The sequence below is a fragment of the Pseudomonas sp. 1L-C-7-B-C1 genome (genome assembly GCF_057291635.1).
In genome coordinates this window covers 57,672-507,505 of record NZ_JBXAWH010000001.1, presented here as the reverse complement: position 1 = coordinate 507,505, position 449,834 = coordinate 57,672, and the positions used below count along the sequence as shown (strand labels likewise).

404 protein-coding genes, 1 tRNA gene, 1 other RNA gene, 3 pseudogenes and 1 riboswitch are annotated in these 449,834 nt (G+C 60.2%); of the genes and pseudogenes, 211 read left to right on the top strand and 198 right to left on the bottom strand.

Annotated features, from left to right (window positions below; translation table 11 throughout):
* Positions 1–64: 64 nt before the first annotated feature.
* From gcvT to gap, 12 genes are all read right to left on the bottom strand, one after another.
* A complete protein-coding gene (gene gcvT / locus AC0Z8Z_RS02295; protein ID WP_485617673.1) occupies positions 65–1,186 on the bottom strand; it encodes a glycine cleavage system aminomethyltransferase GcvT in 1,122 nt (373 codons plus the stop codon).
* 70 nt (positions 1,187–1,256) lie between these two features.
* On the bottom strand, positions 1,257–2,633 hold the full coding sequence (locus tag AC0Z8Z_RS02290) for an L-serine ammonia-lyase (RefSeq protein ID WP_485617671.1): 1,377 nt from the start codon (positions 2,631–2,633) through the stop codon (positions 1,257–1,259).
* A 106-nt stretch (positions 2,634–2,739) separates the two neighbouring features.
* Complete coding sequence (gene gcvP, locus AC0Z8Z_RS02285) at positions 2,740–5,598, bottom strand: aminomethyl-transferring glycine dehydrogenase (protein WP_485617669.1); 2,859 nt, start codon at positions 5,596–5,598, stop codon at positions 2,740–2,742.
* Between the two features lie 10 nt (positions 5,599–5,608).
* Positions 5,609–5,992, bottom strand: a complete 384-nt coding sequence (gene gcvH / locus AC0Z8Z_RS02280; protein WP_122535875.1) for a glycine cleavage system protein GcvH — start codon at positions 5,990–5,992, stop codon at positions 5,609–5,611.
* A 438-nt stretch (positions 5,993–6,430) separates the two neighbouring features.
* Positions 6,431–7,939: a sigma-54-dependent transcriptional regulator gene (locus AC0Z8Z_RS02275; protein WP_485617667.1), complete on the bottom strand. Its 1,509-nt coding sequence runs from the start codon at positions 7,937–7,939 to the stop codon at positions 6,431–6,433.
* 85 nt (positions 7,940–8,024) lie between these two features.
* Complete coding sequence (locus AC0Z8Z_RS02270; RefSeq protein ID WP_172609619.1) at positions 8,025–8,375, bottom strand: DUF5064 family protein; 351 nt, start codon at positions 8,373–8,375, stop codon at positions 8,025–8,027.
* A gap of 184 nt (positions 8,376–8,559) precedes the next feature.
* Positions 8,560–8,964, bottom strand: a complete 405-nt coding sequence (locus AC0Z8Z_RS02265; RefSeq protein ID WP_485617665.1) for a YbaN family protein — start codon at positions 8,962–8,964, stop codon at positions 8,560–8,562.
* 93 nt (positions 8,965–9,057) lie between these two features.
* Positions 9,058–9,657 (bottom strand): biliverdin-producing heme oxygenase, encoded by a 600-nt coding sequence (locus AC0Z8Z_RS02260; RefSeq protein ID WP_485617663.1) that lies wholly within the window; start codon positions 9,655–9,657, stop codon positions 9,058–9,060.
* Positions 9,658–9,746: 89 nt separating this feature from the next.
* Complete coding sequence (locus AC0Z8Z_RS02255) at positions 9,747–12,104, bottom strand: TonB-dependent hemoglobin/transferrin/lactoferrin family receptor (protein ID WP_485617661.1); 2,358 nt, start codon at positions 12,102–12,104, stop codon at positions 9,747–9,749.
* A gap of 181 nt (positions 12,105–12,285) precedes the next feature.
* On the bottom strand, positions 12,286–12,531 hold the full coding sequence (locus AC0Z8Z_RS02250; protein WP_485617659.1) for a FecR/PupR family sigma factor regulator: 246 nt from the start codon (positions 12,529–12,531) through the stop codon (positions 12,286–12,288).
* An 80-nt stretch (positions 12,532–12,611) separates the two neighbouring features.
* The gene (locus tag AC0Z8Z_RS02245; RefSeq protein ID WP_485617657.1) at positions 12,612–13,127 is read right to left on the bottom strand and encodes an RNA polymerase sigma factor; all 516 of its coding nucleotides are present in this window, start codon (positions 13,125–13,127) and stop codon (positions 12,612–12,614) included.
* Between the two features lie 224 nt (positions 13,128–13,351).
* Complete coding sequence (gene gap, locus AC0Z8Z_RS02240; RefSeq protein WP_172609614.1) at positions 13,352–14,353, bottom strand: type I glyceraldehyde-3-phosphate dehydrogenase; 1,002 nt, start codon at positions 14,351–14,353, stop codon at positions 13,352–13,354.
* Positions 14,354–14,585: 232 nt separating this feature from the next.
* On the opposite strand from gap, the gene edd reads away from it, so the two are divergent.
* The 10 genes from edd to AC0Z8Z_RS02190 all read left to right on the top strand — a co-directional run bounded on the left by edd (position 14,586) and on the right by AC0Z8Z_RS02190 (position 26,701).
* Positions 14,586–16,412 (top strand): phosphogluconate dehydratase, encoded by a 1,827-nt coding sequence (edd, locus tag AC0Z8Z_RS02235; protein ID WP_485617655.1) that lies wholly within the window; start codon positions 14,586–14,588, stop codon positions 16,410–16,412.
* Positions 16,409–17,383, top strand: a complete 975-nt coding sequence (locus AC0Z8Z_RS02230) for a glucokinase (protein ID WP_485617653.1) — start codon at positions 16,409–16,411, stop codon at positions 17,381–17,383. The genes edd and AC0Z8Z_RS02230 overlap by 4 nt, the downstream gene beginning before the upstream one ends.
* 126 nt (positions 17,384–17,509) lie before the next feature.
* Positions 17,510–18,247: a response regulator gene (locus AC0Z8Z_RS02225; protein ID WP_485617651.1), complete on the top strand. Its 738-nt coding sequence runs from the start codon at positions 17,510–17,512 to the stop codon at positions 18,245–18,247.
* A 6-nt stretch (positions 18,248–18,253) separates the two neighbouring features.
* Positions 18,254–19,714 (top strand): ATP-binding protein, encoded by a 1,461-nt coding sequence (locus tag AC0Z8Z_RS02220; RefSeq protein WP_485617826.1) that lies wholly within the window; start codon positions 18,254–18,256, stop codon positions 19,712–19,714.
* A gap of 138 nt (positions 19,715–19,852) precedes the next feature.
* Positions 19,853–21,139 (top strand): ABC transporter substrate-binding protein, encoded by a 1,287-nt coding sequence (locus tag AC0Z8Z_RS02215; protein ID WP_122535890.1) that lies wholly within the window; start codon positions 19,853–19,855, stop codon positions 21,137–21,139.
* Positions 21,140–21,253: 114 nt separating this feature from the next.
* Positions 21,254–22,162, top strand: a complete 909-nt coding sequence (locus AC0Z8Z_RS02210; RefSeq protein ID WP_485617650.1) for a carbohydrate ABC transporter permease — start codon at positions 21,254–21,256, stop codon at positions 22,160–22,162.
* The gene (locus AC0Z8Z_RS02205) at positions 22,155–23,000 is read left to right on the top strand and encodes a carbohydrate ABC transporter permease (RefSeq protein WP_122622506.1); all 846 of its coding nucleotides are present in this window, start codon (positions 22,155–22,157) and stop codon (positions 22,998–23,000) included. The genes AC0Z8Z_RS02210 and AC0Z8Z_RS02205 overlap by 8 nt, the downstream gene beginning before the upstream one ends.
* Before the next feature lie 2 nt (positions 23,001–23,002).
* Positions 23,003–24,163: an ABC transporter ATP-binding protein gene (locus AC0Z8Z_RS02200; protein ID WP_485617648.1), complete on the top strand. Its 1,161-nt coding sequence runs from the start codon at positions 23,003–23,005 to the stop codon at positions 24,161–24,163.
* A 138-nt stretch (positions 24,164–24,301) separates the two neighbouring features.
* Entirely contained in the window at positions 24,302–25,657 is a 1,356-nt protein-coding gene (locus tag AC0Z8Z_RS02195) for a carbohydrate porin (protein ID WP_122535893.1), read from the top strand.
* Positions 25,658–25,825: 168 nt separating this feature from the next.
* On the top strand, positions 25,826–26,701 hold the full coding sequence (locus AC0Z8Z_RS02190) for an aldose epimerase family protein (protein ID WP_485617647.1): 876 nt from the start codon (positions 25,826–25,828) through the stop codon (positions 26,699–26,701).
* A gap of 38 nt (positions 26,702–26,739) precedes the next feature.
* On the opposite strand, the gene AC0Z8Z_RS02185 is transcribed toward AC0Z8Z_RS02190, so the two are convergent.
* Positions 26,740–27,609, bottom strand: a complete 870-nt coding sequence (locus tag AC0Z8Z_RS02185; protein WP_065992054.1) for a MurR/RpiR family transcriptional regulator — start codon at positions 27,607–27,609, stop codon at positions 26,740–26,742.
* Between the two features lie 230 nt (positions 27,610–27,839).
* Between AC0Z8Z_RS02185 and zwf the strand changes: the two genes are divergently transcribed.
* Genes zwf through AC0Z8Z_RS02170 form a run of 3 tightly spaced genes read left to right on the top strand, consistent with a single transcriptional unit; the run spans position 27,840 to position 30,707 of the window.
* Positions 27,840–29,309, top strand: coding sequence for a glucose-6-phosphate dehydrogenase (gene zwf, locus AC0Z8Z_RS02180; protein WP_122535895.1), 1,470 nt, complete (start codon positions 27,840–27,842; stop codon positions 29,307–29,309).
* Positions 29,296–30,015 carry a 6-phosphogluconolactonase gene (gene pgl, locus AC0Z8Z_RS02175; RefSeq protein ID WP_485617646.1) on the top strand — a complete coding sequence of 240 codons (720 nt, stop codon included), beginning with the start codon at positions 29,296–29,298 and terminating at the stop codon, positions 30,013–30,015. The genes zwf and pgl overlap by 14 nt, the downstream gene beginning before the upstream one ends.
* Before the next feature lie 17 nt (positions 30,016–30,032).
* Entirely contained in the window at positions 30,033–30,707 is a 675-nt protein-coding gene (locus AC0Z8Z_RS02170; protein WP_065992060.1) for a bifunctional 4-hydroxy-2-oxoglutarate aldolase/2-dehydro-3-deoxy-phosphogluconate aldolase, read from the top strand.
* A gap of 345 nt (positions 30,708–31,052) precedes the next feature.
* On the opposite strand, the gene AC0Z8Z_RS02165 is transcribed toward AC0Z8Z_RS02170, so the two are convergent.
* A complete protein-coding gene (locus tag AC0Z8Z_RS02165; RefSeq protein ID WP_485617644.1) occupies positions 31,053–32,258 on the bottom strand; it encodes an aminotransferase class V-fold PLP-dependent enzyme in 1,206 nt (401 codons plus the stop codon).
* Positions 32,259–32,286: 28 nt separating this feature from the next.
* Complete coding sequence (locus tag AC0Z8Z_RS02160; protein ID WP_122535899.1) at positions 32,287–32,550, bottom strand: DUF3820 family protein; 264 nt, start codon at positions 32,548–32,550, stop codon at positions 32,287–32,289.
* Between the two features lie 232 nt (positions 32,551–32,782).
* On the opposite strand from AC0Z8Z_RS02160, the gene AC0Z8Z_RS02155 reads away from it, so the two are divergent.
* Positions 32,783–33,256 carry a PA2169 family four-helix-bundle protein gene (locus AC0Z8Z_RS02155; RefSeq protein WP_485617641.1) on the top strand — a complete coding sequence of 158 codons (474 nt, stop codon included), beginning with the start codon at positions 32,783–32,785 and terminating at the stop codon, positions 33,254–33,256.
* 43 nt (positions 33,257–33,299) lie between these two features.
* Here the strand turns inward: AC0Z8Z_RS02155 and AC0Z8Z_RS02150 are convergent, their stop codons facing one another.
* From AC0Z8Z_RS02150 to AC0Z8Z_RS02100, 11 genes are all read right to left on the bottom strand, one after another.
* Positions 33,300–34,829 carry a sensor domain-containing diguanylate cyclase gene (locus AC0Z8Z_RS02150; RefSeq protein ID WP_485617640.1) on the bottom strand — a complete coding sequence of 510 codons (1,530 nt, stop codon included), beginning with the start codon at positions 34,827–34,829 and terminating at the stop codon, positions 33,300–33,302.
* Between the two features lie 45 nt (positions 34,830–34,874).
* A complete protein-coding gene (locus tag AC0Z8Z_RS02145) occupies positions 34,875–35,147 on the bottom strand; it encodes an HPr family phosphocarrier protein (protein WP_122535902.1) in 273 nt (90 codons plus the stop codon).
* A gap of 16 nt (positions 35,148–35,163) precedes the next feature.
* Positions 35,164–36,021: an RNase adapter RapZ gene (gene rapZ, locus AC0Z8Z_RS02140; protein WP_122535903.1), complete on the bottom strand. Its 858-nt coding sequence runs from the start codon at positions 36,019–36,021 to the stop codon at positions 35,164–35,166.
* A gap of 2 nt (positions 36,022–36,023) precedes the next feature.
* Complete coding sequence (gene ptsN, locus AC0Z8Z_RS02135; protein WP_172609603.1) at positions 36,024–36,488, bottom strand: PTS IIA-like nitrogen regulatory protein PtsN; 465 nt, start codon at positions 36,486–36,488, stop codon at positions 36,024–36,026.
* A gap of 12 nt (positions 36,489–36,500) precedes the next feature.
* On the bottom strand, positions 36,501–36,809 hold the full coding sequence (gene hpf / locus AC0Z8Z_RS02130) for a ribosome hibernation-promoting factor, HPF/YfiA family (RefSeq protein WP_037014798.1): 309 nt from the start codon (positions 36,807–36,809) through the stop codon (positions 36,501–36,503).
* A gap of 76 nt (positions 36,810–36,885) precedes the next feature.
* A complete protein-coding gene (locus tag AC0Z8Z_RS02125) occupies positions 36,886–38,379 on the bottom strand; it encodes an RNA polymerase factor sigma-54 (RefSeq protein ID WP_122622499.1) in 1,494 nt (497 codons plus the stop codon).
* A 189-nt stretch (positions 38,380–38,568) separates the two neighbouring features.
* Positions 38,569–39,294 (bottom strand): LPS export ABC transporter ATP-binding protein, encoded by a 726-nt coding sequence (lptB, locus tag AC0Z8Z_RS02120; protein ID WP_074884367.1) that lies wholly within the window; start codon positions 39,292–39,294, stop codon positions 38,569–38,571.
* Positions 39,294–39,836, bottom strand: coding sequence for a lipopolysaccharide transport periplasmic protein LptA (gene lptA / locus AC0Z8Z_RS02115; protein WP_485617637.1), 543 nt, complete (start codon positions 39,834–39,836; stop codon positions 39,294–39,296). The genes lptB and lptA overlap by 1 nt, the downstream gene beginning before the upstream one ends.
* Positions 39,823–40,395 (bottom strand): LPS export ABC transporter periplasmic protein LptC, encoded by a 573-nt coding sequence (gene lptC / locus AC0Z8Z_RS02110; RefSeq protein ID WP_037014789.1) that lies wholly within the window; start codon positions 40,393–40,395, stop codon positions 39,823–39,825. Before lptC ends, lptA begins: the two co-directional genes overlap by 14 nt.
* 10 nt (positions 40,396–40,405) lie before the next feature.
* A complete protein-coding gene (gene kdsC, locus AC0Z8Z_RS02105) occupies positions 40,406–40,939 on the bottom strand; it encodes a 3-deoxy-manno-octulosonate-8-phosphatase KdsC (protein ID WP_172609601.1) in 534 nt (177 codons plus the stop codon).
* Complete coding sequence (locus AC0Z8Z_RS02100; protein ID WP_485617636.1) at positions 40,940–41,914, bottom strand: KpsF/GutQ family sugar-phosphate isomerase; 975 nt, start codon at positions 41,912–41,914, stop codon at positions 40,940–40,942.
* A gap of 308 nt (positions 41,915–42,222) precedes the next feature.
* On the opposite strand from AC0Z8Z_RS02100, the gene AC0Z8Z_RS02095 reads away from it, so the two are divergent.
* The 10 genes from AC0Z8Z_RS02095 to hisC all read left to right on the top strand — a co-directional run bounded on the left by AC0Z8Z_RS02095 (position 42,223) and on the right by hisC (position 50,252).
* Positions 42,223–43,032: an ATP-binding cassette domain-containing protein gene (locus tag AC0Z8Z_RS02095; RefSeq protein WP_122535907.1), complete on the top strand. Its 810-nt coding sequence runs from the start codon at positions 42,223–42,225 to the stop codon at positions 43,030–43,032.
* The gene (gene mlaE / locus AC0Z8Z_RS02090) at positions 43,032–43,829 is read left to right on the top strand and encodes a lipid asymmetry maintenance ABC transporter permease subunit MlaE (protein ID WP_122535908.1); all 798 of its coding nucleotides are present in this window, start codon (positions 43,032–43,034) and stop codon (positions 43,827–43,829) included. Before AC0Z8Z_RS02095 ends, mlaE begins: the two co-directional genes overlap by 1 nt.
* Positions 43,829–44,296 carry an outer membrane lipid asymmetry maintenance protein MlaD gene (gene mlaD / locus AC0Z8Z_RS02085; RefSeq protein WP_485617635.1) on the top strand — a complete coding sequence of 156 codons (468 nt, stop codon included), beginning with the start codon at positions 43,829–43,831 and terminating at the stop codon, positions 44,294–44,296. Before mlaE ends, mlaD begins: the two co-directional genes overlap by 1 nt.
* Before the next feature lie 11 nt (positions 44,297–44,307).
* Positions 44,308–44,961, top strand: a complete 654-nt coding sequence (locus AC0Z8Z_RS02080; RefSeq protein WP_037014772.1) for an MlaC/ttg2D family ABC transporter substrate-binding protein — start codon at positions 44,308–44,310, stop codon at positions 44,959–44,961.
* Positions 44,958–45,263, top strand: coding sequence for an STAS domain-containing protein (locus tag AC0Z8Z_RS02075; RefSeq protein WP_485617633.1), 306 nt, complete (start codon positions 44,958–44,960; stop codon positions 45,261–45,263). The genes AC0Z8Z_RS02080 and AC0Z8Z_RS02075 overlap by 4 nt, the downstream gene beginning before the upstream one ends.
* 114 nt (positions 45,264–45,377) lie before the next feature.
* On the top strand, positions 45,378–45,617 hold the full coding sequence (locus tag AC0Z8Z_RS02070) for a BolA family protein (protein WP_065992095.1): 240 nt from the start codon (positions 45,378–45,380) through the stop codon (positions 45,615–45,617).
* 23 nt (positions 45,618–45,640) lie between these two features.
* Positions 45,641–46,906, top strand: coding sequence for a UDP-N-acetylglucosamine 1-carboxyvinyltransferase (murA, locus tag AC0Z8Z_RS02065; RefSeq protein ID WP_122536135.1), 1,266 nt, complete (start codon positions 45,641–45,643; stop codon positions 46,904–46,906).
* Between the two features lie 164 nt (positions 46,907–47,070).
* Entirely contained in the window at positions 47,071–47,706 is a 636-nt protein-coding gene (hisG, locus tag AC0Z8Z_RS02060) for an ATP phosphoribosyltransferase (protein WP_065992096.1), read from the top strand.
* A gap of 156 nt (positions 47,707–47,862) precedes the next feature.
* Positions 47,863–49,191 carry a histidinol dehydrogenase gene (gene hisD, locus AC0Z8Z_RS02055; RefSeq protein ID WP_485617630.1) on the top strand — a complete coding sequence of 443 codons (1,329 nt, stop codon included), beginning with the start codon at positions 47,863–47,865 and terminating at the stop codon, positions 49,189–49,191.
* A 2-nt stretch (positions 49,192–49,193) separates the two neighbouring features.
* A complete protein-coding gene (hisC, locus tag AC0Z8Z_RS02050; protein WP_485617629.1) occupies positions 49,194–50,252 on the top strand; it encodes a histidinol-phosphate transaminase in 1,059 nt (352 codons plus the stop codon).
* Positions 50,253–50,278: 26 nt separating this feature from the next.
* Here the strand turns inward: hisC and algW are convergent, their stop codons facing one another.
* A complete protein-coding gene (gene algW / locus AC0Z8Z_RS02045; protein WP_122535914.1) occupies positions 50,279–51,445 on the bottom strand; it encodes a Do family serine endopeptidase AlgW in 1,167 nt (388 codons plus the stop codon).
* Positions 51,446–51,543: 98 nt separating this feature from the next.
* On the opposite strand from algW, the gene AC0Z8Z_RS02040 reads away from it, so the two are divergent.
* The 3 genes from AC0Z8Z_RS02040 to cysN all read left to right on the top strand — a co-directional run bounded on the left by AC0Z8Z_RS02040 (position 51,544) and on the right by cysN (position 55,390).
* Positions 51,544–52,302, top strand: coding sequence for a Nif3-like dinuclear metal center hexameric protein (locus tag AC0Z8Z_RS02040; protein ID WP_122535915.1), 759 nt, complete (start codon positions 51,544–51,546; stop codon positions 52,300–52,302).
* A gap of 147 nt (positions 52,303–52,449) precedes the next feature.
* Positions 52,450–53,367 carry a sulfate adenylyltransferase subunit CysD gene (cysD, locus tag AC0Z8Z_RS02035; protein ID WP_122535916.1) on the top strand — a complete coding sequence of 306 codons (918 nt, stop codon included), beginning with the start codon at positions 52,450–52,452 and terminating at the stop codon, positions 53,365–53,367.
* A gap of 124 nt (positions 53,368–53,491) precedes the next feature.
* Positions 53,492–55,390, top strand: a complete 1,899-nt coding sequence (cysN, locus tag AC0Z8Z_RS02030) for a sulfate adenylyltransferase subunit CysN (RefSeq protein ID WP_485617627.1) — start codon at positions 53,492–53,494, stop codon at positions 55,388–55,390.
* A gap of 140 nt (positions 55,391–55,530) precedes the next feature.
* Here the strand turns inward: cysN and AC0Z8Z_RS02025 are convergent, their stop codons facing one another.
* Complete coding sequence (locus AC0Z8Z_RS02025; RefSeq protein ID WP_122535918.1) at positions 55,531–55,968, bottom strand: Z-ring associated ZapG family protein; 438 nt, start codon at positions 55,966–55,968, stop codon at positions 55,531–55,533.
* Between the two features lie 145 nt (positions 55,969–56,113).
* Between AC0Z8Z_RS02025 and AC0Z8Z_RS02020 the strand changes: the two genes are divergently transcribed.
* From AC0Z8Z_RS02020 to zapE, 3 genes are all read left to right on the top strand, one after another.
* A complete protein-coding gene (locus AC0Z8Z_RS02020; RefSeq protein WP_485617625.1) occupies positions 56,114–56,743 on the top strand; it encodes an alpha/beta hydrolase in 630 nt (209 codons plus the stop codon).
* A gap of 28 nt (positions 56,744–56,771) precedes the next feature.
* Complete coding sequence (locus AC0Z8Z_RS02015; RefSeq protein ID WP_485617623.1) at positions 56,772–58,121, top strand: tryptophan--tRNA ligase; 1,350 nt, start codon at positions 56,772–56,774, stop codon at positions 58,119–58,121.
* Positions 58,122–58,182: 61 nt separating this feature from the next.
* A complete protein-coding gene (zapE, locus tag AC0Z8Z_RS02010) occupies positions 58,183–59,277 on the top strand; it encodes a cell division protein ZapE (RefSeq protein ID WP_122535921.1) in 1,095 nt (364 codons plus the stop codon).
* 77 nt (positions 59,278–59,354) lie between these two features.
* On the opposite strand, the gene AC0Z8Z_RS02005 is transcribed toward zapE, so the two are convergent.
* Positions 59,355–60,275: a GlxA family transcriptional regulator gene (locus AC0Z8Z_RS02005; RefSeq protein ID WP_172612965.1), complete on the bottom strand. Its 921-nt coding sequence runs from the start codon at positions 60,273–60,275 to the stop codon at positions 59,355–59,357.
* Positions 60,276–60,495: 220 nt separating this feature from the next.
* Between AC0Z8Z_RS02005 and AC0Z8Z_RS02000 the strand changes: the two genes are divergently transcribed.
* Positions 60,496–61,632 (top strand): acyl-CoA dehydrogenase family protein, encoded by a 1,137-nt coding sequence (locus tag AC0Z8Z_RS02000; protein ID WP_485617621.1) that lies wholly within the window; start codon positions 60,496–60,498, stop codon positions 61,630–61,632.
* 77 nt (positions 61,633–61,709) lie between these two features.
* Here the strand turns inward: AC0Z8Z_RS02000 and AC0Z8Z_RS01995 are convergent, their stop codons facing one another.
* Positions 61,710–62,747 (bottom strand): NADP(H)-dependent aldo-keto reductase, encoded by a 1,038-nt coding sequence (locus AC0Z8Z_RS01995; RefSeq protein ID WP_485617619.1) that lies wholly within the window; start codon positions 62,745–62,747, stop codon positions 61,710–61,712.
* Positions 62,748–62,987: 240 nt separating this feature from the next.
* Between AC0Z8Z_RS01995 and rplM the strand changes: the two genes are divergently transcribed.
* The 7 genes from rplM to AC0Z8Z_RS01960 all read left to right on the top strand — a co-directional run bounded on the left by rplM (position 62,988) and on the right by AC0Z8Z_RS01960 (position 67,794).
* Positions 62,988–63,416: a 50S ribosomal protein L13 gene (rplM, locus tag AC0Z8Z_RS01990; RefSeq protein ID WP_019693576.1), complete on the top strand. Its 429-nt coding sequence runs from the start codon at positions 62,988–62,990 to the stop codon at positions 63,414–63,416.
* A gap of 14 nt (positions 63,417–63,430) precedes the next feature.
* Positions 63,431–63,823, top strand: a complete 393-nt coding sequence (gene rpsI, locus AC0Z8Z_RS01985; protein WP_065992123.1) for a 30S ribosomal protein S9 — start codon at positions 63,431–63,433, stop codon at positions 63,821–63,823.
* 124 nt (positions 63,824–63,947) lie between these two features.
* Positions 63,948–64,541 carry a ubiquinol-cytochrome c reductase iron-sulfur subunit gene (gene petA, locus AC0Z8Z_RS01980; RefSeq protein ID WP_485617824.1) on the top strand — a complete coding sequence of 198 codons (594 nt, stop codon included), beginning with the start codon at positions 63,948–63,950 and terminating at the stop codon, positions 64,539–64,541.
* Positions 64,541–65,752 carry a cytochrome b gene (locus AC0Z8Z_RS01975; protein WP_485617616.1) on the top strand — a complete coding sequence of 404 codons (1,212 nt, stop codon included), beginning with the start codon at positions 64,541–64,543 and terminating at the stop codon, positions 65,750–65,752. The genes petA and AC0Z8Z_RS01975 overlap by 1 nt, the downstream gene beginning before the upstream one ends.
* On the top strand, positions 65,752–66,519 hold the full coding sequence (locus tag AC0Z8Z_RS01970; protein ID WP_485617615.1) for a cytochrome c1: 768 nt from the start codon (positions 65,752–65,754) through the stop codon (positions 66,517–66,519). The genes AC0Z8Z_RS01975 and AC0Z8Z_RS01970 overlap by 1 nt, the downstream gene beginning before the upstream one ends.
* Positions 66,520–66,744: 225 nt before the next feature.
* Positions 66,745–67,362 carry a glutathione S-transferase N-terminal domain-containing protein gene (locus AC0Z8Z_RS01965; RefSeq protein ID WP_037014722.1) on the top strand — a complete coding sequence of 206 codons (618 nt, stop codon included), beginning with the start codon at positions 66,745–66,747 and terminating at the stop codon, positions 67,360–67,362.
* An 18-nt stretch (positions 67,363–67,380) separates the two neighbouring features.
* Positions 67,381–67,794 (top strand): ClpXP protease specificity-enhancing factor, encoded by a 414-nt coding sequence (locus AC0Z8Z_RS01960; RefSeq protein ID WP_122535926.1) that lies wholly within the window; start codon positions 67,381–67,383, stop codon positions 67,792–67,794.
* Positions 67,795–67,873: 79 nt separating this feature from the next.
* On the opposite strand, the gene AC0Z8Z_RS01955 is transcribed toward AC0Z8Z_RS01960, so the two are convergent.
* The 4 genes from AC0Z8Z_RS01955 to AC0Z8Z_RS01940 all read right to left on the bottom strand — a co-directional run bounded on the left by AC0Z8Z_RS01955 (position 67,874) and on the right by AC0Z8Z_RS01940 (position 71,482).
* On the bottom strand, positions 67,874–68,452 hold the full coding sequence (locus AC0Z8Z_RS01955) for a BON domain-containing protein (protein WP_065992133.1): 579 nt from the start codon (positions 68,450–68,452) through the stop codon (positions 67,874–67,876).
* Positions 68,449–69,042 (bottom strand): phosphoheptose isomerase, encoded by a 594-nt coding sequence (locus AC0Z8Z_RS01950; protein ID WP_065992135.1) that lies wholly within the window; start codon positions 69,040–69,042, stop codon positions 68,449–68,451. Before AC0Z8Z_RS01950 ends, AC0Z8Z_RS01955 begins: the two co-directional genes overlap by 4 nt.
* 254 nt (positions 69,043–69,296) lie before the next feature.
* Entirely contained in the window at positions 69,297–69,671 is a 375-nt protein-coding gene (locus AC0Z8Z_RS01945) for a YraN family protein (RefSeq protein ID WP_485617613.1), read from the bottom strand.
* On the bottom strand, positions 69,668–71,482 hold the full coding sequence (locus tag AC0Z8Z_RS01940) for a penicillin-binding protein activator (protein WP_485617611.1): 1,815 nt from the start codon (positions 71,480–71,482) through the stop codon (positions 69,668–69,670). The genes AC0Z8Z_RS01945 and AC0Z8Z_RS01940 overlap by 4 nt, the downstream gene beginning before the upstream one ends.
* A gap of 222 nt (positions 71,483–71,704) precedes the next feature.
* Between AC0Z8Z_RS01940 and rsmI the strand changes: the two genes are divergently transcribed.
* From rsmI to lpxC, 18 genes are all read left to right on the top strand, one after another.
* Positions 71,705–72,610 (top strand): 16S rRNA (cytidine(1402)-2'-O)-methyltransferase, encoded by a 906-nt coding sequence (gene rsmI, locus AC0Z8Z_RS01935; RefSeq protein WP_485617609.1) that lies wholly within the window; start codon positions 71,705–71,707, stop codon positions 72,608–72,610.
* A gap of 86 nt (positions 72,611–72,696) precedes the next feature.
* Positions 72,697–73,054: RNase P RNA component class A (gene rnpB / locus AC0Z8Z_RS01930), an RNA gene on the top strand.
* A gap of 306 nt (positions 73,055–73,360) precedes the next feature.
* Complete coding sequence (gene mraZ, locus AC0Z8Z_RS01925; RefSeq protein ID WP_037017349.1) at positions 73,361–73,816, top strand: division/cell wall cluster transcriptional repressor MraZ; 456 nt, start codon at positions 73,361–73,363, stop codon at positions 73,814–73,816.
* Positions 73,813–74,760 carry a 16S rRNA (cytosine(1402)-N(4))-methyltransferase RsmH gene (gene rsmH / locus AC0Z8Z_RS01920; RefSeq protein ID WP_485617607.1) on the top strand — a complete coding sequence of 316 codons (948 nt, stop codon included), beginning with the start codon at positions 73,813–73,815 and terminating at the stop codon, positions 74,758–74,760. The genes mraZ and rsmH overlap by 4 nt, the downstream gene beginning before the upstream one ends.
* Positions 74,757–75,050 carry a cell division protein FtsL gene (ftsL, locus tag AC0Z8Z_RS01915; protein ID WP_037014701.1) on the top strand — a complete coding sequence of 98 codons (294 nt, stop codon included), beginning with the start codon at positions 74,757–74,759 and terminating at the stop codon, positions 75,048–75,050. The genes rsmH and ftsL overlap by 4 nt, the downstream gene beginning before the upstream one ends.
* Positions 75,050–76,795 carry a peptidoglycan D,D-transpeptidase FtsI family protein gene (locus AC0Z8Z_RS01910; protein ID WP_206084628.1) on the top strand — a complete coding sequence of 582 codons (1,746 nt, stop codon included), beginning with the start codon at positions 75,050–75,052 and terminating at the stop codon, positions 76,793–76,795. The genes ftsL and AC0Z8Z_RS01910 overlap by 1 nt, the downstream gene beginning before the upstream one ends.
* A complete protein-coding gene (locus AC0Z8Z_RS01905; RefSeq protein ID WP_485617605.1) occupies positions 76,795–78,258 on the top strand; it encodes a UDP-N-acetylmuramoyl-L-alanyl-D-glutamate--2,6-diaminopimelate ligase in 1,464 nt (487 codons plus the stop codon). Before AC0Z8Z_RS01910 ends, AC0Z8Z_RS01905 begins: the two co-directional genes overlap by 1 nt.
* A complete protein-coding gene (locus AC0Z8Z_RS01900) occupies positions 78,251–79,621 on the top strand; it encodes a UDP-N-acetylmuramoyl-tripeptide--D-alanyl-D-alanine ligase (protein WP_485617604.1) in 1,371 nt (456 codons plus the stop codon). The genes AC0Z8Z_RS01905 and AC0Z8Z_RS01900 overlap by 8 nt, the downstream gene beginning before the upstream one ends.
* Positions 79,621–80,703, top strand: a complete 1,083-nt coding sequence (mraY, locus tag AC0Z8Z_RS01895) for a phospho-N-acetylmuramoyl-pentapeptide-transferase (RefSeq protein ID WP_122535936.1) — start codon at positions 79,621–79,623, stop codon at positions 80,701–80,703. Before AC0Z8Z_RS01900 ends, mraY begins: the two co-directional genes overlap by 1 nt.
* Positions 80,704–80,708: 5 nt before the next feature.
* On the top strand, positions 80,709–82,055 hold the full coding sequence (gene murD, locus AC0Z8Z_RS01890; protein ID WP_122622480.1) for a UDP-N-acetylmuramoyl-L-alanine--D-glutamate ligase: 1,347 nt from the start codon (positions 80,709–80,711) through the stop codon (positions 82,053–82,055).
* Positions 82,052–83,269: a putative lipid II flippase FtsW gene (ftsW, locus tag AC0Z8Z_RS01885; RefSeq protein WP_037014687.1), complete on the top strand. Its 1,218-nt coding sequence runs from the start codon at positions 82,052–82,054 to the stop codon at positions 83,267–83,269. The genes murD and ftsW overlap by 4 nt, the downstream gene beginning before the upstream one ends.
* Complete coding sequence (gene murG, locus AC0Z8Z_RS01880) at positions 83,256–84,329, top strand: undecaprenyldiphospho-muramoylpentapeptide beta-N-acetylglucosaminyltransferase (protein ID WP_485617603.1); 1,074 nt, start codon at positions 83,256–83,258, stop codon at positions 84,327–84,329. The genes ftsW and murG overlap by 14 nt, the downstream gene beginning before the upstream one ends.
* Positions 84,322–85,782 carry a UDP-N-acetylmuramate--L-alanine ligase gene (gene murC / locus AC0Z8Z_RS01875; protein WP_133772215.1) on the top strand — a complete coding sequence of 487 codons (1,461 nt, stop codon included), beginning with the start codon at positions 84,322–84,324 and terminating at the stop codon, positions 85,780–85,782. The genes murG and murC overlap by 8 nt, the downstream gene beginning before the upstream one ends.
* Positions 85,779–86,738, top strand: coding sequence for a D-alanine--D-alanine ligase (locus AC0Z8Z_RS01870; protein ID WP_485617601.1), 960 nt, complete (start codon positions 85,779–85,781; stop codon positions 86,736–86,738). Before murC ends, AC0Z8Z_RS01870 begins: the two co-directional genes overlap by 4 nt.
* Before the next feature lie 3 nt (positions 86,739–86,741).
* Positions 86,742–87,614 carry a cell division protein FtsQ/DivIB gene (locus tag AC0Z8Z_RS01865; protein ID WP_065992154.1) on the top strand — a complete coding sequence of 291 codons (873 nt, stop codon included), beginning with the start codon at positions 86,742–86,744 and terminating at the stop codon, positions 87,612–87,614.
* Between the two features lie 15 nt (positions 87,615–87,629).
* The gene (gene ftsA, locus AC0Z8Z_RS01860; protein ID WP_037014678.1) at positions 87,630–88,889 is read left to right on the top strand and encodes a cell division protein FtsA; all 1,260 of its coding nucleotides are present in this window, start codon (positions 87,630–87,632) and stop codon (positions 88,887–88,889) included.
* Positions 88,890–88,952: 63 nt separating this feature from the next.
* Positions 88,953–90,143: a cell division protein FtsZ gene (gene ftsZ / locus AC0Z8Z_RS01855; protein ID WP_074884474.1), complete on the top strand. Its 1,191-nt coding sequence runs from the start codon at positions 88,953–88,955 to the stop codon at positions 90,141–90,143.
* Positions 90,144–90,255: 112 nt separating this feature from the next.
* Positions 90,256–91,167 (top strand): UDP-3-O-acyl-N-acetylglucosamine deacetylase, encoded by a 912-nt coding sequence (gene lpxC, locus AC0Z8Z_RS01850; protein ID WP_065992158.1) that lies wholly within the window; start codon positions 90,256–90,258, stop codon positions 91,165–91,167.
* A 527-nt stretch (positions 91,168–91,694) separates the two neighbouring features.
* Here lpxC and AC0Z8Z_RS01845 read toward each other — a convergent pair.
* Positions 91,695–92,162 (bottom strand): DUF721 domain-containing protein, encoded by a 468-nt coding sequence (locus tag AC0Z8Z_RS01845; RefSeq protein WP_485617600.1) that lies wholly within the window; start codon positions 92,160–92,162, stop codon positions 91,695–91,697.
* A gap of 320 nt (positions 92,163–92,482) precedes the next feature.
* Here AC0Z8Z_RS01845 and secA point away from each other — a divergent pair, with 320 nt between their 5' ends.
* The 4 genes from secA (at position 92,483) to AC0Z8Z_RS01825 (ending at position 98,198) form a co-directional block, all read left to right on the top strand.
* Positions 92,483–95,233, top strand: a complete 2,751-nt coding sequence (gene secA, locus AC0Z8Z_RS01840) for a preprotein translocase subunit SecA (protein ID WP_172609570.1) — start codon at positions 92,483–92,485, stop codon at positions 95,231–95,233.
* A gap of 135 nt (positions 95,234–95,368) precedes the next feature.
* Complete coding sequence (argJ, locus tag AC0Z8Z_RS01835) at positions 95,369–96,586, top strand: bifunctional glutamate N-acetyltransferase/amino-acid acetyltransferase ArgJ (protein WP_122535944.1); 1,218 nt, start codon at positions 95,369–95,371, stop codon at positions 96,584–96,586.
* Between the two features lie 38 nt (positions 96,587–96,624).
* Entirely contained in the window at positions 96,625–97,251 is a 627-nt protein-coding gene (locus AC0Z8Z_RS01830; protein ID WP_485617599.1) for a glutathione S-transferase family protein, read from the top strand.
* 2 nt (positions 97,252–97,253) lie between these two features.
* Positions 97,254–98,198 (top strand): Nudix family hydrolase, encoded by a 945-nt coding sequence (locus AC0Z8Z_RS01825; RefSeq protein WP_485617598.1) that lies wholly within the window; start codon positions 97,254–97,256, stop codon positions 98,196–98,198.
* Positions 98,199–98,481: 283 nt separating this feature from the next.
* Here AC0Z8Z_RS01825 and AC0Z8Z_RS01820 read toward each other — a convergent pair whose 3' ends face one another.
* The 3 genes from AC0Z8Z_RS01820 to AC0Z8Z_RS01810 all read right to left on the bottom strand — a co-directional run bounded on the left by AC0Z8Z_RS01820 (position 98,482) and on the right by AC0Z8Z_RS01810 (position 102,095).
* Positions 98,482–99,060 (bottom strand): cob(I)yrinic acid a,c-diamide adenosyltransferase, encoded by a 579-nt coding sequence (locus tag AC0Z8Z_RS01820; RefSeq protein WP_485617597.1) that lies wholly within the window; start codon positions 99,058–99,060, stop codon positions 98,482–98,484.
* 4 nt (positions 99,061–99,064) lie between these two features.
* Positions 99,065–101,113, bottom strand: coding sequence for a sensor histidine kinase (locus AC0Z8Z_RS01815; protein ID WP_122535946.1), 2,049 nt, complete (start codon positions 101,111–101,113; stop codon positions 99,065–99,067).
* 61 nt (positions 101,114–101,174) lie between these two features.
* A complete protein-coding gene (locus tag AC0Z8Z_RS01810) occupies positions 101,175–102,095 on the bottom strand; it encodes a putative 2-dehydropantoate 2-reductase (protein ID WP_485617596.1) in 921 nt (306 codons plus the stop codon).
* Positions 102,096–102,267: 172 nt separating this feature from the next.
* Between AC0Z8Z_RS01810 and AC0Z8Z_RS01805 the strand changes: the two genes are divergently transcribed.
* Together AC0Z8Z_RS01805 and AC0Z8Z_RS01800 are read left to right on the top strand one after the other, a co-directional pair.
* Positions 102,268–102,753: a YajQ family cyclic di-GMP-binding protein gene (locus AC0Z8Z_RS01805; RefSeq protein WP_065992166.1), complete on the top strand. Its 486-nt coding sequence runs from the start codon at positions 102,268–102,270 to the stop codon at positions 102,751–102,753.
* Positions 102,754–102,904: 151 nt separating this feature from the next.
* Complete coding sequence (locus AC0Z8Z_RS01800; RefSeq protein ID WP_122536140.1) at positions 102,905–103,753, top strand: mechanosensitive ion channel family protein; 849 nt, start codon at positions 102,905–102,907, stop codon at positions 103,751–103,753.
* Positions 103,754–104,018: 265 nt separating this feature from the next.
* On the opposite strand, the gene AC0Z8Z_RS01795 is transcribed toward AC0Z8Z_RS01800, so the two are convergent.
* Positions 104,019–105,584, bottom strand: coding sequence for an AmpG family muropeptide MFS transporter (locus tag AC0Z8Z_RS01795; RefSeq protein WP_485617595.1), 1,566 nt, complete (start codon positions 105,582–105,584; stop codon positions 104,019–104,021).
* 42 nt (positions 105,585–105,626) lie between these two features.
* Positions 105,627–105,995 carry an MGMT family protein gene (locus AC0Z8Z_RS01790; RefSeq protein ID WP_241072676.1) on the bottom strand — a complete coding sequence of 123 codons (369 nt, stop codon included), beginning with the start codon at positions 105,993–105,995 and terminating at the stop codon, positions 105,627–105,629.
* A 160-nt stretch (positions 105,996–106,155) separates the two neighbouring features.
* On the opposite strand from AC0Z8Z_RS01790, the gene AC0Z8Z_RS01785 reads away from it, so the two are divergent.
* The 5 genes from AC0Z8Z_RS01785 (at position 106,156) to groL (ending at position 110,927) form a co-directional block, all read left to right on the top strand.
* Positions 106,156–107,163: a DUF481 domain-containing protein gene (locus AC0Z8Z_RS01785; protein WP_122535949.1), complete on the top strand. Its 1,008-nt coding sequence runs from the start codon at positions 106,156–106,158 to the stop codon at positions 107,161–107,163.
* Positions 107,164–107,382: 219 nt separating this feature from the next.
* Entirely contained in the window at positions 107,383–108,114 is a 732-nt protein-coding gene (locus AC0Z8Z_RS01780; protein ID WP_485617594.1) for a HugZ family pyridoxamine 5'-phosphate oxidase, read from the top strand.
* A 66-nt stretch (positions 108,115–108,180) separates the two neighbouring features.
* Complete coding sequence (locus AC0Z8Z_RS01775; RefSeq protein WP_133772244.1) at positions 108,181–108,687, top strand: FxsA family protein; 507 nt, start codon at positions 108,181–108,183, stop codon at positions 108,685–108,687.
* A gap of 253 nt (positions 108,688–108,940) precedes the next feature.
* Entirely contained in the window at positions 108,941–109,234 is a 294-nt protein-coding gene (locus AC0Z8Z_RS01770; RefSeq protein WP_037014630.1) for a co-chaperone GroES, read from the top strand.
* Between the two features lie 49 nt (positions 109,235–109,283).
* Positions 109,284–110,927, top strand: a complete 1,644-nt coding sequence (groL, locus tag AC0Z8Z_RS01765; protein WP_122535952.1) for a chaperonin GroEL — start codon at positions 109,284–109,286, stop codon at positions 110,925–110,927.
* A gap of 601 nt (positions 110,928–111,528) precedes the next feature.
* Here the strand turns inward: groL and AC0Z8Z_RS01760 are convergent.
* On the bottom strand, positions 111,529–112,272 hold the full coding sequence (locus tag AC0Z8Z_RS01760; RefSeq protein WP_485617592.1) for a phosphatase PAP2 family protein: 744 nt from the start codon (positions 112,270–112,272) through the stop codon (positions 111,529–111,531).
* 235 nt (positions 112,273–112,507) lie between these two features.
* Here AC0Z8Z_RS01760 and colR point away from each other — a divergent pair, with 235 nt between their 5' ends.
* From colR to AC0Z8Z_RS01735, 5 genes are all read left to right on the top strand, one after another.
* Complete coding sequence (colR, locus tag AC0Z8Z_RS01755; RefSeq protein WP_037014624.1) at positions 112,508–113,191, top strand: two-component system response regulator ColR; 684 nt, start codon at positions 112,508–112,510, stop codon at positions 113,189–113,191.
* The gene (locus AC0Z8Z_RS01750; protein WP_485617591.1) at positions 113,181–114,503 is read left to right on the top strand and encodes a sensor histidine kinase; all 1,323 of its coding nucleotides are present in this window, start codon (positions 113,181–113,183) and stop codon (positions 114,501–114,503) included. The genes colR and AC0Z8Z_RS01750 overlap by 11 nt, the downstream gene beginning before the upstream one ends.
* 161 nt (positions 114,504–114,664) lie before the next feature.
* Positions 114,665–115,333, top strand: coding sequence for a class I SAM-dependent methyltransferase (locus AC0Z8Z_RS01745; protein WP_172609556.1), 669 nt, complete (start codon positions 114,665–114,667; stop codon positions 115,331–115,333).
* A 4-nt stretch (positions 115,334–115,337) separates the two neighbouring features.
* A complete protein-coding gene (locus tag AC0Z8Z_RS01740; protein WP_122622465.1) occupies positions 115,338–116,057 on the top strand; it encodes a lipopolysaccharide kinase InaA family protein in 720 nt (239 codons plus the stop codon).
* Positions 116,054–116,281 carry a hypothetical protein gene (locus AC0Z8Z_RS01735; protein ID WP_108120736.1) on the top strand — a complete coding sequence of 76 codons (228 nt, stop codon included), beginning with the start codon at positions 116,054–116,056 and terminating at the stop codon, positions 116,279–116,281. The genes AC0Z8Z_RS01740 and AC0Z8Z_RS01735 overlap by 4 nt, the downstream gene beginning before the upstream one ends.
* Positions 116,282–116,358: 77 nt before the next feature.
* Here AC0Z8Z_RS01735 and AC0Z8Z_RS01730 read toward each other — a convergent pair whose 3' ends face one another.
* The 11 genes and pseudogenes from AC0Z8Z_RS01730 to AC0Z8Z_RS01680 form a co-directional block, all read right to left on the bottom strand.
* The gene (locus AC0Z8Z_RS01730) at positions 116,359–119,433 is read right to left on the bottom strand and encodes a multidrug efflux RND transporter permease subunit (RefSeq protein ID WP_485617589.1); all 3,075 of its coding nucleotides are present in this window, start codon (positions 119,431–119,433) and stop codon (positions 116,359–116,361) included.
* A gap of 14 nt (positions 119,434–119,447) precedes the next feature.
* Positions 119,448–120,614: an efflux RND transporter periplasmic adaptor subunit gene (locus tag AC0Z8Z_RS01725; RefSeq protein ID WP_485617587.1), complete on the bottom strand. Its 1,167-nt coding sequence runs from the start codon at positions 120,612–120,614 to the stop codon at positions 119,448–119,450.
* Between the two features lie 333 nt (positions 120,615–120,947).
* Positions 120,948–122,045: a DUF1513 domain-containing protein gene (locus AC0Z8Z_RS01720; protein ID WP_485617586.1), complete on the bottom strand. Its 1,098-nt coding sequence runs from the start codon at positions 122,043–122,045 to the stop codon at positions 120,948–120,950.
* A gap of 1 nt (position 122,046) precedes the next feature.
* The gene (locus AC0Z8Z_RS01715) at positions 122,047–123,111 is read right to left on the bottom strand and encodes an imelysin family protein (protein ID WP_485617585.1); all 1,065 of its coding nucleotides are present in this window, start codon (positions 123,109–123,111) and stop codon (positions 122,047–122,049) included.
* Positions 123,112–123,138: 27 nt separating this feature from the next.
* Positions 123,139–124,566 carry a di-heme oxidoreductase family protein gene (locus tag AC0Z8Z_RS01710; protein WP_485617584.1) on the bottom strand — a complete coding sequence of 476 codons (1,428 nt, stop codon included), beginning with the start codon at positions 124,564–124,566 and terminating at the stop codon, positions 123,139–123,141.
* Between the two features lie 138 nt (positions 124,567–124,704).
* The gene (locus AC0Z8Z_RS01705; protein ID WP_163021986.1) at positions 124,705–125,244 is read right to left on the bottom strand and encodes an AP2/ERF family transcription factor; all 540 of its coding nucleotides are present in this window, start codon (positions 125,242–125,244) and stop codon (positions 124,705–124,707) included.
* Between the two features lie 267 nt (positions 125,245–125,511).
* The gene (locus AC0Z8Z_RS01700) at positions 125,512–126,867 is read right to left on the bottom strand and encodes an imelysin family protein (protein WP_485617582.1); all 1,356 of its coding nucleotides are present in this window, start codon (positions 126,865–126,867) and stop codon (positions 125,512–125,514) included.
* 216 nt (positions 126,868–127,083) lie between these two features.
* Complete coding sequence (locus AC0Z8Z_RS01695) at positions 127,084–129,135, bottom strand: putative bifunctional diguanylate cyclase/phosphodiesterase (RefSeq protein ID WP_172609546.1); 2,052 nt, start codon at positions 129,133–129,135, stop codon at positions 127,084–127,086.
* Between the two features lie 311 nt (positions 129,136–129,446).
* Complete coding sequence (locus tag AC0Z8Z_RS01690; protein ID WP_065992213.1) at positions 129,447–130,043, bottom strand: superoxide dismutase; 597 nt, start codon at positions 130,041–130,043, stop codon at positions 129,447–129,449.
* A gap of 203 nt (positions 130,044–130,246) precedes the next feature.
* Positions 130,247–130,849 (bottom strand): LysE/ArgO family amino acid transporter, encoded by a 603-nt coding sequence (locus AC0Z8Z_RS01685; protein WP_485617579.1) that lies wholly within the window; start codon positions 130,847–130,849, stop codon positions 130,247–130,249.
* Positions 130,850–130,885: 36 nt separating this feature from the next.
* Positions 130,886–131,282, bottom strand: a pseudogene (locus AC0Z8Z_RS01680) (ACT domain-containing protein).
* A 106-nt stretch (positions 131,283–131,388) separates the two neighbouring features.
* On the opposite strand from AC0Z8Z_RS01680, the gene AC0Z8Z_RS01675 reads away from it, so the two are divergent.
* The 4 genes from AC0Z8Z_RS01675 (at position 131,389) to AC0Z8Z_RS01660 (ending at position 135,318) form a co-directional block, all read left to right on the top strand.
* Complete coding sequence (locus tag AC0Z8Z_RS01675; protein WP_485617577.1) at positions 131,389–132,288, top strand: LysR family transcriptional regulator ArgP; 900 nt, start codon at positions 131,389–131,391, stop codon at positions 132,286–132,288.
* An 88-nt stretch (positions 132,289–132,376) separates the two neighbouring features.
* A complete protein-coding gene (locus tag AC0Z8Z_RS01670; protein ID WP_485617575.1) occupies positions 132,377–133,375 on the top strand; it encodes an NAD-dependent epimerase/dehydratase family protein in 999 nt (332 codons plus the stop codon).
* A 67-nt stretch (positions 133,376–133,442) separates the two neighbouring features.
* Complete coding sequence (locus AC0Z8Z_RS01665) at positions 133,443–134,297, top strand: ATPase (protein ID WP_485617574.1); 855 nt, start codon at positions 133,443–133,445, stop codon at positions 134,295–134,297.
* 268 nt (positions 134,298–134,565) lie between these two features.
* Positions 134,566–135,318, top strand: coding sequence for a hypothetical protein (locus AC0Z8Z_RS01660; RefSeq protein WP_485617573.1), 753 nt, complete (start codon positions 134,566–134,568; stop codon positions 135,316–135,318).
* An 86-nt stretch (positions 135,319–135,404) separates the two neighbouring features.
* On the opposite strand, the gene AC0Z8Z_RS01655 is transcribed toward AC0Z8Z_RS01660, so the two are convergent.
* From AC0Z8Z_RS01655 to AC0Z8Z_RS01645, 3 genes are read right to left on the bottom strand one after another with little or no spacing between them, the layout of a single operon-like run.
* Positions 135,405–136,454, bottom strand: a complete 1,050-nt coding sequence (locus AC0Z8Z_RS01655; RefSeq protein WP_485617572.1) for an alkene reductase — start codon at positions 136,452–136,454, stop codon at positions 135,405–135,407.
* Positions 136,455–136,512: 58 nt separating this feature from the next.
* A complete protein-coding gene (locus AC0Z8Z_RS01650) occupies positions 136,513–137,679 on the bottom strand; it encodes an MFS transporter (protein WP_272630151.1) in 1,167 nt (388 codons plus the stop codon).
* Positions 137,680–137,716: 37 nt separating this feature from the next.
* Positions 137,717–138,025 (bottom strand): ArsR/SmtB family transcription factor, encoded by a 309-nt coding sequence (locus AC0Z8Z_RS01645; protein ID WP_485617571.1) that lies wholly within the window; start codon positions 138,023–138,025, stop codon positions 137,717–137,719.
* A 279-nt stretch (positions 138,026–138,304) separates the two neighbouring features.
* On the opposite strand from AC0Z8Z_RS01645, the gene AC0Z8Z_RS01640 reads away from it, so the two are divergent.
* Complete coding sequence (locus tag AC0Z8Z_RS01640; RefSeq protein ID WP_485617570.1) at positions 138,305–138,901, top strand: acyl carrier protein phosphodiesterase; 597 nt, start codon at positions 138,305–138,307, stop codon at positions 138,899–138,901.
* On the opposite strand, the gene AC0Z8Z_RS01635 is transcribed toward AC0Z8Z_RS01640, so the two are convergent.
* Positions 138,862–139,650 (bottom strand): lysophospholipid acyltransferase family protein, encoded by a 789-nt coding sequence (locus AC0Z8Z_RS01635; RefSeq protein ID WP_172609536.1) that lies wholly within the window; start codon positions 139,648–139,650, stop codon positions 138,862–138,864. The two genes, AC0Z8Z_RS01640 and AC0Z8Z_RS01635, sit on opposite strands and share 40 nt — an antisense overlap.
* Positions 139,650–140,405, bottom strand: coding sequence for an L-ornithine N(alpha)-acyltransferase (olsB, locus tag AC0Z8Z_RS01630; protein ID WP_485617568.1), 756 nt, complete (start codon positions 140,403–140,405; stop codon positions 139,650–139,652). The genes AC0Z8Z_RS01635 and olsB overlap by 1 nt, the downstream gene beginning before the upstream one ends.
* Before the next feature lie 196 nt (positions 140,406–140,601).
* Here olsB and AC0Z8Z_RS01625 point away from each other — a divergent pair, with 196 nt between their 5' ends.
* The 3 genes from AC0Z8Z_RS01625 (at position 140,602) to AC0Z8Z_RS01615 (ending at position 143,338) form a co-directional block, all read left to right on the top strand.
* Entirely contained in the window at positions 140,602–141,696 is a 1,095-nt protein-coding gene (locus AC0Z8Z_RS01625; RefSeq protein WP_485617566.1) for a serine hydrolase domain-containing protein, read from the top strand.
* On the top strand, positions 141,693–142,031 hold the full coding sequence (locus AC0Z8Z_RS01620) for an amidase (protein ID WP_485617565.1): 339 nt from the start codon (positions 141,693–141,695) through the stop codon (positions 142,029–142,031). Before AC0Z8Z_RS01625 ends, AC0Z8Z_RS01620 begins: the two co-directional genes overlap by 4 nt.
* Before the next feature lie 149 nt (positions 142,032–142,180).
* On the top strand, positions 142,181–143,338 hold the full coding sequence (locus AC0Z8Z_RS01615; protein ID WP_485617563.1) for a phospholipase D-like domain-containing protein: 1,158 nt from the start codon (positions 142,181–142,183) through the stop codon (positions 143,336–143,338).
* 22 nt (positions 143,339–143,360) lie between these two features.
* Here the strand turns inward: AC0Z8Z_RS01615 and AC0Z8Z_RS01610 are convergent, their stop codons facing one another.
* The 3 genes from AC0Z8Z_RS01610 to AC0Z8Z_RS01600 form a co-directional block, all read right to left on the bottom strand.
* On the bottom strand, positions 143,361–146,315 hold the full coding sequence (locus tag AC0Z8Z_RS01610; RefSeq protein WP_485617562.1) for an RHS repeat domain-containing protein: 2,955 nt from the start codon (positions 146,313–146,315) through the stop codon (positions 143,361–143,363).
* A gap of 160 nt (positions 146,316–146,475) precedes the next feature.
* On the bottom strand, positions 146,476–150,885 hold the full coding sequence (locus AC0Z8Z_RS01605) for a SpvB/TcaC N-terminal domain-containing protein (protein ID WP_485617560.1): 4,410 nt from the start codon (positions 150,883–150,885) through the stop codon (positions 146,476–146,478).
* A gap of 249 nt (positions 150,886–151,134) precedes the next feature.
* Positions 151,135–152,658, bottom strand: a complete 1,524-nt coding sequence (locus AC0Z8Z_RS01600; RefSeq protein ID WP_485617559.1) for a fumarate hydratase — start codon at positions 152,656–152,658, stop codon at positions 151,135–151,137.
* Positions 152,659–153,073: 415 nt separating this feature from the next.
* Here AC0Z8Z_RS01600 and AC0Z8Z_RS01595 point away from each other — a divergent pair, with 415 nt between their 5' ends.
* Positions 153,074–154,180 carry a GGDEF domain-containing protein gene (locus AC0Z8Z_RS01595; RefSeq protein WP_172609529.1) on the top strand — a complete coding sequence of 369 codons (1,107 nt, stop codon included), beginning with the start codon at positions 153,074–153,076 and terminating at the stop codon, positions 154,178–154,180.
* Positions 154,173–155,111: an iron-sulfur-binding ferredoxin reductase gene (locus AC0Z8Z_RS01590; protein WP_485617558.1), complete on the top strand. Its 939-nt coding sequence runs from the start codon at positions 154,173–154,175 to the stop codon at positions 155,109–155,111. Before AC0Z8Z_RS01595 ends, AC0Z8Z_RS01590 begins: the two co-directional genes overlap by 8 nt.
* A 75-nt stretch (positions 155,112–155,186) precedes the next feature.
* Here AC0Z8Z_RS01590 and pyk read toward each other — a convergent pair whose 3' ends face one another.
* Complete coding sequence (pyk, locus tag AC0Z8Z_RS01585; protein ID WP_122535986.1) at positions 155,187–156,638, bottom strand: pyruvate kinase; 1,452 nt, start codon at positions 156,636–156,638, stop codon at positions 155,187–155,189.
* A 179-nt stretch (positions 156,639–156,817) separates the two neighbouring features.
* Here pyk and AC0Z8Z_RS01580 point away from each other — a divergent pair, with 179 nt between their 5' ends.
* Together AC0Z8Z_RS01580 and AC0Z8Z_RS01575 are read left to right on the top strand one after the other, a co-directional pair.
* The gene (locus AC0Z8Z_RS01580) at positions 156,818–157,192 is read left to right on the top strand and encodes a tetratricopeptide repeat protein (RefSeq protein ID WP_172609527.1); all 375 of its coding nucleotides are present in this window, start codon (positions 156,818–156,820) and stop codon (positions 157,190–157,192) included.
* Positions 157,193–157,505: 313 nt separating this feature from the next.
* Positions 157,506–157,865 carry a PilZ domain-containing protein gene (locus tag AC0Z8Z_RS01575; protein ID WP_122535987.1) on the top strand — a complete coding sequence of 120 codons (360 nt, stop codon included), beginning with the start codon at positions 157,506–157,508 and terminating at the stop codon, positions 157,863–157,865.
* Positions 157,866–157,876: 11 nt separating this feature from the next.
* Here the strand turns inward: AC0Z8Z_RS01575 and AC0Z8Z_RS01570 are convergent, their stop codons facing one another.
* Genes AC0Z8Z_RS01570 through AC0Z8Z_RS01545 form a run of 6 tightly spaced genes read right to left on the bottom strand, consistent with a single transcriptional unit; the run spans position 157,877 to position 164,866 of the window.
* Entirely contained in the window at positions 157,877–159,232 is a 1,356-nt protein-coding gene (locus AC0Z8Z_RS01570; protein WP_485617556.1) for a DUF58 domain-containing protein, read from the bottom strand.
* The gene (locus tag AC0Z8Z_RS01565) at positions 159,229–160,305 is read right to left on the bottom strand and encodes an AAA family ATPase (protein WP_485617555.1); all 1,077 of its coding nucleotides are present in this window, start codon (positions 160,303–160,305) and stop codon (positions 159,229–159,231) included. Before AC0Z8Z_RS01565 ends, AC0Z8Z_RS01570 begins: the two co-directional genes overlap by 4 nt.
* Complete coding sequence (locus AC0Z8Z_RS01560; protein ID WP_485617554.1) at positions 160,302–161,522, bottom strand: DUF4350 domain-containing protein; 1,221 nt, start codon at positions 161,520–161,522, stop codon at positions 160,302–160,304. The genes AC0Z8Z_RS01565 and AC0Z8Z_RS01560 overlap by 4 nt, the downstream gene beginning before the upstream one ends.
* Complete coding sequence (locus tag AC0Z8Z_RS01555) at positions 161,519–163,165, bottom strand: DUF4129 domain-containing protein (RefSeq protein WP_485617553.1); 1,647 nt, start codon at positions 163,163–163,165, stop codon at positions 161,519–161,521. Before AC0Z8Z_RS01555 ends, AC0Z8Z_RS01560 begins: the two co-directional genes overlap by 4 nt.
* A complete protein-coding gene (locus tag AC0Z8Z_RS01550) occupies positions 163,152–164,132 on the bottom strand; it encodes a stage II sporulation protein M (protein WP_485617552.1) in 981 nt (326 codons plus the stop codon). Before AC0Z8Z_RS01550 ends, AC0Z8Z_RS01555 begins: the two co-directional genes overlap by 14 nt.
* Positions 164,129–164,866, bottom strand: a complete 738-nt coding sequence (locus AC0Z8Z_RS01545) for an RDD family protein (RefSeq protein WP_485617551.1) — start codon at positions 164,864–164,866, stop codon at positions 164,129–164,131. Before AC0Z8Z_RS01545 ends, AC0Z8Z_RS01550 begins: the two co-directional genes overlap by 4 nt.
* A 235-nt stretch (positions 164,867–165,101) precedes the next feature.
* Between AC0Z8Z_RS01545 and sbcB the strand changes: the two genes are divergently transcribed.
* Positions 165,102–166,532, top strand: coding sequence for an exodeoxyribonuclease I (gene sbcB, locus AC0Z8Z_RS01540; RefSeq protein WP_485617550.1), 1,431 nt, complete (start codon positions 165,102–165,104; stop codon positions 166,530–166,532).
* 100 nt (positions 166,533–166,632) lie between these two features.
* Here the strand turns inward: sbcB and mvaT are convergent, their stop codons facing one another.
* The gene (gene mvaT / locus AC0Z8Z_RS01535; protein WP_122535995.1) at positions 166,633–167,010 is read right to left on the bottom strand and encodes a histone-like nucleoid-structuring protein MvaT; all 378 of its coding nucleotides are present in this window, start codon (positions 167,008–167,010) and stop codon (positions 166,633–166,635) included.
* Between the two features lie 346 nt (positions 167,011–167,356).
* Between mvaT and purU the strand changes: the two genes are divergently transcribed.
* Together purU and AC0Z8Z_RS01525 are read left to right on the top strand one after the other, a co-directional pair.
* Positions 167,357–168,208 carry a formyltetrahydrofolate deformylase gene (gene purU, locus AC0Z8Z_RS01530; protein ID WP_122622430.1) on the top strand — a complete coding sequence of 284 codons (852 nt, stop codon included), beginning with the start codon at positions 167,357–167,359 and terminating at the stop codon, positions 168,206–168,208.
* 104 nt (positions 168,209–168,312) lie between these two features.
* Positions 168,313–168,501 (top strand): hypothetical protein, encoded by a 189-nt coding sequence (locus tag AC0Z8Z_RS01525; RefSeq protein WP_485617548.1) that lies wholly within the window; start codon positions 168,313–168,315, stop codon positions 168,499–168,501.
* On the opposite strand, the gene gpgF is transcribed toward AC0Z8Z_RS01525, so the two are convergent.
* Genes gpgF through gpgS form a run of 3 tightly spaced genes read right to left on the bottom strand, consistent with a single transcriptional unit; the run spans position 168,478 to position 171,354 of the window.
* Complete coding sequence (gene gpgF / locus AC0Z8Z_RS01520) at positions 168,478–169,473, bottom strand: glucosaminyl phosphatidylglycerol flippase (RefSeq protein WP_122622428.1); 996 nt, start codon at positions 169,471–169,473, stop codon at positions 168,478–168,480. The genes AC0Z8Z_RS01525 and gpgF overlap by 24 nt on opposite strands.
* Positions 169,470–170,231 (bottom strand): N-acetylglucosaminyl phosphatidylglycerol deacetylase, encoded by a 762-nt coding sequence (gene gpgD / locus AC0Z8Z_RS01515; RefSeq protein ID WP_420793017.1) that lies wholly within the window; start codon positions 170,229–170,231, stop codon positions 169,470–169,472. Before gpgD ends, gpgF begins: the two co-directional genes overlap by 4 nt.
* 10 nt (positions 170,232–170,241) lie before the next feature.
* A complete protein-coding gene (gene gpgS, locus AC0Z8Z_RS01510; protein WP_485617547.1) occupies positions 170,242–171,354 on the bottom strand; it encodes an N-acetylglucosaminyl phosphatidylglycerol synthase in 1,113 nt (370 codons plus the stop codon).
* Between the two features lie 213 nt (positions 171,355–171,567).
* On the opposite strand from gpgS, the gene AC0Z8Z_RS01505 reads away from it, so the two are divergent.
* Positions 171,568–173,058, top strand: a complete 1,491-nt coding sequence (locus AC0Z8Z_RS01505; protein ID WP_485617545.1) for a helicase HerA-like domain-containing protein — start codon at positions 171,568–171,570, stop codon at positions 173,056–173,058.
* A 105-nt stretch (positions 173,059–173,163) separates the two neighbouring features.
* On the opposite strand, the gene AC0Z8Z_RS01500 is transcribed toward AC0Z8Z_RS01505, so the two are convergent.
* Both AC0Z8Z_RS01500 and AC0Z8Z_RS01495 read right to left on the bottom strand, forming a co-directional pair.
* A complete protein-coding gene (locus AC0Z8Z_RS01500) occupies positions 173,164–174,636 on the bottom strand; it encodes an inorganic phosphate transporter (protein ID WP_065992277.1) in 1,473 nt (490 codons plus the stop codon).
* A 243-nt stretch (positions 174,637–174,879) separates the two neighbouring features.
* Complete coding sequence (locus AC0Z8Z_RS01495; RefSeq protein ID WP_037014498.1) at positions 174,880–175,077, bottom strand: hypothetical protein; 198 nt, start codon at positions 175,075–175,077, stop codon at positions 174,880–174,882.
* 815 nt (positions 175,078–175,892) lie between these two features.
* On the opposite strand from AC0Z8Z_RS01495, the gene pcaR reads away from it, so the two are divergent.
* The 6 genes from pcaR to pcaD all read left to right on the top strand — a co-directional run bounded on the left by pcaR (position 175,893) and on the right by pcaD (position 182,073).
* A complete protein-coding gene (gene pcaR / locus AC0Z8Z_RS01490; protein WP_485617543.1) occupies positions 175,893–176,735 on the top strand; it encodes a pca regulon transcriptional regulator PcaR in 843 nt (280 codons plus the stop codon).
* Between the two features lie 167 nt (positions 176,736–176,902).
* Entirely contained in the window at positions 176,903–177,763 is an 861-nt protein-coding gene (locus AC0Z8Z_RS01485) for a CoA transferase subunit A (RefSeq protein WP_485617541.1), read from the top strand.
* Positions 177,760–178,539 (top strand): CoA-transferase subunit beta, encoded by a 780-nt coding sequence (locus tag AC0Z8Z_RS01480; RefSeq protein ID WP_485617539.1) that lies wholly within the window; start codon positions 177,760–177,762, stop codon positions 178,537–178,539. The genes AC0Z8Z_RS01485 and AC0Z8Z_RS01480 overlap by 4 nt, the downstream gene beginning before the upstream one ends.
* Complete coding sequence (gene pcaF, locus AC0Z8Z_RS01475) at positions 178,536–179,738, top strand: 3-oxoadipyl-CoA thiolase (protein WP_485617537.1); 1,203 nt, start codon at positions 178,536–178,538, stop codon at positions 179,736–179,738. The genes AC0Z8Z_RS01480 and pcaF overlap by 4 nt, the downstream gene beginning before the upstream one ends.
* A 169-nt stretch (positions 179,739–179,907) precedes the next feature.
* A complete protein-coding gene (locus AC0Z8Z_RS01470) occupies positions 179,908–181,197 on the top strand; it encodes an MFS family transporter (RefSeq protein ID WP_485617535.1) in 1,290 nt (429 codons plus the stop codon).
* An 87-nt stretch (positions 181,198–181,284) separates the two neighbouring features.
* Positions 181,285–182,073 (top strand): 3-oxoadipate enol-lactonase, encoded by a 789-nt coding sequence (gene pcaD, locus AC0Z8Z_RS01465; RefSeq protein WP_485617533.1) that lies wholly within the window; start codon positions 181,285–181,287, stop codon positions 182,071–182,073.
* A gap of 260 nt (positions 182,074–182,333) precedes the next feature.
* On the opposite strand, the gene AC0Z8Z_RS01460 is transcribed toward pcaD, so the two are convergent.
* From AC0Z8Z_RS01460 to AC0Z8Z_RS01450, 3 genes are read right to left on the bottom strand one after another with little or no spacing between them, the layout of a single operon-like run.
* Positions 182,334–183,800, bottom strand: coding sequence for an AdeC/AdeK/OprM family multidrug efflux complex outer membrane factor (locus AC0Z8Z_RS01460; protein WP_205486864.1), 1,467 nt, complete (start codon positions 183,798–183,800; stop codon positions 182,334–182,336).
* Positions 183,797–186,931 (bottom strand): efflux RND transporter permease subunit, encoded by a 3,135-nt coding sequence (locus tag AC0Z8Z_RS01455; protein WP_122536008.1) that lies wholly within the window; start codon positions 186,929–186,931, stop codon positions 183,797–183,799. The genes AC0Z8Z_RS01460 and AC0Z8Z_RS01455 overlap by 4 nt, the downstream gene beginning before the upstream one ends.
* Before the next feature lie 3 nt (positions 186,932–186,934).
* Positions 186,935–188,095, bottom strand: a complete 1,161-nt coding sequence (locus tag AC0Z8Z_RS01450; protein WP_485617532.1) for an efflux RND transporter periplasmic adaptor subunit — start codon at positions 188,093–188,095, stop codon at positions 186,935–186,937.
* A gap of 255 nt (positions 188,096–188,350) precedes the next feature.
* Here AC0Z8Z_RS01450 and AC0Z8Z_RS01445 point away from each other — a divergent pair, with 255 nt between their 5' ends.
* On the top strand, positions 188,351–188,995 hold the full coding sequence (locus AC0Z8Z_RS01445; protein WP_122536010.1) for a TetR family transcriptional regulator: 645 nt from the start codon (positions 188,351–188,353) through the stop codon (positions 188,993–188,995).
* Positions 188,996–189,185: 190 nt separating this feature from the next.
* Positions 189,186–190,046, top strand: coding sequence for a cache domain-containing protein (locus AC0Z8Z_RS01440; RefSeq protein ID WP_485617530.1), 861 nt, complete (start codon positions 189,186–189,188; stop codon positions 190,044–190,046).
* Between the two features lie 18 nt (positions 190,047–190,064).
* Here the strand turns inward: AC0Z8Z_RS01440 and AC0Z8Z_RS01435 are convergent, their stop codons facing one another.
* Together AC0Z8Z_RS01435 and AC0Z8Z_RS01430 are read right to left on the bottom strand one after the other, a co-directional pair.
* A complete protein-coding gene (locus AC0Z8Z_RS01435) occupies positions 190,065–191,570 on the bottom strand; it encodes an MDR family MFS transporter (RefSeq protein ID WP_485617528.1) in 1,506 nt (501 codons plus the stop codon).
* Positions 191,571–192,017: 447 nt separating this feature from the next.
* Positions 192,018–192,905, bottom strand: coding sequence for a LysR substrate-binding domain-containing protein (locus AC0Z8Z_RS01430; protein ID WP_485617526.1), 888 nt, complete (start codon positions 192,903–192,905; stop codon positions 192,018–192,020).
* A gap of 147 nt (positions 192,906–193,052) precedes the next feature.
* On the opposite strand from AC0Z8Z_RS01430, the gene AC0Z8Z_RS01425 reads away from it, so the two are divergent.
* Positions 193,053–194,684 carry a 5-guanidino-2-oxopentanoate decarboxylase gene (locus AC0Z8Z_RS01425; protein WP_485617525.1) on the top strand — a complete coding sequence of 544 codons (1,632 nt, stop codon included), beginning with the start codon at positions 193,053–193,055 and terminating at the stop codon, positions 194,682–194,684.
* A gap of 27 nt (positions 194,685–194,711) precedes the next feature.
* Here AC0Z8Z_RS01425 and AC0Z8Z_RS01420 read toward each other — a convergent pair whose 3' ends face one another.
* Positions 194,712–195,665 carry an AraC family transcriptional regulator gene (locus AC0Z8Z_RS01420; RefSeq protein ID WP_485617523.1) on the bottom strand — a complete coding sequence of 318 codons (954 nt, stop codon included), beginning with the start codon at positions 195,663–195,665 and terminating at the stop codon, positions 194,712–194,714.
* 370 nt (positions 195,666–196,035) lie between these two features.
* Between AC0Z8Z_RS01420 and AC0Z8Z_RS01415 the strand changes: the two genes are divergently transcribed.
* Together AC0Z8Z_RS01415 and AC0Z8Z_RS01410 are read left to right on the top strand one after the other, a co-directional pair.
* A complete protein-coding gene (locus tag AC0Z8Z_RS01415; RefSeq protein ID WP_485617521.1) occupies positions 196,036–196,389 on the top strand; it encodes an antibiotic biosynthesis monooxygenase family protein in 354 nt (117 codons plus the stop codon).
* 120 nt (positions 196,390–196,509) lie between these two features.
* On the top strand, positions 196,510–196,749 hold the full coding sequence (locus AC0Z8Z_RS01410) for a hypothetical protein (RefSeq protein WP_485617519.1): 240 nt from the start codon (positions 196,510–196,512) through the stop codon (positions 196,747–196,749).
* On the opposite strand, the gene AC0Z8Z_RS01405 is transcribed toward AC0Z8Z_RS01410, so the two are convergent.
* The 7 genes from AC0Z8Z_RS01405 to bglX form a co-directional block, all read right to left on the bottom strand.
* On the bottom strand, positions 196,750–197,373 hold the full coding sequence (locus AC0Z8Z_RS01405; RefSeq protein ID WP_122536018.1) for a flavin reductase family protein: 624 nt from the start codon (positions 197,371–197,373) through the stop codon (positions 196,750–196,752).
* 230 nt (positions 197,374–197,603) lie between these two features.
* Positions 197,604–197,927: a hypothetical protein gene (locus tag AC0Z8Z_RS01400; RefSeq protein WP_485617518.1), complete on the bottom strand. Its 324-nt coding sequence runs from the start codon at positions 197,925–197,927 to the stop codon at positions 197,604–197,606.
* 407 nt (positions 197,928–198,334) lie between these two features.
* Positions 198,335–198,721, bottom strand: a complete 387-nt coding sequence (locus tag AC0Z8Z_RS01395) for a hypothetical protein (RefSeq protein ID WP_485617517.1) — start codon at positions 198,719–198,721, stop codon at positions 198,335–198,337.
* A gap of 245 nt (positions 198,722–198,966) precedes the next feature.
* Positions 198,967–200,289 (bottom strand): MFS transporter, encoded by a 1,323-nt coding sequence (locus tag AC0Z8Z_RS01390; RefSeq protein ID WP_065992311.1) that lies wholly within the window; start codon positions 200,287–200,289, stop codon positions 198,967–198,969.
* Between the two features lie 227 nt (positions 200,290–200,516).
* A complete protein-coding gene (locus AC0Z8Z_RS01385) occupies positions 200,517–201,863 on the bottom strand; it encodes a sigma-54-dependent transcriptional regulator (RefSeq protein WP_485617516.1) in 1,347 nt (448 codons plus the stop codon).
* Positions 201,857–203,620: a sensor histidine kinase gene (locus AC0Z8Z_RS01380; RefSeq protein WP_485617515.1), complete on the bottom strand. Its 1,764-nt coding sequence runs from the start codon at positions 203,618–203,620 to the stop codon at positions 201,857–201,859. The genes AC0Z8Z_RS01385 and AC0Z8Z_RS01380 overlap by 7 nt, the downstream gene beginning before the upstream one ends.
* A gap of 43 nt (positions 203,621–203,663) precedes the next feature.
* Entirely contained in the window at positions 203,664–205,961 is a 2,298-nt protein-coding gene (gene bglX / locus AC0Z8Z_RS01375) for a beta-glucosidase BglX (RefSeq protein WP_485617514.1), read from the bottom strand.
* Between the two features lie 341 nt (positions 205,962–206,302).
* Here bglX and AC0Z8Z_RS01370 point away from each other — a divergent pair, with 341 nt between their 5' ends.
* The 4 genes from AC0Z8Z_RS01370 (at position 206,303) to AC0Z8Z_RS01355 (ending at position 209,652) form a co-directional block, all read left to right on the top strand.
* Positions 206,303–206,866 (top strand): LemA family protein, encoded by a 564-nt coding sequence (locus AC0Z8Z_RS01370; RefSeq protein ID WP_410928591.1) that lies wholly within the window; start codon positions 206,303–206,305, stop codon positions 206,864–206,866.
* The gene (locus AC0Z8Z_RS01365) at positions 206,866–207,648 is read left to right on the top strand and encodes a TPM domain-containing protein (RefSeq protein ID WP_485617513.1); all 783 of its coding nucleotides are present in this window, start codon (positions 206,866–206,868) and stop codon (positions 207,646–207,648) included. The genes AC0Z8Z_RS01370 and AC0Z8Z_RS01365 overlap by 1 nt, the downstream gene beginning before the upstream one ends.
* A gap of 27 nt (positions 207,649–207,675) precedes the next feature.
* A complete protein-coding gene (locus tag AC0Z8Z_RS01360; protein ID WP_485617512.1) occupies positions 207,676–208,293 on the top strand; it encodes a TPM domain-containing protein in 618 nt (205 codons plus the stop codon).
* Between the two features lie 141 nt (positions 208,294–208,434).
* Complete coding sequence (locus AC0Z8Z_RS01355; RefSeq protein WP_485617511.1) at positions 208,435–209,652, top strand: class I SAM-dependent methyltransferase; 1,218 nt, start codon at positions 208,435–208,437, stop codon at positions 209,650–209,652.
* Here AC0Z8Z_RS01355 and AC0Z8Z_RS01350 read toward each other — a convergent pair.
* Positions 209,649–210,548, bottom strand: a complete 900-nt coding sequence (locus AC0Z8Z_RS01350; RefSeq protein WP_485617510.1) for a DMT family transporter — start codon at positions 210,546–210,548, stop codon at positions 209,649–209,651. The two genes, AC0Z8Z_RS01355 and AC0Z8Z_RS01350, sit on opposite strands and share 4 nt — an antisense overlap.
* 248 nt (positions 210,549–210,796) lie before the next feature.
* Between AC0Z8Z_RS01350 and AC0Z8Z_RS01345 the strand changes: the two genes are divergently transcribed.
* The 3 genes from AC0Z8Z_RS01345 (at position 210,797) to AC0Z8Z_RS01335 (ending at position 211,912) form a co-directional block, all read left to right on the top strand.
* Complete coding sequence (locus AC0Z8Z_RS01345; RefSeq protein WP_485617509.1) at positions 210,797–211,111, top strand: hypothetical protein; 315 nt, start codon at positions 210,797–210,799, stop codon at positions 211,109–211,111.
* A 120-nt stretch (positions 211,112–211,231) separates the two neighbouring features.
* Positions 211,232–211,465, top strand: coding sequence for a DUF4160 domain-containing protein (locus tag AC0Z8Z_RS01340; RefSeq protein WP_192171666.1), 234 nt, complete (start codon positions 211,232–211,234; stop codon positions 211,463–211,465).
* A gap of 3 nt (positions 211,466–211,468) precedes the next feature.
* Positions 211,469–211,912, top strand: coding sequence for a DUF2442 domain-containing protein (locus tag AC0Z8Z_RS01335; protein WP_485617507.1), 444 nt, complete (start codon positions 211,469–211,471; stop codon positions 211,910–211,912).
* Positions 211,913–211,915: 3 nt separating this feature from the next.
* Here AC0Z8Z_RS01335 and AC0Z8Z_RS01330 read toward each other — a convergent pair whose 3' ends face one another.
* Entirely contained in the window at positions 211,916–212,950 is a 1,035-nt protein-coding gene (locus AC0Z8Z_RS01330; RefSeq protein WP_485617506.1) for a DUF4917 family protein, read from the bottom strand.
* 210 nt (positions 212,951–213,160) lie between these two features.
* On the opposite strand from AC0Z8Z_RS01330, the gene AC0Z8Z_RS01325 reads away from it, so the two are divergent.
* The 3 genes from AC0Z8Z_RS01325 to AC0Z8Z_RS01315 all read left to right on the top strand — a co-directional run bounded on the left by AC0Z8Z_RS01325 (position 213,161) and on the right by AC0Z8Z_RS01315 (position 215,306).
* Entirely contained in the window at positions 213,161–213,358 is a 198-nt protein-coding gene (locus AC0Z8Z_RS01325) for an SPOR domain-containing protein (protein WP_205486883.1), read from the top strand.
* A 256-nt stretch (positions 213,359–213,614) separates the two neighbouring features.
* Positions 213,615–214,091, top strand: coding sequence for a PA2171 family ribosome-binding persister protein (locus tag AC0Z8Z_RS01320; RefSeq protein WP_122536032.1), 477 nt, complete (start codon positions 213,615–213,617; stop codon positions 214,089–214,091).
* A 444-nt stretch (positions 214,092–214,535) separates the two neighbouring features.
* A complete protein-coding gene (locus AC0Z8Z_RS01315; protein ID WP_485617504.1) occupies positions 214,536–215,306 on the top strand; it encodes an alpha/beta hydrolase in 771 nt (256 codons plus the stop codon).
* Positions 215,307–215,362: 56 nt separating this feature from the next.
* Here AC0Z8Z_RS01315 and AC0Z8Z_RS01310 read toward each other — a convergent pair whose 3' ends face one another.
* The 12 genes from AC0Z8Z_RS01310 to AC0Z8Z_RS01255 all read right to left on the bottom strand — a co-directional run bounded on the left by AC0Z8Z_RS01310 (position 215,363) and on the right by AC0Z8Z_RS01255 (position 229,989).
* Complete coding sequence (locus AC0Z8Z_RS01310; RefSeq protein ID WP_485617502.1) at positions 215,363–216,172, bottom strand: EAL domain-containing protein; 810 nt, start codon at positions 216,170–216,172, stop codon at positions 215,363–215,365.
* Between the two features lie 236 nt (positions 216,173–216,408).
* Positions 216,409–216,482 (bottom strand) — tRNA-Gly (locus AC0Z8Z_RS01305).
* Between the two features lie 184 nt (positions 216,483–216,666).
* Complete coding sequence (locus AC0Z8Z_RS01300) at positions 216,667–217,551, bottom strand: alpha/beta fold hydrolase (protein ID WP_485617501.1); 885 nt, start codon at positions 217,549–217,551, stop codon at positions 216,667–216,669.
* Between the two features lie 83 nt (positions 217,552–217,634).
* Positions 217,635–218,327, bottom strand: a complete 693-nt coding sequence (locus tag AC0Z8Z_RS01295) for a pseudouridine synthase (RefSeq protein ID WP_485617500.1) — start codon at positions 218,325–218,327, stop codon at positions 217,635–217,637.
* Positions 218,317–218,535 carry a cysteine-rich CWC family protein gene (locus AC0Z8Z_RS01290; protein ID WP_485617498.1) on the bottom strand — a complete coding sequence of 73 codons (219 nt, stop codon included), beginning with the start codon at positions 218,533–218,535 and terminating at the stop codon, positions 218,317–218,319. The genes AC0Z8Z_RS01295 and AC0Z8Z_RS01290 overlap by 11 nt, the downstream gene beginning before the upstream one ends.
* 81 nt (positions 218,536–218,616) lie before the next feature.
* On the bottom strand, positions 218,617–222,009 hold the full coding sequence (locus AC0Z8Z_RS01285) for a dermonecrotic toxin domain-containing protein (protein WP_485617497.1): 3,393 nt from the start codon (positions 222,007–222,009) through the stop codon (positions 218,617–218,619).
* Between the two features lie 150 nt (positions 222,010–222,159).
* Complete coding sequence (gene uca, locus AC0Z8Z_RS01280) at positions 222,160–225,813, bottom strand: urea carboxylase (RefSeq protein WP_485617495.1); 3,654 nt, start codon at positions 225,811–225,813, stop codon at positions 222,160–222,162.
* 128 nt (positions 225,814–225,941) lie between these two features.
* Positions 225,942–226,577, bottom strand: a complete 636-nt coding sequence (locus AC0Z8Z_RS01275; RefSeq protein WP_485617494.1) for an urea amidolyase associated protein UAAP2 — start codon at positions 226,575–226,577, stop codon at positions 225,942–225,944.
* 11 nt (positions 226,578–226,588) lie between these two features.
* Positions 226,589–227,314: an urea amidolyase associated protein UAAP1 gene (locus AC0Z8Z_RS01270; protein ID WP_485617492.1), complete on the bottom strand. Its 726-nt coding sequence runs from the start codon at positions 227,312–227,314 to the stop codon at positions 226,589–226,591.
* A 12-nt stretch (positions 227,315–227,326) separates the two neighbouring features.
* Entirely contained in the window at positions 227,327–228,091 is a 765-nt protein-coding gene (locus tag AC0Z8Z_RS01265; RefSeq protein WP_485617491.1) for an ABC transporter ATP-binding protein, read from the bottom strand.
* On the bottom strand, positions 228,088–228,903 hold the full coding sequence (locus AC0Z8Z_RS01260; protein ID WP_172609483.1) for an ABC transporter permease: 816 nt from the start codon (positions 228,901–228,903) through the stop codon (positions 228,088–228,090). Before AC0Z8Z_RS01260 ends, AC0Z8Z_RS01265 begins: the two co-directional genes overlap by 4 nt.
* Before the next feature lie 18 nt (positions 228,904–228,921).
* Positions 228,922–229,989 (bottom strand): putative urea ABC transporter substrate-binding protein, encoded by a 1,068-nt coding sequence (locus AC0Z8Z_RS01255; RefSeq protein WP_485617490.1) that lies wholly within the window; start codon positions 229,987–229,989, stop codon positions 228,922–228,924.
* 61 nt (positions 229,990–230,050) lie between these two features.
* Positions 230,051–230,152: riboswitch (guanidine-I (ykkC/yxkD leader) on the bottom strand.
* A 277-nt stretch (positions 230,153–230,429) separates the two neighbouring features.
* Between AC0Z8Z_RS01255 and AC0Z8Z_RS01250 the strand changes: the two genes are divergently transcribed.
* Positions 230,430–231,035 (top strand): hypothetical protein, encoded by a 606-nt coding sequence (locus AC0Z8Z_RS01250; protein WP_485617489.1) that lies wholly within the window; start codon positions 230,430–230,432, stop codon positions 231,033–231,035.
* Between the two features lie 369 nt (positions 231,036–231,404).
* Here the strand turns inward: AC0Z8Z_RS01250 and AC0Z8Z_RS01245 are convergent, their stop codons facing one another.
* Positions 231,405–232,517 carry an enoyl-CoA hydratase/isomerase family protein gene (locus AC0Z8Z_RS01245; RefSeq protein ID WP_485617487.1) on the bottom strand — a complete coding sequence of 371 codons (1,113 nt, stop codon included), beginning with the start codon at positions 232,515–232,517 and terminating at the stop codon, positions 231,405–231,407.
* A gap of 171 nt (positions 232,518–232,688) precedes the next feature.
* On the opposite strand from AC0Z8Z_RS01245, the gene ung reads away from it, so the two are divergent.
* Positions 232,689–233,384 (top strand): uracil-DNA glycosylase, encoded by a 696-nt coding sequence (ung, locus tag AC0Z8Z_RS01240; RefSeq protein WP_485617485.1) that lies wholly within the window; start codon positions 232,689–232,691, stop codon positions 233,382–233,384.
* Between the two features lie 180 nt (positions 233,385–233,564).
* On the opposite strand, the gene AC0Z8Z_RS01235 is transcribed toward ung, so the two are convergent.
* The 4 genes from AC0Z8Z_RS01235 to AC0Z8Z_RS01220 form a co-directional block, all read right to left on the bottom strand.
* Positions 233,565–234,596, bottom strand: coding sequence for an AbrB family transcriptional regulator (locus tag AC0Z8Z_RS01235; protein ID WP_485617484.1), 1,032 nt, complete (start codon positions 234,594–234,596; stop codon positions 233,565–233,567).
* Positions 234,589–236,103, bottom strand: a complete 1,515-nt coding sequence (locus AC0Z8Z_RS01230; protein ID WP_065992418.1) for a tripartite tricarboxylate transporter permease — start codon at positions 236,101–236,103, stop codon at positions 234,589–234,591. Before AC0Z8Z_RS01230 ends, AC0Z8Z_RS01235 begins: the two co-directional genes overlap by 8 nt.
* Before the next feature lies 1 nt (position 236,104).
* Complete coding sequence (locus tag AC0Z8Z_RS01225; protein ID WP_172609477.1) at positions 236,105–236,563, bottom strand: tripartite tricarboxylate transporter TctB family protein; 459 nt, start codon at positions 236,561–236,563, stop codon at positions 236,105–236,107.
* Positions 236,564–236,638: 75 nt separating this feature from the next.
* Positions 236,639–237,619, bottom strand: a complete 981-nt coding sequence (locus AC0Z8Z_RS01220; RefSeq protein ID WP_122536049.1) for a Bug family tripartite tricarboxylate transporter substrate binding protein — start codon at positions 237,617–237,619, stop codon at positions 236,639–236,641.
* A 469-nt stretch (positions 237,620–238,088) separates the two neighbouring features.
* On the opposite strand from AC0Z8Z_RS01220, the gene AC0Z8Z_RS01215 reads away from it, so the two are divergent.
* A complete protein-coding gene (locus tag AC0Z8Z_RS01215; protein WP_122536050.1) occupies positions 238,089–238,760 on the top strand; it encodes a response regulator in 672 nt (223 codons plus the stop codon).
* On the top strand, positions 238,753–240,177 hold the full coding sequence (locus AC0Z8Z_RS01210) for a sensor histidine kinase (RefSeq protein WP_122536051.1): 1,425 nt from the start codon (positions 238,753–238,755) through the stop codon (positions 240,175–240,177). Before AC0Z8Z_RS01215 ends, AC0Z8Z_RS01210 begins: the two co-directional genes overlap by 8 nt.
* Before the next feature lie 18 nt (positions 240,178–240,195).
* Here AC0Z8Z_RS01210 and AC0Z8Z_RS01205 read toward each other — a convergent pair whose 3' ends face one another.
* Positions 240,196–241,017 (bottom strand): HDOD domain-containing protein, encoded by an 822-nt coding sequence (locus AC0Z8Z_RS01205; RefSeq protein WP_485617482.1) that lies wholly within the window; start codon positions 241,015–241,017, stop codon positions 240,196–240,198.
* Between the two features lie 97 nt (positions 241,018–241,114).
* Positions 241,115–242,056: a CAF17-like 4Fe-4S cluster assembly/insertion protein YgfZ gene (ygfZ, locus tag AC0Z8Z_RS01200; protein WP_485617481.1), complete on the bottom strand. Its 942-nt coding sequence runs from the start codon at positions 242,054–242,056 to the stop codon at positions 241,115–241,117.
* A gap of 142 nt (positions 242,057–242,198) precedes the next feature.
* Here ygfZ and AC0Z8Z_RS01195 point away from each other — a divergent pair, with 142 nt between their 5' ends.
* Together AC0Z8Z_RS01195 and AC0Z8Z_RS01190 are read left to right on the top strand one after the other, a co-directional pair.
* Positions 242,199–242,453: an FAD assembly factor SdhE gene (locus AC0Z8Z_RS01195; protein WP_427684776.1), complete on the top strand. Its 255-nt coding sequence runs from the start codon at positions 242,199–242,201 to the stop codon at positions 242,451–242,453.
* Complete coding sequence (locus tag AC0Z8Z_RS01190; protein WP_485617480.1) at positions 242,437–242,904, top strand: protein YgfX; 468 nt, start codon at positions 242,437–242,439, stop codon at positions 242,902–242,904. The genes AC0Z8Z_RS01195 and AC0Z8Z_RS01190 overlap by 17 nt, the downstream gene beginning before the upstream one ends.
* Here the strand turns inward: AC0Z8Z_RS01190 and nadB are convergent.
* Complete coding sequence (gene nadB / locus AC0Z8Z_RS01185) at positions 242,873–244,489, bottom strand: L-aspartate oxidase (protein WP_485617479.1); 1,617 nt, start codon at positions 244,487–244,489, stop codon at positions 242,873–242,875. The genes AC0Z8Z_RS01190 and nadB overlap by 32 nt on opposite strands.
* Positions 244,490–244,982: 493 nt before the next feature.
* Here nadB and rpoE point away from each other — a divergent pair, with 493 nt between their 5' ends.
* From rpoE to pdxJ, 11 genes are all read left to right on the top strand, one after another.
* Positions 244,983–245,564: an RNA polymerase sigma factor RpoE/AlgU gene (gene rpoE / locus AC0Z8Z_RS01180; protein ID WP_037014368.1), complete on the top strand. Its 582-nt coding sequence runs from the start codon at positions 244,983–244,985 to the stop codon at positions 245,562–245,564.
* 33 nt (positions 245,565–245,597) lie between these two features.
* The gene (locus AC0Z8Z_RS01175; protein WP_205486901.1) at positions 245,598–246,185 is read left to right on the top strand and encodes a sigma-E factor negative regulatory protein; all 588 of its coding nucleotides are present in this window, start codon (positions 245,598–245,600) and stop codon (positions 246,183–246,185) included.
* Between the two features lie 8 nt (positions 246,186–246,193).
* The gene (locus AC0Z8Z_RS01170; RefSeq protein ID WP_485617477.1) at positions 246,194–247,156 is read left to right on the top strand and encodes a MucB/RseB C-terminal domain-containing protein; all 963 of its coding nucleotides are present in this window, start codon (positions 246,194–246,196) and stop codon (positions 247,154–247,156) included.
* A gap of 291 nt (positions 247,157–247,447) precedes the next feature.
* Positions 247,448–248,884 (top strand): DegQ family serine endoprotease, encoded by a 1,437-nt coding sequence (locus tag AC0Z8Z_RS01165; RefSeq protein ID WP_438826295.1) that lies wholly within the window; start codon positions 247,448–247,450, stop codon positions 248,882–248,884.
* Positions 248,885–249,055: 171 nt separating this feature from the next.
* Positions 249,056–250,852 carry a translation elongation factor 4 gene (gene lepA, locus AC0Z8Z_RS01160; protein ID WP_122536059.1) on the top strand — a complete coding sequence of 599 codons (1,797 nt, stop codon included), beginning with the start codon at positions 249,056–249,058 and terminating at the stop codon, positions 250,850–250,852.
* Between the two features lie 9 nt (positions 250,853–250,861).
* Positions 250,862–251,716: a signal peptidase I gene (gene lepB / locus AC0Z8Z_RS01155; RefSeq protein WP_122536060.1), complete on the top strand. Its 855-nt coding sequence runs from the start codon at positions 250,862–250,864 to the stop codon at positions 251,714–251,716.
* Positions 251,717–251,816: 100 nt separating this feature from the next.
* Entirely contained in the window at positions 251,817–252,194 is a 378-nt protein-coding gene (locus AC0Z8Z_RS01150) for a DUF4845 domain-containing protein (protein ID WP_205486904.1), read from the top strand.
* Positions 252,191–252,880: a ribonuclease III gene (gene rnc / locus AC0Z8Z_RS01145; RefSeq protein WP_122536062.1), complete on the top strand. Its 690-nt coding sequence runs from the start codon at positions 252,191–252,193 to the stop codon at positions 252,878–252,880. The genes AC0Z8Z_RS01150 and rnc overlap by 4 nt, the downstream gene beginning before the upstream one ends.
* Complete coding sequence (gene era / locus AC0Z8Z_RS01140; protein ID WP_172609468.1) at positions 252,873–253,775, top strand: GTPase Era; 903 nt, start codon at positions 252,873–252,875, stop codon at positions 253,773–253,775. Before rnc ends, era begins: the two co-directional genes overlap by 8 nt.
* Before the next feature lie 203 nt (positions 253,776–253,978).
* On the top strand, positions 253,979–254,668 hold the full coding sequence (recO, locus tag AC0Z8Z_RS01135; RefSeq protein ID WP_485617474.1) for a DNA repair protein RecO: 690 nt from the start codon (positions 253,979–253,981) through the stop codon (positions 254,666–254,668).
* 89 nt (positions 254,669–254,757) lie between these two features.
* Complete coding sequence (gene pdxJ / locus AC0Z8Z_RS01130; protein WP_485617473.1) at positions 254,758–255,513, top strand: pyridoxine 5'-phosphate synthase; 756 nt, start codon at positions 254,758–254,760, stop codon at positions 255,511–255,513.
* A 221-nt stretch (positions 255,514–255,734) separates the two neighbouring features.
* On the opposite strand, the gene cmoB is transcribed toward pdxJ, so the two are convergent.
* The 3 genes from cmoB to AC0Z8Z_RS01115 form a co-directional block, all read right to left on the bottom strand.
* Complete coding sequence (gene cmoB, locus AC0Z8Z_RS01125; RefSeq protein ID WP_485617472.1) at positions 255,735–256,694, bottom strand: tRNA 5-methoxyuridine(34)/uridine 5-oxyacetic acid(34) synthase CmoB; 960 nt, start codon at positions 256,692–256,694, stop codon at positions 255,735–255,737.
* Positions 256,691–257,434, bottom strand: coding sequence for a carboxy-S-adenosyl-L-methionine synthase CmoA (gene cmoA, locus AC0Z8Z_RS01120; RefSeq protein WP_485617470.1), 744 nt, complete (start codon positions 257,432–257,434; stop codon positions 256,691–256,693). Before cmoA ends, cmoB begins: the two co-directional genes overlap by 4 nt.
* 154 nt (positions 257,435–257,588) lie before the next feature.
* On the bottom strand, positions 257,589–259,709 hold the full coding sequence (locus AC0Z8Z_RS01115; RefSeq protein WP_485617469.1) for a TonB-dependent siderophore receptor: 2,121 nt from the start codon (positions 259,707–259,709) through the stop codon (positions 257,589–257,591).
* A gap of 216 nt (positions 259,710–259,925) precedes the next feature.
* Here AC0Z8Z_RS01115 and AC0Z8Z_RS01110 point away from each other — a divergent pair, with 216 nt between their 5' ends.
* Positions 259,926–261,722 carry a methyl-accepting chemotaxis protein gene (locus tag AC0Z8Z_RS01110; protein WP_485617467.1) on the top strand — a complete coding sequence of 599 codons (1,797 nt, stop codon included), beginning with the start codon at positions 259,926–259,928 and terminating at the stop codon, positions 261,720–261,722.
* 87 nt (positions 261,723–261,809) lie between these two features.
* On the opposite strand, the gene AC0Z8Z_RS01105 is transcribed toward AC0Z8Z_RS01110, so the two are convergent.
* The 3 genes from AC0Z8Z_RS01105 to lon form a co-directional block, all read right to left on the bottom strand.
* The gene (locus AC0Z8Z_RS01105; RefSeq protein WP_122536069.1) at positions 261,810–262,202 is read right to left on the bottom strand and encodes a protease inhibitor I42 family protein; all 393 of its coding nucleotides are present in this window, start codon (positions 262,200–262,202) and stop codon (positions 261,810–261,812) included.
* A 142-nt stretch (positions 262,203–262,344) separates the two neighbouring features.
* Positions 262,345–262,713: a PH domain-containing protein gene (locus tag AC0Z8Z_RS01100; RefSeq protein ID WP_122536070.1), complete on the bottom strand. Its 369-nt coding sequence runs from the start codon at positions 262,711–262,713 to the stop codon at positions 262,345–262,347.
* A gap of 74 nt (positions 262,714–262,787) precedes the next feature.
* The gene (lon, locus tag AC0Z8Z_RS01095) at positions 262,788–265,205 is read right to left on the bottom strand and encodes an endopeptidase La (protein WP_485617465.1); all 2,418 of its coding nucleotides are present in this window, start codon (positions 265,203–265,205) and stop codon (positions 262,788–262,790) included.
* A gap of 256 nt (positions 265,206–265,461) precedes the next feature.
* On the opposite strand from lon, the gene AC0Z8Z_RS01090 reads away from it, so the two are divergent.
* From AC0Z8Z_RS01090 to AC0Z8Z_RS01075, 4 genes are read left to right on the top strand one after another with little or no spacing between them, the layout of a single operon-like run.
* Positions 265,462–266,133 (top strand): methylamine utilization protein, encoded by a 672-nt coding sequence (locus AC0Z8Z_RS01090; protein ID WP_485617463.1) that lies wholly within the window; start codon positions 265,462–265,464, stop codon positions 266,131–266,133.
* A complete protein-coding gene (locus AC0Z8Z_RS01085; protein ID WP_485617462.1) occupies positions 266,130–268,481 on the top strand; it encodes a bifunctional diguanylate cyclase/phosphodiesterase in 2,352 nt (783 codons plus the stop codon). The genes AC0Z8Z_RS01090 and AC0Z8Z_RS01085 overlap by 4 nt, the downstream gene beginning before the upstream one ends.
* A gap of 14 nt (positions 268,482–268,495) precedes the next feature.
* The gene (locus tag AC0Z8Z_RS01080; protein WP_485617461.1) at positions 268,496–269,386 is read left to right on the top strand and encodes a DUF3034 family protein; all 891 of its coding nucleotides are present in this window, start codon (positions 268,496–268,498) and stop codon (positions 269,384–269,386) included.
* Entirely contained in the window at positions 269,386–269,817 is a 432-nt protein-coding gene (locus tag AC0Z8Z_RS01075) for a group I truncated hemoglobin (RefSeq protein WP_485617460.1), read from the top strand. The genes AC0Z8Z_RS01080 and AC0Z8Z_RS01075 overlap by 1 nt, the downstream gene beginning before the upstream one ends.
* A gap of 180 nt (positions 269,818–269,997) precedes the next feature.
* Here AC0Z8Z_RS01075 and AC0Z8Z_RS01070 read toward each other — a convergent pair whose 3' ends face one another.
* From AC0Z8Z_RS01070 to AC0Z8Z_RS01060, 3 genes are all read right to left on the bottom strand, one after another.
* Positions 269,998–272,436, bottom strand: coding sequence for a glucose/quinate/shikimate family membrane-bound PQQ-dependent dehydrogenase (locus AC0Z8Z_RS01070; RefSeq protein WP_485617459.1), 2,439 nt, complete (start codon positions 272,434–272,436; stop codon positions 269,998–270,000).
* 113 nt (positions 272,437–272,549) lie between these two features.
* Complete coding sequence (locus AC0Z8Z_RS01065) at positions 272,550–273,932, bottom strand: carbohydrate porin (RefSeq protein WP_485617458.1); 1,383 nt, start codon at positions 273,930–273,932, stop codon at positions 272,550–272,552.
* Positions 273,933–274,438: 506 nt separating this feature from the next.
* Positions 274,439–276,469 carry a TonB-dependent receptor gene (locus tag AC0Z8Z_RS01060; RefSeq protein WP_485617457.1) on the bottom strand — a complete coding sequence of 677 codons (2,031 nt, stop codon included), beginning with the start codon at positions 276,467–276,469 and terminating at the stop codon, positions 274,439–274,441.
* 200 nt (positions 276,470–276,669) lie between these two features.
* Here AC0Z8Z_RS01060 and AC0Z8Z_RS01055 point away from each other — a divergent pair, with 200 nt between their 5' ends.
* Positions 276,670–276,897, top strand: coding sequence for a VF530 family protein (locus tag AC0Z8Z_RS01055; RefSeq protein WP_485617455.1), 228 nt, complete (start codon positions 276,670–276,672; stop codon positions 276,895–276,897).
* A gap of 37 nt (positions 276,898–276,934) precedes the next feature.
* On the top strand, positions 276,935–277,597 hold the full coding sequence (locus AC0Z8Z_RS01050; protein ID WP_485617453.1) for a Pr6Pr family membrane protein: 663 nt from the start codon (positions 276,935–276,937) through the stop codon (positions 277,595–277,597).
* Between the two features lie 156 nt (positions 277,598–277,753).
* On the opposite strand, the gene AC0Z8Z_RS01045 is transcribed toward AC0Z8Z_RS01050, so the two are convergent.
* The 3 genes from AC0Z8Z_RS01045 to AC0Z8Z_RS01035 form a co-directional block, all read right to left on the bottom strand.
* On the bottom strand, positions 277,754–278,524 hold the full coding sequence (locus AC0Z8Z_RS01045) for a siderophore-interacting protein (RefSeq protein WP_485617451.1): 771 nt from the start codon (positions 278,522–278,524) through the stop codon (positions 277,754–277,756).
* Positions 278,521–279,114 (bottom strand): PadR family transcriptional regulator, encoded by a 594-nt coding sequence (locus AC0Z8Z_RS01040; RefSeq protein WP_172609451.1) that lies wholly within the window; start codon positions 279,112–279,114, stop codon positions 278,521–278,523. Before AC0Z8Z_RS01040 ends, AC0Z8Z_RS01045 begins: the two co-directional genes overlap by 4 nt.
* Before the next feature lie 129 nt (positions 279,115–279,243).
* Positions 279,244–282,366 (bottom strand): transglycosylase domain-containing protein, encoded by a 3,123-nt coding sequence (locus AC0Z8Z_RS01035; RefSeq protein ID WP_485617449.1) that lies wholly within the window; start codon positions 282,364–282,366, stop codon positions 279,244–279,246.
* A gap of 337 nt (positions 282,367–282,703) precedes the next feature.
* Between AC0Z8Z_RS01035 and AC0Z8Z_RS01030 the strand changes: the two genes are divergently transcribed.
* A complete protein-coding gene (locus AC0Z8Z_RS01030) occupies positions 282,704–283,639 on the top strand; it encodes a hypothetical protein (protein WP_485617447.1) in 936 nt (311 codons plus the stop codon).
* Positions 283,640–283,685: 46 nt separating this feature from the next.
* Here the strand turns inward: AC0Z8Z_RS01030 and AC0Z8Z_RS01025 are convergent, their stop codons facing one another.
* The 5 genes from AC0Z8Z_RS01025 to AC0Z8Z_RS01005 all read right to left on the bottom strand — a co-directional run bounded on the left by AC0Z8Z_RS01025 (position 283,686) and on the right by AC0Z8Z_RS01005 (position 287,411).
* Positions 283,686–284,306: a hypothetical protein gene (locus AC0Z8Z_RS01025; RefSeq protein ID WP_485617445.1), complete on the bottom strand. Its 621-nt coding sequence runs from the start codon at positions 284,304–284,306 to the stop codon at positions 283,686–283,688.
* A 112-nt stretch (positions 284,307–284,418) separates the two neighbouring features.
* Positions 284,419–285,561 (bottom strand): OpgC domain-containing protein, encoded by a 1,143-nt coding sequence (locus AC0Z8Z_RS01020; protein WP_485617443.1) that lies wholly within the window; start codon positions 285,559–285,561, stop codon positions 284,419–284,421.
* Positions 285,562–285,731: 170 nt separating this feature from the next.
* Positions 285,732–286,307, bottom strand: coding sequence for a PIN domain-containing protein (locus AC0Z8Z_RS01015; RefSeq protein WP_485617441.1), 576 nt, complete (start codon positions 286,305–286,307; stop codon positions 285,732–285,734).
* Entirely contained in the window at positions 286,307–286,765 is a 459-nt protein-coding gene (locus AC0Z8Z_RS01010; RefSeq protein WP_485617439.1) for a helix-turn-helix domain-containing protein, read from the bottom strand. Before AC0Z8Z_RS01010 ends, AC0Z8Z_RS01015 begins: the two co-directional genes overlap by 1 nt.
* A gap of 274 nt (positions 286,766–287,039) precedes the next feature.
* Entirely contained in the window at positions 287,040–287,411 is a 372-nt protein-coding gene (locus AC0Z8Z_RS01005) for a hypothetical protein (RefSeq protein WP_172609447.1), read from the bottom strand.
* 198 nt (positions 287,412–287,609) lie between these two features.
* On the opposite strand from AC0Z8Z_RS01005, the gene AC0Z8Z_RS01000 reads away from it, so the two are divergent.
* From AC0Z8Z_RS01000 to AC0Z8Z_RS00990, 3 genes are all read left to right on the top strand, one after another.
* Positions 287,610–287,879 carry a type B 50S ribosomal protein L31 gene (locus AC0Z8Z_RS01000; protein ID WP_122536087.1) on the top strand — a complete coding sequence of 90 codons (270 nt, stop codon included), beginning with the start codon at positions 287,610–287,612 and terminating at the stop codon, positions 287,877–287,879.
* A gap of 162 nt (positions 287,880–288,041) precedes the next feature.
* The gene (gene ddlA / locus AC0Z8Z_RS00995) at positions 288,042–289,133 is read left to right on the top strand and encodes a D-alanine--D-alanine ligase (protein WP_205486921.1); all 1,092 of its coding nucleotides are present in this window, start codon (positions 288,042–288,044) and stop codon (positions 289,131–289,133) included.
* A 2-nt stretch (positions 289,134–289,135) separates the two neighbouring features.
* Positions 289,136–289,540 (top strand): NUDIX hydrolase, encoded by a 405-nt coding sequence (locus AC0Z8Z_RS00990; RefSeq protein ID WP_485617437.1) that lies wholly within the window; start codon positions 289,136–289,138, stop codon positions 289,538–289,540.
* A gap of 39 nt (positions 289,541–289,579) precedes the next feature.
* Here AC0Z8Z_RS00990 and metR read toward each other — a convergent pair whose 3' ends face one another.
* The gene (metR, locus tag AC0Z8Z_RS00985) at positions 289,580–290,497 is read right to left on the bottom strand and encodes a transcriptional regulator MetR (RefSeq protein WP_065992512.1); all 918 of its coding nucleotides are present in this window, start codon (positions 290,495–290,497) and stop codon (positions 289,580–289,582) included.
* A gap of 207 nt (positions 290,498–290,704) precedes the next feature.
* Between metR and AC0Z8Z_RS00980 the strand changes: the two are divergent.
* From AC0Z8Z_RS00980 to AC0Z8Z_RS00950, 7 genes and pseudogenes are all read left to right on the top strand, one after another.
* Positions 290,705–291,313: pseudogene (locus AC0Z8Z_RS00980) on the top strand (uroporphyrinogen decarboxylase/cobalamine-independent methonine synthase family protein); the annotation flags it as partial.
* A 156-nt stretch (positions 291,314–291,469) separates the two neighbouring features.
* On the top strand, positions 291,470–292,462 hold the full coding sequence (locus AC0Z8Z_RS00975; protein ID WP_172609444.1) for an alpha/beta fold hydrolase: 993 nt from the start codon (positions 291,470–291,472) through the stop codon (positions 292,460–292,462).
* A gap of 110 nt (positions 292,463–292,572) precedes the next feature.
* Positions 292,573–293,241 carry a DsbA family oxidoreductase gene (locus tag AC0Z8Z_RS00970; RefSeq protein ID WP_485617435.1) on the top strand — a complete coding sequence of 223 codons (669 nt, stop codon included), beginning with the start codon at positions 292,573–292,575 and terminating at the stop codon, positions 293,239–293,241.
* A 171-nt stretch (positions 293,242–293,412) separates the two neighbouring features.
* Positions 293,413–294,126: a GntR family transcriptional regulator gene (locus AC0Z8Z_RS00965; RefSeq protein WP_163023094.1), complete on the top strand. Its 714-nt coding sequence runs from the start codon at positions 293,413–293,415 to the stop codon at positions 294,124–294,126.
* Positions 294,123–295,139: an ADP-ribosylglycohydrolase family protein gene (locus AC0Z8Z_RS00960; RefSeq protein WP_485617433.1), complete on the top strand. Its 1,017-nt coding sequence runs from the start codon at positions 294,123–294,125 to the stop codon at positions 295,137–295,139. The genes AC0Z8Z_RS00965 and AC0Z8Z_RS00960 overlap by 4 nt, the downstream gene beginning before the upstream one ends.
* Before the next feature lie 157 nt (positions 295,140–295,296).
* Positions 295,297–296,766, top strand: a complete 1,470-nt coding sequence (locus tag AC0Z8Z_RS00955; RefSeq protein ID WP_485617431.1) for a purine-cytosine permease family protein — start codon at positions 295,297–295,299, stop codon at positions 296,764–296,766.
* Positions 296,756–297,679: a PfkB family carbohydrate kinase gene (locus AC0Z8Z_RS00950; protein ID WP_485617429.1), complete on the top strand. Its 924-nt coding sequence runs from the start codon at positions 296,756–296,758 to the stop codon at positions 297,677–297,679. The genes AC0Z8Z_RS00955 and AC0Z8Z_RS00950 overlap by 11 nt, the downstream gene beginning before the upstream one ends.
* A gap of 304 nt (positions 297,680–297,983) precedes the next feature.
* On the opposite strand, the gene aauR is transcribed toward AC0Z8Z_RS00950, so the two are convergent.
* The 9 genes from aauR to glpK form a co-directional block, all read right to left on the bottom strand.
* On the bottom strand, positions 297,984–299,309 hold the full coding sequence (gene aauR / locus AC0Z8Z_RS00945; protein WP_485617428.1) for a two-component response regulator AauR: 1,326 nt from the start codon (positions 299,307–299,309) through the stop codon (positions 297,984–297,986).
* A gap of 178 nt (positions 299,310–299,487) precedes the next feature.
* Positions 299,488–301,386, bottom strand: a complete 1,899-nt coding sequence (gene aauS, locus AC0Z8Z_RS00940) for a two-component sensor histidine kinase AauS (RefSeq protein WP_485617427.1) — start codon at positions 301,384–301,386, stop codon at positions 299,488–299,490.
* 88 nt (positions 301,387–301,474) lie between these two features.
* A complete protein-coding gene (locus AC0Z8Z_RS00935) occupies positions 301,475–302,209 on the bottom strand; it encodes an amino acid ABC transporter ATP-binding protein (protein ID WP_037012313.1) in 735 nt (244 codons plus the stop codon).
* Positions 302,206–302,874, bottom strand: coding sequence for an amino acid ABC transporter permease (locus AC0Z8Z_RS00930; protein ID WP_172612954.1), 669 nt, complete (start codon positions 302,872–302,874; stop codon positions 302,206–302,208). Before AC0Z8Z_RS00930 ends, AC0Z8Z_RS00935 begins: the two co-directional genes overlap by 4 nt.
* Positions 302,871–303,617: an amino acid ABC transporter permease gene (locus tag AC0Z8Z_RS00925; RefSeq protein WP_065992535.1), complete on the bottom strand. Its 747-nt coding sequence runs from the start codon at positions 303,615–303,617 to the stop codon at positions 302,871–302,873. The genes AC0Z8Z_RS00930 and AC0Z8Z_RS00925 overlap by 4 nt, the downstream gene beginning before the upstream one ends.
* A 117-nt stretch (positions 303,618–303,734) precedes the next feature.
* Positions 303,735–304,649: a glutamate/aspartate ABC transporter substrate-binding protein gene (locus AC0Z8Z_RS00920; RefSeq protein WP_172609437.1), complete on the bottom strand. Its 915-nt coding sequence runs from the start codon at positions 304,647–304,649 to the stop codon at positions 303,735–303,737.
* 398 nt (positions 304,650–305,047) lie between these two features.
* Positions 305,048–306,619 (bottom strand): glycerol-3-phosphate dehydrogenase, encoded by a 1,572-nt coding sequence (glpD, locus tag AC0Z8Z_RS00915; protein ID WP_485617424.1) that lies wholly within the window; start codon positions 306,617–306,619, stop codon positions 305,048–305,050.
* A 214-nt stretch (positions 306,620–306,833) separates the two neighbouring features.
* Positions 306,834–307,589 carry a DeoR/GlpR family transcriptional regulator gene (locus AC0Z8Z_RS00910; RefSeq protein ID WP_074888955.1) on the bottom strand — a complete coding sequence of 252 codons (756 nt, stop codon included), beginning with the start codon at positions 307,587–307,589 and terminating at the stop codon, positions 306,834–306,836.
* 95 nt (positions 307,590–307,684) lie between these two features.
* Positions 307,685–309,190, bottom strand: coding sequence for a glycerol kinase GlpK (gene glpK, locus AC0Z8Z_RS00905; RefSeq protein WP_122536100.1), 1,506 nt, complete (start codon positions 309,188–309,190; stop codon positions 307,685–307,687).
* A 298-nt stretch (positions 309,191–309,488) separates the two neighbouring features.
* Between glpK and ybaK the strand changes: the two genes are divergently transcribed.
* Together ybaK and AC0Z8Z_RS00895 are read left to right on the top strand one after the other, a co-directional pair.
* Entirely contained in the window at positions 309,489–309,959 is a 471-nt protein-coding gene (gene ybaK / locus AC0Z8Z_RS00900) for a Cys-tRNA(Pro) deacylase (RefSeq protein WP_172609435.1), read from the top strand.
* Positions 309,960–310,067: 108 nt separating this feature from the next.
* Positions 310,068–310,856 carry a PhzF family phenazine biosynthesis protein gene (locus AC0Z8Z_RS00895; protein WP_485617423.1) on the top strand — a complete coding sequence of 263 codons (789 nt, stop codon included), beginning with the start codon at positions 310,068–310,070 and terminating at the stop codon, positions 310,854–310,856.
* A gap of 42 nt (positions 310,857–310,898) precedes the next feature.
* On the opposite strand, the gene AC0Z8Z_RS00890 is transcribed toward AC0Z8Z_RS00895, so the two are convergent.
* Together AC0Z8Z_RS00890 and argF are read right to left on the bottom strand one after the other, a co-directional pair.
* Positions 310,899–311,996: an ABC transporter ATP-binding protein gene (locus AC0Z8Z_RS00890; RefSeq protein ID WP_485617421.1), complete on the bottom strand. Its 1,098-nt coding sequence runs from the start codon at positions 311,994–311,996 to the stop codon at positions 310,899–310,901.
* On the bottom strand, positions 311,993–312,913 hold the full coding sequence (gene argF, locus AC0Z8Z_RS00885; protein ID WP_485617419.1) for an ornithine carbamoyltransferase: 921 nt from the start codon (positions 312,911–312,913) through the stop codon (positions 311,993–311,995). Before argF ends, AC0Z8Z_RS00890 begins: the two co-directional genes overlap by 4 nt.
* 448 nt (positions 312,914–313,361) lie before the next feature.
* On the opposite strand from argF, the gene AC0Z8Z_RS00880 reads away from it, so the two are divergent.
* The 3 genes from AC0Z8Z_RS00880 (at position 313,362) to grxD (ending at position 316,357) form a co-directional block, all read left to right on the top strand.
* Positions 313,362–313,664 (top strand): hypothetical protein, encoded by a 303-nt coding sequence (locus AC0Z8Z_RS00880; protein WP_065992547.1) that lies wholly within the window; start codon positions 313,362–313,364, stop codon positions 313,662–313,664.
* A 147-nt stretch (positions 313,665–313,811) separates the two neighbouring features.
* Complete coding sequence (locus AC0Z8Z_RS00875) at positions 313,812–315,920, top strand: molybdopterin oxidoreductase family protein (RefSeq protein ID WP_485617418.1); 2,109 nt, start codon at positions 313,812–313,814, stop codon at positions 315,918–315,920.
* A gap of 107 nt (positions 315,921–316,027) precedes the next feature.
* Positions 316,028–316,357 (top strand): Grx4 family monothiol glutaredoxin, encoded by a 330-nt coding sequence (gene grxD / locus AC0Z8Z_RS00870; protein ID WP_122536106.1) that lies wholly within the window; start codon positions 316,028–316,030, stop codon positions 316,355–316,357.
* Between the two features lie 77 nt (positions 316,358–316,434).
* Here the strand turns inward: grxD and bfr are convergent, their stop codons facing one another.
* The 4 genes from bfr to pyrC all read right to left on the bottom strand — a co-directional run bounded on the left by bfr (position 316,435) and on the right by pyrC (position 319,821).
* Positions 316,435–316,911, bottom strand: coding sequence for a bacterioferritin (gene bfr, locus AC0Z8Z_RS00865; protein ID WP_037012292.1), 477 nt, complete (start codon positions 316,909–316,911; stop codon positions 316,435–316,437).
* 200 nt (positions 316,912–317,111) lie between these two features.
* Positions 317,112–317,330 carry a bacterioferritin-associated ferredoxin gene (locus AC0Z8Z_RS00860; protein WP_065992556.1) on the bottom strand — a complete coding sequence of 73 codons (219 nt, stop codon included), beginning with the start codon at positions 317,328–317,330 and terminating at the stop codon, positions 317,112–317,114.
* A gap of 770 nt (positions 317,331–318,100) precedes the next feature.
* Positions 318,101–318,778 carry a ribonuclease T gene (rnt, locus tag AC0Z8Z_RS00855; RefSeq protein ID WP_122536107.1) on the bottom strand — a complete coding sequence of 226 codons (678 nt, stop codon included), beginning with the start codon at positions 318,776–318,778 and terminating at the stop codon, positions 318,101–318,103.
* Positions 318,775–319,821 (bottom strand): dihydroorotase, encoded by a 1,047-nt coding sequence (pyrC, locus tag AC0Z8Z_RS00850; RefSeq protein WP_485617416.1) that lies wholly within the window; start codon positions 319,819–319,821, stop codon positions 318,775–318,777. Before pyrC ends, rnt begins: the two co-directional genes overlap by 4 nt.
* 144 nt (positions 319,822–319,965) lie before the next feature.
* On the opposite strand from pyrC, the gene AC0Z8Z_RS00845 reads away from it, so the two are divergent.
* Both AC0Z8Z_RS00845 and AC0Z8Z_RS00840 read left to right on the top strand, forming a co-directional pair.
* Positions 319,966–320,952 carry a flagellar protein MotY gene (locus AC0Z8Z_RS00845; RefSeq protein ID WP_205486933.1) on the top strand — a complete coding sequence of 329 codons (987 nt, stop codon included), beginning with the start codon at positions 319,966–319,968 and terminating at the stop codon, positions 320,950–320,952.
* Positions 320,953–321,082: 130 nt separating this feature from the next.
* Positions 321,083–322,300 carry an argininosuccinate synthase gene (locus tag AC0Z8Z_RS00840; RefSeq protein WP_065992560.1) on the top strand — a complete coding sequence of 406 codons (1,218 nt, stop codon included), beginning with the start codon at positions 321,083–321,085 and terminating at the stop codon, positions 322,298–322,300.
* A gap of 169 nt (positions 322,301–322,469) precedes the next feature.
* Here the strand turns inward: AC0Z8Z_RS00840 and AC0Z8Z_RS00835 are convergent, their stop codons facing one another.
* A complete protein-coding gene (locus AC0Z8Z_RS00835) occupies positions 322,470–323,024 on the bottom strand; it encodes a hypothetical protein (RefSeq protein ID WP_485617413.1) in 555 nt (184 codons plus the stop codon).
* 1,147 nt (positions 323,025–324,171) lie between these two features.
* Between AC0Z8Z_RS00835 and AC0Z8Z_RS00830 the strand changes: the two genes are divergently transcribed.
* Complete coding sequence (locus tag AC0Z8Z_RS00830) at positions 324,172–324,798, top strand: response regulator transcription factor (RefSeq protein ID WP_037012286.1); 627 nt, start codon at positions 324,172–324,174, stop codon at positions 324,796–324,798.
* Positions 324,799–324,899: 101 nt separating this feature from the next.
* On the opposite strand, the gene AC0Z8Z_RS00825 is transcribed toward AC0Z8Z_RS00830, so the two are convergent.
* From AC0Z8Z_RS00825 to metG, 4 genes are all read right to left on the bottom strand, one after another.
* Positions 324,900–325,082 (bottom strand): PA3496 family putative envelope integrity protein, encoded by a 183-nt coding sequence (locus tag AC0Z8Z_RS00825; RefSeq protein WP_172609428.1) that lies wholly within the window; start codon positions 325,080–325,082, stop codon positions 324,900–324,902.
* Between the two features lie 105 nt (positions 325,083–325,187).
* Positions 325,188–325,826 (bottom strand): endonuclease III, encoded by a 639-nt coding sequence (gene nth, locus AC0Z8Z_RS00820; protein WP_485617411.1) that lies wholly within the window; start codon positions 325,824–325,826, stop codon positions 325,188–325,190.
* Positions 325,823–326,677 (bottom strand): electron transport complex subunit RsxB, encoded by an 855-nt coding sequence (rsxB, locus tag AC0Z8Z_RS00815; RefSeq protein WP_485617410.1) that lies wholly within the window; start codon positions 326,675–326,677, stop codon positions 325,823–325,825. Before rsxB ends, nth begins: the two co-directional genes overlap by 4 nt.
* A gap of 67 nt (positions 326,678–326,744) precedes the next feature.
* Positions 326,745–328,793 carry a methionine--tRNA ligase gene (gene metG / locus AC0Z8Z_RS00810; protein WP_172609425.1) on the bottom strand — a complete coding sequence of 683 codons (2,049 nt, stop codon included), beginning with the start codon at positions 328,791–328,793 and terminating at the stop codon, positions 326,745–326,747.
* A 183-nt stretch (positions 328,794–328,976) separates the two neighbouring features.
* Here metG and apbC point away from each other — a divergent pair, with 183 nt between their 5' ends.
* Positions 328,977–330,071 (top strand): iron-sulfur cluster carrier protein ApbC, encoded by a 1,095-nt coding sequence (apbC, locus tag AC0Z8Z_RS00805; RefSeq protein WP_485617409.1) that lies wholly within the window; start codon positions 328,977–328,979, stop codon positions 330,069–330,071.
* 165 nt (positions 330,072–330,236) lie between these two features.
* Here apbC and AC0Z8Z_RS00800 read toward each other — a convergent pair whose 3' ends face one another.
* Positions 330,237–330,446, bottom strand: coding sequence for a cold-shock protein (locus AC0Z8Z_RS00800; protein ID WP_002554837.1), 210 nt, complete (start codon positions 330,444–330,446; stop codon positions 330,237–330,239).
* 310 nt (positions 330,447–330,756) lie between these two features.
* On the opposite strand from AC0Z8Z_RS00800, the gene dcd reads away from it, so the two are divergent.
* The gene (dcd, locus tag AC0Z8Z_RS00795; RefSeq protein ID WP_074889011.1) at positions 330,757–331,323 is read left to right on the top strand and encodes a dCTP deaminase; all 567 of its coding nucleotides are present in this window, start codon (positions 330,757–330,759) and stop codon (positions 331,321–331,323) included.
* 109 nt (positions 331,324–331,432) lie between these two features.
* A complete protein-coding gene (locus AC0Z8Z_RS00790; RefSeq protein WP_205486936.1) occupies positions 331,433–331,654 on the top strand; it encodes a hypothetical protein in 222 nt (73 codons plus the stop codon).
* 49 nt (positions 331,655–331,703) lie between these two features.
* Here AC0Z8Z_RS00790 and pdeM read toward each other — a convergent pair whose 3' ends face one another.
* The 13 genes from pdeM to AC0Z8Z_RS00725 form a co-directional block, all read right to left on the bottom strand.
* On the bottom strand, positions 331,704–332,360 hold the full coding sequence (gene pdeM / locus AC0Z8Z_RS00785; RefSeq protein ID WP_485617408.1) for a ligase-associated DNA damage response endonuclease PdeM: 657 nt from the start codon (positions 332,358–332,360) through the stop codon (positions 331,704–331,706).
* The gene (locus tag AC0Z8Z_RS00780) at positions 332,357–334,849 is read right to left on the bottom strand and encodes a ligase-associated DNA damage response DEXH box helicase (protein ID WP_485617407.1); all 2,493 of its coding nucleotides are present in this window, start codon (positions 334,847–334,849) and stop codon (positions 332,357–332,359) included. Before AC0Z8Z_RS00780 ends, pdeM begins: the two co-directional genes overlap by 4 nt.
* 246 nt (positions 334,850–335,095) lie before the next feature.
* Entirely contained in the window at positions 335,096–335,860 is a 765-nt protein-coding gene (locus tag AC0Z8Z_RS00775; RefSeq protein WP_065992575.1) for an ABC transporter ATP-binding protein, read from the bottom strand.
* A 12-nt stretch (positions 335,861–335,872) separates the two neighbouring features.
* Positions 335,873–336,991 (bottom strand): succinylglutamate desuccinylase/aspartoacylase family protein, encoded by a 1,119-nt coding sequence (locus tag AC0Z8Z_RS00770; protein WP_485617404.1) that lies wholly within the window; start codon positions 336,989–336,991, stop codon positions 335,873–335,875.
* A gap of 9 nt (positions 336,992–337,000) precedes the next feature.
* Positions 337,001–337,711 carry an ABC transporter permease gene (locus AC0Z8Z_RS00765; RefSeq protein WP_172609419.1) on the bottom strand — a complete coding sequence of 237 codons (711 nt, stop codon included), beginning with the start codon at positions 337,709–337,711 and terminating at the stop codon, positions 337,001–337,003.
* Complete coding sequence (locus tag AC0Z8Z_RS00760) at positions 337,708–338,436, bottom strand: ABC transporter permease (protein ID WP_122622325.1); 729 nt, start codon at positions 338,434–338,436, stop codon at positions 337,708–337,710. Before AC0Z8Z_RS00760 ends, AC0Z8Z_RS00765 begins: the two co-directional genes overlap by 4 nt.
* A 79-nt stretch (positions 338,437–338,515) precedes the next feature.
* Positions 338,516–339,298, bottom strand: a complete 783-nt coding sequence (locus AC0Z8Z_RS00755; RefSeq protein ID WP_122536122.1) for a transporter substrate-binding domain-containing protein — start codon at positions 339,296–339,298, stop codon at positions 338,516–338,518.
* A gap of 380 nt (positions 339,299–339,678) precedes the next feature.
* Positions 339,679–341,394, bottom strand: a complete 1,716-nt coding sequence (locus tag AC0Z8Z_RS00750) for an ATP-dependent DNA ligase (protein ID WP_485617401.1) — start codon at positions 341,392–341,394, stop codon at positions 339,679–339,681.
* Entirely contained in the window at positions 341,391–342,443 is a 1,053-nt protein-coding gene (locus tag AC0Z8Z_RS00745) for a ligase-associated DNA damage response exonuclease (RefSeq protein ID WP_485617399.1), read from the bottom strand. Before AC0Z8Z_RS00745 ends, AC0Z8Z_RS00750 begins: the two co-directional genes overlap by 4 nt.
* A gap of 644 nt (positions 342,444–343,087) precedes the next feature.
* Complete coding sequence (locus tag AC0Z8Z_RS00740; protein ID WP_485617398.1) at positions 343,088–345,571, bottom strand: penicillin acylase family protein; 2,484 nt, start codon at positions 345,569–345,571, stop codon at positions 343,088–343,090.
* A 142-nt stretch (positions 345,572–345,713) separates the two neighbouring features.
* Positions 345,714–346,358 carry a glutathione binding-like protein gene (locus tag AC0Z8Z_RS00735; RefSeq protein WP_485617396.1) on the bottom strand — a complete coding sequence of 215 codons (645 nt, stop codon included), beginning with the start codon at positions 346,356–346,358 and terminating at the stop codon, positions 345,714–345,716.
* A gap of 122 nt (positions 346,359–346,480) precedes the next feature.
* On the bottom strand, positions 346,481–346,687 hold the full coding sequence (locus AC0Z8Z_RS00730; RefSeq protein ID WP_065992586.1) for an SEC-C metal-binding domain-containing protein: 207 nt from the start codon (positions 346,685–346,687) through the stop codon (positions 346,481–346,483).
* 4 nt (positions 346,688–346,691) lie between these two features.
* Entirely contained in the window at positions 346,692–347,177 is a 486-nt protein-coding gene (locus AC0Z8Z_RS00725) for an LEA/WHy family protein (RefSeq protein WP_065992587.1), read from the bottom strand.
* A 114-nt stretch (positions 347,178–347,291) separates the two neighbouring features.
* Here AC0Z8Z_RS00725 and AC0Z8Z_RS00720 point away from each other — a divergent pair, with 114 nt between their 5' ends.
* The gene (locus tag AC0Z8Z_RS00720; protein ID WP_485617394.1) at positions 347,292–347,897 is read left to right on the top strand and encodes a hypothetical protein; all 606 of its coding nucleotides are present in this window, start codon (positions 347,292–347,294) and stop codon (positions 347,895–347,897) included.
* 45 nt (positions 347,898–347,942) lie between these two features.
* Here the strand turns inward: AC0Z8Z_RS00720 and AC0Z8Z_RS00715 are convergent, their stop codons facing one another.
* Complete coding sequence (locus AC0Z8Z_RS00715) at positions 347,943–348,416, bottom strand: YchJ family protein (RefSeq protein WP_122622320.1); 474 nt, start codon at positions 348,414–348,416, stop codon at positions 347,943–347,945.
* Positions 348,417–348,426: 10 nt separating this feature from the next.
* Complete coding sequence (locus AC0Z8Z_RS00710) at positions 348,427–348,924, bottom strand: DUF6231 family protein (RefSeq protein ID WP_485617392.1); 498 nt, start codon at positions 348,922–348,924, stop codon at positions 348,427–348,429.
* Between the two features lie 246 nt (positions 348,925–349,170).
* On the opposite strand from AC0Z8Z_RS00710, the gene AC0Z8Z_RS00705 reads away from it, so the two are divergent.
* From AC0Z8Z_RS00705 to AC0Z8Z_RS00695, 3 genes are all read left to right on the top strand, one after another.
* Complete coding sequence (locus AC0Z8Z_RS00705; protein WP_122536131.1) at positions 349,171–349,872, top strand: PA1041 family peptidoglycan-binding anchor lipoprotein; 702 nt, start codon at positions 349,171–349,173, stop codon at positions 349,870–349,872.
* 612 nt (positions 349,873–350,484) lie between these two features.
* On the top strand, positions 350,485–350,760 hold the full coding sequence (locus AC0Z8Z_RS00700; protein WP_122536627.1) for a DUF1145 domain-containing protein: 276 nt from the start codon (positions 350,485–350,487) through the stop codon (positions 350,758–350,760).
* The gene (locus AC0Z8Z_RS00695) at positions 350,753–351,526 is read left to right on the top strand and encodes a collagen-like protein (protein ID WP_485617390.1); all 774 of its coding nucleotides are present in this window, start codon (positions 350,753–350,755) and stop codon (positions 351,524–351,526) included. The genes AC0Z8Z_RS00700 and AC0Z8Z_RS00695 overlap by 8 nt, the downstream gene beginning before the upstream one ends.
* A 157-nt stretch (positions 351,527–351,683) precedes the next feature.
* Here the strand turns inward: AC0Z8Z_RS00695 and AC0Z8Z_RS00690 are convergent, their stop codons facing one another.
* Complete coding sequence (locus tag AC0Z8Z_RS00690; RefSeq protein WP_485617389.1) at positions 351,684–352,148, bottom strand: CopD family protein; 465 nt, start codon at positions 352,146–352,148, stop codon at positions 351,684–351,686.
* Between the two features lie 127 nt (positions 352,149–352,275).
* On the opposite strand from AC0Z8Z_RS00690, the gene dinG reads away from it, so the two are divergent.
* The 6 genes from dinG to AC0Z8Z_RS00660 all read left to right on the top strand — a co-directional run bounded on the left by dinG (position 352,276) and on the right by AC0Z8Z_RS00660 (position 360,740).
* Positions 352,276–354,420 carry an ATP-dependent DNA helicase DinG gene (gene dinG / locus AC0Z8Z_RS00685; protein ID WP_065992603.1) on the top strand — a complete coding sequence of 715 codons (2,145 nt, stop codon included), beginning with the start codon at positions 352,276–352,278 and terminating at the stop codon, positions 354,418–354,420.
* A 111-nt stretch (positions 354,421–354,531) separates the two neighbouring features.
* Positions 354,532–356,886, top strand: coding sequence for a beta-galactosidase (locus tag AC0Z8Z_RS00680; RefSeq protein ID WP_485617387.1), 2,355 nt, complete (start codon positions 354,532–354,534; stop codon positions 356,884–356,886).
* A gap of 74 nt (positions 356,887–356,960) precedes the next feature.
* Positions 356,961–358,109, top strand: a complete 1,149-nt coding sequence (locus AC0Z8Z_RS00675; protein ID WP_485617386.1) for a serine hydrolase domain-containing protein — start codon at positions 356,961–356,963, stop codon at positions 358,107–358,109.
* A gap of 150 nt (positions 358,110–358,259) precedes the next feature.
* The gene (locus AC0Z8Z_RS00670) at positions 358,260–359,372 is read left to right on the top strand and encodes an OmpA family protein (protein ID WP_485617385.1); all 1,113 of its coding nucleotides are present in this window, start codon (positions 358,260–358,262) and stop codon (positions 359,370–359,372) included.
* 48 nt (positions 359,373–359,420) lie between these two features.
* Positions 359,421–360,068, top strand: a complete 648-nt coding sequence (gene pdxH / locus AC0Z8Z_RS00665) for a pyridoxamine 5'-phosphate oxidase (RefSeq protein WP_205486950.1) — start codon at positions 359,421–359,423, stop codon at positions 360,066–360,068.
* A 207-nt stretch (positions 360,069–360,275) separates the two neighbouring features.
* Positions 360,276–360,740, top strand: coding sequence for an outer membrane lipoprotein (locus AC0Z8Z_RS00660; protein ID WP_037012225.1), 465 nt, complete (start codon positions 360,276–360,278; stop codon positions 360,738–360,740).
* 119 nt (positions 360,741–360,859) lie between these two features.
* Here AC0Z8Z_RS00660 and AC0Z8Z_RS00655 read toward each other — a convergent pair whose 3' ends face one another.
* The 3 genes from AC0Z8Z_RS00655 to AC0Z8Z_RS00645 all read right to left on the bottom strand — a co-directional run bounded on the left by AC0Z8Z_RS00655 (position 360,860) and on the right by AC0Z8Z_RS00645 (position 363,929).
* Complete coding sequence (locus AC0Z8Z_RS00655; protein ID WP_485617384.1) at positions 360,860–362,473, bottom strand: NAD(P)/FAD-dependent oxidoreductase; 1,614 nt, start codon at positions 362,471–362,473, stop codon at positions 360,860–360,862.
* A 113-nt stretch (positions 362,474–362,586) separates the two neighbouring features.
* Positions 362,587–363,267 carry a hypothetical protein gene (locus AC0Z8Z_RS00650; RefSeq protein WP_369307166.1) on the bottom strand — a complete coding sequence of 227 codons (681 nt, stop codon included), beginning with the start codon at positions 363,265–363,267 and terminating at the stop codon, positions 362,587–362,589.
* A 62-nt stretch (positions 363,268–363,329) separates the two neighbouring features.
* Positions 363,330–363,929, bottom strand: coding sequence for a short chain dehydrogenase (locus tag AC0Z8Z_RS00645; RefSeq protein WP_485617383.1), 600 nt, complete (start codon positions 363,927–363,929; stop codon positions 363,330–363,332).
* A gap of 105 nt (positions 363,930–364,034) precedes the next feature.
* Between AC0Z8Z_RS00645 and AC0Z8Z_RS00640 the strand changes: the two genes are divergently transcribed.
* Positions 364,035–364,943 (top strand): LysR family transcriptional regulator, encoded by a 909-nt coding sequence (locus tag AC0Z8Z_RS00640; protein ID WP_485617381.1) that lies wholly within the window; start codon positions 364,035–364,037, stop codon positions 364,941–364,943.
* 537 nt (positions 364,944–365,480) lie between these two features.
* On the opposite strand, the gene AC0Z8Z_RS00635 is transcribed toward AC0Z8Z_RS00640, so the two are convergent.
* The 5 genes from AC0Z8Z_RS00635 to AC0Z8Z_RS00615 form a co-directional block, all read right to left on the bottom strand.
* Complete coding sequence (locus tag AC0Z8Z_RS00635; protein ID WP_065992624.1) at positions 365,481–366,182, bottom strand: ABC transporter ATP-binding protein; 702 nt, start codon at positions 366,180–366,182, stop codon at positions 365,481–365,483.
* Positions 366,183–366,950: a high-affinity branched-chain amino acid ABC transporter ATP-binding protein LivG gene (gene livG, locus AC0Z8Z_RS00630; protein ID WP_122536637.1), complete on the bottom strand. Its 768-nt coding sequence runs from the start codon at positions 366,948–366,950 to the stop codon at positions 366,183–366,185.
* The gene (locus AC0Z8Z_RS00625; protein WP_485617379.1) at positions 366,950–368,212 is read right to left on the bottom strand and encodes a high-affinity branched-chain amino acid ABC transporter permease LivM; all 1,263 of its coding nucleotides are present in this window, start codon (positions 368,210–368,212) and stop codon (positions 366,950–366,952) included. The genes livG and AC0Z8Z_RS00625 overlap by 1 nt, the downstream gene beginning before the upstream one ends.
* Complete coding sequence (gene livH, locus AC0Z8Z_RS00620; protein ID WP_122536639.1) at positions 368,209–369,135, bottom strand: high-affinity branched-chain amino acid ABC transporter permease LivH; 927 nt, start codon at positions 369,133–369,135, stop codon at positions 368,209–368,211. Before livH ends, AC0Z8Z_RS00625 begins: the two co-directional genes overlap by 4 nt.
* A gap of 214 nt (positions 369,136–369,349) precedes the next feature.
* Positions 369,350–370,477, bottom strand: coding sequence for a branched-chain amino acid ABC transporter substrate-binding protein (locus AC0Z8Z_RS00615; protein ID WP_172609395.1), 1,128 nt, complete (start codon positions 370,475–370,477; stop codon positions 369,350–369,352).
* Positions 370,478–370,803: 326 nt separating this feature from the next.
* On the opposite strand from AC0Z8Z_RS00615, the gene AC0Z8Z_RS00610 reads away from it, so the two are divergent.
* The 4 genes from AC0Z8Z_RS00610 to AC0Z8Z_RS00595 all read left to right on the top strand — a co-directional run bounded on the left by AC0Z8Z_RS00610 (position 370,804) and on the right by AC0Z8Z_RS00595 (position 375,211).
* Positions 370,804–371,103: a DUF2288 domain-containing protein gene (locus AC0Z8Z_RS00610; protein WP_485617378.1), complete on the top strand. Its 300-nt coding sequence runs from the start codon at positions 370,804–370,806 to the stop codon at positions 371,101–371,103.
* Positions 371,104–371,362: 259 nt separating this feature from the next.
* A complete protein-coding gene (locus AC0Z8Z_RS00605) occupies positions 371,363–372,709 on the top strand; it encodes a spinster family MFS transporter (protein WP_485617377.1) in 1,347 nt (448 codons plus the stop codon).
* A 637-nt stretch (positions 372,710–373,346) separates the two neighbouring features.
* A complete protein-coding gene (locus AC0Z8Z_RS00600) occupies positions 373,347–374,630 on the top strand; it encodes an AAA family ATPase (RefSeq protein WP_485617376.1) in 1,284 nt (427 codons plus the stop codon).
* Complete coding sequence (locus AC0Z8Z_RS00595; RefSeq protein ID WP_485617375.1) at positions 374,627–375,211, top strand: hypothetical protein; 585 nt, start codon at positions 374,627–374,629, stop codon at positions 375,209–375,211. Before AC0Z8Z_RS00600 ends, AC0Z8Z_RS00595 begins: the two co-directional genes overlap by 4 nt.
* Positions 375,212–375,525: 314 nt before the next feature.
* Here the strand turns inward: AC0Z8Z_RS00595 and AC0Z8Z_RS00590 are convergent, their stop codons facing one another.
* Positions 375,526–376,668, bottom strand: a complete 1,143-nt coding sequence (locus tag AC0Z8Z_RS00590) for a hypothetical protein (RefSeq protein ID WP_485617374.1) — start codon at positions 376,666–376,668, stop codon at positions 375,526–375,528.
* 94 nt (positions 376,669–376,762) lie between these two features.
* Between AC0Z8Z_RS00590 and AC0Z8Z_RS00585 the strand changes: the two are divergent.
* Positions 376,763–377,096, top strand: a pseudogene (locus AC0Z8Z_RS00585) (IS66 family transposase); the annotation flags it as partial.
* A gap of 216 nt (positions 377,097–377,312) precedes the next feature.
* Here AC0Z8Z_RS00585 and AC0Z8Z_RS00580 read toward each other — a convergent pair.
* Both AC0Z8Z_RS00580 and rapA read right to left on the bottom strand, forming a co-directional pair.
* Positions 377,313–380,051, bottom strand: coding sequence for an N-6 DNA methylase (locus AC0Z8Z_RS00580; RefSeq protein ID WP_485617372.1), 2,739 nt, complete (start codon positions 380,049–380,051; stop codon positions 377,313–377,315).
* Between the two features lie 880 nt (positions 380,052–380,931).
* Positions 380,932–383,778, bottom strand: a complete 2,847-nt coding sequence (rapA, locus tag AC0Z8Z_RS00575; protein WP_485617370.1) for an RNA polymerase-associated protein RapA — start codon at positions 383,776–383,778, stop codon at positions 380,932–380,934.
* A gap of 206 nt (positions 383,779–383,984) precedes the next feature.
* Between rapA and AC0Z8Z_RS00570 the strand changes: the two genes are divergently transcribed.
* The 3 genes from AC0Z8Z_RS00570 (at position 383,985) to ccoM (ending at position 384,808) form a co-directional block, all read left to right on the top strand.
* Positions 383,985–384,332 carry an aspartate-semialdehyde dehydrogenase gene (locus tag AC0Z8Z_RS00570; RefSeq protein ID WP_485617368.1) on the top strand — a complete coding sequence of 116 codons (348 nt, stop codon included), beginning with the start codon at positions 383,985–383,987 and terminating at the stop codon, positions 384,330–384,332.
* A 66-nt stretch (positions 384,333–384,398) separates the two neighbouring features.
* Complete coding sequence (locus AC0Z8Z_RS00565; RefSeq protein WP_166650630.1) at positions 384,399–384,560, top strand: hypothetical protein; 162 nt, start codon at positions 384,399–384,401, stop codon at positions 384,558–384,560.
* Between the two features lie 131 nt (positions 384,561–384,691).
* Positions 384,692–384,808 (top strand): cytochrome c oxidase subunit CcoM, encoded by a 117-nt coding sequence (ccoM, locus tag AC0Z8Z_RS00560; RefSeq protein ID WP_485617366.1) that lies wholly within the window; start codon positions 384,692–384,694, stop codon positions 384,806–384,808.
* A 106-nt stretch (positions 384,809–384,914) separates the two neighbouring features.
* Here ccoM and AC0Z8Z_RS00555 read toward each other — a convergent pair whose 3' ends face one another.
* The gene (locus AC0Z8Z_RS00555) at positions 384,915–385,385 is read right to left on the bottom strand and encodes a MaoC family dehydratase (protein WP_037012202.1); all 471 of its coding nucleotides are present in this window, start codon (positions 385,383–385,385) and stop codon (positions 384,915–384,917) included.
* A gap of 40 nt (positions 385,386–385,425) precedes the next feature.
* Positions 385,426–386,370, bottom strand: coding sequence for a lysophospholipase (locus AC0Z8Z_RS00550; protein ID WP_485617364.1), 945 nt, complete (start codon positions 386,368–386,370; stop codon positions 385,426–385,428).
* A 226-nt stretch (positions 386,371–386,596) separates the two neighbouring features.
* On the opposite strand from AC0Z8Z_RS00550, the gene fadD2 reads away from it, so the two are divergent.
* The 4 genes from fadD2 (at position 386,597) to AC0Z8Z_RS00530 (ending at position 396,021) form a co-directional block, all read left to right on the top strand.
* Positions 386,597–388,285, top strand: coding sequence for a long-chain-fatty-acid--CoA ligase FadD2 (fadD2, locus tag AC0Z8Z_RS00545; protein ID WP_485617363.1), 1,689 nt, complete (start codon positions 386,597–386,599; stop codon positions 388,283–388,285).
* 356 nt (positions 388,286–388,641) lie between these two features.
* Complete coding sequence (gene fadD1 / locus AC0Z8Z_RS00540) at positions 388,642–390,339, top strand: long-chain-fatty-acid--CoA ligase FadD1 (protein WP_485617362.1); 1,698 nt, start codon at positions 388,642–388,644, stop codon at positions 390,337–390,339.
* A 420-nt stretch (positions 390,340–390,759) separates the two neighbouring features.
* Entirely contained in the window at positions 390,760–394,671 is a 3,912-nt protein-coding gene (gene hrpA, locus AC0Z8Z_RS00535; protein WP_485617361.1) for an ATP-dependent RNA helicase HrpA, read from the top strand.
* A gap of 228 nt (positions 394,672–394,899) precedes the next feature.
* Positions 394,900–396,021, top strand: coding sequence for a beta-ketoacyl-ACP synthase III (locus AC0Z8Z_RS00530; RefSeq protein WP_485617360.1), 1,122 nt, complete (start codon positions 394,900–394,902; stop codon positions 396,019–396,021).
* 294 nt (positions 396,022–396,315) lie between these two features.
* Here AC0Z8Z_RS00530 and AC0Z8Z_RS00525 read toward each other — a convergent pair whose 3' ends face one another.
* A complete protein-coding gene (locus tag AC0Z8Z_RS00525) occupies positions 396,316–397,635 on the bottom strand; it encodes a putative porin (protein ID WP_122536651.1) in 1,320 nt (439 codons plus the stop codon).
* A 24-nt stretch (positions 397,636–397,659) separates the two neighbouring features.
* On the opposite strand from AC0Z8Z_RS00525, the gene AC0Z8Z_RS00520 reads away from it, so the two are divergent.
* Entirely contained in the window at positions 397,660–397,785 is a 126-nt protein-coding gene (locus AC0Z8Z_RS00520; protein WP_485617359.1) for a hypothetical protein, read from the top strand.
* Between the two features lie 139 nt (positions 397,786–397,924).
* Complete coding sequence (locus AC0Z8Z_RS00515) at positions 397,925–399,049, top strand: GNAT family N-acetyltransferase (protein ID WP_485617358.1); 1,125 nt, start codon at positions 397,925–397,927, stop codon at positions 399,047–399,049.
* Between the two features lie 159 nt (positions 399,050–399,208).
* Here AC0Z8Z_RS00515 and AC0Z8Z_RS00510 read toward each other — a convergent pair whose 3' ends face one another.
* The 3 genes from AC0Z8Z_RS00510 to AC0Z8Z_RS00500 form a co-directional block, all read right to left on the bottom strand.
* On the bottom strand, positions 399,209–401,041 hold the full coding sequence (locus tag AC0Z8Z_RS00510; RefSeq protein ID WP_122536653.1) for an ABC transporter ATP-binding protein: 1,833 nt from the start codon (positions 401,039–401,041) through the stop codon (positions 399,209–399,211).
* Between the two features lie 188 nt (positions 401,042–401,229).
* Positions 401,230–401,787 carry a peptidylprolyl isomerase gene (locus AC0Z8Z_RS00505; protein WP_485617357.1) on the bottom strand — a complete coding sequence of 186 codons (558 nt, stop codon included), beginning with the start codon at positions 401,785–401,787 and terminating at the stop codon, positions 401,230–401,232.
* 411 nt (positions 401,788–402,198) lie between these two features.
* Entirely contained in the window at positions 402,199–403,125 is a 927-nt protein-coding gene (locus AC0Z8Z_RS00500) for a LysR family transcriptional regulator (protein WP_346630691.1), read from the bottom strand.
* A 50-nt stretch (positions 403,126–403,175) separates the two neighbouring features.
* Between AC0Z8Z_RS00500 and AC0Z8Z_RS00495 the strand changes: the two genes are divergently transcribed.
* The 3 genes from AC0Z8Z_RS00495 (at position 403,176) to AC0Z8Z_RS00485 (ending at position 405,135) form a co-directional block, all read left to right on the top strand.
* Positions 403,176–403,490, top strand: a complete 315-nt coding sequence (locus AC0Z8Z_RS00495) for a 3-phosphoglycerate kinase (protein WP_485617356.1) — start codon at positions 403,176–403,178, stop codon at positions 403,488–403,490.
* Positions 403,491–403,879: 389 nt separating this feature from the next.
* Positions 403,880–404,746 carry a carboxylate/amino acid/amine transporter gene (locus tag AC0Z8Z_RS00490; RefSeq protein ID WP_485617354.1) on the top strand — a complete coding sequence of 289 codons (867 nt, stop codon included), beginning with the start codon at positions 403,880–403,882 and terminating at the stop codon, positions 404,744–404,746.
* A 152-nt stretch (positions 404,747–404,898) separates the two neighbouring features.
* A complete protein-coding gene (locus AC0Z8Z_RS00485; RefSeq protein WP_485617352.1) occupies positions 404,899–405,135 on the top strand; it encodes a hypothetical protein in 237 nt (78 codons plus the stop codon).
* A 129-nt stretch (positions 405,136–405,264) separates the two neighbouring features.
* Here AC0Z8Z_RS00485 and AC0Z8Z_RS00480 read toward each other — a convergent pair whose 3' ends face one another.
* Together AC0Z8Z_RS00480 and AC0Z8Z_RS00475 are read right to left on the bottom strand one after the other, a co-directional pair.
* Positions 405,265–406,176 carry an alpha/beta fold hydrolase gene (locus tag AC0Z8Z_RS00480; RefSeq protein WP_485617351.1) on the bottom strand — a complete coding sequence of 304 codons (912 nt, stop codon included), beginning with the start codon at positions 406,174–406,176 and terminating at the stop codon, positions 405,265–405,267.
* A 22-nt stretch (positions 406,177–406,198) separates the two neighbouring features.
* The gene (locus AC0Z8Z_RS00475) at positions 406,199–407,119 is read right to left on the bottom strand and encodes an alpha/beta fold hydrolase (protein WP_485617350.1); all 921 of its coding nucleotides are present in this window, start codon (positions 407,117–407,119) and stop codon (positions 406,199–406,201) included.
* A 115-nt stretch (positions 407,120–407,234) separates the two neighbouring features.
* On the opposite strand from AC0Z8Z_RS00475, the gene AC0Z8Z_RS00470 reads away from it, so the two are divergent.
* Positions 407,235–408,191, top strand: a complete 957-nt coding sequence (locus tag AC0Z8Z_RS00470; RefSeq protein WP_485617348.1) for a cupin domain-containing protein — start codon at positions 407,235–407,237, stop codon at positions 408,189–408,191.
* A gap of 41 nt (positions 408,192–408,232) precedes the next feature.
* Here AC0Z8Z_RS00470 and AC0Z8Z_RS00465 read toward each other — a convergent pair whose 3' ends face one another.
* Positions 408,233–408,964 carry a hypothetical protein gene (locus AC0Z8Z_RS00465; protein ID WP_485617347.1) on the bottom strand — a complete coding sequence of 244 codons (732 nt, stop codon included), beginning with the start codon at positions 408,962–408,964 and terminating at the stop codon, positions 408,233–408,235.
* Positions 408,965–409,095: 131 nt separating this feature from the next.
* Entirely contained in the window at positions 409,096–410,349 is a 1,254-nt protein-coding gene (locus AC0Z8Z_RS00460; protein WP_485617346.1) for a mechanosensitive ion channel family protein, read from the bottom strand.
* A 180-nt stretch (positions 410,350–410,529) separates the two neighbouring features.
* Here AC0Z8Z_RS00460 and AC0Z8Z_RS00455 point away from each other — a divergent pair, with 180 nt between their 5' ends.
* Complete coding sequence (locus AC0Z8Z_RS00455) at positions 410,530–411,882, top strand: DEAD/DEAH box helicase (protein ID WP_074891698.1); 1,353 nt, start codon at positions 410,530–410,532, stop codon at positions 411,880–411,882.
* Positions 411,883–412,007: 125 nt separating this feature from the next.
* On the top strand, positions 412,008–412,331 hold the full coding sequence (locus AC0Z8Z_RS00450; RefSeq protein WP_172609377.1) for a hypothetical protein: 324 nt from the start codon (positions 412,008–412,010) through the stop codon (positions 412,329–412,331).
* A 17-nt stretch (positions 412,332–412,348) separates the two neighbouring features.
* Here the strand turns inward: AC0Z8Z_RS00450 and AC0Z8Z_RS00445 are convergent, their stop codons facing one another.
* The 4 genes from AC0Z8Z_RS00445 to AC0Z8Z_RS00430 all read right to left on the bottom strand — a co-directional run bounded on the left by AC0Z8Z_RS00445 (position 412,349) and on the right by AC0Z8Z_RS00430 (position 415,041).
* Positions 412,349–413,221: a DUF6279 family lipoprotein gene (locus tag AC0Z8Z_RS00445; protein ID WP_485617345.1), complete on the bottom strand. Its 873-nt coding sequence runs from the start codon at positions 413,219–413,221 to the stop codon at positions 412,349–412,351.
* Positions 413,222–413,284: 63 nt separating this feature from the next.
* Positions 413,285–414,028, bottom strand: coding sequence for a TorF family putative porin (locus AC0Z8Z_RS00440; RefSeq protein WP_485617344.1), 744 nt, complete (start codon positions 414,026–414,028; stop codon positions 413,285–413,287).
* Between the two features lie 161 nt (positions 414,029–414,189).
* Positions 414,190–414,675 (bottom strand): hypothetical protein, encoded by a 486-nt coding sequence (locus tag AC0Z8Z_RS00435; RefSeq protein WP_485617342.1) that lies wholly within the window; start codon positions 414,673–414,675, stop codon positions 414,190–414,192.
* Positions 414,676–414,861: 186 nt separating this feature from the next.
* A complete protein-coding gene (locus AC0Z8Z_RS00430; RefSeq protein WP_037012170.1) occupies positions 414,862–415,041 on the bottom strand; it encodes a hypothetical protein in 180 nt (59 codons plus the stop codon).
* A gap of 370 nt (positions 415,042–415,411) precedes the next feature.
* Between AC0Z8Z_RS00430 and AC0Z8Z_RS00425 the strand changes: the two genes are divergently transcribed.
* The gene (locus AC0Z8Z_RS00425) at positions 415,412–416,248 is read left to right on the top strand and encodes a CvfB family protein (protein ID WP_122622291.1); all 837 of its coding nucleotides are present in this window, start codon (positions 415,412–415,414) and stop codon (positions 416,246–416,248) included.
* Between the two features lie 62 nt (positions 416,249–416,310).
* Here the strand turns inward: AC0Z8Z_RS00425 and AC0Z8Z_RS00420 are convergent, their stop codons facing one another.
* Positions 416,311–416,691 carry a hypothetical protein gene (locus tag AC0Z8Z_RS00420; protein WP_485617340.1) on the bottom strand — a complete coding sequence of 127 codons (381 nt, stop codon included), beginning with the start codon at positions 416,689–416,691 and terminating at the stop codon, positions 416,311–416,313.
* A 372-nt stretch (positions 416,692–417,063) separates the two neighbouring features.
* On the opposite strand from AC0Z8Z_RS00420, the gene AC0Z8Z_RS00415 reads away from it, so the two are divergent.
* From AC0Z8Z_RS00415 to def, 3 genes are all read left to right on the top strand, one after another.
* A complete protein-coding gene (locus AC0Z8Z_RS00415; RefSeq protein WP_272630440.1) occupies positions 417,064–417,255 on the top strand; it encodes a CsbD family protein in 192 nt (63 codons plus the stop codon).
* A 267-nt stretch (positions 417,256–417,522) separates the two neighbouring features.
* Positions 417,523–418,521 (top strand): YihY/virulence factor BrkB family protein, encoded by a 999-nt coding sequence (locus tag AC0Z8Z_RS00410; RefSeq protein ID WP_122536612.1) that lies wholly within the window; start codon positions 417,523–417,525, stop codon positions 418,519–418,521.
* A 60-nt stretch (positions 418,522–418,581) separates the two neighbouring features.
* The gene (gene def / locus AC0Z8Z_RS00405; RefSeq protein ID WP_485617338.1) at positions 418,582–419,121 is read left to right on the top strand and encodes a peptide deformylase; all 540 of its coding nucleotides are present in this window, start codon (positions 418,582–418,584) and stop codon (positions 419,119–419,121) included.
* Between the two features lie 227 nt (positions 419,122–419,348).
* On the opposite strand, the gene AC0Z8Z_RS00400 is transcribed toward def, so the two are convergent.
* Both AC0Z8Z_RS00400 and AC0Z8Z_RS00395 read right to left on the bottom strand, forming a co-directional pair.
* Positions 419,349–420,176 carry a class I SAM-dependent methyltransferase gene (locus tag AC0Z8Z_RS00400; RefSeq protein ID WP_485617336.1) on the bottom strand — a complete coding sequence of 276 codons (828 nt, stop codon included), beginning with the start codon at positions 420,174–420,176 and terminating at the stop codon, positions 419,349–419,351.
* A 112-nt stretch (positions 420,177–420,288) separates the two neighbouring features.
* On the bottom strand, positions 420,289–420,702 hold the full coding sequence (locus tag AC0Z8Z_RS00395; RefSeq protein ID WP_485617335.1) for a GNAT family N-acetyltransferase: 414 nt from the start codon (positions 420,700–420,702) through the stop codon (positions 420,289–420,291).
* 122 nt (positions 420,703–420,824) lie between these two features.
* Here AC0Z8Z_RS00395 and AC0Z8Z_RS00390 point away from each other — a divergent pair, with 122 nt between their 5' ends.
* The 7 genes from AC0Z8Z_RS00390 (at position 420,825) to AC0Z8Z_RS00360 (ending at position 426,359) form a co-directional block, all read left to right on the top strand.
* The gene (locus AC0Z8Z_RS00390; RefSeq protein WP_122535457.1) at positions 420,825–421,766 is read left to right on the top strand and encodes a fatty acid desaturase; all 942 of its coding nucleotides are present in this window, start codon (positions 420,825–420,827) and stop codon (positions 421,764–421,766) included.
* Positions 421,767–421,795: 29 nt separating this feature from the next.
* Positions 421,796–422,575: a phosphate/phosphite/phosphonate ABC transporter substrate-binding protein gene (locus tag AC0Z8Z_RS00385; RefSeq protein WP_485617334.1), complete on the top strand. Its 780-nt coding sequence runs from the start codon at positions 421,796–421,798 to the stop codon at positions 422,573–422,575.
* 117 nt (positions 422,576–422,692) lie between these two features.
* Positions 422,693–423,202: a sigma-70 family RNA polymerase sigma factor gene (locus AC0Z8Z_RS00380; protein WP_172609367.1), complete on the top strand. Its 510-nt coding sequence runs from the start codon at positions 422,693–422,695 to the stop codon at positions 423,200–423,202.
* Positions 423,203–423,275: 73 nt separating this feature from the next.
* Positions 423,276–424,289 (top strand): ABC transporter substrate-binding protein, encoded by a 1,014-nt coding sequence (locus AC0Z8Z_RS00375; protein WP_485617333.1) that lies wholly within the window; start codon positions 423,276–423,278, stop codon positions 424,287–424,289.
* 277 nt (positions 424,290–424,566) lie between these two features.
* A complete protein-coding gene (locus AC0Z8Z_RS00370) occupies positions 424,567–425,103 on the top strand; it encodes a GNAT family N-acetyltransferase (protein WP_485617332.1) in 537 nt (178 codons plus the stop codon).
* Between the two features lie 239 nt (positions 425,104–425,342).
* Positions 425,343–425,861, top strand: coding sequence for a hypothetical protein (locus AC0Z8Z_RS00365; protein ID WP_485617330.1), 519 nt, complete (start codon positions 425,343–425,345; stop codon positions 425,859–425,861).
* Positions 425,862–425,921: 60 nt separating this feature from the next.
* The gene (locus tag AC0Z8Z_RS00360) at positions 425,922–426,359 is read left to right on the top strand and encodes a nucleoside deaminase (protein WP_172609363.1); all 438 of its coding nucleotides are present in this window, start codon (positions 425,922–425,924) and stop codon (positions 426,357–426,359) included.
* Between the two features lie 501 nt (positions 426,360–426,860).
* Here AC0Z8Z_RS00360 and AC0Z8Z_RS00355 read toward each other — a convergent pair.
* Both AC0Z8Z_RS00355 and AC0Z8Z_RS00350 read right to left on the bottom strand, forming a co-directional pair.
* Positions 426,861–427,463: a LysE family translocator gene (locus tag AC0Z8Z_RS00355; RefSeq protein WP_122622283.1), complete on the bottom strand. Its 603-nt coding sequence runs from the start codon at positions 427,461–427,463 to the stop codon at positions 426,861–426,863.
* A 54-nt stretch (positions 427,464–427,517) separates the two neighbouring features.
* Positions 427,518–428,354: an AraC family ligand binding domain-containing protein gene (locus tag AC0Z8Z_RS00350; RefSeq protein WP_485617327.1), complete on the bottom strand. Its 837-nt coding sequence runs from the start codon at positions 428,352–428,354 to the stop codon at positions 427,518–427,520.
* A gap of 260 nt (positions 428,355–428,614) precedes the next feature.
* On the opposite strand from AC0Z8Z_RS00350, the gene AC0Z8Z_RS00345 reads away from it, so the two are divergent.
* The 9 genes from AC0Z8Z_RS00345 (at position 428,615) to AC0Z8Z_RS00305 (ending at position 438,247) form a co-directional block, all read left to right on the top strand.
* The gene (locus AC0Z8Z_RS00345) at positions 428,615–428,956 is read left to right on the top strand and encodes a hypothetical protein (RefSeq protein ID WP_205487288.1); all 342 of its coding nucleotides are present in this window, start codon (positions 428,615–428,617) and stop codon (positions 428,954–428,956) included.
* Positions 428,957–428,996: 40 nt separating this feature from the next.
* Entirely contained in the window at positions 428,997–430,178 is a 1,182-nt protein-coding gene (locus AC0Z8Z_RS00340) for a PQQ-dependent sugar dehydrogenase (RefSeq protein ID WP_485617325.1), read from the top strand.
* Between the two features lie 168 nt (positions 430,179–430,346).
* A complete protein-coding gene (locus AC0Z8Z_RS00335) occupies positions 430,347–430,682 on the top strand; it encodes a helix-turn-helix transcriptional regulator (protein WP_485617324.1) in 336 nt (111 codons plus the stop codon).
* Positions 430,682–431,947 carry a type II toxin-antitoxin system HipA family toxin gene (locus AC0Z8Z_RS00330; RefSeq protein WP_485617322.1) on the top strand — a complete coding sequence of 422 codons (1,266 nt, stop codon included), beginning with the start codon at positions 430,682–430,684 and terminating at the stop codon, positions 431,945–431,947. Before AC0Z8Z_RS00335 ends, AC0Z8Z_RS00330 begins: the two co-directional genes overlap by 1 nt.
* Positions 431,948–432,092: 145 nt before the next feature.
* Complete coding sequence (locus AC0Z8Z_RS00325; protein ID WP_485617321.1) at positions 432,093–434,264, top strand: TonB-dependent siderophore receptor; 2,172 nt, start codon at positions 432,093–432,095, stop codon at positions 434,262–434,264.
* Between the two features lie 115 nt (positions 434,265–434,379).
* A complete protein-coding gene (locus tag AC0Z8Z_RS00320; RefSeq protein WP_485617319.1) occupies positions 434,380–435,699 on the top strand; it encodes an MFS transporter in 1,320 nt (439 codons plus the stop codon).
* Positions 435,700–436,091: 392 nt separating this feature from the next.
* Positions 436,092–436,364 (top strand): LuxR C-terminal-related transcriptional regulator, encoded by a 273-nt coding sequence (locus tag AC0Z8Z_RS00315; RefSeq protein ID WP_122535470.1) that lies wholly within the window; start codon positions 436,092–436,094, stop codon positions 436,362–436,364.
* Positions 436,365–436,552: 188 nt separating this feature from the next.
* On the top strand, positions 436,553–437,263 hold the full coding sequence (locus tag AC0Z8Z_RS00310; RefSeq protein ID WP_485617318.1) for a hypothetical protein: 711 nt from the start codon (positions 436,553–436,555) through the stop codon (positions 437,261–437,263).
* Between the two features lie 96 nt (positions 437,264–437,359).
* Complete coding sequence (locus AC0Z8Z_RS00305) at positions 437,360–438,247, top strand: hypothetical protein (protein ID WP_485617317.1); 888 nt, start codon at positions 437,360–437,362, stop codon at positions 438,245–438,247.
* Between the two features lie 2 nt (positions 438,248–438,249).
* Here AC0Z8Z_RS00305 and AC0Z8Z_RS00300 read toward each other — a convergent pair whose 3' ends face one another.
* Positions 438,250–439,329 carry a diguanylate cyclase gene (locus tag AC0Z8Z_RS00300; RefSeq protein ID WP_485617315.1) on the bottom strand — a complete coding sequence of 360 codons (1,080 nt, stop codon included), beginning with the start codon at positions 439,327–439,329 and terminating at the stop codon, positions 438,250–438,252.
* A 302-nt stretch (positions 439,330–439,631) separates the two neighbouring features.
* Between AC0Z8Z_RS00300 and AC0Z8Z_RS00295 the strand changes: the two genes are divergently transcribed.
* Both AC0Z8Z_RS00295 and AC0Z8Z_RS00290 read left to right on the top strand, forming a co-directional pair.
* A complete protein-coding gene (locus tag AC0Z8Z_RS00295; RefSeq protein ID WP_485617314.1) occupies positions 439,632–440,267 on the top strand; it encodes a LysE family translocator in 636 nt (211 codons plus the stop codon).
* 160 nt (positions 440,268–440,427) lie between these two features.
* Positions 440,428–441,018 (top strand): nucleotidyltransferase domain-containing protein, encoded by a 591-nt coding sequence (locus AC0Z8Z_RS00290; RefSeq protein ID WP_172609351.1) that lies wholly within the window; start codon positions 440,428–440,430, stop codon positions 441,016–441,018.
* A gap of 27 nt (positions 441,019–441,045) precedes the next feature.
* Here the strand turns inward: AC0Z8Z_RS00290 and AC0Z8Z_RS00285 are convergent, their stop codons facing one another.
* Positions 441,046–441,630, bottom strand: coding sequence for a DcrB/PsbP domain-containing protein (locus AC0Z8Z_RS00285; protein WP_485617312.1), 585 nt, complete (start codon positions 441,628–441,630; stop codon positions 441,046–441,048).
* A 607-nt stretch (positions 441,631–442,237) separates the two neighbouring features.
* Between AC0Z8Z_RS00285 and AC0Z8Z_RS00280 the strand changes: the two genes are divergently transcribed.
* Positions 442,238–443,914 carry an NAD-dependent malic enzyme gene (locus AC0Z8Z_RS00280; RefSeq protein ID WP_485617311.1) on the top strand — a complete coding sequence of 559 codons (1,677 nt, stop codon included), beginning with the start codon at positions 442,238–442,240 and terminating at the stop codon, positions 443,912–443,914.
* Between the two features lie 62 nt (positions 443,915–443,976).
* On the opposite strand, the gene AC0Z8Z_RS00275 is transcribed toward AC0Z8Z_RS00280, so the two are convergent.
* The 3 genes from AC0Z8Z_RS00275 to AC0Z8Z_RS00265 all read right to left on the bottom strand — a co-directional run bounded on the left by AC0Z8Z_RS00275 (position 443,977) and on the right by AC0Z8Z_RS00265 (position 447,417).
* Positions 443,977–444,741 (bottom strand): 2-keto-4-pentenoate hydratase, encoded by a 765-nt coding sequence (locus AC0Z8Z_RS00275; RefSeq protein WP_485617309.1) that lies wholly within the window; start codon positions 444,739–444,741, stop codon positions 443,977–443,979.
* Positions 444,742–444,805: 64 nt separating this feature from the next.
* The gene (locus tag AC0Z8Z_RS00270; protein ID WP_205486997.1) at positions 444,806–446,104 is read right to left on the bottom strand and encodes an MFS transporter; all 1,299 of its coding nucleotides are present in this window, start codon (positions 446,102–446,104) and stop codon (positions 444,806–444,808) included.
* 101 nt (positions 446,105–446,205) lie between these two features.
* Positions 446,206–447,417, bottom strand: coding sequence for an aminotransferase class V-fold PLP-dependent enzyme (locus AC0Z8Z_RS00265; RefSeq protein ID WP_122622270.1), 1,212 nt, complete (start codon positions 447,415–447,417; stop codon positions 446,206–446,208).
* A 161-nt stretch (positions 447,418–447,578) separates the two neighbouring features.
* Between AC0Z8Z_RS00265 and AC0Z8Z_RS00260 the strand changes: the two genes are divergently transcribed.
* Both AC0Z8Z_RS00260 and AC0Z8Z_RS00255 read left to right on the top strand, forming a co-directional pair.
* On the top strand, positions 447,579–448,304 hold the full coding sequence (locus AC0Z8Z_RS00260) for a GntR family transcriptional regulator (RefSeq protein ID WP_485617307.1): 726 nt from the start codon (positions 447,579–447,581) through the stop codon (positions 448,302–448,304).
* A 25-nt stretch (positions 448,305–448,329) separates the two neighbouring features.
* Positions 448,330–449,583 carry a glycine hydroxymethyltransferase gene (locus AC0Z8Z_RS00255; protein ID WP_485617306.1) on the top strand — a complete coding sequence of 418 codons (1,254 nt, stop codon included), beginning with the start codon at positions 448,330–448,332 and terminating at the stop codon, positions 449,581–449,583.
* The last annotated feature ends 251 nt before the right edge of the window (positions 449,584–449,834 follow it).

Sequence of the window (449,834 nt, the reverse complement as noted above, 5' to 3'; positions counted from 1 at the left end):
CCAGACTGCAGCATCCGCACAGTTTAATGCACTGTTGCGGTGCCGCATTTTTTGACGGTGTTACTTACCCGCGGAAGTAACGTGCCGGAACGAATGGCATTTTCGTCACCTGCATAGGGACTCTCTTGCCGCGGACGATTGCCCAGACGGCTGTTTCCAGCGCAGTGAAACCCGCATCGACATAACCCATGGCCAACGGCGCACTCAGGGTCGGGCCAAAGCCGCCGCTGCAGACAGTCCCTATGGTCTTTCCATCGGCATCGACGATTTCAGCGCCTTCACGCACCGGCGTACGTTCCTGTGGCAACAAGCCGACACGTTTGCGTGCCGCACCGCTTTGGTGCTGGGCGAAGATCTTGTCGGCACCGGGGAATCCGCCGGCACGCTCACCGTCTGCACGACGCACCTTGGAAATCGCCCACAGCAGGCTGGCTTCGATCGGCGTGGTGTCGGTGTTCATATCGTGGCCGTAGAGGCACAGCCCGGCTTCCAGTCGCAGCGAGTCGCGTGCGCCCAGGCCAATCGGCGCCACTTCGGGCTCCGCGAGCAGTCGACGTGCCAAGGCTTCTGCCTCATCTGCCGGCACCGAAATCTCGTAGCCGTCTTCTCCGGTGTAGCCCGAGCGGCTGACGTAGCAGTCAATGCCGTCGATCTTCGTGGAGGTGTACTGCATGAAGGTCATTTTCGCGACTTCCGGGGCCAGCCGCGCCAGTGCGGTGACGGCCTGCGGACCTTGCAGTGCGAGCAATGCGCGTTCGTCGAACAGCGGCGTGATCTCGCACTGATGGCCGATGTGCTGCTGCAAGTGCGCCAAATCTTCGTTCTTGCAGGCGGCGTTGACCACCAGCATGAGCTGATCGTTGCCCAGATTGGCGACCATCAGGTCGTCGAGAATGCCGCCGGTTTCATTGGTGAACATCGCGTAACGCTGCATACCGACCGGCAGATCGATGATGTCTACGGGCACCAGGGTTTCCAGCGCTTTCGCTGCGCCCGCACCGCTCAAGAGGATCTGACCCATGTGCGAAACGTCGAACAGGCCGGCCTGATCGCGGGTGTGCAGGTGTTCTTTCATGACGCCAGCAGGGTACTGAACGGGCATGTCGTAGCCGGCGAACTCGACCATTTTCGCGCCGAGTTCACGGTGCAGGGCGTTGAGCGGGGTCTTCAGCAATTCGGTGGTCATGGGGTCACTCCTTGAAAGCGGTTCCGGCTTCCCCGCCCAGGGCAGGGAAGTCTGTGAATAGGGGCTGATGTCAGCACTCGATGATGTTCACGGCCAGCCCGCCACGGGCTGTTTCCTTGTATTTGCTTTTCATGTCGGCGCCGGTCTGGCGCATGGTGCGGATCACTTTATCCAGCGAGACAAAATGCTGGCCGTCGCCGCGCAAGGCCATGCGGACCGCGTTGATGGCCTTCACCGAACCCATGGCGTTGCGTTCAATACATGGCACTTGGACCAGGCCGCCAATCGGGTCGCAGGTCAGACCAAGGTTGTGTTCCATGCCGATTTCAGCGGCGTTTTCCACTTGTTGAACGTTGCCGCCCAGGACTTCGCACAACGCGCCGGCGGCCATGGAACAGGCCACGCCGACTTCGCCCTGACAGCCGACTTCGGCGCCTGAGATCGACGCGTTCTCTTTATAGAGAATGCCGATGGCCGCCGCCGTGAGCAGGAAGCGCACGACGCCGTCCTCGTTCGCCCCGGTGATAAAGCGCATGTAGTAATGCAGCACGGCCGGGATGATCCCTGCTGCGCCGTTGGTGGGTGCGGTGACCACACGGCCGCCGTTGGCGTTTTCTTCGTTGACCGCCAGCGCGTACAGATTGACCCAGTCGAGCACCGACAACGCATCGCGCAGCGCGGCTTCCGGGTTTTTGCACAACTGGCGATGCAGCGCCGCCGCACGCCGTTTGACCTTCAGGCCCCCCGGCAAAATGCCTTCGTTGCGGCAACCTGCTTCGACGCAGTCCTGCATGACCTGCCAGATGTGCAACAGGCCCTGACGGGTTTCCGCTTCGGGGCGCCACGCGGCTTCGTTCGCCAGCATGATCTGGCTGATGGAGAGACCGCTGGCGCTGCAATGCACCATCAGATCCCGTGCGGTTTTGAAGGGGTACACCAGCGGGGTCTGGTCTTCCACGATGCGATCCGCACCAGCCGCATCCTCGTCCACCACGAAGCCGCCGCCGACGGAGTAGTACTCGCGGCTGCGGACCTGTATGCCAGAGGCGTCGAAGGCACGGAAAATCATGCCGTTGGGGTGGTAGGCCAAGGGCTTGCGAATCATCGCCAAGTGATGCTTTTCGATGAATTCGATGCTGTGCTGGCCGAGCAGGTTCAGGCGTTCACTGCTGCGTATCTGCTGCAGGCGAGCATCAACGGTTTCGGTATCGACGGTGTCCGGGTGCTCACCTTCAAGGCCCAACAACACGGCCTTGTCGCTGCCGTGGCCTTTGCCGGTGGCACCGAGTGAGCCGTAAAGCTCGACTTTGACGCAGATGATTGCTTCCAGCAGGCCATCGCGCTGCAAGCCTTCGGCAAAACGCGCTGCCGCTCGCATCGGGCCCACCGTGTGGGAACTGGAGGGACCAATGCCGATCTTGAACAGGTCAAATACGCTCAGCGACATGATGGGGTTCCGGGAAGTGAAGCAGTAACAAGCAGCAAGCTACAAGCCGCAAGTAAAAGCTGATCGGCTTTCACTTGTAGCTTGCGGCTTGAAGCTCGTGGCTGGGTTAAGCGTAGTCTTCGATCGACGGGCAGGCGCAGACCAGATTGCGGTCGCCAAACACGTTGTCGACGCGACCGACCGGCGGCCAGTATTTGCCTTCGATCAACGACGCCACCGGGTAAACAGCCTGCTCGCGGCTGTACGGGTGGCTCCATTCGCCCACCAGTTCCGCGGCGGTGTGCGGCGCGTTTTTCAGCGGGTTGTCGTCCTTGTCCAGCACGCCGCTTTCGACCGCGCGGATTTCTTCGCGGATCTTGATCATCGCGTCGCAGAAGCGGTCCAGCTCCTCTTTCGATTCGCTTTCGGTCGGCTCGATCATCAACGTACCCGCGACCGGGAAAGACATGGTCGGTGCGTGGAAACCGAAGTCGATCAGGCGCTTGGCAACGTCATCAACGCTGATGCCGCTGGTTTCCTTCAGTGGGCGCAGGTCGAGAATGCATTCGTGGGCGACCAGGCCGTTGCTGCCGGTGTACAGCACAGGGTAGTGCTCTTCCAGACGACGGGAAATGTAGTTGGCGTTGAGAATCGCCAGCTGCGAAGCGCGCTTGAGGCCTTCGCCACCCATCATGCGGATGTACATCCAGGTGATCGGCAAGATGCTTGCGCTGCCGAACGGCGCCGCGCAGACCGCGCCTTCCTTGCGTTCCATCTTCGCGTGACCCGGCATGAACGCCGCCAGGTGTGATTTCACGCCGATCGGGCCAACGCCCGGGCCGCCGCCGCCGTGGGGGATGCAGAAGGTTTTGTGCAGATTCAGGTGGGACACGTCGCCGCCGAACTTGCCCGGTGCGCAAAGGCCAACCATGGCATTCATGTTGGCGCCGTCGATGTACACCTGGCCGCCGTTGTCATGCACGATGCCGCAGATTTCGCGGATGCCTTCTTCGAACACGCCGTGGGTCGACGGGTAGGTGATCATCAGCGCCGCGAGGTGTTCGCGGTGTTCGATGGCCTTGGCGCGCAGGTCTTCGATGTCAACGTTGCCGCGGGCGTCGCAAGCGGTCACGACGACACGCATGCCTGCCATGTTAGCGGTTGCCGGATTAGTGCCGTGCGCTGACGAAGGAATCAGGCAGATGTCCCGACGCTCATCGCCACGGCTCTGGTGGTAAGCACGGATGGCCAAGAGGCCCGCGTACTCGCCCTGAGAGCCCGCGTTCGGCTGCAGGGAGATCGCGTCATAACCGGTGGCGGCGCAGAGCATCGCTTCCAGTTCGTCGGTCAGTTGCTGATAACCGGCGCTTTGCTCGGCCGGGGCGAACGGGTGCAGATTGCCGAATTCGGCCCAGGTCACCGGGATCATTTCGCTGGCGGCGTTGAGTTTCATGGTGCACGAGCCCAGCGGGATCATCGTGCGGTCCAGCGCCAGGTCCTTGTCCGCCAGGCGACGCAGGTAGCGCATCAGCTCGGTTTCGGAGTGGTAACGGTTGAACACCGGGTGGCTGAGGATCGCCGACTGGCGCTTCAGCTCGGCAGGCAGGCGCGCTTCGACGCTGTCTGCCAGCGCGGCGAAATCAGGCAGGGCCTGGCCTTCTGCCGCGAAGAGGGACCACAGCACTTCGACGTCGGCTTGCTTCGTGGTTTCGTCCAGGGAAACGCCCAAACGCTCGCCGTCTACTTCACGCAGGTTGATTTCGTGTGCGCGGGCCTTGGCGTGCAGATCGGCGGTTTTGGCGCCGGTGTTCAGCGTGATGCTGTCGAAGAAGAACGACTGCTCGGCCTTCTGGCCCAGCTGGCTCAGGCCCTCGGCGAAAATCGCGGTCAGGTGATGCACGCGGTTGGCAATGCGGGTCAGGCCGCGCGGGCCGTGGTACACGGCGTACATGCTGGCGATGTTGGCGAGCAGCACCTGCGCGGTGCAGATGTTGCTGGTGGCCTTCTCGCGACGAATGTGTTGCTCGCGGGTTTGCATGGCCAGACGCAGGGCGGTCTTGCCGAAGCGGTCGATGGACACACCGACCAGTCGCCCGGGCATGTCGCGCTTGTAGGCGTCGCGGGTGGAGAAGTAGGCCGCGTGCGGACCACCGAAACCCAGCGGCACGCCGAAGCGTTGCGCACTGCCGATGGCCACGTCAGCGCCAAACTCGCCCGGTGGGGTGAGCAGGGTCAGGGCCAGCAGGTCGGCGGCCACGGCGACCAGAGCGTTGGCGGCATGGAAGCGCTCGACCAGTTCGCGGTAGTCGAACACGTCGCCATTGCTGGCAGGGTACTGCAGCAGCGCGCCGAAGAACTCGCTGACGTCGGTCAGTTGAGCTTCATCCGCTACGACCACTTCAATGCCCAGCGGCTCGGCGCGGGTTTGCAGCACGTCGAGGGTTTGCGGGTGGCAATGGGCGGAGGCGAAGAACTTGTTGCTGCTCTTGTTCTTGCTCAGGCGTTTGCAGAAGGTCATGGCTTCGGCGGCGGCGGTGGCTTCGTCGAGCAGCGAGGCGTTGGCGATCGGCAGGCCGGTCAGGTCGCTGATCAGGGTCTGGAAGTTCAGCAGCGACTCCAGACGGCCTTGGGAAATTTCAGGTTGATACGGCGTGTAAGCGGTGTACCAGGCCGGGTTTTCCAGCAGGTTGCGCAGAATCGGCGCCGGGGTGTGGGTGTTGTAGTAACCCTGGCCGATGTAGGTTTTAAACAGCTGGTTCTTGCTGGCGATGGCTTTGATGTCAGCCAGCGCGTCGGCTTCGCTTTGCCCGGCGGACAAGTCGAGAACGCTGGTGCCCTTGATGGATTCGGGGATGACGCTGGCGGTCAACGCGTCGAGGGAGTCATAGCCCAACGTGGTGAGCATGGCTTTTTCATCAGCGGCACGCGGACCGATGTGGCGGGCGATGAACTCATTGGCGGTGCTCAATTCAATACGGTCAGTCATTGCGCGCTCCTCAGGCTTCGGCGTTGGCTTTGATCAGACGATCATAGGCGTCTTGAGTCAGCAGTTGGCCGACAGCATCGGGATTGGAAGGAATAAAGCGAAAGAACCAGCCCTGGCCGAGCGGGTCTTCGTTGACCAGTTCGGGGTTGGCGTCCAGCGCGGGATTGGTTTCGACAACTTCACCGTCGAGGGGCATGTACACGCCGCTGGCGGCTTTGACCGATTCGACGGTGGCGGCTTCAGCACCTTTGTCGTAGGCCTGCAGCTCCGGCAGTTGCACGAAAACCACGTCACCCAGTGCGTCCTGCGCGAAGGCGGTGATGCCGACTGTGACGCTGCCGTCAGCTTCGGCGCGCAGCCACTCGTGGTCTTCGGTAAAACGCAACTCGCTCATGAAATCTCCCCAGATGGTAAATCGCCCGTTATGCCCGGGCGTGATGGGGGTGTGCATAGCAAGTTTGCGGCCAAGGTGGGGAAAGGGGCGTAAACGTTGGGCTCGGGCCTCGGATATGATTTTTCGAGGGGCAGGTGCTGGAACGAAATCGATACGGAGTATAGGAGCTTTGGTCGAGTTTCAACGTTCGGACGCCAAAGACATTATGTCTGGATGGCTGGAATGTTTTCGATACGGTGTTTCGATTCCGTTCCGGGCGCTGTGAGTGAGTGGGGTGTCTCGGACATGTGGGAGCGAGCTTGCTCGCGAAGGGGCAGGTACAGTCGCCGAATATGCAGCGGCAGGGATAATGTCTTCGCGAGCAAGCTCGCTCCCACCCGACCGGGGATTGATCCGAGATGGCGGCGCTTGAGCGACCGTGAATCTCCGTCGAGCTTTTTAGCTTTTTCCGGGAATACCGTATTTGCGCAGCCGGTGCGCGATTGCGGTGTGGGATGTTTGCAGCCGCGCCGCCAGTTGGCGGGTGGAGGGATACTGGCTGTAGAGCTTCTCCAGCAGCGACCTTTCGAAATCCTCGACTGCGGATTCAAGGCTTTCGACTTCGCCATCACTGCCCCGCGCCACGGACGTGCCGGCGATGTCGAGATCGCCGATGTCGACCAGCGAACTGTCGCAAATGGCCGCCGCGCGGAAGATCACGTTCTGCAACTGGCGAACGTTGCCGGGCCAGCGATTGCCAAGGAGAGCAGGGTAGGTGGTCGGGGCGAGGCGACAGACCGGTCGCTGAATCTGCGTGCAGGCCTGCTCCATGAAATAGCGCGCGAGCATCAGGATGTCCTGACCCCGTTCACGCAGCGGTGGCACGTCCAGATTGAGGACGTTCAAGCGATAAAAGAGGTCTTCGCGAAAGGTGCCTTCGGCGACCATTTTCTCCAGGTCGCGGTGGGTGGCGCTCAGGATGCGTACGTTGACCTGCACCTCCTTATCGCCGCCGACCCGCCGAAAGCTGCCGTCATTCAGGAAACGCAACAATTTGGCTTGCAGATACGGCGACATCTCGCCGATCTCGTCGAGAAACACGGTGCCTTTGTTGGCGAGTTCCATCAGCCCGGGTTTGCCGCCTCGTTGCGCACCGGTAAAGGCGCCAGGGGCATAACCGAACAGTTCGCTCTCCGCGAGGTTCTCCGGCAGCGCCGCGCAGTTCAGCGCGAGAAAAGGAGCACCATTGCGCGCGCTGACGGCATGACACGCCCGTGCCACCAGTTCCTTGCCGGTGCCGGTTTCGCCCTGAATCAGTAGCGGCGCATCCAGTGCCGCGACCCGTTGCGCCCGCGCCTTGAGGGTGCGTATAGGCGCAGAATCGCCCAGCAACGCGTCGAAGCCTTCAGCGTGATCGTGGTGCAGTGCTGACAGGCGCTCGCCGATTCGGCTCGGTTGATAAAGGGTCAGCAATGCGCCCGCGTCGGTGATCGGCGTCGCGTCGAGCAGCAAGGCCTCTCCGTTCAGCGTGACTTCCCGCAGTGGCAGGCGAAAGCCGTTTTCCAGCAGCGCCGATTGCAGGCCATCATCGGAGAACAGTTCGCCAATCGACTCTCCCGTCGGTTCCCGGCCATACAACGCAACCAGCGCCGGGTTTGCCAGCAATACATGGCCGGCGCTGTCGAGGGCGAGCACCGGGTCGGTCATCGCTGCCAGCAAGGCGTCAAGCTGCAGGTGACGGCGCTGACCGGGAAGAATGTCGACCACCGTGATCGCTTCCACGCCGCGCACGCGAAACAGCCGGTCCTTGAGTTCTTCAAGCACGTCATGGCTCAGCGTCGGCGCGTCGATATAGACGTTCGGGGGAACCATTTCCACGGCATCGAGGTTCAGGTTGCGCGCGCCGAGGATGGCCAGCACTTCCTGGGTGATGCCGACGCGATCAATGAACGTGACGTGAATGCGCATGGGGAAGGAAAGGATTCGCGGGAGTGAGGGGGGCGATTATGCCAGTAATCTCATAAGCCATCCCGAGACCCTGAAAGCGCGCTGGTTATTCCAGATGCTCCGGCGTTACCGGGTCACCGGATTTCATGTCGAGCTTGTGACGGATGTCTTCGAACATCTGGTCGTATTCACCGTGCATCGCGTGCAGGTCAGTGGTTTTTGGCAGGCCATGCTTTTCGAGTCTGCGGGACGCTTCGCTGGCGAAGTTGTAGGCCTTGTCCTTGGGCAGTTCGAACGTTTCATTGACCGGCTGGCCACTGACGTCGCCTTCCACGGTGAACTGCATGCCCGGCCCCGAGTCGGTCTGGCTGACTTCGTAGCGGATGTGAAGGTCGTAGCCGACGTCGTGTGGTTGCACAGCGGGGTGGACGATGTGCAGATGACCTGGCTCGAACATGGCGGTGGCTCCTGGGAAGGTGAATGGACCTAAAGGGACAGACCCATAGGACCGCCTCGGGTTCAGGTTCATATGCCGAGTGCCGTTGGTGGGACCGGCTTCAGCCGGGAAAGCGTCAGACGTCACACCTCAGAATAGAGGGTGTTCAAGCCGGCCTCTTCCCGGCTAAAGCCGGTCCTGGACCTCACTTTTCCCGTTGAAGGCGCGAAGGCTCGGGCCGTGACCAGATCCACAGATTGACCAGCACCATGCCGGCCACCGCGAAATAGATCCACCAATTGTGTTTCAGCAACACCAGCATCATGACCGCGCAGATCAGCATGGTGACCGTGGCGCTGATTTTGGCCCTGCGCGCAATCATCTTGCCGTTTCGCCAGTTGCTCAACATCGGTCCGAACAGCCGGTGGTTTTCCAGCCAGGCGCTTAAACGCGGCGAGCTTCGAGTGGCCGCCCATGCCGCCAGCAGAATGAACTCTGTGGTGGGCAGGCCGGGAATGAAAATCGCGATGATGCCGATCGTCAGGCTCACGTAGGCGAGAATGCCAAACAGGATGCGGGACAGTTTGCTGCCGGGTGGAGTACGGGTCATGGTCTCGGTAATGCAGAGTGAGCAGGTGCTGCGGGATTTTCACGTCCCGCAAAGGCGCTCAGCTTATCAGTGCCGGGCGCAAAAGGCCCGGCGTCAGGCGGGTTCGGCTTCAGACGCTATTGCATAGACGTGTTGCAGCAGCACGTTGAAGCGTTCGAAGGCCGCCACTGCGCCACGGTCTATCTCACGCTCCTGTTCGGCGTTGAACGGCAGATCGTCGATTATCCGGATAAAGCGTTTCCAGCCTTCGGCGCGACCGCCCGCCGGTTCGCCCAGATGGCGGGCGCCGAAGGTCTCGCTGAGGCTCAAGGCCACGGCGCGCTTGATCAAAAACGCTGCGCCCAGCTTCGAGCCTTCCGACACGAACAGCCAGCCCAGCGCCTCGGCAAGGCTGGGCCCATTGACGGCGCTGGCGACCGGAGCAGGGATGGCAGCCTGAAGATCAAGCAGATCGGCTTTGGCCTGTTCGGCGCGGCATCGATCCGGCAGGTCGGCAATCAGCTCGATCAATTGCGGGTGCGTGTACAGCGTTTTCAGCTCTTCCTGAAACAGGTATTGGGCGCTGAGGAATCGGCTGTAGCTGGTCAGTGTTTCGAACGGCGCGTTGGCTTTCACTGCCTCGTCCAGTTGTTCATGGGGAGCATGGGTGATCTGGTTCAGTCGTTGCGAGCGACGAATCGAGTTGTCGGTCATGGGGTCTTCCTTGGAAATGAGGCGCTTGTTAACAAGACGAACGAGCGTTGCAGGCGCGTAAAGAATCACGCACCTGCAACGGGGATCGGTCAGATATCCCACACCACGTTCACGGCGAAATTGCGGCCTGGCTGGGTCAGCCGGTCGAGGTTGGCGGGAGCAGTGGCGCCGGCTTCGCCGACGTTGTCGTAGCCGCGCACGTCGTCCCACAGCCAGTATTTTTTGTCCGCGAGGTTGTAAAGGCCACCGCTGACCGTGACGTCGTTGGTGACTTTGTAATAGCCCGTCAGATCGACGAGACCGAAGCCCGGTGTCTTGAACCGGGTGGCACCGTCGGGGGCGTAGTAGTTACTGGTGTCGACCCGGGTCTTGCGCTTGACCAGCGTCCAGTTCAGCAAACCGCCGTAGTTGTTCTGGTCATAACCCAGCCCGACTACGCCGGTGAGCGGATTGATACTATTGAGGGGCTGGCCGGTGTCGTTGTTGCGGCCGTACAGATAGGCCAGCGAGCCTCGGGTGTAGAGGCCTTCGGGTGCGCCGAAGCTGTCCAGGTTCAAGCGACCCTTGAGCTCAACGCCCTTGATCGTGGCGTGCTTGATGTTGTTGGACTGGAAGGTCGTGGTGGTGGCGTTGGCTGGAATTAATGCGTCCTCATTAATGAAGTCGCGATACGTGTTGTAGAACATCGCCAGATCAAACGTGCCCTCGTCGAAGTGACCGCGCAGCCCGGTTTCGTAGCTTTTGGTGGTCTCCGGCTTCAGGTCGGGATTGGGCTCCACGACGTAATTGCCCCGGGTGTTCTCGAACCGGCCGTACAACGCCTTGGCGCTCGGCGTGCGGAAGCCCTCGGCGTACTGGCCGTACCAGGTGTAGGCGTCGTTGAACGCATAGGTCAGCCCCAGCTTGGGTGACAGGCGATGCCATTTTTTCGTGCTGTCGTCGAACCCGCTCTTGCTTTTCAGGTTGACGCTTTTGAGGAATGAATCTGTGGCGTCTGGTTCGAGCGTGGTGTAGTCGTAGCGGGCGCCGGGCATGAAGGTCCAGTCGCCCCATTTGATCTGATCCTGGGCGAACAGGGCGTAGGTGGTGATGGTCGGGTTCGGGAAGTCGTTGGTGGGTGCCACGATGTCGTTCGCGCTTGCACTGACTGCGCCAAGGGTGCGGCAGGTTCCGACGACCGCCGCACAGGTGGCTGATCCTGACCGAAGCCCTGTCACCTTCTGTTGCTTGAGGGTCGTGCCGTACGTCAGCAAGTGCTGGGTGTCGCCCATGTCGAACGCTTTATCTAGCTGTGCGTCGAGAATCCATTGGCGTTCCTTGTAGTGGGTGTCGCGGGTGCGCCAGACGTCTCGCGAAACCACCCCGTTTCTGGGGTCAGAGGGCAGATACCTTTCAAAGGTATTTTGATCCGTCTTGGCAATCTGGTAGTTCACGCTCCACTTGGCGTTGTCAGCAAACACACTGTTCAGCGCAAAGCTGTTGTCCAGGCCAAACCGCTCTCGGGTGATAACGTCGTTCCCTTCGCGTGAACGGTAGTAGCCGAAGCCGCGACCGTTATTGAAAGGCCCGCCCACCACACTCTTCTGATTCGTATGCGTGTCGTCCTTGTACGTCTCGTACGTGAACGCCAGACGATCATTGTCGCCGTAGTTCCAACCCAGCTTGGCCAGCACATTGGTTGCGCGTGCGTCTTCCGGATTGGCCGCCGTGCGGGACAGCCCTGTGCCGCCATGCTCACCGTAGGACTCGGTCTCGTGGCCGTTGCGTTGACTGACGTGCAGCAAAACGTCGACATCTCCCACGCGTCCGGCAACCGTGGATGAATTCAGCCAGCTGTTGTCCGCCGAGCTGTAGCCTGTTTTCAGGCGGGCGCCGACGTCCTTGCCCGGCTTGATGATGTCCTCGGGGTCGAGGGTGTAATAGCTCACGGCGCCGCCGATGGCGCTGCTCCCATACAGCGCCGACGCAGGCCCGCGCAGGATCTCGACGCGCTTGATGATCTCCGGATCAACGTAATTGCGATGGGTGTTGGCGAAAGGACCCTGGAAGAAGTTGTCCGGCACTTCGACGCCATCTACCTGCGTCAGGATGCGGTCGCCGTCGATGCCGCGAATGTTGTAGCCGCTGGTGCCCGCACGCTGGCCGGCCCCGCCCACGGAGACGCCCGGCTCGTCGCGTACCAGGTCGCGGATGCTGTTGACGTTGCGCCGATCCAGCGTTTCGCGGTCCTGCACGGTCACTGTACCGGGCACCGATTCCACCGACTGCGCGTGACGTGTGGCACTGACCGTAATCTGCTCGATTTCCAGCGCATTGCCCTGTTCCGCGGCAGCAATGGCGGGGCTGTGCAGAGTTGCGGCGATAACGGCGATCGTCAGCAGCGAAGGCCCGAGGGGGTGGGTGGGTGTCGGCGAGGCGGGTGAGGCGGGGTTGAAGCTGGACAGCATGGATAGCGCTCCGTGTCGTGCGGGTCGTCATAGTTGTTGCGAGATGATTCAAATAGGAATCAATTGCATTGGCTATGACTAGACGTACGGGTCGCGGCTATCGCGTAAAAATAATTTCGGTGAGTGTCAGATCATCAGGTTCGAAGCAATGGCGCCGCAGGTTGGCGAGCGCAGTCCGGCGTCAGGTTTTTTTCCGCACAACCAGCACCTCTGCCGCATCGAATACCGGTTGCGAGTGCCACACGGCCTCGGCGCTGGCAAACGCTTCGCGGTGGGCGGGATCGGCGTCGAGCCATTCCAAAAAGCGCGCGTGTGTTGCGACATCGGCGATTTCCAGCTCGATCAACCAGGTCAGGGCCTGGTCCATCGTCTCGGCAGCGCGCGCTGCATTGGCTTTAGCGGGGCGGGGTGATTGAGCGTCCGTCAAGCAGCGTCCTCGGGTCCACGGTTTGGCCGGCAGTGTAGCGTCACTCTGTAGCACCAGCTGACAATTCTTGCCGGCGAAGCTCAGTGATCCAGACGCGCGGCCACACTCAGGCAAACCGTCATGATCAGCTTCAATTCTTTTTGCACGGTGCTGGTGGACACGCCCAGTTGCTCGGCGATTTCCAGATAACTCGCGCCGTGAAGTCGACTGAGGTTAAAGATTTTCTGCTGCCGCGGCGACAGGGTTTCCAGGCTCGCGCTAAGACTTTCCAGCAGACGGTTGGCGTGGGCGGCATCCTCCAGTGAGGTGTCGGGGGCGACGACATTATGGATATCGCTGAGGGGCGCATCGTCAATGATGGTGCGCGCGTGAACGCGCCGGGCGCGCAGATGATCCAGGGCCAGATTGCGCGCGGTCTGGAAGACGAAGGGTTCGAGGTGTTCGATGGCCCGCTCGGCGAGCGCACGGGTGACCCGCAGGTAGGTTTCCTGGAGCAGGTCTTCGGCGGTGGTGTGGCTGCGGACCATGCGCTGAAGCGTGCGCAACAGCATGGTTCGCCTGGCGAGAAAGACAGCATTGAAGTGCGACTGAGTCACAGGGACACCCGACCAGAATTCAGCAGATGATAATGCTTATCATCTAGAGGTCAGGTCAAGGCGGGGATTTGCACAGATTGTAAGGGCGTTGTCCGGGGACGGTAGTCATTACTGAAGGAGGGAGTTTGATCGCGAAGAGCTTGGTAAATCCGCTGACTCTTCAGCGGCGTGATTCCGTCTTCGCGAGCAAGCTCGCTCCTACATAGGGGGATCCCGTTGCTTACTTACTCGGCGTTCATCAACGCCAGGCAGTTATCCAGCATGCGGTTGGAGAAGCCCCATTCGTTGTCGTACCACGCCAGCACCTTCAGCAGACGACCGCTGACTTTGGTGTGGTTCGCGTCGAAGATGGATGACAGCGGGTTGTGATTGAAGTCGTGGGAAACCAGCGGCAGGGTGTTGTAGCCGAGGATTTTCGAATGCTGGGCCGCTTCTTTCATGATCGCGTTGACCTCTTCTGCCGTCGCATCGCGCTTGAGCTGAATGGTCAGGTCGACCAACGACACGTTGATCACCGGCACACGCACGGCCATGCCGGTCAGCTTGCCCGCCAGTTCCGGCAGCACCAGGCCGACCGCTTCAGCAGCGCCCGTCTTGCTCGGAATCATCGACTGGGTAGCCGAACGCGCGCGGTACGGGTCAGTGTGGTAGACGTCGATCAGGTTCTGGTCGTTGGTGTAGGCGTGGATGGTGGTCATCAGACCGCTCTCGATGCCCAACTCACGGTTCAACACCTGGGCAACCGGCGCCAGGCAGTTGGTGGTGCAGGAGGCGTTGGAAATGACCTGATGGGACTGGCGTAGCACGTCATGGTTGACGCCGTAGACGATCGTCGCATCGGCGCCTTTGGCCGGAGCCGAGATAATCACTTTTTTGGCGCCGGCAGTGATGTGGGCAGCAGCCTTGGTGCGGTCGGTGAACAGACCGGTGCATTCGAACACCACGTCGATGTTCAGGGATTTCCACGGCAGCTCGGCCGGGTTGCGAATGGCGCTGACCGAAATTCGGTCACCATTGACGGTCAGACTTTCCTGATCGTGCTCGACGGTGCCGTCGAATGGCCCGTGGACGGTGTCGAATTTAAGCAGGTGGGCGTTGATCTCGCTGTCGCCCAAGTCATTGATGGCGACGACTTGCAGGTCCTGACGGTAGCCTTGGGTATAAAGTGCGCGTAGGACGTTGCGGCCGATTCGGCCAAAGCCATTGATTGCGATGCGGAGAGTCATACACCCGTCCTCAGGAATTTGTTGTTGGAATTACAAGATTATTCTCATAAAAATAGAAAACAACCCCTTTTAGTGGCAGTATTTTGTTTTATCTACAAATAGAAACCCGTCTGGCCGTCACAACTGGCTGAAAATCAAGCGCTTGCCGCCGCTCTCGTCTGAGCCCGGAATGATCGCAGCCTGGTGAAAGCGCCTGAACGAGTGACCACATCGCTAGCCTGGAGTCCATGACATGCATCCCCGCGTCCTTGAGGTAACCGAACGGCTGATTGCTCGCAGCCGTGAAACCCGTCAACGCTACCTGCAATTGATCCGGGGTGCGGCGAGCGACGGGCCGATGCGCGGCAAGCTGCAATGTGCCAACTTCGCCCACGGCGTCGCGGCATGTGGTCCCGAAGACAAGAACAGCCTGCGCATGATGAACGCGGCCAACATCGCCATCGTCTCTTCCTACAACGACATGCTCTCGGCCCACCAGCCGTACGAACACTTTCCCGAACAGATCAAAAAAGCGCTGCGCGAAATCGGCTCGGTGGGGCAGTTTGCCGGTGGCGTTCCGGCCATGTGCGACGGCGTCACCCAGGGTGAGCCGGGCATGGAATTGAGTATCGCCAGCCGAGAAGTCATTGCGATGGCAACGGCGGTGGCGTTGTCCCACAACATGTTCGACGGCGCGCTGATGTTGGGCATCTGCGACAAGATCGTTCCGGGTCTGCTGATGGGCTCGCTGCGCTTCGGTCATTTGCCGACGATTTTTGTGCCGGGCGGGCCAATGGTCTCGGGCATCTCCAACAAGGAGAAAGCCGACGTGCGTCAGCGCTACGCCGAAGGCAAGGCGACGCGCGAAGAGCTGCTGGACTCGGAGATGAAGTCCTATCACGGCCCGGGTACCTGCACGTTCTACGGCACGGCGAACACCAACCAGTTGCTCATGGAAGTCATGGGTCTGCATCTTCCGGGTGCCTCTTTCGTCAATCCTTACACACCGCTACGCGATGCCCTGACACGCGAGGCGGCGTTCCAGGTCACGCGTCTGACCAAACAAAGCGGCGACTTCATCCCTCTCGGAGAGATTGTGGACGAACGTTCGCTGGTCAACTCGATTGTTGCCCTGCACGCGACGGGCGGTTCCACCAACCACACGCTGCACATGCCGGCGATTGCCCAGTGCGCGGGCATTCAGCTGACCTGGCAGGACATGGCCGATCTGTCGGAAGTCGTGCCGACCCTGTCCCACGTCTACCCGAACGGCAAAGCCGACATCAACCACTTCCAGGCCGCTGGCGGCATGTCCTTCCTGATTCGTGAACTGCTCGACGCGGGCCTGATGCATGAAGAAGTCAACACGGTGATGGGCCGTGGTCTGCGTCGCTATACCCAAGAGCCGTTCCTGGAAGAAGGCACACTGGTGTGGCGCGATGGCCCAACCGAAAGCCTCGACGAAAACGTCCTGCGCCCCATCGCGCGTCCGTTTTCGGCCGAAGGCGGCCTGCGGGTGATGGAAGGCAACCTGGGCCGTGGCGTGATGAAAGTCTCCGCCGTTGCGCTGGAGCATCAGATCGTCGAAGCCCCCGCCAAAGTGTTCGAAGACCAGCAGGACCTTGCCGACGCCTTCAAGGCCGGTGAGCTGGAATGCGATTTTGTGGCGGTCATGCGCTTTCAGGGGCCGCGCTCCAACGGCATGCCGGAGCTGCACAAGATGACGCCGTTTCTGGGCGTGCTGCAGGACCGTGGCTTCAAAGTGGCGCTCATTACAGACGGACGCATGTCCGGCGCCTCCGGGAAAATTCCGGCGGCTATTCACGTTTGCCCGGAAGCCTCCGACGGCGGACCGCTGGCGTTGCTGCGTGATGGGGATCTCATTCGTGTCGATGGCGTGAAAGGAACGTTGCAAGTTCTGGTCGAACCGGCAGAATTGGCCGCCAGAGAGCCGGCGATCGGTCGCTTGTCCCATAACGTGGGCAGCGGCCGCGAACTGTTCGGCTTCATGCGCATGGCCTTCAGCTCGGCAGAGAAGGGCGCCAGCGCCTTTACTTCGAATCTGGAGACGCTCAAGTGACATTGGCGATGGTGGGTGATATCGGCGGCACAAATGCGCGGTTTGCCATTTGGGAAGACGAGCAGTTGCATTCGATCCGCGTGTTCGCGACGGTCGATTACGCCAGTCCTGAAAAGGCCCTGACGGTCTATTTGCAGGACCTGGAATTGCAGCGCGGTGATGTCACCTCCATCTGCCTGGCCGTGGCCGGGCCGGTGACCGGCGATGATTTTCACTTCACCAACAGCCACTGGAAGATCAATAGGCAGGCATTCTGCGCCGAGCTGAAGATCGACAACCTGATCCTGGTCAACGACTTCACTGCCATGGCCCTGGGCATGACCCGCCTGAAGGACGACGAGTACCTGACCGTGCGCCATGGCAAGGGCGATCCTCGCGGCGCGCGGGTGGTGATCGGGCCAGGCACCGGCCTTGGCGTCGGCACGTTGATCCGCAGCGGCGAAGCGCGTTGGACTGCGGTGCCGGGCGAGGGCGGTCACGTTGATCTGCCGATCGGCACGCCTCGCGAAGCGCTGCTGTGGATGCGGTTGATGGCGACCCATGAGCACGTCAGTGCCGAGACCGTTCTGAGTGGCGCCGGGCTGTTGCTGCTGTATCAAGTCAGCTGCGGGCTGGACGAGATCGAGCCGGAACTCAAATCCCCTGCGGCCATCACCTCGGCGGCGCTCAAGGGCGATCCGGTCGCCAGCGCGGTGCTCGAGCAGTTCTGCGTGTTCCTCGGTCGCGTGGCGGGCAATAACGTACTGACTGTCGGCGGACGCGGCGGCGTGTATATTGCCGGGGGCGTGATCCCGCGCTTCGTTGATTTCTTCATGCAGAGCGGCTTCAACAAGGCGTTCGCCGAGAAGGGCTTGATGAAGGATTACTTCAATGACGTGCCGGTCTGGCTGGTTACTGCCGAATATCCTGGCTTGATGGGCGCGGGCGTGGCGCTGGATCAATATGCGGCGAGCGCTAGCGGCAAGCTATAAGCTATAAGCTATAAGCTGCAAGCAAAGACCGCGTACGTCTCGCTGGCCGCTTTGAGCTTTGAGCTTTGAGCTTGAAGCTTGTGGCTTGAAGCTGCCTTACCCACCATTGCTCACAAGGACGACCATGTGAACGCTGTCAGTAAATCGATTCTGGTGGTCGACGATGACGAGGAGATTTGCGAGTTGCTGCAAGCCTACCTGAGCCGATCCGGTTTTCAGGTGCGCACGGTCGGCGATGGGGCGGAGTTTCGTCAGGCGTTCAACGAAGAGGCCAGCGACCTGCTGATTCTCGACGTTATGCTCCCCGATGAAGACGGCTTCAGCCTGTGTCGCTGGGTCAGGCAGCATCCGCGTCAGCCGCATATTCCCATCATCATGCTTACCGCCAGCTCCGACGAGGCTGATCGCGTCATTGGTCTGGAGCTCGGCGCCGATGACTACATGGCCAAACCCTTCAGCCCCCGCGAGCTTCAGGCCCGGATCAAAGCCCTGTTGCGCCGTGCCCAATTCGGCCAGGAACGCAGCGGCGGTGAAGTGCTGTTGTTCGATGAATGGCGGCTGGACATGGTCAGTCATCGGCTGTTCCACAACGACGGCGAGGAGGTGATTTTGTCCGGCGCCGATTTCGCGCTGCTCAAGCTGTTCCTCGACAACCCCCAACAGATTCTTGATCGCGACACCATCGGCAACGCCACCCGTGGCCGTGAGCTGATGCCGCTGGAGCGCATTGTCGACATGGCGGTGAGCCGCCTGCGTCAGCGTTTGCGCGACACCGGCAAGGCGCCGCGATTGATCCGCACCGTGCGAGGCAGCGGTTATCTGCTGGCAGCCAATGTGCTGCCGCAAGCCGGCAACGGCTACTAGCCCTTGATGGTGGCCGACAGGAAACGTCGCTTGCCGGTGCCGCGCTCGCTGCTCGGGCGCATGTTGCTGCTGACCTTGCTCGCCGTGCTGCTGGCGCAAACCCTGTCCAGCCTGATCTGGCTCTCGCAATTGCGCGCGACGCAAATGGAAGGCCTGGTCACCAGTGCCCGCAGCCTAGGTTTTTCCATGGCGGCAAGCGTGAGTTACTTCCGCTCGCTGCCTGTCGCGTTTCGGCCGCTGGTACTCGATCAACTGCGCAGCATGGGCGGCACGCGTTTCTTCGTTTCACTCAATGACCGCCCGCTGGAAATGCAGGTGCTTGAGCCCACCGTGCGCAAGACGGCTGTCATCGATGTGGTCGGTCAGGTGTTGCGGCAGAACCTCGGCGCCGACCCGGACATCCTCGTGCGTTTTGTGCGTCCCGAAGACCTGCGCATTTTCAACAGCGGCCTCAGGCTCGATGAGCTGCCACGCTCGTGGGCTCATTACGCGCTGACCCTCGAACCGGTGAATCCGCCCGTGCTGGTGACGCAGATCGAGCTGTCGCCTGGCGAATGGCTGTACATCGCCTCGCTGCTGCCCGAGCCCTACACCATGCTCGAAGCCGAAGGTCTGCCTTCTCAGCAGGTCTGGTTCATTGCGCTGACCAGTCTCTTTCTGCTGGTCTTCATCGGCCTGCTGGTGCACTGGCAGAGCGGCCCGCTCAAGCGTCTGGCTCATGCTGCGCGGGATCTGTCGCTGGGTGCCGACGTCGAGCCGGTGGTGGAGGGCGGCGGCAGTGAAGTGGTGGAGGTGACGCGGGCGTTCAACACCATGCGCGATCGCATCAGCCGTTACTTGACCGAGCGCGGCCAGCTGTTCAGCGCGATTTCCCACGACTTGCGCACGCCGATCACTCGCTTGCGGCTACGCGTTGAACTGCTCGAAGACGAACAGATGCAGGCCAAATTCACCCGCGATCTGGATGAGTTGGAGCTGCTGGTAAAAGGCGCATTGCAGTGCGTGAAGGACACCGATATTCACGAGAATATCGAGCCGGTTGACCTCAATCACGCACTGGATTGCCTGATCGAACCCTATCTCGCCCCCGATGGCGCGGGCCGTGTCACGTTGCAGGGCATGGCGATGTCGATGTACTACGGCAAGCCTCTGGCGCTGCGTCGCTGCATGGGCAACCTGATCGATAACGCGATCAAGTACGGCGACCGCGCGCACCTGTTCGTCGAAGACGACGCCGACGCGTTCATTCTGCACGTCGAAGACGAAGGCCCGGGCGTGCCGGAACAGCGGCTGGAGCAGGTCTTCGAGCCGCACTTCCGGCTGGCCGGCAAACACCAGCAGGGCTACGGGCTGGGTCTCGGAATTGCGCGCAACATTGCCCATAGCCATGGCGGCGAAGTGACGTTGCAGAACATGCGCGAAGGCGGGTTGCGGGTCACGCTGTATCTGCCGCGCGGCGTGGAGTAATCCGGCCTCTTTTCTGAATGTCACAGCTCTGTGACATTCGCGCATCCCTTCGTTACCGTCCGCTCTAACCCCTTGGTTAGAATCCACGCAGCGCAAGCGCCACGACTTGCTCATGCATAACAACAAGAAAGGTCAGATATGAATTCGATTTCCCGTCTCGCTGCACTTATTTCCCTCGCCTCGTTGTTCCCTCTGAGCGCCATGGCGGCTGATGCCAAAGGCACCGTCGAAGTTGTGCACTGGTGGACGTCCGGTGGCGAAAAAGCCGCTGTCGATGTGCTCCGCGCGCAAGTTGAAAAAGACGGTTTTACCTGGAAAGACGGCGCTGTCGCAGGCGGCGGCGGTGCAACCGCAATGACCGTGCTCAAGAGCCGCGCCGTTGCTGGCAACCCGCCTGGCGTTGCGCAGATCAAAGGCCCGGACATCCAGGAATGGGCCTCCACCGGTCTGCTTGATACCGACGTGCTGAAAAACGTCTCCAAAGAGGAGAAGTGGGACAGCCTGCTGGACAAGAAAGTCTCCGATACCGTGAAGTACGACGGTGATTACGTGGCCGTGCCGGTGAACATCCACCGCGTCAACTGGCTGTGGATCAACCCGGAAGTCTTCAAGAAAGCCGGTATCGAAAAAGCTCCTACCACCCTCGAAGAATTCTACGCGGCGGGCGACAAGCTCAAAGCGGCAGGCTTCATCCCTCTGGCCCACGGTGGCCAACCCTGGCAGGACAGCACCGTTTTTGAAGCCGTCGTTCTCTCTGTCATGGGCGCCGATGGTTACAAGAAGGCACTGGTCGACCTCGACAACGCTGCGCTGACCGGCCCTGAAATGGTCAAGTCGCTGACCGAGCTGAAGAAAGTCGCTACCTACATGGATGCCGACGGCAAAGGCCAGGACTGGAACCTGGAAGCGGCCAAAGTCATCAACGGCAAGGCCGGCATGCAGATCATGGGTGACTGGGCCAAGAGCGAATGGACCGCCGCCAAGAAAGTCGCCGGCAAGGACTACGAGTGCGTAGCGTTCCCGGGCACCGACAAGGCGTTCACCTACAACATCGACTCCCTGGCTGTTTTCAAGCAGAAGGATGCGGGTACTGCTGCAGGTCAGCAGGACATCGCCAAGGTCGTGTTGGGTGAAAACTTCCAGAAAGTCTTCAGCATCAACAAAGGCTCGATCCCGGTTCGCAACGACATGCTGGCTGACATGGGCAAGTACGGTTTCGACTCGTGCGCCCAGACCGCTGCCAAGGATTTCCTGGCTGACGCCAAAACCGGCGGCCTGCAACCAAGCATGGCGCACAACATGGCCACCACACTGGCCGTGCAAGGCGCGTTCTTTGATGTCGTGACCAACTTCATCAACGACCCGAAAGCCGATCCGGCCGACGCGGCGAAGAAGCTGGGCGCTGCGATCAAGTCTGCCAAATAAAGGCCAGCGACTAGCGGCAAGCTGCAAGTCTCAAGCTGATCGATGACTGGCTTCTGACTTGCAGCTTGAGGCTTGCGACTTGCGGCCGCTTTCACTTCTTATTGGATTTTCACCATGAGTTCTGTTGCTGAGTTCAGCAAAGCCTCGCCGTTCGATGCACTGCAGCGCTGGCTACCCAAACTGGTGCTGGCGCCCAGCATGTTCATCGTATTGGTGGGCTTCTACGGCTATATCCTGTGGACGTTCGTTCTGTCGTTCACTAACTCGACTTTCCTGCCGACCTACAAATTTGTGGGTCTGGCGCAATACGCGCGGTTGTTCGACAACGACCGGTGGTGGGTAGCCAGCAAAAACCTCGCGGTGTTCGGTGGCATGTTCATCGGCATCAGCATGGTGGTTGGTGTGCTGCTGGCAGTCTTTCTGGATCAGCGCATCCGCCGCGAAGGCTTTATCCGCACCATCTACCTGTACCCGATGGCGCTCTCGATGATCGTCACCGGTACGGCCTGGAAATGGTTGCTCAACCCAGGGATGGGCCTGGACAAACTGCTGCGTGACTGGGGCTGGGAAGGCTTTCGCCTGGACTGGCTGATCGACCCGGACCGCGTCGTGTACTGCCTGGTGATCGCTGCGGTATGGCAGGCGTCAGGCTTCATCATGGCGATGTTCCTGGCGGGCCTTCGCGGTGTCGATCAGTCGATCATCCGTGCTGCGCAGATCGACGGCGCGAGCATGCCGAAAATCTACTGGAAGGTCGTGCTGCCAAGCCTGCGTCCGGTGTTCTTCAGTGCGGTCATGATCCTGGCGCACATCGCCATCAAGAGCTTCGACCTGGTCGCTGCCATGACGGCCGGTGGCCCGGGCTATTCGTCCGACCTGCCAGCGATGTTTATGTACTCGTTTACCTTCAGCCGTGGCCAGATGGGCATGGGTTCCGCCAGTGCGATTCTGATGCTCGGCGCAATTCTCGCCATCCTTGTGCCTTATCTGTATTCCGAGCTGAGGGCCAAGCGCAATGACTAGTCTCGTCAACAAGCCTGCCCTCAGCCTGAGCCGCGTCGCCATCTATGCGGTGCTGATCGTTGCGGTGTTCATTTATCTGGTGCCGTTGGTGGTCATGCTGCTGACCAGCTTCAAATCGCCGGAAGACATCGGCAGCGGCAACCTGCTCAGCTGGCCGACCGAAGTGACCGCCATCGGCTGGATCAAAGCCTGGGCGACGGTGAAGGGCTACTTCTGGAACTCGTTCCTGATCACCGTTCCCGCGGTGCTGATCTCTACCACCATTGGTGCGCTGAACGGCTACGTACTGTCGATGTGGCGCTTCCGCGGTTCGCAGTTGTTCTTTGGTCTGCTGCTGTTCGGTTGCTTTCTGCCGTTCCAGACCGTCCTGCTGCCGGCGTCTTTCACCCTCGGCAAAATGGGCCTGGCCAGCACCACCACAGGTCTCGTGTTCGTCCACGTCGTTTACGGTCTGGCGTTCACCACGCTGTTCTTCCGCAACTACTACGTCAGTATTCCGGACGCACTGGTGAAAGCGGCACGACTGGATGGCGCCGGCTTCTTCACCATCTTCCGTCGGATCATTCTGCCGATGTCGACGCCGATCATCATGGTCTGCCTGATCTGGCAGTTCACCCAGATCTGGAACGACTTCCTGTTCGGCGTGGTGTTCTCCAGTGGTGATTCGCAGCCGATCACGGTGGCGCTGAACAACCTGGTCAACACCAGCACAGGCGTCAAGGAATACAACGTTGATATGGCGGCGGCGATGATCGCCGGTCTGCCGACCCTGCTGGTCTACGTGGTCGCAGGCAAGTATTTCGTGCGCGGGCTCACGGCCGGCGCAGTCAAGGGGTAATCATGGCAACGCTTGAACTACGCAATGTAAACAAGACTTACGGGGCCGGTCTGCCGGACACCCTGAAGAACATCGAACTCTCCATCAAAGAAGGCGAGTTCCTGATTCTGGTCGGCCCTTCGGGCTGCGGTAAGTCGACCCTGATGAACTGCATCGCTGGCCTGGAAAACATTACCGGCGGCGCGATCATGATCGGTGATCAAGACGTCAGCGGCATGAGCCCGAAGGATCGCGACATCGCAATGGTGTTCCAGTCCTACGCGCTGTACCCGACCATGAGCGTGCGCGAGAACATCGAGTTCGGGCTGAAGATTCGCAAGATGAATCAGGCTGATATCGACGCCGAAGTGGCGCGGGTCGCCAAGCTGCTGCAGATCGAGCACCTGCTCAACCGCAAGCCGGGGCAATTGTCCGGTGGTCAGCAACAGCGTGTGGCCATGGGCCGGGCTCTGGCCCGTCGTCCGAAGATCTACCTGTTCGACGAGCCGCTTTCCAACCTCGATGCCAAGCTGCGCGTCGAGATGCGGACCGAAATGAAACTGATGCACCAGCGCTTGAAGACCACCACGGTCTACGTGACCCACGACCAGATCGAAGCGATGACCCTGGGCGACAAGGTGGCGGTCATGAAGGACGGCATCATTCAGCAATTTGGCACCCCGAAGCAGATCTACAACGATCCGGCCAACCTGTTCGTGGCGAGCTTCATTGGCTCGCCGCCCATGAATTTCATCCCGCTGCGTCTGCAACGCAAGGACGGTCGCCTCGTCGCACTGCTCGACAGCGGTCAGGCCCGTTGCGAACTGCCGATGAGCATGAACGACGCCGGCCTTGAAGACCGTGAGGTGATTCTGGGCCTGCGCCCCGAGCAGATTGTGCTAGCGTCCGGTGATGCTGCAGGTCTGCCGACCATTCGCGCCGAAGTCCAGGTGACCGAGCCGACTGGCCCGGATACGCTGGTATTCGTTACCCTCAACGAGAGCAAGGTCTGCTGCCGTCTGGCGCCGCATATTGCACCTGCTGTGGGCGAGACCTTGACGCTGCAGTTCGATCCGGCGAAGGTTCTGCTGTTCGACGCCAAAACAGGCGAACGCCTTGGCGTGTTGGCACCGAGTCAGTCGGTGGAGAACATGGGGAATGTCACGCGGCTCAACCGCAACTGATCCCGACGTGCAGGAGCACTGCACAAACGAGCACCTGTGACGGGTGGATGTCTGCCGTAACAAAACCCGTCATGCACACGATGTACGTGGTTACAACGCTGTTCAAAAGCTAATAACAATAAAACGAGGATCCAAGGGATGAAAAAGGTACGTAACAAGTCGCTTAACCAGTTTCAGCTGATCGGTGGGTTGTCTGTCCTGAGCGCGTTGACGATTTCCGGAACGGCGTCTGCAATGGAGCCTTTCAAAGCCAGCGAGCACATGACCGGTGACTGGGGTGGTCTGCGTCAAGAGCTGTATGACAAGGGTTACGACTTTCCGATCGAGTATGTAGGCGAAGCCGCCTCCAACCTCAACGGTGGTTACAACGACGACAGAACCGGCCGCTACAGCGACCAGTTTGCGTTTGGCGTACAGATGGACCTGCAAAAAATCCTCGGCTGGCACGACGCAGAGTTCAAGCTCGCGATCACCGAGCGTAGTGGCAACAACATTTCCAACGACCGTATCGGCGATCCGCGTGCCGGCACGCTCAGTTCCTCCCAGGAAGTCTGGGGCCGTGGCCAGACCTGGCGTCTGACCCAGATGTGGGTCAAGCAGAAGTACTTCGACGGCAAGCTGGACATCAAGGTCGGCCGTTTCGGCGAAGGCGAAGACTTCAACAGCTTCCCTTGCGACTTCCAGAACCTGTCGTTCTGCGGCTCGCAAGTCGGTAACTACGTAAACACCTGGTACAACTGGCCGGTCAGCCAGTGGGCTGCACGCGTGAAGTACAACATCACGCCTGAGTTGTTCGCCCAGATCGGTGTCTACGAGCAGAACCCTTCGTACCTCGAAACCGGCAACAGCTTCAAGCTCAGCGGCAGCGGCTCGAAAGGCACCGTCGTACCGGTTGAAGTGGTGTGGTCGCCAAGCGTCAACTCGCTGCCAGGCGAATACCGTCTGGGCTACTACGTGAGCAATCCGAGCGCCGACGATCTCTACGAGAACGAAAACGGCCAGCCGCAGGCGACTGCCGGCGGTGACTTCAAGTCTCACAAAGACAAGCACGGCTGGTGGGTCGTGGCTCAGCAACAGCTGACCGCGCACAACGGCGACGCATCCCGTGGTCTGAGTATTTTCGCCAACGCGACTGTGCATGACAAAGCCACCAACTTCGTCGACAACTACCAGCAGGTCGGCTTCGTCTACAAAGGCCCGTTCGATGCACGTCCGAAGGATGACATCGGTATCGGCGTCGCACGTATCCACGTGAACGATGATGCCCAGGACAACCGTCGTCTGGTCAACGCCGTCAACGGTATCGAAGACTACGACAACCCAGGCTACCTGCCGATCCAGAAGACCGAATATAACTCGGAAATCTACTACGGCGTGCACGTAACCGACTGGCTGACCGTGCGTCCCAACCTGCAGTACGTGAAGAGCCCGGGCGGTGTGGACGACGTTCAGAACGCACTGGTTGCCGGTATCAAGATTCAGTCGAAGTTCTAAGTTAAAGCGGACGCTCCTCCGCGCTCCACAAACGATCAAGGGTCGTGTGTGCTTTACGGGCAGCCTGGCTGCCCGTTTTTTTTCCGCTATTTATTCCGCAGCAATGGCTCCGTATTCGGAGCATTTTTTCTCGTGTGACGAGTGACCGCAATCTGGAGTGCTACCACGATGCCCTTCAGGGATTCCGGCTCAACCGAGCATCCTCTTCAGCGTTTTTTCACTTCGGTGCGACCGCAACCGACTTTTCAGTGGGAACGCTACCAACAGCGCGATGTGCTGGTGATCAACCATGCCCAGTGCCAGGCCGTGTTCAGTCGGCAGGGCGCTCAACTCCTGCATTTCGAACCTGCCGGGCAGAAGCCGTGGTTGTGGTGTGCTGCCCATTGGCCTCTGGTCGGTGCGATCCGCGGCGGCGTGCCGGTCAGTTGGCCCTGGGTCGGGCGTCATCCGGGGGAGAGTGGCTGGCCGGCGAATGGCTGGGGCCGGCTGCTCGACTGGAAACTGGTTGAAAGCCATGAACACGCGCTGGGAGTGACCTTGCGCTGGCAGCTCAGATTGTGGGACTGGCAGGCCGAGCTCTTCGCTGAGCTGGGGCAGGCGATGGACCTGCGCCTTGAAACGCGTCACGACGACAGCGAGCCTTGCCACTTCGGCCATGGCTTGCACGCCTATTGGCGCATCAGCGACGTGGCAGATGTTGCACTCCAAGGGCTCGACGGTGCCCACGGCTACGATGAACTCAGCCGCAGTGCCTGCGAGCAGCGGGGCGAGCTACGGGTCCAAGGCAGTTGTCAGCGGGTATTCGAGCATGCGGGACTGCTTGAGCTACAGGATGACACCTGGCAGCGGCGTCTGTGCATCGACACCGGAGACAGCGACAGCACGGTGGTCTGGCATCCCGGCAGCCGACCCTTGCTCGGTGTGGGTGGCGATGAAGCCATGGGCTTCTTGCGCGTCGAGGCGGCGTCAGGTGTTGATGATTGCCTCAGCCTGGCGCCCGGGCAGCACGCCAGTCTGAGCCTGCAGGCCACTCTGGTTCACTGAGTGTGGAGGCGGGGATCGCCTGCCAAGGAGGCGTTCCCTCAATTCAACTCATCGTCCGCGGGATACCGGCTCGCGTTCAGGCTTTCCTTGATCTTGCGCAGGTGTGGCTGGAAGTCGACGCCCCGACGCAGGGTCATGCCCGTTGCCAGCACATCCAGCACCGTCAGCTGGACGATCCTCGACGTCATGGGCATATAGATGTCGGTGTCTTCGGGCAGCGGGATGTTCAGGCTCAGCGTGCTGGCCTTTGCCAGCGGCGAGTCGGCGGCGGTGAGGCCCAGCACTGACGCGCCGTTCTCCCGGGCGATCCGCGCCACTTCCACCAGCTCGCGGGTGCGCCCGGTGTAGGAAATGATCACGAACAGCTCGCCGGTGTGCGCGACCGAGGCGAGCATGCGCTGCACCAGCACGTCGGCGTGGGCGGTGACAGCGAGATTGAAGCGGAAGAATTTATGCTGCGCATCCAGTGCCACCGGCGCCGAAGCCCCGAGGCCGAAGAAGTGGATCTGCCGCGCCTGAATCAACAAGTCGACCGCTTTGCTGATCAGGTTGGGATCAAGCACCTGACACACGCTGTCGAGGGACGCGATGGCGCTGCCGAAAATCTTGCGGGTGTAGGCTTCCGGGTTGTCATCGGCTTCCACCGCGCGGCTGACGTAGGCGGCGCCGCTGGCCAGGCTCTGGGCCAGCTGCAACTTCAGCTCCGGATAGCCGCTGACGTCGAATGAGCGGCAGAAGCGGTTGACCGTCGGTTCACTGACTTTCGCGGCCTGTGCCAGCGCAGCGATGCTGAAGCGGGTGGCCTGCTGCGGATTGCTCAGAATCGCCTCGGCGACCTTGCGCTCGGCCTTGTTCAGCTCTTCCAGACGACTCTGGATCTGCTCCAGAAGATTGCGTACGCGGTCCATTGTTTGTCCTTCTGATGAAACGGCGACGGGCCGGTGGACAGGCCTTTATTTGAAGAGTGGGAATTTGGCCTTTAGCCTGTCGCAAAGGTGGCCTATCGTACTGAGGGCCTGTGGTGATCACCACTCTAATGTGGTTCTGGTGGGAATGTTGTGGTTATTACTACATTCGGCCTTGAGTAACGCCTTTAAAAAAGGTATTTGTAGCTTAACTTGATAAAAGAACCAACATTATGCTCTCAATTACGGTTGAACCGTGCACTTTTGCGTTGTTTGGCGCCTTGGGTGACCTGGCGGTACGCAAACTGTTTCCTGCGTTGTACCAGCTTGACCGAGCTGGACTGCTGCATGCCGAGACCCGAATTATTGCGTTGGCCCGTGAGCCCGGCACTCCTGAGGAGCACCTGGCCTACATCGATAAAAGCCTGCGTCGCTTCGTCCCCGAGGCGCAGCTTGAGACCGAACACGTGGAGCGTTTTCAGGCCCGCCTGAGTTACCTGCACGTTGACTTTCTCAAGGGCGAGGATTACGTCGCGCTCGCCGAGGCCGTGGGCGACGCGCCGACCATGATTGCCTACTTCGCGACCCCGGCGTCGGTCTATGGCGCCATCTGCGAAAACCTTGCACTGGTCGGCCTGACAGATCGCACCCGCGCCGTATTGGAAAAACCCATCGGCCACGACCTCGCGTCGTCGCGCCGGGTGAACGATGCCGTTGCCAAGTTCCTGCCTGAAACCCGCATTTACCGGATCGACCACTACCTGGGCAAGGACACGGTGCAGAACCTCATTGCCCTGCGGTTTGCCAACAGCCTGTTCGAGACGCAGTGGAACCAGAACCACATCTCCCACGTGGAAATCACCGTGGCGGAAAAGGTCGGCATCGAAGGGCGTTGGGGCTATTTCGACCAGGCCGGTCAGCTGCGCGACATGATCCAGAATCACCTGCTGCAGCTGCTGTGCCTGATCGCGATGGACCCGCCCAGCGACCTGTCCGCCGACAGCATCCGTGACGAGAAGGTGAAAGTGCTCAAGGCACTGGCGCCGTTCACCCCGGAGCGTCTGGCCACGCAGGTGGTGCGTGGTCAGTACATCGCCGGCTACAGCGAGGGCAAGCCGGTGCCGGGCTATCTGGAGGAAGAAAACTCCAATACCCAGAGCGACACGGAAACCTTCGTCGCCATTCGTGCCGACATCCGTAACTGGCGCTGGTCGGGCGTGCCGTTCTACCTGCGTACCGGCAAGCGCATGCCGCAGAAGCTGTCGCAGATCGTGATCCACTTCAAAGAGCCGCCGCATTACATCTTCGCCCCAGAGCAGCGCTTGCAGATCAGCAACCGACTGATCATCCGCCTGCAGCCCGATGAAGGCATCTCGCTGCAAGTGATGACCAAGGACCAGGGGCTGGACAAGGGCATGCAGCTGCGCAGCAACCCTCTGCAACTGAGCTTCTCCGACGCCTACCGCAGCGCCCGCGTGCCGGACGCCTATGAGCGGTTGTTGCTGGAGGTCATGCGTGGCAATCAGAACCTGTTTGTCCGCAAAGACGAAATTGAATACGCCTGGCAATGGTGTGACCAGTTGATCGCTGGCTGGAAAAAGGCGGGCGATGCGCCCAAGCCTTACCCAGCCGGTTCCTGGGGGCCGATGAGCTCCATTGCTCTTATTACGCGTGACGGGAGGTCCTGGTATGGCGATATGTGAACTTGAATTTCCGGCGGGCCTGAAGGCCCACGAATTTGGTAGCCCCGAAGTGCTGGCGAACGCGCTGGCTGATCAGGTGGCCGAGCGACTGACGGCCGCGATTTCAGGCAACCCCCACGGCACGGCCACGTTGGTGGTGTCGGGCGGCAAAAGTCCGGTGGCGTTTTTCAAGGCGCTGGCGCAGAAGCCGCTCGAGTGGTCGAAAGTCTGCGTGAGCCTGGCCGACGAGCGTTGGGTACCGACCGAGCACGCCGACAGCAACGAAGGCCTGCTCAAGCGTTTCCTGCTTCAGGGCCCGGCGGCCGAGGCGAAGTTCTTTAGCCTGTACCGTGCGACCACGACAGTGGATGAAGCCGCGGCTGCAACGGACGAAGCGCTCAAGGCGCTGCCGAACATCGACGTGCTCATTCTGGGGATGGGCGACGACGGCCACACCGCGTCGCTGTTCCCCGACAGTCCGCATCTGAAGGAAGCGCTGGACCTCAATAGCGAGCGTCGCTGCCTGCCCATGCTCGCGCCGACCGTCCCGCATCAGCGCTTGACCCTGACACGTCCGGTACTGGCATCGGCAGCGACCACCATTCTGTCCGTTTCCGGCCAGGCCAAACTCGACACATTGCGCGCTGCACTGGCAGGTAATGACCTTGCCGAAATGCCGGTGCGCGCGTTCCTCAACCCGTCTCTAGAGATCTACTGGTGCCCATAAGCAAAGGATCAGCCGCCATGGAAAATACCCAAGTGAAACAGCCGTTGAATAGCATGGCGAGCAAGATTGCCCAGATCGACGCACTCTGCGCAAAAGCGAAGATTCTGCCGGTCATTACCATTGCCCGCGAACAGGATGTCCTGCCGCTGGCCGATGCCCTGGCGGCTGGCGGCCTGAATGCGCTGGAAATTACCCTGCGCTCCGAGTTCGGCCTCAAAGCCATTCGCATGCTGCGTGACGCGCGTCCAGAGCTGAGCGTTGGCGCCGGCACCATTCTCGACCGCCACATGCTCAAGGCGGCCGAGGAAGCGGGTTCACAGTTCATCGTCACCCCGGGCAGCACTCAAGACCTGCTTGAAGCCGCCGCACTAAGCGAATTGCCGCTGCTGCCAGGCATCAGTAGCGCTTCGGAAATCATGATCGGTTACGCGCTGGGCTATCGTCGCTTCAAGCTGTTTCCGGCGGAAATCAGTGGCGGTGTCGGTGCAATCAAAGCGCTGGGAGGCCCATTCCCGGAAGTGCGCTTCTGCCCAACCGGCGGCGTCAGTGCGGCCAACCTGAAAAACTACATGGCGCTGCCCAACGTGATGTGCGTCGGTGGCACATGGATGATCGATAACGCGTGGGTGAAGAACGGCGACTGGCAGCGGATTACCGACGCCACTGCCGAAGCGATCGCGTTGTTCGACTGATTCAGGATTCGCCGGTCATGCGCACGCTTAGACAGCCTCCGTTCAAGTGGGGGCTGGTTAACTGCCGAGCATGATCCGTTTATGGCGCCCCTTGGGGCGTTGCTGCAGAAGTCGTTGTTGCATGGCTTTTTTACGGTGTTCCTTGGTCGGGAACGCCGTTTTTTTTGCGCTGTTTATACGCAATACATATGTACCGCACAGGCCCAGGCAGCAGCGTTTATCTTTGCCGCTCCTTTGTAGTTCGTTTCTCGATGGATTTACGGCGCCTTCGTCATGGAGGCGCCGTCTTTTTTTCCGCGGGCTTACCGAAGGCTTTGATCCGGCGCAGCCACTCGGGAGCAGAGCCTAAGCCAGCGCCCGGAGTGCTGCCACCAACTGGTCAACGTCCTTTGCCGACGTGGTGAATCCCGGCGTGATACGAATACACGTCCCGCAGGCCGCGCCTTCCCGCGTCACCGCAAAAATACCGTACTCATCGAGCAGTCGCTTGACCATGAGTTCCTGATCCGCGTGACGGCTGAACCGGAAAGACGTGATGCCGCAATAAAGCCTGGGGTCGTCTGGGGTCAACACGTCGATGCCATCGATGGTGCGCGCTTGAGTCACCCACAGGTCTCGCAGGTAGGCCAAACGTGCGCCTTTGGCCGGTGCGCCGCCCATGGCGCGATGCTCGGCGAATACTTTGGGCAGGGTCATCAATGCCGGAATATTCGGCGTCCCGTAAGGCACGCGCCCAAGGATGTCGTCCGCACCGTAGCGCTCGTCTGCCATGTCGGGATCGATGGCGCTCAGGCGGTCCTGCTTCACATAAATGAAGCCCAGGCTCAGCGGCGCGCCAATCCATTTCTGCAGGTTGAAGCCGGCGAACGACACGCCAAGGTCAGCCAGTTCGAAATCCAGCAGGCCCAAGGCATGGGCGCCATCCAGAATGACCTCGATGCCGTGGGCGTTGGCCAGCTCGGCGATGGCCTTCACCGGCATTACCAGCCCGGTCCGGTGGGTGACGTAAGTCAGCGCCACCAGCTTGAGCCGTGGATGTGCGGCAAAGGCGTCGCGGTAAGTTTGCAGCAGCGCATCATGGCTCGCAGGGTGCTGATGAGTGACCTCAATCACTTCCACGCCACGGTTTTTCGCCAGCCAGCGCATGCCGGTCTGTACGCTGTTGTAATCCAGGTCGCTGACCAGCACCTGGTCGCCTGCCACGAGCCCGTTGTAGTTGCGAATCAGCGCTTGCACCGACTCCGAGGCGGAACGGGTGAGGGCGACTTCGCGGACGGGTACGTTCAGCAGATCGGCAAGGTCGGCGCGAATGATCTCGCTGTCGTCGGTATCGAACTTCTGCCGCACGTAGACCGAGTTGCTGCGATTGACGTAAGCGAGGTTCTGCTCGTAATCCTTGAGTGCCGCGCGGGTCATGCGGCCAAAATAGCCGTATTCGAAATTGACCGGCCCAGGCTCCACGTCGTACTGCGCCGCGACCTGCTGCCAGAACCCTTCGTCCCGAGCCTGTTCATCCGCCAAATCCGTTATTGCGTATGCAGTGCTGTTCATCACGCGGCTCGCTTTTATCAATGGACGTTTAGTTGAAGCGTATCGGGGCTTTTGAGGGACCTGGACGCAAAGGCTCGCGAGGTCGGGTGCGCAGGGGGTCCAGCAGTGCCGAGAGACCGTTGTGATCAATCTCGTGCATGAGTGCCAGCAGGCTGCCCAGTTCCCCGGCGGGAAATCCCTGGCGGGCGAACCAGTTCAGGTAGTCCCCAGGCAGATCTGCCAGCAACCGACCTTGATACTTGCCGAACGGCATGTCGCGGGTGACCAACAGCTTGAGTTTTTCTGGATTCATTCAGAAACCGCTTATCCGTTCGAGTGAACCTGAAAGATACGTGCATTCTGCAATTGCTCAAACACACAGATCATGCATAAAGCGCGGCGCAACTGTCGCTTGATATTGTTAACCCATTGAAAAATATAGTTATTTCCTGCCGTAAAAAGCTGGCATGCACAATGCAATATCCCCTCTATCGAGTGTTTCATTAACTAAACCTTTGATAAACCTGCCAGAAAGGAACCGCAAAATGTCGGATATCAACAAAGAAGCCATCTCTATTCTGAATGACTTGATCGAGACCAGCATTGACGGTGAGAAAGGTTTTCACACTGCCGCTGAAGACGCCAAGAACCCGGAAATCAAGGCTTACCTGCTTTCGCGTTCTTCCGGCTGCAAGACTTCCGTCGCCGAACTTCAGGCTGAAGTCCGTGCTCTGGGCGGTAACCCAGAAGATTCGTCCAGCATCGCTGGCGGCGCACACCGTCTTTGGGTCAACCTGAAAAGCGCTTTGAGCGGCAAGAACGACGAAGCGGTCCTGAACGAAGTCGAAAGGGGCGAAGACCAAGCCCTGAAGGCTTACAAAAAAGCCGCACAGGAAGCGACTGAGAAGAAACTGCCAGTCAATGTGACCACCCTGATCCAGCGTCAGCTGCAGGGCGTGCAAGCGAACCACGACAAGGTCAAAGCCCTGCGTGACACCGTTCGTGCTGCCAACAAGTAATTTGCAGTAGGTTCGAAAAAACGCCAGCCAGTCTGGCGTTTTTTTATGTCTGCAGTTCGGTGGAAGGCGGGTCGTACGCTCCGACTTCTACCCGATTTCTGCCATTTCTTTTGGCGCGGTACAGAGCCCGGTCAGCGGCTTGAAACAGCGCCCCTGGCAAGTCGTGGGTCACCGGCAGATGCGTGGCGACGCCGATGCTCACGGTGATGGGCGCTGTGTCATTGGCGAACGGCGGCAGCGCTTCGATTGCCAGACGCAGCTTTTCTGCGATAACGCAGGCACCTGCCTTGTCGGTCTCCGGTAGCACTACCATGAATTCCTCACCGCCGTAGCGCGCGGCCAGGTCACCCGGCCTGCGAATGCTGGCAGCCAGCGTCTGGGCAACACTGCGCAAGGCGACGTCGCCGCCATGATGCCCATGGCGGTCATTGAACGCCTTGAAGTGGTCTACGTCGATCATCAGGAGTGCCAAAGGTCGCCCTGACCGTATTCCGCGCGCCCATTCCTGGGCGAGCGCCTGATCCAGCTTGCGGCGATTGGCCAAACCCGTCAGCCCATCAGTGGACGCCAGGCCAGCCAGTTCGCGCTCGGCGTTCTGGCGCAGGCGCAGTTGGCGACCCAACAGCCACGACAGCGAAAGGATGCCGATACACAGCAAACCGGTGGCGCCCGCCACAAGCAGGGCATTGCGCTTCCACACGGCGTAGACATCATCTTGGGATTGAGCGACCACGACGATCAATGGCAGATCCCCGACCCGTGAGAACGTGTACAGCCGCTTGGCGCCGTCGAGTTCGGACACGGCGGCAAAGCTGCCGTTGACCTCGTCCAGGATGCGTTTGAAGTTGGGGCGCATACTGAAGTTCTGGCCGACAAAGGTGCGATTGTTTTCATCGGGTTGGCGGGCGAGCAGCACGCCATCTGCGCTGAGCAAGTTGACGGTGCTGGTGGGGCCGATGTCCAGCGTGCGAAACAGCTGGTTAAAATACGACAGGCGCATTGATGCACTGGCGATGCCGACGAACTGGCCGGTGTCGGAGGGGAGACGCCGACTGAAACTGATGCACAGGTCCTTGAAGCCCCAGCGCGACAGGAACGGTCCATCTACCACCAGCGCCAGCGAGCTGCTCTCCCGGTGTTTTTGAAAGCCTGGCCGATCGGAAAAGTTGTCCAGCCGAGGCGTCAGAGAAGTGGAATCGGCGACGATGCGCCCGGTCTCATCGAGCAGCACCAGATCGCCCTTGTAGGGCGCGGCCGTAGCCCGGTCGAACAGCACCAACTGCCGTAACTCCGGCGAAATCGTCATGACATCGGGTCGTCGCCATGCAGCGATCAGGCCCTGAAGAGAGGTGTCGTACAACTCGGCGTTACGCTGCACATCCGCATCGATCAACTGAACCACGTTGTTCGCCGAGCGCACGGCGGCTTCGTTGGCGGTGCCCAGCTCCCGAAACAATAACCAGGTGACGATGGCCAGGATGGCTCCCACCGCCAGGGCGCTGCCCAGCATCAGCATCTTCTCGGACCCTGATCTGATCCCTCGCGCTAATGGAGGCATGGCTGTCAGTGGCATCGATCATCTCTGACGGGGAAGGAAAGCGTCGTGCAGCGGTAAGGCTTATTCGCCTTCGTCAAACTTGTTGTTGATCAGTTCTACCAGCCCGGCCAGGGCGGCATCGGCTTCGTCACCTTCGGTGGCCAGGTGGATCAGGGTGCCCTTGCCGGCGGCGAGCATCATGACGGCCATGATGCTTTTGCCATCGACCATGGTTTCCGGCGTGCGGCCGACCCTGATCTGACACGGGTACTTGCCGGCGACACCCACGAATTTGGCGGCGGCCCGGGCGTGCAGACCCAGCTTGTTGATGATGGTGATTTCTAGAGCGGGCATCGCGAGGGAGGTCCTTTCAGCTTAGGTCGCGGTGGCGGACCTGAACATTCTTGAGCGATTGCTGCAGCACCTGACCCAGACGTTCAGTCAGGTAGACAGAGCGGTGGTGTCCGCCGGTGCAGCCAATGGCAATCGTGACGTAGGCGCGATTGCTGGCGGCGAAGCGCGGCAACCACTTGTTGAGGTACGAAAAGATGTCCTGGAACATTTCCTCGACGTCCGGTTGAGCGGCGAGGTAATCGGCCACCGGCTTGTCGAGGCCCGACTGCTCACGCAGTTCGGGCTTCCAGTACGGGTTCGGCAGGCAGCGCACGTCGAACACCAGATCGGCGTCAACGGGCATGCCACGCTTGAAGCCAAAGGATTCGATGAGGAAGGCAGTGCCCGGCTCGGGTTTGTTCAGCAGGCGCAATTTGAGGATGTCGCGCAACTGATAGAGATTCAGGTGCGTGGTGTCGACCGTCAGATCAGCCAGATCGATGATCGGACCCAGCAGGGTTTTCTCGTCACGGATCGCTTCGGCCAGCGAGCGCGTCGCCGTGCTCAGCGGATGACGGCGACGGGTCTCGGAAAAACGCTTGAGCAGGGTAGGTTCATCTGCATCGAGGAACAGCACGTCGCACTGGATGTGCCGGGCGCGCACCTCGGCGAGCATGCGCGGAAATCGCGTCAGGTGACTGGGCAGGTTGCGTGCGTCGATCGAGACCGCTAGCAGCGGCTCAGCCAGTTCGCTGTTGATCAGCGCGCGTTCGGCCAGCTCCGGTAGCAGGCCGGCAGGCAGATTGTCGACGCAGTAGAAACCGCTGTCTTCAAGGACATCAAGGGCCGTGCTCTTGCCGGAGCCGGAGCGGCCGCTGACGATGATCATGCGCATGGTCAGTGACCGTTCTGGACGTCGAGCACGACGTTGTAGAGCTCTTCGTCGGTTTTGGCGCCGCGCAGGCGCTTACGCGCATCGTCACGGTCGAGCATGCTGGCGATCTGGCGCAGGAGTTCCAGATGAGCATCAGTGGCCGCTTCCGGGACCAGCAGCACAAACAGCAGGTCAACCGGTGCGCCGTCGATGGCGTCGAAATCGATGGGCTTTTCCAGATGGAGTACGGCGCTAACAGGCGTTGAACAGCCCTTCAGCCGACAGTGGGGAATGGCGATGCCATTACCGAATCCGGTGGAACCGAGCTTTTCACGGGCAATGAGGCTTTCAAACACGACCTGCTCATCCAGATCAGGCACTTGCGTGCCGATCATTTTGGCGATGCTTTGGAGTACGGCTTTTTTGCTGCCGCCTGGCACGTTCACGAGTGAACGGCCAGGGGTCAGGATATTTTCAAGTCGGATCATGGGTGGGGAGTGTCAGCGAGCAGTCGCGCCTTGCAGCAGACTTTGCTGTTTTTCCTTATGTTTTTTGAGTTGGCGGTCAAGCTTGTCGGCAAGCAGGTCAATGGCTGCATACATGTCGTCGTGTTCGGCGTTGGCAACCACTTCAGCGCCAGGAACGTGCAAGGTGGCTTCGATTTTCTGCTTGAGCTTCTCGACCTCCATGGTGACCTGCACATTCGTGATCTTGTCAAAGTGGCGCTCCAATCGGGCGAGTTTCTCGCCGATGTAGGTACGCAGAGGTTCAGTCACTTCCAGCTGGTGTCCACTGATGTTGACTTGCATACAGCTTCTCCTTCGTTGCCAGTGCATTAAGAGGCAGGCGTGATGCCTGCCACTGGAACGCTTTGACGTGTGACCTTTACATCAGTCGCTTGCGTTCGCTGGACGGCGAGATCCCGAGGGATTCGCGGTACTTGGCGACTGTGCGACGGGCCACTTGAATGCCTTGTGCTTCCAGTAAACCAGCGATCTTGCTGTCACTCAACGGCTTTTTCTGATTTTCCGCAGCGACCAGTTTTTTGATGATCGCGCGAATCGCCGTGGACGAGCATTCGCCGCCTTCCGAGGTGCTGACGTGGCTGGAAAAGAAATATTTGAGCTCGTAGATCCCGCGCGGCGTGTGCATGAACTTCTGCGTGGTCACCCGGGAAATCGTCGATTCGTGCATGCCAACCGCTTCAGCAATGTCATGCAGAACCAGCGGCTTCATGGCCTCGTCGCCGTACTCCAGAAAGCCGCGCTGGTGTTCGACGATCTGCGTGGCCACCTTCATCAGCGTCTCGTTGCGGCTCTGCAGGCTCTTGATGAACCAGCGCGCCTCTTGCAGTTGATTGCGCATGAACGTGTTGTCGGCACTGGTATCGGCGCGACGCACAAAGCCTGCATATTGCGGATTGACCCGCAGGCGCGGCACGGATTCCTGGTTCAGCTCCACCAACCAGCGCTCGTTGTCCTTGCGCACGATGACGTCAGGTACGACGTATTCGGGTTCGCTGGATTCGATCTGCGAGCCCGGGCGCGGGTTGAGGCTCTGGACCAGCTCGATGACCTGGCGCAGGTCGTCTTCCTTGAGCTTCATGCGGCGCATCAGTTGCGCGTAGTCGCGGCTGCCCAACAGATCGATGTACTCGCTGACCAGCTTCTGCGCTTCTGCCAGCCACTTGGTTTTGGCCGGCAACTGGCGAAGTTGCAGCAGCAGGCATTCGCTCAGGTTGCGAGCGCCGATGCCCGCAGGCTCGAACTGCTGGATGCGGTGCAGAACGGCTTCGATTTCGTCCAGCTCGATATCGAGCTCGGGATCGAACGCGTCGAGCAATTCGTCGAGTGTTTCGTCGAGGTAGCCCTGGTTGTTGATGCAGTCGATCAGGGTCACGGCGATCAGGCGATCGGTGTCCGACATCGGCGCCAGGTTGAGCTGCCAGAGCAGGTGGCTTTGCAGGCTCTCGCCAACGGAGGTGCGGGTGGTGAAATCCCACTCGTCATCATCATTGCTGGGCAGGCTGCTGGCGCTGGTCTGATAGACGTCTTCCCACGCCGTGTCGACCGGCAGTTCGTTGGGGATGCGCTCGTTCCAGTCACCCTCATCCAGATTGTCGACGGTAGGCGCCGACTCCTGATAAGTGGGTTCCTGAACGTCAGCGTTGGGCTTTTGCTCTACGTTATCGGCCAAGGGGTCGGCGTTGTCGAAATCGTCGCCTTCCTCCTGCCGTTCCAGCATCGGGTTCGACTCCAGCGCCTCCTGAATTTCCTGTTGGAGATCCAGCGTCGACAACTGAAGCAAGCGGATTGCCTGTTGCAGCTGAGGTGTCATCGTCAGCTGCTGGCCCATTCTCAAGACTAGCGAAGGTTTCATGGCAGGGCTTAACACCTTATTCGCCGGCGCACTGCGCGCCATTTACTACCAGGGCGCCGAGGGCGCCAACTTAAGCAAATTATATGCCTGAAGCTGGAGGGTTTGCCTAGAGTGTGATGACAATTAAAAAACGAGGTCGGCGATGGCATCCGTTATGGGAGGGCGCACGACCTCATGTCATCACTGCGGTTACAGGCGGAACTCGTGACCCAGATACACTTCCTTGACCAACTGGTTGGCCAGGATGGACTCGGCGTCGCCTTCGGCAATCAGCTGGCCATCGTTGACGATGTAGGCGGTTTCGCAGATATCCAGCGTTTCACGCACGTTGTGGTCAGTGATCAGCACGCCGATCCCTTTGGCCTTGAGGTGGTGAATGATCTGCTTGATGTCGCCTACGGAAATAGGGTCAACACCGGCAAACGGTTCGTCGAGCAGAATGAATTTCGGCGAAGTGGCAAGGGCGCGTGCAATTTCCACACGGCGGCGTTCACCGCCCGACAGGCTCATGCCCAGGTTGTCGCGGATGTGGGTGATGTGGAATTCCTGCAGCAGGCTTTCCAGCTCTTTGCGGCGGGCCGCGCGATCAAGCTCCTTGCGGGTCTCGAGGATCGCCATGATGTTGTCCGAGACGGAGAGCTTGCGAAAGATCGACGCTTCCTGTGGCAGGTAGCCAATACCGGCACGGGCGCGGCCATGCATCGGCTGGTGGCTGACGTCCTGGTCGTCGATCAGCACGCGACCCTGATCCGCCTGAACCAGGCCGACGATCATGTAGAAGCAGGTGGTCTTGCCAGCGCCGTTGGGGCCGAGCAGGCCTACGATCTGGCCGCTCTCGATGGACAGGCTGACGTCACGTACGACCTGGCGGCTTTTATAGGCTTTGGCCAGGTGTTGGGCTTTCAGCGTTGCCATTACTGGGCCTTCTGCTGGTCGGTTTTCTTTTTCGGCTGGATGACCATGTCGATGCGAGGGCGTGGTGCGGTGACCTTGGTGCCGTTGGCGCGGCCGGCGTTCACGACCTGCTTGACGGTGTCATAGACAATTTTCTCGCCTTCGGACGTGTTGCCGTCGTTGACCACTTTGGCTTTGTCGATCAGCACGATGCGGTTCTGCGCCGCGAAGTATTGAATAGTGACACCCCAGGCCTGAACGATCGGCTTGTCCACCGATGGCTTCTGCTCGTAGTAGGCCAGGTTGCCCACGGACGTGAACACGTCCACGTCGCCTTGCGGTGTGCGGGTGATGGTCACAGTGTTGCCGGTGATCTTCATCGTGCCCTGGGTGATGATGACATTGCCTTTGTAAGTGGCGATGCCTTGCTTGTCGTCCAGCTGCGCGTCATCCGACTGGATGTGGATGGGTTGATCGCGATCCGTCGGCAGAGACCAGGCGCTCGCGCTTCCCAGTGCTGCGCTCAGGCCGAGCAAAAAAGGAAGGGTTTTAACGAGCCTCATACTGTCCTCTTACGTTGGATAGCAGGTTCATCCTGCTTTCTTTCAGATACGCTTTCATACCCGTGCCGGTCGTTACACCGCCAAGGCCGTCGATTCTAACGGGTTGGGCAGTCTCCGCATATTGCTTCTGCGGGAATACAGTCATGCGGCTGCTGGTGATGATAGTGGTGCGGTTCTTTTCGTCGGTGCGGTTGATGCGCACCGAGTCGATCAGCTCGACGTGATCACCGCCCGGCGACACCTCGGCACGAACGCTCTGTACATGCCAGGGGAAGGTCGAACCTCGATACATCTGCAGCACCGGCGTAGTCATCAGGGTGACGTCGGTGGCTTTCAGGTGCTCGACCTTGTCGGCGGTCATGTCGTACTGCATGGTCCCGTCGGGCAGGTACTGAATGCTGTGGGCGTTGGTCGCATAGTAATCGACAGCGCTTTCATCCACGGCAGCCTTGGGTTGATCGAGGAAGCTTTCCGGACTGATGTTCCAGTAGCCGACCGCTGCCAGCAGCAGAGCCAGCACCCCGAACAGCAGAAATGTTCGAAACTTTTTGCTCAGCATAAATGCACTTCTATAGGTAGGCGGCGTGAGCCGCTTCGAGGTTACCCTGAGCTTTCAGGATCAACTCGCAGAATTCGCGGGCAGCGCCTTCGCCGCCACGTGCCTGGGTGGTGCCATGGGCATGCTCGCGGACGAAGCCGGCAGCGTTGGCAACCGCCATGCCCAGACCGACCCGGCGAATGACCGGCAGATCAGGCAAATCGTCACCCAGATACGCGACCTGCTCGTAGCTTAGATTCAGTTGCTGCAAAAGCTCATCAAGGACCACGAGTTTGTCTTCGCGGCCCTGATAAAGATGTGCGATGCCGAGGTTCTTCGCCCGCCGCTCAACCACGGGGGTCTTGCGTCCGCTGATGATGGCGGTGGTAACGCCCGAGTTGATGAGCATCTTGATGCCCTGGCCATCGAGCGTGTTGAACGTCTTGAATTCGCTACCGTCTTCGAGGAAATACAGGCGCCCATCGGTGAGCACGCCATCGACATCGAAGATCGCCAGTTTGATGTTCTTGCCGCGTTGCATCAGGTCATTCATATCGGCGCTCATTTACATGACTCCTGCGCGGAGCAGGTCTTGAAGGTTGAACGCGCCAACAGGGCGATCGTTCTCGTCGACCACGATGAGTGCGCCGATCTTGTTGTCTTCCATGATTTTCAAGGCTTCGGCCGCAAGCATCTCCGGGCGCACGGTCTTGCCGTGGACGGTCATCACTTCATCGATGCTGGCCTGGCGTATGTCGATCGGGCGATCCAGGGTGCGACGCAAATCACCGTCCGTGAAGATACCGGCAAGGCGGCCATCGCTCTCGACGATGGCAGTCATGCCCAGCCCCTTGCGGGTCATTTCCATCAGCGAATCGCGAAGCGGCGTGCCCCGTGCAACCTGCGGGAGGTCGACGCCAGTGTGCATGACATGCTCGACCTTCAACAGCAGCCGGCGACCCAGCGCACCGCCCGGGTGGGAAAAGGCGAAGTCTTCGGCGGTGAAGCCTCTGGCGTCCAGCAGCGCAACGGCCAGGGCGTCGCCCATGACCAGCGCCGCCGTGGTGGAGGAGGTGGGCGCCAGATTCAGCGGGCAGGCTTCTTTTTCGACCCGCGCATTGAGGTTGACGTCTGCGGCCCTGGCCAGCGTTGACTCCGGGTTGCCGGTCAGGCTGATCATCTTGATGCCCAGGCGCTTGATCAACGGCAGCAATGTGACGATCTCGGCTGTCGTACCCGAATTGGACAGGGCCAGGATGATGTCAGCGCTGGTGATCATGCCCATGTCGCCGTGGCTGGCCTCGGCCGGGTGCACGAAAAACGAAGGGGTGCCGGTGCTGGCGAGGGTGGCGGCGATCTTCTTGCCGATATGCCCTGACTTGCCCATGCCTACCACGACCACGCGGCCCTGACTGCCCAGAATCATGTCGCACGCGTTGACGAAATCGGCATCTATATGCGCAAGCAAACCTTCCACAGCTTCTATTTCAAGGCGGATGGTGCTCTGTGCCGATTCAATCAGATTGCGCGCAGTGGACATATCGGAAGGGGTCGCATGGTGAAAGGCCGGGGATTATAGCGGCAATGTTCAAAAGCCTCACGCTTCATCGTTGCTGTTTGTTTAATGAACGGAGACGTCCTTCAGCAGCAGCGTGATAAAGGCTGGCGGTGGGTACGAAAATTCCACACCGTCCTTAATACCCTTCTTTGTTTGCGACTTGACACGTTGGAGCTTGGGCGGCGTGCGACAGCGGTGGTATAGTCCGCCGCTTGTTCGGCCCCTCCAAAAGTGTGTCGTTCGTCAAGAACGCGGCATCTGAGAGACAGGTTGCATCGCAAGGAGTTTAGATGAGTGCCGATAACGCCTACGCGGTCGAGCTGAAGGGCGTTTCCTTCAAGCGCGGTGCGCGCAGCATCTTCAATAATGTGGACATCCGCATCCCCCGGGGCAAAGTCACCGGCATCATGGGGCCGTCGGGCAGTGGTAAAACCACCCTGCTGCGATTGATGGGCGCACAACTGCGTCCAAGCGCAGGTGAAGTCTGGGTCAATGGCCAGAACTTGCCGAAGCTTTCGCGCAGCGATCTTTTCGATGCGCGCAAGCAGATGGGCGTGCTCTTTCAGAGCGGCGCGCTGTTCACCGACCTCGACGTTTTCGAAAACGTGGCGTTCCCGCTGCGGGTTCACACCAAGCTGCCTGAAGACATGATCCGCGACATCGTCCTGCTGAAACTGCAGGCGGTCGGGCTTCGTGGCGCCGTCGACCTGATGCCTGACGAATTGTCGGGTGGCATGAAACGCCGTGTAGCGCTGGCGCGCGCCATCGCGCTGGACCCCCAGATCCTCATGTATGACGAACCCTTCGTCGGCCAGGACCCGATCGCCATGGGCGTGCTGGTTCGTCTGATCCGGCTGCTGAACGATGCGCTCGGCATCACCAGTATCGTGGTGTCCCACGACCTCGCCGAGACTGCCAGCATCGCCGACTACCTCTATGTCGTGGGTGACGGTCAGGTGCTGGGGCAGGGCACGCCGCAGGAACTGATGGAGTCGGATAACCCTCGTATACGTCAGTTCATGACGGGTGATCCCGACGGGCCGGTGCCTTTCCATTACCCGGCGCCGGATTATCGCGACGATCTTTTGGGGAAGCGCTGATGCGCAGAAAGTCTTTAATGGATCGCGTACGCCTGATGGGGCGTTCGGCGATCGATATTGTTGCAGTGCTGGGTCGTTCAGGGATTTTTCTGGTTCATGCGTTGCTTGGGCGCGGCGGAATCGGCGGCGGTTTTCAGCTGCTGGTTCGTCAGCTGCACTCTGTGGGCGTCATGTCCCTGGCCATTATTGTCGTGTCCGGCGTGTTCATCGGCATGGTACTGGCGTTGCAAGGCTTCAGCATTCTTGCCAAGTATGGCTCTGAACAGGCTGTGGGGCAGATGGTTGCCCTGACGCTGCTGCGTGAACTAGGGCCGGTGGTTACTGCTCTATTGTTCGCCGGTCGTGCGGGCTCTGCTCTGACCGCTGAAATCGGCAACATGAAATCCACCGAGCAGCTGTCCAGCCTCGAGATGATCGGCGTTGACCCGCTCAAATACATCGTTGCGCCGCGTCTGTGGGCCGGCTTCATCTCGCTGCCGGTACTGGCACTGATTTTCAGTGTGGTCGGTATCTGGGGTGGTTCGTGGGTGGCGGTTGACTGGCTGGGCGTCTACGAAGGCTCCTTCTGGGCCAACATGCAGAACAGCGTTTCGTTTTCCGATGATGTACTCAACGGTGTCATCAAGAGCGTCGTGTTCGCTTTTGTCGTCACCTGGATTGCCGTGTTCCAGGGCTACGACTGCGAGCCCACGTCCGAAGGGATCAGTCGCGCCACGACCAAGACCGTGGTCTACGCCTCGTTGGCCGTACTGGGCCTGGACTTTATTATGACCGCCTTGATGTTTGGAGACTTCTGATGCAAAACCGCACCCTCGAAACCGGTGTAGGCCTGTTTCTGCTGGCCGGGATCCTGGCTTTGCTCCTGCTCGCCCTGCGCGTCAGCGGTCTGAGCGCCAGCGCCACCAACGACAGTTATAAACTTTATGCAAATTTCGACAATATCGCCGGTTTGACTGTCAGAGCGAAAGTGACCATGGCCGGTGTGACCATCGGCAAGGTCACTGCAATCGATCTGGATCACGATACCTTCACCGGTCGTGTGACGATGGAAGTGGATAAGCGGGTCAACAACCTGCCTTCGGATTCCACCGCTTCCATCCTGACCGCAGGCCTGCTGGGTGAAAAATACGTCGGCATCAGTGTCGGTGGCGATGACCAGCTGTTGAAAGACGGCGGCACCATCCATGACACCCAGTCCTCGTTGGTACTCGAAGACCTGATCGGTAAATTCCTGCTCAATTCAGTGGGCAAAGACGCCAAATGAGGAGTTTTTTCATGATCTCGATTCTGCGCCGTGGCCTTCTGGTGCTACTGGCCGCCCTGCCTTTGTTCGCCAACGCAGCAGCGTCCGATTCCGCCCACGATCTGGTTGATCGCACCACCAAACAATTGTTGGCCGATCTGTCCGCCAACAAGGAAACCTACAAGTCCAATCCCCAAGCCTTTTACGACGCACTTAACGGCATCGTTGGCCCTGTCATCGACGCTGACGGCATCTCCAAAAGCATCATGACCGTGAAGTATTCGCGCAACGCCACCCCGGCGCAGATGCAACGCTTCCAGGAAAACTTCAAGCGCAGCCTGATCCAGTTCTATGGCAACGCGCTGCTCGAGTACAACAACCAGGGCATCACGGTTTCTCCGGCCAAGCAGGAAGCGGCTGATCGCACGTCCGTTGACATGTCCGTCAAGGGCAACAACGGCGCGGTTTACCCTGTTTCCTACACCCTCGTCAAAATCGGCGGTGAATGGAAAGTGCGGAACGTGATCATCAACGGCATCAACATCGGCAAGCTGTTCCGCGATCAGTTCGCTGACGCCATGCAGCGCAACGGTAACAACCTGGACAAAACCATTGACGGTTGGGCTGGCGAAGTTGCCAAGGCCAAGGAGACCTCCGAAGCCTCCAGCGACAAGGTCGTCAAATGAGTCAAGCGTCCGTCACTGCCGCTGGCGCCGGAGAGCTGATGCTCTCCGGCGTGATCGACTATCGGACCGGCCCGGCCTTGCGTGAGCAGGGTGCGGCGCTGATCAAGTCAAATACCGCAGCGCCCCTGACACTGGATTGCTCCGGCGTCGAAAAGTCCAGCAGTGTCGGCCTGGCTTTGCTTCTTGCGTTCATGCGTGATGCGCAGGCCGCTGGCAAGTCAGTCACCGTCCGGGCGTTGCCTGAAGACATGCAGGAAATCGCCAAAGTCTCTGAGCTGACCGAGCTGTTGCAGCATCATTAATTGCTTTCATCGATCAAGCCCCTCGTCCGGCCCCTGCAAAGTAGGGTTCGCAACGAGAGGGCTTTTTTGTATGATGGCCGACCCGCGCGCGTAGGGCGCCGATAGAGGTTAAGCATGCAGGCCGTAGAAGTTAAAAGCTTCCTGGAAGCTAAGTTGCCAGATATCCAGGTCGAAGTTGAGGGCGAAGGCTGCAATTTCCAGCTGAACGTAATCAGCGATGAACTGGCCGCACTGAGCCCGGTCAAGCGCCAGCAGCAGATCTACACGCATTTGAACCCATGGATCGCCGATGGCAGCATCCACGCGGTCACCATGAAATTTTTCAGCCGCGCTGCATGGGCCGAGCGCACCTGAGCCAACACGGCGTCGAGATTCCAATGGATAAACTGATTATTACTGGCGGCATTCGTCTTGACGGCGAAATCCGCATCTCCGGGGCGAAAAACTCCGCCCTGCCGATTCTCGCAGCCACGCTGCTGGCTGATGGTCCTGTGACCGTCGCCAACCTGCCGCACCTGCACGACATCACTACCATGATCGAGCTGTTCGGTCGCATGGGCATCGAGCCGATCATCGACGAGAAGCTCAGCGTCGAAATCGACCCGCGCACCATCAAGACCCTGGTCGCTCCGTACGAGCTGGTGAAAACCATGCGTGCGTCGATCCTCGTGCTGGGCCCTATGGTTGCCCGTTTCGGTGAAGCCGAAGTGGCGCTGCCTGGCGGTTGCGCCATTGGTTCACGTCCGGTCGATCTGCACATCCGTGGTCTGGAAGCCATGGGCGCGGTCATCGACGTCGAAGGCGGCTACATCAAGGCCAAGGCGCCGGAAGGCGGCCTGCGTGGCGCGAACTTCTTCTTCGACACCGTCAGCGTGACCGGTACCGAGAACATCATGATGGCTGCTGCACTGGCCAACGGCCGCAGCGTCCTGCAAAACGCCGCCCGTGAGCCTGAAGTCGTCGACCTGGCGAACTTCATCAACGCCATGGGCGGTAAAGTCTCTGGCGCCGGCACCGACACCATCACCATCGATGGCGTCAAGCGTCTGGGTTCAGCGACCTATCGCGTCATGCCCGACCGTATCGAAACCGGCACCTATCTGGTGGCCGCGGCGGCAACCGGCGGCCGTGTGAAACTCAAGGACACCGACCCGACGATTCTCGAAGCCGTACTCGAGAAGCTGCGCGAATCCGGCGCCGAGATCACCACCGGCAAGGACTGGATCGAGCTGAACATGCACGGCAAACGTCCGAAAGCGGTCAACGTGCGCACTGCGCCGTACCCGGCTTTCCCGACCGACATGCAGGCGCAGTTCATCTCGCTGAACGCCATCGCCGAAGGCACCGGTGCGGTCATCGAGACCATCTTCGAAAACCGCTTCATGCACGTGTATGAAATGCACCGCATGGGCGCGCAGATTCAGGTCGAAGGCAACACCGCGATCGTCACCGGCTGCACCAAGCTCAAGGGCGCGCCAGTGATGGCGACCGACCTGCGTGCTTCGGCGAGCCTGGTCATTTCGGCGCTGGTTGCCGAAGGCGATACGCTGATCGACCGTATCTACCACATCGACCGTGGTTACGAGTGCATCGAAGAAAAACTGCAGATGCTGGGCGCGAAGATCCGTCGCGTTCCGGGCTAGTCAGCTGCTGCGCGTTCGCCCGGGTCAATGTCATCGACGCGGGCGACGTGTCTGGCCATCGCGCCAAGACTTTCTGATTCGTTTCACTCCGGCTCCTTGAGCCGGAGGTTGTCGGGCGCCAGTCGCGACCCGGCACGCGCTGCTGATAAGGACTGACGTTTCCCATGTTGACCATCGCACTGTCCAAGGGCCGTATCCTCGACGACACTTTGCCGCTGCTCGCTGCTGCGGGCATCGTGCCGACCGAGAATCCGGACAAGAGCCGCAAGCTGATCATCCCCACGACCCAGGCCGACGTGCGCTTGCTGATCGTGCGTGCCACCGACGTGCCGACCTATGTCGAGCATGGCGCTGCGGATCTCGGCGTCGCAGGCAAGGACGTGCTGATGGAGTACGGCGGTCAGGGGCTGTATGAGCCGCTTGACCTGCAAATCGCGCAGTGCAAGCTGATGACTGCAGGCGCAGTTGGCGCCGTCGAACCCAAGGGGCGGCTGCGCGTTGCAACCAAGTTCGTCAATGTTGCCAAGCGCTACTACGCCGAACAGGGCCGTCAGGTCGACATCATCAAACTGTACGGCTCCATGGAGCTCGCGCCGCTGGTGGGTCTGGCCGACAAGATCATCGACGTCGTCGACACCGGTAACACGCTGCGTGCCAACGGCCTCGAACCCCAGGACATGATTGCCCACATCAGCTCGCGTCTGGTGGTGAACAAGGCGTCCATGAAAATGCAGCACGCCCGCATTCAGTCGCTGATCGACACCCTGCGCACCGCCGTGGAGTCGCGACACCGCGGTTGACTGTATCGCGTGACCCTCAATGGGATCACGCCCAGCTATCCGTGTCATAGCCAAATTTCTCAGGTGCCCGCGCGGATGGCTTGCTAGCTTAGGCATCTGCCTATCCTTGCAACTGAAATCGCCACCTGAGAAATCGCCATTATTGAGGCCCACGCTATGACCACTCCCAACGCTATTCGCCGACTCAACGCTGCCGATCCGGACTTTGCCCGTCATCTGGATCATCTGCTGAGCTGGGAAAGTGTGTCTGACGACTCGGTCAATGAGCGTGTGCTGGACATCATCAAGAACGTGCGTGAGCGCGGCGATGCGGCGCTGGTGGAGTACACCCGCCGTTTCGACGGCCTGGACGTGGCGTCGATGGCGGACCTGATCCTGCCGCGCGAGCGTTTGGAGCTGGCACTGACCCGCATCACGCCCGCCCAGCGCCAAGCCCTCGAGAAAGCAGCTGACCGTGTGCGCAGTTACCACGAGCGGCAGAAGCAGGATTCCTGGAGCTACACCGAAGCTGACGGCACCGTGCTCGGCCAGAAGGTCACTCCGCTGGATCGCGCCGGGCTTTACGTCCCGGGCGGTAAAGCGTCTTACCCGTCTTCGGTGTTGATGAACGCCATTCCGGCCAAAGTCGCCGGCGTAGGCGAGGTGGTCATGGTCGTGCCAACCCCGCGCGGTGAGCTCAACGAGCTGGTACTGGCGGCGGCCTGCATCGCCGGCGTCGATCGCGTGTTCACCATCGGCGGCGCGCAGGCGGTTGCGGCGCTGGCGTATGGCACTGAAAGCGTCCCGAAGGTGGACAAGGTTGTGGGCCCGGGCAACATCTATGTGGCCACTGCCAAGCGTCACGTTTTTGGTCAGGTGGGCATCGACATGATCGCCGGCCCGTCGGAGATTCTGGTGGTGTGCGACGGCCAGACCGACCCGGACTGGATCGCCATGGACCTGTTCTCCCAGGCCGAGCACGACGAAGACGCCCAGGCGATTCTGGTTAGCCCCGACGCCGACTTCCTCGACCGCGTCGCGGCCAGCATCGCCAAATTGATGCCGACGATGGAGCGCGCGGAAATTATCCAGACCTCGATCAATGGCCGTGGCGCCTTGATCGAAGTGGCCGACATGGCCCAGGCCATCGAAGTCGCCAATCGCATCGCGCCGGAACACCTGGAGTTGTCAGTGGCTGATCCTGAGGCATGGCTGCCGCAGATTCGCCACGCCGGCGCGATCTTCATGGGCCGCCACACGTCCGAAGCGCTGGGCGACTACTGCGCCGGTCCCAACCACGTGTTGCCTACGTCGGGCACCGCGCGATTCTCCTCGCCCTTGGGCGTGTACGATTTCCAGAAACGCTCATCGATCATTTTCTGCTCGGAGCAGGGTGCGTCCGAACTGGGCAAAACCGCCTCGGTGCTGGCACGCGGCGAGTCATTGACCGCCCACGCCCGCAGCGCCGAATACCGCATCGTCGACACCGAACAAGAGGGCAACTGAACATGAGCAAATTCTGGAGTCCCTTCGTCAACGACCTGGTGCCGTATGTGCCGGGCGAGCAGCCCAAGCTGACCAAGCTGGTGAAGCTCAACACCAATGAAAACCCCTATGGCCCGTCGCCCAGGGCGATCGATGCCATGCGTGCTGCAATCAGCGATGAACTGCGTCTATACCCCGACCCCAACAGCGATCTGCTGAAGCAGGCGGTGGCGCGTTATTACGGCGTCGACGCCAGTCGCGTGTTCCTCGGCAACGGTTCGGACGAAGTACTGGCCCACGCCTATAACGCGTTTTTCCGGCAGGATAAGCCGCTGCTTTTTCCGGACATCAGCTATAGCTTCTATCCGGTGTACTGCGGCCTGTATGGCGTCGATTACCAAGCCGTGCCGCTGGACGAGCAGTTTCAGATTCGCGTCGAAGATTATGCGCGCCCTAATGGCGGCATCATTTTCCCGAACCCCAACGCACCCACGGGCTGCCTGTTGGCCCTCGATGCCGTTGAGCAAATCCTCAAGAACAGCCCGGACTCAGTGGTGATCGTCGACGAGGCGTATATCGACTTCGGCGGCGAAACCGCGATCAGTCTGGTGGATCGCTACCCGAACCTGCTGGTCACTCAAACGCTGTCCAAATCGCGCTCCCTCGCAGGGCTGCGGGTGGGCCTTGCGGTGGGGCATCCGGACCTGATCGAAGCGCTGGAACGGGTCAAGAACAGCTTCAACTCCTATCCCTTGGACCGAATGGCGATTGTCGGCGCGGCCGCAGCGTTCGATGACCGCGAGTATTTCGAGAGCACCTGCCAGCGCGTCATCGCCAGCCGTGAAGCGCTGGTCGAGCAGTTGGAGAGCAAGGGCTTTGAAGTGCTGCCCTCGGCGGCGAACTTCATTTTCGCCCGTCACCCTCAGCATGACGCTGCCAGTCTGGCGGCGAAGGTGCGCGAGCAGGGCGTGATCGTGCGCCACTTCAAGCAGGCGCGCATCGCGCAGTTCCTGCGCATCACCATCGGTACGCCTGAACAGAACCAGGCGCTGGTGGATGCGTTGGGTGACGTGTCGAACTGAGTTGACGGTTGCCTAACGGCAACCGATCAATTCTCCGCCGCAGGCGCCGTTGTCTGCGGTGGGCGCACACCCACCTCGGCGTTCAGTTTCAATTCCTTGCCGTTGCGCATGACCTCAATGGCGATCTTGTCAGTCGGCTTGGTGCGGGCCACCTGATTCATTGAACGACGGCCATCACCTGCCGGTTCGCCGTTGATGCTCAAGATCACATCACCCAGTTGCAAGCCTGCCTTCTGCGCCGGGCCGTCGCGGAAGATCCCGGCGACCACGATGCCCGGACGATCCTTAAGCCCGAACGATTCAGACAGCTCCTCGGTTAGCGGCTGTACCTCGATGCCCAACCAGCCGCGAATCACCTGACCGTGCTCGATGATCGACTTCATCACCTCCAGGGCCAACTTGGTCGGGATCGCAAAACCGATGCCTTGGGAGCCGCCGGACTTGGAAAAGATCGCCGTGTTGATCCCCGTCAGGTTGCCGTTGGCGTCCACCAGCGCGCCGCCCGAGTTACCGGGATTGATCGCCGCGTCGGTCTGAATGAAGTCTTCGTAGGTGTTGAGGCCCAGTTGGTTGCGTCCGGTGGCACTGATGATGCCCATGGTCACGGTCTGGCCAACGCCGAACGGGTTACCGATGGCCAATGCAACGTCGCCGATGCGGATGGCATCAGAACGGCCGAGGGTAATGGAGGGCAGGTTCTTCAGATCAATCTTCAGGACCGCAAGATCGGTCTCGGGGTCGCTGCCGACGACTTTGGCAATCGTCTCGCGGCCATCCTTGAGCGCCACGACAATCTGGTCCGCACCAGAGGTCACGTGGTTGTTGGTCAGCAGGTAGCCTTCCGGGCTCATGATCACGGCCGATCCCAGGCTCGACTGCATGCGCTTTTGTTTAGGCAGGTTGTCGCCGAAGAAACGACGGAACTGCGGGTCGTCGAACAGCGGATGGTTGGGTTTATTGTTGTTATTGACCATCTTGGTCGTGTACAGATTGGCCACGGCGGGGGCGGCGCTGCTGACGGCGTCCGCGTACGACACCGGGCCTTGTTGCACGAAGGTCTGCTGCGGCGCTTGTTGCAGGTTCACGTCCTGGCTTGGAAGCCCGACCCACTCTGGGTAGCGCTGGATAATCAATAAAGCGATAAGCACACCAGCGAGCAAGGGCCAGCCGAGAAAACGCAGCGCTTTAAACATTGAGCGGAGTCCTGAAGGTAGAAGCGCCTAGCTGCGCCATAATGGCCGGCATTATACGAGGACCGACACGGTCTGGATTGCATATTTAGGAGACTTTTATGGCGGTTGCCTTGAGCACCCTGGTTGAAGAAGCGGACCGTTATCTCGGGAGCGCGCGGATTCAGGATTATTGCCCCAACGGCCTGCAGGTCGAGGGTCGGCCGCAGGTCAGCCGAATCGTCTCCGGCGTCACCGCCAGTCAGGCGCTGCTGGACGCGGCGGTGGAGGCCAATGCCGATCTGGTGCTGGTTCATCACGGCTATTTCTGGAAGGGCGAGAATCCCTGCATCACCGGCATGAAGCAGCGTCGGCTGAAGACGCTGCTCAAGCACGACATCAGCCTGCTGTCCTATCACTTGCCCCTCGACCTTCATGCCGACGTGGGCAATAACGTTCAATTGGCCCAGCAGTTGGAGATCACCGTTGAAGGGCCGCTGGACCCGGACAATCCGCGCATCGTCGGGTTGGTCGGCTCACTCAGCGAGGCCATGACACCCCGGGATTTCGCCCGTCGTGTGCAGAGTGCGTTGGGGCGCGAGCCGCTGCTGATCGAGGGCGATGGCATGATTCGACGGGTCGGCTGGTGCACCGGTGGCGGGCAGGGCTACATCGATCAAGCCGTGCTGGCCGGCGTGGACCTGTATTTGAGCGGCGAGGCGTCCGAGCAGACCTTTCACAGCGCGCGGGAAAACGGTATCAGCTTCATCGCCGCCGGCCATCACGCCACCGAGCGGTATGGTGTGCAGGCCCTGGGCGATTATCTGGCGCGGCGCTTTGCCCTGGAGCATCTGTTCATCGACTGTCCGAACCCGATTTAGCGAGTTCGGAGGTCCAAAGCCTGAGCTATATGGTTAGATCGTTTCGATCTATCCTCGCCGCTGAATAGAATCAGGGCCCATGATAAAGTGCCTCGCTCGATAGAGCCCGCAGGCTCTCCATACATGTACGTTATCCCGTGAGTAACCATGGTCGACAAACTGACGCATCTGAAACAGCTGGAGGCGGAAAGCATCCACATCATCCGCGAGGTCGCTGCCGAGTTTGATAACCCGGTGATGCTGTACTCCGTCGGTAAAGACTCTGCCGTGATGCTGCATCTGGCGCGCAAGGCCTTCTTTCCGGGCAAGCTGCCGTTCCCGGTGATGCACGTCGACACCCGCTGGAAATTCCAGGAGATGTACCGCTTCCGCGACAAGATGGTCGAGGAGATGGGCCTGGACCTGATTGTGCACGTGAACCCGGAAGGTGTCGCGCAGGGTATCAACCCGCTGACCCACGGCAGCTCGAAGCACACCGATATCATGAAAACCCAGGGCCTCAAACAGGCCCTCGACAAGCACGGCTTCGATGCCGCGTTCGGCGGCGCCCGTCGTGACGAAGAGAAATCCCGCGCCAAAGAGCGCGTGTATTCCTTCCGTGACACCAAGCACCGCTGGGACCCGAAAAACCAGCGTCCCGAGCTGTGGAATGTTTATAACGGCAACGTCAACAAAGGCGAGTCGATCCGCGTGTTCCCGCTCTCCAACTGGACCGAGCTGGACATCTGGCAGTACATCTACCTGGAAGGCATTCCGATCGTCCCGCTGTATTTCGCCGCCGAACGCGAAGTCATCGAGATGAACGGCACCTGGATCATGATCGACGACGACCGCCTGCGTAATCACCTGTCCGACGAGGACAAGAAGCGCATCGTCAAGAAAAAGGTCCGCTTCCGCACACTGGGCGACTACCCGTTGACGGGCGCTGTCGAGTCCGAGGCCACCAGCCTCACCGACATCATTCAGGAAATGCTCCTGACGCGAACTTCCGAGCGCCAGGGCCGGGTCATCGACCACGATGGCGCCGGCTCGATGGAAGAGAAGAAGCGCCAAGGCTACTTCTAGCGGCAAGCAGCAAGTTGGAAGCTTCAAGCCGAAAAGCTGAAGCTCACTTGAACCGGAAGAATTTTGACTAGCTGTATGCCGACAAGCTTGCCGCTTGAAGCTTACAGCTTGGAGCTTGAACCCAATGAGCCATCAATCTGAATTGATCAGCGAGGACATCCTCGCCTATCTGGGCCAGCATGAACGCAAGGAAATGCTGCGTTTCCTGACCTGTGGCAACGTCGACGACGGCAAGAGCACGTTGATCGGGCGTCTGCTGCACGATTCCAAGATGATCTATGAAGATCATCTGGAAGCCATCACCCGTGATTCGAAAAAATCCGGCACCACGGGCGATGAAGTCGATCTGGCGCTGCTGGTCGACGGCCTGCAGGCCGAGCGCGAGCAGGGCATCACCATCGATGTCGCGTACCGTTACTTCTCCACCGCCAAGCGCAAATTCATCATCGCCGACACCCCCGGCCATGAGCAGTACACCCGCAACATGGCCACCGGTGCGTCCACCTGTGACCTGGCGATCATTCTGGTCGACGCCCGCTACGGCGTGCAGACCCAGACCAAGCGCCACAGCTACATCGCCTCGTTGCTGGGCATCAAGCACATCGTGGTCGCCATCAACAAGATGGACCTCAACGGCTTCGACGAGAAAATCTTCGAGCAGATCAAGGCTGATTACCTGGCGTTCGCCGACCGCATTGCGCTGAAGCCGACCACCATGGAATTCGTGCCGATGTCAGCCCTCAAGGGCGACAATGTGGTCAACCGCAGCGAGCGTTCGCCGTGGTACACCGGCAAGTCGCTGATGGAGATTCTCGAAACCGTCGAGATCGCCAACGACCGCAATTTCACCGACCTGCGTTTCCCGGTGCAGTACGTCAACCGTCCCAACCTGAACTTCCGCGGTTTCGCCGGCACCCTGGCGAGCGGCATCGTGCACAAGGGCGATGAAGTGGTTGTGCTGCCGTCCGGCAAGAGCAGCCGCGTGAAATCCATCGTCACCTTCGAAGGTGAGTTGGAGCATGCGGGCCCGGGCCAGGCCGTGACGCTGACCATGGAAGACGAGATCGACATCTCCCGTGGCGACCTGTTGGTGCATGCGGACAACGTCCCGCAGGTGGCCGACGCCTTCGACGCCATGCTGGTGTGGATGGCCGAAGAGCCGATGCTGCCGGGCAAGAAATACGACATCAAACGCGCCACGTCCTACGTACCGGGTTCGATTGCCAGCATCACCCATCGTGTTGATGTGAACACGCTGGAAGAAGGCCCTGCCAGTTCGCTGCAGCTGAATGAAATCGGTCGCGTGAAGATCGCACTGGACGCGCCAATCGCTCTTGACGGCTACGACAGCAACCGCACGACGGGCGCGTTCATCGTCATCGACCGTTTGACCAACGGCACCGTGGCGGCCGGCATGATCATCGCCAAACCGGTGGCGGCGGGTGGCGGGAGTCATCACGGCGCGCCGGCCCATGTGTCCGCAGAAGAGCGCGCTCAGCGCTTCGGCCAGAAGCCGGCGACCGTGCTGTTCAGCGGGCTGTCGGGTGCAGGCAAGAGCACGCTGGCGTATGCCGTGGAGCGCAAGCTTTTCGACATGGGCCGTGGGGTGTTCGTCCTTGATGGCCAGAATCTGCGTCACGACGTCAACAAGGGCTTGCCGCAAGATCGCGCCGGTCGCACCGAGAACTGGCGTCGTGCCGCCCACGTTGCGCGTCAGTTCAACGAAGCGGGCCTGCTGACCCTCGCGGCGTTCGTCGCGCCGGACGCGGGCGGTCGGCAGAATGCCAAGGCGCTGATCGGCGATGATCGATTGATCACCGTGTACGTTCAGGCGTCGCCACAGGTCTGTCGCGAGCGTGACCCGCAAGGGCTCTATGCCGCCGACAAGGACAACATCCCGGGTGAATCCTTCCCGTATGACGTCCCGCTGGACGCCGATCTGGTCATCGACACGCAGTCGCTGAATGTCGAAGAAAGCGTCAAGCAAGTGCTGGATCTGCTGCGGACCCGTGGCGTGATCTAAACACCGCTTGCCCAACAAGAAGCCCGCCAGCGATGGCGGGTTTTTTGTTTCCGGCCCATTGCGGATCACGGCCAACCACTCGCCACAAAAAAGCCCGCCCCTGATCACCTCAGGGGCGGGCTTTCTGTGAAACGTGTTGGCTATTTCTTCAAACCGTAATGCTCATCCAGCATGCCCGGGGAATCAGCGGACTTGGGCGCGTAGTCCTTCGGCGGTTCAGCGGCGGTGCGTGGTGGCGTCAGGCGGTCGCGGTGTGGATGGAGCGCGTCAGGGTGCAGCGCGGCGAGCAGTCGTTGACGGGTGATGTCGTCGGTGGCCAGACGGTTGGCGCCTTCGGCCAGATGCTCCTGAACATCGTGGTAGCTTTGCGACAGCTTCTGCACCAGATTGGCCGTGCTGTTGAAGTGGGTGATCACCTCGTTCTGATACGTATCGAAACGCTCCTGAACGTCATCCAGCTGGCGCTGAGTCCCGTTAGGCACGGCATTGGGCAGCGCGCGCGCCACGAAGAAACCGATGATCACACCAACCACCAGGGCGATGGTCGGCAGCAACCAAACTAAGAGCGAGTAATCCACGAGTCCTTCCTCTATAAACGGCTTTGCTTTACGTTAACGGCTCGAACCTGCGCTGTATAGCGGCGACGCGTCGCCAGCCTGCCAGCCACAGACAATCAGCTAGACGAGTCGACCCAATTGAAGGTCACGGAGTTCATTCTTGCTCATGCGTGAGACCCCTGTATTCATCGACGGCCCGGTGGGCCAACTCGAAGCGTTGTACCTCGATCTGGACGAGGCCAAAGGCATCGCGCTGATATGCCATCCTAACCCGGTTCAGGGCGGCACCATGCTCAATAAAGTGATTTCGACACTGCAGCGCACCGCGCGCGATGCCGGCCTGATCACCCTGCGCTTCAACTATCGGGGCGTTGGCGCCAGCGCCGGCAGCTCGGACATGGGCGAGGGCGAGGTCGACGACGCACAGGCGGCGGCGAAATGGCTGCGGGATAAACATCCCGACCTGCCCATGACCTTGTTCGGTTTTTCCTTCGGTGGCTTCGTGGCGGCTACCCTGGGCGGGCGTCTTGAGGCTGAAGGCGAAACCCTGAAGCATTTGTTCATGGTTGCGCCTGCCGTGATGCGCATCACCAGCGTCGACGCATTGCCGCAGAAGGGCGCTTTGACGATCATTCAGCCCGACACCGACGAAGTCGTTGAGCCACAACTCGTATACGACTGGTCTGACAAACTCCCGCGACCCCATGAGCTGCTGAAAGTGGCAGAATGCGGGCACTTTTTTCACGGCAAGCTGACCGATCTCAAGGATCTGATTCTGCCGCGCCTTTCGAATTGATCGCAGCACCCAAAATAAGCGACTCGCCATGACCACTCGTATCCTCACCGGTATCACCACCACCGGCACACCGCACCTTGGCAACTACGCCGGTGCCATCCGCCCGGCCATCGTTGCCAGCCGCCAAAGCGATGCCGACTCGTTCTACTTCCTGGCTGACTACCACGCGCTGATCAAATGCGATGACCCGCTGCGCATTCAGCGCTCGCGTCTGGAAATCGCCGCGACCTGGCTCGCGGCAGGGCTGGACGTCGAGCGCGTCACGTTCTATCGCCAGTCCGACATTCCGGAAATCCCCGAGCTGACCTGGCTGTTGACCTGCGTGGCCGGCAAGGGCCTCCTCAACCGCGCCCACGCCTACAAGGCCTCGGTGGACAAGAATGTAGAGGCCGGTGAAGACCCGGACGCCGGCATCACCATGGGCCTGTTCAGCTACCCGGTGCTGATGGCCGCCGACATCCTGATGTTCAACGCCCATCAAGTGCCGGTCGGCCGTGATCAGATCCAGCACGTCGAAATGGCGCGCGACATCGGTCAGCGCTTCAATCACCTGTTCGGCAACGGCAAAGAGTTCTTCGTGATGCCGGAAGCGCTGATCGAGGAGAGCGTCGCGACCCTGCCTGGCCTGGACGGCCGCAAGATGTCGAAGAGCTACGACAACACCGTGCCGCTTTTCACCAGCGCCAAAGACATGAAGGAAGCAATTTCCCGCATCGTCACTGACTCGCGCCTTCCGGGCGAAGCCAAGGATCCGGACACTTCGCATTTGTTCACGCTGTACCAGGCATTCTCCAGCAAAGAGCAAGGCGACGAGTTCCGCGCCGACCTGTTGCAGGGATTGGGTTGGGGCGATGCCAAGCAACGCCTGTTCCAGTTGCTGGACGCGGAGCTGGGCGAGGCACGGGAGAATTACCATCGTCTGATCGAGCGGCCCACTGATCTGGAAGACATCCTGCAGGCAGGCGCCGAGAAGGCCCGTCGTGTGGCCACGCCGTTTCTCGGCGAGCTGCGCGAAGCGGTAGGCCTGCGTTCATTCCGCACCGCCGCGCAAACCGTCACGACGGCCAAGAAGAAGGCCAGCAAGGGCGCGCGCTTCGTCAGCTTCCGTGAAGACGACGGCAGCTTCCGCTTCCGCCTGCTGGCGGCCGACGGCGAGCAACTGCTGCTGTCGCGCCATTTCGCAGACGGCAAAGCGGCCGGCGCGGTGACCAAAGCGTTGCAGCAGGGCGGTGAGCTGGACATTCGGCCCGAAGGCGATGCCTTCACCCTGTGGATGAATGATGCCTGTGTCGCCGACAGCCCGGCGTTCGCCGATGCCACTGCTCGTGACGCCGCGATCGAGAGCCTGAAGCTGGCGCTCGCGCCACAACAGGATTAATTGCCATTCCAATGGGCCATCGCTACAGTGACGGCCCGTTTTTGCTCCCTTGCAAGCGACTATGACCCCTCTAGAACGATACCAAGCTGACCTTAAGCGTCCGGACTTTTTCCACGACGCCGCGCAAGAGAATGCGGTGCGCCATCTGCAGCGTCTGTACGACGATCTGGTCGCCGCCCATGACCGCAAGCCGGGATTGCTGGGCAAGCTGTTCGGCAAGAAAGAAGTCCCGATTGTGAAGGGGCTGTATTTCTGGGGTGGTGTCGGCCGGGGCAAGACCTACCTGGTCGACACCTTCTTCGAAGCGCTGCCGTTTGAAGACAAGACGCGCACCCACTTCCACCGCTTCATGAAGCGTGTGCACGAGGAGATGAAAAACCTCAAGGGCGAGAAGAACCCGCTGACCCTGATCGCCAAGCAGTTTTCCGAAGAAGCGCGGGTGATCTGTTTCGACGAATTTTTCGTGTCGGACATTACCGACGCGATGATCCTCGGCACACTGATGGAAGAGCTGTTCAAGAACGGTGTGACCCTGGTCGCGACCTCGAACATCGTTCCCGACGGTCTCTACAAGGACGGTTTGCAGCGTGCGCGTTTCCTGCCGGCGATCGCGCTGATCAAGCAGAACACCGAGATCGTCAACGTCGACAGCGGTGTCGATTATCGCCTGCGCCATCTGGAGCAAGCCGAGCTGTTCCACTTCCCGCTGAACGAGGCGGCGGAGGAGAGTCTGCGCAAGAGCTTCCGTGCGCTGACCCCTGAATGCACCAAGGCCATCGAGAACGATGTGCTGATCATCGAGAATCGGCAGATCAAGGCGATCCGTACCTGCGACGACGTCGCGTGGTTCGACTTCCGCGAGCTGTGCGACGGGCCGCGTAGCCAGAACGACTACATCGAACTGGGCAAGATCTTCCATGCGGTGCTGCTCAGCGGCGTCGAGCAGATGAGCGTGACCACCGACGACATCGCGCGTCGATTCATCAACATGGTCGACGAGTTCTATGACCGCAACGTCAAGTTGATCATCTCGGCGGAAGTCGAATTGAAAGACTTGTACACCGGCGGCCGCCTGAACTTCGAATTCCAGCGCACGCTCAGCCGATTGCTGGAAATGCAGTCCCACGAATTCCTGTCGCGGGCGCATAAACCCTAGGCGGGAGCTGCAAGCTTCAAGCGGAAAGCTGCAAGAGGAGATCTCGCTCACTTGAAGCTTGCCGCATGAAGCTGCTGTCAGGCCGCCTGCTGAAACTGCTGGCGATACTGGTTGGGCGACAGGTCGGTGTGTTGACGGAACAGTCGCGCGAAGAAGCTGGCATCGTCGTAGCCGACTTCATAGCTGATGGTCTTGATGCTCTTGCGTGAGCCCGACAGCAAGCCCTTCGCGGTTTCGATGCGCAGGCGTTGCAGGTAATGCAGCGGCTTGTCGCCCGTTGCGGTCTGGAAGCGGCGCATGAAGTTGCGGATGCTCATGCCGTGCTCGCGAGCCACATCCTCGAAACGGAATTTGTCGGCGAAATGTTCTTCGAGCCAGTGTTGAATCTGCAGGATGATCACGTCCTGGTGCAGCTTCTGCCCGCCAAAACCAATCCGTCCCGGTGCGTAGCTGCGTTGCACTTCGTAGAGAATGTCGCGGGCGACGGTCTGCGCGACATGGGCGCCGCAGAAGCGCTCGATCAGGTAGATATAAAGATCACACGCTGAAATCGTGCCGCCTGCGCAATACAGGTTATCGGCGTCGGTCAGGTGCTTTTCCTGATTGAGCAGCACGTTCGGAAAACGCTCGGCAAACTCGTTGAAAAACCGCCAGTAGGTGGTCGCTTCCTTGCCGTCGAGCAGCCCCGCATCCCCAAGCCAGAACACGCCGCTGGCCTCGCCGCAGAGCACGGCGCCGCGCGCATGTTGCTCACGCAGCCACGGCAGGATTTGCGGATAGCGTTCGCGCAGGGTGTCGAAATCTTCGACGAAAGCGGGAAGGATGATGATGTCGCTGTGTTCAAGCACGCCGTCTACAGGGATGACGACGTCGCTGAAGCTGCGCACTTCCTTGCCGTCCGGGCTGACCAGTCGGGTTTCGAAGGCCGGCTTGAAGCCCTGTCCCAACTGCTTGCCATAGCGCAGGCTGGCGAGGTGAAAGAAGTCTTTGGCTTGCATGAGCGTGGAGGCAAAAATTCCATCGATCGCAAGAATGCTGACACGCCGCAACGGCGTGATGGGTTGGATAGACATAGTCTTTTGTTCTTATATGGGAAAGTGGTCAAGCAACGGCGTGATCGTCTTATTTTTTGTCGGATGTGTCCAGTGTCGCCGTCAACCGGCTGCGCCTACGCTCTGTTGACGTTTTGTCCGACAATCCTTCGCGTCAGGTGCAGCCATGCTTCCCAGAACACTCTTCAGCTCAGAGCACGAGCTTTTCCGAAACAGCGTGCGCAAGTTCTTCGAACAGCACGCGGCGCCGTTTCATGCCCAGTGGGAGAAGCAGGGCCACATCGACCGCACGCTGTGGAATCGGGCGGGGGAGCAGGGCATGTTGTGTTCGCACTTGCCGGAAGAGTACGGCGGCATGGGCGCGGATTTTCTCTACACCACCGTGGTGATCGAAGAGATCTCCCGGCTCGGCCTGACCGGTATCGGTTTTTCCCTTCATTCGGACATCGTCGCGCCCTACATCCTGCACTACGGCAGCGAGGCGCTGAAGCTCAAATATCTGCCCAAACTGGTCTCCGGGGAGCTGGTCACCGCCATTGCGATGACCGAGCCGGGCGCAGGTTCCGACCTGCAAGGGGTCAAGACCACTGCGGTGCTGGACGGGGATGAGTACGTCATTAATGGCTCGAAGACTTTCATCACCAACGGATTTCTTGCTGATCTGGTGATTGTCGTCGCCAAGACCGATCCCAAGGCGGGCGCGAAGGGCACCAGTCTGTTTGTCGTGGAAGCGGGCACGCCGGGCTTCGCGAAAGGCAAGCGACTGGAGAAGGTCGGTATGAAGGCGCAGGACACGTCGGAATTGTTCTTCCAGGACGTCAGAGTGCCCAGGGAGAATCTGCTCGGTCAGACCGGGATGGGGTTTGCGTATCTGATGCAGGAGCTGCCGCAGGAGCGCCTGACGGTGGCCATCGGCGCCATTGCTTCTGCCGAAGCCGCCTTGCAATGGACACTCGAGTACACGCGGGAACGCAAGGCGTTTGGCAAGGCGATCATCGACTTCCAGAACACCCGTTTCAAACTGGCTGAAATCGCTACCGAAGTTCAGATTGGTCGTACGTTCATTGATCGATGCCTGGAGTTGCATCTGGAAGGAAAGCTGGATGTGCCGACGGCGGCCATGGCGAAATACTGGTCGACCGACCTGCAATGCAAGGTGCTGGACGAATGCGTCCAGCTGCATGGCGGTTACGGCTTCATGTGGGAATACCCGATCGCCCGGGCGTGGGCCGATGCGCGGGTGCAGCGGATCTATGCCGGGACCAATGAAATCATGAAAGAGATCATTGCCCGGTCTCTGTAATCCTGTGCTGAACCCAGAGGGGCCTTGTAAAGACCCTCTGCGGTTCCACAGTCAATCAGCGATCACGCAATCACCGATCAGGGCGCAGGATTCGGCTGATCCTTGTGAATCGCCTCAATGCCCGCCAGCACTTCATCCGACAGCACCAGTTCCGCGCTCGCCAGGTTGCTTTCCAGCTGCTCCAGCGTGGTCGCACCGATGATGTTGCTGGTAACGAAGCTGCGGCTGGTGACGAACGCCAACGCCATTTGCGCCGGATCAAGACCGTGCTCGCGAGCCAGCGCAACGTAGCGCGCGCAGGCTGCTTCCGATTGCGGGTTGAAATAGCGCGTGAAGCGGCTGTACAGGCTCAAACGGCCCTTGGCAGGGCGAGCGCCGTCTGCGTATTTGCCGGACAGCATGCCGAACGCCATGGGCGAATAGGCCAGCAGGCCGCATTGCTCGCGAATCGCCACTTCCGCCAGACCCACTTCGAAGCTGCGGTTGAGCAGGTTGTAGGGGTTCTGAATGGACACGGGGCGCGTCAGGCCATGGGCGTCCGCTTCGGCGAGAAACTTCATGGTGCCCCACGGCGTTTCGTTCGACAGACCCACGTGGCGGATCTTGCCGGCCTTGACCTGCTCGTCCAGCGCTTCGAGCACTTCCAGCAGCGGCGTGAACTGCTCCTCACTGTGGTTGTAACCCAGCTTACCGAAGAAATTGGTGCTGCGCTCAGGCCAGTGCAGTTGATACAGATCGAGGTAATCGGTCTGCAGGCGTTTGAGGCTGGCATCAAGCGCCGCGACGATGTGATCGCGGTTGAATTTCAGCCGACCGTCACGGATGTAGTCGATGCCGTTGCCGGGACCGGCGATTTTGCTGGCGAGAATCCAGTCAGCGCGGTCGCCGCTCTGTTTGAACCAGTTGCCGATGATGGTTTCGGTGCTGGCGTAGGTTTCTTTCTTAGGCGGCACCGGATACATCTCGGCGGTGTCGATGAAATTGATGCCGGCAGCCTTGGCCCGTTCGACCTGCGCGAAGGCCTCGGACTGGCTGTTCTGCTCGCCCCAGGTCATGGTGCCGAGGCAGATTGCGCTGACATTGAGGTCGGTTCTGCCCAGTTGGCGGTAGTCCATTTGGCTCTCCTGTTTAAAAGAGCCATAAAAGCAGGTTGAAATTTTTTTCGCAATCTGCATAATTCCGCTCCTCTTTGTCGCTGGAGTGATGCCCCGCGACAAAAGAAACCGCTGCGATCGAACGCGCTGACCCGAGCCCCCTATAGCGTTCGTGCCCGGCGGCCTTTGACTTGTCAAAGACCGTACTAATGAGTATGCTCCGCCGTCTATTTTTCAGGGCGGCCTTTGAGGCTATAAAGAATGAAAACTTTTACCGCTAAACCGGAAACAGTAAAGCGCGACTGGTTCGTCGTCGACGCTGCTGGTCAGACCCTGGGTCGTCTGGCCACTGAAATCGCGAGCCGTCTGCGTGGCAAGCACAAGCCGGAATACACTCCGCACGTTGACACTGGCGACTACATCGTCGTGATCAATGCCGAGCAGATCCGTGTGACCGGTGCCAAGACCACCGACAAGATCTACTACTCTCACTCCGGTTTCCCGGGCGGGATCAAGTCGATCAACTTTGAAAAGCTGATCGCCAAAGCTCCTGAGCGCGTGATCGAGACCGCGGTCAAAGGCATGCTGCCTAAGAACCCGCTGGGTCGCGACATGTATCGTAAGCTGAAAGTCTATGCGGGCGCTGCACACCCTCATACTGCTCAGCAGCCCCAAGAACTGAAGTTTTAACGGAATAGTTCATTATGTCGGCGACTCAAAATTACGGCACTGGCCGTCGCAAGACCGCAACCGCTCGCGTTTTCCTGCGTCCGGGCACCGGTAACATCTCCATCAACAACCGTTCCCTGGACTCGTTCTTCGGTCGCGAAACTGCCCGCATGGTAGTTCGTCAGCCGCTGGAACTGACTCAGACTGTCGAGAAATTCGACATCTACGTCACTGTCATTGGCGGTGGTGTGAGTGGTCAAGCTGGCGCAATCCGCCACGGTATCACCCGCGCTCTGATGCAGTACGACGAAACCCTGCGCGGCGCTCTGCGCAAAGCAGGCTTCGTCACTCGCGATGCTCGCGAAGTTGAACGTAAGAAAGTCGGTCTGCGTAAAGCGCGTAAGCGTCCGCAGTACTCGAAGCGTTAATTCGCTTCCGTTCAAAAAGAACGCTCAGTTTCTATACGAAGCTGGGCGTTTTTTTATGGCTGTCTTTTATTGATTCCGCAGGCGTTGGCCAAGGAGATCTCGGATGCTGACGGGAGAGGGCGCCATGGGCAATGACGGCGTAAACACGGGCCGGCGTCGCTTCCTTGTGACGGCCACGTCTGTGGTGGGCGCAGCAGGGGCGGTCGGTGCCGCCGTACCGTTCGTGGGCTCATGGTTCCCGAGCGCCAAGGCCAGGGCTGCGGGAGCGCCTGTCAAAGTCAACATCAGCAAGATCGAGCCCGGCCAGCAGATGATCGCCGAGTGGCGAGGTCAGCCGGTGTTGATTGTCCGTCGTACGCCCGAGATTCTTTCCAGTCTGGGCCAGCTCACGGGTCAGCTCTCCGATCCCGAATCAAAGGATTCTACCCAGCCTGGCTACGTCGATCCGGTGGTCCGTTCCATCCGGCCCGAAATCCTGCTGTTGGTCGGCATCTGTACCCATCTCGGCTGCTCGCCCACGTTTCGCCCCGAAGTCGCCCCCGCTGACTTGGGCAAGGACTGGGTCGGTGGATATTTTTGCCCTTGTCATGGCTCCAGGTATGACCTTGCCGGACGCGTGTACAAGGCGCAGCCGGCACCGCTGAATCTGCCAGTGCCGCCGCATTCCTACGAGTCGGACTCAGTTATCGTCATTGGTCTGGATCAGGAGGAGGCGTAATGAGCAGGCTCATGGGCTGGATCAATGCGCGCTTTCCTGCGACCTCAATGTGGGAAAACCACCTGAGCAAGTACTACGTGCCCAGGAACCTCAATTTCTTTTACATTTTCGGTGTTTTGGCACTGCTGGTGCTGGTCAACCAGGTCCTCACGGGCATCTGGCTGACGATGAGTTACACGCCTACGGCCGAGGGGGCCTTCGCCTCGGTCGAGTCCATTATGCGTGACGTTGAATACGGCTCGATCCTGCGGCTGTTGCATTCGACAGGCGCGTCGGCGTTCTTCATCGTCATCTACCTGCACATGTTCCGCGGGCTGCTGTACGGCTCGTATCAGAAGCCGCGGGAGCTGGTCTGGGTTTTTGGCATGCTGATTTATCTGGCGCTGATGGCCGAGGCGTTCACGGGCTACCTGCTGCCGTGGGGGCAAATGTCGTACTGGGGCGCCCAGGTGATCATTTCGCTGTTCGGCGCCATTCCGATCATCGGCAACGACCTTGCGCAGTGGATTCGTGGCGATTACCTGGTCTCCGGGATCACCCTCAATCGCTTCTTCGCGCTGCATGTGGTGGCGCTGCCAATCGTGGTGCTCGGGCTCGTGGTGCTGCATATCCTGGCGCTGCATGAAGTGGGCTCCAACAACCCTGATGGCGTCGACATCAAGAAGTACAAGGATGAGAACGGCAATCCTCTGGATGGCATTCCCTTTCACCCGTACTACACGGTCAAGGATTTGCTTGGCGTCGTAGTGTTTCTGTTTATCTTCTGCTCAGTGGTTTTTTTCTTTCCGAAGATGGGCGGTTACTTCCTCGAGAAAGCCAACTTCGAGCAGGCCAGCGCCTTAAAGACCCCGGAGCACATTGCGCCGGTCTGGTACTTCACGCCGTTCTACGCGATCTTGCGCGCCATCCCGGACAAGCTCCTCGGCGTCATGGCCATGGGTGCAGCCATTGCCGTGCTCTTCGTGCTGCCGTGGCTTGACCGCAGCCCGGTCAAATCGATGCGCTACAAGGGCTGGCTGAGCCGGGTCTGGCTGCTGCTGTTTTGCGTGTCCTTCGTGGCACTTGGGGTGCTGGGCGTATTGCCGCCGAGCCCCGGGCGGGCATTGTTGTCGCAGGCCTGCACCTTCCTGTATTTCGCGTACTTCATCCTGATGCCGTTCTACACGCGAATGGAGCGGACGAAGCCGGTGCCGGACAGGGTGACGAGCTGATGAAGCGGCTGCTCGCTGTCTTGCTCATTGCCCTGTTGCCGGCGTTGTCATTCGCCACTGAGCACGCTGCGGACCTGGAGAGCGTCGACATCGACGTGTCTGACAAGGCCGCTCTGCAGGATGGTGCGCGCACGTTTGTCAATTACTGCATGGGTTGCCACAGCGCCAAGTTCCAACGGTACGAGCGCGTTGCGGACGATCTCGGTATCTCCCACGCGCTGATGCTGGAAAGGCTGGCGCCTGCCGGGGCGAAAATCGGCGATCACATGATCATCGGTATGCAGCCGGCGGACGCGAAAACATGGTTCGGCGCAGCACCGCCCGATCTGACCCTCGTCGCGCGGGTACGCGGGACGGACTGGCTCTATGGCTACCTGCGTTCGTTCTACGAGGGCCCGACGCGGCCCTGGGGCGTGAACAACACCGTCGTCCCTAACGTGGCCATGCCCAATGTGCTGGAAGGGCTTCAGGGGCGTCAGAGGCTCGGCTGCAGGGAGGTTCAGCGGCGCGGGATGGAAGAAGAACATGCAGGCATGCCCCTCACCGACGAAGCCTGCGATCAACTGGTCGCCGTCCCCAACACCGGCACGCTGACCGAAGCGCAGTTCAACGAGAAGATAAAGAATCTCGTCACCTTCCTCGCCTATTCGGCCAACCCGGACAAGCTGCGGCACCAGCGCATCGGCACCTACGTGCTGCTTTACCTCGCCGTGCTGCTCATCCTGGCCTACCTGCTCAAGCGCGAATTCTGGAAAGACATCCATTGAGCAGCCGTCTGATTCGCGAGCCTGCGCCGCTTGCAGCTGCACTGTTTCAGGTAATGAGGGGAGAGCAGGTATAGTGGCGAGCTGAAGATTGCAGAATCTACCTTGAGTAAATGAGCTATCTTGTCGCCCGCGTTGAACACCCGATCATCGTGGACGTCGCCGAAAGCGCCTCGCGGCGCATCCGTATTTCTGCTTTTTGAATATCTACAAGCGAGGAGGACCGCCATGGGCGTGACCAATCGGTTGGCCTGTTACTCCGACCCCGCCGACCACTATTCCCATCGCGTGCGCATTGTGCTCGCCGAGAAAGGTGTCAGCGCCGAGATCATTGAAGTTGTCGAGGGCCGTCATCCGCCCAAATTGATCGAGGTGAATCCGTACGGCAGCGTGCCGACCCTGGTTGATCGTGACCTGGCGTTGTACGAGTCGACGGTGGTAATGGAATACCTGGACGAGCGTTATCCCCATCCGCCGCTGCTCCCGGTCTATCCGGTAGCGCGCGCCAACAGCCGTTTGCTGATCCACAGGATTCAGCGCGACTGGTGCGGTCTGGTGGATCTGATTCTGGACCCGCGCAGCAAAGAAGCCGCACGTGTTCAGGCGCGCAAGGAACTGCGCGAAAGTCTGACCGGCGTGTCGCCGTTGTTCGCGGACAAGCCTTTTTTCCTGAGCGACGAGCAAAGTCTGGTCGACTGCTGTCTATTGCCCATACTCTGGCGCCTGCCGATTCTGGGTATCGAATTGCCGCGGCCCGCCAAGCCGCTGCTTGATTATATGGAGCGCCAATTTGCGCGTGAGGCATTTCAGGCAAGTCTGTCTGGTGTCGAACGCGACATGCGCTAAGGCCTTAGGAGCCGTTTGATGAACTCCAGTCGCCCTTATCTGATCCGCGCGCTGTATGAGTGGATCGTCGATAACGATTGCACACCGCACGTACTCGTCAATGCCGAGTTTCCCGCGGTGCAAGTCCCGCAAGGCTTTGCCAATGACGGGCAGATCGTTCTGAACATTTCACCGAGCGCCGTGCGCCATCTGCACATGGACAACGACGCAGTGAGTTTCGAAGGCCGCTTCGGTGGCGTTCCCCACAGCCTGTACGTGCCGATTGCCGCCATCATGGGCATTTATGCCCGCGAGAACGGCCAGGGCATGGTCTTCGATCTGGAGCCTGCTGTGGACGAAGACGAAGATCTGGACGTCGAAGACGACATGCCGCCACCGAACGACGAGCCGCCACGCCCTACGGGCCGGCCGAGTCTGAAAGTGGTCAAGTAAGTCGCTTCTGCAATAACGAAAAAGGCGATCCCGAGGGGTCGCCTTTTTTGTGCCTGTTGAGTGGCTATGTAGGAGCGCGTCAGTCGATGTACTCAAACAGCTTCACGATCTTCTGCACGCCGCCGACGCCTTGCACCAGGTTGGTGGCGCGGGTGGCTTCGGCCTGGGTCAGCAGGCCCAGCAGGTAGACGATGCCGTTTTCAGTCACGACCTTGATGCGAGAGCCCGGGATGGCGCTGTCGGTGAGCATCTCGGTTTTGATCTTGCTCGTCAGCCAGGCGTCATTGCTGCGCGCCAGCATCGAGGACGGGCCGGTGACCTGTAGCTCGTTGTTGACCTTCTTGACCTTCTGCACCTGGCTGGCGGTTTGCTCGGCCAGTTGCTTGAGGTCGGCGCGCGGTGTCTGGCCTGCCAACAGCACGATGCCGTTGAAGCTCGTTACGACGATGTGCGAGGCATTGTCCAGATCAGGATTGGCCTTGGCGATGTTGACCGAAACCTTGGTCTCGATCAGCGAGTCGTCGATCTTGCTGCCGAAGGTGCGTGTGCCGCGATCGTCATCGATTGGCGCTTCGCGGCTGGCGTTGATCACCGAGCTGCATCCGCTGATGCCCAGGCAGAGCGTCAGGGCCAGCAGGCTAAGACGTTTGGATATCATTCTTCACTCCCGAACAGTTGGCTGTCGATCAAGTCGCAAAGGCAGTGGATCGCCAGCAGGTGGACTTCCTGGATACGTGCGGTGACTTTTGCCGGGACGCGGATTTCGACGTCCTCCGGCAACAGCAGCGACGCGACGTCGCCGCCATCGCGACCGGTCAAGGCTACGACAATCATTTCACGATCATGTGCGGCCTGGATGGCCTGAATAATGTTCGCCGAATTGCCGCTGGTGGAAATCGCCAGCAGCACATCGCCCGGCTGACCCAGCGCACGAATCTGTTTGGAGAAGATTTCGTTGTAGCTGTAGTCGTTGGCGATGGAGGTGATGGTGGAGGTGTCAGTGGTCAGCGCAATGGCGGGCAGGCTCGGTCGCTCGCGTTCGAAGCGGTTGAGCAGCTCCGAGGAAAAGTGCTGGGCATCGCCAGCCGAACCGCCGTTACCGCAGGCGAGCATCTTGCCCTCATTGAGCAGGGCGTTGACCATCACTTGGCTGGCTTGCTCGATGTGGGGTGCAACAACATCCATCGCCTGTTGCTTGGTGTCGATGCTGGCCTGGAAAAGCTGGCGAATTCGGGATTGCATGTCCATCTATGAAAACCTTAATAGGGGCGGCTGGTCGGGGCGGCGTCCGATTAGTCATCGGCGTCCCGGCACAAAACTGTGCAGCCCGCAAAGCAAAGAGCAAAAGAGCCGGTGTGGTTCGTTGGGTGGTAAGGGATAAAGCGCAACACGGTTCCCGGCTAAAGCCGGTCCTACAGGGCTTGATGCGCCTCCAGTGGGACCGGCTTTAGCCGGGAAGGCGGCCGATCTTACGCTGCAAACCCCACGGAATCATCGCGTTTTCAGCAATCGAACGCATTTGTCAGCCAATTCAGCACCGGTGATGTGCCAGGGTCGCCATTGATCGCGACGACGTCGAAGCGACACGGTGAATCGGCCCAGCGCACCTCGCTTTGCAGAAAGGATTGAGCCGCCAGTGTGAGCTTTTCCCGCTTGCGAAAATCGACGCTTTCCAGCGCGCCACCCCAACCGGCGTGGCGACGATACCGAACTTCGACGAATACTACTGTATCGCCGTCGAGCATGACCAGATCAAGCTCGCCGCGTTTGCATGACCAGTTGCGGGTAATCAGCTGCAATCCATGCTGTTGCAGGTGACGCAGGGCGTAGGCTTCGGCCTCGCGCCCTGCCGTTTGACGGGTGGTGCCTGAGGTCAAGGCGCGGTGTCCGGCAGGCGCTGGACCTTGCCATCTACGAACTCTGCCCACGGCAGTTGACGCTCGATGCGCTGGCCCTGACCGATCGCCAGGCTGCCGGACAGGCCATCGATGCGGCTGTCAGGCAGGGTTTTCAGTTGCGTCAGTCGTGGCGCCAGACGGTACGCGTCGATGCCCATGGCGTAGAGACGGCCCAGGCTACCGGCAGCTTGTGGCCACTGAGCGGTCACTTGCTGGCGCAGGGGGTCGTTGGCGTTCAGCAGCCAAGGCGTTTCGCAGAAGCGCACACCGTTCAGGTCGTTGTACATCGCCGGGTCGCCGCTGTTGGTGAACAGGTGCGAAGTGGCATAAACCGGAACATCACCGGCGTACTGGAAGACCATGGTTGGCTTGATCTGTTGAGCCTGTTGAGGCGTTGCAGCGAGGAACATGAAGTCTACGTCCTGGCGACGGGAAGGCTGAGCGGCCATCTGCGTGCCAGTGGCGCTTTGCACACGCTGGGCGCGGCCTTCGCTGTTGCGCAGCTGGAACAGATCGGCAACCTGTTGAGCGAGTGCGACCGGCTGATCGATGCGTTCAGCACCCAGCAAGGTGCCGCCCTTGGCCTGCCAGCTTTGACGGAAGGCCTCCAGCACGCGATCACCCCATTCACCCTTCGGCACCATGGCAACGGCACTGCGCTTGCCATCGGCCCAGGCGCGACGCGCCACTTCACGGGCTTCGTCTTCCGCTGCCAGACCGAACTGGAACAGCTCGGCAGGGCCTTGAGTGACTGAATCGCTGTAATTCAGCGCCAGCGTAGTAATCGGCAACTGCGGACGGGCGCTCAACTGTTTAACCAGTGGTTTCTCAAGCGGACCGACCACCAGCTGCACGCCGGCCGCCTTGGCTTGCGCATAGAAGGCGTCCATCGACGTCACGCGGGAGCTGTCGAACACTTCGATCGCCGGTGGCTTCTCGCCGGCCTGCTGGGCTTGATAGTTGGCGGCCATGAAGCCGTCACGCAGAGCGCGCGATACCGCGGCGAGAGGACCGTCTTGCGGCAACAGCAACGCGATTTTGGTCAGCGGCTGGCTCTTCAGGTCACGCAATTGCGCGAGGGCCGTCGGCAACTGACGTGCCGCCGGGTGCTGCGGGTTCTGCGCCTTCCAGTTGTCGATGGCCGCCTGTTGCTGTTCCAGCGTGCCGGCACCCTTGACCGCGCGGGCCAGGCTCAGCCAGCCGCCCATGTCATCGTTGGCCGAGCTTTGCAGCTGCTCGGGTGGCAGCGCGGCAACCAGCGTCCAGATAGCGTCGTTGTTGGCGTTCAAGGCGTCGTCTTGCAGCAACGGGCCCATGAACACGCGCTCGCTCGCAGCTGCGAGGGTCTGACCATCTGCTTCAAACGCCCGGGCGCGAACAGTGTGGGCACGGGTTTGCAGGTCAACCGGCATTTCGCCCAGATGCTGCATGCTCGGGTGGTTGAGGGAAGTCAGCGCAGCTTTCGGCTGGCTACGCCCCAGCGCCAGTTCGGCAGACAAGGTGTTGGCGTAGATTTGTTTGTCGGTCTTGAGCTGGTCGATTTGCACCTGATCGAGGATGCTCGCGGCGCGGCTCGGGTTGTTCTGGCGGGCTGCCAGGTCGGCCGCCGTCAGTTTCAGCAGTGCGGCCTGATCAGGCGACTTGGCCGCTGCGGCCTGTTCGAGCAATTGTTCGATGCTGGCATCGGGGGAGCGAGGCAGTTCGCCAAGGCTGGAGGAGGGCGAACCGGCACAGGCAGCCAGGAGGGCGGCAAGGCAGAGGGCAGAGAACAGCCGCAGGCAAGCGATCATGTGTATGTTCCTGATACTCGAGCAAATTAGCGTGGAAGTGTACCCAAGCACTGGCCGGGGCGCGACGTTGAAGGTGTTAAAGCGTTGATATCGGTCGTCTCCGGGCACGTCAGTTGACCTGAGTCGCAAGGTCGCGGAGTCGCGGCCGTGATGCCGCGGTTCGAGTTGCTTTTCTGGCCTTACGGGGTGCGACGTCCTGTTTTGTCGGCCGCAGCCTGTACAATGCAGGCTTTTACACAACATGAGGTGTGCGCTTTGACTGCTCCGGGTGCTTCGAATTCCACTACAGGCGCGCTTTATGTGGTGGCCACGCCGATTGGCAACCTGGATGACATGAGCGCCCGTGCCTTGAAGGTGCTGCGCGATGTCTCGCTGATCGCGGCGGAGGATACCCGGCACTCGTTACGGCTGATGCAGCATTTCGGTATCCCCACGCCGTTGGCGGCCTGCCATGAGCACAACGAGCGCGAGGAGGGCAGCCGCTTTATCACACGCTTGCTGGCGGGCGATAACGTTGCGCTGATTTCCGATGCCGGCACGCCGCTCATTTCCGATCCTGGCTACCATCTGGTGCGGCAGGCCCGGGCAGCAGGTATTCAAGTGATCCCGGTCCCAGGCGCCTGCGCCTTGATCGCGGCGTTGTCTGCGGCAGGGTTGCCGTCGGACCGCTTTATCTTCGAAGGCTTCTTGCCCGCCAAGTCAGTGGGTCGCAAGGCGCGGCTGGAACTCGTCAAAGAAGAACCGCGCACGCTGATCTTCTATGAAGCGCCCCATCGCATTCTTGAGTGCCTTCAGGACATGGAAGAAATCTTCGGCGCGGACCGTCCCGCGGTGCTCGGCCGCGAATTGACCAAAACATTCGAAACCCTCAAGGGACTGCCGCTGTCCGAGTTACGTGCCTTCGTTGAAGGGGACAGCAATCAGCAGCGCGGTGAGTGCGTGGTGCTCGTGGCGGGCTGGAGTGAGCCGGAAGGCGGGGATGCGATTGGCGCCGAAGCGCGGCGGGTGCTGGATCTGCTGCTGGAAGAAATGCCCCTCAAACGTGCCGCCGCACTGGCTGCGGAGATCACAGGCGTACGCAAGAACCTGCTTTATCAGGTGGCGCTAGATAAACAGAAGGGCGTGTGACGGGATGTCGCGGGCGGCGCTGCAAATGGCGCGACAGCCGATTAAAGCTTGTTCTTGAGCCGTCCTCCCATTAACCTTGGCGGCGGAGAGTCGATTGGACAGTCGCTGCCTTTCATTGTTCTGCAATGAAGGGGGGAGGAAAGTCCGGGCTCCATAGGGCGGAGTGCCAGGTAACGCCTGGGGGGCGCGAGCCTACGGAAAGTGCCACAGAAAATAACCGCCTAAGCACTTCGGTGCCGGTAAGGGTGAAAAGGTGCGGTAAGAGCGCACCGCACGTCTGGCAACAGTTCGTGGCTAGGTAAACCCCACTCGGAGCAAGACCAAATAGGGTTCCAAGGCGTGGCCCGCGCTGGAACCGGGTAGGTTGCTAAAGATGTCCAGTGATGGCCATTGTAGAGGAATGACTGTCCTCGACAGAACCCGGCTTACAGATCGACTCTCCACCTCCTTTTCTTCCCCTCGTTTGTACGATTTATCCCCTCCGGTAATACCAAAAAAATCTTAAACCTCACAAATCACTTTAACTTCGTACGCCATCCTTTTGTTCGTCCTAGGAAATATCCGTAGGACCGATCCGAAATCCGCCACATCTCCTTCGTAAGTGCTCCTAAATATCCGTCCTGTAAGGGTTTTCCTCGTGAAGTCGCCTTGACGGTGTGGTGGGCGCATTCCTATAGTGTGCGCGAGTGGCGGAAAGTGGCGTGAAGTGGGTTTTTTGAGCTCAAAAAGATAATATTTGGAGATCGCGCCGTGTTCCGTGGTGCAAACGCAATCAATCTCGACGCAAAGGGCCGTCTCGCTATGCCGAGCCGGTACCGTGACGAGTTGGATTCGCGTAGCGCCGGGCAGCTGATCGTCACCATTGATACCGTCGACCCGTGCTTGTGCATCTATCCGCTTCCGGAATGGGAGCTGATTGAGGCCAAGTTGCGCGAGCTCGCCACATTCCGTGAAGAGAACCGTCGTCTGCAGCGGCTGTTGATCGGTAACGCGGTGGATCTGGAACTGGACGGCAGTGGGCGTTTCCTGGTGCCGCCACGTTTGCGTGAGTACGCCAAGCTCGATAAGCGAGTGATGCTGGTAGGCCAGCTCAACAAGTTTCAACTGTGGGATGAGGACGCCTGGAACGCACTTGCTGATGCGGACCTTGCGGCCATTCAAAAACCGGGTGCGATGCCCGATGAACTGCGTGATTTGATCCTGTGACTACGAATAGCGGCTTCACCCACATCACCGTACTGCTCGAAGAAGCCGTCGAGGCTCTCGCGGTGCGCGCCGATGGCTGCTATCTGGATGGCACCTTTGGGCGTGGCGGACATAGCCGACTTATATTGCAGAACCTGGGGCCGGAGGGTCGGCTTCTCGGATTCGATAAAGATCCCCAAGCGATTGCCACCGGGCAAACGCTGGCGGCCGAAGACGGCCGCTTTGTCATTGTGCAGCGCAGCTTTGCTGAACTGGGCGCCGAAGCTCAAGCGCGCGGGTTGGCAGGCAAGGTCAGCGGCATTCTTCTGGACCTCGGTGTGTCGTCGCCACAACTGGACGACCCCGAGCGCGGCTTCAGCTTCATGAATGATGGCCCCCTCGACATGCGCATGGACCCGTCCCGCGGTGTCAGTGCAGCCCAGTTCGTCAATACCGCGCCCGCCGAAGAAATCGCCCGCGTTTTCAAAGAATACGGCGAAGAGCGTTTTTCCCGCCGCATGGCAGGCGCCGTCGTGGCCCGCCGCGAGACTCAACCGTTCGAGCGCACCGGCGATCTGGCCGAAGTGCTGAAAGTGGCCAACCCTGCTTGGGAGAAGGGCAAGAACCCGGCGACTCGTGCATTTCAGGGCTTGCGCATTCACGTCAACAACGAGCTGGGCGATCTGGAGGCAGGCCTTGAGGCTGCGCTGGAGGCCCTTGAAGTGGGTGGCCGTCTGGTGGTCATCAGCTTTCACTCGCTGGAAGACCGCATCGTTAAATTGTTCATGCGCAAACTGGTGAAGGGCGAAGCCGACAACCTGCCCCGCAACCTGCCGATCCGTCATCAGGCGTTCGAGCCGCGTATCAAATTGATCGGCAAGGCGCAGTTTGCGTCCGATGATGAAACCCGCGCCAATCCGCGTTCGCGCAGCGCCGTCATGCGCGTCGCGGAGAAACTCCGATGAGCCGCGGTTTCTTCAAGCCCCTGCCGGGCGGCAGCTTCTTTATGCTGATGCTGTTTATCGCCGTGCTGGTGTCGGCGATCGGTGTGGCGTACAGCGCGCACTGGAACCGTCAGTTGCTCAACTCCCTTTACGGTGAACTCAGTGTGCGCGACAAGGCGCAGGCCGAGTGGGGCCGCCTGATTCTTGAACAAAGCACCTGGACCGCCCACAGCCGTATCGAAGCCCTGGCCACCGATCAGCTGAAAATGCGCATTCCGAACGCCGCCGATATCCGGATGGTGTCGCCATGATGAAACTTGAAGGGGCGCTCTACCCGTGGCGGTTCCGTGTCGTGGTCGGTCTGCTGTCGGTCATGGTTATCGCGATCTGCTATCGCATTGTCGACCTGCAAGTCATTGACCATCGCTTCCTGATCGAACAGGGCGATGCGCGCAGCCTGCGTACCGTTTCGATTCCTGCCCACCGTGGTCTGATCACCGACCGCAATGGTGAGCCCCTTGCCGTCAGTACGCCGGTCACTACCATTTGGGCGAACCCGTCCGAAATGCAGGCCGACAAGACCAAGTGGGGCCAACTCGCGCAGGCGCTGGGGCAGGACCCCAAGGCACTGACGGATCGCCTCAACGAGCAGGCAAGCAAAGAATTCATCTATCTGGTCCGTGGCCTGACCCCGGAGCAGGGTCAGTCGGTGCTCGATCTGAAAGTCCCGGGCGTTTACGGCAAGGAAGAATTCCGCCGTTTCTACCCTGCGGGCGATGTCACTGCGCACATGGTCGGCTTTACAGACCTCGATGATCACGGCCGTGAAGGTGTAGAGCTGGCGTATGAAGACTGGCTCGCCGGCGTTCCCGGCAAGCGGCAGGTCATCAAGGACCGGCGCGGCAGGATGATCAAAGACCTGCAAGTGAAGAAAAACGCCAAGGCCGGCAAGACCTTGGCTTTGTCTATTGATCTGCGCCTGCAATACCTGGCGACCCGCGAGCTGCGTAACGCGATTCAGGAAAACGACGCCAAGGCCGGCAGCCTGGTGATCATGGACGTGAAGACCGGCGAAGTGCTGGCGATGGTCAACCAGCCGACTTACAACCCGAATAACCGTCGCACCATGGTGCCGGCGGCGATGCGTAACCGCGCGATCATCGATGTGTTCGAGCCGGGTTCGACCATGAAGCCGATCTCTATGACCGCTGCATTGGAAAGCGGCCGCTGGAAGCCGAGCGACAAGGTCGAGGTATACCCGGGTACGTTGCAGATCGGTAAATACACCATCCGTGACGTCACCAAAACCGAAGGCCCGATCCTCGACCTGACCGGCATCCTGATCAACTCCAGTAACGTCGGGATGAGTAAAGTCGCGTTCGATGTGGGTGGCGAAGCGATTTTCCGCGCCATGCAGCGTGTGGGCCTGGGTCAATACACCGGCCTCGGCTTTCCGGGTGAGCGCGTCGGCAACCTGCCCAACTACCGCGAATGGCGCAAGGCTGAAACCGCAACGCTGTCGTACGGCTACGGCCTGTCGGTCACAGCGCTGCAGTTGGTGCACGCTTATGCGGCATTGGCCAACAACGGCAAGATTGTCCCGCTGACCATTCTCAAGACCGATAATCCAGCCGAATCGGTTCAGGCCATTCCGGAAGCGACGGCCAAGACCGTGCAGGGCATGTTGCAGCAAGTGATCGAAGACCCGCGCGGCGTTTACCGTGCGCGCGTTCCGTCGTATCACGTGGCGGGCAAGTCCGGTACCGCGCGGAAAACGTCCGTGGGCACCAAGGGCTACGCCGAAAACTCCTATCGTTCGCTGTTCGCCGGTTTCGGCCCGATGAGCAACCCGCGTTACGCGGTCGTTGTGGTCATCGATGAGCCGAGCAAAGGCGGCTACTTCGGTGGTCTGGTTTCCGCTCCAGTGTTCAGCAAGGTGATGTCGGGCACCCTGCGCTTGATGAACGTGCGCCCGGACAACCTCGCGCCGGTTCCACCTGAGCAACAAGCCAACGCCGTGCCCGCCGTCGCTCCAGTCAAGGGAGGACGTGGCTGATGTCTTTGAATTTGAGCAAGCTGTTTGCGCAGTGCAATCGCGATCTGCTGATTCGCGAACTGACCCTCGACAGCCGCAAAGTGCGTCCGGGCGATTTGTTTCTGGCGATTCCGGGCCTCAAGATCGACGGCCGCGAGCACATCACTGACGCCATCGCCCATGGCGCCGCCGCCATCGCTTACGAAGCCGAAGGCGCCAAGGTGCTGCCGATCACCGACATTCCGATGATTCCGGTCAAAGGCCTGGCAGCACAGCTGTCGGACATCGCCGGGCGCTTCTATGGCGACCCGAGCCGCAATCTGAACCTGATCGGCGTGACCGGCACAAACGGCAAAACCAGCGTGACTCAGTTGGTGGCGCAGGCGTTGGACACGCTTGGACAGCACTGCGGCATCATCGGTACGCTGGGCACCGGCTTCTATAGCGAGCTGAAAAGCGGCATTCACACCACGCCGGATCCGATCTCCGTGCAGTCGACCCTGTATGACCTGAAGAGGGCCGGGGCCAAAGCGGTTGCCATGGAAGTCTCGTCCCACGGGCTGGATCAGGGTCGGGTGACCGCGCTGGCTTTCGACGTGGCGGTGATGACCAATCTGTCCCGTGACCATCTCGATTACCACGGCACCATGGAGGCGTACGCGGCCGCCAAGGCCAAGATGTTCGCCTGGAGTGACCTGCGCTGCCGTGTGGTCAATCTTGACGACGCATTTGGTCGACAGCTCGCTGCGGCGCCTCACCCTTCGCGCCTGGTGACTTACAGCCTGGAAGACAGCAGTGCTTATCTGTTCTGCCGTGACGCGCATTTCGATGACGACGGCGTGCGCGCGACCCTGGTAACGCCCCAGGGCAGCCATGCGTTGCGCAGCAGCCTGCTGGGCCGTTTCAACCTGAGTAATGTGCTGGCTGCGGTCGGCGCGTTGATGGGCCTTGATTATCCGCTCGACGACATCTTGAAAGTACTGCCGACGCTGGAAGGCCCTGCTGGCCGGATGCAGCGTCTGGGCGGAGGTTCACGTCCGCTGGTGGTGGTCGATTACGCCCACACCCCTGACGCGCTGGAAAAAGTGCTCGCGGCGTTGCGTCCCCATTCAAAAGGTCAACTGACCTGCCTGTTCGGCTGCGGCGGCGATCGCGATCGCGGCAAGCGCCCGCTGATGGCGGAAGTAGTCGAGCGTCTGGCCGACAAAGTGCTGGTCACCGACGACAACCCGCGCAGCGAAGACCCGTCCCGTATTTTCGATGACATCCGTACCGGATTCGTCTCGGCTAACGCAGTGGATTTCGTTGCCGGGCGTGGTCAGGCCATCGCGCAAATCGTTGCCCAGGCGTCCGCCGCCGATGTGATCGTGCTGGCCGGCAAGGGCCACGAGGATTACCAGGAAATCAACGGAGAACGTCAGCCGTTTTCCGATCTTGAAGAAGCCACCAAAGCGCTCGACGCCTGGGAGGCCGCACATGCTTAAGCCGCTCTCGTTCAGCGAACTGCTCGTGCCGCTCGACGCGCGTCGTGTGGGCCATGACTGCAGTTTTTCCGGTGTCAGTATCGACAGCCGTGCGATCACGCCCGGCCAATTGTTCGTGGCGCTGACCGGCCCGCGTTTTGATGGGCACGACTACCTCGATCAAGTAGCCGCCAAAGGGGCAGTCGGCGCGCTGGTCGAGCGCGAGATCCCGGGCAGTTCGCTGCCGCAGTTGATCGTCACCGACACCCGCAAAGCCCTCGCGCAACTCGGCGCGCTGAACCGCAATGCCTTTATAGACAAGCCGGTCGCTGCGATCACCGGTTCCAGCGGCAAGACCACCGTGAAGGAAATGCTTGCGAGCATCCTGCGCACGCGCGGTCCTGTGCTGGCAACGCGGGGGAACCTGAACAACGAATTAGGCGTCCCGCTGACGCTGCTGGAATTGGCGCCGGAATTCGAAGCCGCGGTCATTGAGCTGGGCGCATCCCGTGTGGGCGAGATCGCGTTTACCGTCAGCCTGACCAAGCCCCACGTCTCTGTCCTGACCAATGCCGGGACCGCCCATGTGGGCGAGTTTGGCGGTCCGGAAAAGATCGTTGAAGCCAAAGGCGAGATCATCGAAGGCCTGGACGCTCGCGGTACTGCGGTGCTGAACCTTGACGACAAGGCGTTCGATATCTGGGTGGCTCGCGCCGGCTCGCGCAAGGTGTTGAGCTTCGCGCTCAACAACAGCCGTGCTGACTTCTACGCCAGCGACCTGGGCATCGATGCGCGCGGTTGCCCGGCTTTTACGCTGAACACCCCGAGCGGCTCCGCGCCCGTGCAATTGAACCTGCTCGGTACCCACAACGTTGCCAATGCATTGGCTGCGGCCGCTGCTGCCCACGCGCTGGATGTATCGCTGGCAGGCATCGTCACCGGGCTCGACAACGTACAGCCGGTCAAAGGCCGCACCGTCGCGCAACTCGCGCCGAGCGGCATGCGCGTCATTGATGACACTTACAACGCCAACCCCACTTCCGTGGCTGCCGCGACCGACATCCTCACCGGTTTCCCGGGCCGCAAGGTTCTGGTGCTGGGCGATATCGGCGAGCTGGGCGCCTGGGCGGAGCAGGGCCATCGCGACGTCGGCGAATATGCAGTCGGCAAAGTCGACGCCCTGTATGCCGTCGGTCCGTTGATGGCCCATGCGGTCAAGGCTTTCGGGCAGGATGCCCGCCATTTTGAAACTCAGGCCGAGCTGATCGAAGCCCTCGGCGCCGAGCACGATAAAAACACCACCATTTTGATTAAAGGTTCACGCAGCGCTGCGATGGAAAACGTCGTAGCGGCCTTATGCGGAACACGCCTGGAGAAACATTAATGCTGCTGCTGCTGGCCGAGTATCTGCAACAGTTCTACAAAGGCTTTGCGGTCTTTCAGTACCTGACCCTGCGCGGGATTCTTGGCGTGCTCACTGCATTGTCACTTTCCCTGTGCCTGGGCCCGTGGATGATCCGCGCCCTGCAGAGCAAGCAGATCGGTCAATCCGTGCGCAACGACGGACCTCAATCGCACCTGTCCAAGTCCGGCACGCCGACAATGGGTGGCGCGCTGATTCTGTCTGCAATTGGCATCGCCACGTTGTTGTGGGCCGACCTGAGCAACCGCTACGTGTGGGTCGTGCTAATTGTCACGTTGCTGTTTGGCGCCATCGGCTGGGTCGACGACTACCGCAAAGTGATCGAGAAGAACTCGCGAGGCCTGCCGAGCCGCTGGAAATACTTCTGGCAATCGGTGTTCGGCCTGGGCGCGGCGATCTTCCTTTATATGACTGCGCAATCGCCAGTGGAAACCACGCTGCTGGTGCCGATGCTCAAAGACTTCAGCATCCCGATGGGCATTGGTTTCATCGTGCTGACCTACTTCGTGATCGTCGGCTCCAGCAACGCCGTGAACCTGACCGATGGCCTCGACGGCCTGGCGATCATGCCAACGGTGATGGTCGGTGGCGCGCTGGGGATCTTCTGCTACCTGTCGGGTAACGTGAAGTTCGCGGAATACCTGCTGATCCCTTACGTGCCGGGCGCGGGCGAACTGATTGTGTTCTGCGGCGCGCTGATCGGTGCGGGTCTGGGCTTCCTCTGGTTCAACACCTACCCGGCTCAAGTCTTCATGGGCGACGTCGGTGCTCTGGCACTGGGCGCGGCATTAGGCACCATCGCGGTCATCGTCCGTCAGGAAATCGTCCTGTTCATCATGGGCGGCGTTTTCGTAATGGAAACCCTGTCAGTCGTCATTCAGGTCGCATCGTTTAAGTTGACCGGCCGCCGCGTTTTCCGCATGGCGCCCATCCATCACCACTTTGAACTCAAGGGCTGGCCCGAGCCGCGTGTGATCGTCCGTTTCTGGATCATCACCGTGATTCTGGTGTTGGTCGGCCTTGCCACGTTGAAACTGAGGTAGAACGAGTGTCACTGATCGCTTCTGACCACTTCCGCATCGTTGTCGGCCTCGGCAAGAGCGGCATGTCCCTGGTTCGCTTCCTGGCGAACCGGGGCGTGTCGTTTGCTGTCGCCGATACGCGGGAGCATCCGCCAGAACTCGCGACGTTGCGCCGTGATTACCCGCAGGTCGAAGTGCGCTGTGGTGCGCTGGACGTTGAATTCCTGTGCCGCGCCGATGAGCTGTATGTCAGCCCCGGCCTGGCGCTGGCAACCCCGGCCCTGCAGCAAGCGGCCATGCGCGGCGTGAAGCTGTCCGGCGACATCGAGCTGTTCGCTCGCAATGCCAAGGCGCCGATCGTGGCCATCAGCGGATCGAACGCGAAAAGCACGGTCACCACGCTGGTGGGCGAGATGGCTGCGGCAGCGGGCAAGCGTGTTGCTGTGGGCGGCAATCTCGGCACGCCGGCGCTGGATCTGCTCAGCGATGACGTGGAGCTGTATGTAATGGAGCTGTCGAGCTTCCAGCTGGAAACCACCGATCAGCTCGGCGCTGAAGTGGCGACCGTGCTGAACATCAGCGAAGACCACATGGACCGCTACACCGGCCTGCCGGCTTATCACCTGGCCAAGCACCGGATTTTCCGTGGCGCGCGGCAGGTGGTGGTCAATCGTCAGGACGCGCTGACCCGCCCTTTGATCGGTGAAGGCGTGCCGTGCTGGACCTTCGGTTTGAACAAGCCCGACAGAAACGGCTTCGGCTTGCGCGAAGAGAACGGCGAGAAATATCTGGCCTTCCAGTTCGACAACCTGCTGCCGGTCCGCGAGCTGAAAATCCGTGGCGGCCACAATCAGGCCAACGCCCTTGCTGCGCTGGCGCTGGGTCATGCGGTGGGTCTGCCGTTCGACGCCATGCTTGCCAGCCTCAAGACATTTGCAGGTCTCGTTCATCGCTGCCAGTGGCTGCGTGAGCTCAACGGCGTGAATTACTACGACGACTCCAAAGCGACCAACGTCGGTGCGGCGCTGGCAGCGATCGAAGGCCTTGGCGCCGACATCGACGGCAAGCTGGTGCTGATTGCCGGCGGCGATGGCAAGGGCGCGGATTTCACCCCGCTGAAAGCCCCGGTTGCCGCCCATTGCCGCGCCGTGGTCCTGCTGGGCCGGGATGCGGATTTGCTCGCCGCGACCTTCGGCGATTCGGTGCCTCTGGTACGCGTCACTACATTGGAAGAAGCCGTGCAACGTGCTGCTGATATCGCTCAGGAAGGGGACGCCGTATTGCTGTCGCCCGCCTGCGCAAGCCTGGACATGTTCAAGAATTTCGAAGAGCGCGGACAACTGTTCGCCCGGGCCGTGGGGGACTTGTCATGATTTTTGGCGTGATCAAGCCGTACCCGTCGCCGATCATCAGCGGCCGTGGCGTAGACGTCGATTTCCCGATGCTCGCCGGCTGCCTCGCGTTGCTGGGCCTGGGCCTGGTGATGATCACTTCCGCGTCCTCGGAAGTGGCCGCCGTGCAGTCGGGCAACGCGCTGTACATGATGACCCGTCACCTGATCTATCTGGTGCTGGGCCTGATCGCCTGCGTCGCGACCATGATGGTGCCGGTTGCTACCTGGCAGCGCCTGGGATGGCTGATGCTGATTGGCGCGTTCGGTCTGCTGATCGCGGTGATCGTGCCCGGCATCGGGCGTGAGGTGAACGGTTCGATGCGCTGGATCGGCTTCGGCATGTTCAACGTGCAGCCGTCGGAAATCGCCAAAGTCTTCGTGGTGATCTTCCTTGCCGGTTACCTGATTCGTCGCCAGCAGGAGGTGCGCGAGAGCTGGATGGGCTTCTTCAAGCCGTTCATCGTGTTGCTGCCGATGGCGGGTCTGCTGCTGATGGAGCCGGACTTCGGCGCCACGGTCGTGATGATGGGCGCGGCGGCGGCGATGCTGTTCCTCGGCGGCGTGGGCCTATTCCGTTTCAGTCTTATGGTGGCTTTGGCGGTCGGTGCGGTGTTCGTGCTGGTTCAGGCCCAGCCGTACCGGATGGCGCGTCTGATTACCTTCACTGACCCGTGGTCCGATCAGTTCGGTTCCGGCTACCAGCTGACCCAGGCGCTGATCGCCTTCGGGCGCGGTGAATGGTTCGGCGTCGGCTTGGGCAACAGTGTGCAGAAGCAGTTCTACCTGCCGGAAGCACACACTGACTTCGTGTTCTCGGTACTCGCCGAAGAGCTGGGCGTGGTGGGTTCGCTGGCCACGGTCGGGCTGTTTGTGTTCGTGAGTATCCGTGCGATGTACATCGGCATGTGGGCCGAGCGCGCCAAGCAGTTTTTCGCCGCGTACACCGCCTACGGCCTGGCCTTCCTGTGGATTGGTCAGTTCCTGATCAACATCGGCGTGAACGTTGGTTTGTTGCCGACCAAGGGCCTGACCCTGCCATTCCTCAGCTACGGCGGTAGTTCGTTGATCATCTGCTGCGCGAGTCTGGGGCTGTTGCTGCGCATCGAATGGGAATCGCGCAACAACATGGGCAGTGAAGAAGCCGAGTTCCAGGAAAGCGACTTTGCCGAGGAGCCGACCCATGGCCGTCGGTAACGTTTTGATCATGGCGGGCGGCACCGGCGGACACGTGTTCCCGGCGCTGGCGTGCGCCCGTGAGTTCCAGGCCCGCGGTTACACCGTGCATTGGCTGGGCACGCCGCGCGGTATAGAAAACGAGCTGGTGCCCGCGGCTGGTTTGAAGCTGCACTTGATCAACGTCACCGGTTTGCGTGGCAAGGGTCGGCTGTCGTTGCTCAAGGCGCCGTTCATGTTGATCAAGGCGTTGTTGCAGGCGCGCAGGATCATGGGCGAGTTGAAGCCGGTCTGCGTCGTAGGCTTCGGTGGTTATGTGACAGGCCCTGGTGGTCTGGCGGCGAAGCTCGCCGGCGTGCCGCTGATCATCCATGAGCAGAACGCCGTCGCGGGGACGGCCAATCGCAGCCTGGCGTCCTTCGCCGTGCGGGTGTGTGAAGCGTTCCCGCAGACCTTTGCTGCATCGGCCAAGCGTCGCACCACGGGTAATCCGGTGCGCGCCGAGCTGTTTTTCGAGACGCCGCGCCAGACCCTGATCGGTCGCCGGCCTCGTTTGCTGGTGCTGGGCGGAAGCCTGGGCGCCGAGCCGCTGAACAAATTGCTGCCGGAAGCCCTGGCGCAAGTGCCTGCCGACATCCGCCCTGAAGTGTTTCACCAGGCCGGCAAGCATCACGATGAAGTGACCGCCGAGCGTTACCGCGCCGCCGGTGTCGAGGCGCAGGTCGCCCCTTTCATCAAAGACATGGCCCAAGCCTATGGCTGGGCGGATCTGGTGGTCTGCCGCGCAGGTGCGCTGACCGTCAGTGAACTGGCTGCTGCCGGGCTGCCGTCGTTGCTGGTGCCTTTGCCACACGCGATCGACGATCACCAGTCGCGCAACGCCGACTATCTGGCTCGCGAGGGCGCTGCCTTCGTCATGCCGCAAGCGACAACTGGCGCCGCCGAAATGGCCGCTCGCCTGAAAGAGGTTTTGATGCAACCCGAACAATTGAACCGCATGGCCGTCACCGCTCGCCAATTGGCCAAGCCTGATGCCACCAACACCGTCGTCGACATCTGCCTGGAGGTGGCCCATGGTTGAGAATCAACGCGCCATGCCACAGCCGGAAATGCGCCGCATCCGTCGTATCCACTTCGTGGGCATTGGCGGCGTGGGCATGTGCGGTATCGCCGAAGTGTTGCTGAACCTGGGCTATGACGTGTCCGGTTCCGACCTCAAGGCTTCACCGGTGACCGAGCGTCTCGAATCGTTTGGCGCGCAGATCTTCATCGGCCATCGGGCAGAAAACGCTTCGACAGCTGACGTGCTGGTGGTCTCCAGCGCTGTGAACACCTCCAACCCGGAAGTGGCGACCGCCCTTGAGCGTCGCATTCCTGTGGTGCCGCGCGCTGAAATGCTGGCCGAGCTGATGCGCTATCGCCATGGCATTGCGGTCGCCGGTACCCACGGCAAAACCACGACCACCAGCCTGATCGCCTCGGTGTTCGCGGCCGGTGGCCTTGATCCGACCTTCGTGATCGGCGGGCGTCTGAACGCTGCCGGCACCAACGCGCAGCTCGGCACCAGCCGTTATCTGATCGCCGAAGCCGACGAAAGCGATGCGAGCTTCCTGCACCTGCAGCCGCTGGTGGCCGTGGTCACCAACATCGACGCCGACCACATGGCGACCTACGAAGGCGACTTCAACAAACTGAAGAAGACCTTCGTCGAATTCCTGCACAACCTGCCGTTCTACGGTCTGGCCGTGGTTTGCATCGACGATCCGGTGGTGCGCGACATCCTGCCTTCGGTCAAGCGTCCAATCATGACCTACGGCTTCGATGACGCCGCAGACGTGCGCGCGATCAACGTGCGTCAGGACGGCATGCACACACACTTCACCGTACTACGTCGTGACCGCGAGCCGCTGGACGTGTCGGTCAACATGCCGGGCAAGCACAACGTGCTGAACTCGCTGGCAACCATTGCCATCGCCACTGACGAAGGTGTCTCTGACGAAGCCATCGTTCAGGGGCTGTCGGGCTTCCAGGGTGTCGGTCGTCGTTTCCAGGTCTACGGCGAGCTGCCGGTGGAAGGCGGCAACGTGATGCTGGTCGACGACTACGGTCACCACCCGCGTGAAGTGGCTGCCGTCATCAATGCCGTGCGCGGTGGCTGGCCGGACCGTCGTCTGGTCATGGTCTACCAGCCGCACCGCTACAGCCGCACTCGCGATCTGTACGACGATTTCGTGCAGGTGCTTAACGAGGCCAATGTGCTGCTGCTGATGGAAGTCTATCCCGCCGGGGAAGAACCGATTCCGGGCGCGGACAGCCGTCAGCTGGCCCACAGCATTCGTCAGCGCGGTCAGCTTGATCCGATCTACATCGAGCGTGGCGTCGAACTGGCCCCGCTGGTCAAACCGCTGCTGCGCGCCGGCGACATTCTGCTGTGCCAGGGCGCCGGCGACATCGGCGGTCTCGCACCGCAATTGCTGAAAAGCCCGCTGTTCACCGGCGCCATCGTGGCCTCAACCGAAGGTAAGCTGAAATGACAGCCGCCCTGCAGTCCGCCCTGTTCTCGACGCTGGAGCCGAAACGCTTCGGGCGCGTCGCCGTGCTGTTTGGCGGCAAGAGCGCAGAGCGGGAGGTGTCCCTGAAATCCGGCAGCGCAGTGCTTGAAGCCCTGCAAAGCGCAGGCGTCGATGCGTTCGGTATCGACGTGGGCGAGGATTTCCTGCAGCGGCTGGTCAGCGAAACAATCGACCGCGCGTTCATCGTGCTGCACGGTCGCGGTGGCGAAGACGGCACCATGCAGGGTCTGCTGGAGTGCCTGGAAATCCCTTACACCGGCAGCGGCGTGCTCGCGTCGGCGCTGGCGATGGACAAGCTGCGCACCAAGCAGGTCTGGCAGAGTCTCGGCTTGCCGACACCCCGTCACGCTGTGCTGAGCAGCGAGGCGGATTGTATTTCTGCGGCAACGGAACTGGGCTTTCCTTTAATCGTCAAACCCGCCCATGAAGGTTCCAGTATCGGTATGGCCAAGGTGACCGGCGTCGACGAATTGATCGCCGCCTGGAATACCGCCAGTACCTACGATTCGCAAGTGTTGGTTGAACAATGGATTGAAGGTCCGGAGTTCACCATCGCCTCTCTGCGTGGGCAGGTGTTGCCTCCCATCGGTCTGGGTACTCCCCACAGTTTTTACGACTACGACGCCAAATACCTCGCTTCCGATACCCAGTACCGGATTCCGTGCGGCCTCAATGCAGCCAAAGAAGATGAACTCAAGGCACTCACGGCTCGGGCCTGTGAAGCGGTCGGCATTGCCGGCTGGGCGCGCACCGATGTCATGCAGGACGCCGACGGCAAATTCTGGTTGCTGGAAGTGAACACCGTGCCCGGCATGACCGATCACAGTCTTGTGCCCATGGCTGCACGTGCGGCCGGGCTCGATTTCCAACAGTTGGTGTTAGCGATTCTGGCCGACAGCGTCCAGGTGGAAGGGTAGATCATGCACGGCGCAACGGTTCGTCATCAGCAATCCGCTACCGGCCGCAACAAGCCGGTGCCGCGGGGTGCCAGCCGCATGGTTGCCAAGGAGCCCATGTCGTCGCGCATGTCGCGACCGAACTTCGGTTTCCTGCGCAGCCTGATGTGGCCAGTGCTGCTGGTGGTGTTTGGCTTCGGTACGTACGAAGCCGCCCAACGCCTGCTGCCTTACGCCGACCGGCCGATCTCGCGGATCAACGTGCAGGGCGACCTGAGCTACATCAGTCAGCAGGCCGTGCAGCAGCGGATCGCACCGTTCGTGGCGACCAGCTTCTTCAACATCGACTTGGCCGGCATGCGCACCGAGCTTGAGCAAATGCCGTGGATTGCCCACGCCGAGGTCCGCCGCGTCTGGCCGGATCAGGTAGTGATCCGTCTGGAAGAGCAATTACCGGTTGCACGCTGGGGCGATCAATCCCTGCTGAACAACCAGGGTCAGGCATTCACTCCGCGTGAACTGGCCAACTACGAACACCTTCCGCAGTTGTTCGGGCCTCAACGGGCTCAACAGCAGGTGATGCAGCAGTACCAGGTGCTGAGCCAGATGTTGCGCCCGTTGGGGTTCTCCATTGCTCGCCTGGAACTGCGCGAGCGAGGCAGTTGGTTTCTGACCACCGGCGCAGGCAATGCAGGCCCTGGCCTGGAGCTGCTGCTGGGACGAGGCAACCTGCTTGAAAAGATGCGCCGCTTTATCGCCATCTACGACAAGACACTGAAAGACCAGATCACGAACATTGCGCGAGTCGACCTTCGTTACAACAACGGCCTAGCCGTTGGTTGGCGCGAGCAGGCAGCAGCGCCAACGACGGACAAACCCGCCGTCGCGAAGAATTGATAAGAGGCAGGACCCATGGCAAACGTGCAAAGCGGCAAAATGATCGTCGGATTGGATATTGGCACCTCCAAGGTGGTGGCGCTGGTAGGCGAAGTCGCGGCTGATGGCACGCTGGAAATCGTCGGTATCGGCACTCACCCGTCCCGCGGTCTGAAGAAAGGCGTGGTGGTGAATATCGAATCCACCGTGCAATCGATCCAGCGCGCCGTAGAAGAAGCGCAGTTGATGGCCGGTTGCCGGATCCACTCGGCGTTCGTCGGCGTGGCGGGCAACCACATTCGCAGCCTGAACTCCCACGGCATCGTGGCGATTCGCGACCGCGAAGTGAGCTCTGCCGACCTTGAACGCGTGCTCGACGCTGCCCAGGCCGTGGCGATCCCGGCTGACCAGCGCGTGCTGCACACGTTGCCGCAGGACTACGTCATCGATAACCAGGAAGGCGTTCGCGAGCCACTGGGCATGTCGGGCGTGCGTCTGGAAGCCAAGGTTCACGTGGTGACCTGCGCGGTGAACGCGGCGCAGAACATCGAAAAATGCGTGCGTCGCTGCGGCCTCGAAGTCGACGACATCATCCTTGAGCAACTGGCCTCGGCTTACTCGGTGCTGACCGACGACGAGAAAGAACTGGGCGTGTGCCTGGTGGACATCGGCGGCGGCACCACCGACATCGCGATCTTCACCGAAGGCGCGATCCGCCACACCGCCGTGATCCCCATTGCTGGCGACCAGGTCACCAACGACATCGCCATGGCGCTGCGTACACCGACCCAGTACGCCGAAGAGATCAAGATCCGTTACGCCTGCGCCCTGGCCAAACTGGCCGGTGCCGGCGAGACCATCAAAGTGCCAAGCGTCGGCGACCGTCCGCCTCGTGAACTGTCCCGTCAGGCCCTCGCCGAAGTGGTCGAGCCGCGCTATGACGAGCTGTTCACCCTGATTCAGGCCGAACTGCGTCGCAGCGGCTACGAAGACCTGATCCCGGCCGGCATCGTGCTGACCGGTGGCACCTCGAAAATGGAAGGCGCGGTCGAACTGGCCGAAGAGATCTTCCACATGCCGGTCCGCCTCGGCGTGCCGCACAGCGTCAAAGGGCTCGCGGACGTTGTTCGCAACCCGATCTACTCAACCGGCGTCGGCCTGTTGCTGTACGGACTGCAAAAGCAGTCTGACGGCATCTCGCTGTCCGGCCTGTCCGGCTCCGGTAGCAGTTATAGCGATGAACCGAAGGCCCCAGTGTTAGAGCGTCTGAAGCGCTGGGTTCAGGGGAATTTCTAAGATTCAAAAAGCGGTAGGCAGGCAACAGGCGACATAAAACTAGAGAAGTGAAGGAGAGGGAACATGTTCGAGCTCGTAGACAACATCCCACAAAGCCCGGTAATTAAAGTTATCGGCGTTGGTGGTGGCGGCGGCAACGCAGTCAATCACATGGTCAAGAGCAACATCGAAGGCGTCGAGTTCATCTGCGCCAACACCGATGCTCAGGCACTGAAAAACATTGGCGCACGTACCATTCTGCAATTGGGTACCGGCGTGACCAAAGGCCTGGGCGCAGGTGCGAATCCTGAAGTCGGCCGTCAGGCTGCACTGGAAGACCGCGAGCGTATCGCTGAAGTGCTGCAAGGCACCAACATGGTCTTCATCACCACTGGCATGGGCGGCGGTACCGGTACCGGTGCTGCGCCGATCATTGCCGAAGTGGCCAAGGAAATGGGCATTCTGACCGTTGCGGTCGTGACGCGTCCGTTCCCGTTCGAAGGCCGCAAGCGCATGCAGATCGCCGATGAAGGCATCCGCGCGCTGTCCGAAAGCGTCGACTCGTTGATCACCATTCCCAACGAGAAACTGCTGACCATCCTCGGTAAAGACGCCAGCCTGCTGTCGGCTTTCGCCAAGGCTGACGATGTACTGGCCGGTGCCGTTCGCGGTATCTCCGACATCATCAAGCGTCCGGGCATGATCAACGTCGACTTCGCTGACGTACGCACCGTGATGTCCGAAATGGGCATGGCGATGATGGGCACCGGCTGCGCCAGCGGTCCGAACCGTGCGCGTGAAGCCACCGAAGCTGCTATCCGCAACCCGTTGCTGGAAGACGTGAACCTGCAAGGTGCTCGCGGCATTCTGGTCAACATCACTGCCGGTCCTGACCTGTCTCTGGGTGAGTACTCCGACGTGGGTAGCATCATCGAAGCGTTCGCCTCCGAGCACGCGATGGTCAAGGTCGGTACCGTTATCGATCCGGACATGCGCGACGAGCTGCACGTGACTGTGGTTGCCACCGGCCTGGGTGCAAAAATCGAGAAGCCTGTGAAGGTCATCGACAACACCATGCAGACCGCTCAAGCCGCCCCTGCGCAGCAACACGCCGCACGCCAGGAGCTGCCTTCGGTCAACTACCGCGATCTGGACCGTCCAACCGTGATGCGCAATCAGGCACACGCGGGCGCAACAGCCGCAGCGAAGATGAACCCGCAAGATGATCTGGATTACCTGGACATTCCAGCGTTCCTGCGTCGTCAGGCTGATTAATGGGTTCTATCAGGGGTATAAGGGTGATTGGTGTTCAGCAAAGGCGGGGTCTGCTATCATCGCCAGCCTTTGTTGATACTAATTCGCGATACGCGCTGAAGCGGCCAATGCCATGATTAAACAACGCACCCTGAAAAATATTATCCGTGCCACAGGTATCGGCCTGCACTCTGGGGAGAAGGTTTACCTGACCCTCAAACCAGCGCCTGTGAACGCTGGCATTGTGTTTTTCCGTACCGACCTTGAGCCGGTGGTCCAGATCAACGCTCACGCGTTGAATGTGGGTGACACCACGCTTTCCACGACGCTGTTCAATGGCGACGTAAAGGTCGATACGGTCGAGCACTTGCTGTCGGCCATGGCCGGCCTTGGCATCGATAACGCCTACGTTGAGCTTTCTGCCTCCGAAGTTCCAATCATGGATGGCAGCGCAGGTCCCTTCGTATTCCTGATTCAATCGGCTGGCCTGGAAGAACAGGACGCACCGAAGAAATTCATCCGCATACTTAAAGAAGTGTGCGTAGAAGAAGACGGCAAGTCCGCCAAGTTCTTACCGTTTGAAGGGTTCAAAGTGGGGTTCGAGATCGATTTCGATCACCCTTATCTGAAGAACCGCACTCAAACCGCTTGCGTGGATTTTTCCAGCACTTCGTTTGTTAAAGAAGTAAGCCGTGCGCGGACATTCGGTTTCATGAAAGACATCGAGTATCTGCGTAAGCACAACCTGGCTCTGGGCGGCAGCGTTGAAAACGCGATCGTCGTGGACAAGGACGGCGTGTTGAACGAAGACGGTCTTCGTTATGAAGACGAGTTCGTGAAGCACAAGATTCTGGATGCCATTGGTGACCTGTATCTGTTGGGCAACAGTCTGATCGGCGAGTATCAGGGCTTCAAGTCGGGACACGGTCTGAACAATCGTTTGCTGCGTGCGTTGATCGCTCAGGAAGACGCTTGGGAAGTTGTGACCTTCGAAGATGCCAGCACCGCACCGATCTCTTACATGCGCCCCGTTGCGGCGGTGTAAACAGTCTCTTCTTCCTAGTTTTTGATGTTTTCAGGCCACCTTCGGGTGGCCTTTTTTATGGATTGTCGATTGATAGCGTGCATATCCGTTTTTTGTGTGTACTGGAATTATGGTTCCGCCCTTACGGCGGGTCACTTTTGGCAAGAGCGCCCCAAAAGTAACCAAAAACGCTTTGCTCCTGGTTTGGCCCGACTTCGTCGGGTTCCTTCACTCCGGTCTCGCTCCGTGGGCCCGCGCCGAACGGGCATCCATGCCCTGACGGCGCTCTCGCCGCATCCATGCGGCTCGGCCCACTGCGCGAGACCTGCGTTCAGCCTGCACCCAAGTCGCGATTGGCGGTGATTGAACCTCTTGCGTATGAAGATCAAGATCAAAAGCAGATCAAAGGCAGAAGCACATCAAAAGCTTCCCGGCTGAAGCCGGTCCTACGGGGGGGCGTCGTCTGTCCCGCTGGTGTACGCGGTGCTTTTTAGTGGGACCGGCTTTAGCCGGGAAGGGGTCAGTGAAAACGCCGGCATTCTGCAGGTTTACGAATCCCCAGCCTCTTTAGGCACACCATGCGCGGCCAGCCGTTCTAGCGCAGCACGCAGTTTCGGGTCGGTGATGCCTTCGGCCGTTGCCGAGATGGTTTCGGCCGCTGCAACGGAAAGATCGCGCGTATGGCCCGTCTCACTTCGGTGCGTTCTCGCGGGCTGTACCTTCAGTTGCAGCCGGGTGAGGTTGGCGAATTCCTTGAACGCCACCAGTTGCCGTTGCAAACGCTTCTGTTGATAGCGCAGTCGAGTGGCCCAGTGCCCGTCGGTGACGATGAGTAGCAGGGTGCCTTCGCGCCACGACGCGACGTGGCAGTGTTCGCGCGCTGCGGGTTGCAGCTGGCTTTCCAGCAGACGCTGCAAGTGCGCGAGGCGTTGGGCGTGGCTGAAGATGGCTTTGAGCGGCCGGGCTTCGCGCAGAAGAACAGCCGGTGCGCGCGCCGGTAGGGGACGAAATGCCATGATAGGGTTGCCTTGTGTTGCCAGGGCGGGATCTTAGCAGAATCGGCTGAAGCACCCTCAGGTCAGCCGTTTCGGGCGCAAACTCGCTGCGCGATCATGAAAAAACATTAATAAAACTTCTGGCCTTCATGGGTTGAAGTCACGGGAAATGACCCTATTGTACTTCTGCCCCGTAACATTGCTGTGCCAGCATCGTGGAATAACGCCACTTTCCTCACCACCATTTCCGGGTAGAATGCTCGTTCGCATGCGGCCATCAGGGCTGCTCGGGCGACTCACGGGGCCGCCCTCCATCCCTATGTGTGGAAGATCCTTTCGATATGTTTGCACCTTTGTTAAAAAAACTTTTCGGAAGCAAAAACGAGCGCGAAGTAAAGCGCATGCTCAAGACGGTCCAGGTCGTCAACAGCTTCGAAGAGCAAATGGTCGCCCTCTCGGACGAACAGCTGCGCGCCAAGACCGATGAGTTAAAGGCCCGCATAGCCAAAGGTGAGACCCTCGACCAGCTCTTGCCCGAAGCCTTCGCGGTCTGCCGCGAGGCGGGTAAACGCATCATGGGCATGCGTCACTTCGACGTACAGCTGATTGGCGGCATGACACTGCACGAAGGCATGATCGCCGAGATGCGTACCGGTGAGGGTAAAACCCTCGTCGCGACCCTCGCGGTTTACCTCAACGCACTGTCCGGCAAGGGCGTGCACGTGGTCACGGTGAACGACTACCTGGCACGTCGTGACGCCAACTGGATGCGCCCGCTGTATGAATTCCTCGGTCTGACCGTAGGCGTGGTCACGCCTTTCCAGCCGCCGGAAGAGAAGCGCGCCGCCTACGCCTCCGACATCACCTACGGCACCAACAACGAATTCGGTTTCGACTATCTGCGCGACAACATGGCATTCAGCCTGGAGGACAAATTCCAGCGTGAACTGAATTTCGCCGTGATCGACGAAGTGGACTCGATCCTCATCGACGAAGCCCGTACGCCGCTGATCATCTCCGGCCAGGCCGAAGACAGCTCCAAACTCTACACCGAGATCAACAAGCTGATCCCCAAGCTTGAGCAGCACATCGAGGAAGTGGAAGGCCAGGTCACCCAACAGGGTCACTACTCCATCGACGAGAAGTCCCGTCAGGTGGAGCTGAACGAGTCCGGTCACCAGTTCATCGAAGAGATGCTCACCGAAGTCGGCTTGCTGGCTGAAGGCGAGAGCCTGTACTCCGCGCACAACCTCGGTCTGCTGACCCACGTCTATGCCGGTCTGCGTGCCCATAAGCTGTTCCATCGCAACGTCGAATACATCGTTCAGGACGGCCAGATCCTGCTGGTTGACGAACATACCGGCCGTACCATGCCGGGTCGTCGTCTGTCCGAAGGCCTGCACCAGGCCATCGAAGCGAAGGAAGGCCTGAACATCCAGGCCGAGAGCCAGACCCTGGCCTCGACCACCTTCCAGAATTACTTCCGCCTCTACAACAAGCTGTCCGGCATGACCGGTACGGCGGACACCGAAGCGTTCGAATTCCACCAGATCTATGCTCTGGCCGTGATGGTCATTCCGCCGAACAAGCCGTTGGCGCGGAAAGACTTCAACGACCTCGTGTACCTGACCGCCGAAGAGAAGTACGCGGCGATCATCACCGACATCAAGGCCTGTCTGGCCGAGCAACGTCCGGTGCTGGTGGGTACGGCGACGATCGAAACCTCGGAGCACATGTCCCGCCTGCTGGTGCAGGAAGGCATCGAACACAAGGTTCTGAACGCCAAGTTCCACGAAAAAGAAGCTGAAATCATTGCCCAGGCCGGTCGTCCGGGTGCGCTGACCATCGCCACCAACATGGCCGGTCGTGGTACCGACATTTTGCTGGGCGGTAACTGGGAAGTTGAAGTCGCCAGCCTGGAAGACCCGACCCCAGAGCAGATCGCGCAGATCAAGGCCGACTGGCAGAAGCGCCATCAGCAGGTGATCGAAGCGGGCGGTCTGCACGTTATTGCGTCCGAGCGTCACGAATCCCGCCGTATCGACAACCAGCTGCGTGGTCGTGCCGGTCGTCAGGGTGACACCGGTTCGAGCCGTTTCTACCTGTCGCTGGAAGACAGCCTGATGCGCATTTTCGCCTCTGACCGGGTGAAGAACTTCATGAAGGCGCTGGGAATGCAGTCCGGCGAAGCGATCGAGCACCGCATGGTGACCAACGCGATCGAAAAAGCGCAGCGCAAGGTCGAAGGCCGCAACTTCGACATCCGCAAGCAACTGCTCGAGTTCGACGACGTGTCCAACGAACAGCGGAAAGTGATCTACCACATGCGTAACAGCCTGCTGGCTGCGACCAACATTGGTGACACCATTGCCGAGTTCCGCGAGGAAGTCCTCGATGCCACCATCTCCGCGCACATTCCGCCGCAGTCGTTGCCTGAGCAGTGGAACGTGGCCGGTCTGGAAGCCGCGCTGAACAGCGATTTTGGCGTGAAGCTGCCGATCCAGCAGTGGCTCGACGAAGACGATCACCTGAACGAAGACACCCTGCGTCCGAAGTTGATGGAAGCCATTCTGGCGGCCTACAACGAGAAAGAAGACCAGGCCAGTGCCGAGGCGCTGCGCACGTTCGAGAAGCAGATTCTCCTGCGCGTACTGGACGACCTGTGGAAAGACCACCTGTCGACCATGGATCACCTGCGTCACGGCATTCACCTGCGCGGTTACGCTCAGAAGAACCCGAAGCAGGAATACAAGCGCGAGTCGTTTGCCCTGTTCCAGGAGCTGCTCGATTCGATCAAGCGCGACGCCATCCGTGTGCTGTCTCACGTTCAGGTTCGCCGCGAAGATCCAGCCGAGGAAGAGGCGCGTCTGCGTCGGGAAGCCGAGGAGCTGGCCCAGCGTATGCAGTTCCAGCACGCCGAAGCACCAGGCCTGGAGCAGCCGGACCTGCTCGCTGAAGACGGTGAAGACGTCGCAGTAGCCGCTGCTGCCGCACTGTCGCCGGTTCGTAACGACCAGAAGCTGGGTCGCAACGAATTGTGCTGGTGTGGTTCGGGCAAGAAATTCAAGCATTGTCACGGCCAGATCAGCTGAATCGCCGACCGCGACAGGCTGTAGCTGAACTGTAAAATCACGCCGCGACCGGCTCTGCCGTCGCGGCGTTTTTCAATCAATCGAGCCGTGTCGGCAAGGCCGCGCGGTGTGACTGTCTTTCAAGGAGCGCACTTCATGGCTGTTGGTCTTGGTCCTTTGCCGACGCTGCACCCGGTTCCCGGTTTTGAACTTGGCATCGCTTCCGCCGGCATCAAGCGCCCGGGGCGCAAAGATGTCGTGGTCATGCGCTGCGCCGAAGGCTCCAGCGTCGCGGGCGTGTTTACGCTGAACGCCTTTTGCGCGGCGCCAGTGATCGTCGCCAAACAGCGCGTGCAGGGCACCGTGCGTTATTTGCTGACCAACACCGGCAATGCCAACGCGGGCACGGGTGAACCTGGGCTGGCCGCCGCCGAGCGGACCTGCGCGAAGCTGGCCGAGATCACCGGGGTGGAAGCCAGCGCTGTGCTGCCGTTTTCGACTGGCGTGATCGGCGAGCCATTGCCTGTCGAGAAGATCGAAGGCGCGCTGCAGGCGGCGCTGGATGATTTGTCCGTCGACAACTGGGCTGCGGCGGCCACCGGGATCATGACCACCGACACGCTGCCGAAGGGCGCGAGCCGTCAGTTCGTGCTTGATGGCGTCACCATCACCGTGACCGGCATCAGCAAAGGCGCGGGCATGATTCGTCCGAACATGGCGACCATGCTCGGATACATCGCCACCGACGCCAAGGTGGCGCCGGGCGTGCTGCAGGACCTGATTCGCGACGGCGCCAACAAGTCGTTCAACCGCATCACCATCGATGGCGATACATCGACCAATGACTGCTGCATGCTGATCGCCACCGGCCAGGCCGACTTGCCTGCAGTGACCGAGGCCAAGGGCCCGCTGTTCGAAGCGTTGAAAAAGGCCGTATTCGAGGTGTGCATGGACGTTGCGCAAGCTATCGTCCGTGACGGCGAGGGCGCCACCAAGTTCGTGACCGTTGAAGTGAACGGCGGCGGCAATCATCAGGAATGCCTGGACGTGGGTTACACCGTCGCGCATTCGCCATTGATTAAAACCGCGCTGTTCGCCTCGGACCCGAACTGGGGCCGGATCCTGGCGGCCGTGGGTCGCGCAGGCGTGCCGAACCTCGACGTCAGCAAAATCGACGTGTTTCTGGGTGACGTCTGCATCGCTAGCAAAGGCGCTCGGGCCAGCACCTACACTGAGGAGCAAGGCTCGCTGGTGATGGCGCAGGAAGAAATCACCATCCGCATCGAGCTGGGCCGTGGCGATTGCAGCGAAACCATCTGGACCACCGATCTGTCGCACGAGTACGTGAAGATCAACGCGGAATACCGCACCTGAGTCACGAGCGAATCCACCGGTTTCAACGGAGCCAAGACATGAGCCTGCACCTGATCATCGGCGACAAACGTTATTCCTCCTGGTCGCTGCGCCCGTGGCTGGCGCTTGCGCTGACCGGTGAGGCGTTCACTGATCAGGTGATTCACCTAAATCGGGCTGACACCACGCGCCTGATTCTCGAACATTCGCCGACCGGTAAAGTCCCTGCGCTGAAGTGCGAGCACGGCACCATCGTTGATTCGCTGGCGATCTGTGAGTACTTGGCGGAGCGCTTTCCGGAGGCAGGATTGTGGCCGGCGAACGTTGCCGCCCGCGCTCAGGCTCGGTCGGCGTGCGCGCAGATGCACAGCGGCTTCGTCGGTCTGCGCTCGCGTTTGCCGATGGATTTGCGTCAGAACGAGGCGCTGGAAGTCATCGCGGTCGAAGCTCAGGCCGATATCGACCGCATGATTGCGCTGTGGCGTGAATGCCGCGCGGTGTCGGGTGTGAAGGAGGGCTTCCTGTTCGGCACGCCGGGCATCGTCGATGCGTTCTTCGCACCGGTCGCCGTGCGCTTTCGTACCTATCGCGTCGCGCTGCCAGCGGACGCGGCCGCCTACGTCGAAACGATTTATCAGTGGCCTGCGTTCAAGCGCTGGCAGCAGGCGGGTCTGGAGGAAGGTTGAACGTGAAACGCATACATGTGGCCGCGGCGGTTATTCGTGGCACCGACGGCAAGATCCTCATCGCACGCCGCGCCGACAAACAGCATCAAGGCGGTTTGTGGGAGTTTCCTGGCGGCAAGGTCGAACCTGATGAATCGGTCGAAGCCGCGCTGTCCCGCGAACTCAACGAAGAGCTCGGCATCGTCGTGACGGCAGCGCGTCCGCTGATCAAGATCAAGCACGACTACCCGGACAAGCAGGTGTTGCTGGACGTCTGGGAAGTCTCGTCGTTCACCGGCGAACCCCACGGTGTTGAAGGGCAACCGCTGGCGTGGGTATCGCAACGGGAACTGGCCGAGTATGAATTTCCGGCCGCAAATCGGCCGATTGTGGCTGCTGCGCGTTTGCCGGGTGAGTACCTGATCACTCCGGACGATCTGGAAACGCCAGAGCTGCTGCGCGGCATACGCACGGCGGTGGCTGGCGGCATCAAGCTGGTTCAGCTTCGCGCGCCAAACATGTACGACCCGAAATACCGTGACGTCGCGGTTGACGCGGTCGGGCTGTGCGCAGGCAAGGCGCAGTTGATGCTCAAGGGGCCGAGGGAATGGCTGGGGGACTTTCCGGCAGCGGGCTGGCACCTGACCAGCGAACAGTTGCGCAAATACGCCAGCAAGGGCCGTCCGTTTCCTGAAGACCGCTGGCTGGCGGCCTCGTGTCACGACGCCGAAGAGTTGAGTCTGGCCGAGCAGATGGGCGTGGATTTCGTCACGCTCTCGCCGGTCTTGCCGACGCAAAGCCACCCTGATGCGCAACCGCTGGGTTGGGAAAAGGCTCGCGACTTGATTGAGGGCTTCAGCAAGCCTGTTTATCTGCTGGGCGGGGTAGGGCCGACGGATCGTCAGCAGGCGTGCGAATCTGGCGCGCAGGGTGTGGCCGGAATCAGAGCGTTTTGGCCGCAAGGCTAATCAATACCTACATCGTTATAAGAGCCTGCAAGCTGTCTCTCATCGCACAGAGAGACGCCACAGATGCACCTGCTGACGAAGGAGTTGTGGGAGCGAGCTTGCTCGCGAAGAGTCCTGTACATCCACTGGATATCTAGTGGCTGAAATGCAGTCTTCGTGAGCAAGGTGGAGCGCCACCCCGGTCAATCCCACAGGATTTGCGCTTGCCAGCTGAGTTCCGGTGTATCAGGACGGCAGCACGTCAGGACAGTAGCCCCTCAGCACCGCAGCACTGTCTCACCAATCACTGCGGCTTCTTCGCAGGCTCCCACAAAATCTCCGCCACGCCCTCACGCCGGGCAATGATCCGCGCCGCGACAAACAGCAAATCCGACAACCGATTGATGTACGCCAGCCCGACCCCCGCCAGCGGCTCCACCGCGTTGAGGTGCTGACAACGCCGCTCTGCCGTGCGCGCCAGGCTCCGGCAAACGTGGGCCTGGGCAATCAGCGTCGAGCCACCCGGCAAGATGAAATTCTCCAGCGGCCCCAGCTCTTCATTCCAGTGATCGATCGCCGCTTCCAGGCGCTCGATCTCCGGTGCATTCAAGGCCTGATATTCCGGCATCGCCAGCTCGCCGCCCAGGTCGAACAAGCGATGCTGACACGGCGCCAACACGTCGATAATTTCGTGCAACGCCGGATGAGTCGCCACCGATGCCTTAAGCCCCGCCAGCAGCACGCCGACCTGGCTGTTCAGTGAGTCGACTTCCCCAATGGCCTCGACCCGCGGGTGATCCTTCGGCACTCGGCGACCATCGCCCAAACCCGTTTCGCCGGTGTCACCCGTGCGCGTGTAAATTTTCGACAAGCGAAATCCCATGGCTCTACTCCCGGTCGTTCTGACCAATGACCTGTGGTGCAGGCATATCTATCGAATTGTCCACCAGCGGCAGACGCAAGGTGAAACAGGTGCCTTGGCCGAGGGTGGAATGCACTTCCATCTGGCCCTTGTGATTGTTGGTGATGATGAAATACGACACCGACAGACCGAGGCCCGTGCCCTGGCCGATTTCCTTGGTGGTGAAAAACGGCTCGAAGGTGCGCTTGCGCACGCTTTCCGGCATGCCGATACCGTTGTCCTCGACCTGAATTTCCGCCCAGGGCGGGTTCAGGCGCGTGCGCAAAATAATGCGCCCCGGCTCACTGGCATTCTCACGCTGATGGATGGCCTGAGCGGCGTTCTTCAGCAGATTGAGCAGCACCTGCTCCAGCTCGTTGGCCGTCGCAGGCACCGGGCCCAGATCAGGATCGAACTGGCGAATGATGTTCTGGCCCTTGAAGTCAAAACCGATGGTCAGGTCAAAGTCGTTGCTGGCGATCTCCACCGCTTGATCAATCAGTGCCGGCAGATCACAGGGCGCCAACTGACGGTTGCTGCGGCGGCTGAAGCTGAGCATGTGGCTGACGATCTTCGCCGCCCGCGCCCCGGCTGACTGGATGCCGTCCAGCAACTGCGGCACTTCACGCGCGATCAGGTATTGATTCACCGCCGCCAGCTCGATGCCTTCCTGCTGGGCCTGCTCGAGATTTTTCGGCAAATCGGGCGACAGCCGACGGCGGATGTTCTGCACGTTGTGCATGATCGCCCCGAGGGGGTTGTTGATTTCATGGGCCATGCCGGCGGCGAGCCCACCCACCGAGAGCATTTTCTCCGACTGCACCATCATTTCCTCCAGCGACAGGCGCTGGGTGATGTCATCGATGCGGATCACCGCGCCACGGCCGGCATCGCCGGTCAGGGGATAGAAGGTGAGGGCGTAATGGCGCGACTCTTCGCCTTTGACCCAAGTCACGCGCTCGATTTTGGTGACGGTGTGGCGTTCGACGGTCTGTTTGATCTGCGGCAAAAACGCGCGCATCGGCGGGAACGCCGAGTAAATCGGCTGGTTCAGCGCTTCGTCCAGTGGCGTACCGGACAGGGCGCCGGCCTCCTGATTCCACTGGGTAACGTACAGCTGCTCGTCCAGGGCGATCAGCGCCGACGGCATGGAGTCGATGATGCTGTTGAGGTAGTTCTGAAAGCCCGTGAGCTTCTTCTCGATCTTGCTGCGCACCTGAACTTCAAGCTCCAGCTTGCGGTTGGTGTGACGGGTTTCTTCCGCCAGACCCTGGGCCTGATCGTAGGCGTCCTGGGATTCATCGCGGGCGCGTCTGAGCTGCTGCTCACGGGCTTCCATGCGCGAGAGCATGGTGTTGAACGCCTCGGCCAGCGAACCGATTTCGTCCTTGTTGCCGGGCGTGGCCCGCAGCGCGTAGTTCTCCTCGCGGGTAACCCGCCGCGACAGGTCTTCAAGCTGGTAGATCGGCTCGGTGATAAAGCGCCGAATCTGCCGGGCCACGCCGGCCCACAGCAGGATGCTGAAAATCAGGATGCCAAGGCTGGCGGTCAGCGTGCCGGTGTAGAACGCCGTCGGCAATTCGCTGCTGGCGACCAGCAACAGATGACCCTGCGCCTGTCCGGCTTTGGGAATGGGGATGACCTGAGTGTTGCGAAACTCGGTAATGCGCCAGCTCTCCAGATCCCGGTAGTGGTCGGGCATGCGCAGCTTGTTGCCCTGCTGCATCTGCGCCAGACGCGTACCGCTGCTGTCGTACACCGCCGCCGCCCGTAACGGGCCGTAGTTTTTCAGTTCACTGAGCAACGTCTGGGCGTTGGAGGTCGAAGACAGAGCGTGCTCCGACAGGCCGGGATTGCTGATCAGCCGACCGATCGTTTGCAAAGCCTGGGGCGCCATCGCTTCTTGAGAGATGTAATAGGCGGCGCTGATGAAGGTCAGGTTGGCGACTACCAGCACCGTGGTGAGCAACACCAGCAAGGCGGCTAGGAGTTTTTGACCGACCGGAAGGTTTTCGAGGCGCTGGCGCAATGGCATGGGGCAGGTCACCGGAATGAGGAGCGGGCAGGTTAGCGCTGTTCAGCCGTTGAGCAAACCGTCAGTCGCTGGGCAGGCCGCGGGCGTTGAGGTGTTCGATCAGGCGCAGGCGTAACTGGTTCAGCATCGGCGCTGGACAATCGAGGGCAGCCGCCGTGGCGCAGACATGTCCGAGCAAGTAGCGGATCTCGGTGCGACGGCCTTGGGCAACGTCCTGATACATCGAGGAATAATTACCGGCGGTGGCGGCAATCACCTGCTGCACCTGATCCAGCAACCCTTCAGCCGCGCCGGGCTGACCACAGCCGTGCAATACGTGGCCGAGCTCAACGCACAGCGCCGTCACTTCGTCCTCATAAGCCTGCAGCTCGCCGTTGCGGCATTGATGCAACACGGTCAGCGGGTTGATCGCGCAATTGAGCGCGAGTTTGCGCCAGAGGCGTTCGGCGATGTCAGCGGTCCACTGATGGGGGATGCCCGCCTGCGTGAGCTCGTCCAGCCAGGCCGGCGCCGCGCCTTGCTGCGTATCGCCCAGCCAGTTGAAACCCTGTCCGGCGAAAACCACGCTCCAGTCTTCATGGCGGTAGGCGCCTTCGGTGCTGGAGACAAAGACGCAGCGTGCCTCGGGAATCATGGCGGCCACGGCGTCCTGGCTGCCCAGGCCATTTTGCAGGAGCAACACATCAGCCTTGTCGGTCAGGCGATGGGCGACGGCTGCAACCGCGCGTTCAGCGTCGTAGGCCTTGCACGCCAGCAACAGACGCTCGATGGGCTCGCCTGCGCTGGCGGTCTGTGCCGGGATGGCAAACCGCTGACGCTCGCCGTTTTCGTAAAGTGCCAGACCCGCTTGCGCGTTATAGGCCGCCAGTCGGGCCTCGTCGCGCAAGATCAACCGCACGGGCAGACCCGCCCGGGCCAGTCGCGTGGCCCAGAGAATGCCCAGACTGCCCGCGCCCAGAACGTGCCAGCACACGGATTTCAAAATAAATGACGCCCGGCGACCAAGATCTCAGTGTGCGGGGAAAACGAAATCAACATTGCAGGCTCACATGAACGTGGGAAAAGTCTCGTTATAATGACCGGGCTTTCATACCGTCAAGTCAGGCGTGCTCCATCCACATGTTGAGCCGCGCCGTATCAATTGGAGAATCTACATGCCCTCGTTCGACGTAGTGTCCGAACTGGATAAACACGAAGTCACGAATGCCGTCGACAACGCGATCAAGGAGCTGGACCGCCGCTACGACCTCAAAGGCAAAGGCAGCTTCGAGTTCACGGAAAAAGACCTGCTGATCAAGATGACCGCCGAAGAAGGCTTTCAGCTCGAAGCCATGATCGAGATCCTCAAGCTGGCCCTGGTCAAGCGCAAGATCGATGTGCAGTGCCTGGAACTGAAAGATCCCTTCGCGTCCGGCAAGGTCATGAAGCAGGAAGCCACCCTCAAGGAAGGCATCGACAAGGAGCTGGCGAAGAAGATTGTTGCTCACATCAAGGAAGCCAAGCTCAAGGTTCAGGCTGCCATTCAGGGTGAGCAAGTGCGCGTCACCGGCAAGAAGCGTGACGACCTGCAAGAAGCGATTGCTGCGCTGCGTGGTCACGAGTTCGGCATGCCGCTGCAATTCAACAACTTCCGCGACTGATTGCCTCGCGATTTGCCCTGCGATTTCATGTTGGCTCAGGAACCCGAGGGGTTCCTGTGCGTCCGAATGCAGGTCTCGCTGAAATAACGGGCCCACTTGGCGCCGTTGCTTCAGCCTTCCATGTCGCGACCCCGAGGAGAAATAGATGGACTTGGATTTAAACGGCCAGGTAGACCATCTGGTGAAAGCGTCTCAGGCCTGGATCCCGATGGTCATGCAATACGGCAGCAAAGTGCTGCTGGCAGTGGTCGTCCTGCTGGTCGGCTGGTGGCTGATCAATAGACTGACGTCCCGCGTGGGCGCGCTGTTGGCGCTGCGCCACGTCGACCTGGCGTTGCAGGGTTTCATCAGCAGCATCACCAACATCATTCTGAAGATCCTGCTGATCGTCAGCGTCGCCTCGATGATCGGGGTTGAAACCACCTCGTTTGTTGCCGCGATTGGTGCAGCGGGTCTGGCCATTGGCCTGGCGTTGCAAGGCAGTCTGGCGAACTTCGCCGGGGGCGTGTTGATTCTGCTGTTCCGTCCGTTCCGCATTGGCGACTGGATCGAAGCCCAAGGTGTATCCGGCACCGTGGACGGGATTCAGATCTTCCACACCGTGCTGCGCACCGGCGATAACAAGACGGTGATCCTGCCCAACGGCAACCTGTCCAACGGGATTATTACCAACACCAACCGCCAGCCAACGCGCAAGATCACCTTCGACGTGGGCATCGACTATGACGCCGACCTCAAGCAGGCGCTGCAAGTGCTGATGGACATGGCGGACGATCCCCGCATCTTGCAGGACCCGGCGCCACAGGCGGTGGTCGCGGCACTGGGCGACAGCTCGATTACCGTGTCCCTGCGCGTGTGGACCAAGACCGGTGACTTCGGTGACGTGTCGAACCGCTTCAACGCGGAAATTCGCGATCGTCTGCGCGCGGCCAACATCGACATCCCGTTCCCGCAGCGGGTGATTCGTGTGGTGCAGGACGAGCAGCCCACGAAGGTGTAACGCTCGACCGCAGAAAGCGAAAAGCCCCGACTCGTGAGAGTGCGGGGCTTTTTGTTGAGTGGGCCACGGGAGCGTGCACGTCAAACATGGCGACACTGCGGATCGTGAACGCGGACGACAACTTGTGGGAGCGAGCTTGCTCGCGAAGGGGCCGGAGCATACGAAGCGTCTTTAGCGGTCGGGCTAGAGTCTTCGTGAGCAAGCTCACTCCCACATTTACGGAGTATCCTGCGCGATCGCACATGGTCCGGACGATAAGCGCTGCCTAGAGCACCGAGTCCACAGGCTTGGCGGGCTCTTCAGGCTGTTCGGCTTCTTCCCGTGCTTCCCGGCGGGCTTCCTGCGCCCAGTGCAGGGCGATCATGAACAGCGTCGGCACGCCCATCAGCGCGGTCGCCAGGAAGAAGTTGTGGTACCCGAGCTTTTCCACCATGACCCCGGAATAGCCGCCGATCAGACGTGGCAACAGCAGCATGATCGAGCTGAGCAGCGCGTATTGGGTGGCCGAAAACTTGAGGTTGGTCAGGCTCGACAGGTAGGCCACGAACGCCGATGTCGCGAGTCCCGAGCTGAAGTTGTCCAGCGAGATCGTGACGATGAGCATCTTCAGGTTCGGGCCCATGTCGGCCAGCATCAGGAACAGCAGGTTGGTGGCTGCCGACGTGATACCGCCGATGAACAGGATCGGCAGAATGCCGAAACGCACGATGGCCAGTCCGCCAAACGCCGCGCCGGCCAGGGTCATGACCAGACCGAAGATCTTGCTGACGCTGGCAATCTGATCCTTGGTGAAGCCTTGGTCGATGTAAAACACGTTTGCCATTACGCCCATGACCGTGTCGGACATGCGATACGTGGCGATCAGCCCCAGCAGCAAAAAAGCCTGCCAGCGATAACGCAGAATGAAGTCGTTGATCGGCGTCAGCACCGGCGCCAGGCCGCGTCGGCCCATGGACGACAGGCAGGCCACGGTCAGCAGCGTGTAAAGGATCGCGCGCAAAAAGGCGCGGTCTTCCATCAGCAGGTCTTTCCAGGTGGTGCCCTGAAACAGCACGCTGGCGAAATCGGTGTTGTACAGCTGCGTGAACATCGCGGGCACCGAGACCAGCAGAATGATCAGCACGAACACCGAGGCCAGCTGATGAGCGAAGCCATAACGCACGGCCGACAACTGCGTGCGGATCGGCACGGACGGTTCACGCATGATCAGGCTGGTGATCAGCGCAGGCACCATGAGCAAGCCAAACAGCACATAGGTGCCGGCCCAGGCCGAGTGTTTGTAGGCAAAGCCGGTCGAACCGAAGCCTTCGGCGAAGTACAGCGCGCCGGCAGTGGCGAGGAGGGCGGCGACGCGGTAACCCGCCATGTAGCTGGCGGCAAGGGTCGCTTGCTGGCTGTCGCTGGCAATTTCCAGGCGGTAGGCGTCGATGGCGATGTCTTGGGTCGCCGAGGAGAACGCGACCAGCACGGCAATCGCGATCAGCCACGACAGGTGCTGCTGCGGATCACAGAAGCCCATGCCGATCAGGCCCAGGGTCACCAGCGATTGCGAGAGCACCAGCCACGAGCGCCGTCGGCCGAGCCGGCCCAACAAAGGCAGGCTCCATTGATCGAGCAGCGGCGACCAGACCCACTTAAAGGCATAGGCCAGACCGATCAGACTGGCGTAGCCAATGGTTTCACGCGCGACGCCGGCTTCACGCAGCCAGACCGATAGCGTGGAGAACACCAACATGTAGGGCATGCCCGCGGCAAAGCCGAGCAACAGGAGCACAAACGTAGAGGGGCTGGCATATGCGGCGAGCGCGGCGCGCCAGGTTTTGCGGGGCATGGGCTGGAATCTGCCTCAGGTTACGTAAACAAAGCGCGCACTCTAACCGTTGTGCTCTGTCGGGCGCCAGCCATGACGCTGCATATCCACACGATTGTTACGGATGGTCACGCCCTCGGCCCGCAACCGTGCCCGTTGCTCCTCGCCCGACACGGTTCCAGGCGCCAGGCTGATGCGCCCGCCGGCGCCGAGGACGCGATGCCAGGGCAGACTGCTGCCGTCCGGCAACTGACTCAGCGCTCTGCCAACGAAGCGTGCCGCTCGTCCCAAACCGGCCAGCTCGGCCAGTTGGCCGTAACTGACCACTTTGCCTTCCGGGACTTGATGCAACGTAAGGTATAACGCCGTGCGCCGTGCCTCTGCGGGAGAGAGACCGTTCGGGTCGCCGTGCGCGGGAGATTGTTCGATCACGCATTCGTTCCTGTAAAAGGGATGAACGGGAATTTTCGATAAGGAACTTGGGAAATTTCTTACTGTCAGTGTTACCTGTGTCGGCGGTCTGCCGATTGCCACGACGTTATCCATCCGGATAATGCCCGATTTCCCGCGAACCAGAGCCTTGTCGTTGCTTATGTTGTCCAGAACCCTGTTGTGCGTTGCTTTTGCCAGTGCCTCTACTCCATTGCTCGCTGACACCGTCTGGTTGAAGAACGGTGACAAGCTGACGGGGACTATCAAGGTCTTCGACGGCGGCAAGCTGCTGCTCAATACCAAATATGCAGGCGACATCCCGCTGGACTGGAAGGAAATCAAGACGCTGGAAAGTGACCAGCACCTTCTGGTAAAGCAGGACGCCACTACAGGCGAGATCTCCAAATCGCTGCAGCCGGCCGAAGACGGCAAGGTTACCCTGGCCAACGGCGATGCGCCGAAGACGGTTGAGCTGGCAAGCATTCAGCAGATCATGAAGCCCAAGCCGGTGGTCACCGATCTGGTGTGGAAGGGCAATATCGATGCCGCGCTCGACTTCCAGCGCGCCGAGAACGACACCGACGATTACAACATCGCCTTCAAAACCTCCGCGACCCACGGCCAGTGGCGCCACAACGCCAAGGGCGAGTACAACCGCGAGTCGCAGGACAGCCTGACCACCACCAACAACTGGGACGCCGAGTACTCGGTCGACAGGTTCTTTACGGACAAATGGTTCTGGGACGGTCGCATTACCTACAAGCGTGACACCATTGAAGACCTGGCCCGTCAGCGCACGGTCGGTACCGGTCCGGGCTACCAGTTCTGGGACGACGAACTGGGCGCATTCAAAGTCGGCGCGCTGCTTAACCGCACCGATTTCGAATACTCCAACGGCGAGAAGGACAACTTCTACTCCGTTTCCGGCACCTGGGACTACAACCGTTACCTGATCGGCAAGAAGGTCGAGTTCTTCACCAACGGTGAAGTCGGCAAGCCTATCAGCGGTGTGGCTGACTATAGCCTCGAGACGGAAGTGGGCCTGCGCTACAAAGTTACCGAATGGGCGTCGCTCAATCTCAAAGCCGAGAAGGACATCATCAGCGGTTCCGACAACGGCGATCTGGACAAGACCCGCTATACCGCCGGTTTCGGTGTGGCCTGGTAACGTCTTCTCTATAACGGCTGCGCGCGCATAGACGGCATCCCGATGCGCGCGCCGGCCGGTTTCATCTTCCACGCGTATTCTTTTACGTGAACCCTCCGTAAAATCGTCACTCCCGCTCAATCTGGCACCTTCCACCGATAACGCTTATCGTGTGGCATGCGTCGCCGTCAGCTGCTTCGCGTCCCTCAATGCCTTCGTTTTACTCTTCAGGAGCCCCATATGAGCGCCAGCGCCAACCGGCAAGCCCGTACCTTGCTGCTCAAGGAATACCGTGGCGTGTTGTCGACCCATTCCAAGTCGATGCCTGGTTACCCGTTTGGCTCGGTGGTGCCTTACTGTCTGGACGATCAAGGCCGTCCGCTGATCCTCATCAGCCGCATCGCACAACACACCCACAACCTGCAACTCGACGCCAAGTGTTCTTTATTGGTGGGCGAGCGCGGCGCCGAGGATGTGCAAGCGGTGGGGCGCGTCACGCTGATGGCCGAGGCTGAAAAAATCATCGACCATGCCCAGGTTGAAGCCGCCGCTCAGCGTTGCTACCGTTATTTCCCGGAATCCGAGAGTTACCACAGCGCCCACGATTTCGATTTCTGGGTGCTGAAGCCAGTGCGCTATCGCTTCATCGGCGGGTTCGGCGCGATCCACTGGCTGGACGACGCAGCGCTGGCCAATCCCTTCGCTGGCGCTGCCGAGCTGAGCATGGTCGAGCACATGAATGCCGACCACGCCAAAGCCATCGCCCACTACGTCGAACTGGCCGGTCTACCGAAGACTGAACTCGCCACGCTGGTGGGCATCGACAGTGAGGGCATGCACTTGCGCCTGGGCCAGAGTCTGTACTGGCTGGCCTTCGCAGAGCCCTGTAATACGCCGACACAAGTCCGCCAGGCCTTGACTCAGCTGGCTCACGCTGAAAAATGGCCCACACTTGAACAGGCTGAGGCTTGAATTAACGACTTTGCGACGTCACGTAAGGTCTACTGGAAGCCTTCTTCCGTCTAGGAACTCACTTTGATGCGCGTTTTTCTTCTGCTTTTATTGCTTTTTCCGGTGCTCGAATTGTTCGTGCTGGTGAAAGTCGGGATGTCGATCGGCTTTCTGCCGACCTTCCTGCTGGTCGTTGCCGGGTCGATGCTCGGTGTTTTCGTGGTGCGGATCGCCGGTGTGGCCACCGCGTTGAGCGCCCGACAGAGTCTGGCCCGTGGCGAGCTGCCTGCTCAGCAGATGCTCGACGGGCTGATGATGACCATCGGCGGTGGCTTGCTCGTGCTGCCTGGCTTCATCAGTGACGTACTGGGCCTGCTTTTCCTGATGCCTTTTACCCGTCGCCTGATCGTCGGCAAGGTGCGCAACCGTGCCGAGGCCCAGGCCGCGCGCCAGCGTGCGTTTGCCGAAAACATGCATGCGGCAAATTCGGCCGGCTCCATGCACCCCGGTGCTGCCCGTCCTGAAGCACGTCGCCCTGAAGTCATCGAGGGTGAGGTGATCGAAGGCGAATTCGAGCCGCTGGATAAAAAGTGATTCAACGCCACCATGACACGGCACCTGCGGGTGCCGTGTTCGTTTTCGCGACCGCCATTCATGCAAAAAATTTCTAAGGTCAGCCTTGAATTCGGCTTGCTCGCCCTTATGTATGGGTCACCGCAAGGTTTCTGGCGCGTTTCGTCAGACCGTATTCTGCGGTTCGCTCGCGAACCGTAACCGGCAAGCCCGGATGTTTTAACCCGCCGGTGTCCGCACCGGGCGTTTAAAGACCATAATTAGGAGATCGACAATGAAGCTTCGTCCTCTGCATGACCGCGTCGTAATCCGTCGCAGCGAAGAAGAAACAAAAACTGCTGGCGGTATCGTGCTGCCTGGTTCGGCTGCTGAAAAACCTAACCGTGGCGAAATCCTCGCCGTCGGTAACGGTCGCATCCTGGACAACGGCGAAGTACGCGCGCTGGCCGTGAAAGTGGGTGACAAAGTGGTGTTTGGCCCTTACTCCGGCAGCAACACTGTGAAAGTAGACGGCGAAGACCTGCTGGTGATGAGCGAGAACGAAATCCTCGCGGTCGTCGAAGGCTGAGTTGATACCCCATTTCCCGTTACTACAAAGTATTTAAGGAATAACGATCATGGCTGCTAAAGAAGTTAAGTTCGGCGATGCTGGCCGTAAAAAAATGCTGGCTGGTGTCAACGTCCTGGCCGACGCAGTAAAAGCAACTCTGGGCCCAAAAGGCCGTAACGTCATCATCGAAAAAAGCTTCGGTGCTCCGCTGATTACCAAAGACGGTGTGTCCGTAGCCAAAGAAATCGAGCTGAAAGACCGTTTCGAAAACATGGGCGCGCAGCTGGTCAAAGACGTTGCTTCCCGTGCAAACGATGACGCTGGCGACGGCACCACCACGGCTACCGTTCTGGCTCAAGCCATCGTCAACGAAGGCCTGAAAGCCGTCGCTGCCGGCATGAACCCGATGGACCTGAAGCGCGGCATCGACAAGGCGACCATCGCCATTGTTGCCGAGCTGAAGAAGCTGTCCAAGCCTTGCACCGACTCCAAGGCCATTGCCCAGGTTGGTACCATCTCGGCGAACTCCGACAACTCCATCGGCGACATCATTGCCGAAGCAATGGACCGTGTAACCAAAGACGGCGTTATCACCGTTGAAGAAGGTTCGGGCCTGGAAAACGAGCTGTCTGTTGTTGAAGGCATGCAGTTTGACCGTGGCTACCTGTCCCCGTACTTCATCAACAAGCCGGACACCATGGTTGCCGAGCTGGACAGCCCGCTGTTGCTGCTGGTTGACAAGAAGATCTCCAACATCCGCGAAATGCTGCCCGTTCTGGAAGCCGTTGCGAAAGCTGGCCGTCCTCTGCTGATCGTCGCTGAAGACGTTGAAGGCGAAGCGCTGGCGACTCTGGTCGTGAACAACATGCGCGGCATCGTTAAAGTTGCAGCGGTCAAGGCCCCTGGCTTCGGCGACCGTCGCAAGGCCATGCTGCAGGACATCGCTGTTCTGACTGGCGGTACTGTTATCTCGGAAGAGATCGGCCTGAGCCTGGAAACCGCTACCCTGGAACACCTGGGTAACGCCAAGCGCGTTGTGCTGAACAAAGAAAACACCACAATCATCGACGGTGCCGGCGTTCGTGGCGACATCGACGGTCGTATCGCGCAGATCCGTCAGCAGATCGGCGACACGTCTTCGGACTACGACAAAGAGAAGCTGCAAGAGCGTCTGGCCAAGCTGTCGGGCGGCGTTGCAGTGATCAAGGTCGGTGCTGGTTCCGAAGTTGAAATGAAAGAGAAGAAAGCCCGCGTTGAAGACGCCCTGCACGCAACCCGTGCAGCCGTTGAAGAAGGCGTGGTGCCTGGCGGTGGTGTTGCGTTGGTTCGTTCGCTGCAGGCGATTTCCGAACTGCGTGGCGACAATGCTGATCAGAACGTCGGTATCGCGCTGCTGCGTCGTGCGGTTGAAGCACCTCTGCGTCAGATCGTGGCGAACTCGGGCGACGAGCCTAGCGTTGTGGTCGACAAGGTCAAGCAGGGTACCGGTAACTACGGTTACAACGCTGCGAGCGGCGAGTACGGCGATATGATCGAGATGGGTATTCTCGATCCGGCCAAGGTGACTCGCTCTGCTCTGCAGGCTGCTTCGTCGATCGCCAGTCTGATGATCACCACTGAGGCGATGATTGCTGATGTGGCTGATGAGAAGGCTGCCGGTGGCGGTATGCCTGACATGGGCGGCATGGGTGGTATGGGCGGCATGATGTAAGCCAGCCGTACCCCGATGTAGAAAAAATCCCGCTTAGGCGGGGTTTTTTTATGGGTGCTTTTCTGTTTTCAGTGGGACCGGCTTCAGCCGGGAAATGCGCGGTGATGCTGATGGGGGTCTGCCTAACGGCAGACATTTCGCCTCCGGCGAGTTACTTGGAAAAGCACCCCAAGTAACCAAGGGTGCTTGCTCCTGGTTGGGCCCGACTTCGTCGGGTTCCTTCACTCCGGTCTCGCTCCGTGGGCCCGCGCCGAACGGGCATCCATGCCCTGACGGCGCTCTCGCCGCATCCATGCGGCTCGGCCCACTCCACGAGACCTGCGTTCAGCCTGCACCCAAGTCGCGATTGGTGGTGTTAGGACTTCTTGTGCACGAAGATCAAAGGCAGATGCAGATCAAAGGCAGATGCAGATCAAGGGCTTCCCGGCTAAAGCCGGTCCCACAGGGTGTACGCGGTGCTTTCAGTGGGACCGGCTTTAGCCGGGAAGAGGCCAGCAGGAGCGCTGGCATTGTTGGACTTGATTGAAGGGGACTGAGCTGATCGTGCCCACGCTCTGCGTAGGCATGCATCCCGTGACGCTCCGCGTCACTCTGGAAGCGATTACCCTGTAACGACTTCTCCATTCAGCACCACATCCTCCTTCTTCGCCGGTCGGTACAGCACGAAGTAATACGCCCCCAAACACAACAGCCAGCAAAACACAGCTGTCCAGATATTGTGGGAGAAGAAGTGGGCCCCTTGAAGCATTCGACCGATGGAGAAGACGGTGCCCAGGCTCGCCGCGAAGATCAGGCCGGCTTTGGCCAGGCGGGGTTTGCGGTCGCGGAAGACGAAGAACAGGGCGAAGAGTGTGAAGCCGGTCGCGGCATGACCGCCGGGCCAGCAGCGGCCGGGTTTGTCGGTGGGGGGGCGGGGGCTGAGGAGTTCGCTGTAGGTTTCCTGGCCGCCGAACTCTTCCAGGCTCCACGGGCATTGCACCGATGTCACGACTTTCACCGGCGTCACGAAGCTGGTCGATAACGCCATCGACAGCACCATGCAGCCCAGTTCACGTTTCCAGGGTTTGAGCAGGCTGACGAAGAACGAGGCGATGAAGCTGGCAAAGGACAACACCCCGATGGCGATCACGGCCTGTTTGGCGCGGTCGTGCAGGACGTCTTCGAGGAAGAAACTGTGCCGCCCGATGAATTCTCCCGCCACTGGGTCGTAGGCCAGTTTGGCGATGTCCATGTCCAGCGAAGTCAATTCAAGCAGTATCAGAACGACGGCGGTCACGGCCGGGATGCCCAGGTAAACCCAAAAGTTGATCGGACGTGAAGCGGGCCGTTCAAGTGCGTGTGACATGGCGAATCCCGTGTAGTGGGCGAGGGGAGAGCGGGGGCGTATTGAGCCGGAGCGGTGCGAAGTCTGAGCAGAATGCTGTCGCGGCGCCGTGAACCGCGAGTGAAAAAAACGTTATGCACGGCGGTGCTGGCCCTCGAGCGCGCATCGCCGTAAGCTGCCGCCAACTCAGACCTTGTTGAGCGGCATCCCACGCCGTGTCCCGGGTCTCGCCACACCGCATAGGGAGACACGCGCCATGAGAATTCTGCTGGTTGAAGACAACCGCGACATCCTGGCAAACCTCGCCGATTACCTCGGTTTGAAGGGTTATACCGTTGACTGCGCGCAAGACGGTCTGTCCGGACTGCACTTGGCGGCCACCGAACATTACGACTTGATCGTGCTCGATATCATGCTGCCCGGCATCGACGGCTACACCCTGTGCAAGCGCCTGCGTGAAGACGCCCGCCGCGACACGCCGGTGATCATGCTCACCGCCCGCGATCAGCTTGACGACCGGTTACAGGGGTTTCGCTCCGGCGCCGACGACTACCTGCTCAAGCCGTTCGCGCTGTCGGAACTGGCGGCGCGTATTGAAGCGGTGCTGCGGCGTGCTCAAGGTGGCGGGCGCCGTACCTTGCAGGTCGCCGATCTGATCTACGACCTTGACACGCTGGAAGTGACCCGTGAAGGGCGCCTGCTCAAACTCAACCCGGTTGGGCTTAAGTTACTCGCAGTGTTGATGCAAAAGAGCCCTCACGTCCTGCGTCGGGAAGTACTGGAAGAAGCGCTGTGGGGCGACGATTGCCCGGACAGCGACAGCTTGCGCAGCCATGTGCACCAGCTGCGCCAAGTCATCGACAAACCATTCGCCAAGCCACTGTTGCAGACCGTCCACGGCGTCGGATACCGCCTCGCCGAGGGGCGTGATGGAGTTTAAGCAGAGCCTCGCCCAACGGATCATCATTGCCTTTGCGCTGATGAGTGCGTTGGTTGCCGGGTGCTTCGCGATGGGCATCGTCGCGACGGTGCACCTGGTCGAAGAAAAGCTGATTTCGGCAGGACTGGGCGGCGACCTGACGCGCCTGCTGCTGATGGACAGCGTCAACGACTGGAACCACCGCCCGGAGCCGGATCAGCTGTTTTACTTCAGCGGCGGTCCGGGGGATTTCGAGCTGCCAAAGGACCTGCGGCATCTGGAGCCGGGCTTTCACGAAGTGTTTCGCGGGCCTTTGTCGTACCACGCCATGGTTGAGATCGTCGACGGTCGCCACTATGTCTTGCTCCAGGATCAAAGCGATTTCGAAGAGCGTGAGCGCGTGCTGTTCGCCGTCGTGCTGGTGGGCTTTGTGCTGGCATTAGCGCTGGCGATTTTCCTCGGCTGGATACTGGCGCGTCGGGTGATGGCGCCGGTGGTACGGCTGGCGCGACAGGTGCGTCATCGCGATCAGTTGCTTGGCCTCGCGCCGCCCTTGGCCCCCGACTACGCCGCCGACGAAGTGGGTGAGCTGGCGGTGGCTTTTGACGCCACGCTGGGCCGTCTCCGTGACGCGCTGACCCGCGAGCGGATGTTCACCAGTGATGTCAGCCACGAACTGCGCACGCCGTTGATGGTGCTGGCGAGTTCCTGTGAGCTGCTGCTGGAAAACCCGGCGCTAGATCAACGCGCACGGGCCCAGGTCGAGCGCGTGGCAAGGGCCTGCGAAGAAATGCGCGATCTGGTGCAGACCTTCCTGATGCTCGCCCGCACCCAGCGCGATGACCTGGCGCTTTATCCGCAGCTGACCCTGCACGGCGCTGCCCAACAGCTGATCAGCCTGTGGCGCGAACCGATCGAACGCAAAGGCCTGACCCTGGAATACTTGCCCGGTGAGCCTTCCGAAACGGCTTACAACGCGACCTTTCTTTACGCCGTGATGGGCAACCTGCTGCGCAACGCGCTGCACTACACCGAGACCGGCTTTATTCGCCTGACGCTGCGCGAAGGCGGGTTCATGGTTGAGGATTCCGGCGTGGGCATTCCGGAAGAAAAACGTGAGGCGATGTTTCAGCCATTCGTGCGCGGCACCGAGCAACGGGGCGAAGGTCTGGGGCTGGGACTGTCGTTGGTGCAGCGAATCTGCGAAAACCAGGGGTGGTCGGTCAGCCTGGACACCATGGAGCCAAACGGCTGCCGGTTCAGCGTAGACATGGGTTTGCGCCCTGGCAAAAGCCCCATGCGGTTGCCGGCCACAAATGTACAGCCTGTGTAAAGGTGCTGAAATGGACCGGGACATGGCCGTATGCTGGCCCTAAGTTCTTGAATAATTTCGTAACATTTGTTCACTTTTCCGGACGCTTTTTTCACATTCATCTGACCTGAGCGTGACGCTTCGCTGCTTAGTTTGGCCCTCTTATCAAAGGAGAGGCAGCCATGAGCAAGCGGATCGAGCTGGATTTTTCACGTAAATACGACGACGAACACGCTAAAAGGTATCTACGCAAACATAACGACGGACTGGCAAGACGCTTGTCGGATCGCCGGGATAAACAACTGGCGCGTCGCGCGCTGGCGCTAGCGGGCGAACCGGGGCTGGTGCTGGACCTGCCCTGTGGCGCCGGACGTTTTTGGCCAGTACTGGCCGAAAAAGCCAACCGGGTGATTATCGGGGCGGACAATTCGGCGTCGATGGTCAAGATTGCCTGCGAGTCGCAACCTGCGGAAATCGTCAAACGCGTCCAGCCATTGCAGACCTCGGCCTTTGCGATCGAGATGCCGGACAACGCTGTCGACAGCATCTTCTGCATGCGCCTGATGCACCACATCGGCAAGGCTGAAGACCGCGCCGTGTTGCTGAAAGAGTTTCACCGGGTGAGCCGGGATAGCGTGATCGTGTCGCTCTGGGTGGATGGCAATTTCAAGGCCTGGAAGCGCAGACACGCTGAAAAATCAAGGCCGCAACGTGATTATCAGAACCGCTTCGTGCTGCCGGTTGCGACCGTGGAAGCCGAATTTGAACAGGCAGGGTTTCGGATTCAGGAGCGCCTGGATTTCCTGCCGATGTACGCCATGTGGCGTGTGTATCTATTACGTAAGAGGTAACAGGATGGCCGTGGATTTCGCAACAGAGTTAGCCGTTCCCGCCAAGGACCGCTTCGCCTACTTCTGGAACACGCGAGGCGAATGGGTCGAAGAACCCAACGTGCGCCGTGGCGGTGAAAGTGGCGTGCAGCGTGTCGTCTCGGAAAACGGTCGGCTGCTGTATGTGAAGCGCCAGACAGGCCATATCTACCGCAGCTGGTTGCACCCTTTCGGTCGCCCGACCGTTCTGCGTGAGCGCGATGCCCTCGAAGGCCTCCGCCAGCTCGACGTCAATGTGCCGCGCATGGTGTTCTGTGGTGCCGAGCGTGACGAGAACAACGAGTGGCGAGCGTTGCTGGTCACAGCCTCGCTGGACGGCTTCGACGAGTTCGAAAACTGGCTGCGTGCAGGCGGTCGCGAACAATACGGCGAAGTGGTGTACGAGCAGATGCTTCAGGAAATCGCCAACAACCTGGCCCGCATGCACAAGGGTCGCTGGCAGCACAGCTGCATCTACATCAAGCACGTCTTTGTTCGCGTTGTAGGCGAGGGCGCCAACGCCAAGGCTGAGGTCGCGCTGCTGGATCTCGAGAAGTGCCGTCAGCGCCTGACGTCTTATGCCGCCGCTCAGCACGACATGAAACAGCTTCGTCGCCATTCGTCGTTTCAGCCTGCGGACTGGAGCAAGCTGGTCTATTTTTACGAGACCGCGTTTGGCAGGCCCATCAAAGGTTTACAGCGATGAAGTTAGAAATGGCGCGAGGTTTGTTTTTGGTTGGGGCGTTGGGGGTGACTTCCATCGCTTTGGCTGCCTGGGATCAGCCCGGTCCGAAGATTTTGAGTGCAGTGCATGGCGAAGGCCATTGCCCGCTGCCACGAGTGGCCAAGATGTCTGACACGGCCCGACCTGATCACGATCTCCTTTTGTTGATGTTCGGCCTGGCCCAGGGGAGTGGACCGCAAGGCTGACTCCTTCCTGTTGCGTTAACCAAAAGGCCCCGAAAAAATCAGGGCCTTTTTTGTGCGCGTGTGGTTATTTTCTTATGTCAGGTACCGGCAGTCCTGTCGGGACTTGCATGGTCGTTGTGGTCTGGCTGCGCCTCATCGCGCCGCGCCAGCAGCGTATACACGCACGGTAATACAAAGAGCGTGAACAACGTCCCCACCGACATCCCGGTGGCAATCACCAGACCGATGTCGAACCGGCTGACCGCCCCCGCGCCGGTCGCGAGGATCAGCGGCACCATGCCGAACACCATCGCCGCCGTGGTCATCAGTACGGGCCGCAAGCGAATTGCCGCCGCTTCTTCGACCGCTTCCCGCGCCGTCAGGCCTTTGTCGCGGCGTAGCTGGTTGGCGAATTCGACGATCAGAATGCCGTGTTTGCTGATTAGCCCGATCAGCGTGACCAGTCCCACCTGCGTGTAGATATTCAGCGACGAGATCCCGAGGAACAGCGGAATCAGCGCGCCGCAGATCGACAGCGGCACGGTGACAAGAATCACCAGCGGATCGCGGAAGCTCTCGAACTGTGCCGCCAGCACCAGAAAAATGATCGCCAGGGCCAGTCCGAACGTGACCCACAACGCATTGCCTTCCTGCACGTACTGGCGAGATGCGCCGGCGTAGTCGTAGGCGAAACCTGGCGGTGATTCTTCGATCGCGATCTGTCTCACCAACTCGATCGCTTCGGCCTGACTCACCAGCGGGAAACCGGAGATGATCGCCGAGTTGAGCTGCTGGAACTGATTGAGCTGCCGCGGCCTGGCCCGATCGCTGACAGTAATCAGCGTCGACAACGGCAGCATCTTGCCGTCGGCGTTCTTGACGTAGTAATTCGAGAGCCAGGCCGGGTTGTCTCGGTAGGCCCGTTCAACCTGCGCGATCACCTTGTAGCTGCGGCCGTCGATGGTAAAGCGGTTGATTTCCGCCTCCCCGAGCAACGTCGCCAGGCTGCCGCCCAGGTCCTGCATCGACACGCCCATCTGCGCGGCTTTGGCGCGGTCGATGTCGACCACCACTTCCGGCTTGTCGAACGCCAGGTCAACGTCCAGAAACGCGAACTTGCCCGAGTCGGCGGCGCGTTTCTTGATGCGATCCGTCACCTCCAGCAGCGCGGCGTAGTCACCCGGTGTATTGATCACGAACTGAAACGGCAGCCCTTCGCCGGTGCCGGGCAACGACGGCAGGTTGAAGCCGAAGATCTGCAGCCCGGTAATACCGTTTAGCTTGGCTTGCACTTCGGGCAACAGCTCCATTTGCGTGCGGCTGCGCTCGTCCCATGGCTTGAGCAAGAACCCGCCGACGCCGGTCTGCACGCCATTGAAACCGTTGATCTGGAACGAGGAGTAATACTCCGGGAACGCTTTGAAAATGCTGATGAACTGGTCGGTGTATGTGTTCATGTAGTCGAGGTTGGTCGGCTGCGGCGCCGTCGCCATCATGAAAATGATGCCCTGGTCCTCGTCCGGCGCCAGTTGCGACTGGCTGAGCGTTAGAAACACCGGAATCAAACAGAGCACCAGTACGGCGAACACGATGACCACCGGCCGCGTGTTCAGCGTGCCGTGAAGGACGCGCTGGTAGCGGACCTTCAGGCTTTCGAAGGCGTGATCAAGCTTGTGCGCCAGGCCGCTGGGATTCTCTTCCCGGCGCATGAGCACGGCGCACATCATCGGCGACAGGGTCAGCGCGACGATCCCGGAAATCACCACCGCACCCGCCAGCGTCAGCGCGAACTCCTTGAACAGCGCGCCGGTCAGTCCCTCCAGAAAACCGATGGGTGCATACACCGCTGCCAGGGTGATGGTCATCGATACCACGGGCATGGCGATCTCGCGAGCGCCCTCGATGGCCGCATCGAAGGGCGTCTTGCCTTCTTCGATGTGCCGGTGAATGTTCTCCACCACCACGATGGCATCGTCGACCACCAAGCCGATGGCCAGCACCATTGCCAACAGCGTCAGCAGATTGATCGAATACCCCATCAGCTGCATGAAAAACAGCACGCCGATCATCGACAGCGGGATGGTGATCACCGGGATCAGCACCGAACGCAGGGCGCCCAGGAACAGGAACACCACGACGATGACGATGAGCACCGCTTCGATCAGGGTTTTCACCACTTCATGGATCGAGGCCTGAATGAACAGCGTGGCGTCGTAGGCGATGGACGCTTTGAGGCTCGGCGGTAATTGGGCTTCCAGCTCCGGCAGGATGCGCCGCACTTCCTTGATCACGTCCAGCGGGTTCGAGCTGGGCGTGCCCTTGATGCCGATGTACACCGACGGCGTGCCGTCGAACGAGCTGACCGTGTCGTAGTTTTCGGCGCCCATCTCTACCCGGGCCACATCACCCAGCAGTACGCGGCTGTCGCCCATGGTCTTGAGCGGAATCGCCGCGAAGGTCTCAGGGGATTTCAGGTCGGTGCTTGCGTTGACGCTGGTGACCACGTACTCGCCCTTCACCTCACCCGCAGCGGACAGGAAGTTGTACTTGCGCACGGCTTCGGTGACGTCGTTGGCGGTCAGGCCGAAACCGGCGAGTTTGACCGGATCGAGCCACAGGCGCATGGCGAACACCTGATTGCCCAGAATCTCCGCTTCGGCCATGCCTGGCAGCGTCGCCAGCTTTGGCTGAATGACCCGGGACAGGTAATCGGTGATCTGGGGGTTGCTCAGCTCGGCGCTGTAGAAGCTGATGTACATCAGCGCCGAGGCGTCGGCGGCCTCCTTGCTCAGGACCGGGTCTTCGGCGTCCTGAGGCAGCTTGTTCTTGACCTCATTAGCCTTGGCCAGCAGCTCGGTGTAGAGGCGGTCGCTGTTGGAGCCGATGCGCGCATAGATGGAAATGACCGAGAAGTTCTGCCGACTGACCGAGGTCATGTAGTCGATGCCTTCGGCGCTCGCCAGACTTTGCTGCAGCGGCTGGGTGATATAGCCCTGAATGGTTTCGGCGTTGGCGCCGGGGTAGGCCGTGGTCACGGTGATCAGCGCGTTTTCCATCTGCGGGTACTGGCGGATGGTCAGCTTGCTGAACGCCTGAAAACCCAGCAGCACGATCAACAGGCTGATCACGCTGGCAAGCACCGGGCGACGGATGAACGGGTCTGTAAAGGCCATGATCGATTCCTTGATCAGTCCGCTTTGGGCTGGCTGTTCTGCGCCGCCGGGGTGGCGTGCGACGGAGTTGCCGGGTCGACCACGATGGCGACGGCGGCGCCGTTATCCAGTTTGAGCTGGCCGCCGGTGACGACCTGTTCGCCGGCTTTCAATCCTTTGCTGATGATCACCAGGCCGCCGCGACGCTCGCCGGTTTCGACGAAGCGCCGCTCGACCATGAGCTGAGGCTCACCCTTGCTGTTGTTTTCCGGCTGGCCGTCGGCGGTCTTTTTCGGCACGACGACGTACACCGAATTGCCGTACAGCGTGTAAGTGATGGTGCTTTCCGGCAGCACCAACTGCGGTGTGTCCTGCCCGAGCAGCACTTGCAGGCTGGTGAACATACCGGGCAGCAGCTGGCTGTCGGCGTTGGGCAGGGTGGCGCGAATCAGCACATTGCGGGTGGTGTCTTCGACCTTGGGGTTAATGGCGCTAATGCGTGCAGTGAAGACGCGTTCGGGGTAGGCCGCGACGCTCACCTGCACCTCTTGGCCGAGGGCCAGTTTCGGCAGCATCTGCTCCGGCACGAAGAAGTCGGCGTACAGGCTGGTCAAGTCCTGAAGGGTGGCGATCACTGTGCCGCTGGCAAGGTAGTCGCCCACGTCAACCTGACGAATGCCGATGGTGCCGCTGAAGGGCGCGAGGATGCGCTTCTTAGCCAGGGAGGCGTTCAATTGCGCGACGGTGGCAGCGGCCTTCTTCTGGGTGGCGGCGAGCTTGTCGAAGTCTCCACGGGAGATGGCGGATTCGCCCACCAGTTTGCTGCCGCGGCCGTATTCCACCTGTGCCAGACCGAGGTCTGCTTCGGCGGTGCCGAGCAGGGCCTTTTCCACATCGCTGTCGAGTTGCAGAAGCGGCTGACCCACCTTGACCTTCTGGCCGGATTCGAACTGCACGGCCTTGACCGTGCCTGCGATTTCCAGCGACAGGTCAACGCCCTGGAAGGCCTTGAGCGTGCCGATGGCCGGCAGACGATTCTGCCACTGGCGCGCCTCGACAACCGCCACCGCGACGTTGGTCGGCGGCTTCGGCGCCGTGAATTGCTGGATCTGCTGATAGACCGAAAACGCCTTGTACCCGCCCAGGGCCAGCACCACGATCAGGACAATACCCAACATGATCAACATGCGGCGACGCAACATATTCCACTTCCTTGGAAAACCGACGAATCAGGCGAGCACGTTAGTCGTGTCGGGGTTTAGTTGCCAGTGGCATTGATTGAATTCGGGATCAGCGTCCTGCCGGATCATGGTTTATTGCTGGGCATGCCCGCCGACCTGACATCGCGCTGTCGCCCAGCAGAAACGGTACCTGTAGGAGTGAGCTTGCTCGCGAAGTCGGTATTCCAGGCGCTGAAAATCTAGCGGATGTTCCGGCCTCTTCGCGAGCAAGCTCACTCCTACAAGGTGATGTGGCTGCGCGACAGTTCGGCGTCTGGACAACCCGAAGGGCCTCGCGCCGCCGCCTATCCCCAATCAAACCAGATGCAGATGGTTGTCCCACAACCCCGCTGGCAGCTCCAGCGGCTTGGCGACCAGCGCTGTCTCGCGGCAATCATAGAATCGGCAGCGGCCCTGGCCTGAGGTGACGACGAAGCCGTCCGCCACGGCGCCCACCCCGGCGCAATCAGGCAACGGTGCGTCGAGCTTCAGCGCGCCGCTGTCCAGGTCCCAGATGAAGAAGCGGTTGCCCCTCGGCGCGGTCAGCGCCACCAGCCGCAGGTCGTTATGAATGGCAACGCTGGCGGTGTAATGCGCCATGGCCTGCAGCTGTTGCTCGGCCACCGGGAACGCCTGAAATGGCTGTCCTGGCCGCTTGATGGCGAGCAGCTCGGCGGATTCGTGGGAAGGCCCCATGAACTGCTGCCCCGCCACGATGGTGCCGTCGCTGGCGATCGCCATATGCCGAACGCTGTTCATCTGCTGCGCAAGGGTCTCTTTGCTCAGCAGCGTGCCGTCGCGCTGCATCAGCACCAAGCTCGGTTCCATGGCATCGAGGTTCATTTCGACGCGGCTCTCGGCCTCGGTGCGAATGCCGCCGTTGGCCACTGCGAGGGTCTCGCCATCCGGCATCCATGACACTTGGTGAGGGCCTACGCCGTGGGTAGAAATTTCCCCGGTGCGTTGCAGCCGCTCATCAACGAATCGATACACGCCCAACAGCCCTCGGCCCGGTTCCGTGGTGTCGTTTTCGGTGGCGTACAGCCATTCGCCGTCTTTGTGAATGACCGCGTGGCCGTAGAAGTGTCGGTGGGGTTGCGAGGTGATGGTTTGCAGCAGACGACCGTCGCGCAGGTCGATCAGGTAACTCTCGGTCCCCGGCCGGCGCGCTACGAACAGCGCGATCGGCAGGTTCGGGTGATTGATGATGTCGTGACAGCGCTGGGCAACGGCGGTGGCAAACACTTGCGTGCCGTCGACGCGATAACCCACGGCGAAGTGCTGGCCGTTGCCGTCGTCCCGCGCGGACAACAGCAGCGGGCTTTCGCCTTTTTTCGCGAACAGCGTCCAGCCGCCAAACGTGACGGCGCTGAGCAGCAGGCTGCCCAGACCCAGAGCCTGACGTCGCAACATATCAGTCACCATCATTGGCGTTGAAGCCCAGTTGGATGCCCAGCGCTTTGGCCAGTTCGCCCTCGTGCAGGCGATGAACCACGTTGAGACTGTCGTAGAAAGCGTTGAGCTGCTGGCGGCCTGCTTCGCTGGCCAGCAGATCGCCGAGCGGCGGTTTCAGCGCGGCCAACTGTCGATTGCTCTCGGCGTAGGCAGCGTCGATCTTGTCGGCCAGAGGCTTCTGCTCCTTGGGCAACAGCCCGCGCAAACCCTTGTTGTCGACGCCGGCCCAAACGGTCTGCGCACTGGCCAGACTCGCCTGCAAGCTGCTGAGCGAAGCCTTGCTGCGCCACGCTTCCGCCTGAAACGGCTGCGGCACGCCCTTGGTTCCACGGCCCAGCGGCGTGCCGAGCTTCTTCTTCAACGAATCCAGCGCGGTCACTTGCACGCGCAGCAACTCGGCGATGGCTTCATGGGAATCGGCGTAACGCTGGTTGGGGAACTTGCTCAATTGAGCGAGCATGCCGTCGTTGCTGTTCCAGCTGTTGAGGATGTCTTCAGCCAGCGCTTTCTGACGCTCGCCGATGGCCATCAGCAGCGGGCAGTAGCGAGCTTTCTGCTCGGCGTTGGCCATGTCGATGTCGGCGTCGAACAGGATGTATTCATAGGCCGACAGCCCCTGAACCACGACGCTGGATTTGGCCAGGGCGTCAGCGCTGATCTGCGGCTGTGCGGTGACCAGTTGCTCCACTTGACGGCCAACGAGGTTTTTCTTGTCCGGCCAGAACTGAATCTGCCAGGCGCGATTGCCTTCGGCCAGCGGCCCGATGAGCAGCGGTTGCAGCTCGGCCCAGGCTTTTTGCGCGTGGAGGAAGTCGGCGCGGGCGGTGTCCAGGTCAGATTTGCCCTGGCAGTAGGACAGCGCGCTGATTGACAGTTGCCGGTCGGCATCGACCCACCGGCTGTAAGTCGGGAGGATGACCTGACTGGCGATGGCGGCAGACGTCACGGCCTGCGGGTCCGACGGCGCGCACGCACCCAGTGCCAGTGCGGCGAGGCTGGTGAGCAACAACTTGGGGCGGAACATGCCCGACTCCTTATCTTCAGAAATACGTTAGAGAGAATTCAAGAACGCCAGCAGCGCCGCGCGTTGTTCCGCGTCGAAGGCCAGCACCTGACGCTGCGCGGGGAGCGCTTCGCCGCCATGCCAGAGCACGGCCTCCATCAGGTTACGGGCGCGCCCGTCGTGCAGAAACTGCGTGTGGCCGCTGACAGTCTGGGTCAGGCCGATGCCCCACAACGGCGGGGTGCGCCACTGCTGGCCGCTGGCCTGAAATTCGCTCAGATTGTCGGCCAGGCCTTCGCCCATGTCATGCAGCAACAGATCGGTGTAAGGGCGGATGACCTGATCCGCCAGCTCAGGCTCGGCGGCGTCGGCGGAAGTGGTGAATTGTGGCGTATGGCACTGCTGGCAGCCGGCCTTGAAGAACAGGCTCTTGCCCGCCAGCACCTGCGGCTCCGCCACGTTGCGACGCACCGGAACGCCGAGGTTGCGGGTGTAGAAGGTTATCAAGCGCAGGATGTTGTCGCTGACCTCCGGCTCACCGTTCGGACCATTGCCATTGGGCGCAGCCAGGCATGCGGTCTGTGACGGTGTGCAGTCGTCGACCGGCATCAGGGTGGACGTTAGTCCCATGTCCCCTGCCAGCGCGTGGGCATTCTGCTGTTTGATGCCGGGTTGCGAAGCTTTCCAGCCGAAACGGCCGAGGACAGTTTTTTGCTGCGCGTCGTCCCAGACCCAGTTGGGTTTACCGGTGATGCCGGTGCCCTTTTCATCGTTTGGGTTGGCGTTGGCCAGAATCGCCGCCTGTGGGATGGCTTCCAGAAGGCCCAGACCAATCATCGGCGGGGCAATGCGCGCAGAGGCTCGCGTCTGCGGGTGCATCGGGCCGTAACCAGGTTGGGTGATCTGCAGGGTAGGGCGGCGCAGATGCACCGGAGTGCCGTCGCGAAAATGCACGGTCATCGAATCGTAATCGACCCGAACCTTGCCCTCGGGCGTGACGCCGGGGATGGCCATGTCCTGGAGTTGCTTGCCGTATACAGGCTCGGGGATAAGGCCCAGCCGCTTGATGTCCTCGACGAACGCCGGATCGTCGGGAATCGACAGGCGCACCAGCATTGACACGGCGTTGTCGGCGCCAGGCTCGGGCGGGTGGCCGCGGCCGTCCTTGATGTGGCAGTTCTGGCAGGCGTTGGTGTTGAACAGCGGACCCAGGCCGTCGCGGGCAGTGGTAGTCGACGGCGCAATCACCCAGGGGTTGCGGAAGAAGCTGTTGCCGACGCTGAAGTCCAGCCGCCGGACAGGCGACAGGTTGGCTGAAGGCAGGGAAAATGCATTGCGGTCGCTTTTGTTGACGGTGGTGGCGCCGCCAGAGAGCGACTCGCCCGGTTCGGCGGCGGTGAAACGCGGGGCGTCATCGCACCCGCTCATGGCGAGGGCCATCAGCAGGAGAGACGAAGGACGGAACCACGCAGTCATACAGGTCCTGCAAAGGGGAGAAATCGGGGCGAGCAAGCTTACCAGCCCCGAGTTTGATGAATAAGAGGGATTAGCGTTTGCAGGCCCTCTCGTAACGTGTTGTTACCAAATCATCCTCGAGTGACGGGCCCGCAAAACTCATGCACCAGCGATCTCCAGCGCCGGGTTTTCCACAAGCAGTTGCATGAGACGCCGCTCGCCCTCGACCACCTTGAATGACCGGTAATCGCCGATGCCGTCGAGCTGCCGCTCGCGCTCGCGGATCGCCAGCTCCTTGGCCCTCTCGTAACCGTAGTGCTCGACCCTGAACGACTTGGTGACGCTGCTGCCGTTGCGCAGCGTGGTCCGCGCCACCCAATAGGCGATGCCGGTGTAGCAGCGGTAATGTACCCCCGGATAGCCGCTGGTGTTGGTGGCGATGATGCGCTGGCGGATGTCGCGGCTGAGCTTGGGCAGGTGAGCCAGCAGCAATTGGTCACGGCACGCGTCGGCGGCTTTCCGTGCCGGATCACGGCCGCCATAGCGGGAGAAGGAAAACAGTCGGTTGAAGGTTCTGCCGTCGCGGTAGATCGTCACCTTCCAGGCACGCGGGCCCTTGACGCCGACCAGCAGGTGGATACCGTAATCGTTGGCTTTGAGCTTGCTGACGCGGCGCCTTTTATTGTTTCTCTTGGGCACTTTCTGTCTCCTCCTGGATAGGGTGGGGTCAAGGAAGTGCGCATGATCGGCGGCGGGGGAGGCGTGTTCAATCCGACAAGGACCGAACAGGAAATGCCCTACAAAGCTTACAGACCGGTCCCCGGATAAGGCCCGTTTTGGTGGTGTTTGAAGCGTCGATTGACGAAAAAAATGCCGGCCCGTGGTCGGGTCGGCATTCGTTTGCAATTGGACCGACTTCAGCCGGGAAGGCGCGGCCTTGCCGATTTGAAGCGGACGTGAAGCGGATCAGAACTCGTGGTCGGCGTTGTCCGGGTTCAGGTCAGTGATGCCCAACTTGCTGGCCGCTTGCTCAATGGCGCCGGTCTGTTTGACCAGCGCGGCGATGGCGTCGCGCACGACCTGGTTGCCCGCTGTATTGCCCGCCGCGATGAGCTGATCGAAATGCTCGCCCTTGTTGGCGTGGTCGACGATGACCTGCAGCTTCGCCTGGGTCGCATCGAGGTCGGCGCGCACGGTCTGGTCAGTTGCGGCGTCGGCGGTGGCGACCAGCGAGGACAGGCTTGCGCCGCTCACTTTGCTGCCGTCGACGCGGGTGTATTCACCCAGGTAAACGTTGCGGATGCCCAGGCCGTTATAGAAATGCGAATTGTGAGTGTTGTCGCTGAAGCAATCGTGTTCGTCTTCACTGGAATTGGCCTCCAGCGCGACTTTCATGCGTTCGCCGGCCAGTTCGCCCAATGACAGGCTGCCCATGCCGAACAGCATTTTGCGCAGCCCGCTCTCGGCGGATTCTGCCTCCAGCGTGGCGCGGTAGTTGTCGGCGACACCCGGTTTCCAGTTGTTGACCATTTCTTCGAGGTCGCTGACCAACAGATCGGTGGCGGCTTTCAGGTAGGCGCGGCGGCGATCATTGTGGCCGCCGGTGCCGCCCTGGCCTTCGATGTAGTCGCTGGCCGGACGCTCGCCCGCGCCCGGATTGGTGCCATGCAGGTCCTGGCCCCAGAGCAGGAATTCGATGGCGTGATAACCGGTGGCCACGTTGGCTTCCGAACCACCGAGCTCGTTCAGGCTGGCGAGTTTTTCAGGGGTGATTTCGCTGACGTCGACTTTGTCCTCGCCCACTTGCACTGACTTGTTGGCGATGATGTTGGCGGTGGCACCCGGGTTACCCAGTGCGTGCTGGTAATCCTTGGCGACGTAATCGATCAGGCCTTCATCCAGCGGCCATGCGTTCACCTGACCTTCCCAATCGTCGATGATGGTGTTGCCGAAGCGGAATACTTCGCTCTGCATGTACGGCACGCGCGCTGCTACCCAGGCTGCACGCGCTGCTTTCAGGGTTTGGTCGTTGGGTGTGGCGAGGAAAGCGTCGACTGCCGTGCTGAGCTTTTTGGCAGTGGATTCGGCGTCGCTGAAAACGGCAAATACGATATTGGCGTAGTTGGCGACCACTGCTCTGGTGGCGGTTTCGTTGGGCTGGGCAGGTGCAGCGGCGGCGGTTGGCGCTGGAGCCGGGGCGGCAGCGGCGGCAGGTGCGGGGGCAGGCGCTGCAGCGGCGGGCTTGTCCTTGCCTTGATCACAACCGGCCAGAGCAATAGCGACAGCCAGCAGACTTGCGGTTGCCAGGGGCATACGAATCATGACGGAATCCTGCATCGAGAAGAGGTGTGAACGGTGGCGAACGCCAGAAAAATGCTGCGACATAATGCGAAAGATTTGCATTCTGTGTAAAGGCCATTAGCCCAGGCAGGCGGGGGGAGATATTTCAAGCTGTTTCAAGAAAGGGTCCGGCCGGGGCCCAGGCGTGAAGGGCGGTGATCTGCGCAACGCCTGCTTTCGTGCCGGGATGCAGATGTGCTACAGCGCCTCGCTGTGGGTCCGTTGCGCCTGTTTCAGGTAAACCAGTAGCTCCCGCGCTGGAAGAGGCTTGCTGTAAAAGTAGCCCTGACCTTCGTGACAACCCTCGGAAATGATGTAGGCCTCTTGCTCGGCGGTCTCTACGCCTTCGGCGATCACCTGCATGCCCAGGCTTTTGCCGAGCTGAATGATGGCGCGCACGATCGTCGCGTCGTCATCGTCGTCGAGCAGGTCCTGCACGAAGCTCTTGTCGATCTTGATCTTGTCCAGCGGCAGGCTTTTCAGGTAACTCAGCGATGAATAACCGGTCCCAAAGTCATCGATGGCGATCAGCGCCCCGGAGCGGCGCAGGCTCAACAGGTGCTGCGCGGCGGTGGTGATGTCTTCCATCAGACCGGTTTCCGTGACTTCCAGCTCCAGACTGCGGGGTGGCAGACGGTAGATCTGCAGCAAGTTGTTCACCACCCGCGGCAATTCGGCGTGGTGCAGTTGCACCGTGGACAGGTTCACCGCCATGCGCAGGTCGGTGAAGCCCTGATCGTGCCACTCGCGCAGCTGTTTGCAGGCCTGATCCAGTACCCATTCACCAATGGCGATAATGGTACCGTTCTGCTCGGCCAACGGAATGAACTGATCCGGCGGCACGAAGCCATGCTCCGGGTGAATCCAGCGGATCAGCGCCTCGACCCCCACTACGCTGTGGTCGCGATAGCTGATCTGCGGCTGATAGACCAAGTGAAACTGCTCGCGGGCCAAGGCTTCACGCAGGTCTTTTTCCAGCTCGCGACGACGACGCATCTCGCTGTCGACGCTGGCGATATAAAACTGGTAGCGGTTACGCGAGCGTGTCTTGGCCAGCGTCATGGTCTGTTCGGCTTTCTGCAGCAGCTTCTCGGTGCTGTCGCCATCTTCGGGGAACAGCGTGATGCCGATGGTGGCGCGCAGACGAATCTCTTGCTGATCGACGGCGAAGGGCGCTTCCAGGTCGTCGAGAATATTCTGCGCCAGTTCGGCGGCTTCGTAAGGCTGTTCGATATCGGCCTGAACCAGCGCGAACTGGTCGCCGCCCAGACGGGCAAGGGCGCCGAGGCGGCCGCTGTGGCTGCGCAATCGATCGGCGAGGGCCAGCAGCAACTGATCGCCGGCCTGATAACTGAATTGTTCGTTGATGCCTTTGAAGTCATCCAGCCCGACGCACAACACCGCAACGCGATGCTGCACTTTTCCGGAGTCGACGAGGATCTTGTCCAGTTGCTTCTGCAGTTGCAGCCGGTTCGGCAGACCGGTGAGGAAATCGTACTGGGCCATCCGCAGCAGGCTGGATTCAGCCTCGTGGCGCAAATTGGTGTTGCGCTCAATGGACGCCAACAGTTGGTTGGCGGTGTTGACCCAGACCCCCAGTTCGTTTTTTTCATGGCCTTTGAGCAACGGCAACTGGTGTTCGCTGGGGCGGTCGGGGTTGATGCTGGTCAGGTGCTCGATGATTTTCGACAGCGGTTTGGTCAGTAGCCAGTGATAAACCAGGTACAGCACCAGGCCCATCGCCAGCGCGCGCAAAACGCCGGAAATGAAAATGATCATCGAATTGGTGAGGAAGGTTTCGCCGTAGGTGGCGGTGTCGAGGGTGATGCGCAGGTCGCCGTAATATTCGCTGTAGGGGCTGCGGCCGACCAGTTGCGTGGTGAAACTGCGTTCCTGGCCCAGGATCAGATCGGTCAGCCAGCGGGTGGGGGTGGTTTCGAGGTCTCGGGATTTCTCGGCGAGCACCGTCTCGTTGGGATGACCGATGGATGCCATCCGCACGGCCTTGTCCTGAAACAGCCCTTCGATGACCTGCATGCCCATTTCCCGGTCCAGGCTATAAACGGCCTGAGTCGACGGATCGCGGAACATGTCGAGGATACGCGCCGCATCCGAGGCAACGGCCTGGCGGGTTTTGTAAGCGTCGTAGACGATCTGTGCGCAACTGAGCACGACCCCCACGATCAGCGCGGACAGCAGCACAACGCGAAGCAGCTTCACCGACAGGCTGTGTTTGAGTTCCAGCTTCAAATGGCCATTCCTTTATCCATGCTGATAGCGGGCTGACTGCGTGCAGGCACTGGCAATACAGGCATTCGGATCAGGCGCTCCCGGCTTGCGCATGACCCCATCAATCGGGGAAAACAGTTGATAGGCGGACCACTCAGGCTATCCGTACTGTGTCGGTCATGCGCGGGGAAAACTTGAGCCCAGCCGTTTGAATCAGCACGAAATTTGATATTAGTCCGCTATCGCTTCCAGACAATACATAAACGACAAACAGAAGGCGAAAAAAAACCCGGACGTGCCGGGCTTTTTTTATTCGAGCATTCAAGCGTTCATCAGGCTGTGAAGCTTTTGCCTTCGAACTGCTCGGCAACGAACTTCCAGTTGACCAGGTTCCAGAACGCCTCGACGTACTTCGGACGCAGGTTACGGTAGTCGATGTAGTAAGCGTGTTCCCAGACATCGCAGGTCAGCAGCGGGGTGTCGCCGCTGGTGATCGGGTTGCCGGCGCCGATGGTGCTGGCCAGTGCCAGGGAGCCGTCAGCTTTCTTCACCAGCCAGCCCCAGCCGGAGCCGAAGGTGCCGATGGAAGTCTTGCTGAACTCTTCCTTGAACTTGTCGAAGGAGCCGAACGCGGCGTTGATTGCGTCCGCCAGAGCGCCAGTCGGTTGGCCGCCGGCGTTTGGCGCCAGGCAGTTCCAGTAGAACGTGTGGTTCCAGACTTGAGCGGCGTTGTTGAAGATACCGCCCGAGGAGGTCTTGACGATTTCTTCCAGAGTCTTGCCTTCGAACTCGGTGCCTGGCACCAGGTTGTTCAGGTTCACGACATAGGTGTTGTGGTGCTTGTCGTGGTGGTATTCCAGAGTTTCTTTGGAGATGTGCGGTGCCAGAGCGTCATGTGCGTACGGCAGCGGAGGCAATTCAAAAGCCATGGTAATTCTCCTAATCAGGTCAGTTGCGGTTTGCGCAAGGCCGATCACGGGCGGCCAGACAGAACTTACGCCGGCGAGTTTGTACTCTTTGCAGCGCAGGGGCTGGATCATAGCACCGGCCCCTGACCTTAACCACGCAACAACTGTGTGGGATAGAGGTTCCAGAGCGTTGCGCTGAAATGCGCGCGGACGAGACGAAATGCTCACGCCGTTCTGATCAACTGCACCGCTACGCTGAACATCATTACTGCGACCATCAGGTCCAGCAGGCGCCAAGTCGTTGGGCGTGCCAGCCATGGGGCCAGCCAGGCGGCGCCGATTGCCAGCGTTGAAAACCACAACACTGAAGCGCTGGCCGCCCCCGCCACGTAGGCGCCGGGCACCGCTTGCTGGGCGCCGAGGGAGCCGATCAGCAGCACCGTGTCGAGATAAACGTGCGGGTTCAGCAAGGTCACCGCCAACGCGGTCAGTAATACAGCGCGTCGTGAGCGCTGGCCGTCGGTGTCGCCCTCGGCGAGGCTCTGCGGCGACAATGCGCGACGTAAGGCCATGGCGCCGTACCACAGCAAAAATATCACGCCGCCCCAGCGCGCCACCGCCAGAAGTGTCGGGTTATGGGACAGCACATTGGCAAGGCCGAACACACCGGCCGCCACCAGAATGGCATCGCACACGATGCACAGCAGGGCCACGGAAAGGTGGTGTTCGCGACGCAGACTTTGCGCCAGCACATAGGCGTTCTGAGTGCCGATGGCCATGATCAGCCCGAGGGAAACCAGCAGGCCGTTGAGGTAGCTTTGCCACATGATGTCGGGCCTCGATAAGTTAGGGGGTAGGCGGGGTCAGGCGCTCGTGGCCAGTGCGCGCAAGGTGTCCATGGCCTTCAGCGCGTCGTCCTTCCACGAAAAGATGGTCGTGGTAAAAGCCGGCGACCACGTTGCAACTGATGCCCGCCTGGCCCAATGCGCTGGCGAAGGCCGCGGTCAGCCCGACCGCCGCGAGTGAGGAGTGAACGGTCAGGGTGATCCAGGCCATGACGTAATCGCAGTCCAGGCCCAGTTGCTGTGCCTGGCGGCGTTCGAGGATGACGGTCAGGCCTTCGCGCTCGCGGAAGCTGCCGATGACTTCGACGCCCTCCACGCGACGGCTGTCCGCCACGGTGCAGAACACGTATTCACCGTCGTTCAGTTCAGGGTTCATGCTGCGCAATAGCGCGCTGAGGGAGGTTTCGCCAGTCATTGATATTTCGCCATTACTAAGTGACGCATCAGTCAGTGGTGGCGATTGTCGGTTGAACGCGAGTATAAGAAAAACCAATAACGCTCATTCCCCATTAGGGAAACTGATGTTCGACTACAAATTACTTTCCGCGTTGGCGGCCGTGATCGAGCAGGCCGGTTTCGAACGCGCCGCTCAGGTACTCGGCCTTTCCCAGTCAGCCGTGTCCCAGCGCATCAAGCTTCTGGAGGCGCGGGTCGGCCAGCCGGTGCTGGTTCGTGCAACCCCGCCGAGCCCAACGGAGATCGGCCGGCTGTTGCTCAACCATGTTCAACAGGTGCGCTTACTGGAACGCGACCTGCAGAGCGTGGTGCCGGCCCTGGACGAAGGCGGCATGCCTGAACGTTTGCGCATCGCGCTGAACGCCGACAGCCTGGCGACCTGGTGGGCCCTCGCGGTCGGAGACTTTTGTGCCGAGCATCGACTCCTCACCGACCTCGTCGTCGAGGATCAGGATGTCGGCCTCAAGCGCATGCGCGCCGGTGAAGTGGCCGCATGTTTATGCGGGAGTGAACGGCCGGTAGCGGGCGCACGGAGTTTATTACTCGGCGCCATGCGTTATCGGGCGTTGGCCAGCCCTGACTTTATTGATAGGCATTTCCCACAGGGTGTCACGCCTCAAGCGGTCGCTCGATCGCCCGCGCTGGTGTTCGGCCCGGATGATTTCCTGCAGCACCGCTACCTCGCTTCGCTGGGTGTCGAAGGCGGTTTCGAGCATCATTTGTGTCCTTCGTCCGAAGGTTTCACGCGCATGGTCGAAGCCGGAATGGGGTGGGGGCTGGTGCCGGAATTGCAGGTCCGTGGGCAATTGGCGAGCGGTTTGTTGGTCGAGTTGCTGCCCGATCAGTGCATTGATGTGCCCTTGTACTGGCATCATTGGCGCAACGGTGGTCGATTGTTGACGGAACTGACGGACCATCTGGCGAAAAAAGCGGGGCAGTGGCTGGTGCCGTTGGGGACTGAGTGAACGTCACTAGTCGACGCAGCAGATTGTAGGATCGGTCGCGGCATAGCCGCGGCGATCACAGGCAGAAGAAGATGAAACGGAGCAGGCAATGAAAATTCTGGTCACCGGCGCAGGCGGCTTCATCGGCGGACGCTTCGCGCGTTTCGCGCTGGAGCAAGGTCTGAGCGTCCGGGTCAACGGCCGTCGCGCTGAGGGTGTTGAGCATCTGGTGCGGCGCGGGGCCGAGTTCATCCAGGGCGATCTTTCCGATCCGGAGCTTGTTCATGCGCTGTGTGACGACGTCGAAGCCGTGGTCCATTGCGCGGGGGCGGTGGGTACATGGGGGCGACGTCAGGACTTCCATCAGGGCAACGTTCAAGTCACCGAAAACGTCGTTGAAGCCTGCCTGAAACAGAGAGTCCGGCGGTTGGTGCATCTGTCCTCGCCCTCGATCTATTTCGATGGCCGATCGCACCTCGATATCCGTGAGGAGCAAGTGCCCAAGCGCTTCGGCAATCACTATGCCGCGACCAAATACCTGGCCGAACAGAAGGTGTTTGGTGCCGAAGAGTTCGGTCTGGAAGTCATCGCCCTGCGCCCGCGTTTTGTGACGGGTGCGGGTGACACGAGCATTTTCCCGCGACTGCTGCAGATGCAGCAGAAGAAGCGCTTGTCGATCATCGGCAACGGCTTGAACAAGGTTGATTTCACCAGCATTCAGAACCTCAATGAGGCGCTGCTCAGCAGCCTGCTGGCCGCCGGCTCAGCGCTGGGCAAGGCTTACAACATCAGCAACGGCGCGCCCGTCCCGCTTTGGGACGTGGTCAATTACGTCATGCGCCAGATGGAGTTGCCACCGGTGAGACGCTATCGGTCTTACGGCCTGGCGTACACCGCGGCGGCCATGAACGAGGCGGCGTGCCTGATCTGGCCGGGACAACCTGAACCGACGCTGTCGCGCATCGGGATGCAGGTGATGAGCAGGGATTTCACGCTTGATATCAATCGCGCCAGGCATTATCTGGATTACCAGCCTGACGTCAGCGTGTGGACTGCCCTCGACGAGTTCTGCGGTTGGTGGAAAGCCCAGCACAGCGGCGCGTTATAAAAGGCGTCAACATCCGTGGTTATACTGCGAGCCATTCAGATTCAGCGGTTTTTTCAAAGGTAAACCCATGCGCAAAGATCCCTATGACGACGTCGATGACGTCCCGAGCCTCAGCGCCAAAGACGATGACGATGATTTTCTGCCGCCGCCGGGTGCCCGCGAGCGCACGACGGTGTACTCGCGCGACACGCCAGTGGTGAAGGTGAAGGCGCCCGGCACCGGCGCGTTGTGGGCGCTGATCTGCGTGCTGTTTATCGCTTTTTGCGGCCTGGGCTGGTGGAGTTTTCAGCAGGTGTCGTTGATGGAGCAGCAGCTGGTTGCAACGCAGGAAAGCTTTGCGAGGATCAGTGAGGAGGCGGCGGGGCGCTTGCAGGATATTTCCGGGAAGGTGGTCGCCACCGAGTCGATGGCGAGCAGCAGCGAGGCGTTGAAGGCGCAGATCAAGCAGTTGCAGGATCAGTTGGCGGATCAGAGCAAGCAGCAGCAGGGTGTGGCGGGTTTGCAGGGCGGGCTGGACAAGCGGCTGGAGCAGATCAGTACGCAGAGCGCGCAGCAGCAGGCAACCAACCAGCAGTTGCAGGACCAGCTCAAGGCCGTGACGACGGAGCTGGCAGCGTTGAAAGCGGCGGTGCCGGATGGCAAGTCGATTCAGACGGAGCAGGAGCGGCTGGAGACGCAACTGAAGGGTTTGACTGCAGATGTGGCGAATCTGAAGAAAGCGAACGGCAGTCAGGCGATCGAGCAGCTTGAGCAGGATATGGTGGTGGTGAAGAGCGAGTTGGAAAATCGTCCGGCGGCGGCTGCTTCGTCAGGGGCGAGTCTGCAGGAGTTCGATGCGTTTCGTGCGCAGATGACGCGGACGATCAATACGTTGCAGAGTCAGATTCAGACGTTGTCGCAACAGATCAACGCTCGACCTTGAAGCACCCCCTCCCGACGACGGCGCCTGTTGTGATGTTGTCGGGGGGACTGACAACAAAGTGAAGTCGAGGAGTGAATGTTTAACTCCAACCTGTAGGCTATTTCCGATTTTGATATTTTTTAGGATTTTGAATGGCGTTTATTTTTATTTGAATTATGGTTCTGTTCAGTAACTCGCAAGACAGTGAAGCGCTTCAATGACGAAGCTCTTTTGAAGAACGATACAACTCCAACGGGGTGTTTCGTTACAGCAATCAAGGATGACTCAAATGAATGGATTCAAGACTAAACACGGCCAAGGCCGCTCGATCGGTAAAAGCATCGTCAGCGGTGCGGGCCTTGCCCGAAGTGCTGCAAAGCCGCCCAGCATCAAACCCGGCATCAAGCCTCCGGTGACGAAGCCGCCGGTCATCAAGCCTCCCGTTACAAAGCCGCCTGTTACAAAGCCTCCGGTTGTCAAGCCACCCGTTACAAAGCCACCGGTTATCAAACCACCTGTGACAACTCCGCCCTCAATTAAACCGCCGGTCATCCGACCGCCTGTTGTAAAGCCAGTGAAACCACCACAGCCGGCGGTTAAACCCCGTCCGCCCAAGCCTGTCACTGCGGGACCGGTAAAGCCTCCCGCGTCGTTGGTGCTGCCGCCCAAGCCGCTGATCCCGCCTCGTCTGGCTGAAGTGCTGTCGGTGGTTGATACGATTACCGGTGTCATTTCGTTGTTGTATCCGTTGGGTACCTATCTGCTGCCAAGCGGAAACAGACAGTTGCCGGACGGCCGCGTAGCCGACGCCGGAGGCGAGTACGTCACGGATGCCGATGGCAACGTCCAATATCTGGACGGGACCATTATGTACGCAGACGGGACGATCAAGTTTCCGGACGGCACCTACCAATATACCGACGGCAGTTATATGTACCCTGATGGCACCGTTGGTTATCCGGACGGTACCTGGCGGTTCCCGGATGGTACTGTGACGGATTCGGAAGGCAATGTGTTGGCTACTGATTATCCGGAGCTATAAGTTAAAACGTTAGTTGCTAAAAAAGCCCCGGCTCTTTCGAGTTGGGGCTTTTTTATTATCGTTGTATTACTTTATGAGCGGTGCGCTTACAGCGTTGGGTAATCCAGATAACCCTCAGCGCCTTTCGCATAGAAAGTTTCTGGATGCGGCTCGTTCAGCGGAGCATCCTTGGCCAGACGCGCCGGCAGGTCAGGGTTGGCAATGAACGGCACGCCAAACGCCACTGCATCTGCCTTGCCGCTCGCCAGCCACTCGTTGGCGCTTTCTTTGGTGAACTTCTCGTTGGCGATGAACACGCCGCCGAAGGCTTCTTTCAGGCGCGGGCCGAGGCTGTCGTCGAGTTCGCGTTCGCGGGCGCAGATGAAGGCGATGCCGCGTTTGCCGAGTTCGCTGGCGACGTAGGTGAAGGTCTCGGCCAGGTTGGCGTCGCCCATGTCGTGGGCATCAGCGCGGGGTGCCAGGTGTACGCCGACACGGCCAGCGCCCCAGACTTCAACGGCGGCGTCGGTCACTTCCAACAGCAGACGTGCGCGATTTTCCAGCGAGCCGCCGTAGGCATCGGTGCGGGTGTTGGTGCTGGTTTGCAGGAACTGGTCGAGCAGGTAACCGTTGGCGCCGTGGATCTCCACGCCATCAAAGCCGGCGGCCTTGGCGTTCTCGGCACCGACGCGGTAGGCGTCGACGATCTCTTCGATTTCCGCCAGTTCCAGTGCGCGCGGGGTGACGTAATCAGACAGCGGACGCACCAGGCTCACGTGGCCTTTTGGCTGGATGGCGCTTGGCGCGACCGGGGTTTCGCCGTTCAGGTAAGTCGGGTGGGAAACGCGACCCACGTGCCACAGTTGCAGCGCGATCTTGCCCCCCGCCGCGTGCACGGCTTTGGTGACGTTGGCCCAGCCGCGTACTTGGTCGTTGGACCAGATGCCCGGGGTGTCAGGGTAGCCAACGCCCATTGGCATGACCGAAGTGGCTTCGCTGATGATCAGACCGGCCGAGGCGCGTTGAACGTAATACTCGGCCATCATCGCGTTGGGCACGCGGCCTTCGTCGGCGCGGCATCGGGTCAGCGGCGCCATGACGATACGGTTGGCCAGTTCCAGGTCACCCATCTTGATCGGGTCAAAAATCGTGGTCATCGTGAAATCCTTAGTGCAATCGGTAAAAGGTGGATCCGCAGGTTTCAAATTCGGGGAATCAGTTCGTCACAGGGGCCATTTCGACATCGCTGCGCTGACGGAAATTGATCAGCGTCACCAGCAGGGCCAGCACCGCCAGTACGCCGGCGGCCAGCGGCACGGTGGTCAGGCCGAAGCCATGGGCGATGACGCTGCCGCCGACCCAGGCGCCCAGCGCGTTGCCGACGTTGAAGGCGCCGATGTTCAGGGTCGACACCAGATTGGGCGCGGCCTTGCCGAAGGTCACCACGTTGATCTGCAGGGCAGGCACGGCGGCAAACGCGGCGGTGGCCCAGAGGAACAGGGTGATTTCAGCCGGGATCAACGCCGTGCTGGTCCAGCTCAGCACTGTGGAGATCACCGCCATGGCAATGAACACGCCGATGAGCGTGGCGGCGAGTCGACGGTCAGCTAGCTTGCCGCCAATGATGTTGCCCAGCGTCAGGCCGAGGCCAATGAGCATCAGCGTCCAGGTCACCCCCAGCGGCGAAACACCCGTGACTTCGCCCAGCAATGGCGCGACGTAGGTGAACAGCGCAAACACGGAGGCGGCGAACAGCGCGGTCATGCTCAACGACAGCCAGATGCCCACGCCTTTGAGCGCAGCCAATTCGGCGCGCATGTCGAGTTTTTCCTCATCGCGTTTGCTCGGCAGGAAGCGAATCAAGCCAATGAACGCGATGACGCCGATCACCGTGACCGCGAAGAAAGTCGAGCGCCAGCCGGCCTGTTGTCCCAGCGCGGTGCCCAGTGGCACGCCGAGGACGTTCGCCAGGGTGAGGCCGGTGAACATCAGCGCGACGGCCGATGCCCGGCGATTGGCCGGAACCAGTCCCGCCGCCACCACCGAACCGATGCCGAAGAATGCGCCGTGGCACAGCGCGGTGACCACGCGGGCGAACATCAGGATGTTGTAATCCGCCGCCAGCGCGCAGAGCAGGTTGCCGATGATAAAAATCCCCATCAGCGTGACCAGCGCAGCTTTGCGTGGCAGCTTCGCGGTGGCCATCGCCATGAACGGCGCGCCGATCGCGACCCCCAGGGCGTAACCGGTGACCAGCCAGCCGGCGCCGGGGATGCTGACGCCCAGGTCGCGTGCGACGTCGGGGAGCAGGCCCATGATGACGAACTCGGTCGTCCCGATGGCAAAGGCGCTCAAGGCCAGAATGAGTAATGAAAGGGGCACGTCGCGTCTCCTGAAAGGCGGGTGTGGGGCGAGGGGCTCAGAGCCGCTGCGTCAATTGCTGCAAGAACGCCTGAATGACGTCTTCGTTGCGCTTGAAAAAATGCCACTGGCCGTGTTTTTGGCTAGTGATTAACCCGGCGCGCTGAAGCGTTGCCAGATGAGCCGAAACGGTCGACTGCGACAACCCCGCGCGCTGATCGATCTGGCCGGCACAGACGCCGCCATCAATGGTGTGACGCTGATCGGGGAAGGTCGCAAGCGGGTCTTTGAGCCAGTCCAGAATCTGCCGGCGAACCGGGTGGGCGAGGGCTTTGATGATGTCGTCAATGTCGATGTCGGTAGGCATGTCGTTCTCAGTGCAGGTGCGCTGTATCGCGATGGGGCGAACCTTATATCTATAAATCGCGATATACAAATATGAATAGGTGCTTAGGACTGGCTGAATCGTTATATCGGGTTATAACGATATGAGCCTGGCCTGATCTCTGGGTGTAGCCTCCCACCGGCATTCCTGCTTTACAGGCGCAGGAAATGTGGCGACTGTACGAGCGTCATTGCGAATGAGTCCCCGCACAGTCGGCGGACTCAGGCGCAGAAAAAAGGCTCGCAGCAATAGGCAACAAGCATGAATTACCTCGCACACCTGCACCTCGGCGGGCAGGCGCCGGCGCAATTGCTGGGCAGCCTGTACGGCGACTTCGTCAAAGGGCTGCTGCCCGGCCGTTTCCCGGCAGACATTGAAAGCGCGATCCGGCTGCATCGGCGTATTGATGCATTCACCGATTCTCACCCGCTGATCAAGCAGGCACTTGGACGTTTTCCCGATGGCCGTCGGCGCTATGCCGGCATCGCACTGGATGTGTTTTTCGACCATTGCCTGGCGCGGGACTGGCACGTGTATTCCGACGAGCCGCTGGATACCTTCACCGGAAGGGTCTACCGCGTGCTGGCGGAAGAGCCCGCATTGCCAGAACGACTGGCGCTGATTGCGCCGCGCATGGCAACGCAAGACTGGCTGGGTTCGTACCGTGAGTTTGCGGTGGTGGGCGATGCGCTGGCCGGCATCTCGCGACGTTTGTCACGGCCTGAAGGGCTGGCCGGGGTTTATCAGGAGTTGCACGCGCTGTATCGACCGCTGAGTGACGACTTCAGCGCGTTTTACCCTGAGCTTCAGGCGTTTGCTCAAGCGGCTTTGGCGGCGGAACGTAAGATCGCCGGTTGAACCGCCTCGCCGAACAATGCGACCTGCACCGCCTGCTGGGCTTCGAACGCCAGCGCTGCGCGTTCTTTTCCCTGGGAAGCGATGGGCGAGAGCAGCTGGATGTGCACCTCACTCACCTCATTGGCAAACAATCGACGCAGGTGCGAGAGCAAGTCGTCGTCGCCAATGAAGGGCGCGATCTGATCCGGCTGGCCGTCACGCACATATTGAATGGCAACAGGCTGCACCCGCACGCCGGTTTCAATCGCGCTGGACAGCAGGCGGCCATGGAACGTACGCAAGCTGCGGCCGTCGGTGGTGGTGCCCTCGGGGAAGATCACCAGCGAATGCCTGCCGAGCAAATGCTGCCCCATCTGCTTCTGAATCAGCTTGCTGTCGCCCGAGCCCCTGCGGATGAACAGTGTCCCTGCTTTCAACGCCAGCCAGCCCGCCACCGGCCAGGTGCGCACTTCGGCTTTGGACAGAAAGGACAGCGGCGCCAGCATTCCCAACAGCGGGATGTCGGTCCACGACACATGATTGCTCACCCACAACATTGGCTCGTTCGGCAGCTTGCCGCTCACTTTTACGCGAAACGGCAGCGCGGCACTCAGGCGCGCCATGAACCAGGCGGTCCAGCGCTGGCGACGGGCCATGGAGTTGCCGATGCGCAGGCGTTCCATCAGGGCAAAGGTGCCGGCAATGCTCAGGCCCAGCGCAATGACCCAAAGTACCCGCACCACGCGCGCATGACTGCGCCACGTGCTCATCACACCGCTGCCTTGAAGTGGCGAGCGTAGCGTGGGCACAAGTCGTCGCGCTTGAGCAGGATGAAGACATCGGCGACCTGGAAGTCTTCGTCCCAGCACGGTTCGCCGCAGATCTTCGCGCCCAGGCGCATGTAGGCCTTGAGCAGCGGCGGCATCTCGCAGATCACGTTGTTGGGCAGGTCCAGCGTCGGCAGCGGATTCTTCGGTTCGGCGCGCAGGTGCTCGTTGCACAGATAACGCTCGCGCAGGCGTTGCATGATCGCGTGAGCCTGAATGCCGCCGTCCTGCATCGGAATGCTCGCGCAACCCATCAGGTAGCTGTAGCCGCCTTCGTTGAGGATCTCGGCCAGTTCGCTCCACAACACGGCGATGGTGCCACCGTTGCGATAGGCCGGGTCGACGCAGGTCCGACCCAGTTCCAGAATCGGGCCCTGCAGGTGGCGCAGGCCGTGCAGGCTGAATTCTTCTTCGCTGTAGAAGTTGCCCAGGGTGTTGGCGGCTTTGTGATCCAGCAAACGGGTGGTGGCGACCAGACGACCGCTGCTCAGGTCGCGCACACCGATGTGCATGCAGTGAACGTCGTAATCATCGATATCCAGGCCCAGCTCGGCGCCCTTGAGCCTGGCCTTGAACTCGCCGCTGAACACACTGAAGCGCAACGCCTGTGCTTCCTGCAGGGCCTTCTCACCGACCAGGCGTTCAGCCTGCAGGCGACGTTCGGTTCGGGTGTCTCGAATGCTGGCGATCTGAGTCATGCGGCGTCTCCGTAATCCCGCCTTCGGCCAGGCGGGTCGACTGATTGTTCGAGCATTGCTGTCCGAATTCAGGCTAGGGAGGGGCCATGTCACAACCATTAAGCTTTGGTGATGGTTGCATGACAGGGGATTTGGGTTCCCGGCGCTGTCATAGTTGACTGCTAGGATCGATCTCATCCAAGCCCGAGCCCCCTCCATGACCCGCTTGCTTTTCACCCTCGCGCTATTACTCGCCAGCTGTTCAGTCGCCGCCGAAACCTGGCCCGCGCCGGAGTGGTCCCAGCGCCTGCTCATTCGAAAAGACGCTGTATCCGCCCTTGAGTCCTACGCGTTCCCGGCCCGTGACGAAACCACCCGCCAAGGCGTGCGCACGGACGCGCTGCTGATCATTCACGATGGCGAAGTGGTGTATGAACGCTATGGCGGCGTAACCCGGGCCGACACCCCGCACCTGACCTGGTCAATCAGCAAAAGCATTCTGGCGAGCGTGCTGGGCGTCGCGTTTGGTGAACGCCGTTTCGAGCTTGAAGACCCCGTCGCGAGGTTCTACCCGCCATTCAGCGCGCATCCCGACGTCAAACTTCAGGACCTTCTGCACTGGGCTTCAGGGCTGGACTGGCAGGAGGATTACGAATACGCGCCGCTCAACTCGTCGGTCGTCGCAATGCTCTACACCCGAGGGCGCGGCGACATGGCGCGGTACACCGCCGAGCACGCCGTCGCCAGCGCGCCGGGCACTTCATACCGCTATTCCAGCGGCGACAGCACGGTCCTCGCGGCCGCGCTGAAAGGCATGGTCGGTGAACGCGCCTACAGCGATTACCCCTGGACCGCGCTGTTCGAACCGCTTGGCATCACCAGCGCCACGTGGGAGCGCGACGCTGCCGGCACTTTTGTCGGGTCGTCCTACGCGTACATGACGGCCCGCGATCTGGCGCGCATCGGCCTTTCTATGGAACGCGGTGGGCGCTGGCAGGACCGCCAGTTGCTGCCCAGGGCCTGGGTTGATTTCAACCTGACGCCGTTCAAATCCCTGACGCCGACCCCAACCGATGAAGCCCCCGGCGGTCACTGGTGGCTGAACAAGACCGCCGATGGCAAGCCCGGTCCGTGGCGCAACGCACCTCCCGACACCTTTGCCGCCCTCGGCCATTGGGGGCAGGCGTTGTACGTAATCCCCAGCGCGAAGCTGGTGATCGTTCGTTACGCCGACGATCGCGACGGCAGCTATGACCACAACCAGTTGCTCATGCTGGCGCTGAAGGCTGTAGCCGGGGAGGGTGATCAATGAGCGCTCGTAAAGCATTCATCCGACGCCGCCCGTTCAGCAGTCTCGGCATATTGCTTCTGTTAATACTTGCCGGCCTGATCTGGAACTGGCGCATTCAACTGCAGGTGTTCCCCGACATCATCAGCGCCTACACCGCCAAGGAATACTGCTCGTGCCGCTTCGTCATGAATAACCCCGCAGACTATTGCCGCAGCTACGTGAAGCAATGGCTGCCGAGTACGCTTGACGAAGACGCCCTGAACAAGCGCATCACCGCGACAGGGCTGGGCCGCGAAAGCGAAGCCCGCTGGGAAGGTTCACGCCAGGGCTGCCGGTTGTCATCGCCGGTGCCGTAGAACGTAGAAGTTTGCCTGCGGTCAGACAGCCGGATAGGGTTGCGTATCGCACCCTCTGGAGTCTGCATGTCCATTCGCATTCCATCCTCGCTGGCCCGCCCGGCAAGCGCTGCTCAAACCTGCCTGCTGACCGCCATGGCGAGCCGCCCATGAGGGGCGCGATTTTCCCGTGGCGTGAAGAAAACCAGTTCAACTTACTGATCGACGGCCCTGCGTTTTTTCCGCGCATGATCGCCGCGATCGAAGGCGCGCAGCAGCAGATTGAGCTCGAGCTGTATCTGGTCGAAGCCGGCGCCTGTGCCGAAGCGATCGTGCAGGCGCTGGTGAGTGCGGCGAGCCGCGGGGTCATCGTGCGGTGTCTGTTCGATGGCTTCGGCTCGGCGGCTTTCACCATCGGCTTGCGCAAGCGCCTGACCGATTCGGGCGTGATCCTGCGTTTCTATAACCGGGTGCATTGGCGACGCGGCTTTCGAAACCTCTACCGCGACCATCGCAAGTTACTGCTGGTCGACAAAGAACTGGCGGTAGTGGGCGGAACGGGGGTTACCGACGAGTTCTGGCGCCCGGACCTGAACAGCAGCGAGTGGCATGAGGTGATGGTCGAGATTCGCGGCCCGCTGGTAATCGACTGGCAAGCGCTGTTTGACCGCCAGTTCCACGCCAACCCTCGGCGGCGAGCATGGCGGCCCGCGGAAAACTTCGGTCTGCCGCGCTTGCCCAAGGCGCCCGTCGGTGGGCATGGACTGGGGCGCGTGGCCTACGCCGATTCCCGTCAGCATCGGGATATCGTGCAATCTCTGGTGCGCGCGCTGAACACCAGCAAGACGCGCATCTGGCTGGCGACGCCGTATTTTCTGCCGACCTGGAAAGTCCGCCGCGCGTTGCGTCGTGCGGCCTCTCGGGGCGTCGACGTGCGCTTGTTGCTGACCGGGCCGCGCACTGATCATCCGTCGGTTCGCTACGCCGGCCATCGTTACTACCCGCGCTTGCTCAGGGCTGGGGTGAAAATCTTCGAATATCAGCCGTGCTTCCTGCACCTGAAAATGGTCCTGATCGACGACTGGGTCAGTGTGGGCTCCTGCAACTTCGATCACTGGAACCTGCGCTTCAACCTGGAAGCCAACCTCGAAGCGATCGACCCCGCGCTTACCTTGGCTGTCGCCAGCAGCTTTGAACAAGACTTCACGGTCAGCAACCTGGTCAGCCTCGACGACTGGAAAGCCCGGCCGCTGTGGCGCCGCGTGCAACAGCGCGTTTGGGGCTGGGTGGATCGACTGGTCGTCAACGCGCTGGATCGGCGGGGCTAGAAAGATCCAGGCGCGCTTTCTTTTACCGATGGAATGTCAGGAAGTTTCCTATCGGTCTGGCTGATTTGACGCCGCTTCTGCCGTATTTCAGCGTGTGGACCTGCAACAGGTGTTTGCCGTCAGGGTCCAGCACCCCAAGCGTTGACGAATCGCCACCGTCGAGATTCCAGGATGAGGCGGCGGGCAGGCCTTCTTCATTTTTAGGGTTCAGTCTGTCCAGTTCAGCCATGACGGTTGCCCATTCAAGCATCGTGAAACCAGGCTCATCGGTTTTTCTAGGAAAGGTGCCTCGGCCCGGGTTAAGCGCGATAGCCAGACGAGTTCTGGCTGTGTTGTTTTCTGCGAGGCTGATCGCTGAGCGCGCATTGGGGTCGCTGGCATGACCTAAGGCGCCCACGTGGGCCGTTTCTTCGCCATAGATGTGTTTTGTTTGAAGGCTGTCTCTGCGTGAAAACTCCATGACGCCTCTCGTTGTCAGTTTGGGGGCCACATGAATGAATGAACCGTCTCCCAGCTGCAGTTTTGAATAAGCTGACCTGTAGTCTTCAGGCGGGTCGATAAAAGGCTTTTGGAGGCTGTCGATGACGTTCCCTCCAACTGAGGCGTATTCCAGGTTTGGAAGTTGGGGGGATGGCAATGGTAAAGGTCCTGACATGGGTTGCCTGGCTCCCATATTGAAATATCCACCGTTTATGTAAGCCGCCGGCATCGAACCGCTGGCGGTTTTGATTGCATCACCTGCGGCTCTACTCAGCGGTATTGCCGCATCGCCTCCTGATACTTTTCCCCTAAGACTGCTACTCAGAGACAGGTAGGTGAATTCGCGTGGCGCTGCCGCTTCGCGATCAAGCTCAATGCCGACTTTTGCGAATACAGCGTTGTCGCCTTTAATCGATACGCCGATAACTCCTTTAGTCAGTGTTTTAACGTTAATGGGCGATTCAAGAATGGGCGATTTAAGTCTCCTGTATTGACGCTGGATCACGACTGCGGCCTGATTTGCGTCCATACCCACCAGCCCATTGGTATCGAACTTACTCACGGGCGAGTTGCTGACGAAGCAGTAAAGATTCAGCCCATCGGCACTGCCTTGCGGATCTGGGTTTATCCAACGCTGTAACCACGGTGCGTAATAACGCATGCCGTAGTAATAGAGCCCTGTGGCATCGCGCTCTTTGCCGCTGTAGCGAACGGTTCGGTATTTGGCTTCAATGGCGCTACGCGCGGTCCACCAGGCGGTGCCGCCGAACGGGTAATAACCTTCCCGGGTAATGACGCCACCCTGGTCGTCCAGCTCCAGCGTGCTGGAGCCCAGATGATCACTCAACTCATAACGCACCTGATTGTCGTCGATCCCATCGGGCTTGTTGGCCTTCCAGTGCAAAATTCGTACGCTGCTGCCTCCTGCCTGAACAGTTGCCACTTCCAGAATCTCTCCACCCGGCTGGTTGCGGATTTCCAGCCCATCGAGGTAGCGGACCTCGGACACCAGCGTTCGGCCACTCGCTTGCGCCTTGGTGATCTTGCGCAAGCGCTGGCCCCCGCTGTCATAAATATAGTGTTCGTCATCGTTTGCTCCGTCCTCCCGGCGCACGGTCGTGACCAACCGTAGCTGGTTGCGCACGTCCCATTCCAGGGTCTGGCCGCGAACCAGTTCCTGCAGATTGCCATTTGTGTCGAATCCGGATGCAAAGTCCGCGTCGGTTTCATCGTGGGGCAGGCTGCGGTTGCTGTCGGGTGCCACGTCCATTTTGCGCGTGAAGGCTTGCCCACCCGCATGATGCATTTCCAGCAGATTGCCCCCTGCGTCGTAGCGGTAAGTCTGGGAGTAATTGGCCAGGTTATTAGGGTCCGGAAGCGGGATGATCGCGTCGGGCAATGCGGGGCCGTGACTGGCGCCGGTCGAGACCTCACGCCCACTGGCTTCTATCAACTGATAAAGAGTGTTGTAACGGTAGTGACTGACGGGCTCAATCTTCTGGTTGCGAGCAAAACGGTTCGGCTGGCTGGCGTCCTCAGCGCCAACGACGTTGCCCGCTGGATCGTATTGGTAGTTCAAGTCCGACAGCAGTGTGCCATTGGCTTTTTTAGCGGTCATTCGAGCTGTACGTCCACTTGCCGGCTCGTAGGTGATTTCGCGGATAACCCCGTTACCGAATGTTTGCGCCAAGACCTGGCCGCTGGCGCTGTAAGCGATTGCGCTGACCAAGCGCTGAGGCGCCGATGTGCCCGCCAGTTCTATCCGGGATTCCTGAAGCTGGCCGCTGACGCCATAGGATGATGTGCGCCGATTGCCCGCCGGGTCGGTCTGTTGGACGACCTCCGCCAGCGCATCGACAACGGCCGAGCTGAAATACCCTTCGCCTGCTTCGAGCAGCAGATCGCGTTCAATGACGCTTTCTGGCCAGTCCGGTGATTGCAGGCTGAGCAGCAGTCGCCGATTTGTCAGCAGTAAGCCGCCCGCCAACCCGAACTCACACCCCAACACTGTGCCTGCCGGATCGTCATGACGTATCAGTTGACCGCATTGATTGTGGTGCGCCGATTCCATCGAACTGTCGCCATAGGTGAAGCGTTCGACAATCGCAGGCTCGCCATCCGCCGGTTTTTCAGTGAATGACGCGGGACGAAACATCGGGTCGTAATCGACGTGACCACTGCTGCCTCTGGCGTCCCAACTGTCCAGTAACTGGCCGGCAGCTCCGCTCAGTGTCAGCTTCCAGCCCGTGTCGACGCTCTGCTGCAGAAGTGCTACGCCGGACATCGAGTGAATGGTCGTGGTATTGAACGGCGATCCCGTACCCGCGAAGCGCGGATCCTGATCGGCAACGTGCCGACCCGCTTCATCCCAGACATGTCGCGTGATGCGTGGCTCGACGACCTCCCCTTCGACTGCTCGGCAATAGGCGATATGCCGCACCAACAAGGCACGCGGGTCGACGACCTGTAATTGTGGGGTTTTACTGTGCAGGTTCATGGAGGCGACTTCCTTTCTACGGGTGAGTTGCAGGCGCTATTTGAGTCAGCATCGAGTCGCTGTACCCCCTTGAGCCTGGTTCGTGGCGCATCATCCATGTCTGCGGCCGCCGGGCCGGCTGGCGGTCAATCAGGCCTGAGCATTCGACTCAGGCCTGCTACTACAGATCTGAAAATCCGATTTTGCTGACGTTTCGGGCTGCACGGATGGCGAGCATCTCCTCTTCTGTATCGTTCTCGTCCTCGCTGATGCTGTACCAGGTCAGATAAGTCTGGCGTCGCATGAAATCAGCCGCTGTGTAGGTCACGGTCGGGCGGCCGAGCGGGTCGTAATGTTGCTTGTCGCAGTAACCGTAGTCTCGGATGGACTGGTCGTTGACGTAGCGGTGCGTGTTGGCGAAGTAGGGTCTGTAAATCCGGATCGGCAGGCCCTTGGTGTTGTATTCCACCCGTTCGCTGACCCGCCAGCGAGGTGAGGCGGGTACAACAACCGGCCCAACTTTCCCCGCTTTCTCCTTTCCGGTAACGGGATCAACTGTGGGTTTGCTTTTCGCGACTTCCAGATTTCCAGTGTCGGGATCGACTTTATAGGCGTCACCGTCCTCCACCCGTTGGCGGGTCTGCAGAACGCGACCGAAGCCGTCGTAGGACACCAGTGATATGCGAATCTGCCGTTCCGGGTCATCCGGATATCGGTCAGCTACCAGTGTGGCGGTGTGCACAGGTTGATGCTGTGAAGACCGGTCCATCCAGCTGAAAGCGTCGTAGCAGTGATAAGTGGCGCGCCGGCCCAGGGTTAGAGGCGCCGAAGCGATAGCTTCGCCAGGTGTTACCGGATAAGGCAGTGTTCCTATGGGGTCAAACCCCACATTGACGCCCAGCTCGGTGCCGTAAAAGCTGGTGGCACGCAGTTGACCAAAGGCGTCGTAGGCCGCCTCCTGAGTGTTTTGGTTCGGGTCAACGAGGCGGACGGGCTGCAAGGTCCGATACTCATAGGTGGCTGTGGTTTGACAACCTGTCGGGTCCGTCATGCTCGTAACGAGCATCCAATAGGCGTCGTACTCCACAGTGCTCCAGCCATGACTGCTCGTCGGCTTGAACTTTGTGACATGGTAAAAATCCGCCGCTGGGGCGTAAGTATTGAAGCCGCGTCTGACCGACCACAGGTTCAGCCCGTCATCGGGTAGAAAACTCGGCATCCGTTCATATTTGAGCGCGACCAGGCGCTCGATCAGTTTCTCGGGCGCCATCACGCGGTCGTAGGCGCTCAGTGCGTGATCATCCAGTTCGGCCAGTTCGACGGCATCGGGAAGCGCTAAGAACGTTGCCTCTTTTCCTGTGCAGTCTACGTAGCGCTGCAAGGAGAGTGCAGTCAGCGTGCGCGGCAGCCCGTTGAATTTGCCTGAAGGATCGATGAAGGCCTCGTAACTGATGTCCTCCACCGAGAACGCCGTGGCGGGGGCGAGCATGGCGTTGCTGCGCTGCCGGTAAGGCAGGCCCAATCGCCAGCTTTGCGCTGCCTCAAGATGAATGGGCTCAACACGCTGCTCCTGAAAATAAAAGGTCTGTTGCGCATCATCATGGGAGTCCTGCCACCAGGTCTGCTGGTATTCGTCGTCGAAGGGAGTGTCGTCGCCGAATGTCTTGCGCCGGGCGCAGTTGACCGAGGCGACGTGTATCAGTGTGCCGAACGTGTCCCACGCCAGGCTCACTGTTCGATCGCACTGCGGATCGTCCGCCTGGCGTTCGTATCGATAACTGATCGACTCAAGCGCCAGCGGCAGCATGCGCGCATACGGCTGGAACGGGCTGAGCGGTGCCAGTTGCCTGACCAGGTAGCGCGAGCTTTGCACCGAATACGGCACCGATTGCGCGATGCCGCCGTCCATGCCGAATACCTCAACGCGCAACACGCTGCCAGCCAGCGCGCGGGCCATCTCCCTGCCGGTGGCGTCATCGATCTTGTCGATGATTCTGTCGACGGATCCATCAAACTCTGTCAGCAAGTGAGCACCGAGCATCTGAGCGTCGGGATCGCTTGCGTTGTAGTCGTCAGGTTCACGTTGCGGGTAGCGGCCGGTATGAAACCAGGTCTTGGTCATGACAGGCGCGGTGAAACCCTCATTTTTGTCCGGAGCGGCGGGCGCGTCGGTGTCGGTTTGGATCAACAAGCCGAAACCGCGGAATTCTCGCTCGCTACCCTCGTAAAAGCCTTGGCGGTACTGGAATTTCTGGGTCAAAAGGTTTTGCGTGATCTCGTCGAACTGGGTCTGCCTGACCACCACATGCACTGGAAACGGCAGCTCGGGTACCGGTGCTTCGGCGCATGCGAGCAGCTCGTGTTTTTCGTCCAGCCATTCCTGCGCGGAACTGCGGTAAAACACTTCGCTGAGCGCGCCCATGTTATTGCAGCTGCGCTGCAGCAAATACGGTTTGAGATAAGGCTTCAGCGGCGCCGTGCGTTCCGAATAGTCGAAGCACCAGTGGCGCGGCTTCATGTGCGGTGTGGTCAGTACCAGGCTAGAGCAGCCCAAGCCCCGAAGATCCGTCATGCTGACCTGACAGAACCGGTCGTAGCGCACGCCGTCCGGCCAATTTTGCACGTGGGCTTCATTCAGCCCATTGCCGCCGCGGTTCATGAAAATGCTGAAATGATCGGGCTCCAGATACAAAAGGTCGGCGGCCCCGGAGCCGTCCATGTCGGCCAGTCTGATTCTTCCCGCATCAAACGCTTCATGGCTGAAGGGCAGGGCGGCGAACAGTTTGCCGCTGCCGAAACGCCCGGCGCCCAGATTGGGCCAGAACCAGACGCCGTCGTGCCGGATACGAATCAGATGCTGTTGCCCGGTGCCCAGAATGTCGCAGAAGGCCACCAGCTCATCAGGGCTGTTGCTCAGCAGCGGAAGACTGTCGTCATCGTGCGGGACATCGATTCCGGGGCCGAAACCGCCCGCCCGTTTGTTGGCGTAGAGACGCACGCTGCGTGGCCCGATCAATGCCAGATCGCTCAGGCCGCCGCCGATCAGGTCAGCCAATTGCCCTTGCGGGTGAAAAAATTCGAGAGGAAAGGCGCCGAACGTCGCGAACCTGGACCAACTGCGATCAGGGTTCAGGGTGAAAAAACCCGCCATGCCCGGCTGTGCCACCAACCAATCCAGCCGACCGTCGCCGGTGAGATCGACAAGGGATTGGCGGACAGGTTTTGTAGCGTCGGCTGCAGGGATGTCCGGCAGCCATTGCCAGGGGCCGTATTGGATGGCGTCCGGGTCTTCGGATGTTTCGTCCCGCAACGGCTCACGGTAGTACCAGGCCTTGTCCTGTTGATACAGCACGCCGGGGAGGCCGTCGCCATACAAGTCCACGAGCTGATAGTGCTGACCGTCATTCAAGCCCGGTAGGTCATCGAGCGGATGGAAGCCGCCGATGCTGACGTCGAACTCGCCCCACTCGAATACGACCGGAGGGCGCGGCTGCAGGTAATCCTTGTTCGCATCAAGAGGATCAACTGCCACCCCTTGCAAATGAGCTTCCCGCAGCATGTTGTAGCCCAAGCCCAGCGTCTGATATTTCAGCAGCAGGCGGCTGATCAGCCGTGGTTCCTCGCCCAGCCCCTCGTCGGGGAAATGGTGAAATATCAATACCTGCTGGCACAGACGCAGGTTGCCCAGCTCGAAACCGTACGCAAAGCTTGAGTGCGGATCGGAACGCACCGGCCAGGCGTGCTCGTCGGTATAGGCTGGAATCCCTGCCGCGTCTGTATTGCGCTCGCCGTAATCAAACAGCAGGTCGAAATGCCAGTTGAGGCTCTCCAGCTGCTCCGGCTTCCACAGATACAGATCCGGCGATTGCGCTTTATTGCCATAGCGCACACGCCATAGGTAGCACTGGGCAATGTAGTCCCGCGGCGAATCATCAGCCAGGCCCACTTCGTCTTCGGCCTTGTACTCGTAAAGAATGTGCTCGCCCAGCGCATTCATCGTTTCTTCCAGCAACCACTCGGCAACGTGGTTGGGATTAGCCGGGTCGGTACGGCGCGATCCGGGGTTCTTGCCATAAAAAGCCAGGCTGCCATCAGCGCCATGAATCAGCCAGAAACCAGGATCGACGGGGTCGATGCGCCAGTGTTCAATGCGATCAAACGCGCCTTCGACCCGGGCGAAATAACGGATGACCTGATACGTCTCGTCCAGCTCCAGTTCGAGATACTTGCTGACGGTCTCGAACACCAGCGAGCCATCGTCGGAACGCTCAGGCAGCCAGACTTCGCCGCTCGGGCCAAGGATTACATCGTCATCGGTGTAAGTCGGTACGCCTTTGCTGGCGCGCCGGGCCACGCAGCCAACGTTAAGTCCCCAGCCCATGCCAAACAGACCATTGCCCGCGGTGCTCTGGTAACCCAAGGCTAACGCAGGCGCATGACCCCGGCCCGCTGTAATGGGCAATGAGATACCGAATGACGCCGAACCACTGACGCCCACCGCGCCCCAGCCCTTGCCGATGCTTTGAATCGCGCCGCCGCCCTTGGGCAAGGATGGCGCTGAAATGCCGGGTTGTTGTGCCTGGGTCTCCATGACGGTGATCTCCCTGAGAACAGTAACTCAGCGTTTCACTGCGACATCGTCCTGTCACCTGTCATCAATACCAGTAAAGGCCTCATCCACTGGATTTGTCAGTCAAATCAATTGCCTCGCATCGTTCGTCGGGTTAGACCGAATTGCGATAGTCATTAACGCCATTGCTGATAAGAGGCTCGTACTGACGCTGTTGGACGAGCAAAAATAAACCCGGCCAATGCCGGGTTTATTCATGCAACGCAGCTGTTACTGCACTTCCACCGCCAGGCTTTCACTGATCTTCTTCTGCCAGATGGCGGGACCTGTGATGTGCACCGACTCGCCTTTGCTGTCGACCGCAACCGTCACCGGCATGTCCTTGACCTCGAACTCGTAGATCGCTTCCATGCCCAGTTCCGGGAACGCCAGCACTTGCGACTTCTTGATCGCCTGGGCGACAAGGTAAGCAGCGCCGCCGACGGCCATGAGGTAAACCGCTTTGTTGTCCTTGATCGCTTCGATGGCGGTCGGGCCGCGCTCGGATTTACCGATCATGCCCAACAGGCCGGTCTGCTCGAGGATCTGGCGGGTGAACTTGTCCATACGCGTCGCCGTGGTCGGACCGGCCGGGCCCACCACTTCGTCACCGACCGGATCGACCGGTCCGACGTAATAGATGAAGCGACCCTTCAGGTCCACCGGCAGGGTTTCGCCCTTGTTCAGCATCTCGACCATGCGCTTGTGCGCCGCGTCGCGACCGGTGAGCATCTTGCCGTTGAGCAGGACGGTTTCGCCCGGCTTCCAGCTCTGCACGTCTTCCGGCGTCAGCGTGTCGAGGTTGACGCGGCGCGCCGACGGACCGGCTTCCCAGACGATCTCCGGGTAAGCGTCCAATGGCGGTGCTTCCAGGGAAGCCGGGCCGGAGCCGTCGAGCACGAAGTGGGCGTGACGGGTGGCGGCGCAATTGGGGATCATGCACACCGGCAAGGACGCTGCGTGGGTCGGGTAATCCATGATCTTGACGTCGAGCACGGTGGTCAGACCGCCGAGGCCCTGGGCGCCGATGCCCAGCTGATTGACCTTCTCGAACAGCTCCAGACGCATTTCTTCCAGACGGTTCGACGGGCCGCGCGCCTTGAGCTCGTGGATGTCGATGGATTCCATCAGGACTTCCTTGGCCATGACCGCAGCCTTCTCGGCGGTACCGCCGATGCCGATACCTAGCATGCCCGGTGGGCACCAGCCAGCGCCCATGGTCGGCACGGTTTTCAGCACCCAGTCGACGATCGAGTCGGATGGGTTGAGCATCGCCATCTTCGACTTGTTTTCCGAACCGCCGCCCTTGGCCGCCACGTCCACTTCCACGGTGTTGCCCGGGACGATGGAGTAGTGGATGACCGCCGGTGTGTTGTCCTTGGTGTTCTTGCGGGCGCCGGCCGGATCGGCGAGGATCGAGGCGCGCAAGACGTTTTCCGGCAGGTTGTAGGCTCGACGCACGCCTTCGTTGATCATGTCGTCCAGGCCCATGGTGGCGCCATCCCAGCGCACGTCCATGCCGACGCGGACGAACACGGTGACGATGCCGGTGTCCTGGCAGATCGGCCGATGACCGGTGGCGCACATGCGCGAGTTGATCAGAATCTGGGCCATGGAGTCTCGTGCGGCGGGCGACTCTTCACGCAGGTAGGCCGCGTGCATGGCTTGAATGAAGTCAACGGGGTGGTAATAAGAAATGAACTGCAAGGCGTCGGCGACACTCTGGATCAGGTCATCTTGCTTGATCACGGTCATGGGGCGCGCTCCTCTGATTGGCGGGAACATTCGAATTGCGGGTGGCGACGATACCGCCTAGGCCGGACGAAAGCATCTTGATCAGGCGTCAGACAGCCAGGCAACACCTCGGCGGGTCAGGGTAAAAAAGGCGCGGCAGTATAACCCGAGGTCGATTAAGGTACATCTGCCAACGGCTAAACCATGGTCGAAAGCGCCCCACGGCATGCGCACTGAATCATCCATGAAACAGATTGCTACGGCCGTCTGGAAACACAGGAATTTGAATAGTCATTTTTTGGCGCACGCACTACAGTGGCAAGCTGCCTGCATTATCGCGCACGGCGCAGGCATGTTTTGATCTGTTGCCTGAAAAGTATCACAGGTCATCTTGCCGGTACGGGACGGACCCTTAATACCCATGATGAGTCAACGAGTGACTGCCCAAACCATCCAGCGTTTGCTGTTGAAACGTTTTGCGCTCGCTACCGGCACCTACGTGCTGGGGCTGATGCTCGTATGGATGGCGTATTTTACCGGCTACTACCACGCCACTTTCTTCGGGATCTGGTGCACGAGCGTACTCGTGCTCTTCTGCCAGGCCGCGCTGAGCCTGGTGTTTTTCGGGGGTTACAACCGACGTTTCAAAGACCCCAGCCTCACCGAATTCCAGGTGCTGCTGGGTCTGGCCTGGCAGACGTTTCTCATCAGCCACATGGAAGCCTCCCGCGGCACCTTTCTGGTCATTTACGTGCTGGTGCTGATGTTCGGGTTGTTTCACCTGCGCCCCAGTATCTTCGCCCGCTGCGCCCTGTTTGCCCTGTTGGGGTTTGCCGGCGTCAACCTGTGGGACGCCAGTCGCGGACGGCTTTCGGATCCGGGGCTCGCGGCGATTCAAACCTGCGCGCTGTTCATTGTCTTCTCCTGGCTGTGCCTGTTCGCACGCTTCGTGCAGAACTCGCGCAACCGCATGCACCAGCGGCGAATCACCTTGCAGGCGCATCAGGAAACCCTGCGCGGCATGATGCTGCAGCTTGAAGAACTGGCGTCCACCGACGAACTGACCAACCTCTGTAATCGCCGGCACTTCCTGCGCATTGCCACCCGTGAGCTCGAGCTCATGGACGGCAATTACACCGCTGGCCTGGCGCTCATTGATCTTGATCACTTCAAGCGGGTCAACGATATTCATGGCCACGCGACGGGGGACCGGGTGCTGCAGATGTTCGGCAAAACCGCCGCCGAGTGCTTACGCTCCGACGACATCCTCGCGCGCTATGGCGGTGAAGAATTCGTCTTGCTGATCCCGCGGTGTACCCGTGCACAACTGGTCGAATGTTGCGAGCGCATTCGGCTCGCCTTCACCCATGTCACGCTGCCCGAACTTCCGGAGCTGGACCTGAGTTTGTCGATCGGCATGACGGTGATCGAGCGCGGCGATCACATGGACCGTGCCCTGCAACGTGCCGACCAGTCGCTGTATCGCGCCAAGCACCAGGGCCGCAACCGTTGCCACGGCGCCTGGGATTACGCCGATGCCTGAGTTGCGAGTGGGCGACCGGCATTGGTCGGTAGCGCCTGCGGCCAATTTGCTGGATGCCCTCAACGACGCCGGATTCTCCGTTCCCTACAGCTGCCGCGCTGGCAGTTGCCACGCGTGCATGGTCCGTTGCGTCAGCGGCGATCCGCTGGACGCCGCGCCCGATGCACTGGATACCGACAAGCGCGCCAAAGGCTGGAGGCTGTCGTGCCAGTGCCGGGTAACGAGCGATCTGACTGTTGAGATATTCGACCCCTCGCGCGATGGCTTGCCGGCAACCGTCGTCGGGGCTGACTGGCTAAGCCCGTCGGTGTTGCGTCTGCGACTGAACCCCGAACGCCCGTTGCGCTACTACGCCGGCCAGCATCTGGTGCTCTGGACGGCAAGCGGCGTGGCGCGGCCTTATTCCTTGGCGAGCGTGCCGGGGAACGATCCCTTTCTGGAATTTCACATCGATTGCCAGCGTCCGGGCGCCTTTGCCGACGTCGCCCGTACACTGCAACCGGGCGATCCGATCCGCCTCGGCGAACTCCAGGGCGGTGCGCTGCGCTACGACCCCGACTGGCAGGACCGGCCGTTGTTGCTGCTGGCGGCAGGCACCGGATTGGCCCCGCTCTGGGGTGTGCTGCGCGAGGCGTTGCGGCAGGGCCATCAGGGTCAAATTCGCCTGATGCATCTGGCGCGCGAGCCTCAAGAGCATTATCTGAGTCACGCGTTGAGTGAGCGGGCGAACCAGCATTCGAATCTGCACATGGAGCTGATCGAGCAGGAAAACTTTACGGCCGAGCTGAGTGCGTTACGCGTGACGTCTCGTCAGACCGTTGCGCTGGTGTGCGGGTCGCCTGCCAGCGTCGAGGCGTTTTCGAAGCGGCTTTTTATCGCAGGACTGCCGCGCAGTCAGTTGCTCGCGGATGTGTTTGTGGAGAAGGGCTGACGGCCTGTACGTTCAAGGACATGAAAAAGCCCCGCTCTCTCACGAGGCGGGGCTTTTTTTGCGTTGCAGTGACGCTTAAACCATTGGGTCGCCGACGTGCAGGATCTTCATGCCGTTGGTGCCGCCGATGGTGTGGTAGCTGTCGCCCTTGGTCAGGATGACCCAGTCGCCTTGCTCGACCAGGCCGCGCTTGACCAGTTCGTCCACAGCGGACTGGCTGACCTGACCGGGCGGCAGTGCGGCCGGGTCGAACGGAATGGTGTAAACGCCACGGAACATCGCCGCGCGCGCCTGAGTGCCGCGGTGCGGAGAGAACGCGTAGATCGGCACCGAGGAGCGAATGCGCGACATGATCAGCGGTGTGTAGCCGCTTTCGGTCAACGCAATAATCGCTTTCACGCCAGGGAAGTGGTTGGCGGTGTACATGGCCGCCAGCGCAATGCTCTCGTCACAACGGGTGAACGAGTGACCGACGCGGTGGCTGGAGGTCTTGCCAGTCGGATGACGCTCGGCACCGACGCAGATACGCGCCATCGCTTCCACGGCTTCGACCGGGTACGAACCGGCGGCGCTTTCGGCAGACAGCATCACGGCGTCGGTGTAGTCGAGCACGGCGTTGGCCACGTCAGACACTTCAGCGCGGGTTGGCATCGGGCTGGAAATCATCGATTCCATCATCTGCGTGGCAACGATCACCGCCTTGTTGTGGCGACGTGCGTGCAGGATGATTTTCTTCTGGACGCCCACAAGCTCCGCGTCGCCGATTTCCACGCCCAGGTCGCCACGGGCAACCATGACCGCGTCACTGGCGCGGATCAGCGCATCGAGGGTTTCGTCGTCAGCAACGGCTTCGGCGCGTTCGATCTTCGCCACCAGCCAGGCCGTGCCGCCGGACTCGTCACGCAGCTTGCGCGCGTATTCCATGTCGGCAGCATCACGCGGGAACGAAACGGCCAGGTAATCCAGGTCCATTTCGGCAGCGAGCTTGATGTCCTGCTTGTCTTTTTCAGTCAGCGCCGGCGCTGTAAGGCCGCCGCCGCGACGGTTGATGCCTTTGTGATCCGACAGCGGGCCGCCGATGGTCACGGTGCAATGCAGTGCATCGGCGGTCTGTGTATCAACGCGCATGACCACGCGTCCGTCGTCCAGCAGCAGCTCGTCGCCGACGCCGCAGTCCTTGACCAGATCGGGGTAATCGATACCGACGATGTCCTGGTTGCCGTCCGTCAGAGGATGGCTGGTGGAGAAGATGAACTTGTCACCTACCTTCAGCTCGATCTTCTTGTTGACGAATTTGGCGATGCGGATTTTCGGGCCTTGAAGGTCACCCAGCAACGCAACGAACCGGCCGTTCTTGGCGGCGATGTCGCGGATCAGCTTCGCGCGAGCCTTGTGCTCGTCGGGCGTGCCGTGGGAGAAGTTCAGGCGGGCGACGTCCAGGCCAGCAAGAATCAGCTTCTCGATGACTTCTGGCGAATTACTGGCAGGGCCCAGTGTGGCTACGATTTTGGTGCGGCGAACGGTCATGCACAAACTCCTTAAATGAAGCGCAGCGCGAGGCTACTACTGTATTGCTCTGTAGTCATTGTTCCTTTGCACTACCTGACCCCCTGATCGCTGGGCAATCGGCAGGCCGGCGGCACTCAAATCGGCCTTGAAGAAATCCCGGAATACGCCGATACAAGGGCTGAGCACAGGAGACTCTCATGCGAATCGTGATGATATTAGTGGCGCTGCTTGCCTTGGGTGGCTGCACCCGCTGGGCAATGAACAGCCATTTGAACAACGCCAACCGCGCCTACGCCCAGGGCGACTGCGACGCGGTGATGTACAACTTGTCGAAAGTCGACCGAGAAAGCCGTTCGCGTCGTTACGTACAGCCCGAAGTGTCGATGTTGCGTGGCCAGTGCCTGGAACGCCAGAAGTTCTACATGGACGCGGTCCAGACCTACCAGTTCATCATCACGCAGTTCCCGGAAAGCGAATATGCATTCCGCGCCAAGGCACGGCTGGACACGCTGCATCAGCTGGGCCATGACAACCTGGCGCCGCCCGCCACCCCGCGTGCTGCTTCACGCTAGTTACACCCGAGTGGATATACGGTCACGTTTCCGGGTGGATATCGGGAAAACCTGAGCTAGGCTGCAATGAGTAGGGACCTAAGTGTTTTGACAAAAGTGACAGCGCCACTGATCCGAAAGCGGGGCGATAGGTGTGGTTAGCGCAAATCGGCCGCTCGTATCAGTGACTTTTGCCAGCGCCGGATGAGTCAGATGTCGTCATCGGTTTTTCCGCTGATGGATTCTGGCGACACGGGTCTGGCAGTTCCGTGCAACCGAATCCCAAAGCACTAGCGCGGCCATGCTCAATGGTCATCTCAGGGCGAGTGTCCGAATGCTTAATGAAAGACGAATAGAACGTCACCAACTGCCTTACTACCTGCAAGTGTTCAACCGGTACACCGATAAACCGTTGGGTTGCCTGGGTAACGTGTCTGAACAAGGCCTGATGCTGATCAGCGATCTGCCCATTCTGGTGGGGGCTGATTTTCAGCTGCGCCTGAAAGTGCCCGACGGGAAGAACGGCCTGTACAACATTGATATCGACGCCAGCTGCCTGTGGTGTCAGGAAGACGAAACCCCGCGCGTGTTCGATTCCGGCTTCCGGCTGCAAGCGGCGCCGGCGGAATACTTTGTCCTCATTCAGGCCTTGCAGCACTACTTCAGTTTCTATCCGCTGGAAGCGTCCGCCTGAAGGCAGGCGCCCTACAAAGCTCCGGCCTTTTTCCAGCTCATGTATCGGCTGACCAACTCCGGGCCCAGCTCACTGGGGCGCACATCCAGCACCGGGATGCCATGGGCGACCAAACGCTCATGCAGCCCGCTCCGGGCGTTCAGCAGGTCGACCGTACCGCAATAATCCACGGCCTGTTGCCAGGTCTGCACCGGCGTTTGACGCAGATCGTCGAGCACAACTTCGCGCAAACTGGCTATCAGCACGCGATGATGGCGACTCAGCTGTTTGACCGCTTCCAGTAACTGCTCGTCATCCTCGTCCCGCAGATTAGTCACCAAGACCACCAACGCCCGGCGTTTCTGCCGCGCAAGGATGTTTCGCATCGCTACCGCGTAATCCGCAGGTCGCTGGGTCGCGTTGACGTTGTAGAGGTGATTCAACAGCACGTTCAACTGGCCCGCGCCTTTGACGGGTGGCAAATGCCGGTCCTGTTCGCCCGCAAAGGTTGAAAGCCCGACTGCGTCGCCCTGACGCAAGGCCACATAGCTCAGCAGCAGGCATGCGTTGAGCCCGTGGTCGAAGTGCGTCAGATCGCCGTCCTGACTGCGCATGCGTCGGCCGCAGTCGAGCATGAACAGGATTTGCTGATCGCGCTCATCCTGATATTCCCGTGCAATGGGCGCGCGATGCCTGGCCGTGGCCTTCCAGTCGATCTGACGCAGGCTGTCGCCTTCACGAAATTCACGCAGCTGGTGAAATTCCCGGCCCAGCCCCCGGCGCGGCTGTTGGCGAATGCCGATCTGCCTGAGCCAGTTCTCGACGCCCAGCAGCTGTCCGTCGTGCAACCGGGCAAAATCCGGGTACACCCGGACGGCGTCATGGTTGGGTACATACCGCCGGGATGACCAAAGGCGCAACGGGCTGCGGATGAGGATCTCGGTCCGTTCGAAGGTGAAATCCCCGCGACTGGCCGGCCGCAGCCGGTAAGTCAGCTGCGTCGTGCGCTGTGGGCGCAGCGCGACGTTCTGAGGCAGATGTTCGGTTTCGTAGCGGGCATCCGGCTCGGAAGGACCATGGTCAAAGAGCGTCACGTGCAGTGCGCGGGGGGAGTCGTGTTCCAGCTCGACCTGCACCTCGCCCCAGCGCCCCATTCCCAGACTGCCGGCCAAGCGCCGCTTGACCCGAGGGGAAGGCAGACGCCACAGCCATGCCGCATCCAACGCAGCGACGGCAGTCATCACCCACAGCAAGGTCCAGAAAACCCCGTCCAGTCGGGCAACCGGACCGCGCCCCAATGCCTGCAGAATGCCGAGCAGCACCGACACGCCGAGCAGAACGGCCAGCCACCAGAGCATCCGTGTCGACGGCGTGAGCAGTTGCTTCATCGACGCGGCGCCGCCACCTGATCCAGCATTTGCTTGAGCACTTGATCCACCGACAAGCCTTCGATGTCCAGCTCCGGCGCAAGCCTCACCCGATGACGCAGCACCGCCAGCGCGCAGCCTTTGACGTCGTCAGGTACGACGAACTCGCCGCCGCGCAACAGCGCCCGCGCGCGGGCTCCACGAATCAGTGCGATGGACGCACGCGGCCCTGCGCCGAGTGTCAGGCCCGGCCACGTGCGAGTTGCGCGAGCAAGTCGCACGGCATAATCGAGGACCTGTTCATCCACCGGCAGATCGCCGGCGATGCGTTGCAGCGCGAGCACATCCTTTGCCTGCATCAGGGTGCGCAAGGGCTGGACGTCGAGCATGTCAGAGCGGGTCGAACGCGTGACCTGACGGACCATCTCCAGCTCCTGATCGGCCTGGGGATAATCCATGCGCACTTTGAGCATGAAGCGGTCGAGCTCGGCTTCGGGCAAGGGGTAAGTGCCTTCCTGTTCAATCGGGTTCTGCGTCGCCAGCACCATGAATGGTTGCGGCACCGGCAACGCGCGGCCCTCCAGCGTGACCTGACGTTCCTGCATCGCCTCAAGCAACGCGGCCTGGGTTTTGGCCGGTGCGCGGTTGATCTCGTCCGCGAGCAGCAAATGGGTAAACAACGGCCCCTTGCGCAGCTTGAACTGCTCGCTCTGCATGTCGTACACGGCATGGCCGGTGACGTCGCTGGGCATCAGGTCAGGGGTGAACTGAATCCGCGCGAACTCGCCGCCGAAACACCGGGCCAGCGCCCGCACCAGCAGCGTCTTGCCAAGCCCGGGCACACCTTCGAGCAAGACATGGCCACCGCCGATCAGTGCGGTCAGTACATCATCAATCACGGCGTCCTGACCGATGACTGCTTTTTGCAGCTCGTGCCGCACTGCCTGTGCCAGATGAATCGCGCGCTGGCGCTGCTGCGCCGGATGGCTGCCCGAGGCGGTGGCCGGTTCGGTGTGCGTGGGGTCCACAGCCGCGGTTTCAGGAGTGGGGAGGTGCTGGGACGCGTGACTTGGCTCGGTCGGTTGATCGCTCATAAGGCATTCCTGATGGTTTGCAGGTACGCAACCTGACGGGTGAATTCGCTGCTGGACAAGCGCTGCTCCGGCCGCGGGCGTAATGCCTGACCGATGCTGCTGGTGGACTGACGCGTTATGCGCGCCAGCGTTTGCCATTGTTCGGTGACGGCCAGGGTTTCGAAGCCCGGATGGCGTTGCCGGGCGCGGCGCAGGATGTCCTGCTGCAAGGCGCGCAACGCGGCATGCTGACCTTCTCGGCGGAGCATGAAGTCGGCGCTTGCGCGCAGGTGTTCGCTGAGCTGACGGCGGCCGCGCGGCAGAATGGGCAACATCGGGCCGTGGCGCATGCCTGCGTGCCACAGCGTTGCAACGAGGCACAGCGCCAAGGCGAGCAGCGCCTGGGGAAAGTATTTCCAGAGCAGCCCGAACAGGTTGTCGTGTTCAGTGCGCAGCACCATCGTGACAGTGCTGTCCTGGCTCAGGTACCAGAGCAGCCAGGCATTGTCGTATTCACCGATGGCTTGGGTTTTCCAAAGGTCGGCGTCGGTGACGACAGTGATCAATCCGGAGCCGTACACCATTTGCAGCAGGTGCGTGGCGTCAGCGCTGTTGGCCCACGACTGTGCGTGATCCTCGGGGTCATCGAGATGGAAGGCCGGGTCGAAGCTCATGTAGGCCGGATCGTTTTCGTTTTGCACGAACAGCCGGGTCAACTCGGGCCACGGCGTTTCCGGGCCCTGAATGTCCGGCGTGCTTAGTGGGATGACCGGCTTGAGCTGTTCGCGCTGTCGTTCGCGGTCCTGCTCTTGCAGATCCTGGGTGAGAAATTGGTGAATCTGCAATTGATCCAGCAACAGGTCGCCGCTGCTCCCCTTGGTTGGGTCCCACAGCTGTTCGGCAACAAATAGAAGACGGCCTCCTGATCGGGTCCAGGCCAGCAAGCGCTTGACCTCGGACGGCGTCATCCTTTCGCGGAAATCCAGCAGCATCAGCGTTTGCGGCTGGTCGCGGAAGTCAGGGAGCGTGGTGAGCGTTTCAACGGTCTTCACTTGGATGTTTCGTTGACGCAGGAACGTCTGCGCGGCGAGATAAGGGTTTGCCAGCGCTTCCGGCGAAGGTCCCTGGTCCACGGTTTCCTCATAACGCTCGAGCCGCTTCAGCACAGGCACACTGGCGATGACGATGCTTGCCAGCATCAGCGCAACGACCAGCCCGATGATCCAGCGCCGGCTCATGTGCGTGCTTCCTGCGCGAACAACTTCCGCCAGCCTGAACACAGCGCCTGTCGCGCTTGGTCCGGCGGCACCTGGTGCCCGTACGCGAGATTTTGCCAGTGGCGCGTCAGTTCATGACTGAAGTCATCTAGGGATGGCTGCTTGAGCTCGGCAATGCGTGCCAGTATCTGGCCCTCGGTGTCCGCGCTTTTCAGCGGCAACTGGTAATCCGTCAACAGTCGGCTCAGCAGTGCGCGGTAAAGCAGACTCAATGCCTCGCGCGGTGACTGCTGCCACAGCCTCTCGGCTGCACCGGCGACATCCGTTGGCAGGGTTTCAGCGCCAACTTGCAAGCCAAAGAGTTGATGCGGGATGTCTCGGGGTGCAATTGCCTTGCGGGGGCTTTTATCCACGAAGGTGGCGAACCAGGCCCGATAGCGCCAGATCACCCACGCGACCGTGAGGCCGAGCAGTGTCCATAACATTGCGCCAAACACCGTCGACAGGGTTTTGCCCAGGTTGAGCGCGCCGACGACCAGTCGCGCCAGCCAGTTCGGTGTCTCGGCTGACTTGGCATCATGGCTGGCATCGTGTTTAGGCTGGGCGATGCGCCACCCTGAGACCGGTTTGGGATTTTTGAACGGGGGTTGCTCAAGCACTGAATGGATGGTGTTTTGTGACGCCTGGCTGGTCAGCGGCTGATTGAGCAGGCGAGGTGAGTCGGGCGGTGCCACGTCCTCGTCAGTCTGCGGGTTGTCCAGCGGCGGCAGCGGGCAACTATTGCCCGACTCGCTGGGTGTTTCGTCCGCCATTGACGGGGCTGCCATCAGCTGGTTTGCCGCTGACTCTGCCATGGCGGAAGACGGCAACAGCGTCAGCGCAAGTACGCCGCCCAATAACAACGCTACTGCACTGCCCAGAACACGCTCGCGCAGCTTGCGGAAACCCAGTTCGATGTCCCAGGCCTCCAGTGCAGTTCGGCGATTGAGGTACAGCGAAAACCCGCAGGACACGTAAACCGGTCCCCACACGATCAACACCAGCGCATAAAACCCGTTGGTCAGATGCTCAAGCCAGTTCCACTCACCTTCAATGTCCAGCAAGCTGCGCCACGACCAGTCGGCTTCGATCTGCGGCGGAATCATGGCGTAGAACAACACCATCAGGCCGATCCAGAAGGTCATTTCAAGGGTGCTGCCCAGTGCGGTCAGTAGACGCGCCGCCCGGGAATCCTTTTGGCCAAGTAGGGCAATGCGCTGCGCCCGCGGCAACCCGTCAAGTCCCTCCAGTTGCTGCACCGGCTGGTAGAAGCTGCGGCTGAGGCTCAGACGCCGCCAGCTCAGGGTCGCGATCATCTGCGGTTTGAGTGCGGACGGAAAACTTTTCAGCGCCTGCTTGAGCGAAGGTGTAGAGCCGAACAGAGCCTGGGACAGAATCAGCAGCGGCAGCCGTTCGTATGCCGGTTTCAGCCACCAGAACACCAGGACTGACACCGACGGGTAATCCCACAGCAGCAGGGTCAGGAGCGCGAAGACTGGCAAGGTAACGATGGCCCAGCTGGTCATCAGCAAAGCGCGGTGCCGTTGCGCCAGAAGGACGCCCAGATCGATGGCTTCCCAGGGCGTACGTGGGCGTATCGCTACGCTGGCGTCAGTCAGGCGCATGGGGCGTGCGTCCGGCAAGCGTCAGGTAGGCGCCGACCAACAGCCATAAAGAAGCGCCCACCCCATATTTGGCCGTCGCGGGCGGCCAGCTCATCGACGACCAGTACGCTTCAATGAATGCGGCGATGAGCAGGAAAATCATCACCCCGCCAATCAGTCGTACGCTGATCTGGGCAGCCTGGCGAAGCGCCTCGCCTCGGCGCAGGCGACCGGGAGCGACCAGCGCCCATCCGAGTTTTAGCCCCGCCGCACCCGCCAGCGTGATGCCGGTCAGCTCGAAGGCGCTGTGCCCGACCACGAACGGCCAGAAGGTTGCGCCCATGCCTGCGTCGGTCAGATGGCCCGCAACCGCGCCAATCATCAGCCCGTTGAAGAACAGAAAGAACAGACTGCCGACGCCGAAGAACAGGCCACTGGCAAAGGTCTGGAAAGCGATGCCGATGTTGTGCATGACGTAGTAACCGAACATCAGCCAGTCAGTACTGGATGCGCGCTCGGCCGTTTGCCCGATACGCCGTGCGGCGGGCTCGTACATCGCGTGCATCTCGGCGACATCGGCGGGGCTGACGACGCTGTAGATCAGATCCGGATAGCCGTAGACCAACAGCCCCATGAACGTCAGGCTGCCAAAAAACAGCAGGCCGGCGAGGGCGACCCATCGCCATTCAGCACGCACCAGTCGCGGAAAGTCCGCCAGCACAAAACTCAGCAACTGCGCGGTGAATTGACTTCGGTGGCGATACAACTGCTGGTGGCCCCGCATGGCAAGCTGTTGCAGTTGCTCGACCAGATGACTGGCGTAGCCACGGTCAATCGCCAACGAAAGGTGTTGGCAGATCTGACGGTATTCGCGGCTGAAGCCGGCACCGGATTCACTTTTACGGCGACTCCCTTCCAGCACCTCAAGGCGTGCTGCAAAGCGCTGCCAGTCTTCTGCATGGCGTTTTTCGAACAGGCTCTGCTTCATGGCGAGCCGGCCAGGCTGCGCGCAATGCCATTCAGTTGCTGGACGGGATCGTGAGGATCTTGCAAGGTAGATAATTGCAACGGCTGCGTGACGATGGCAGCAAGCTCTTGAGCCCTCGCCGAAGAAAGTGTGCCTTGCCGCTCGGCAAAGGCTTGTATGGCGCGCTGTTCCTCCAATAAGAGGGGCAGCGGCGGACTCATCTCGGTGGCTTCAGCCAGCGGCGGCCGTTGAGGGGGTAAATCGCGATAGATCACCAGCGTGCCGGCCGCGAGATCTCCAAGGCGTTTGAACAGCGGGTGCTGCAGGCAGGTGAACGCGCCAACGCAGTAGCCGAAGGGCAGCATGTCTACGAAGCGCAGCAAGTTGCGCAGCACTGACGCCGACCAACCGATCGGCGTGCCGTCATCGTGAATGACCCGTAACCCCATGATCTGCTTTCCCGGCGTGCGTCCCTGATGCAGCACCTCGAAAAGCACCATATAGCCCCAGGTTCCGAGAAACAGCGCGAGCATGAACAGCCCGGTGCCGAAGTCGCCCAACGCTCCCAGCACGAAAAACAGCGCACCCAGCAGTGCGCCGCGAATCATCAGGTCGATGCCGAAAGCAATTGACCGGGACAGCAACCCGGCGGGGCGCAGGATCAGGTCTATGCCCTCAGGCGTTTCCATGCGAACACGAGTGTCCAGCAGGGCAAGCGGTGCAGCAATTCCTGGCTCTGCATGGGAAAGGGACATAAAGAAAGGTGCGCCGGTGAAAGAGGTTTGATGCTAGCCACGCCGGAGCGGCTAAGCAACAGGATGATTCTGGTCGAAGTGTGGGAATAGTCCTGTTACAACTTGCTGGCCACAGACAGCCGCCACTTTCGCACAAACTGTGTCGCAGTATCCCAAGCCGTAGGGTTTATTGACTGGCGTCAGGCGCGGAGGGGCGTCTGTTAAACTCGCCCGGTCTTTTGTTCAGGATCAGCCCGTGACTTCCAGCATTTTCTGGTACGACTACGAAACCACCGGGATCAATCCACGCAACGACCGGCCGCTGCAAGTGGCGGGCATTCGTACGGACGATCAACTCAACGAGATCGGTGAACCGATCAACCTCTATTGTCAGCCCAGCGATGACATCCTGCCCCACCCGGCGGCGTGCCTGGTGACAGGCATCACGCCTGACCGGCTCGCGGAAAAAGGCTTGTGTGAAGCAGACTTCATGACCCGGCTGCACGCGGAGATGTCTCTGCCGGGCACGTGCAGCGCGGGTTACAACACGTTGCGTTTTGACGATGAGATGACCCGCTACAGTCTTTATCGCAACTTCTTCGATCCCTATGCACGGGAATGGCAGGGCGGCAACAGCCGCTGGGATTTGATCGATGTGGTGCGCACGGCTTATGCGTTACGCCCCGAGGGTATTGTCTGGCCGGAAGAAGAGGGCCGGGTCACCCTGAAACTCGAGCGGCTGACGGCGGCCAACGGGATAGACCATGGCCATGCCCACGACGCGCTCTCCGATGTCCGTGCAACCATCGCGCTGGCGCGTCTGATCCGCGATAAACAACCCAAACTTTACGATTATCTTTTTGGCTTGCGCTTCAAGCACAAGGTCCAGGATCAGATTCGGTTGATGCAGCCGCTGGTGCATATATCGGGTCGATTTTCCGCGGCGCGAAGTTATGTGAGCGTCGTACTCCCGCTGGCCTGGCATCCGGTTAACCGAAATGCATTGATTGTCTATGACCTGTTCCATGACCACAGCCCGTTGCTGGAGGAAGACGGAGAGACCTTGCGTCAGCGTCTATATACCCGCCGCGAAGATCTGCTCGAAGGCCAGTTACCGGTTCCGCTCAAATTGTTGCATGTTAACAAATGCCCCGTCATTGCCCCGCTGAGCGTGCTTCGCGAGGAGGACCGTCAGCGTCTGCAACTGGACATGAGTGTTTATAAAACGCGCGTGGCCGCTTTGAATGAAGGGCAGGCGATCTGGCAGGACAAGTTGAAGAGCGTGTATGCCAACGACAACTTCGCTGCCAGTGAGGATCCGGAACAGCAGTTGTACGATGGCTTCATCAATGATCGGGATCGTCGTCTCTGCGAGCAGGTGCGAATTGCCGAGCCCCAGCAACTGGCTGCCGATGGCTGGCCGTTCGATGATCCCCGATTGCCTGAATTGTTATTCCGGTACCGCGCCCGCAACTTCGCCGAAACCCTCAATGTTGCCGAGCAACAGCGCTGGTTGGCGTTTTGTCAGTTGCGCCTGAGCGATCCTCAGGCCGGCGCGCCCAATACGTTCAAGGCATTCAGCCGTGCGCTGATCGAACTCTCGCTTAAGGCCACCCCCGAGCAACTCAAAGTACTCGCCCAGTGGCAGGAATACTCTCTGGTGTTGAAACAGCGCCTGGGGCTTTAAGCGAAGAGGAGTAAACGGCAGGCAATAAAAAACGCCAGCATAAGCTGGCGTCTTCTTGGGTCGAACATCTCTGCGCGACGGCTGACTCTACACCCGGTAATTAACCCAGCAGAGTTGCCCAGCCTTCAACCTCGTCGCCACCCCACTTGGCTTTCCACTCTTTCAGCGTCTTGTGGTTGCCGCCTTTGGTTTCGATGATTTCACCGTTGTGCGGGTTCTTGTATTGCTTGACCTTGCGAGCGCGTTTGGTGCCGACCGGCTTTACAGCAGCGCCACGTGGAGCCTTCATTTTCGAATCGGGATCCAGCAGTGCGATGATGTCGCGCAGGGATTTCTGATACTCGCCCATCAACGTGCGCAGTTTGCCTTCGAACTCAAGTTCTTTCTGCAGTTTGTCGTCTTGTTGCAGATTTTGCAGGCGTGCTTGCAATTCTTTGATGGCTTCTTCTGTTGCGCGGTATTCGTTGATCAGTGACATGGGGGGTACCTATGTTGTGATGGGCATGATGCGATGGCGCATAATAATCAGAGTGTTTGCGCAAGTAAACATTTAAGAAAAGTTTTGTCCGTAGCATTTTGAAATAGCCGCAGACTTATCCTCGATTCAGATACACATGTCGCGTTATACCGCGCCAATGACCTTACCGTTTTTAGTGAAGTATCTGGCGTCGAGTTTCTGCCGCCGATGGCCCTGTAGGGTACTTAAGCATTGACCTCGGCAGGGTGCGCTTTTTTGCCGCCTGAAATGAGTGTCATACAGGTACTGCACAGTCCATCGCTAATCGCTAGAATGGCCGCCTTTGCGAAGTTCTGGAGTTTTTCACATGCGCACTTTTCGTCTGGTGATTGCTTGCCCGGACCGTGTCGGTATCGTTGCCAAGGTCAGTAACTTTCTGGCATCGCACAACGGCTGGATTACTGAAGCGAGCCATCACTCTGACAACCTCAGCGGCTGGTTTTTCATGCGCCATGAAATCCGCGCCGATTCTCTGCCTTTCGACCTCGAAGGTTTTCGCCAAGCCTTCGCGCCCATCGCCGAAGAGTTTTCAATGGACTGGCGGATTACCGACTCTGCGCAGAAAAAACGCGTCGTGCTCATGGCAAGCCGGGAGTCCCATTGCCTGGCCGACCTGTTGCACCGCTGGCACAGCGATGAACTGTACTGTGAAATCGCCTGCGTGATTTCCAACCACCAGGACCTGCGCAGCATGGTCGAGTGGCACAACATTCCGTATTACCACGTGCCGGTTGATCCAAAAGACAAAGAGCCGGCGTTCGCCGAAGTCTCGCGTCTGGTCAAACAACATGAAGCCGACGTTGTTGTGCTGGCGCGTTACATGCAGATCCTGCCACCGCAACTGTGCCGGGAATACGCGCACCAGGTCATCAATATTCACCACAGCTTCCTGCCTTCGTTTGTCGGCGCCAAGCCGTATCACCAGGCGTCGCTGCGGGGCGTGAAACTGATCGGTGCTACTTGCCACTACGTCACCGAAGAACTGGACGCCGGTCCTATCATCGAGCAGGACGTGGTGCGCGTCAGCCATCGCGACAGCATCGAAAACATGGTGCGTTTCGGTCGCGACGTGGAAAAGATGGTGCTTGCTCGCGGCCTGCGCGCGCACCTGGAAGACCGCGTGCTGGTGCATGACAACAAGACAGTGGTCTTTGATTAAGAAGTGATCAGCCGGTTTTAATGTGCCGCTGAAGTTTCAGCGGCCCACTTCAACATGATTGTTTGCGAACAATCAGGCTTCTATGGCGAGACAGGCAGAACAACATGACCGACCCCCTCGACAGAGCCACTTCCAAAGCCCCGCCGACCCTTGGCGAGGGATGCCTGAGCCGTTATGACGTCGACGCAATGTCGCCGGAGGACGGAACGGACTTCGAGGAGGCCGAAGCATTATGGAAAGAGCTGACATCCGCCAGACCGCAAGACGAATCAGACGGTCTTGATCCGCAGTAACTTGTTCAACAGGGGGCGCCCGACCATCAACAGAAAAACCGGACCGCCCGCGACCAGATAGAAATAGTAGGTGACGATCCGCCAGATAAGGATCGCCGCCGCGGCCGTCGACTTGCCCACCATCGGCGCCAACAAGGCCGCCGACGTCAACTCCGCCGCCCCGGCACCGCCCGGCGACAGGCTGAACTGCCCGGCGCTCAACGACAGCATCTGCACCAGGAACGTCCACGCCCAGTCGATGTTCACGCCCAGCCCTTGCAGCGCCAGGTACAACACGCTGTAACGCAAACTCCAGTGCACGCAGGTCAACGCAAACACCTGCAGCAGGATGCGATGGGGCATCTTCCAGGTTTCAGCCAGGGCGTCGCGAAAGTGCAGCAGCTTGCGCGCCCAGCGAATACGCGTGGTGTTCTTGCGTTTCAGGCGCTTGAGCACGCGGCCGTTGAACAGAATGATGCGTCGGTGATACCGCGCGAAACCCGCGCACGCACAAAGCCCGGCACCGATCAGCAGGGCGCTGGCAATGAGCATCCATTCCAGATTTTCGCTGAGCTGGTGGAACACTGCGTAAATCAGGATGCCGATCAGCGCGAGCAGGAAAAACACCAGATCCATTAGCTGGTCAGTGGCGAAGGCCGCTGTGCTTTTCGCCGGGCCGATGCCACTGCGCGAGAGCAGTGCAACGAGTGTCAACGGGGCGCCGCTGCCCCCGGGCGTCGCGCAGTAGGCGAACTCCGTGGCCATCACCACAGCCAGGCTTTTGCGCATGCCGAGCCCGCTGGCAGCGTCGCCAAGCAGCAGGCGCAGGCGCATCGTGTTCATGCACCAGCCCACCAGCACCATGACAAACATGCCGATCAGGAGCATCACCGGGAAGTTGCGCAGGCGATGAAACATGTCTGCGCCGCCCATAAAGAACGGAATCAGCAGGGCGAGTATCAGCGCTGCTGCGAGCCAGCCAAGTCGCCTCACGCCGCAGACCTGGCGGCATTCAGCCCCTGTAACCAGGCAAATTTGCTCGTCGGCGTACGGCCGTCGCTGAGCAAGCGCTCAAGGGCTTGCAGCCAGTAACGACGGGAAAAATTGTGGCGCATGTCTACAGGGTGCAGACCCAGACGAATAGTTGCGGCGTTGTGCAATTGAGCCTCACGGTGGTTGCTGACGATCTTCGATACGCCCCGGCGCCATGCGCTGCGAGCGCTCCAGACGATGCCGGGTGCATCGATCTCGGAAAAGTCCGGCAGACGATACAAGTGTTGGGCATCACTTGTGTAGTCCAACGGCAATTTTCGAAGGGCATCACGTGTGCCTTTGCTCATCAGCCAGGCCGGGGCAACGAATCCGTGCAGCGGCCAGTCGTTGCGCCGGAATACTTCCATGCCGGCTTCCAGTCGCTGCATCGCCTGCTGCTCGTTGAGGGTGTAGAACTCGCCTTCCCAGGTGTAGATGCGCCGCATGAAAAAATCCTGCGGCGTGCGCGGCGCGGGGCTGTCGTCGCAGTGGTAATAACCGTGCAGCGCCAGTTCATCGCCACGTGCAAGACGGTCGTGCATCACCCGCTGGAAGTCCGGGTTGGCGTCGATGGAGTTCTGCTTGTGAAAGTCTGGCACCACCAGCCAGGTAATGGGCACGTTTCCCAGTGCATCGACGGCTTCTACAAACGGACGATAATCCGGCCAGGTTTGTGGCGCCACGTCATGGAGCACCAGCATCAAGCTGCGCTGGGTGATTGCAGGAATGTCACCCATGGGCATAGACCGGCTGATGGGCGCCGAGGACTGCCTGATAATGCCCGAGTAAACCGGTGACCACGGTGTCCCACGCGTAGTGCGTCTCCACATGACGCCGCGCCTGTGCGCCTCGGCGTGCCGAGTCCTCTGCAAACAGTTGGCGCACCGCTGCCGCCATGGCCAGCGGATGATTGGGTTCGCACAGCAGGCCGCAGTGCGCGGGGATGATTTCGCGGAACGCCCCGGCATCCACTGCGACCACTGGAATTCCGCTGGCCATGGCTTCAATCACCACCAGGCCGAAGGTTTCCTGATCCCCGGCATGCACCAGCGCATCAGCACTCGCCAGCAGCCGCGCGACTTCGGCGGTCGGGCGGAATTTATCCACAACCGTCACATTCGCTGGCACGCCGGTCGGCATATGAGAGCCCACTAGCACCAAGTGGTAATCCGCACCCAGCGCCTTCATGCAGTCCAGCAGAACCGTCAGGTTTTTTTCTTTCGAACCTCGTCCGGCGAAGATAAGCAGGTGTGTTTCTTCCGACAGGCCCAACTCGGCCTTGAGACCGGCGTCTCGCCGAGAGGGATGAAACGTCTGCAGATCAACCCCCAACGGCTGCACATGTACATTCCTGACACCGAGACGGATCAGCTTGTCCGCCATCGCCGCGCTCGGCGCGAGCACCCGGTCGAAGTTGCCGTAGAGTTTGCTCACGTAATTCTCGACATTGGCGCCCAGCCAGGTGCCGACGCGGTTGCGCACCAGCAGCGGCAGGTCGGAGTGGTAGAAGCCAATCACCGGCACGTCCAGCTGGCGTCGGGCGTCCAGTGCTGCCCAGGCGGTCAGGTAAGGGTCGCCGACTTCGATCAGGTCGGGTCGCAGGCTTCGCAGGGCATCTCGCCAGGGACCCACGCGCAGCGGAAAACGGTAGCCGTTGCCAAACGGCACAGGCGGCGCCGGCACACGGTATACGCCGTCCTCATGACTGCGTTGCGGTCCGGGAATCAGCAGGCTGTGTCGCACGCCCGGGTATTGCGCGAGGCGACGGTGTTTGTCGTCCAGATAGGTGCGCACGCCACCGCTGGCAGGGGCGTAGAACATGGTCATGTCAGCGATATGCACAGTAAGGCTCCGTCCGGTGGTCGGTACTTGCGGTTGACCATCCACAGATACAGATGTTCGGTTTCAGATCATCGCACCCATGCCCATGGGTGGGCGCCGCAACGCTTGCGCTAGAGTAGAGAAGGGGCCTTGGGGCTGATCAGCGGTGGCGGTCCATTCGGACCGTTGCCGCAGTGCCCTCGGGATTATCAAATGCGACGCTTGGGTGAACCGATGGCTGACTCACAACAGATTCTTATTGGCGCTGACCTGAAGGGCCAGCCGATTGGGCAGGCGATGCGTCTGGCCAATCGTCACGGACTGGTGGCCGGCGCGACGGGCACCGGGAAAACTGTCACGCTGCAGCGCCTGGCGGAAGTGTTCAGCGATGCCGGCGTGGCCGTCTTCGCGGCCGACATCAAGGGGGATCTCTGCGGGCTCGGCGCTGCAGGCGAACCTCAAGGCAAGATCGCCGAGCGCATTGCCGGTATGCCCTGGCTGCACCATACACCTCAGGGCTATCCGGTAACACTGTGGGATGTGCACGGTGAAACGGGCCATCCGTTACGCACGACGTTATCGGAAATGGGGCCGCTGCTGTTGGGAAGTCTGCTGGAATTGACGGACAGCCAGCAGTCGGCGCTCTACGCCGCGTTCAAGGTGGCGGATCGGGAAGGGCTGTTGTTGCTGGACATCAAGGACCTCAAGGCGCTGCTCAATCATCTGCGCGACAACCCCGAAGTACTCGGCGATGACAGCGCGCTGATGACGACGGGGTCGAGTCAGGCGCTGCTGCGTCGGCTGGCCGTCCTTGAGCAGCAGGGCGCCGAGGCCTTGTTCGGTGAGCCGGCGCTGCAACTGGAAGACATTCTGCAGCCTGCAAGCGACGGCCGCGGGCAGATTCATTTGCTGGATGCCAGCCGGCTGGTGCACGAGTCGCCGAAGGTCTACGCCACCTTCCTGCTGTGGCTGCTGGCCGAGCTGTTCGAGCAATTGCCCGAGCGCGGCGATGCCGATAAACCCTTGCTGGCGCTGTTCTTCGACGAAGCGCATTTGCTGTTCGCGGATACGCCAAAGGCGCTGCAGGAGCGGCTGGAGCAAGTGGTGCGGCTGATTCGCTCGAAAGGCGTCGGCGTGTATTTTGTCACCCAGTCTCCCGGGGATCTGCCGGACACGATTCTGGCCCAGCTCGGTTTGCGCATTCAGCATGGCCTGCGCGCGTTCACCAGCAAGGAGCAGCGATCGCTGAAGGCCGTCGCGGACGGTTTCCGCCCCAATCCCGAGTTCGACGCGCTCTCGGTGCTGACCGAACTGGGCATCGGTGAGGCGCTGGTGGGCACGCTGCAGGACAAGGGCACGCCTGAAATGGTCCAGCGGGTGCTGGTTGCCCCGCCGCAATCGCGCATCGGGCCGTTGACCCAGGCTGAACGCGCCGCCCTGATGGCCCGGTCGCCACTGGCCGGTCGTTACGACAAGCCCGTGGATCGCGAATCAGCCTACGAAATGCTGCTGGCGCGCAAAGGCGCTTCGACGGACCCCGCGCAAAAACTGCCCGCCGAGGAGAAGTCAGAAGGCGGCTTTGCCGACATGGCCGGTGGTTTTCTGGGTGGTTTGGCGGGGCAGGCGGTCAAGAGCGCGATGCGCCAGGCCGCGACCCAGATCGGTCGCGAGCTGGTACGGGGATTGATGGGCTCGTTGCTGGGCGGTGGTAAAAAACGCCGCTAAAACCTTCGCCCACACGCTCATCCCGATGAACACCTCGCTGATCTCGCACCCACAAAAAAGCCCATTCAATGAATGGGCTTCTTCAGATCATGCCGTGCAGTCAGGTCAGGCCAGCGCTTTGGACGCCAGCCAGAATAACCCTGCCGACAGCGCGACCGTGGCGGGCAGGGTCAACACCCACGCCAGCAGAATGTTACGTACGGTGCCGCCTTGCAGGCCGCTTTTGTTCGCCACCATGGTCCCGGCCACGCCGGACGACAGGATGTGAGTGGTCGAAACCGGCAGGCTGAACACGTTGGCCAGCGCAATGGCGCTCGCGGTGGTGATCTGAGCGGACATGCCCTGCGCGTAGGTCATGCCTTGCTTGCCGATCTTCTCGCCGATGGTCAGCACCACACGTTTCCAGCCGACCATGGTGCCAATGCCCAGCGCCAGAGCAACGGCGAAGATCACCCAGAACGGCGCGTATTCAGTGGTGGCGGTCAGGTCCTTGCGCAGCTTCTCCAGATCGGATTTTTCACGGGCATCCAGCGCCGGCAGCTTGCCGACCTTGCGTGCCGTGTCGTCCAGGCACAGCAGGTAACGACGCACTTCGATGCGACGCTCCGGTGCGAGGCTGTGGTAGTCATTGACGCCCTTGAGGTTGCTCAACAGCGCATCAATGGTCGGCTCGGTCTGCTCGGGGTTGCAGCTGAAGCGCTCAGGCAAGTCGCCCGCCGCTGATTTACCCAGTGCCAGGTACTCGCCCAGCGTCGCGTTGTTGCGCTGGTAAAACTGGCTCAGGTGCTGGGTCGCGTCGCGGGTGCGTTCGATCTGGTAAGTCGTGGTGCTCAGGTCCAGCACGAACTGCGCCGGGACGATACCGATGAGCACCAGCATGATCAGACCAATGCCTTTCTGGCCATCATTGGAACCGTGCACGAAGCTCACCGCCATCGCGGAAATCACCAAAACCAGGCGATTCCAGAATGGAGGGTGTTTTTTGTCATCGAGCTTGCGGCGTTGTTCCGGGGTCTTGTGCATCTTGGACAGGGGACGCCAGGCTTTGAGACCCAACAACACCAGACCTGCCACGATGAAACCGGCCAGTGGCGAAAACACCAGCGAAGCGCCGATGTCGATCGCTTTCTGCCAGTTCACGCCTTCGCCCAGCGGGATGTTGTTGATCAGCGCATTGGCCAGACCGACACCCAGAATCGAACCGATCAACGTGTGGGAGCTGGACGCCGGGATACCGAAGTACCAGGTGCCGAGGTTCCAGGTGATGGCCGCAGCCAGCAGCGAGAACACCATGGCCAGACCATGACCGGTGTTGACGTTGATCAATAACTCGACCGGAAGCAGATGGACGATGGCATATGCCACGCCGACGCCACCCAGGAGCACCCCGAGGAAATTGAACACGCCCGAGAAAAAGACTGCCAGATGGGGCGGCATGGCCTTGGTGTAAATGACTGTCGCCACCGCGTTGGCGGTGTCATGAAAGCCATTGATGAACTCGAAGGTGAGGACAAACGCCAGGGCGAGCAACAGGCTCACAATTACCCAAGCATCCAGTCCGCTGAATAGATCGATCATGGAAGGTTTTCTGACCCGGTCTTAAGGGGGCGGGATTATGACAGAAAAAAAACTGCGCGATAGGCGCGCGGATCATTGGTAGCAAACGGCAACCCAATTTCTGTCTCATCAGCCCGTGACTTCCTGTCCGGAATGACGGTGCGAAGCCCCCCTGAATCAGGGTCGACTCTATTAAGCCCGGTCTTTCAAGCAACAGCGGGTTCGCCGTCGGCTGCCTGGGTCAGCGACAGGCAAGCTACCTGCTCAAGGCTCTTCCTTGAGTTCTTCTTCCATCTTTTGCAGTTCTTGCTTGAAAGCCTGATCGAGCAGGCTCGCCCGCTTGCGCCACGGCTTGCGTTCTGGCTCGGGCTGAGCGGCGTATGTTGTGACTTCGCCGCCGTAAACTTCCTTGTAACGTTGTTCCTGGCGCTCTAATTCTGCGCGCAGTTCATCTTTGGTCACGTTAATACCTGATCGGTTGAGTTTAATCCCGGTGCTGACGCCGAGTCTGAAAATGTCGGGCCTGACGATCGCACTGTATCGGATCAGGAATAACCATCGGGCAGGAGCGCTGCGCAAGATGATTCACACTTCAAACAGGGGCGGCTACGTACACCGGAATGACAAAACTGTCGTAGCAACATTCTTTATTGATTGTCTGCAGGATGGCAAATGACCGTGGTATTGGCCTGCCGCCGCCGAACATTGCGATCGAATCGGGCAATGCCTACGTGAGTTTGGATCCATGCCGAATGGGCGAGGGGGATTAAACCACGCGATAGCGTTCCGGAGCTTCAATGGCGGTCACTATCGCGAAGATGCGCAGGCGAGTCAACTGTCGAGAGTGTCGCAGTCGAGCAATGGAGGATTTATACCTTTTTTATGTACGAAGGTTCCTAAGTTGCACATTCGGTTTTACGTCAGAACTTTGTGAGTCAAATGTTTAACGCGACAGGCAGTTTTCTGGCGACGTAAATTCTCGGGTATGAAGGTGCGAATAGCAGAGGTGTATTTATTTGGTTACAGATAACGCGGAGAGGGAAACAAAACGGCCTTGCGATTAGCAAGGCCGTGCCCGGGACTTCTCAGTGGGTACCTGACCAGTAATCCAAAGAAGCCTCATGGCAGGGTGAAAGGTATAAGCAACGGTGCGGCTGGTCAATTGCGATTATCGCCCACTCGTTCGATAATCGCCCAAAGCTCACTTGCCGTGGCTCTGAAAACAGGCGAGAGTGGCGGTCTACAAGGCTTCCGCGGCCACGACGAACGGTGTCAGCATGAACGACCAATTGCGTAATTCTTTCACGTCACTTGCGCCGCCGATTGTTGCGTCCCCTGCTAAAAGGATTCAGGCGCTCACCGGTGATCCGGACTTCATGACCTCGCTGGCGCGGGGGTTGGCCGTCATTCATGCGTTTCAAGAGCGCAAGCGGCACCTGACCATCGCCCAGATCAGCCACCGCACGGAAATCCCCAGGGCTGCGGTTCGTCGTTGCCTGCACACACTCATCAAACTGGGTTACGCCACTACGGACGGGCGAACGTACTCGCTTCTGCCTAAGGTGCTGACGCTCGGCCATGCGTACCTGTCGTCCACACCCCTGGCGGTTTCGTCGCAGCCGTATCTGGACCGCATGAGTGATCAGCTGCACGAGGCCTGCAACATGGCCACGCTGGAAGGCGACGACATTCTTTACATTGCGCGCTCGGCCACGACTCAGCGACTGATCTCCGTGGATCTGGCGGTGGGCGGGCGTTTGCCGGCTTACTGCACGTCCATGGGCAGGATTTTGCTGGCAGCGCTGGACGATGTGTCGTTGCAGGAATACCTCGACCACGTGGATCTGCAACCCAAAACCAGTCGCACCCTGCGCACCCCCGAGGCCTTGCTCGAATGCTTGCAGCAAGTGCGGCAGCAGGGCTGGTGCATTGTCGATCAGGAACTGGAGCAGGGTTTGCGTTCCATTGCCGTGCCGGTCTACGACGCATCGGGTCAGGTGCTCGCGGCGCTGAATGTCAGCACCAGTGCAGGCCGAGTGGCGCGCAATGACCTGGAGCAGAAGTTTTTGCCGATCATGCTGAATGCCAGCCGTGACCTGAGCACGCAGCTGTTTACCTGACGGCTAAAAAGCGGTGAGACCGTAGCTGGCTCCGGTCTCCACTAACCGTTCGGTGATCGAACACTTAGTCGGTTATCGGATTGTCCCGTCCTTTGCCCAGGCATAACCTCATTCTCAACGCCAAGCCGTCAAGGGCATGGCAACCGAGTGTGAACCTGGAGCACCCCATGGCTGCAATTCTTTCCCTCCACGAGGCTGTGAAGCAGTTCGTCAACGATGGCGACACCGTTGCACTGGAAGGCTTTACCCACCTGATTCCTACAGCAGCTGGCCATGAACTCATCCGTCAGAAAAAGAAAGATCTGACGCTGGTGCGCATGACGCCCGATCTGATCTATGACCAGTTGATCGGCGCAGGCTGTGCGAGACGTCTGATTTTCTCGTGGGGCGGTAACCCCGGGGTTGGCTCGTTGCATCGGCTTCGTGATGCCGTCGAACGGCAATGGCCGCAGCCCACGGAGATTGAAGAACACAGCCACGCCGACCTCGCCAACGCGTACGTGGCGGGCGCGTCCGGTTTGCCGTTCGCGGTGCTGCGCGCCTACGCCGGTTCCGATCTGCCGAAGGTGAACCCGCTGATCAAATCCGTCACATGCCCGTTCACCGGAGAAGTGCTGGCGGCGGTGCCCGCGGTACGCCCCGACGTCACGGTGATCCACGCGCAGAAAGCCGACCGCAAAGGCAACGTGCTGCTGTGGGGCATTCTCGGGGTACAGAAAGAGGCAGCGTTGGCGGCCAAGCGCTGCATCGTCACGGTCGAGGAAATTGTCGATGACCTCAAGGCGCCGATGAACGCCTGCGTGCTGCCAACCTGGGCGCTAAGTGCCGTGTGCGTCGTGCCGGGCGGGGCGCATCCTTCCTACGCCCACGGTTACTACGAACGCGATAACCGTTTCTATCAGGCATGGGACGCCATCGCCCGCGACCGTCAGGCGTTTACCGCCTGGATCGACGAATACATCCATGGCACCCGTGACTTCAGTGAGTTCAAGGACAAGCTGGCCCACGCGGCGGAGGCTCACCAATGACTTATTCCACCAGCGAAATGATGACCGTCGCCGCCGCGCGCCGGTTGAAAAACGGCGCCGTGTGTTTCGTTGGCATCGGTCTGCCCTCGAAAGCGGCCAATCTGGCGCGCCTCACTTCCTCACCTGACGTCGTACTGATTTACGAATCAGGGCCAATCGGCGCCAAGCCAGACGTGCTGCCGCTGTCCATCGGTGACGGCGAACTGGCGGAAACCGCTGACACCGTGGTGTCCACCAGCGAGATATTCCGTTACTGGCTGCAGGGCGGGCGTGTCGATGTCGGTTTTCTTGGCGCGGCCCAGGTCGACCGTTTCGGCAACATCAACACCACTGTCGTCGGCGATTATCACCACCCGAAAGTGCGCCTGCCGGGTGCGGGGGGCGCGCCGGAAATTGCAGGCTCGGCCAAAGAAGTGCTGATCATCCTCAAGCAGTCGCCACGGACATTCGTCAACACGCTGGACTTCCTGACCTCGGTCGGCCACGGCGAAGGGGGCGACTCCCGAAAACGCCTCGGCCTGCCGGGGGCCGGGCCGGTCGGCATCATCACCGACCTGTGCATCATGGAGCCGGAGGAGGGCACCCACGAATTCGTCGTGACCACGCTGCACCCCGGCGTGACCCGCGAGCAGGTGATCGCCGCCACCGGTTGGGACCTGCGCTTTGCCGACACGGTCGTGCAATCCGACGCGCCTACCACGTACGAACTGACCGCGTTGCGTGATCTGGAGGCGCGGACCGCTGCCGCCCATGGCCAGGCCCCGGGAGAAGCATGATGCGCGACGTATTTATCTGCGACGCGATTCGCACCCCTATCGGCCGTTTTGGCGGCGCCCTGGCGACTGTTCGTGCGGATGATCTGGCAGCGTTGCCCATAAAAGCCCTGATGGCGCGCAATCCGTTGGTCAACTGGAATGAGCTGGACGAAGTGTTCCTCGGCTGCGCCAATCAGGCGGGGGAAGACAACCGCAACGTCGCGCGCATGGCGGCGCTGTTGGCCGGCTTGCCAGCGACTGTGCCGGGCGTGACCCTCAATCGCTTGTGCGCTTCAGGCATGGACGCGGTGGGTTCTGCGTTCCGCGCCATTGCTTGCGGCGAGATGGAGCTGGCCATTGCCGGCGGCGTCGAGTCCATGTCCCGTGCGCCGTTTGTGATGGGCAAGGCCGACACGGCATTCGGCCGCGGGCAGAAGCTGGAAGACACCACCCTGGGCTGGCGTTTCGTCAATCCGCACATGAAAGACCAGTACGGCGTTGAGACCATGCCGCAGACCGGCGACAACGTCGCTGAGGATTTCGGCGTCTCCCGGGAGGATCAGGACGCGTTTGCCCTGCGCAGCCAGCAGCGCACGGCCGCGGCTCAGGCCGCGGGCTTCTTCGTCGAGGAGATCGTGCCCGTGCGCATCGCCCACAAAAAAGGCGAGACCGTCGTCGACATCGACGAGCACCCCCGTGCCGACACCAGCCTTGAGGCGCTCGCCAAGCTGAAGCCGGTCAACGGGCCTGGCAAAACGGTCACGGCCGGCAACGCCGCGGGCCTGAACGACGGCGCGGCGGCGATGATTCTGGCGTCCGCCGAAGCCGTCAAGAAGCACGGCCTGACGCCGCGCGCTCGCGTGCTGGGGATGGCCAGTGCCGGCGTGGAACCCCGCGTCATGGGCATCGGTCCGGTCCCGGCGGTGCGCAAGCTGGTGGCACGGCTAGGTCTGGCGCTCAGTGATTTCGACGTCATTGAGCTCAACGAAGCGTTCGCCAGCCAAGGCCTGGCGGTCTTGCGTGAACTTGGCATTGCTGACGATTCACCCAAGGTGAACCCGAACGGCGGGTCGATCTCCCTAGGGCATCCGCTCGGCATGAGCGGCGCGCGGCTGGTGCTGACGGCGTTGCATCAGCTGGAGAAAACCGGCGGCAGCAAAGCGCTGGCCACGATGTGCGTTGGCGTGGGACAAGGCCTGGCCCTTGCGATAGCGCGCTAAACGACCTTCCTGGGAATCAGCCACCCGAGTCATCGGTTGCCTCTGCGAAAGGGGCAACTTGCTGACTTGGGTGGTTGTCCTTGTGATGTCGAAACGTTACTGCTTAAGTCTAAATGTTGCAGGTTATGTCTTAGACTGGCTGACCTTACTAACACCTGGGGAGATAATAATGACAACGACTCACTACACCGGCGAAGAACGGCGCAAGCGGATCTTCGCCATCGTCGGGGCCTCATCGGGCAACCTCGTCGAATGGTTCGACTTCTACGTCTACGCCTTCTGCGCCATCTACTTCGCGCCTGCGTTTTTTCCTTCCGACGACCCGACCGTTCAACTGCTCAACACCGCGGGCGTATTCGCCGCAGGCTTCCTGATGCGTCCCATCGGCGGCTGGCTGTTCGGTCGCGTGGCGGACAAACATGGCCGCAAGAACTCGATGATGATTTCCGTGCTGATGATGTGCGCGGGATCGCTGGTCATCGCCTGTCTGCCCACCTATGCAACCATCGGTGCCTGGGCGCCGTTTCTGCTGCTGATGGCGCGCCTGTTCCAAGGCCTGTCGGTGGGCGGCGAATACGGCACCACGGCCACCTACATGAGCGAAGTCGCATTGCGGGGGCAGCGCGGGTTTTTCGCTTCGTTTCAGTACGTGACGCTGATTGGCGGCCAGCTGTTGGCCGTACTGACCGTGGTCATCCTGCAGCAGTTTCTCAGTGCCGATGAGCTCAAAGCCTACGGCTGGCGCATCCCGTTCGTGGTCGGTGCGGTGGCGGCGGTGATTTCGCTGGTGCTGCGCCGCTCGCTGAAAGAAACCACCACCGCCGAAGTCCGTCAGAACAAGGATGCGGGCAGCATGTCTGCCCTGTTCCGCGATCACAAAGCGGCGTTCATCACCGTGCTGGGCTACACCGCCGGTGGCTCGCTGATTTTCTACACCTTCACCACGTACATGCAGAAATACCTGGTGAACACCGTGCACATGGATGCCAAGGTCGCGAGCTATATCATGACCGGCGCGCTGTTCCTGTACATGTGCATGCAGCCGGTGTTCGGCATGCTCGCCGACAAAATCGGCCGTCGCGCTTCGATGCTGTGGTTCGGCGGGCTGGGCACGCTGTGCACGGTGCCGCTGCTACTGACCTTGAAAACCACCACCAGCCCGATCATCGCCTTCGTGCTGATCACCCTGGCCCTGGCGATCGTCAGTTTCTACACCTCCATCAGCGGCCTGGTGAAAGCCGAGATGTTCCCGGTTCAGGTTCGGGCGCTGGGCGTCGGCCTGGCCTATGCCGTGGCGAATGCGATCTTCGGCGGCTCGGCGGAATACGTGGCCTTGGGTCTTAAGAACATGGGCATGGAAAACACCTTCTACTGGTACGTGACTGCGATGATGGCGATTGCTTTCCTGTTCAGCCTGCGACTGCCGAAGAAGCCTGCTTACCTGCACGAAGATCACTGATCCCGGACCTTGGAGCCCGCGTCTTTGCACGGCGCGAGCTGTCCACGTTCATCACACTTATTCCACGTGTTTCACGGAGCGACTGCCATGGCGTTCGTACAACTTGAAGACGGTGAGCTGCATTATGAAATTGATGGGCGAGAGGATGCGCCAGTGCTGGTGCTGTCCAACTCGCTGGGCACTGACCTGCATATGTGGGACGCGCAGATTCCGGCGCTGAGCAAGTCATTCCGCGTCGTGCGTTACGACACCCGCGGCCACGGTCAGTCCCTCGTCACCCAAGGGCCTTACACCATCGAACAGCTGGGACGAGACGTGCTGGCGCTGCTTGATGGGTTGAAGGTCGACCGCGCGCACTTTTGTGGACTGTCCATGGGTGGCTTGATCGGTCAGTGGCTGGGCATTCATGCCAACGATCGGCTGCACAAGCTGGTGCTGTGCAACACCGCTGCGAAGATCGGCGACACGGAAACGTGGGCGCCGCGCATCGCCCAGGTGGAGAAGGGCGGTGAGCGGGCCATGAAGGAAATGGGCGCTGGCGCTGTAGGGCGTTGGTTCACGCCTGACTTTGCCAGTCAGCACGCCGACAAGGTCACGCCGGTCACCGACGTGCTGGCGGCAACCTCTCCGCTGGGTTACGCCGCCTGCTGCGCGGCTGTCCGGGATGCCGATCTGCGCAAGGAAGTCGGTTCGATCACCGTGCCCACGCTGATCATCTGCGGCAGCCATGACGGCGTCACCACGGTGGCGGACGGGCACTTTCTGCAGAACCACATCCACGGCAGCGAGCTTTCCGACTATTACGCGGCGCACCTGTCCAGTGTTGAACTGGGTGAAGTCTTTGCACTGCGTGTGACGGAGTTTTTGTTGGCGTGAGGTCTGCTTGCTGGGGGGGGGCGAGCCGTAAAATAGGCCCCGTCGGAGATCACTTGTTGTCCGGCAACTGCGGTCGCGCGGCAAACACCGTACTTGTGGGAGTGAGCTTGCTCACGAGAGCGGCATTCCAGCCACTGAAGATGTAGTGGATTTGCCGGCCTCTTCGCGAGCAAGCTCGCTCCCACATGTGTCCTGTGGATAGCCTGGAAAAACGGTCAAAAAAAACCCACCAATCGGTGGGTTTTTTCATACGCGTTGTATCAGAACAAGCGGGTGGACGGCACATCGCCCGCGGTTGGCTGACGCTCGCCGGTCGGGGTCTGTTCGTACCAGCCACCGCCGAGCGCGCGGTACAGATTGACTTCGCTGTTCAGCTGCGACAGACGATCGGTGATCAACGACTGCTGCGCGCTGAACAACTGACGCTGGGCGTCGAGGAAGGTCAGGTTGCTGTCGATCCCGATGCGATAGCGACGCTCGGCCAGACGGTAGTAGTCCTGGTTGGCGTTGACGAAATCGGTCTGCGCCTTGAGCTGATCGGTGTAGGTCTTGCGCGCGGCCAGACCGTCGGAGACTTCCTGAAACGCCGTCTGAATCGCCTTCTCGTAATTGGCGACGCCGATGTCTTTCTGGATCTTCGAGTAGTCCAGGCTCGCGCGCAAACTGCCCGCGTTGAAGATCGGCAGATTGATCGACGGCTCGAACAGCCACGTCCCCGAACCGCCTTTGAACAGACCGCTCAGGTCGCCGCTCGCCGTACCGGCACTGGCCGTGAGGCTGATGCTGGGGAAGAACGCGGCGCGTGCAGCGCCGATATTGGCGTTGGCGGCTTTCAGGTTGTATTCGGCCTGCAAGATATCCGGACGGCGTTGCAGCAGCTCAGATGGCAGCCCCGGCGGCATTTCGTTGAGCATGTCAGCGCTCAACGGCTTGGAAGCGGGCAGGTTGGCCGGCAGACTGGTGCCCAACAACAGCACCAGATTGTTTTCGTCCTGGGCGACCAGTCGCTGGTACTGGGCCAGCTTGACGCGGGCGCTCTCTACGGAGGTGCGCGATTGCGCCAGATCCAGTGCCGAAGCCACACCCACTTCGCTGCTGCGAGAGGTCAGACGCAGACTTTCCTCGAAGGCACCCAGGGTGTCCTGGGTCAGCTTCAACAGCTCTTTGTCCGCTTCCCACGTCAGATAGGCGTTGGCCACGTTGGCGACCAGACTGATCTGCGTGCTGCGACGGCCTTCTTCACCGGCGAAGTAAGTTTGCAGCGCCTGCTCACTCAGGCTGCGCACTCGTCCGAACAGATCCAGCTCATAGGAACTGATGCCCAGACCCACCGAATACTGACTGGTGATACCGGATTCGCCCGTTTGCGACAGGTCGCCAGGAACGCGCTGACGCGTGCCGGTGCCCGAGGCTGCGACAGCCGGAAACAGGTCCGCACGTTGAATGCGGTACTGCGCGCGGTAGGCGTCGATGTTCAGCGCGGCGACGCGCAGGTCACGGTTGTTCTGCAGCGACGTCTGAATCAACTGCTGCAGTGCCGGATCATGGAAAAACTGACGCCAGCCTTGCTCGGCCGCCGCCTGATTCGCCGCCTGGGCCGGCGAGTAGGCCGGACCTTGCGGGAACTGAGCCGGAACCGGAGCGGCGGGCTGCTTGTAATCGGGGATCAACGAGCAGCCGCCGAGAATGAACGCGGTGACCGCCAGCGAGATCAGGGACTTGCTCATTGGCCAGCCTCATCGTGTGGAGTGTGTTTCTGTTTGCCTTTGAACAGCGAGGATATCGAAACGAAGAACAACGGTACCCAGAAGATCGCCAGGATAACCGCGGTGATCATACCGCCGATTACGCCCGTACCGATCGAATGCTGGCTACCGGCACCGGCGCCCGAGGAAATCGCCAGCGGAACCACACCGAGAATGAACGCCATGGACGTCATCACGATGGGCCGCAGACGCATCCGGCAGGCTTCGATGGTTGCATCGACGATGCCCTTGCCCTGTTCATGCAGCTCCTTGGCGAACTCGACGATCAGAATGGCGTTTTTCGCCGCCAGACCCACCGTCACCAAGAGACCTACCTGGAAGAACACGTCATTGGACAGGCCACGCAGACTCGTCGCGATCAGCGCACCGATAACCCCAAGCGGGATGACCAGCAACACCGCGATCGGAATCGACCAGCTTTCATACAACGCCGCCAGACACAGGAACACGATCAGAATGGACAGTGCGTACAGCGCGGGCGCCTGGGAACCGGACAGACGCTCCTCATAGGACAGACCGGTCCAGGACAGACCCACGCCGGCCGGCAACTTCTTCGCCAACTGTTCGACCTCGGCCATCGCCTCACCGGTGCTGTAACCCGGCGCCGGGGTACCCAGCACTTCCTCGGCCGGTACACCGTTGTAACGGGACAGCTTCGGCGAACCGAACACCCACTCGCCGGTAGCGAACGAGGCAAACGGCACCATCTCGCCAGCGGTGTTGCGCACGTACCACTTCTTCAAATCTTCCGGCTTCATCCGCGCACTGGCATCGCCCTGCACGTACACCTTCTTGACCCGACCGCGGTCGATGAAGTCGTTGACATAGTTGCCACCCATCGCGATGGACAGGGTGGTGTTGATGTCCGAAAGGCTCAGGCCCAGGGCCTGCGCACGCTCGTCATCGATAACCAATTGGTATTGCGGCTCATCGTTCAGACCGTTCGGACGCACGCCCGCCAGAATCTTGCTCTGTGCCGCCATGCCCAACAGTTGATTACGCGCTTCCATCAGCTTGGCGTGACCCACGCCGCCCTGATCCTGCAAGTACACGTCGAAACCGGTGGCGTTACCCAGTTCCAGTACCGCAGGCGGTACGACCGCAAAAGTCATCGCATCGCGGAAACCGAAGAAGTGCTGCTGCGCCCGTTTGGCCAGCTCGAAAACACTGTTGGAGGCATCACGGTCGCCCCACGGTTTTAGCATGATGAACGCCAGACCGGAGCTCTGACCGCGACCGGCAAAGTTGAAGCCGTTAACGGTGAACACCGAGTTGACCGCGCCGGATTCTTCTTCCAGCAGGTACTTACGCATGTTGTCGATGACGGTCTGCGTACGTTCAGCCGAGGAGCCTGGAGGCGTCTGCACCTGCGCGAAAATCACGCCCTGGTCTTCTTCCGGCAGGAACGCGCTCGGAATGCGGGTGAACATCCAGATGGTGCCGCAGACGATCAGCGCGTAAACGATGAAGGCCGGAACCTTGTGCTTGAGCATGTTGCCGACGCCGCGCTCGTAGCTCACTACGCTGCGGTCGAAGGTACGGTTGAACCAGCCAAAGAATCCACGTTTCGGCTGCCCGTGCTTCTCGTGATCGATTGGCTTGAGCAGGGTGGAGCACAAAGCCGGGGTGAAGATCAGCGCGACCAGTACCGAAAGCGCCATCGCCGAAACGATGGTGATCGAGAACTGCCGGTAGATCACACCCGTGGAGCCGCCGAAGAACGCCATTGGCAGCAGAACTGCACACAGCACGAGTGCGATACCGACCAGTGCGCCCTGGATCTGCTCCATGGATTTGATCGTGGCATCCCGCGGCGAAAGTTTGTCCTCCGCCATCACCCGCTCGACGTTTTCCACCACAACGATGGCATCGTCCACCAGCAAGCCGATGGCAAGGATCACCCCGAACATGGTCAGCGTGTTGATGGTGAAACCGGCAGCGGCAAGGATCCCGAACGTACCCAGCAATACCACCGGCACGGTCATCGTGGTGATGATGGTGGCGCGGAAGTTCTGCAGGAACAGGTACATCACCAGGAACACCAGGATGATCGCTTCACCCAGGGTGTGAACCACGCCGGTGATGGATTCCTGAACCACGGGCGTGGTGTCGTACGGGTAAACCACTTTCATGCCAGGCGGAAAGAACGGCTCCAGCTGGGAGATCGTGGCGCGGATCGCCTTGGCGGTGTCCAGCGCATTGGCACCGGTCGCCAGCTTGATCGCCAGACCGGAGGCCGGCTTGCCGTTGAACTGCGCGTCAATGCTGTAGTTCTCGCCACCCAGACCGACTTTGGCGACGTCTTTCAGGCGAACCTGCGAACCATCCTGATTGACCTTCAGCAGAATGTTGCCGAACTGCTCGGCGGTCTGCAGACGGGTTTTACCGATGATCGTGGCGTTCAGCTGCTGACCCTTAAGCGCAGGCAGACCGCCGATCTGGCCGGAAGACACCTGAACGTTCTGGGCAGTGATGGCCGTTTTGACGTCGACCGGGGTCAGCTGGAAGTTGTTCAGCTTGGCCGGATCGAGCCAGATACGCATGGCGTACTGGGCACCGAAGACCTGGAAGTCACCCACACCGGAGGTACGGGAGATCGGGTCCTGCATGTTCGAGACGATGTAGTTGGACAAGTCTTCCTTGCCCATGCTGCCGTCTTCGGACACAAGGCCGACAACCATCAGGAAGTTCTTCACCGCCTTGGTTACACGGATACCCTGTTGCTGCACCTCTTGCGGCAGCAGCGGGGTGGCCAGGTTGAGCTTGTTCTGCACCTGAACCTGAGCGATGTCCGGGTTGGTACCCTGGTTGAACGTCGCGGTGATGGTCATGCTGCCGTCAGAGTTACTTTCCGACGACACATAACGCAGGTTATCGATGCCGTTGAGCTGCTGCTCGATCACCTGAACCACGGTGTCCTGCACGGTCTGCGCGTTGGCACCCGGGTAGGTCACGGCGATCGCGATGGCCGGCGGCGCAATGGCCGGGTATTGGTTGATCGGTAGCTTGAGGATCGACAGCGTCCCCACCAGCATGATCACGAGGGCAATTACCCACGCGAAGATCGGCCGGTCGATAAAAAATTTCGACATGAATTACTCCCCTTTGCTGCCTGCGGCTTTATCAGTTGCCGGGGCAGTTGCCGGGTTAGTTGCGTTGACGTTGGTGGCTTCGGCCACTTTCACTTCAGCGCCTGGCTTGACGTATTGCAGCCCTTCGGTAATCACGCGATCACCTGCGTTCAGGCCCTTTTCAACCAACCAGTCGCTGCCGATGGTGCGGTTGGCAACCAGCGTGCGGGACTCGACCTTGTTGTCGGCGTTCACCACCAATGCGGTTGGCGTGCCTTTCAGGTCACGAGTAATGCCTTGCTGTGGAACCAGGATGGCGTTCTCGGCCACGCCCGATTGCAGTCGTGCATGCACGAACATGCCCGGCAACAGGGTGTGATCCGGGTTCGGGAACACGGCGCGCAGCGTCACGGAACCGGTGGTCTGGTCGACCGACACTTCGGAGAACTCAAGCTTGCCTTCGATGGGGTAGAGGCTGCCGTCTTCCAGCACCAGCTTGACCTTCGCGGAGTTCTCGCCGGCTTTCTGCAGCCTGCCGCTTTCCAGTTCGCGACGCAGCTTGAGCATCTCGGCCGAAGACTGGATCACGTCGACGTAAATCGGGTCGAGCTGCTGAATGGTGGCCATCGCATCGGCCTGGCCGTTGCTGACCAGCGCACCTTCCGTCACAAGCGAGCGACCGATGCGGCCGGAGATCGGCGCATAGACCTTGGTGTAGCGCAGGTTGATCTCTGCTGTCTGCACTGCCGCCTTAGCTTCACGAGCCGAACCCACCGCCGTGTCGTATTCCTGACGGCTGACGGCCTGCTCGTTGATCAGCTGCTTATAGCGGCCAGCGAGGGAGTTGGAGGATTCGTAGGTCGCTTTGGCGCTGTCCAGGGTGGCCTGGTAAATCGCCGGGTCGATCTGATAGAGCTGCTGACCTGCTTTGACGTCCGCACCTTCAGTAAACAGGCGCTTGAGAATGATGCCGTTCACTTGCGGACGCACTTCGGCGATACGGAACGCGGTGGTCCGACCGGGAAGTTCAGAGGTGAGGGTGTAGGCCTGGGTTTTCAGAGTGACGACGCCGACCTGAGGGGGCGGTGGTGCTGCAGCCGCTTCTTCCTTCTTGCTGCATCCGGAGAGCAGCGATGCCAGGGCGACGGCAGTGACCAGTACGGTAACAGCTGGCTTGAATTGCATGAAGATCCTCGGGTCAGGAGCCTGAACTCATGGGTAGTGGAAAGAGGGCGGGAAAGTATTCCAGCTAGATAAGTAGGATGCTAATGAATATACTTACATTCACGGTTGTTTGTAAACACCCACGAGTGCGACACTCCAACGCACCGAGGGTATCGATTGTAGGTCCGGGACAAGGCATTACAAAGGCCGCCCGACGTGCTGTGCAGGCCACTCGACCAGAGCGCCTGAGGCATTTTCATTGAGGTTTTTACTGCCATGGTTCGACGCACGAAAGAAGAAGCCCAGGAAACGCGCAAGCAGATCCTCGAAGCTGCCGAGCAGGCTTTCTACGATCGAGGGGTCTCCCGCACGACGCTTGCCGACATTGCGGCCTTGGCTGGCGTGACCCGCGGCGCGATCTATTGGCATTTCAGCAACAAGGCCGATCTGGTCCAGGCCATGCTCGACAGCCTGCATGAGCCTCTGGAAGAGATGGCGAGGGCGAGCGAAAGCGAAGATGAAGTAGACCCGCTGGGATGGACGCGCAAGCTTCTCATTCATTTGTTTCAGCAAGTTGCCAGCGATCCAAAAACCCGTCGCATCAATGAAATTCTGTTCCATAAATTCGAATTTACCGACGAAATGTGTGACATGCGGCAACAACGGCAATTTGTCTGGCTAGACGCCAACGAGCGGATTGCACTGGCACTCAGTAACGCTTCCCGGCAAGGCCAGCTCCCCGCTGACCTCAATCCGCAACGCGCTGCGATCTGCCTGCATGCTTATATCCACGGCATCATCGGCCAGTGGCTGCTGGTGCCGGAAAGCTTCCCGCTGCATGACGACGCCGAGCGTCTGGTCGATGGCATTCTCGACATGCTCCGCTTCAGTCCGGCGTTACGCGATACCACGTCGGCCTAAATGGCGTTTGGCCTGTATCTATACCGCGCCTGACCTTCGCTGAAAAGGCGGTTTACCTTCGCTTTACTCAGCGAAACCGGTGATTCAGCGCTCATTCAGGTCCGGGTACTCATTGAAGTGCCGAATGCTGCCCTATCGCAATCTCCCGTCTACGCTTTGGCCCATAACCAATAAGAGTGGGGGCGAAGCGATGGCAGTCGTGTCAAAAAACGCATGCAGCAGGCTACTGATGGGTGTGCTCGCTGCCTTGTGCATCGGGCAGGGCTGGGCAGCAGGCGACGAAGCCGAGGAAGCGGCAGCGGCCAAGGGACTGCTGGAAAAAGCCGTTGCCCGGTATCGCGTCCAGGGAGACAAAGCGCTGGCCGAGTACAGCCGCCAGGGCGAGTTCGTCGATGGCGAGCGTTATGTTTTCGTCACCGATACCAAGGGGATCATGCTTGCAAGTGGCGGGCCATCGGTCGCGTTGATCGGCCGTGATGTGTCGTCTGTGCTTGATCCTGAGCTGCAGAAAACCTTCAGGCAGGTGCTGCAAACCCCAGAAAGCGCCGGCATTCAGCAGGCCGAATATCGCTGGCAGAACTGGCGCGACGGCAAGGTCGAGCGCAAGCGGGTGTATTTCCAGCGCATCGGCGATCGGGTGTTGGCCGTCGGCTATTACTTGCCCCGTGCTTCCCCGGCGCAGGCGAGGGCATTGCTCGACAAAGCTTCCAGGGCGCTGGAAGAGGATAAAGACGGCGCCCTCCGTGCGATCAATGACCTCAAGGGCGGATTTCTGCAAGACGATCTGTATGTCTTCGTGGTGAACGTGGAGACCAGGCGCTACGTGGCCCACGGCACCAATCTGCGGCTGGTGAATACCGACTTCAGCAAGGTCAAGGATCCGGAAGGCAAACCGGTTGGCATTCCAATACTCGAGCTGATCAAGAAGCAGCCCGAAGGCGAGTACGAATACCGCTGGCGCAATCCGGTCACCAGCAAGATCGAACATAAGCACGCTTACGTGCGCAAGGTCGGTGAATTCCTGGTGGCGGTGGGTTACTACAGCGGCTGATCGGTCTGGCAGGCTCGTTTATCGGTCCTTGTCGTCCCGCCCGCGCAGCAGGTTATTGGGCATCGCCAGCGCAGCTGACAGACCCAGTAGCGACACCGCCGCGCTGGCCATCAACAGATGCTGGAAGGTCATCGACAGTTGCCCGCGCAGCAATTCAAGGGCCGGGCCGGTGGCGGCATGCAGACTGTCCATCAGCACATTGCCCGAGCCTTCGCCCGGGATCGAACCGCCGCCAACCTGGGCGATGCCGGAACCGGCGAGCATCGCCAGCAGCAGTGCCGACATGGTCGCCACACCGACCGCGCCGCCCAGAGACCGAAACAGGTTGGTCGTGCTGGTCGCCACGCCCATGTCTTTGACCTCCACCGAGTTCTGTGTGCCCACCAGCGACGTCGGGAATTGCATACCGCTGGCGATGCCGGTCAGGACCATGAACAGGCTCGTCAGAATGGCCGCCTGAGGCGGCGTGAGGGCGATGCCGAGGATCGCCAGCGGCATCAACGCTGCGCCAGTGAGGATGATTGGTTTATAGCGGCCCGTCAGCGAAGTGCGGCGGCCGCCGAAGTACGCGCCTATGGGCATGCCAATGGCCAGTGGCATCAGGTGCAACGCCGCGCTGTCGGCACCTGCGCCGGTGACGGTCTGAAAACGCAGCGGCAGCAGTACGATCAGCGAGATGGCCTGAAAGCTGGTGAAGAAAATCGTGCACCAGCAGAGCACTGCGCTGCGATTCTCGAACAGGTGCATGGGCAGTAATGGTTCGCGGGTGCGCCGTTCGTACAACACAAAAATCACCAGCGCGAGCAGCGCGACCGACAGTTGCATGACCACTGAATCATCGCGCCAGCCGTGGCCCTGACCGATTTCGGTAATGCCCAGCAGCAAGGCGGTCAGGCCGATGATCATCAACACCGTACCCAGGTAGTCGATCACCGGTTTGCGTTGAGGGATCGGCAGGCCAACCAGCGTTTTGCGCGCGACCCACCATGCCGCCAGCCCCAGTGGCAGATTGATGATGAACACCCATCGCCATGACAGGTACTCGGTCATGAAGCCGCCGAGCACCGGCCCGGCCACGCTTGCCGCTGCGTACATCCCGCTGAAGTAACCCTGATAGCGACCGCGCTCCCGGGGCGGGACGATGTCGCCGATGATCGCCTGGCTCACGGAGACCATGCCGCCAGCGCCGATGCCTTGCAGCACACGCGCCAGCACCAGTTGCTCCATGCTCTGGGCCATGGCACAGAACAGCGAGGCCAGGGTAAACGTCGCCAGCCCGAACAGCATCAAGCGGCGCCGACCGTACAAGTCCCCCAGCTTGCCGTAAATCGGCACCGCCACGGTCAGCGCGACCATGTAGGCGGAAATCACCCAGGCGAGCAGGTCGAAATCCTGAAATTGGGCTGAGATGGCCGGCATCGAGACCGCAACAATGGTCTGATCCAGCGCACTGAGGAAGACGGCCATCATCAGCGCAAACAGAATGCTGCGGATGTCCGGACGGGGTTGATTGAGGCTCGTCACAGAAGGGACTCGACTGGCAGATTGACCCGCTGAACACCCGCAGGAATTTTTGCCAAGTCTAGTCCGTTAGCTTGCTAATCGATAGCAGGCTGCGGGGTTTTTAAGCGTCGGATTGACCGGCGTTTGCCATCAACGCAGGGCGCTGAACGTCGCATCCGTAGGGACGCAATGCCCCATCGTGCAGACCACCGCCATGCGGGGTGTTTGCCGCATTTGTTCGATTCGGTAAGCACCTGCGGCATACAGGCTCAATACGGCAGTAACGGCGACGACATACACACACTGTCTTTTTATTGTGGTTCTCATGACATTTGCCTCGATCCGGTAGGACATCTGGTTCAGAGCGGACACTGTCAGTGTAGGTCGCTTCCGGCGAGTTGGCCGGGCGAGGGGGGATTGAATGTTTGTATCAGGCGGGACATGGAGGAAGAGCGAGCATTGCGCCGCTCAGCCGATGCGCCTTTCTGCCGCCTGCGGCGACAGCCAGCCCAGCAGATCCTGCAGTGGGGAAGGGATGCTGGCGCCTCTGGGGTGCACGAAGTAATACGCCGCGCCGGTCCGCACTCTCAGCTCGAACGGCATGACCAGCCGCCCGGCGCTCAGGTCTTCGCCGATCAGCGACCAGTCGCCGATGGCAACGCCGGACCCTTGAGACGCGACGGTCATCGCCAGGTCCATGGTGTCGAAGTGCTGGCCCTGCTCGACGTTGCTCAGCCTCGCCCCGGCGGCCTTCAGCCACAGCGTCCAGTCCCGCTCGTCGAGGGTGGGGTGCAGGAGCATGTGCCGTTCCAGATCGGCGAGGCGGGAGAGAGGATTGCTGAATGGCAGTGATGGCGAGCACACCGGCGTCAGTTGTTCGTCGAAGAGGTGCTGCACATGGGTGAAATCACTCGGGTGTGCGCCGAACACCACGGCGGCATCGAAATCCTCCCGGCGAAAATCCACGGTGTGGGCACTGGTCGTGGTCAGTTGCACCGGCACGTCAGGCCGCTCTTTCTGCCACTGCATGAGGCGCGGCAATAACCAGCGGCTGATGCAGGTCGGCGCCTTGATCTGTAGCACCTTTGGTTTGGCATCGACCTGATCCAGCGCTTCTTCGATCAGGCTGAACACCTGTTCCATGCGCGGCAGCAGTTCGCGGCCCTGGGCGGTCAGGCTCAAGCCCCGGGCCTGGCGTTGGAACAGGCGATAGCCCAAATGGGCTTCCAGGCCGGAGATCTGCCGACTGACCGCGCCTTGGGTGATGTGCAGCGCCTCGGCAGCCCGGGTGAAGTTGCAGCACTTCGCGGTGATCAGGAACGTGTGCAGGGCGGGCAGGGGCGGAAGTCGTTTCATCAACAGGATGAGCCATGATCTGAGGACATGGCTAAGCATGACATTTTTTGCGTTGTGGTCGATATGGCCGCGCCGCTTCAATGGTCGCCTGCTGATCCTGGCAAATGAGCGGGCAGCGTCGGGCAAGACTTAACAAGGGGCAGATACATGGCGACGTGCGGGGAAGTGCTGGTCAGGTTGCTGGAAGGTTATGGGGTCGAGCGAGTGTTCGGGATTCCGGGCGTGCACACGGTCGAGCTTTACCGGGGACTGGCGAATTCGTCGATAACCCACATCACCCCGCGTCATGAGCAGGGTGCAGGCTTTATGGCGGACGGCTATGCGCGTACGCGAGGCAAGCCCGGCGTGTGCTTCATCATTACAGGCCCCGGTATGACCAACATCACCACGGCGATGGGGCAGGCCTATGCGGACTCGATCCCGATGCTGGTGATTTCCAGCGTACAGTCGCGCAGCCAGTTGGGCGGCGGTCGCGGCAAGCTGCATGAGCTGCCGTCCCAGAGCGCACTGGTCGCTGGCGTCGCGGCGTTCTCCCACACCCTTATGTCAGCGGCTGAATTGCCGTCAGTGCTGGCCCGGGCCTTTGCGGTGTTTCAAGCGGCGCGGCCGCGCCCCGTGCTTATCGAGATCCCGCTGGACGTGCTGGTGGAAAATGCCGACGCCCTGGTGCATAGCCAACCCGTATCGGTGACCCGCGCGGGGCCGGCGCCTGCAGCGATTGGGCAGATGGCGACTTTGTTGGCCACGGCACAACGGCCGTTGATTCTGGCCGGAGGCGGCGCCATTGACGCCGCCCCGGCGCTGACGCGTCTGGCGGAACGGCTGAACGCGCCGGTCGCGCTGACCATTAACGCCAAAGGCATGCTGCCGGGCGCTCACCCACTTTTGATCGGCTCGACGCAATCCCTCGACGCCACCCGCGAGGTCATTGAAAACGCCGACGTGGTGCTGGCCATTGGCACGGAGCTGGCAGAGACCGATTACGACATCACTTTCCAGGGCCACTTCAAGATTCCGGGCGCGTTGCTGCGCATCGACATCGACCCCGATCAGACCGTGCGTCATTTCGCGCCGACGCTCGCGCTGGTCTCCGACGCTCAATACGCCGCCGAGGCCTTGATGGACGCGTTGGCCAACGAAGTGCTGGCGCCATGCAGCGGAGATTGGGGGCATGCGCGAGTGGCTGCGCTGAGGAAGCGTCTTGACGCGGGCTGGGACGACGCCACCCGTGCCCAGACCCTGTTCCTGCAGACGGTGCTCGAAGCACTGCCGGAGGCCGTGATCGTGGGCGACTCCACCCAGCCCGTCTACACCGGCAACCTGACACTCGACCTCGACAAGCCCCGCCGCTGGTTCAACTCCTCCACCGGTTACGGAACACTTGGCTACGCCTTGCCCGCCGCCGTGGGTGCATGGCTGGGCAGTCAAGACGCGGGAGCATCCAACCCGGTGGTGTGTCTTATTGGCGACGGCGGCCTGCAGTTCACTCTTTCCGAACTGGCGAGTGCGGTGGAGGCGCGTACCCCCATCGTCGTGCTGTTGTGGAATAACCAGGGCTACGAAGAAATCAAAAAGTACATGGTCAACCGCGCCATTGAACCCATTGGCGTCGACATCTACACGCCTGATTTCATCGGTGTGGCCCAAGCACTGGGATGCGTCGCCGAAGCGGTCGTCAACGTTGAGCAACTGACGGCGGCCTTGAACTCAGCCGGCCAGCGTGACGGCCCGACCTTGATCGAAGTCGACCAAAAGCGCTGGATGAGCAGCCTCGGCTGATGTTCTACATTAACCGGCCGGCGCGTTTCAGACCGTGCTGCGCAGGCGTGCCAGGTCCCGCAACGGTGGCGCGCCGAACAGGCGGCTGTACTCGCGGCTGAACTGCGAAGCGCTTTCGTAGCCGACCCGGTAACCGGCGGCCGACGCTTCCAGGCCGTCCGCCAGCATCAATCGCCGGGCCTCCTGCAGTCGCAGCTGTTTCTGGTATTGCAGCGGGCTCATGGCGGTGACGGACTTGAAACGGTGGTGCAGCGTCGAGACGCTCAGGTTCACCTCCTTCGCCAGATCTTCAATCCGCAGCGGCTCCTGGAAATGGTCGTTGAGCCATTTGATCGCTTGGGTGACGCGATGGGTCTGGCAGTTGGAGATGGCGATTTCGTACAGCCGGTGCCCTTCGCTCCCACGCAGGAGTCGGTAAAGAATCTCCCGATTGATCAGCGGTGCGAGCATGGGAATGTCTTTCGGCGTGTCCAGCAGGCGGATCAGGCGGATGACGGCGTCGAGCAGGTGTGAGTCGATCCGCTCGACGTACATGCCGCGCCCGCTGTGACGCGTCGGCACGCTCATCGGACCGGCTTCGGCGATCAGCGCGTTGATTTCCACCGGGTCGATTTCCAGGCGCAGGGCCAGATGCGGTTCTTCCGGCGTCGCGTAAATCACTTTGCCGCTGATGGGCAACGCCACCGACAGCACCAGGTAATTGAGCGGGTCGTAGGTGTACAGCTCGCCGCCCAGCGTCACGTCCTTGCGGCCCTGAGCCATGATGCACAGCGCCGGTTGTACCAAGCCGGGCACCGATTGCGACGGCCGATCGTGGCGAACCATGAACAGCGACTTGATCACCGTCTGGAAACTGCCATCGGCGGGGGCATGCCGGCGGATCAGTTCTGCCAGCTCGGCGCGCTGTTGCGTCATCTGCGCACTCAGCTCGGCAACAGGTCGAGCATCCGGGGCGGACGGCGCAAGAGCGGATAGCGACATGGGGGAATTCCTCTGACAGGGCATTGATGCAGCACAGCTTATTTTTGGGCAAGCGCAAGCGTTAGGCGAATCCTGCCGGATGCTTGCCTGATTCTGTTACCGAGGTGTTGCGTTGCCATGAAAGGGCCCTGTTCGATTGAGATCATTGCTCGAAAGTCCATGGTAATCACGTGGCGCAGTATCGAGGTTGGCTCTTGCTATGCATCTGTCAGCGCAGAATCAGGCAATAACGGGGCAGTAATCGGCTACCGTTGGGCGTGCTTTCGCCCCTAACCTTCACTTTCAGCCGCAGCCTGCTTCCCGGATACACGGTCCCGGAGCACGGCTCGTCCGCTAAAGACACGCACGCAAAAAAGAAGGAGCGCCGAGCATGCCAAACACTTCAGTCGTGAGCCATTGGGTCTCCGTCCGCGCCCGCCCCGGACACAGTACGCAACTGGGCGCCCGCTTGAGCAGCCTGATCAGCCCGTCCGCTGCGGCGTCGGGTTGCCTGCACTTTGCGCTGCAGAAATCCCTGACCGACGAAGATCTATGGGTCATCACCGGCACCTGGGCCGATCCCTCCGCGATGAACGACTGGTTCGCCGCCCCCGAGCTCAACCTTTTTTCCGAACTGGTGACCGAGATGCTGGTGACGAGCCTGGATTTTCAAACGTTTGCCACCGTGACGACGGTTCAGGCACAGATGGCTCATGTCTCTGTGGATGCTCGCCTGGCGGGCTAGTGGGTTCAGTGCTGGTGCTCACTTGGCTCAGCCTATAAGGGCCTGCAAAGAAAACCTTTCGAGAGTTAGAACGCCTGCGTTTAAAATCCCGGCCTCATTTTCAAGGCAAGGCGTCGAACCATGGCACGCAAAGAATTCCAGCATCACGAAGCCGTTTCTGCAGCCGTTCCCGGTGACAACGGCTACAGCGCCGCCATTGCCGTCAAGGCCAGGGTCATGGGCGGCGCGCCGACTTTTCACCGCGTGCTGGCCGAGCAGAAATTCCCTACCGCGCTCGCCGCTGACGACGCCGCTGTGAAAGAGCTGGAGCGGCTCGCCGACGTCACGCAAGAGGGCGAACTGGTATTCGCCCGGGATTGATCAGACTTTCGGCCGGTACATCTTGAACAGCGACTCTGCGCTCAGCTGAAAATAGTCGGCCGGGCCGCCGCCGCGGAGGATGGGCTCGCCGGCTGCGGTGTCATACACACCTTCCTTCAGCAGCCGCTTGGCAATGTGCACGGCCACCACTTCCCCCAGAATCAGCCAGCTCGGCACGACTTCCTTGTCGGCGCGTTGCAGCTGGATGATCTGCGTCACTTTGCATTCGAACGAAACCGGCGTCTCTTTGACCCTCGGGACGGAAACGATGCGCGACGGTTCTGCCGTCAGGCCCGCGAGTTCGAACTCGCTCACGTCCGCCGGCACTGCCGCGCAACTCATGTTCATCTGCTCGGCCAGGCTGCGCGTGGCAAGGTTCCAGACGAATTCGCCGGTCTGTTCGATATTGTTCAGGCTGTCTTTGCGGCCGATGCTGCAGAACCCGATGATCGGCGGCACATAGTTGAAGGCGTTGAAGAAACTGTAGGGCGCCAGGTTCAGCTTGCCTTCTGCGTCCTGGGACGAGATCCAGCCTATCGGGCGTGGGCCCACGATGGCGTTGAACGGGTCGTGGGGCAGTCCGTGACCCTTGGACGGTTCGTAGAAATGAATATCGTCTGACATGGTGTGTTCCTGAATAGTGTTGTGCCGGCGTATCGGCCACGGTGTGCGCGTGCACGGTGTGCGGGCCGACATAGTGCAAGGCATTGAATGAGGATTCCAGCAGCCTCCAAACCCCGGACAAAAAAAAGCCCGACACGCGTCGGGCTACAAAGGGAGTTCAGGAGGTGGAACATGAAGCGGTTGGAACATGAATCGGTTGGACGTGAAGCAGTCAACGTGATGCGGGCAACTTAGCTGACGCGGTTGGCACCGACGTGATCAGCGCCGTCTGCGGCCAGACGATTGGCGCCGACGTGATCAGCACCATCTGCGGCCTGGCGATTGGCACCCACGTGGTCAGCGCCGTCAGCGGCGAGACGATTGGCGCCAACATGGTCAGAACCGTCGGAGGCCTGACGGTAAGAACCGGTGTGCGATGCGTTTGTATGAGAAGAACCGCCTTCTGCTACTACAGTGCCGTTAAATGCAGAGTGCTGTTCGGACACAGGCAGAGCAAATGCGCTCGATGCCAGAATTGACAGACTAAGACCAATGATAATGTTTGAAGTTTTCATGAGTGTTGCTCCAGTAAGTTCAATAATTTTTTCAACTTGGGAATGGAGCCAATGTTACGCGCGGGCAGATTAAGTTGAAGTTAACGCTATTGCTATCGACCATCGCTAAAAATGATAGTTGGCTGGAATGCCCGGTTTTAAAGCGTTGGAGAGAGATTTGCGCTGGGATGGGGCAATTTTCGCGAGCGACGGCGAATTTGCCTGTTGACGCAGGGGGCGAATATTGCTAGCGCATTAGGGTCGAGAAGAGGCCGGGGGATGACAGCGAATGGAATCGCGGCCAGTGCGCCTTCTTCGTTACTGGCAAGAATCCGCCATGCGCCCAGTCACAACAGGGGTTTCAGGTTTTGGAGCGGAGAAAAATTAAGCCCGGCATAAAGCCGGGCTGAGAGAACGACAGGGGTGAATCAGCTCAGGCGATTTGCACCAACATGATCCGAGCCGTCAGCAGCGAGGCGGTTGGCACCTACATGGTCGGCACCGTCAGCAGCGAGGCGGTTGGCACCTACGTGATCGGCACCGTCAGCAGCGAGGCGGTTGGCACCTACGTGGTCGGCACCGTCAGCAGCGAGGCGATTGGCACCTACGTGGTCGGCACCGTCAGCAGCGAGGCGATTGGCACCGACGTGGTCCGAACCGTCAGCAGCAACGCGCCCGATGTTAGTGTGGGACGAGCCGTTTTCTGCAACAACCGCAGCATTAACAGCGTGGTGCGCATCAACGGATGGAAGTGCAAAGGCGCTGCTTGCAAGAATGGAGAAAGCGAGGCCGAAAATCAGTTTGTTAGTTTTCATGATAGTTGCTCCAGATCGATTTAATTAGTGGGTAACTCGGTATGGAGTGAACTTTACTCGCCTCAGAATTATTAAGAAGTCAATCGCATTGGTAGCGATCATCGCTGAAATTGATACTGCCAAAAGCGAGTGTTATTCATGCACTTAGCGGCGCCTTGAAGCGCAAAAGGGCAGCTCACGTGAGTGAGCTGCCCTTGTTTTTCTGTCTTGAAGCGCTGGTCGAAGCGGCTCGCAGCCGGGTCAAATCAATCGGTTTCGATCCGTGAGTGCTTGCGGGTGTCCTTCATGAACACATACACCAGCAGCGACACCGCGATGCAGGCGGTGACGTACCAGTAGTAACCCGTCTCCATGCCGATGCTCTTGAACCACAGCGCGATGTATTCGGCCGTACCGCCGAAGATCGACACCGTCAGTGCGTACGGCAGGCCGACGCCCAGGGCGCGGATCTCGGTCGGGAACAGTTCGGCTTTCACCACGGCGTTGATCGAGGTGTACCCGCTGACGATGATCAGCGCGGCCATGATCAGGAAGAATGCACCCCACCAGCTTTGGATGGTGTGGAGGGTGGTGAGGATTGGCACGGTACACAAGGTGCCCAGCACGCCAAAGGCAATCAGGATCGGGCGGCGACCAATCTTGTCAGACAGCGCGCCGATCACCGGCTGCAACAGCATGAACAGGAAAAGCGTGGCGGCAGAAATCGTCGTCGAATCGGTGATGCTCATGCCCACCGTGTTCACCAGATACTTCTGCATGTAGGTCGTGTAGGTATAGAAGGCCAGCGTGCCACCCATGGTCAGGCCGACCACGGTCATCAGCTCTTTCGGATGGCGCATCAGTGTACGCATGAGGCTTTCTTTGGGTTTGTCCTTCTTGCGGTTGAACGACTCGGTCTCTTCCATGCCGCGACGCAGGAACAGCGCCACCACCGCGCACAATGCGCCGATGGCAAACGGGATGCGCCAGCCCCACGCGTGCAGCTGTTCAGTGGTCAGCGTTTGTTGCAGCACGATCAGCACCGCCAGCGCGATGAGCTGGCCGGAGATCAGCGTCACGTACTGAAAGCTTGAGAAGAAGCCCCGGCGCTCCTTGGTCGCCATCTCGCTGAGATAGGTCGCCGAGGTGCCGTATTCGCCACCGACCGACAGGCCCTGCAACAGACGGGCGAACACCAGCATGATTGGGGCGCCGACGCCGATGGTTTCGTAACCGGGGGTGAGGGCGATGATCAGCGAACCGAAACACATCAGCAGCACCGACGCCATCAGTGCGGCCTTGCGGCCTTTGCGATCTGCATAGAGGCCCATCAGCCAGCCGCCGATAGGGCGCATCAAGAAGCCCACGGCGAAGATCGCGGCGGTGTTGAGGAGCTGGGCGGTGGTGTCGCCCTTGGGGAAGAAGACTTTGGCGAAGTAGAGGGAGAAGGCGGCGTAGACGTACCAGTCGTACCACTCAACCATGTTGCCGACCGAACCGCTGAAAATGGATTTCAGGCGACTTCCGGTGGTTTTCTCGGCGGCTGGCGTGGCAGCCGTTCCGTGGGAGGCAGAATTGGGGATGGCCATGGGATTTCCTGCAAGTCATTGTTGTTAGAAGGAACGCATCGAGGCGGTCTGACAACAGTGATAGCAGGAGCTGTGCCAAAGGCTGAAAGGCCCGAAATAGAGGGGTTATCGCGGCGAGGGTAAGCGGAAATCCGCTTGTTGTCTGAAACCCGTGAGCGAAAATCCGCTCATTGCCAGAAAGCTGTTCCCGGCTGAAGCCGGTCCTACACAGATTACATCCGGTCAGCTCAACTCTGTGTATTACCTTCGACCAGAAAGTCCTCGCGCACCAAGCCGTGCCGCTGCATCTTTTCATTCAACGTGCGGCGGGGCAGTTGCAGTTCGTGCATGGCCGCTTTGATGTCGCCTCTATGCCGTCGCAACGCCGAACGAATGCAATGGGCTTCGAACGCTTCTTGCTGCTCCACGAGAGACTGACCTACCGTGCTGCCTTCCGCAGCGGGACCGTCCAGCCCCAGGACCTGGCGCTCGGCCGCATTCGCCAGCTCGCGCACGTTCCCTGGCCAGTCGTGGCTGAGCAGATGGCTCAGCTGTTCACCGCTCAAAACCGGCGCCCTGCGACCCAGGCGCTCTGCCGCATTTCGCGAGAAATGGCTGAACAGCATCGGGATGTCTTCTCGCCGCTCGCGCAGCGGCGGAAGGCGCAATTCCGCGATATTCAGCCGATACGCCAGGTCCTCGCGGAAACGCCCGGCCCTTGCTTCGTCCAACAGGTCAGGCTTGGTCGCGGCAATGATGCGCACATCAATATCGATGCTCTGGTTCGAACCCAGGCGCTCGATTCGCCGTTCCTGAATCACCCGCAGCAGCTTGACCTGCTGCGCCAGCGGCATGCTTTCGATTTCGTCAAGGAACACCGTGCCGCCGTGGGCGTACTCCAGCTTGCCGATTCGCTTGCCCTGAGCGCCGGTGAACGCGCCGCTTTCGTGTCCGAACAACTCGGCTTCGAACAGCTGCTCCGGGATCGCCGCGCAGTTGACCGCAACGAAAGGTTTGTCGGCCCGCGGACCGAAGTCGTGCAGGCAACGCGCGACCATTTCCTTGCCGCTGCCGGTCTCGCCGCGAATCAGCACATTGACCGGCAGTTGCGAGAGGTCCAGCACCTGCCGCCTTAAAGTCTGCATCGTCGGCGACATGCCCAGCAGCGTCGCATCGAGACGCGAGCGGTTATCCGCGCGCTCGTGCAACGCGCGGTTTTCCAGCACCAGCGCGCGCTTCTCCAGTGCCCGCCGCAAACTGCCGAGCAGGGTTTCGGGGCTGAACGGCTTCTCGAGAAAGTCATAGGCGCCGTCGCGCATGGCGTCCACGGCCATGGGCACGTCACCGTGGCCGGTCAGCAATATCACCGGCAAATCACGGTCTCGCAGCTGCAACGCTGCCAGCAATTGCAAACCATCCATGCCGGGCATGCGCACATCGCTGAGGATGACGCCGGGGAAGTGATCCGGCAGCTGCGCCAGGCATTCCTCAGCACGGCTGAACAGGCGCACCTCGAACCCGGACAGCGTGAGCCATTGCTGCACCGCTTCGCGAATAGGCGCCTCGTCGTCCACCACGATTACCGCGTTCAGCATGGGGCGTCGGCCTCCGGGGCCTGGGTCAGATAGAAGAAAAACCGCGCGCCGTTGTTGACGTTTTCGGCGCTGAGCCGGCCGCCCAGCTCATGCACGATGGCAAACGAAACCGCGAGCCCCAGCCCCAGGCCGTCGCCCACCGGCTTGGTGGTGAAAAACGGATCGAAGACGTTGGCCAGGTGTTCGTGGGCAATTCCGCCGCCACTGTCGATGACGGAAAGGCACCAGTGTTCGCCGGTTGCGTCGATGCGGATCTCCAGGCGCTTGAGGGGTTTATCGCCCATCGCGTCCAGGGCGTTGCGCATCAGGTTGATCAGCACCTGTTCAAGCCGAATCGCGTCGCCGCGCACCCACGCCGGACGCGTCAGGTCGAGCACGCAACTGACACGTTCTTCCCGAATACGTGCGTCCAGCAACAGCAGCGCCTGGTCGACAACGGTGGCCAGATCAAGGCGTTCGCGCAGGCCGCTGGGGCTTTTGCGGGCAAAGGTTTTCAGGTGGCCGGTGAGCGCGGCCATGCGCGTCAGTTGCTGATCCAGCAGGCCCAACGCTTTGTGCGCATCGTCGACGCGGCCATGCTCCAGCAGCAGGCGCAGGGTCGCGAGTTGCATGCGCTGCGCCGTCAGCGGCTGGTTGATTTCGTGGGCGAGGGCGGCGGACATCTGACCGAGCGCCGCCAGTTTGGTCGACTGCACCAGACCGTCCTGCGCCGTGTGCAGATCCCGCGTGCGTTCTTCAACCAAACGTTCAAGCTCTTCGCGACTGCGCTGGCGGACCCGGCCGAGGCGCCAGCGCTGATACAGAAACAACCCGAGGAACACCAGCGTCAGCCAGATGCCTGCTGCCGCCAGACCCGCATTGCGCACATCTTCACTGGCAGTCTGGGGTTTGCGCAGCAGGTGCAAGGTCCAGCCCTCGGTCGGCAACGGCATCGACTGCCACAAAAAATCGGCCTGCTCGTTGGGGGCGTCGACGCGGCTGAGATGGCTGTTCTCGCCGAACGTTCGCAGCGGCGCCTGATGCAAGGGCGTCAGCGGCTGCTTGTCGTACTGACGCGTTCTCGCCAGCTCTGCGTGGTCCTGCTCGGTCAGCGGGTGTAAAGCGCGGTACCGCCAGCCCGGCTGATTGGCGATGAAGACGATGCCCTTCGCGTCACTGACCAGCAGCAGGTCATCGTTTTGCGCCCAGGTGTGCTCCAGATCCGGAAACTCCAGCTTGACCACCATGGCCCCAATGAACTGCCCGGCCTCGTCCCGTACGGCGTTCGACAGGAAGTAACCCGGAATGCCGCTGGTCACGCCGACGGCATAAAAACGCCCGACACCGGTGGCGCGGGTTTGCGTGAAGTAGGGGCGGAAGCCGTAGTTGTGGCCCACATAACTGCTCGGCAGACGCCAGTTGCTGGCGCCGACGGCAAGGCCGTTGCGGTCGAGCAGTTCAAGGGTAGAGGATTGGGCAGCGCCGTTGATCTGCTCTAGTTTAAGATTGAGCGCCTGGGTGGTGTCGGCGCTAACCGGCCCGCTCAGCGCCCCCCGCAGTTGCGGATCAAGGGCCAGAACGGCCGGCAGTGCCCGATAGCGCTCGATCAGGGTTTGCAGCGTATTGGCATAGAGCGCCAGCCGATCCCTGGATTGTTCAGCGTCATCTTCCAGGGCATGGCGCTGAGCCTGATGCATCGCCAGCGTCGCCGCAATGACGGCACCGGCGAGGATCAGCAACACATAGAGCACAAGGCGGACGGAACGGGGCATGGGCATGACCTCCTTTCAGTGGCTGGCGCATTCGCCCCGGATTCCTGCCTTACAGCAAGTTAAACGTCGTCTCTTTCACGTTCTCCGAATCCAGGCCGATCATCAGCTTGAACTCGCCAGCCTCGGCCGCGTACTTCAGCGACGGGTTGAAGAACTTCAGGTCTTCTTCGGTCAGGGTAAAGCTCACGGACTTCTCTTCACCCGGCTTCAGCATGACTTTCTGGAAGTTCTTCAGCTCCTTCACCGGGCGGCTGATAGACGCGGCGACGTCGCGCAGGTACAGCTGAACCACGGTCTCACCGGCGACCTTGCCGGTGTTCTTGACCATGACGCTGGCGGTCAGCTTGTCCTTGCGGGTCATCTTATTGATCGACAGGGTGATGTCCGACACGCTGAACTGGGTGTAGCTCAGGCCGTAACCGAACGGGAACAGCGGGCTGGTCGGCTCTTCGAAATAGTTCGAGGTGTAGTTCGAGTCGTTCGGGCGGTACGGGCGACCGGTGTTCAGGTGGTTGTAGTACGCCGGGACCTGGCCCACGGAGCGCGGGAAGGTCATCGGCAGTTTGCCGGACGGGTTGTAGTCGCCGAACAGCACGTCAGCCAGGGCATTGCCGCCCTCGGTGCCGAGGAACCAGCTTTCCACCATGGCGTCGGCGAGTTCGTTTTCTTCACCCAGCGCCAGCGGCCGGCCATTCATCAGCACCAGCACCAGCGGTTTGCCCGTGGCCTTGAGCGCGCGGATCAGCTCACGTTGACGGCCCGGGATCACCAGGTCGACCCGGCTCGCCGCTTCGTGGGACATGTTGCGCGACTCACCGACCACCGCCACGACGACGTCAGCCTGCTGCGCGGCCTTGACCGCTTCGTCGATCATCTCCTGCTCGGGACGCGGATCGATGGCGATCTGGTCGTCCATCTTGTTCAAGTAGGTAATGGCGTGCTGGTTGTCGGTAACGTTGGAGCCCAGCGCATAAACCAGCTTGGCCTTGTCGCCGACTGCCGCCGCGATACCGTCGTAGGCGTTGACGGTCTGACGCGCCAGACCGGCCGCCGACCAACTGCCCAGCATGTCCATCGAGCTTTTGGCCAACGGACCGATCACGGCGATAGTGCCCTGCTTTTTCAGCGGCAGGGTGTCGTTCTGGTTCTTCAACAGCACGATACTCTTGCGCGCGACGTCGCGGGCTTCGGCACGGTGCAAACGGTTTTCGGCGTTACGGTCGGCCGGGTCGTCCACTGCCGCGCCGATGCGCAGGTACGGGTTGGCGAACAGGCCCATTTCCCACTTGGCGCCAAGCACTTCACGCACAGCGTTATCGACTTCTTTCTCCGACACTTCGCCGCTCTTCACCAGGCCCGGCAGTTCTTCGCCGTAGGCCTTGTCGTTCATGCTCAGGTCGACGCCGGCCTTGATCGCCAGTTTGGCGGCTTCGCGGAAGTCTTTCGCCACGCCGTGGTCGATCAGCTCCTTGATTGCGCCGTGGTCGCTGACGGTCACGCCCTTGAACCCCCAATCCCTGCGCAGCACGTCTTGCAGCAGCCAGGCGTTGGACGTGGAAGGCACGCCATTGATGGAGTTGAGCGCGATCATCACGCCGCCTGCGCCGGCATCAATCGATGCGCGATACGGTGGCAGATAGTCCTGCTGCATGCGCACCGGGCTCATGTCGACGGTGTTGTAGTCACGACCGCCCTCGACGGCGCCATACAGGGCGAAGTGTTTGACCACCGCCATGATGCTGTTGGGCGCCTGCATGCTGGTGCCCTGGAATGCGCGGGTCATGGTGGCGGAGATACGCGACACCAGATAAGTGTCTTCGCCGAAGCCTTCGGAGCTGCGGCCCCAGCGCGCGTCGCGGGTGATATCGACCATCGGCGCGAAGGTCATGTCGACGCCGTCGGCGGCTGCTTCGATCGCCGACACGCGACCGGTGCGGGTGATGGCGTTCATGTCCCAGCTGGACGCCAGGCCCAGGCTGATCGGGAATACCGTGCGCTGGCCGTGGACAACGTCGAAGGCGAAGAACATCGGGATCTTGTTGCGGCTGTGACCGGCGGCATCCTGCATGGCGCGGTTGTCCGGCAGCACGACAGAGTTGAACGTGCCGCCGATGCGGCCTGCGGTGATTTCCTTGAGGATTTCCGGCTTCGGCATCTCCGGGCCGATGCTGATCAGGCGCAGCTGACCGATCTTCTCGTCGAGGGTCATTTGCTTCATCAGATTGGCGATGAAGGCATTCTTGGCTTGCAGGGTAGAGGGCGCCCCGACGCCGGTGGTGGCGTTTTCGGCCCAGGCGGCCTGACTGACCAGGCCGATGACGAGACTCAGGAAACACAGCTTATTCATGAATGGTTTTCTCAAGGCGTTGCCGGCAACTCGCGCGTAATACCGGTCAGCCATTGTTATAGGTGTCGAACCTTTGGTTTTTATTGTCATCAGGACGGCAACGTCGCTGAACTCCTGTCTCATATGAGCATCAGTAGCGCAACGAGTTTTATCTGATTGTGGCCCGGCAATCCAGAGCCCTGACAACGTGATGGGCCGGGATTATGCCGGGGATCGTCCGGTTTGGCTAAAGTCATGACTGACAGGACTAATTATTGATGAGTACAGGGAGCACGCACGCCATGCAAACAGAGCGTTATGACCACAGCCGGGGCAGTCGTTACAAATTGTCACTGGCGTTGATGATGCTGCTGACGACCCTGTTGTCCGGCTGCGGGATCAACAACATTCCGACCTACGACGAGCAGGTGAAGGCCGCCTGGGCTCAAGTGCAGAACCAGTATCAGCGCCGCGCCGACCTGATCCCCAACCTCGTGGAAACGGTGAAGGGCTACGCCAAGCAAGAGCAGGATACGCTGACCGCCGTTGTCGAAGCGCGGGCCAAGGCCACTTCGATTCAGGTGGATGCCAGCACGCTGAACGACCCGGCCAAGCTAAAGCAGTTCCAGGATGCGCAGGGTCAGCTGACCGGTGCATTGAGCCGTTTGATGGTGGTCTCGGAGCGGTATCCGGACCTCAAATCCAACCAGAACTTCCTCGCGCTGCAATCCCAGCTTGAAGGCACGGAAAACCGTATCGCGGTGGCCCGTCGCGACTTCATCACGGCGGTAGAGCGTTACAACACCGAGATCCGCACCTTCCCGGGCCGTCTGTGGCATACCGTGATGTACAGCGATCTGCCGGTGCGTCCGAACTTCGAAGCCACTGCCGCTGACGCTGACAAAGCGCCACAAGTGAAGTTCTGATGGGACGCGCGCGCCGGGGAGTAGTGGTCGCGTTGCTGGCGATGTCGGTGGGTGTGTTTGCCCAGTGGGCGCAAGCCGACCTCACGTTTCCGCCGCTGACGGGGCGGGTCGTCGACACCGCCGGGATGATCGATGGCCCGAGCAAAGAGCATCTCGAACAGATGCTGCGCGCGCACGAAGAACTGACCACCGAGCAAGTGGTGGTGGTCACGCTGCCTGACCTGCAGGGCTCGACCATTGAGGACTACGGCTATCAGCTAGGTCGTCACTGGGGCATCGGCCAGAAGGGCAAGGACAACGGCGCTCTGTTGGTGGTCGCCCGGGACGAGCGCAAGGTGCGCATCGAAGTGGGTTACGGCCTGGAAGATCGTCTGACGGATGCGCAGTCATCGGTGATCATCAATCAGATCATCACGCCGGCGTTCCGCCAGGGCGATTTCGTCGGCGGTATCACCAAAGGCACCGAGGCGATGGTCCAGGTACTCGGCGGCGATCCCCTCGCCGAACCCGCAGTCGGTGCCACCGGCAGCGCAGCGGCGAGCGAGAACGAAGGCGTCGACTGGAAAGTGACCTTGCTGTTTCTGGTGCTGTTCGTGGTCATCAGTTACATCAGCGCACGTTCCGGGCGCGGCCGGTCCATCGGCTCCGGGGGCGGCTTTGGCGGTCTCGGTTCCGGCGGCTTGGGCGGCTCAGGCGGCTTTGGTTCCGGGGGCTCTGGCTCGGGCGGTATGCGCGGTGGCGGTGGTGGTTTTGGCGGGGGCGGTGCCTCCGGTGGCTGGTAGTCGTTCGCTCAGGAAGGGTTTAGGTGCATGACATTGCTCAATAAAGACGAACAGCAGCGGGTTGCCCACGCCATCGAAACCGTCGAGCGTCAGACCGACGCGGAACTGGTGACGGTGCTGGCAAGCAGTGCAGACGACTACACCTACGTACCGCTGATCTGGGCCGGGGTCATCGCGCTGCTCGTGCCGGGGCTGATCAACCTGCTGACCGGCTGGCTCAACGCTAATCATCTGCTGCTGGTGCAGGTCATCACGTTCATTGTGGTGGCGCTGCTGTGCCGGTTGCCTGGCGTCACTACGCGGCTGGTGCCTGTTCGCGTGCGGCACTGGCGGGCGGGTAATCTCGCCCGTCGGCAGTTTCTCGAACAGAATCTTCATGCCACCACTCATGGCACCGGCGTGCTGATTTTCGTCAGCGAGGCCGAGCGCTACGTCGAAATCATCGTCGACGATGGCATCGCCCGACGCGTCGATAACGAAGTCTGGCGCGCGATGGTCGAGACCTTTACCCGGCAGGTGAAGGATGGCCGGATTCTGGAGGGATTTGTCGGGTGCATCCGTTCGTGCGGCGATGTGCTGAGCGAGCAAGTGCCCGTGACCCAGGCGCGCAACGAGTTGCCGAATCGGTTGGTGGTATTGGAGTAGAGCCTCGCGGCTGCCGATATGATCGTTCCCGCGCTGCGCGTGGGAATGCCTCTTCTGACGCGCCGCGTCATTTAATTGCACCTACTCCTCACGACCCGCCTAAAATAGCGCCTCGCATTTCCGCTCCCGAGGCGCTTTCCGATGTCCGTTACCGCACCCGCCACTGTTCCTGCGCAGGACCACCGCGCTCAGTTCCTGAGTTTGCTGGACACCTGCCTGACGCAAAATTCGCTGATCAAACTGGTGCTGGCCAAGTACGTCGGAAGTGAAGCGGAATTGCAGCGGGTCATCATCAAGCCCGTCACGGTGAAGGATCAGCCTTGCCTGTCCTTCGTCTACCGCTACAAGACCCGCGACATCACCAAGAATCACCCCTTGGCCGAGGCGCAGACGCTGATTGCCAGCCTGCTGCCCGCGTCGTTCAAGAACGCTCATCTGCTGTCGCTCACCGATGAAGTGCAGCTGGAATTCAGCAAGAAGGGCAAAACCACGCTGTTCCGCAACAAGGCCCAGCAAGAACGCGAAGCCCCAACCGCCGAGCATGACCGCGAGAAAAAACGTTATCTGGAACTGAGCCGGCCATTCCTGACCGATTTGGGCGTGACCAACAAGCAGCACGAGCTGATCCCGGCGATGTCGCGCAAGTGGAAGCAGATCAACAAGTTCATCGAAGTGTTTTCCCACGCGCTGGCGACCTCGCCGATCAAGCTGGATAGGCCCGTGACGGTTGCGGATTTCGGCTCGGGCAAGGGCTACCTGACCTTCGCCATCCACGATTACCTGCGCAACACCTTGCAGGCCGAAGGTAACGTCACTGGCGTCGAGCTGCGCGAAGACATGGTCTCGCTGTGCAACAACGCTGCCGCGCGGCTCGAGCATCCGGGGCTGGTGTTCAAGTGCGGTGACGTGCGCTCGGTGGCGCCCAGCGAACTGGACGTGATGATCGCCTTGCACGCCTGCGACATCGCCACAGATTACGCGATTCACACCGGCATCCGCTCGGGCGCCTCGATCATCATGTGCTCGCCGTGCTGCCACAAACAGATCCGCCTGCAGATCCAGAGCCCGACGCTGCTCAAGCCGATGCTGCAATACGGTTTGCACATGGGCCAGCAGGCCGAGATGGTCACCGATGCCTTGCGCGCGCTGCTGCTGGAAGCCTGCGGCTATGAAACCAAGGTTTTCGAATTCATCTCGCTGGAGCACACCAACAAGAACAAGATGATCCTGGCGGTCAAGCGCGCCACCCCGCCGGACTCTGCCGAATTGCTGGCGAAGATTCAGGAGCTGAAAGTGTTCTACGGGATTCAGGAGCAGTGCCTGGAGCGCTTGCTCCAGGCGGATGGCCTGCTCGGTTAAATGCGAGCGGCGGCGACGGGCTTGGGTGCAATCACAGCCGTTTTGCGCCCGATGGCCAGCACGACCACGACACCGGCGGCGAAGATCCAGGTTGTCGGGTCAATGTGCTCGCCGAAAAACAGCGCCGAGAAGGCCATGGTGAAGAACAGCTGCACCAACTGAATCTGGCTGACCCGCGCGATGCCGCCCATGGCCAGCCCGGCGTACCAGGCGAAGAATCCGATAAATTGCGAGAACAGCGACACGTAGCCGAAGGCCCACCAGGTGCCGGGCGAGATCGGGCCCTGGTGCTGCCACGCCAGGTAGCTGACGGGCAGGACCAACACCGGGATTGAAATCACCAACGCCCAGCAGATCACCTGCCAGCCACCCATCTCCCTGGCCAGGCGGCCACCTTCGGCATAACCCAGCCCGCCAATCGCCACCGCGGCGACCATCAGCACATCACCGGCCTGAAGATTGCCCGCGCCGCTGATCAGCGCGTAACCCAGCACCAGAACGCTGCCCATGGCCGCGCAAGCCCAGAAGGCTTTGGACGGGCGCTCGTGGGAAAGCCATGCGGCGTAGATGGCGACCAGCAGCGGTTGCAGGCCATTGACCAGTGCGCCGTGGGAGGCAGGCAGGGTTTTCATGGCCCAGGCCGAGAGCACCGGGAACCCGACGATCACCCCAAGCGCGACCACCATCAAGGCCTTGAACTGAGCCCGGGTCGGCCATTTTTCCCTGCGCCACAGCAGCAACACCGCCGCCGGCACCGCCGCAAACAAGGCGCGGCCCAGCCCGTTGAGCAAGGGATGAATCTCCTGCACCACGATGCGGGTCATGGGCAGCGTCAGACTGAAGATCACCACGCCGATCAGTCCGAGGGCCATGCCGGTGTTTTCACGAGAGGACATAGAGGGTCTTGCCTTGTTCTTGTGGGTGCGAAACGCACGGGTATTCAGCCACAGAACCTGGGTGGCGACCCTTTACAGATGCGCGCTGAATCGTCCGTACACTTCAAAAGCTTCCCGGCTGAAGCCGGTCCTACTAACCGACCGCGACGCTTTTGTGGGACCGGCTTCAGCCGGGAATTATGAACGGGGGGGCAAGGGGGGAAACGCCGTTTTCGAGGATTTTCCGGTGGGTGAATGAATCCCCCTGAATGTTGGTGCAGAAGTTGAATGCAACGTTCCTGCAACAGTTGAAGGTCAAATTGATGCCGTCGAATTCAGCCAGGAGAACCATCGTGTCGGGTATCGGAAAATGGGCGTTGCAGGGTGTCGTGGTATTCCTTTTCGCATGGCTGGCGACGGTGGCCGCTCAATGGTCAGGCAGCGTTGTCCACACCACAAGCAGTGATCGGCTTGCCGCCCTCAGCAGCATGCGCCTGACCACCGAATCGGTCGCCACCAGCGTAAGCAAACACAGTCAGAGTGGGGCAGTGGTGGTGGGGGCGTTGTCGGAAGGTAACGAGTAAAGGGCAGCGGCTGGGAAGATTCGAAGCGGTGAGCGACTGGAGACCGGACCTCGCAGGGTCCGGTTTTTGTTTTTGTCAGCAGAGTTTGTCCTGGGGAAAAAATTTCTCTAGTATCCCGCCATGGCTACCGTACATAACAATCGCAACTGGAAGATCAAAATCTATCCGGACGACCATGCCCCGCCCCATTTCCATGTCCAGACGCCTGACGGGGAGTCACTCGTGCAGATTGACGGTTTAAGGGTCTTAGGTAGGGGCGCTGAGGGGAAGGCGCTGAAAGAAGCGCTGCAGTGGGCCAGGAATCATACCCGGGACTTGTGGCGTATCTGGTATGAGCAGAATCGGAGGACTTGAGACATGACCAGCAAATTACGCATCGTCGCTGCGCAACCTGTCGCGAACAGCCGCTCGTTGATCCTCGACTGGAACAACGGCAAGCGTCATACCGTTGATTTGTCGGCCTACATCGACCAATTTGAAGCGCTGGTGCCGCTGAAGAATGAAACGCTGTTCAGTCAGGTGACTGTGGGTGATTGGGGGTTCGACGTGTCGTGGGGGAATGATATCGAGCTGTCTGCGTCGACGCTTCACCGGCTCGCGCTGGAGCAGGCCGGTGAAGTCATGCCGACGCGGGACTTCAAACAGTGGATGGCAAAGAACAACCTTTCGCTCTCGGCAGCGGCCATCGAGCTGGGCTTTACGCGTCGAACCATTACTGCTTACAGCAGCGGTGCTGCACTTATCCCCAAGCACGTGGCATTGGCCTGTCGGGGTTGGGAATATGAGCACTCGCCGCGCTAACCCTCAGCCCTTCTTCAACTCCAACGCTTCCTTCAATCGCGCCACCGGCACGGCAAGCGCCGGATCGCCCAGCGGGTGGGTGGTGGCGTTGAAGAATGTCAGCTCGATGTTCTGCCCTTCAAACAATTCGCTGTAGCGGCGTTTCTGGTGCTGGATGAACGCGTCACTGCGTGGCAGCACCGAGATGGCGATACGCTCCGGGCGGGCCTGGAGAATGGCGTTGAGGATGTGCCGATCCTGCTTGCCCAGCGAGTGGCCGAAGACGCACAGCGCGCCCTGATGCTGCGCCAGTTGAGCGTGGCAAAACGACAGATAGTCCGAACCGCGGATGATCTTCATCTTGTCGTCACTGCGGCCTTCGCAGACAAACAGCGGCACATCCTCCAGCGAGTTGATCGCGAAACTGCCCAGCAGAGTGCTCTCCGAAGACAGCAACTTGCGCGCCGTGCCATCGAAGTTCTTCACCAGGTGCATGCCGCCATGCAGGTACAAAATGCGCGTGGCGTGGCTGTCGGTGCGGTGCAGGTTGAACACAGCGTCATCGTCGAACAGATCATCGAACGGCTGCGCGCCATGCATCGCTGCCCAGTACGCCAGCAGGTCGTAGTTGGTGGAGTACACCGTCTGATACGGGCTCAGGGCTTCGCTGATCTTGCCAATAGTCGCCGCCTCCATCAGGCGCCACGGAATGTGGGCCGAGCGGATGCCATGAATCAGGGCTTCCTTGATCGCAAAATAGCGGTTGCGTGGCGATGACGAACCGATCGTCAGCGCCGCGTTGACCCGCATCGCGACTTTCAAGCCGCTGAGTACGGGCTCGAAATTCTCCGTTTCCATGGATTTGAACAGCGCCAGCTCGGTGGCGCTCAAGGGTTTGTTGCGCGTGGTCTGCGCCAGCTCGAACAGCGAGTCGTAGGCGAAGTTCTTCCACACGGCAAGACTGGCGCCGTTGCCCAACAGCAATCCCGAGCAGGGATTGGCGGCTTGCAGCGTGTTCCAGTCGGCCAGTTCGGCATCAAAATCCGTGAATTCCATCATCTCGCTTCGCTTTCAGGTGAGCAGGTACTGACCGGACGCCAGAACGGAGGGGACCTATAGAAACCCAGGTCGGCATTGTCAACGCGGCATACCGGCTTCGAACAATTTGAGGAGGGTGCCGCTGGTCTCGGTAACGTCTATAGAGTGAATGACGGGTGTAAGGTTTAATCCGACCACCCATAACACTCTCTTGAATGAGGGGAGATCACCATGCACACCGCGATGCTCAGCAAGACGCACTTCAACGGCTACGATGTGATCAACGTGAACAACGGGCCTTGGCGGGTCTGCACCCACCACGATCGATTAGGCTCGTTCTCCACGCGCGAAGAAGCCATGGCTTATGCAGCCTCCTTGCCGGCCTATCAAGAGCGGACGGCGTTAGCACCTGCCGCCAAAGCGCATTAATGACACGACTCCTCGCCATTTGAGCTCTGGTGTTGCCGGAGCTCAGTCGGCCGGATAGCAACTCGTGAACTGCACTATCCATTTGCGAAGTTTCATGCAGCCTGCACGATTTCGCATTTTCCCTGTTCTTCTAACTGCTTGATTCACCGGGCTTTTCGATATCTGGCTATATCGGCACGGTCGATGCAACTCTCATCACGAACCTGCAGGATCGGCATTTAGATCGATCCGCTTACCGTGATCCAGAGGAAACAACATGAACGCCATCGAACTGTTGAAAGCCGACCATGAACGCGTAAAAGCCATTTTGACCCAACTGAGCGAGTCGACCGAGCGCGGCGTTAAGAAGCGCACGGACTTGCTGGCCAAGCTGGAAATGGAAATCACCATCCACACCAAGATCGAGGAAGAAATTCTCTATCCGGCGTTTAAAGAGGCGGGCGGCAAAGAGCAGGACATCATGTACTACGAAGCCAAGGAAGAGCACCGCACTGTTGACGCCCTGGTGCTGCCGGACCTCAAGCAAACCGACCCTGCCACCCCGGAGTTTTCCGGTCGTGTGAAAGTGGTCAAGGAGCTGTTGGAGCACCACATCGAGGAAGAAGAGGAAGAGATGTTCCCCCAGGCTGAAAAGTTGCTGGGCAAGAAGCAGCTGGAAGAGCTTGGCGCGCAGATGGAAGCGATGAAGGCTGAATACAAGAAGTCCATGTCGTCGCCGAGCATTGCAGCGTAAGCGTTGATGGAATGAACGAGCCCGGAGTTTTCCGGGCTTTTTTGTGGGTGACTGGTTTCTAGTACCTGATGAGAGGTGCGGGGCGTTCACGGGCCTCTTCCCGGCTGAAGCCAGTCCCACATTTGAATTGCGTGCGTTCAGTGGGACTGGCGGCGGACTCCATTGTGGGACCGCTTTAGCCGGGAAAGCGTCAGCCGCCACGCTGCAAAACCAATGGCGAACACACTTGCCTCTTGTCGGCTGAAGCCGGCCCCACAAGGAAACGCTAGCTTTGTATGCCTGTGTATCCAGACCCCTTGCCGATACGTACTGACTGAAAGCTCCCCCTCGTTGACACACCGCAGATACGTGCAGCGCATTCAATGGTTCACAGCGAAATGCGGGGCCAGGCTTCGGCCATTTCGTTCGAGCCCCGACCATAAATGCACACCGAGGAATCACCCCATGAACAGAATCAACGCGTCATTGCTGCTAAGCGTTTTTACGGCGGGCGCCTTGGCGCTGGGTGATGCCGATGCTGCTCAAGCCGCACCGGTCAAAAACATCGTGCTGGTGCACGGGGCCTTTGTGAATGGGTCAGGTTGGAAGCCGGTTTACGAGATCCTGCGCAAGGACGGGTACAACGTCTCGATCGCTGAACACCCACTGACGTCGTTCACCGATGACGTGACGGCGGTGAAGCGCATTGTTGATCAGCAGGATGGCCCGACGATCCTGGTCGGCCACAGTTACGGCGGCGCGATCATCACGGATGTCGGCAATGACGCCCACGTCGTGGGCTTGGTGTACATCGCCGCCCATGCACTGGATCAGGGGGAAACCGAAGCGCAGAACGGCAAGCTCTACCCCAACGCCACCAAGGCGGTGAAGAAAACCGCTGACGGCTTCCTGTCCCTCGACCCTGCGTTATACCCGGCGGACTTCGCGGCTGACCTGCCCAAGGCTCAGGCTGAGTTCGAAGCCATTTCCCAGGAGCCGACCGCAGCATCGGTGTTCACCACCCCCGCTGGCGTGCCCGCGTGGAAAACCAAACCGAGCTGGTACGCAGTGGCCGGCGCAGACCGGATCATCAACCCGGACCTTGAGCGCATGTACGCCAAGCGGGCCAACAGCCACACCATCGAAATCAAAGGCGCCAGTCACTCGGTGTACCAGTCCCGTCCGCAGGAGGTGGCCGCGTTGATCGAACAGGCCGCCGCTCACGCCGCGGATTGACGTATCGCTTTCACAGCTGACCTGTAACCCCTGCAACGTCAAGGTTGCCTGGGGAATCAGGCCACTTCGACAACGCCTGAGCCGGCGATCAGATCCAACGGCATCGGTTGCAATTGCCCCACCATGGGTTTGGCAAACAGATAGCCCTGCATCAGCTCGACACCCAGATCCAACAGGGCGTCGCGCTCTTCGCGGGTTTCGATGCCTTCGGCCACGACCGTGATGCCAAGCCGCTTGGACACCAACACGATCCCTTCAACAATCGCCTGACGTACAGTGTCCCGGTCGATGTCACGGGTGAGCGCCATGTCGATTTTCAGGACCTGTGGCTGAAACATCGCCAGCATGTTCAGGCCGGAATAACCTGATCCGAAGTCATCGATAGCGGTGGTAAAACCTTGCCGCGCGTACTCTTCGAAAATCGACTTGAGATGATTCGGGTCTTCGACGCGCTCGCCTTCTGTGACTTCGAACATGAGCCGATCCACCGGGAAGTCGAACGTCCGGGACGCTTCGAGGGTTGCACGAATGCAGGTTTCCGCCCGGTACACCGCCTTGGGCAGGAAGTTGATACTCAGCTTGCAGTCTGGAATCGCAGGCAGGCCCAACTGGGTAGCGAGCTCAATGGCCCTGACCCGGCACGCCTGATCGAAACGGTATCGGTTGCCGTCGTTGACCTGACCCAGAATGAACGCAGCCGACTCGCCATTGACGCCACGTACCAGCGCCTCATAAGCAAAAGGCGCGCCCGTGATGACGTTGAAAATAGGCTGGAAAGCCATGGTGAAGTCGAATCCCAAACCTTCAAGATTTCGACATTCAGCGCAGCCAATGGATTCGAAGGTTGCCAAGGGGATATGTTGCATGATCGTCACTGCCTTGAGGTTTCGTCGGTCGATGTGTGGATTTCGAGCGACAGGTTTCTCTGTATCGGCAGCTGGCGTGAAATCTGTGGTGCGGATTTGCAGCAGGGGATTAGCGGTAACGAAATCGGTGCCTGAGAGGGGGGAGGTCTGGCCCGGTCTTTGAAATCGAGGGCAAGGACCAAGGTTGATTCAGAGAGGGGGAGGGCGGCTGGAAGGCCCGTAAACACTGGGGGAGATGGAGCGGGTAGAGGGAATCGAACCCTCAACTAAAGCTTGGGAAGCTTTCGTTTTACCACTAAACTATACCCGCTTTTGAATCGACGCCTTTGGCGCGGCTGACTTTGTACCAGATGCTGCGTGTTAATTGAAGCGTTATATGCCGCACCGAGCCAATGCCATCTCGCCCACCCCTGATTCGCTGCCCAATAACGCTTATCAGGGTCTGCAGCAGACCATTCCTTCCCCGTCTTCTGCTCTTGCATCTCCCAGTCCAATCACACCGCAAATGCCTGTTGCAACTGACCCGTTTGGTAATGAACGCGGCGGGGTTCAGGCGTGGGCGTCAGAAACCCGTGCAGCGCCTCTTTCGATGCCAGGCACGCGGCCTTGTTCTCCATGTCCAGAAAGTGCCCGGCATCCTGAAGGGTGCTGAAATGGCAGTCGCGAATGTAGTGGGCGAAGTGCCGGGCGTCGGCAGCCGAGGTGTATTCGTCCCACGCGCCGTTCATGAACAGCACCGGCACATTGATGCGTTTGGCCGCTTTCATCTGCGGATGATTGCTCGCGTCCAGCACATGATCGATGTGGTGGTGCATCTGCGCGTACTCATGCGCATCCAGCGAGCTGACGTGCTTGTGGTTGTAGCGCTTGAACAGCGAGGGCAGGTGTTTGCCCAAGGTGCTATTGAGCAACTCCCCGACGCCATGGCGGTTGTAAGTGCCGAAGTGTTGCCGGCCGCGCTCGAGGTAGTCGCGCAGAGGGTCGCTGATGACGGGGGAGAACGAGCTGATGACTGCCTTTTCGATGCGCTTGGGCCGGTGGGCCAGGGCGACCAGCGCCGCCGCGCCGCCCCATGAGAACGACATCAGGAGTTCGGCGTTGAAATGGTCGATGAGCTCCAGCAGCAGTTGGCCTTCAAGCTCTTTGGTCAGGGGGCGTTCATGGGCATTGTGGGGTTTTGATTTGCCGGCGTAAGGCGGGTCGTACAGCACGACGTTGAATTGCGGATGCAAGTTGCGCACGGTCTGGGCGAAGGAGGTGGTCGTGGCGAGCGAGCCGTTGACCAGAATGATGGTCTTCTCGGCGGCGTCTGCGCGGTAGAGCTCCGTGTAAACCCGGAACTGGCCCTGGATATCCAGCACAGCGATTTCTGGCTTCATCTCCATGTCTCCTGACGAAAAAACGGGGTGCTCAGAGACACGTTGCACGGGTTTCGTGACAGGTAGGCAATGTGACGCAGGTTTCAGATCAACGCGACTTCGCTGGCACTCAGCGCCCTGTATTGTCCAGGTGCCAGCGCGGAGTCGAGCACCAGTGGTCCCATGCTTTCGCGGTGCAGCCGGGTCACCTTGTTGTTGAAGTGGCCGAACATGCGTTTGACCTGGTGGTAGCGCCCTTCGATGATGCTCAACCGGGCGCGATGACTGTCCAGGATCGTCAGCTCGGCGGGCTGTGTCGTCAGGTCTTCAAACGCGAAATAAAACCCTTCAGCAAATTTTTCGACGTAGTTCGCGCCGATGTCGTCTTCGGTCTCGACGCAATAGACCTTCGCCAGCTTGGTGGTTGGCTGCGTCAGACGGCGCGACCAGTGGCCGTCATTGGTAATAAGCATGAGCCCGGACGTGTTGAAATCCAGACGGCCGGCGATGTGAAGATCGGCCTTGTCCGGTTCATCCAGCAGGTCGAGCACGGTGGGGTGCTGCGGATCGACGGTTGCGCTGACGCAACCCGCAGGTTTGTGCAGCATGAAATACCGGGCGGGTTTACCGTGCTGAAGGACTTCTTCATCGAGCCGCACCTGGCTGAATTCGCGGACCTCATGCAGCGGGTTTTTTACCGGCAACCCGTCGACCTGCACGCGGCCTGCGATCAGCGCCAGTCGTACCTCTTTGCGGCTGAAGCGCGGCAGGTTGCTGAGGAAACGGTCAAGACGCATCGCGACGCTTCGCCTCGACGCCTGCGCATTGCGGGCAAAGACATGCCTGTCCACGGACCTCTTCGGGTAGCTCTGCCAATACCGCCGGGTCGATCTCGGCGGTAAAACACCAGCAGGCCTGGTCCACTGTGCGCGGATCAGCCAGGGTGCAGCGGTTACTGGCGCCGCAAACAGGGCAAATGCTGGTGTCGATGATGTGAGTGTCCATGTAGGGCGCAGCCTTTGAGTGTCGCCAATGCTAGCGCGCCGCCTTGTCTCACGCCATGAGCATGTGCTGTGCGCAACGCGCCTACGGGGTGATCGGCGATGGGCCCCTGGGTGCCACAAAAGAGGGAGAGCGCCCCAGCATCGATCCCACGGCAGGACAGCGGCAATGCACCAGCAGGATGTTGTCGTAATGAATACCTTGTCGATGCAGTTCACCGAACAGGTCCTGCAGGGTCGGGTTGGCCATACCGAACCGGTTGCGCACGGTCAGCACATCCATGGGCGTTGCAGGGAGTGGGCTCGGTAACGGAGGTTGGTGACTGTTGCGCACGACCTGGCTGATGTCCCGATAACTCTCGTAGTGCTCGCTCTGAAATTTCGCCAGCGTGTAGTTCTTGATGCGCCCCGGCAACGACGTGCCGGCCATCAGCGTGTCCCGGGCCAGCATGTCGGGAAAAGGCCCGACGCCCGGACCGGGCATAGGCTGCGCCGTGTTCAACGTTGCGTAAGGCCGGACCGACTGGCTGGCGATCCGGTGCAGCATCGGGTCGACCAGCTCGTGACCGTGAGGGGCGTAGGTTCGCAGTTCGGTGCCGTTGGGAATGGCCGTCGTGCGCGTCCACGGCAAGTAGTAGCCGTGGCTGCTCACGACCAGCGTGCGAGCCTGGGTCCGGTCCGATGTCCACAGCAGAAATTTGCGGCCCAGCTTCCACACCTGAACCGCTGAAGTGCCGAATTCGGCGTTGCCCGCAACGCTCCACGTCTTCATCAGGCCAGTCCCATTGAAGAATGGCTTGAGCAGCGTCTTGCGCGGGTGGGTCGCCCTGCGCAACCAGTCGCCAAAACCACGGGCCGGCAGCGCAATCTTCATTCGAGTCAGCCCTCGGCCCAGTGCTGCGGTGGGCGCGGTGAGTTTACCGAACGCCTGCAAAAGACGTGGCGTGGCCGGCGCCATGTGCAACAGCCCCAGGGACAGAATGGCGAACATCGCCTGGCGCCGTTCTGCCTGACGGTCGCCGTGAAGGTTGGCGGCCTGAATCCCCAGCGCGACACTTGCCGCGCTGGCCGTCAGTGCCGCAATCGAGGCCGCCGGCAGCACGAGCGCCATCGGAGCCAGTAACAGTTGCAAGCGATCGAGGTGTTGAATCCACGTGTCGAGGGCCTGCTCGCGGTCGGTCACGATGCTGTCCTCGGCGTCGTACTGGCTGTTAAGACGCAGGCGCTCACAGATGAATCCCATAGGCGAGCCGGACACTTCCTGCTCGCTTAGAAGATGTTGCCGGGCGGCATGGGTGTCCGGGCTGTAGAGCGGCTCGGTCCAGGGACGCAGGATCGAGACCGGTTCGGCCGGCGAGCGGACCCCGGCCCACAGTTCGAGGATATAACTGAGCCTGGCGTGAAAACGGCGCGGCATGTAATTGAGCACGGTCTCGCGCCAAGCAGGGTTGGCGGCTGCAGCAGTCAGATGATCGATGAGCTGCTGACGATCGCTGAATGGCACGAAGGGCGTGGACTGCCCGGCCTGATACAGCACGCCGTCTTCTCGGTCGGGAGTGGTGATCATCAGCAAGCCGACGCAGGGAGGGCAGTCAGCACTAAATGGGAGTCCGTCGCTCACGTAAAAGCCCGCAGCGCTCCAGCGGACGGGAGCTGTCCTCAAAAGCCGCCTCTCGGGCAGATGCCCCCGCTGAGCCTGCTCGACGGCATCGATGACCCGCTGGAAACTGTCCCTGGGAAGTTCGCCACCTTTCAAGGCCAGCAGCGCCTGGCTAACGAACGTCGACCAGAGCGCGCGCTCGACATCTGCGCGTTGCTGTTGCCAGAACCGGTCAAGTTGGCGCTGCATCAGTTCGAGAAAGTCGACGCCCTGAATGTATGCCTCGACGCCAATCGCGCTGATATTCAGCTCCGCCTCGGGCGACCATGTCCCCTTGCCGCCGGGGTCGGCGTAGACGACCCAGCGACCGCCTTCGTCATCGTACCCCTGAGGCTGAAGCGCCCTGAACCGGCTTATCAGTGCCTGAGCCAGAGTGACGGGCGCTTCATCCGGCGTGACGATCACGTTGCCTGCCGCAATCCGCGGATGACCCCAGGGCGTCCTCGATGTGCCGGGCAAGTAGCGGATGAACACCCGCTGCGGGTCCGTGATCAGCGTGTGCGTTTGCTTCAACGGGACCGGCTTGAGCCGGGGGCACATCTGCCTCAGCCACTGGCCCATGAGCCGGTTCGCAACCCCGAGGGGCGTAGGGATTCGCGTCAGCAATGGCTCATGGTGCCGCCAGTAATCAAGGGCGCTGACCAATGCCATCGCTGGCTCGATGGGCATGAGAGCGCAGTGGTCGTCGTCGATAAATGCGGCAGGTGATTCAACCGCATCGATGTCGCTCAGTCGTGCAGCGCAAAAGTGTTGCTGGGCAACGCGCAGTTGGGTGAACACGCCGTCCGAAGGCGCCGCCAGCGTGAGGAGGGTGTGCGTGCCCTCAAGGGAGAGATTCAGCCGATGCCAGGCCGATGCGTTGATCGCCTCCAGCACCTTGTCCGCCTTCCACGGCGCGTCATCGCTAATGTACTCATGGCAAAAGGGCGCGCTGCCCAGCACATGGACATAGCAATGCCCCGTGGTGTTGGAACGTACATGGAAGATACCGGGGATGATCTCGCCGTTCAGCGCCAGCCCGCGCACGACCGAGCGTGCCGGCGGCCCCGCCGACTGCAGGTCCTGGAGACTTAGCGGGAAACGTGTGAGGCCCAGCGCATCCAGCGCCAGTAAATGGCCGTCGCTATCGATCCGCCTGCGTGACTGCAAACGGCTCAGACCGTCCAGAAACGCCAGCCTGGCGAGCATCTCCCACGTGTCGCCGTGTTGCTCCCAGAACTGACGCTGCATCTGCTCATATTCCAATGTCCATCGGGCTTCAATGAGCAGCTCGAAAAACGCCGAGACGGTCAGGGTGGGCGTCGAGGCCGACAGCGGGCGATCAGCCTCGGCGCAGCGTTTAAGGGCGAGAAATCCGAGCGGGTTCAGGGTCTCCCGGCCCAGCTCGCGCAACGTCAGGCGCAGCTCGAACCGTTCCCGACCGTCGGTTTCCACGGCCGGCTCCAGCGCGGTGCTGAAACTGATGTGCAGCTCATCAAGGTCAATGGGTGTGCCAAATCTGGCCTGCAGCGTTTCCTCCAGCCGCTGGTCCAGATGGCGGACGATCGAGGGCGGAAACTCGAGATCCAGTTGCCAGGCTTTCAGTACCCAGACCGACCCGTACAACAATTCGGCAACCGGACTGACGGCCTGGCGCATCAATCTTTTGTGGTTCAGCGTGTGAGGTTCGGCGGGCGCTACGGCGGTGGGCTTCAGGAATTCTGCCGGTCGCATGTCCTCCGCGAACGGCGAAACGCTGAACGCGCTGCCATGGGGCAGGGTGTCATTGGAAATGAGATCAAGGCCGCTCGCGGAATCGGAGCTGCTGCGGTCGTTCATGGAAAATCGCGCCACGTGGAAAGGGGCCCACTATGGCGCGATGACGGGATGCAATGGCGGTAACTATGTATCGCGTATGCCACCGCGTCTGATGCCTGTATGAAAGCTGCAAGCGTTAAGCCGCAAGCTGCAAGGAACATCAAGCGCCAATCAGCCGACGTCCAGCACGGCCACCCGTTGCCCGGCGCGCACCGCCGAGCCGGGTTGCACGCGGACGTCGCTGACCACACCGGCGTGGGGCGCCAGCAGCGGGATCTCCATTTTCATCGACTCCAGAATCACCAGCGTTTCCCCCGCTTCGACGCGCTGACCGACGTTGACCTGCACCTGCCAGAGATTGCCGGCAATGTGGCTGTCGATGCTGGTCTGCCCGTTTTGCAGCGGGGCTTCTTCCGTGGAGTCGGCCACCGCTTCGTCGCTCTCGAACGAGGCCTGACCGTTGGCGATCCAGCGCTCACGCTCGGCGCTGAACGCGCTTTGCTGCTGAGTGCGGAACGCCGCGATGCCCTGCGCTTCATCGGCCAGAAAGGCTTGGTACTCAGTCAGATTGAGCGTGCTGTGCTCGATCTGCAGCGGGTATCGACCGAGGGGGAAATCGCGGCGGATGGTCAGCAACTCGTCGGCACTGACAGGATAGAAACGGATCTGATCGAAAAACCGCAGCAGCCACGGTTTGCCATCGAACGCCGCCACCGCGCGATAGCGGTTCCACATCTGCAACGTGCGGCCCACAAACTGATAACCGCCCGGGCCTTCCATGCCGTAGACGCACATGTACGCGCCGCCGATGCCGACGGAGTTCTCAGCGGTCCAGGTCCGTGCCGGGTTGTATTTGGTGGTGACCAGCCGATGCCGGGGATCCAGCGGTGTGGCGACCGGCGCACCGAGGTAGACGTCGCCCAGCCCCATCACCAGATAGCTGGCGTCGAAGACCGTGCGGTGCACTTCGTCGAGGTTCGGCAGGTCGTTGATGCGTCGGATGAATTCCAGGTTGCTCGGGCACCACGGCGCGTCCTTGCGCACGGTGGTCATGTACTTCTCGATGGCCAGCTGGCAGGCCGGATCGTCCCAGGACAACGGCAGATGAACGATGCGCGACGGCACCTCCAGATTCTTGCTGGCGCAGACGCCGTTCCACTCGCCGGCGACCACTTCGAGCAGCGTGTTCAGCGGCAGTTGTTCGGGCTGGTAATGCACCTGCAGCGAACGAATGCCCGGTGTCAGGTCAATCACGCCGGTGAGCTGCCTGCTTTCCAGTGCCTGCATCAGCGCATGGCCTCGGAAGCGCAGCACCAGGTCCAGTTCCGCCGCGCCGATTTCCAGCAACAGATGGGTGTCGCCTGAAAGACGGGCAACCAGACGTGTGTCGTCCTTGCCGATGTCGAGCACAACCGGTGAAGTCAACGCTAAACCCTGTAGGAGTGAGCTTGCTCGCGAAGACTCTGGTCGAGTCGCTACATATTCATCGGATGTACCGACCTCTTCGCGAGCAAGCTCACTCCTACCCAGATCGGTGTTCAGTTTCAGCGAGCGGGCCGCTTCGACGCTCACCGGATAAAACCGCACCTTGTCCCCGGCCTTGAGCTGCCCCAACTGCCACAGGTCCGCCTCGATGATCGTCACCGGGCAGACAAAACCGCCCAGGCTCGGCCCGTCCGGCCCAAGAATCACCGGCATGTCCCCGGTAAAATCCACCGCGCCGATGGCGTACGGATTGTCGTGAATGTTCGACGGGTGCAGGCCCGCTTCGCCGCCGTCGGCGCGCACCCATTCAGGCTTCGGCCCGATCAGGCGCACGCCCGTGCGGCTGGAGTTGAAATGCACTTCCCAGTCGGTGGCGAAGAAGGTTTCGATATAGCGCTCAGTGAAATATTCCGGCGCGGCGTGGGGGCCGTAGATCACCCGAATGTCTCGCACTGCCGGCAGCTCGACGATTTGCGCTGGCGTCAACTGTTCACCTGCGCGGCGGTCCACCAACGGCGCAACATGCAGCACGTCCCCTGCGCGCAACGCCCGCCCGCCATGCCCGCCAAACTGGCCCAGGGTGAATGTGCTCTTGCTGCCCAGATAATCCGGAACATCCAGCCCGCCCCTCACGCACAGATAACTGCGGGCACCGGCGCCAGCGATGGTGCCGAGGGCCAGCGTCGAGCCTGCTGAAACGAGCAAAGACTGATTCATCGGCTGCACGTCGCCATTCAGCGTTAGCGGAATGACCGCGCCCGTCACGGCAATGACCGCATCGGTGTTGAAGCGCAGGGTCGGCCCGCTCATGGTGATTTCCAGCGCGGCGCACCCTTCAGCGTTACCCACCAGGGCATTGCCCAGGCGCAACGATCGGCTGTCCATCGGACCCGAAGGCGGCACGCCCACCGCCCAATAACCCAGGCGCCCCGGGTAGTCCTGAACGCTGGTCTGGGTGCCGCCGCTCAGCACCTCGAACGTGTCGGCGCGATAGCTCAGCCCCTCAAGGCACCGCGTCCACGGCTGACCGCTGGCGAACGGCGCATCTGCAATGATCTGGCGCAAGTAGTCGCGATTGGTCTCGATGCCGTAAAGCCGGGTTTCGCTCAGGGCCTGGGCCAGACCGTCACTGGCCGACGCCCTGTCCGGCGCCCAACGGATGACCTTGGCGATCATCGGATCGAAAAACGGCGGAATCTCGCACCCGGCCTCGACCCACGTGTCGATGCGCAGGTGTTTGCCGTCGGCGGCAGGAAAGTGCACCGAGGTCAGCAAGCCGGGGCTGGGCTGAAAATCCCGGCCCGGGTCTTCGGCGTACAACCGCGCCTGAATCGCATGGCCGACGGGCTGTAAACCCGCGCGCAATTCAACGAGCGGCGGCAGATCACCGGCCGCGAGCTGAATCATCCAGCTCACCAGGTCCACGCCCCAGACCTGCTCGGTCACGCCGTGCTCGACCTGCAAACGGGTGTTCACTTCCAAAAAGTAGAAGCGCTGATCGTCGCTGTCGAAGACGAACTCCACGGTGCCGGCGCTGCGGTAGTTGACCGCCTTCGCCAGCTTGATCGCCGCGGCGCACAGCTCATCGGCCATGCCGACGGGCAGGTTCGGCGCAGGGGTCTCTTCGAGGACCTTCTGATTGCGACGCTGCACCGAACAGTCGCGCACGCCGAGGGCGATCACCTCACCGCAACCGTCGCCGAACACCTGCACTTCCAGATGGCGGGCGCGCTGGATGTACTTCTCGATGAACACGCCAGCGTCGCTGAAGTTGTTCTGGCCCAGTCGCTTGACGGTCTCGAATGACTCGCTCAGTTCGCTGGCGCTGCGGCACACGCGCATACCGATCCCGCCGCCGCCCGCCGTGCTTTTCAGCATCACCGGGTAGCCGATGGTTTCAGCAGCGCTCAATGCGGCGTCCACGCTGTCCAGCAATTCGGTGCCTTCCAGCATCGGCACGCCGTGCTGTTGGGCGAGCGCGCGAGCGGTGTGCTTGAGGCCGAAGACCCGCAGTTGCTCGGGCGTCGGGCCGACGAAGGCGATGCCGGCGTCTTCACAGGCCTGGGCGAAGGCCGCGTTCTCCGACAGGAAGCCGTAGCCCGGATGAATCGCTTTGGCGCCGTTGGATTGCGCAATGGCGAGAATCTTGTCCACCGCCAGGTACGTGCCGGCGGCGCCACCTTCGCCCAGGCTGTGGGCTTCGTCGGCTTGCAGGATGTGCAGACTGGCAGCGTCCGCTTCGGCGTACACCGCGATGCCGCCGACCTGCAGGTCGCGAAGGGTACGCAGGATGCGGCAGGCAATGGCGCCGCGGTTGGCAATCAGCAGTTTGTCGAACATGGCATAGACCCCGGGGACCGACAGCGATCAATCCCTCACTGGGTAGCGGGCCGTCCCGCTGTGGTACGCGTTGCACGAAGGCCGTCCCTCGCGCCGAAGCCTTGAACCCTTGAAACTGTGGTTAGCGGTCAGTCCCAGACCAGCAGTTCTGCCGGGGTCGGGTTGTAGCCGTTGCACGGGTTGTTCAACTGAGGGCAGTTGGAAGTCAGCACGATCACATCCATCTCGGCGCGCAGTTCGACGTACTTGCCGGCGCCGGAAATGCCGTCCTCGAAGGTCAACCCGCCATCCGCCGTGACCGGGACGTTCATGAAGAAATTGATGTTCGGGCTAATGTCACGCTTGCCCAGCCGGCCGTCATGGATGCAGGCGCGCAGGAAGCTGTCGCGGCAGCTGTGCATGTGCTTTTTTTCCAGCGCATAACGCACGGTGTTGCTCTCCTGAGCGCAGGCGCCGCCGAGGGTGTCGTGGCGGCCGCAGGTGTCTTCGACGATGGTCAGCATCGGCTTGCCCAGGTTCGAATAAAGGACGCTGCCCTTGCTCAGGTAAACGTTGTTCTGGCGGCGCAGCGTGCGTTGCACGTCATAGCGTTCGCGAGGGTTGGCGAGGCTGTAGAACAGCGTGTCGACCGCCTGATTGCCCTCGAGGTCAAGCAGGCGCAGGGTTTGCCCGGCTTTGAGTTCGGTCAGCGATGGCTCGCCAGCCGGGATGTGGGTGATGGAAACGGGGGCGTTCGTGTGGCGATGAGTGTGTGCGGTGCTCATGGCAAGCCTCCTCAGGCGAACAGGCGATCGGTGTTGATGAAGCCGCGCACGTTTTCTTCGCGGGACGTGCGGCAGTGCTCGGCGACGCTGGGGTCAGCCTTCATCCAGCTCAGCTTGACCGGCTGCGGTGCGTACTCGGGGTTGGGGTCCATCGGGTGTTGCAGTGCCGTCATCACGATCAGGGTGTCCATCGGTGCATACAGCTCGATGCTGTCGCCCGCTTTCGAGTTGCCCGGTACGAAGGTCAGCGCGCCGTGATCGTCGACGTTGACCCGGCTGAACAGGTTCAGCGTCATCAGCAGGTCGGACAGGCCCAAGCCCCACTTGCCCATCTCCACCAGCAAGTTGTCGGCGCCGTTGCGGAAGAAGCCGTTGCGCAGTTCCTGATAGCGGCCCTGGCCGTATTTCTCGCTGACCTCTTCGGCGCAGAGCACGCCGCCGATGCTGTCGCTCCAGCCGCAGGTGTCGGCGGTGATCGCCGCCAGCACGCGGCCCATGTCCGAATAAAGACAATGGCCCGCCGTGAGCTTTGCGGTGTGCTGGCACTTGAGGCTGTCGGGCAGGTTGAGACGCTCGGTTTTTTCATGGGCGTTGAACATCGTCAGGCTGACGTTGGCGTTGCCATTCAGGTCGGTCAGGCGCAGCAGTTCGCCGCGCTTGAGCACGAACGACAGGTGGCCACCGCCGGGCAGCAGTTCTTCGGCGAACACGGGAAACAGCGTGGTTGATTCATTCATGGGCAATGTCCTTCAAGCCGTTTTCAGCGAATCGAGCGCCACGCGGGCGGCGCGACGATCGCTGTTCAGGGGAATGTCGTAAGTGATGCGCGCGCCATAGGCGCCGGGGGCGTGGGGGTCGATGCGGACCTTGTCGAACACCAGCAGCCGGGTGCCGAGGTTGAAGCCTTCGGACAGGTCATGGGTGACCATGAACACCGTCAGTTTTGTCTCGCGCCACAGCTCCAGCAGCAGCGCGTGCATGTCCTTGCGGATGCCGGGATCGAGCGCGCCGAACGGCTCGTCGAGCAGCAGAACCCGGGGCTTCATGATCAGCGCCTGGGCGATGGCCAGACGCTGTTGCATGCCGCCCGACAGTTGCGTCGGGTACTTGTCCAGCGCGTGATCAAGGCCGACCTTGTGCAACAGCGCCGCCGCCTGGTCGCGGGCATCACGCTTGGCGGCGCCGAACAGCCGCCCGAGCAACGCCGAGCGCGGCAATTCAAGGCCCAGGGCAACGTTGTCCAGCACCGACAAGTGCGGGAACACCGAATAGCGCTGGAACACTACGCCGCGGGTCGAATCCGGTTCCTTCGCCAGCGCCTGGCCGTCCAGCAGAATCGTGCCTTTGCTGGCGACTTCCTGGCCCAGCAGCAGGCGCAGGAACGTCGATTTGCCGCAGCCCGACGCGCCCACCAGCGTGCAGAACTCGCCTTCGGCAATACTCAGGTTCAGGCCTTCGAGCACCACCTGATCGCCATATTGCTGCCAGACGTTTTTGACCGAAATAAAGCTCATGGGCGCGCCCCCTCGTACCACGGGAACGCCTTGCGGGTGAGGGCTTTCAGGCCCCAGTCCATCAGCCAGGCGAGGAGGGTGATCCACACCACGTAGGGCAGAATCATGTCCATCGCCAGATAGCGCCGCACCAGAAAGATCCGGTAACCCAACCCGTCGGTGGAAGCGATGGCTTCGGCCGCGATCAGAAACAGCCACGCCGACCCCAGCACCAGCCGCAGCGAGATCAACAGGCGCGGCAGCAATTGCGGCAGCACCACCCGCAGGATCAGCGTCCAGGTCGAGGCGCCCAGGGTTTGCGCCTTGATCAGCAGCTCGACCGGTATCTCCCGGGCGCGCTGCTCCAGGTCCCGCGCAAGCACCGGCGTGATGCCGATGACGATGAGCATCACCTTCGACAGCTCGCCCAGACCAAAGACGATGAACAGGATCGGCAGAATCGCCAGCGGCGGCACCATCGACAGCACCGTCAGCAACGGCGACAACGGCGCGCTGAACAGCGGCAGCACCCCCGAGGCGATGCCCAGGCACAACCCGACCACGGCGCTGATCGCCAGCCCGATTGCCAGTCGCTTGAGACTGGCCCCGGTGTCCTGCCAGAGGATGTATTCGCCGGTGCGTTGATCGGGCACGAACGCCACCCGTTTGATCGCATCGGTCATCTGCACGGCGCTGGGCAGCAGCTTGTCGTTGGGATTTTCCGTCAGCCGTGTCGCCGAGCCCGTGAAATAGGCGAACAGCAACAGGGCGAACGGCAAGAGCACCAGGATCAGGCGACTGGCGCGATCCGGGCGGCGGTTTATCAAGCGCATGGCAAAGACCTTTGGTTTTTACAGCGTGCCGTCGGCAGCCATCTGCACGTAGCTCGTGTCGAAGTGCAGCTTGAGGTTGGCCTTGTCGCCTTCGGTGACGCTGTTGGCGAAGGTCATGCCGACGGCGCTGGCGTCTTTGGCACCTTCGCCGAGCAGGCCGTGGTCGAAGGAGAAATCGGCGACCTTGCGCATGGTGGCCGGCAGTTGCTTGCTGGTGGCAAACTCCAGCGCCTCTTTAGGGGTGGCGAACAGCTTGGTGGTATCCAGTTGCGCCTGGAAGCCGGCCAGATCCGTGCCCGACGCCTGGGCCATGTGCTCCAGCGCGGCTTTGGATTCGGCGGATTTGGCGTTCATCAGCGCCACCACTTCAAACCACGCGCCGGTCAGGGCTTTCCCCAAGGCCGGGTTGTCCTTCAGGGTTTGGGTGTTGACCACCATCATGTCCATGATCTCGCCGGGGATCTTGCTGGAGTCGAACACTTCGGTGACGCCGGGCTTGGCCTTGATCTCCGAGAGCATCGGGTTCCAGGTGGTGACGGCCTTGACCTCGCTGGTGTTGAAAGCGGCGGCGATGTCAGCGTCGGAGGTGTTGACGACTTTCAGGTCTTTCTCGGTCAGGTCCACCGAGTCCAGGGCGCGGGCGAGGAGGTAGTGGGACACCGACAGTTCGACCAGATTGACGTCCATGCCCTTGAGGTCGGTGACTTTCTTGCCGTCGCCCTTGAGGACGATGCCGTCGTTGCCGTTGGAGAAATCGCTGACCACCAGCGCGGTGCTTTCAACGCCGCCGGCGGCAGGAATGGTGAGGGCGTCCATGTTGGTCATGGTGCAACCGTCGAACTGGCCGGCGGTGTACTGGTTGATCGATTCGACGTAGTCGTTGAGCTGGGTGACTTTGATGTGGATGCCGTACTTCTTGGCCCACTTGTCGACGATGCCTTGAGTCCCTGCGTATTCCCATGGCATCCAGCCGGCATAAATGGTCCAGCAGACGTCGAAATCTTTCTTCGGGGCGGCGGTGGCCGAGAGGCTCATTGCGGCGAAGACGCCGGCGGTGAGCAGGCTGAACAGACGGGACTTTTGCATTGGGGGTGTCTCCAGTAGCGAAAAGGGACGGTCAGGAGCACGGCGACACCACTGGTGTCCTGTCTCCCGGGCTTTTATCCCGCCGTGTAACCTCTACTGGAGGTCGCCAACTCTCGGACCAGCCACTCGCTTGACGCGAGCCGGAACCCTAGTCGGCTATTGCAAATTGTGGTGCCGCGAACCTGAGGTGACTCCTGCACAAGCTCCCTCAAGCGAGAGTTGTGCCAAGTTGCGCAAACCCTTGTGGCGCCTGAGCCGCGCGGGCACAGGTCGTTTGACGAAGGACAAGACGTGCACTGATGCAGGGCGCCGTCTGGCGGCTGGGGACCGCGGTGGGGCACTCGCTCATGATTCAAGAGTCTGAGTTAGCGTTCTCGGCAGTTTCGGGAACGCCGACCAGCGCCGCTGGATCGAGCTCTACCGCGGTCCGGGAGGCCGCCATGTATCGACGATTGCTTACCGCTTTGATGACGTTGTCCCTGGCAGGTTGTTATGGAGGTTATTACGAATCAGAAAGCTACACGCAGCCGATCTATAGCAGTGGCTACAGCAGTGGTTACGTGTACGAAAGTTACCGTCCGGTCGCTCCGGTGTATTCCGCAGGGGCGGTGTATTACTCCTCGCCGCGTTATTACTCGGCGCCTCGCTACTACTCGCCCCCTCCACGTTATTACGCTCCGCCACCCCGTTATTACGGGCCTGGCTACGGACGCCCCGGTTATGGACGCCCTGATTACGGCGGTCGCCCGGGTTATGGTGGCGGCAACTGGAATGGTGGCGGCGGCGGGTACCACGGCGGGGGTGGCTACAACGGCGGCGGGTATCACGGCGGCGGCAACGGCTATCGACCTCCGCCTCCAGGTCTGCGACCCGGAGGCGGAAATGGCCCTGGCCCCGGGGGTGGTGGCTGGCATGGCAATCCCGGCGGTGGCGGTGGCGGTGGCGGCGGACCACGTCCCGGCTTTGGCCCCGGCGGAGGTGGCCACCGGGGAGATGGCGGTTTCGGTCGTGGGGGTCACGGCGGACCGGGCGGCGGCAACCGCTGAGTTACAAAACGGCGCTCCGAGGAGCGCCGTTTTTTTATGGGAAGAATCTCACGGTTGAGGTGTATCACCTGACGCCTTCCCGGCTAAAGCCGGTCCCACAAGGGGTAAGCATCTCCAATAGTGGGACCGGCTTTAGCCGGGAAGTGGCCCGTCCATTCACCCTCATGTGTGCGGTGTACCCTCCGACGCCTTCCCGGCTAAAGCCAGTCCTACAAGGGGTACGCGTTTCAAATGTGGGACCGGCTTCAGCCGGGAAGAGGACAGCGCAGGCACCATCAGTTTTGCAGTGTGACGTACGATGCCTTCCCGGCTGAAGCCGGTCCCACTAAATGCGTGCGTTTCGTCAGTAACATGAACGAACGCCCAATCTCAATACTCCGACAAATCCGCCAGCGGGTGCCGTCCTTCCCAGGCCTTCTCGAAGTGCGCGTCCACCACCGCCAGCGGAATGGTGGCAATGTCCTGCCAATGCCAGTGAGGCTTTTGGTCCTTATCGATCAGCCGAGCGCGAACACCCTCGGCGAACTCGGGATGTCGGCAGCAATTGAGCGCCATGGTGTATTCCATCTGGAACACCTCGGCCAGCGACAGATGTCGCGCTCGCTCAATCTGCTCCCACACCAGATGCGCGGTCATCGGGCATCCCTCGGTCAGGGTTTTCCCCGCCTTTGCCACTAACAGGTCATCGCCATTCAGGTGATGTTTCAACGCACTCCAGGCACTCGGTGCGTCGGCCACGTCAAGCAACTCATCAAGGCTCTCGCGCCGAGGCAGCCATTGCGCGGCGGGCATCTGATCCACCGCCTCCAGTTGCAGCGCCCGGAACAGGCTGGTCAGTTGCACCTTCGTCTGTTCCTGCCAGTTGAGTTGCAGCAGCCGATCAATCATTTCCTCCTGCTGATCGTCCAGCAGAAAGCGATCGGCGAGCCCGAGATCCAGCGCGTCACGGCCGTTGATGTGCGCGCCGGTCAATCCGAGAAACAGCCCCAATTTGCCCGGCAGTCGCGACAGGAACCAGCTGGCGCCGACGTCAGGAAACAGGCCGATGCTGATCTCCGGCATCGCCAGACGGCTGCTTGGCGTGACGACGCGGATGTTCGCCCCCTGCAGAAGGCCCATGCCGCCGCCCAGCACATAGCCGTGGCCCCAGCAGATCAGCGGTTTGGGATAGGTGTGCAGCGTGTAATCCAGTCGATATTCCGCGGCGAAAAACTGCGCAGCCAGGGGCGGGACCGTGCCCGGCTGACCGCGCCCGGCCTCGACCAGCGCTCGCACGTCGCCACCGGCACAGAAGGCTTTTTCACCATTGCCGCGCAGCAATACGCAGACGATTTGCGGGTCGCTGGCCCATTCATTCAAGCGGTCCTGCAACGCGAGAATCATCGGCAGCGACAGGGCATTGAGGGATTTTTCCGCATCCAGCGTGGCGATGCCCAGGCGGGCGCCGTCCGTTGCGGTGAGCTCTTCAAATTGCAGATTCATCGTGACCTCTTGTCAGTGGTACGGGGATCTATCGAGAGTTGTGAGTCCCCTCGACGCCCGGAAGTTGCAAACCGGCGGCTGTGAACGAGTGTAGGAACATCCGACGGCGCCGCGCTGGAAATAATCAGCCACAGTCCCTAAAGTTGCGCATTGTTTCTGCCGGATCACACCATGACAAACGACGACCGTATCAAACTGGAGGCCAGCTGGAAGCAGGCCCTGCGCGACGAGTTCGAGAAGCCTTACATGGGCGAGCTGCGCGACTTTCTGCGTCAGGAGCATGCGGCGGGCAAGGAAATCTACCCGCCGGGGCCGCTGATCTTCAATGCGCTGAACTCGACGCCGCTGGATAACGTGAAAGTGGTCATCCTCGGTCAGGATCCTTATCACGGCCCCAATCAGGCCCACGGCCTCTGCTTCTCGGTGCAACCAGGCGTGCCGGCGCCGCCTTCGCTGGTCAACATCTACAAAGAACTCAAGCGTGACCTGAATATCGACATCCCCAATCACGGCTATCTGCAATCCTGGGCCGATCAGGGAGTTTTGATGCTCAACACTACGCTCACTGTCGAGCGCGCCAACGCCGCTTCCCATGCCGGCAAAGGCTGGCAGCACTTCACCGACAAGATCATCGAAACCGTCAGCGCCCATCAGCCGCACCTGGTGTTCCTGCTGTGGGGGGCTCATGCGCAGAGCAAGAAAAAACTGATCGATGCCTCCAAGCACCTGATCCTGACCGCCGTGCACCCGTCGCCGCTGTCGGCCTACAAAGGGTTTCTCGGCTGCGGGCATTTTGGTCTGGCAAACAAGTTTCTGGAGCAGAACGGCCTGGCGCCTATCGAGTGGCGATTGCCGCCTGTTGCCTAGCGCGGGATTACGCCAGGAGGGACGCGGACCCTGTGGGAGTGGAGCTTGCTCACGAAGACGGAGTTTCAACCGCTGAAAATTTGGAGGATGTACTGACTTCTTCGCGAGCAAGCTCGCTCCCACAATTTGTATGTCGGCAGATACTTATGCGGTAGTGCCATGTTTGATGAGAGCGAGGCCTCAACCCAGCCGTCGATCCCAATACCGAAACAACGGCTCGGCCAGGAACAACACAAACAACAACCGCATCACTTGCATCGCTGTCACCAGTGGCACCGACAGTTGCAGCACCTCCGCCGTCAGGCTCATTTCTGCGATCCCGCCGGGCATCATCCCCAGCGTCAACGAGCGTAAATCCAGATGAGTCAGCGTGCTCAAGCCCAGTGCGCAGAACGCCGCGATGCTCATGGTCAGCGCTGTCCCCAGCAGCGTGCGACCGATAAACGACGGCGCACGACGAAAGAACGCGCGGTTGAAGTGGCAGCCCAGACCGCTGCCGATCAGCCACTGCCCCAGCTGACTGCCACCCTGGGGCAGGCCGATGTGCAAATCGAAACTGACGCTGATGACCGCGCTGATCAGCAACGGCCCGAATAACCACGGATTAGGCTGCTTCAACCGCTCCCAGCCCCAGGCCACCAACGCACCCAGCGGAAACAGCAGCATCAGCCACCGCCAATCCACCACCGTCGCGTGGGAAGGCGGGCCGCCGTCGCCCATCAGGTATTTGAAGATCGCCGGCACGCACAGCACCACCGCCAGCACCCGCAGACTCTGCCCGGCGGCGACGTTGCTGAGAATCGCGCCGTTGCGTGCGCCGAGGTTGACCATCTCGCCCGAACCGCCGGGCATGCTGGAAAAGAACGCCGTGGCGCGGTCTTCGCCAGTGCGCAGCATCAGCCACACGCCGACCACGCTGGAAACGCTGGTCACCAGTGCGCCGATAAAGATCAGGCCGAAGTGGGAGAGGACTTGTTCGATGACGACGGGGGTGAAGTGCAGGCCGATGCCGATGCCGACCACCCATTGGCCGCATTTGCGGCCGCCGGGGATTTCAGCCAGCTGCCAGGGCGTGATGCAGCGCACCAGGATGATTGCCAGCAACGAGCCGACCATCCAGGGCAGTGGCCAGCCGACCTGACTGGCGAGAAATCCCCCCAGCAGGCCGACCAGCGGCGTACCCCACCATGTGCTGAATGGCCGGTCAGACATCGGCCAGCGCGCGACGCTGTCTGGAGCGCTTGCGCCAGATGCGGATCAGCGGGAACACCAGCATGAATGCGGTCACTACCCACATGCCCAGGGTGATCGGGCTAGACCACAGGATTTCCAGCCCGCCATTGGAAATCGACAACGCGCGGCGCAGGTTCTGCTCCATCAGCCCACCAAGGATGAACCCCAGCAGAATCGGCGACAGCGGGAAATCCAGCTTGCGCAAGATGTAGCCGAAGATGCCGATACCGACCATCAGGAACAGGTCGAAGGTGGTGGCATGCACCGCGTAGACGCCGATTCCGGTGATGATCGCGATCACCGGCACCAGTGCCCAGTTCGGAACCGACAGGATGCGTGTGAAGATGCGGATCATCGGGATGTTGAGGATCACCAGCATGATGTTGGCGACGAACAACGACGCGATCAGGCCCCAGACGATGTCCGGTTGCTGTTGAAACAGCAGCGGCCCCGGCGTGATGTTGTACAGCGACAGGGCGCCGATCATCACCGCCGTGGTACCCGAACCCGGCACGCCCAGGGTCAGCATCGGCACCAGTGCGCCGCAGGCGGTCGCGCCAATGGCGGTCTCCGGTGCGGCCAGACCGCGCATGTCGCCCTGTCCAAATTTGCCGCTCGCGCCGGCGATACGTTTCTCGGACATGTAGGTCACGGCGCTGGCCAGCGTCGCGCCCGCACCGGGCAACACGCCCATGATGAAGCCCATCAGACCGCAACGGATGTTCACCCAAAAGACCGAACTGGCCTCCTTGAAGTTGAACATCATGCGCCCGGTGGCTTTCACCGCTTCCTGGCCGCGGTGGGTTTTCTCCAGCAGCAACAGAATTTCACTGATCGAGAACAGACCCAGCACCAGCACGACGAACTGAATGCCGTCAGCCAGATGGATGTTGTCGCCGGTGAAACGGTACACGCCGCTGTTGGCATCGATACCGATGCTCGACAGAAACAGCCCGATCAGTGCGGCGACAAAGGTCTTCAGCGGCCGATCACCGGCCATGCCACCCAGGCAGACAATGGCGAACACCATCAGCACGAAGTATTCCGCCGGGCCGAAGGCAATTGCCCATTTCGCCAGCAGCGGCGCGAACATGACCATCCCGCAGGTGGCGATGAACGCGCCAATGAACGAACTCCACGCCGACAGCGACAACGCCACGCCGGCCATGCCCTGACGCGCCATCGGGTAGCCGTCCAGCGCTGTCATCACAGTCGATGCTTCGCCCGGAATGTTGAGCAGAATGGAGCTGATGCGGCCGCCGTATTCACAGCCCAGATACACCGCCGCCAGCAGAATCAACGCCGACTCCGGCGGCAGGCCCAACGCGAACGCAATGGGGATCAACAGCGCCACGCCATTGATCGGGCCCAGCCCGGGCAGCAGGCCGACGACGGTGCCGATCAGCGTGCCGGACAGCGCGGTGATCAAGTTGTAAGGGGTCAGCGCGACGCCGAAGCCCTGGCCGAGATAGCCGAGAGTGTCCATATCAATTCTCCAGAACGTCGAGCAGGCCGAGGGGCAGGGGCACATCCATCACTTTGTCGAACAGCACGTACAGCGCGATGCTCATGAAGGTGATGATCACGACACTCGGCAGCCAGCGGCCGCCGTACAAGCGCGCCATGGGAATGCCGATCAGGATGCTGCTCAATACAAAGCCCAGCGGCTCGAACAGCCCGGCGAACACCAGCAACAGCAGGGTACAGATACCGATCTTGATCAGCGTCGGACGGTCCAGCGCCGGCTCTTCCTCCGAATGCACGATCGGCGTCGGACGGATCGCCATGTACAGCAGCGAAATACCCATCAGCGCCAGCATCAGCAGCGGGAAGGCGCGGGGGCCAACGGGTTCGTAGGAAAACGGCGCCTGATAAGGCCAGGCCATCATTGCCAGACCGATGCAGACCAGCAGCAGCACGACAGCGAAAAGTCGTTGTATCACCATGGAAAACTCCCGGATCACGCCACCGCGCAGGCGGCGCAATCCTCAGTCAATCGAAGACCGGTCGATGCAGTTCAGTCACTGAATCAGGCCGAATTCCTTGGCCAGCGTCTTGTACTCGGCCACGCGGGTTTTCACATACTTGTCCAGCTCTTCACCGGTCATGGCGAACGGGAACAGCTCACGCTGATCGCGCAGCTTGGCGAAGTCTTCCGAGGCCAGCAGCTTGTCGAAGGCCGCTTTCCACCAGTTGTAGTCCTCGTCCGACACCTTTGGCCCCAGATAGAAACCGCGCACCACCGGCCAGACGATGTCGTAGCCTTGTTCTTTGGCGGTCGGGATGTTCTTCATTTCCGGCTCGTCCAGACGCTCTTCGGAGAACACCGCCAGCAGGCGCATGTCGCCGCTGAGGATGTGCGGCATGGAGTCGGAAATGTCGGTGGAGCCCACTTGAATATGGCCGCCGAGCAGGGCAGTGGCGATTTCACCGCCGCCTTCCAGGGCGACGTAACGCAGTTCGCGCGGGTTGATGCCGGCAGCCTTGGCGATCAGCGCGGTCTGCATCCAGTCCTGGCTGCCCACGGTGCCGCCGGAGCCGATGACCACTTTGCCCGGGTCGGCTTTCAGGGCTTTAACGAGATCGTCGAGGTTCTTGTAGGGCGAATCAGCCTTGACAGCGATCGCGCCGTAGCTGGTGCCGACGGCGGCAAGCCAGCGCACGGCGTTCTCGTCGAAACGGCCGAACTTGCCCTGGGCCAGGTTCAACAACGAACCGCTGGACCAGGCCACCAGTGTGCCGGCGTCGGCCGGGCGCTGAGCGACTACCGCGTTGTACGCCACGGCGCCGACGCCGCCCGGCATGTAGGTGACGCGCATCGGTTTGGAGAGGATCTTCTCGTTGATCAGCGCGCTTTGCGCCAGCTTGCAGGTCAGGTCGAAGCCGCCGCCGGGCGAGGCCGGCGCGATGCATTCAGGACGATTGGGCTCGGCGGCCCACAATTGGGTGGCCATCAGCAGGCAGCTGGCGGCAACGCTGATATGGCGCAACGATAGGTTCATGGTCCGTCTCCAGAGGAGTTGTTGTTTTAATGGGGCAGGCAGTCGTACGTTTGTCAGGCAGTCGTCTCACGCCCTCGCGAAAGGGTCGGCCGACAAGATGCAGACGTGACGAAACACCGCGCAACAGGGCTGCGAGGTGAACAGTAAACACAACGGGATTCAGGCGGCACGAGGGCCGAGGGTTGCAGTGAGGGCATCACTGATGACTCCGATATTGTTTTTATTGTTGAAAACGCATCAAGGCGTTTTTCGTCACGACCCTGGCATCAGCAGCGTCACAGACGCAATCGTGACAAGTCGTGACGGGATCCTAATCAGCGAAGCTTTCATCAACCTTTCAACTACCTTTCAGAAAGCGTTCACCTGATCCGCTTCCAGATCGGAGGGTGGCTTTCCCGCGCACCGGGCCTTCCCTGACGGCGGCGCGCCTGTAAACTCCGCCCATAAAATGCTCACTCGGGAGAAGTCGATGCGTGTCCTGCTCGTCGAAGATCATCTGCAACTGGCTGAAAGTGTCGCGCTGGCGCTCAAGAGCAGCGGCCTGACCGTTGACGTTCTGCACGACGGCGTTGCAGCTGATCTGGCCCTGAGCAGCGAAGACTATGCCGCGGTGGTGCTCGATGTCGGCCTGCCGCGCATGGACGGTTTCGAGGTGCTGGCACGTCTGCGGGCGCGGGGCAAAAACACTCCGGTGCTGATGCTGACTGCCCGCAGCGACGTCAAGGACAGGGTCCACGGCCTGAACCTCGGCGCCGATGACTACCTGGCCAAACCCTTTGAACTGTCGGAGCTGGAAGCTCGGGTCAAGGCGTTGCTGCGCCGCAGCGTGCTCGGAGGCGAACGCCAGCAACGCTGCGGCGAGCTGGTCTACGACCTCGACACCCGAAGGTTCACGCTCGGTGAAGAACTGCTCACCCTGACCTCCCGAGAACAATCGGTGCTCGAATCACTGATCGCCCGGCCCGGTCGGGTCATGAGCAAGGAACAACTGGCCGCGCAAGTGTTTGGTCTGGACGAAGAGGCCAGCGCCGACGCCATCGAAATCTACGTGCACCGCCTGCGCAAGAAGCTGGACGGGCACCCGATCGCGATCGTGACGTTCCGGGGCCTGGGTTACCTGCTGGAAAGCCGCGATGCTTAATCCGTTTCCCGCAGCCGAAAACAGCCTGCGCTGGCGCTTGCTGTGGAACCTGGGATTACTGCTGGTGGTGCTGATGATCGCCAGCGGCATGAGCGCCTACTGGAACGGGCGCGAAGCGGCAGACACCGCCTACGATCGCACCTTGCTGGCCTCGGCGCGGACCATCGCCGCCGGGTTGTCGGAACACGACGGCACCCTCAGCGCCGACGTGCCCTATGTGGCCCTGGACACCTTCGCCTACGACAGCGCCGGGCGCATTTACTACCAGGTCAACGACATCGATCAAAAGCTCATTTCGGGCTACGAAAACATCCCCGCGCCGCCGCCAGGTACGCCGCGCACCGACGCTTATCCGGCCCTCGCCAAGTTCTACAGCGGCCGTTATCAGGGCCAGGACGTGCGCGTGGTCAGCCTGCTCAAGGCCGTCAGCGAGCCGAACATGAACGGCATGGCCGAGATTCGCGTCGCCGAAACCGAAGAAGCCCGGGTGGACATGGCCCAGGCGCTGATGGCCGATACGCTGCTGCGGCTGGGCATGCTGGGCGGTGGCGCGTTGCTGCTGGTCTGGTTCACCGTCAGCGCCGCCTTGCGACCCCTGGATCGCCTGCGCACGGCGGTGGAAGAACGCCAGCCTGACGATTTGCGCTCGCTGCCGCTGGTCGAGGTTCAGCACGAGTTGCGCCCGCTGGTCAGCTCGCTCAACCACTTCACCGAAAGGCTGCGCATGCAGTTCGAGCGTCAGGCGCAATTTATCGCCGACGCGGCCCATGAGTTGCGAACGCCGCTGGCGGCATTGAAAGCGCGACTGGAGCTGGGTCTGCGAGACCACGAGCCTGCGGCATGGCGCAACACCCTCGAAAGCGCCGCCTCCGGCACCGACAAGCTGACCCATCTGGCCAACCAGTTGTTGTCGCTGGCGCGCATCGAGAATGGCGCGCGGGCCATCGCCGAAGGTGGGGCGCAGTTGCTCGACCTCAGCCAACTGGCCCGCGAACTGGGCATGGCCATGGCGCCGCTGGCCCACGCCCGGGGTGTGGCATTGGCGCTGGAAGCCGACGAGCCGGTGTGGATGCGCGGCGAACCCACGTTGCTCAACGAACTGCTGAGCAATCTGGTGGATAACGCCCTGGCCCACACCCCGGCGGGCGGCAATGTGATTCTGCGTGTCCATGCCCCCTGCGTGCTTGAAGTCGAGGACGACGGCCCCGGCATCCCGGCCCACGAGCGTGACCGGGTGTTCGAGCGCTTCTACCGGCGCAATCAGCAGAGCAAGGGTTCGGGCCTGGGGTTGGCGATTGTGGGAGAAATCTGCAGGGCACATTTGGCGCGCATCACCTTGCACGACGGCGCACAACGGGGCTTGAAAGTAAGGGTGAGCTTTATGGTGCCGGAGTCGGGACTGGTGGGGCTGGTTTGACCGGGCAAGCCATAGCGATCAGTACAACAGCGTCATCGCCTCGTTCATCTCATTGATAAGCCCGCCGTCGGCCATGTTCAGGCCCAGTTGCGCTACCGCCGGCACGGACTTGAAGCTCAGGTTCGGGTAAGGCGTGCCGTTCATTTCATGAATATGAATCGTCGCGACCTGCACCAGGTCAACGTAGTCAGCCTGACCCGAGACACGGCTGAAACTCTGGAATTCCCGAGGCACGATCGCCAGGGCGTCCGGGAAATCCCATGACCGCAGCAGCCTCTCACCGATGATCGGATGAATCCGTTCAATGACGTGATTGAGGCTGATAGGGTCGGAAAGCAACTCGTAGTTGTCCTCGGCGTAGGTCAGGATCGGCAGCACACCAATGAGGTGAATAAGCCCGGCCAGCGTGGCCCTGTCGGCCTTCAGTCGTGGGCTGCGGTAGCTCAGGACATTACAGACCCCGGCCACCTGCATGCTGAGTTTCCAGATGTCGCGCATCTTGGCTTCGATGACGGCGGACTTGGCGTGAAACATCTGCTCCACCACCAGCCCGATGGCCAGGTTACTGCTGTAGTTCACGCCCAGACGTCGAACTGCGGTCAGCACGTCGCTGACTTCAAAGTTGGGCCGCAGCAGGGGGCTGTTGACGACTTTGATCAGGCGGGCGGAAAGCGCCGTGTCGCTGCCAATGACTTTGCTCAGCGCAGCAATGGAGATTTCCGAGTCTTCCGCCGCCATGCGAATCCTCAGCGCGACTTCCGGGAGAGTTGGCAGAAACAGAGCATCCTTGTCGATCGCCTTGATCAGATCCCTCTGCACTTCGTCAGCCATGCTACTCATATTGGATCTCTGGACATTGCATTCCGGCCAACGGCCGTCCGCTCGGGATTACGGCGCTGGCAACCACGCTGACGTTTTGCACATGCTTCAACCGGGTTCAACGCTGGGTTTCGAGCTTCGCGTCGAGCGTGTATGGCAATTCATCTAGTTGCAGGTTCGGGCCATCTGCCGCGCCAAGATGGATTTGACCATCTTCCGCCGCATCCGCCTGCACAACCGCCAGCACCTCGGTCCCGACATCAGACCGGGCCGCGATCACAACGTTGCCTACCGCGCTCGAATGTACGGGCGAAAACAATGCAACACCCGGCTCAGGCACTTCGCTGTCGCCCATAGTCAGACGGTACAGCCGGCGTTTCAGCTTGCCGAGGTATTGCATCCGCGCCACGATTTCCTGGCCGGTGTAGCAACCTTTCTTGAAGCTCACCCCGCCCACGGCTTGCAGATTGATCATCTGCGGAATCAATTCTTCACGGGTCTGCCCGAACACCTGGCCAATGCCGGCGCGGATCTGCCCCAGCAGCCAGTCGTTGAGGGGCGCTTCCGGCACGTGGGCGATCAGGCGGCTGCGCACGTCATCGGCCTGTTCGGCACGTAGCCACAATTCGGCGCGGGCAGGGGAGACGCGAATGGCAATCAGGTCATTGGCGCGGACGACCGAATCGGTCTCCTGCGCAAGATCAAGGCCCAGGCTGACCAGCGCGCCGTCGCCGTCTTGCAAGCCGAATCGCACCCAGGATGCGCTTTCGTCGGTCAATTTGGATTTAGAGAAGACGGCGTACTTCTTCAGATCCAGCAATTGCGCGTCGATCAGCTCGCTGGCCATTGCCAGCAATATGCCGTCGCCTTCAAGCAGGATGCGAAAGCTGGACTGCATGCGGCCTTTCTGGGTGCAGCGCGCCCCGAGGGTAGCCTTGGCTTCGCTGAGGTAGTCGATGTTGCAAGTCAGTTGGCCTTGCAGGAACTTGCCGGCATCCACGCCGCGAACGGCGAGCACACCTTCGTGGGACAGGGGGCAGAAAAATGCTGGAACGGCCATGAGTCATCGCAGGGTAGAAGTCTGGGGCACCATCATAGTGCCGCGTGTCGCTAATGGGTATACGCAAAAAGCTGCGACTAACTGCAAGTACGCCCCGAGACGATGCGCCTGTATACTCGCCGGCAAATTCGAGGAGCCCTCCATGGTCGAAGATGTTGAACTCAATCGCCTCTTTTGGCACAGCCGTCGCGGCATGCTCGAGCTGGACGTGTTGCTGGTGCCATTCGTCAAAGAAGTCTATCCGACGCTCAGCCAGGTCGATCGAGACCTCTATGTCCGCCTGCTGACCTGCGAAGACCAGGACATGTTCGGCTGGTTCATGCAGCGCGCGGAGTCTGAAGACCCGGAGCTGCAGCGCATGGTTCGGATGATTCTGGACCGTGTCCAGCCGAAGTGATCGTTTCGAATGCCGTTGGCAAGCCTCCCGGGCGCTGCTGACGGCGTACCTCGTCACGCAAATCGTTGCGCTGACCTCGATAGTCCTCCTGTCAGTGCCCCTGTGGGCCAAAGCCGTCGGCATTCTGCTGTGCGCTTTGCATGCATCACGTCGCCTTCGCCCATCCATTCTGCTTGATCAGCCGCAGTCATCCACGGGGCTGCGGCGTGACAGCAGCGGATGGGCGTTGTGGAGCGAGGAGGGCGGTTGGCAACCGGTGCAGCTACGCCCGGACAGCCTGGCGCTGCCGCACATGGTCGTGCTGCGTTTCCGGGTGCCGACGGGCCACTGGCTGAGCCGTGTGTGGGTGCGAAGCCTGTGCATCCCGGCAGACGCCATGGCCCCGGACAGCCACCGACGCCTGCGTTTACGGCTTAAGTTCAGCCGGCGAAGGTGGGCGGCACCAGAATAGTGTCCAGCGCTTCGGGCAACAGGTCCGGGTAATCCAGCGTGTAGTGCAGCCCTCGGCTCTCCTTGCGCGCCATCGCCGACGCAATCATCAGCTCTGCGACCTGGGCCAGGTTGCGCAGCTCGATCAGATCGCGACTGACCTTATAGTTGCTGTAAAACTCGTCGATCTCGTCCAGCAACAGCCGCACCCGATGCTGGGCGCGCTGCAGACGCTTGTTGGTACGCACAATCCCCACGTAGTCCCACATGAACCGACGCAGCTCATCCCAGTTGTGGGCAATGATCACGTCTTCGTCGGAATCGGTTACTTGACTCGAATCCCATGCCGGCAGGTTTTGCGGCTGCGGGATGTGCTCGAGCTGAGTCACGATGTCCGCCGCTGCCGAGCGGGCGTACACGAAGTATTCCAGCAGGGAGTTGCTGGCCATGCGATTGGCACCGTGCAGGCCGGTGAAACTGGTCTCGCCGATGGCGTAAAGCCCGGGCACATCAGTGCGGCCCTGCTGATCAACCACAACGCCACCACAGGTGTAGTGGGCGGCCGGGACCACGGGAATCGGTTGACGCGTGATGTCGATGCCGAATGTCAGGCAGCGTTCGTACACGGTTGGGAAGTGCCCTTTGATGAAGTCTTCGGGCTTGTGGCTGATGTCCAGAAACACGCAGTCGGCGCCCAGGCGCTTCATCTCATGGTCAATGGCGCGGGCAACGATGTCGCGGGGTGCCAGCTCGGCCCGTGGGTCAAAACGCTGCATGAAGCGCTCGCCATTGGGTAGCTTCAGGTAAGCGCCTTCGCCGCGCAGGGCCTCGGTAATCAGAAAACTCTTGGCTTGCGGGTGGTACAGGCAGGTGGGGTGGAACTGGTTGAATTCCAGGTTGCCCACCCGGCAGCCCGAGCGCCAGGCCATCGCGATGCCGTCGCCGCAAGCGCCGTCGGGATTGCTGGTGTACAGATAAACTTTAGCCGCGCCGCCGGACGCCAAAATGGTGAAACGCGCGCTGTGGGTGTCGACTTCGCCCGTCGAACGATCCAGCACATAGGCGCCCAGGCAACGCTGACCTTCCAGGCCCAGCCGCGATTCGGTGATGAGATCGACCGCCACGCGCTGTTCCAGCAATTCGATATTGGGACGGGACCTGGCCTGCGCCAGCAACGTGCGAAAGATCGCCGCGCCGGTGGCATCGGCGGCGTGAATGATCCGGCGATGGCTATGCCCGCCCTCGCGCGTCAGGTGGAACCCGAAGCCGCCGTCCACCACGGTGGATGGATCATCCCGGGTAAACGGAACGCCCAAGTCGATCAGCCACTGGATGGCCTCGCGGCTGTGCTCCACTGTAAAGCGGACCGCGTCTTCTCTGCACAGGCCGCCGCCCGCATTGAGGGTGTCTTCGACGTGGGACTGAACGGTGTCTGCGTCATCCAGCACCGCCGCAACGCCACCCTGGGCCCAGAAGGTCGAGCCGTTCGCCAGATCGCCTTTGCTGAGAACCGCCACGCGCAGATGCCCGGGCAATGTCAGTGCAAGGCTCAAACCGGCTGCACCGGAGCCTATTACCAATACGTCGTGCTGGAAATGCTGACTCATCTCGGTCCCGGCGTCTAAATGGCCACTAGTATAAGCAAGGGTGGAACGGCACAATAGCCGCGCTTTATGGCAAGGGTAGATCGCGGTGGTAGCGAAGTGTGCGCCACCCTGCGACGTCCTGCACCCCGTTTGATGGATGCGATCTTTCCTACAGCTTCATTCGGATTGAGTCCTACAGCTGATGGGATGCGGGTCCTACGCCCAAAGGTGAGCGATGGGAACTTTTCATGAACCCGTACGTTCAATAGTGGGTTGCCCATAAAGGAACAGCGTCGACGTTACGCGTTGGTGGTTCAAGTCAATGCGAGCGCTTATGACGACAAGATTATTTACGCAGCCGACCTGGTTCGAGCGGCGTTTTTCGCGCGGGCAGCAGACGCCCGCCGGAAACTTGCTTGAAGGGGGGAGAACTTTTGCTTAAAGCCCGAGTCTATGTTTGCAAGCCTGCGAAAGAGCCGATGCGATGCTCCTTTAAGCTTTATGAGGAGTGTTCATGCTAACCCAGGAAGAAGATCAGCAGCTGGTTGAACGCGTTCAGCGCGGCGACAAGCGAGCCTTTGATCTGCTAGTGGTGAAATATCAGCACAAGATTCTTGGGTTGATCGTGAGATTTGTTCACGACACCCACGAAGCCCAGGATGTTGCGCAAGAGGCGTTTATCAAAGCCTACCGCGCACTTGGTAACTTCCGCGGCGACAGTGCGTTTTATACGTGGCTGTACCGTATCGCCATCAACACGGCGAAGAACTATCTGGTGTCGCGAGGTCGGCGGCCGCCGGACAGCGATGTCAGATCCGAAGACGCGGAGTTCTATGACGGCGATCACGGCCTCAAGGATATCGAGTCGCCGGAGCGGGCATTATTGCGGGATGAGATCGAGGGCACCGTCCACCGAACTATCCAGCTACTGCCAGAAGATTTGCGTACAGCTTTAACTTTGCGTGAGTTCGACGGTCTGAGTTACGAAGACATTGCCAGTGTCATGCAATGTCCCGTTGGTACCGTGCGCTCTCGCATTTTTCGCGCTCGGGAAGCCATCGACAAAGCCTTGCAACCTCTGTTGCAGGAAACCTGAGACAGCGGCGATAGCCACAAGAGAGGAACCGCCATGAGTCGTGAAGCCCTGCAGGAATCGCTGTCCGCGGTGATGGATAACGAAGCGGACGAATTGGAACTGCGTCGAGTGCTTAGCGCTATTGAAGATGCGGATACACGTGCCACCTGGTCCCGTTATCAGATTGCCCGTGCAGCCATGCATAAAGAACTACTGATCCCTCATCTGGATATTTCGGCCGCCGTTGCTGCCGGGATTGCTGATGAAGTCAGCCCGCTCAAGGCCGGTCGCGGTCCTTGGCGCACGCTGGGTCGTCTCGCCGTGGCCGCCTCGGTGACCGTTGCCGTCCTGGCAGGCGTACGTTTGTATAACCAGGACGAAATCGCAGGGGCACAACTGGCCCAGCAAACCCAGCCGACCAACGTTGCCATGCCGCAGGCCAAAGGCCCGGCGGTACTGGCAGGCTACACCGAAGGCGAACAGTCTCCGGGTCCGATGGCAAGCGGTGTGCTGCAGAATCAGGCTGGTTGGCATGACCAGCGTCTGCCAGGTTACCTGCGCCAGCACGCGCAGCAAGCGGCAACGAAAGGTGCCGAAGGCGCTCTGCCATTCGCCCGTGCCGCAAGCCTGGAAAACCGTTAAGGAGGATCATGCGCGCCATCCCTCTACTGCCGCTTTTGCTGGGCGGATGGCTGGTCCTTCCAGCTCATGCCGATGACGCGCAAGATCAGTTGAAACGTCTTGCGCAGGCTGAGCAGCAGCAAAGCTACACCGGAACATTCGTTTATGAACGTAACGGCAGCTTCTCCACTCACCGAATCTGGCAGCGCGTCGCCGATGGCAAGGTTCGGGAGCATCTTCTTCAACTGGATGGCACGCCTCAAGAGGTGTTGCGCGTCAATGGGGTTACCCAGTGCGCCAGCGGTATCCTCGAAGAGGGCGCCTCCAGTGTTCCGGACTCTGCGGCCCGAGCTTTTGATGCTGCCAGGCTATCTTCCTGGTATGACATCAAGTCGGCAGGCACCTCGCGTGTTGCCGGACGCCTGGCTAACGTCGTCACACTGACCCCTCGCGATCAGCACCGTTACGGCATCGAATTGCACCTCGACAGTGAAACCGGCTTGCCGCTCAAGTCTTTGCTGCTCAGCGACAAGGGCCAATTGCTCGAGCGTTTTCAATTCACTGACCTCAATACCTCCCAGTCACTGATCGATCAGATGCTCTCGCCTGGCGCTGGCTGCAAGCCGGTCGAAGTGGTCAAATCCAAGTCTGATGCTCCTAAGCAAACGGTGGCATGGCGTTCCAATTGGCTGCCGCCAGGTTTTGACTTGAGCAGCGCTGCGGCACGCAAGGATCCTGACTCGAAGGATCTTGTGACGAGTCTGATGTATGACGATGGCCTGGCACGTTTCTCTGTGTTTGTTGAGCCGGTCAGCGGCGCGGCGGTGACGGATATTCGCACTCAGCTGGGCCCGACCGTTGCCGTCTCCCGTCGCGTCTCGACGGCGAAAGGGGATGCCATGGTGACGGTGGTGGGCGAGATCCCGATCGGGACGGCCGAGCGCATTGCGTTGTCCATGCGAAACGACGCTGCGGCGACGAGCAAAAACTGATTTACACACCGGTGATGCCCACGATGAAAAAGGTTTCATCCGGTCGGTTCACGTTCACAAGCCTTTAAATATGGGCTTCACTGGTACTGATGAAATGTTTAGTGCGCTTTGTCGGTTGCAATTGGATGTGTTTTTTTCTATAGGTCACAGCTTCGCAGCTGTGGCCTTTGTTGTTTCAGGGTCCAGGAAACTGGAGCAGATACAGGTGCTGCAGGAAGCTGCAGCGCACAGATGCTTCGCGAGCCTGCGGGCTCGTACCGCTTAACCATGCTCGTTGTAAACGGGAGCCATATGTCGATACCACGCTTTAAACCTTACCTGGTCTGGATGGCCGCTGTGCTGATGCTTGGACAGGTCATCACCGCTCAGGCCGAAGCCTTGCCGGACTTCACCTCTCTGGTGGAGCAGGCCTCCCCCGCCGTCGTCAACATCAGTACGCGGCAGAAGTTGCCGGACCGCTCGGTTGCCCAGGGTCAGATGCCTGATCTGGAAGGCCTGCCACCGATGCTGCGCGAATTTCTCGAGCGCAGCACGCCGCCCGGCTCCCGCCCGCCAGGAGGGGGCAAGGGCGATCGTCAGCGTGAGGCGCAGTCATTAGGCTCGGGCTTTATCATCTCCGCTGATGGTTTCATCCTGACCAACAACCACGTCATTGATGGCGCCGACGAAATTCTTGTGCGTCTTTCGGATCGCAGCGAGATGAAGGCCAAGCTGATCGGCACCGATCCACGTACCGACGTTGCGGTGCTGAAGATCGATGGCAAGGACCTTCCCACCGTCAAGCTGGGTAACTCCGATAAGCTGAAAGTCGGTGAGTGGGTGCTGGCGATTGGCTCGCCATTCGGCTTCGACCACTCGGTGACCAAAGGCATTGTCAGCGCCAAGGGCCGCAGCCTGCCAAATGACACGTACGTGCCGTTCATCCAGACGGACGTTGCGATTAACCCGGGTAACTCGGGCGGTCCGCTGTTCAACATGGCGGGCGAAGTGGTGGGTATCAACTCGCAGATCTTCACCCGCTCCGGTGGCTTCATGGGCCTGTCGTTCGCGATCCCGATCGACGTGGCGATGGACGTTGCCAACCAGCTCAAAGCCAGTGGCAAGGTCAACCGTGGCTGGCTGGGTGTCGTGATTCAGGAAGTCAACAAAGACCTGGCCGAGTCGTTTGGTCTGGACAAGCCGGCCGGTGCGCTGGTGGCTCAAGTCCTTGAAGATGGGCCGGCCGCCAAGGGTGGTCTGCAGGTCGGCGACGTGATCCTGAGCGCCAACGGCACGCCGATCGTCATGTCCGCAGACTTGCCGCACCTGATCGGCAACCTGAAGGACGGGAGCAAGGCCGAACTCGAAGTGATTCGCGACGGCAAGCGTCAGAAACTCACTGTGACCGTGGGCGCGTTGCCTGCCGAAGGCGAAGAAATGGGCGCAGCCGACACCGGTGTCGAGCGCAGCAGCAACCGTCTGGGCGTTTCGGTGGTTGATCTGACCGCTGAGCAGATGAAATCGCTGGACCTCAAGGGCGGCGTCGTCATCAAGGAAGTTCAGGATGGTCCTGCTTCGCTCATCGGTTTGCAGGCGGGTGATGTCATCACTCACCTGAATAACCAGGCGATCACTTCGTCCAAGCAGTTCACCGAAGTGGCCAAGGGCCTGCCGAAGAATCGCTCAGTTTCCATGCGCGTTCTGCGTCAGGGCCGCGCGACATTCATCACGTTCAAGCTGGCGGAATAACCCGTCAGGCACAGCGAAAAGGAGCGGTCAGACCGCTCCTTTTTTTGTGTGCCCGCGGCGCATGGCGAGCAGGCGCTGCGCGTGAACGTGACGCCTGATCGTTCCTTCAGGTACAATTCCCGGCTATTTTTGGCGGGCAGTCTGCCTGCGACCTTTTTCGAGTGTTGATCCGTGAGTGATTTGAGTCATATCCGCAATTTCTCCATCATCGCCCACATTGACCATGGCAAGTCGACGCTGGCCGACCGTTTCATCCAGATGTGCGGCGGCCTGACCGAGCGCGAGATGGAAGCTCAGGTCCTCGATTCCATGGACCTGGAGCGTGAGCGCGGGATTACGATCAAAGCCCACAGCGTCACGCTTTATTACAAGGCGAAGGACGGGATCACCTACCAGCTCAACTTCATTGATACCCCGGGGCACGTTGACTTCACCTACGAAGTCAGCCGCTCGCTGGCGGCATGTGAGGGCGCGTTGCTGGTGGTCGATGCCGGTCAGGGCGTAGAAGCCCAATCCGTCGCCAACTGCTACACCGCTATCGAACAGGGCCTGGAAGTCATGCCGGTCCTGAACAAGATCGACCTGCCCCAGGCCGATCCGGATCGCGTCAAGGAAGAAATCGAAAAGATCATCGGCATCGATGCCACTGATGCCGTGGTCTGCAGCGCCAAGACCGGCCTGGGCGTTGACGAGGTGCTCGAGCGTCTGGTCCATACCATTCCCGCGCCGACCGGCAACATCGAAGACCCGCTGCAGGCGCTGATCATCGATTCGTGGTTCGACAACTACCTGGGCGTTGTGTCCCTGGTGCGTGTGCGTCACGGCCGGGTCAAGAAAGGCGACAAGATTCTGGTGAAGTCGACCGGCAAGATGCACCTGGTCGACAGCGTGGGCGTGTTCAACCCCAAGCACAGCGCCACCGCTGATCTGAAAGCCGGCGAAGTGGGCTTTATCATCGCAGGCATCAAGGACATTCACGGCGCGCCAGTGGGCGACACCCTGACCCTGAGCACCACGCCAGACGTTCCGGTGCTGCCCGGCTTCAAGCGTATTCAGCCGCAGGTCTACGCGGGTCTGTTCCCGGTCAGCTCCGATGACTTCGAAGATTTCCGCGATGCGCTGCAGAAGCTGACGCTGAATGACTCTTCCCTGCAATATCTGCCGGAAAGCTCCGACGCGCTGGGCTTCGGTTTCCGCTGCGGCTTCCTCGGCATGCTGCACATGGAGATCATCCAGGAGCGCCTTGAGCGCGAGTACGACCTGGACCTGATCACCACCGCGCCGACGGTAATCTTCGAGCTGCTGCTGAAGACCGGTGAAACCATTTACGTCGACAACCCGTCGAAATTGCCAGACCTGTCCACGATCGAGGACATGCGTGAGCCGATCGTGCGGGCGAACATTCTTGTGCCTCAAGAGCACCTGGGCAACGTCATTACGCTGTGTATCGAGAAACGTGGCATTCAGCACGACATGCTGTTCCTGGGTACGCAGGTGCAAGTGACCTACGATTTGCCGATGAACGAAGTGGTCCTGGATTTCTTCGACCGACTGAAGTCGACCAGCCGTGGTTACGCGTCGCTGGACTACCATTTCGATCGTTATCAGTCGGCCAACCTGGTTCGTCTGGACGTGATGATCAACGGTGAAAAGGTCGACGCTCTGGCGCTGATCGTGCATCGTGACAATGCCGCCTACAAAGGCCGCGCGTTGACTGAAAAGATGAAAGAACTGATTCCTCGTCAGATGTTCGACGTGGCAATCCAGGCAGCCATTGGCGGCCAGATTATCGCGCGTACAACCGTCAAGGCGCTCAGAAAGAACGTACTGGCCAAATGTTATGGCGGCGACGTCAGCCGTAAGCGCAAGCTGCTCGAGAAGCAGAAGGCCGGTAAGAAACGCATGAAGCAGGTTGGCAACGTGGAAATTCCACAGGAAGCCTTCCTTGCAGTGCTCAGGTTGGAATAGTCAGGCCCTATGTCACTCAATTTCCCGCTGTTGCTGGTCGTCGCCGTGTTTGTCTGCGGTTTGCTGGCCCTGTTCGATCTGATCATATTGGCGCCGCGTCGCCGCAACGCGATAGCGAACTATCAAGGCAGCGTGAGCCAGCCTGATGTCGCGGTCGTGGACCGGTTGAACAAGGAGCCGTTCCTCGTCGAATACGGCAAGTCGTTCTTTCCGGTGTTGTTCATCGTTCTGGTGCTTCGCTCGTTTCTGGTTGAGCCGTTCCAGATCCCGTCGGGCTCGATGAAGCCAACGCTGGATGTCGGCGATTTCATCCTGGTGAACAAGTTCTCATACGGCATCCGCTTGCCGGTGATCGACCTGAAGGTCATCCCGGTCGGCGATCCGCAGCGTGGCGACGTGATGGTGTTCCGCTACCCGAGCGACCCCACGGTCAACTACATCAAGCGCGTCGTCGGCCTGCCAGGGGATGTGATTCGCTACACCAACGACAAGCAGTTGTTCATCAACGGGCAACTGGTGGCCAAGCAGCTGATCGGTTCTGAGCCCGGCACGCTGGGCAGCGCAGAGCTTTACAACGAGAAGCTGGGCGAGGTGGAACACCAGATCCGCCAGGAAATGAGCCGCTACCGCGCGCCGCCTGACCACGAGTGGACCGTGCCTGCCGCGCACTATTTCATGATGGGCGACAACCGCGACAACTCGAACGACAGCCGTTACTGGGATGACCCCAATATTCCCAAGGACGAGCTGGGCATGGTCCCCGACAAGAACATCGTCGGCAAGGCGTTCGCGGTCTGGATGAGCTGGCCCGAACCCAAGCTCAGCCACTTTCCGAACTTCTCGCGAGTCGGTCTGATCAAGTAATCGATGCGGCGCTGCCACTGGCAGCGCCGTATGTCATTCAGGGCCATGTTGCGTGGCTGATCTCGCAGGTGACAGGGAAGGGCTACTCTTGAAAGCAACCATGACGTCTGCCGGTCCGCAAAAGGGCCTGTCGTTCATCGGCTGGCTGGTGCTGCTGGCGATTCTGGCCTTTGTCGGAAGCACCGCCGCCAAGATCGTGCCGCATTACATGGACTACCTGTCGATGAAGAAAATCATCGAAACTGCCGGCACCGATCGCACGGCAGACATCACCAACGCCGGTGACCTTTACGCCTACGTGGCCAAAGGCATGCAGGTCAATAACATTCGGGATTTGGATTTGAACAAGGCGTTAACTGTGACGACGGAGAACAACAGGTTCCTCGCCCATTTGAACTACGAAAAACGTGAGCCACTGATCCAGAACATCGATCTGGTGGTCAAGTTCGACCACGAATTCAGCGTGGGTAAACCGTGAGCGTTTCATTGAGTCGCCTGGAGCGTCAGCTCGGCTATACCTTCAAGGATCAGGAACTGATGATCCTGGCCCTGACCCACCGCAGTTTTGCCGGACGCAACAACGAACGTCTGGAATTCCTCGGTGATGCCATTCTCAACTTCGTCGCCGGCGAAGCGCTTTTCGAGCGTTTCCCCCAGGCACGGGAAGGTCAGTTGTCCCGCTTGCGCGCTCGCTTGGTAAAAGGCGAGACCCTCGCGCTGCTGGCCCGTGGTTTCGACCTGGGTGAGTACCTGCGCCTGGGCTCGGGTGAGCTGAAGAGTGGCGGTTTTCGACGTGAGTCGATTCTGGCCGACGCGCTGGAAGCCCTGATCGGCGCGATCTACCTCGACGCCGGCATGGACATGGCAAGGGATCGCGTGCTCGCCTGGCTGGCCAGCGAGTTCGACACCCTGACGCTGGTCGACACCAACAAAGACCCGAAAACACGGCTGCAGGAATTCCTTCAGTCACGCGCCTGTGATCTGCCCCGCTATGAAGTGGTGGATATCCAGGGCGAGCCGCATTGCCGAATCTTCTTCGTCGAATGCGAGATCTCTTTATTGAATGAAAAAAGCCGGGGACAAGGCGTTAGCCGTCGCATTGCCGAACAGGTAGCAGCGGCCGCAGCCCTTATCGCCCTGGGTGTGGAGAATGGCAATGACTGATTCACCTGCAACACGCTGTGGCTATGTTGCCATCGTTGGCCGGCCAAACGTGGGCAAGTCGACGCTGCTGAACCACATCCTCGGCCAGAAACTGGCGATCACGTCGCGCAAGCCGCAGACGACCCGTCACAACATGCTCGGCATCAAGACTGAAGGCGCCGTGCAGGCGGTCTACGTCGATACACCCGGCATGCACAAAAACAGCGACAAAGCGCTTAACCGCTACATGAACAAAACCGCCTCGGCAGCGTTGAAAGACGTCGACGTGGTGATCTTCGTGGTAGATCGCACCAAGTGGACCGAAGAAGACCAGATGGTCCTCGAGCGCGTCCAGTACGTGACCGGCCCGCTGATCGTGGCGCTGAACAAGACTGACCGCATCGAAGACAAGGGCGCGCTGATGCCGCATTTGTCCTGGCTGCAGGAGCAACTGCCGAACGCCCAGATCATCCCGATCTCGGCGCAGCAGGGGCATAACCTGGAAGCGCTGGAGAAAGTCATCGCCGATCAGCTGCCGGAGAATGAGCACTTCTTTCCGGAAGATCAGATCACCGACCGCAGCAGCCGTTTCCTTGCGGCAGAGCTGGTCCGAGAGAAGATCATGCGTCAGCTCGGTGCCGAGCTGCCTTATCAGATCACCGTCGAGATCGAGCAATTCAAGCAGCAGGGCAAAACGCTGCATATCCACGCGCTGATTCTGGTCGAGCGGGACGGGCAGAAGAAAATCATCATTGGCGACAAGGGCGAGCGGATCAAGCGCATCGGCTCGGATGCGCGCCGCGACATGGAAGTGCTGTTCGATTCCAAAGTCATGCTCAATCTGTGGGTCAAGGTCAAAGGCGGCTGGTCCGATGACGAGCGTGCGTTGCGTTCGCTGGGTTACGGCGACTTGTAACACGGCGGCACCGCTGGTCCGTGGAAACTGCCCTGTCGGCAGATCCATGCTGCACATGCAATTCTGTGGGAGTGAGCTTGCTCACGAAGACGGCATTTCAGTCGCTGAAGATTTAGCGCATGAACCTGTGTCTTCGCGAGCGAGCTCGCTCCCGCAGTTGTTTCAGATGGCCCGTTCTGCCGTGTTCTTTCATCGAGATAGCCATGTCACAGCCCCCTCCCGTCGGTCAGCTCGCCTATGTGTTGCACAGCCGTGCGTACCGCGAAAACAGCGCACTGGTCGATTTCATCACCCCGCAGGGTCGCATGCGTGCAGTGTTGCGCAGCGCTCGGGGGAAGGCGGGGACGATGGCGCGGCCATTCGTGCCGCTGGAAGTCGAGTTTCGCGGGCGGGGCGAGTTGAAGAACGTAGGAAGAATGGAAGGCTCCGGCGTCGCTACATGGCTGGAAGGTGAGGCGCTGTTCAGCGGTCTTTATCTCAATGAGCTGCTGATTCGCCTGTTGCCCGCCGAAGACCCCCACCCGAGCGTGTTCGAACATTACGCCGCGACGCTTGTCGCCTTGGCCGAAGGGCGCGCGCTGGAACCGTTGCTGCGTTCGTTCGAGTGGCGGCTGCTGGACGATCTCGGTTACGGCTTCGCGCTGGATGCGGATGTGAACGGCGAGCCACTGGCGAGCGATGGCATGTACCGGCTTCAGGTGGATGCAGGCCTTGAGCGGGTTTACCTGTTTCAGCCGGGATTGTTTCAGGGCGCCGAATTGCAGGCGATGTCCGAGGCGGACTGGAGTTCGCCAGGCGCGTTGTCGGCCGCCAAGCGTCTGATGCGCCAGGCCCTGGCCGTGCATCTGGGCGGGCGGCCGCTGGTCAGCCGTGAATTGTTTCGCAAACTCTAGCGTCCTGCCGCGCAAACCTAGAAAATCCTTCCTCGCGTGCGCAATCAGCCACCACTGGTTGGCACCGCCACAGTAATCAGGAGAACCCCGTGACCCACAGCACTCGCATTCTGCTCGGCGTGAACATCGACCACGTTGCTACCCTGCGCCAGGCCCGGGGCACGCGCTATCCCGATCCGGTCAAGGCCGCCCTGGATGCTGAAGAAGCAGGCGCCGACGGCATCACCGTGCATTTGCGTGAGGACCGTCGACACATTCAGGAGCGCGACGTGTTGCTGCTGAAAGACGTGCTGCAAACGCGCATGAATTTCGAGATGGGCGTTACCGAAGCGATGATGGCGTTCGCCGAGGGCATTCGGCCCGCGCACATCTGCCTGGTGCCGGAAACCCGTCAGGAACTGACCACCGAGGGCGGGCTGGACGTCGCCGGTCAGGAAGCGCGCATCAAGGCGGCGGTTGAGCGGTTGTCGGCCATTGGCAGCGAAGTCTCGTTGTTCATCGATGCCGATGAGCGACAGATAGCAGCGTCCGCCCGGGTTGGCGCGCCGGCCATCGAACTGCACACTGGCCGTTATGCCGATGCCGAAACCCCGGCGGCTGTGGCCGAAGAACTCAAGCGCATTGCCGATGGCGTTGCGTTTGGTTTGGCCCAGGGCCTGATCGTCAATGCCGGCCATGGTTTGCACTATCACAACGTTGAAGCCGTAGCGGCGATCAAGGGCATTAACGAGCTGAACATCGGCCACGCGCTGGTGGCCCATGCGCTGTTTGTCGGCTTCAAGTCGGCAGTGTCGGAGATGAAGGCGTTGATTCTGGCGGCGGCGGATTCTGCTCATGGCAGGTGATCTGAGGGAGTGACCTCGAGCGCCTTCGCGAGCAAGCTCGCTCCCACATGGGCCTCATCGTCAGCTCAACGCGCTGTCGCACAGCAGACACAATCTTGTGGGAGTGAGCTTGCTCACGAAGAGGCCGGCACTCTCACCCCTATGTCGGCAGACAGAATGCCTTCGCGAGCAAGCTCGCTCCCACAAGTACACTATTCGCTTAACTTTCGAGGGGCGCGCCGTTAGGGCTTGCGCCCCACAATTACCGCACGCCGGGGCGCTGGCAGTCCTTCCACGGTTTTGCTGTGATCCGCCGGATCGAGGAAGTCACTCAGCGACTGAAACCGCATCCACTCAGTACCGCGTTGTTCTTCCACCGTGGTGGTGCTGACGTCAACGCAGCGCACATCCACAAAACCCGCGCGGCGCAGCCACAGTTCCAGTGCGGGTACTGATGGCAGGAACCACACGTTGCGCATCTGCGAGTAGCGGTCCTCCGGCACCAGCACTTGGTTCGCGTCGCCTTCCACCACCATGGTTTCCAGCACCAGCTCGCCGCCTTTGACCAGGCAATCCTTCAGCGCCAGAAGGTGATCGATGGGCGACTTGCGGTGATAGAGCACGCCCATGGAAAACACCGTGTCGAAACCTTCCAGCCGCGCGGGCAGATCTTCCAGGGTGAACGGTAGATGCCACGCCGGCAGGTCCGGCAGGTAACGCTGCATGGCCTGGAACTGGCAAAAGAACAGCCAGTTGGGGTCGACACCAATGACGCTGTCGGCGCCCGCGCCCAGCATGCGCCACTGGTAATAACCATTGCCGCAGCCCACATCCAGAACGCGCTTGCCTTTCAGATCAAGGTGCGGCGACACCCGCGACCATTTCCAGTCCGAGCGCCATTCGGTGTCGACGTGCACGCCAAACACATCGAAAGGGCCTTTGCGCCACGGCGACAGACCCATCAGCGCGGCGCGGGTCTGCTCGCGGGTGGCGTCATCGCAATCGGCGCCGAGGATGAAATCATCCTTGAGCTCGATGCGGTTTGGCTTAAGGTTTGGCAAGGCATTCAGCGCGCCTTGCCAGCGTTCCAGGTCGCCATGACCCTTCTCCATCTTCGCGTCGAGTTGCGCCTGCAGGCCTTGGGCCCAGGCATACAGTGGCGTGCCCGCCAGACGGCGGACCAGGGGAGCGAGATCAATCATGGCAGGGCAATCAACGAGGCGAAATTAAGGCACTGGAACCAGGGCACGACTTTGCTGAAACCGGCGGCAACCAACCGTTCGCGGTGTTGCTCAAGGCTGTCGGGTTTCATCACGTTTTCGATCGCGCTGCGCTTCTGCGCGATCTCCAGCTCGCTGTAACCGTTGGCGCGCTTGAAGGCGACATGCAGATCGGTGAGCAGCGCCTGTTCTTCGGTGTCATCGAAGCGCAGCTTCTCCGACAGGATCAGCGCACCGCCGGGCAGCAACGACTGGCGAATGCGAGTCAACAGGGCGAGGCGTTGGTCGGGGGCGATGAATTGCAGGGTGAAGTTCAGCGCGACCACAGAGGCAGGCTGAAACTCGAGATTCAAGATATCCCCGTCGATGACTTCCACCGGCAGCAGCTCCTGGTACATCGAGTCCTGGGCGTTGAGGTACTCCCGGCAGCGCTCGACCATCGCCGATGAGTTGTCGATGGCGATCACCCGGCAATCCTCGGTCCGCACATGCCGGCGCAACGCCTGAGTGACGGCGCCCAGTGAACTGCCAAGGTCATAGAGCACGCTGTGGGGCTGGGCGAACTGCGCCGCGAGCACGCCGAGGTTTTCGACGATGGTCGGGTAGCCCGGCACCGAGCGCTTGATCATGTCCGGGAACACCCGCACTACGTCTTCGTTGAAGGCGAAGTCGGGCACCTGGGGCAGCGGCTGGGCGAATAGGCGGTCGGGTTCTGGGCTCACGGCGATTCCGGGGGACAAGGCGAAAAGTGCGGCATTTTAGCCAATTCCGTCCCTCGGCTGGAACCTCATCTCATCGCTGGTGTGCTGACGTCTGCGTCGTGGGTAAAAAAGCCGCGCCGGTTGCCCGTGCGCGGCTTGGACTCAAGCCATGTAATCAGTACTTCCAGCTCACCGACGCGGTGAAGTTGCGTGGATCCCCGAAGTTGCTCTGGTTGTAGCGCAGGCTCTGTTGGTATTTCTCGTTGGTCAGGTTGTTGAGGTTGAGCTGGGTGCTCCAGTGCTGATCGATGTCATAGCGGGTCATCAGGCCGATGAGCGCGTAGGCATCCTGGCGGGCCGCCGGCGAGTCGTCGTTCTGAGTCTTGCTCTGCCAGCTCAGGCTGCCGCCGACCTTGACCTTCGGTGCCATCGGCAGCTGGTAGGTCATCGACGATGTCAGCGCGTGGCGCGGGATGAATTTACGCGCACGGCTGTCGTTGTCGTCGGTGATATAGACGTAGGTGTACCCGCCGTTGACTTGCAGCCCCGGCGCCACTTCGCCCGACGCTTCCAGCTCCACGCCGCTGCTGTCGTAGGACATCGCCTCGTATACGTAGCCGCCCAGGCTGGCGTCATAGGTCGAACTGCCCGGCACGTTGTCTTGCTTGGCATGGAACACCGCTGCGCTGACGTTGAGCTTCTTGTCCAGCAACTGACCTTTGATGCCTGCCTCGTAGCTTTTGCCTTCAAGGGGATCGAGCACCCGGCCTTGGGTGTCGAGGTAATACTGCGGATTGAAGACTTCGGTGTAACTGGCGTACAGCGCGTATTCGGGGGTCAGGTCGTAGACGATACCGGCATACGGCGTGACTTTGCCGTGAATGCGCACCTCCCGCGCGGAGCCATAGTTGTCGCCATTGCTGTCCGCGCTGAGCATGCGCGCGCCGGTGATCAGGTGCAGGTCGTCGGTCAGGCTGAAGCGCGCGCCGGCGTAAACGCTTTTCTGGCGATCGGTGTAGTTCGACGTCGCAGCAGGTAAAGCAGCGGCGTAATTCGGCTGCGGCAGGTAGCCATGCAGCGCATCTTCAAGGGTCACAGGCGCGTAGTTGAGAGCGTCGTCGTACTGGGAGGATTCGCGGTTGCGCTGGCGCGCAGCGTTGGCCCCAAAGGTGAGTTGATGCTCGCGACCGCCCAGCATGAAGGGCCCGCTCAGCGAGTAATCGCCGCTGAGTTCGAGGTTTTTGTCTTTGTACTTTGAGCCCAGCCCGCTGTAACCGGTGGGAGAGGCAGCGGAACTCAACATGTAGAACATCTCGGTGTCTTCGCGGTGCTCGGCGCCGGCGACGGTCAGCCTCGACTTCCAGTCGTTGGCGAAGGTGTGCTCCCACTCGGCAAACGCACGTTGCGTGTGAACGTCCCAATGCACCCACGGCTGGGAAATATTGGAATGGGTGCTGCTGTAATGAATGGCGTTGCCATTGCCGTCGGCCAACGGCAGTGCGCCCCAGCTTGAGCCATTGGCGTTGGTTTTCTGGTCCTCGTAACCAAGGGTCAGCGTGTCGCTGTCGCTCAGATCGAATGCCAGCAGGCCGCTGAAGATGTTCTTCTCGCGGGAGTAGCGATCAAGGTATGAGTTGCCGTTTTCGTTGGCGTAGATGACGCGCCCGCGGACGTTGCCCGAGTCGGTCAGGGGGCCGGAGACGTCGATGTCCACCCGGCGTTTGTCCCAGGAACCGGCGGTCACGTCGATCTTTGCCTGGGGATCGTAGGTCGGGCGTTTGCGGATGAAGTTGACCGTGGCCGAGGGGTTGCCGGCCCCGGACATCAAGCCGTTGGCGCCGTGTACGATATCGACCTGCTCGTAGGGCGCCAGGTCGATGTCGCCCACCAGCAAACCATTGGTCATCGGCATGGCCGTGCCGTCGTACTGGAAGTTGTTGATGTCGAAACCGCGCGCGGTGAAGTAGGTGCGGTCTGTTTCGACTTTCTGCACGTTGACGCCGGGGGTGCTGGTCAACACATCGCGGATGCTGTTGAGCTTGAAGTCATCCATTTGCTCGCGCTTGATGTTGGTCACGCCCTGGGGCGTTTCCTGGTTGGTCAGGTCCAGCCGAGTGGTGGTGCTGCTGGGTTTGCCCTGGTAGCCCTGCGGGTTGCCGGTGTCGCCATAAGTGACGGTTGACGTCACGTCGGTGGCGGGCAGGCTGACCGCTGTCTCTTCGGCATTCGCTGTGTTGAGCACGCTCAGGGCAATTAACGAAAGGGCCTTTGGGCAAAAGGGGAACGAGTGACGCATGGCGGGCAAAGCTCCGGCGAATGTTACAAATGGTGATGGTTCTCAATTATCAGGAAGTTACAATTGAGAATCAATGTCATTTATTCCTCGGGTTGGTGCTGGCTGTAACGCTGGCCATGATCGGGTGCCTTCACCCCCAGCATTAAAGCTTTCCCCCCGGCAGTCGAAACACCTTAATTCGCAACCCATTTCATTACTGGCACAGGGAACCGTGGCATGCATGCGTTCAAGGCGTTGTACGAGTCCGTCGAGAGGCAGTTTTTCAATTCTTTGACCAAGAAGTTGTCGAGCCTGTTTCTGATGGTGGTGGTGAGCGCCGTGGTGTATTGGGTGGCCGTGAGCATCCGCGCCGACGTGCTGTTGCAGTTGCGCAGCGCACAGTTGCCGGCGGAGACGCTAAGCATGATCGAGGGCAAGCTCGATGTGCTGAGCAACGTCATTCTCGGCAGCACGCTGTTCACCCTCTGTCTGGTCAGCTTCATGGTCTGGTATTTCCGGCACCTGATCGTTCGGCCGGTCACCCAGATGACCCAGGCGCTGGAAGGCATTGCCAATGGCGAGGGCGACCTGTCCAAAGACTTGCCGCTGTTGACCCACGATGAAATCCGCGTGCTGGCAAGCACCTGCAACCGGTTTCTTGCCAAGCAGCGGGAGATCATCAGCAGCGTCCAGGCGTTGACCGTGAACATTGCCGTGGAGTCTGCGCGGTCGTTGAAAAACATCAGCGACTCCAGCGACAGCGCGACCCATCAGGCACGCTTCGCCAAGGAAGTCATGGAGCAGAGCAACGACGCAGTGGGGCGGATTGCCGAGGTGTCCCGGCAGACCCAGGGCATTTCCGGGACCACCGCGCAAAACCTCAGCATGGCCCGCGACTCTTACACCGAACTGCTGGAAGTAACCGGCAACATCAGTGAGATTTCCAGCAGCCTTAATGAGTTCGGCACGCTGGTTTCGGCGCTGAACCAACGTTCGTCGAGCATCAAATCCATCGTCGGATTGATTCAACAGATCTCTTCCCAGACCAACCTTTTGGCGCTCAACGCGGCGATCGAAGCGGCGCGTGCAGGGGAGAGCGGGCGCGGTTTCGCGGTGGTTGCCGATGAAGTCCGGACCCTGGCCCAGAACGTCAGCCGCGCCACTGAGGACATTTCCCAGAACATCGACGCCATGTTGCTGGAAGTCAGTTCGACCCACGAGCAAACCACGCAGATCAGCCACAGCGCCCGGGAGACGCAGAAAGTGGTCGAGCGCGCGTCGGGGCATTTCGAAAGCATGATCGGCGACTTCGAATCCACTCACACCAAGCTGGAGGACATCGCCTCGCACATCCAGCAGTTCGCCGACAGCAACACCGGCATCAACGACCGCGTGACGCAGATTCATGCGGACAGCCAGTCGATTGACCAGCGCATGCAGCATTCCGCAACCGCCACCCGCGATCTGTCGGGCGTGGCGGAAAAGGTCCAGGCGCTGCTGGGACGGTTTGTCCTCGGGCACGGCGCGCTGGACGCTGGCATTACCCGCGCCAGTCACTGCCGCGACCGGCTCCAGGTACGCCTGGCCGCGCTGCAACGTGAGGGCGTCAACCTGTTCGATCAGAACTACAAACTGATTCCCGGTACCGACCCCAAGCAATACACGACCAGCTACACCGAACGCTTCGCGCAGATCTGTCAGGAAGAGTGTGACGCGCTCACTAAAGGCACGCGGGGCGGAAAGGTCACCTTCATCGTCGACAGCAAGGGTTACTGCCCGGTGAACAACAGCTGGGTGTCGAAAAAACCGACGGGCGACCGGGCTATTGACCTGCCGGTGTGCCGGAACAAGCGCATGTTCGCCGACCCCATCGGCCTGCGCGCAGCCGCTAACCAACAGCGCTTCCTGCTGCAAACCTACCTGCGCGACACCGGCGAGATCATGACCGAGATCGACGTGCCGTTCTTCTTCGAAGGCCGTCATTGGGGCAACTTGCGCATGGGCTTCGATGCTGCGCAGTTACTGGCCGAATGACAGAGGCTCACGCCAGTGCTCAGCGACTGAATAGCCCTTCGCCGGCACGGACGTTCCTGCGGGGGCGGCCGTGTCGTCAGCAGGCGATCAGTTCACCGTAATGACGCAATCGAAAGTGCGTTCCGGCGCCACTTCCGGCGCCCAAGGTTGCTGGTAGACCATCATGAGGTGACCCGAGCCCGGATTGGCCGCTCGGTAGCGCCAGACCGACTGACCGCCTTCACCCACCAGCCCTACATCCTTAGAAGCATTGAACACCTCAGGCCCGAGGCTGCTCAGGATGGACGGCGCGGGATTTTGCATCAGCCAGCGGTACCCGGTCGTGGGATTGCTGGGCAGCATCAGCATGAGGGTCTGGCCGGTTTTGAGGGTGAGGGGGCAGTCTTGCTGATCGTCCAGAGAGACAATCTGTTTCGGCGCTTGGGCGCAAGCGGCAAGCAAGCTGAAGCTGAGCGGGACGAGCAGGCGGGCGGGGGTCATGAAGGCTCCGGTCGTAGGCAACGTTTGCGCAGGATAACCGAAGACGGGTGTGTTGAAACCTTGCCGCTCTGTCTACGCCGCGAGGCCCGGAATCAGCCTGCATCACGCCGCGACGGGTCGCTGCCGGGTCAACGGGTATCGTTCAGAGAACGAATTGCGAGATGTACCTGGAAATTTCGACGATGGAGGTCTTCCCGGTGAATTCGAACTTCACCTTGCCCAGAGCGGAGAAGTAAATTTCGAGTTCGGAATCGAGGTCGAAGGTCCCGGACGTTTCCACCGAGTAGGCCACGATGTTTTTATACGGCAATGAAGTGAAGTCCTTCTTGCTGCCGGTAATGCCTTGCACGTTGACGGAGATAATCCGCTTGGTCGTGAAGACAACACCGTCGCGCATCGACTTGTAGGCATCGATGACGGTTTCATCATCAAGCAGCAGCGCAGCCACACGCTCAGCGTATTCGTTGTTCTGCTTGAGTTTGAAAAAGCCTTTATTGTTGAAGTCGAGCATGTTGCATTCCTTGTCTGTGATGCCCACTTCCACAGGTCACGAATTGCCCCCGTGGAAGTGATGCTGGTCCCGTCTTAAAACAATATCTTCGCCACATCCGCAAAACGTTTGGCGAAGTGCGCGGTGATGCCTTCCTTCAGGTAATCCGGCAGTTCTTCGAAGTTGCCGCGGTTGGCTTCCGGCAGGATCAGCTCGTAAATCTTCTGCCGACGCGCCGCAATCACTTTCTCCCGCACACCGCCGATGGGCAGTACGTGCCCGGTCAGGGTCAGTTCACCGGTCATCGCCACGCCTTTTTTCGGCGCCTGGTTACGCGCCAGGGACAGCAGGGCGCTGGCCATGGTCACACCGGCACTTGGCCCGTCTTTCGGCGTCGCACCTTCAGGCACGTGAAGGTGAACGAAGGCTTCGTCGAAGAAGCTTTTATCGCCGCCAAACTTCGCCAGATTGGAGCTGACGTAGCTGTAGGCGATTTCGGCGGATTCTTTCATCACGTCGCCCAACTGGCCGGTAAGCTTGAAGCCGCGGTTGAGCGTATGAATGCGCGTCGCTTCGATGGGCAGCGTCGCGCCACCCATGCTGGTCCAGGCCAGACCGGTGATCACGCCGGTGCCCGACAGCACTTGTTCGTTGCGGAAGACCGCCATGCCCAGCGAGGCCTCCAGCTCTTTAGGGCCGATCTTGACCACGGTGTCCGGGTTGTCCAGCAGCTTGACGACGGCCTTGCGCACCAGTTTGCCCAGCTGTTTTTCCAGTTGGCGCACACCGGCTTCTCGCGCATACCCTTCAATGACCGCGCGCAATGCACTGTCGCTGATCATCAGGCTGTTTTTCGAGACGCCGGCCTTGGCCAGTTGCTTGGGCCACAGATGGCGCTTGGCGATGGCGAGCTTTTCTTCAGTGATATAGCCGGACAGGCGAATCACTTCCATCCGGTCCAGCAGCGGGCCGGGGATCGAATCCAGGGTGTTCGCGGTGCAGATGAACAGCACCTTCGAGAGATCAAGCCGCAGGTCCAGATAGTGGTCGAGGAATTCGACGTTCTGTTCCGGGTCCAGGGTTTCGAGCAGCGCCGAGGCCGGGTCGCCCTGGAAGCTCTGGCCCATCTTGTCGATTTCGTCGAGCATGATGACCGGGTTCATCACTTCCACGTCTTTCAGCGCCTGCACCAGCTTGCCCGGTTGGGCGCCGATGTAAGTGCGCCGGTGCCCCTTGATTTCGGCCTCGTCGCGCATGCCGCCGACGCTGAAACGGTAGAACGGACGGCCCAGGGATTCTGCGATCGATTTGCCGACGCTGGTTTTACCCACCCCCGGCGGGCCGACCAGCAGCACGATGGAGCCGGAGATTTCGCCTTTGTAGGCGCCGACGGCCAGGAATTCGAGGATGCGGCTCTTGATATCGTCGAGGCCGGCGTGGTGCTGATCCAGCACTTTACGCGCGTGTTTCAGGTCGAGCTTGTCATCACCATACACGCCCCACGGCACTGAGCTTGCCCAGTCCAGATAGTTGCGAGTGACGGCGTATTCCGGCGAACCGGTTTCAAGCACCGACAGCTTGTTGATCTCTTCGTCGATGCGCTTGCGCGCCTGCGCCGGAAGGGTTTTGCCCACCAGACGTTCTTCGAACTGTTCGATGTCAGCGCTGCGATCATCCTTGGTCAACCCCAATTCCTGCTGGATAACCTTGAGCTGTTCCTTGAGGAAGAACTCGCGCTGATGCTCGCCGATCTTGCGGTTCACTTCGGCGGAGATTTCTTTCTGCAGGCGCGCGACTTCCACTTCCTTGCGCAGCATCGGCAGGACTTTTTCCATGCGCTTGAGCACGGGCACGCAATCGAGCACCTGCTGCAGCTCGACGCCAGTGGCAGAGGTCAGGGCGGCGGCGAAGTCGGTCAGCGGCGAAGGGTCGTTGGGGCTGAAGCGATTGAGGTAGTTCTTCAACTCTTCGCTGTACAGCGGGTTGAGGGGCAGCAGCTCCTTGATCGCATTGATCAGCGCCATGCCGTAGGCCTTGACCTCGTCGGTCGGCTCGTTGGGCTGGTGCGGGTATTCGACCTCCACCAGAAACGGCGGACGATGGTGCTTGAGCCAGGTCTTGATGCGCACGCGGCTCAGGCCCTGGGCGACGAACTGCAGCTTGCCGTTTTCGCGGCTGGCGTGGTGCACCTTGACCAGCGTGCCGTACTCGGGCAGTGCCTTGGTGTCGAAATGACGCGGGTCGTCGGGCGGGGTGTCCATGAAAAACAGCGCCAGCGAGTGGTGATCAGATTTGCTGACCAGCTCCAGCGTTTCGGCCCAGGGCTCTTCATTAACGATGACCGGCAGCACCTGCGCGGGGAAGAAAGGACGGTTGTGGATCGGGATGATGTACACCTGATCCGGCAGATTCTGGCCGGGCAGGGCGAGGCTCTTTCCGTCAGAACCGAGGATTTCGTGCTCGTGGTCGTCGTCGGGGTGCGGCTGGTTGGCGTCGGATTGCTGGTCGCTCATGGGGCACCTGCATAAATGGAGATGAGCCTTAGATGGGGCGGATGGCCTCAGGTTTCAATAGCGGCGGTCGATAGCAATAACGGAGGGGGCGTTTCAAAACAGGTGCGGCGTTGCGCCAGCCCGTTGCCTCCCATCAGTAACGGCCAAGTGCTCTGCTGGACGTCCGGCTGAAATCGCTGACCACCGATCCGTGGGCTACGCTGAAAATCATTGCCAAGAAGGCTCTCTGCCGGCCTCGCGTTCTGGAACATCTGTCATGCGCCACGTTTTTATTTCATTGTTGCTGGTTGTAACCGTGCTGCAGGGCACCCTTGCCAGTGCGGCCAGCCTGACCGCCCAGTTCGTTGATGCCAAGGGCAATCCGCTCCCGGACGCGGTGCTCACCCTGCGCGGCGCCACTGCGCCCCCTGCCGTGTCGCTGAAAGCCGACATGGACCAGCGTGATGTGCAATTTGCCCCCCACGTGCTGGCGGTGCGCACCGGCACAGAGATCAGTTTTCCCAATAGCGATCACATTCGCCATCAGGTGTATTCATTCTCGACGCCTAAACGCTTCGAGCTGCGGCTGTATGGCGGCACGCCGTCGGACCCTGTGCTGTTCGACAAGTCGGGCGTGGTCGTGCTCGGCTGCAACGTGCACGACAACATGATCGGTTACGTGTACGTCACCGACGATGGCTGGTTCGGCGTGAGCAATGACAAGGGCTCCCTGAGCCTGGATCAAGTGCCCGCCGGTCACTACGCCGTCACCCTCTGGCACCCGGAAGCCCCCGACATGCTGCCGGTGTCCGGTGGCGACATCGACATTCCTGCCGGCGGCCTCAAACAGCGGTTCAGCATCGCTGTGCAGCCTGGCGGTGATGCCACCCCCGCCGCACCGCCGTCCAGCGCCTTCGGCGATGCCTTCCATAAAGCGGCCCACGAATGAGGCTGCGCATCAGCTTTCAGGCGCGAATTGCCGGCGTGTTGATCATGCTGCTGCTGATCGTCGTCTTTGCGGTGTTTATCGCGGTGAAAGCCGCGACCCAGGACGCCGTGCGCAAACAGGCGCAAGCGCAGCTCGAGGTCGGCACCCGGGTGTTCGAAGGCTTGCTGGAAATGCGCGGCAAGCGGCTGCGCGACGCTGTGCAATTACTGTCCACCGATTTCGGCTTCCGGGATGCCGTGGCATCAACGGACTCGGCGACCATTCGTTCGGTGCTGCTCAACCACGGCGCCCGAATCAACGCCAATGACATGTTTCTGCTGGGCATGGACGGCACGGTGATGGCCAGCACTGTCGCGCAGATTCCCGAAGGCTCGCCGTTCCCCTACATTCAGGCGTTGCGTGAGCTCAAGGGCAAGAATCAGTCGATGCTGATCGTGCCGTTGCAAGGCCAGCCTCACTTGCTGGTGGACAGCACCGTGCTCGCACCGCTGCCGATCGCCCGCGTGGTGATGGGTTTCAGCATGGACGGTGATCTGGCTCAGGAACTGCGCTCGTTGAGCGGTTTGCAGGTGTCGTTTCTGTCGATCGTGCAAAAGCAGCCGGGTCAGATGATCAGCACCCAGCCGGCGCCGTTGTTTGACAGCCTGCGCAGCGTGATGATGAATCCGCCTAGCGACGAGATGCAGATGACCGAGCATCAGAGCCAGAGTTTTCTGAGCAAAACCCTGCGACTGGGGAGCATCAGCGGCAGCGACGGCGAGGTCGTGGCCCTGCTGCAAAGCCCCCTGGATCAGGCCATGCAGGCGTTCGCGCCGCTGGACAAGACGCTGTTCTGGATCACCGTCGTCGCCCTGGCCGGTTCGCTGGTCGGCGCGTTGTTGCTGGCGCGCAGCCTGTCGCGACCGGTGAGTGCCTTGGCCCAGGCGGCGCGGCGTATCGGCGAAGGTGATTACGCCACGCCCGTGGTACTGGATCGCAGGGACGAACTGGGCCTGCTCGCCAGCGCCATCAATTCGATGCAGAGCGGGATCGCCGAGCGTGAGCTGCAACTGGCGCACAACGCCCTGCATGATCCGCTCACCGGTCTGCCCAATCGCGCGTTGGTCATGGAGCGGCTGGGCAGTGCGGTCGTTGCTCAGCGGCCAGTGGCCCTGCTTTATCTGGGCATCGATAACTTCCGAGCGATCAGCGCCAACGTCGGGCTCGAAGGCATTGAGCAACTGCTGCGAATCATCAGCGCGCAGCTGCAATTGCCGCTGCGTCCCGGCGATACGGTGGCGCGGCTCTCCGATAACGAATTTCTGTTGCTGGTGCAAAACGCTGAAACCGACAGCGCCGTCGCGGTGGCTGACCGGCTGCAGGGTTTGCTGATCAAGCCGCAGCGCATCGGCGAGCAGGACATTGCGATGGACGCCTGCATCGGCATTGCGGCCTACCCGGCCAACGGCGATTCGGCAACTGAGCTGCTCAGACGTGCGTCCATCGCCCGGCAGGATGCGGCGCAGTTGCCGGGACGTCTGCAGGTCTATGTGGACGGTCGGGATGTGGCTCACTTGCGCCAGATCAGCCTGATCCGCGACCTGCGTCTGGCGGCGCGCAACGGCGAACTTTCACTGCATTACCAGCCCAAACTGGACATTCGCAACGGCCGGGTCACCCAGGCTGAAGCCTTGCTGCGCTGGCAGCACCCGCAATTCGGCTCGGTATCGCCGGCTGAGTTCATCGTGCTCGCAGAACGCACCGGCAGCATTCAGATTCTCACCAACTGGGTGATCGAAGAGGCGCTGCGCCAATTGGCCGAATGGGCCCAGCGCGGTCTGATTCTGCAGGTCTCGGTGAACATCTCGGCGGACGACCTGTTGGACGGCAATCTGGCTGACCGCGTTTCTGCGCTGCTCAAGCTGTACCGCGTGCCGGCCGAACAGCTGATTTTCGAGATCACCGAAAGCGCGATCATGCGCGAGCCCGAGCAATCGCTGAAAGTGCTCAATCGCCTGCGCGAATTCGGCATCAGCCTGTCGGTGGATGATTTCGGCACCGGTTATTCCTCGCTGGCGCACCTTAAGCGGCTACCGGTGCAGGAATTGAAGATCGATCAGTCCTTCGTGCGCGATCTGGATGAAACCAGTGAAGACGCCGTGATCGTGCGCTCGACCATCGAGATGAGCCACAACCTCGGTCTGAAGGTGGTCGCCGAGGGCGTCGAATACGACCATAGCCTGCGCTTGCTGGAGCGCTGGCAGTGCGACACCGCGCAGGGTTACCTGATCAGCCGGCCGCTGAGTGCGAGCGCATTCGAAGCCTGGATCGCGCAGTCCCAGCTCCCCCCACGCATGACGGTGCATTGATGGAACAGAGATCTATGGCACGATGCCTTTCGACGTATTTGAACCCCGTGGTCCTGGCGAGCGTGGTTGGAGCCTGCGCGACGTGGGTGGCGCCAGCGGCTGAAGCCGAACAGGGGCGACTGATTGCCACGGGCGGCGCCAGCAGCATCGAAGGCGGCGCAGGCGGCGGGATCATTCCCTGGGCCATGCTGGCCGGGTATGACGAGCAGGGCGAGTGGGGCGGCAACGCGTTCGCCACCCACGTCGACTTGCCGGACTACACTCTGGATGTGGTCGGCGCGGCGGCTTCCTATGGTAATCGCGTCGAGATTTCCTACGCCCACCAACGCTTCGATCTGGGCTCACTGGTCAGCAAGCTCAATCTTCCGGATGACAACCTCACTCAGGACATCTTCGGCGTGAAGGTTCGTCTGTTTGGCGACCTGATCTACGATCAGCTGCCGCAGGTCTCGGCAGGTCTGGAATACAAACACCAGAACGATTTCCTCATCCCCAGCCTGGTGGGCGCCAAGCGGAATTCGGACGTCGAGGGTTATGTCACGGCGAGCCGTTTATTTATGGGCGCGGCCTTTGGCTACAACGTGGTGGTCAACGCCGGCCTGCGTTACAGCCGTGCCAATGAAACCGGATTGATGGGCTTCGGCGGCGACCGACGTGATACCCGCAGCGTGCTGAAGGAGGGCGGCGCAGCCATCTTGTTCAACCCGCACTGGGCGGTGGGCATGGACTACCGCGAGAAGCCCGATAACCTCTCATTCGCCGGAGAAAGCGACTGGGCGGATTTCTTCGTCGGCTGGTTCCCCAACAAGCATGTTTCCGTGGTGCTGGCCTACGCCCGGCTCGGTGAAATCGCCACGCTGGACAACCAGAACGGCACCTACCTTTCCGTGCAGGGGAGTTTCTGATGGGGCGGTCGTTGTGGCTGATCGTCGGGCTCAGTCTGTCGCTGCTGGTGGGTTGCGCCCAACAGCCCGCCAGGGACGACAGCCTTTATCAGGACCTGGGACAGCGCGCCGGGATTCAGAAAATCGTCGAAGGCATGCTGCTGCACATCGCGAAGGATGACCGCATCTATAAATACTTCGCCAAGGTCGACATCGTCCGGGTGCGCGACAAACTGGTGGAGAAGTTTTGCGTCGAGGCCGGCGGGCCCTGCACGTATACCGGTGACACCCTGGCCGAAGCGCATAAGGGCATGAACCTCAGCCGCAGCGATTTTAATGCGCTGGTCGAGAACCTCATCGATGCGATGAACGAGCAGCACATTCCGGTCACGACGCAGAACCGCTTCATTGCCCGGCTGGCGCCCCAGCGTGGTGAGGTGATCGAGAAGTAGGGAGGTGAGTCAAAGGGGAGAGATTAATTTATGGTGAAGCGTTGTAAATAAATCAGTCCCCTTTAGCGCTTCTCTCGAGTCCCCTTCACGCTAAACCACTTTTCAATGCGCAGAAAAAAAGGCGGTCACCTTTCGGGACCGCCTTTTCTGTTACTGCACGACACTAATCAGTGAAGCGGATCAGTCCGGCAGTTTGTAGGCGATCACGTAATCGCCCTGTTTGGTGCCCAGCGAACCATGACCGCCTGCAACGACCAGCACGTATTGCTTGCCGTCCTTGCCGGTGTAGGTCATCGGCGTGGTCTGGGCGCCTGCTGGCAGGCGGCCTTCCCACAGCTGCTTGCCGTTACGAACGTCGTAGGCGCGCAGGTATTGGTCGAGCGTGGCGCTGAGGAACGACACACCGCTGGCGGTGATGAACGTGCCGCCCAGGCTTGGAACGCCCATGGTCAGCGGGATTGGAACCGGCGAGCTGTCACGCACGGTGCCGTTTTTGTGCTTCCAGATGGTCTGGTGGTTGGTCAGATCGACTGCCGCCACGTAACCCCATGCTGGCGCCTGGCAAGGCAGACCCATTGGCGACAGCAGTGCTTCGAGGATCACGCCGTAAGGTGCGCCCTTGTTTGGCTGCACGCCTTCGGTTTCGCTCTTGCGACCCGGGCCGCCTGCGACTTCCGCCGCCGGCACCAGTTTGGAACGGAACGCCATGTAGCTCGGGTTCACGAAAGCAATCTGACGCACTGGATCGACCGAAATGCCGCCCCAGTCGAACACGCCGAAGTTGCCTGGGTACACCAGCGAACCTTGCAGCGACGGCGGGGTGAACGGGCCTTCATAACGCAGGGATTTGAAGTCGATGCGGCAGAGCATCTGATCAAACGGCGTCACGCCCCACATGTCGCGCTCTTTCAGCGGCGGCGGCATGAAGTTCAGGTCGGACTTCGGCTGGGTAGGCGACGTGTGATCACCGGCGACCGCGCCCTGAGGTACAGGGATTTCGTTGATCGGCACGATGGGCTGACCGTTGCTGCGGTCCAGCACGTAGATGCTGCCCTGCTTGGTCGAAGCCAGAACAGCGGGCTTCACGCCGTCAGCGGTTTTCATGTCCATCAGCGTTGGCTGACCGCCGACGTCCATGTCCCACAGGTCATGGTGAGTGAACTGGAAATGCCATTTCACGTGACCGGTGGCGATGTCCAGCGCGACCAGGCCGGCGCTGAATTTCTCCGAGGCTTCGGTGCGGTTGCCGCCCCACTGGTCAGGCATCTGGTTGCCCATCGGCAGGTAGAGCATGCCCAGCTTCTCGTCGACGCTGAACATCGACCACATGTTGGGCGAGTTGCGGGTATAGGTCTTGCCCTCGGCGATCGGCGTGGTGTCGTCCGGATTGCCGCTGTCCCAGTTCCAGACCAGACGGCCGGTGTGTACGTCGAACGCACGGATCACGCCCGACGGCTCGTCGGTGGAAACGTTGTCGGTGACGTGACCGCCAATGACCACGAGGTCTTTGGTCACGGCCGGTGGCGACGTCGAGTAGTAACCGCCCGGTGCGTAAGTGCCGATGTTGGCGCTCAGGTCGATGGAGCCGTTGGTGCCGAAGTCTTCACACATTTTGCCGGTGTCGGCGTTCAGTGCGATCAGACGGGTGTCGGCGGTCGGCAGGAAGATGCGACGCGGACAGCTATTGACGGCAGTGGCAGTGGCAGCGGCCGGAGCGGCCGGGCTTTGCGCAGGCGCCGCAGCATCCGTCGAAGCAGTGGCAGCGTAGGCGGCGTCATCGTGATACGACACGCCACGGCAGGTCATGTGCGCCCAACCCTTGAAGTTGGCTGCTTTGCCGCTGCTGATCTTCGGATCAAAGCGCCAGATTTCCTTGCCGGTGTCCGGGTCCAGTGCAATGACCTGGCTGTGCGGCGTGCAGACGTAGAGCATGCCGTTGACTTTCAGCGGGGTGTTTTCGGCCGTGGTTTCACCCGGATCGTTCGGACCCGGAATGTCGCCCGTGCGATAGGTCCACGCTGGCACCAGCTTGCTGACGTTGTCCGGGGTGATCTGCGACAGCGGCGAATAGCGATCGCCGAAAGCGGTACGACCGTAGGACTGCCAGTCGCCATCCGGCATGGCCGGCGCAGCACTGGTGGTACCGGCGGTTTCGCGGTCCAGCTCGCCTTTGATTTCGCCCGGGTGGGTGAACTGGCTGGCCAGCGCGGCGATGCCCGCCACAATCACGGCGGCGCCCAGTGCGCGAGTACCGGCATCGCCGACCTGGCCACGAAGGACCGGACGACGGAACCATGGCAGCAGCATCACGATGCCCAAGGCAAACCAGAGTGCCAGACGCGGCACCAGTTGCCACCAATCCAGGCCCACTTCCCACAGCGCCCAGACGGTACTGGCGAACAACACCAGTGCGTACAGGCCAAATGCCGCGCTGCGACCCATCATCAGCAGGACGCCGGTGATGGCGAAGCCGATGCCGGCCAGCAGGTAGTAAAGCGACCCGCCCAGCGTCAGCAGTTTGATGCCGCCGACCAGCAAGGCCAGACCCATTATCAGAATCACCAGCCCGAGCAAGCTCGGAAGCAGGCGACCCTTACCAAAAGCACCCTCAGTGCTCATAAGTGTTGTACTCCGTAACGATGTGGTGGTTAACGCGTGTTGGCGTGAAGGCTTGGCGGTTAAGCCATGCCTTCAATGCCGATGCCTGGAGGCAGACGGACGAGCGGAGCTGATCAGAACGAGGACTGGATTTTCAGCCCCGCGACCAGCGCGTCGTCGACCTGATTCACGCCGCCCGGATGACGGATGAATTGCAGGTTCGGGCGCACAGTCAGCCAGTTGGCGACGTGCACGCCGTAGTAGATTTCGGCGTTGTATTCGGTGTCCTGCACGGGCATAAAAGCCGGGTCGTTGTAGTCGGAAACGCCTTGGGCCTGATTGCGCAGGTGGGTGTTCTTGCGGTACGCCGGGTTGACGTGGATGCGGCTGATGCCGACGCCGATGTCATCCTCGGGGCGCGCGTCGAACAGGCCTTTGTACGTCGCGCCGAGGGCAACGAAGTTGTCGATCATGTTGGTTTTCTTGTCGTGCAGCGTGCCGTTGGCGAACAGGCTCAGGCCGCGGCTGTTGTCGCTGGCATCACTCGTGACTTGCTGGCGCAGGGTCAGCCACATGCCGTGTTTGCTGGACGACGAGGCGTAGTCATCGCCGCTCTGTGCGGCGTATCGACCGTTGCTGTCTTTGTAGACGTCGTTGCTGTCGGCGGTGCTGTAGTAGTAACCGGCGCGGTATTCGCCCGGCAGGCCGTTGACCTTCGGCGACCAGACCACCTCGACCGGCAATACCGCGCCCTTGGTGCCGCTGCCGCTGAGTTTGAAGGCGTTGTCGTTTTCCAGATTCGATGGGTTCTGTTCGAACGCACCGACCTGCACGAACAGTTCGGGGTTCAACTGGTATTTGACGCGCATTGCCCACTGGCTGATCGGCCAGTTGTACCAGATGCCGCCGCCCCAGTTGCCGACCTGCGAACCGCACAGCGCCAGGTTCTGGAAGTCGCACGGGAAGGTGTTGAAGTCTTCGCCTTCGTTGAACCGGCCGACTTTTACGCTGAGCGTTTGGTCGAGAAATTTCTGCTGATACCAGAGGTCGGTCAGGCGCGTGACGTTGCCCCGGCCCCAGACTTCCTGGGACGACGAAATGGTGCCGGTGCGCGGGTCGCCCACGCGGTCATTGCTGATGTTGTCACCGTTGCGATTGGTCAGGGTCAACTGAAATTCCGCGTCGTGCCAGCCGAGGATCTTCTGCAGGTCCATGTGCGCGCCAAGGGCGAACTGGTCGCTGTAACGGGTGGCCTTGTCATGGTTGTAACCGCCGTGCAGGTTGGAGCCCACTTCGACGACTGAGTCGAGCTTGAAGTCGTAGCCTTGTTCGGAAAGCTCGCTGCGCTTGCCGCCCCAGTCACCCAGCATCCACGGCGACGTGCTGTCGAACGCCGGCGCGGCGTGGGCGCAGGTCGCGAACCCCAGTGCCGCCAGGCTTAGCGTGCCGGCATGACGAAGGGCTCGGGACGATTTGCAGGTCGGGGTGCAGATCGGGCGTTTCAGATGACTGGGCATAAGGCGTAAGGTCTTTTTGAGTTATTCGAGAGCAAAAGGCGATGCCGCTCGCAACACTTTGGAGGCGCGTTGCAAGGTCTTAACAAAGGACGAATTAACCGTTTCAGCGTTTAGGGCGGCGATGATAGGACGCTAACGATTTTTTAAAAAGTCGAAATTGCGACATGGATCGTTGCGATCGGCGTAACAGTGGCGGGGAGTCCGGGTAGCGCTGTCCATCGTCTGGCCCGGGTGTCTGCTTTGTAAGAGAGCAGGTTGAGGTCCCGCCGACCCTTACAGAGGGAGCGGGGATGAGGGTTCAGAAGGGGTATCCAGATTGTAGGATTCTGCGGCGTGGCGGCTGGCGCGACCCAAATGTAGGACTGGCTTTAGCCGGGAAGAGGCCGGTTCGAACACCGTAGATGTACGGCATGGCGGATGACGCTTTCCCGGCTGAAGCCGGTCCTACCCAGTGAGGGGCCCGTTGGGGCCGCTCAAGTGGCGGCGTCACCGTTCAGGTGTGCGCTCTAAAATGTCGTCCGGAGCCCGACTTCGACACTGCGGCCTTCAGCCGGGGCGATGTCGCGCAGAATGGAGCTGGCGTAGCGCACGGTCTGATTGGTGAGGTTCTCGCCGCTGACGAACGCCAGCCACTGACTGCCACCCACCTTGAAGGTGTAGCCGGCACTGGCCCCCAGCGTCGTGTACCCGTCGGTCCCGGTTTCGTTATCCGGCACGCGCCGTTGCGAAGCAGCGTGTTCGAGGTCGATCCTCGCTTGCCACTTGTCCAGTTCCCACAACAATCCGCTGTTAAGCCGCAAAGGGGCGATGCGCGGCAGGGCTTCTCCGGTATCCAGGTTCTTGGCACGGGTGTAATCGCCGGACAGCTCCAGGGCGAAATTGCCATACGGGGTTTCGCCGAGCTTCCAGTGATCCTTGGCCTCAAAGCCGGCAAACCGAGCGCGCACACCTGAGTAGGTGTATTCGGGGATGCCGTCGGGGTCTTCAGCGCCTTCATCGTTCAAGGTACGGCCGCTGCCCAGCAGTCCGATGTAGTTGGAGAAGTGGCTGTAAAAGACGCCGACACTTCCTTTATGGGTACCGTTGTCAAAGCGCAGCGCCAGATCGCTGGAAACGGCTTTCTCTTTGGACAGGTCGGCATCCCCGACTTCGTACGTGCCGGTGGCGACGTGAGCGCCATTGGCATAGAGCTCATAGAACGTCGGCGCCCGCTCGGTGTAGCCAAGGGTCGCCGCCAGCGACCAGATCGGCGTCAGCGTGTAGACGGCACCGGACGAAACGCTCCCTGCAGTAAAGCTGCTTGAGCTGTTGGCGTTGGCGAATCGCTCGTTGCCCCCTCCGTCCGGGTCCACGGTGGTGTGTTCAATGCGGCCACCCAGGCTGAGCTTCAGGCGATCAGTGGCCTGCAGCTCTTCCAGAACGAACAAGGCACCGGCGTCAGTATCGGTCTGCGGGACGAAGGCCTCTTCGCCAAGGGCTGAAAACTCGCTGCGCGTCACTTGGGCGCCGACGATGCCTTCAACCGGGCCGATGGGCTGATGCCGGGCCTCGACGCGGGCTTCATAGCCCTTGTTCTTGAACGTGGTGCCGACTTCGCCGTCTTCGATCTCCATGTGCTTGTAATCGGTATAACCGGCGTCGAGTTTTACCGAGCTGAACGGGCCGGAGAGATTGCGGATCTCGGAGGCAAATGCGTAGTGGTCCTGCTTCATGCGGATGCGCACGCCTTGCTCGGCAGGCGACCCGTAATTGGAGTCGTAGTTGCTGTAGGAAAGCCCGGCGTAACCGTCGTCCCAAGTGTAGGAGCCTCCGACCGCGCCTCCGTCCTGTCTCCCATCGCTGTTGCCGAGGCGGTGTTTTTTGTCGCCGTCTTGCGGATCCCGCGCGCGTTCATCGGCGGTGCGGGCATACCCCGGGATCTTCAGGTCGTTGAATTCCCGGGCGTTGGCGTCCAGGTGCAACGCAAAAGTGCCATTGCCCGCTTCCAGCTTGCCCGCGCTGCTGCGGGTTGTGTCGGCACCGCCATAACGCAACTCACCCGCGCCCTGAATGCCCTCGATGGCTTCGGTGGGGATGCGGTTGTCGAACGTGTTGACCACGCCGCCGATGGCGCTGCCCCCGTAAAGCAGCGCTGCAGGGCCGCGCACGATTTCAATGCGGTCGACATTGACCGGATCCAGCGGCACCGCGTGATCGTAGGACAACGAGGAGGCGTCCAGCGCGCCGACGCCGTTTCGCAGAAGCCGGATGCGATCGCCGTCCAGCCCCCGGATGATCGGCCTGCTCGCGCCCGGTCCGAAATAGGAGGATGAGACGCCGGGCTGTTTGTTCAACGTCTCGCCCAGGCTGCCTTTCTGTTGCAGGGTCAGCGCATCGCCGGTCAGTACAGTGCTTGGCGAGGCAAGTTGATCGCTGCCCAGCGGGTTGGCGGTGATGATTTGCGGCTCCACCTCGATGGCGTACGCAGGTGAGGTGATCAGCAATGCGGCAGCAAGCGGCGTCAGGCGCCACGGACGGATTTGTGAGGGACGGGACATGCGACGTTTCCTTGAACAACGATTCAAAAGATGCGGTTTGTAAGTGTTATAACATAACACCAAAAAAGCAATCATTTTGAAATCGGTCGCCTTGGTCGGCTGCTTGCAGTCTTCACACTGACTACGGCGTCCGTTAAGGTGCGCAGCTCGCGAAACCTCTTGTCCAACCAGCCCGTCCCCTCAGCGTCCATAGGCCCGCCATGACCACACCCAACAACAACCCGCTGCACGGCGTGACGCTGGAGCAGATCCTCATCGCGCTGGTCGAGCATTACGAGTGGTCGGGCCTGGCCGAACGGATCGACATTCGCTGCTTCAAGAGCGATCCGAGCATCAAGTCCAGCCTGACGTTTTTGCGCAAGACTTCCTGGGCGCGGGAGAAGGTCGAAGGGCTGTATATCAAGCTTGCACGCACCAAGCGGCCTTGACTTAACCTGAATCGCCGATTGCCAAGGACTGATCCGAATGCCCAGCCCCACGTTGCAGCTTTCCCCAGGCGGGCGCCGCTTTGTCATCACGGCCGCCATGCTCGGCTGGTTCGGGCTTGCGGTGCAGCTGTACCTGATTCTCTGGGGGCGATGGATCGACCACGCCAGTCTTCTCGGCGGGCTGGTGCGGTTTTGCAGCTTCTTCACCGTGGTGACCAACACGCTGGTGGCAGTGGCACTCAACTGTGCGGTCATCGACCGGCATTCAGCGGCGTATCGGTTTTTCCGCTCCCCTGTGGTCTGCGCGGGGATCGCCACCAGCATTGTTCTGGTGAGCCTCGCCTACAACCTGCTGCTGCGCCATCTGTGGACACCCGAAGGCTGGCAGTGGATCGCCGATGAATTGTTGCACGACATCATGCCGTTGCTGTTCCTTGCCTACTGGTTGTACTTCGTCCCCAAAGGCCTGTTGAAACCCCGGCATGTGCTGATGTGGATGCTGTATCCCGTCGTGTACTTCGGATATTTGCTGCTGCGCGGAAATGCCTTTGGCGACTACCTCTATCCATTTCTCGACATCGGCACGCTGGGCGTGGCCAAGGCGCTGACCAATGCGTTAGGAGTGCTCGCGGGTTTTGTGGGAATAGGGTGGATCGTTTTCACAATAGACAAGGCGTTGGGCCGCAAAGAGCACTACTAGACCTCAACAGGACTGGCGCGCCTCCTGTTGGAGATAATCCGACGCACTCCGTGTGGGAGTGAGCTTGCTCACGAAGACGGCATATCAACCGCTGAAGATCGAGCGGACGTTCCGGCCTCTTCGCGCGCAGGAACGCTCCAGGTTAACCCGTACACCTTATTCCTCGTCCGAACCGTCCGCGCGCCAGTATCCGGCAGCTTTTACAGTCGCTTCGTCCAGCTTGAAGTCATCCAGCAGCACGCGCCGCACCTTGCGTGACAGGGACGATTCGGTCGCTACCCAGGCATACAGGCTGCCTGGGGGCAGAATCAATTGACGCGTTGCATCAAGCAGATCCTGCTCGCCACGCACCACCCAGATGACCTCGATCTGCGCCTCGCTGGTCAGCGCCTGGCGCTCCGCTGCGTCATCGATTTCGACCACCACCAGCGCACGCCGACCGACTGGCAATGCATCCAGCCGACGACCGATGGCGGGGAGGGCGGTCTCGTCGCCGATCAGCAGGTAGCTGTCGAACATATCCGGCACGATCATCGAACCCCGGGGCCCGGCGATATTCAGCGTTTGTCCGACCTCAGCCTGGGCCGCCCAGGTCGCGGCTGGACCGTCGCCATGCAGCACGAAGTCGATGTCCAGCTCGCCGGTCTGCGGGTCGTAGCGCCGCGGGGTGTAATCGCGCATCGCCGGACGCGGGCCTTCAGCGTTTTGCAACGGCGCCTCGCTGTCCAGCGCCGCCTGCTCTTCGGGCGTGGTGGCGAACAACAGTTTGACGTGGTCGTCCGTGCCCAGACTGATGAACCCTGCCAGCTCCGGCCCGTGCAAGGTAATGCGGCGCATGCGCGGGGTGATGTCGGTCACCTTCAACACTGCCAGCTTGCGGCGTTTGATCTCGTGGCTGACGCGGTGAATCCCCTGTGGTGCATTCATTCCGATTTCTCCGAAGCAGTTTGTTGGCCGTCGACGATGGCTTTCGCGGTGTCGTTCAGCAGGTCGCGAACCCGCAGGATTTCCTCAGGATTCCAGCGGCCGTGGTGCATCTGCAAGGCATGACGCAGGTTGTGCACGGCCTCGTGAATTTCCGGCGGACGATCGTGGCCGCGCAGCGAGCGCTTGCTGACGTCAATGCGCATTTTCACGCCATCCAGCGCGACGGCCTGTTCAGTCAGGAACTGCTGACCGGCGTCGGTGATGCGGTAGCGTTTCTTGCCACCATCGGCATCGCCCTCGATCAGCTCGCTTTCTTCCAGAAAGGTCAGTGTCGGATAGATCACGCCAGGGCTCGGGCTGTAGGCGCCGTCGAACAACGCTTCGATCTGGCGAATCAGGTCATACCCGTGGCAGGGCTGATCGGCGATCAGCGCCAACAGCAGCAGTTTCAGGTCGCCCGGGGCAAATACTCGCGGGCCGCGGCCGCCGCGTTCACGGCCGGTACGTTTCTCGAAACCATCGCGGCCGTCGCCGTGCTCGCCGAAGTGAGGGCGGTGATGGTGGGGATGATCGTGTGAGTGGTCTTTCATTTTTTTCATCTCTTGGTACAAGTTAGATATACCTTAAGATATATCTTATTGTTTCCACAAGACGCGTTAAGACGAATGGTTGTTGTCCGGTTTCTGGGTGATGGACACGATGACTTCAATGAAAACCGGCTACAGACGCGTTGCCACCTGCGTCGGGACGGGCGCCTTGCACTGTGTAAAAGTGCCCGGCTCCAAGTAGGGATTGAGAATCGGTGCCATGCCTTTGAGCACTTGCACCGGAAGGGCGGAGGTGAATTTGAAGCTCTCGGCAGCGCGTCCCGGGACGTACGCCGTCAGGGTGCCGTAATGGTTGTCGCCGATGAAAAACACGAAGGTCGCGGTGCGATTGATCGCCTTGGAGGCCAGTATTCGCCCGCCCGCGCCGATGCTCTCGATGCGGTTGTCGCCCGTGCCGGTCTTGCCGCCCATGGCCAGCACGCTGCCATCCTGAGTTTTGAAACTGCCGGACACACGCCTTGCCGTGCCGGCATCGACCACCTGGGAAAGCGCCTCGCGCATGGCCGCAGCGACTTCCGAGGGCAGCACCCGCTTGCCCAGCTCGGGGTTGTTGATCAGTTGCGTTTCGTAAGGCGTCTGCGCAGCGAAGTGCAGGCTGTCGATGCGCAACACCGGCAGCCGAATACCATCGTTCTGGATAATGCCGATGAGTTCGGCGAGCGCGGCGGGTCGGTCACCGGAACTGCCAATCGCAGTCGCCAGCGACGGGACCAGATGATCGAACGGATACCCCAGCCGTTGCCAGCGCTGATGGATGTCGAGAAACGCTTCGATCTCCAGCATCGTGCGAATGCGGCTGTCGCGAGCACTCTTGTGCCGGCTCTTGAACAGCCAGCTATAGACTTCCTGCCGCTCGAAACGGCTGGCCGCGACGGCATCCTTGAACTTGGCGTCCGGGTTCTGCAGCAGATACCCCACCAGCCACAGATCCAGCGGGTGAACGCGGGCAACGTAGCCCTGATCCGGCAGATCGAACTTGCCGGGGCCGTAGGCGAAATAGAGTTCATCCAGACGCTTCTCGGTCAGCGCCGTTTTGCTTTTTTCCCCGGCCATGTGCGCCCGGACGAATGCATTGAAAGCGCTTTGCGTGGCATCCGGCAGCAGGTAGCGGTGCACGGCGGCCAGTCGGCTCGCCGCGGGATGCACCCCATCGAGAAAGGTATCGAGCCGGTCCTGGGTGGATTTGTTTTTGTAACGCTTCCAGAAGCGCAACAGGAATGACTTTCCCTCGCGGTCAGCGAACTCGGCCAGGTATTCCTGACGCCTCGGGTCGCTGTCGTCCTTGAGCAACACCGCGCTGTTGTTGGGCCCCTGATAAGTGGTGTAGCGCACCAGATCGCGCATCAGGCGAATGAACGGTAAGTTGATCGATTCCCGCAGAGCTTCGCGAAGGGTCGGATTTCGGGCGTTATCCTCTCGGCGAAAATTATTAAAATGATGCAGGCCACCGCCGGTGAAAAAACTTTCGCCGGGGCTGGCCGAATACTGACGATCGAGCGCGGCAGCGAGCATCTTCGAGAGGTCACGATCGGTGTTCTGAATCAGGTAATCCACGGCCCAGCGGCTGAGACGGTCTGACTCTTCAACGGGGGCTTTCTTCAAGGCGCCAGTGGGCTGATCGGCGTACTTGTCGTGCAGCTCGGCAATGATCTGCAAGTAGGTTGTCAGCACGCGCATTTTCGCCGTCGAGCCAAGCTCCAGCTTGCTGCCCTCGTTGATATCGAACGGCTGATCCGTGCTGTCGGTCTGCACTCGCACTCGCGAGCCATCAGGGTCGCGCTCGAACAGGGTGAAGCTGTAACGCACCGCCTGGGTGCTCGCCGGAGTGAGCAGGTGCTCGCCGATCAAGCCCATCTGACCGGCAAATTCGGGTTTGGCGAGGTCCCGCAGGTACTGACCGACGCTGACCTGCAGGTCATTTTGCAGCGTGCTGGTGGCTGACAGATCCAGGCGATCGAGGTCGTACAGCGAACGATTGAGCATATTCGACAGCCGCGTGCGGGCGACGGTGATGCCTTTGTTGCTCTCAATCGGCTGCACCGTCGGCTGCTGCACCCAGTCGCGATACGTCACGCTGGCCGCCAGTGCGGCGTCGGCCAGCGGTTGATCGATGACGTTGTTCTGTGCGAGCACGCGCAGATGGCTGTCAGTCAACTCCGCGAGCTCCTTGCGCCCCTTCGCCAGGAAGTGTGAGGGCCTTCGCTGAGCAATCACCAACGACAGGACTTCACGCAGCGCCAATCCCTGCGCCGCGAGGGTGTTTTCGTCCTGCGTCTTTGCGATCAGAAGCTGATTGGTCCGGTCGAAGTCCGCGCCATACCAGACCCGCAAACCTTCGGCCATGCCGTGGACTTCGCCATGACCGGGGACCGCTGACAGCGGCACGCTGTTGAGGTAATCGCGCACCACCCGCTGCCGCGCCTCGAGGGTCTGCTGGCCCGGCTGATAGGCGCGAACGCTGGCGGACACCATCTGACGAATCTTCTCGCTGCCCGACAGGGTTAGGCCGTCCGGCGAGTGCCTGTACTTCTCCAATTGAGTCGCCAGTGTACTGCCACCGGCAGACTGCCCCGGCAACCCCACCATTTTTGCCACCTGAGAAAGCGCCGCCTTGAAGAACCTTGGCCAGTCCACTGCCGGATTGGCCAGTGGGCGCTGATTATCCAGCAGGTCGCGGTTCTCGATGAAGAGCAGGCTGTTGACCAGCACGGGCGGGATGGCGGCGAAGGTCGGGTACAGCTGCTGCGGGTAGGTGTATTGATAGAGAGGCTCGGCGCGACAGTCAGAAATGGTCAGGCCGGATTGAATCTTCTCCTGATACGGCACGAAGAAACCGCGCTTGGCGTAGGACATTAGATCGGGAGAGAAACGCGCCTGTGCGCTGATCAGGTAGTCACGCTTGAGCAAGCGCGGCAGGAATTCGTCGAGGGCGGAATAGCCCAGGCGTTTGTCAAAAGGCCCGTCACCCGGGTACACAATGGCGTCACTGGGGCCGGCCTCGACGGTGTAGCTCAGGCCTTGGGCCAGTTGGCTGAATTCCTGAGCCTGCAAACGCGAGCTGCGCACTTCGGTCGAGACCACAAATCCCAGAATCACCGCTGCGACCAGCACCGCCGCCAGCAAAAACCGCCACATGTAACGTCGTGGGCGAGCATGGCCTGGCACTGATCCGTTCCCCTGACTGTCAGCCTTGACCGCAGCCTTCTTCGTATCGGAATGCCAAAAAGCGCCCATATCGTAAGCCCGGTCCAGCCTGCACATCGCACTTGATACAAGCGTAGACGCTGGTGGGCGCGGGTGAAGAGTTTGTGACCGGCTCTCGGTCGGCTTCTTTCGGGAAGCACATTCGTCATCCGACCGCCGGATCTCCGTGATAGACGCTAGGGGTCTCGCTAAAACCCCCTCGCGCCTTTTGCCTGAGTACTCCCCCGGAGCCGTTACGGGGGTTGACTGATTTGTAGGAAATCTCTTGTTTTTAGCCTCGTCAGTTGACCGGTGTTCATTGTGATAGTTACGTCCTTTTGTCATCTCTGGATGCGGTGGCAAATTAAACTTCAAAGAGGATGAAACTATGAGCAGCAAAATGATTTTGAGTAGCATGTTAAGAGGGTTTTTTGTAGCGTGGGTCTGTACTCTCACGGTGCCTGCCAGCGCTCAATTGGTATCGCCCGCTCAACCCAATGCCAAAGGTTTAAAGGAAAGTATTTCTGAGGTACATGATGATGGTGAGATGATTCTTACTGTGCTGTCTGATCAAACACACGTGTTAGACGCTGTGCTTAAAAGCAAGACCGCCGTTCACTACTATAGTTTTACTTCCGTCAGAGGCCAAGATGTGCTGGTGTCTAACGCACCGGGAGTGTCAGGTCCACCGTTTTGGGAGTTGGAATACTTCGATGGTGCTAACTGGCTGAAAAAACCTGATTCTGAAGATAAGTTCTCTAGTTTGATGCCTGGGACGGATGTGCTCATCAGGGTCATCCACAGAGCCGATGCCCCTTTCTCAGGACGGCCTTATCATTTGGCGATCGGCTCTTACCCGGTTTTAAAAGATTTCGAGTTTAGCGACGAAATCGGTGTTAACAGGATTCCTTCAGGCTATACCGAACCGTCTTGGTTATGGACACAGGGCTATACACAAGGAATCTTGAAAGCAAGATTCACCGACTCTGTCGGGGCGCCACTGAAAGGGGCTGTAGGTCGCTTTGTGCTCAGTCTTAAGGAATCCCGCATTCGGCCGGTCGTAGAGGAGGTGATCAGTGACGAGCACGGTGTCGTCACCAAAGTCGTCAACTTCGAGCGCTGTGCCGGAGGCCACGAGGCCAGGGATTACGTAAGCTACAATCACGGTACTAACACGTGGAGAAGTTATTACTATGTGGGAGGCTATGTATTTTCCAACTTTTTACTGGGTGCTAAGGGAGAGGTAGAGGCCAATAAAGATCTTAGGCTATTTGGCCATATCTGCAATCAACGGCTAATTAAAAGCGTTCCTGGGCCCGCCTAAATGAATAAGCTTGGCTGGTCATTCTCCAGCCAAGCTTATCGCTGCTTCAGATACGCACTGAGATATACGGTGTTCGTTTTTCCGCCCTCTCAGAGATTTGGTTTTTCCACGTTTGCTCCATGTCGTCGCTCTCGAGGATTTTTCCGTAGTCAACGATCCGGGCGATATCAGCCGCCTCAAGCTTGTAGCGGGCATTGAAGCCGGTTTTGTCATATTTGGCCAACGCTGACATTGCACTGGAATGGTCGACCAAATGACCCTTTATGCCTCGGTGCTCTAGCTGCTCTGTCAGCCAGATCCGCTCCTCTGCGGAGAGGCTTTCCTGAGGGTCGAGTATCCGGACATTCCCACTGCTATCAACGCCAACGCTGAAGTTTTTGGAAGCCAGTTCAGCTCGCAGGTTATAGACCTCGTTTTTGAATGAGGTATACGCCAGGTTTGCCAGTTCAAGCGATATGGCGGCATCAACCCTTTTCAAGGATAGATAGTCGGCCATGCTTGTTATGTTCTTCATATTCGGCTCGGCAAGCCATGGTTGTTCATCTTCCACTGCAACTGAATCTTGAGACACGTCTTGGCTGCCGGGGGATTCGTCGCCATGCTTTAGCTGTACTGAGATCCTCGCTGGCGCTAAAGCCGCGTGCTGCATCAGATTATGTAGTTCCATTTTTGCCTCCGCTGATTTATCCACTCCTTCGCGTAACGGCAATTCGCGGAAAAGCTTTGCCTGATAAACCAGTAGGAAACTTCCGAAGACCGGCCCAAGTGAGACCTTGTTCTCAAACCTTCACCACGCGCGTCGCCTTCGGGCTGCCCAATCGCTTGTTCAACTCCAGCCAGTTCGACAACAGCAGCATCAACCCCAGGCCTAGCAGCGCGGTGATCACGCGCATTTGCCAGGCATCGTCCGCCAGCGCGTTCGCCATATCGGCGAGCGGGGCGAGGAGGACGCCCAGACAGAAGATTTCCAGCGAGTATCGACCCATCCGGCAGGTCTGCTGGACAGGCCAGTTGTCGAGCCAGGTTACCGACGTCGGCAGTACCTTTGCGACGACATATACCAGCGCAAGGAAATGCAGCAAGCGCACCGGCGACAGATCGGTCTTGCTGATCGGATAGATCAGTTGGGTCAACGCTGAAGGTAGGAGCGCGTCATGCACGTCGGGGAATTTCCACAGCACGGTGATGACGCCGGCCATCAGCAGGTAGGTCGCCGCCATGAGAAACAGCGGCTGTTGCCAAAGCGGGCGAGCGCTGGGTTTAGCGGTCAGCTCGCGTTGAGTGTGCAAGGCAAAGGCCCCGCCAAGCACGAAGATCAACTGCCAGGCGACCGGGTTGAAATACCAGTAACCGCCACCTTCGTAGGCGCGCAGGTTCCAGCCGAGCAGCGGCACCATCATGTACAGCGCAATCGACAGGCCGATCGCCAGCGCCGCGTTGCGCAGCATGATCGGCAGAATGATCGGAAGAGCGCCCATCAGCAGAATGTATAGCGGCAGCGGGTCGGTGAGGTTGGGCTTGAACCTCAGCAACAATTCATCGGCCAGCGCCTGCTGCGGGTTGCCGACGAAATACTCCAGCCCCATCTCCCGCACCATGTCGCGGGTTTCGACGTGGTTGTTGGCGACGAAAACGATGCCCATCAGCAGCGTCAGCAAAAAGATGTGCGCGACGTACAACACCCATGTCCGCCGCAGGATACGCAGGCAGGCCACGACATAACCGTCACGCTGCGCCACCCGGCCGTAAGCGAGGACTGCAGCGTAGCCGGCGAGAAACACGAACACCTCGGCGGCATCGCTGAAACCAAAATTGCGCAGCGTCAGTTGCGCGAAAGGGTTGGCCGGCACGTGATCCCAAAAAATGAAAATCAGCGCCAGACCCCGAAAGAAGTCGATGCGATGGTCGCGTCCGTTCGTCATGACGGTGGGCCTTGCAAAGGTGTTTATAGAAGAGGGGCCAGTGGGGCCGTGGTTCCTTGCCGTCAGCAGGGTCAGATCGGCGGCGCGCAGGGTGGCGGGTTTGCGGGGTAAAAGCAAAGGGTGGATGTTGCAGGATGTCTCGCTTAAAAGCCCGCTACTGAGGTGCTGAACTACAGAAGAGCGGAATATCCTCTCATTGCCGCAGCAGTTTGAGGTAGACCCTGTTTGTAGATGCATTCAATGAACTGATCGGCCGTAAAAGGATTACGGATGAGCGCGCGGCGCATCTCTGCTGCGGCCGCCAACACTGCGGCTTGATCCAGGTCCCAGAGATTCATGATGAACTCATCTGGATGCTGGGCTTCAATCTCGAATGCGCATAAAGAGGTGGCCGGGAAATCTCGTAAATTGAACGTCACGATAACTTCTGCGTCACAGCGTATCGCTGCCGCCAGCACATGCACATCGTCTTCATCCGGTAAGCGCAGGCCAAAACAGAGATCCGCGTGTCCGGTGACAATGGCATCGGGTACCGCGCGAACCATCAATTCAGATATGCGATCCAGTTGCTCGGGCAGAAGATCCTTGCGGTTGAGAAGAAGGTTACGCTTCCACTCGTCGTCAATTTCGGCCGTCCACTTGGCCCTGTACAAGCCTTTTCCCGCGAGACGAATCAGCAAGTCTCGTAGCGGAGCTGGATACAACACGCACGCATCATAAACCGCTGTGAAAGGAGACTGCCGCATCAGTAGCCCATCTCGAGCTCTTCTGAAAGCCGGGACAAATCATCCATCGCTTTTCGGCTGGCTTCGTCGCGTTTGTTCTTGAACGCCATCAGGTCAGAGAACAACACTCTGCGGTGGCGACCGGTTTTGAAGTGAGGAAGAGCGCGTTCCTCAAGCAACTTGACCAAATGAGGTCTGGAGACGTTGAGCAGATCAGCGGCTTCCTGGGTCGTCAGCTCGGCGTGCACCGGGACAACCTTGACGGAGTTGCCCAACGCCAGTTCTCCGAGAATATCGACGAGCAGCCGAAGTGCGCTCGTGGGCAAGTCGACGGTGTGTGCCTTGTTCTCGGCATCGTAGATTTCGATTCGCTGGGTGTCGGTTCGGGTTGTCAGGTAGGCCGCCAGATCGCGTTGCCCCTGCACGGCGGCTGCGACTTCTCGGGCTTCGGGAAAGGCTGACGCAGTGGATGCATTCATGTCGGTGTACCGGCGCTGTAGGCAAGAGCTGATGATGGTATTCGAAATAAACGAAAATGCAATGGCGCAGTCAGGTCAGCCTGCCGTTCTGGCTAGTGAGCCGTAGAGCAGTCCGAGATCGACTGCTCTACGGCGGCTGAACGCTTTCAATCGATCTCATCCTTGTGACATCGTCAGGTTGGGCTGCAACCGGCATTTATTAGGACGAGCATCGCAGGAGGGGGTAATTCAGGCGCCCCTTTTTGTGCACGCAGATCCTGAATGCAACCGCAGATTACAGAGCTTCCGGCATCAGCATCGGCTTGCGGTCCAGTGTCTCGCTGATCATTCGATAGATGTCTTCCTTGCCGTCGTCATTGCAGCAGCGGATTTCGTGAAGCACTTCGCGCTCTTTGGGGGACAGCCCGATGTAGTTCCATTCGCAGGCCTGGCGCATGAACACGTCGTGGTCGTTGACGGGCATGACGTCGTCAGCGGCTTCATGAAAAGCCTCTACGATCGTTTCGATCAGGCTGACAAGCTCCTTGGATTCAGGCTTGCCGTCTGTCGCCTGGACCAGACGCTGCAGATGATTCAACGCACTGCGGGCGTCGATCAGCTTCATGTGTGCGGGGACGCTCATTTCGTAACGATCGATCAAGTGCATGGCACTACCTCCTGGTGTTGTTGTTCATTCCGTTCCCGTTGAGGACCGGGCTGGGTCGTCAGGGCGCGAACGTTAGCGGCAGGGGAGGCGTCGGAAAAGGCGAAAGTTGTAACCGTTACAAAATGGGTTCCGGTTGAACTATCTCGAATTGATACTGTATAACGTATTACATGATTGCTTACATTCTGGAGAAAGACGATGAAAGCCGACATCCATCCCGACTACCGTCAGGTCCTGTTCCACGACACCGCTGCCGATGTGTTTTTCCTGATCGGCTCCACGGTTGATACCGACCGTACGCACACTCACACCGATGGCAACTCCTACCCTTACGTTGCCCTCGACGTGTCTAGCGCGTCGCATCCCATGTACACCGGTCAACAGCGCAAAACCACCACCGAAGGCCGTATCGCCGGCTTTAACAAGCGTTTCGCCACCTTTGGCTCCGGCGCCAAGAAAGAAGAATGACAGCAGCACTTCCCGCGCTCCGGGCATCGCCAGTCGATCACCCGGGCGCGGGATTTTTTTTGCCCGTTTTTCCTGTATTCGGTCCTGCCCCCCACCTTGGCACTGGACTATCGGGCGAAATTGCTTTTAGCTCTGCGACCTGAAATTCAGGAGCATCCCCCTTTGAAAAAGTCAGTCGCCATCGTTTTCGGTGGGCAATCCTCCGAGCATGAAGTGTCGTTGCAATCGGCGCGCAACGTGATCAACGCGATTGATCGCAACAACTTCTCCATCACCCTGATCGGTGTCGACAAGCAGGGCCACTGGCTGCGCTTCGACGAGCAGGATTATCTGCAGAATCCCACCGATCCGGCGCACATCAAACTCAGTGAATCCGGCCGCCTGCTTTCGCTGATGCCGGGCGCCAGCGGGCCGCAGTTCGTGGAAGTGCAGACCGGCGCAGAGGTGCCGCGCATCGATGTGGTGTTCCCGCTGATACACGGCAGTTTCGGGGAGGACGGCTGCCTGCAAGGCATGTTGCGTTTGCTGGACATTCCGTTCGTGGGCCCGGATGTGCTGAGCTCTGCGGCGTGCATGGACAAGGACGTGACCAAACGGCTGCTGCGCGATGCGGGTATTTCGGTCGCGCCCTTTGTGGTCCTTCAACGTGGCGAGACGGTGGATTTTGTCAGCGTCTCTGCGCAGCTGGGCCTGCCGCTTTTCGTCAAGCCGGCGTGCCAGGGATCGTCGGTCGGCGTGAGCAAAGTCACTGACGAAGCCGGTTACGCCGCTGCGCTGAAACTGGCCTTCGACTACGACAACAAGGTGCTGATCGAGCAGGGCATCGTCGGTCGTGAGGTGGAATGCGCCGTGCTGGGCAACCACGAACCGAAGGTCAGCGTGTGCGGTGAGGTCGTCGCCAATGACGAGTTTTACGCCTACGACACCAAGTACCTGAACGACGGTCAGGCCCGCATCGCCATCCCTGCCCAAATGTCCGAGGATATGAGCGAGGCCGTGCGTGAAGTGGCGCTGCAGGCCTATCGCGTGCTGGGCTGCGCCGGTCTGGCGCGGGTGGACTTCTTCGTCACCGAGGCGCGGGAAATCATCATCAACGAGGTCAACACGCTCCCCGGTTTCACCTCCATCAGCATGTACCCCAAACTCTGGCAGGCCACCGGCTTGAGCTACGCCGAGCTGATCGACCGGTTGATCACACTGGCGCTGGAACGCGCTGAAGAAACCCGCGCGCTGAAGACCGAGGTGGTGCTGTGACGGTGAAAACGCTCCGCATCGCTGCCGCTCTCCTTACTCGCGCCGATGGCAAGACACTGCTGGTGCGCAAACGCGGGACCGAGGCGTTCATGCAGCCGGGCGGCAAGATCGACCCCGGTGAGTCGGCGCTCGATGCGCTGGCCCGTGAGCTGAACGAGGAACTGGGACTGGTCATCGCGCCTGAACACGCGCGATTTTTGGGTGAGTTTTCGGCGGTGGCGGCGAACGAGCCGGGCTTCGAGGTGAACTGCCAGCTGTATGGCGTTCAGGTTGAGGATCCGGTCAGTCCCGCAGCCGAGATCGAAGAAGCAATCTGGGTCGACGGCGGGAATGTTGACCAGTTGCACCTCGCGCCGCTGACCCGGGATTCGATATTGCCGCTGTACCGAAGCCTGCAAAACGCCTGATTTGCAGGCGCTGCATTGCATGGGGTAAGCAGCGTGGCGTCAACGCACCGCACTCACCCCGTCCAGTGTCGAAAACGACGTGTCCTTCGCCGTCAGCAAGAAGTCTCGCATGTAGGGCGCGTCCAGCATGTCTGCACGAATGGCCGCGTACAGCGTGGCGAACAATCCTTTTTCCCCCAGCCGCTTGCCCTTCACGTACCCGCGTGAGCTGTATTCATGCAGCGCCCAGTGCGGCATCCCACATACCCCGCGGCCGCTGGCCACCAGTTGCATCATCATCACCGTCAGCTCGGACGTGCGCACCTGCGCAGGTTCGATGTCGGCCGGCTCGAGAAAGCGCGTGAAAATGTCCAGCCGGTCGCGCTCGACGGGGTAGGTGATCAGCGTTTCATTGATCAGGTCTTCCGGCACCACATAAGGCCTGGCCGCCAGCGGGTGCTGATTGGCGACCGCGAGCATCGCCTCGTAGGTGAACAGCGGCACGTAGGTAATGCCTGCCAGCTCCAGAGGGTCGGAGGTCACCACCAGATCCAGATCACCGCGGGCCAGGGCGGGCAGGGGCGCGAAAGCGAAGCCCGACGCCAGATCAAGCTCCACCTCCGGCCACGCATCGCGGAACTGATCGATCGTCGGCATCAGCCACTGAAAGCAACTGTGGCATTCGATCGCCATGTGCAGGCGTCCGGCGACACCGCCGGCAAGCCGCGAGATATCCCGCTCGGCATGGCGCAGCTGCGGCAGCACCGAATCGGCCAGTTGCAACAGGCGCAAGCCCGCGCTGGTGAACCTCACCGGTTTGGTCTTGCGCACGAACAGCGGCATGCCCATACGTTCTTCCAGTTCCTTGAACTGGTGGGACAGCGCCGATTGCGTCAGATGCAGGCGGTCGGCCGCGTCGACGAGGCTGTCTGCTTCGCGTAATGCATGCAGGGTTTTCAGGTGACGAATTTCCAGCACCGACGGCGCTCCATGAGTAAATTTTGTGATCAACACGAATTTAATGAGTTTGTCTCATGTAAGGAGAAGTGTCGACAATGGCGCCATCTTTTGAAGGAAGCAGTCAGCATGGGCCATGTCAACAACACTCATTTTCCTCACATCGGCGTGGCCAAGGGCTTCAAGCACATCCTCGAAACCCTGGGTGATGGTGTTGAGGTGGATGCAGTGCCAACGCTCACCCGTGATCAACGCTTTAACCTGAATTGGGCGCCGCTGTTCGATGAGGTCGATGAAGCCCGCGCGCAGGGCCAAACGATCCGGCCGGAAATCATCGGGCCATTGACCTACCTCTGGCTGGGGCAGGCGGAGGGCGAAAGCTTCGACAAGCTCGACTTGCTTGATCGTCTGCTGCCGGTGTACGGCGAGATCCTGGGTCGGCTGGCGGGCAAGGGCGTCGAGTGGGTGCAGATCGACGAGCCGATCCTGACCCTCGATTTGCCGCAGGACTGGAAGAACGCCTTCGAGCGCGCTTACCACGCTCTGCAATATTCGCCGCTCAAGAAGCTGCTCGCGGTGTCTTGCGGCGGTCTCGGGCTGGGCAGCAACCTTGGCCTTGCGGTGTGTTTGCCTGTGCAAGGCCTGCATGTCGATGTGCTGAGTGCCCCGGAGCAGATGCCTCTGGTGCTGGACCGCCTGCCGATCTACAAGGTGCTGTCGCTGGGTGTGGCAGGGGAACTGGACGCAGCAGGCGTGAACGCTGAAGCCGCGCTTGAGGTGGTGAAGGAAGCGCAATTGCGCTTTGCCGACAACCTCTGGGTCGCAGATTCGATCAGCTCGCAGGCATCAGCGGCCGCGTGAATGCAGGTCGAGATGACCGTTTTGCTACCGCTCAGCCCTCTTCATCAAACTGTCACGCAACTGTGGCAGCGCGCTTGAGAAAACTTCATCAGACTCGCGGCCTACTGGGGTTCTGTGTGTCGGTGTTTTTCCATGCGGGTTTTACTTTTTCTGGCTGCGCTCTTGTGCAGCCTGCCGTCTTTTGCGGCCTCTCGATGCGATGTTGATGTTCCCACGCAAGTGGCCGAGCTCGATGACGTGCACCTGGCGTATCAGAGCATCGGTCGTGATTCCGACCCGGCGCTGTTGCTGGTCATGGGCCTCGGTGGACAACTGATCCACTGGCCGGATGAAGTGGTCGTGGCCCTGTGTCAGCAGGGCTTTCGCGTGATTCGCTACGACAACCGGGACGTCGGATTGTCGACCTGGGTCCAGGCGCCGCCGAGCCCAAACCTCACCTATGAAGTGCTGCGCTACAAAATCGGCCTGCCGGTGTCGGCACCGTACTCGCTCACCGACATGGCTCAGGATGCGCTGGGCCTGATGGACGCGCTGCACGTTCAGCAGTTTCACGTGCTGGGTGCGAGCATGGGCGGCATGATCGCGCAGCATCTGGCGGACATGGCGCCCAGGCGCGTGGAGAGTCTGACGCTGATCATGACCAGCTCCGGCGCGCCCGGCCTGCCGATGCCCAGCCCGGCGTTGTTGCAACTGCTGGCACGTCGTGGCGCGCCGGACCGGCAGACTGCCCTTGAGCAACAGGCTGATCTTCTGGCGGCGCTGGGCAGCCCGGAGGTCAAGGACGATCGGCAGATGCTGCTGCATCAGGCGGCGGTTTCCTACGACCGGGCGTTCAATCCTGAAGGCGTGAAACGGCAGATTCTGGCGATCCTCGCCGAACCCAGCCGAGTCGAACTGTTGAACCGCCTGCGGGTGCCTACACTGGTCGTGCACGGCACGGCGGATCCGCTATTGCCAGTGATGCACGGGATTCATGTGGCAGCACACATTCAGGGCAGTCAACTGAAGCTCATTCCCGGCCTGGCCCACCGTTTTCAGGAAGCGTTCAAAGCCCCTTTGCTGGCGGCCGTGTTGCCCTATTTGCGCGAGCATCGTGAAGACGCTTCCCACGTCGCGCAGCTCTGATGCAGCGCCTTGCTTGACCTGCCTGTTGAGGACGGTCGCGCCGGTGTAGGGTTTGAGCGCCAGCGTGATCGGCGTATCGTGGCGCTTTCCCTCCCTTGCACGAGGCTGCCATGAGCACTCCGCTGAAAATCGACTTCATCTCCGACGTGTCCTGCCCCTGGTGCATCGTCGGCCTGCGCGCGCTGGACCAGGCGCTTGAGCACCTGGGCGATGAAGTCCAGGCCGACATCCACTTCCAACCCTTCGAACTCAACCCGCAGATGCCGCCGGAAGGCCAGGATATCTTCGAGCACATCGCCGAAAAGTACGGCTCCACGCGGGAACAATTCCAGGCCAACGCCGAGAACATTCGTGAGCGCGGCGCTGAGCTCGGGTTCGTTTTCAAGCAGGGCGAGCGACGCATCTTCAACACCTTCGATGCCCATCGACTGTTGCACTGGGCCGAGCTGGAAGGCAAGCAGCATGCGCTGAAAGACGCGCTGTTCACCGCGTACTTCAGCCAGCATGCCAACGTATCCAGCCACCAAGTGCTGGCAGATATTGCGCAGAAAGTCGGGCTGGACCGGGTGCGCGCCGAGGCCTTGCTGGCCAGCGACCACTACGCCAGCGAAGTTCGCGAACTGGAACAATTGTGGGTGTCGCGGGGCGTGAGTTCGGTGCCGACAATCGTTTTTAACGACCAGTATGCCGTGTCCGGTGGGCAACCGGTTGACGTGTTCGTCAGCGCCATTCGTCAGATCGTGGGCGAAGAATCGAGCGTGGTTGACCCTGTCAGCTGAGACCTGTCATCAACCCTGAAGCGCATCGCGAAGGCGGTTATCCGGGGTGTCTGGACCCCGGATGACGGTCAACGGCGGTGCGCTATCTACTGTCATGTGTTGTTACGCATCGCCCGTTGCATTCCAAAAAACACTTGCTCCTCCCAGCCACTTTCGGATATCAATTTGTACATGATTAGACAGGTTCGATTCGACAAGAAAAAACGTGTAGTGGATGAGCTGGCCCGACGCATCGAAAGCGGCCAGATGGGCTCGGGCGAATTGTTGCCCGGCGAGAATCTGCTTGCCCAGGAATTCAACGTTAGCCGAGGCACGCTGCGCGAAGCGCTGTCCGAACTCAAGCGACGCAACTACATCGCCACGCAAACCGGCGTCGGCTCGATCGTGACCTACGACGGCATCTCGCTGGATCAGCGTGCCGGGTGGGCCCAGGCCCTGGCCGACACCGGCGCCAGGGTCAGCACCGAGATTCTGCGTCTGGTGGCGGTGCAGCGGCCTGACCTGGCGGGCCGGTTTGGTACCGCGGAGTTCATCGCACTGGACCGTCGTCGAACGGCAGGCGATGGCAGCGTCGTGTCGCTGGAGCGCGTGCTGATCCCGGCCTGCGACGGCCTGGAAAATCTGCCCCGCGACGGGCTGATCGAAGATTCGCTGACAGTCACGCTGGCCGCCCACGGCTATGTCGGGGATCGCGGCGATCAGTGGATCGGTGCCGAGCCCCTGAGCAACGACGACGCGGCGCTGATGTTGCGCCAGCCGGGCTCGGTGTTCCTCAAGGCGACGCGCACCACGTTTGATCGCCGCGAACGTTTCATGGAGCACGTGGAAAGTCTTCTGGACCCCGTGCATTTTCGTCTGCATCTGGCTTTTGGATCGTCCACATGACCGCACTGATCGACACTCGCGACCGAGGCTTGGGCGCTTTCTACGGACTGGCGCTGGGCGATGCCTTGGGCATGCCGACGCAATCCCTGAGTCGCGAACAGATCAGGCAGCGATTCGACCGCATCACGACCTTGCAAGCGGCCGGTGCTGATCAGCCCATTGCGCCTAACATGCCTGCCGGCTCTATCACCGATGACACCGAACAGGCGGTGCTGGTCGCCGAATTGCTGGTCGCCGGTAGAGGGCGCATCGAGCCTTCGGACCTGGCGCAACACTTGATCGACTGGGAAGCGGTGATGCAGGCCAAGGGTTCCCAAGACCTGTTGGGCCCTTCGACCAAGCGCGCCATCGAGATGATTCTGGCCGGGTACAGTCCTGAAGAAGCCGGGCGTTTCGGCACCACCAACGGCGCCGCGATGCGCATTACGCCGGTGGGCATTGCCTTCGACGTACGCGAAGAAGCGCGCTTCGTCGAAGCGGTGAAACAGGCCTGCCAGGTCACCCACAACACCAACCTCGGGATCTCCAGCGCAGCGGCGGTGGCGGCGGTTGTCTCGGCGGGCATCAGCGGCGCCAGTCTCGGCGAGGCTCTCGACGTCGGCGCGCATATTGCCCAGGAGGCCGAGCGTTACGGCTACTGGATCGCCGGCGGCCGCATCGCCGCCCGAATCCGATGGGCCAAACAGATGTGCGCCGAATGCAGCAATGAACAACTTCCCGATTTGATTTATGACGTGATCGGCACGTCCGTCGCCTCCCAGGAATCGGTGGTCGCCGCGTTCGCCCTCGCCCATCAAGTGGCTCGCGGGCAGATGTCGGCATTCGACGCACTGTGCATGGCCGCCAGTCTGGGCGGTGACACCGACACCATCGCCGCCATTCTCGGGGCGATGCTCGGCGCCTGCGAAGGCATGGGCGCCTGGCCTGCACCGCTGATCAAACAGATCCAGACCGTCAACGCGCTCGACCTTCATCCCGTGGTCGAGCAGTTGCTGTCCCTGCGCGGGGTCTGACCCGGCCGACGCAGCCCGATCAAAGAACAAGACCTACCTCCCGGCTCCATTGGCCGCGAGTCGGGGCTTTTGCAGCCTGCAAAAGCCTACGCTGACACGGATGTCGTTTGCTTTGCGCACTGCCCACAACCAGAACAAATGGCACAGGAGCATCCACATGACGTCATCCAACGCCGCTCAAGGCGCAGGTCAGCTTGAAACACGCGGCATCGAGCCGGTTCCGGAAAACGAATGCAACGGTCACCCGTTGCAGCTTTTCTGGGTGTGGTTCGCGGCCAACATCAGCATCCTCGGTCTGCCGCTGGGGGCGACGCTCGTGGCCTTCCGCGGGCTGTCGATCGGGCAGGCGATCATCGTCGCAATCCTCGGCGCGGCCGGTTCGTTTGCGGTGGTCGGGGTCATTTCCATTGCCGGCCGACGGGGCAGGGCGCCGAGTCTTACGCTTTCCCGGGCGATTTTCGGAGTGCGCGGGAATATTGGTCCGACTATCGTCTCGCTGATGTCGCGTCTGGGCTGGGAAACCGTGAACACCACGACCGCCGCGTTCGTACTGCTGTCGCTGTGCTCGATCCTTTTCGCCACGCCGGTGGAGGCCAAGAGCGCGCCGGGCCTGACCCTGGTATTCATCGCCATTTTCGTGCTGATGACACTGACCGTTTCCGGCCTCGGCCACGCCACCTTGCTGGTCATCCAGAAATGGGCGACGTACGTCTTCGGCGCGTTGAACGTCATCGTCGGCGGTTTCCTGATCGCGCACATCGACTGGGCTGCAGTGTTCAATGCCACGCCTGCACCGGTGAGCGCGATGGTCATCGGCATCGGCACCATGGCGGCCGGCACGGGTATCGGCTGGGCCAACGCGGGCGCCGACATGTCGCGTTACCAGCATCGCAGCGTCAAGGCCACGCGGCTGGTGGCGTCGGCCGCTTTCGGCGCGGGCATCCCGCTGGTGTTGCTGATCACCTTGGGCGGCCTGCTGTCGGTGGGCAATGACCACCTGGCGTCGGCCACCGATCCGATCATCGCGATCCGCGAGCTGCTGCCGACCTGGATGGCGGTGCCGTACCTGATCACGGCGTTCGGCGGGCTACTGCTCTCCAATAATCTGTCGGTGTACTCGGCGGGCCTGACCACGCTGACCCTGGGCCTGCGGATCAAGCGCGTGCACGCAGTGATTGTCGACATCGTGGCGATCTTCGCCGGTTCGATTTACTTCATGCTGATCGCCGACAGTTTTTACGGCCCGTTCATCACGTTCATTTCCATGCTCGCCGTGCCGATCACTGCGTGGGTGGGGATCTTCATCGTCGACCTGATGCATCGCCACTACTACTCACCGGCTGATTTGATGGACGTCTCGCCGCGCAGCGCCTATTGGTATCGCGGCGGCATCGAGTGGCGTGCGCTGGGTGCATGGGCCCTGGCCATCGTGCTCGGTTACAGTTTCACCACCGTCGCAACCACCCCGGAGAATGTGCTGTTCAAGGGTTTGCTGTCCGACTCGTGGTTCGGCCATAACGGCCTGGGCTGGATCGTCACCTTCGTGGTGGCGGGCGGTCTGTATGCGTTACTGGGCGGTGCCCGTGACCGTCGCGTTATTGCCGAAGAGGTTGTTCATGCCCGCTAGATTGCTCTACACCGGCCAGGTCGTGGTCGATCTGGTCATGGCGCTGGACGCCTTGCCCCGTTCCGGCGGCGATGTGCTCGCCCGTTCCGCGGCTTTCGAAACTGGCGGGGGGTTCAACGTGATGGCCGCCGCGCGCCGCAACGGGCTGCCAACGGTGTATCTCGGTCGCCACGGCGCGGGGCGTTTCGGCGATCTGGCGCGGCAGGCCATGGCGACAGAGGGCATCGACATCGCGACTGCGGCTTCGACGGGCCAGGACACCGGCCTGTCGGTGGCGCTCATAGAGCCCTCAGCCGAGCGCTCGTTCATTTCCTACGTCGGTGCCGAGGGCGGTTTGTCGGCTGACGATCTGGGTAGCGTCAATGTGCAGCCTGAGGATTACGTGTTCGTCAGCGGCTACAGCTTGCTGCACGAAGGCAAGGCGTCGACGCTGCTGGACTGGCTTGCGCGGTTGCCGGCAGGGGCGGGCGTGGTGTTCGATCCGGGGCCGCTGATTGATTCGCCGGAGGCGTCCGACATGCAGGCGGTGTTGCCATTGATCACGCTGTGGACGAGCAATGCGGAAGAGGCGCTGCGCTTCACCGGGTGCGAGGCGATCGATGGGGCCCTTGAGAGGCTGGCGCACTGGCTGCGCGACGACGCGTTATTGGTGGTGCGTGATGGACCGAACGGCTGCTGGATTCGTCAGGGTCACGAGACCCGACACGTGCGCGGCTTCCCGGTCACGGCCATCGACACCAACGGCGCCGGCGATGCCCATGCAGGCGTGTTGCTGGCCGGGCTGGCGTCAGGGCTGACAGCTGCTCAAGCGGCAATGCGCGCCAATGCCGCCGCAGCCATCGCCGTCACCCGCTGGGGCCCGGCAACTGCCCCGACGGCGGCAGAGGTGGATGCATGGGTTGCCGGTGTCTGATTCTAAGATTTCCTGTCGTCCAGACACCGCGTTATCGCGTTGCGAGCGACGATCATGTGGGAGTGACCGGGGTGGCGCTCCACCTTGCTCACGAAGGCGGTATTTCAGCCGCTGAAGATTCAGAGGATGTACGCGGATCCTGTGGGAGTGAGCTTGCTCACGAAGAGGCCATTACAACCGCTGCATATGGGGTGGATGTACCGGCCCCTTCGCGAGCAAGCTCGCTCCCACGGTTCGTGCATCTGCAGGAAGATCGGAATTGTCGGCACGTTAGATGACAGCAGTTGGGGATGAGCCCACGCAGTCACCCCAACCCGTATTTCTTCACCTTGTCGAACAACGTGGTCTTGGCCATGCCCAATTCCTGGCTGGCCTGACTCAGATTGCCGCCGCTGCGCTGCAACGCCTCGCCCAGCAGGTTCTTCTCGAACGCCTCCACGGCTTCGGCGAAATCCAGGCGCTGAGTGGCGACTTCCGCACCGGCCGTTTTGAACGCCGGCAGGCCTAACGCATAACGCTCGGCGACATTGCGCAGCTCACGCACATTGCCCGGCCAGTCATGGGCCAGCAATGCCGAGCGGGTCTGCGCATCCAGCTGTGGCGCTTCACGGTCAAAGCGCAGCGACGACTGCTGCAGAAAATGTTCGAACAACTGCAGGATGTCTTCGCGGCGCTCTCGCAAGGGCGGCAGTTCGAGGGTCACTACGTTGAGCCGGTAATACAGGTCGCTGCGAAACTGGCCCGCTTTACTCAGCGCATTGAGCTCCGACTTGGTCGCCGCAATCACCCGGCAGTCCACCGCCACACTCTGGTTTGAACCCAGTCGCTCCAGCGTGCGCTCCTGCAATACCCGCAGCAGTTTGATCTGCAGGTTGATCGGCATGCTTTCCACTTCGTCGAGAAACAGCGTGCCGTCGTGCGCGTGTTCGATCTTGCCAATGCGACGTTTTCCGGCGCCGGTGAAGGCGTTGGCCTCGTGGCCGAAGATTTCGCTCTCGAACAGGCTTTCCGGCAGGCCGCCACAGTTCAGTGCGACGAACTGATGGTCGTGGCGGCGGCTGAAGTCATGCAGGCAGCGGGCGACAAGTTCCTTGCCGGTGCCGGTTTCACCTTCGATCAACACGTTGGCCGAGGTGTCCGCGACGTTGGCGATCAGTGCGCGCAGGGTTTGCATCGCCTGGGAGCGGCCAATGATTTTGCCCTCGAGGGAGTCGCGCTCGGCCAGTTGCCGACGCAGCGACCAGACTTCCCGGGCCAGCCCACGTTGCTCCAGCGCGCGGCGGGCAACCTCGACCAGACGCTCGGGAGAGAAGGGTTTTTCCATGAAATCGTAGGCGCCATCGCGCATCGCGCCGACCGCCATCGACACGTCGCCGTGACCGGTGATCAGCACCACGGGCAGGGTTCGATCGCGTTCTTTCAGGCGCTTGAGCAGCTCAAGCCCGTCCATGCCCGGCAGGCGAATGTCACTGATGACGATGCCGGCGAAGTTTTCACTGACCAACCCCAGCGCTTCTTCCGCACTGCCCACACCCTGGCTGTGTATGTCTTCCAGCGCCAACGCCTGTTGGCAGCCGAGCAGAACATGCGGGTCGTCTTCGACGATGAGTACCGTCAGATCAGTGTTCATGGTTGATTCCAGTACGACAGCGTTGCGTTCATCGCGAGGGGTTCCCATGGTCGAAGTGCGCAATCTGGCAGGAGCGCGCTTGCCCGCGAAAGCGGTGTGTCAGGTGTGAACAAGGTAAATGCCCCTCCGCTTTCGCGAGCAAGCTCGCTCCCACAGAGACGGGTAATGGGTCGATCTTTCATACACCCGCTGCCCCGCGATCAACCAGAGGCAAGACCAGCACGAACATCGTGCCCCCCTCGGCCGGGTCCTCGGCATTGAGCGTGCCGCCTGCCGCCGCGGCGAGGCTGGCGGACAGCGTCAGGCCCAACCCCAGTCCCTGTTCGCCGGGCTTGGTGGTAAAGAAGGGCTCGAATAAATGCTTGCGCGCTTCGGCGTCGATGCCGTGGCCGTTGTCCCGCACGCGCAACCGATAGCGGCCCTCGAACACGTCGCCTTCCAGCCATAGGATCGGCAGCGGCTGCGCCTGCATGGCGTCCAGGGCGTTGCCGATAAGGTTGACCAGAATCTGCTCAAGCCGGGTCTGGTCAATCGCCAGTTCGACATCGTCGATCTGCTGGTGCAGCTCCAGTGACGCATTGTCCAGGCGCGCCGCGAGCAATTGAAGCGCAGCGTCGACCGCTTTACTCAGCGACGCCTGGCCCTTGTCTTCCCCACGTCGGGCGAAGGCGCGCAGGCTGGCGGTGATGCGGCCCATGCGATCCACCAGATCGTTGATGGTGCGCAGGTTCGCACTCGCCGTGTCCAGCGCACCCCGTTCGAGAAACCGAACGGTGTTGCCCGACAAGGTGCGCAGCGCAGCCAGTGGCTGGTTCAGCTCGTGGGCGATGCTCGTGGACATCTGGCCGATGGCGGCGAGCTTGCCGGCCTGGATCAGTTCATCCTGCGCCTGGCGGAGGGTTTCTTCGGCCTGGCGGCGTTCGCGAATCTGCCCCTTCAGACGTTCATTGCTGGCGCGCAGGTCGGCGGTGCGGTCGGTGATGCGCCGTTCCAGTTCGTTGTTCGCCTGCTCCAGCGCCTCACGGGCGGCGAGGCGGGTGGAAATCACCTTGCGCCGCTCGTTCCAGGCAATCAGCAGAAACGCCACCAGCGCGCAGGCGACGGCGACGAGCATTCCCTGATTGGCGGCTTCCCGGCGCAGGTCTTCCAGCGGCGTAAGCAGGGTCAGGTGCCACGGCGTGTCAGCCAGTTCGCGGGTCTGCGCCAGATAACTCACCACCGTGTGCTCATGGTCGACGCTGGTGTTGGCGGGAAAGGTCAGTTTCTCGACCCCATCGGCGATCGATTCACGTTCCAGCGGCACCAACTCGTTGAGCGGCCACCAGTAATACTGCAGGCTGCGCGCCAGCCGCTCCTTGATCTCGGCGGTCAGCGGGCGGACTGATTTGAGGCGTCGGGCGGGGTCACTGGAGAGAATGATGATGCCGTTCTCGTCGCTGACAAACGCCTCCAGGCGCGCGCGCTGCCAGCGTTCTTCCAGCGCTTCCAGGCGGACCTTGATCACCGCGACGCCGATGATCTTGCCTTTCTCTTCCAGGCCGTGGGCCAGGTAGTAACCCGGTTCGCCGGTGGTGCTGCCGATGCCGTAAAAACGCCCCGGCAGACCGCGAATCGCGTCCTGATAATAAGCGCGGAAGGACAGGTCTTCACCGAGGTAACTGTCGGCGTCGCGCCAGTTGCTGGTCGCCAGCACCCGGCCGGTGGTGTCCAGCACATAGATGGCCCGACTGCGGCTGCGCCGGTTCAGACCCTCGAGGTAATCGTTGACCTTGGAACGCAACTCCGCAGACGGGTTGTTGAGCAGGTCGGAAACATTGGATTCCAGCTCCAGCACGCTGGGCAGGTAGTTGTATTTGTTGATCTCGCTCTCGACGGTGCGCGCGTGAAGCTCCAGCTGACGCTGACCGTTCTCACCCAGCGCCTTGATGGCGTTCTTCTCGCTGTACAAATAGGTAACGTAACCCAGCGCAATCATCAGCAGGATGATCAGCGGCGGCACGAACAGATGGCGAATCAGTCGGGGTTTCACGGCGAGTGATGGCGGCGCGGCGCGGTAGAGAGGGGGGTCGCATTTCATCACAGTCGTCCTGGACCGACCAGCCGCCCGTTGCATCAGGGATGAACGAGCGGCCGGTGGTTTTTACGCCCTCTAAGGGCTAATGCTTTTAGTGCTGCAGGATTTTGTTGAGGAATTGCTGAGCCCGCTCGGAGCGCGCGTTGACGTCGCCGAAAAACTCTTCCTTCTCGCAGTCTTCGACGATCTGGCCCTTGTCCATGAAGATCACCCGATCCGCCACTTTGCGGGCGAAGCCCATTTCGTGGGTCACGCACATCATGGTCATGCCTTCGTGGGCCAGTTGCACCATCACGTCGAGCACTTCGTTGACCATTTCAGGGTCGAGCGCGGAGGTTGGTTCGTCGAACAGCATCACCACTGGGTCCATCGCCAGCGCGCGGGCGATCGCCACACGCTGTTGCTGACCGCCCGACAGTTGCCCCGGGTGCTTGTGGGCATGGGCCGACAAGCCGACACGTTCGAGCAGTTGCAGGCCTTTTTTCGTGGCCTCTTCCTTGCTGCGGCCCAGCACCTTGATCTGCGCGATGGTCAGGTTTTCGGTGATGGTCAGGTGCGGAAACAGTTCGAAATGCTGGAACACCATGCCGACGCGCGAGCGCAATTTCGGCAGATTGGTTTTCGGGTCAGCGATCGAGGTGCCATCGACCACGATGTCGCCTTTCTGAAACGGCTCCAGCGCGTTGACGCACTTGATCAGCGTGGACTTGCCTGAGCCCGACGGGCCGCAGACCACGATCACTTCGCCTTTTTTGACCTCAGTGCTGCAATCGGTCAGCACCTGAAAGTCCCCATACCACTTGTTGATATTTTTGATGGAAATCATACGGCTAACCTTTTTTGCATGAACTTGACCAGGCGCGACGCGGCGAAGCTGATCGTGAAGTACACCAGACCGGCGACAATCAGGAACTCGTTGGAGCGCCCGATGATGTCGCCGCTGGAGCGTGCCGAGTTGAGGAAGTCGACCAGACCGACCGTGTAGACCAGCGAGGTGTCCTGAAACAGGATGATGCTCTGCTGCAACAGCAACGGGGTCATCTTGCGGAACGCCTGGGGCAGGATGATCAGGCGCATCATCTGGCCGTAGGTCATGCCCAATGCTTGAGCAGCACCCATCTGACCGCGGGAAATCGACTGCACGCCGGCCCGCACGATTTCACAGAAGTAGGCCGCCTCGAACATCATGAACGCCACGACGCAGGAGGTGAACGCGCCGATCGGCGTGTCTTCGCCGGTGATCCAGCGCAGCACGAACGGCACCGCCAGGTAGAACCAGGTGATGACCAGCAGCAGCGGGATTGAGCGGAAGTAGTTGACGTAGGCGCCGGCGACACGTGACGCCAGCTTGTTCGACGACAACCGCATCAGCGCCAGAATGGTGCCGATGATGATGCCGCCCACGATGCCCATGGCCATCAACTGCAAGGTCATGAGCATGCCGTTCCACATGCCCGGGATGGCGGGAATCACTCCAGAGAAGTCCATTATTTACCTCCCACGGAGATGAGGCCCGGCACTGCGACTTTCTTCTCGACCAGACGCATGAGCAGCATCAGGCTCATGTTCAGCGTGAAGTAGATCAGCGTCGCCAGGGTGAAGGCCTCAAACAGGTTCGCGGAAAACTCGGCGGTCTGTTTGGTTTGCGCGAGCAACTCCATCAGGCCGATCAGCGACGCCACGGACGAGTTCTTGAACACGTTGAGGAATTCGGAGGTAAGCGGCGGAATGATGATCCGGTACGCCTGGGGTAGCAGCACGTTCCAGTAGATCTGGGGCAGCTTGAAACCCATGGCGCGGGCGGCGGATTCCTGCCCCACCGGCAGCGCCTGAATACCGGTGCGCACCTGTTCGCAGACACGTGCGGCGGTGAACAGGCCCAGGCACACGACAACGCTCAGGAACGCCGAGGTGGTCGGGTTAAGGTCTTGCTTGTACCACTCCTGCAAGTTTTCAGGCAGCAGGTCCGGCACCAGGAAGTACCAGATGAACAGCTGCACCAGCAGCGGTACGTTACGGAAAATTTCCACGTAAATCGCGGCGATAGAAGACACGATGCGGTTTGGCACCGTGCGCATGACCCCGAGCACCGAGCCCAGGAGTAACGCAATGATCCAGGCGGCGACGGCAATGGCGATGGTCCAGCCCAGGCCGGTGATGTACCAGTCCAGATAGGTCTCGCTGCCGACGCCCGTGGACTTGAAGAACACGCCCCAGTCCCAGTTGTAATTCATCAGGGTCTCCCCCTTATTGATCGTTATGCACGCACGCGCCAGGTAGCGGCTTCCGAAGACGCAGGGCGTCTCCGGAAGTCAGGCTTTTCACGGTTTCAAGATGGTGGAGCGAAAGGCTCAGGCCTTCTTGTCCGGCGCCGGCTTGTCGTTCGGGTTGGCGATCAGCGCTTTGAGCTGTTCGCTCATCGGGAACATCAGGTTCAGGCCTTTTGGTGGAATCGGCTGGGTGAACCACTTGTCGTAGATCTTGTTGATCTCGCCCGATTTGTAGGTTGCAACGATGGCGTCATCAACGGCTTTCTTGAACGCAGCATCATCCTTGCGAACCATGCAGCCGTAGATTTCGTAGGACTGAGGCGTTCCGGTAACTTCCCAATCGGTCGGCTTCTTGGCCTTGGCCATTTCGCCCGCGAGCAGGGCGTCGTCCATCATGAAGGCGACGGCGCGGCCCGATTCCAGCATCTGGAACGACTCGCCGTGGTCCTTGGCCGAAATCACGTTCATGCCCATCTGCTTGTCGGCGTTCATGGACTTGAGGATGCGCTCGGACGTGGTGCCGGCAGTGGTCACGACGTTCTTGCCTTTGAGGTTATCGAAGTCTTTGTAGTCGGAGTCTTTCTTGCTCAGCAGACGGGTGCCGATTTCGAAAATACCTACGGAGAAGTCGACTTGCTGGGCGCGCTCGGCGTTGTTGGTGGTCGAACCGCATTCAACGTCGACGGTGCCGTTCTGCACCAGCGGGATACGGGTCTGGGAAGTGACCAGGTTGTACTTGACCTTCAGGTCAGGCATGTCCAGGTCTTTTTTGATTGCTTCAACGATCTTCAGCTGGATGTCAGCGGAGTAGCCCACTGGCACGCCGGAAGCGTCAGCGATGTAGGAGAAAGGAATGGATGAGTCGCGGTGACCGAGGGTAATGGTGCCGGACTCTTTGATTTTCTTCAGAGTGCCCGTCAGTTCGGCGGCGAAAACAGGGGTGGTGATCAAAGCGGCAGCAATGGCTGCGCCCAGGATATGGGGAACGATGCGCATCTGGTTTTCCTCGACATTGTTTTTTTTATTGGACCGGTGTTGGACGGCCCTATCGTTTCAGAGCGCTTCAACGGCGGCCCAGTCAGGCGACACGCTACATCGAAGCAATCGTGCAAGAGTGTAGAGCATGAGTCATGCCAGAGATGGGACCGACGCTAAGCGTATGGATTTGTTGATTATTTTTGGCGGGGGATGAGCGTGAAGGGGGGCGGGCTGTCCGGGATTCCGAACTGAACGGGGGAGGGTGTTCGGGAATCCGAATGGTATCGCAGGGGTTTCAGAGTGGGTAACCAATGGTTTTGCGGTGTGACTTCGGACGCTTTCCCGGCTGAAGCCGGTCCTACAAAATCGCGTCATTTCAGTAGGACCGGCTTTAGCCGCGAATTGGGACTGGCAATTTATGCGTGGATCTTTGGTGCGGGCACTGTCCATTCAAGCCGCTCAATAGAACCGTTGCGGCCTGCCACTTTGTCCAGATACGCCTGGACCTTCTGGTGCTCTTCATCAGTGGTGAACAAGCCAAGCTTGGTCCGGCGCCACAGAATGTCTTCGCCCTTGGTCGCCCACTCCTCGCTGCAGAGGTAGTCCACTTCGCGGCTGTACAGACCGCCGCCCAAGTGTTCGCCCATTTCGCTGAGACTTTGAACGCCCTCGACGATACGCCAGCTGCGTGAGCCATAAGTAATCGACCAGCGCTTGGCAATATCCGCTGGCAGCCAGCTGCAACGCTGCTCCAGTTGCGCCGCCAGCAACGCTGGCGTGGTCATGCTTTCACCGCCCGGCAGGGTGGCTTTTGCGGTCCAGCTTGGCTCCATCTGCGGGAAGAACGGCGCCAGTTGCTGCATCGCCGATTCCGCCAGTTTGCGGTAGGTGGTCAGCTTGCCGCCGAACACCGAAAGGATCGGCGCCTCCTGGGCGCTGCCCGACAGCGACAAGGTGTAGTCACGGGTGATCGCCGACGGGTTATCTGACTCGTCATTGCACAGCGGACGTACGCCTGACCACGTGCTCAGAATGTCGGCACGGCTGAGTTGCTTCTTAAAGTGGTCGTTGACGATCTTCAGCAGGTAATCAGTCTCGCCTTCGGTGATCGCCACTTTCCCCGGATCACCGGAATATTCGCGGTCGGTCGTACCGACGATGGTGAAGCGTTCGAGGTACGGAATGGCGAACACGATGCGCTGGTCTTCGTTCTGCAGAATGAACGCATTTTCGCCTTCGTACAGTTTCGGCACGATCAAGTGACTGCCCTGAATCAGGCGAATGCCGTACTGCGATTCGAGCTTCAAATCTTCACGAATGAACTTGGCGACCCATGGACCAGCGGCGTTGACCAGCGCCTTGGCGCGGATGGAAAACAGGCTGCCGTCCGCACGCTCCATGTCCATGTGCCACACGCCGCCGCTGCGACGGGCGCCCAGGCAGCGGGTCTGCGTATGAATGTGCGCGCCTTTTTCACGGGCGGCCATGGCGTTGAGCACCACCAGACGAGCATCGTCGACCCAGCAATCGGAGTATTCAAAGCCCTTGGTGATCGAGCTGTTCAGCGGGCCGTTGGCGCCGAAGCGAATGGTCTTCGACGCTGCCAGCTTCTCGCGTTTACCAAGGTGGTCATACAAAAACAGCCCGGCGCGGATCATCCACGCAGGGCGCAGGTGCGGGCGGTGAGGCAGCACGAAACGCATCGGCTTGACGATGTGCGGCGCTTTTTCCAGCAGCACCTCACGCTCGGCCAGCGCTTCGCGAACCAGACGGAATTCATAGTGTTCCAGGTAACGCAGGCCACCGTGTATGAGCTTGCTGCTGGCCGATGAGGTGTGGCTGGCGAGGTCGTCCTTCTCGCAGAGAAAGACCGAAAGGCCCCGGCCCGACGCGTCTGCCGCAATGCCGACACCATTAATGCCACCGCCGATCACGGCAACGTCGTAGACCTCGGAAAGGGGTGGGGTCGGCAAAGTGGACTGGGCCATCGGGGCCTCCTAAGTGTTCGATCGCGTTCGAATTCTGCGCCTCAGGGAGGGCGAATTCGAACATTTATGTTCATTTCCGAAAATAGTAGCGCAATAACGCGAACGCAGCCACTCAGTATTCATTGAAAATACTGATGGGAGAGATGAGAAAGGAACAAAAGCGAACATCCGGGTGAAGCGAGCGCGGTCACTGCGCTCGTTCATGGATCGAGGGTTATACGACTTCCAGCCGAATCTTGTTCTGCGTCAGCAGTTGCGCCAACGCAGGCACGGGCGTCTGGTCCGTCACCAGGCAGTCGATCAGCGTGATCGGCCCCAGTCGAACCATCGCGTTGCGGCCGAATTTGCTGGAGTCAGCAGCCAGAATCACCTGACGCGCGTTGGCGATGATCGCCTGAGAAACGCGCACTTCCTGATAATCGAAATCCAGCAGACTGCCGTCCTCATCGATCCCGCTGATGCCCACAAGGGCGAAATCGACCTTGAACTGCGTGATGAAATCCACGCTTGCCTGACCGACCACGCCGCCATCCCGGCGCACATTGCCGCCCGCCAGCAGCACTTCGAAATCATCCTTGCCGCTGAGAATCGACGCCACGTGAAGATTGTTGGTGATGATCTTCAGGTGATTGTGATTAAGCAACGCGCGGGCGATGGATTCGGTGGTGGTGCCGATGTTGATGAACAGCGACGCATGGTCCGGGATCTGCGCGGCAATGGCCTCGGCGATGCGCTGCTTCTCATCGCGCATCTGATCGGCACGCATGGCGTAGGCCGTGTTTTCGATGCTGGAATCGTAGGCCGCGCCGCCGTGGTAACGACGCAGGAGGTTCATTTCCGCCAACTGATTGATGTCGCGGCGAATGGTTTGCGGGGTCACGACGAACAGCTGCGCCATTTCCTCGATGCTGACGTAGCCGCGCTCACGGACCAGCTCGAGGATCTGCTGTTGACGGGGTGGCAGATTCATTTTTTATCCTTCGGGCACGGGCGCCCATGATGCCGCAGGCAGCCATTACCTGTCAGCCGGAAAAAATGCCTCTGCCGCTCCGTTCAGGATCGCGCTTATTCGACCTCTTCGTGGGGTTCCCAATCGCGGGTACGGTCCACCGCCTTGCGCCAGCCGGCGTAGAGTTTTTCCTTCTCGGCGTCATCGCATTGCGGCTCGAACTTGCGCTCGATGACGGCCTTGCCCCTCAGCTCGTCCAGTCCGCTCCAGAACCCGATCGCCAGGCCAGCCAGATACGCTGCGCCCAATGCGGTGGTTTCGCGCATCTTCGGACGCTCCACCGGCGTGCCGAGAATGTCGGCCTGGAATTGCATAAGGAAGTTGTTCGCCACTGCGCCGCCGTCAACGCGCAGGGCTTTGAGCGGCTCGCCGGCATCCTGTTGCATGGCGTCGAGCACGTCACGGGTCTGGTAGGCGATGGACTCCAGTGCGGCACGAATGATGTGGTCGACCTTCACGCCACGGGTCAGGCCGAACAAGGCACCCCGTGCATACGGGTCCCAGTAGGGCGCGCCCAGACCAGTGAAGGCTGGCACCAGGTAGACGCCATTGCTGTTCTTCACCTTCGTGGCGAAGTATTCGGTGTCCATGGAGTCATTGACGATCTTCAGCTCGTCGCGCAGCCACTGCACGGTGGAGCCGCCATTGAACACCGCGCCCTCCAGCGCGTACGCCACTTCACCGCGCGGACCGCAGCCGATGGTGGTGAGCATGCCGTGGCTGGATTTCACGGCTTTTTTGCCCGTGTTCATCAGCAGGAAGCAGCCAGTGCCGTAGGTATTCTTCGCCTGACCCGGTTCGACGCACATCTGACCGAACAGCGCCGATTGCTGATCACCGGCGATCCCGGCGATGGGAATGCCGCTTTTGCTGTGGCCATAGACTTCGGATGACGACTTGACCTCCGGCAACATCTCCCGGGGCACATCGAGCACGTCGAGCATGCGCTGATCCCACTCCAGGGTATGGATGTTGAACATCATCGTGCGCGAGGCGTTGGTGTAGTCGGTAACGTGGACCTTGCCGCCGGTAAATTTCCAGATCAGCCAGCTATCGACGGTGCCGAACAGCAACTCGCCACGACGGGCGCGCTCGCGGCTCCCCTCAACGTGGTCAAGAATCCACTTCAGTTTGCTGCCGGAAAAGTACGGGTCGATGACCAAGCCGGTGGTGTCCCGGATGTAGTCTTCCAGACCGTCACGCTTGAGTTGCTGGCAGATCTCGGTGCTGCGACGGCATTGCCAGACCACGGCGTTGTAGATCGGCCGGCCGGTGTCCTTTTCCCACACCACCGTGGTTTCGCGCTGATTGGTGATACCGATCGCGGCGATCTGATTGTGGTGCAGGTTGGCCTGGGCCAGAACTTTGGTCATGCACGCCGTCTGGGTCGCGAAAATCTCCATTGGATCGTGCTCGACCCAACCAGGCTGGGGGTAATGCTGAACGAACTCGCTCTGGGCGCTGCTCACCACGTTGGCGTCACGGTCAAAAATGATGGCGCGAGAACTGGTGGTGCCTTGATCCAGAGCGATGATGTAATTCTTGTTTTCGTTGTCGGTCATGGTGAATGCCTGATAGTAAAACGAGTGTCCGGAAACTGCCGTCCGTATGGATGCCTGCGCAAATTGCCTTTGCGCACTGAATACCGGGATGGCACCAAGGAAGCAAGCTGGATATTCGTATTCGAAAAAATATAGACGTAAACGAACCTTGTCAAAGGTCGAAAGCGAACGTTATTGATGAATGTTCCGAGCCGCCGATATTAGTGGATAAGTCGTGCGCAAACGCAGGCATTTCGATAACCAATGGCCTAAAGTATCGGCAGCAAACAAGAAAGTGTCTGGCTGTCTGGAGTGCTGCATGACCCCTGCATTGGATTTACTGAAAAAGGTTCGCGCCGAACATCGCGTCCACAGTTACGAGCACGACCCCAAAGCCGCTTCCTATGGCCTGGAAGCGGCAGAAAAGCTCGATCTGGCCCCCGCTCAGGTGTTCAAGACGCTGCTGGCCAGCACCGAAAAAGGCGAGTTGCTGGTGGCCGTAGTTCCCGTCGTGGGCTCGCTGGATTTAAAAGCCCTGGCCCACGCCGCAGGCGCCAAGAAGGCTGAAATGGCTGACCCGACGGCTGCCCAACGGGCCACCGGCTACCTACTGGGCGGAATCAGCCCGCTGGGGCAGAAGAAAAGGCTGCGTACTTTCATCGATGAGTCCGCTCAGCCCTTCGCGACGATTTTTGTTAGTGCAGGTCGGCGCGGGCTGGAAGTCGAACTGCCCGCCGATGTCCTTGCGCAACACACCAGTGCGACCTTTGCCCGGATAGGCCGGGAATGATTCGTAGGGCTTGTCAGAAATGCCTGACCCTTTCATGCGGTGAAACTGACCGCAGACCCGCTGCGCCCGAACGGGGTTGCCGCGCCTATTCACTCGGGGATGCCTTCCATGCAGCTTGAATTCCATCAGGTCGACGCCTTCACCGACCGCGCCTTCGCAGGCAACCCGGCGATGGTCTACCGCCTCGACGCCTGGCTTTCCGATCAACTGATGCAGCAAATTGCTGCAGAGCACAACTTGTCGGAGACCGCGTTTCTGGTCCGTGAACCCCCGGGCTGGCATATCCGCTGGTTTACCCCGACCCATGAAGTACCGCTGTGCGGGCACGCGACCCTGGCCAGCGCGTTTGTGCTGTTCGAGAAGTACGCCGAAAAGGCCGAAGTCATCCACTTCACTGGCAAATCCGGGCCGTTGAGTGTGAGCCGTGAAAACAGCCGGCTGGTCCTGAACTTCCCCTCGATGCCGCCCGCCGAGCAAGGCGTGACGGTGGAAATCGAGCGTGCCCTCGGCCTGGAAGTGGTCGACGTGCTGAGCGCTGCGGAATTGCTCGTGGTGCTGGAGTCCGAGCAGGCTGTTCGCGATTGCAAGCCCGATTTCGCCGCCATCGCGCGTTTGCCGTGGCCTGGTGTGATCGTGACCGCCAAAGGCGACGGCGAACGCTACGATTTTGTCTCGCGCTATTTTGCGCCGGGCATCGGCATCAATGAAGACCCGGTCACGGGCTCTACGCACTGCAGCCTGATTCCCTACTGGTCGGCCCGGCTCAACAAATTCAGCCTGACGGGTTATCAGGCGTCGGCGCGGGGAGGGGAGCTGTTCTGCCGGCTGGAAGGTGAACGCGTGAAGATCGGCGGGCACGCGACGCTGGTGGCCAGCGGCGCGTTGATACTGAGCTAGTGGATATTCGCCCGAAAGCACCTGACCGGGAATGACAGGCCGTCAGACCGCCACGTCCCGATGCACGGGAACGCTCCGATGCACCGGCACGCTGCCGGACGTTGGAAACAGTACCAGATGCTCGGCCGAGACTTCGAAGCCGACCTGGTCCCCGGCGCGCAGATCCACGTGGCTGGGGAACAACGCTTCCAGCTGTGTACCGGTCGACAACTGCAGGCGATACAGGGTCGCCGCGCCCTGAAACGTCAGGCTCGCAACGCGGGCCTTGATCGGGCTGTCGGGCGCATAAATGATGTCATCAGGGCGCAGCAGCACCTCCATCGGCGTCCCCTTCGCGCCGGGGTAGGCTCGATTGCCCCGCAGAACCCCCAACTCGGTCTGCACCGATTCGGCATCGATCAGTTGTCCGCGAATGAAATACCCCTGACCGACGAAACTGGCGACATACGGCGTCGCCGGCTCGTGATAGAGGTTGTAGGGCGTATCCCACTGCTCCAGCCGACCGTCCTTGAACACGCCGACGTGATCGCTTACGGCAAAGGCTTCTTCCTGGTCGTGGGTGACCAGAATCGCGCTGGTGCCACGGGCTTTGAGGATGTCGCGCACTTCGTGGCTCAGGCGTCGGCGCAGCTCACCATCCAGATTTGAGAACGGTTCATCGAGCAGCAACAACTGCGGCTCGGGGGCGAGCGCACGGGCCAGCGCCACACGTTGCTGCTGTCCACCGGAAAGCTCATGGGGATGCCGGGTGCCCAGCGCGCCGAGATTGACGAGCTCCAACATCTCCTGAACCACCTGCTTCTGGCGCGGATGGTTGCGGATGCCGAAGGCAATGTTGTCGGCGACCGTGAGGTGCGGGAACAGGGCGTAGTCCTGAAAGACCATGCCGATCCGGCGCTTCTCCGGGGCCAGGGTAAACCCGGCCCGTGAAATGACTTCGCCTGCCAGCGTGATCTCGCCCTCGTGCACCGGCTCGAAACCGGCGATGGCTCGCAGGGTAGTGGTTTTGCCGCAGCCGGACGAACCCAGCAGGCAACCGATGTCGCCTGCATTCAGGTGCAAATTGAGCTTTTGCACCACCCGTTGGCCCTGATAACCACAGGCCAAGTTATGCAGGGTCAGCAGCAGGGGCTGACTCATGGGGTGGTCAAGGCCGGGGCGACGAGGAATTCGAGCAGGGCTTTCTGCGCATGCAGCCGGTTCTCCGCCTGATCCCACGCCACCGAACGCGGGTCATCCAGCAAGTCTTCGCTGATTTCTTCGCCACGATGCGCCGGCAGGCAGTGCATGAAAATCACGTCGTCAGCCGCGCGGTCGAGCATCGCGCGAGTGACCTGGAACGGCTTGAACAGGGCCAGACGCCTGGCGGCTTCTTCTTCCTGGCCCATGGACGTCCACACATCGGTGGAGACCAGATGCGCACCTTTTACCGCTTCTTGGGGATCACGGGTCAAGGTCACGCGATCGCCCGCCAGGGCCAGGTAATGCGCACTGGGTTCGTAGCCTTCCGGGCAGGCGACCCGCAAATTAAAGTCGAACTGAATGGCTGCTTCTATATAGCTGTTGCACATGTTGTTGCCATCGCCGATCCATGCAACGGTCTTGCCCTGAATGGAGCCGCGGTGCTCAAGGAACGTTTGCATGTCGGCCAGCAGTTGGCAGGGATGAAGGTCATCGGAGAGGCCGTTGATCACCGGCACGCGGGAATGGGCGGCGAACTCGGTGAGGTTGCTGTGGGCGAACGTACGAATCATCACGGCGTCGACCATCCGCGACATGACCCGCGCGCCATCGGCAATCGGCTCGCCACGGCCCAGCTGGGTGTCCCGGGGGGAGAGAAAGATCGCCTGGCCGCCGAGCTGGATCATCCCGGCTTCGAACGAAACACGTGTCCGTGTCGAGGATTTTTCGAAGATCATCGCCAGGATGCGGCCCTTCAATGGCTCGAAGAGCACGCCTCGATTTCGCAGATCTTTCAGCTCAATGCCGCGACGAATCACCCCGACCAGCTCAGCGGGGGTGTAGTCCATCATCGAGAGAAAGTGCCTTGCGCTCATCATTAACTACCTTGTCTGCAACAGACCGCAGATCCTCAAAGCCGGGTTTTTCTGAAAAACGGGCGAGACCTGCGGCGAAAGCCGCACGGGGCGACGAATAGGGAAGGCGCGAGGGTATAAGAAAATGTCGCCTGATGCCAAGGGCCGCCGTGACGGAAAATCCTCGTCGGACGTTCGGTAGCCTGAAAGCGGCGCTCACAGGACGCTTTTCATGTAACGAAGTGCTACAGTCATGTTTCTGCGCAGGCCATTCGCCATCGCATTAGTCCCGATAAGGCTGGCCGCTTGTGACGCCTTTTGGCGTCTCGCAACTGCTGTCTGATCTGTAACAGTCGCAAACCACTGTGCAGCCTTATGCGACATGCTTCACGCCGCGGAAACCCGGACGTTTCTTAAACCATCGGCGTGGGTTATAAAGGCCGCTTATGTCCTCCAGAAGAGGTGGGGAATGGATTCAAAAGAGCAACAACTGACGGAACTGCTCGGGCTGACCGCTCGAACCCTTACGCACCTCACGGCGTCCATGACGTCGATGTCGTTCGAGCTGATGCGCAGCGAAGACGAGGTCACGCGCTCTGCGGGACGCCGGATGATCGATCGTATGGCAACCATCAGCGCCGGACTCGACGAACACTGGCGGCTGATCGGCGAACTCACCGGCATTCAGGTGTCTCAAGAGCAGATCGAAACGGTTCATGAAGTGCAGATGCAGCGCAAGGTGGTCACGCCCATCGGTGGCTCTGCTTCCTGAGCAACGTTCCTTCTATCAGGTGAGCTATCGGCTCGCCTGATGCCGCCCGATTCACGGCACTGACATTTCTGGCGCATCACCCACCCAAGTCCCATAGTTTTGTACCCGCGATCAGGTTGATCGCCCTATAAAAACTTGAGGCTGGCGATGACCAAGACTCTCCACCACCGTGCCTGTCACCTGTGCGAGGCGATTTGCGGCCTCACCCTCGAAACCACCCTGCAGGACGATGCCACCCTCCTGATCACCTCGATCAAGGGCGATGCGCAGGACACGTTCAGTCGCGGGCATATCTGTCCCAAAGCCGTCGCGCTGCAGGATATCCAGAACGACCCCGATCGCCTTCGCCAGCCCATGCAGCGCATTGGCAACGACTGGCAGCCGATCGAGTGGCGGGATGCGTTTGACCTGGTCGCAGAGCGCCTGGCCGATATTCAGGCGCGTCACGGGCAGAACGCGGTGGCGGTGTATCAAGGCAATCCCAGCGTGCATAACTATGGGCTGATGACCCACAGCAATTATTTTCTCGGGCTGCTGAAAACCCGTAACCGCTATTCCGCAACGTCCGTGGACCAACTGCCGCACCACCTGACGAGTCATTTGATGTACGGCCACGGCCTGCTGCTGCCCATCGCCGACATTGACCACACCGATTTCATGCTCATCCTCGGCGGCAATCCACTGGCGTCCAACGGCAGCATCATGACCGTGCCGGATGTCGAGAAGCGTCTGAAAGCGATTCAGGCCCGCGGCGGTAAAGTCGTGGTGGTCGATCCGCGCCGCAGCGAGACCGCCGCCATTGCTGATCAGCACCTGTTCATCCGTCCCGGGGGCGATGCGGCGTTGCTGTTCGGCTTGCTGCACACCCTGTTTGAGGAAGGCCTGACCCGCGAAAGCCATCTTGCCGTTGATGGCCTGGAGGACGTTCGCGCGGCAGTCAGCCAGATGAACGCTGACGCCATGAGTCCTCGATGCGGGGTGCCTGCAGAGCAAATCAGGCAGCTCGCGCGGGACTTTGCCGCTGCCAAAAGCGGCGTGTGTTACGGGCGTATGGGTATTTCCACCCAGGCGTTCGGGACGCTATGCCACTGGCTGGTGCAGCTGATCAATCTGGTCACCGGCAATCTTGACCGTGCAGGCGGTGCGCTGTGTACCGAGCCCGCGCTGGATCTGGTGGCTTCGACCTCTGGAGGCAGCTTCAATCGCTGGCACAGCCGCGTCTCGCAACTGCCGGAGTACGGCGGCGAGCTGCCGGTTTCTGCGCTGGCCGAGGAAATGCTGACCTCGGGGGAGGGGCAGATCAAGGCGCTGATTACGGTCGCGGGCAACCCGGTACTGTCGACGCCCAACGGCCGTCAGCTTGACACCGCGCTCGAGGGGCTGGAGTTCATGGTCAGCGTCGACTTGTACATCAACGAAACCACGCGGCACGCAGACCTGATCCTGCCGTCGACCTCCGCGCTGGAAAACGACCACTACGACACCACGTTCAATATGTTCGCCGTGCGCAACGTCACCCGTTTCAACCGCGCGATCCTCGCCAAACCCGAGGGCGCGCTGCACGACTGGGAAATCTTTGTCTGCCTCGCCCAGGCGTTTGCGCTGAAAACCGGCCGCGACCTCAAACCGACGATGCCGCCGGCGCAGATGGTCGATCGCGGTTTGCGTGCCGGGTTGTACGGTGATGCCTCCCCGCTGAAGCTGTCGCTGGAGACGCTGGCGCAGTATCCCCACGGTCTGGACCTCGGGCCGCTCAAGCCCAACCTCGCTGCGCGCCTCAAGACTGCGAACCAGCGCGTGCAGGCCGCGCCGCCAGTTATTCTGGCAGACTTGGCCCGTTTTGCCGCGCAGCCCGAGGCTCAGGCCGATGGCCTCATGCTCATCGGCAGGCGCCATGTGCGCAGCAATAATTCGTGGATGCACAACTTCCATCGCCTGGTGAAGGGCAAGCCGCGCCATCAGTTGTTGATGCACCCCGACGACTTGCTCAGCCGAGGGTTGATTGACGGTCAGCGGGTCAGGGTCAGCTCGCGGGTCGGCGTAATCGAGGTCGAAGTCATGGGCAGCGCCGACATGATGCGCGGGGTTGTCAGCCTGCCCCATGGCTGGGGCCACGGTCGTCCGGGCGTGAAAATGGACATTGCGACGGCCCAGCCCGGTGAGAGCGCGAATGACCTGACTGACGAGCGGGCGCTGGACGGGATTTCCGGGAACGCAGTGTTGAACGGGGTGCCGGTTACGGTTGCGGCGGCATAACGGTCATTGGGGCGTTCAAGGCCAAGACCGAGCGTTATGCTCGGGAATCGTTTAGAATGCGCCACCGTGTCGACACATACAGTCGTAAAGTTTAGCCGAGGTGCTCCATGGATATTATCGAAACGATTAAAGACCAGATTGCCAACAACACCGTTCTGCTTTACATGAAAGGCGCTCCGAACGCCCCGCAGTGCGGCTTCTCGGCCAAGGCTTCTCAGGCACTGATGGCGTGTGGCGAAAAGTTCGCGTACGTCGATATCCTGCAGAACCCGGAAATCCGTGCCAACCTGCCGAAGTACGCCAACTGGCCGACTTTCCCGCAGCTGTGGGTCGGTGGTGAGCTGGTCGGCGGTAGCGACATCATCACTGAAATGCAGGCTGACGGTTCCCTGCAGGAACTGGTGAAAGCCGCTGTTGCGAAAAACGCCACTGCCTGATTTTCGGCAGTCGTAAAAAAGCCCCGCTCTCTGCCGAGACGCGGGGCTTTTTATTTGGGCGGTGCTGGGGGCTGGAATCAGCCCTCTTCGCCCATCTGCGATTGCAGGTAGTTCTCGATGCCGACCTTGTCGATCAGGCCCAGCTGGGTTTCCAGCCAGTCGATGTGCTCTTCTTCCGATTCCAGAATGTCTTCCAGCATCTCGCGGCTGCCGAAGTCACCCACGGTTTCGCAGTGCGCGATCGCGGCTTTAAGGTCGGCGTGGCCCTTGCGCTCGATGCGCAGGTCACACTCGAGCATTTCCTTGGTGTGTTCACCGATCAGGATCTTGCCCAGGTCCTGGAGGTTCGGGAGGCCTTCCAGAAACAGGATGCGCTTGATCAGTTTGTCAGCGTGTTTCATCTCGTCGATGGATTCGTGGTACTCGTGTTTGCCCAACTTGTTCAGGCCCCAGTCCTCATACATGCGCGCATGCAGGAAGTATTGATTGATCGCGACCAGCTCGTTACCGAGGATCTTGTTGAGATGCTGGATGACTGTGATGTCGCCTTTCATGATCGGGTCCTGTCGAAGGTATAGGTAATACAGGCGGCAAGTCTGAGCCCCCTCTATAACTCTGTCAAACCTAAGTTATTGAATAATAAGTGAAAATAAATAGTAATAAGAATGTTTGTGTTCCGCATCTTGTTGCTAAGCGATTGAATTAAAGGCATAAAAAAACCGGACACTGTCCGGTTTTGTTTGAAAGCGGTTATTCAGGCCGCTGAAAATTCTGCGGGATAGGCGAGGGCGGCATGGCTGGTTTGCAGCTCGGTGAGGGTTTCACGCACCACTTCCTTCGCCAGGCAGGCACATTTCCCACACTTGCTGGCGACCCCCAGGGTCTCGCGGACGTCACGATAGCTGCAGCATCCTTCCATGATTGCTTCACGGATTTGTCCGTCGGTAACACCTTGGCAGAGGCAGACATACATATAAGAAACCGTCGCTGAGTGATTGGCTCAATGCGAGGGATACTAATGTTAATGAGAATGCTTGTCAAAACTACTCAGGCTTGTTGGCGTGGCTACCGATGAGTGGTCAGCTGAGTTCCAATGCTCGTTCTGAGTGCGCAGTGAGGCCAATATAGGTTCTGCCTAACGGCAGAACGTTTCGCCTTCGGCGAGTTACTTGGAAAAGCACCCCAAGTAACCAAGGGTGCTTGCTCTCGGTTGGGCCCGACTTCGTCGGGTTCCTTCACTCCGGTCTCGCTCCGTGGGCCCGCGCCGAACGGACATCCATGTCCTGACGGCGCTCTCGCCGCATCCATGCGGCTCGACCCACTGCGCGAAACCTGCGTTCAGCCTGCACCCAAGTCGCGTTCTGCGGTGACTGAGCCTTTTGTATGAGAAGATCAAAAGCGCTTTTAAAGCAGATCAAGAGCTTCCCGACTGAAGCCAATCCCACGGGTTGTACGCGACGTGCTTTTTAGTGGGACCGGCTTTAGCCGGGAAGGGGCCAGTCGGGACGCTGAACGTCGTTTGATCGTTCCCGCGCTCTGCGTGGGCATGCATCCTGTGACGCTCCGCGTCACCTGTAGCCGGTGCCGCTGAATGCACGTGCTGCTTTTAGTGGGGCCGGCTTCAGCCGGGAAGGGGCCCCTCCGGGCACTGACGGAGTTTGAGCCGATCACTGCCTCTCGATTTCCACCCCATAAAAAAACCGGCCACTTGGGCCGGTTCATTCATTGCGCAGCGACATCGACTCAGTCGTTGAAGTCGTGCCAGCCGCCCATTTCTTTCCAGCGGTTGACGATGCCGCAGAACAGCTCGGCGGTTTTCTCGGTGTCGTAACGGGCCGAATGGGCCTCGCGACCGTCGAAATCAATGTCCGCCGACTGGCAGGCTTTGGCCAAAACAGTCTGACCGTACGCCAGGCCCGCCAGCGTAGCGGTGTCGAAGCTGGAGAACGGGTGAAACGGGTTACGTTTCATGTCCAGTCGCGCAACCGCTGCGTTGAGAAAGCCGAGGTCGAAGCTGGCATTGTGACCGACCAGAATGGCGCGCTTGCAGCCGTTGGCCTTCAGTGCCTTGCGGATGCCGCGGAAGATGTCCGTCAGCGCCGTTTCTTCACTCACGGCCATGCGCAGCGGATGATCCAGCTTGATGCCGGTGAACTCCAGCGCCGCCGCTTCGACATTGGCGCCTTCGAAGGGCTCAACACGGAAGAAATACGTGTGGTCCGGAAAGACAAAGCCTTTCTCGTCCATGCCAATCGTCGTCGCTGCGATTTCCAGCAACGCATCGGTGGCGCAGTTGAATCCGCCTGTTTCTACGTCAACGACCACAGGCAGGTAACCGCGAAAACGGGCAGCCATCGGGTGCCGGGACCCTGTACCGCCACCGGAGCCTTCTTGCTCGTCTTCATAATGTTCTTCACTCACGCGTGTTGCTCCAGCAGACGCCAGCGCAGTTTTTCACCGGCGCGCAGCGGGATGACAGAAAGCTCGCCAAACGGCAGGCTGGCCGGGGCCGTCCACTCGTCACGAACCAGGGTAATAGTGTCGGTGTTGGTCGGCAGGCCATAGAACGCCGGGCCGTGCAGACTGGCGAAACCTTCCAGTTTGTCCAGCGCGTTGCGTGATTCGAATGCCTCGGCGTAAAGCTCGATGGCGGCAAACGCGGTATAGCAGCCGGCGCAACCGCACGCCGCTTCTTTCGCGTGCTGCGCATGGGGCGCGGAGTCCGTGCCGAGGAAGAACTTGCTGTTGCCGCTGGTGGCGGCATCCAGCAGGGCGACCTGGTGGGTATTGCGCTTGAGAATCGGCAGGCAATAGAAGTGAGGGCGAATGCCGCCCACCAGCATATGGTTGCGGTTGTACAGCAAATGGTGGGCAGTGATGGTTGCGCCCACATTGGCCGACGCTTCACTGACGAACTGCACGGCATCCGCGGTAGTGATGTGTTCGAACACCACTTTCAGCGTCGGAAAACGCTCGACGACACGACGCATGTGCTCGTCGATAAAAATCTTTTCGCGGTCGAATACGTCGATGTCGCCGCGGGTCACTTCGCCGTGGATGAGCAGCGGCAGGCCTACCTCGGCCATCGCCTCGAGTACCGGGAATATCTTGTCGACGCTGGTCACGCCCGAATCGGAATTAGTAGTGGCGCCTGCCGGGTACAACTTGGCGGCGTAGACGAAACCACTGGCCTTCGCGGCGCGAATTTCTTCGGGCTGCGTCAGGTCGGTGAGGTAGAGCACCATCAGCGGCTCGAAACGGCTGCCTTGCGGGCGCGCGGCGAGGATGCGCTGACGATAGGCGTCTGCTTGCTCTGCGTTGCGTACCGGCGGCACGAGGTTCGGCATGATGATCGCGCGGCCAAAAGTGCGCGCTACGTCGGCGACGGTGTGGGGCAAAACAGCGCCATCTCGAAGATGGATGTGCCAGTCGTCGGGGCGCAGGAGGGTCAGGCGTTCGGACATTGGGGATTCCAGGCGGGTCAAACTCGCTGGGAATGCTACCGGAAAAGACTCCTCCAGGCACTCGCTATCAAGTTTTGCGGGAAGTTACCGATAGCCACGTGTAAGTCATAAATCTTGTTACACGTGAATTTAGTGGAGCCTCCCGTGCGCCAGCGATATCTAGCCCTGCTCAGCGCGTTTGCCAGCCTGCCGGCCATGGCGCTCACTTTCCAGACGCGTCTGGAGAATATTGAGTGGAAGGTGGAAGGCGATCAGTTCGAATGCAGACTGACTCAACCTATCGCCGATTTCGGTGCGGGCGAGTTCGTGCGGCGCGCGGGCGAACAGCCGACGTTTCGCTTGAAAGCAAATGGCTACAGTCTGGCATCCGGGTCGGCCATGTTGATTGCCGCCGCGGCGCCGTGGCAGCCGGGGCGCAGCGATCTCAATCTTGGCGCGGTAAAAGTCAGCAGCGGCGAGATTCCTTTCAATACCAATCAGGCCCAGGCCACGCGATTGATCGCGGGCCTGATGGAAGGGCGCAGTCCGGTGATTCGTCACTCACTGCGCGATGGCGGGGGCGCCATGGAAGTCCGCCTGCTGCCGGTCAAATTCAGCAAGGCCTACGGCGATTTTCAAGTGTGTACGGCGAAGCTGTTGCCGATGAATTTCGAACAGGTGCGGCAATCCGAGATCGGCTTCCCCGGCGGCGGCATCGAGTTGGATGCGTCCGCCAAGCGCAAGCTGGACACCGTGCTGGCTTATATGAAGGCCGATCCGACGGTCAATCACGTCGAACTGGACGGTCACTCCGATAACAGCGGCAACCGGTTGACCAACCGTGATCTGTCGCGGCGCCGTGCGCTGTCGGTCATGGACTACCTTAAAGCCCAGGGCATCCCGGAAGAACAGATCACCCTGCGCTTCCACGGCGAGCAGTACCCGCTGGCGCCTAACACCAACAACGCCAACCGCGCGCGCAACCGCCGAGTGAACATCCACCTGGAGCGTGTGGCGCAGCAGACTCCAGCCGTGCCGCCGGCTGCTGCACCTGCTCCGATACCAGCCCCGGTGCCTGCGCCTGCCGCAGCCCCAACCCCTGGCGCTGCGCCTGTTACAGCGGCAAGTGCGGCCCCCACCAAGGCCTCTTGACCAAGGGCGGTAAAGTCGTCTGACTGACAGAATCTGTCGCTTTGCCGTCAGAAGCTGTCGCGACACTGTAAATTCCCGCGCGTGATCGGTAGACTCGTCGGTTTTCCGTACAACGCGTTGGAGTGATGGCATGGCGGACGTAAACAAGGTAGTTCTCGCGTATTCCGGTGGCCTGGATACTTCGGTAATCCTCAAGTGGCTGCAAGATACGTACAACTGCGAGGTGGTGACCTTCACCGCTGACCTGGGTCAGGGCGAAGAAGTCGAGCCAGCACGCGCCAAGGCGCAAGCCATGGGCGTCAAGGAAATCTACATCGACGACCTGCGCGAAGAATTCGTGCGTGATTTCGTGTTCCCGATGTTCCGCGCCAACACCGTCTACGAAGGCGAGTACCTGCTGGGTACTTCCATCGCGCGTCCCCTGATCGCCAAACGACTGATCGAAATCGCCAACGAAACTGGCGCTGACGCCATTTCTCACGGCGCCACCGGCAAAGGCAACGACCAGGTTCGCTTCGAACTGGGTGCTTATGCGCTCAAGCCTGGTGTGAAAGTCATTGCGCCATGGCGTGAGTGGGACCTGCTGTCCCGCGAGAAGCTGATGGACTACGCCGAGAAGCACGCCATCCCGATCGAGCGTCACGGCAAGAAAAAATCCCCGTACTCCATGGACGCCAACCTGCTGCACATCTCCTATGAAGGCGGCGTGCTGGAAGACACCTGGACCGAGCACGAAGAAGACATGTGGCGGTGGACAGTGTCGCCGGAAAACGCGCCGGACAAGCCGCAGTACCTGGAGCTGACCTACCGCAACGGCGACATCGTGGCGCTGGACGGCGTTGAGATGACTCCGGCCACCGTACTCGCCACCTTGAACCGCATTGGCGGCGAGCACGGCATCGGTCGTCTGGACATCGTCGAAAACCGCTACGTCGGTATGAAATCCCGCGGCTGCTACGAGACCCCGGGCGGCACTATCATGCTGCGTGGTCACCGTGCGATCGAATCGATCACCCTGGACCGCGAAGTCGCTCACCTGAAAGACGAGCTGATGCCCAAGTACGCCAGCCTGATCTACACCGGTTACTGGTGGAGCCCTGAGCGTCTGATGCTGCAGCAAATGATCGATGCGTCGCAGGCCCACGTGAATGGCGTCGTGCGCTTGAAGCTTTATAAGGGCAATGTAATCGTGACCGGTCGCAAGTCCGACGAGTCGCTGTTCGATGCCAACATCGCGACGTTCGAAGAAGACGGCGGCGCGTACAACCAGGCAGACGCTGCGGGCTTCATCAAGCTCAACGCGCTGCGCATGCGTATTGCGGCGAACAAGGGCCGCAAGTTGTTCTGATCGCTGTCGTGACTGGAGTGCAGCCCTTGTTTCGGGGCTGCACTCATTAAGCGTCCACCCGTGTGCTGTTGGTGGTTCACCTGCAAACCTTCCTGATCCCACTTCGGCCGATTATTTGCCGCGCTTACGGACGGTGAAATACGCGCTTTCGCTTTCTATTATTCCTGAGTCATGTTGGTAAATCGGTCTCGTCGTCGATGATTTTCTCAGCCATTTCCCCCTGGGAAGTTGTTCGAAACTCAAAACGGTAGGCTTTGCCGATGTCCCAGATATCGCGTATCCCGACGCCCAATAGTTGAGCGATTTCCGGAACGGTATAGCCCAAAGCCGAGTAATGCATGGCATGTCCGGCAGTAGCATCGTTTATCGTGGCGGGCTCTCTTTGCCGAGACGTACGTGACCGGCGAACAGGTTGGCAATAGCGGATCTTCAGGCCGTTCTCGCTCGCCAGGCGCTTGATGTCCTTCTGGTTCATGCGCAGCGAGTATTGCAACGCGGCAACCCCGGCTCCCTTCGCCACAAGCCCTTTGAGCAGATCGACCTTTGTGCACAGTTCAGCCTCCGGGTCGGCCTCCCGGGTTTGTCTGGATGCCTCGCTCTCCCGTGACTCACCTTCTGCGATGACGTTGATCACGCCGCCCTGGGAAACGTACCGCTCAACCGCCTCCGCCAGTTTGATAGGGTCACTGCTTGCGCCAATGGAGTATTTTATTTTCTTGGTCATGGTAGGTTCCTTTGAACATATCAACTAAACAGCCTTTACCGCCGGGACGTTCATGCTTAACAGCGTTTAAATACTGAATGGCTTATTCATGCCGATGAGTGGCCTGCGCCCGGTCTGCTGCCTAATGAAGCATCAGTCTTTATATGCGCAATAATTTTATATCGTGATAAATGCCACTAATTAACGGCGGGTAGAACCATTCGCTCATCAAAAAGTAACGACTGGTAATAGATTTGGCAAGTAAAAATCTTAAAAATCTCTGGTTTGCTTTTTAAGCGCTTAACGCAATTTTCTCGGCGGTAATAATAATCCGTTAGTTATGTAGTATTTTTCTGGAATGACTTGAGGGTGCTGGAAGTTGTGGGCTGAATAGTATTACGTGAGAGGCGGGGCAGCCCCCCTTGTTCCAAAGGCGTGGTGTAATGCAATCGCTGTTTGTTGGGTGGTACTGATCCGGCGGCGGTTAAGTGGCGTAGCTTTTTCCCATTCCTGATCCCGTGAGCACGGAGTGAAGGGTTGAAAGTTAATCCTGGTTGTTCGGAAATTTCTGAAAGCGCCGTAGGTCCTTTCGAGCTTTTAATATGTAATCAAACTCGTCAAGCGCCCGTCTGTCATTTAACCAAGTGTGTGCGTTCGCCCAGCCTATTCATGGCCTGCAATATTTTATGATTTTTGTTTGCTGGCAGCTCGGACAGATGGGCATATGCTGAGGCCATAACGCTCAAGGTGAGGAGTTGTAAGCCATGGGCCCCAGGCAAAATGTTAAAGAGGTACCTGTTATCGCAAGCGTCACGGTAAGCCATGGGTTTGCGCCTGTTCAAACCGGGCGGCGGTGCCAGCAGGTCGTCGATCGACCTTAGGACAACTCGACGCATCAACCGCCATTTATATAGCCATAAATGCTCATCGAACTCAGGTTTCAAAAATTATCACTTGCGGTCTTGGACATTATGCGGTCACGTACCGAGACTGTATTGACCATCGTTAAAAATAGTGCGGATAGGGCAGGTTTTGTAGGATTTTTCTGTTGGTTGAGTGAGAAAGGTCTTTGCCTGCTGATCTGCAGGGAGGAGCGCCATGCAAAGCACTAAACGACTAAGCTATTGTGCGGGCTCTGAAAATTCGAACAGCGAAGAATGGACTGCTCATGAATAAAGTGTTGATCGTGGATGATCACCCTGTCATTAGGCTCGCCGTGCGCATGTTGATGGAACGCCATGGCTACGAAGTCATTGCCGAGACGGACAACGGCGTGGATGCGTTACAACTGGCGCGGGAGCACCTGCCGGACATTGTCATTCTGGACATCGGTATCCCCAAGCTCGACGGTCTGGAGGTCATCGCCCGATTGTCGGCCATGACGCTGGCCTTCAAAGTGTTGATCCTGACCTCTCAAGCGCCAGGGCATTTTTCAATGCGCTGCATGCAGGCAGGTGCGGCGGGGTATGTCTGCAAGCAGCAGGATCTGACCGAATTGCTCAGCGCCATCAAGGCCGTGTTGTCCGGTTACAGTTACTTCCCCAACCAAGCCCTGCACACGGTGCGCTCCAGTCTCGGCAATGCCAGCGAGGCGGAGATGGTGGATCGCTTGTCGGGAAGGGAAATGATGGTGTTGCAGCAGTTGGCCCGTGGCAAGACCAACAAGGAGATTGCCGACGGCATGTTTCTAAGCAACAAGACCGTCAGCACCTACAAGACGCGTCTGTTGCTCAAGCTCAATGCGCATTCGCTGGTGGACCTCATCGAGCTCGCGCAACGTAACGGGCTGGTTTGATGGCCGTGGAACTTCGTTGGATGAAGGTGCGTTATCAGCTTGATTTTTTTTGCCCAGCCTCTCTGCAGGAGAGGCCTTCAGGCAAGCGTGGCGAGAAACAGTCAGAAATCGAAATCGTAGTCTGCAAGCTGCCTCTGCAACCGACGCTCTTCCAGCAGGTTATCGATGGTGCGGCGCTTGCTCAGATTGGTCTTGGCGGTCTCTACCGGTACGGCTGGGACTTCCTCCGGCTCTTCGATCACGAAGTCGTCGTCGACTTCGATGGTGTCTTTTTCATCGCTCATGATGCAGCCTCAGGCGTGAACAGTCGTTGGCGCCTCTTATAGCGACAAACCTCGCTTGGGTAAAAAAGATTTTTTTAATCGATCAAAGCCCGGAGACGCTATCGTTCAATCGTCAGAGGTCTTGGCCTTGTACTCGCAAAGGTCCTCGATTCTGCAACTGCCACACCTGGGCTTGCGTGCAACGCACACATAACGGCCGTGAAGGATCAGCCAGTGGTGCGCATCCATGAGGTAATCCCTGGGCACGAATTTCATCAGCTTGGTTTCAACTTCCACTACATTCTTCCCAGGCGCAATGCCGGTGCGGTTGCTGACCCGGAAGATATGCGTGTCGACCGCCATTGCCAATTGGCGAAACGCTGTGTTCAGGACGACGTTGGCGGTCTTGCGGCCTACGCCGGGCAGTGCTTCAAGGGCCTCTCGGTTTTGCGGCACTTCCCCTCCGTGCCGTTCAATCAGCAGACGGCACGTTTCGATCACGTTTCGCGCCTTGCTGTTGTAAAGGCCAATGGTCCTGATATATGCAGACAAACCCTCGACACCCAACGCGTAAATCGCCTGAGGCGTATTGGCGACCGGGTAGAGACGCGCCGTAGCCTTGTTGACGCTGACGTCGGTGGCTTGCGCCGAGAGAATCACGGCGATCAGGAGCTCGAATGGCGTGGTGTAGGCCAGTTCCGTTTTTGGATCGGGATTGTCTTCGTGCAGGCGACGAAAGATCTCAAGGCGTTTGACGGCGTTCATGGGGTAGGCGTTTCCTGAGAAGACGGTGCCGAGAGCGCCAGTTCCTGCAACTGAGCGAGCGCGTGCTCTGCCTCGTCGAGGCCGCGCTGCAACTGCACGAGTTGTGCGGCTTGTTCGGCAATCGGCGGGTGGCCAAAGGCTTTCAGCGACTTCAGCAATTGGGCTCTGCTCATCGCGACTTGGGCGCGGGCCCGTTTCAACGCCGCGTCACTGCCATTGGAAGGGCTGGAACGAAGCCGCGCCAGTGCGGCCTGCGCCGGGTCTGGCTGGATAACAGTAGGGGTGGCAGATCGCAACTGGCGAGCCTGGCGCTCGACCTGACGTCGCTGTTCATCGCGCTGCAGGCGAGCCGAGCGCGCGTCAAAGCGTTGCCGTGCCCGAGCGCGTTTGACGGCTCTGACTAGTTGTTGCGCCTCATCCATCGCGCAATCACCAATAAACGGCACCGAGGTCGTCGGCAGCGGCAGCATGTCGATGCAGTCGACCGGACAGGGCGCAACGCACAGGTCGCATCCGGTGCATTCTTCAATGATGACGGTGTGCATCAGTTTGGCAGCGCCGACGATCGCGTCCACTGGACAGGCCTGGATGCATTTGGTGCAACCGATACACTCGGCCTCTCGAATAAACGCAACCTGCGCTGGCGCGCTGCCTCTGTCGATGTCAAGTTGCAGGACCGGCACGTTCAGCAGTCGAGCCAGTGCCGCGATGGTCTCGTCGCCACCGGGTGGACACTTATTGATGGCTTCGCCGCTCGCAATGCCTTCGGCGTAGGGCTGGCAGCCTGGATGGCCGCACTTTCCGCATTGGGTTTGCGGCAGCAGGGCGTCGATGCGCTGAATCAGGCTCATGCTTGGACCAGATCGACGACCCGGGCGGGCCGTCGATAACGTGCAGAATGTGACGGTTGGGGTCGGGTTACTTGATGCGCTGACCGGGGATGGCGCCGCTGTCAGGGCTCAGCAGGTAAATCTCTTCACCGCCAGGACCTGCGGCCATCACCATGCCTTCGGAAATACCAAAACGCATTTTGCGCGGCTTCAGGTTGGCGATCATCATGGTCAATCGACCCTCCAGCTCCGCCGGGTTCGGGTAGGCGCTCTTGATGCCGGAGAAGACGTTGCGCTTCTCGTCGCCGATGTCCAGCGTCAGGCGTAGCAGCTTGTCGGCGCCTTCAACGTGCTCGGCTTTCTCGATCAGCGCGACCCGCAGGTCAATCGCCGCGAAGGCGTCGAAGTCGATCTCAGGGGAGAGCGGGTCTTTCGTCAGCTCACCATTGCCCTGCGGCGCCGCGCCTGTGTCGGTGGCGCTGGCGGCGAGGTCTTCTTTCGAGGCGTCGGTCATGGCTTCCACTTTAACGGGGTCGATGCGGGTCATCAGCGGCTGGAACGGGTTGAGCTGATGATTGCTCAACAGCGTCTGGTGATCATTCCAGGTCAATGGCGGGACGTTGAGAAACTGCTCGGCGTCTGCGGCCAGGTTCGGCAGCACAGGCTTGAGAAAGATCACCAACTGGCGGAACAGATTGATGCCCAGGGCGCAGATCGCCTGAACCTCGTCTTGTTTACCTTCCTGCTTGGCCAGCGACCAGGGCGCCTTGTCGGCGATCCAGGCATTGGCGCGGTCCGCCAGCGCCATGATTTCGCGCATCGCACGGGCAAAGTCACGCGCCTCGTAGGCATCGGCAATGCTTGGCGCTGCAGCATGAAAAGCGTCGGTCAATTCGGGCTCGGCATTGCCGGCCACCAGCAACCCTGCGTTGCCTTTCTGAATGAACCCCGCGCAACGGCTGGCGATGTTTACCACCTTGCCGATCAGGTCAGAGTTAACCTTCTGCACAAAGTCTTCAAGGTTCAGGTCGAGATCGTCGACGCCACGGCCCAGTTTGGCCGCGTAGTAGTAACGCAGGTATTCCGGCGACAGGTGCTCAAGGTACGTGCGTGCCTTGATGAAGGTGCCGCGGGATTTCGACATCTTCTGGCCGTTGACGGTCAGGTAGCCGTGCACGTTGATGCCTGTAGGCTTACGGAATCCCGAACCTTCGAGCATGGCCGGCCAGAACAGCGCATGGAAGTTGACGATGTCTTTGCCGATGAAGTGGTAAAGCTCGGTGGTCGAGTCCTTGCGCCAGAACGCATCGAAGTCCAGTTCCGGACGGCGCGCACAGAGGTTCTTGAAGCTCGCCATGTAGCCGATGGGAGCATCCAGCCACACGTAGAAATATTTGCCCGGCTCGTCTGGGATTTCGAAGCCAAAATACGGCGCATCGCGGGAGATGTCCCACTGCTGCAGCCCGGAATCGAGCCATTCGGCAATTTTGTTCGCCACGGCGTCCTGCAGCGTGCCGCTTCGCGTCCAGCTTTTGAGCATGGCGTCGAACGCGGGCAGGTCGAAGAAGAAATGCTTGGAGTCCCGAAGCACCGGCGTAGCACCGGAAATCGCCGACTTCGGATCTTTCAGATCAGTCGGGGCGTAGGTCGCGCCGCACTTTTCGCAGTTGTCGCCGTACTGATCCTCGGTACCGCATTTCGGGCAGGTGCCTTTGATGAAGCGGTCGGCCAGGAACATCTTCTTTTCCGGGTCGAAATATTGCGTCACGGAGCGCGTGGCTATGTGGCCGGCGTCGCGAAGGCGTTTGTAGATCTCGCTCGACAGCTCACGGTTTTCTTCGGCATGGGTCGAGTGGAAGTTGTCGAAATCCACCAGGAAGTCAGCGAAGTCGGCACTGTGCTCGGCCTGCACGTTGGCGATCAACTGCTCGGGCGTAATGCCTTCTTTCTCGGCGCGCAGCATGATGGCCGAGCCATGGGCGTCATCCGCGCACACGTAAATGCACTGATTGCCGCGGTGCTTTTGAAAGCGCACCCACATGTCGGTCTGGATGTACTCGAGCATGTGGCCAAGGTGAATGGAACCATTGGCATAGGGCAGGGCGCTGGTGACGAGAATCTTGCGTGGCTCGGACATTGGGCTCGGCTACTTGAAGTGAAACGGAGGTCGGCCACTATAAAGGCCTGAGCGTTTTTTTTCATCCCGCGCTGCATGTCGGAATCTGCCGATGTGCTTGAAAGGAAACGTCGTTGCGTTCTTTATCGGGCATACAAGGTAGGATGGCCGCCTGTTTTAGTTAGTCTTTATAGGGAGTCACCCATGAGCGCTGTCAATCGCGCAACGGTGGAAGCCGTCCTTCGCCAGTACACCGATCCTTACATGAATCAGGACCCGGTCAGCGCCGGGTGTGTCCGCGCCATCGAGATCAACGGCGACCGCGTGAGTGTCCACCTGGAACTGGGCTACGCAGCCGCGCTGTTCAAGAACGGCTGGGCGCAGATGCTGCAGATGGCGATTGAAGGACTGGATGGCGTCGCATCGGCCAGCGTCCAGATCACGTCCGTGATTCACTCTCACAAAGCCCTCGGCCAGATCCCCGGCCTGGCCAACGTGAAGAACATCGTGGCCGTTGCGTCGGGCAAGGGTGGCGTCGGTAAATCCACGACGGCGGCGAACCTGGCGTTGGCGCTTTCCCGAGAAGGCGCGCGGGTGGGCATTCTTGATGCCGATATCTACGGCCCGAGCCAGGGCGTCATGTTCGGCATTGCCGAAGGCACCCGTCCGAAGATCAAGGACCAGAAGTGGTTCGTGCCGATCGAGGCCCATGGCATCGAAGTGATGTCCATGGCTTTTCTGACCGACGACAACACACCGATGGTCTGGAGAGGACCTATGGTGTCGGGTGCGCTGCTGCAACTGGTGACCCAGACCGCCTGGAATGATCTGGATTATCTGGTCATCGACATGCCGCCCGGCACTGGAGATATCCAGCTGACCCTCGCGCAGAAGGTCCCGGTTGCTGGCGCAGTCATTGTTACAACCCCGCAGGACCTCGCGTTGCTGGACGCGAAGAAAGGCGTGGAGATGTTCCGCAAGGTCAACATCCCGGTGCTGGGTGTCGTTGAGAACATGGCCGTGCACATCTGCTCGAACTGCGGGCACGCCGAGCACCTGTTTGGCGAAGGTGGAGGGGAGAAGTTGGCCACGCAGTATGGCGTTGAGCTCTTGGCCTCGCTGCCGTTGTCCATGCTGATTCGCGAGCAGGCCGATGGCGGCAAGCCGACGGCGATTGCCGAGCCCGAGAGTCAGATTGCGATGGTGTATCAGGAGCTGGCGCGTCATGTCGGCGCGCGTATCGTGTTGCAGGAAGCTGCGTCTGCGCAGATGCCGAACATCTCTGTGAGCGACGACTGATCCGCTGAGGCGGAAAGCTGGAGGCGCGATGTGCCGGACGATCGGCATGTCGCGTTAGCAAGAGGCGAGGTAGGGGGGCAGAGGGGATGTGCAGCAGTCGCCTTTCTGCAGGCATAAAAAAACCCCGCTTTTAAGGGCGGGGTCTTTTAAGCGAATCAGGACAAGTTAGATAACTTGAACTTCTTCAGCTTGCATGCCTTTCTGACCGCGGGTAGCGATGAAAGAGACCTGTTGGCCTTCTTTCAGGCTTTTGAAGCCGTCAGATTGGATAGCTTTGAAGTGAACGAACAGGTCGTCACCGGATTGTGGAGTGATGAAGCCGAAGCCTTTTTCATCGTTGAACCACTTAACGGTACCAGTTTGGCGATTAGACATGGTGTATCTCCTTGGACAAAGTTAACTGCGACTCAGGAAGTGCCCTGGCCGAGACTGAGTGCAAAGAGCAGGAAAAATTCTTGGAGATGGTTGGATCGAAATTCAACATCGTGTAGATATTCTCAGTGACACAAGCAACACAGTGGAGCCACCTTACCCCTTTTTCTCGGATGTGCAAAGGGGCTGCTTACGATTTTTTCTTGAGGTGGCTCAACGCCTTTAATGCGCCGGGTGCGCAATCTTTGAACCCGGGGCGTTCGACCGGTAAGATGCCGGACATCTTTTTCACCTCGCTATTCAGGACACCGCCATGAGCATCAAATCGGACAAGTGGATTCGCCGCATGGCGCAGGAACACGGCATGATCGAGCCGTTCGTGGAGCGTCAGGTGCGCGGCGAAGGCGCTGATCGAGTGATCTCTTTCGGCGTCTCCAGCTATGGCTACGACGTGCGTTGCGCGGACGAATTCAAGGTCTTCACCAACATCAATTCGGCCACTGTGGACCCGAAAAACTTCGATGAAAAAAGTTTTGTCGACGTTAAAAGCGATGTCTGCATCATCCCGCCGAACTCGTTTGCACTGGCGCGCACCGTCGAATATTTCCGCATCCCGCGCAACGTGCTGACCATCTGTCTGGGCAAGAGCACCTACGCCCGCTGCGGCATCATCGTCAACGTGACGCCGCTTGAGCCTGAATGGGAAGGCCACGTGACGCTGGAATTCTCCAACACCACCACGTTGCCGGCGAAAATCTACGCCAACGAAGGCGTCGCACAGATGCTGTTTCTGGAATCCGACGAAGAGTGCGAAGTGTCCTACAAGGACCGTGGTGGCAAGTACCAAGGCCAACGCGGCGTGACGCTGCCCCGTACGTAATCACGCCATTTGTCAGCCACTCACTGAATTTGTCTCGAAATCCGCACTCTACTGACTGAACTGTTTCCATCCGTACCATGCGGATGGGGCCAACGCTCAGGAGTGCCCTATGAAGAGACACATCAACACCAGCAGCAATCAAACTGACCCGAGTCCCAATCAGGTTGGGTTGCTGGCTTGGTCGCTGTTAGCGCATCCACATCTCAATAACATGGTCGCCGGGGGCATCCCCGGGCAGCCAGACCCAGACAGTCCAAACGAATACCCTCAACCCGACGAAGGTGGCGTGCCGACAGTCCCGGACGAGCCGCCACCCGCGCCGGTTGCCTGATTCATGTCCCGTCGGTGCCTGGCATCGGCGGGAGCACCTCCCTCGCCATTCAAAGCGCCTCCCACACCGCTCCATCCCCCACCACATAGATCTTGCTGTTTTCAGCCCGATCGATATTCATTCCCCCCGTAAACGCCCCGAACGCTGGCAGCAGGCTTACCCGTGGCAGCACGTAGAAGCACGGCAGCCGTAATCGCTGACGTCCTCGTCCGTAGAGTCGATAAGCCGGATGCACATGTCCCGCCAGAACGTGAAAGTCTGGGTGGGGATCAGGTTCGTGCTGCAGCGCATACGGCCCCAGAAACATGGGTTCCTCGACAACGTCCATGCGCAGCTCCGGCGGCGGGTCGCCTGCACGCTTGTCGTGGTTCCCCCGAATCAAAGTGATCGCCAGGTCATGGTGTCTGTCACGCCATGCCTGAATCGCCGCCAGGGTGCCAGCCGCGTGGGATTCCGGAGCGTGCAAAAAATCCCCCAGAAAGATTAGCCGGTCGCAGTCATAGCTCGCCAGCAGAGCATCCAGGCGCTGAAGGTTGTCATCAGTGGTGCCATGGGGCACTGGCTGGCCCAACCGCCGGTAGGCAGCGGCCTTGCCGAAGTGGGCGTCGGCGATCAACAGCGCCCGCTCTGCCGGGTAATAAATCGCTTTATCTGCCAGCAACCACAATTCCGCACCTGCCAGCTGAATCGACAGATACGGCCTCACGTCATGACCTCAGGCCCGGCGGCTTTTTCGAGGTCGCTGACCATGCGCGCGATGCGGTCAGAAAGTTTTTCAGTGCTGAGGCTTTCGCGCATGCGTTCTACCAGCAGCGGGAAGGCCATCGGGGTGGGGCGTTTGATCACGTGCAAATCCAGGGTCCGGTTGTTGATGCGGCTGAGGGTCTGTTCGAGCCGGGCCACATCGAGTTCTTGCCGCAGCACTTCTTCCTGCGCCTGGGTCAGCAACAGGTTGCCTGCGTCGTACTGTTTGAACACTTCGAAAAATAAGCCGCTGGAGGCCTGCAACTGTCGGTTACTTTTGGGGGCGCCGGGGTAGCCGGAGAATACCAGCCCGGCGATGCGGGCAATTTCACGAAAACGGCGCAGCGCCAGTTCGCCGGCGTTCAGGCTGGCAATGATATCGGCCAGCAGCGCTTCTTCGGAAAACAGCTGAGTCGTCAGGCGCTCATTCCAGTCGATCGGGGTGGCGCTGAGCAGCTCGAAGCCGTAGTCGTTCACGGCGATCGAGAAGGTCAGCGGCGTGTCACGGCTCAGCCGCCACGCCAGCAGGCTCGCCAACCCCAAGTGCGCATGCCGCCCGGCGAAGGGGTAGAGAAACAAATGCCAGCCTTCCCGGGATTTAAGGACTTCCGCCAGCAGCGTGTCCTTGCGCGGCAACGCTGACCATTGCCGTTGCACTTCCAGCAGCGGGCTGACGATGTGCATCTCGGGGCTGCTGAAATCACCTCGCGCTGCCGCATCGAATTTCTCGACAACGGCGTCGGCCAGTTCGTTTGAGAGCGGCATCCGTCCGCCATTCCAGCGTGGGACGGCGGCTTTTTTGCCTGTAGCCTTTTTCACGTACGCGGTCATGTTCTCCACGCGCACCAGTTCCAGCAGACGGCCGCTGAACAGAAAGCCGTCTCCCGGTTTCAGTCGGGCGATGAAACCTTCTTCGACGCTGCCGAGGGATCCGCCTCCGCCGCCCTTGCTCCAATATTTCACGTTAATGCTGGCGTCGCTGACGATGGTGCCCACGCTCATGCGGTGGCGGCGGGCGAGGCGTGCATCAGGGACACGCCAGATACCGTCTTCGTCCGGCTCGACGCGACGATAATCCGGGTACGCGGTCAGCGACAGGCCGCCATAGCGCACGAACGCCAGCGCCCATTCCCATTCTTCGTCGGTCAGATCGCGGTAGGCCCATGCGGTGCGAACTTCGGCTAATAGCGCGTCGGGGGTAAAGCCGCCACCGAGCGCCATGCTCACCAGATGTTGTACGAGGACATCCAGGGGCTTGTGGGGTGATTCCCGGGGTTCGATCAGGCGGGCGTCGACGGCGTCGCGGGCCGCGGCAGCCTCGACCAGTTCCAGGCTATGGGTCGGCACCAGCGTGACCCGAGACGGCCGGCCTGGCGCGTGACCCGAACGTCCCGCACGCTGCATCAACCGCGCGACGCCCTTGGCCGAGCCGATCTGCAACACTCGCTCGACCGGCAGAAAATCCACGCCCAAGTCGAGGCTGGAGGTGCAGACCACGGCTTTCAAGTGGCCTTCTTTCAGCGCCCGTTCAACCCAGTCGCGGACCTCGCGGGACAGCGAGCCGTGATGCAGCGCGATCAGCCCGGCCCAGTCCGGACGGGCTTCCAGCAATGCCTGATACCAGACTTCCGACTGCGCGCGGGTATTGGTGAACAGCAGGCAACTGGAACTGCTGTCCACTTCGACCAGCACTTGAGGCAGCATGCGCAACCCCATGTGCCCGGCCCAAGGGAAGCGCTCGATGGACGGGGGCAGCAGCGTGTCGACGATCAGTTCCTTGACCACTTTGCCGTGAACGGTGGTGCCGTGATCGCCCACCAGCACCTGTTGCGCGTGCGCCTGATTGCCGAGGGTCGCGGAAAGTCCCCAGATAACCAACTCCGGATTCCATTGGCGCAGCCTGGCCAGCGCCAGTTGCAGTTGAATCCCGCGCTTGTTGCCGATCAACTCGTGCCATTCGTCGACGACCACCATCTTTAGGGTCGACATCGTCGCTTGGGCATCGGCGCGGGTCAGCAGCAACGTCAGGCTCTCTGGCGTCGTAATCAGCGCGGAGGGCAGGCGGCGGCCCTGCTTGGCGCGTTCGCTGCTGCTGGTGTCGCCGGTGCGCAGGCCGACGCTCCACGGGATCTGCAAATCCTGCAACGGACCTTCCAGCGCCCGGGCGGTGTCCGCGGCGAGGGCGCGCATGGGGGTAATCCACAGCACGCTGAGGGGCGCGGCGACGGGTTTGCGCTTGCGCGGCTTCAGCTCGGTCGATTGGGGGGCAGGCCGGGCGAACTGGTTTAGGGCGGCAAACCACACCGAGTAGGTCTTGCCCGCACCGGTGCTGGCGTGCAACAGACCCGACTCGCCCCGTGCCACGGCGGCCCAGACTTCTTTCTGGAAGGGGAAGGGTTTCCAGCCACGCTCGGCGAACCAGCGCTTGGCGAAATTGACAGCTTTTGGCATGCGCAGGCTCTGGGAGGGGTTAAGTCAGAGACCGCCGGGAGGGTGGAATAGTTTGATGGAATATCCGTTTGGATCGATCTCGCCCCGCAGATTTACAAATTGTATCGGGCATTGTGGGAGCGAGCTTGCTCGCGAATTCGGCGGGTCAGCAACAGGTAGGCTGACTGACAGAATGCCTTCGCGAGCAAGCTTGCTCCCACGGGTTATGCATGCGCGCCTTACAACGGTGAGGCATCAGGCCCGCAATTACTTCAAATTTCCGCTCAGAAACTGCTGCAAGCGCTCGCTCTTCGGGCTGCCCAGCACGTCGTCCGGGTGGCCCATTTCTTCGATCTGGCCCTGGTGCAGGAACACCACTTGATTGGCGACCTTGCGGGCGAAACCCATTTCGTGGGTCACGAGAATCATGGTCCGGCCTTCTTCGGCGAGGCCTTGAATGACCTTCAATACTTCACCCACCAGCTCAGGGTCGAGCGCCGAAGTAGGTTCGTCGAACAGCATGATTTCCGGCTCCATCGCCAGGGCGCGGGCGATGGCCACGCGCTGCTGCTGGCCGCCGGACAGAAATGCAGGGTATTGATCGGCGACGCGCGCGGGAAGCCCGACCTTGTCCAGGTATTTGCGCGCGCGGGCCTCAGCTTCGACCTTCGATACGCCCAACACCCGGCGCGGGGCCATGGTGATGTTTTCCAGCACCGTCATGTGGCTCCACAGGTTGAAATGCTGGAACACCATCGCCAGCCGCGTGCGAATCCGCTGCAGCTCGGCCGGGTCGGCAACGCGCATACCGCCGGTGTCGCTGACCATGCGCACAGGCTGGCCGTCCAGGCTCATGGCGCCGTCATTGGGTTGCTCGAGAAAATTGATGCAGCGCAGGAACGTGCTCTTGCCCGAGCCGCTGGCGCCGATCAGGCAAATCACGTCGCCGACGCTGGCCTTGAGCGACACCCCTTTGAGCACCTCGTGGTCACCGTAGCTTTTATGCAGGCCATCGATGGTCAGTTTGTACATGAAGGGCAGTCCTCAAGGAGAAAGTAAGTAGCCGCTGCGGTAGGCTTCGGTGCCGGCGACATGGGCGATGACCATGCCGGCGGTCGCCATGCGTCGCAATGAGCGGGCGTACATAAGGCCCGCGTTGGCTGTGTGGATGGGGGTCACTGTGTCGCTGATCGGGTCGATGACCTCAGCGATCAACTGCCCCGCCTCGACGTATTCGCCGGGCAGTGTGCAGAACACCAGCAGACCGCCGACCGGCGTGGCGACAGGTTCGACGCCCGCCAGCGGGGTCGCCGGGTAAATCAGTTCAGGAGGTACAACCGGCTCGCCGACAATGGCGCCGCGGTGCATCAGGTAGCTGATGATTGCCTGACAATCGCGGCTGGCCAGGGCGTGATTGACGTCCCCCTGACCGCGCAACTCCAGGGTCACGGAGAAACTGCCCAGCGGAATCGGGAAGCGTTTGGCAAAACGCTGCTGCAGTTGCCACCAGACCAGCGTGAAGCATTCGTCGAACGACTGCCCGCCGGAATCGGTTGCCAGCAGGCTCGCCTGTGCGCCGAGGTAACGCGACAGCAGCTCGACCTGGGGCCAGGCCTCAGGCGTGGTGTACAGGTGCTCGACGGATTCGAAATCACAATGCAGGTCCAGCACCACGTCGGCGTCACAGGCCAGCCGTTGCAACGTCAGGCGCTGGGACTCCAGCTGGGTGCTGCCGACGCAGTTATTCAGTGCGGCCAGCAAGGTTTTGCGAATCAGCGTGACGTTGTCTTCGGGATTATCGGTCAGCAGCGCTTCGACTTCATCGCCCACCTGCTGACCGAGGTCGACGAAGCGGCGGTTGAAGTTCTGCCCGCTCTCAAGCTCGTAACGGCCCAGCGGCATGTCCATCAGGACCTGTTCCAGGCCGACCGGGTTGGCCACCGGAACGACCACCACTTCGCCGAGCAACTGGCCGGCGTTTTCAAGCTCGGCCAGCCGTTGCTTCAAATACCAGGACACCAGCATGCCCGGCAGCTCGTCGGCGTGCAGGGACGACTGGATGTAAACCTTGCAGGCGCCGTTTTCCGGGCCGTAGTGAAAGCTGTGAATCTGCCGCGCAGTGCCGGGCACCGGGGCCAGCAGATCATGGGTCTGGTGTCGCATGCAGGGTTCCTAGTGAGTCGGGCCGAGGAAGGCCAGCCAGCGGCGTTCAGCCAGTCGGAACAGGCCCACCAGAATGAACGTGACCGTAAGATAGATCAGCGCCGCGATGCCGAACGACTGGAAGGTCAGGAAGGTGGCCGAGTTGGCATCGCGCGCGACCTTGAGGACGTCCGGCACAGTGGCGGTGAAGGCCACGGTGGTCGAGTGGAGCATCAGGATCACTTCGTTGCTGTAATAAGGCAGCGAACGGCGCAGTGCCGACGGCATGATCACATAGGCGTACAAGCGCCAGCCGGTCAGGCCGTAAGCCTTGGCCGCCTCGACTTCACCGTGGTTCATGCTGCGAATCGCACCGGCGAAGATTTCGGTGGTGTAGGCGCAGGTGTTCAGGGCGAAGGCGAGGATCGTGCAATTCATCGCGTCACGGAAGAACGCGCCGAGCATGGGCTGCTCACGCACGGCCGCGATGCTGTAAATCCCGGTGTAGCAAATCAGTAACTGGATATACAGCGGCGTTCCACGGAACAGGTAGGTGTAGAACTGCACTGGCCAGCGCACCAGCGGATTGCGCGACACGCGGGCGATGGACAGCGGAATCGACACGATAAAGCCGATGGCGATGGAGGCACTCAGCAGCCACATCGTCATGGCCAGGCCGGTGATGTTCTGGCCGTCGGTATAAAGGAAGGCGCGCCAATACTCTTGCAGTAACTCGATCATCGTTGCGCCTCCCGGCTGCCGGCGGCATAACGCCGTTCGGCCCAGCGCAGGGCGAAGTTGGACACGCTGGTGATGACCAGATAGATCAGGGCGGCGAGTACCAGGAAATAGAACAGCTGATACGTGCTTTTACCCGCGTCCTGCGCGGCCTTGACCAGATCGGCCAGACCAATGATCGACACCAGCGCGGTGGCTTTGAGCACCACTTGCCAGTTGTTGCCAATGCCGGGCAGGGCGAAGCGCATCATCTGCGGGAACACCACCAGGCGAAATCGTTGCGAACGGCTGAGGCCATAGGCCGTGGCGGCTTCGACTTGACCGCGCGGTACCGCGAGAATCGCGCCGCGGAAGGTCTCGGTGAAATACGCGCCATAGATGAAGCCCAACGTGATGACGCCGGCAGAGAAAGGGTCGATCTCGATGTAGTCCCATTCCATCGCTTCGGTGAGCGTGGTCAGCCAGGTTTGCAGGCTGTAGAAGATCAGCAGCATCAGCACCAGGTCAGGTACGCCACGGATGAGCGTGGTGTAGATCTGGGCCGGAACGCGCAGCACGGCGGCTTTCGAAAGTTTGGCACTGGCGCCCAGCAGGCCGAGCACAATGGCCAGCAGCAGCGACAGTACCGATAATTTGACGGTCATCCAGGTGCCTTGCAGCAACAGCGGGCCGAAGCCTTTCAGGCTGAGTGCCGAGAGTCCCAGGTTTTGCAGGAGAGTTTCGAACATGTGCAACCTATACAGTCAATAAAAACGCCCGTGAACTTCAGCGGCCGATTCTGGCTGAAATTCACGGGCGTCTGTTTGCTTACTTACCGCTGTACAGATTCAGATCGCCGAAGTGTTTCTTCTGGATCTCGGCGTACTTGCCGTCATCGTGCAACGCTTTGATACCCTTGTCCAAAAGCGCTTTGAGCTCCTTGTCACCTTTGGAAATGCCGATGGCTGTCTTGGCCGGCAGCAGGGGATCGTCGATTGGCTGGCTGACTTCGTAATCACCGCCCTGTGGCGATTTCAGGAAGCCCAGTTCGGCTTGCAGCATGTCTTGAACCGATGCGTCCAGACGACCCGAAACGAGGTCGGCATACACTTGGTCCTGGTTGGCATAGGCCTGGGTCTTCACGCCAGCCTTGTCCAGAATGGCCTTGGCGTAGGCTTCCTGGATGGTGCCTTGCTCGTAACCCACTGTTTTGCCTTTAAGCGACGCAGTGTCGGCACTCAGGCCGGAGCCTTTTTTGTAGACCAGCGAGGTAGGGCCGGAGAACAGTTCGTTGGAGAAGTCGATGACTTTCTCGCGAGCCGGCGTCACGGTCATGGAGGAGATCACGCCGTCGAACTTCTTGGCTTTCAGGCCTGGAATCATGCCGTCGAAATCGCTTTCGACCCACTTGCACTTGACCTTCAGTTCAGCACAGATTGCGTTGCCCAAGTCGATATCGAAGCCCACCAGGCTGCCGTCAGCAGCTTTGGATTCGAAGGGCGCGTAGGAAGGATCGACGCCGAAACGCAGCTCCTTGTACTCCTTGGCCATTGCGTTACCGGCGGCCAGACAGATGGCGAGTGCGGAAAGGGTCAGCCATGCTTTTTTCATCGTTCAGTCCTTAAAACCAAATTGAGCGTTGGGAACACGCGAAGGCTTGCTACCGGCAAAAGCCAGACCGCAAATAGACAGCAATTTCCGAACCAAACAAACGAACGCGCGTTTTAAATGTACGGAGTTGTCGCAATGATGACTCAGCGCCATCTTTTGTCTTTTTTTGAGGTCTCGCAGGCACCGGCAGAGTAGCGGTATCCCGTTGAGAGTGGGCGAAAAAGTTGCAGCCCATGAAGGGGCCAGCGTCGGTTTTTGCGGCGTGGGGGAGATTCGAAACGCTTGGCCGCGCCTGCCGTTGAGATCCCTGACGTTTCAAAGCGCCCTAACTCAGTGCATATAGGGCGGGCGATCATCAGGCCTGCGCACCGCGACGGTGCTCAAGCCAGCAGGTCCTGCAGCGTCGCCAGGCTGTCGGCTTCGGCGACGGGTTTGTCGAGGCGCCACCGCAGCATCCTCGGGAACCGGACGGCGATGCCGCTCTTGTGCCGTTTAGAGAGTGCGATGCCTTCGAAGCCCAACTCGAATACCAGGGTTGGGGTAACACTTCGGACCGGGCCGAATTTGTCGACCGTGGTCTTGCGGATGATTGCATCCACTTTGCGCATCTCTTCGTCGGTCAGCCCCGAATACGCTTTGGCGAAGGGCACCAATGTCCGTTCGCTGGATTCCGGCGGGCCGTCCCAGACCGCGAACGTGTAGTCGCTGTAGAGACTGGCGCGGCGGCCGTGACCGCGCTGGGCGTAGATCAACACGGCGTCAACGCTGAACGGGTCCATCTTCCATTTCCACCAGACGCCCATGTCCTTGGTGCGTCCAACGCCGTACAGCGAGTCTCGCGCCTTGAGCATCATCCCCTCCACGCCAAGGCTGCGGGAGGCCTCGCGCTGCCGGCCGAGGTCAAGCCAGTCAGTGCCGGTCAGTACCGGGGAGGGCATCAGCACCGGGCTTTGGGCGTCGCCGATGACCTTTTCCAGCTGCGCGCGCCGTTCGTGTTGCGGGCGGCTGCGCCAGTCGTGACCTTCCCATTCCAGCAGGTCGTACGCCAGCACGACGACCGGCACATCTTCCAGAATCTTCTTGCCCAGGGTTTTTCGGCCGATGCGCTGTTGCAGCAGGGCAAAGGGCTGCACCGACGGTGTCGCTTCGCCGGGGGTGCCGGGTGCGGGAGTGTCGAGGGCAAACTCGCCGTCCTCGCGATTCTCAGGGGTCGCGGCTTTCCAGACCACGATCTCGCCGTCGATCACCGTGCCGTCGGGCAGGCATTGGATCAGGCTGTGCAGTTCCGGGAAGCGATCCGTGACCAGTTCTTCACCTCGCGACCAGATCCACAGGCGACCTTCGCGCTTGACCACTTGGGCGCGGATGCCGTCCCACTTCCATTCCACCTGCCAGTTTTCAGCGGCGCCCAGCAGGTTCTCGAACTGATCGACGGGTTGCTGCAGCGCGTGGGCGAGGAAGAAGGGGTAGGGCTGGCCACCGCGTTGCGCGTGTTCGTCGGCCGATTCTTCGGCGATGAGCTTCAGATAGCCCTCGGCGCTGGGGCGATGGGAAAGATCGGTGTAGCCGACGAGCCGCTGGGCCACGCGCTTGCTGTCGATATCGGCCAGCGCGGCGAGGGCGCGTGTCACCAGCAGCTTCGAGACACCGACCCGGAAACTGCCGGTGATCAGCTTCAGACATACCATCAGGCTTTGTGGGTCCAGCTGTGACCAGAACGTTGGCAGGCGCTCGAGTAATTCTTCCGGAGGCAGACCACGCAGGGGCAGCAGATGATTTTCCATCCAGCTGGCCAGGCCTTCTTCGGAGCTGTGCTCGGCTTTCGGCAGCAGCAGCGACAGGGTTTCTGCCAAATCGCCGACCGCCTGGTAACTCTCCTCGAACAGCCATTCCGGCAAGCCGGACAGCAGTAATGCCTGCTCACGCAACATCCGCGTCGGCACCAGTTGCCGTGGGCGTCCGCCGGCCAGGAAGTACACCGCCCACGCGGCGTCTTCAGGTGCTGCGGTGCTGAAATAGGCTTGCATGGCCGCCAGCTTGGCGTTGCTGGAGGTGGTGGCGTCGAGGTCGGAATACAGCTCGGCGAAGGCCTTCATGAGGAGGCCTCGCCTGTCGATGCGGATTCGGATGCTGGCTCGGTCTTGGCCGCTGCGTCGTCTTCTTCATCGCCGTATTCAGTGCTGAAACCCTGGGCGTCGAGGCCGAGTTCGCGTAGATAGCGCACCAGCACCGCTACCGAGCCGTGGGTGACCATGACCCGCTCGGCGCCGGTGTTTTCGATGGCCCACAGCAAGCCCGGCCAGTCGGCGTGGTCGGAAAGGGCGAAGCCGCGATCGACGCCACGCCGACGCCGTGTGCCGCGCAGCATCATCCAGCCGCTGGCGAAGGCGTCGCTGAATTCGCCAAAGCGGCGCATCCAGGTGCTGCCGCCGGCGGAGGGCGGTGCGACGATCAGGGCGCTGCGCAAGGCGGGGTCGGTTTTTTTGAAGTCGCCGGCATAGTGGGTTTCCGGGATGCGTACGCCGGCTTCACGGTAGACGCGGTTCAGCGGTTCGACGGCACCATGGACAAGGATCGGCCCGATGGTGGGGTCGATGCCGTGGAGGATGCGTTGGGCTTTGCCGAATGAGTAGGCGAACAGGACGCTGGCTTTGCCGGCGGCGGCGTTGGCGCGCCACCATTCGTTCACGCCGGCGAAAATTTCTGCTTGGGGCTGCCATCGGTAGATCGGCAGGCCGAAGGTGGATTCGGTGATGAAGGTGTGGCAGCGCACGGGTTCGAAGGGTTCGCAGGTGCCGTCGGGTTCGACTTTATAGTCGCCTGAGGCCACCCAGACCTCGCCCTGGTATTCGAGGCGGACCTGGGCGGAGCCGAGGACGTGGCCCGCCGGGTGGAGGCTGAGTTTGACGCCATGGTGGGTGATGCTTTCGCCGTAGGCGAGGGTCTGGAGGTTGATGTCCTGGCCCAGTCGGGAGCGCAGTATGCCTTCGCCGGGCGCGGCGGCGAGGTAGTGTTCATTGCCGGTGCGGGCGTGGTCGCCGTGGGCGTGGGTGATGACGGAGCGTTCGACCGGGCGCCACGGATCGATGTAGAAATCACCGGGCGGGCAGTAGAGGCCTTCGGGGCGGGCAATGACGAGATCCATGGTTTGACCGGGTTTGGGGACTTGTCAGGTAGAGCGGTGGCGGGGCTTAGAAGTTCGGGGTTTTGAAGCAAGATCAAGATCGAGATCGAGATCAAGATCGAGATCAAGAGCGTCGGCCTAACGGCTCGACTGTTTCGCCTTCGGCGAGTTACTTGGAAAAGCACCCCAAGTAACCAAGGGTGCTTGCTCTCGGTTGGGCCCGACTTCGTCGGGTTCCTTCACTCCGGTCTCGCTCCGTGGGCCCGCCGCCATCCGCCATCCATGGCGGGGGGCGGCTCTCGCGGCATCCATGCCGCTCGGTCCACTCCGCGAGACCTGCGTTCAGCCTGCACCAAAGTCGCGATTGGTGTCGTCTGGGCTATTTGTGTTTGAAGATCAAAAGCAGATCAAAAGCTTCCCGGCTGAGGCCGGTCCCACTGACGGTACGCGGTGTGCTTTTTAGTGGGACCGGCTTCAGCCGGGAAGGGGCCGGTTTGGGCACCATCAATGTGGATGCACGCGCTGCTGTTAGTGGGACCGGCTTTAGCCGGGAAGGCGCCAGTTCAGGCGCCACTTCCTCCAAAGGCTCAACACTTGATCGTTCCCCACGCTCTGCGTCGGAATGCATCCCGGGACGCTCTGCGTCATCCCGGGTCAAGGGGCGTTTACTTCCCTGGCGTCAGTGTCAGGCGTTGTTTGCCGTAGGCTTTTTCGAAGTTTTCCGGTTGCATCGGCACGGACATGTAGAGGCCTTTCATCCAGGGTTCGATGCCGTTGGCGTTGTATGGGCTGGCCGGGTTCCCGGATTGGCCGGCGGCGTTTTGCGCCATCATCGGTTCCTGCTGGGCGAAGTCGACGATGATGCGCATGGCCGGGACGACGGCGGCGTTGAAGTCCTGACCCCAGTGGAAGCCCGAGGCGTTGAGCGTGGTGTGGTCGCCGCCGGTGGCGATCGGGCCTTTAATCACGCTTGCCTTGCTACCGCCCAGCGCTGCGGTGAGTTGGGCGCTTTGGGCGGTCCAGGTGGTCTGGTGCAGCTTGCCCCATTGCCAGGCCTTGTGATCGGCGCCCAGCTGGCTTTCGCCGATGGTGATTGCTGCGGCCAGGCTGCGGGCGAGGATGGCGGGTTTGTCTTCTTTCTGGGGCGTTTTCACGTCGTCCCAATACGGACTGTCTTCGCGGCCCAGCAGGTGGTCGGCCTGGGGCGAGTAGGACAGGTCCGCGCTTTGCACCAGCGCTTTCCAGGCAGGGCTGGTTTCAGGGCCGAGTTCGTCGAGGAAGGTCTGGCGGGCGCTTTCTTGCAGGAACAATTCGTAGACTGCCGCATCAGCCGAACCTGGCGACAGTCTGCCGTCGAACGCCATCAGGCGGTTCAACGCTTCGCGGGCTTTGTCGCGCTCTGGCGCGGGCAGGGCGTCGATGGCCTGTTTCAGCGGCGCTGACATGCCGGGCGCGGAGAACATTTTCTTCAGTTTGGCGGCGAAGGTCGTGGTCTGGTCGTATTGCATGGCGACGGTGCTGCGGGTGTCCTGCTTGCCGGCATTGGCCAGTTCGGCGATGCGTTCGGCACGCTCCGGGTAGTCCCAGGAATTGGACAGCTGCATGCCATATCCTTTCGGTACGGTGCGCTGGTTGGCAGTGGCAATCCAGCCTTGTTGCGAATCCTGATCGTACGGATGCAGCATCGCGTCGGCGTAGCCGTCCCAGTCAAATCGGCCATCCCAGCCCGGCGAAGGAATCAGGCCGAGCCCGTCACGGCGGTTCGGGTATTTTCCGGTCACTTGCCAACCGGTGTTCGAGGCATCGGCAAACACCATGTTCAGGGTGATGGCGCGGATTTCCCGGGTGGTGTCGAAAGCGCGCTGCACGTTCTGCGCCCGGGTCAGATCGAAGAGGGCGTCGAGGGTTTTGTCATCCTTGGCGTCCGGCGTCTGCAGGGCGATGCCCAGGCCGCTGGCGAGTTGCGCGGAACTCCCGTTGAGCAGTGGGCCGTGACGTGTTTCGTACGCGGGCTCGCGCACCGGGCTCTGGCCTTTGACGAAGTAGGTTTCTTCATGGGCGCCTGCCGCGACCCATTTGCCATCGGCCATCACCATCAGGCGATTGTTTTCGCGCTTGAGCTTTTCCAGGAACAGGTCCTGGTTGTCGCCCATTGCTGGTCCCATGCCCCAGGCCAGTTTGCCGTTGAAGCCGGACAAGACCAACGGCAATCCCGCAACGGTCGCGCCGGCGGCCTGGTATTTCGGCGAGCGGATCTGCACGAAATTCCACATCGACGGCAAGGTCGGCGCCAACTGGCTGTCAGTGGCCAGCAGGCTCTTGCCGGCGCGGGCGCGCTGGGGCGAGATCACCCAGTTGTTCGACGCCGAAACGCCGAGCAGATTGAGGTCGGAAAGCTGCAGCGCTGCTTTGTCCAGATCGCTCAGGCCTGGCATTTGGCTGCCCAGGTTCAGGCCTTTGAGCTTGTCGGCTTCAGCAAAGGGCAATGCTTCGTCGGGATAGGTCGGCAGCAGCCAGGCCAGCTTGTCTGCCCCGACTTTCTGCGCCAGCACCAGCGAGGAAATTTCCTCCTGCAGGTTCACCGACAGGCTGAAGTTGAGCAGGCTGAAGATCAGCGCCGAGTCTTCGGGCTTCCAGTATTCAGGCTTGTAACCTGAGTCGGCGAGGTCAGCCGGCAGTTTGTCGCGGTAGCGGAAGAGGTAGGCGTTGACGCCGCGCGCGTACACCTCGAAGAAGCGCTTTAGGCGCGGCGACGAGGCGGCATACAACTGGCCGGCGGTCTGTTTGAGGTTGGCGGCGCGCATCATGCGGTCGAGATCAAGGGCGCCCGGCCCGGCGATTTCCGACAGCCGGCCCTGGGCCAGCAAGCGCATTTGCATCATTTGAGTGATGCGGTCTGTCGCGTGAACGTACCCGAGGGTGAACAGTGCGTCATGGAATGTGCTGCTTTCAATCAGCGGCATGCCCAGATTGTTGCGGCGAATCGAGACGTTCTGCGCCAGCCCCTTAATGGCAAACACCCCGCTGGCAGGCGGCAGGCTGTCGCGGTCTTCACCGCCCAGCTGGCAACCGGCCAGGCTCAACAGTCCGATCATGGCAGCGGCCGCGCTCATGCGCGTTTTCAACGTCGAAAGGGCTGGCGAGGCCATGATGTAGCTCCTGCGGGGTTGGGCGTAGAAAAGGCGCTACGTTAGAGAGCAGGCGGGCGTCACGCAAGCAGGGGGAGGGAGTTTATTTTCGGGTTTCAGAGGGGATATCAGCGCGTCCCCCTGAACCCTGTCGACCCTGGGATTACGGCTTCGGCGGATTGATCTTGTCGGCCAGCGCATAGGCGCGCTTCACCGCGTCGCGATTGGCGACCGTCTCGAACCAACGCTTCAGGTGCGGGAAGTCATCCAGGTTCTGCTCCTGGAACGTGTGCGGCACGATCCACGGGTAGATCGCCATGTCTGCAATGCCGTAGTCATGGCCCGCAACAAAGCTGCGATCAGCCAGACGCTCGTTCAGCACGCCGTACAGGCGCGCAGTCTCGTCAACGTAGCGCTTGATCGCATAGGGAATCTTCTCTTTGGCGAACCGGTTGAAGTGGTGATTCTGACCGGCCATCGGGCCCAGGCCGCCCATTTGCCAGAACAGCCATTGCAGGGTTTCCTGGCGGCCGCGCAGGTTCTTCGCAATGAACTGACCGGTCTTCTCGGCCAGGTACAGCAGGATAGCGCCGGACTCGAACAGGTTCAGCGGTTCGCCGCCGTCAGCAGGTTCGTGGTCGACGATGGCCGGAATCTTGTTGTTGGGGGAAATCTTCAGAAAATCGGCTTCGAACTGTTCGTTCGCCCCGATGTTGACCGGGAAAATCTTGTACGGCAGGCCCGCTTCTTCGAGGAAAATCGAGACTTTGTGGCCGTTGGGGGTGGTCCAGTAGTGCAGATCGATCATTGCGCGCTCCAGGTGAAGTCATCACGACTGCCATTAAGGCTGCACCTGTTTTACGCCTTCAAACGTCCATCGCACAAATGAAAACGGCCTGAAGATTCAGGCCGTAGAAAGGGCAGGGTGCGTTACGCGCCGTGGCACTTCTTGAATTTTTTCTCGCTGCCGCAAGGGCAAGGATCGTTGCGGCCGACGTCCTTGAGCGTGTTGCGTACCGGCTCTTGAGGCGCGTGGCCGCAATGCGGGCCGTGCACATGGCCGTGGTCATGATGGTGATCGTGGTGGTCGTGATCGTGGTCACAGTCGGGACCGTGCACGTGAGCTTGCTGGTTCATGGGGTTACTCCGGAATCAAATCGCCGGGGATTATGTCGCCATTGCGCCCGATGCGCACGCTGTGTCCGAATAAAAATCCGGTCTTGAGCTTGCCTTCCAAACGGTAATGCACCGGCTGATTGGCTTTGCCGAGCACCTTGGAGATGTCCTTGAGGTGTTCCCACAGATTGGTACGGATCGGCACGGAAAAGTTTTTGTGGCTGTTGGCTTTGACGATGAACCAGTCGCTGTAGACGCCTTCGCTGAGCAGCATGTCGTTGAGCAGGATCTTGTAGCGCAGGCCGCGGACCAACAGGCTGGAGTCGTTGGGGTTGTCGACCCTGAAGCGCAGCTTGAAGTCCTGACGCAACAACTTGGCCTTGACCACCTCGACCTTCAGCAGCTTGACGTCGGGGTCTTCGAAGCCGCCGGTTATCCAGGTCGAGCAGCCTGACAGCGCAAGCAGCGCGAAGAGGCCGGCGATTCTGAGGACGTGTGCTGCAAACATCATGGGTCGCTCCCTTAAGTCCGGTCTGATAGGCCCGGTCTGACCGCCACTGCACGTGACTCGCCGTTCTCCACAGCCTGCGCCATACTCGCGCCATGTGTCGAAGGAGTATTGACCATGAAGCTCTACGAAATCGTATTTTCCGGCCAATTGGTCCCCGGTGCGCAGCCGGATCTGGTCAAGGCCAACATGGTAAAGCTGTTTCAGGCGGACGCCCAACGCATCGCGTTGCTGTTCTCCGGCCGTCGGCTGGTCCTGAAAAACAACCTCGATGAGGCGGCGGCGGAAAAGTACCGCTCGACCCTTGAACGCGCCGGGGCCATGGCCCAGGTTGTGCCCATGGCGCCAGCCGTTCAGGCTCCGGTCGTGGCGGCCCCGGGCCTGGTTGAGGTGGAAGAGGTCGAGCTGGCGCCGCCCCCGGACGAGCCGAGCTGGACGCGCAGGCCATCAAACCTGACCGCGCCGCGCAACGACGCCACGCCGACGCGCAAAGCCAGCTTCAAACCGCGGGACGTTTATATGGCGGCGTTTGTGGATGTGGAGGCACCTGACTACACGCTCTCGGAGCCGGGCCAGGACGTGCAGGATCCGAAAATGCCGGCGCGTGCGCCGCAGCTCGACCTGTCTGGGTTGAGTCTGGCACCGGCGGGCGCCGATCTGGGTCAGGACAAGCCGGTCGAGCATGCGCTGGTGCCGGACGTTTCCCACATCAGACTGGCCTGAGGACTGCCTGTCTTTGAGTGGTCGCTGGCGTTGCCGCGGTGAACGTCAGCTTAGATAAGCCGAACAGCACTTCTTGAATTTCTGTTGGCTGCCGCAGGGGCAGGCATCATTACGACCGGCTTTGAGCGACACCGTTGGGTCGATGAAATACCAGCGTCCGTCATGCTGCACGAACGCCGAGCGCTCGCGATGACGGTGCTCGCCGTCGGTATCGTGCCAGCGGGCAGTGAAGGTCACGAATGCATGTTCAGGCTGACCGCCGATCAACTCGGCGCCCTCGACTTCCAGACCCAGCCAGGTGCTCTGGGCACTCCACTGGCTGATAGCATCCCGGTCCAGCGCGGCATTTTGTGCCGGCAGCGTGGTGTCCAGCAGATAATCCACCAATCCCAGCACATAGGCGCTGTAGCGCGAACGCATCAGCGCTTCGGCACACGGTGCGGGCTGGCCGGCGTGATAGCGGCCGCAGCAACCGTCGAGAAGATTGCCGCTGCCGCAAGGGCATGTTGCGCTGCTCATGATGCGTCCCTCACCACCAATACTTGCCGTAATTCTCCGGATTGGCCCAGAACCTCGCGTTCAGCCAGTCCGGCACCTGTTTGTACTCACGCAGATCGTAGGTGAACAGCGTGAGCACTTGTTCATCCCGGGAAAACCGTTCGCTGGCCTGGAGTGCCAGGGAGTAGAAGTCGGGGAGCTGCCAGCCGCAGGCATCGAGATCCGCCAGCACGGCTATCCGGCTGGCATTGAGGTTGCGAATGCCGCCCAACAACTCCAGCCCCGCACGTTTGGGCATGTGCTCAAGGCAGTCCACCACCAGCGCCAGATCAAAGCGCTGCCCGGCCAGGTCGGGCGGTAACAGACCGGGCCCCGCCTGGGCCAGCTCGGTCTGCGGATGCGCTTCGCAAAAAGCCTGCAACGCCGGAAACCCCTCGGCACCCACCAGCAGCAAACGCTTCGGCGCACAAAGGTCGAGCAGGGCGGCCAGGGCCTGTTGCGGCGTACGGCTGGAGAAGCGGTCGGTCATTGGAGTTCCTCGGTCAGGCGGGCAAGGTTAGCGCGCTGAACTTCAATGGCCTAGTGCTTGAGCTTCCTCATTTTCGCGAGCTGACAACGCGCCCGCGGTGATAGCAGAGGGGTATTGCACTCAGTACCGTCCGAATTCTTGGGTTCGAATCCCGCAAAAGCCCTGAAATCAGGGTGGCGAACGGCCCCACACCCGTCTTTACTGCACTTCAATCGGTTTTAGCCGATTCCAAAGGAGAAGAACGGTATGAGCATGATTCGGACAGCGTTACCTCTGATTTTGGTGACCAGTGTATTGACGGGCTGTGCGGGCTTGCAAAAGACCGACTGGCCTCTGTGTGCGGCCGGTGGCGCACTGAGCGGCGCAGCGATCGGCGCCTTCCAGTCTGCCTCGGTTGCGGCAGGCTTCGGCGCTGCGGTGGGCGTCATGGCTGGCGCGTATTGCTGGGTCCATGGGGATGGCGATGATGACGGCGACGGCGTCCTCAACAGCAGGGACAAATGCCCGGACACACCTAAAGGCACACCGGTCGATGCCACTGGTTGCCCGATCGTGACTCCGGCGCCTGAACCGATGGCCGCTCCGGTGGTGCTGCCGAAAGAAGAGATCATCACCATCCGTGACGTGCACTTCGAGTTCAATAAAGCCACCCTGACACCGGGTGACAAACAACAACTGGACATGGTCGCGACCAAACTCAAAACCGAAGCCCCGAACGTCCAGCTCCATGTCAGCGGTCACACCGACAGCGTGGGCGGCGATGCCTACAACCAGAAACTGTCGCAAAAACGTGCGCAGTCGGTGACTGACTACCTCGTCAGCGCCGGCATCCCACGCGCTTCGTTCGCGTCCGTCGAAGGCGACGGCGAAGCCCGCCCCGTCGCCGACAACAAAACCGCCGACGGCCGAGCCCTGAACCGCCGCGTCGAGATCAAAATCAACCGTTGAGACAAGGTTGAAGCTTTAAAGGAAGCCCCGGTTTGAAAGCCGGGGTTTTTCTATTTCTGGCATTTAGTTTTCATGTTCAAAACAACCATTGTCCAGACCGGCCCCTTCCCGGTTAAAGCCGGTCCCACTAACAGCTGCGCGTGCATTCAGTGGGACCGGCTTCAGCCGGGAAGCCGTTGCCGTTGCTTTTGATCTTCGTGCGCACAAGGTTCAAACACCGCAGAACGCGACTTGGGTGCAGGCTGAACGCAGACGACGCGCAGTGGGCCGAGCCGCATGGATGCGGCGAGAGCGCCGTCAGGACATGGATGTCCGTTCGGCGCGGGCCCACGGAGCGTCGTCGGAGTGAAGGAACCCCGAGGCACGAGGGGCCAAACCAGGAGCAAGCACCCTTGGTTACTTGGGGTGCTTTTCCAAGTAACTCGCCGAAGGCGAAATGTCTGCCCCTAGGCAGACCTCATCTCAGCACCACCCGAGATAACAGATATTCACCCAATCCAAGCCGTCAAACACCAGAAACTTTAAAGCCTGCCTCTGGCATAGTCCCCCGCCTCACCGTACTGTGCGCAAACCGTTTTCACCGCACAAAACCAAAAACAGCAGAGGCACCACATGAGTGTGATTTGGGGAACAGGGAAAGTACTGACAACAGCATTCTGGCTACTGGTAATCACCAGCCTGACCATCGCCATGCCACACCCCTTCGACCTGTTGTTCAAACTGGCAGGCGGCCTCTTGCTGCTCGTCCACCTCATCGAACTGATCAGCTACAACGCCAGCCTGCGCGGCCGTCCCCATCCCATGCGCGATCGTCTCCAGATTCTGGTCTTCGGCCTCTTTCACCTGAACACATTCAAACGCCCACTGGCGGAGGTACACCATGCGTAACGCGATGCTGATGACGGCAGGCCTGCTGTCCGCCCTGACCAGCCCCTGGATCATGGCCCAGACCATCTCCGTCGAAACCCACTCGCTCATGCGCCTGCCGTCCAAAACCAGCGTATTGCAACTGGATCGACTCGAAGTCGCCGACTACGGCACCCTGCTGATCCCGGCCGGGCTCACCGAAGTCAAAGTCGGCCAACTCGTCATGGGCCACGAATCACGCATCGCCATCGTCCCCAGCGCCGAACCGTTCAGCCTGCAAGTCAAACAGGGCGACCTCGGCAGTGGCGCCGAAATCACCGCGCGGGGCGCCCCGGGCACCTTCGAAAAAGCGCCAACCCCAGGCCGCAACCTCAACATGAGGATTGAACAACTCAACGCTGACCAACTCTTCGTCGACGCCCGTGGCGGCGCTGGCTCACCCGGGTACGTCGGCCTCGACGGCGGCAACGGCATCGATCCGGGCTGCACCTGGGGTTCCGCCAGTCGAGGGATCGACGGCGACAATGGCGGCAACGGTCGTGACGGCGCGCCCGGTGCACTCGTTCGTCTCGAACTCCCGGCGACCTTTGGCAATGAGCGAATCAAAGTTAACGTACAGGGCGGGGCCGGCGGCATTGGCGGCGACGGCGGTCGCGGCGGCAAGGGCGGCGCGTCCAAAGGCTGCGTGGTCTATCGCGCGGACGGCGCCAGGTCCGGCAAGAACGGCGACAAGGGGCAGTCCGGTGCAGCAGGGCCAACGGGCGCTATCGTGGTTCGCAACTTATAAGCCCGATAACCCACAGGGGTTGTTTACCGTCCAGACGGCTCTCTTGCGTGGAGCCGACACGGTTGATGTGGGAGTGAGCTCGCTCACGAAGACGGCCGCTTAGCCGCCGGATATCCAGCGGGTGGACCGCCTTTTCGCGAGCAGCGCTTGCCCACCTCTAAAACATGGGCCTGATGGCAGCGATTGCCACAACGGCCACCCCAACCATCAGATTGATCCCCACCAGACGCCGCATTCCGCCCAGCGCCGCAGCGCCCTCAGCCCATTGCTCGGCAAGCACAGCCTTGCGCAATTGCGGCAGGTTCAACGTCGAAACCCGCAGAAACAACGCCACCATCACCACATACAGCCCCATCATTGCTTGCACATAACGGGGCGCAGTCTGGAAACCGCTGAAGTTGATATTGATCATGCCAATGCCAGTCACCGGCAGCATGATCACCGCGCACCAGACCCAGACGAAGAAACGCGGCAACACCTGCAGCCACAGCTTCAAACGGGCCGGGCCCTCCAGAGCGACGGTGACCGCCGGTCGAAGAATCATCCAGGCGAAAAACATACCTCCTACCCATACAATCGCCGACAGGACATGCAAGGCGTAGACAAAGGCTACAGGTGACATCGAGAACTCCGATCTGCGCAGAAAGAATTAGCGCGGTATGATAGCCGCCCGCTGCGACTACTGAAGATATATCCAGCGGTTTTCGTTTTCATTCAGCACCCGTGACGCCGAGCCAACGACCCAGCCCATGATCAGCACCGAACTCAAATCCCAGATTCAGGGCGCCTACTCGCGTTTCCTCGAAGCCAAGAGCCTCAAGCCTCGTTACGGCCAGCGCCTGATGATCGCTGAAGTGGCGAAGGTGCTGGGCGACGTCGACACCGACGAAGAAGGACGCCGTTCGGGTGATCCCGCCGTGGTGGCGGTCGAGGCGGGGACGGGCACCGGCAAAACCGTCGCCTACGCCATCGCAGCGATTCCGACCGCCAAGGCCGCCGGCAAGCGCCTGGTCATCGCCACCGCGACCGTGGCGCTGCAGGAGCAGATCGTCTACAAAGACCTGCCCGACCTGATGCGCAACAGCGGCTTGAATTTCACGTTCGCGCTGGCCAAGGGCCGTGGCCGCTACATGTGCCTGTCCAAACTCGACATGCTGCTGCAGGAAGGCGACGCCCAGAGCGCGACCGCGCAGCTGTTCGAAGAAGAAGGCTTCAAGATCGAAGTGGATGAGGCCAGCCAGAAGCTTTTTACCACCATGATCGAAAAGCTTGCCGGTAACAAATGGGACGGCGACCGCGACAGCTGGCCTCAGGAGCTGGCCGATCAGGACTGGGCGCGCCTGACCACCGATCACAGCCAGTGCACCAACCGCCACTGCCCGAACTTTCAGCAGTGTGCCTTCTACAAGGCCCGCGAGGGCATGGGCAAAGTCGACGTCATCGTCACCAACCACGACATGGTCCTCGCTGATCTGGCGCTGGGCGGCGGTGCGGTCCTGCCCGATCCCCGCGACACCCTGTATGTGTTCGACGAAGGCCACCACCTGCCAGACAAGGCGATCGGCCACTTCGCCCATTTCAGTCGCCTGCGCTCTACCGCCGACTGGCTGGAGCAAACCGCCAAGAACCTCACCAAATTGCTCGCCCAGCACCCGCTGCCGGGCGATCTGGGCAAGTTGATCGAGCAGGTGCCCGAGCTGGCACGGGAGATCAAGACCCAGCAGCAGTTCATGTTCACAGCCTGCGAGCAGCTTGCCGATTTCAAACAAGGCGAAGACATGGAAGGCCGCGAGCGTCCGCGCCATCGCTTCGTCGGCGGTGTGGTCCCCGAACACATGCGCGAGATGGGCATTGAGCTGAAAAAAGGCTTCGCCCGGCTCGACGATCTGTTCACGCGCCTGACCGAGCTGCTTAAAGAAGGCATGGACGGCGAGGTCAACATCGGCATCGCCAGCCATCAGGCGGAAGAGTGGTATCCGTTGTTCGGCAGCTTGCTGGCACGCGCCCACGGCAACTGGGAGTTGTGGACCGCTTTCACCGCGGAAGATCCGGAAAACAGCCCGCCCATGGCGCGCTGGTTGACCCTGGCCGACAGCGGCTCGCTGTTCGACATCGAGGTCAACGCCAGCCCGATCCTCGCCGCCGAAATGTTGCGCCGCAACCTGTGGAACGTCGCTTACGGGGCGCTGGTGACCTCGGCTACGTTGACCGCGCTGGGCAAATTCGACCGCTTCCGCATGCGCGCCGGGCTGCCGAAAGACGCTGTTACGGCCGTGGTGCCCAGTCCGTTCCACCATGCTGACGCGGGCGTGTTGCGCGTGCCGGACCTCAAAGCCGACCCTCGCAACGCGGCCGAACACACGGCCGCCATCATCCGTGAACTCCCAAATCTGGTCGAAGGCTCCAAAGGCACGCTGGTGCTGTTCTCGTCCCGCAAACAGATGCAGGAAGTGTTCGACGGGCTGGAACGTGACTGGCGCAAGCGGGTGTTCATCCAGGGCAACCTGTCGAAACAGGAAACCCTCAACAAGCACAAGGCGCGGGTCGACGGTGGCGATGAAAGCGTTCTGTTCGGGCTGGCCAGCTTCGCCGAAGGGGTCGATCTTCCGGGTGCGTATTGCGAGCACGTGGTGATTGCCAAGATTCCCTTCGCCGTGCCGGATGATCCGGTCGAAGCTGCGCTCGCCGAATGGATCGAAGCGCGAGGCGGTAATCCGTTCATGGAAATCGCCGTTCCCGACGCCTCGTTGCGCCTGATCCAGGCCTGCGGTCGTCTGCTGCGCACCGAGCAGGACCGCGGCATCATCACGTTGCTGGATCGCCGGGTCGTGACCCAGCGCTATGGCAAAGCCATCCTCAACGCACTGCCGCCTTTCCGGCGCGAAATTTCCTGAATCCGTGTTGCAAATGAAACACGGTTGACCGGGTCTTAACACTCGGTCCGCCCGGATGCGCGCAACCTCGTCGTGCTCCGGGCCTCAGACGATCAAGGAGCTTCAGATCACATGATTCGCCGTTCACTGTCCGCCCTCCTTGCCACGCTGTGCGCCGGTATGGCCCACGCCGCGCCTGATGTGCAGCAAACGCTGTTCAATTTCGTCCGGCCCGCCGACGTGGTCAAGGTCACGACTCAGGATGCCGGGTTTCCCCAGGCCAACGCCGAGCAGACCGCCGAGGGCGAAGTATTGCGCCGCGTGGTTTTCAATCCGGTCGCCAAACCCAGCCTGCGACTGACCCCGCAGACCGGCGTCTGGGACTGGAGCCACGACAGCGCCATGACCTTGCGGCTGCAGAGCGCGATGGACTGGGCATTGACGGTGTACGTGCAGATCGAAAGCCGCGACGGCAAAATGCTCACCAGCCGCATCGACCTGCCGGCCGGGCCGGCACAAACCCTGGTGCTGCCGCTTAAGGCCAGCTCGCCACTGAGCCAGGGCATGCGCGCCGGCCCACCCATGCCGTGGATATACGAAGGGCAGCGCGTGTTGCTGGCGAACACCGAGGGTGAGCTGAACAGCGCTGAGGTGTCATCGGTCACCGTATCGATGTCTCAACCCAATGTGGCGCAGTCCGTCCTGATCGAGAAGTTCGGCGTGCAAGAGGGCGACGCGCTGCAAACCGCCGCCTACAGCAATCTGGTTGATGGCTACGGTCAGTTCACCCGGGGCAAGTGGCCGGAGAAGGTCACCAGTGACGATCAGCTCAAGACGTTGGCGGCCAAGGAACAGCAACAACTGCAAGGCTGGCTGAAAGACCGTCCGGCCCACGACAAATACGGCGGCTTGCTCAACGGACCGGCGTTCGAAGCGAAGGGCTTTTTCCGCACCGAGAAGCGCGACGAGCGCTGGTACTTGGTGACGCCTGAAGGGCACCCTTTTTACTCACTGGGGGTAAACGCTGTCTCCGCTGACGACAGCCAGACCTACGTCGAAGGCCGCGAAGCCATGTTCACCGGCCTGCCTGGCAGCGACGATCCGCTCGCCGCGTTCTACGGCAAGGGCGATGACAACCGCGAGACGGGCGCCAACCGTAACCGACAGTTCGATCAGGGCCGCTGGTTCGATTTCTATGGGGCCAACCTGCAGCGCACGTACGGTGTGCCGAAGTGCGTGGAAGTCTCAAAGCCTGCCGATCCGGCTGACGACGAAGACGCGAGCACAGCCGCGAGCGCCTCCACTGCCGAGAGCGCTGCCGGGCAGACCGCGCCAGCGCCTCAGCCCGAAAAGCCCGCCGCGCCTGCGCCTGCCGTTGAATGCAAACCGGTGATCGTGGACAGCAAACGCTGGGTCGACCACACCTTGCAACGCTTGCAGGCCTGGGGTTTCAACACCGTCGGCAACTGGAGCGAGCCCGCGCTGCAAAACCTCGAAAGCAGCAAGAAGGAACGCGTGCCCTACACACTGCCGCTGTCCATTGTTGGCGACTACGTGAGCATCAGCACCGGCCTGGACTGGTGGGGCGGCATGCCGGACCCGTTCGATCCGCGCTTCGCCATGGCCACCGAGCGGGCCGTCGCCATCGCTGCACGCGATCATCGCGATGACCCGTATCTGATCGGCTACTTCGCCGATAACGAACTGGCCTGGGCTGCACCGGGCAATGATCCCAAGGACCGCTACGCATTGGCCTACGGCACCCTGAAGTTGACCACCGATGTGCCGGCCAAGCGCGCGTTCCTCAAGCAGTTGCGCGATAAATACCGCAATGAAGAAGGGCTGTCCAAAGCGTGGGGCATCAATCTATCGGCCTGGGAGTTGATGGAAGACCCGGGCTTCGAGCCGCCGCTGCCGAGCGCAGAGCACCCGGAGATCGAAAACGACTTCCGGTATTTCCAGCGTGTGTTCGCCGAGACCTATTTCAAGACCATTTCCGACGCGCTCAAGTGGCATGCGCCGAACCATCTGCTGCTCGGTGGCCGCTTTGGCGTCACCAGCCCCGAGGCAGTCGAAGCCTGCGCCAAGTTCTGCGACGTGCTGAGCTTCAACTCATACACCCTCAAACCTCAGGACGGCGTGGACTTCGCGAAACTGCGCGTGCTCGACAAGCCTGTGATGGTCACCGAGTTTCATTTCGGCTCCCGTGATCGCGGGCCGTTCTGGGGCGGGGTGCTCGAAGTGCCGCGTGAGGAAGATCGTGGGCCGGCTTACGCCAACTTCCTGAAAAGCGCGCTGGCCGAGCCTTCTATCATCGGCGTGCACTGGTTCCAGTACTTGGATCAGCCTGTCACGGGCCGCTTGCTCGACGGCGAGAACGGCCATCTCGGGCTGGTGGGCATCACCGACGTGCCGTACCAGGGCTTCGTTGAGGCAGTGCGCAAGGCCAATGGACAGGTCGTGGATGTGATCGGCAAGCGCCCTTAACCGGGCGGTTCCCAAAGCGATCATTCGCTGGAACAATGTTCGCCATTTTTGCAGCCCGACCGGAGAGCCAGACCGTGCAGATTCAAGGCCATTTCGAGCTTCAGTTTGAGGCCGTACGCGAGGCGTTCGCGGCGCTGTTCGACGATCCGCAGGAGCGTGGCGCAGCGCTGTGCGTGCAGGTTGGCGGCGAGACGGTGCTGGATCTGTGGGCGGGCACGGCAGACAAGGATGGCGGCGAGGTTTGGCACAGCGACACCATCGCCAATCTGTTCTCCTGCACCAAGACCTTTACCGCGGTCACCGCCCTGCAATTAGTGGGCGAGGGCAAGCTGGCTCTGGATGAGCCCGTCGCGCGTCTCTGGCCCGAGTTCGCTGCCAACGGCAAACAGTCCATCACATTGCGGCAGTTGCTCTGCCATCAGGCCGGGCTCCCGGCGATCCGTGACATCCTGCCGGCCGAAGCGCTTTACGACTGGCAGACCATGACAAGTGTGTTGGCTGCCGAGGAGCCCTGGTGGACCCCGGGGCAGGGCCACGGCTATGCCGCTATCACCTACGGCTGGCTGGTGGGCGAGATGATTCGGCGTGCCGACGGGCGTGGCCCGGGCGAATCCATTGCGGCGCGTATTTCACGTCCATTGGGCCTGGATTTCCATGTCGGTCTCCCTGATGAAGAGTTTCACCGCGTCGCCCACATCGCTAGAGGCAAGGGCAATACCGGTGATGAGGCCGCACAGCGGCTGCTGCAGACCACGATGCGCGAACCCGCTTCCATGACCGCCAGGGCGTTCACCAACCCGCCGTCGATCATGACCAGCACCAACAAGCCGGAATGGCGGCGCATGCAGCAACCTGCCGCCAATGGCCATGGCAACGCACGCAGTCTGGCCGGTTTCTACAGCGGCTTGCTGGATGGCAGCCTGCTGGACGGCGACTTGCTCAACGAGCTCACCCGCGAGCACAGCATCGGCCAGGACAAGACGCTGCTCACCCAGACGCGCTTCGGTCTGGGCTGCATGCTCGATCAACCCGCGGTGCCTAACGCAACATTTGGCCTGGGCGCCAAGTCGTTCGGCCACCCTGGCGCAGGTGGCTCGGTAGGTTTCGCCGATCCCGAGCGCGATGTCGCGTTCGGTTTCGTAACGAATACCCTCGGTCCTTACGTGCTGATGGACCCGCGCGCTCAGCGTCTCGTGCGCGAGCTTGGTGAGTGTTTGCAATAAGTATCGCCGTTAAGTGCTTGTTCTACCGACTGTCAGTTAAAGACCGATAACGGAACCGTAGGGCGGTTTCTTTTTCCAAAACGGTCTTTATGCGTGTTATATGAGCGCTGCTTCGTTCATTTTCTGATCAATTATTCATGTGGGTCACCCATGTCAGCTAACAAAAGCCTCGCATTCGCCATCTGCCTCGCCGTCACCGGCTGTGCGCAAACCCCTCAGGACCAGTCGGCCAGCAATGACCACTGGTGGTCGTTCGGCTCGGGCAAGGGCGCCGATGCAGCGCCTGCAGCCCCAGCCCCAGCGCCAGGCCCGGCGGCTGCGCAAGTCGCGAAAGCCCAGGCCGAGACCGGCACGCGCTGGTACTGGCCATTTGGTTCTGACCACGGCGAGACCGAGAAGAAACCGGAAGTTGCCGCCACTCAACCGGCCGCAGCCCCGGCCGTTGCTCAGGCTGGCGACGCCAACAAATGGTGGTGGCCGTTCGGCGCAAGCGAAGCTAAAAAAGACGCAGCGCCAGCTATTCCCAAAGTCGACCCGAAAGTGACGCAGGCCTGGCTGGATCTGAACGAGCCGAAAGTCCGCGAAGCGATCAAGGACAGCCAGTTCCAGCTCGAGCGCCGTGACGACATCCTCGTGGTGACCGCGCCGGTCGACAGTACTTTCAATCCGAAACGTCCGGAAATGCTCCTGCCGACCAACCTCGGCCCGATCAGCCGTATGGCCAAGATCGTTGAAGTCGACCCGCGCGCCGCTGTTCTGGTGTTGGGCCACGGCGATGTCGCCGGCGACGCCGATCTCAAGATCAGCCAGCAGCGCGCGCAATCGGTCGCGGCGATTTTCCGCCTCAGCGGCCTGCAGCGTAACCGCCTGAGCCTGCGCGGCATGGGCGCCGACATGCCCCGTGCAGCCAGCGACAGTGCGCCAGGTCGCGCATTGAATCGCCGCGTGGAAATCATCCTGACCCCGCAAGACACCATGGTTGCCCAGATGGCCAAGTACAACTTGCCGCCGGCGCCAACCCTGCTGGCCGTGCAAACTGCCAACGCGCCGGCTCCGGCACCGGTTGCCGCACCGACCAAGGCGGCTGCGCCTGTCAAATCGGCCGCACCGGTCAAGAAGGCCGCTGCGACCAAGGCTTCTGCCGCCAAAGCGCCTGCGGCCAAAAAAGCGCCGGTGAAGAAAGCTGCGCCAGCGAAAGCCAAGGCAGCGCCTGCGAAAGCAGCCGCCAAAAAACCTGCCCCGGATGCTCAAGCCAGCAACTGAGGTTAAGATCGGGAATCTGTTCACGAATCTCGATTAAGGAAGGCAGTGATGAGCCAGCGTCTGGCCGATATGCGTCGTAACTATGCCCGCGAAGGGTTGACCGAAGCCCAGGCTCCGGAAGAACCCTTCGCACTGTTTCATCACTGGTTCAACGAAGCGGTCCAGACCGAGCAAGCGCCGGTGGAGGCCAATGCCATGACGCTGGCGACTGTCGATGCCGACGGCCGCCCGCATTGCCGGGTTCTGCTGCTCAAAGGCCTCGACGCTCAGGGGTTCACGTTCTTTTCGAACTACGAAAGCGCCAAAGGCCAGCAGTTGAACGCACGTCCTTTTGCCGCGATGACGTTCTTCTGGCCCACGCTGGAACGTCAGGTGCGCATCGAGGGCCGCGTGGCCAAAGTCAGCCACGAAGAATCCGACGCCTATTTCCAGGTACGCCCCCTCGGCAGCCGCCTGGGTGCCTGGGCATCGCCGCAAAGCCAGGTGATCGCCGACCGTGAAGAACTCGAAGGTTTGCTCAAAGCCACCGAGGCGCGTTTCATGGACACCCAGCCTGACTGTCCCGATCACTGGGGCGGTTATCGTCTGGTACCGGATCGCATCGAATTCTGGCAGGGACGTCCAAGCCGTCTGCACGACCGCCTGAACTATCGACTGGTTGAAAGTGAATGGCAGCGAGAGCGCCTGGCCCCCTGATTGCTGGCGTTTCGGACTGGCTGATTGTCAGCTTCGGGGCTCTGTCACACTTTTCTTTGAATCAATTTCCGGCGCCGTCGTCCACTGCTGGAGACGTCGGCGGGTTGCTGTATCACGCCTGAATAAACGTAAATTATCGGTACAGGACCGTGACATCGATTGGCGTCGCAGAGTCTAATGGCTACCTGTTCCTCTGGAGATACTGTTATGCGTAAGTCTGTTCTGTTGGTTGCTTCGTTCACCGCCATGGCGCTGACGCTGGGCGGCTGTACTTCAAGCCTCACCGGCGACTCGTACTCGCGCGACGAAGCTCGTCAGGTGCAGACCGTACGCCTGGGCACTATCGAATCGCTGCGTCCGGTGAAGATTGAAGGCACCAAAACCCCGATCGGCGCTGGCGCCGGTGCCATTGTTGGCGGCGTGGGTGGCAGCGCCATCGGTGGCGGCCGCGGCAGCATCGTGACGGCCGTGATCGGTGCCGTCGCCGGTGGTTTGCTGGGTTCGGCAGCGGAAGGCGGCCTGACCCGTGCTCAAGGCGTCGAGATCACCGTGCGTGAAGACGACGGCACCATGCGTGCCTATGTTCAGGAAGTTCAGGAAAACGAGATCTTCCGTGTGGGTGAGCGTGTCCGCATCATGACCGTCAACGGTACCAGCCGCGTTAGCCACTAAACCGCGCTGGATGGCCTGAAGCTTGGTGTAAAAGCCCGCTTGCAAAAACGCCCCGATCATTCGGGGCGTTTTGCATTTCAGCACGCTGTCTCAGCTACAGGTTTTTGCGCTGTAGGGGCTTATTCAGTGATACCCAGGATATTTCGGGCCAGCGCTTCAGCGATGCGAATCCCGTCGACGCCGGCCGACAGGATGCCGCCCGCATAGCCCGCGCCTTCGCCCGCCGGGAACAGGCCTTTGACGTTGAGGCTCTGCAGGTCTTCGCCACGGGTGATGCGCAGGGGCGAGGAGGTGCGCGTCTCGATGCCGGTGAGGATCGCATCATGTTGAGAGAAGCCTCTGATCTGCTTCTCAAACGCGGGAAGCGCCTCACGAATGGCTTCGATGGCGAAGGGAGGCAATGCGTCGGCAAGGTCGGTCAGCTTGACGCCCGGCTTGTAGGACGGTTCCACTGTGCCCAGCGCCGTCGACGCTTTGCCCGCGATGAAATCACCCACCAGTTGCGCCGGGGCTTCGTAGGTTTCGCCGCCCATGAGGTAGGCGTGGGACTCCAGTCGCTCCTGCAGTTCGATGCCGGCCAGCGGGCTGCCCGGATAATCCTGCTCCGGCGTAATGCCGACGACGATGCCGGAGTTGGCGTTGCGCTCGTTGCGCGAGTACTGGCTCATGCCGTTGGTGACCACGCGGTTGGGCTCGGAAGTCGCCGCCACCACCGTGCCACCGGGGCACATGCAGAAGCTGTACACCGAACGGCCGTTCTTGGCGTGGTGCACCAGTTTGTAATCGGCAGCGCCAAGCTTCGGGTGACCGGCGTATTTACCCAGTCGGGCGCGGTCGATCAAGCCTTGTGGGTGCTCGATGCGGAAGCCGACCGAAAACGGTTTGGCCTCCATGAACACGCCGCGGCCGTGGAGCATGCGGAAGGTGTCGCGGGCGCTGTGGCCCAGCGCCAGAATCACGTGCCGAGAGTCGATGCGCTCGCCGCTGTCGAGCAGGACGCCCTGCATCTGGCCGTCTTCGATCAGCACATCGGTGACGCGTTGCTGGAAGCGTACTTCGCCGCCCAGCGCTTTGATCTGATGACGCATGTTTTCAACGACGCCGGTCAGGCGGAAGGTGCCAATGTGCGGCTTGCTGACGTAGAGAATCTCCTCCGGCGCGCCGGCTTTGACGAACTCGTGCAAGACCTTGCGACCGATGAATTTCGGGTCTTTGATCTGGCTGTAGAGCTTGCCGTCGGAAAACGTCCCCGCGCCGCCCTCGCCGAACTGTACGTTGGATTCAGGGTTGAGCACGTTCTTGCGCCACAGCCCCCAAGTGTCCTTGGTGCGCTGACGGACTTCAGTGCCGCGCTCGAGGATGATCGGTTTGAAGCCCATCTGCGCCAGCAACAGGCCGGCGAAAATCCCGCACGGACCAAAGCCGACCACCAGCGGACGCTGGCTCAGATCGGCGGGGGCGTGGCCAACCACTTTGTAACTGACGTCCGGGGCCGGGCCGATGTGTTTGTCGTGACTCAGGCGCTGGAGCAGGGCGGCTTCGTCGCGCACCTGGAAATCGATGGTGTAAATGAACTGCAGTTCGGTGGATTTCTTGCGCGCATCGTAGCTGCGCTTGAACAGAGTGAAATCCAGAAGCTCGTCGCTGCCGATGCCCAGGCGTTGCAGAAGTGCGGGGCGCAGTTCGTCGTCCGCGTGGTCCAGCGGCAGTTTGAATTCGGTGATTCGTAACATTGAAAGATCCGGTTTCGGGCCGCAGGATCGGCCCGGCAGCACTACAAGAGCGCGCGATTATAAGCCACATTGGGCAGGGAGCGGTGGCCCGAGCGACGACATCCGCCACTCCATCAATCGTTACGCATCGCCCCAAAGTACGCGCAGCCGCGCTGAACCTGGCCGTTGACCCGCAGTTCGGCGGTCAGGTGCTGCACCGAGCCGTTCGACGGGTCCACACAGCGCAACGGCGCGACGTAGAGCTCGACGTGCTGATTGTTGGCGTCGGTGATCAGGTTGAAGCGGCCCTCGGGCATCTGCTCTTCCATGTACGGCACAGCGAACGGCTCCTGGCCTTCGCGCTCAAGCACCAGACCCTTGCCGCTGGCGTTGAGGTTCCATTTCGGACCGTTGCCGCTGGCATGAATCGTCAGGCGCTTGAAATTGGGGTCCTCGCAGGCACCGCTCGGGCGCTCGACGCGGTACAGCTGATAGATGTCGGCCTGACCGTCACTGCCCTGGGCCTTGCTCGCGACGAAGTTGCCACGTACATCGGCGAACGCCTTGCCGTTCTTGTCCACCACCGAGGCGGCTTCCTGCAAGACGCCAGTGTTGCCCTTGTCAGTTACTGCATAGCGGCGCTGCTCGTTGCACGGGGCGAAGAACAGTTTGCCGCCGTCACCGCTGAGGGTGCCCTGCATGCGGATCATGCCGGCCGTCGACACCTTGCTGTCATTGGACGACATGGGCATCAACTGGCAGCCGGCGAACAGGGGCAACAGGGCGAACATCAGGGCAGAACGAGCAGCGGACATGGGGCGGTCTCCAGACAAGTGCCGCCACGTTACTCAGCCTGCTCGCGCATCACAAGGGGCGATTAACCGACGTGATAGGTCTGTCCGGTTTGTAGCCCTTCGACACTTTTTGCGTACGCCAATGCGACATCCGCAGCCGGAACCGGCTTGAAGCCGCGAAAGTACGGCGCGTAGCTGCCCATGGCTTCCACCAGCACTGTGGGGCTGACCGAATTGACGCGCATGCCGCGCGGCATCTCGATGGCGGCGGCGCGCACGAAGGCGTCGATGGCGCCGTTGACCAGGCTGGCAGACGCCCCGGTGCGAATCGGATCGACGCTGGTAACGCCGGTGGTGAAGGTGAAGGACGCGCCGTCGTTGGCGAATTCCCGGCCGATCAGCAACAGATTGACCTGTCCCATCAGCTTGTCGCGCAGGCCCAGGGCGAAGGAGTCGGCGGTCATCTCGCCGAGCGGCGCGAAGGTGACATTGCCGGCCGCGCAAATCAATGCGTCGAAAGGGCCTGTCCGTTCGAATAGTTTGCGGATCGAGTCGCTGTCACTAATATCGACGTGCTCGTCTGCGCCGGTTCTGCCGATGCGAACGATCTCGTGGCGTGGCGCCAACTCTTTCTCGATCGCCGAGCCAATGGTGCCGCTGGCGCCAATCAATAGAATTTTCATGATGCGGTTTCCCCCTGGTATGGATCAGGCGCTCAGTGTGAGTCGCCTTTTCCCACCGAAACAGGGGCTAAACGGCAATCCCGGTTTGTCAGAAAGGAAACAATCATGAGCGAAATGGACGACCTGGCCGCGTTCGCGATGCTGGTGGAGGCCAATAGCTTCACCCTGGCTGCGCAATGGCTGGACACCAGTACCAGCCAACTGTCCAAGCGCATCAGCAAACTGGAAAAAAACTTCGGCGTGACGCTGCTCCATCGCACCACCCGCAGCCTCACCTTAACCTCGGCGGGCGCCATTCTGCTGCCGGAGGCCCGCGCGCTGCTGGCCCAACGCGACCGCGTTCGCGACGCCATGGCCTACCTGAGCGAAAGCCTGATCGGCACCGTGCGCCTGACCGTGCCGGTATCCTTGGGCGAAACCTTCTTTGAAGCCCTGCTCACCGAATTCGCCCAGACCTACCCCGACGTGCAGGTCGAGCTAGACCTCAACAACCACTTCCGCGACATGCGCCGTGATGGCTTTGACCTGGGCATACGCTCCAGCGTGGGCATCGATGAGCGCCTGGTCGCCAAGCCGTTGCTGTCGTTACAGGAACTGACCTGCGCCAGCCCGGCCTACCTCGCCAAACACGGTACCCCACACACCCCGGAAGAACTGCGGGTGCATCGATGCCTGCTCAACAGCCACCACACAGGCCGCGAATCGTGGGCTTACCACCAGAAACACGAACTGAGCCGCGTCAACGTACGCGGCACCTTCGCCAGTAACCACTACGGCCTCCTCAAAAAAGCCGCACTGGTCGGCGCCGGCATCGCCCGCCTGCCGTCGTATATGGTTCATGAAGAACTGAAAGACGGGCGACTGCACTGGTTGCTGCGGGATTACCAGACGCCTGTTTCATCGCTGTACCTGGTCCACCCCTTCGAAGGACGGCTGCCGAGGCGGGTTCAAGTCATGGCGGATTATTTGGGCGAATGGTTCGAGCGCAGCACCGCGGCGCTGGAAAAGCTCTGAGAGCGCAGGGGATTGGCTTTGTTGTTGGGGCGAGAACATAGCTGACGCGGAGCGTCAGGGGATGCATTCCCACGCGGAGCGGGGGAACGATCATCAACAGGTCGAACGGGGGCGATCAGGCAGGTTTAATATTCAAAATTGATGGCGCAGCCACTGGCCTCTTCCCGGCTAAAGCCGGTCCCACTAAAAAGCACCGCGGACATCCTTTAGGATCGGCTTCAGCCGGGAAGCCCTTGATCTGCTTTAAGAGCGCTTTTGATCTTCAAACACAAGATGCCCAGACACCGCAAAACGCGACTTGGGTGCAGGCTGAACGCAGGTCTCGCGGAGTGGGCCGAGCCGCAGGGATGCGGCGAGAGCGCCGTCAGGGCATGGATGCCCGTTCGGCGCGGGCCCACGGAGCGAGACCGGAGTGAAGGAACCCTGACGAAGGAAGGGCCCAACCAGGAGCACTAAGCCCTTGGTTACTTGGGGCTTTATCAAGTAACTCGCCGAAGGCGAAACGTCTGCCCCCAGGCAGACGCCCTTGATCCTGCTTTACCCGCCTAAATAAGCATCCCGCACTTTCGGATCAACCAGCAACTCCGCCCCCGACCCCTGCATCACCACCCGGCCATTCTCCAGAACATACGCACGATCAGCGATCTTCAACGCCTGATTCGCATTCTGCTCCACCAGAAACACCGTCACCCCATCCCGCCGCAACTGCTCAACAATCTCGAAAATCTGCTGAATAATAATCGGCGCCAGACCCAGCGAAGGCTCATCCAGCAACAACAGCTTCGGCTTGCTCATCAAGGCACGCCCGATCGCCAGCATCTGCTGCTCGCCGCCAGACATCGTCCCGCCGCGCTGATTGAAACGCTCCTTCAGACGCGGGAACAACTCAAGCACCTTATCCATCTGCACCTGATAATCGGCCTTGTCGGTAAAGAACCCGCCCATCGACAGATTCTCCTCCACCGTCAGACGCGCGAACACACGACGGCCCTCCGGCACCACCGCAATACTCTTGCGCATGATCACCGACGACTCCAGACCGACCAGCTCTTCACCCATATAGCGGATGCTGCCACTGTGCGCCCGCGGCGAACCGCACAGCGTCATCAACAGCGTCGATTTGCCCGCGCCATTGGCGCCGATCAGCGTGACAATCTCACCCTGCTGCACATCGATGCTGACACCGTGCAATGCCTGGATCTTGCCGTAGAACGTGGAAACGTTATCGAACTGCAGCATTTACGCTTCCCCCAGATAGGCTTTGATCACTTCAGGATTGTCACGGATCTGCTCGGGCGTGCCATCGGCCAGCGGCGTGCCTTGATTGATCACCACGATGTGGTCGGAAATGCTCATGACCAGCTTCATGTCGTGCTCGATCAGCAACACCGTCGCGTTGTGCTCGTTGCGCAACACGCCGATCAACGCTTTCAAGTCTTCGGTTTCTTTAGGGTTCAGACCGGCCGCCGGCTCGTCGAGCATCAGAATGCGCGGGCGCGTCATCATGCAGCGGGCGATTTCCAGGCGGCGTTGCTGACCGTAGGCCAGCGTGCCGGCAGGACGGTTGGCGAATTCCTTCAGGTCAACCGCTTCCAGCCAGTGCTCGGCATATTCCATCGCCTCACGCTCGCTCTTGCGGTACGCCGGGGTCTTGAACAGGCCCGACAGGAAATTGGTGTTGAGGTGGCGATGCTGGGCCACCAGCAGGTTCTCCACCGCCGTCATTTCCTTGAACAGGCGCACGTTCTGGAACGTCCGCACCACGCCTTTACGGGCGATTTCATGGCCGGCCAGGCCCTGGATCGGCTCGCCGTCCAGCAGAATCGTGCCGGAGGTGGGTTTGTAGAAACCCGTCAGGCAGTTGAACACGGTGGTCTTGCCGGCCCCGTTCGGGCCGATCATCGACACGACCTGCTTCTCGTTAACGGTCAGACCGACGCCGTTGACGGCCAGCAAACCGCCAAAGCGCATGCACAAGCCGGACGCTTGCAGAAGTGGACGGCTCATCAGCGCTCCCCCTTGAGTTTCATGACGGGACGCTGCATCGGCAGGAAGCCCTGCGGACGCCAGATCATCATCAGCACCATCAAGGCGCCGAAGCCGAGCATCCGGTATTCGCTGAATTCGCGAAGCAGTTCAGGCAACAGAATCATCACGACGGCGGCGAGGATCACGCCCAGTTGCGAGCCCATCCCGCCCAGAACCACGATGGCGAGGATGATCGCCGACTCCAGAAAGGTGAACGACTCCGGCGTGATCAAACCCTGACGCGCGGCGAAGAAACTGCCGGCGAAACCAGCGAACGCAGCACCCAGGGTGAAGGCCGACAGCTTGATGATGGTCGGATTCAGACCCAGCGCGCGGCAAGCGATTTCGTCTTCACGCAGGGCTTCCCAGGCGCGGCCGATGGGCATGCGCAGCAACCGGTTGATCACGAACAGCGCCAGCAGCGCCAGCAGCAGGGCGATCAGGTAGAGAAAGATCACCTTATTGATGGAGTTGTAGGGCAGGCCGAAGTATTCGTGGAACGTCTGCATGCCTTCGGCAGCCTTGCGCTCGAAGGTCAGGCCGAACAGCGTTGGTTTTTCGATGTTGCTGATACCGTTCGGGCCGCCGGTGATGTCGGTCAGGTTACGCAGGAACAGGCGAATGATTTCACCGAAACCCAGCGTCACGATCGCCAGATAGTCACCACGCAAGCGCAGGACCGGGAAGCCGAGCAGGAAGCCGAACGTCGCCGACGCCAGCCCTGCCAGCGGCAGGCAGATCCAGAAACCGAAGCCGAAGTAGTGCTGCAGCAGGGCGTAGGTGTACGCGCCCACGGCGTAAAAGCCGACGTAGCCCAGGTCGAGCAGACCCGCCAGACCGACAACGATGTTCAGGCCAAGGCCGAGCATCACGTAGATCAGGATCAGGGTCGCAATGTCCACTGCGCCGCGGGAACCGAAGAACGGCCACACCAGCGCAGCAATCACCAGCGCGCCGAGGAACCAGCGTTGGGTCGACGGCAGGGTCAGAAAGTTGCTGGTCTTTTCCGACATCAGCTGTTTCTGCGGGCGCGAACGCCACATGGCGCTGATCTGTTCGTTGAACAGCACCCGCAGGAACATCAGAAACGCCGCGGCGAAAATCACCAGCACGGTGGTGGTGCTGGCGCCGACCACCGCGAGATTGATCCCGACGATGTCCAGTTTGAGCCCGAGGATCGGGTAAGCGACGGCCAGCACCAGCACTGCGCTGAAGAGGGCCGATTTGAGATTCCTGGTCATACTTTTTCAACCTCCGGACGGCCCAGCAGGCCGGTTGGCCGGAACAACAACACCAATACGAGAAGACCGAACGCCACCACATCCTTGTACTGGTCGCCGAAGATGTCGGCGCCAAAGGCTTCGGCGATTCCCAGCACCAGACCGCCGAGCATCGCGCCCGGGATACTGCCGATGCCGCCCAGTACCGCAGCGGTGAAGGCTTTGATGCCGACGAGGAAACCCGCGTTCGGGTTGATCACGCCGTACTGCATGCTCAGCAGTACCGCAGCGACGGCCGCCAGGGCAGCGCCGATGACAAAGGTCAGGGCAATGATGTTGTTGGTGTTGATCCCCAGCAGGTTGGCCATCTTGATGTCTTCGGCGCAGGCACGGCAGGCGCGACCCAGGCGAGAGCGGGAGATGAACCAGGTCAGGCCGAGCATGGCCACCAGCGTGACGACGAAGATGAGGATCTGCATGTAGGAGATCACCACTTCATGGGTGCTGCCGGGGCCGAAAACGAAGTTGCCGGGAATGAGGTTGGGGATCGATTTGTCTTTTGAGTCCTGCGACAACAGCACGGTGTTCTGCAGGAAAATCGACATACCGATGGCGGAAATCAGAGGGATCAAACGGTTGCTACCGCGCAACGGGCGATAGGCAACTCGCTCGATGGCGTAACCGTAGGCGCTGGTCACCACAATACTGGCGACGAAGGCTGCGGTAATCAGCAGGGGCAGGCTGTCCAGGCCAAGCATGGTCAGACCGGCCAGAGCGATAAACGCCACATACGACCCGATCATGTACACCTCGCCATGGGCGAAGTTGATCATGCCGATGATGCCGTAAACCATGGTGTAGCCGATGGCAATCAAGGCGTAAGTGCTGCCAATGGTCATCCCATTAACCAGCTGTTGAAGAAAGTGATAGAGATCTATCGGCATTGCTGAGTGCTCCTAAAAACCTGCCTGGTGTTTCACTGGTGAAGTTTTTTCCCGCTCGCGCGTCGTGATCTACGTCCGCGTCCGGCACGAGCCCAGTGGGTCACTGGTGCGGTTTCAAGATGTTCAGGGATCGGAATTCTTGTGAAATTCGCTGCCCAGCTAAAACAAAGCCCACTGCGGTTGCAGTGGGCTTCGGGTAAGCATGAAGGCTGCGTTATTTCACAGGGGCTTCAGTCTTGGTGCCATCTTTGTGCCAGGTGTAAACGACGAATTTGAAGTCTTTCAAGTCACCCTTGGCGTCGAACGACAGATCACCGGTAGGGGTTTTGAAGGTGCCGGCGTGAATGGCTGCAGCCACTTTGGCGGTGTCTTCTGACTTGGCGGTCTTGATCGCGTCGGCAATCACTTCAACAGCGGCGTAGGCCGGGAACACGAACGGACCGCTTGGGTCTTCTTTCTTCGCCTTGAACGCAGCGACCAGCTCATTGTTGGCCGGGTCCTGATCGAAAGATTTCGGCAGGGTGACCAGCAGACCTTCGGACGCATCCTGAGCGATCTGCGAGATGGACGCGTTGCCCACGCCTTCCGGACCCATGAAGCCGGCTTTCAGGCCTTTTTCCTGTGCCTGACGCAGGATCAGACCCAGTTCAGGGTGGTAGCCGCCGTAGTAGACGAAGTCGACGTTGGCTTGCTTCATCTTGGCGATCAGCGAGGAGAAGTCCTTGTCGCCGGCATTGATGCCTTCGAACAGGGCGACTTTCACGCCGTCTTTTTCCAGGGTCTGCTTGACGGCGGTGGCGATGCCTTCACCGTATTGCTGTTTGTCGTGGATGACCGCAACGATCTTCGGCTTGACCTGCTTGGCGATATAGTCGCCAGCGGCCGGGCCCTGGGCGCTGTCCAGGCCGATGGTGCGGAAGATCATTTTGTAACCGCGGGCGGTGATTTCCGGGCTGGTGGCCGCCGGGGTCACCATGATGATGCCTTCGTCTTCGTAGATGTCCGAAGCAGGCTGAGTGGAGCTGGAGCAGAGGTGACCAACCACGAACTTGACGCCGTCGTTAACCACTTTGTTGGCGATGGCGACCGCTTGTTTCGGGTCACAGGCATCATCGTAATCAACCGCTTCAAGCTTCTTGCCGTCAACGCCGCCTTTGGCGTTGATCTGGTCGATGGCCATCTTGGCGCCACTGAACTGCATGTCGCCGTACTGGGCCACTGCACCGGTTTTAGGGCCGGCGATGCCGATCTTGATGGTGTCAGCTGCGAACGAGTGACTGGCAACCCCCGCCAGAACCAGTGCGGCAAACAGCTTGGAAATCTGATTAATACCCTTAGTCATGATGCTCCACTCTTGCGTTGTCGTTTTTATAATCCTGACGGCCAAAGCTGCAGGACCGGATTGAATCTCCAGGCCGCACCCCAGCAACTGTACCGGAACAGTTTAGAGCGCCGGTCGAGCGCTTGAATAGCTGGCTGCGGGGGCCAAAACCTGTGGATGTCGCTTAATCGACAGAAAGATACACAATCAGGCGGCTGGTTTCGTCTTCTCAGACGAGCAACCGGTCAGCTAGCGCGAACTTCCCTGCAATCAATCACTTGAATCCGGGTTTGTCGGTATGAATGGCGGCGCTATCATTGCGCCGATTTCCAATACGGTGAAAACCCATGACGCAAGAACCTAGCACCCTCTATGCCAAGCTGCTTGGCGAAACCGCTTCGATTACCTGGAAAGAATTGCAACCATTCTTTGCGAAGGGTGCCCTGTTGTGGGTCGAGCCGACGCTGGATTTGATCGCCGTGGCAGAGGCATTTGCCGAGAACCGCGAGGCGCAGGTGGCGGCGTGGCTCAAGAGTGGGGAGGTCGGTAAGGTCTCTGAATCAAAGGCTCTGGATCTTTTCGAGCGCGATCCGCCGCTGTGGGCCGTCGTCGTCGCACCCTGGGTGTTGATCCATGAAAGGGCGTGATGCTGAAAGCTGCTCAAAAATGGTGCGCCAAGTGATGGCAAAGTGGGTAGGGCGGTAACTACCGGTGTGTTGCCGGTAGCGGAATATCTCACTGAACGCGCGCTTCACGTGAGAGTCACGGTCGGACTGAGGCATGCCTTACATGGGCCGTTATCAGCGGGGCGAATGTTCACAGACAGAGTGCCATGGGGTGACTAGATTTCAGGCAAACCGGAGCGTCAGCCGGGACAGCCTCCTATAACAAGAAAGAGATCGCCCCATGGACCACTCTATTCAGGCAAGGAACGCTTGGCGCGTTCTGTTTCTGCTGTTTCTGGCCAACCTGTTCAATTTCTTCGACCGCACGATCCCCGCGATCATCATTGAACCCATCCGCAAGGAATGGTCGCTGAGCGATTTTCAGCTCGGCATCATCGGCACCGCCTTCACGCTGGTGTACGCCGTGGCCGGTCTTCCGCTGGGGCGCATGGCTGACAACGGCTCGCGGCGCAAATTGATGGGTTGGGGCCTGGCGGTATGGAGTGGGCTGACGGCGGTGAATGGCCTGGTCGGCAGTTTTTGGGGGTTTTTGCTGGTGCGCATGGGCGTGGGCATTGGTGAGGCCAGCTATGCGCCAGCGGCCAACTCGTTGATCGGCGACCTGTTCCCCGCCCACCGCCGCGCCCGGGCCATGGGCATCTTTATGCTGGGATTGCCCCTGGGGCTGCTGCTGGCGTTCTTCACCATCGGCGCGATGGTGCAGGCGTTCGGCAGCTGGCGCGCGCCGTTCTTCATCGCTGCGGTGCCGGGGCTGGTGCTGGCGGTGTTCATGTTCTTCATCCGCGAGCCAGTCCGGGGCGCCGCTGAAAGCGTGGCCATTTCCCAGGAGAAAATCGACCGGCCGATCCGCCGCGTGCTGTCGATTCCTACGTTCCGCTGGCTGGTGCTCGCCGGTCTGGCGTTCAACTTCGCCACCTACGCGTGCAACTCGTTCATGGTGCCGATGCTGCAGCGCTACTTTCTGCTGCCTTTGCAGGACGCCGCGATGGCCACCGGCCTTATCGTCGGCGTGACCGGGCTCGTAGGACTGACCCTCGGCGGCTGGGTGGCGGACAAGCTGCATCAACGCTGGAGCAACGGCCGCCTGATGTTTGCCGCCGTGAGCATGGTGGTCGCGACGCTGTGTACCGGTTATGCGCTGCACGCCGGGCGCATCGAAATCGGCGTGTTCGTGGGTGTATTCAGCCTGGGCTGGCTGTTTTCCTACAACTTCTACACCTGCGTTTACACCGCGATTCAGGACGTGGTGCAGCCCCGGCTGCGCGCCACGGCCATGGCGTTGTTTTTTGCCGGTCTGTATCTGCTGGGCGGCGGCCTGGGGCCAGTGGTGGTGGGACTGCTGTCCGACCATTTCGCTCACTCGGCCATGTACGCCGCGCAGGTCGAACAAATGACCGAACCGTTCAAGGCGGTGGGACTGCACGATGCGATGTACCTGATACCGGTGGCGCTGTTTTTCGCGCTGGTGTTTCTGGTGAAGGCGTCGACGTGTTTCAGCGCCGATGCGCAGCGGATGCGCGAGGGAATGGTGGCGGATGAGCCGGTGGGGGAGCCGTCGGTTGCTTGAAGGATTGCGAGTGATTGATAGGGATATCCTCCTTCGTCCTTGAGCCGCCCTGTCTCGCAAGAAATGCGACCCCCGTGGGAGGGCCAATTTAAGGTCAGCCCACAAAGGACATTCAGCGATTATCTCTTACGGCCCGGCGTTGTCTGGTAAAAAATCCGTAGGGTGTTTTTTTCATGAGAACGTATAACTCAATAATTTTCTCGCATTCGGATACACGGAAATTCCTATGTTTTAGCTGTCCTTTTTGTCTCTATCATTCTCATAGCAGTAGACGCAAATGCTCGTCATCGTCCAACAGGAAAGCCACATTGATGACAAACGGACAAACGGACAAACGGACAAACGGACAAACGGACAAACGGACAGACGTAGCCCAGTAGCCCAGTAGCCCATAAGGACTGAAGGGTATCGATCCTTTCGAGAGGCAGGCCACTTCTCAGCAGGACAGCCCTGTCACCCGTCCGTTACGGTTGCTAGCGTTGTCGGAGTCCTCGATCGAGCGGATTGGTCGCAGTGTCCCGCCACTTCGATTACCTTGGTTTTCGCGAAAGATCGTGACCGTTTCGGCATCTATTGTAGATGAGTAATTTTTTTCGCATTAAACTCACTACCTATCTATCACTCCGAGACCAGACGCATGTTGAAGTCCTTGCACCTGAAGGGAGTTGGTCCAGCCAACGAGCTGGGTCCCATAAGATTTTCTGAGCGACTCAATTTTATTACCGGCGATAACGGTCTAGGTAAAAGCTTCATTTTGGACACTGCTTGGTGGGTATTGACCCGAACCTGGGCAAGGGAGTCTGTAGCAACCCCTCGCGAGGCGTTCAAAACACCAAGCATCAGTTTTGAATACAGTAAAGTAACCGCAGGAAATAAAAGTGGCGAAATCTTCTTCAAAAATGGCCTCTGGCCACAACCAAAAGCTAGGCCTGCAATTCCTGGCGTAGTGATCTATGCAGGTGTCGATGGAAGTTTTTCCGCGTGGGATCCAGCCAGGAATTACTGGAGCGGAGCTGAGGAAGAACACGAAGAGAAGATTCGGGCATTCAACTTTACACCAGATGAAGTCTGGAACGGCGCAACGTCGGAAAAGGGGACAAATATCTGTAATGGATTAATTGCGGATTGGGTGCGCTGGCAACAAGTAGCGAAAAATACAACTTTTAACGAACTCACTAAAGCCCTTGATGCCCTTTCCCCATCCGGGTTAGAGAAGCTCGAGCCGGGACCTCCCAGATACCTAGGGACAATTGATGAGACCTTATATCCAACGCTTAGAATGCCATATGGCGAAGATGTTCCTTTAACGCATGCTTCGGCAGGAATGCGCCGTATCGCCGCTTTAGCTTATTTAATCGTATGGACTTGGAGCGGGCACCAGCGGGCGTGCAAAATTAGAGGAACAAATCCGGCTAAAGAAATTATATTTCTTATTGATGAAATTGAATGTCACCTTCATCCGCAATGGCAAAGGCGAATCGTTCCAGCTCTTTTAAATGTAATGAAGGCTATGACGCGCGAAAAGGTTTCGGTTCAATTGATTGTCGCAACGCACTCGCCACTGGTGCTCGCATCTGCAGAGCCATCATTCGACGAAGCAAAAGACTCTGTATTCCATATTCGCTTGAACAATGGACAGGCAGTGATAGAGCCAGAGGTTTGGGCAAAACAAGGTGATGTTGTCAACTGGCTAGTATCCGATACTTTTGGGATGCAACAAGCAAGATCCATAGAGGCCGAATCTGCGATCGAAGCTGCCGAGTCATGGATGCGCAGAGACTTCTCAGGTCTACCCGAAAAATTAAATACAGAGCGAAAAATCCACAACGAGCTAATCCGCGTTTTACCTGGCGGAGACCACTTTTGGCCGCGCTGGATTGTTTGGACAGAGAAAAAGAAAATCAAAGGATCGATAAAATGATCCCTATCCCCAATCCTATTAAGGAACCTTCAACATTTGACGTCCGGTGCCGGAAAGCTGGAGCAGGTTGGTTGAGAGAGAATCCCAACTGCGAGCGCCCGGCGGATAAGTGGTCACCTTTTCGCCAAGTCTTAGCCGATGGTTTTTCAAATCGTTGTGCTTTCGGGGCAATGTATATTCCGAGCGGCACTGTTGATCACTTCGTCAGCTGGAAAGAAGATAACTCTCTAGCGTATGAATGGGAAAATTTTAGGTATGTGGAAGGATGGGTAAACTCCTCAAAAAACAAAAAGCAAGCTTCTATAGTTCTGGACCCTTTCGTAGTCTGCGAAGGATGGTTCGAAATTCTACTTCCGTCAATGCAGCTTATTGCCACTGATCTAATTCCTGTTGAATTTAAAGACCTAGCAAAAAGCACCTTGGATAATCTCCCAATCAGAGATGACGAGCGAGCCCTCCGAGTTCGCCGAGAGTGGTACAGGATGTATGAGGAGGAAGAACTCACGCTTGAGGGGCTCAGAAAAAAAGCTCCTCTTATCGCAGCAGCAGTCGACAAGAAGAACGCTCAAGGTGGTGGTTAACCCTTTCTAGACAGGTCTTACCTTAGGTCGCCGTTTAAAGTGGCTCTTATCATCTAACGTTCAGCTGTGATAGCGCGGTCAAATCAATTCATCGCAGAGTGAAAAACCAAGATATCACGTAGCGGATGTTGAAAATATTATGGATGATTTACAGCTAAGAACTTGATATTGTCTGATAAGTATCAATATTGCCATACTCCGATTACTAGCCATGGTAACTATTGAAGTTGCCATGGCCTATCTTTTTTTCGACGAGGCGCAAGCGTCTAACGGGTAAACGTTACACGTCGCCTGTAAAGATAGAGCAACCAGAGTTAACTATTGGATGAGCTCAGAACGCTTTGAATTTTAGTGATTAATGCGGGTAGCCCAGTAACAATAGCTGCATTTGTTTTCACATTTGCTTTCCGAATGTAGTCTGAAGTCGCACCGTCTGCACTGAATACATCCACATATGGCAGGTAAATCACATGAATTAGATCTCCGAAATCGCTACGTCGTGGTTTTCGTGCATTTTTAGTAGAGGCAACGGACGCAAGGAAAATCTGCGCGCCTACGTTAGAGAAGGAAGTTACCGACGGTAATGTTTCAAAGTTAGCCTCCACCGTTGGAGGCAATGACCCCTCCGTCAGAGCCGCCACAATTTCTCGCGGAGCCTGCTCAGCAATTTTTCTTGCCAGTGTACCCAACTGCTCATTAATATAGGCGAGTTCATTCTTCTCCTGTACTAATTTCTCGTATTCCTCTTTAACTTGCTTGGAGCCTTCAGCAAGAATCCCACTAAACTCTTCACCAGCCTTGCGTGTCGCCAGTGTGAACGCCGTTGAACCATCCCAATTTGACATGTACCATTTGAATAGAAAATCTAGATCCTTCGTAGAGCTCTGTATGGCTTTTCCAATAGGATTCTGAGATCCTGAGCCAAAGATCATATCTAAAACGGCGCTTTTTTTGATAGGAAATTCTTGAACAAATTTCACAGCCTCAGGATTGCTGGCTATGAAATAGTTTTTCTTCGCCAAAGATTTTGCTCTGCGTCTTTCGGACCTGTTTTTCGGAGGGTCACCTGGTTTGTCAGTTTCCTCGCTCCAAAGCTCATCCATAGCAGGAAACCAACATCCACTATCGTTCAGAACACTTTCAAGTGGAGTTCCATTGAGTTCGTTTAGAAAAATTGTAATCGGATCTAAAAAAACCTTATCCCCACAAAGTAATTTTATTAATTCTATCCGAAGTTTTCCTAGCTCCGCTGCCTCCTTAGATATAGGTAGGGCTTCCATGATATGCGCTAATGAATAGCGGACTACGATATCGCCGGACTTTATCCATGCCAGTAGCTTTTGTCGTGCCAATAATACGTCATTGTCTTTTAGAGACTCAGGATTTGATAAATTTGATATATCGCTACTGTCTAAATAGACAAGTAAGGGTCTCGTGCGTAAAACTAATTTGGTCATCCGTTGACTGCCTTTTATAGCGAAAATAGGAGCGTAGGATAATGCCATCCATTCGACAAAAAGTCAGCAGCACGATAGTGATATCACGTATCGATCGCAAAATGCGCTTGGCAAGGCGATCAGTTACCCGGCCAGCAACTGGCACAAGCTGGTGCGCTATACCTAAGCCGGATTTCTGCCTATCGAAAACAACGCGGCCGAGCGTGCGATCAGAACGTTCGTGATCGGGCCCAGGAACTGGCTGTTTAGCGACACTTCAAGAGGCGCAACGGCGAGCGCTCAACTGTACAGTTTGGTCGAGACCAGGCCAACGGCCAAGAGCCCTATGCGTGGCTGCGCCACGCATTAGAACGGCTGCCACTGGCGAAACCGGTGGAAGATGCGAAGCCATGCTGCCGTGGAACTGCACACCTCAACTGCATTCCTAAGCGCGCTGCCCATCTTTGACTAGATGGGATTTAAGGAGCGCTTACCGTTCACTTAGCTCCCGAGCAAAACGTAAAAAGCCCTGCCTGAGAGATTCAGAGCAGGGTTTTTTATTCTTAAACTGTTGTGCCCATATGGGCGAATATCAGCACCCGAGTGCGTAAATTACTGGTCAGTTCGCTGACAATAACAATATGTGACGTTAATCCTCATTAAGATTATACGATTCTAGCCATGGCACTCCACCTACCTAACTCACCAAGACGCTCTACAATCGCTTCAAATCGTTTAGTCGCCGAGGCAATGTGTTTTTGTTGATCTAAATCAAATTCGCCAAGCTCATTGACGGGAATACTTATTTGCAACTCTTTAAGCCTTGTTACAAAAAGCTTGGCCTCGTATAAGAAGCCTCCTGCGGTCACAGCGCTCTGAAGTGCGATTGACAAGTATTGCAGATCAAGACTTATACTATCCAGAGGCTGCACCGCAATTACATCATCGGTGAGAAGACACGCGGAAGGACGCACGAACACCTTGCCTACTGACGCGCCATTTGCATTCACAGTAACTGACGCAAACTCCTCAACCGGGAAGGCAGGTTTAGTTACACCGCCACGTGTACGTTTGGTGTGCCCTTCTAACCATTTTTTTGAAACAACACCCTTTAAAATCGTATCATTTTTAAAGCATGAATACACAGGAACTTCATCTAGCGCATTACCCTGCTCTGGTGGGTTTTGCTGGATTTGCTGTGTAGTTATTCGCGTGCCTGAGCGAACAGTCAGTAATTTCTCATCTGCTAGTGAAATGGTACGCATCGTGCCAGAAGTTAATTTTTCCAACTCCGCCTTAACTTCTTCAAGATCCGAGGAAAGTTGCTCAAGGGTAGTTCGCGCCTCTTCGATAAACTCAGTTCGTTCAACCGGAGAAGAACTCTCACCTAGCGCCACCAGTTCATCATCTGACCAGAATCGAACAACATCCCATCGATCATCAGCCTTGAATTTATCCGCTGATACAATTTTCACAACCTCTAGCTGGGGCAGATTTGCATTATTTGTATCATGCATCTGCACAAAAGCATCTGCAATATCCGCTAGGTCGTTATCCGCAGGAGTTGGCGTTCTACGCCAATCCAAAGTTTCCCCGATACTTCTCGCTAACCCGCAAAGAACTTTAGGACGAGGGTCTACAGAACTGTGCCTGCGTTCAAGAGCTAGAATGTATGTCTTCTGAGCTGTATTAAAAAAAGTATTTCTGGGCAATTGAATGGACGCAATTAGATTGCATTCATCTAACAGCTGCTGTCTCGGGCCGGGCTCAGTGCGATTTAACAACCCTTGAGGAACCACAACAAAAGCGCGTCCACCCGGTTTCAATGCACCGGATATATACCGCATAAAAAGCGCCTCAACACCTAGCCCAGCCCTTTCGTAGTAATCTTTCAAAATTTTACCGTTACGGGAGCCGGAAACATTTTTTATTGTTTCTTTATAGATGGCGCTTCCTCTGGTTACGTACGGCGGATTCGTAAGTATCACATCAACACTGTCAACTGGCGGATTCATCAGCGAGCCAAGCGTTTTGTTATCATCCATTAACACGAAACTCTGAGCCATTGCCTGGTTTAGGGCCTGCGGGGTAGTTGCTGGGTTTCGAACTTGCTCAGAAATGTGAAGCAGCATATTAGCTTTGGCTAAGATGTGAAGATCAGAATCTACGTCAATACCGATCGTTTTGATACGGCGTAGTGGCTTACCTGATTCAAACTTTATATTGTCTTTTAACGCGTCAGCCCACATGAGCGGTTCCAGTACAAACCCACCAACACCAGCAGCTGGATCTAGAACAGTAGCGCCATCCGGTAGTTTCTCGAGTTGAGCCATTTGAACCATTGGACGAACAACATTTCGCGGAGTGAAAAACTGACCTAGCCTCTGTTGACGAGCCGAGCGACGCAGAAATGTTTCATATAGCCGTAATTTGAATTCTGGATCAATGTTGGTTAGCGGTCCGAAATCATTGAATGCTTCGATAATCGATCTAAACGTCGCGTTATAGCTTTCGTGTGTTTGATTTCCACTTTGAAGGAATACAAAACCATTTATTACCGAGGTTTTTGATACTACTGTCTTCAAGCCAAAAAGACTGGCAATGTCCGGATCCGCACAAATAGTATTGTCGGGGAAGATAGATTTGATTTTTGGTCGTATCTGACCGACATAGTATTCTATTTCACTCAATCCGGTTTTGATCTTGAAATCTGCCGGATCGCCAACTAAGCGATAAAAGCTTAGGTCTGCCGGGAGTACAGAGCTAGAAAGATTGTCGCTTAGAAACTTCATTACGAATATTTCTACGAATGTTAATAAGCACTCCTTTGGCTCAGCCTTTGTTGCGTGCCAAATAAGTTGCCATATCCGCTCAGCTAAAGGTGTCGGATCTTTCGCGATAGACGCTCCACCGGTTAATAAATCTTCAAGAATCGCGGGCGAAAATGATTTAGTCTCCGCGTGCAGTACGATACTTTGCGTCTTAATACTCGCGAATGTGTCGATGTAAAAATATTTTACACCATCTGTCGCCACGGCTAGAGGAGCGCCCAACGCGGAAGCTGAAAGCAAAGCCTGTTCTTGTGCAGAAATAGCGTAGGTAGTTCCCTTGTTGCCAGAAAACAATCCAGGCTTCTTATGTTCGCACACAGCTACACAAGCTAATTGCCCTGATTTTCTATCAACATATACTTGGTCGGGCATTAATGTTGCGGGTTTTTTTGTAGGTTTGTACTGAGAGCAAATATACGTATGCGATGCTGGAAGTGTTACTGGCAACCCTGCCTTAACTAGCGATGATAAGTTGGTTCCGCCCAGATCCAAATATTCAAAAGAGCCAAAAACTGTTCCTTTGAGTTGACCATTAACAAATATTTTTCGCTGTTGAAGCTCCTCGTTCGCCACGCTCTTCTCCATAAACTATTGATTGGGTCCCCATCCTGATCTCTCAATCGTGATGGCAGGTCTTCGCCTATGGCGACCAGTGGAGACCGAAAGCTGAATTGTTCCATTTTGATACGGTACTAGCACGAAAGCCACAAAATTTCGTCATAGATTCAATTGCATAGGAATCTGTATCAGTACGAGAAGGATTGAGTACGCAAGCTAACTGTCACCGGTAGCGCTTACCAATGAACATCCCATGAGCTGAGCTTCCTTTTTTTCGTGAACTCTGCAATCGTCTTCTTTTGTGGTTCATCGTGCCGGGCAGAATGCGAGAGAAGTCGAGGCTTGCAGCTAAGTGAACAGACAAGGGTGGGAGTACGGTATTCGGTGCCGTTGAAAGCTGTCAGGTCAGTGGCAGCGAGCAACTCTAGGGGGTTCCCACACCGCAAAGGGATGGGATGCTATACGGACGCCTCCAAGTGAGCGCCAATGTAATGATCGGCACAAAATCCCACCAATACTCACACGGTGAATCGCTGGTTCGATTTCTTAGTAATGTTCCGGATCGCAAACCAGGCCTCTCTCCTCGAATCGCAGCCTTGAGGTGAGCCATTATCGGTCTGGAGTGTGGCGTGTGCACCCGCTTGCACCCATAAACTTTTTACCCTCACGGAGCCATACGGCGAAGCCTTGAAGAGTATGGTGTCCCAAGGCCGGTTCGAACGGCCAACCTTCCCCTTAGGAGGGACCGGGGTGGCGCTCCACCTTGCTCACGAAGGGGACGGAACATTCAGCCATTTTCTCTAGTGACTGAACTTAAGCCTTCGCGAGCAAGCTCGCTCCCACAAGTCTTGCGGCCGACTCAGGGTCTTTTACCACCCCAAGGAGCTTTACTGCATTACCCAGCGACCAACACCCGAATGGCTTCGAGGCGCAGCGCGGCTTTTTCCAGCATCGCCAGGCCTTGTTCACGTTGTTCACGCAATGCCGCCAGTTCGCTGTCGCGCACGGTCGGGTTGACTGCTTGCAACGCGGTAAGACGCGCCAGCTCTTCTTCGGTGTCTGCCGCCAGACGTCGCTGTGCTTCCGCGACACGTTCAGCGTGCTTCGGCGCGATCTTGCTTTCGGCGGCGTTGATCTGCGGGTTGAGCACGTCACGCTGGGCCTGGATGAACTTGTTGGCGCTGGCCCGGGGCACGCTCTCCAGCTGATCGTTCAGGGTGGTGAAGGACACGCGCCCTGACAGGTCGTTGCCGTTGCCATCCAGCAGGCAGCGCAGCGCGGCCGGCGGCAGGTAGCGGCCCAGTTGCAGTGAACGCGGCGCGACCACTTCACTGACGTAGAGCAATTCCAGCAACACGGTGCCGGGTTTCAGCGCCTTGTTTTTGATCAGTGCCACGGCGGTATTGCCCATCGAGCCGGACAGCACCAGATCCATGCCGCCCTGCACCATCGGGTGTTCCCAGGTAATGAACTGCATGTCCTCGCGGGCCAGCGCCTGATTACGGTCGTAGGTGATGGTCACGCCTTCGTCGTCGCCCAGCGGGAAGCTGGCGTCGAGCATCTTCTCGCTCGGCCGCAGGATCAGCGCGTTTTCCGAGTGGTCTTCGCTGTCGATGCCGAACGCGTCGAACAGGGTTTCCATGTAGATCGGCAGGGTGAACTGGTCGTCCTGCTCAAGGATGGCTTCCACCAGCGCCTCGCCTTCGCCCGCGCCGCCGGAATTGAGCTCCAGCAGACGGTCGCGGCCGGTGTGCAGTTCACTCTCCAGACGCTCGCGCTCAGTGCGGGCTTCAGCCACCAAGGCCTGCCAGTCATCCTCGTCACCGCCATCCAGCTGCGGCAACAGGCGCGGACCGAACGTATGTTGCAGCGCGTTGCCGGTCGGGCAGGTGTTGAGGAATGCGTTGAGCGCTTCGTGATACCACTGGAACAGCCGCTCTTGCGGGCTGGTTTCCAGATACGGCACGTGCAGCTCGATGATGTGCTTCTGGCCGATCCGGTCCAGACGGCCGATACGCTGTTCCAGCAGGTCCGGGTGCGCAGGCAGATCGAACAGCACCAGATGATGGGAGAACTGGAAGTTGCGGCCTTCACTGCCGATTTCCGAGCAGATCAGTACCTGGGCGCCGAACTCTTCGTCGGCGAAGTAGGCTGCCGCGCGGTCGCGCTCAAGGATGTTCATGCCTTCGTGGAAGACTGTCGCCGGGATGCCGGAACGCACGCGCAGGGCGTCTTCCAGGTCCATCGCGGTTTCGGCGTGGGCGCAGATGACCAGCACCTTCACGCGCTTGAGCATTTTCAGGGTGTCGATCAGCCAGTCAACGCGCGGATCGAAACGCCACCAGCGTTCTTCTTCAGTGCTCTCGCCGTTGGCCTGGAAGCTGACTTCCGGGTACAGGTCGGCGTGTTCGCCAATCGGCAGCTCGAGGTATTCGGCCGGGCAGGGCAGGGGATAAGGGTGCAGTTTGCGCTCCGGAAACCCTTGCACGGCGGCGCGGGTGTTGCGGAACAGCACGCGGCCCGTGCCGTGACGGTCAAGCAGTTCGCGGATCAGGCGGGCACTGGCTTCGGCGTCGCCGGCGGCTACAGCGGTCAGCAGCGCCTCGGCTTCGGCGCCGAGGAAACCACGGATGGTCTCGTTGGCCTTGGGCGACAGCGTGCCTTTGTCCAGGAGTTCCTGAACGGCCTCGGCCACCGGGCGATAGTTTTCGCTCTCGGCGCGGAAGGCGTGCAGGTCATGAAAACGGTTCGGGTCCAGCAGGCGCAGACGGGCGAAATGGCTGTCCTGGCCGAGCTGCTCGGGCGTTGCGGTCAGCAGCAGCACGCCGGGAATGACTTCGGCCAGTTGCTCGACCAGCGAGTATTCACGGCTGGCCTTTTCTTCGTGCCAGACCAGGTGGTGGGCCTCGTCGACCACCAGCAGGTCCCAGCCCGCCGCGAACAATGCGTCCTGGGCCTTCTCGTCCTCAACCAGCCATTCCAGCGACACCAGCGCCAGTTGCGTGTCTTCGAACGGGTTGCTGGCATCGCTTTCGATGAAGCGTTCGGCGTCGAACAGCGCGACCTGCAGGTTGAAGCGGCGGCGCATTTCCACCAGCCACTGGTGCTGCAGGTTTTCCGGCACCAGGATCAGCACGCGGTTGGCGCGACCCGACAGCAACTGGCGGTGGATGACCAGACCGGCTTCGATGGTTTTACCCAGCCCCACTTCGTCCGCCAGCAATACGCGCGGCGCGATACGGTCAGCGACTTCGCGAGCGATGTGCAACTGGTGCGCGATCGGTTGCGCGCGCACACCGCCCAGGCCCCACAGCGAGGATTGCAGCTGGCGGCTGGTGTGTTCGAGGGTGTGATAACGCAGGGAGAACCACGGCAGGGGATCGATCTGCCCGGCAAACAGGCGGTCGGTGGCCAGGCGGAACTGAATGAAGTTCGACAGCTGGGTTTCCGGCAGCGTCACCGGCTGGTTCTGCGCGTTGAGGCCGTGGTAGACCAGCAGGCCGTCGACGTCGTCGACTTCGCGGACGGTCATCTTCCAGTTTTCGAAGTGGGTGATGGTGTCACCCGGCGAGAAGCGCACACGCGTCAGCGGCGCATTGCGCAAAGCATACTGGCGCGTGTCGCCAGTGGCCGGATAGAGCACGGTCAACAAGCGGCCGTCCTGAGCCAGAACGGTGCCCAAACCCAGCTCGGCTTCGCTGTCGCTAATCCAGCGTTGCCCCGGTTGATACTGCTGCGCCATGCTGCCTGACTCCCGCCTTGAAAAAGCCGACTATGTTAACGGAACAAGGCGCCCAGGCCAAAGCCACATTGTAAAAACGCCCGGATAGAGTGGGTGGCGCGCCTGAGGCGGGCACTTGCTGCGAAAAACATAGTCGAAACTCGCGCTTGAATCGGCTCAAGTCGACGAACCGTCAGCCGACAGCTTGATAACAGGAGACCATTACCATGCTGCCACCGCTGATCCCACTGAGCGCGGCCCCCGTGACTTCGCAGCTGGACCCGGTCAAACCCAACCCGGACATCCCGCCGGTAACGCCGATTCAAAAAAGTTCGAGCGAAACCAACATCGACATGGGCGAACGTGAACGCGAGCAGGCCGAAGTGCTGCTGCGCAAAGAACAACGCCGCCATCAACGCCGCCGCAGTGACCGGCGCGTGGCTGACCGCCATCCCGATCTCGAAGAAGGCCCGGCCATCCCCGGGGATTTCCTCAATGCCGACGACACCGTGCCGGTGGTGCCGATCATCGACGACGAGCCGCGCCAGGGTTTATGGGTCGACCTGAAAGTCTGAGGCGCTGGTCAGCGCCGCTCCGATTGCGCATTATTGGCGGCAACGGGCATTCACGAGCGATACGCCATGAGCGATGACGAAAAACTGGTAGACCTGAGCGCCGAACGTGCCAAGCGTGTTCACGACCTCAATGACAAACGGCTGAACGAAGTGCGAAGCGCGTTCGAGCAGGCCATGCCGCTGGGCAAGGGCAAGAAGAAAGCCAAGAGCAAACCGAAAAAACGTTGACCCCGCCTTCCGTTCATCCCCCGTCTACCGGCTGCTGTTTGCGATTCACGCCGGCATTGACCTGAGTCAATCCCTCCCTCACCCCACTGGTTACTCTGTGCCCATCGAAGGTTTAGGCAGAGGGCACGCGCATGTTTCTCGACCATGCAGTGATAGCCGGCGTCATGACGGTGGGGCTGATGATGGTGATTTATTCAAGCGTCGGCCTGGTCATCTGGAGAGACTCACCCCGGCGCGGCAGACGCTGAGTTTTCTATAAAAGAGCACGCAAGGCATTTTGGGCAACTTCGGTTGCCCATTTTTTTGCGTGCTGTTTGCTCATTTGCGGCGGGGTCATGTTTGGTGAAAGCCGACTCAACCCACGGTGATGGGCGGCAGCTCGGCCAGGCTCACGGTCTGCAGTTTGCGTGGCGCAAGGATTTCGGCCTCGCCGTCCACCACCAGTTCATCGTTCTGATTGAAGACGCGAGTGGCGATGCGTACGCGGAACTTCGGCAGTTTTTCGAGGATTTCCAGGCGCACGGTCAAGGTGTCGCCGATCTTCACCGGCTTCTGAAAGGTCATCTGCTGGCCCAGGTAAATCGTGCCCGGGCCAGGCAGTTCGCAAGCCACCGCCGCGCTGATCAAAGCGCCGCTGAACATGCCGTGGGCGATGCGATCCTTGAACATGCTCTTGGCCGCGAACTCGGCGTCCAGGTGCACCGGGTTGCGGTCGCCGGACATCTCGGCGAACAGCTGGATGTGGCGCTCTTCGACGGTTTTGCTGTAGCTGGCGGTCTGGCCGACTTCAAGGGCTTCGTACGGCGTGTTGGTGACTTGGGTCATGGGGTGTCCTGTGACAGTTAGGAAAGGTGAACCACTGACGTCATTCGCTGCGGCGAGGTCTGGGCTGCTGCAGCGCCTGTTCCAGCCAGGCGAGCAGGTCCCGGGTGACTTCTTCACGATTGGTCTCGATGAGAACCTCGTGGCGCGCCTGCGGATAGACTTTCAGCGTAACAAACGGGTGGTCGGTGCCGCTCAAAGCGTCGGCCAGATGCGTGAGACGCTTGCCATCACTCACCGGATCACATTCGCCACCGATAATCAGGATCGGCAGCCCGGGATCGATCTGCGCCAGGTTCGAACGCTTGCTGATCTGTTGCAGGCCGCCGAGCAAGTCCATCCACAACTGGTTGGTGCAACGAAAGCCGCACAGCGGGTCGTTGCTGTAGGCGTCGACCTCGGCCGGGTCGCGGTTGAGCCAGTCGTAGCAGGTGCGGGCAGGTTTGAAGCCTTTGTTGAACGCGCCGAACGACAGGTGCTCGATCAATGCGCTGCGCCCTCTCGGCCCTTGCCGCCAGCGTTCAATGCGGGCGACCAGCGCCGCAGAGCGATAAAAAGTGACGGGATGGTAATTCGAGCCGCTGAGGATCGCACCCTGCAAACTGGCGCTGTGGTGCAGCAAATACCCCTGGGCGATGTAACTGCCCATGCTGTGACCCAACAGGAACACCGGCACCCCCGGATGACGCACTGCAATCGACGCTTTGAGCGTAGCCAGGTCGCCGACCACTTTGTTCCAGCCGTCCTGATCGGCGTAATGACCCAAGGTGCCATAGGAAGCGGAATGGCCGTGGCCACGTTGATCGGCGGCATACAGAGCGAAGCCGGCCCGTATCAGCGCCATGCCCAGCCTGTCATAGCGCCCGCCGTGCTCAGCCATGCCGTGGGACAGCAGGATCACCGCCCGGGCATTGCCCATCGGCCTCCAGGCATGCACATAGAGGCGACTGTGATCTTGAGCGTCCAGCCAAAAAGCTTCGTGTTCCATCGCGGTTCCTTGGCCCCTGTAAAAAGTTGTCTCAAAAAACGCAGTGGCGAGCGCTTCGCTTGAGTGTATAGCGGTAGCAGGATGGCAGGCTGGTTACCGGCAAGATTCACACCGGTGATGACGTGCCGACGACTATTTGCCTTCTATGCCATAGCTGCTAACGTCCGGCAAACGCCCGTTTAAATTCCACGGGGCCAGCACACTCAGGTAAGAGGATAAAAACAACATGCAACCTGACTTCTGGAACGACAAGCGCCCCGCTGGCGTTCTTTCTGAGGTGGACCTTCAGGCGTACACATCGGTGGTCGAGGTCTTTGAGCGCAGTTGCCGCCAATACGCCGATCGGCCGGCTTACAGCAACATGGGCGTCACCCTGAGCTACGCAGAGCTTGACCGCCATTCAGCAGCGTTCGCCGGTTACCTGCAACAGCAGACCGACCTCAACCCCGGCGACCGCATCGCCGTGCAGATGCCCAACCTGATCCAGTACCCCATCGCCGTGTTCGGTGCCATGCGCGCCGGCCTCATCGTCGTCAACACCAACCCGCTTTACACCGCCCGGGAGATGCGTCATCAGTTCAAGGATTCCGGCGCGCGCGCACTGGTCTACCTCAACGTCTTCGGCAAGAACGTGCAGGAAGTGCTGCCGGACACCGACATTGAATACCTCATCGAAGTGAAGATGGGCGACATGCAGTCGGCGGCCAAAGGCTGGCTGATCAACACAGCGGTGGAAAAGCTCAAGAAGCTGGTGCCCGCGTACCACTTGCCCCAGGCGATTGCGTTCAAACGTGTGCTCAAGCTCGGCAAGGGTGATCGTCTGCAACCCGTGCCGCTGGCCCTGGATGATGTCGCCGTCCTGCAATACACCGGTGGCACCACCGGTTCGCCGAAAGGCGCGATGCTGACCCACGGCAATCTGGTCGCCAACATGCAGCAGGTCTATGCCTGCATGCTGCAGCACGGGCCGGACGGGCAGCCGATCTTCAAGCAGGGCAGCGAAATCATGGTGGCGCCGCTGCCGCTTTATCACATCTATGCGTTCACCTGTAATTGCATGTGCATGATGGTCAGCGGCAATCACAACGTGATGATTACCAACCCGCGGGACATCGGCGGCTTCATCAAGGAGCTGAAGAAGTGGAAGTTCTCCGCGATGCTCGGCCTCAACACGCTGTTCGTGGCCCTCATGGACCATCCCGAATTCAAGCACTTGGATTTCTCTACCCTGCGCCTGACCAACTCCGGCGGCACCGCGCTGGTCAAAGCCACGGCCGAACGCTGGCTGGAGCTGACCAGCTGCCCGATCGTCGAAGGCTATGGCCTGACCGAAACCTCTCCCGTCGCCACCGCCAACCCCTATGGCAATCAGTCCAGGCTGGGCACGGTGGGCATGCCGGTGCCAGGCACCACGGCGAAGGTCATCAGCGACGACGGGGCTGAACTGCCTGTGGGTGAGCGCGGCGAGCTGTGCCTCAAGGGGCCGCAGATCATGCTCGGTTACTGGAACAAGCCGGAGGCCACCGCCGAGGTGCTGGACAGCGAAGGCTGGCTGAAAACCGGCGACGTCGCTGTGATCGACCCGGACGGGTTCATTCGCATTGTCGATCGCAAGAAGGACCTGATCATCGTCTCGGGCTTCAATGTCTACCCGAACGAGATCGAGGACGTGGTTTCACGGCATCCGAAAGTGGCGAACTGTGCGGTGATCGGCGTTCCCGACGACCGTTCGGGCGAAGCTGTGAAGCTGTTCGTGGTGCCAAGGGATGCAACGCTGACCAGCGAGGAGTTGAAGGCATACTGCAAGGAGAACTTCACCGGCTACAAGATTCCCAAGCTGATTGTGCTGCGTGAATCCTTGCCGATGACGCCGGTAGGAAAAATCCTGCGGCGGGAGCTGCGGGATATCGCCTGATCCTGCGGCGATTGCTCATCAGCTTCCAACCCCGGAAAAACGGCGTGTCGATCACGCCGTTTTTTTTGCCTGGTAACTTTCTGCTGGATTAAATCGGAACGCGTAAATGAACATCGACGTAAGGCATTTCCGACATTTAGGTTCATTGCTCTAAACGTGACCGTGGCCTATTCAAGAGTCGTTGATGTGACTAGAGAGCCCGCTTTTGGCTCTAGGCGGCCTTTGGCAAAGCTGATACGCTCGCCCCGCTTTTTGTGCCATCGGCCAACAAAAAGCAGTGACTACACAATTCCAAACACAAGAAATCATCGCACCAAGCGGTGTGTAGAAACGCTGTCGCTGAGGAGTCGGCTTTTATGCTCGAAAACTTCTGGAAGGATAAATATCCGACAGGTATCGCCGCCGATATCGATCCGGATCAGTATCCGAACGTACAGGCCGTATTGAAACAGTCCTGCGAGCGTTTCGCCAACAAACCTGCGTTCAGCAACCTGGGCAAGACCCTCACCTACGGCGAAATGTACGCGCTGTCGGGTGCATTCGCTGCGTATCTGCAACAGCACACCGACCTGCAACCCGGCGATCGCATCGCCGTGCAGCTGCCCAACGTGCTGCAGTATCCGGTCGCGGTGTTCGGCGCCATTCGTGCCGGGCTCATCGTGGTCAACACCAACCCGCTGTACACCGCGCGGGAGATGGAACACCAATTCAACGACTCCGGCGCCAAGGCGCTGGTCTGCCTGGCGAACATGGCGCACCTGGCCGAGAAGGTCGTGCCCAAAACCGGCGTCAAGCACATCATCGTCACTGAAGTCGCCGACCTGCTGCCGCCGCTCAAGCGCCTGCTGGTCAACAGCGTCATCAAGTACGTGAAGAAGATGGTCCCGCCGTTTCACCTGCCCAAGGCGGTGAAATTCAACGACGTGCTGGCCAAGGGTCGCGGTCAGCCGGTGCAGGATGTTTCGCCGAACGGCGACGATGTCGCGGTGCTGCAATACACCGGAGGCACCACGGGCGTGGCCAAAGGGGCGATGCTGACCCACCGCAACCTGATCGCCAACATGCTGCAGTGCCGGGCGCTGATGGCGGCCAATCTTAATGAAGGCACCGAGGTGTTGATCACGCCGTTGCCGCTGTATCACATCTATGCGTTCACCTTTCACTGCATGGCGATGATGCTGAGCGGCAACCACAACGTGCTGATCAGCAACCCCCGTGATCTGTCGGCGATGGTGAAAGAGCTGTCGAAGTGGAAGTTTTCCGGTTTTGTCGGGCTCAACACGCTGTTCGTCGCGCTGTGCAATAACGCCGACTTCCGCCACCTGGATTTCTCTTCACTGAAGCTCACCCTGTCAGGCGGCATGGCGCTGCAAACCGCTGCCGCCGAGCGCTGGAAAGAAGTGACCGGCTGCTCGATCTGCGAGGGTTACGGCATGACCGAGACCAGCCCGGTGGCGTCGGTGAACCCATTCCAGAAGATCCAGATGGGTACCATCGGCATTCCCGTGCCCTCGACGCTGTGCAAGACCATCAATGACGCTGGCGAAGAGCTGCCGTTGGGCGAAGTGGGCGAGCTGTGCATCAAGGGCCCGCAGGTGATGAAGGGCTACTGGGAAAACCAGGCCGCCACCGACGACATGCTGGATGCCGACGGTTGGTTGAAGACCGGCGACATCGCGATCATCCAGCCGGATGGCTACATGCGCATCGTCGATCGCAAGAAAGACATGATTCTGGTCTCCGGCTTCAACGTTTACCCGAACGAACTGGAAGACGTGCTGGCAACCTTGCCGGGCGTGCTGCAGTGCGCGGCCATCGGCATCCCGGACGAGAAATCCGGCGAGGCGATCAAACTGTTCGTGGTGTGCAAACCGGGTACGACCCTGAGCAAGGATCAGGTCATGGAGCACATGCGCGCCAACGTTACCGCTTATAAAGTGCCGCGCAGCGTGGAATTCCGCGACGCCCTGCCGACCACCAACGTCGGCAAGATCCTGCGCCGCGAACTGCGTGACGAAGAGCTGAAAAAGCTGGCGCTGAAAAAGCCTGCGTAAGTCAGCCCTCACTCCCACAGACCCCGCCAGCGTGCGGGGTTTGTTGTTTAAAGCGGGCATGGATTGTCACGGCGGTATCGCTGAATGCCCTGACCCCTTCGTGAGCAAGCTCACTCCCACAAGTCCAGCGGCCTTCCCGAGACTGAGTCCATCCCCATCCTGTGGGTTGGTAAGAGACCTCGAATTGGCTGCGATCCTGTGGGAGCGAGCTTGCTCGCGAAGGCTTAGTTTCATTCACTAGAGAAAGTGGCTGAACGCCCCCGGCCCCTTCGTGAGCTCACTCCCACAGGGTTCACGTTGTCCCACATTGGGTGTCCTGCCACATGATCTATCAGGGCGTAGATATGCAGACCTGCCTCCGCCCCACCAAATCTGCGACAATCCGCGCCCTGCATTCAGATAGAAAGATTCCGCGCCCTGATGACCGACGATTCGACCTCCATCGACCAACTCTTCAAAAATCTCGACCACGCGATGATCAGCGATCGTCATCGCTTGCGCCGGCAATTGCATGAGCTGCGCAAGAAACCGGACGAGACGAAGCTGGCGCATTGGGTCGAGCGCGTGCAGGCATCGTGCGCCCGTGTGCTGAGTCGCGCCCAAAGTGTGCCGACGATGCGCTACGACGAAAACCTGCCGATCGCCGCCAAGCGTGACGAGATCAAGAAAGCGATTCTTGAACATCAGGTCTTGATCATCGCCGGCGAAACCGGCTCGGGCAAAACCACGCAGCTGCCGAAAATCTGTCTGGAAATCGGTCGCGGTCAGCAAGGACTGATCGGCCACACCCAGCCACGTCGTATTGCAGCACGCAGCGTCGGCAGCCGGGTCGCTGAGGAAATCGGCACGCCGCTGGGCGGACTGGTGGGTTATCAGGTGCGCTTCGAAGATCAGAGCGACGAAAACACCCTGATCAAGCTGATGACCGACGGCATCCTGCTCGCCGAAACCCAGCACGACCGCTTTCTTGAGCGCTACGACACGATCATCGTCGACGAAGCCCACGAGCGCAGCCTGAACATCGACTTCCTGCTCGGTTACCTGAAAACCCTGCTGCCCCGTCGCCCGGACCTGAAAGTCATCATCACCTCGGCGACCATCGACCTCGAGCGCTTCTCCGAGCATTTCGACAAAGCGCCGGTCATCGAAGTCTCGGGCCGGACTTTCCCGGTGGAGACCTGGTACCGGCCGATGACTGCGCAGCAGGACGAAGAGGGCAACAGCGTCGAGGAAGACCTGACCGTCGATCAGGCGATTCTCGCCGCGCTGGACGAGCTGGCCGCTTTCGAACGCAGCGAGCGCAAGTCCCCCGGCGATGTGTTGGTGTTTCTGCCCGGCGAGCGGGAGATCCGTGACGCCGCCGAGATGCTGCGCAAGGCGCAACTCAAGCACACCGAAATCCTGCCGTTGTACGCGCGTTTGTCGCCGGCCGAACAACAACGAATCTTCCAATCCCACCCGGGCCGTCGTGTGGTACTGGCGACCAACGTCGCAGAGACCTCGCTGACCGTGCCGGGTATCCGCTACGTCATCGACACCGGCACCGCACGCATCAGCCGCTACAGCTACCGCGCCAAAGTGCAGCGCCTGCCCATCGAAGCGATCTCCCAGGCCAGCGCCAACCAGCGCAAGGGCCGTTGCGGCCGAGTCGAGCCGGGCCTGTGCGTGCGCCTGTACAGCGAAGAGGATTTTCTCTCGCGGCCTGAATTCACCGATCCGGAAATTCTGCGCACCAACCTCGCGGCGGTCATCCTGCAGATGCTCCACCTGCGACTGGGCCAGATCACCGATTTCCCGTTCATCGAGCCGCCGGACGGCAAGGCAATCAGCGACGGTTTCAACCTGTTGCAAGAGCTGTCGGCGGTTGACCGCGAGAACAATCTGACACCGATGGGCCGGCAACTGGCGCGCCTGCCGGTGGACCCGCGCATGGGCCGCATGTTGCTCGAAGCGGCGAAGCAAGGCAGCTTGCAGGAAGTGCTGATCGTCGCCAGCGCCATGTCGATTCAAGACCCGCGGGAGCGTCCGCCGGAGCGTCAACAGGCCGCCGACCAAGCCCACGCGCAGTGGAAAGATCAGGACTCCGACTTCGCCGGGCTGGTCAATCTGTGGCGCGGCTTCGAAGAACAGCGCCAGGCCTTGACCGCCAGTCCGTTGCGTAACTGGTGCCGGCGCAACTTCCTCAATTACCTGCGCCTGCGAGAATGGCGTGACTCCCATCGTCAATTGAGTTTGATCTGTCGCGACCTGCAACTGACGGTCAACAAAGAGCCGGCCGATTTTCCGAAATTCCACAAGGCAGTGCTCTCGGGCCTGCTCAGCCAGATCGGACAGAAGACTGAAGATGGCGACTACCTGGGCGCGCGTCAGCGGCGGTTCTGGGTGCATCCGTCGTCGGGGCTGGGTCGCAAGCGCCCGCAGTGGATCATGGCCGCCGAGCTGGTGGAAACCACCAAGCTGTATGCGCGCATGGTGGCGAAGATCGAACCGGACTGGATCGAACCCCTCGCCGGCCACCTGATCAAGAAAAACCACTTCGAGCCCCATTGGGAAAAGAAGCGCGGCCAGGTCGTCGCCTTCGAGCAGATCACCCTGTTCGGCCTGATCGTGGTCGGTCGCCGCCCTGTGCATTTCGGGCCGATCGATCCGGTGGTGTCCCGTGATTTGTTCATCCGCGAAGGGCTGGTGCGTGGCGAAATCCAGTCCCGGGCCAAATGCCTCGCCGCCAACGCCAGGTTGCTGGAACAGCTCGACGAATTGGAAGCCAAGGCGCGTCGCCGCGACATTCTGGCCGACGAAGAGACCCTGTACCGCTATTACGACGAACGCTTGCCGGCGGAGATCCACCAGACCGCGACGTTCGACGCCTGGTACCGGATGGAAAGCCAGAAGAACCCGCAATTGCTGATCATGCGTGAGGAAGATGTGCTCGCCCGGGAAGCCAGCGAAGTCACGGCCAATCAGTACCCGGACACCTTGAGAATTGGCGAACTGACCCTGTCGCTGACTTATCACTTCGAACCGAACCACCCGCGCGACGGCGTGACCCTTCGGGTGCCGGCGCCGCTGTTGCTGTCGTTGCCGGCCGAGCGCCTGGAATGGCTGGTGCCGGGGCTGCTGGAGACCAAGTGCGTGGCGCTGGTGCGCAATCTGCCCAAGGCGCTGCGCAAGAATTTCGTGCCGGTGCCGGACTTCGTCAAAGCCGCGTTGCAGCGCATGGTCTTCGCCGAAGGCTCGCTGCCTCAGGCACTGGGCCGCGAGTTGTTGCGCATGACCGGCGTGCGGGTGACTGACGAAGCCTGGGCCGAGGCGGCGCAGCAGGTAGAAAGCCACCTGAAAATGAACCTTGAAGTGGTCGATGCCAACGGCAAGTTCCTCGGTGAAGGCCGTGAGCTGGATGAGCTGACCGCCCGTTTTGCCGAGGCGGGACAAGCCGCGTTGGCGGTGCCTCAATCGGCGAAAGGTCAGCAGCCGGTTGAGGCCAAGGGCTTTGCGGCGGTGGCCGAAAAGACTCAACAAAAGATCGCCGGGCTGTCGATGACGGTGTATCCGGCGCTGGTGGAAGAGGGCGGTACGGTCAAGGAAGGGCGTTTCTCGACCCAGGCCGAGGCCGAATACCAGCACCGTCGAGCCCTGCAACGGCTGTTGTTGCAACAACTGGCCGAGCCGACCAAGTTCCTGCGCAGCAAGCTGCCGGGCCAGACCGAGCTGGCGTTGCTGTATCGCGATCTGGGCCGGGTTGATGGGCTGATCGAAGACATTCTGCTGGCGAGCCTCGACAGCTGCATCCTTGAGGGCGAAGCGACCTTGCCGCGAGACGGCGCCGGTCTGCTGTCCCTCGCCGAGCGCAAGCGTGGCGGTCTGACCGAACATGCCGAGCGGCTGGCGAAGCTGACGCTGGAAATCCTCAAGCTCTGGCACGGCTTGCAAAAGCGCTTCAAGGGCAAGATCGATCTGGCCCAGGCCGTGGCGCTGAACGACATCAAGGGCCAGCTGAGCAAGCTGGTCTACCCGGGTTTTGTCCGTGAAACGCCGGCGGTGTGGCTCAAGGAACTGCCGCGTTACCTCAAGGCCATCGAAATGCGCCTCGAGAAACTCGGTAGCCAGGCGCAGAAGGACCGGGTCTGGAGCATCGAGCTAGGCAATCTCTGGGCGCAGTACCAGACCCGCGCCGACAAACATGCCCAGGAAGGCAAGCGCGACCCGGAACTGGTGGTGTATCGCTGGTGGCTGGAGGAATACCGGGTCTCGCTGTTTGCCCAGCAGTTGGGGACCAAAGTGCCGATCTCGGACAAGCGGCTGAACAAGCAATGGAGCCAGGTCGAGGGGTGATGCCCCTCGGCCCGCAGTCCCGATTACATTACCCGATAGCGCGAAAAGGCGGCCGTTATGGCAAACTTCGCGGCTAAACTTCATAGCGTCATAAACATACGTCGTCCGCCAAGCGGGTTGCTGCCTCGTTGCATTGGGACTTTCGTTCCAGAACCACCGACGCCCTGCTTGTGCTGGCTGTTCAGCTGCTGCCGTCAATGAGCTGCTTTTATCTCGAGAGGAACGACCGTGTACGAAGTCGTGATCAGTGGCACCGGGCTTTTCACCCCCGCCAACAGTATTTCCAACGATGAGCTGGTGCAGTCTTTCAATACCTACGTTGCCCAGTTCAACGCCGAAAATGCCGCCGCGATCGACGCGGGCGAGATTCAGGCACTGACGGAATCCAACGCGGCGTTCATCGAGAAAGCCAGCGGCATCAAAAGCCGTTACGTGATGGACAAGGACGGCATTCTCGACCCCCAGCGCATGAAGCCTCGCCTGCCCGAGCGTTCGAATGACGAATGGTCGATTCTCTGCGAGATGGGCGTTGCCGCGGCCAAACAGGCCCTGGAGCGTGCCGGCAAGACCGCCGCCGACATCGACGGCGTGATCGTCGCCTGCTCGAACCTGCAGCGGGCGTACCCGGCGATTTCCATCGAAATCCAGGCGGCGTTGGGCGTTCAGGGCTTCGGCTTCGACATGAACGTGGCATGTTCATCGGCCACGTTCGGCATTCAGACGGCGTGCAACAGCGTCAAGCTGGGCCAGGCCCGCGCGCTGTTGGTTATCAGCCCTGAAATCTGCACCGCTCACCTCAATTTCCGCGACCGTGACAGCCACTTCATTTTTGGCGATGCGGCCACGGCGGTGGTGGTCGAGCGTGCTGACCTGGCGACCTCACAGCATCAGTTCGATATCGTCGGCACCAAGCTGCAGACATCGTTCTCCAATAACATCCGCAACAACTTCGGTTTCCTCAACCGCGCGGCGGAAGAGGGCGAAGGCAAGGCGGACAAGCTGTTCGTTCAGGAAGGCCGCAAGGTGTTCCGCGACGTCTGCCCGATGGTCGCCGAGCTGGTGGCTGCACACCTGAACGAGAACCAGCTGAACGTCGGCGACGTGCAACGCTTCTGGCTGCATCAGGCCAACCTGAGCATGAACCACCTGATCGTGAAGAAACTGCTGGGCCGCTACGCCACCGTCGAAGAAGCCCCGGTGATCCTCGACCGTTACGCCAACACCAGCTCCGCAGGCTCAGTGATCGCCTTTCACGAGCACCAGGACGACTTGCCAAGCGGCGCGCTGGGCGTGCTCAGCTCGTTCGGCGCGGGCTATTCGATTGGTAGCGTGATTTTGCGCAAGAAGTGATCTGACAGCCTGCCGGTAACCCGTGGGAGCGAGCTTGCTCGCGAAGATGGCATTTCAACCGCTGAAGATGTAGCGGATGTTCTTGTCTCTTCGTGAGCAAGCTCACTCCCACAGTAGTTTTCAGCGTTTGGCAAATTTGCGACGTCAGACAAAAAAAGCCCGGCGCTGCTCTGTCGGAACGGATGATGGGGATCCGACAGGGCAACGGCGGGCATGAGGTCCAGCGACTTCAAGCGGCAGCAGCACGCCGCTTGAAGCTTTCAGCTTGTAACTTGCAGCTCATGGCTGCCTTTCTTAAAACTTCGCCAGCACGTCCAGTTGCAGCGTATTCGCATCCTGATCACGCGGCAGCGCAGAAGTCGCGAAGTCCGCTTTGGTCAGGAAGTACGTTGCACCGACGGCGAAGTTCTTGTCGATGTCGTAGGAAATCGCCAGCTTGTGACCGCGCGAACCGGTGGTGCCGTTCGCGAAGTCGGAGTCGGTGAAGGCACCCACCACAGCGTTACGCTGTGTATCGCGGTAGTTGTAGTCCAGACCGAAACCGAACACCTTGGTTTTCACACCGGCCAGCCAGGCGGTGTCTTCGTCGCTGTTGGTGGCGCTGTTGACCACGTATTGACCGTACAGGCCAACCGGTACTGCAAAGCCGGTCAGGTCCAGTTGACCGAAGCCTTCGTACAGACGGAAGTCAGTGGTGTTGTTGCCGTTGATGCTCAGGCCACAGAACGTCGTGCTGGTGCTGGCAGCAGCCGGATTACAGTCATTGGAGTTCTCGTAGTTGTAGACCGAACCGCCGACCGTCATCTTCACGTTGTCGGTGATCGCGACACGTGTGCCCAACTGGGCAGCGTTCAGGCGCAGGTCGTTCTTGAACTGCGTCCCTTCGCCGCTGATGTTGTCCTTGAGGGTGTAGGTACCGGCGCTGCCGAACAGCTCGAACGCTTTGTTGATCGGCAGGCTGTAAGTCGCGGCCAGACCTTCAGGGTTGATGTCGTTGTCCCAGATCACGTCGCCTTCGCTGACCCATGGCTGAGCCATTTTGCCGCCGATGACGTGCAGGTTCTTGATATTGGTCGGGTGGTAATCGATGAAGCCCTGATCCAGCCACAGGTCTTTCTTGGTGAAGTAGTCGTTCTGATCAACGTTCGTCGAGTTGGCCTTGTTGTCGCCACCGGTGGCGATGCGGATACCGGTGCTGACCTGCGGGTTGATCTCGCTGTAGGCACCGAGGCGCACACGGATACGCTGACGGTTTTTGTCCTGGCTGTTGTTCTGGTCGTCGATCTTGACCGTCTCTTGCCGAACGCGAACGTCGCCCTTGAATTGAGTCTTCGCCGCCCATGCCACTTTCTGCTCGAAGGCAGACAGTTCGGAGGACTTGGCAGCGGTGGCGGCGGCGATCTGGTCGGACGTCGCTTTCTGAGCCTGTTGCTGAGCCAGTTGGTCTTTGGTCAGCTCGGTTTGCAGTTCGGCGTACTGGGCAGGTGAAATCGAGCCGTTGGCCTTGAGCATGTCGAGCAGTTTCGCGTCGACTGCGGCGCTGGCCGGAACGCTCATGGCCAGCAGCACACCACCACACAGGGCTGCCGCAGTTTTCGTGGAAGCAAGACGCATATCAATCTCCGTAATCGAGAAGGGATGACCGAATCATCCAGGGATCAACCGACCAAAGGCGGGCGGGAAAAATCGGAAGTCTTAGAACCTCTGGCTCTAAAAACAGGCGCCAGTATTGCCAGCGTTTATGACGAAACGGTGGCGAAGTGATGTCATGTCGATGACATGTGAAAATTTTGTCGAAGCCGCGGGCTAGAGCGGCGGATCGAGTAAATTCGCGTGCAGGCCCTGTTAATAAGTGATACTGCGCAAACGTTAGCGACCACCGGACTGGACCAGGAGTGGCGAGATGTCGTTACACCGTTTAGATAAGCTGTCGGACCTTGCGCCTGAACAGTGGGACGCCCTGATACCGGGCGATTCACCCTTTCTGCGCCATGCGTTTCTCAGTTCGCTGGAAGACAGCGGCAGCCTCGGACCTCGTTCCGGCTGGCGGGCCGAGCACTTGCTGCATTACGAGGGCGAGCAGCTGATCGCTGCGCTGCCGGCGTACCGCAAATGGCACTCTTACGGCGAATACGTCTTCGATCACGCCTGGGCGGACGCCTGTCGTCGCGCCGGGCTGGCCTATTACCCCAAGCTGCTGGTAGCAGTGCCGTTCAGCCCGGTAAGCGGGCCTCGGCTGCTGGCGAAGACACCCGAAGACGGTCGCGAACTGCTCGCCTGCCTGCCGGGCTATGCCCAGGGCGAGGAGCTGTCCAGCGTTCACGTCAACTTCACCGATCCGGTGGCCGACGCTTTGCTCGCCGAACAACCCGGCTGGCTACAGCGCATTGGCTGCCAGTACCATTGGCAGAATCGCGGCTATCGGGATTTCCAGGATTTCCTCGATGCCTTGAGCTCACGCAAGCGCAAGCAGATGCGCAAGGAGCGCGAGCAAGTGGCGGGGCAGGGTTTTGATTTCGACTGGCTAGAAGGCCACGAGCTGAGCGAGGCGCATTGGGATTTCGTCTACGCCTGTTATTCCAATACCTACGAAGTGCGTGGGCAAACGCCGTACCTCACGCGGGAATTCTTCAGCCTTGTGGCAGAGCGCATGCCCGACGCGATTCGCGTAGTGCTGGCACGGCAGGGTTCGCGGCCGGTGGCGATGGCGTTCAGCCTGATTGGCGGGGACAGTTTTTACGGACGCTACTGGGGCTGTCTGGCCGAGTTCGATCGGCTGCACTTCGAGACCTGTTTCTATCAGGGCATGGATTACGCGATCGCCCACGGCTTCAAGCGCTTCGACGCGGGCGCCCAAGGTGAGCACAAGTTGATCCGCGGCTTCGAGCCGGTGATCACACACTCGTGGCATTACCTGGCGCATCCGGGGTTGAGAGAGGCGGTGGCGGATTTCCTGACTCATGAACGGGCGGGTATTCTGGCGTACGCCGACGAGGCGCGCGCGGCGTTGCCGTATCGGCAGGTGTAGCTCGATCTGTTTGGGTCCGATCAAGCGAGAGCAGCTTTGTCGGCTTCGCCGTGACACCGATGTCTCGTGGCAAGCTCAGCCCTTGTAGGAGTGAACTTGCTCACGAAGGCGGCACCGGAACCTCCCGGGACATCCGCCGTGGGCCTATCTCTTCAAGGGTCAATCCACCCCAACAAACCCGCCCGTCTGATGCGCCCACAGCCGCGCATACAAACCTTTGTGGGCCAATAGCTCGCCATGGGTTCCGCTTTCAGCGATCACGCCGTTTTCCAGCACGATCAGGCGGTCCATCCGCGCGATGGTCGACAACCGGTGAGCAATAGCGATCACCGTCTTGCCCTGCATCAGCGTTTCCAGACTCTCCTGAATCGCCGCTTCCACTTCCGAATCCAGCGCGGACGTCGCTTCGTCCATGATCAGGATCGGCGCGTCCTTGAGCAGCACGCGGGTGATGGCGATGCGCTGACGCTGACCACCGGACAGCTTCACGCCGCGCTCGCCCACATGGGCATCCAGCCCGGTGCGGCCTTCAGAGTCCGTGAGCAGCGGGATGAACTCGTCGGCGCGGGCCTTGCGCATGGCTTCCCACAGCTCGGCGTCGGTCGCATCCGGTTTGCCGTACAGCAGGTTGTCGCGGATGGAACGGTGCAGCAGCGACGTGTCCTGCGTGATCATGCCGATGTGCGAACGCAGGCTTTCTTGAGCGACGTGGGAAATGTCCTGATCGTCAATCAGGATGCGGCCGCCTTGTACGTCGTACAAACGCAGCAGCAAATTCACCAACGTGGATTTGCCTGCGCCCGAAGGCCCGATCAACCCGATTTTCTCGCCCGGCTTGATGTCCAGGTTCAGGCCATGAATCACGCCTTTGCCCTTGCCGTACTGGAAGTTGAGATTCTCAAATTTCACTTCACCACGGCTGACGGCCAGCTTCGGTGCAGCGTCCCGATCGGTGATGCCTACCGGTTGCGCGATGCTCTGCAGACCGTCCTGCACCATGCCGATATTTTCGAAGATGCCGTTGACCACCCACATGATCCAGCCGGACATGTTGACGATCCGAATCGCCAGACCGGTCGCCAGCGCGATCGCACCCACGGAAATCAGCGACTGGGTCCACAGCCACAACGCCAGGCCCGTGGTCGTGACGATCAGAATGCCGTTAAGCGTGGTGATCACGGAGTCCATCTCGGTGATCACGCGGCCGGCGAGCTGGGTCTTCTCGGTTTGTTCGCTGATGGCCTCGCGGGCGTACTGCTGCTCCGAATTGGTGTGGGCGAAGAGCTTGAGCGTGGCGATGTTGGTGTAGCCATCGACGATGCGGCCCATCAGTTTGGAACGCGCATCGGAGGAGATCACCGAGCGCGCTTTAACCCGCGGCACGAAGTACCGGAGGGCAAGGATGAACGCGATGATCCAGCTCAGCAGCGGGATCATCAGGCGCCAGTCGGCCTCGGCGAACAGCACCAGCGCGCTGATCGAATAGATCAGCACGTGCCACAACGCGTCCACCGACTGCACCGCCGAGTCGCGCAGCGCGTTGCCGGTCTGGACAATGCGTTGGGCGATGCGACCGGCGAAGTCGTTCTGGAAGAAATTCAGGCTCTGCTTGAGCACGTAACTGTGGTTCTGCCAGTTGATCATGCTGGTCATGCCGGGGCTGATGGTCTGGTGCACCAGCAAGTCGTGCAGCGCAACGAAGATCGGCCGCAGCACCAGCGCGACGATGACCATCCACGTCAGCTCGAACGCATGTTCCTGGAAGAAATTCGGGTTGGGCGTGCCCTGGGCCAGGTCGATGATGCGACTCAGGTAGCTGAACAGCGAGACTTCGATCAGCGCGCCGATCAGTCCGACCACCAGCAGCGCAGCAAAGCTGGGCCACACCTGACGCAGGTAATACAGGTAGAACGATGTGACGGTGTTGGGCGGGGCGGCGGAAGGGGCTTCGCGGAAAATATCGATCAGCTGTTCAAAACGGCGATAGAGCATTGGCAATGACGCCCACGCTTGAGCGGGCTCTCCTTTCAATGGGGTGATAGGCAGCGGCTTGAGAGCAGCTCAATGGCAGTCTTCGGTTCAGACCACAGCAAAACGCGATTGCTCACGCTGATTCAAGAGGCCTTGTCCCTAAAATGCAAAAGCCGGGCAGGCGCCCGGCTTTTATGCTTGCGGCAAGCTTAGTTCACGCGCTTGGCCGTCTTGATGTAGATCGGGTCCACCGGCACGTTCTGCATGCCGCCTTTGTTGCCGGTCTGCACGTTGACGATCTGGTCAACGACGTCCATGCCTTTCACGACCTTGCCGAACACCGCATAACCGTAGTCACGGGCGCCGTGGTCGAGCATTGCGTTGTCGACGACGTTGATGAAGAACTGGCTGGTGGCCGAGTTCACGTCCGAAGTCCGCGCCATCGCGACAGTGCCGCGCACGTTGTGCAGGCCGTTATCGGCTTCGTTCTTGATCGGGTCGTTGGTGGATTTCTGCTGCATCTGCGCGGTAAAGCCGCCGCCCTGCACCATGAAGCCCGGGATCACCCGGTGGAAGATGGTGTTGTTGTAGAAGCTGCTGTCGACGTACTTGAGGAAGTTCTGAGTGCTGATGGGCGCCTTGTCCTGGTTCAGCTCGATTTCCACATCGCCGAAGCTGGTGGTCAGCACAACGTGAGGCGCCGGAGCGGCCATCAGATTGCCAGCGAACAACACGGCAGCGGCGGAGAGGGCGATTTTCTTCAGCATGGGCAGAGTCCTGAAATTGATGTCGACTGCGAAAACAGGACGTAAGGGAAGCACGTTTGCGGGGATTTGGACAGTGGGGGCATGCCCCGCCCTGTTTTAGTGGGACCGGCTTTAGCCGGGAAGGGGCCGGTTTCATCACCCCCAATCCTGCGGTGTAACGCCTGACGCTTTCCCGGCTAAAGCCAGTCCTACAGAGGAACGCGGCGTAATCATAGGACCGGCTTCAGCCGGGAAGGGGCCGGTTTAATCACCCCCAATCCTGCGGTGTAACGCCTGACGCCTTCCCGGCTAAAGCCAGTCCCACAGGGTGATGCGGTGCATTCGTAGGACCGGCTTCAGCCGGGAAGAGGCCAGTGTGATCACCCTCACTCCTGCGGTGTGACACCCGACGCCTTCCCGGATAGAGCTTATTCAAAGCATCTGCTGCGGCGCCGGGAAGGGCGCATCCAGCGGCGCGGTGTCGAAACTCTGAATCAGCTCAATCAGAATCTGCGTCGCAGGCCCGAGCGGTTTGTCCTTACTCGAATAGAGATAGAACGTCGGATGCCGACTGCCGCCTTTATCAAGAGGCAGGATCTTCAGCACGCCCTCCTGAATCTCCCGCTCGATGATGTGGCGCGGCAGCCAGGCAAACCCCAACCCGCTGCTGACAAACGCAGCTGCTGTCGCAAGGCTGCCAACCGTCCAGCGCTGTTCGGCACCGAGCCAGCCGACATCGCGCGGTTGATTGCGACCGGAGTCACGAATCACCACCTGTAACTGGCTTTCCAGGTCCTGGAAATTCAACTCACGCTGTAGTTGATGCAAGGCATGGCCAGGGTGGGCCACGGCGACGAACTCGACCTTGCTCATCTCATTACCCAGATACCCCGGAATGCTGAAGCCGCTGATGGCGAGATCGGCTACGCCTTCCAGCAACACTTCCTCCACGCCCGACAGCACTTCCTCACGCAGCCGCACCCGACATCCGCGGCTCTGCGGCATGAAGGCGGTCAGCGCCCGCACCAGTCGCGCGTTCGGGTAAGCGGCATCGACCACCAGCCGCACCTCGGCTTCCCAACCCTGTTCCATGTGATGGGCCAAGTCTTCCAGCTGGCTGGCGTTCTTCACCAGTTGCCGCGAACGTCGCAACAGGACCTCGCCGGCCTCGGTCAGCACGGCCTTGCGGCCATCGATGCGCAACAGCGGAACGCCGAGCTGGTCCTGCATCCTGGCGACGGTGTAGCTGACCGACGACTGCGAGCGGTGCAGCGCTTCGGCAGCCTGAGCAAAGCCGCCATGGTCGACAACGGCTTGCAGCGTGCGCCATTGATCAAGGGTCACGCGGGGCGCTTTCATCTCTCGCTCCTGTTGTCCTAAGCTGGCGGTCCCTGAATGGAGACTGCCCCATGAAAAGAATCTGTTGTGTGCTGCTGGCGATGCTGCCGCTGAGCGCGTTTGCCTACCCGATCGACGTCGAGAAAGACATCAAGGACGTGCAGGTGGACTACAACAGTCATGACGTCGCCTACGACATCGGCAACATCACCCTGAATAACTTTGGCGACGTTCCCGCCAAGTGCAGCGTGGTCTTTCGCAACGGGCCGGAGGCCCCACGCACGCGCCGGGTTCAGGTCGCGCCGAACAGCAGCACCGAAGTCACCGCGAAATTCACCCGCGACATCGTCAAGCTGCGCATCTCCCTGAGCTGCGAGCCTCTGTAACCGACGCATCAGCGTCGACGGAGCGTACTTCGGCTTCGTCGATAAAACAAATTCTTAGATGGGTTCTCGGCGATTGGCAGCTTCTTTGATCGAGACAGCTGCCGCTGACAGGCCAGGGAAATGAACGTTCTCGCGCGCGAGCGACCTCTTACAAATCGCTTAATCGTCCGTTAATCCCGTCGCCTGATGATGCTCGCGTTCATCGACACTCCATTGGCACTCGTTCGCTCCTGAGTGCATTGCCCGATCGACCTGCAGGACTGCGCCGGGTCGATCGGGTTTTTTCTTTCCGGGTCCGGGATCGCCGCAAACGGCGGCCCGGCTGACCTGTTCAATAGACACGTCACGGCCAACGGGCTAAGGTCGCCGCCTTCAAAAAAGGGGCGACCATGGGCTATCTACTTTTCGTGACGCTGATTCAGGCGTTTTCCTTCAGCCTGATCGGCGTTTATCTGGCCGGGCACGTCGACAGCTACTTTGCCGTGCTGCTTCGCGTGGTGCTGGCCGGCCTGGTCTTTATTCCACTGACGCGCTGGCGTCGGGTCGAGTCGTCATTCATGCGCGGCATGCTGTTGATCGGCGCGCTTCAGTTTGGCGTCACCTACGTCTGCCTGTACCTGAGCTTCCGCGTGTTGACGGTCCCCGAGGTGCTGCTGTTTACCATCCTCACGCCGCTCCACGTCACGCTGATCGAGGACGCTCTCAATCGACGCTTCAATCCGTGGGGCCTGCTGGCGGCGTTGGTCGCGGTGCTCGGCGCGGTGATCATCCGTTACGACCGGGTCGATCCGAACTTCCTCGGCGGCTTCCTGTTGCTGCAACTGGCCAACTTCACCTACGCAGCGGGGCAGGTGCTCTACAAACACCTGGTGGCCCGTCACCCCAGCGATCTGCCGCACTACCGCCGCTTTGGGTATTTCTACCTCGGCGCCCTGGCTGTGGCCTTGCCGGCGTTTCTACTGTTTGGCAACCCGCAACATTTGCCGGATGCCCCACAACAGTGGGTAGTGTTGCTGTTCCTCGGCCTGTGTTCCACCGCGCTCGGCATGTACTGGTGGAACAAAGGCGCTTGCCTGGTCAACGGCGCCACACTGGCGGTGATGAATAACCTGCACGTGCCGGTGGGACTGCTGATCAATCTGTTGATCTGGGGACAGAACGAGGACTTGGGCAAGCTGTTTTTGGGCGGGCTGGTGATTGTTTCGTCGGTGTGGATCAGTCGCCGCGGTATTGCTCAACGCCGGGCTGTTCTCTGAAACAGCCGGGTTAGAGGCCCGCGTTAACGACATCAGCGAGAGTGATGTTAGATATCTGCATGCTTGGTTTTTCATGTTGGTATCAACCGAATAGATTGGCCCCAACGAAACGACTTAACCAACTTACCAGCAACTACGCGGAGATCTACATCATGAAAAAGTCCATCGCCTTCGGTTTCGCCTTGTCCATCCTGGCCGCCGGTTCTGCATTCGCCAGCCCTGAGCACATCAACCAACGCGCCATCGTCGACGCTTCCAGCGCTACCATCCTGGACAGCAAAGTCGCCAGCAAAGAGGCGGTCAAGCCCTTCGCTACCCAGACTTCGGGCACTGTGACCGTCGCTGAAAACCGTAAAGAGTTCGGTTCGAGCTACCAGCGTGAACGTTAATTCTTTGGGTGTTTGAATGCCCAAACATAAAAGCCCGGCAGACGCCGGGTTTTTTGTGGTTTGAATTAAAGTGCGTCGGGTTTACTCCGTTTTCATGCTCAGCTGATAACAGCTAACCTTCAAACGTCATTAGATGTTGTGCATTCGCAAGAAGGGAACAAGTGCTGCCGCTACTTGTTCTGGAGCATCTTCTGGCTGCAAATGCCCACCCCGCGTTGGGCTGCCGGTCACGTTGGTTGCCCAGCGCCGCCAGATGTCGATGGGTGTCGGGCGGTTATCAGCGTGATCGGCATCCGGCCATAGCGCCAGCACCGGGCAGGGCAGCTTTCGCCCTGCTGCGAAGTCTGCTTCGTCCAGCGCAAGATCCTCATCCAGCGCAGACCGGTAATCTTCAATCATGGCCCGACGCACCGAAGGTCTGCGAAATGACGCCCGGTAAGCTTCCATGGCCGCCGCGTCGATCACCTCTCGCCCCTCAGTCATCTTCTCCAGCGCGAAATCAATGAATGCATCCGGGTCAGCAGCCAGCAAGCGCTCGGGCAGGTCCGCCTGCTGAGCAAGCAAAAACCAGTGGAAGGCCTTGTTGGCGCCGCGAAAATCCATTGCGGTCAGCGCATCCAGCGTCGGCACCACCGCGAGGGAGGCGAATGCGGTGATCCGCTCAGGATGATCAAGGGCCATGCGATACCCGGCCCGCGCCCCTCGGTCGTGACCAACCACCGAGAATCGCTTATGTCCCAGCTTCTCCATGAGTGCCACCAGTGCGTTCCCGACGCGGCGCTTCGTCCATCGAGGTGTTGTTTGCCTGATCAGGCTCGAGCCGTACCCTGGGAGGTCCGGGGTGATCACCGTATGAGTCAGCGCCAGCGCTGGTGCAATTCGCCGCCACGCGATGTGGGTTTGCGGGTAGCCGTGGAGCAGGAGCACTGGTGGGCCATTACCCCCAATGACACCGGCGAAGCGAACTCCGCCTGCTTCCATGTCGAGTGACCGGAAGTCACTAAAGAAAGGTGTGGAGGTTGCACGTCTCAGCTCGGACATCAGCCAGCCTCTTAGTCTGCTTTCAGTGGCCCTGAGCAGCGGTCACAGATGTGTCCATGAACTGAACCAAATCCCGATTGAAGCGCGTGGCTTCTTCCAGAAACGGCGCATGGCCCGAGCTCTCGTACAGCTTCGTCTGAATGCGAGGGTTCAACTGCCTGGCGCGGACGATGCTGGGCTGAACCTGAACCAGCTCATCCTTTTCGCCATACACCATCAGGACCGGCACGCGTGCCTTGGGCAGTCCTTCTGCCACCGCGACGGTCATCGAGGGCGTGGCGCGGGTCATCGGCCAGGAAGCCATGGCAGCATTGGATAACAGCAGCTCGAACGTGGCCGAGTCTGGCCGGGTCTGGAAGCAGAGCGCAAGAAAGGTGCGCACGGCGTCCAGATGGGTTTTCAGATCCTCGGACGCCAGGCCTGCATAGACATCAGGGTGGGATGTGATCAGCGCGGCGTTAAGTTCGATGACGCCGTCGACGTACATCACCCCGCCAATATCAGCGTCCCCATAGGCGGCGAGGTAGTTCGACATGACCACGCCGCCCAATGACCAGCCGACCAATACCGGCTTACTGGCGCCGGTTGCCTTGAGCACGGCGGCCAAGTCATCGGCGTATCGGCGCCCGTCGGTATAGGCGTCGGTATGTTCCGGCTTGTCGGAAAGACCATGACCACGCAGGTCGTAGGTGATCATGCGATAGCGTTGCAGCTCGGCACTGCTCGTTTGTTTCTCCCAGTTGAGTCGACTGCCCAACAGTCCATGAATGAAAACAATGGCAGGGCCCTGTGGATTGCCTGACTCTTGCACCGCCAGCTTGATGCCATCCGGCGAAGTCACGGTGTAGCTCCGGTCCGCGGCCACGGTCAGCGAGGACAGGCCTCCCAGCAGGAGGACCGCGCAGGTGCTGCGCAGCATTCGGGTAAATCGAAGGTAGTTCATGGGGACTGCTTCCTGACTTCAAGGTGGGAAGCAAAGTCTAGGCAGGCTCGTTGGGACGTTCTATGATCCAAAACGCTTATTATTTGATTATACGTCCTGACTTGGTTCCCTCTTTATGCATCCTTCTGCCAACGCCCTAGTGGGTGAATTGCTGTCAGGTATGCGCTTGTTCGGCGTGCAGTTCCGCAGAATGGAAGTTCCAGTCTCTCAGGGCATTAGCTTCAGCAACGAAGTGGGCCGGGCTCAATTTCATTTTGCGGGGCGCGGGCCGCTTTGGCTGCGCAGCCCGGGCGGCCATCTTCATCGGCTCGACACGGGGGATGCCGTGCTCCTTCCCCATGGAGGGCCCCATGGGGTATTGGCCTCTGAAAATACCCGCGCCGCCGAGGTGAAGCCCTTTGCTCTGGACGCTTTTGCGAGGGATGACGGCGGTGAGAAGTCCCTTGTTGATCAGAAGCGAGAAGGCCGCGCGCCGATTCTCTTCAGTTGCTGCATGACGCTGGAGCTCGGTGGCATGCAACCGCTCGTAACGGCCATGCCAGAGGTGTTGCAGGTGAGTACCCTGCTTGAGTCATCACCCGAGATCCGCCCCATGCTTGAGGCGATGGAGCGTGAGTCGCTGACCCTTCAGGCGGGGCACATGGGAATCCTGGCGCGTCTGGCCGAAGTGGTCGCCGCCCTGATCGTACGAGGCTGGGTGGCTGGCGGATGCGGCGGCGCCTCGGGCTGGTTGAGCGCGTTACAGGATCCCCGACTCAGCAGGGCGCTGGTCATGATGCACAAACAGCCCGGCCATAATTGGACAGTGGCATCGCTTGCAAAGGAAGCCGGGCAATCCCGCTCTGTGTTTGCCCAGCGGTTTTTCCTTGCAACCGGCGTCACTCCGCTTCGATACCTGACGGACTTGAGAATGCGTCTGGCGGTTCTCCGGTTGAGTCGCGAACGTCAACCGGTTGAAACCGTCGCCAGCGAGCTGGGTTACGGATCATTGGCCGCGTTCAGCCGCGCGTTTAAACGGTCGGTGGGCATGTCCCCAGGGGCGGTGCGCGTCAGAAACGGCGCGGCGTCGTAACTCACTGCCAAGTGCATATCCAAGACCTGCCTCTTGGATGGTTATGGATCGGGAGCACAGCACCAACCCCCGGGTGGGATAAATGCCCCCAATGAAGACAATACCGCTTCATTGGCGAATATACCTGAGCCATCAGGATCCACCGAGGCTGGCAACAGGACCTGGCCTATGTTCGCGGGCAGTGTCGAGCACTCGATTTTCCAAGGCGCTTCACCCGCGCGATGCTGGCCGAACGAGAGCTCGCAAGCCAACAGGGAGACGCTTTGTTCGCGGCTTCCGGATTGGCTGAGCAACTCTCTTAAATCGGTACCCGATGGCAGTGGCTCAGGACGGCTCGCGGCGAACAGAAAGTAGTCCCCCGCCAACAGCAAACAGCCCTGACGCGCTGGGTCATCTATCCCCTGCAACCATTGCCCACGGCATGCGCCAATCGAACGAGGCAGTCGATCCCATATTTCGTAGTAGCTGTCATCCAGCGCCGTTTCGATAAGGCAATCGCTGGTTTCAAAGCGCATGCGTCCAATGTCTTCGTCGCCGTTGACCGGCTGATAGTCCATTTTGCGATGCCATTGGCAAATGTCGGCGTCGACCTGCGTCACCCCGGCGAAGCCTTGCTGTTCACTCAGCGCCAAGTGTTGAGCATCGCTGAGGGCTTCAAGCGCCAAAGGGGACAGCGGATTACTGGGGATTCGTAGGTCCGCGAACAGTCGCGGTGTCTGTAGCCAATACACCTCGGTTTCGCTGTCCGAGTGCTCTGAGCGACGCTGGATCAATCGCCGCTTCCAGACCCCCAGGTATGCGTTGGGGACTTGACTCATAAATGTTCCGATCCGCGCAGAGGGATTTTGACTGGCGTTGACGCTTCGGGCCGGGACGCTAATGGCAATTGCACATTCTCATTCGACTACATCTTCGCCAACCCCATCCGCAAATCCGCGCCACTCGGCTGTTGATAAACGCCCAGCCCGAACTCCGGCAGCACGGCCAGCAGGTAATCGAAGATATCCCCCTGAATCCGCTCGTAGTCCCCCCAACTGGTGGTGCGGGTAAAACAGTAGATTTCCAGCGGAACGCCCTGGGCGGTGGTTTCCATCTGGCGGACCATGCAGGTCATGTCAGGGTGAATGTCGGCGTGGCTTTTCAAGTACGCCAGCGCGTAGGCGCGGAACGTGCCGATGTTGGTGATGCGACGGCGATTCGCTGACATTTCGGCGACGTTGCCCTGTGCCTCGTTCCACGCCCTCAGCTCGGCTTTTTTGCGGCCCATGTAGTCGGTCAGCAGGCGGACCTGGGTCAGCTTCTGTTCTTCTTCATCGGAGACGAATCGCACGCCGCTGGCGTCGATGAACAGGCTGCGCTTGATCCTGCGCCCGCCGGATTGCTGCATCCCGCGCCAGTTCTTGAACGACTCGGACATCAACCGCCAGGTCGGGATCGACACGATGGTCTTGTCGAAATTCTGCACCTTCACGGTGTGGAGCGTGATATCCACCACGTCCCCGTCAGCGCCGACTTGTGGCATTTCGATCCAGTCGCCCACGCGCAGCATGTCGTTGCTGGTGAGCTGCACGCTGGCGACGAAGGACAGCAGGGTGTCTTTGTAGACCAGCAGAATCACCGCCGACATCGCGCCGAGCCCGGACAGCAGCAATAACGGTGATCGATCGATCAATGTGGCAACGATGATAATCCCGGCAAATACGTACAGGATCATTTTCGTCAGTTGCACGTAGCCCTTGATCGAGCGGGTGCGGGCGTGTTCGGTGCGCGCGTAAATGTCCAGCAGCGCGTTGAGCAGCGCGCCGACGGTGAGCATGAGGAAGAGGATGGTGAACGCCAGCGCGATGTTGCCGAGCACGTGATTGGCGGCAGTGCTGAGATTCGGGACCAGATTCAGCCCGAATTGAATGACCACCGAGGGCGTGACCTGGGCCAGTCGATGAAAGACTTTGTTGTGCAGAAAATCGTTGAGCCAGAACAGCGACGGCTGGCGGCTCAGGGCCTTCATGGCGTAGAGGATCATCCATCGCGCCAGACGCCCGAGCGCGAAGGCAGCGACGAGCAGTAACAGCAATCCGGTGATCGTGCGCAGCATTGGCTGGTTTTCCAGCAGCGTCCAGATTTCCTGGGCGCGTAGCCAAAGCGAATGGGTGTCCATGGGCGCTGGATCTCCTGATCAGAAATGGGGGGCGCGATTAGAGCATTGATAGTGAAGCGAGGGCAGGGTAGGCCAAATCCGGTAACAAAATAGGCCCTTTGAGCTAAAGAGGCTCGGCGAATCAGGCGTAAACCGGTACCCTATGCGACTGTTTTTTTGTATTACGCCGAGGTAACACCCGTGTTCTCCCAATTCGCCCTGCACGAACGCCTGCTAAAAGCCGTGGCCGAACTCAATTTCGTCGAGCCTACGCCTGTGCAAACAGCGGCCATTCCGCTGGCGCTGGAAGGACACGATCTACGGGTGACGGCGCAGACCGGCAGCGGCAAGACTGCCGCGTTCGTATTACCGATGCTCAATCGCCTGATGGGCCCGGCCAAGGTTCGCGTCGACATCCGCGCCGTGATCCTGCTGCCGACCCGCGAGCTGGCCCAGCAGACGCTCAAGGAAGTGGAGCGTTTCTCCCAGTTCACGTTCATCAAGGCCGGCCTGATCACCGGTGGTGAAGACTTCAAGGTCCAGGCGGCGATGCTGCGCAAGGTTCCGGACATCCTGATCGGTACGCCGGGCCGCCTGCTGGAGCAACTCAACGCCGGCAACCTCGACCTCAAGCAGGTTGAACTGTTGGTCCTCGACGAAGCCGACCGCATGCTCGACATGGGCTTTGCCGAAGACGTCGAGCGTCTGGCCGGCGAATGCGCCAATCGTCAGCAGACCATGCTGTTCTCGGCCACCACCGGTGGTTCGGGCCTGCGCGAAATGATCGGCAAAGTCCTGAAAGACCCGCAGCACCTGCAGGTCAACAGTGTCAGCGAACTGGCACCGGGCACCCGTCAGCAGATCATCACCGCCGACCACAACGTGCACAAAGAGCAGGTCCTCAACTGGCTGCTGGCCAACGAGACCTATCAGAAAGCAATCATCTTCACCAACACGCGGGCCATGGCCGACCGCATTTATGGCCGCCTCGTGGCGCTCGAGTACAAGGCGTTTGTGCTGCACGGCGATAAAGACCAGAAGGATCGCAAGCTGGCGATCGATCGTCTGAAGCAGGGCGGCGTGAAGATTCTGGTGGCGACCGATGTCGCGGCCCGTGGCCTGGACGTCGACGGCCTGGACATGGTCATCAACTTCGACATGCCGCGCACCGGTGACGACTACGTTCACCGCATTGGCCGCACCGGCCGTGCGGGTGGCGAAGGTCTGGCGATCTCGCTGATCACCCACGGTGACTGGAACCTGATGTCCAGCATCGAGCGCTACCTGAAGCAGAAGTTCGAGCGCCGCACGATCAAGGAAGTCAAAGGCACCTACACCGGGCCGAAGAAGGTCAAGGCGTCGGGCAAGGCGGTCGGCGTGAAGAAGAAAAAAACCGATGGCAAAGGTGACAAGAAGGGCGACAAAAAGAAAGCCGTCGCCAAGGGCCCGACCAAACGCAAATCGGTAAATCGTCCGAAGGCCGAGCCTTTGGTCAGCCAGGACGGGATGGCGCCGCTGAAAAAGCGCGTCACGCGTCCGCCCGTCGCCGAATAACCCCCTCCTGCTTCCCGGCCAGCCCGCTGAACGGCTGGCCCTCCACTGGGTCACAACCACTGAGCATCAAGCCCGATGACCGGACGTCACGGGTATTGCCCTGTTGGCCCACTGGAGGTTAAAACATGTCTAAACGATACGACTGGGACCTGATCGAGCGTCTGCTGCACCACGTACAAAACAGCGTCGCGATCGAGGATGCGTCAGAAACCCATGCCGCAGAGTTGAGAGCGCTGTTGCTCGAACGCGGGTTCATTGCCGCCCACACCAGCGGTGCAGGTGGGAGTGGCGAAGGCGCTACCCTCACAGCAAACGGCGCGAGCCTGCTGGCGATGATCGACAGCAGCATTCCGGGCAATGACCATCCGCGTCAGGTGCTGGATGAACAGGCCGACGCGCTGGATCCGGCCACTTTTGACGAAGTGGCCTCAAAGGCGCAAATCGCCTGATCCCGAAAGCGTCCTGATCAGGACGCTTTTTTCATGCTCTTGTAGCAACTCAAATCCGTGAAGTCCTTGCGCACGTCCGCGATCTTCGCCAGCAACTTCTGCCGTTGATCCGCCGTACTCTGCGCCATCAGGTCTGCAATGAGGGAAATCGCTGCCTGCTCGGTATGGTCGTAGGTCGCGCGGTACTCAGGTGTCCAGAAGGTCTGACGATCCTGCAACAGGCTGGCGATCTTCTGATCAAAATCCCCGGCCTTGCGCTGCTTTACCGCCGCCAGCAACAGCGACTGCCAGTGCGCGCGGTTGTCGATCCATAAGCGATTCTGCTCCCCCAGCGACGTCGACCACTGCATCACTCGCGCCTGCTGCGCGGCATTCAGCTTGCCCATCCACGGTGTCAGCCGTTTCTCCATGCGTTGGGCGCGTTCACTGATCTGCTTGTCCAGCGGCTGGTCGACGTATTCATCCTCATGCTTGCGCAGGTCCTTCGCGAACGCGGCTTGCATCTCGCTCACTTGCTGATCGTCCAGCTGACGCAGCAGCTCGACCGCCGACGGCGTGATTTCTTTGGAGAGGGTGGCGATGGCTTGCCGCGCTTCGGCGGTGCGTGCCTTGAGCTGCTCTTGATTGACCTGGTTGTTTTCGACCATCCCTTGCAGACGGTCAAGCCAGTCGAGGTAACCGGGAATCTGGGTGGTGCAGTGCCAGCTCAAGTGCTCCTTCAAGCGCTCATCGAGCCAGTCTTTCTGCGACGCGTTCATGTCCAGGTAGTCGTTGAGCGACCAGGGAATGATGAAGTCCAGATGCCGATACGTCAGACCAATCTGACTGCACCCCGCCAGCAGCATCAGGCTCAGCCATAGCGAAATAAAGGTCTTCAACACAATGCCCATGACAGCTCCTTGCCGGTTCGTCTCCCCGTTATAGAGCAAGTCAGGTCATGGCGGTTCAACCCATCAGAAAAACGAGCGCACAACCTTGAGCGTGACGGTGCTTTCGCACTGCGTGTTGTGCCCGCTGTAAGCGCTGCAATCGGCGCCGGTCAGGCTCGAACCGCTGTACATCAGGTTCATGTCCATGCCCAGCACGGGGCGCGACACGTTGAAGGACCAGTCGCTGTAGGCATTGACCACGCCGCCGCCGTCGATGATCGAGGGCGAGTCAAGCTGGTGATTGCCGTACTGCATGCGCAGGTCCAGGCCCAGCGGAATCATGCTGCCCAGGTCGAGGAACAGGGTGCTGTCCTGGCGGCCGGCGTCAGTGCTGAAGGCGGTGCCGATGCGGCTGTCGAAAATGCGGAAACCGGCGTAAAGCTCATGACTGTCGAGCTGAGCGGTGTTTGGGTAGCTGTAGCGAATGACACCCAGTTCATAGCCGAGGGTTTTGTCGAAGGGCTTCTTGAACCCCATGTAGGAATCGACTTCCAGCGAAGTATCGGGCGCCAGCCCGGTGCTGGGGGACCATTGCCCGAAGTAGAAGCCGCTGTCGTGGGTCAGGTCGAGTCCGCCATGGAATTTCGAATCGGCACCGCTCGGCGTCACCAGGCCTTGGGCCATGGTGCGGCTGGGCGTGGTGCCGAGCTTCAGGCTGAAGTCGCCCAGCTCCCGCTCGATGACTTGAGCGCTGGCGGCGTGATGCATGAGAGCGGCGCAGGTAAACACCGCACCGGTCCAACGGTTGAAACAGCGAGCATAAGGCATGCTTCACTCCTTTCAGGTTTCAGAGGAGTGGGTCGAAGGTATCTATGCTGGCGGCGAATGGCCCGACAAGAACCGCGATCTAGAGCGTCGCAAGGATACCGCCGATTGGCGATATCTCGCGACCATTGGTCGATTCGATGCAGATGGGCTGAATGTAGCGATCAGTTCCCGGGGGAAATCAGCTGATTGACGACGATCAACGCTTGGGGGAAAGAGGGGTAACCACTGGTGGCGACATCGAGCTTTTCGTACCTGGCACGGCAGGCGCGGGCCTTTTGCTGATCTTCCTTTCCAGCCCGTTGTGCCTGTAAGGCGATGGCCAGCGGATAGTTGTGATCGGCCGAGTCATCGAGCTTGGCATCAACCTGTTTCGCGCTGGCGTTCTGACGCAAGAGCAGTATCGCCTGGTAAAACTCCGCTTCGCCGGATGTGTCCTCGCGCGCTGCCCGCTCAAGCAGCGCGCTGGCAAGCTCGTCGTTTTCGGCGCGGCGCTCGTTGATCAGCAGCTTGGCCTGGAGCATGTCGTTCTGATACAGCAGATAGTCGGCCCGGCATGCGCTGCCTGCCACCGAGGTGTCGCAACCGTGGGTCGCACAGCCGGTCAGCCCGAGGCTAAGCAGGGCGCCGATGATCATCCGTTTGTTCATAGCGGTTTCCGCAGAGACGTCAGCAGATCAGGGTATCGTCCGTTCTTTCCCATGACCCATGCATAGCAGCATCAATGAGCGGTCATGTGACGAGAGTAAAGCAGAGCTTTGTACAGCGAGGGAGCGATAGACCTGGCGCTTTGTGATCAAAGCGCCTGGATGTCGACCGCGGAGGCGGGAGAAAATTTACTTTTTGCCGAGGGAGATCTGTTTGGATGGGCCGAAGGTCTGGCCGCTGACACCTTTGGCGATCTGCTGGATCTCGCCACCGGATTTCAGGAAAGCTGCAATTTGTGCGTTGATCGAATCGCTGGTCTCAACGGCAGGAGCTGGCTTGGCTTTCGAGTTGGATGCTTTTACACGCATGGCTGCAATTGACCTATATAAATTTAATACGGCCGGCCATCCTATCGGAATTGGCCGGAAATTGCTTGGGTATTATCGGACGAGGGGAGGGCTGCTCATCGCGATGAGCAGCGGAAACATTTCCTGAGATGAGCCACTAAATGACTGTTTTAATTGCGATGTTCAACATGGCTTTCTCTCAAATCGAGCCAGCGTTCAAGGCGGCAACGACGCTCAGCGACCTGACGAATGGCTTGCGTCCGGCATCCTCTGCGCAGAGTCGTTCACCAACCCGATGATTTTCAAGGTCGCGAGCTGACGGCAGTGGCCAATCCGGAATGCCCGTCCGAATTCGGGTAGAATGCCGCCCACGTAACGAGGGTATCTGCACATGGCTTTAGTCGGGCGCTACAACAGTTTGCAAGTGGTGAAACACACCAACTTCGGTTTATATCTGGACGGGGCACAAGACGGCGAAATTTTGCTGCCCAATCGATATATCCCCAAAGATATTCCCAGCGAAGATGAAGACTGGCTCAACGTCTTTATTTATCTGGACAGCGATGACAAGTTAATCGCCACCACCGAGAAGCCCAAGGTTCAGGTGGGTGAATTTGCCAGTCTCAAAGTGGTTGAAGTCAACAGCATTGGCATCTTTCTGGATTGGGGCCTGCCCAAGGATTTGCTGCTGCCGTATTCGGAAGAAAAGCAGCCGCTGAAAGCCGGTGATTACTGCGTGGTGCATGTCTACCTCGACAAACACACCCGCCGCATCACCGCGACCACGCGTCTGGATCGCTATCTGGACAAGGCGCCGGCGAACTATTCAGTCGGGCAGGAAGTGGACTTGCTGGTCGCCGAAGAGACCGCGATGGGTTTCAAGGCAATCATCAACAACAAGCACTGGGGCCTGATTCACAAGAATGAGGTGTTCAAGTTCCTGCGTTCGGGCAAACAGGAAAAAGGCTTCATCAAGGAAGTGCGCAGCGACGGCAACATCAGTCTGAGTCTGCAGCCGGTGGGCGAACAGCTTGCCAGCAGCCTCAACGCGCAAATCCTTGGCAAATTGCGCGACAACAACGGGGTGCTGCCTGTCAGTGACAAGAGCGATCCACAGGTCATCAGCAATCTGTTCGGCGTCAGCAAAGGAAACTTCAAGAAAGCGATCGGTGCACTGTACAAACAGGGCCAGATCGTTATTCACGCCGACCGTATCGAGCTGGTCTGACGTGATACTCGGCTGCAGCGCGGGTTGATCTGCGCTGCGGCCTTCTGATTAGCCTTGCCAGATCACTTCTGTACGAAACTGGCGAAGCTCAGATTCGCGCCGTTCGGGCGCATGTCCTTCAAGTACGAATCCTTGTCCGCCGAAAGCTCCAGGCTCACGGTGGACTTGCGCTTGCCTTCGTTGCGAACTACCACTGCGTCTTTCTGATCGCGCAGGAACTTGGTCGTCACCTTCAGGTGAATCAACTCATCGGTGCTGGGCGTGTGCAGAAGCAAATGCAGCCACTCGTACTGACCCACCGCCAGACGGCTCATGGGCAAATCAAACCACCAGATATTGCGCTTGGGGTCGAGCACGGCGAAGTGCGTGTTGTTGGTGCCGAGCACGGCGCCGCCGAGCTGTTCATTACGGCGCGCAATGGCTTGCTGCTTATCGGGTTTCATAACATTCCTGGATCACGGTCTCGTCAACCTGGCCCGACGCCCTGAGCGCCGCCGGTTCGGTCGCGCATTCTCCGGGGTTCTCGGGGAAACATAAAGGCAAAATTCGCGAGCTCCAACAGGGACGCTGAGCGTCCCGGGATGCGTGACCACGCAGAGCGTGGGAACGATCAAAATGTCACCGCCTCGACTGTCCTCTTCCCGGCTAAAGCCGGTCCCACTAAAACCACCGAGTGCCTGTAGGACCGGCTTCAGCCGGGAAGCTATTGACCTGCTTAACGCACCCTCGCGAAATAATTGAACCTCTGATTCACCGCTCCGGTCAGTTCTAGTGTCGAGTTAATGACATCCTATTTCCACCCTGGAGTGAATCCTATGAGCAGCACCGGCGATAAAGTCAAAGGCATGGCCAACGAAGCGGTAGGTAACGTCAAGCAGGGCGTCGGCAAAGTGACCGACAACGACAAACTGCGTGCCGAAGGCAAAGCGCAAGAAATCAAAGGCGAAGCGCAACAAACCGTTGGCGACGCAAAAGACGCTGTGAAAAAAGGCGTCGACAAGGTCTGAATCCCTTGCGCCCGGAGCCCGCATGCTCCCGGCGACCAGATTCGCAACACCGTAACGGCCATCCTCTGATGGCCGTTATCATTTGCGTCGCCGACCGCCTGAAACACATCAAATGTAGCCAATACCCCGGGCGCCCTGTAAAAAGCCTGCCCGTTCGGGCAACCGACGGAATTTCAACGCAATTGCCCGCTCGTATGCATACCGCTTGTAGAAACGCCTGAATCAATAACCGTGCTTCGGCTACATCTGTGTCGCGAAGGAGACGCCATGATATTCCCGGACTTGCGCCAGCTCAGCATCAAGACAGTGTTGGTCAGAACGGTCAAAGAGTTTCTCGATGACGAGATGTCGACCTATGCCTCGGCACTGGCGTACCAAATGCTGTTCTCGCTGTTCCCGTTCCTGCTGTTCCTTATTGCCCTGATCGGCTTCCTGCATTTGCCGGACTTTTTCAGCTGGCTGCGACTACAGTCCGAGCTGGTGCTGCCGCCGCAGGCCCTCGATCAGGTGAACCCGGTCATAGACCAGTTGCAACAGTCCAAGGGGGGCCTGCTGTCGATCGGTATCGTCATCGCGCTGTGGACCGCTTCGGCCGGCGTGCGGCTGATGATGAGCGCCATGAACGCCGCGTATGACGTGGTCGAAGCGCGCCCGGCCTGGAAGCGCATCCCCCTGTCGGTGTTCTACACCATCGGCATTGCCGGGATGCTGCTCACGGTTGCCGCGCTGATGGTCACCGGCCCGCAGGTCATGAACTGGCTTGCCGCGCAGATTGGCATGGAAGACTTCATCGTCACCTTGTGGACGATTCTGCGCTGGCCGCTGATCATTCTGCTGCTGATGGTGGCGGTGGCGATCATGTATTACGTGATGCCCGACGTTAAGCAGAGCTTCCGCTTCATTACCCCAGGCTCAGTGCTTGCAGTTGTGGTGTGGATCGTCGCTTCGCTGGGCTTTGCCTATTACGTGAAGACATTCGCTGACTACAACGCGATGTACGGCAGCATCGGCGCGATCATCGTGCTGCTGCTGTATTTCTACATCTCCGCAGCGGTGTTGTTGCTTGGCGCTGAGATGAACGCTGTCATCGAGCACATGTCAGCCGAAGGCAAAGAGAAAGGCGAGAAGGAGGAGGGCGAGCGCGATGGGATGGCCGATTTTAATACGGTCCACCTCAAGCAACACGTTTCCGGACTCGGCCGCGATCACACCCATGACCAAGACTACACCCCAACGCCACCGGTGCTGAAAACCGACAAATTCTGATCACGCTCAAGGCACACGGCGCCTGCTTTTGGCGCCGTTGCCCGTTGCAGAGGGCCCGCAATGATTCGCGAAATTCTGAAAATGGGTGACGAGCGCTTGCTGCGCATTGCGCCACCTGTCCCCGAGTCGATGTTCGGCTCCCGTGAGCTGAAGATGCTTATCGAAGACATGTTCGAAACCATGGAAAGCGTCGGCGGTGTCGGCCTGGCTGCGCCCCAGATTGGCATTGACCTGCAATTGGTGATCTTCGGTTTCGAGAGCAGCGACCGTTATCCGGATGCAGAAGCCGTCCCCCAGACCATCCTGCTCAATCCGCTGATCACACCGCTGGAGCAAACCCTGGAAGAGGGCTGGGAAGGCTGTCTGTCCGTCCCGGGCCTGCGTGGTGTGGTGGACCGCTACGAGCACATTCGCTACGAGGGTTTCGACCCGGACGGCAAGCTTATCCAAAGGGGAGCCCGCGGGTTTCATGCGCGGGTCGTTCAGCATGAGTGCGATCACCTGATCGGCCGCCTGTACCCGTCACGCATTACCGACTTCAGCCGCTTCGGCTTTATCGAAGTGCTGTTCCCGGGAATGGACCCGAACGCGGACGAATAACGGCTTCGGAATTCAACGAAATCTCGAGGGCAGCTGAGTACCTGTGTGGGAGTGAGCTTGCTCACGAAAAGGCCGGTACATCCGCCCGATATCCACCGGTTTGAACCTCCTGTTCGCGAGCAAGCTCGCTCCCACAGGTTATGCAGCGGCCGGGAGGGCTGGTCTATTCCTTTCGCTTTGGTGTCAACGCCACGATGACATCGAAAGATCCAGCGTCGGCCAGCTCATTATTTCTCTGGCTTGATAAACCGCAGGGTCATGCGGTCGGACTCGCCGATTGCCAGATACTTCGCCTTGTCCTGTTCGCCCTTGACCAGCGCCGGCTGCAGTGTCCAGACCCCGTCAGGATAGTCTTTGGTGTCCTTGGGGTTGGCGTTGATTTCGCTCTCGGCCGCCAGTTTGAAACCCGCCTTCTGCGCCAGTTTCACCACATAGTCCGTCGGCAGATAGCCGTTCTTTTCGTTGTCCTTGGCAGTGGTGCCGGGTTTGGCCCGGTGGTCGACCACGCCGAGCGTCCCGCCCGGTTTCAATACCTCATAAAACGCCTTGAACGTCGCCGCTTCGTTGCCGGCATCGACCCAGTTGTGCACGTTGCGGAAGGTCAGCACGGTGTCGGCCGAGCCTGGCTTGCCGAAGACCGGCGCCTCGGGCGCATAAGCCACGATCTCGACCTTGCCGTAATGGGCAGTGTCGGCGGCGTATTTCTGCTTCAGGCTGTCGGCGGATTTCTTCGCGTAATCGCTGGCGGCGGGGTCGACGATGGCAGCAACGTAATGCCCCTTGTCTTTGAGCAGCGGCGCCAACAGTTCGCTGTACCAGCCATTGCCCGGCGTGATTTCGATGACCGTCTGATAAGGGCGCAGGCCGAAGAATTTCAGCGTCTGCTCGGGGTGCCGGTATTGATCGCGTGCGGCATTTTGCGGGACTCGCCAGTCGCCGCTGAGGACGCTCGCGAACTGCGCGTGAGTAACTGTGGATTCAGGCGCAGCACTCGCCGCCGCCAATCCTGTCGCCGAAAGTGCCGCGAGAGAGAGAACCATAAGCGCCGGTTTCATGTGCATCCTGCTCAACCAAGAAATGATCGGCGAGGCTAGCACGCAAGGCCGGGCCTGCGATGGCACGTTTGGTTTGGTTTACCGCAGGAAAAGTTCTAAGCCTGTCAGCCGGTCAATCTGCGCTGCGCACGAGCGAGATCAACGGCTTGGTCTGTCGATAACGCGCCAGCCGTGGGGCCAGCTCCTGCGGCAAATCCTCAACCTCAACGAAGCCGATCCGCTGATAAAACCCGCTCAACTCTGGCTCACAGAACAGCCAGACGCTCCCTTCAACCGATATCAACGCTGCCGCGATCAACCCTGCTGCGAGACCGCGTCCGCGCTCGGCTGGCGCAACGAACAACCCGGTCAACCACTGCCCACCCGCAACAGGCGTCAGGCATAAGGCGCCAACAATGTCCGGCTGGCGCGCCACCCACATCTGCGCCTCGCCTCTGGCACGCATGGGCGAGCGATGGGCGCGGTAAAACTTCTCCAGCAAGGGACGCTGCAGGTCGGGGAGGGGCAAGAACTGAATGTCGGGCATGTGCGTTGTGCGTCGAATCAAGATCGCTTGGGCGCATCGTTCTACCCTCATAACCAATCGATCTACAAGTTTTTCCTGCGTCGTTGCACAACCGGTTATCAGCCCGAATGCAGGAACCGGCAATGCCCAACTACCTGGACGACGCGCAGCGCGAAGAGATCAAGCGTCTGCGTGCAAGCTTTACAGGCCGCACGGAATGGCCGACCTGGTTGCTGCTGATCGGTGTGTTCACAGGCTGGCCGACGTTGCTGGTTGCCAGTCCGCACCTGGGCGTGTGGCCGACAACGCTGTTGATGATCCCGCTGCTGGTGCTGTGGATGTCGGTGCAACACGAGGTGCTGCACGGCCACCCGACCCGTTCGTTGCGCTTGAACAAGCTGCTCGGTTACGCGCCCTTTGCGGTGTGGTATCCGTACACGCTGTATCGCGACACCCATATGCAGCACCACTGCGATGAAGACCTCACGGTACCCGGTCGCGATCCGGAAAGCCGCTACTTGAGCCAGCTGGACTGGAAGCAGACCGGCACGCTGATGCGCGTGTTGCGGTGGCTCGACAAGACGCCGCCGGGGCGTCTGGTGTTTGGTGTGCCGTTGGCGCTGAGCAGTCTTATCGTTGGCGAAACCCGGCGATTGCTGCGTGGCGAGCGTCAGGCCTGGGCGATGTGGTCGACACACGGTGGAGTGCTGGTGCTGATGTTTTTATTCATTGAGCATTACAGCGCGATCTCGGCCGTGCATTACGTGATCTTTTGCAGCGTACCGGCGCTGGCGGTGTCGATGGTTCGCTCTTATTACGAGCACCGCCCTGGCGAGTATTCCCAGGAGCGCACGGTGATCAACGAAGCCTCCTGGCCATGGGCCTGGCTGTTCCTGAACCTGAACCTGCATCTCGTGCACCACGACTTGCCCGGCTTGTCGTGGTATCACATGCCGGTCGTGTATCGGGCGCGGCGCGAGCAGTGGCTGGCACGCAGCGGCGGATTTCTGGTGGCCGGTTACGCGGAACTCTTTCGTCGCCACAGCTTCAATCCTATCGACAGCCCGCAACATCCCCATGTTTGAAACCCCAGGTCTGATGAGGAACACCGAACATGCCCCAAGGCTTCGCCGAACTGTTGATGTACGTCGCGCCGCCGCGCGTTCAGCAGGCGCAAGAGCAGTGGCTGAAACGAACACTGGAAATCCTTGGCGTGGAGCGTCTCGATGCGCAGGCTCTGGATCTGAAAACGCTGTGGCTGTCGCCGCACTTGCTGCTGGCCCAAACCTGCGGTTATCCCCTGATGACGGAATTACAGGGCAAGGTTCAGGTGGTCGGGCGGCCTGTTTATCAGTTGCCCCACAGCGCCGATGGAAGCCATTGCAGCCTGATGGTCGCCCGTGAGGACGATCCGCGTCAGGAGCTCGTCGAGTTCAGAGGCAGTCATGGCCTGCTGAATTCGCGGGATTCCAATTCCGGCATGAACCTGTTCCGCCACGCCCTCGCGCCGCTTCAACAGAATGGGGTGTTTTTTGCTGATGTCACGCTCACCGGTGGTCATCGCAACAGTCTTGCCGCGATCAAGGCGGGGGATGGCGATCTGGCCGCCATCGACAGCGTGACCTTCGACTATCTGGCCCGCGACGGCAGCGAGGAAGTCGCCGGTTTGAAGGTGATTGCTCGTACGGCGGAGGGGCCGTGCCTGCCCTATATCACGCGGCTCGGTGCCGATGCTGATGTCATTCGCGCGGGGATGAATCAGGCGCTGATCGAACTCCCCGATGTCGCCCACGTGTTGGCGGTCAGCAAGGTGTTGCCCGCTAGCGTCGAGGATTACCAGGTGCTGCTCGATTACCAGCAGCAGGCAATAGCGCGCGGGCTCGCTTCGCTTTAGTTATTCCCTGATCGTCTATAAGAATCACTTTTAAATATTTTTACTGCATAACCGCGCTTGCTAGCATGGCCTCTCGGAAAGTCCCGATGATAAAAATTTCAGGGCAGGGGATGTCTTATGGCTGGCGCCGACGTTGTGCATCGCCAATACCTCAGCGAACTGTTTGTGCAGCACCACGCGTGGCTATGTCTGCGCTTGCGTCGGATGCTGGACTCCGAGCAGAGCGCCGAAGACGTCGCCTCCGAAACCTTTCTGCAATTGCTGGCCTCGCCCAACGTTGTGCCAATTCGCGACCCGCGCGCGCTGCTGACCACCATCGCCCAGCGGCTGGTGTATGAGCGCTGGCGGCGGCGTGATCAGGAGCGCGACTATCTGGAAAGCCTGGCCCAAGAGGCAGAGACCCCATTCGCGTCGGCGGAAAGCCACGCCGCCACGCTGCAAATCCTTGACCGCCTGGATCGACGCCTTGACCGCCTGCCTGCAAAGATCAAATCAACCTTTGTGCTCTCGCGCCGCGGCGGGCTGACCTATCCTGAAATTGCCGCGCAGCTGGGCATTTCCCGGCGTTCGGTGAGCGACTACATGGATCAGGCTGAAACCTGTTGCCGCCGCGCTTGTCTGGAATAAAGCGTGTGCTGTGCCCGGCCAACTGTGCCAAACCGATTGAGCTTCTCCCATCCCCGAGCGACGAGAGACATCCATGACACCAATCAAAAAACTGCTGGGCGGCTCGCTGCTGGCACTGGCTGCCCTGACGGGCTCGGCGTACGGCGCAGAAAAGACCGCGCCGATTCATTTCGGTGACATCACGTGGGAGAGCGGCAGCCTGATCACCGAAATCCTGCGCACCATCGTGGAAAAAGGCTACGGCTATCCCACCGACACACTGCCCGGCAGCACGGTGAGTCTGGAAGCGGCGCTGGCCAAGAACGACATTCAGGTGATCGGCGAAGAGTGGGCCGGTCGCAGCCCGGCGTGGGTCAAGGCCGAGGCCGAGGGCAAGGTCCACGGCCTGGGCAACATCGTCAAAGGCGCGACAGAAGGCTGGTGGGTGCCGGAGTTCGTGATCAAGGGCGACCCCGAGCGCGGCATCAAACCGCTGGCGCCGGACCTGAAATCGGTATCCGACCTGCCCAAATACAAGGACGTGTTCAAGGACCCGGAATCCCCGGACAAGGGCCGCTTCCTCAACAGCCCGACTGGCTGGACGTCGGAAATCGTCAACACCCAGAAACTCAAGGCCTACAAGCTCAACGACAGCTATGTGAACTTCCGTACCGGTTCCGGCGCTGCCCTGGATGCTGAAATCGCATCGTCCATCCGTCGCGGCAAGCCGGTGTTGTTCTACTACTGGTCGCCGACGCCGCTGCTGGGTCGCTTCAAGCTGATCAAGCTGGAAGAGCCGCCATTCAACGAAGCCGCGTGGAAAACCCTATCCGACGCCAGCAATCCCAACCCCATCGGCTCCAGCTCCCTCGCTGCCCACTTGGCCATCGGCGTGTCAGAACCGTTCCGTCAGCAGTACCCGGATCTGGTGAGCTTCTTCGAGAAGGTGGACCTGCCCATCGACCAACTGAACAAGACGTTGGGCGAGATGAGCGAAAAGCGCCAGGAACCGAACGTCGTGGCGAAAAGCTTCCTGAAGGATCACCCGGAGGTCTGGACCGCCTGGGTGCCGGCCGAGGTTGCCAGCAAGGTGAAGGCGGGCCTGTAAGCGCTTTCTCCTCAAACTGTGGGGCAAGGGGGTTGCCGCTTGTCCCACAGGCAACCCTTTCCTGTAGGAGTGAGCTTGCTCGCGAAGAGGACGGAACATTCGCTGAATCTCCACGGGCTGTACTGACGTCTTCGCGAGCAAGCTCACTCCTACAGTGATCGCGTGTACATTACCCCCCCCACGCAACCATTACCGCGACCGACAACCCTGACTGGCGACGATGCTCGCCGTGCGCCAAGCTCAAGGCGTGTAACGATCCTCTCGCGAGCCCGCGATCATGAACCCTCTATTCCTTCCCCTGCATACCGAACGCCTGATCCTGCGCGAGCTCACCCCAGACGACACTCCGGCGCTGGCGCAAATTCTGGGCGATGCCGAAGTGATGCGCCATTCGGTAGCGGGGGTGTTATCGGAAAAAGCGACGGGCGAGTTCATTGACTGGTGCCGGATGTCCTACCGTGAGCGCGGTTTTGGTCCCTGGGCGGTGGTGGAGCAATCCACATCAACCCTGGCTGGCTTCTGCGGTCTCAATGCCGAGCGTGTGGATGAGAAGGACGAGGTCGAGATTGGTTACCGGCTCGCGACCGGGTTCTGGGGGAAAGGCCTGGGCACCGAAGCAGCCCGCAGCGCGATGTCTTACGGCTTTGAACAGCTGGGCTTGTCATCGCTGATCGCCATTGTCCAGCCGACTAATCTCGCGTCGGTCAATGTGATCAAAAAACTCGGTTTCGGCGGGTTCGTCCACAGCCAGTATCACCGACAGGGCGTGAGGATTTACCGCATGACCGCGCAGCAATGGGCCTCTGTCGTCTAATGTAAGTGTCCGGTTTAACCAAGATCCCTGTAGGACCGGCTTCAGCCGGGAAGACGTCAGGCGGCGCAATGCAGAACTCATCGTGTACACACTGGCCTCTTCCCGGCTAAAGCCGGTCCCACAAGGTACCCATTGCTCGGCCGCAAATCGCTCACCGATGGATATCTCGCCCCTCAACTGTTAGCGTCCAGCAGACAATCAAAGCGTTGATCACCGATAAAAAGTCGCCGGGAGAGGACATGGGATATTGCAGATCGACAGCGTTGACGATGATGAAGGCGTCACTCGGGCTAACGCTGTTGGGCGTGATGGCCCTGCATAACGTGACATTGGCCGGCGAAACCGCACCCGCACCTGTGGCCGGGGATTCCGCGCTGACCTTCGTACAGGATCGGCATCTGGGCGAGAGTCTGGGCTGGCTGGGTTATCAGGTCGCTTCCCACACAGTAACCTTCGCCACGATTGTTGAGACCGTCGGCCGCACCAAGGCCCAGGAAATCGTGCAGGACGAGTTGCAAAGCCTGCAGCCGCAGTATCAGCAGGAATGGGACCGCAACCTCGCGGCCGCCTACGCCGCATCCTTCAGCCCCGAAGAGCTGAAAGCGCTGGACGCTGCGGACCCGGCGCCGGATGTGGCCAACAAATTCCGCAACAAGCAGCGCGATGTCGGCGCTGACATGAAGGACCGCTCCAGTGAGCTTCTCAAGGTTTACGTGTCCACCGCGCTGGACAACGCGCTGAAAAAAGCCAAGCCTTGAGCGCGCGTTTTTAGAAGCGTTTTTTCGATCATCCCCCCGTCACAAAGGAAAGGAGAGACCATGGACCCGTTCATGCAAGCGGCCATTGATGAGGCGCAGAAGGGCCTGGACGAAGGCGGTATTCCGATCGGCTCGGTCATCGTCCACGACGGCAAGATCATCGGCCGTGGCCACAATCGTCGCGTCCAGGAAGGCAGCGCCATCAAGCACGGCGAAATGGACGCCTTCGAAAACGCCGGCCGCCAGCCCGCCCGCGTTTACCGCGAAGCCACGCTCTACACGACCTTGTCGCCCTGCGCGATGTGCAGCGGCGCGATCCTGCTGTACGGCATCCGCAAAATCATCGTCGGCGAACATGAGACGTTTATGGGTGAGGAAGAATTGCTCAAGTCCCGTGGCGTGGAGGTGGATGTGCTGCACGACGAGACCTGCGTCGGACTGATGAAGCAGTTCATCGCGGACAAGCCTGAGCTGTGGAATGAGGACATCGGCGAGTAGTCAGCGTACTCCCCGGCGTCCTGACGCCGTTCTGTCTCACAGTAAACACCGTCCATGTGGGAGCGAGCTTGGTGTTTCAGGCGCTAGAGAAGCAGCGGCTGTGCTGACCTTTTCGTGAGCAAGCTCACTCCCACAAGAGATATTCGTTGCGCGGTACTCCAAGGTCAGGCCACACAGATCTGCGCTGCCCGGTGTTTCAGCGTCAGGCGCAGAACCTGTGGGAGTCAGCTTGCTGACGAATGCGGTGGGTCAGCACCATTCAGGCCGGCTGACAGAATGCCTTCGCGAGCAAGCTCGCTCCCACAAGACTGTGGCTGACATGAGATCTCGACCCGTGCAGAAAACTTGTGGGAGTGAGCTTGCTCACGAATGCGGTGGGTCAGGCGAGAAGGGGTAGCCCAGGCAGACCGCTTTCGTGAGAAAGGTGGAATGCCACCCCGGTCACTCCCATGGTTTGTGCGTAGGCAGATCCATCGAATGCCTCCAGGCCCCGCCCGCGATTCACACCACCAACGTCAGCCACGCCGACACCAGCAACAGCACCGCCATCACCTGATTGAAGCGCTTCATGCTGTTCGCTGAGCGGCAGAATTTCGCGGCGCTGACGCCCAGCCAGGCCCAGGCGCTCATGCACGGGATCGACACCAGGAAGAACGCCAGCGACAGCCACATCACCCTCAGCATGCGGTCGGCGTCGGTGCCCGCAAAGACGCTGACCACGGCCAGCGCCATCATCCAGGTTTTCGGGTTGACCAGTTGCAGGCTCGCCGCGCCCCACAGGCCCAGGCTCGGACCGCTGCGGGTTTGCGTTGGGTCGACTGCTTCGGCGGGCGCGCTGAAGATCTGCCACGCCAGCCAGGTCAACCAGCCGATGCCGACCCATGACATCAGCGTTTGTACCTGTTGATGACGGGCCAGCACATCCCCCAGCCCGGTGCCGACCATCAGCACCAGTAATGCCGCGCCGGCACAGGCGCCCAGTACGATGGGTAGCGTCCGCAGCAGGCCGTAGCGCGAGCTGTTGGTCAGCACCAGAATGTTCGTCGGGCCGGGCGTGATGGAAGCGACGAAGGCGAACAGCAGGAAGGGCAGGAGGGTTTGCATAAGGCCACTCGGCGGTCATTGATCGTGGAGCAATGATCGGCGCGCAGTCGGCGGTCAGTCTGGAACGTTTGAGCAGCGTCGGCGGTAGTCTGCGGGGGTCATGCGATAGGCGCGCTGGAACCAGCGGCCCAGATGGCTTTGGTCGGCAAAACCCAAGGCCGCCGCGACGCTGACAGGCGCCTCGCCCCGCGCCAGCAGGTGCCGGGCGCGGGTCAGGCGCAGCTGGATCAGATAGGCATGGGGCGCCAGGCCGAACGCGGCCTTGAACGCGCGACTCAGGCGGAAACGGTCCACGCCGGTCACATGGGCCAGATCATCCAGACCGATGTCCTGATGCAAGTGGCTGTGCAGATAATCACGCGCTCGCTGGGCCACCAGTGGCAGGCGCGGATCGGGCGTGATCAGGGTGCGCCAGCGCAGGTGGCTGGTCAGGTTGGCGAGCAGGTGATCCAGCGCGGTCTGGCGGACGATGCGCAGTTCATCGTGGTGCATCGCTTCGAAGGCGTTGGCGGTGGCGATGGCCAGGCGCGGGTCTTCCGCCAGCGTCGCCGCGAAGCTCAGTTGGGCGTTGTCCGGCGCTTCTTCAAACTGCGCGCGCAATTCCCGGTCCAGCCAGCGCGGGTCCAGGTACAACGTGCGGTAGGTGAAGCCGCCCGCTTCCGGGGCGGTGCCGTCGTGGATGTCGCCCGGTTCGAGCAGAAACACTTTGCCCGGCGTGCTGTTGTGCTGCTGTCGACGGCAATTGAATTGCTGCAGACCCTGTTCGGTGATGCCCACCAGATAACTGTCGTGCCAGTGCGGATCGTAGGCATGGCCCTCGAAATGCGCACGCACGGTCTCGATGCCGGACGTGGCGTCCTGCTTGAGCTCGATCCAGTTGCGGTCGGACATCGCGGTGCCTCTGAAAGGGCTGGTTTTGATAGGCGGTCGGTCAATCCTAAATACGTTACCGCGCCGCTTACGGCAGGTCTGGAAGAATCGTGCAGCGGGCGACGAAGTGTCGGCGCACGTCAAGGTCCTGCGGGTCGCCGACTACTCTTGTTACAAAGCGAAAGGTCCTACACGTTGCTCATCCACCGTGACAGCGCGAACCTACGCGCTCGATCGCCATCAAAGACCGGAATCGTTTCCCATCCCACAGAAGGTAAATGATGAACCCTTTTCCGCGACGCCTTGCCGTCGTCCTGCTCGGCGGGCTCCTGTCGGCCGGGCTGGCACAGGCCGATGATCACACCGCGCACTCGCCGCCGCTTCTGGCGGCCGCCGGTTACCCGAGCCGCTCGATCAACGTTCCCGACAACGGCGCCGTGCGCCGCGCCAACCCCAACAGCCGTCAGGGCACCGAGTCCATCGCACCCCGTGTCGGTGGCCCGAATCTCGGACCGACTCAGCCACGTCCGCCCACCCTTGAAAACGGTGGCATCGGCAACGGTTACCCAACCCGGCAACAACCCTCTCGACCTTCCGGGGACACCGACCGCCGCAGCAACTGAAACCCTGCCAGCCTCTCTTCCATTTCAGAAGGAATTGCCTATGTTGCGCGCTACCCCTTTTCATAAGCTCGCCCTCCGCAAAACCCTGCTAGCGACCCTCTGTGCCTCCGCGTTATTGGGCTTCTCCGTCCAGGCCACTGCCGCGACCTACCAGAGCGAGAACGGCACGCTGACCGTCGATGAGGTCGTCGGCGGTTTGCAGCATCCGTGGGCGGTTGCGTTTCTGCCGAACGCCCAAGGCATGCTGGTCACCGAGCGCACGGGCAACCTGCGTCGGGTGACGCCTGACGGCAAGTTGTCGGCGCCGATCTCCGGCGTGCCGAAGGTCTGGGTGCAGGGGCAGGGCGGTTTGCTGGACGTCGAGTTGTCGCCGGATTTCGTCAAGGACCGCATGGTCTACCTGACCTACTCCGAGGCCGCGAGCGATGGTAAAACTGGCGGCACGGCGGCGGGGCGCGCAAGGCTCTCGGAGGACATGACTAAGCTGGAAGGCTTTACGCGCATCTTCCAGCAGCAGCCGAAACTGTCGGTGGGCAACCATTTCGGCTCGCGCATCGTCTTTGATCGCGACGGCTATATGTTCATCGCGCTGGGCGAAAACAACGACAAAGCCACGGCTCAGGATCTCGACAAACTGCAGGGCAAGGTCGTGCGCCTGTACCCCGACGGCACCGTGCCCAAGGACAACCCCTTTGTCGGCCAGAAGAACGTGCGCCCGGAAATCTGGAGCTACGGTCACCGTAACCAACAGGGCGCCGCACTCAACCCCTGGACCGGCACGCTGTGGACCAACGAGCACGGCCCGCGTGGTGGCGACGAAATCAACATCATTGAACGCGCCGCCAATTACGGCTGGCCGATTTCGACCTTCGGCATCGACTACAGCGGCGAGCCGATCTCCGAGTCCAAGGGCAAGATCGTCGAGGGCGTGAAAAACCCCTTCCATGTGTGGGAGAAGTCCCCAGGCATCAGCGGTATGGCGTTCTACGACTCAAGCACATTCAAAGCGTGGGACCACAACGTCTTCATCGGTGCGCTGGCGTCCGACGAGCTGATTCGTCTGGAGCTCAAGGACGACAAGGTGGTCCACGAAGAGCGTTTGCTCGGTGAGCTCAAGTCCCGCATCCGCGATGTGCGCCAGGGGCCGGATGGGTACGTGTATGTGCTGACGGATGAGGACAACGGGAAATTGTTGAAGGTGGGTCTGAAGGTGGAGCAGTAGGCTTATGTAATCTATGCAGCTCATTTCTATTTTAATGAGCCGAATATGGCTCCTTACTATTGAATGTAATTTATATGGCTCATTCTCCTAGCAATGAGCCATATACGACTCTGTCGACTTGACCTGAGCCATATACGTTACATACTCACTGCTCGACAGTGAGGCCTCATGAAAACCACCCTGCTGGACCAAATCCGAAAAAGACGCCTCGCGCTAGGCCTGCAGATACAGCAGATGCCTCTGCGTGCGGGCCTGACACGTCAGCAGTACGGCAAGATCGAAGCTGGCGGGAACCCGCGATTGACGACCCTCGACCAGATTGCGGAAGGGCTCGATGCCGCTTTGCTCCTCGTACCCAAGGCAAAGCTTGCCGCCGTGCAACGAATTCTCGACAGCGAAGCAGCGCACGACAGTGACCGTCCATACGCGGTGCCGGCGAATGAATCTTCAGGTCAGGAGCTTTCCGTCCACGAGGCCGACGAGAGTCCGTGGGGTGATCTCTGATGGCTGATGAAACGGTTGCGGCTTTGCAGCTGACCCTTCAGGGCGAGCGTGTGGGGTACGTTGCGGGGTACTCCAATGGCAAAAACGTCTTCACGCTGGCGCCCGAGTACATCGAGAATCAAGCCCGACTTCCGCTGACGCTGTCCCACACTGACCCTAGGGCATTTGCTCAGCAATTGGCCAAACGGCATCCCTACGTCACTGCCCATAAACTGCATCCGGTGTTGAGCAACCTCCTGCCGGAAGGAGCGCTGCGCGACTTTCTCTCGCAAGCGATGAAGGTCCACCGCGATAACGAGTTTCCACTGCTCACCTGGCTGGGCCGCGACTTGCCGGGCGCTTTGGTGGCAGAGCGAATGGACGCTGCAGACATCCCCGGCCTTGCGTTGCAGCACCGTGGGAAAATCGACCCGACCGTCATCGACATCCCAGACAGCCAGGCGCATTTCTCACTGGCTGGCGTGCAGATGAAATTTTCCATGCGTGACAGAGACGGGCGGTACATCACCGGTGATCCCGATGCGCCTGGGGACTGGATCATTAAGACGCCCTCGACCATCCACCCGTTTGTGCCGCTCAATGAATACACGGCGATGACACTGGCAGCGCTCGCCGGTGTGGATATTCCCGAGATCAGACTGATCCCGATGGCTGACATCGAAGCGCTGCCAAATATAAACCTGCCCAACGAAACGCTCGCTTACGGCATACGTCGTTTCGACCGTCTGCCAGAAAACGTGCGAGTGCATGCCGAGGATTTCGCGCAGATATTCTTCGCCTACGCACATGATAAATACCGCAAAGCCAGCGCTGACCAGATTGGAAAGTTGGTGTATAGGAGCTCTCTCTACGCGCAGCGTGATGCGACACAGATGGCGAGGCGGCTGTTGGTCAATGTGCTACTCGGCAATGGCGATGCACATCTGAAGAACTGGAGCATGATTTATCGCGACGGCCTAAACGCCGAGCTTTCACCGGCCTATGACATTGTCACGACCAAGGCCTATATTGCCGACGAAACCAAGCCCGCCTTGAATATGGCCAAGGCCAGAAGCTGGTATGGCATGTCACTCGAGCACTTCAAGAAATGGGCTGAGTACGGCGACATTCCATGGCGACCGGTCCTTTACAACTTGAGAGCGACCATCGACAGCGCACGCACCCTGTGGCCCGGTGCGCTTGAAAATAGCCCCATGCCAGACGCGCAGAAGGACGCCTTGCGGGCGCACTGGAAAGATCTGCATCAAGACTTCCGCATCGGATGATTCTTGGCGATCTACTTCACGTTTATCCCTGCACTTAACATAAATCCCGGTTGTAAAAATCCCGCGCAGAACGTAAAAGAAGCGCCGCCGAACTGGCCTGCGTTTCCCGTCGCCCGACTGCCCATCACCAGGAATTCACCCGCCGATGATCACCTCGTCCCGCCCCGCTGCCGGTTTCACCCGTCGGCTGTTGCCGCTGAGTATCGCTTTCGCTTCGCCATGGCTGGCAGCCCAGGAAGCTGAGCCGGTGACGCTGGATGCGTTGCGCGTGACCGGGGAGCAGGAGTCGATTTATCAGGCGAGTGGCGCGTCGGTTGGCGGGTTCAGCGAAGCGCCGCTGCGCGATACGCCGGCGTCGATATCGGTGTTCACCGCCGAGCGGCTGAAGGACCAGCAGGCCAAGCTGCTCAGCGATGTCCTGCGCAACGACGCGTCGGTGGGCGACAGCTATGCGCCGGTGGGCTATTACGAGAATTTCGTCGTGCGCGGTTTCTCGCTCAATGCGGCCAACAGCTACCGCATCAACGGGCGGAGCATCACCGGCGAGCAGAATGTGGCGCTGGAAAACAAGGAACAGGTCGAGCTGCTTAAGGGGCTGTCGGGCCTGCAGAGCGGCGTGTCGGAGCCTGCGGGCGTGATCAATTACAAGACCAAGCGCCCGGAAGACGTGCGCTCGGTGACTGTCTCGACCAACGAGCACGGCGAGCGCTACATCGCCACGGACGTCGGCGGCTGGTTCGGCAGCGAGAAGCAATTCGGCCTGCGCGCTAACGTCGCCCACGAAGACATCCGCTCTTACGTCGAACACGCCAATGGCCAACGGGATTTCGCCTCGCTGGCCTTCGACTGGAACATCAACGACCAGTCCACCCTGCAGCTCGACGTCGAATACCAGACCAAAGAACAGCGCTCAGTGCCGGGCTATCAACTGCTGGGCGGCACCGAGCTGCCCCATGACGCTTCACCGCGCAAATTGCTGGGCTATCAAAGCGGTTCGAACCCGGTGGGCATCGACTCGCTGAACATGACCGGCCGCTACGAATACCGCCTCAGCGACGACTGGAAAGCCAGTCTCAGCGCGTCACGCAGCCGCGTGGTCATCGACGATTACAGCGCTTTCGCCTACGGCTGCTATTACCAGAGCGACTGTCCTGCCGAGCCTCTGACCGGGCACTTTACGCCGAGCGGCGGCTACGATATCTACGACTTCCGCAGCCCGGACGACACGCGGCGCAACGATGAAGTCGAAGCGTCGATGACCGGCCTCTTCGACACCGGCTGGCTCAAGCACGAGCTGACCTTCGGCAGCAGCGCGTTCCGGCGCACGGTCGACACCCGGCCGTATTTCAGCGAATACGTCGGCTCCGGCAATATCAACGAAACGCCGGACACCTTCGCGCCGTCGGACCTTTCCGTGGGCCACACTGAACGGCGCCTGGACAGCCGCCAGTACGGACTCTTCGCCACCGACCGCATCAGCTTCAACGAGCATTGGCAGACAGTGATCGGCGGGCGTGAAGTGAAGCTCGATGAAAAGGCCTACAACGAGGACGGCAGCGACAACCGTCACACCGAGCGCTGGATCTTCCTGCCCCAGGCCGCGCTGATCTACAAACCCATTGACAACGTTTCGCTGTACACCAGTTACAGCAAAGGGTTGTCCTTGGGCGGCAAGGCGTCGGTGTTCGACAGCAATGTCGGGGAAATCCTCGCGCCGACGATCTCTCGTCAATTGGAAGCCGGGGTCAAATACGACTGGCGCCGCATGAGCTTCACCGCAGCGGTGTTTCAAACCCGCCAGGCCTATCAATATTCGAAACCCCAGGACGATGGCAGCCTGACCTTCGTCCAGCAAGGCCAGCAGAAAAACACCGGCGTCGAGCTGAGCGCCAACGGCTACGTGACCTCGCAGTTGCAGGTGTCGGCCAGCGTCGCGGCCATTCGCGCACGGGTGGAAGACAGCGGCACCGCGGCGTATGAGGATCATCAGGCGATCAACGTGCCCAAATTCCGCGGCAGCCTCTCAGCCGATTACGCGCTGCCGATTCAAGGGCTGGCGCTGTTGGGCGGCGTGCAATACAGCGCCAGCAAATACGCCAACCGCGAAGGCTCGGTGAAAGTGGATGACTACGCTGTGTTTAACGCGGGTAGCCGCTACAGCACCAAAATCGAGGGCTACGACACGGTCTTGCGCCTGACCGTCGACAACCTCTTCGACAAGCGCTACTGGCGCGACGCGGGCGAATACCTGGGGGACGATTACCTGTTCCTCGGCGCACCGCGTACGGCTCGGGTTTCGGCGACGGTGAATTTTTAAATCAGTCGCTGAAACGCGTCAGCCGTCAGCGATCCGCCCGCAAGCCGTCAGCTTTGTTATCCTGCGCGCCTTTGTCGCACCCGCGTGCGTTTCAACCTGTGATTTGGGGTCTTTCATGACAGCCATTCTTCGACCGCGCCCACAACCCATCAGCCGGGGAGACTACAAAACCCTTGGCCTGGCGGCATTGGGGGGGGCGCTGGAAATTTACGATTTCATTATTTTCGTGTTTTTCGCCCTGACGCTCAGTCAGCTGTTCTTCCCGCCGGAAATGCCCGAGTGGCTTCGCCTGCTGCAAAGCTTCGGCATCTTCGTCACCGGCTACCTGGCGCGCCCGTTGGGCGGGATTCTGATGGCGCACTTTGCCGACAAACTGGGTCGCAAGCGCGTCTTCAGCCTCAGCATTTTGATGATCGCGTTGCCCTGTCTGCTGATCGGCGTGATGCCGACCTATGCCGACATCGGCTACTGGGCACCGCTGGTTCTGCTGGCGCTGCGCATTCTTCAGGGGGCGGCCGTCGGCGGCGAAGTGCCGAGCGCCTGGGTGTTCGTCGCCGAGCACGCGCCGAAAGGCCATCGCGGTTATGCGCTGGGTGTTCTGCAAGCCGGACTGACCTTCGGTTACCTGATCGGTGCGCTGACCGCGACCTGGCTGGCGAAAGTGTTCAGCCACGCGGAAATCCTCGATTACGCCTGGCGCATCCCGTTTCTGATGGGCGGCGTGTTCGGCGTTATCGGCGTGTGGCTGCGACGCTGGCTGAGCGAAACGCCGGTGTTCATGGCGATGCATGCCCAACGCGAGGGCATGACTGAACTGCCGCTGCGCGCTGTCCTACGCCAGCACCGGCAATCTCTGCTGCCGGCGGCGTTGCTGACCTGCGTGCTGACGTCCGCTGTCGTGACGCTGGTGGTCATCACGCCTACGGTGATGCAGCAGCGCTTCGGCATGAGTCCCAGCGACACGTTCGCCCTGAGCAGCGTCGGCATCGTTTTCTTGAACATCGGCTGCGTGTTGGCCGGGATGCTGGTCGATCGCATTGGCGCCTGGCGTGGCGTAGTGCTTTACAGCCTGTTGCTGCCCGTCGGCGTCGGCGTGCTTTACGCCAGTCTGGTCAGTCACTGGTTGCCGTTGAGCATCGCTTACGCGTTGGCCGGCCTGGCCTGTGGCATTGTCGGCGTCGTGCCTTCGGTCATGGTCGGACTGTTCCCGGCGAACATTCGCGTCTCCGGCATCTCGTTGACCTACAACATCAGCTACGCCCTGTGGGCAAGCACCACGCCGCTGGCGCTGATCGCCTTGATGCCCTGGAGTCCGTGGGTGTGCGTCGGTTATTGCGTGATCATGGGCGCGGTCGGTCTGGTGACGGCCATGTTCTTTGGCCTGCGCAAGGGCATGCAGGTCGATGATCCGCGGGTAGCGCGAGCTGGGAATTGAGAGGGTAGGGGCGTCGCAATGGCGCCCGTGTCGAGTCAGTGGTGCGGATTTCAAATCCGTGCCATTCCAAACGAGATTGATCCTCTGATTTGTAACAGATGATTGTAATTATCATTTGCAGCGTTTATTGTCCCTGTCTATACAACTGACCCGCTTTTATATATCCACACGGCCTTTACTGGGGTCGTGTTCGAATAGTTTGTCTGCGTGGTTGAGTAGGGATGCTTCGCAAATATCTGTAGGAAAGTTTACTTGTTATTGTTCGGTTATTAACCGGGCTTGACTGTGTAAATCATCAAAGCGTTAAAAACCTGAATATCAATAAAAACAATGTCACGGCCCAGGCAGATGTCATGCCGGGGTCGGCAAGTCGCAGAGACGGTTGAGGGCGAATGTTGGAAGAAGAACGCAAGCGTAAGCGATTAAATAAAGCCACTCCCCGAGAGCAGGAAGTCCTGCTTCTCTTGCTGGAGGGGCATACCAACAAGGACATCGCGCAACGACTGGGGATCAGTGATTACACGGCCCGCGACCACGTTTCGGCATTGCTGCGAAAGAACGAGGTGAAGAATCGCGCACAGCTCATTGCGCTGCATATCACGGCGCCTAGAAAGAAAAAACTGTCCACACCCCTACATCTGACGGATTGTTCCGTTGACCGGTAAGTGCATAATTAACCCAATTTGATAGCCCATACTTATAACCCGTCGTCATCGAGATTTGCTGCGGTGGCGTGTGTTTCGTAATGCGCGATTTTTTGAATAACGACTTCGCGGTCATTGCTTTGATTTCTTCAATAAAAGTGCTCGTCAAGGCGCACCCACAATAATGATCAATAATAAGGATGGAATCGATGACCATTCAAGTCGCATCGTCTGAGCCTTTGAAACAACAGCACATCGAGGCACACCACATTTCGGACGTCTCCACTGCGTTTCAGCAATTGGTTGATGAGCAAAGCCAACTGTCCCGAGACCAGTTGAGCGAGCTGCACAAGCAATGGCTCGGGCCACACGGCATCTTTGCCAGCTTCAGTGCAGAGGTCGAGCGACTGGGACGTCAGGCCCCTGCGCTGGATGAGCTCTGCAGCCTTGGCAGCGCGGAGCGTATGAACGAAGCCGAACGGGCGGTGGCCTTCGCGCTGGCGCAGAGCAATCGCCGGCGCGCGGCCAACAACCCGTTCGGCTCACGTTCGCGTCAGGACCTGTGCTGCGTGGTGTTTAACGAGACCGGTGCATACACCCTGGCTGAGCGTTACGCCGCGTATGAAGCCATGCGCCAGAGCGACTCGGATTTCTTCATCAAACTGATCGCCACCACTCGTGGCGTCACGGAGCGGCGGGTTGTCTTTCGCGGCTTGCTGGAACATTACGACCGCCTGCTGCCAATCGAAAAAAGCATTTACCCCGAGGCCTACCGCGACGTGCAGCAAACGCATCTGGATCGGGAAGAAGGGCTGTATGGGCCGCTGATATTGGGCGACAGCCTCGCTGCAATATTTGAAACAGTCACGCCTAAAGAGCTGCTCAATCAGATTCATAATTCGGCAGAAATGCTTCCATGATCTACGGTCTCGCCAGACGGGATAAGCGTTCTGTGTTCTGCTAAACCCCATGCCGTCAATCCCCAGTCGAGGGCGGACTTCAGTGGAGTATTTGTGATGAGCATTTCAATTCCAGAAAAGATCAATGTTCAGTCCGCTTCCTCGTTGGCTATCACTCAACCCGAAATCAAGGAGGCTTTGAGCGCTTCACCCCAAGGCGCGCAGCAAATACTCGAGTCACCTGTCACTATCAGCGGAAGGGGACTGATGATGTCTCGACTCTTCAAGGGGCATGCGGTTGAGCCCGCGACAGAGGCATACGATCCAAACTTATCGACGTTATTCCCCACACTGTTCCTGTTACCAGAAGATCGGAATCTACTCTCTGCGGTTTATGAATTCGCAAATGTAGAAGGCGCCGACCTTGGCTATGTGGACGATCTGGCTTGGTCCATTGCTCATTACCGGCGAACGGACAATGGACGCGAAATCATCCCGCAGCGGCCTCTTAACCGGTTTGATACGGAAGGCCACGAAGTGTCTTACTCGTTCAATGAGGAAAGTGCCAACACTGCCCATCGCATATTGAATGGAAGTGCTTTCAGCACGACAGCCATTGATCGCGGCTTTCTGCGTTTTGCATTGGACGTCGATTACAGCCCGTTTAGCAGCCTGAATTTTCATTTCCTCGAGCAGATCGTCAACAAATTTTCTGAAAATGGAAACGTGGTTGCTGACTTTGGCCGGCAATTCCACCATTTTTCATTTGATCAAAAAAACTGGATCCGGAACATTTCTGAGGAGGTATACGATCTCTCTGGCAGCGTGCCGTTCTTGAAGGGTACGAAGCCTGATAGCAGTGATGCGCCCGCAGCGGATAAGGCATGTGCTGACACTGATTCGCATACCCAGCCTTCACGCTCCATTAGCGACATCATCGCTGCCTATCTGAAGGAAACGGCTGTCCCTACGCTGTTCGAAACGTTGAGGCGCATGAAGCGCTGAACTCACCCCAGCGCCGCGCCCTCGTGCGCACACACCTTCGTGGACGGCCGCGCCGGCGTGACCTGATTGCGCCCGGCGCTTTTTGCGTCGTACAGCGCCATGTCCGCTTCGTGCAGCCACTGGGCGGCGTCGGTCTGGTGGGCGCCGTGCGCCGCAACGCCGATGCTCAGGCTCAGTTTCAGATCGGGAAGGGCCGAGTGGGCGTGATCGTGGACCGTGCGGCGCAGGCGTTCGAGTATCTCGGTGGCCTGGGCCAGAGTGGTGTCGGGCAAGATGACGCAGAATTCGTCGCCGCCGTAACGGCCGGCCAGATCGGTCTGCCGCAGGCTGGCGCACAGCGTGTTGCTGAGTTGCTTGAGGACGTTGTCGCCGGTGATGTGGCCGTAGGTGTCGTTGATGGTTTTGAAGTGGTCAATGTCGATCAACGCCACGCTGTATTGGCGGTTGAGGGTCTGGCACCTATCGAATTCGAGCGCCAGTCGATCCTTCCACGCGCCGTGGTTCATCAGGCCTGTGAGGCTGTCGGTGGTGCTGAGTTTTTCCAGCGCCTTCTTGCTTTTGGACAGCTGCACGGCCACGCGATAACAGACCAGCCCGATCGCCATCGGGTAGATCACCAGCATGGGCAGGCAGGCGAAGAGCTGCATCTGAGTGACGTGGGGGAACAATGCCGGCATGAAGAGGGTGTACGCCGCCAGCGCGCCCGCGATCTGCGCCAGCGAACCCAACACAAACAGACGCAAGCCGCCGGCTGCGATGTTGTTCATCGCCATCATCGACAGCACCGTCACGGTGGGGAGCGGACTGATCCCCATCGCCCCCGCCCAGAAGCCACCGCCCAGCGAGTCGTAAATCAGGTTGCGGCGCTCGGCGGCATAGGGCTGAGGGGAACGCCTGGCGAGGAGGAAAGCCATGTGCGGCCAGCCGTAACCGTGGGCGATCATGGCGATCCATACCCAGGTTGGCGGATGGGAAGGGTACAGCGCCGCCGCCACCGCGAAGAAGCCAATGCCCAGACCGATGCTGCGCGGCAGGTACATGCGTCTGGCGAAGGAAAGACCTTTTTGGACCGAAGTGTTCATAGCGCTTCACCGGGTTATAACGCAGCATCCCGACTGATACATCGGTCACGACCAACGACGCCGAGTGTCGCTCGCCAATGGGATGCTGGGAAGAGCCCTTAGCCACTATTGGTTAAATAATTCGCACCGGCTGTCGCGAGGACGCGGGAATGCTGGTGCCCTTGGGCGAGCGCAAGGAATCGTCTGTCATGGCCCGTTTTCCGGCCATCTGTGTATAGACCGGTCTGCGTAGGCTGGCTGAAATAGGCGGGCAATTCGGCGCGGTCCGGATGTGCATTCCGTCACGCCGGCAGGAGCCTACGATGCCCGAACTCTCAAACCTCATCGCTTTTTCCCTCATCGCCCTCGGTATGGTGCTGACGCCAGGTCCGAACATGATTTACGTCATTTCGCGATCCATCTCACAAGGACGCAGGGCGGGTCTGATCTCCCTCGGCGGCGTGGCAGCCGGTTTCATCTTTTATATGCTCTGCGCGGCGTTTGGTATCACCGGTTTGGTGATGGCGGTTCCCTATGCCTACGACACGTTGCGCATGGCCGGTGCCGCGTACCTGCTGTACTTGGCCTGGCAGGCCGTGAGACCGGGCGGTCGCTCACCGTTTCAGGTGAAGGATTTGCCGCACGACAGCAACCGGCAGCTGTTCCTCATGGGCCTGATGACCAACCTGTTCAATCCCAAAGTCGCGGTGCTTTACCTGTCGCTGTTGCCGCAATTCATCACCGTCGGCGACGGCACCAGCGTGCTCGGCCAGTCATTGATTTTGGGCAGCGCGCAGATTGTGGTCAGCCTGAGCGTGAACGCAATGGTCGCCATGGCGGCGGGCTCCATTGCGATGTTTCTGACGCAGAAGCCGGGGTGGGCGGCAGTGCAGCGTTGGCTGATGGGCACGGTGTTGTTCGGGTTCGCGGTGCGGATGGCAGCGGAGGGCAGGCGGTGAGAGTGGAGGTTTTCGAGGCATGACCGCCATTAATCAGCCTTGGCCATAGGCTGAGGGCGCGTCTTATCAGATCGATTGTGTACAACGAATCTGGACGCTTGATCACTGCTGCTTTTAAGGCTTCAATTGCTGCCTTTAAAGCAGCATTTCGGTGGCTATCATGACTCTTGGTGAGTTTCTGTTCTCTGACTATCGCCGCAAGGTGTTGGCTTTGCTGCTGTTACACCCCGAACGTCAGTACCATCAACGCGAGATTGCGCGGCTGACAGGGACAATCTCGGGAACGCTGAGTCGCGAGTTGAGCAAGATGGTGGAAGCGGGATTGCTGCTCAAGTCGCCCGTAGGTAACCAAATGCAGTACCAGGCAAATCAGGATTGCGTGGTTTTTCCTGAGCTGGTCGGAATCCTGCGCAAGACCGATGGTTTAGTCACGCCCATCGCTGATGCCCTGGCCCCTTTATCCGACCGAATCAAAACGGCTTTCGTCTTTGGCTCTACCGCTGCGGGCAAGGCAACATCCGCCAGCGACATCGACCTTCTGGTGATCGGGACGGTGAATTTCGGTGAGCTCATCACCCACCTTTATCCGCTACAGGAAGTATTGGGCAGAGAAATCAATCCCAAGCAGTACCCGGAGCAAGAGTGGTTCCAATTGTTAGCACAGCGGGGCGGCTTCGTGCGTGACCTGATGACCAAGCCTAAGCTGTTCGTCATCGGTTCGGAACGTGATCTGAGCCCTCACAAGGAGTGACCTATGACGCTGGAAAAGCAGCAACCCTCACTTCCCGCCGGTCACACCCTTCACCACCTCCGCGTGCGCCTTGGCGTCTTTCGCGAGGGAGATGACGTTCACCATCGCGGTTCGTTTGCCGTAGGCCGCTGTAATCGTCGTGCTCAACACCCGGCCGCCGTCTACGCTGCCTGAGATGTCCAGCTGACGCATGCCGAGGCCTTTTCGTACGATCTTCTTCTCACCCAGCTTCTTGAAGTCGTTGTAGCTGGACTGCTGCTGTTGCAGCGTGTCGGCGATGATGCCGTCGAGGGTTGGCTTGTCGTTGGCGCCGACCTTCTGGTCATTGGGCAACGGCGCTTCGGTGATGATCACCACGCGCTTGGCCGGCTTGTTCATGTACAGCGAGCCGGTCACGCCCGCGGCCCTGGCCTTGGCATCGATCTCTTCCATCGGGCCTTTGACATAGTCCTTCGGCAGGGTGAAGGCGAATTTGCCGCCGAGCATCGCGACTTTTTGCCCAGAAGGTTTCGGCGCGGGTTTGGTTTTGGACGCCGCCTGCGCGCCGACCATCCCCAGGCATGAAGCCAACGCGGTGCAGACCAGCAGGGTTCTTAAACTGAACAAGCGCATTCCGACCACTCCTGGGGATGATTCCTACATAGGTCCGGCATTTTGCCTGAGGGTGATGGCAGGGTGATAGTCGCGATGGCCATGGTGTCTGTGGGACTCGCAAATGCCGGTCCCGCAGCGTACACGCGGTACATTGTGGGACCGGCTTTAGCCGGGAAGAGGCCGGTATGTACAACACAAGATGTGCAGCGTGACCCCCGACGTCTTCCCGGCTAAAGCCAGTCCCACAGGTTATGCGGCATGGCCAGTTCCCTGGGTGTAAGCGGTGTATCTGTAGGACTGGCTTCAGCCGGGAAGAGGCCGGTATGTACAACACAAGATTCGCAGCGAGACACCCGACGCCTTCCCGGCTAAAGCCGGTCCCACAGGTTATGCGGCATGGCCAATTCCCTGGGTGTACGCGGTGTTTAGTGGGACCGGCTTCAACCGGGAATAGGCCGGTATGCACAACACAAGATTCGCAGCGTGACCCCTGACGCCTTCCCGGCTAAAGCCGGTCCCACTAGGCCACACGCATGTCCGAAGAATTGTGAGCACCCTTCACGGTTGGCTTTCCAGGCCAAAGGTGTACATTGAATTCAAAATACAATAAGCACAGGAGACAGACATGACCCATGCCACTGATCGCACCTTGCAAGTCCCTTTCGCCGGTCCCACGTTGTTGGGCACTCCACTTCTCAACAAAGGCACGGCGTTCAGCCTCGACGAGCGTGAAGCCCTCGCCCTGCAGGGTTTGCTCCCCGAGCGCGTCGAAACCATCGAGCAACAGGCGAGCCGCGCCTATCACCAGTACCAGGCCTGCGCGACCGATCTGGACAAACACATCCTCCTGCGCTCGATTCAGGACTCCAACGAAACACTGTTCTACCGCGTCGTCGACGACCATCTCGACGAGATGCTGCCGATCATCTACACCCCCACCGTCGGCAAGGTCTGCCAGGAATTTTCCCGCATCTACCGCAGTCATCGCGGCCTGTTCATCAGCATCGCCGACAAGGACCGCATCGACGAAATCCTCAACAACGTCACCAAGGACAACGTCAAAGTCATTGTCGTCAGTGATTGCGAGCGCATTCTCGGCCTCGGCGATCAGGGTGTCGGCGGCATGGGCATTCCCATCGGCAAGTTGTCGTTATACACCGCATGCGGTGGCATCAGCCCGGCCTACACGCTGCCGGTGGTGCTCGACGTCGGCACCAACAACCCGGCGCTGCTGGCGGACCCGCTGTATTTCGGCCGTGGCCAGGAGCGTGTGCGCGGCGCTGAATACGATGGGTTCGTGCAGGCATTCGTCGAGGGCGTTCAGCGCCGCTGGCCGGAAGCAATTCTGCAGTTCGAAGACTTCGCACTGACCAATGCCATGCCTTTGCTGGCGCGCTTCCGCGATCAGCTCTGCTGCTTCAACGATGACATCCAGGGCACTGCCGCTGTCACCGTCGGCACGCTGCTGGCCGCCTGCAAGATGAAGGGCCAGCGCTTGTCCGATCAGACCGTCGCCTTTGTAGGCGCCGGATCCGCGGGTTGTGGGATCGCCGAGCAGATCATCGCGGCGATGAAGCTCGAGGGATTGTCCGAAGACCAGGCGCGCAGCCAGGTGTATCTGCTCAACAGCAAAGGGCTGCTGACCGACCGCCAGCCGGGCCTCTACGATTTCCAACAGCGCCTCGCTCACTCCAGCGACTCACTCAACGACTGGGATTTCAGCGCCCACTGGCCCTCGCTGCTGGAGGTGGTCAGCAACGCCAAACCCACGGTGCTGATCGGCGTGTCGGGCAAGGCCGGACTGTTCACCCAGCAGATCGTCGAGACGATGCACAGCCACTGTCCGCAGCCGATCATCATGCCGCTGTCCAACCCGACCTCGCAGATCGAAGCGCACCCCAAGGACATTCTGCAATGGACCGACGGGCAGGCGCTGGTGGCGACGGGCAGTCCGTTTCTGCCCATTGAGGTGCTGGGCAAAACCTTTCCCATCGCGCAGTGCAATAACTCCTACATCTTCCCCGGCATCGGCCTCGGCGCTATCGCCAGTAAAGCGACCCGCGTCACCGACGGCATGCTGATGGCGTCGGCCCAGGCGCTGGCAGAGTGTGCAGCGGCAGGGCAGATGTTGCCGCCGTTGCGGGATGTTCAGTCGGTCAGCAAGCGCATCGCCTTTGCCGTCGGCATGGCGGCCCAGCGTGACAGTGTGGCGCCACCGCAATCGGAAGAAGAATTGTCAGCGGCCATCGAGAAAGACTTCTGGCAGCCGGTTTACCGGTCCTACGTCCGCCGTCCTGATTAAACCCCAGGGACAAAAAGAACCCGCCAAATCGGCGGGTTTTTTTATGACACTGAAGTCCCGCGTCAGGACAGAGTGAGGGAAACCGGCGGCAACCCGTCGATCTGGCCCAGCACCTCAGCCATGCCCTGGGCGAAGTGCATGCCGGTGTAAGAGCCCGTGGTGATCACGAAGTCCGCGGGCAATGGCAGACCGTTGAGGGTGTGATGGTTGACCAGCCACGGCAGCAACCGTCGCGGATCGCTTGCGGGATTGGCGACTTTGGAAGGCACAATGCTTTCGCCATTCACGGTGAAGGCCAGCGTTGGCTCAACGAAGGGAAAGGAGACATCGTAAGGTACGAAATCACCCACCACCAAGGCGCCGTGGTTAAGCAGATCGGCCAATTGCGTCAGCGGCTCGATCTTCGGCCACGCCGCGAACCGGCTGGACACCACCTCGATGGAGGCCGCCATTTCGCCGATACCGGCCATAACCTCGTCGTCGCTGTACGCCTCATCCCGAGGGCTGAAGGTGCGGTTGAAGCGGAAGGCGATTTCCAGTTCCAGACCCACCGGCGGGTAGACGCTGCGGTCCAGTGTGCCGGTCGACGGGAACAGGCAATCGCGGGGCAGGGGAGAGCCCTGAATAGGCCCGTCCGCAGACTTCGAACCGATCTTCCAGCCGCCCGCTTCAACGCCACGCAAGCGCAGGATTTTCTGCTGCGTGAGGTAGGCCGCGTCGCGGTCTGTTGGATTCAGCTCGAAATCCAGCTCGCCCAACAGGTCATGTTTGTTCTGGGCATCGACGATCAGCTGCGCCAGGCGCGAGGGTTGGGTGTCAGTGTCCAAAAAGGGTCCTCCGTTCAGGTTGCTCGCGTGAGAACGCCGCCCGAAGGCGGCTTCCGTTGTCGCTTTACTTACTGATCACCGGCGCGGGTTCAACACTCGGGGCCAGCGGCGCAGCAGGTGTGCCGTACTCAAACTTGTTCTGCGGCTTCATGCGGAACGACAGCACGACGCCAATCGCCAGCAGAATAATGCTGACCAGAAACGGCAGCTGCCAGTTGCCAAACTTGTCGATCAACAGACCGGCGGCCACCGGGCTGACGATGGCAGCCATGGCCGATCCGGTGTTCATCATGCCGCTGGCGGTGCCGCAATGGTCCGGCGCGATGTCCATCGGAATCGCCCACATCGGGCCGATGGTCATCTCGGAGAAGAAAAACCCGATCGCCAGGCAGGCCAGGGAAATGTGCATGTCTTTGGTGAACATCAGCGGCACCAGCGACAGCAACGTCAGGCCCAGGCACACGGCAACCATCAGGCTGCGCGCCTTGTTCAGATCCTTGGTGCGCGCATAAATACGGTCGCTGACGATACCGCCCAATGTGTCGCCGACCACGCCACCGAAGAAAACGGTGGAAGCGAAAATCGCCGTGCCCTTCAAGTCCAGGCCCATGTTCATGAAGTACATCGGCACCCAGCTCAGCAGCAGCCACAGCGTCCAGCCGTAGCAGAAGTAAACGATCGTGACCGGGGCCATGCGCTTGAACAGGCGACCCCACGGCAGCACGACGCTGGATTTCACTTTCGGCGGCGGCAGGGTGTCCAGTTCCTGTTTCGAGATGCGCGGGTGGTCTTTCGGGTGCTCGGTGAACACCACCATCCACAGGATGACCCAGACGAAGCTGGTGGCCGCGCAGACATAAAACGATTCGCGCCAGCCGTACGTGGCCATCACCGCGATCATCGCCGCCGGCGCCAACGCGTTACCGAGGCGAGCGAAGGCGTGGGTGATGCCTTGTGCGAAACCGCGTTTTTCCTTGGGAATCCAGCGAGACATGGCGGCGGTTGCTGCCGGGAAGGTCGCGCCCTCGCCGAGGCCAAGGAGGATCCGCGCGACGATCAGCGAAACGAAGCCGCCGGCCAGACCGGTCAGCACCGTGGCGCTCGCCCAGATCAGCCCGCACACCACCAGCGTTCGCTTGGCGCCGAATCGGTCGCTGACCCAGCCGCCGATGATTTGAAAGATCAGGTAGGGATACGCGAAGGCCGAGAAGACGATGCCGATCTCGGTCTTAGTCAGATTGAATTCTTTACCGAAACCGACCGCGGCGGTGCTGACATTGACGCGGTCCAGGTAGGTAATGAAATACATGGCGCACAGCATGAACAGCACCACCGTGGTGGGGCGCAGACGTAAAAACTTCATGTGCTATCTCCAGTTTCTTATTGTGTTCGCTGACAACGCGATGATTCGGGATAGTGAGATGTGTCAAAAACGCTGCGGGCGTGCCGCAGCGGGGTATGGCATTAGTCGCGTCGCAGTGGTACCGATTGCCCTCCCAGGTAATCCATGGCGGCCAGCACGCCGCTGGACTGAAGTTTTACGCCGGCCATCTGCAGGCCCATTTCGCAGCCGGTGAGGGTGGCCATCAGCATCAGGTCGTTGCAATCGCCCAAGTGACCGATGCGGAACATGCGGCCTTTCATCTTGCCCAGGCCGGTGCCCAGGGACATGTCGAAGCGCTCGTAAATGGTCTTGCGGACCTGGTCGGCGTCGATGCCTTCAGGCGTCATCACGCCGGTGAGCACGGGGCTGTAAACGCTCGGGTCGGCGCACTGGATTTCCAGGCCCCAGGCGGTTACCGCGGTGCGGCACGCCTTCGCCAGACGGTTGTGACGGATGAACACGTTGTCCAGGCCTTCGCCGAGGATCATGTCCAGCGCTTCGGACAAGCCGTAGAGCAAGTTGGTGTTCGGCGTGTAGGGCCAGTAACCGGTCTTGTTCATCTCGATGATCTCGTCCCACGCCCAGAAACTGCGGGGCAAACCGGCGCTTTTGCTGGCTTCGATGGCTTTCGGCGACAGGGCGTTGAAGCTGATGCCCGGCGGCAGCATCAGCCCCTTCTGCGAGCCGGAAACGGTCACGTCTACGCCCCATTCGTCATGACGATAGTCGGCGGAGGCCAGGCCGGAGATGGTGTCGACCAGCAGCAGGGCAGGGTGGCCCGCCGCATCAATGGCCTTGCGCACGGACGCGATGTCCGAGGTCACCCCGGTGCTGGTCTCGTTGTGCACGACGCAGACGGCCTTGATGCGATGCCCGCCGTCAGCGCGCAGGTGGTCTTCGATCATTTGCGCATCGACGCCACCGCGCCAGCCTTCAATGCCGGGCCGACCGATGAACTGCGGCTTGAGGCCGAGACTCAGTGCCATCTTCTGCCAGAGAGTGGCGAAATGGCCGGTCTCAAACATCAACACTTCGTCGCCCGAACTCAGCGTGTTGCACAGCGCAGCCTCCCAGGCACCGGTGCCCGACGCCGGATAAATCACCACCGGATGCACGGTCTTGAAGATCTGCTTGATGCCCTCCAGCACCTTGAGCCCCAGCTCGCCGAACTCCGGGCCGCGGTGGTCAATGGTGGGGTAGCTCATCGCGCGCAGGATGCGATCCGGCACCGGGCTAGGCCCTGGAATCTGAAGGAAGTGGCGACCGGCAGGGTGGAAATCGAGCTTCAGCATCGGTGACTCCTGGTTTTTTATAGTTTTGTATTTTGAATTCAAAATTAACCTAGCACAGGGTGATGCTGTGTCAAACGGCCTAATTACGCTAATCTTCCCAGCGAACTGGAGCATTTTCGAATAAGGACTCGATGCCAGAGCGGGTCCGATAAGGATTTTGTATGCAAAATTTTGACGAACTATCCGACCAACCGACGCCCCGTCTCATTCCCAAGGTCGAACGCCAGCGCCTGCATGACATCGTTATCGATCACCTGCGCGGCTTTATCACCGAAGGCGTGCTTGCCCCGGGCACCAAGCTCAACGAGCGCGAACTGTGCGAAACCCTCGGCATCTCCCGCACGCCGTTGCGCGAAGCGTTAAAGGTGCTGGCCGTAGAAGGGCTGATCGAAATCAACCCCAACCGAGGCGCCAGCGTTGCACGCATGTCGGAGTTGGAGATCCGCGAAACCTTCGAGCTCATGAGCGGCATCGAAGCCTTCGCCGGGGAGCTGGCCTGCGAGCGCATCACCGCCCAGGAAATCGAAGACATCAAAGCGCTGCACTACGCCATGGTGGTCAGCAAAAACCAGAACGACCTGCCGGGTTACTACCAGCGCAACCGCGCCATCCACGACCTGATCAACCTGGCTGCGCGCAACTCGGCGCTGCGTCAGGTCTACCTGTCGCTGAACCGGCGCATCCACGCATTACGCTTTCTCTCCAACCACCAGGCCCCGAAATGGGATCGCGCGCTGCACGACCACGAAGAAATGATCGAGGCCCTGCAAGCCCGGGACGGCAAGCGCCTCAGCAGCATCCTGCGCCACCACCTACTGGAAAAACGTGATGCCCTGATGCTGCTGGTCAGGGATGAGTCCGAGCACCCGGACTCCATTCGCCGTTAATTCATCATCAAGGAAGCTGCCGACCATGCCCCGTGATCTCGATGCATTGCTGGCCGCTTGTGCCGACCGGTTGCCGCAGCTGGAAACCCAGCGCCTGATGCTCTACGCCGGCGCCAACCTCCCCAGCGCCCGCGCCATGGCTGCGTACAACCCCGCGCTCAGCGCCTACCCGGCCATGGGCCCGACCGGCCACAAAGAACAGCCGGACACCGGACTCGTCAGTGAGCTCGAAAGCTCCACCAGCCAGGCGGCCATGACCCTGTTCGGCGCGGCATGGGCCGAAGTCCGACTGGCCAGTTGCACCCTGGCCAACCTGGCCATCTTCCACGCCTACTGCCGACCGGGCGACAAGGTGCTGGCACCCGCAGCCGAGCACGGCGGGCATCTCAGCCAGCGCCGTGGCGGCACCGCAGAATTGGCAGGTCTCATCGTTGAAGACTTGCCGTTCGACCGCCGCAACTGCCAGCTCGACGCAGCGCGCGCGGCAGAGATGATCACCCGAACCCGGCCCAGGCTCGTCGTGCTCGGACGCAGCATCATGATCAAAGCCGACGACATCGCCCCGGTGGTCAGCGCAGCCCGCGCAGTCGGCGCCAAAACCCTGTTCGACGCCTCCCACGTGCTCGGCCTGATCGCCGGCGGCACGTACCCCAACCCCTTTGATGCCGGTGTTGACCTCATCAGCAGCTCCACCTACAAAACCCTGCCCGGCCGCCCGCAAGGTCTGGTGCTCGGCCGCGACCCGGAAGATGCAACACCACTGCGCAACCTGCTCGACACCCGGATGCTTGCCAATTACGACGCGGGCCGGCTGCCCTCCCTGGCGGTCACCCTTACCGAAGCCCAGGCCGGTGGCCGCGAATATGCCGGCCGCATTGTCAGCAACAGCGCGGCGCTGCATCGCACGCTGGTCGATGTTGGGTTGCCTGTCATAGGGGCGAATGATGGCGAAGTGCACACTCATCAACTCTTGCTGCCGCTGTCACTGGATGCTGATCCTCGCGCTGTGATGCACGCGTTGCAGGCTCAGGGGATTCTCATTGGGACTTGCGTTGATCCTTCACGTGCGGGACATCAGGCGCTGCGGCTGGGGACGCAATTCATCACGCGGCAGGGGATGGAGGTCTCGGACATGACAGAGGTTGCGCGACTGCTGGGCGATGTTTTGCATGTGGGTGCTTGCGGTCGGCTGCATGCGCGCCCGGTCGCTGATATGGCGCAGATGGCAGAGCGGATTCAGCAAATCCTGAGCGAAAAAAAGCCGCTGGGGAGCGGCTGAAGTTTGGAGCTTGGAGGCACCACGTCGGGAGCAACGACGCAGCGAACGACAGAAACAAAATGCTAAAAGCTGATCAGGGGTTTGACGTTCTCCGGCTTGGGTGTGTGGGTTCATCGTTCTGCGCTGGGCGGGTTCGATGGGGTGAAGCCACTTTAGGAACGATGGGCGACGGGGGCAAATGAAACCCGGGTAACTATTTGTTAGCGAAAATGTTATGTGCGGGGAGGGGCTTGGGCGGGAACTTTCAGGGC

What these genes read in the sequence shown, in the direction of transcription:
- gcvT (WP_485617673.1), bottom strand. Translation starts at nt 1,186, where the DNA reads ATGACCACCGAATTGCTGAAGACCCCGCTCAACGCCCTGCACCGTGAA.
- AC0Z8Z_RS02290 (WP_485617671.1), bottom strand. Translation starts at nt 2,633, where the DNA reads ATGTCGCTGAGCGTATTTGACCTGTTCAAGATCGGCATTGGTCCCTCC.
- gcvP (WP_485617669.1), bottom strand. Translation starts at nt 5,598, where the DNA reads ATGACTGACCGTATTGAATTGAGCACCGCCAATGAGTTCATCGCCCGC.
- gcvH (WP_122535875.1), bottom strand. Translation starts at nt 5,992, where the DNA reads ATGAGCGAGTTGCGTTTTACCGAAGACCACGAGTGGCTGCGCGCCGAA.
- AC0Z8Z_RS02275 (WP_485617667.1), bottom strand. Translation starts at nt 7,939, where the DNA reads ATGCGCATTCACGTCACGTTCATTGATCGCGTCGGCATCACCCAGGAA.
- AC0Z8Z_RS02270 (WP_172609619.1), bottom strand. Translation starts at nt 8,375, where the DNA reads ATGTTCGAGCCAGGTCATCTGCACATCGTCCACCCCGCTGTGCAACCA.
- AC0Z8Z_RS02265 (WP_485617665.1), bottom strand. Translation starts at nt 8,964, where the DNA reads ATGACCCGTACTCCACCCGGCAGCAAACTGTCCCGCATCCTGTTTGGC.
- AC0Z8Z_RS02260 (WP_485617663.1), bottom strand. Translation starts at nt 9,657, where the DNA reads ATGACCGACAACTCGATTCGTCGCTCGCAACGACTGAACCAGATCACC.
- AC0Z8Z_RS02255 (WP_485617661.1), bottom strand. Translation starts at nt 12,104, where the DNA reads ATGCTGTCCAGCTTCAACCCCGCCTCACCCGCCTCGCCGACACCCACC.
- gap (WP_172609614.1), bottom strand. Translation starts at nt 14,353, where the DNA reads ATGACTCTCCGCATCGCAATCAATGGCTTTGGCCGAATCGGCCGCAAC.
- edd (WP_485617655.1), top strand. Translation starts at nt 14,586, where the DNA reads ATGCATCCCCGCGTCCTTGAGGTAACCGAACGGCTGATTGCTCGCAGC.
- AC0Z8Z_RS02220 (WP_485617826.1), top strand. Translation starts at nt 18,254, where the DNA reads ATGGTGGCCGACAGGAAACGTCGCTTGCCGGTGCCGCGCTCGCTGCTC.
- AC0Z8Z_RS02215 (WP_122535890.1), top strand. Translation starts at nt 19,853, where the DNA reads ATGAATTCGATTTCCCGTCTCGCTGCACTTATTTCCCTCGCCTCGTTG.
- AC0Z8Z_RS02210 (WP_485617650.1), top strand. Translation starts at nt 21,254, where the DNA reads ATGAGTTCTGTTGCTGAGTTCAGCAAAGCCTCGCCGTTCGATGCACTG.
- AC0Z8Z_RS02205 (WP_122622506.1), top strand. Translation starts at nt 22,155, where the DNA reads ATGACTAGTCTCGTCAACAAGCCTGCCCTCAGCCTGAGCCGCGTCGCC.
- AC0Z8Z_RS02200 (WP_485617648.1), top strand. Translation starts at nt 23,003, where the DNA reads ATGGCAACGCTTGAACTACGCAATGTAAACAAGACTTACGGGGCCGGT.
- AC0Z8Z_RS02195 (WP_122535893.1), top strand. Translation starts at nt 24,302, where the DNA reads ATGAAAAAGGTACGTAACAAGTCGCTTAACCAGTTTCAGCTGATCGGT.
- AC0Z8Z_RS02190 (WP_485617647.1), top strand. Translation starts at nt 25,826, where the DNA reads ATGCCCTTCAGGGATTCCGGCTCAACCGAGCATCCTCTTCAGCGTTTT.
- AC0Z8Z_RS02185 (WP_065992054.1), bottom strand. Translation starts at nt 27,609, where the DNA reads ATGGACCGCGTACGCAATCTTCTGGAGCAGATCCAGAGTCGTCTGGAA.
- zwf (WP_122535895.1), top strand. Translation starts at nt 27,840, where the DNA reads ATGCTCTCAATTACGGTTGAACCGTGCACTTTTGCGTTGTTTGGCGCC.
- pgl (WP_485617646.1), top strand. Translation starts at nt 29,296, where the DNA reads ATGGCGATATGTGAACTTGAATTTCCGGCGGGCCTGAAGGCCCACGAA.
- AC0Z8Z_RS02170 (WP_065992060.1), top strand. Translation starts at nt 30,033, where the DNA reads ATGGAAAATACCCAAGTGAAACAGCCGTTGAATAGCATGGCGAGCAAG.
- AC0Z8Z_RS02165 (WP_485617644.1), bottom strand. Translation starts at nt 32,258, where the DNA reads ATGAACAGCACTGCATACGCAATAACGGATTTGGCGGATGAACAGGCT.
- AC0Z8Z_RS02160 (WP_122535899.1), bottom strand. Translation starts at nt 32,550, where the DNA reads ATGAATCCAGAAAAACTCAAGCTGTTGGTCACCCGCGACATGCCGTTC.
- AC0Z8Z_RS02155 (WP_485617641.1), top strand. Translation starts at nt 32,783, where the DNA reads ATGTCGGATATCAACAAAGAAGCCATCTCTATTCTGAATGACTTGATC.
- AC0Z8Z_RS02150 (WP_485617640.1), bottom strand. Translation starts at nt 34,829, where the DNA reads ATGCCACTGACAGCCATGCCTCCATTAGCGCGAGGGATCAGATCAGGG.
- AC0Z8Z_RS02145 (WP_122535902.1), bottom strand. Translation starts at nt 35,147, where the DNA reads ATGCCCGCTCTAGAAATCACCATCATCAACAAGCTGGGTCTGCACGCC.
- rapZ (WP_122535903.1), bottom strand. Translation starts at nt 36,021, where the DNA reads ATGCGCATGATCATCGTCAGCGGCCGCTCCGGCTCCGGCAAGAGCACG.
- ptsN (WP_172609603.1), bottom strand. Translation starts at nt 36,488, where the DNA reads ATGATCCGACTTGAAAATATCCTGACCCCTGGCCGTTCACTCGTGAAC.
- hpf (WP_037014798.1), bottom strand. Translation starts at nt 36,809, where the DNA reads ATGCAAGTCAACATCAGTGGACACCAGCTGGAAGTGACTGAACCTCTG.
- AC0Z8Z_RS02125 (WP_122622499.1), bottom strand. Translation starts at nt 38,379, where the DNA reads ATGAAACCTTCGCTAGTCTTGAGAATGGGCCAGCAGCTGACGATGACA.
- lptB (WP_074884367.1), bottom strand. Translation starts at nt 39,294, where the DNA reads ATGGCAACGCTGAAAGCCCAACACCTGGCCAAAGCCTATAAAAGCCGC.
- lptA (WP_485617637.1), bottom strand. Translation starts at nt 39,836, where the DNA reads ATGAGGCTCGTTAAAACCCTTCCTTTTTTGCTCGGCCTGAGCGCAGCA.
- lptC (WP_037014789.1), bottom strand. Translation starts at nt 40,395, where the DNA reads ATGCTGAGCAAAAAGTTTCGAACATTTCTGCTGTTCGGGGTGCTGGCT.
- kdsC (WP_172609601.1), bottom strand. Translation starts at nt 40,939, where the DNA reads ATGAGCGCCGATATGAATGACCTGATGCAACGCGGCAAGAACATCAAA.
- AC0Z8Z_RS02100 (WP_485617636.1), bottom strand. Translation starts at nt 41,914, where the DNA reads ATGTCCACTGCGCGCAATCTGATTGAATCGGCACAGAGCACCATCCGC.
- AC0Z8Z_RS02095 (WP_122535907.1), top strand. Translation starts at nt 42,223, where the DNA reads ATGAGTGCCGATAACGCCTACGCGGTCGAGCTGAAGGGCGTTTCCTTC.
- mlaE (WP_122535908.1), top strand. Translation starts at nt 43,032, where the DNA reads ATGCGCAGAAAGTCTTTAATGGATCGCGTACGCCTGATGGGGCGTTCG.
- mlaD (WP_485617635.1), top strand. Translation starts at nt 43,829, where the DNA reads ATGCAAAACCGCACCCTCGAAACCGGTGTAGGCCTGTTTCTGCTGGCC.
- AC0Z8Z_RS02080 (WP_037014772.1), top strand. Translation starts at nt 44,308, where the DNA reads ATGATCTCGATTCTGCGCCGTGGCCTTCTGGTGCTACTGGCCGCCCTG.
- AC0Z8Z_RS02075 (WP_485617633.1), top strand. Translation starts at nt 44,958, where the DNA reads ATGAGTCAAGCGTCCGTCACTGCCGCTGGCGCCGGAGAGCTGATGCTC.
- AC0Z8Z_RS02070 (WP_065992095.1), top strand. Translation starts at nt 45,378, where the DNA reads ATGCAGGCCGTAGAAGTTAAAAGCTTCCTGGAAGCTAAGTTGCCAGAT.
- murA (WP_122536135.1), top strand. Translation starts at nt 45,641, where the DNA reads ATGGATAAACTGATTATTACTGGCGGCATTCGTCTTGACGGCGAAATC.
- hisG (WP_065992096.1), top strand. Translation starts at nt 47,071, where the DNA reads ATGTTGACCATCGCACTGTCCAAGGGCCGTATCCTCGACGACACTTTG.
- hisD (WP_485617630.1), top strand. Translation starts at nt 47,863, where the DNA reads ATGACCACTCCCAACGCTATTCGCCGACTCAACGCTGCCGATCCGGAC.
- hisC (WP_485617629.1), top strand. Translation starts at nt 49,194, where the DNA reads ATGAGCAAATTCTGGAGTCCCTTCGTCAACGACCTGGTGCCGTATGTG.
- algW (WP_122535914.1), bottom strand. Translation starts at nt 51,445, where the DNA reads ATGTTTAAAGCGCTGCGTTTTCTCGGCTGGCCCTTGCTCGCTGGTGTG.
- AC0Z8Z_RS02040 (WP_122535915.1), top strand. Translation starts at nt 51,544, where the DNA reads ATGGCGGTTGCCTTGAGCACCCTGGTTGAAGAAGCGGACCGTTATCTC.
- cysD (WP_122535916.1), top strand. Translation starts at nt 52,450, where the DNA reads ATGGTCGACAAACTGACGCATCTGAAACAGCTGGAGGCGGAAAGCATC.
- cysN (WP_485617627.1), top strand. Translation starts at nt 53,492, where the DNA reads ATGAGCCATCAATCTGAATTGATCAGCGAGGACATCCTCGCCTATCTG.
- AC0Z8Z_RS02020 (WP_485617625.1), top strand. Translation starts at nt 56,114, where the DNA reads ATGCGTGAGACCCCTGTATTCATCGACGGCCCGGTGGGCCAACTCGAA.
- AC0Z8Z_RS02015 (WP_485617623.1), top strand. Translation starts at nt 56,772, where the DNA reads ATGACCACTCGTATCCTCACCGGTATCACCACCACCGGCACACCGCAC.
- zapE (WP_122535921.1), top strand. Translation starts at nt 58,183, where the DNA reads ATGACCCCTCTAGAACGATACCAAGCTGACCTTAAGCGTCCGGACTTT.
- AC0Z8Z_RS02005 (WP_172612965.1), bottom strand. Translation starts at nt 60,275, where the DNA reads ATGCAAGCCAAAGACTTCTTTCACCTCGCCAGCCTGCGCTATGGCAAG.
- AC0Z8Z_RS02000 (WP_485617621.1), top strand. Translation starts at nt 60,496, where the DNA reads ATGCTTCCCAGAACACTCTTCAGCTCAGAGCACGAGCTTTTCCGAAAC.
- AC0Z8Z_RS01995 (WP_485617619.1), bottom strand. Translation starts at nt 62,747, where the DNA reads ATGGACTACCGCCAACTGGGCAGAACCGACCTCAATGTCAGCGCAATC.
- rplM (WP_019693576.1), top strand. Translation starts at nt 62,988, where the DNA reads ATGAAAACTTTTACCGCTAAACCGGAAACAGTAAAGCGCGACTGGTTC.
- rpsI (WP_065992123.1), top strand. Translation starts at nt 63,431, where the DNA reads ATGTCGGCGACTCAAAATTACGGCACTGGCCGTCGCAAGACCGCAACC.
- petA (WP_485617824.1), top strand. Translation starts at nt 63,948, where the DNA reads ATGGGCAATGACGGCGTAAACACGGGCCGGCGTCGCTTCCTTGTGACG.
- AC0Z8Z_RS01975 (WP_485617616.1), top strand. Translation starts at nt 64,541, where the DNA reads ATGAGCAGGCTCATGGGCTGGATCAATGCGCGCTTTCCTGCGACCTCA.
- AC0Z8Z_RS01970 (WP_485617615.1), top strand. Translation starts at nt 65,752, where the DNA reads ATGAAGCGGCTGCTCGCTGTCTTGCTCATTGCCCTGTTGCCGGCGTTG.
- AC0Z8Z_RS01965 (WP_037014722.1), top strand. Translation starts at nt 66,745, where the DNA reads ATGGGCGTGACCAATCGGTTGGCCTGTTACTCCGACCCCGCCGACCAC.
- AC0Z8Z_RS01960 (WP_122535926.1), top strand. Translation starts at nt 67,381, where the DNA reads ATGAACTCCAGTCGCCCTTATCTGATCCGCGCGCTGTATGAGTGGATC.
- AC0Z8Z_RS01955 (WP_065992133.1), bottom strand. Translation starts at nt 68,452, where the DNA reads ATGATATCCAAACGTCTTAGCCTGCTGGCCCTGACGCTCTGCCTGGGC.
- AC0Z8Z_RS01950 (WP_065992135.1), bottom strand. Translation starts at nt 69,042, where the DNA reads ATGGACATGCAATCCCGAATTCGCCAGCTTTTCCAGGCCAGCATCGAC.
- AC0Z8Z_RS01940 (WP_485617611.1), bottom strand. Translation starts at nt 71,482, where the DNA reads ATGATCGCTTGCCTGCGGCTGTTCTCTGCCCTCTGCCTTGCCGCCCTC.
- rsmI (WP_485617609.1), top strand. Translation starts at nt 71,705, where the DNA reads ATGCAGGCTTTTACACAACATGAGGTGTGCGCTTTGACTGCTCCGGGT.
- ftsL (WP_037014701.1), top strand. Translation starts at nt 74,757, where the DNA reads ATGAGCCGCGGTTTCTTCAAGCCCCTGCCGGGCGGCAGCTTCTTTATG.
- AC0Z8Z_RS01910 (WP_206084628.1), top strand. Translation starts at nt 75,050, where the DNA reads ATGAAACTTGAAGGGGCGCTCTACCCGTGGCGGTTCCGTGTCGTGGTC.
- AC0Z8Z_RS01905 (WP_485617605.1), top strand. Translation starts at nt 76,795, where the DNA reads ATGTCTTTGAATTTGAGCAAGCTGTTTGCGCAGTGCAATCGCGATCTG.
- AC0Z8Z_RS01900 (WP_485617604.1), top strand. Translation starts at nt 78,251, where the DNA reads ATGCTTAAGCCGCTCTCGTTCAGCGAACTGCTCGTGCCGCTCGACGCG.
- mraY (WP_122535936.1), top strand. Translation starts at nt 79,621, where the DNA reads ATGCTGCTGCTGCTGGCCGAGTATCTGCAACAGTTCTACAAAGGCTTT.
- ftsW (WP_037014687.1), top strand. Translation starts at nt 82,052, where the DNA reads ATGATTTTTGGCGTGATCAAGCCGTACCCGTCGCCGATCATCAGCGGC.
- murG (WP_485617603.1), top strand. Translation starts at nt 83,256, where the DNA reads ATGGCCGTCGGTAACGTTTTGATCATGGCGGGCGGCACCGGCGGACAC.
- murC (WP_133772215.1), top strand. Translation starts at nt 84,322, where the DNA reads ATGGTTGAGAATCAACGCGCCATGCCACAGCCGGAAATGCGCCGCATC.
- AC0Z8Z_RS01870 (WP_485617601.1), top strand. Translation starts at nt 85,779, where the DNA reads ATGACAGCCGCCCTGCAGTCCGCCCTGTTCTCGACGCTGGAGCCGAAA.
- AC0Z8Z_RS01865 (WP_065992154.1), top strand. Translation starts at nt 86,742, where the DNA reads ATGCACGGCGCAACGGTTCGTCATCAGCAATCCGCTACCGGCCGCAAC.
- ftsA (WP_037014678.1), top strand. Translation starts at nt 87,630, where the DNA reads ATGGCAAACGTGCAAAGCGGCAAAATGATCGTCGGATTGGATATTGGC.
- ftsZ (WP_074884474.1), top strand. Translation starts at nt 88,953, where the DNA reads ATGTTCGAGCTCGTAGACAACATCCCACAAAGCCCGGTAATTAAAGTT.
- lpxC (WP_065992158.1), top strand. Translation starts at nt 90,256, where the DNA reads ATGATTAAACAACGCACCCTGAAAAATATTATCCGTGCCACAGGTATC.
- AC0Z8Z_RS01845 (WP_485617600.1), bottom strand. Translation starts at nt 92,162, where the DNA reads ATGGCATTTCGTCCCCTACCGGCGCGCGCACCGGCTGTTCTTCTGCGC.
- secA (WP_172609570.1), top strand. Translation starts at nt 92,483, where the DNA reads ATGTTTGCACCTTTGTTAAAAAAACTTTTCGGAAGCAAAAACGAGCGC.
- argJ (WP_122535944.1), top strand. Translation starts at nt 95,369, where the DNA reads ATGGCTGTTGGTCTTGGTCCTTTGCCGACGCTGCACCCGGTTCCCGGT.
- AC0Z8Z_RS01830 (WP_485617599.1), top strand. Translation starts at nt 96,625, where the DNA reads ATGAGCCTGCACCTGATCATCGGCGACAAACGTTATTCCTCCTGGTCG.
- AC0Z8Z_RS01820 (WP_485617597.1), bottom strand. Translation starts at nt 99,060, where the DNA reads ATGGGATTTCGCTTGTCGAAAATTTACACGCGCACGGGTGACACCGGC.
- AC0Z8Z_RS01815 (WP_122535946.1), bottom strand. Translation starts at nt 101,113, where the DNA reads ATGCCATTGCGCCAGCGCCTCGAAAACCTTCCGGTCGGTCAAAAACTC.
- AC0Z8Z_RS01805 (WP_065992166.1), top strand. Translation starts at nt 102,268, where the DNA reads ATGCCCTCGTTCGACGTAGTGTCCGAACTGGATAAACACGAAGTCACG.
- AC0Z8Z_RS01795 (WP_485617595.1), bottom strand. Translation starts at nt 105,584, where the DNA reads ATGCCCCGCAAAACCTGGCGCGCCGCGCTCGCCGCATATGCCAGCCCC.
- AC0Z8Z_RS01785 (WP_122535949.1), top strand. Translation starts at nt 106,156, where the DNA reads ATGTTGTCCAGAACCCTGTTGTGCGTTGCTTTTGCCAGTGCCTCTACT.
- AC0Z8Z_RS01780 (WP_485617594.1), top strand. Translation starts at nt 107,383, where the DNA reads ATGAGCGCCAGCGCCAACCGGCAAGCCCGTACCTTGCTGCTCAAGGAA.
- AC0Z8Z_RS01775 (WP_133772244.1), top strand. Translation starts at nt 108,181, where the DNA reads ATGCGCGTTTTTCTTCTGCTTTTATTGCTTTTTCCGGTGCTCGAATTG.
- AC0Z8Z_RS01770 (WP_037014630.1), top strand. Translation starts at nt 108,941, where the DNA reads ATGAAGCTTCGTCCTCTGCATGACCGCGTCGTAATCCGTCGCAGCGAA.
- groL (WP_122535952.1), top strand. Translation starts at nt 109,284, where the DNA reads ATGGCTGCTAAAGAAGTTAAGTTCGGCGATGCTGGCCGTAAAAAAATG.
- AC0Z8Z_RS01760 (WP_485617592.1), bottom strand. Translation starts at nt 112,272, where the DNA reads ATGTCACACGCACTTGAACGGCCCGCTTCACGTCCGATCAACTTTTGG.
- colR (WP_037014624.1), top strand. Translation starts at nt 112,508, where the DNA reads ATGAGAATTCTGCTGGTTGAAGACAACCGCGACATCCTGGCAAACCTC.
- AC0Z8Z_RS01750 (WP_485617591.1), top strand. Translation starts at nt 113,181, where the DNA reads ATGGAGTTTAAGCAGAGCCTCGCCCAACGGATCATCATTGCCTTTGCG.
- AC0Z8Z_RS01745 (WP_172609556.1), top strand. Translation starts at nt 114,665, where the DNA reads ATGAGCAAGCGGATCGAGCTGGATTTTTCACGTAAATACGACGACGAA.
- AC0Z8Z_RS01740 (WP_122622465.1), top strand. Translation starts at nt 115,338, where the DNA reads ATGGCCGTGGATTTCGCAACAGAGTTAGCCGTTCCCGCCAAGGACCGC.
- AC0Z8Z_RS01735 (WP_108120736.1), top strand. Translation starts at nt 116,054, where the DNA reads ATGAAGTTAGAAATGGCGCGAGGTTTGTTTTTGGTTGGGGCGTTGGGG.
- AC0Z8Z_RS01730 (WP_485617589.1), bottom strand. Translation starts at nt 119,433, where the DNA reads ATGGCCTTTACAGACCCGTTCATCCGTCGCCCGGTGCTTGCCAGCGTG.
- AC0Z8Z_RS01725 (WP_485617587.1), bottom strand. Translation starts at nt 120,614, where the DNA reads ATGTTGCGTCGCCGCATGTTGATCATGTTGGGTATTGTCCTGATCGTG.
- AC0Z8Z_RS01720 (WP_485617586.1), bottom strand. Translation starts at nt 122,045, where the DNA reads ATGTTGCGACGTCAGGCTCTGGGTCTGGGCAGCCTGCTGCTCAGCGCC.
- AC0Z8Z_RS01715 (WP_485617585.1), bottom strand. Translation starts at nt 123,111, where the DNA reads ATGTTCCGCCCCAAGTTGTTGCTCACCAGCCTCGCCGCACTGGCACTG.
- AC0Z8Z_RS01710 (WP_485617584.1), bottom strand. Translation starts at nt 124,566, where the DNA reads ATGACTGCGTGGTTCCGTCCTTCGTCTCTCCTGCTGATGGCCCTCGCC.
- AC0Z8Z_RS01700 (WP_485617582.1), bottom strand. Translation starts at nt 126,867, where the DNA reads ATGATTCGTATGCCCCTGGCAACCGCAAGTCTGCTGGCTGTCGCTATT.
- AC0Z8Z_RS01690 (WP_065992213.1), bottom strand. Translation starts at nt 130,043, where the DNA reads ATGGCTTTTGAATTGCCTCCGCTGCCGTACGCACATGACGCTCTGGCA.
- AC0Z8Z_RS01685 (WP_485617579.1), bottom strand. Translation starts at nt 130,849, where the DNA reads ATGTGGCAAAGCTACCTCAACGGCCTGCTGGTTTCCCTCGGGCTGATC.
- AC0Z8Z_RS01675 (WP_485617577.1), top strand. Translation starts at nt 131,389, where the DNA reads ATGTTCGACTACAAATTACTTTCCGCGTTGGCGGCCGTGATCGAGCAG.
- AC0Z8Z_RS01670 (WP_485617575.1), top strand. Translation starts at nt 132,377, where the DNA reads ATGAAAATTCTGGTCACCGGCGCAGGCGGCTTCATCGGCGGACGCTTC.
- AC0Z8Z_RS01665 (WP_485617574.1), top strand. Translation starts at nt 133,443, where the DNA reads ATGCGCAAAGATCCCTATGACGACGTCGATGACGTCCCGAGCCTCAGC.
- AC0Z8Z_RS01660 (WP_485617573.1), top strand. Translation starts at nt 134,566, where the DNA reads ATGAATGGATTCAAGACTAAACACGGCCAAGGCCGCTCGATCGGTAAA.
- AC0Z8Z_RS01655 (WP_485617572.1), bottom strand. Translation starts at nt 136,454, where the DNA reads ATGACCACGATTTTTGACCCGATCAAGATGGGTGACCTGGAACTGGCC.
- AC0Z8Z_RS01645 (WP_485617571.1), bottom strand. Translation starts at nt 138,025, where the DNA reads ATGCCTACCGACATCGACATTGACGACATCATCAAAGCCCTCGCCCAC.
- AC0Z8Z_RS01640 (WP_485617570.1), top strand. Translation starts at nt 138,305, where the DNA reads ATGAATTACCTCGCACACCTGCACCTCGGCGGGCAGGCGCCGGCGCAA.
- AC0Z8Z_RS01635 (WP_172609536.1), bottom strand. Translation starts at nt 139,650, where the DNA reads ATGAGCACGTGGCGCAGTCATGCGCGCGTGGTGCGGGTACTTTGGGTC.
- olsB (WP_485617568.1), bottom strand. Translation starts at nt 140,405, where the DNA reads ATGACTCAGATCGCCAGCATTCGAGACACCCGAACCGAACGTCGCCTG.
- AC0Z8Z_RS01625 (WP_485617566.1), top strand. Translation starts at nt 140,602, where the DNA reads ATGACCCGCTTGCTTTTCACCCTCGCGCTATTACTCGCCAGCTGTTCA.
- AC0Z8Z_RS01620 (WP_485617565.1), top strand. Translation starts at nt 141,693, where the DNA reads ATGAGCGCTCGTAAAGCATTCATCCGACGCCGCCCGTTCAGCAGTCTC.
- AC0Z8Z_RS01615 (WP_485617563.1), top strand. Translation starts at nt 142,181, where the DNA reads ATGAGGGGCGCGATTTTCCCGTGGCGTGAAGAAAACCAGTTCAACTTA.
- AC0Z8Z_RS01610 (WP_485617562.1), bottom strand. Translation starts at nt 146,315, where the DNA reads ATGAACCTGCACAGTAAAACCCCACAATTACAGGTCGTCGACCCGCGT.
- AC0Z8Z_RS01605 (WP_485617560.1), bottom strand. Translation starts at nt 150,885, where the DNA reads ATGGAGACCCAGGCACAACAACCCGGCATTTCAGCGCCATCCTTGCCC.
- AC0Z8Z_RS01600 (WP_485617559.1), bottom strand. Translation starts at nt 152,658, where the DNA reads ATGACCGTGATCAAGCAAGATGACCTGATCCAGAGTGTCGCCGACGCC.
- AC0Z8Z_RS01590 (WP_485617558.1), top strand. Translation starts at nt 154,173, where the DNA reads ATGCCTGAGTTGCGAGTGGGCGACCGGCATTGGTCGGTAGCGCCTGCG.
- pyk (WP_122535986.1), bottom strand. Translation starts at nt 156,638, where the DNA reads ATGACCGTTCGCCGCACCAAAATCGTAGCCACACTGGGCCCTGCCAGT.
- AC0Z8Z_RS01580 (WP_172609527.1), top strand. Translation starts at nt 156,818, where the DNA reads ATGCGAATCGTGATGATATTAGTGGCGCTGCTTGCCTTGGGTGGCTGC.
- AC0Z8Z_RS01575 (WP_122535987.1), top strand. Translation starts at nt 157,506, where the DNA reads ATGCTTAATGAAAGACGAATAGAACGTCACCAACTGCCTTACTACCTG.
- AC0Z8Z_RS01570 (WP_485617556.1), bottom strand. Translation starts at nt 159,232, where the DNA reads ATGAAGCAACTGCTCACGCCGTCGACACGGATGCTCTGGTGGCTGGCC.
- AC0Z8Z_RS01565 (WP_485617555.1), bottom strand. Translation starts at nt 160,305, where the DNA reads ATGAGCGATCAACCGACCGAGCCAAGTCACGCGTCCCAGCACCTCCCC.
- AC0Z8Z_RS01560 (WP_485617554.1), bottom strand. Translation starts at nt 161,522, where the DNA reads ATGAGCCGGCGCTGGATCATCGGGCTGGTCGTTGCGCTGATGCTGGCA.
- AC0Z8Z_RS01555 (WP_485617553.1), bottom strand. Translation starts at nt 163,165, where the DNA reads ATGCGCCTGACTGACGCCAGCGTAGCGATACGCCCACGTACGCCCTGG.
- AC0Z8Z_RS01550 (WP_485617552.1), bottom strand. Translation starts at nt 164,132, where the DNA reads ATGAAGCAGAGCCTGTTCGAAAAACGCCATGCAGAAGACTGGCAGCGC.
- AC0Z8Z_RS01545 (WP_485617551.1), bottom strand. Translation starts at nt 164,866, where the DNA reads ATGTCCCTTTCCCATGCAGAGCCAGGAATTGCTGCACCGCTTGCCCTG.
- mvaT (WP_122535995.1), bottom strand. Translation starts at nt 167,010, where the DNA reads ATGTCACTGATCAACGAATACCGCGCAACAGAAGAAGCCATCAAAGAA.
- purU (WP_122622430.1), top strand. Translation starts at nt 167,357, where the DNA reads ATGCGCACTTTTCGTCTGGTGATTGCTTGCCCGGACCGTGTCGGTATC.
- AC0Z8Z_RS01525 (WP_485617548.1), top strand. Translation starts at nt 168,313, where the DNA reads ATGACCGACCCCCTCGACAGAGCCACTTCCAAAGCCCCGCCGACCCTT.
- AC0Z8Z_RS01505 (WP_485617545.1), top strand. Translation starts at nt 171,568, where the DNA reads ATGGCTGACTCACAACAGATTCTTATTGGCGCTGACCTGAAGGGCCAG.
- AC0Z8Z_RS01500 (WP_065992277.1), bottom strand. Translation starts at nt 174,636, where the DNA reads ATGATCGATCTATTCAGCGGACTGGATGCTTGGGTAATTGTGAGCCTG.
- pcaR (WP_485617543.1), top strand. Translation starts at nt 175,893, where the DNA reads ATGAACGACCAATTGCGTAATTCTTTCACGTCACTTGCGCCGCCGATT.
- AC0Z8Z_RS01485 (WP_485617541.1), top strand. Translation starts at nt 176,903, where the DNA reads ATGGCTGCAATTCTTTCCCTCCACGAGGCTGTGAAGCAGTTCGTCAAC.
- AC0Z8Z_RS01480 (WP_485617539.1), top strand. Translation starts at nt 177,760, where the DNA reads ATGACTTATTCCACCAGCGAAATGATGACCGTCGCCGCCGCGCGCCGG.
- pcaF (WP_485617537.1), top strand. Translation starts at nt 178,536, where the DNA reads ATGATGCGCGACGTATTTATCTGCGACGCGATTCGCACCCCTATCGGC.
- AC0Z8Z_RS01470 (WP_485617535.1), top strand. Translation starts at nt 179,908, where the DNA reads ATGACAACGACTCACTACACCGGCGAAGAACGGCGCAAGCGGATCTTC.
- pcaD (WP_485617533.1), top strand. Translation starts at nt 181,285, where the DNA reads ATGGCGTTCGTACAACTTGAAGACGGTGAGCTGCATTATGAAATTGAT.
- AC0Z8Z_RS01460 (WP_205486864.1), bottom strand. Translation starts at nt 183,800, where the DNA reads ATGAGCAAGTCCCTGATCTCGCTGGCGGTCACCGCGTTCATTCTCGGC.
- AC0Z8Z_RS01455 (WP_122536008.1), bottom strand. Translation starts at nt 186,931, where the DNA reads ATGTCGAAATTTTTTATCGACCGGCCGATCTTCGCGTGGGTAATTGCC.
- AC0Z8Z_RS01450 (WP_485617532.1), bottom strand. Translation starts at nt 188,095, where the DNA reads ATGCAATTCAAGCCAGCTGTTACCGTACTGGTCACTGCCGTCGCCCTG.
- AC0Z8Z_RS01445 (WP_122536010.1), top strand. Translation starts at nt 188,351, where the DNA reads ATGGTTCGACGCACGAAAGAAGAAGCCCAGGAAACGCGCAAGCAGATC.
- AC0Z8Z_RS01440 (WP_485617530.1), top strand. Translation starts at nt 189,186, where the DNA reads ATGGCAGTCGTGTCAAAAAACGCATGCAGCAGGCTACTGATGGGTGTG.
- AC0Z8Z_RS01430 (WP_485617526.1), bottom strand. Translation starts at nt 192,905, where the DNA reads ATGAAACGACTTCCGCCCCTGCCCGCCCTGCACACGTTCCTGATCACC.
- AC0Z8Z_RS01425 (WP_485617525.1), top strand. Translation starts at nt 193,053, where the DNA reads ATGGCGACGTGCGGGGAAGTGCTGGTCAGGTTGCTGGAAGGTTATGGG.
- AC0Z8Z_RS01420 (WP_485617523.1), bottom strand. Translation starts at nt 195,665, where the DNA reads ATGTCGCTATCCGCTCTTGCGCCGTCCGCCCCGGATGCTCGACCTGTT.
- AC0Z8Z_RS01415 (WP_485617521.1), top strand. Translation starts at nt 196,036, where the DNA reads ATGCCAAACACTTCAGTCGTGAGCCATTGGGTCTCCGTCCGCGCCCGC.
- AC0Z8Z_RS01410 (WP_485617519.1), top strand. Translation starts at nt 196,510, where the DNA reads ATGGCACGCAAAGAATTCCAGCATCACGAAGCCGTTTCTGCAGCCGTT.
- AC0Z8Z_RS01405 (WP_122536018.1), bottom strand. Translation starts at nt 197,373, where the DNA reads ATGTCAGACGATATTCATTTCTACGAACCGTCCAAGGGTCACGGACTG.
- AC0Z8Z_RS01400 (WP_485617518.1), bottom strand. Translation starts at nt 197,927, where the DNA reads ATGAAAACTTCAAACATTATCATTGGTCTTAGTCTGTCAATTCTGGCA.
- AC0Z8Z_RS01395 (WP_485617517.1), bottom strand. Translation starts at nt 198,721, where the DNA reads ATGAAAACTAACAAACTGATTTTCGGCCTCGCTTTCTCCATTCTTGCA.
- AC0Z8Z_RS01390 (WP_065992311.1), bottom strand. Translation starts at nt 200,289, where the DNA reads ATGGCCATCCCCAATTCTGCCTCCCACGGAACGGCTGCCACGCCAGCC.
- AC0Z8Z_RS01385 (WP_485617516.1), bottom strand. Translation starts at nt 201,863, where the DNA reads ATGCTGAACGCGGTAATCGTGGTGGACGACGAGGCGCCTATTCGCGAA.
- AC0Z8Z_RS01380 (WP_485617515.1), bottom strand. Translation starts at nt 203,620, where the DNA reads ATGCCCATGCCCCGTTCCGTCCGCCTTGTGCTCTATGTGTTGCTGATC.
- bglX (WP_485617514.1), bottom strand. Translation starts at nt 205,961, where the DNA reads ATGAATAAGCTGTGTTTCCTGAGTCTCGTCATCGGCCTGGTCAGTCAG.
- AC0Z8Z_RS01370 (WP_410928591.1), top strand. Translation starts at nt 206,303, where the DNA reads ATGATGCTGCTGACGACCCTGTTGTCCGGCTGCGGGATCAACAACATT.
- AC0Z8Z_RS01365 (WP_485617513.1), top strand. Translation starts at nt 206,866, where the DNA reads ATGGGACGCGCGCGCCGGGGAGTAGTGGTCGCGTTGCTGGCGATGTCG.
- AC0Z8Z_RS01360 (WP_485617512.1), top strand. Translation starts at nt 207,676, where the DNA reads ATGACATTGCTCAATAAAGACGAACAGCAGCGGGTTGCCCACGCCATC.
- AC0Z8Z_RS01355 (WP_485617511.1), top strand. Translation starts at nt 208,435, where the DNA reads ATGTCCGTTACCGCACCCGCCACTGTTCCTGCGCAGGACCACCGCGCT.
- AC0Z8Z_RS01350 (WP_485617510.1), bottom strand. Translation starts at nt 210,548, where the DNA reads ATGTCCTCTCGTGAAAACACCGGCATGGCCCTCGGACTGATCGGCGTG.
- AC0Z8Z_RS01345 (WP_485617509.1), top strand. Translation starts at nt 210,797, where the DNA reads ATGTTGGTGCAGAAGTTGAATGCAACGTTCCTGCAACAGTTGAAGGTC.
- AC0Z8Z_RS01340 (WP_192171666.1), top strand. Translation starts at nt 211,232, where the DNA reads ATGGCTACCGTACATAACAATCGCAACTGGAAGATCAAAATCTATCCG.
- AC0Z8Z_RS01335 (WP_485617507.1), top strand. Translation starts at nt 211,469, where the DNA reads ATGACCAGCAAATTACGCATCGTCGCTGCGCAACCTGTCGCGAACAGC.
- AC0Z8Z_RS01330 (WP_485617506.1), bottom strand. Translation starts at nt 212,950, where the DNA reads ATGATGGAATTCACGGATTTTGATGCCGAACTGGCCGACTGGAACACG.
- AC0Z8Z_RS01325 (WP_205486883.1), top strand. Translation starts at nt 213,161, where the DNA reads ATGCACACCGCGATGCTCAGCAAGACGCACTTCAACGGCTACGATGTG.
- AC0Z8Z_RS01320 (WP_122536032.1), top strand. Translation starts at nt 213,615, where the DNA reads ATGAACGCCATCGAACTGTTGAAAGCCGACCATGAACGCGTAAAAGCC.
- AC0Z8Z_RS01315 (WP_485617504.1), top strand. Translation starts at nt 214,536, where the DNA reads ATGAACAGAATCAACGCGTCATTGCTGCTAAGCGTTTTTACGGCGGGC.
- AC0Z8Z_RS01310 (WP_485617502.1), bottom strand. Translation starts at nt 216,172, where the DNA reads ATGCAACATATCCCCTTGGCAACCTTCGAATCCATTGGCTGCGCTGAA.
- AC0Z8Z_RS01300 (WP_485617501.1), bottom strand. Translation starts at nt 217,551, where the DNA reads ATGAAGCCAGAAATCGCTGTGCTGGATATCCAGGGCCAGTTCCGGGTT.
- AC0Z8Z_RS01295 (WP_485617500.1), bottom strand. Translation starts at nt 218,327, where the DNA reads ATGCGTCTTGACCGTTTCCTCAGCAACCTGCCGCGCTTCAGCCGCAAA.
- AC0Z8Z_RS01290 (WP_485617498.1), bottom strand. Translation starts at nt 218,535, where the DNA reads ATGGACACTCACATCATCGACACCAGCATTTGCCCTGTTTGCGGCGCC.
- AC0Z8Z_RS01285 (WP_485617497.1), bottom strand. Translation starts at nt 222,009, where the DNA reads ATGAACGACCGCAGCAGCTCCGATTCCGCGAGCGGCCTTGATCTCATT.
- uca (WP_485617495.1), bottom strand. Translation starts at nt 225,813, where the DNA reads ATGTTCGACAAACTGCTGATTGCCAACCGCGGCGCCATTGCCTGCCGC.
- AC0Z8Z_RS01275 (WP_485617494.1), bottom strand. Translation starts at nt 226,577, where the DNA reads ATGAGCACCGCACACACTCATCGCCACACGAACGCCCCCGTTTCCATC.
- AC0Z8Z_RS01270 (WP_485617492.1), bottom strand. Translation starts at nt 227,314, where the DNA reads ATGAATGAATCAACCACGCTGTTTCCCGTGTTCGCCGAAGAACTGCTG.
- AC0Z8Z_RS01265 (WP_485617491.1), bottom strand. Translation starts at nt 228,091, where the DNA reads ATGAGCTTTATTTCGGTCAAAAACGTCTGGCAGCAATATGGCGATCAG.
- AC0Z8Z_RS01260 (WP_172609483.1), bottom strand. Translation starts at nt 228,903, where the DNA reads ATGCGCTTGATAAACCGCCGCCCGGATCGCGCCAGTCGCCTGATCCTG.
- AC0Z8Z_RS01255 (WP_485617490.1), bottom strand. Translation starts at nt 229,989, where the DNA reads ATGCAAAAGTCCCGTCTGTTCAGCCTGCTCACCGCCGGCGTCTTCGCC.
- AC0Z8Z_RS01250 (WP_485617489.1), top strand. Translation starts at nt 230,430, where the DNA reads ATGTATCGACGATTGCTTACCGCTTTGATGACGTTGTCCCTGGCAGGT.
- AC0Z8Z_RS01245 (WP_485617487.1), bottom strand. Translation starts at nt 232,517, where the DNA reads ATGAATCTGCAATTTGAAGAGCTCACCGCAACGGACGGCGCCCGCCTG.
- ung (WP_485617485.1), top strand. Translation starts at nt 232,689, where the DNA reads ATGACAAACGACGACCGTATCAAACTGGAGGCCAGCTGGAAGCAGGCC.
- AC0Z8Z_RS01235 (WP_485617484.1), bottom strand. Translation starts at nt 234,596, where the DNA reads ATGTCTGACCGGCCATTCAGCACATGGTGGGGTACGCCGCTGGTCGGC.
- AC0Z8Z_RS01230 (WP_065992418.1), bottom strand. Translation starts at nt 236,103, where the DNA reads ATGGACACTCTCGGCTATCTCGGCCAGGGCTTCGGCGTCGCGCTGACC.
- AC0Z8Z_RS01225 (WP_172609477.1), bottom strand. Translation starts at nt 236,563, where the DNA reads ATGGTGATACAACGACTTTTCGCTGTCGTGCTGCTGCTGGTCTGCATC.
- AC0Z8Z_RS01220 (WP_122536049.1), bottom strand. Translation starts at nt 237,619, where the DNA reads ATGAACCTATCGTTGCGCCATATCAGCGTTGCCGCCAGCTGCCTGCTG.
- AC0Z8Z_RS01215 (WP_122536050.1), top strand. Translation starts at nt 238,089, where the DNA reads ATGCGTGTCCTGCTCGTCGAAGATCATCTGCAACTGGCTGAAAGTGTC.
- AC0Z8Z_RS01210 (WP_122536051.1), top strand. Translation starts at nt 238,753, where the DNA reads ATGCTTAATCCGTTTCCCGCAGCCGAAAACAGCCTGCGCTGGCGCTTG.
- AC0Z8Z_RS01205 (WP_485617482.1), bottom strand. Translation starts at nt 241,017, where the DNA reads ATGAGTAGCATGGCTGACGAAGTGCAGAGGGATCTGATCAAGGCGATC.
- ygfZ (WP_485617481.1), bottom strand. Translation starts at nt 242,056, where the DNA reads ATGGCCGTTCCAGCATTTTTCTGCCCCCTGTCCCACGAAGGTGTGCTC.
- AC0Z8Z_RS01195 (WP_427684776.1), top strand. Translation starts at nt 242,199, where the DNA reads ATGGTCGAAGATGTTGAACTCAATCGCCTCTTTTGGCACAGCCGTCGC.
- nadB (WP_485617479.1), bottom strand. Translation starts at nt 244,489, where the DNA reads ATGAGTCAGCATTTCCAGCACGACGTATTGGTAATAGGCTCCGGTGCA.
- rpoE (WP_037014368.1), top strand. Translation starts at nt 244,983, where the DNA reads ATGCTAACCCAGGAAGAAGATCAGCAGCTGGTTGAACGCGTTCAGCGC.
- AC0Z8Z_RS01175 (WP_205486901.1), top strand. Translation starts at nt 245,598, where the DNA reads ATGAGTCGTGAAGCCCTGCAGGAATCGCTGTCCGCGGTGATGGATAAC.
- AC0Z8Z_RS01170 (WP_485617477.1), top strand. Translation starts at nt 246,194, where the DNA reads ATGCGCGCCATCCCTCTACTGCCGCTTTTGCTGGGCGGATGGCTGGTC.
- AC0Z8Z_RS01165 (WP_438826295.1), top strand. Translation starts at nt 247,448, where the DNA reads ATGTCGATACCACGCTTTAAACCTTACCTGGTCTGGATGGCCGCTGTG.
- lepB (WP_122536060.1), top strand. Translation starts at nt 250,862, where the DNA reads ATGTCACTCAATTTCCCGCTGTTGCTGGTCGTCGCCGTGTTTGTCTGC.
- AC0Z8Z_RS01150 (WP_205486904.1), top strand. Translation starts at nt 251,817, where the DNA reads ATGACGTCTGCCGGTCCGCAAAAGGGCCTGTCGTTCATCGGCTGGCTG.
- era (WP_172609468.1), top strand. Translation starts at nt 252,873, where the DNA reads ATGACTGATTCACCTGCAACACGCTGTGGCTATGTTGCCATCGTTGGC.
- recO (WP_485617474.1), top strand. Translation starts at nt 253,979, where the DNA reads ATGTCACAGCCCCCTCCCGTCGGTCAGCTCGCCTATGTGTTGCACAGC.
- cmoB (WP_485617472.1), bottom strand. Translation starts at nt 256,694, where the DNA reads ATGATTGATCTCGCTCCCCTGGTCCGCCGTCTGGCGGGCACGCCACTG.
- AC0Z8Z_RS01115 (WP_485617469.1), bottom strand. Translation starts at nt 259,709, where the DNA reads ATGCGTCACTCGTTCCCCTTTTGCCCAAAGGCCCTTTCGTTAATTGCC.
- AC0Z8Z_RS01110 (WP_485617467.1), top strand. Translation starts at nt 259,926, where the DNA reads ATGCATGCGTTCAAGGCGTTGTACGAGTCCGTCGAGAGGCAGTTTTTC.
- AC0Z8Z_RS01105 (WP_122536069.1), bottom strand. Translation starts at nt 262,202, where the DNA reads ATGACCCCCGCCCGCCTGCTCGTCCCGCTCAGCTTCAGCTTGCTTGCC.
- AC0Z8Z_RS01100 (WP_122536070.1), bottom strand. Translation starts at nt 262,713, where the DNA reads ATGCTCGACTTCAACAATAAAGGCTTTTTCAAACTCAAGCAGAACAAC.
- lon (WP_485617465.1), bottom strand. Translation starts at nt 265,205, where the DNA reads ATGAGCGACCAGCAATCCGACGCCAACCAGCCGCACCCCGACGACGAC.
- AC0Z8Z_RS01090 (WP_485617463.1), top strand. Translation starts at nt 265,462, where the DNA reads ATGCGCCACGTTTTTATTTCATTGTTGCTGGTTGTAACCGTGCTGCAG.
- AC0Z8Z_RS01085 (WP_485617462.1), top strand. Translation starts at nt 266,130, where the DNA reads ATGAGGCTGCGCATCAGCTTTCAGGCGCGAATTGCCGGCGTGTTGATC.
- AC0Z8Z_RS01080 (WP_485617461.1), top strand. Translation starts at nt 268,496, where the DNA reads ATGGCACGATGCCTTTCGACGTATTTGAACCCCGTGGTCCTGGCGAGC.
- AC0Z8Z_RS01075 (WP_485617460.1), top strand. Translation starts at nt 269,386, where the DNA reads ATGGGGCGGTCGTTGTGGCTGATCGTCGGGCTCAGTCTGTCGCTGCTG.
- AC0Z8Z_RS01070 (WP_485617459.1), bottom strand. Translation starts at nt 272,436, where the DNA reads ATGAGCACTGAGGGTGCTTTTGGTAAGGGTCGCCTGCTTCCGAGCTTG.
- AC0Z8Z_RS01065 (WP_485617458.1), bottom strand. Translation starts at nt 273,932, where the DNA reads ATGCCCAGTCATCTGAAACGCCCGATCTGCACCCCGACCTGCAAATCG.
- AC0Z8Z_RS01060 (WP_485617457.1), bottom strand. Translation starts at nt 276,469, where the DNA reads ATGTCCCGTCCCTCACAAATCCGTCCGTGGCGCCTGACGCCGCTTGCT.
- AC0Z8Z_RS01055 (WP_485617455.1), top strand. Translation starts at nt 276,670, where the DNA reads ATGACCACACCCAACAACAACCCGCTGCACGGCGTGACGCTGGAGCAG.
- AC0Z8Z_RS01050 (WP_485617453.1), top strand. Translation starts at nt 276,935, where the DNA reads ATGCCCAGCCCCACGTTGCAGCTTTCCCCAGGCGGGCGCCGCTTTGTC.
- AC0Z8Z_RS01045 (WP_485617451.1), bottom strand. Translation starts at nt 278,524, where the DNA reads ATGAATGCACCACAGGGGATTCACCGCGTCAGCCACGAGATCAAACGC.
- AC0Z8Z_RS01040 (WP_172609451.1), bottom strand. Translation starts at nt 279,114, where the DNA reads ATGAAAGACCACTCACACGATCATCCCCACCATCACCGCCCTCACTTC.
- AC0Z8Z_RS01035 (WP_485617449.1), bottom strand. Translation starts at nt 282,366, where the DNA reads ATGGGCGCTTTTTGGCATTCCGATACGAAGAAGGCTGCGGTCAAGGCT.
- AC0Z8Z_RS01030 (WP_485617447.1), top strand. Translation starts at nt 282,704, where the DNA reads ATGAGCAGCAAAATGATTTTGAGTAGCATGTTAAGAGGGTTTTTTGTA.
- AC0Z8Z_RS01025 (WP_485617445.1), bottom strand. Translation starts at nt 284,306, where the DNA reads ATGGAACTACATAATCTGATGCAGCACGCGGCTTTAGCGCCAGCGAGG.
- AC0Z8Z_RS01020 (WP_485617443.1), bottom strand. Translation starts at nt 285,561, where the DNA reads ATGACGAACGGACGCGACCATCGCATCGACTTCTTTCGGGGTCTGGCG.
- AC0Z8Z_RS01015 (WP_485617441.1), bottom strand. Translation starts at nt 286,307, where the DNA reads ATGCGGCAGTCTCCTTTCACAGCGGTTTATGATGCGTGCGTGTTGTAT.
- AC0Z8Z_RS01010 (WP_485617439.1), bottom strand. Translation starts at nt 286,765, where the DNA reads ATGAATGCATCCACTGCGTCAGCCTTTCCCGAAGCCCGAGAAGTCGCA.
- AC0Z8Z_RS01005 (WP_172609447.1), bottom strand. Translation starts at nt 287,411, where the DNA reads ATGCACTTGATCGATCGTTACGAAATGAGCGTCCCCGCACACATGAAG.
- AC0Z8Z_RS01000 (WP_122536087.1), top strand. Translation starts at nt 287,610, where the DNA reads ATGAAAGCCGACATCCATCCCGACTACCGTCAGGTCCTGTTCCACGAC.
- AC0Z8Z_RS00975 (WP_172609444.1), top strand. Translation starts at nt 291,470, where the DNA reads ATGCGGGTTTTACTTTTTCTGGCTGCGCTCTTGTGCAGCCTGCCGTCT.
- AC0Z8Z_RS00970 (WP_485617435.1), top strand. Translation starts at nt 292,573, where the DNA reads ATGAGCACTCCGCTGAAAATCGACTTCATCTCCGACGTGTCCTGCCCC.
- AC0Z8Z_RS00965 (WP_163023094.1), top strand. Translation starts at nt 293,413, where the DNA reads ATGATTAGACAGGTTCGATTCGACAAGAAAAAACGTGTAGTGGATGAG.
- AC0Z8Z_RS00960 (WP_485617433.1), top strand. Translation starts at nt 294,123, where the DNA reads ATGACCGCACTGATCGACACTCGCGACCGAGGCTTGGGCGCTTTCTAC.
- AC0Z8Z_RS00955 (WP_485617431.1), top strand. Translation starts at nt 295,297, where the DNA reads ATGACGTCATCCAACGCCGCTCAAGGCGCAGGTCAGCTTGAAACACGC.
- AC0Z8Z_RS00950 (WP_485617429.1), top strand. Translation starts at nt 296,756, where the DNA reads ATGCCCGCTAGATTGCTCTACACCGGCCAGGTCGTGGTCGATCTGGTC.
- aauR (WP_485617428.1), bottom strand. Translation starts at nt 299,309, where the DNA reads ATGAACACTGATCTGACGGTACTCATCGTCGAAGACGACCCGCATGTT.
- aauS (WP_485617427.1), bottom strand. Translation starts at nt 301,386, where the DNA reads ATGAAATGCGACCCCCCTCTCTACCGCGCCGCGCCGCCATCACTCGCC.
- AC0Z8Z_RS00935 (WP_037012313.1), bottom strand. Translation starts at nt 302,209, where the DNA reads ATGATTTCCATCAAAAATATCAACAAGTGGTATGGGGACTTTCAGGTG.
- AC0Z8Z_RS00925 (WP_065992535.1), bottom strand. Translation starts at nt 303,617, where the DNA reads ATGAATTACAACTGGGACTGGGGCGTGTTCTTCAAGTCCACGGGCGTC.
- AC0Z8Z_RS00920 (WP_172609437.1), bottom strand. Translation starts at nt 304,649, where the DNA reads ATGCGCATCGTTCCCCATATCCTGGGCGCAGCCATTGCTGCCGCTTTG.
- glpD (WP_485617424.1), bottom strand. Translation starts at nt 306,619, where the DNA reads ATGGCCCAGTCCACTTTGCCGACCCCACCCCTTTCCGAGGTCTACGAC.
- AC0Z8Z_RS00910 (WP_074888955.1), bottom strand. Translation starts at nt 307,589, where the DNA reads ATGAATCTGCCACCCCGTCAACAGCAGATCCTCGAGCTGGTCCGTGAG.
- glpK (WP_122536100.1), bottom strand. Translation starts at nt 309,190, where the DNA reads ATGACCGACAACGAAAACAAGAATTACATCATCGCTCTGGATCAAGGC.
- ybaK (WP_172609435.1), top strand. Translation starts at nt 309,489, where the DNA reads ATGACCCCTGCATTGGATTTACTGAAAAAGGTTCGCGCCGAACATCGC.
- AC0Z8Z_RS00895 (WP_485617423.1), top strand. Translation starts at nt 310,068, where the DNA reads ATGCAGCTTGAATTCCATCAGGTCGACGCCTTCACCGACCGCGCCTTC.
- AC0Z8Z_RS00890 (WP_485617421.1), bottom strand. Translation starts at nt 311,996, where the DNA reads ATGAGTCAGCCCCTGCTGCTGACCCTGCATAACTTGGCCTGTGGTTAT.
- argF (WP_485617419.1), bottom strand. Translation starts at nt 312,913, where the DNA reads ATGAGCGCAAGGCACTTTCTCTCGATGATGGACTACACCCCCGCTGAG.
- AC0Z8Z_RS00880 (WP_065992547.1), top strand. Translation starts at nt 313,362, where the DNA reads ATGGATTCAAAAGAGCAACAACTGACGGAACTGCTCGGGCTGACCGCT.
- AC0Z8Z_RS00875 (WP_485617418.1), top strand. Translation starts at nt 313,812, where the DNA reads ATGACCAAGACTCTCCACCACCGTGCCTGTCACCTGTGCGAGGCGATT.
- grxD (WP_122536106.1), top strand. Translation starts at nt 316,028, where the DNA reads ATGGATATTATCGAAACGATTAAAGACCAGATTGCCAACAACACCGTT.
- bfr (WP_037012292.1), bottom strand. Translation starts at nt 316,911, where the DNA reads ATGAAAGGCGACATCACAGTCATCCAGCATCTCAACAAGATCCTCGGT.
- AC0Z8Z_RS00860 (WP_065992556.1), bottom strand. Translation starts at nt 317,330, where the DNA reads ATGTATGTCTGCCTCTGCCAAGGTGTTACCGACGGACAAATCCGTGAA.
- pyrC (WP_485617416.1), bottom strand. Translation starts at nt 319,821, where the DNA reads ATGTCCGAACGCCTGACCCTCCTGCGCCCCGACGACTGGCACATCCAT.
- AC0Z8Z_RS00840 (WP_065992560.1), top strand. Translation starts at nt 321,083, where the DNA reads ATGGCGGACGTAAACAAGGTAGTTCTCGCGTATTCCGGTGGCCTGGAT.
- AC0Z8Z_RS00835 (WP_485617413.1), bottom strand. Translation starts at nt 323,024, where the DNA reads ATGACCAAGAAAATAAAATACTCCATTGGCGCAAGCAGTGACCCTATC.
- AC0Z8Z_RS00830 (WP_037012286.1), top strand. Translation starts at nt 324,172, where the DNA reads ATGAATAAAGTGTTGATCGTGGATGATCACCCTGTCATTAGGCTCGCC.
- AC0Z8Z_RS00825 (WP_172609428.1), bottom strand. Translation starts at nt 325,082, where the DNA reads ATGAGCGATGAAAAAGACACCATCGAAGTCGACGACGACTTCGTGATC.
- nth (WP_485617411.1), bottom strand. Translation starts at nt 325,826, where the DNA reads ATGAACGCCGTCAAACGCCTTGAGATCTTTCGTCGCCTGCACGAAGAC.
- rsxB (WP_485617410.1), bottom strand. Translation starts at nt 326,677, where the DNA reads ATGAGCCTGATTCAGCGCATCGACGCCCTGCTGCCGCAAACCCAATGC.
- metG (WP_172609425.1), bottom strand. Translation starts at nt 328,793, where the DNA reads ATGTCCGAGCCACGCAAGATTCTCGTCACCAGCGCCCTGCCCTATGCC.
- apbC (WP_485617409.1), top strand. Translation starts at nt 328,977, where the DNA reads ATGAGCGCTGTCAATCGCGCAACGGTGGAAGCCGTCCTTCGCCAGTAC.
- AC0Z8Z_RS00800 (WP_002554837.1), bottom strand. Translation starts at nt 330,446, where the DNA reads ATGTCTAATCGCCAAACTGGTACCGTTAAGTGGTTCAACGATGAAAAA.
- dcd (WP_074889011.1), top strand. Translation starts at nt 330,757, where the DNA reads ATGAGCATCAAATCGGACAAGTGGATTCGCCGCATGGCGCAGGAACAC.
- AC0Z8Z_RS00790 (WP_205486936.1), top strand. Translation starts at nt 331,433, where the DNA reads ATGAAGAGACACATCAACACCAGCAGCAATCAAACTGACCCGAGTCCC.
- AC0Z8Z_RS00780 (WP_485617407.1), bottom strand. Translation starts at nt 334,849, where the DNA reads ATGCCAAAAGCTGTCAATTTCGCCAAGCGCTGGTTCGCCGAGCGTGGC.
- AC0Z8Z_RS00775 (WP_065992575.1), bottom strand. Translation starts at nt 335,860, where the DNA reads ATGTACAAACTGACCATCGATGGCCTGCATAAAAGCTACGGTGACCAC.
- AC0Z8Z_RS00770 (WP_485617404.1), bottom strand. Translation starts at nt 336,991, where the DNA reads ATGCGACACCAGACCCATGATCTGCTGGCCCCGGTGCCCGGCACTGCG.
- AC0Z8Z_RS00765 (WP_172609419.1), bottom strand. Translation starts at nt 337,711, where the DNA reads ATGATCGAGTTACTGCAAGAGTATTGGCGCGCCTTCCTTTATACCGAC.
- AC0Z8Z_RS00760 (WP_122622325.1), bottom strand. Translation starts at nt 338,436, where the DNA reads ATGTTCGAAACTCTCCTGCAAAACCTGGGACTCTCGGCACTCAGCCTG.
- AC0Z8Z_RS00755 (WP_122536122.1), bottom strand. Translation starts at nt 339,298, where the DNA reads ATGAAAAAAGCATGGCTGACCCTTTCCGCACTCGCCATCTGTCTGGCC.
- AC0Z8Z_RS00750 (WP_485617401.1), bottom strand. Translation starts at nt 341,394, where the DNA reads ATGAAGGCCTTCGCCGAGCTGTATTCCGACCTCGACGCCACCACCTCC.
- AC0Z8Z_RS00745 (WP_485617399.1), bottom strand. Translation starts at nt 342,443, where the DNA reads ATGGATCTCGTCATTGCCCGCCCCGAAGGCCTCTACTGCCCGCCCGGT.
- AC0Z8Z_RS00740 (WP_485617398.1), bottom strand. Translation starts at nt 345,571, where the DNA reads ATGGCCTCGCCAGCCCTTTCGACGTTGAAAACGCGCATGAGCGCGGCC.
- AC0Z8Z_RS00735 (WP_485617396.1), bottom strand. Translation starts at nt 346,358, where the DNA reads ATGATCGATCTGCACTACTGGACCACCCCCAACGGCCACAAAGTCTCG.
- AC0Z8Z_RS00730 (WP_065992586.1), bottom strand. Translation starts at nt 346,687, where the DNA reads ATGAACCAGCAAGCTCACGTGCACGGTCCCGACTGTGACCACGATCAC.
- AC0Z8Z_RS00725 (WP_065992587.1), bottom strand. Translation starts at nt 347,177, where the DNA reads ATGATGTTTGCAGCACACGTCCTCAGAATCGCCGGCCTCTTCGCGCTG.
- AC0Z8Z_RS00720 (WP_485617394.1), top strand. Translation starts at nt 347,292, where the DNA reads ATGAAGCTCTACGAAATCGTATTTTCCGGCCAATTGGTCCCCGGTGCG.
- AC0Z8Z_RS00715 (WP_122622320.1), bottom strand. Translation starts at nt 348,416, where the DNA reads ATGAGCAGCGCAACATGCCCTTGCGGCAGCGGCAATCTTCTCGACGGT.
- AC0Z8Z_RS00710 (WP_485617392.1), bottom strand. Translation starts at nt 348,924, where the DNA reads ATGACCGACCGCTTCTCCAGCCGTACGCCGCAACAGGCCCTGGCCGCC.
- AC0Z8Z_RS00705 (WP_122536131.1), top strand. Translation starts at nt 349,171, where the DNA reads ATGAGCATGATTCGGACAGCGTTACCTCTGATTTTGGTGACCAGTGTA.
- AC0Z8Z_RS00700 (WP_122536627.1), top strand. Translation starts at nt 350,485, where the DNA reads ATGAGTGTGATTTGGGGAACAGGGAAAGTACTGACAACAGCATTCTGG.
- AC0Z8Z_RS00695 (WP_485617390.1), top strand. Translation starts at nt 350,753, where the DNA reads ATGCGTAACGCGATGCTGATGACGGCAGGCCTGCTGTCCGCCCTGACC.
- AC0Z8Z_RS00690 (WP_485617389.1), bottom strand. Translation starts at nt 352,148, where the DNA reads ATGTCACCTGTAGCCTTTGTCTACGCCTTGCATGTCCTGTCGGCGATT.
- dinG (WP_065992603.1), top strand. Translation starts at nt 352,276, where the DNA reads ATGATCAGCACCGAACTCAAATCCCAGATTCAGGGCGCCTACTCGCGT.
- AC0Z8Z_RS00680 (WP_485617387.1), top strand. Translation starts at nt 354,532, where the DNA reads ATGATTCGCCGTTCACTGTCCGCCCTCCTTGCCACGCTGTGCGCCGGT.
- AC0Z8Z_RS00670 (WP_485617385.1), top strand. Translation starts at nt 358,260, where the DNA reads ATGTCAGCTAACAAAAGCCTCGCATTCGCCATCTGCCTCGCCGTCACC.
- pdxH (WP_205486950.1), top strand. Translation starts at nt 359,421, where the DNA reads ATGAGCCAGCGTCTGGCCGATATGCGTCGTAACTATGCCCGCGAAGGG.
- AC0Z8Z_RS00660 (WP_037012225.1), top strand. Translation starts at nt 360,276, where the DNA reads ATGCGTAAGTCTGTTCTGTTGGTTGCTTCGTTCACCGCCATGGCGCTG.
- AC0Z8Z_RS00655 (WP_485617384.1), bottom strand. Translation starts at nt 362,473, where the DNA reads ATGTTACGAATCACCGAATTCAAACTGCCGCTGGACCACGCGGACGAC.
- AC0Z8Z_RS00650 (WP_369307166.1), bottom strand. Translation starts at nt 363,267, where the DNA reads ATGTCCGCTGCTCGTTCTGCCCTGATGTTCGCCCTGTTGCCCCTGTTC.
- AC0Z8Z_RS00645 (WP_485617383.1), bottom strand. Translation starts at nt 363,929, where the DNA reads ATGAAAATTCTATTGATTGGCGCCAGCGGCACCATTGGCTCGGCGATC.
- AC0Z8Z_RS00640 (WP_485617381.1), top strand. Translation starts at nt 364,035, where the DNA reads ATGAGCGAAATGGACGACCTGGCCGCGTTCGCGATGCTGGTGGAGGCC.
- AC0Z8Z_RS00635 (WP_065992624.1), bottom strand. Translation starts at nt 366,182, where the DNA reads ATGCTGCAGTTCGATAACGTTTCCACGTTCTACGGCAAGATCCAGGCA.
- livG (WP_122536637.1), bottom strand. Translation starts at nt 366,950, where the DNA reads ATGAGCCGTCCACTTCTGCAAGCGTCCGGCTTGTGCATGCGCTTTGGC.
- AC0Z8Z_RS00625 (WP_485617379.1), bottom strand. Translation starts at nt 368,212, where the DNA reads ATGACCAGGAATCTCAAATCGGCCCTCTTCAGCGCAGTGCTGGTGCTG.
- livH (WP_122536639.1), bottom strand. Translation starts at nt 369,135, where the DNA reads ATGCCGATAGATCTCTATCACTTTCTTCAACAGCTGGTTAATGGGATG.
- AC0Z8Z_RS00615 (WP_172609395.1), bottom strand. Translation starts at nt 370,477, where the DNA reads ATGACTAAGGGTATTAATCAGATTTCCAAGCTGTTTGCCGCACTGGTT.
- AC0Z8Z_RS00610 (WP_485617378.1), top strand. Translation starts at nt 370,804, where the DNA reads ATGACGCAAGAACCTAGCACCCTCTATGCCAAGCTGCTTGGCGAAACC.
- AC0Z8Z_RS00605 (WP_485617377.1), top strand. Translation starts at nt 371,363, where the DNA reads ATGGACCACTCTATTCAGGCAAGGAACGCTTGGCGCGTTCTGTTTCTG.
- AC0Z8Z_RS00600 (WP_485617376.1), top strand. Translation starts at nt 373,347, where the DNA reads ATGTTGAAGTCCTTGCACCTGAAGGGAGTTGGTCCAGCCAACGAGCTG.
- AC0Z8Z_RS00595 (WP_485617375.1), top strand. Translation starts at nt 374,627, where the DNA reads ATGATCCCTATCCCCAATCCTATTAAGGAACCTTCAACATTTGACGTC.
- AC0Z8Z_RS00590 (WP_485617374.1), bottom strand. Translation starts at nt 376,668, where the DNA reads ATGACCAAATTAGTTTTACGCACGAGACCCTTACTTGTCTATTTAGAC.
- rapA (WP_485617370.1), bottom strand. Translation starts at nt 383,778, where the DNA reads ATGGCGCAGCAGTATCAACCGGGGCAACGCTGGATTAGCGACAGCGAA.
- AC0Z8Z_RS00570 (WP_485617368.1), top strand. Translation starts at nt 383,985, where the DNA reads ATGCTGCCACCGCTGATCCCACTGAGCGCGGCCCCCGTGACTTCGCAG.
- AC0Z8Z_RS00565 (WP_166650630.1), top strand. Translation starts at nt 384,399, where the DNA reads ATGAGCGATGACGAAAAACTGGTAGACCTGAGCGCCGAACGTGCCAAG.
- ccoM (WP_485617366.1), top strand. Translation starts at nt 384,692, where the DNA reads ATGTTTCTCGACCATGCAGTGATAGCCGGCGTCATGACGGTGGGGCTG.
- AC0Z8Z_RS00555 (WP_037012202.1), bottom strand. Translation starts at nt 385,385, where the DNA reads ATGACCCAAGTCACCAACACGCCGTACGAAGCCCTTGAAGTCGGCCAG.
- AC0Z8Z_RS00550 (WP_485617364.1), bottom strand. Translation starts at nt 386,370, where the DNA reads ATGGAACACGAAGCTTTTTGGCTGGACGCTCAAGATCACAGTCGCCTC.
- fadD2 (WP_485617363.1), top strand. Translation starts at nt 386,597, where the DNA reads ATGCAACCTGACTTCTGGAACGACAAGCGCCCCGCTGGCGTTCTTTCT.
- fadD1 (WP_485617362.1), top strand. Translation starts at nt 388,642, where the DNA reads ATGCTCGAAAACTTCTGGAAGGATAAATATCCGACAGGTATCGCCGCC.
- hrpA (WP_485617361.1), top strand. Translation starts at nt 390,760, where the DNA reads ATGACCGACGATTCGACCTCCATCGACCAACTCTTCAAAAATCTCGAC.
- AC0Z8Z_RS00525 (WP_122536651.1), bottom strand. Translation starts at nt 397,635, where the DNA reads ATGCGTCTTGCTTCCACGAAAACTGCGGCAGCCCTGTGTGGTGGTGTG.
- AC0Z8Z_RS00520 (WP_485617359.1), top strand. Translation starts at nt 397,660, where the DNA reads ATGACCGAATCATCCAGGGATCAACCGACCAAAGGCGGGCGGGAAAAA.
- AC0Z8Z_RS00515 (WP_485617358.1), top strand. Translation starts at nt 397,925, where the DNA reads ATGTCGTTACACCGTTTAGATAAGCTGTCGGACCTTGCGCCTGAACAG.
- AC0Z8Z_RS00510 (WP_122536653.1), bottom strand. Translation starts at nt 401,041, where the DNA reads ATGCTCTATCGCCGTTTTGAACAGCTGATCGATATTTTCCGCGAAGCC.
- AC0Z8Z_RS00505 (WP_485617357.1), bottom strand. Translation starts at nt 401,787, where the DNA reads ATGCTGAAGAAAATCGCCCTCTCCGCCGCTGCCGTGTTGTTCGCTGGC.
- AC0Z8Z_RS00500 (WP_346630691.1), bottom strand. Translation starts at nt 403,125, where the DNA reads ATGAAAGCGCCCCGCGTGACCCTTGATCAATGGCGCACGCTGCAAGCC.
- AC0Z8Z_RS00495 (WP_485617356.1), top strand. Translation starts at nt 403,176, where the DNA reads ATGAAAAGAATCTGTTGTGTGCTGCTGGCGATGCTGCCGCTGAGCGCG.
- AC0Z8Z_RS00490 (WP_485617354.1), top strand. Translation starts at nt 403,880, where the DNA reads ATGGGCTATCTACTTTTCGTGACGCTGATTCAGGCGTTTTCCTTCAGC.
- AC0Z8Z_RS00485 (WP_485617352.1), top strand. Translation starts at nt 404,899, where the DNA reads ATGAAAAAGTCCATCGCCTTCGGTTTCGCCTTGTCCATCCTGGCCGCC.
- AC0Z8Z_RS00480 (WP_485617351.1), bottom strand. Translation starts at nt 406,176, where the DNA reads ATGTCCGAGCTGAGACGTGCAACCTCCACACCTTTCTTTAGTGACTTC.
- AC0Z8Z_RS00475 (WP_485617350.1), bottom strand. Translation starts at nt 407,119, where the DNA reads ATGAACTACCTTCGATTTACCCGAATGCTGCGCAGCACCTGCGCGGTC.
- AC0Z8Z_RS00470 (WP_485617348.1), top strand. Translation starts at nt 407,235, where the DNA reads ATGCATCCTTCTGCCAACGCCCTAGTGGGTGAATTGCTGTCAGGTATG.
- AC0Z8Z_RS00460 (WP_485617346.1), bottom strand. Translation starts at nt 410,349, where the DNA reads ATGGACACCCATTCGCTTTGGCTACGCGCCCAGGAAATCTGGACGCTG.
- AC0Z8Z_RS00450 (WP_172609377.1), top strand. Translation starts at nt 412,008, where the DNA reads ATGTCTAAACGATACGACTGGGACCTGATCGAGCGTCTGCTGCACCAC.
- AC0Z8Z_RS00445 (WP_485617345.1), bottom strand. Translation starts at nt 413,221, where the DNA reads ATGGGCATTGTGTTGAAGACCTTTATTTCGCTATGGCTGAGCCTGATG.
- AC0Z8Z_RS00440 (WP_485617344.1), bottom strand. Translation starts at nt 414,028, where the DNA reads ATGCCTTATGCTCGCTGTTTCAACCGTTGGACCGGTGCGGTGTTTACC.
- AC0Z8Z_RS00435 (WP_485617342.1), bottom strand. Translation starts at nt 414,675, where the DNA reads ATGAACAAACGGATGATCATCGGCGCCCTGCTTAGCCTCGGGCTGACC.
- AC0Z8Z_RS00430 (WP_037012170.1), bottom strand. Translation starts at nt 415,041, where the DNA reads ATGCGTGTAAAAGCATCCAACTCGAAAGCCAAGCCAGCTCCTGCCGTT.
- AC0Z8Z_RS00425 (WP_122622291.1), top strand. Translation starts at nt 415,412, where the DNA reads ATGGCTTTAGTCGGGCGCTACAACAGTTTGCAAGTGGTGAAACACACC.
- AC0Z8Z_RS00420 (WP_485617340.1), bottom strand. Translation starts at nt 416,691, where the DNA reads ATGAAACCCGATAAGCAGCAAGCCATTGCGCGCCGTAATGAACAGCTC.
- AC0Z8Z_RS00415 (WP_272630440.1), top strand. Translation starts at nt 417,064, where the DNA reads ATGAGCAGCACCGGCGATAAAGTCAAAGGCATGGCCAACGAAGCGGTA.
- AC0Z8Z_RS00410 (WP_122536612.1), top strand. Translation starts at nt 417,523, where the DNA reads ATGATATTCCCGGACTTGCGCCAGCTCAGCATCAAGACAGTGTTGGTC.
- def (WP_485617338.1), top strand. Translation starts at nt 418,582, where the DNA reads ATGATTCGCGAAATTCTGAAAATGGGTGACGAGCGCTTGCTGCGCATT.
- AC0Z8Z_RS00400 (WP_485617336.1), bottom strand. Translation starts at nt 420,176, where the DNA reads ATGAAACCGGCGCTTATGGTTCTCTCTCTCGCGGCACTTTCGGCGACA.
- AC0Z8Z_RS00395 (WP_485617335.1), bottom strand. Translation starts at nt 420,702, where the DNA reads ATGCCCGACATTCAGTTCTTGCCCCTCCCCGACCTGCAGCGTCCCTTG.
- AC0Z8Z_RS00390 (WP_122535457.1), top strand. Translation starts at nt 420,825, where the DNA reads ATGCCCAACTACCTGGACGACGCGCAGCGCGAAGAGATCAAGCGTCTG.
- AC0Z8Z_RS00385 (WP_485617334.1), top strand. Translation starts at nt 421,796, where the DNA reads ATGCCCCAAGGCTTCGCCGAACTGTTGATGTACGTCGCGCCGCCGCGC.
- AC0Z8Z_RS00380 (WP_172609367.1), top strand. Translation starts at nt 422,693, where the DNA reads ATGGCTGGCGCCGACGTTGTGCATCGCCAATACCTCAGCGAACTGTTT.
- AC0Z8Z_RS00375 (WP_485617333.1), top strand. Translation starts at nt 423,276, where the DNA reads ATGACACCAATCAAAAAACTGCTGGGCGGCTCGCTGCTGGCACTGGCT.
- AC0Z8Z_RS00370 (WP_485617332.1), top strand. Translation starts at nt 424,567, where the DNA reads ATGAACCCTCTATTCCTTCCCCTGCATACCGAACGCCTGATCCTGCGC.
- AC0Z8Z_RS00365 (WP_485617330.1), top strand. Translation starts at nt 425,343, where the DNA reads ATGGGATATTGCAGATCGACAGCGTTGACGATGATGAAGGCGTCACTC.
- AC0Z8Z_RS00360 (WP_172609363.1), top strand. Translation starts at nt 425,922, where the DNA reads ATGGACCCGTTCATGCAAGCGGCCATTGATGAGGCGCAGAAGGGCCTG.
- AC0Z8Z_RS00355 (WP_122622283.1), bottom strand. Translation starts at nt 427,463, where the DNA reads ATGCAAACCCTCCTGCCCTTCCTGCTGTTCGCCTTCGTCGCTTCCATC.
- AC0Z8Z_RS00350 (WP_485617327.1), bottom strand. Translation starts at nt 428,354, where the DNA reads ATGTCCGACCGCAACTGGATCGAGCTCAAGCAGGACGCCACGTCCGGC.
- AC0Z8Z_RS00345 (WP_205487288.1), top strand. Translation starts at nt 428,615, where the DNA reads ATGAACCCTTTTCCGCGACGCCTTGCCGTCGTCCTGCTCGGCGGGCTC.
- AC0Z8Z_RS00340 (WP_485617325.1), top strand. Translation starts at nt 428,997, where the DNA reads ATGTTGCGCGCTACCCCTTTTCATAAGCTCGCCCTCCGCAAAACCCTG.
- AC0Z8Z_RS00335 (WP_485617324.1), top strand. Translation starts at nt 430,347, where the DNA reads ATGAAAACCACCCTGCTGGACCAAATCCGAAAAAGACGCCTCGCGCTA.
- AC0Z8Z_RS00330 (WP_485617322.1), top strand. Translation starts at nt 430,682, where the DNA reads ATGGCTGATGAAACGGTTGCGGCTTTGCAGCTGACCCTTCAGGGCGAG.
- AC0Z8Z_RS00325 (WP_485617321.1), top strand. Translation starts at nt 432,093, where the DNA reads ATGATCACCTCGTCCCGCCCCGCTGCCGGTTTCACCCGTCGGCTGTTG.
- AC0Z8Z_RS00320 (WP_485617319.1), top strand. Translation starts at nt 434,380, where the DNA reads ATGACAGCCATTCTTCGACCGCGCCCACAACCCATCAGCCGGGGAGAC.
- AC0Z8Z_RS00315 (WP_122535470.1), top strand. Translation starts at nt 436,092, where the DNA reads ATGTTGGAAGAAGAACGCAAGCGTAAGCGATTAAATAAAGCCACTCCC.
- AC0Z8Z_RS00310 (WP_485617318.1), top strand. Translation starts at nt 436,553, where the DNA reads ATGACCATTCAAGTCGCATCGTCTGAGCCTTTGAAACAACAGCACATC.
- AC0Z8Z_RS00305 (WP_485617317.1), top strand. Translation starts at nt 437,360, where the DNA reads ATGAGCATTTCAATTCCAGAAAAGATCAATGTTCAGTCCGCTTCCTCG.
- AC0Z8Z_RS00300 (WP_485617315.1), bottom strand. Translation starts at nt 439,329, where the DNA reads ATGAACACTTCGGTCCAAAAAGGTCTTTCCTTCGCCAGACGCATGTAC.
- AC0Z8Z_RS00295 (WP_485617314.1), top strand. Translation starts at nt 439,632, where the DNA reads ATGCCCGAACTCTCAAACCTCATCGCTTTTTCCCTCATCGCCCTCGGT.
- AC0Z8Z_RS00290 (WP_172609351.1), top strand. Translation starts at nt 440,428, where the DNA reads ATGACTCTTGGTGAGTTTCTGTTCTCTGACTATCGCCGCAAGGTGTTG.
- AC0Z8Z_RS00285 (WP_485617312.1), bottom strand. Translation starts at nt 441,630, where the DNA reads ATGCGCTTGTTCAGTTTAAGAACCCTGCTGGTCTGCACCGCGTTGGCT.
- AC0Z8Z_RS00280 (WP_485617311.1), top strand. Translation starts at nt 442,238, where the DNA reads ATGACCCATGCCACTGATCGCACCTTGCAAGTCCCTTTCGCCGGTCCC.
- AC0Z8Z_RS00270 (WP_205486997.1), bottom strand. Translation starts at nt 446,104, where the DNA reads ATGAAGTTTTTACGTCTGCGCCCCACCACGGTGGTGCTGTTCATGCTG.
- AC0Z8Z_RS00265 (WP_122622270.1), bottom strand. Translation starts at nt 447,417, where the DNA reads ATGCTGAAGCTCGATTTCCACCCTGCCGGTCGCCACTTCCTTCAGATT.
- AC0Z8Z_RS00260 (WP_485617307.1), top strand. Translation starts at nt 447,579, where the DNA reads ATGCAAAATTTTGACGAACTATCCGACCAACCGACGCCCCGTCTCATT.
- AC0Z8Z_RS00255 (WP_485617306.1), top strand. Translation starts at nt 448,330, where the DNA reads ATGCCCCGTGATCTCGATGCATTGCTGGCCGCTTGTGCCGACCGGTTG.